The sequence below is a fragment of the Flavobacterium plurextorum genome, from assembly GCF_024638035.1.
In the GTDB taxonomy this organism is placed as follows: Bacteria; Bacteroidota; Bacteroidia; order Flavobacteriales; family Flavobacteriaceae; genus Flavobacterium; species Flavobacterium plurextorum.
Window position 1 is genome coordinate 4785455 of sequence record NZ_CP100442.1, and the last position, 461373, is coordinate 5246827.

General features: G+C 35.0%; 401 protein-coding genes, 4 tRNA genes, 2 other RNA genes and 2 pseudogenes (2 of these 409 only partly in view). 205 read left to right on the forward strand and 204 right to left on the reverse strand.

The features are described 5' to 3' along the window. Together NLG42_RS20760 and rnpB are read right to left on the reverse strand one after the other, a co-directional pair. Positions 1-1019, reverse strand: partial view of a cation:dicarboxylate symporter family transporter gene (locus NLG42_RS20760; protein WP_099718953.1) — the 5' portion only. Its footprint begins 232 nt before the window's first position; only the first 1019 of its 1251 coding nucleotides appear in the window; its start codon is at positions 1017-1019; its stop codon lies off the left edge, out of view. Between the two features lie 32 nt (positions 1020-1051). After that, positions 1052-1371, reverse strand: an RNA gene (gene rnpB / locus NLG42_RS20765) — RNase P RNA component class A. Positions 1372-1496: 125 nt separating this feature from the next. Here rnpB and NLG42_RS20770 point away from each other — a divergent pair. Continuing rightward, positions 1497-1790, forward strand: coding sequence for an SH3 domain-containing protein (locus NLG42_RS20770; RefSeq protein ID WP_089056142.1), 294 nt, complete (start codon positions 1497-1499; stop codon positions 1788-1790). Between the two features lie 225 nt (positions 1791-2015). Here NLG42_RS20770 and NLG42_RS20775 read toward each other — a convergent pair whose 3' ends face one another. The 4 genes from NLG42_RS20775 to NLG42_RS20790 form a co-directional block, all read right to left on the reverse strand. Continuing rightward, positions 2016-2309: a type II toxin-antitoxin system RelE/ParE family toxin gene (locus tag NLG42_RS20775; RefSeq protein ID WP_257682215.1), complete on the reverse strand. Its 294-nt coding sequence runs from the start codon at positions 2307-2309 to the stop codon at positions 2016-2018. After that, positions 2302-2550 carry a type II toxin-antitoxin system ParD family antitoxin gene (locus tag NLG42_RS20780; protein ID WP_089056144.1) on the reverse strand — a complete coding sequence of 83 codons (249 nt, stop codon included), beginning with the start codon at positions 2548-2550 and terminating at the stop codon, positions 2302-2304. Before NLG42_RS20780 ends, NLG42_RS20775 begins: the two co-directional genes overlap by 8 nt. Before the next feature lie 99 nt (positions 2551-2649). Further along, entirely contained in the window at positions 2650-3099 is a 450-nt protein-coding gene (locus tag NLG42_RS20785) for a nuclear transport factor 2 family protein (RefSeq protein WP_257682216.1), read from the reverse strand. A 57-nt stretch (positions 3100-3156) separates the two neighbouring features. Next, positions 3157-3951 (reverse strand): peptidase, encoded by a 795-nt coding sequence (locus NLG42_RS20790; RefSeq protein ID WP_099718958.1) that lies wholly within the window; start codon positions 3949-3951, stop codon positions 3157-3159. 108 nt (positions 3952-4059) lie between these two features. Here NLG42_RS20790 and NLG42_RS20795 point away from each other — a divergent pair, with 108 nt between their 5' ends. After that, positions 4060-4716 carry a hypothetical protein gene (locus NLG42_RS20795; protein ID WP_123922143.1) on the forward strand — a complete coding sequence of 219 codons (657 nt, stop codon included), beginning with the start codon at positions 4060-4062 and terminating at the stop codon, positions 4714-4716. A 60-nt stretch (positions 4717-4776) separates the two neighbouring features. After that, the gene (dnaX, locus tag NLG42_RS20800; RefSeq protein ID WP_089056148.1) at positions 4777-5862 is read left to right on the forward strand and encodes a DNA polymerase III subunit gamma/tau; all 1086 of its coding nucleotides are present in this window, start codon (positions 4777-4779) and stop codon (positions 5860-5862) included. 73 nt (positions 5863-5935) lie between these two features. Here the strand turns inward: dnaX and NLG42_RS20805 are convergent, their stop codons facing one another. Beyond that, a complete protein-coding gene (locus tag NLG42_RS20805; protein WP_257682217.1) occupies positions 5936-6088 on the reverse strand; it encodes a hypothetical protein in 153 nt (50 codons plus the stop codon). Between NLG42_RS20805 and NLG42_RS20810 the strand changes: the two genes are divergently transcribed. Further along, entirely contained in the window at positions 6072-6515 is a 444-nt protein-coding gene (locus NLG42_RS20810; RefSeq protein WP_257682218.1) for a DNA polymerase III subunit gamma/tau, read from the forward strand. The two genes, NLG42_RS20805 and NLG42_RS20810, sit on opposite strands and share 17 nt — an antisense overlap. Positions 6516-6592: 77 nt before the next feature. Here the strand turns inward: NLG42_RS20810 and NLG42_RS20815 are convergent, their stop codons facing one another. The 6 genes from NLG42_RS20815 to NLG42_RS20840 all read right to left on the reverse strand — a co-directional run bounded on the left by NLG42_RS20815 (position 6593) and on the right by NLG42_RS20840 (position 12095). Beyond that, positions 6593-7171, reverse strand: coding sequence for an NAD(P)H-dependent oxidoreductase (locus tag NLG42_RS20815; RefSeq protein ID WP_099718961.1), 579 nt, complete (start codon positions 7169-7171; stop codon positions 6593-6595). A 132-nt stretch (positions 7172-7303) separates the two neighbouring features. Then, on the reverse strand, positions 7304-7864 hold the full coding sequence (locus NLG42_RS20820; protein ID WP_257682219.1) for a Crp/Fnr family transcriptional regulator: 561 nt from the start codon (positions 7862-7864) through the stop codon (positions 7304-7306). A 22-nt stretch (positions 7865-7886) separates the two neighbouring features. Further along, positions 7887-8459, reverse strand: coding sequence for a TMEM175 family protein (locus tag NLG42_RS20825; protein ID WP_089056152.1), 573 nt, complete (start codon positions 8457-8459; stop codon positions 7887-7889). A gap of 139 nt (positions 8460-8598) precedes the next feature. After that, the gene (locus tag NLG42_RS20830) at positions 8599-9489 is read right to left on the reverse strand and encodes a Ppx/GppA phosphatase family protein (RefSeq protein WP_089056153.1); all 891 of its coding nucleotides are present in this window, start codon (positions 9487-9489) and stop codon (positions 8599-8601) included. Positions 9490-9522: 33 nt separating this feature from the next. After that, complete coding sequence (ppk1, locus tag NLG42_RS20835; RefSeq protein WP_089056154.1) at positions 9523-11604, reverse strand: polyphosphate kinase 1; 2082 nt, start codon at positions 11602-11604, stop codon at positions 9523-9525. Positions 11605-11609: 5 nt separating this feature from the next. Continuing rightward, on the reverse strand, positions 11610-12095 hold the full coding sequence (locus tag NLG42_RS20840) for a SixA phosphatase family protein (RefSeq protein WP_089056155.1): 486 nt from the start codon (positions 12093-12095) through the stop codon (positions 11610-11612). A 498-nt stretch (positions 12096-12593) separates the two neighbouring features. On the opposite strand from NLG42_RS20840, the gene NLG42_RS20845 reads away from it, so the two are divergent. The 4 genes from NLG42_RS20845 to NLG42_RS20860 all read left to right on the forward strand — a co-directional run bounded on the left by NLG42_RS20845 (position 12594) and on the right by NLG42_RS20860 (position 25737). Next, the gene (locus NLG42_RS20845) at positions 12594-13250 is read left to right on the forward strand and encodes a COG1470 family protein (protein WP_257682220.1); all 657 of its coding nucleotides are present in this window, start codon (positions 12594-12596) and stop codon (positions 13248-13250) included. Positions 13251-13283: 33 nt separating this feature from the next. After that, entirely contained in the window at positions 13284-22712 is a 9429-nt protein-coding gene (locus NLG42_RS20850) for a T9SS type B sorting domain-containing protein (RefSeq protein WP_257682221.1), read from the forward strand. A gap of 161 nt (positions 22713-22873) precedes the next feature. Then, on the forward strand, positions 22874-23791 hold the full coding sequence (locus tag NLG42_RS20855; RefSeq protein WP_089059156.1) for a PorP/SprF family type IX secretion system membrane protein: 918 nt from the start codon (positions 22874-22876) through the stop codon (positions 23789-23791). A gap of 11 nt (positions 23792-23802) precedes the next feature. After that, positions 23803-25737: an OmpA family protein gene (locus tag NLG42_RS20860; protein WP_257682222.1), complete on the forward strand. Its 1935-nt coding sequence runs from the start codon at positions 23803-23805 to the stop codon at positions 25735-25737. A 120-nt stretch (positions 25738-25857) separates the two neighbouring features. Here NLG42_RS20860 and NLG42_RS20865 read toward each other — a convergent pair whose 3' ends face one another. The 6 genes from NLG42_RS20865 to pyrR form a co-directional block, all read right to left on the reverse strand. Next, the gene (locus NLG42_RS20865) at positions 25858-26361 is read right to left on the reverse strand and encodes a CAP domain-containing protein (RefSeq protein ID WP_165768085.1); all 504 of its coding nucleotides are present in this window, start codon (positions 26359-26361) and stop codon (positions 25858-25860) included. A 168-nt stretch (positions 26362-26529) separates the two neighbouring features. After that, positions 26530-27174 carry a pyridoxamine 5'-phosphate oxidase gene (pdxH, locus tag NLG42_RS20870; RefSeq protein ID WP_129024809.1) on the reverse strand — a complete coding sequence of 215 codons (645 nt, stop codon included), beginning with the start codon at positions 27172-27174 and terminating at the stop codon, positions 26530-26532. Positions 27175-27342: 168 nt separating this feature from the next. After that, entirely contained in the window at positions 27343-28248 is a 906-nt protein-coding gene (locus NLG42_RS20875; RefSeq protein WP_257682223.1) for a ribonuclease Z, read from the reverse strand. A 103-nt stretch (positions 28249-28351) separates the two neighbouring features. Then, positions 28352-28684, reverse strand: coding sequence for a ribonuclease Z (locus NLG42_RS20880; protein ID WP_089059159.1), 333 nt, complete (start codon positions 28682-28684; stop codon positions 28352-28354). A 98-nt stretch (positions 28685-28782) separates the two neighbouring features. Next, the gene (locus NLG42_RS20885; protein WP_257682224.1) at positions 28783-29709 is read right to left on the reverse strand and encodes an aspartate carbamoyltransferase catalytic subunit; all 927 of its coding nucleotides are present in this window, start codon (positions 29707-29709) and stop codon (positions 28783-28785) included. Positions 29710-29810: 101 nt separating this feature from the next. Next, entirely contained in the window at positions 29811-30350 is a 540-nt protein-coding gene (gene pyrR, locus NLG42_RS20890) for a bifunctional pyr operon transcriptional regulator/uracil phosphoribosyltransferase PyrR (RefSeq protein ID WP_257682225.1), read from the reverse strand. Between the two features lie 245 nt (positions 30351-30595). Here pyrR and NLG42_RS20895 point away from each other — a divergent pair, with 245 nt between their 5' ends. From NLG42_RS20895 to NLG42_RS20905, 3 genes are all read left to right on the forward strand, one after another. Beyond that, positions 30596-31270: a hypothetical protein gene (locus tag NLG42_RS20895; protein ID WP_257682226.1), complete on the forward strand. Its 675-nt coding sequence runs from the start codon at positions 30596-30598 to the stop codon at positions 31268-31270. Positions 31271-31404: 134 nt separating this feature from the next. Further along, positions 31405-31803, forward strand: a complete 399-nt coding sequence (locus NLG42_RS20900; protein WP_257682227.1) for a VOC family protein — start codon at positions 31405-31407, stop codon at positions 31801-31803. Positions 31804-31812: 9 nt separating this feature from the next. Continuing rightward, positions 31813-32208, forward strand: a complete 396-nt coding sequence (locus NLG42_RS20905; RefSeq protein WP_257682228.1) for a hypothetical protein — start codon at positions 31813-31815, stop codon at positions 32206-32208. 34 nt (positions 32209-32242) lie between these two features. On the opposite strand, the gene NLG42_RS20910 is transcribed toward NLG42_RS20905, so the two are convergent. The 5 genes from NLG42_RS20910 to NLG42_RS20930 all read right to left on the reverse strand — a co-directional run bounded on the left by NLG42_RS20910 (position 32243) and on the right by NLG42_RS20930 (position 37506). After that, the gene (locus tag NLG42_RS20910; RefSeq protein ID WP_257682229.1) at positions 32243-33430 is read right to left on the reverse strand and encodes a glycoside hydrolase family 27 protein; all 1188 of its coding nucleotides are present in this window, start codon (positions 33428-33430) and stop codon (positions 32243-32245) included. Positions 33431-33702: 272 nt separating this feature from the next. Beyond that, positions 33703-33873, reverse strand: a complete 171-nt coding sequence (locus NLG42_RS20915) for a hypothetical protein (RefSeq protein ID WP_257682230.1) — start codon at positions 33871-33873, stop codon at positions 33703-33705. 294 nt (positions 33874-34167) lie between these two features. Next, positions 34168-35787, reverse strand: a complete 1620-nt coding sequence (locus NLG42_RS20920) for an ABC-F family ATP-binding cassette domain-containing protein (RefSeq protein ID WP_089059164.1) — start codon at positions 35785-35787, stop codon at positions 34168-34170. Positions 35788-35944: 157 nt separating this feature from the next. Next, the gene (locus NLG42_RS20925; RefSeq protein WP_257682231.1) at positions 35945-36718 is read right to left on the reverse strand and encodes a TlpA family protein disulfide reductase; all 774 of its coding nucleotides are present in this window, start codon (positions 36716-36718) and stop codon (positions 35945-35947) included. Between the two features lie 89 nt (positions 36719-36807). Further along, positions 36808-37506, reverse strand: a complete 699-nt coding sequence (locus NLG42_RS20930) for a DUF3592 domain-containing protein (protein WP_257682232.1) — start codon at positions 37504-37506, stop codon at positions 36808-36810. A gap of 242 nt (positions 37507-37748) precedes the next feature. On the opposite strand from NLG42_RS20930, the gene NLG42_RS20935 reads away from it, so the two are divergent. The 4 genes and pseudogenes from NLG42_RS20935 (at position 37749) to NLG42_RS20950 (ending at position 40310) form a co-directional block, all read left to right on the forward strand. Further along, positions 37749-38504 (forward strand): prolipoprotein diacylglyceryl transferase, encoded by a 756-nt coding sequence (locus tag NLG42_RS20935; protein WP_257682233.1) that lies wholly within the window; start codon positions 37749-37751, stop codon positions 38502-38504. Between the two features lie 16 nt (positions 38505-38520). After that, positions 38521-39909 (forward strand): annotated as a pseudogene (locus NLG42_RS20940) (radical SAM protein). Between the two features lie 18 nt (positions 39910-39927). Next, the gene (locus tag NLG42_RS20945; RefSeq protein ID WP_158234868.1) at positions 39928-40101 is read left to right on the forward strand and encodes a hypothetical protein; all 174 of its coding nucleotides are present in this window, start codon (positions 39928-39930) and stop codon (positions 40099-40101) included. 11 nt (positions 40102-40112) lie between these two features. After that, on the forward strand, positions 40113-40310 hold the full coding sequence (locus tag NLG42_RS20950) for a hypothetical protein (RefSeq protein ID WP_089059170.1): 198 nt from the start codon (positions 40113-40115) through the stop codon (positions 40308-40310). A gap of 294 nt (positions 40311-40604) precedes the next feature. Here the strand turns inward: NLG42_RS20950 and NLG42_RS20955 are convergent, their stop codons facing one another. The 6 genes from NLG42_RS20955 to NLG42_RS20980 all read right to left on the reverse strand — a co-directional run bounded on the left by NLG42_RS20955 (position 40605) and on the right by NLG42_RS20980 (position 54625). After that, positions 40605-42671 (reverse strand): beta-N-acetylhexosaminidase, encoded by a 2067-nt coding sequence (locus NLG42_RS20955; RefSeq protein WP_257682234.1) that lies wholly within the window; start codon positions 42669-42671, stop codon positions 40605-40607. 149 nt (positions 42672-42820) lie between these two features. Then, positions 42821-44758: a glucosamine-6-phosphate deaminase gene (nagB, locus tag NLG42_RS20960; RefSeq protein ID WP_257682235.1), complete on the reverse strand. Its 1938-nt coding sequence runs from the start codon at positions 44756-44758 to the stop codon at positions 42821-42823. Positions 44759-44863: 105 nt separating this feature from the next. Beyond that, entirely contained in the window at positions 44864-46441 is a 1578-nt protein-coding gene (locus NLG42_RS20965) for a RagB/SusD family nutrient uptake outer membrane protein (protein WP_089059173.1), read from the reverse strand. A gap of 11 nt (positions 46442-46452) precedes the next feature. Next, positions 46453-49500 carry a SusC/RagA family TonB-linked outer membrane protein gene (locus NLG42_RS20970; protein ID WP_257682236.1) on the reverse strand — a complete coding sequence of 1016 codons (3048 nt, stop codon included), beginning with the start codon at positions 49498-49500 and terminating at the stop codon, positions 46453-46455. Positions 49501-49900: 400 nt separating this feature from the next. Further along, the gene (locus NLG42_RS20975; RefSeq protein WP_257682237.1) at positions 49901-51424 is read right to left on the reverse strand and encodes a SusD/RagB family nutrient-binding outer membrane lipoprotein; all 1524 of its coding nucleotides are present in this window, start codon (positions 51422-51424) and stop codon (positions 49901-49903) included. Positions 51425-51436: 12 nt separating this feature from the next. Further along, positions 51437-54625 (reverse strand): SusC/RagA family TonB-linked outer membrane protein, encoded by a 3189-nt coding sequence (locus NLG42_RS20980; protein ID WP_257682238.1) that lies wholly within the window; start codon positions 54623-54625, stop codon positions 51437-51439. A gap of 269 nt (positions 54626-54894) precedes the next feature. On the opposite strand from NLG42_RS20980, the gene NLG42_RS20985 reads away from it, so the two are divergent. The 3 genes from NLG42_RS20985 (at position 54895) to NLG42_RS20995 (ending at position 58276) form a co-directional block, all read left to right on the forward strand. After that, positions 54895-55947 carry a sensor histidine kinase gene (locus tag NLG42_RS20985; RefSeq protein WP_089052823.1) on the forward strand — a complete coding sequence of 351 codons (1053 nt, stop codon included), beginning with the start codon at positions 54895-54897 and terminating at the stop codon, positions 55945-55947. Continuing rightward, positions 55937-56638 carry a LytR/AlgR family response regulator transcription factor gene (locus NLG42_RS20990; protein WP_089052822.1) on the forward strand — a complete coding sequence of 234 codons (702 nt, stop codon included), beginning with the start codon at positions 55937-55939 and terminating at the stop codon, positions 56636-56638. The genes NLG42_RS20985 and NLG42_RS20990 overlap by 11 nt, the downstream gene beginning before the upstream one ends. A 168-nt stretch (positions 56639-56806) precedes the next feature. Continuing rightward, on the forward strand, positions 56807-58276 hold the full coding sequence (locus tag NLG42_RS20995; protein WP_089059177.1) for an MFS transporter: 1470 nt from the start codon (positions 56807-56809) through the stop codon (positions 58274-58276). Positions 58277-58434: 158 nt separating this feature from the next. Here the strand turns inward: NLG42_RS20995 and NLG42_RS21000 are convergent, their stop codons facing one another. The 5 genes from NLG42_RS21000 to ffs all read right to left on the reverse strand — a co-directional run bounded on the left by NLG42_RS21000 (position 58435) and on the right by ffs (position 61130). Then, complete coding sequence (locus tag NLG42_RS21000; protein ID WP_257682239.1) at positions 58435-58932, reverse strand: hypothetical protein; 498 nt, start codon at positions 58930-58932, stop codon at positions 58435-58437. Between the two features lie 92 nt (positions 58933-59024). Continuing rightward, positions 59025-59681: a fructose-6-phosphate aldolase gene (gene fsa / locus NLG42_RS21005; protein WP_089052819.1), complete on the reverse strand. Its 657-nt coding sequence runs from the start codon at positions 59679-59681 to the stop codon at positions 59025-59027. A 152-nt stretch (positions 59682-59833) separates the two neighbouring features. Then, positions 59834-60034, reverse strand: a complete 201-nt coding sequence (locus NLG42_RS21010; protein WP_099718996.1) for a hypothetical protein — start codon at positions 60032-60034, stop codon at positions 59834-59836. A gap of 4 nt (positions 60035-60038) precedes the next feature. Further along, a complete protein-coding gene (locus tag NLG42_RS21015) occupies positions 60039-60842 on the reverse strand; it encodes an SDR family oxidoreductase (protein ID WP_089059180.1) in 804 nt (267 codons plus the stop codon). 190 nt (positions 60843-61032) lie between these two features. Further along, positions 61033-61130: signal recognition particle sRNA small type (ffs, locus tag NLG42_RS21020), an RNA gene on the reverse strand. 88 nt (positions 61131-61218) lie between these two features. On the opposite strand from ffs, the gene NLG42_RS21025 reads away from it, so the two are divergent. Beyond that, a complete protein-coding gene (locus NLG42_RS21025) occupies positions 61219-62268 on the forward strand; it encodes a glutaminyl-peptide cyclotransferase (protein WP_099719002.1) in 1050 nt (349 codons plus the stop codon). Between the two features lie 92 nt (positions 62269-62360). Next, positions 62361-63596 carry an imidazolonepropionase gene (gene hutI, locus NLG42_RS21030; RefSeq protein ID WP_257682240.1) on the forward strand — a complete coding sequence of 412 codons (1236 nt, stop codon included), beginning with the start codon at positions 62361-62363 and terminating at the stop codon, positions 63594-63596. Between the two features lie 98 nt (positions 63597-63694). Here hutI and NLG42_RS21035 read toward each other — a convergent pair whose 3' ends face one another. After that, positions 63695-64573, reverse strand: a complete 879-nt coding sequence (locus NLG42_RS21035; protein ID WP_089052815.1) for a hypothetical protein — start codon at positions 64571-64573, stop codon at positions 63695-63697. A 98-nt stretch (positions 64574-64671) separates the two neighbouring features. On the opposite strand from NLG42_RS21035, the gene NLG42_RS21040 reads away from it, so the two are divergent. Beyond that, on the forward strand, positions 64672-65718 hold the full coding sequence (locus NLG42_RS21040) for a formimidoylglutamase (protein WP_089059184.1): 1047 nt from the start codon (positions 64672-64674) through the stop codon (positions 65716-65718). 123 nt (positions 65719-65841) lie between these two features. Then, on the forward strand, positions 65842-67089 hold the full coding sequence (locus NLG42_RS21045; protein ID WP_089052813.1) for a DEAD/DEAH box helicase: 1248 nt from the start codon (positions 65842-65844) through the stop codon (positions 67087-67089). Here the strand turns inward: NLG42_RS21045 and NLG42_RS21050 are convergent. The 3 genes from NLG42_RS21050 to aroC form a co-directional block, all read right to left on the reverse strand. After that, positions 67086-69272: a response regulator gene (locus tag NLG42_RS21050; protein ID WP_257682241.1), complete on the reverse strand. Its 2187-nt coding sequence runs from the start codon at positions 69270-69272 to the stop codon at positions 67086-67088. The two genes, NLG42_RS21045 and NLG42_RS21050, sit on opposite strands and share 4 nt — an antisense overlap. Positions 69273-69396: 124 nt before the next feature. Further along, the gene (locus NLG42_RS21055) at positions 69397-70680 is read right to left on the reverse strand and encodes a dicarboxylate/amino acid:cation symporter (RefSeq protein WP_089059186.1); all 1284 of its coding nucleotides are present in this window, start codon (positions 70678-70680) and stop codon (positions 69397-69399) included. A gap of 52 nt (positions 70681-70732) precedes the next feature. Continuing rightward, complete coding sequence (gene aroC / locus NLG42_RS21060; protein ID WP_029273121.1) at positions 70733-71791, reverse strand: chorismate synthase; 1059 nt, start codon at positions 71789-71791, stop codon at positions 70733-70735. Positions 71792-71978: 187 nt separating this feature from the next. Between aroC and NLG42_RS21065 the strand changes: the two genes are divergently transcribed. Next, on the forward strand, positions 71979-72800 hold the full coding sequence (locus NLG42_RS21065; RefSeq protein WP_257682242.1) for a UDP-2,3-diacylglucosamine diphosphatase: 822 nt from the start codon (positions 71979-71981) through the stop codon (positions 72798-72800). Positions 72801-72946: 146 nt separating this feature from the next. Beyond that, positions 72947-73444 carry a hypothetical protein gene (locus NLG42_RS21070; RefSeq protein WP_089052808.1) on the forward strand — a complete coding sequence of 166 codons (498 nt, stop codon included), beginning with the start codon at positions 72947-72949 and terminating at the stop codon, positions 73442-73444. Positions 73445-73602: 158 nt separating this feature from the next. Here the strand turns inward: NLG42_RS21070 and NLG42_RS21075 are convergent, their stop codons facing one another. From NLG42_RS21075 to NLG42_RS21105, 7 genes are all read right to left on the reverse strand, one after another. Continuing rightward, positions 73603-74025, reverse strand: a complete 423-nt coding sequence (locus tag NLG42_RS21075) for a protease complex subunit PrcB family protein (RefSeq protein WP_089059188.1) — start codon at positions 74023-74025, stop codon at positions 73603-73605. Between the two features lie 25 nt (positions 74026-74050). Further along, the gene (gene bshA / locus NLG42_RS21080; RefSeq protein ID WP_089059189.1) at positions 74051-75187 is read right to left on the reverse strand and encodes an N-acetyl-alpha-D-glucosaminyl L-malate synthase BshA; all 1137 of its coding nucleotides are present in this window, start codon (positions 75185-75187) and stop codon (positions 74051-74053) included. 375 nt (positions 75188-75562) lie between these two features. Further along, complete coding sequence (locus NLG42_RS21085; RefSeq protein ID WP_089052805.1) at positions 75563-76045, reverse strand: ABC transporter ATPase; 483 nt, start codon at positions 76043-76045, stop codon at positions 75563-75565. Positions 76046-76142: 97 nt separating this feature from the next. After that, positions 76143-76934: a (Fe-S)-binding protein gene (locus tag NLG42_RS21090; RefSeq protein WP_089052852.1), complete on the reverse strand. Its 792-nt coding sequence runs from the start codon at positions 76932-76934 to the stop codon at positions 76143-76145. A 128-nt stretch (positions 76935-77062) separates the two neighbouring features. Further along, positions 77063-78400, reverse strand: a complete 1338-nt coding sequence (locus NLG42_RS21095; protein WP_089059190.1) for a 4Fe-4S dicluster domain-containing protein — start codon at positions 78398-78400, stop codon at positions 77063-77065. A 5-nt stretch (positions 78401-78405) separates the two neighbouring features. Continuing rightward, positions 78406-79371: an MlaD family protein gene (locus NLG42_RS21100; RefSeq protein ID WP_089059191.1), complete on the reverse strand. Its 966-nt coding sequence runs from the start codon at positions 79369-79371 to the stop codon at positions 78406-78408. Positions 79372-79421: 50 nt separating this feature from the next. Continuing rightward, the gene (locus tag NLG42_RS21105) at positions 79422-80552 is read right to left on the reverse strand and encodes an N-acetylmuramoyl-L-alanine amidase family protein (protein WP_099719621.1); all 1131 of its coding nucleotides are present in this window, start codon (positions 80550-80552) and stop codon (positions 79422-79424) included. A 49-nt stretch (positions 80553-80601) separates the two neighbouring features. Between NLG42_RS21105 and NLG42_RS21110 the strand changes: the two genes are divergently transcribed. Then, positions 80602-83340: a putative LPS assembly protein LptD gene (locus NLG42_RS21110; protein WP_257682243.1), complete on the forward strand. Its 2739-nt coding sequence runs from the start codon at positions 80602-80604 to the stop codon at positions 83338-83340. A gap of 84 nt (positions 83341-83424) precedes the next feature. Then, a complete protein-coding gene (locus NLG42_RS21115) occupies positions 83425-83805 on the forward strand; it encodes a RidA family protein (RefSeq protein WP_099719013.1) in 381 nt (126 codons plus the stop codon). Here NLG42_RS21115 and NLG42_RS21120 read toward each other — a convergent pair. The 5 genes from NLG42_RS21120 to NLG42_RS21140 all read right to left on the reverse strand — a co-directional run bounded on the left by NLG42_RS21120 (position 83786) and on the right by NLG42_RS21140 (position 92052). Continuing rightward, positions 83786-84160: a methylglyoxal synthase gene (locus tag NLG42_RS21120; RefSeq protein WP_089052850.1), complete on the reverse strand. Its 375-nt coding sequence runs from the start codon at positions 84158-84160 to the stop codon at positions 83786-83788. The genes NLG42_RS21115 and NLG42_RS21120 overlap by 20 nt on opposite strands. A gap of 10 nt (positions 84161-84170) precedes the next feature. Next, positions 84171-85022, reverse strand: a complete 852-nt coding sequence (locus NLG42_RS21125) for an N-acetylglucosamine kinase (protein ID WP_089052800.1) — start codon at positions 85020-85022, stop codon at positions 84171-84173. A 129-nt stretch (positions 85023-85151) separates the two neighbouring features. Next, positions 85152-86156: a type I glyceraldehyde-3-phosphate dehydrogenase gene (gene gap, locus NLG42_RS21130; RefSeq protein ID WP_089052799.1), complete on the reverse strand. Its 1005-nt coding sequence runs from the start codon at positions 86154-86156 to the stop codon at positions 85152-85154. Positions 86157-86253: 97 nt separating this feature from the next. Then, entirely contained in the window at positions 86254-87240 is a 987-nt protein-coding gene (gene pfkA, locus NLG42_RS21135; RefSeq protein WP_089059194.1) for a 6-phosphofructokinase, read from the reverse strand. 306 nt (positions 87241-87546) lie between these two features. Continuing rightward, positions 87547-92052: a translocation/assembly module TamB domain-containing protein gene (locus tag NLG42_RS21140; RefSeq protein ID WP_257682244.1), complete on the reverse strand. Its 4506-nt coding sequence runs from the start codon at positions 92050-92052 to the stop codon at positions 87547-87549. A gap of 207 nt (positions 92053-92259) precedes the next feature. Here NLG42_RS21140 and tsaD point away from each other — a divergent pair, with 207 nt between their 5' ends. The 8 genes from tsaD (at position 92260) to NLG42_RS21180 (ending at position 99226) form a co-directional block, all read left to right on the forward strand. Beyond that, complete coding sequence (gene tsaD / locus NLG42_RS21145; protein ID WP_099719018.1) at positions 92260-93282, forward strand: tRNA (adenosine(37)-N6)-threonylcarbamoyltransferase complex transferase subunit TsaD; 1023 nt, start codon at positions 92260-92262, stop codon at positions 93280-93282. A 3-nt stretch (positions 93283-93285) separates the two neighbouring features. Then, on the forward strand, positions 93286-93999 hold the full coding sequence (locus NLG42_RS21150; RefSeq protein WP_089059197.1) for a 16S rRNA (uracil(1498)-N(3))-methyltransferase: 714 nt from the start codon (positions 93286-93288) through the stop codon (positions 93997-93999). 16 nt (positions 94000-94015) lie between these two features. Then, positions 94016-94654, forward strand: coding sequence for a DUF4159 domain-containing protein (locus NLG42_RS21155; protein WP_099719622.1), 639 nt, complete (start codon positions 94016-94018; stop codon positions 94652-94654). A 10-nt stretch (positions 94655-94664) separates the two neighbouring features. Beyond that, entirely contained in the window at positions 94665-95159 is a 495-nt protein-coding gene (locus NLG42_RS21160; protein ID WP_099719019.1) for a TrmH family RNA methyltransferase, read from the forward strand. Positions 95160-95317: 158 nt separating this feature from the next. After that, on the forward strand, positions 95318-96268 hold the full coding sequence (locus NLG42_RS21165; protein ID WP_257682245.1) for a zinc metalloprotease: 951 nt from the start codon (positions 95318-95320) through the stop codon (positions 96266-96268). A 111-nt stretch (positions 96269-96379) separates the two neighbouring features. Continuing rightward, a complete protein-coding gene (locus NLG42_RS21170) occupies positions 96380-97471 on the forward strand; it encodes an AI-2E family transporter (RefSeq protein WP_099719022.1) in 1092 nt (363 codons plus the stop codon). Positions 97472-97473: 2 nt separating this feature from the next. After that, entirely contained in the window at positions 97474-98658 is a 1185-nt protein-coding gene (locus tag NLG42_RS21175) for a THUMP-like domain-containing protein (RefSeq protein ID WP_257682246.1), read from the forward strand. Between the two features lies 1 nt (position 98659). After that, positions 98660-99226 carry a hypothetical protein gene (locus NLG42_RS21180; protein ID WP_257682247.1) on the forward strand — a complete coding sequence of 189 codons (567 nt, stop codon included), beginning with the start codon at positions 98660-98662 and terminating at the stop codon, positions 99224-99226. 4 nt (positions 99227-99230) lie between these two features. Here the strand turns inward: NLG42_RS21180 and NLG42_RS21185 are convergent, their stop codons facing one another. The 15 genes from NLG42_RS21185 to NLG42_RS21255 all read right to left on the reverse strand — a co-directional run bounded on the left by NLG42_RS21185 (position 99231) and on the right by NLG42_RS21255 (position 130636). Continuing rightward, positions 99231-99875 (reverse strand): M15 family metallopeptidase, encoded by a 645-nt coding sequence (locus NLG42_RS21185; protein ID WP_089059203.1) that lies wholly within the window; start codon positions 99873-99875, stop codon positions 99231-99233. A 714-nt stretch (positions 99876-100589) separates the two neighbouring features. Further along, positions 100590-102092: a TolC family protein gene (locus tag NLG42_RS21190; protein ID WP_233207011.1), complete on the reverse strand. Its 1503-nt coding sequence runs from the start codon at positions 102090-102092 to the stop codon at positions 100590-100592. Positions 102093-102101: 9 nt separating this feature from the next. Then, a complete protein-coding gene (locus tag NLG42_RS21195) occupies positions 102102-105215 on the reverse strand; it encodes an efflux RND transporter permease subunit (protein ID WP_257682248.1) in 3114 nt (1037 codons plus the stop codon). A 33-nt stretch (positions 105216-105248) separates the two neighbouring features. Then, the gene (locus NLG42_RS21200) at positions 105249-106355 is read right to left on the reverse strand and encodes an efflux RND transporter periplasmic adaptor subunit (RefSeq protein WP_089052784.1); all 1107 of its coding nucleotides are present in this window, start codon (positions 106353-106355) and stop codon (positions 105249-105251) included. Positions 106356-107320: 965 nt separating this feature from the next. Then, on the reverse strand, positions 107321-108112 hold the full coding sequence (locus NLG42_RS21205; protein ID WP_257682249.1) for a fatty acid desaturase family protein: 792 nt from the start codon (positions 108110-108112) through the stop codon (positions 107321-107323). Positions 108113-108115: 3 nt separating this feature from the next. After that, positions 108116-108424, reverse strand: a complete 309-nt coding sequence (locus tag NLG42_RS21210; RefSeq protein ID WP_257682250.1) for a hypothetical protein — start codon at positions 108422-108424, stop codon at positions 108116-108118. A gap of 157 nt (positions 108425-108581) precedes the next feature. Further along, entirely contained in the window at positions 108582-109487 is a 906-nt protein-coding gene (locus tag NLG42_RS21215; protein WP_089059208.1) for a carbohydrate kinase family protein, read from the reverse strand. Positions 109488-109819: 332 nt separating this feature from the next. After that, entirely contained in the window at positions 109820-111760 is a 1941-nt protein-coding gene (locus tag NLG42_RS21220; protein WP_257682251.1) for an OmpA family protein, read from the reverse strand. Positions 111761-111762: 2 nt separating this feature from the next. Continuing rightward, complete coding sequence (locus NLG42_RS21225) at positions 111763-112671, reverse strand: PorP/SprF family type IX secretion system membrane protein (protein WP_089059210.1); 909 nt, start codon at positions 112669-112671, stop codon at positions 111763-111765. 59 nt (positions 112672-112730) lie between these two features. Continuing rightward, entirely contained in the window at positions 112731-121949 is a 9219-nt protein-coding gene (locus tag NLG42_RS21230; RefSeq protein WP_257682252.1) for an Ig-like domain-containing protein, read from the reverse strand. Between the two features lie 187 nt (positions 121950-122136). After that, a complete protein-coding gene (locus NLG42_RS21235) occupies positions 122137-122757 on the reverse strand; it encodes a response regulator (RefSeq protein WP_099719041.1) in 621 nt (206 codons plus the stop codon). A gap of 47 nt (positions 122758-122804) precedes the next feature. After that, on the reverse strand, positions 122805-124511 hold the full coding sequence (locus NLG42_RS21240) for a tetratricopeptide repeat-containing sensor histidine kinase (RefSeq protein ID WP_257682253.1): 1707 nt from the start codon (positions 124509-124511) through the stop codon (positions 122805-122807). Positions 124512-124880: 369 nt separating this feature from the next. Continuing rightward, positions 124881-125951, reverse strand: a complete 1071-nt coding sequence (locus tag NLG42_RS21245) for a helix-turn-helix domain-containing protein (protein ID WP_257682254.1) — start codon at positions 125949-125951, stop codon at positions 124881-124883. A gap of 155 nt (positions 125952-126106) precedes the next feature. Continuing rightward, positions 126107-128734, reverse strand: coding sequence for a DUF5916 domain-containing protein (locus NLG42_RS21250; RefSeq protein WP_257682255.1), 2628 nt, complete (start codon positions 128732-128734; stop codon positions 126107-126109). Between the two features lie 48 nt (positions 128735-128782). Continuing rightward, the gene (locus NLG42_RS21255; RefSeq protein ID WP_257682256.1) at positions 128783-130636 is read right to left on the reverse strand and encodes an alpha-amylase family glycosyl hydrolase; all 1854 of its coding nucleotides are present in this window, start codon (positions 130634-130636) and stop codon (positions 128783-128785) included. A 160-nt stretch (positions 130637-130796) separates the two neighbouring features. Between NLG42_RS21255 and NLG42_RS21260 the strand changes: the two genes are divergently transcribed. The 5 genes from NLG42_RS21260 to NLG42_RS21280 all read left to right on the forward strand — a co-directional run bounded on the left by NLG42_RS21260 (position 130797) and on the right by NLG42_RS21280 (position 134813). Next, a complete protein-coding gene (locus tag NLG42_RS21260; RefSeq protein ID WP_257682257.1) occupies positions 130797-131861 on the forward strand; it encodes a sensor histidine kinase in 1065 nt (354 codons plus the stop codon). After that, positions 131848-132570, forward strand: a complete 723-nt coding sequence (locus NLG42_RS21265; RefSeq protein WP_089059622.1) for a LytR/AlgR family response regulator transcription factor — start codon at positions 131848-131850, stop codon at positions 132568-132570. Before NLG42_RS21260 ends, NLG42_RS21265 begins: the two co-directional genes overlap by 14 nt. 354 nt (positions 132571-132924) lie before the next feature. Continuing rightward, positions 132925-133761 carry an alpha/beta fold hydrolase gene (locus NLG42_RS21270; RefSeq protein WP_099719049.1) on the forward strand — a complete coding sequence of 279 codons (837 nt, stop codon included), beginning with the start codon at positions 132925-132927 and terminating at the stop codon, positions 133759-133761. Between the two features lies 1 nt (position 133762). After that, complete coding sequence (locus tag NLG42_RS21275) at positions 133763-134257, forward strand: RNA polymerase sigma factor (protein ID WP_099719051.1); 495 nt, start codon at positions 133763-133765, stop codon at positions 134255-134257. Next, positions 134244-134813: a hypothetical protein gene (locus NLG42_RS21280; protein WP_257682258.1), complete on the forward strand. Its 570-nt coding sequence runs from the start codon at positions 134244-134246 to the stop codon at positions 134811-134813. The genes NLG42_RS21275 and NLG42_RS21280 overlap by 14 nt, the downstream gene beginning before the upstream one ends. 203 nt (positions 134814-135016) lie before the next feature. On the opposite strand, the gene NLG42_RS21285 is transcribed toward NLG42_RS21280, so the two are convergent. The 22 genes from NLG42_RS21285 to NLG42_RS21395 form a co-directional block, all read right to left on the reverse strand. Then, positions 135017-135892, reverse strand: coding sequence for an ABC transporter ATP-binding protein (locus NLG42_RS21285; RefSeq protein ID WP_257682259.1), 876 nt, complete (start codon positions 135890-135892; stop codon positions 135017-135019). Next, positions 135892-136566, reverse strand: coding sequence for a molybdate ABC transporter permease subunit (gene modB / locus NLG42_RS21290; protein ID WP_099719056.1), 675 nt, complete (start codon positions 136564-136566; stop codon positions 135892-135894). Before modB ends, NLG42_RS21285 begins: the two co-directional genes overlap by 1 nt. Then, a complete protein-coding gene (locus tag NLG42_RS21295; protein ID WP_257682260.1) occupies positions 136559-136963 on the reverse strand; it encodes a TOBE domain-containing protein in 405 nt (134 codons plus the stop codon). Before NLG42_RS21295 ends, modB begins: the two co-directional genes overlap by 8 nt. After that, positions 136960-137733 carry a molybdate ABC transporter substrate-binding protein gene (gene modA / locus NLG42_RS21300; RefSeq protein WP_257682261.1) on the reverse strand — a complete coding sequence of 258 codons (774 nt, stop codon included), beginning with the start codon at positions 137731-137733 and terminating at the stop codon, positions 136960-136962. The genes NLG42_RS21295 and modA overlap by 4 nt, the downstream gene beginning before the upstream one ends. 649 nt (positions 137734-138382) lie before the next feature. Then, the gene (locus tag NLG42_RS21305; RefSeq protein WP_257682262.1) at positions 138383-138679 is read right to left on the reverse strand and encodes a hypothetical protein; all 297 of its coding nucleotides are present in this window, start codon (positions 138677-138679) and stop codon (positions 138383-138385) included. After that, complete coding sequence (locus NLG42_RS21310) at positions 138663-138941, reverse strand: helix-turn-helix domain-containing protein (protein WP_257682263.1); 279 nt, start codon at positions 138939-138941, stop codon at positions 138663-138665. Before NLG42_RS21310 ends, NLG42_RS21305 begins: the two co-directional genes overlap by 17 nt. Positions 138942-139266: 325 nt before the next feature. Beyond that, positions 139267-140418 (reverse strand): hypothetical protein, encoded by a 1152-nt coding sequence (locus NLG42_RS21320; protein ID WP_257682265.1) that lies wholly within the window; start codon positions 140416-140418, stop codon positions 139267-139269. A 13-nt stretch (positions 140419-140431) separates the two neighbouring features. Beyond that, complete coding sequence (traN, locus tag NLG42_RS21325; RefSeq protein ID WP_257682266.1) at positions 140432-141283, reverse strand: conjugative transposon protein TraN; 852 nt, start codon at positions 141281-141283, stop codon at positions 140432-140434. Between the two features lie 10 nt (positions 141284-141293). Then, positions 141294-142583, reverse strand: coding sequence for a conjugative transposon protein TraM (gene traM / locus NLG42_RS21330; protein WP_257682267.1), 1290 nt, complete (start codon positions 142581-142583; stop codon positions 141294-141296). A 272-nt stretch (positions 142584-142855) separates the two neighbouring features. Then, a complete protein-coding gene (gene traK / locus NLG42_RS21335; RefSeq protein WP_257682268.1) occupies positions 142856-143464 on the reverse strand; it encodes a conjugative transposon protein TraK in 609 nt (202 codons plus the stop codon). Between the two features lie 30 nt (positions 143465-143494). Beyond that, a complete protein-coding gene (gene traJ / locus NLG42_RS21340) occupies positions 143495-144652 on the reverse strand; it encodes a conjugative transposon protein TraJ (protein ID WP_413614449.1) in 1158 nt (385 codons plus the stop codon). Positions 144653-144698: 46 nt separating this feature from the next. Beyond that, positions 144699-145334, reverse strand: coding sequence for a TerB family tellurite resistance protein (locus NLG42_RS21345; RefSeq protein ID WP_257682270.1), 636 nt, complete (start codon positions 145332-145334; stop codon positions 144699-144701). 11 nt (positions 145335-145345) lie between these two features. After that, positions 145346-145960 (reverse strand): hypothetical protein, encoded by a 615-nt coding sequence (locus NLG42_RS21350; RefSeq protein ID WP_257682271.1) that lies wholly within the window; start codon positions 145958-145960, stop codon positions 145346-145348. Positions 145961-145974: 14 nt separating this feature from the next. Further along, entirely contained in the window at positions 145975-146658 is a 684-nt protein-coding gene (locus NLG42_RS21355) for a conjugal transfer protein TraI (RefSeq protein WP_257682272.1), read from the reverse strand. Between the two features lie 13 nt (positions 146659-146671). After that, positions 146672-149140 carry a TraG family conjugative transposon ATPase gene (locus NLG42_RS21360; RefSeq protein WP_257682273.1) on the reverse strand — a complete coding sequence of 823 codons (2469 nt, stop codon included), beginning with the start codon at positions 149138-149140 and terminating at the stop codon, positions 146672-146674. Positions 149141-149185: 45 nt separating this feature from the next. Next, entirely contained in the window at positions 149186-149797 is a 612-nt protein-coding gene (locus NLG42_RS21365; protein ID WP_257682274.1) for a DNA cytosine methyltransferase, read from the reverse strand. 16 nt (positions 149798-149813) lie between these two features. Further along, positions 149814-150125, reverse strand: coding sequence for a DUF4133 domain-containing protein (locus tag NLG42_RS21370; RefSeq protein WP_307774286.1), 312 nt, complete (start codon positions 150123-150125; stop codon positions 149814-149816). Continuing rightward, on the reverse strand, positions 150125-150463 hold the full coding sequence (locus NLG42_RS21375) for a DUF4134 domain-containing protein (RefSeq protein ID WP_257682275.1): 339 nt from the start codon (positions 150461-150463) through the stop codon (positions 150125-150127). Before NLG42_RS21375 ends, NLG42_RS21370 begins: the two co-directional genes overlap by 1 nt. 128 nt (positions 150464-150591) lie before the next feature. Then, positions 150592-151053, reverse strand: a complete 462-nt coding sequence (locus NLG42_RS21380) for a hypothetical protein (RefSeq protein ID WP_257682276.1) — start codon at positions 151051-151053, stop codon at positions 150592-150594. A gap of 187 nt (positions 151054-151240) precedes the next feature. Continuing rightward, on the reverse strand, positions 151241-152440 hold the full coding sequence (locus tag NLG42_RS21385) for a hypothetical protein (RefSeq protein WP_257682277.1): 1200 nt from the start codon (positions 152438-152440) through the stop codon (positions 151241-151243). A gap of 46 nt (positions 152441-152486) precedes the next feature. Then, positions 152487-153365 (reverse strand): helix-turn-helix domain-containing protein, encoded by an 879-nt coding sequence (locus NLG42_RS21390; RefSeq protein WP_257682278.1) that lies wholly within the window; start codon positions 153363-153365, stop codon positions 152487-152489. Positions 153366-153703: 338 nt separating this feature from the next. Continuing rightward, positions 153704-154309, reverse strand: a complete 606-nt coding sequence (locus NLG42_RS21395; RefSeq protein WP_257682279.1) for a hypothetical protein — start codon at positions 154307-154309, stop codon at positions 153704-153706. 332 nt (positions 154310-154641) lie between these two features. Between NLG42_RS21395 and NLG42_RS21400 the strand changes: the two genes are divergently transcribed. Together NLG42_RS21400 and NLG42_RS21405 are read left to right on the forward strand one after the other, a co-directional pair. Beyond that, positions 154642-156315 carry a helix-turn-helix domain-containing protein gene (locus tag NLG42_RS21400; protein WP_257682280.1) on the forward strand — a complete coding sequence of 558 codons (1674 nt, stop codon included), beginning with the start codon at positions 154642-154644 and terminating at the stop codon, positions 156313-156315. A gap of 77 nt (positions 156316-156392) precedes the next feature. Continuing rightward, positions 156393-156569 carry a histone H1 gene (locus NLG42_RS21405; protein WP_257682281.1) on the forward strand — a complete coding sequence of 59 codons (177 nt, stop codon included), beginning with the start codon at positions 156393-156395 and terminating at the stop codon, positions 156567-156569. Positions 156570-156930: 361 nt separating this feature from the next. On the opposite strand, the gene NLG42_RS21410 is transcribed toward NLG42_RS21405, so the two are convergent. Beyond that, on the reverse strand, positions 156931-157152 hold the full coding sequence (locus tag NLG42_RS21410; RefSeq protein ID WP_257682282.1) for a helix-turn-helix domain-containing protein: 222 nt from the start codon (positions 157150-157152) through the stop codon (positions 156931-156933). A 495-nt stretch (positions 157153-157647) separates the two neighbouring features. On the opposite strand from NLG42_RS21410, the gene NLG42_RS21415 reads away from it, so the two are divergent. Genes NLG42_RS21415 through NLG42_RS21425 form a run of 3 tightly spaced genes read left to right on the forward strand, consistent with a single transcriptional unit; the run spans position 157648 to position 164690 of the window. Then, on the forward strand, positions 157648-160680 hold the full coding sequence (locus NLG42_RS21415) for a SusC/RagA family TonB-linked outer membrane protein (protein ID WP_257682283.1): 3033 nt from the start codon (positions 157648-157650) through the stop codon (positions 160678-160680). Between the two features lie 16 nt (positions 160681-160696). Then, on the forward strand, positions 160697-162091 hold the full coding sequence (locus NLG42_RS21420) for a RagB/SusD family nutrient uptake outer membrane protein (RefSeq protein ID WP_257682284.1): 1395 nt from the start codon (positions 160697-160699) through the stop codon (positions 162089-162091). After that, positions 162078-164690, forward strand: coding sequence for a S9 family peptidase (locus NLG42_RS21425; RefSeq protein WP_257682285.1), 2613 nt, complete (start codon positions 162078-162080; stop codon positions 164688-164690). The genes NLG42_RS21420 and NLG42_RS21425 overlap by 14 nt, the downstream gene beginning before the upstream one ends. 73 nt (positions 164691-164763) lie before the next feature. On the opposite strand, the gene NLG42_RS21430 is transcribed toward NLG42_RS21425, so the two are convergent. The 3 genes from NLG42_RS21430 to NLG42_RS21440 all read right to left on the reverse strand — a co-directional run bounded on the left by NLG42_RS21430 (position 164764) and on the right by NLG42_RS21440 (position 167138). Next, positions 164764-165030, reverse strand: coding sequence for a DUF6520 family protein (locus NLG42_RS21430; protein ID WP_257682286.1), 267 nt, complete (start codon positions 165028-165030; stop codon positions 164764-164766). A gap of 88 nt (positions 165031-165118) precedes the next feature. Continuing rightward, on the reverse strand, positions 165119-166636 hold the full coding sequence (locus NLG42_RS21435) for a DoxX family protein (protein ID WP_257682287.1): 1518 nt from the start codon (positions 166634-166636) through the stop codon (positions 165119-165121). A 211-nt stretch (positions 166637-166847) separates the two neighbouring features. Further along, positions 166848-167138, reverse strand: coding sequence for a hypothetical protein (locus NLG42_RS21440; RefSeq protein ID WP_257682288.1), 291 nt, complete (start codon positions 167136-167138; stop codon positions 166848-166850). A 401-nt stretch (positions 167139-167539) separates the two neighbouring features. Between NLG42_RS21440 and NLG42_RS21445 the strand changes: the two genes are divergently transcribed. Genes NLG42_RS21445 through mobC form a run of 3 tightly spaced genes read left to right on the forward strand, consistent with a single transcriptional unit; the run spans position 167540 to position 171174 of the window. Then, positions 167540-167932, forward strand: a complete 393-nt coding sequence (locus NLG42_RS21445) for a plasmid mobilization protein (RefSeq protein WP_257682289.1) — start codon at positions 167540-167542, stop codon at positions 167930-167932. After that, positions 167917-169167 (forward strand): relaxase/mobilization nuclease domain-containing protein, encoded by a 1251-nt coding sequence (locus tag NLG42_RS21450; protein ID WP_257682290.1) that lies wholly within the window; start codon positions 167917-167919, stop codon positions 169165-169167. Before NLG42_RS21445 ends, NLG42_RS21450 begins: the two co-directional genes overlap by 16 nt. Positions 169168-169185: 18 nt before the next feature. Next, positions 169186-171174 carry a conjugal transfer protein MobC gene (gene mobC / locus NLG42_RS21455; RefSeq protein ID WP_257682291.1) on the forward strand — a complete coding sequence of 663 codons (1989 nt, stop codon included), beginning with the start codon at positions 169186-169188 and terminating at the stop codon, positions 171172-171174. Positions 171175-171224: 50 nt separating this feature from the next. Here mobC and NLG42_RS21460 read toward each other — a convergent pair whose 3' ends face one another. Further along, on the reverse strand, positions 171225-171443 hold the full coding sequence (locus tag NLG42_RS21460) for a DUF1810 family protein (protein WP_257682292.1): 219 nt from the start codon (positions 171441-171443) through the stop codon (positions 171225-171227). Between the two features lie 157 nt (positions 171444-171600). On the opposite strand from NLG42_RS21460, the gene NLG42_RS21465 reads away from it, so the two are divergent. The 7 genes from NLG42_RS21465 (at position 171601) to NLG42_RS21495 (ending at position 179404) form a co-directional block, all read left to right on the forward strand. Continuing rightward, positions 171601-172143 carry a Riean_0653 family protein gene (locus tag NLG42_RS21465; protein WP_257682293.1) on the forward strand — a complete coding sequence of 181 codons (543 nt, stop codon included), beginning with the start codon at positions 171601-171603 and terminating at the stop codon, positions 172141-172143. A gap of 16 nt (positions 172144-172159) precedes the next feature. After that, entirely contained in the window at positions 172160-175690 is a 3531-nt protein-coding gene (locus NLG42_RS21470) for a T9SS type A sorting domain-containing protein (protein ID WP_257682294.1), read from the forward strand. A gap of 532 nt (positions 175691-176222) precedes the next feature. Next, positions 176223-176612 (forward strand): single-stranded DNA-binding protein, encoded by a 390-nt coding sequence (locus NLG42_RS21475; RefSeq protein WP_257682295.1) that lies wholly within the window; start codon positions 176223-176225, stop codon positions 176610-176612. A gap of 39 nt (positions 176613-176651) precedes the next feature. Next, complete coding sequence (locus NLG42_RS21480) at positions 176652-177047, forward strand: PcfK-like family protein (protein ID WP_257682296.1); 396 nt, start codon at positions 176652-176654, stop codon at positions 177045-177047. Then, positions 177044-178360, forward strand: coding sequence for a PcfJ domain-containing protein (locus NLG42_RS21485; RefSeq protein ID WP_257682297.1), 1317 nt, complete (start codon positions 177044-177046; stop codon positions 178358-178360). Before NLG42_RS21480 ends, NLG42_RS21485 begins: the two co-directional genes overlap by 4 nt. 269 nt (positions 178361-178629) lie before the next feature. Next, positions 178630-179100: a JAB domain-containing protein gene (locus NLG42_RS21490; RefSeq protein ID WP_257682298.1), complete on the forward strand. Its 471-nt coding sequence runs from the start codon at positions 178630-178632 to the stop codon at positions 179098-179100. 58 nt (positions 179101-179158) lie between these two features. Further along, entirely contained in the window at positions 179159-179404 is a 246-nt protein-coding gene (locus NLG42_RS21495; protein ID WP_257682299.1) for a DUF6965 family protein, read from the forward strand. A 54-nt stretch (positions 179405-179458) separates the two neighbouring features. Here the strand turns inward: NLG42_RS21495 and NLG42_RS21500 are convergent, their stop codons facing one another. Beyond that, entirely contained in the window at positions 179459-179899 is a 441-nt protein-coding gene (locus NLG42_RS21500; protein WP_257682300.1) for a response regulator, read from the reverse strand. A gap of 401 nt (positions 179900-180300) precedes the next feature. On the opposite strand from NLG42_RS21500, the gene dinB reads away from it, so the two are divergent. Together dinB and NLG42_RS21510 are read left to right on the forward strand one after the other, a co-directional pair. Beyond that, complete coding sequence (gene dinB / locus NLG42_RS21505; RefSeq protein ID WP_257682301.1) at positions 180301-181482, forward strand: DNA polymerase IV; 1182 nt, start codon at positions 180301-180303, stop codon at positions 181480-181482. A 6-nt stretch (positions 181483-181488) separates the two neighbouring features. After that, positions 181489-184542: a DNA polymerase III subunit alpha gene (locus NLG42_RS21510; RefSeq protein ID WP_257682302.1), complete on the forward strand. Its 3054-nt coding sequence runs from the start codon at positions 181489-181491 to the stop codon at positions 184540-184542. Positions 184543-184562: 20 nt separating this feature from the next. Here NLG42_RS21510 and NLG42_RS21515 read toward each other — a convergent pair whose 3' ends face one another. Next, a complete protein-coding gene (locus NLG42_RS21515) occupies positions 184563-184727 on the reverse strand; it encodes a hypothetical protein (RefSeq protein WP_257682303.1) in 165 nt (54 codons plus the stop codon). Positions 184728-184836: 109 nt separating this feature from the next. Between NLG42_RS21515 and NLG42_RS21520 the strand changes: the two genes are divergently transcribed. Both NLG42_RS21520 and NLG42_RS21525 read left to right on the forward strand, forming a co-directional pair. Beyond that, positions 184837-185463, forward strand: coding sequence for an SOS response-associated peptidase (locus NLG42_RS21520; RefSeq protein ID WP_257682304.1), 627 nt, complete (start codon positions 184837-184839; stop codon positions 185461-185463). Between the two features lie 10 nt (positions 185464-185473). Further along, positions 185474-185914 (forward strand): hypothetical protein, encoded by a 441-nt coding sequence (locus tag NLG42_RS21525; RefSeq protein ID WP_257682305.1) that lies wholly within the window; start codon positions 185474-185476, stop codon positions 185912-185914. A gap of 76 nt (positions 185915-185990) precedes the next feature. Here NLG42_RS21525 and NLG42_RS21530 read toward each other — a convergent pair whose 3' ends face one another. Genes NLG42_RS21530 through NLG42_RS21545 form a run of 4 tightly spaced genes read right to left on the reverse strand, consistent with a single transcriptional unit; the run spans position 185991 to position 189854 of the window. Next, complete coding sequence (locus tag NLG42_RS21530) at positions 185991-187910, reverse strand: hypothetical protein (RefSeq protein WP_257682306.1); 1920 nt, start codon at positions 187908-187910, stop codon at positions 185991-185993. Between the two features lie 5 nt (positions 187911-187915). After that, positions 187916-188965: a 3'-5' exonuclease gene (locus NLG42_RS21535; protein WP_257682307.1), complete on the reverse strand. Its 1050-nt coding sequence runs from the start codon at positions 188963-188965 to the stop codon at positions 187916-187918. Positions 188966-188985: 20 nt separating this feature from the next. Beyond that, positions 188986-189495, reverse strand: coding sequence for an ImmA/IrrE family metallo-endopeptidase (locus NLG42_RS21540; RefSeq protein ID WP_257682308.1), 510 nt, complete (start codon positions 189493-189495; stop codon positions 188986-188988). Further along, positions 189492-189854, reverse strand: a complete 363-nt coding sequence (locus NLG42_RS21545; protein WP_257682309.1) for a helix-turn-helix transcriptional regulator — start codon at positions 189852-189854, stop codon at positions 189492-189494. Before NLG42_RS21545 ends, NLG42_RS21540 begins: the two co-directional genes overlap by 4 nt. Before the next feature lie 381 nt (positions 189855-190235). Between NLG42_RS21545 and NLG42_RS21550 the strand changes: the two genes are divergently transcribed. The 4 genes from NLG42_RS21550 to NLG42_RS21565 are packed head-to-tail and all read left to right on the forward strand — an operon-like array spanning position 190236 to position 192419. Next, positions 190236-190919 (forward strand): multiubiquitin domain-containing protein, encoded by a 684-nt coding sequence (locus NLG42_RS21550; protein WP_257682310.1) that lies wholly within the window; start codon positions 190236-190238, stop codon positions 190917-190919. A 7-nt stretch (positions 190920-190926) separates the two neighbouring features. Continuing rightward, positions 190927-191358, forward strand: a complete 432-nt coding sequence (locus NLG42_RS21555; protein ID WP_257682311.1) for a DUF6791 domain-containing protein — start codon at positions 190927-190929, stop codon at positions 191356-191358. Beyond that, positions 191348-192082: a ThiF family adenylyltransferase gene (locus NLG42_RS21560; RefSeq protein ID WP_257682312.1), complete on the forward strand. Its 735-nt coding sequence runs from the start codon at positions 191348-191350 to the stop codon at positions 192080-192082. The genes NLG42_RS21555 and NLG42_RS21560 overlap by 11 nt, the downstream gene beginning before the upstream one ends. Continuing rightward, positions 192066-192419, forward strand: a complete 354-nt coding sequence (locus tag NLG42_RS21565) for a ubiquitination-like system serine protease family protein (protein ID WP_257682313.1) — start codon at positions 192066-192068, stop codon at positions 192417-192419. Before NLG42_RS21560 ends, NLG42_RS21565 begins: the two co-directional genes overlap by 17 nt. Positions 192420-192915: 496 nt before the next feature. On the opposite strand, the gene NLG42_RS21570 is transcribed toward NLG42_RS21565, so the two are convergent. Together NLG42_RS21570 and NLG42_RS21575 are read right to left on the reverse strand one after the other, a co-directional pair. Next, a complete protein-coding gene (locus tag NLG42_RS21570; protein ID WP_257682314.1) occupies positions 192916-194946 on the reverse strand; it encodes a DEAD/DEAH box helicase in 2031 nt (676 codons plus the stop codon). Beyond that, on the reverse strand, positions 194943-195779 hold the full coding sequence (locus tag NLG42_RS21575) for a Hachiman antiphage defense system protein HamA (protein ID WP_257682315.1): 837 nt from the start codon (positions 195777-195779) through the stop codon (positions 194943-194945). Before NLG42_RS21575 ends, NLG42_RS21570 begins: the two co-directional genes overlap by 4 nt. A 179-nt stretch (positions 195780-195958) precedes the next feature. Here NLG42_RS21575 and NLG42_RS21580 point away from each other — a divergent pair, with 179 nt between their 5' ends. The 3 genes from NLG42_RS21580 (at position 195959) to NLG42_RS21590 (ending at position 197803) form a co-directional block, all read left to right on the forward strand. Further along, on the forward strand, positions 195959-196342 hold the full coding sequence (locus NLG42_RS21580) for a hypothetical protein (protein WP_257682316.1): 384 nt from the start codon (positions 195959-195961) through the stop codon (positions 196340-196342). A 17-nt stretch (positions 196343-196359) separates the two neighbouring features. Next, positions 196360-196827 (forward strand): HAD domain-containing protein, encoded by a 468-nt coding sequence (locus NLG42_RS21585; protein WP_257682317.1) that lies wholly within the window; start codon positions 196360-196362, stop codon positions 196825-196827. 475 nt (positions 196828-197302) lie between these two features. After that, positions 197303-197803, forward strand: coding sequence for a hypothetical protein (locus NLG42_RS21590; RefSeq protein WP_257682318.1), 501 nt, complete (start codon positions 197303-197305; stop codon positions 197801-197803). Positions 197804-197877: 74 nt separating this feature from the next. Here the strand turns inward: NLG42_RS21590 and NLG42_RS21595 are convergent, their stop codons facing one another. The 12 genes from NLG42_RS21595 to NLG42_RS21650 form a co-directional block, all read right to left on the reverse strand. Further along, entirely contained in the window at positions 197878-198693 is an 816-nt protein-coding gene (locus tag NLG42_RS21595; RefSeq protein WP_257682319.1) for a serine protease family protein, read from the reverse strand. Positions 198694-198968: 275 nt separating this feature from the next. Then, the gene (locus tag NLG42_RS21600; protein WP_257682320.1) at positions 198969-199775 is read right to left on the reverse strand and encodes a sulfatase-like hydrolase/transferase; all 807 of its coding nucleotides are present in this window, start codon (positions 199773-199775) and stop codon (positions 198969-198971) included. A 426-nt stretch (positions 199776-200201) separates the two neighbouring features. Then, complete coding sequence (locus NLG42_RS21605; RefSeq protein WP_257682321.1) at positions 200202-200957, reverse strand: NUDIX hydrolase; 756 nt, start codon at positions 200955-200957, stop codon at positions 200202-200204. A 38-nt stretch (positions 200958-200995) separates the two neighbouring features. Next, a complete protein-coding gene (locus NLG42_RS21610; RefSeq protein ID WP_257682322.1) occupies positions 200996-201505 on the reverse strand; it encodes a cupin domain-containing protein in 510 nt (169 codons plus the stop codon). A 6-nt stretch (positions 201506-201511) separates the two neighbouring features. Further along, positions 201512-202567, reverse strand: coding sequence for an alpha/beta hydrolase (locus tag NLG42_RS21615; RefSeq protein WP_257682323.1), 1056 nt, complete (start codon positions 202565-202567; stop codon positions 201512-201514). Between the two features lie 16 nt (positions 202568-202583). Then, positions 202584-203291, reverse strand: coding sequence for a carboxymuconolactone decarboxylase family protein (locus NLG42_RS21620; protein ID WP_257682324.1), 708 nt, complete (start codon positions 203289-203291; stop codon positions 202584-202586). 13 nt (positions 203292-203304) lie between these two features. Further along, positions 203305-203931, reverse strand: coding sequence for a flavodoxin family protein (locus NLG42_RS21625; protein ID WP_257682325.1), 627 nt, complete (start codon positions 203929-203931; stop codon positions 203305-203307). A gap of 19 nt (positions 203932-203950) precedes the next feature. Beyond that, positions 203951-205057, reverse strand: a complete 1107-nt coding sequence (locus tag NLG42_RS21630) for an alpha/beta hydrolase (protein WP_257682326.1) — start codon at positions 205055-205057, stop codon at positions 203951-203953. Between the two features lies 1 nt (position 205058). Beyond that, entirely contained in the window at positions 205059-206660 is a 1602-nt protein-coding gene (locus NLG42_RS21635; protein WP_257682327.1) for a carboxylesterase/lipase family protein, read from the reverse strand. A gap of 64 nt (positions 206661-206724) precedes the next feature. Beyond that, positions 206725-207708, reverse strand: coding sequence for an aldo/keto reductase (locus NLG42_RS21640; RefSeq protein ID WP_257682328.1), 984 nt, complete (start codon positions 207706-207708; stop codon positions 206725-206727). A gap of 22 nt (positions 207709-207730) precedes the next feature. Next, on the reverse strand, positions 207731-208879 hold the full coding sequence (locus NLG42_RS21645) for an aldo/keto reductase (RefSeq protein ID WP_257682329.1): 1149 nt from the start codon (positions 208877-208879) through the stop codon (positions 207731-207733). 18 nt (positions 208880-208897) lie between these two features. Beyond that, the gene (locus NLG42_RS21650) at positions 208898-209749 is read right to left on the reverse strand and encodes an aldo/keto reductase (RefSeq protein ID WP_257682330.1); all 852 of its coding nucleotides are present in this window, start codon (positions 209747-209749) and stop codon (positions 208898-208900) included. A 171-nt stretch (positions 209750-209920) separates the two neighbouring features. Here NLG42_RS21650 and NLG42_RS21655 point away from each other — a divergent pair, with 171 nt between their 5' ends. Then, positions 209921-210817, forward strand: a complete 897-nt coding sequence (locus tag NLG42_RS21655) for a helix-turn-helix domain-containing protein (RefSeq protein WP_257684003.1) — start codon at positions 209921-209923, stop codon at positions 210815-210817. Between the two features lie 415 nt (positions 210818-211232). On the opposite strand, the gene NLG42_RS21660 is transcribed toward NLG42_RS21655, so the two are convergent. Next, entirely contained in the window at positions 211233-212558 is a 1326-nt protein-coding gene (locus NLG42_RS21660) for a site-specific integrase (protein WP_257682331.1), read from the reverse strand. A 271-nt stretch (positions 212559-212829) separates the two neighbouring features. Between NLG42_RS21660 and NLG42_RS21665 the strand changes: the two genes are divergently transcribed. Continuing rightward, positions 212830-213204 (forward strand): JAB domain-containing protein, encoded by a 375-nt coding sequence (locus NLG42_RS21665; RefSeq protein ID WP_257682332.1) that lies wholly within the window; start codon positions 212830-212832, stop codon positions 213202-213204. Between the two features lie 9 nt (positions 213205-213213). Here NLG42_RS21665 and NLG42_RS21670 read toward each other — a convergent pair whose 3' ends face one another. Next, a complete protein-coding gene (locus NLG42_RS21670; RefSeq protein WP_257682333.1) occupies positions 213214-213663 on the reverse strand; it encodes a hypothetical protein in 450 nt (149 codons plus the stop codon). Between the two features lie 308 nt (positions 213664-213971). Here NLG42_RS21670 and NLG42_RS21675 point away from each other — a divergent pair, with 308 nt between their 5' ends. Together NLG42_RS21675 and NLG42_RS21680 are read left to right on the forward strand one after the other, a co-directional pair. After that, entirely contained in the window at positions 213972-214556 is a 585-nt protein-coding gene (locus NLG42_RS21675) for a Crp/Fnr family transcriptional regulator (RefSeq protein WP_257682334.1), read from the forward strand. A 377-nt stretch (positions 214557-214933) separates the two neighbouring features. Beyond that, on the forward strand, positions 214934-215692 hold the full coding sequence (locus tag NLG42_RS21680; RefSeq protein ID WP_257682335.1) for an SDR family NAD(P)-dependent oxidoreductase: 759 nt from the start codon (positions 214934-214936) through the stop codon (positions 215690-215692). Between the two features lie 541 nt (positions 215693-216233). On the opposite strand, the gene NLG42_RS21685 is transcribed toward NLG42_RS21680, so the two are convergent. Beyond that, on the reverse strand, positions 216234-216521 hold the full coding sequence (locus NLG42_RS21685) for a DUF1330 domain-containing protein (RefSeq protein ID WP_257682336.1): 288 nt from the start codon (positions 216519-216521) through the stop codon (positions 216234-216236). Positions 216522-216632: 111 nt separating this feature from the next. Then, positions 216633-217571, reverse strand: coding sequence for an NADP-dependent oxidoreductase (locus NLG42_RS21690; RefSeq protein WP_257682337.1), 939 nt, complete (start codon positions 217569-217571; stop codon positions 216633-216635). 207 nt (positions 217572-217778) lie between these two features. Between NLG42_RS21690 and NLG42_RS21695 the strand changes: the two genes are divergently transcribed. Both NLG42_RS21695 and NLG42_RS21700 read left to right on the forward strand, forming a co-directional pair. Then, positions 217779-218615, forward strand: a complete 837-nt coding sequence (locus NLG42_RS21695; protein ID WP_257682338.1) for an AraC family transcriptional regulator — start codon at positions 217779-217781, stop codon at positions 218613-218615. Positions 218616-218968: 353 nt separating this feature from the next. Further along, the gene (locus NLG42_RS21700) at positions 218969-220069 is read left to right on the forward strand and encodes an adenylate/guanylate cyclase domain-containing protein (protein WP_257682339.1); all 1101 of its coding nucleotides are present in this window, start codon (positions 218969-218971) and stop codon (positions 220067-220069) included. 68 nt (positions 220070-220137) lie between these two features. On the opposite strand, the gene NLG42_RS21705 is transcribed toward NLG42_RS21700, so the two are convergent. The 18 genes from NLG42_RS21705 to trxA (NLG42_RS21790) all read right to left on the reverse strand — a co-directional run bounded on the left by NLG42_RS21705 (position 220138) and on the right by trxA (NLG42_RS21790) (position 232981). After that, positions 220138-220959, reverse strand: a complete 822-nt coding sequence (locus tag NLG42_RS21705; RefSeq protein ID WP_257682340.1) for a helix-turn-helix domain-containing protein — start codon at positions 220957-220959, stop codon at positions 220138-220140. A gap of 117 nt (positions 220960-221076) precedes the next feature. Continuing rightward, positions 221077-221568, reverse strand: a complete 492-nt coding sequence (msrA, locus tag NLG42_RS21710) for a peptide-methionine (S)-S-oxide reductase MsrA (RefSeq protein ID WP_257682341.1) — start codon at positions 221566-221568, stop codon at positions 221077-221079. Between the two features lie 69 nt (positions 221569-221637). Next, entirely contained in the window at positions 221638-221964 is a 327-nt protein-coding gene (trxA, locus tag NLG42_RS21715; protein WP_257682342.1) for a thioredoxin, read from the reverse strand. Between the two features lie 110 nt (positions 221965-222074). Then, a complete protein-coding gene (locus NLG42_RS21720; protein WP_257682343.1) occupies positions 222075-222530 on the reverse strand; it encodes a peroxiredoxin family protein in 456 nt (151 codons plus the stop codon). A 120-nt stretch (positions 222531-222650) separates the two neighbouring features. After that, positions 222651-223634, reverse strand: coding sequence for a type I glyceraldehyde-3-phosphate dehydrogenase (locus NLG42_RS21725; protein ID WP_257682344.1), 984 nt, complete (start codon positions 223632-223634; stop codon positions 222651-222653). Positions 223635-223648: 14 nt separating this feature from the next. Further along, the gene (locus NLG42_RS21730; protein ID WP_257682345.1) at positions 223649-224170 is read right to left on the reverse strand and encodes a YkgB family protein; all 522 of its coding nucleotides are present in this window, start codon (positions 224168-224170) and stop codon (positions 223649-223651) included. Positions 224171-224860: 690 nt separating this feature from the next. Then, positions 224861-225139, reverse strand: coding sequence for a peptide-methionine (S)-S-oxide reductase (locus NLG42_RS21735; protein WP_257682346.1), 279 nt, complete (start codon positions 225137-225139; stop codon positions 224861-224863). A gap of 7 nt (positions 225140-225146) precedes the next feature. Then, positions 225147-225656 (reverse strand): peptide-methionine (R)-S-oxide reductase MsrB, encoded by a 510-nt coding sequence (gene msrB / locus NLG42_RS21740; protein ID WP_257682347.1) that lies wholly within the window; start codon positions 225654-225656, stop codon positions 225147-225149. 103 nt (positions 225657-225759) lie between these two features. After that, positions 225760-226224, reverse strand: coding sequence for a thioredoxin family protein (locus NLG42_RS21745; protein WP_257682348.1), 465 nt, complete (start codon positions 226222-226224; stop codon positions 225760-225762). Positions 226225-226583: 359 nt separating this feature from the next. Further along, positions 226584-227117 carry a carboxymuconolactone decarboxylase family protein gene (locus NLG42_RS21750; protein WP_257682349.1) on the reverse strand — a complete coding sequence of 178 codons (534 nt, stop codon included), beginning with the start codon at positions 227115-227117 and terminating at the stop codon, positions 226584-226586. A 194-nt stretch (positions 227118-227311) separates the two neighbouring features. After that, positions 227312-228271 carry a thioredoxin-disulfide reductase gene (trxB, locus tag NLG42_RS21755; RefSeq protein ID WP_257682350.1) on the reverse strand — a complete coding sequence of 320 codons (960 nt, stop codon included), beginning with the start codon at positions 228269-228271 and terminating at the stop codon, positions 227312-227314. 588 nt (positions 228272-228859) lie between these two features. Then, entirely contained in the window at positions 228860-229723 is an 864-nt protein-coding gene (locus NLG42_RS21760) for an aldo/keto reductase (RefSeq protein ID WP_257682351.1), read from the reverse strand. Positions 229724-229819: 96 nt separating this feature from the next. After that, positions 229820-230281: a carboxymuconolactone decarboxylase family protein gene (locus NLG42_RS21765; protein WP_257682352.1), complete on the reverse strand. Its 462-nt coding sequence runs from the start codon at positions 230279-230281 to the stop codon at positions 229820-229822. A 172-nt stretch (positions 230282-230453) separates the two neighbouring features. Then, entirely contained in the window at positions 230454-230918 is a 465-nt protein-coding gene (msrB, locus tag NLG42_RS21770; protein ID WP_257682353.1) for a peptide-methionine (R)-S-oxide reductase MsrB, read from the reverse strand. Between the two features lie 32 nt (positions 230919-230950). Continuing rightward, a complete protein-coding gene (msrA, locus tag NLG42_RS21775; RefSeq protein WP_257682354.1) occupies positions 230951-231628 on the reverse strand; it encodes a peptide-methionine (S)-S-oxide reductase MsrA in 678 nt (225 codons plus the stop codon). Next, the gene (locus tag NLG42_RS21780; RefSeq protein ID WP_257682355.1) at positions 231615-231818 is read right to left on the reverse strand and encodes a hypothetical protein; all 204 of its coding nucleotides are present in this window, start codon (positions 231816-231818) and stop codon (positions 231615-231617) included. Before NLG42_RS21780 ends, msrA (NLG42_RS21775) begins: the two co-directional genes overlap by 14 nt. Positions 231819-231951: 133 nt before the next feature. Further along, on the reverse strand, positions 231952-232503 hold the full coding sequence (gene msrA / locus NLG42_RS21785; RefSeq protein ID WP_257682356.1) for a peptide-methionine (S)-S-oxide reductase MsrA: 552 nt from the start codon (positions 232501-232503) through the stop codon (positions 231952-231954). Positions 232504-232639: 136 nt separating this feature from the next. Next, on the reverse strand, positions 232640-232981 hold the full coding sequence (gene trxA / locus NLG42_RS21790) for a thioredoxin (RefSeq protein ID WP_257682357.1): 342 nt from the start codon (positions 232979-232981) through the stop codon (positions 232640-232642). Positions 232982-233296: 315 nt separating this feature from the next. Here trxA (NLG42_RS21790) and NLG42_RS21795 point away from each other — a divergent pair, with 315 nt between their 5' ends. Continuing rightward, positions 233297-233863 carry a Crp/Fnr family transcriptional regulator gene (locus tag NLG42_RS21795; protein ID WP_257682358.1) on the forward strand — a complete coding sequence of 189 codons (567 nt, stop codon included), beginning with the start codon at positions 233297-233299 and terminating at the stop codon, positions 233861-233863. A gap of 168 nt (positions 233864-234031) precedes the next feature. After that, the gene (locus tag NLG42_RS21800) at positions 234032-234421 is read left to right on the forward strand and encodes a RidA family protein (protein WP_257682359.1); all 390 of its coding nucleotides are present in this window, start codon (positions 234032-234034) and stop codon (positions 234419-234421) included. A gap of 379 nt (positions 234422-234800) precedes the next feature. Here NLG42_RS21800 and NLG42_RS21805 read toward each other — a convergent pair whose 3' ends face one another. Further along, on the reverse strand, positions 234801-235163 hold the full coding sequence (locus NLG42_RS21805; RefSeq protein WP_257682360.1) for a winged helix-turn-helix transcriptional regulator: 363 nt from the start codon (positions 235161-235163) through the stop codon (positions 234801-234803). A gap of 97 nt (positions 235164-235260) precedes the next feature. On the opposite strand from NLG42_RS21805, the gene NLG42_RS21810 reads away from it, so the two are divergent. Beyond that, positions 235261-235890: an NAD(P)H-dependent oxidoreductase gene (locus tag NLG42_RS21810; RefSeq protein WP_257682361.1), complete on the forward strand. Its 630-nt coding sequence runs from the start codon at positions 235261-235263 to the stop codon at positions 235888-235890. Positions 235891-236017: 127 nt separating this feature from the next. Here the strand turns inward: NLG42_RS21810 and NLG42_RS21815 are convergent, their stop codons facing one another. Then, positions 236018-236206, reverse strand: a complete 189-nt coding sequence (locus NLG42_RS21815) for a hypothetical protein (RefSeq protein WP_257682362.1) — start codon at positions 236204-236206, stop codon at positions 236018-236020. Between the two features lie 222 nt (positions 236207-236428). On the opposite strand from NLG42_RS21815, the gene NLG42_RS21820 reads away from it, so the two are divergent. The 22 genes and pseudogenes from NLG42_RS21820 to NLG42_RS21925 all read left to right on the forward strand — a co-directional run bounded on the left by NLG42_RS21820 (position 236429) and on the right by NLG42_RS21925 (position 258188). Next, a complete protein-coding gene (locus tag NLG42_RS21820; protein ID WP_257682363.1) occupies positions 236429-236629 on the forward strand; it encodes an RNA polymerase sigma factor in 201 nt (66 codons plus the stop codon). Positions 236630-236764: 135 nt separating this feature from the next. Further along, positions 236765-237250: a peptide-methionine (S)-S-oxide reductase gene (locus NLG42_RS21825; RefSeq protein ID WP_307774288.1), complete on the forward strand. Its 486-nt coding sequence runs from the start codon at positions 236765-236767 to the stop codon at positions 237248-237250. A gap of 88 nt (positions 237251-237338) precedes the next feature. Continuing rightward, positions 237339-237788: a nuclear transport factor 2 family protein gene (locus NLG42_RS21830; protein ID WP_257682365.1), complete on the forward strand. Its 450-nt coding sequence runs from the start codon at positions 237339-237341 to the stop codon at positions 237786-237788. Positions 237789-237794: 6 nt separating this feature from the next. Continuing rightward, complete coding sequence (locus NLG42_RS21835; protein WP_257682366.1) at positions 237795-238682, forward strand: NAD(P)H-binding protein; 888 nt, start codon at positions 237795-237797, stop codon at positions 238680-238682. Between the two features lie 226 nt (positions 238683-238908). After that, the gene (locus NLG42_RS21840) at positions 238909-241482 is read left to right on the forward strand and encodes a Kelch repeat-containing protein (RefSeq protein ID WP_257682367.1); all 2574 of its coding nucleotides are present in this window, start codon (positions 238909-238911) and stop codon (positions 241480-241482) included. A 135-nt stretch (positions 241483-241617) separates the two neighbouring features. Then, positions 241618-242211 (forward strand): sigma-70 family RNA polymerase sigma factor, encoded by a 594-nt coding sequence (locus tag NLG42_RS21845; protein WP_257682368.1) that lies wholly within the window; start codon positions 241618-241620, stop codon positions 242209-242211. Positions 242212-242239: 28 nt separating this feature from the next. Further along, positions 242240-242329, forward strand: a pseudogene (locus NLG42_RS21850) (RidA family protein); the annotation flags it as partial. A gap of 58 nt (positions 242330-242387) precedes the next feature. After that, positions 242388-246080, forward strand: coding sequence for a phosphoribosylformylglycinamidine synthase (purL, locus tag NLG42_RS21855; protein WP_257684004.1), 3693 nt, complete (start codon positions 242388-242390; stop codon positions 246078-246080). Positions 246081-246264: 184 nt separating this feature from the next. After that, positions 246265-247164, forward strand: a complete 900-nt coding sequence (locus NLG42_RS21860; RefSeq protein WP_257682369.1) for a magnesium transporter CorA family protein — start codon at positions 246265-246267, stop codon at positions 247162-247164. Between the two features lie 472 nt (positions 247165-247636). After that, entirely contained in the window at positions 247637-248083 is a 447-nt protein-coding gene (gene msrB, locus NLG42_RS21865) for a peptide-methionine (R)-S-oxide reductase MsrB (protein WP_257682370.1), read from the forward strand. A gap of 58 nt (positions 248084-248141) precedes the next feature. Next, positions 248142-248633, forward strand: a complete 492-nt coding sequence (gene msrA / locus NLG42_RS21870) for a peptide-methionine (S)-S-oxide reductase MsrA (protein ID WP_257682371.1) — start codon at positions 248142-248144, stop codon at positions 248631-248633. A gap of 264 nt (positions 248634-248897) precedes the next feature. Further along, positions 248898-249407: a peroxiredoxin family protein gene (locus NLG42_RS21875; RefSeq protein WP_257682372.1), complete on the forward strand. Its 510-nt coding sequence runs from the start codon at positions 248898-248900 to the stop codon at positions 249405-249407. Positions 249408-249487: 80 nt separating this feature from the next. After that, positions 249488-250402, forward strand: a complete 915-nt coding sequence (locus NLG42_RS21880; RefSeq protein ID WP_257682373.1) for a VPGUxxT family thioredoxin-like (seleno)protein, type 2 — start codon at positions 249488-249490, stop codon at positions 250400-250402. A gap of 84 nt (positions 250403-250486) precedes the next feature. Then, positions 250487-251743: a thiolase family protein gene (locus NLG42_RS21885; RefSeq protein WP_257682374.1), complete on the forward strand. Its 1257-nt coding sequence runs from the start codon at positions 250487-250489 to the stop codon at positions 251741-251743. A 42-nt stretch (positions 251744-251785) separates the two neighbouring features. Then, on the forward strand, positions 251786-252226 hold the full coding sequence (locus NLG42_RS21890; RefSeq protein ID WP_257682375.1) for a restriction endonuclease: 441 nt from the start codon (positions 251786-251788) through the stop codon (positions 252224-252226). 6 nt (positions 252227-252232) lie between these two features. Further along, complete coding sequence (cysS, locus tag NLG42_RS21895) at positions 252233-253711, forward strand: cysteine--tRNA ligase (RefSeq protein ID WP_257682376.1); 1479 nt, start codon at positions 252233-252235, stop codon at positions 253709-253711. 306 nt (positions 253712-254017) lie between these two features. Continuing rightward, positions 254018-254596 (forward strand): sigma-70 family RNA polymerase sigma factor, encoded by a 579-nt coding sequence (locus NLG42_RS21900; protein ID WP_257682377.1) that lies wholly within the window; start codon positions 254018-254020, stop codon positions 254594-254596. Positions 254597-254619: 23 nt separating this feature from the next. Continuing rightward, positions 254620-254919 (forward strand): hypothetical protein, encoded by a 300-nt coding sequence (locus NLG42_RS21905; protein WP_257682378.1) that lies wholly within the window; start codon positions 254620-254622, stop codon positions 254917-254919. Between the two features lie 364 nt (positions 254920-255283). Then, positions 255284-255982 carry a ribose 5-phosphate isomerase A gene (gene rpiA / locus NLG42_RS21910; protein WP_257682379.1) on the forward strand — a complete coding sequence of 233 codons (699 nt, stop codon included), beginning with the start codon at positions 255284-255286 and terminating at the stop codon, positions 255980-255982. A 287-nt stretch (positions 255983-256269) separates the two neighbouring features. Next, positions 256270-256806, forward strand: coding sequence for a ferritin (locus NLG42_RS21915; RefSeq protein WP_257682380.1), 537 nt, complete (start codon positions 256270-256272; stop codon positions 256804-256806). A 17-nt stretch (positions 256807-256823) separates the two neighbouring features. Beyond that, on the forward strand, positions 256824-257291 hold the full coding sequence (locus tag NLG42_RS21920) for a DUF417 family protein (RefSeq protein WP_257682381.1): 468 nt from the start codon (positions 256824-256826) through the stop codon (positions 257289-257291). Positions 257292-257363: 72 nt separating this feature from the next. After that, positions 257364-258188, forward strand: a complete 825-nt coding sequence (locus tag NLG42_RS21925) for a hypothetical protein (RefSeq protein WP_257682382.1) — start codon at positions 257364-257366, stop codon at positions 258186-258188. A gap of 104 nt (positions 258189-258292) precedes the next feature. Here the strand turns inward: NLG42_RS21925 and NLG42_RS21930 are convergent, their stop codons facing one another. Further along, entirely contained in the window at positions 258293-260266 is a 1974-nt protein-coding gene (locus NLG42_RS21930) for a KUP/HAK/KT family potassium transporter (protein ID WP_307774289.1), read from the reverse strand. A gap of 173 nt (positions 260267-260439) precedes the next feature. Between NLG42_RS21930 and NLG42_RS21935 the strand changes: the two genes are divergently transcribed. The 5 genes from NLG42_RS21935 (at position 260440) to NLG42_RS21955 (ending at position 266173) form a co-directional block, all read left to right on the forward strand. Beyond that, positions 260440-262509 carry a protein-disulfide reductase DsbD family protein gene (locus NLG42_RS21935; RefSeq protein ID WP_257684006.1) on the forward strand — a complete coding sequence of 690 codons (2070 nt, stop codon included), beginning with the start codon at positions 260440-260442 and terminating at the stop codon, positions 262507-262509. Between the two features lie 645 nt (positions 262510-263154). Further along, complete coding sequence (locus NLG42_RS21940) at positions 263155-264084, forward strand: helix-turn-helix domain-containing protein (protein ID WP_257682383.1); 930 nt, start codon at positions 263155-263157, stop codon at positions 264082-264084. A gap of 190 nt (positions 264085-264274) precedes the next feature. Next, the gene (locus NLG42_RS21945; protein WP_257682384.1) at positions 264275-264856 is read left to right on the forward strand and encodes a sigma-70 family RNA polymerase sigma factor; all 582 of its coding nucleotides are present in this window, start codon (positions 264275-264277) and stop codon (positions 264854-264856) included. Between the two features lie 58 nt (positions 264857-264914). Next, on the forward strand, positions 264915-265940 hold the full coding sequence (locus NLG42_RS21950) for a hypothetical protein (protein WP_257682385.1): 1026 nt from the start codon (positions 264915-264917) through the stop codon (positions 265938-265940). Positions 265941-266041: 101 nt separating this feature from the next. Further along, on the forward strand, positions 266042-266173 hold the full coding sequence (locus tag NLG42_RS21955; RefSeq protein WP_257682386.1) for a hypothetical protein: 132 nt from the start codon (positions 266042-266044) through the stop codon (positions 266171-266173). On the opposite strand, the gene ribA is transcribed toward NLG42_RS21955, so the two are convergent. From ribA to NLG42_RS21975, 4 genes are all read right to left on the reverse strand, one after another. Continuing rightward, entirely contained in the window at positions 266168-266797 is a 630-nt protein-coding gene (gene ribA / locus NLG42_RS21960; protein WP_257682387.1) for a GTP cyclohydrolase II RibA, read from the reverse strand. The genes NLG42_RS21955 and ribA overlap by 6 nt on opposite strands. 125 nt (positions 266798-266922) lie before the next feature. Further along, positions 266923-267555 (reverse strand): NAD(P)H-dependent oxidoreductase, encoded by a 633-nt coding sequence (locus NLG42_RS21965; protein ID WP_257682388.1) that lies wholly within the window; start codon positions 267553-267555, stop codon positions 266923-266925. Positions 267556-267578: 23 nt separating this feature from the next. Then, on the reverse strand, positions 267579-267704 hold the full coding sequence (locus NLG42_RS21970; protein WP_257682389.1) for a hypothetical protein: 126 nt from the start codon (positions 267702-267704) through the stop codon (positions 267579-267581). 404 nt (positions 267705-268108) lie between these two features. Continuing rightward, entirely contained in the window at positions 268109-268855 is a 747-nt protein-coding gene (locus NLG42_RS21975; protein WP_257682390.1) for an SDR family oxidoreductase, read from the reverse strand. A gap of 144 nt (positions 268856-268999) precedes the next feature. On the opposite strand from NLG42_RS21975, the gene NLG42_RS21980 reads away from it, so the two are divergent. After that, positions 269000-269314, forward strand: a complete 315-nt coding sequence (locus NLG42_RS21980; RefSeq protein ID WP_257682391.1) for a winged helix-turn-helix transcriptional regulator — start codon at positions 269000-269002, stop codon at positions 269312-269314. 277 nt (positions 269315-269591) lie between these two features. Here the strand turns inward: NLG42_RS21980 and NLG42_RS21985 are convergent, their stop codons facing one another. The 19 genes from NLG42_RS21985 to NLG42_RS22075 form a co-directional block, all read right to left on the reverse strand. Next, positions 269592-269879, reverse strand: coding sequence for a DUF427 domain-containing protein (locus NLG42_RS21985; RefSeq protein WP_257682392.1), 288 nt, complete (start codon positions 269877-269879; stop codon positions 269592-269594). Between the two features lie 148 nt (positions 269880-270027). Next, positions 270028-270378 carry a bacillithiol system redox-active protein YtxJ gene (ytxJ, locus tag NLG42_RS21990; RefSeq protein WP_257682393.1) on the reverse strand — a complete coding sequence of 117 codons (351 nt, stop codon included), beginning with the start codon at positions 270376-270378 and terminating at the stop codon, positions 270028-270030. Between the two features lie 180 nt (positions 270379-270558). Beyond that, positions 270559-270834 carry a GNAT family N-acetyltransferase gene (locus tag NLG42_RS21995; RefSeq protein ID WP_257682394.1) on the reverse strand — a complete coding sequence of 92 codons (276 nt, stop codon included), beginning with the start codon at positions 270832-270834 and terminating at the stop codon, positions 270559-270561. Between the two features lie 300 nt (positions 270835-271134). Continuing rightward, entirely contained in the window at positions 271135-271674 is a 540-nt protein-coding gene (msrA, locus tag NLG42_RS22000) for a peptide-methionine (S)-S-oxide reductase MsrA (RefSeq protein WP_413614437.1), read from the reverse strand. Between the two features lie 17 nt (positions 271675-271691). Next, the gene (msrA, locus tag NLG42_RS22005; protein ID WP_257682395.1) at positions 271692-272249 is read right to left on the reverse strand and encodes a peptide-methionine (S)-S-oxide reductase MsrA; all 558 of its coding nucleotides are present in this window, start codon (positions 272247-272249) and stop codon (positions 271692-271694) included. A gap of 280 nt (positions 272250-272529) precedes the next feature. Beyond that, positions 272530-273351: a helix-turn-helix domain-containing protein gene (locus tag NLG42_RS22010; RefSeq protein ID WP_257682396.1), complete on the reverse strand. Its 822-nt coding sequence runs from the start codon at positions 273349-273351 to the stop codon at positions 272530-272532. Between the two features lie 130 nt (positions 273352-273481). Continuing rightward, complete coding sequence (locus NLG42_RS22015) at positions 273482-274426, reverse strand: L-histidine N(alpha)-methyltransferase (protein ID WP_257682397.1); 945 nt, start codon at positions 274424-274426, stop codon at positions 273482-273484. Between the two features lie 122 nt (positions 274427-274548). Beyond that, positions 274549-276015: a BCCT family transporter gene (locus tag NLG42_RS22020; RefSeq protein WP_257682398.1), complete on the reverse strand. Its 1467-nt coding sequence runs from the start codon at positions 276013-276015 to the stop codon at positions 274549-274551. 152 nt (positions 276016-276167) lie between these two features. Then, positions 276168-276728, reverse strand: coding sequence for a DUF6642 family protein (locus tag NLG42_RS22025; protein ID WP_257682399.1), 561 nt, complete (start codon positions 276726-276728; stop codon positions 276168-276170). 25 nt (positions 276729-276753) lie between these two features. Further along, positions 276754-277974, reverse strand: coding sequence for a bifunctional alpha/beta hydrolase/OsmC family protein (locus NLG42_RS22030; protein WP_257682400.1), 1221 nt, complete (start codon positions 277972-277974; stop codon positions 276754-276756). A gap of 4 nt (positions 277975-277978) precedes the next feature. Continuing rightward, entirely contained in the window at positions 277979-278200 is a 222-nt protein-coding gene (locus NLG42_RS22035; RefSeq protein WP_257682401.1) for a hypothetical protein, read from the reverse strand. Positions 278201-278233: 33 nt separating this feature from the next. Then, complete coding sequence (gene egtB, locus NLG42_RS22040; protein WP_257682402.1) at positions 278234-279382, reverse strand: ergothioneine biosynthesis protein EgtB; 1149 nt, start codon at positions 279380-279382, stop codon at positions 278234-278236. Between the two features lie 124 nt (positions 279383-279506). Then, positions 279507-280118, reverse strand: a complete 612-nt coding sequence (locus NLG42_RS22045) for an esterase family protein (protein ID WP_257682403.1) — start codon at positions 280116-280118, stop codon at positions 279507-279509. Positions 280119-280124: 6 nt separating this feature from the next. Further along, positions 280125-280406: a DUF427 domain-containing protein gene (locus NLG42_RS22050; protein ID WP_257682404.1), complete on the reverse strand. Its 282-nt coding sequence runs from the start codon at positions 280404-280406 to the stop codon at positions 280125-280127. Positions 280407-280408: 2 nt separating this feature from the next. Continuing rightward, complete coding sequence (locus NLG42_RS22055) at positions 280409-280852, reverse strand: hypothetical protein (protein ID WP_257682405.1); 444 nt, start codon at positions 280850-280852, stop codon at positions 280409-280411. A 153-nt stretch (positions 280853-281005) separates the two neighbouring features. After that, positions 281006-281152, reverse strand: coding sequence for a hypothetical protein (locus NLG42_RS22060; RefSeq protein WP_257682406.1), 147 nt, complete (start codon positions 281150-281152; stop codon positions 281006-281008). A 153-nt stretch (positions 281153-281305) separates the two neighbouring features. Next, the gene (locus NLG42_RS22065) at positions 281306-282280 is read right to left on the reverse strand and encodes an MBL fold metallo-hydrolase (RefSeq protein ID WP_257682407.1); all 975 of its coding nucleotides are present in this window, start codon (positions 282278-282280) and stop codon (positions 281306-281308) included. Positions 282281-282422: 142 nt separating this feature from the next. Further along, on the reverse strand, positions 282423-283535 hold the full coding sequence (locus tag NLG42_RS22070) for a major royal jelly family protein (protein ID WP_257682408.1): 1113 nt from the start codon (positions 283533-283535) through the stop codon (positions 282423-282425). Positions 283536-283543: 8 nt separating this feature from the next. Beyond that, complete coding sequence (locus tag NLG42_RS22075; protein ID WP_257682409.1) at positions 283544-284482, reverse strand: NADP-dependent oxidoreductase; 939 nt, start codon at positions 284480-284482, stop codon at positions 283544-283546. 516 nt (positions 284483-284998) lie between these two features. Here NLG42_RS22075 and NLG42_RS22080 point away from each other — a divergent pair. Both NLG42_RS22080 and NLG42_RS22085 read left to right on the forward strand, forming a co-directional pair. After that, positions 284999-285748 (forward strand): SDR family oxidoreductase, encoded by a 750-nt coding sequence (locus NLG42_RS22080; protein WP_257682410.1) that lies wholly within the window; start codon positions 284999-285001, stop codon positions 285746-285748. Between the two features lie 45 nt (positions 285749-285793). Next, positions 285794-286711, forward strand: a complete 918-nt coding sequence (locus NLG42_RS22085) for a helix-turn-helix domain-containing protein (RefSeq protein WP_257682411.1) — start codon at positions 285794-285796, stop codon at positions 286709-286711. A gap of 29 nt (positions 286712-286740) precedes the next feature. Here the strand turns inward: NLG42_RS22085 and NLG42_RS22090 are convergent, their stop codons facing one another. Next, complete coding sequence (locus NLG42_RS22090; protein WP_257682412.1) at positions 286741-287616, reverse strand: LysR substrate-binding domain-containing protein; 876 nt, start codon at positions 287614-287616, stop codon at positions 286741-286743. A gap of 89 nt (positions 287617-287705) precedes the next feature. Between NLG42_RS22090 and NLG42_RS22095 the strand changes: the two genes are divergently transcribed. From NLG42_RS22095 to NLG42_RS22110, 4 genes are all read left to right on the forward strand, one after another. Further along, positions 287706-288968 (forward strand): epoxide hydrolase family protein, encoded by a 1263-nt coding sequence (locus NLG42_RS22095; RefSeq protein ID WP_257682413.1) that lies wholly within the window; start codon positions 287706-287708, stop codon positions 288966-288968. Positions 288969-289088: 120 nt separating this feature from the next. After that, positions 289089-289889: a 4-hydroxy-tetrahydrodipicolinate reductase gene (gene dapB, locus NLG42_RS22100; RefSeq protein ID WP_257682414.1), complete on the forward strand. Its 801-nt coding sequence runs from the start codon at positions 289089-289091 to the stop codon at positions 289887-289889. Positions 289890-290037: 148 nt separating this feature from the next. After that, the gene (gene pip / locus NLG42_RS22105; RefSeq protein ID WP_257682415.1) at positions 290038-290934 is read left to right on the forward strand and encodes a prolyl aminopeptidase; all 897 of its coding nucleotides are present in this window, start codon (positions 290038-290040) and stop codon (positions 290932-290934) included. Between the two features lie 327 nt (positions 290935-291261). After that, entirely contained in the window at positions 291262-291684 is a 423-nt protein-coding gene (locus NLG42_RS22110) for a response regulator (RefSeq protein ID WP_257682416.1), read from the forward strand. Between the two features lie 260 nt (positions 291685-291944). Here the strand turns inward: NLG42_RS22110 and NLG42_RS22115 are convergent, their stop codons facing one another. Then, on the reverse strand, positions 291945-292097 hold the full coding sequence (locus tag NLG42_RS22115; protein WP_257682417.1) for a hypothetical protein: 153 nt from the start codon (positions 292095-292097) through the stop codon (positions 291945-291947). A 331-nt stretch (positions 292098-292428) separates the two neighbouring features. On the opposite strand from NLG42_RS22115, the gene NLG42_RS22120 reads away from it, so the two are divergent. From NLG42_RS22120 to NLG42_RS22140, 5 genes are all read left to right on the forward strand, one after another. After that, on the forward strand, positions 292429-293043 hold the full coding sequence (locus tag NLG42_RS22120; protein ID WP_257682418.1) for a lactate utilization protein: 615 nt from the start codon (positions 292429-292431) through the stop codon (positions 293041-293043). A 58-nt stretch (positions 293044-293101) separates the two neighbouring features. Next, positions 293102-293386: a DUF427 domain-containing protein gene (locus NLG42_RS22125; protein ID WP_257682419.1), complete on the forward strand. Its 285-nt coding sequence runs from the start codon at positions 293102-293104 to the stop codon at positions 293384-293386. 64 nt (positions 293387-293450) lie between these two features. Next, entirely contained in the window at positions 293451-294206 is a 756-nt protein-coding gene (locus tag NLG42_RS22130) for a ZIP family metal transporter (RefSeq protein ID WP_257682420.1), read from the forward strand. 292 nt (positions 294207-294498) lie between these two features. Beyond that, the gene (locus NLG42_RS22135) at positions 294499-295908 is read left to right on the forward strand and encodes a sensor histidine kinase (RefSeq protein ID WP_257682421.1); all 1410 of its coding nucleotides are present in this window, start codon (positions 294499-294501) and stop codon (positions 295906-295908) included. Positions 295909-295911: 3 nt separating this feature from the next. Next, positions 295912-297573, forward strand: a complete 1662-nt coding sequence (locus tag NLG42_RS22140) for an NAD(P)/FAD-dependent oxidoreductase (protein ID WP_257682422.1) — start codon at positions 295912-295914, stop codon at positions 297571-297573. Between the two features lie 306 nt (positions 297574-297879). Here the strand turns inward: NLG42_RS22140 and NLG42_RS22145 are convergent, their stop codons facing one another. Continuing rightward, positions 297880-299241 carry a mercuric reductase gene (locus NLG42_RS22145; protein ID WP_257682423.1) on the reverse strand — a complete coding sequence of 454 codons (1362 nt, stop codon included), beginning with the start codon at positions 299239-299241 and terminating at the stop codon, positions 297880-297882. A gap of 224 nt (positions 299242-299465) precedes the next feature. On the opposite strand from NLG42_RS22145, the gene NLG42_RS22150 reads away from it, so the two are divergent. Further along, positions 299466-300536, forward strand: coding sequence for an aminotransferase class V-fold PLP-dependent enzyme (locus tag NLG42_RS22150; RefSeq protein ID WP_257682424.1), 1071 nt, complete (start codon positions 299466-299468; stop codon positions 300534-300536). Between the two features lie 367 nt (positions 300537-300903). On the opposite strand, the gene NLG42_RS22155 is transcribed toward NLG42_RS22150, so the two are convergent. The 5 genes from NLG42_RS22155 to NLG42_RS22175 form a co-directional block, all read right to left on the reverse strand. Beyond that, entirely contained in the window at positions 300904-302223 is a 1320-nt protein-coding gene (locus NLG42_RS22155; protein WP_257682425.1) for an ATP-binding protein, read from the reverse strand. 612 nt (positions 302224-302835) lie between these two features. Then, positions 302836-304152, reverse strand: a complete 1317-nt coding sequence (locus tag NLG42_RS22160) for a site-specific integrase (RefSeq protein WP_257682426.1) — start codon at positions 304150-304152, stop codon at positions 302836-302838. Between the two features lie 438 nt (positions 304153-304590). Next, positions 304591-304664, reverse strand: a tRNA-Arg gene (locus NLG42_RS22165). 30 nt (positions 304665-304694) lie between these two features. Beyond that, a tRNA-Pro gene (locus tag NLG42_RS22170) sits at positions 304695-304769 on the reverse strand. 15 nt (positions 304770-304784) lie between these two features. Next, positions 304785-304868, reverse strand: a tRNA-Ser gene (locus NLG42_RS22175). A gap of 238 nt (positions 304869-305106) precedes the next feature. On the opposite strand from NLG42_RS22175, the gene NLG42_RS22180 reads away from it, so the two are divergent. Next, entirely contained in the window at positions 305107-306285 is a 1179-nt protein-coding gene (locus NLG42_RS22180) for an acetyl-CoA C-acyltransferase (RefSeq protein WP_257682427.1), read from the forward strand. A 74-nt stretch (positions 306286-306359) separates the two neighbouring features. Continuing rightward, complete coding sequence (locus tag NLG42_RS22185; protein WP_257682428.1) at positions 306360-307121, forward strand: C40 family peptidase; 762 nt, start codon at positions 306360-306362, stop codon at positions 307119-307121. A 95-nt stretch (positions 307122-307216) separates the two neighbouring features. Here the strand turns inward: NLG42_RS22185 and NLG42_RS22190 are convergent, their stop codons facing one another. Continuing rightward, a complete protein-coding gene (locus NLG42_RS22190; RefSeq protein ID WP_089052768.1) occupies positions 307217-308062 on the reverse strand; it encodes an AraC family transcriptional regulator in 846 nt (281 codons plus the stop codon). A 120-nt stretch (positions 308063-308182) separates the two neighbouring features. Here NLG42_RS22190 and NLG42_RS22195 point away from each other — a divergent pair, with 120 nt between their 5' ends. The 4 genes from NLG42_RS22195 to NLG42_RS22210 all read left to right on the forward strand — a co-directional run bounded on the left by NLG42_RS22195 (position 308183) and on the right by NLG42_RS22210 (position 310981). After that, positions 308183-309169, forward strand: a complete 987-nt coding sequence (locus NLG42_RS22195) for an aldo/keto reductase (RefSeq protein WP_257682429.1) — start codon at positions 308183-308185, stop codon at positions 309167-309169. Positions 309170-309504: 335 nt separating this feature from the next. Continuing rightward, positions 309505-310107 (forward strand): NAD(P)H-dependent oxidoreductase, encoded by a 603-nt coding sequence (locus tag NLG42_RS22200; protein ID WP_099719242.1) that lies wholly within the window; start codon positions 309505-309507, stop codon positions 310105-310107. Positions 310108-310109: 2 nt separating this feature from the next. After that, entirely contained in the window at positions 310110-310388 is a 279-nt protein-coding gene (locus NLG42_RS22205) for a putative quinol monooxygenase (protein WP_089052765.1), read from the forward strand. 134 nt (positions 310389-310522) lie between these two features. Further along, positions 310523-310981, forward strand: coding sequence for a DUF3291 domain-containing protein (locus NLG42_RS22210; protein ID WP_257682430.1), 459 nt, complete (start codon positions 310523-310525; stop codon positions 310979-310981). 33 nt (positions 310982-311014) lie between these two features. Here the strand turns inward: NLG42_RS22210 and NLG42_RS22215 are convergent, their stop codons facing one another. Then, a complete protein-coding gene (locus NLG42_RS22215) occupies positions 311015-311722 on the reverse strand; it encodes a class I SAM-dependent methyltransferase (protein WP_257682431.1) in 708 nt (235 codons plus the stop codon). Between the two features lie 265 nt (positions 311723-311987). On the opposite strand from NLG42_RS22215, the gene NLG42_RS22220 reads away from it, so the two are divergent. Then, the gene (locus NLG42_RS22220) at positions 311988-312869 is read left to right on the forward strand and encodes a LysR family transcriptional regulator (protein ID WP_257682432.1); all 882 of its coding nucleotides are present in this window, start codon (positions 311988-311990) and stop codon (positions 312867-312869) included. Between the two features lie 356 nt (positions 312870-313225). Beyond that, positions 313226-314506, forward strand: coding sequence for a DUF2130 domain-containing protein (locus NLG42_RS22225; RefSeq protein WP_089059607.1), 1281 nt, complete (start codon positions 313226-313228; stop codon positions 314504-314506). 259 nt (positions 314507-314765) lie between these two features. Here NLG42_RS22225 and NLG42_RS22230 read toward each other — a convergent pair whose 3' ends face one another. After that, positions 314766-315545 (reverse strand): META domain-containing protein, encoded by a 780-nt coding sequence (locus NLG42_RS22230; RefSeq protein ID WP_257682433.1) that lies wholly within the window; start codon positions 315543-315545, stop codon positions 314766-314768. 266 nt (positions 315546-315811) lie between these two features. Between NLG42_RS22230 and nirB the strand changes: the two genes are divergently transcribed. From nirB to NLG42_RS22275, 9 genes are all read left to right on the forward strand, one after another. Continuing rightward, positions 315812-318325 carry a nitrite reductase large subunit NirB gene (gene nirB / locus NLG42_RS22235; RefSeq protein WP_257682434.1) on the forward strand — a complete coding sequence of 838 codons (2514 nt, stop codon included), beginning with the start codon at positions 315812-315814 and terminating at the stop codon, positions 318323-318325. A gap of 370 nt (positions 318326-318695) precedes the next feature. Next, on the forward strand, positions 318696-319073 hold the full coding sequence (gene nirD / locus NLG42_RS22240) for a nitrite reductase small subunit NirD (protein WP_257682435.1): 378 nt from the start codon (positions 318696-318698) through the stop codon (positions 319071-319073). A 154-nt stretch (positions 319074-319227) separates the two neighbouring features. Beyond that, positions 319228-319812, forward strand: a complete 585-nt coding sequence (locus NLG42_RS22245) for a DUF4202 domain-containing protein (RefSeq protein WP_257682436.1) — start codon at positions 319228-319230, stop codon at positions 319810-319812. 9 nt (positions 319813-319821) lie between these two features. After that, positions 319822-321639 (forward strand): PAS domain-containing sensor histidine kinase, encoded by a 1818-nt coding sequence (locus NLG42_RS22250; protein WP_257682437.1) that lies wholly within the window; start codon positions 319822-319824, stop codon positions 321637-321639. A gap of 440 nt (positions 321640-322079) precedes the next feature. Beyond that, a complete protein-coding gene (locus tag NLG42_RS22255; protein WP_089052755.1) occupies positions 322080-322739 on the forward strand; it encodes a response regulator transcription factor in 660 nt (219 codons plus the stop codon). A 96-nt stretch (positions 322740-322835) separates the two neighbouring features. Further along, on the forward strand, positions 322836-324314 hold the full coding sequence (locus tag NLG42_RS22260) for an MFS transporter (protein WP_257682438.1): 1479 nt from the start codon (positions 322836-322838) through the stop codon (positions 324312-324314). A gap of 99 nt (positions 324315-324413) precedes the next feature. Beyond that, on the forward strand, positions 324414-325673 hold the full coding sequence (locus tag NLG42_RS22265) for an alginate export family protein (protein WP_257682439.1): 1260 nt from the start codon (positions 324414-324416) through the stop codon (positions 325671-325673). Positions 325674-325822: 149 nt separating this feature from the next. After that, positions 325823-326422 carry a hypothetical protein gene (locus NLG42_RS22270; protein WP_257682440.1) on the forward strand — a complete coding sequence of 200 codons (600 nt, stop codon included), beginning with the start codon at positions 325823-325825 and terminating at the stop codon, positions 326420-326422. A gap of 15 nt (positions 326423-326437) precedes the next feature. Further along, positions 326438-327058: a class I SAM-dependent methyltransferase gene (locus NLG42_RS22275; protein ID WP_257682441.1), complete on the forward strand. Its 621-nt coding sequence runs from the start codon at positions 326438-326440 to the stop codon at positions 327056-327058. A gap of 125 nt (positions 327059-327183) precedes the next feature. On the opposite strand, the gene NLG42_RS22280 is transcribed toward NLG42_RS22275, so the two are convergent. Further along, a complete protein-coding gene (locus NLG42_RS22280; protein ID WP_099719268.1) occupies positions 327184-327888 on the reverse strand; it encodes a Crp/Fnr family transcriptional regulator in 705 nt (234 codons plus the stop codon). A gap of 175 nt (positions 327889-328063) precedes the next feature. On the opposite strand from NLG42_RS22280, the gene NLG42_RS22285 reads away from it, so the two are divergent. After that, positions 328064-331582 (forward strand): nitrate reductase, encoded by a 3519-nt coding sequence (locus NLG42_RS22285; RefSeq protein ID WP_257682442.1) that lies wholly within the window; start codon positions 328064-328066, stop codon positions 331580-331582. A 238-nt stretch (positions 331583-331820) separates the two neighbouring features. Then, complete coding sequence (locus tag NLG42_RS22290; protein WP_257684008.1) at positions 331821-333251, forward strand: rubredoxin; 1431 nt, start codon at positions 331821-331823, stop codon at positions 333249-333251. Positions 333252-333596: 345 nt separating this feature from the next. Here the strand turns inward: NLG42_RS22290 and NLG42_RS22295 are convergent, their stop codons facing one another. Next, the gene (locus NLG42_RS22295; protein WP_257682443.1) at positions 333597-334130 is read right to left on the reverse strand and encodes a hypothetical protein; all 534 of its coding nucleotides are present in this window, start codon (positions 334128-334130) and stop codon (positions 333597-333599) included. Between the two features lie 4 nt (positions 334131-334134). Between NLG42_RS22295 and NLG42_RS22300 the strand changes: the two genes are divergently transcribed. Next, the gene (locus NLG42_RS22300; protein ID WP_233207029.1) at positions 334135-334356 is read left to right on the forward strand and encodes a hypothetical protein; all 222 of its coding nucleotides are present in this window, start codon (positions 334135-334137) and stop codon (positions 334354-334356) included. Positions 334357-334641: 285 nt separating this feature from the next. Here the strand turns inward: NLG42_RS22300 and moaA are convergent, their stop codons facing one another. The 15 genes from moaA to NLG42_RS22375 form a co-directional block, all read right to left on the reverse strand. After that, positions 334642-335649 carry a GTP 3',8-cyclase MoaA gene (gene moaA, locus NLG42_RS22305; protein ID WP_257682444.1) on the reverse strand — a complete coding sequence of 336 codons (1008 nt, stop codon included), beginning with the start codon at positions 335647-335649 and terminating at the stop codon, positions 334642-334644. Continuing rightward, the gene (gene moaCB, locus NLG42_RS22310) at positions 335636-336550 is read right to left on the reverse strand and encodes a bifunctional molybdenum cofactor biosynthesis protein MoaC/MoaB (protein ID WP_257682445.1); all 915 of its coding nucleotides are present in this window, start codon (positions 336548-336550) and stop codon (positions 335636-335638) included. The genes moaA and moaCB overlap by 14 nt, the downstream gene beginning before the upstream one ends. Beyond that, entirely contained in the window at positions 336550-336981 is a 432-nt protein-coding gene (locus NLG42_RS22315; RefSeq protein ID WP_099719278.1) for a molybdenum cofactor biosynthesis protein MoaE, read from the reverse strand. Before NLG42_RS22315 ends, moaCB begins: the two co-directional genes overlap by 1 nt. 144 nt (positions 336982-337125) lie before the next feature. Beyond that, on the reverse strand, positions 337126-338196 hold the full coding sequence (gene moeB / locus NLG42_RS22320; protein ID WP_257682446.1) for a HesA/MoeB/ThiF family protein: 1071 nt from the start codon (positions 338194-338196) through the stop codon (positions 337126-337128). A gap of 4 nt (positions 338197-338200) precedes the next feature. Continuing rightward, a complete protein-coding gene (locus NLG42_RS22325; RefSeq protein WP_257682447.1) occupies positions 338201-338437 on the reverse strand; it encodes a MoaD/ThiS family protein in 237 nt (78 codons plus the stop codon). Between the two features lie 2 nt (positions 338438-338439). Beyond that, entirely contained in the window at positions 338440-339228 is a 789-nt protein-coding gene (cobA, locus tag NLG42_RS22330) for a uroporphyrinogen-III C-methyltransferase (protein WP_089052740.1), read from the reverse strand. 5 nt (positions 339229-339233) lie between these two features. Further along, positions 339234-339806 (reverse strand): molybdenum cofactor guanylyltransferase, encoded by a 573-nt coding sequence (locus NLG42_RS22335; protein WP_089059587.1) that lies wholly within the window; start codon positions 339804-339806, stop codon positions 339234-339236. Positions 339807-340039: 233 nt separating this feature from the next. Next, positions 340040-341212, reverse strand: a complete 1173-nt coding sequence (locus NLG42_RS22340) for a molybdopterin molybdotransferase MoeA (RefSeq protein WP_257682448.1) — start codon at positions 341210-341212, stop codon at positions 340040-340042. Positions 341213-341377: 165 nt separating this feature from the next. After that, positions 341378-341626 (reverse strand): DUF6755 family protein, encoded by a 249-nt coding sequence (locus NLG42_RS22345; RefSeq protein ID WP_089059585.1) that lies wholly within the window; start codon positions 341624-341626, stop codon positions 341378-341380. Positions 341627-341650: 24 nt separating this feature from the next. Beyond that, positions 341651-342163, reverse strand: a complete 513-nt coding sequence (locus NLG42_RS22350) for a Rieske (2Fe-2S) protein (protein WP_089052736.1) — start codon at positions 342161-342163, stop codon at positions 341651-341653. A gap of 9 nt (positions 342164-342172) precedes the next feature. Further along, positions 342173-342742 (reverse strand): 4Fe-4S dicluster domain-containing protein, encoded by a 570-nt coding sequence (locus tag NLG42_RS22355; RefSeq protein ID WP_099719285.1) that lies wholly within the window; start codon positions 342740-342742, stop codon positions 342173-342175. Positions 342743-342759: 17 nt separating this feature from the next. Beyond that, positions 342760-344976, reverse strand: coding sequence for a molybdopterin oxidoreductase family protein (locus NLG42_RS22360; RefSeq protein WP_099719287.1), 2217 nt, complete (start codon positions 344974-344976; stop codon positions 342760-342762). Between the two features lie 98 nt (positions 344977-345074). Then, entirely contained in the window at positions 345075-346127 is a 1053-nt protein-coding gene (locus tag NLG42_RS22365) for an MFS transporter (protein ID WP_089059582.1), read from the reverse strand. A 28-nt stretch (positions 346128-346155) separates the two neighbouring features. Then, positions 346156-347748: a magnesium transporter MgtE N-terminal domain-containing protein gene (locus tag NLG42_RS22370; RefSeq protein WP_089059581.1), complete on the reverse strand. Its 1593-nt coding sequence runs from the start codon at positions 347746-347748 to the stop codon at positions 346156-346158. A gap of 26 nt (positions 347749-347774) precedes the next feature. After that, entirely contained in the window at positions 347775-349250 is a 1476-nt protein-coding gene (locus tag NLG42_RS22375) for an MFS transporter (RefSeq protein WP_257682449.1), read from the reverse strand. A 1172-nt stretch (positions 349251-350422) separates the two neighbouring features. Here NLG42_RS22375 and NLG42_RS22380 point away from each other — a divergent pair. From NLG42_RS22380 to NLG42_RS22460, 17 genes are all read left to right on the forward strand, one after another. Continuing rightward, entirely contained in the window at positions 350423-351241 is an 819-nt protein-coding gene (locus NLG42_RS22380) for a carboxypeptidase-like regulatory domain-containing protein (RefSeq protein ID WP_257682450.1), read from the forward strand. A 15-nt stretch (positions 351242-351256) separates the two neighbouring features. After that, positions 351257-353554, forward strand: a complete 2298-nt coding sequence (locus NLG42_RS22385; RefSeq protein WP_257682451.1) for a SusC/RagA family TonB-linked outer membrane protein — start codon at positions 351257-351259, stop codon at positions 353552-353554. 16 nt (positions 353555-353570) lie between these two features. Next, complete coding sequence (locus tag NLG42_RS22390) at positions 353571-355043, forward strand: RagB/SusD family nutrient uptake outer membrane protein (RefSeq protein ID WP_257682452.1); 1473 nt, start codon at positions 353571-353573, stop codon at positions 355041-355043. A gap of 29 nt (positions 355044-355072) precedes the next feature. After that, positions 355073-356998, forward strand: coding sequence for an arylsulfatase (locus tag NLG42_RS22395; RefSeq protein WP_257682453.1), 1926 nt, complete (start codon positions 355073-355075; stop codon positions 356996-356998). Positions 356999-357193: 195 nt separating this feature from the next. Continuing rightward, a complete protein-coding gene (locus NLG42_RS22400) occupies positions 357194-358258 on the forward strand; it encodes a sterol desaturase family protein (RefSeq protein ID WP_257682454.1) in 1065 nt (354 codons plus the stop codon). 69 nt (positions 358259-358327) lie between these two features. Further along, positions 358328-359044, forward strand: coding sequence for a thioredoxin domain-containing protein (locus NLG42_RS22405; protein ID WP_257682455.1), 717 nt, complete (start codon positions 358328-358330; stop codon positions 359042-359044). 191 nt (positions 359045-359235) lie between these two features. Further along, entirely contained in the window at positions 359236-360855 is a 1620-nt protein-coding gene (locus NLG42_RS22410; protein WP_257682456.1) for a sulfatase-like hydrolase/transferase, read from the forward strand. A 242-nt stretch (positions 360856-361097) separates the two neighbouring features. Beyond that, positions 361098-362360, forward strand: coding sequence for a YeiH family protein (locus NLG42_RS22415; RefSeq protein ID WP_257682457.1), 1263 nt, complete (start codon positions 361098-361100; stop codon positions 362358-362360). Positions 362361-362573: 213 nt separating this feature from the next. Continuing rightward, positions 362574-364229 carry an arylsulfatase gene (locus tag NLG42_RS22420; RefSeq protein WP_257682458.1) on the forward strand — a complete coding sequence of 552 codons (1656 nt, stop codon included), beginning with the start codon at positions 362574-362576 and terminating at the stop codon, positions 364227-364229. Between the two features lie 771 nt (positions 364230-365000). Then, entirely contained in the window at positions 365001-368186 is a 3186-nt protein-coding gene (locus NLG42_RS22425) for a SusC/RagA family TonB-linked outer membrane protein (protein WP_257682459.1), read from the forward strand. Positions 368187-368220: 34 nt separating this feature from the next. Then, entirely contained in the window at positions 368221-369693 is a 1473-nt protein-coding gene (locus NLG42_RS22430; protein ID WP_257682460.1) for a RagB/SusD family nutrient uptake outer membrane protein, read from the forward strand. Between the two features lie 204 nt (positions 369694-369897). Continuing rightward, positions 369898-371598, forward strand: a complete 1701-nt coding sequence (locus NLG42_RS22435; protein WP_257682461.1) for an amidohydrolase — start codon at positions 369898-369900, stop codon at positions 371596-371598. 172 nt (positions 371599-371770) lie between these two features. Continuing rightward, the gene (locus NLG42_RS22440; protein WP_257682462.1) at positions 371771-372937 is read left to right on the forward strand and encodes an LLM class flavin-dependent oxidoreductase; all 1167 of its coding nucleotides are present in this window, start codon (positions 371771-371773) and stop codon (positions 372935-372937) included. Positions 372938-372957: 20 nt separating this feature from the next. After that, positions 372958-374391: an APC family permease gene (locus NLG42_RS22445; protein ID WP_257682463.1), complete on the forward strand. Its 1434-nt coding sequence runs from the start codon at positions 372958-372960 to the stop codon at positions 374389-374391. Positions 374392-374655: 264 nt separating this feature from the next. Next, positions 374656-375468 (forward strand): serine O-acetyltransferase EpsC, encoded by an 813-nt coding sequence (gene epsC / locus NLG42_RS22450; protein ID WP_089059806.1) that lies wholly within the window; start codon positions 374656-374658, stop codon positions 375466-375468. Positions 375469-375651: 183 nt separating this feature from the next. Beyond that, entirely contained in the window at positions 375652-376572 is a 921-nt protein-coding gene (locus tag NLG42_RS22455; protein ID WP_089059805.1) for a family 2A encapsulin nanocompartment shell protein, read from the forward strand. After that, complete coding sequence (locus NLG42_RS22460; RefSeq protein ID WP_257682464.1) at positions 376556-378490, forward strand: family 2A encapsulin nanocompartment cargo protein cysteine desulfurase; 1935 nt, start codon at positions 376556-376558, stop codon at positions 378488-378490. The genes NLG42_RS22455 and NLG42_RS22460 overlap by 17 nt, the downstream gene beginning before the upstream one ends. Positions 378491-378831: 341 nt before the next feature. On the opposite strand, the gene rocD is transcribed toward NLG42_RS22460, so the two are convergent. Further along, the gene (gene rocD, locus NLG42_RS22465) at positions 378832-380082 is read right to left on the reverse strand and encodes an ornithine--oxo-acid transaminase (RefSeq protein WP_257682465.1); all 1251 of its coding nucleotides are present in this window, start codon (positions 380080-380082) and stop codon (positions 378832-378834) included. Between the two features lie 194 nt (positions 380083-380276). On the opposite strand from rocD, the gene NLG42_RS22470 reads away from it, so the two are divergent. The 5 genes from NLG42_RS22470 (at position 380277) to NLG42_RS22490 (ending at position 385954) form a co-directional block, all read left to right on the forward strand. Next, positions 380277-380729: an Lrp/AsnC family transcriptional regulator gene (locus tag NLG42_RS22470; protein ID WP_089059802.1), complete on the forward strand. Its 453-nt coding sequence runs from the start codon at positions 380277-380279 to the stop codon at positions 380727-380729. A gap of 10 nt (positions 380730-380739) precedes the next feature. Continuing rightward, complete coding sequence (locus NLG42_RS22475) at positions 380740-382941, forward strand: penicillin acylase family protein (protein WP_257682466.1); 2202 nt, start codon at positions 380740-380742, stop codon at positions 382939-382941. A 101-nt stretch (positions 382942-383042) separates the two neighbouring features. Further along, a complete protein-coding gene (locus NLG42_RS22480; RefSeq protein WP_089059801.1) occupies positions 383043-383816 on the forward strand; it encodes a dienelactone hydrolase family protein in 774 nt (257 codons plus the stop codon). Positions 383817-383866: 50 nt separating this feature from the next. Further along, complete coding sequence (locus NLG42_RS22485) at positions 383867-384931, forward strand: DUF3667 domain-containing protein (protein ID WP_257682467.1); 1065 nt, start codon at positions 383867-383869, stop codon at positions 384929-384931. A gap of 6 nt (positions 384932-384937) precedes the next feature. Continuing rightward, positions 384938-385954 (forward strand): M28 family peptidase, encoded by a 1017-nt coding sequence (locus NLG42_RS22490; protein WP_257682468.1) that lies wholly within the window; start codon positions 384938-384940, stop codon positions 385952-385954. A gap of 281 nt (positions 385955-386235) precedes the next feature. On the opposite strand, the gene rho is transcribed toward NLG42_RS22490, so the two are convergent. Beyond that, the gene (gene rho / locus NLG42_RS22495) at positions 386236-388074 is read right to left on the reverse strand and encodes a transcription termination factor Rho (protein WP_257682469.1); all 1839 of its coding nucleotides are present in this window, start codon (positions 388072-388074) and stop codon (positions 386236-386238) included. Positions 388075-388257: 183 nt separating this feature from the next. Between rho and NLG42_RS22500 the strand changes: the two genes are divergently transcribed. The 3 genes from NLG42_RS22500 (at position 388258) to NLG42_RS22510 (ending at position 390452) form a co-directional block, all read left to right on the forward strand. Further along, positions 388258-388674, forward strand: coding sequence for a DUF4293 domain-containing protein (locus NLG42_RS22500; protein ID WP_089053251.1), 417 nt, complete (start codon positions 388258-388260; stop codon positions 388672-388674). 162 nt (positions 388675-388836) lie between these two features. Then, complete coding sequence (locus NLG42_RS22505) at positions 388837-389499, forward strand: response regulator (RefSeq protein ID WP_089059797.1); 663 nt, start codon at positions 388837-388839, stop codon at positions 389497-389499. A gap of 35 nt (positions 389500-389534) precedes the next feature. Continuing rightward, on the forward strand, positions 389535-390452 hold the full coding sequence (locus NLG42_RS22510; protein WP_089059796.1) for a sensor histidine kinase: 918 nt from the start codon (positions 389535-389537) through the stop codon (positions 390450-390452). Between the two features lie 5 nt (positions 390453-390457). Here NLG42_RS22510 and NLG42_RS22515 read toward each other — a convergent pair whose 3' ends face one another. Both NLG42_RS22515 and NLG42_RS22520 read right to left on the reverse strand, forming a co-directional pair. Further along, complete coding sequence (locus tag NLG42_RS22515) at positions 390458-390952, reverse strand: metallophosphoesterase family protein (RefSeq protein ID WP_099719305.1); 495 nt, start codon at positions 390950-390952, stop codon at positions 390458-390460. A gap of 228 nt (positions 390953-391180) precedes the next feature. Further along, positions 391181-393103 carry an SPFH domain-containing protein gene (locus NLG42_RS22520; protein WP_099719306.1) on the reverse strand — a complete coding sequence of 641 codons (1923 nt, stop codon included), beginning with the start codon at positions 393101-393103 and terminating at the stop codon, positions 391181-391183. A gap of 510 nt (positions 393104-393613) precedes the next feature. On the opposite strand from NLG42_RS22520, the gene truA reads away from it, so the two are divergent. From truA to NLG42_RS22660, 28 genes are all read left to right on the forward strand, one after another. Further along, positions 393614-394348, forward strand: coding sequence for a tRNA pseudouridine(38-40) synthase TruA (gene truA, locus NLG42_RS22525; RefSeq protein WP_257682470.1), 735 nt, complete (start codon positions 393614-393616; stop codon positions 394346-394348). A gap of 81 nt (positions 394349-394429) precedes the next feature. Continuing rightward, complete coding sequence (locus tag NLG42_RS22530; protein ID WP_089059792.1) at positions 394430-396184, forward strand: ABC transporter ATP-binding protein; 1755 nt, start codon at positions 394430-394432, stop codon at positions 396182-396184. A gap of 223 nt (positions 396185-396407) precedes the next feature. After that, positions 396408-397973, forward strand: a complete 1566-nt coding sequence (locus NLG42_RS22535; protein ID WP_257682471.1) for a sensor histidine kinase — start codon at positions 396408-396410, stop codon at positions 397971-397973. 86 nt (positions 397974-398059) lie between these two features. Then, on the forward strand, positions 398060-400654 hold the full coding sequence (locus tag NLG42_RS22540) for a zinc-dependent metalloprotease (RefSeq protein WP_099719308.1): 2595 nt from the start codon (positions 398060-398062) through the stop codon (positions 400652-400654). Between the two features lie 16 nt (positions 400655-400670). Next, complete coding sequence (locus NLG42_RS22545; RefSeq protein ID WP_257682472.1) at positions 400671-404009, forward strand: SusC/RagA family TonB-linked outer membrane protein; 3339 nt, start codon at positions 400671-400673, stop codon at positions 404007-404009. 12 nt (positions 404010-404021) lie between these two features. Continuing rightward, complete coding sequence (locus NLG42_RS22550; RefSeq protein ID WP_257682473.1) at positions 404022-405341, forward strand: RagB/SusD family nutrient uptake outer membrane protein; 1320 nt, start codon at positions 404022-404024, stop codon at positions 405339-405341. 139 nt (positions 405342-405480) lie between these two features. Beyond that, the gene (locus tag NLG42_RS22555) at positions 405481-406245 is read left to right on the forward strand and encodes a LytR/AlgR family response regulator transcription factor (RefSeq protein WP_099719311.1); all 765 of its coding nucleotides are present in this window, start codon (positions 405481-405483) and stop codon (positions 406243-406245) included. Between the two features lie 236 nt (positions 406246-406481). Further along, positions 406482-407066, forward strand: coding sequence for an NUMOD4 domain-containing protein (locus tag NLG42_RS22560; protein ID WP_089059786.1), 585 nt, complete (start codon positions 406482-406484; stop codon positions 407064-407066). A 263-nt stretch (positions 407067-407329) separates the two neighbouring features. Continuing rightward, positions 407330-408718: a dihydrolipoyl dehydrogenase gene (gene lpdA / locus NLG42_RS22565; RefSeq protein ID WP_089053238.1), complete on the forward strand. Its 1389-nt coding sequence runs from the start codon at positions 407330-407332 to the stop codon at positions 408716-408718. Positions 408719-408999: 281 nt separating this feature from the next. After that, on the forward strand, positions 409000-409746 hold the full coding sequence (locus NLG42_RS22570; protein WP_257682474.1) for a DUF2314 domain-containing protein: 747 nt from the start codon (positions 409000-409002) through the stop codon (positions 409744-409746). Between the two features lie 143 nt (positions 409747-409889). Then, entirely contained in the window at positions 409890-410381 is a 492-nt protein-coding gene (locus tag NLG42_RS22575) for a TPM domain-containing protein (RefSeq protein ID WP_257682475.1), read from the forward strand. Between the two features lie 408 nt (positions 410382-410789). Further along, a complete protein-coding gene (locus tag NLG42_RS22580; RefSeq protein WP_257682476.1) occupies positions 410790-412238 on the forward strand; it encodes a DUF1254 domain-containing protein in 1449 nt (482 codons plus the stop codon). A gap of 228 nt (positions 412239-412466) precedes the next feature. Next, entirely contained in the window at positions 412467-413147 is a 681-nt protein-coding gene (locus NLG42_RS22585) for a DUF4919 domain-containing protein (protein WP_089058764.1), read from the forward strand. A gap of 21 nt (positions 413148-413168) precedes the next feature. After that, a complete protein-coding gene (locus NLG42_RS22590; RefSeq protein ID WP_257682477.1) occupies positions 413169-413627 on the forward strand; it encodes a GNAT family N-acetyltransferase in 459 nt (152 codons plus the stop codon). Further along, entirely contained in the window at positions 413602-413991 is a 390-nt protein-coding gene (locus NLG42_RS22595; RefSeq protein WP_257682478.1) for a DUF1801 domain-containing protein, read from the forward strand. The genes NLG42_RS22590 and NLG42_RS22595 overlap by 26 nt, the downstream gene beginning before the upstream one ends. Before the next feature lie 27 nt (positions 413992-414018). Then, positions 414019-414480: a cbb3-type cytochrome c oxidase subunit I gene (locus NLG42_RS22600; RefSeq protein WP_257682479.1), complete on the forward strand. Its 462-nt coding sequence runs from the start codon at positions 414019-414021 to the stop codon at positions 414478-414480. Positions 414481-414630: 150 nt separating this feature from the next. Then, a complete protein-coding gene (locus NLG42_RS22605) occupies positions 414631-415116 on the forward strand; it encodes an SRPBCC family protein (RefSeq protein ID WP_099719317.1) in 486 nt (161 codons plus the stop codon). A 33-nt stretch (positions 415117-415149) separates the two neighbouring features. After that, positions 415150-415563 (forward strand): hypothetical protein, encoded by a 414-nt coding sequence (locus NLG42_RS22610; RefSeq protein WP_257682480.1) that lies wholly within the window; start codon positions 415150-415152, stop codon positions 415561-415563. Positions 415564-415573: 10 nt separating this feature from the next. Next, a complete protein-coding gene (locus tag NLG42_RS22615) occupies positions 415574-415789 on the forward strand; it encodes an ArsR family transcriptional regulator (RefSeq protein ID WP_099719319.1) in 216 nt (71 codons plus the stop codon). 82 nt (positions 415790-415871) lie between these two features. Continuing rightward, positions 415872-416240 (forward strand): nuclear transport factor 2 family protein, encoded by a 369-nt coding sequence (locus tag NLG42_RS22620; RefSeq protein ID WP_089058757.1) that lies wholly within the window; start codon positions 415872-415874, stop codon positions 416238-416240. A gap of 70 nt (positions 416241-416310) precedes the next feature. Beyond that, positions 416311-416730 (forward strand): DUF1801 domain-containing protein, encoded by a 420-nt coding sequence (locus NLG42_RS22625; protein WP_257682481.1) that lies wholly within the window; start codon positions 416311-416313, stop codon positions 416728-416730. A 295-nt stretch (positions 416731-417025) separates the two neighbouring features. After that, positions 417026-418129 carry an MBL fold metallo-hydrolase gene (locus tag NLG42_RS22630; RefSeq protein ID WP_099719321.1) on the forward strand — a complete coding sequence of 368 codons (1104 nt, stop codon included), beginning with the start codon at positions 417026-417028 and terminating at the stop codon, positions 418127-418129. 20 nt (positions 418130-418149) lie between these two features. Continuing rightward, positions 418150-418680 carry a GNAT family N-acetyltransferase gene (locus NLG42_RS22635; protein ID WP_257682482.1) on the forward strand — a complete coding sequence of 177 codons (531 nt, stop codon included), beginning with the start codon at positions 418150-418152 and terminating at the stop codon, positions 418678-418680. Between the two features lie 41 nt (positions 418681-418721). Continuing rightward, the gene (locus NLG42_RS22640; RefSeq protein WP_257682483.1) at positions 418722-419252 is read left to right on the forward strand and encodes a GNAT family N-acetyltransferase; all 531 of its coding nucleotides are present in this window, start codon (positions 418722-418724) and stop codon (positions 419250-419252) included. Between the two features lie 142 nt (positions 419253-419394). Next, entirely contained in the window at positions 419395-419976 is a 582-nt protein-coding gene (locus NLG42_RS22645; RefSeq protein ID WP_099719324.1) for an LOG family protein, read from the forward strand. An 85-nt stretch (positions 419977-420061) separates the two neighbouring features. Next, a complete protein-coding gene (locus NLG42_RS22650) occupies positions 420062-420529 on the forward strand; it encodes an SRPBCC family protein (RefSeq protein ID WP_257682484.1) in 468 nt (155 codons plus the stop codon). Between the two features lie 283 nt (positions 420530-420812). Further along, positions 420813-421181, forward strand: a complete 369-nt coding sequence (locus tag NLG42_RS22655) for an iron chaperone (RefSeq protein WP_099719326.1) — start codon at positions 420813-420815, stop codon at positions 421179-421181. Between the two features lie 6 nt (positions 421182-421187). Beyond that, on the forward strand, positions 421188-421868 hold the full coding sequence (locus tag NLG42_RS22660; protein WP_257682485.1) for a mutarotase: 681 nt from the start codon (positions 421188-421190) through the stop codon (positions 421866-421868). Between the two features lie 6 nt (positions 421869-421874). On the opposite strand, the gene NLG42_RS22665 is transcribed toward NLG42_RS22660, so the two are convergent. Both NLG42_RS22665 and NLG42_RS22670 read right to left on the reverse strand, forming a co-directional pair. Further along, positions 421875-422618, reverse strand: a complete 744-nt coding sequence (locus NLG42_RS22665; protein WP_199170238.1) for a DUF2625 domain-containing protein — start codon at positions 422616-422618, stop codon at positions 421875-421877. 28 nt (positions 422619-422646) lie between these two features. Next, on the reverse strand, positions 422647-424794 hold the full coding sequence (locus tag NLG42_RS22670) for a cation:proton antiporter (protein ID WP_089058748.1): 2148 nt from the start codon (positions 424792-424794) through the stop codon (positions 422647-422649). Between the two features lie 322 nt (positions 424795-425116). On the opposite strand from NLG42_RS22670, the gene NLG42_RS22675 reads away from it, so the two are divergent. From NLG42_RS22675 to ypfJ, 8 genes are all read left to right on the forward strand, one after another. Beyond that, entirely contained in the window at positions 425117-426544 is a 1428-nt protein-coding gene (locus NLG42_RS22675) for an L-serine ammonia-lyase (protein WP_257682486.1), read from the forward strand. A gap of 109 nt (positions 426545-426653) precedes the next feature. After that, positions 426654-427850 carry an SH3 domain-containing protein gene (locus NLG42_RS22680; protein ID WP_257682487.1) on the forward strand — a complete coding sequence of 399 codons (1197 nt, stop codon included), beginning with the start codon at positions 426654-426656 and terminating at the stop codon, positions 427848-427850. Between the two features lie 50 nt (positions 427851-427900). Next, positions 427901-428719, forward strand: coding sequence for a 3-methyl-2-oxobutanoate hydroxymethyltransferase (panB, locus tag NLG42_RS22685; RefSeq protein WP_089058745.1), 819 nt, complete (start codon positions 427901-427903; stop codon positions 428717-428719). Positions 428720-428911: 192 nt separating this feature from the next. After that, positions 428912-429601, forward strand: coding sequence for an RluA family pseudouridine synthase (locus NLG42_RS22690; protein ID WP_089058744.1), 690 nt, complete (start codon positions 428912-428914; stop codon positions 429599-429601). 74 nt (positions 429602-429675) lie between these two features. After that, positions 429676-431004 (forward strand): aldehyde dehydrogenase, encoded by a 1329-nt coding sequence (locus NLG42_RS22695; protein ID WP_257682488.1) that lies wholly within the window; start codon positions 429676-429678, stop codon positions 431002-431004. 111 nt (positions 431005-431115) lie between these two features. Next, positions 431116-431907: a DUF2189 domain-containing protein gene (locus NLG42_RS22700; RefSeq protein ID WP_099719331.1), complete on the forward strand. Its 792-nt coding sequence runs from the start codon at positions 431116-431118 to the stop codon at positions 431905-431907. Positions 431908-431994: 87 nt separating this feature from the next. Next, positions 431995-436047 carry a PAS domain S-box protein gene (locus NLG42_RS22705; RefSeq protein WP_257682489.1) on the forward strand — a complete coding sequence of 1351 codons (4053 nt, stop codon included), beginning with the start codon at positions 431995-431997 and terminating at the stop codon, positions 436045-436047. Positions 436048-436135: 88 nt separating this feature from the next. Then, positions 436136-436987: a KPN_02809 family neutral zinc metallopeptidase gene (gene ypfJ, locus NLG42_RS22710; RefSeq protein WP_257682490.1), complete on the forward strand. Its 852-nt coding sequence runs from the start codon at positions 436136-436138 to the stop codon at positions 436985-436987. A 384-nt stretch (positions 436988-437371) separates the two neighbouring features. On the opposite strand, the gene NLG42_RS22715 is transcribed toward ypfJ, so the two are convergent. The 4 genes from NLG42_RS22715 to NLG42_RS22730 form a co-directional block, all read right to left on the reverse strand. Next, positions 437372-437445 (reverse strand) — tRNA-His (locus tag NLG42_RS22715). A 66-nt stretch (positions 437446-437511) separates the two neighbouring features. Further along, the gene (gene bshB1 / locus NLG42_RS22720) at positions 437512-438228 is read right to left on the reverse strand and encodes a bacillithiol biosynthesis deacetylase BshB1 (RefSeq protein WP_257682491.1); all 717 of its coding nucleotides are present in this window, start codon (positions 438226-438228) and stop codon (positions 437512-437514) included. 80 nt (positions 438229-438308) lie between these two features. Next, positions 438309-439373, reverse strand: a complete 1065-nt coding sequence (locus tag NLG42_RS22725; RefSeq protein ID WP_257682492.1) for a chorismate-binding protein — start codon at positions 439371-439373, stop codon at positions 438309-438311. 3 nt (positions 439374-439376) lie between these two features. Then, complete coding sequence (locus NLG42_RS22730; protein WP_089058738.1) at positions 439377-439808, reverse strand: PaaI family thioesterase; 432 nt, start codon at positions 439806-439808, stop codon at positions 439377-439379. Positions 439809-440056: 248 nt separating this feature from the next. On the opposite strand from NLG42_RS22730, the gene NLG42_RS22735 reads away from it, so the two are divergent. From NLG42_RS22735 to NLG42_RS22755, 5 genes are all read left to right on the forward strand, one after another. Next, complete coding sequence (locus NLG42_RS22735; RefSeq protein WP_257682493.1) at positions 440057-441568, forward strand: hypothetical protein; 1512 nt, start codon at positions 440057-440059, stop codon at positions 441566-441568. Positions 441569-441860: 292 nt separating this feature from the next. Then, positions 441861-445514: a phosphoribosylformylglycinamidine synthase gene (gene purL / locus NLG42_RS22740; RefSeq protein ID WP_413614438.1), complete on the forward strand. Its 3654-nt coding sequence runs from the start codon at positions 441861-441863 to the stop codon at positions 445512-445514. Between the two features lie 375 nt (positions 445515-445889). Next, positions 445890-448295, forward strand: coding sequence for a TonB-dependent receptor (locus tag NLG42_RS22745; RefSeq protein ID WP_099719335.1), 2406 nt, complete (start codon positions 445890-445892; stop codon positions 448293-448295). A 136-nt stretch (positions 448296-448431) separates the two neighbouring features. After that, complete coding sequence (locus NLG42_RS22750; RefSeq protein WP_257682495.1) at positions 448432-448875, forward strand: hypothetical protein; 444 nt, start codon at positions 448432-448434, stop codon at positions 448873-448875. 158 nt (positions 448876-449033) lie between these two features. Then, positions 449034-450812 carry an AMP-dependent synthetase/ligase gene (locus NLG42_RS22755; protein WP_257682496.1) on the forward strand — a complete coding sequence of 593 codons (1779 nt, stop codon included), beginning with the start codon at positions 449034-449036 and terminating at the stop codon, positions 450810-450812. A 119-nt stretch (positions 450813-450931) separates the two neighbouring features. Here NLG42_RS22755 and NLG42_RS22760 read toward each other — a convergent pair whose 3' ends face one another. Continuing rightward, on the reverse strand, positions 450932-451435 hold the full coding sequence (locus NLG42_RS22760) for a hypothetical protein (protein ID WP_099719338.1): 504 nt from the start codon (positions 451433-451435) through the stop codon (positions 450932-450934). A 1345-nt stretch (positions 451436-452780) separates the two neighbouring features. Continuing rightward, entirely contained in the window at positions 452781-453878 is a 1098-nt protein-coding gene (locus tag NLG42_RS22765; protein WP_257682497.1) for a slipin family protein, read from the reverse strand. 1094 nt (positions 453879-454972) lie between these two features. On the opposite strand from NLG42_RS22765, the gene NLG42_RS22770 reads away from it, so the two are divergent. Next, on the forward strand, positions 454973-455371 hold the full coding sequence (locus NLG42_RS22770) for a helix-turn-helix transcriptional regulator (RefSeq protein WP_257682498.1): 399 nt from the start codon (positions 454973-454975) through the stop codon (positions 455369-455371). A 395-nt stretch (positions 455372-455766) separates the two neighbouring features. Here the strand turns inward: NLG42_RS22770 and NLG42_RS22775 are convergent, their stop codons facing one another. The 3 genes from NLG42_RS22775 to NLG42_RS22785 form a co-directional block, all read right to left on the reverse strand. Beyond that, the gene (locus tag NLG42_RS22775; RefSeq protein WP_257682499.1) at positions 455767-456264 is read right to left on the reverse strand and encodes a hypothetical protein; all 498 of its coding nucleotides are present in this window, start codon (positions 456262-456264) and stop codon (positions 455767-455769) included. A 282-nt stretch (positions 456265-456546) separates the two neighbouring features. Next, positions 456547-457968: an RtcB family protein gene (locus NLG42_RS22780; RefSeq protein ID WP_257682500.1), complete on the reverse strand. Its 1422-nt coding sequence runs from the start codon at positions 457966-457968 to the stop codon at positions 456547-456549. Positions 457969-458041: 73 nt separating this feature from the next. After that, on the reverse strand, positions 458042-458602 hold the full coding sequence (locus NLG42_RS22785; RefSeq protein WP_089058727.1) for a hypothetical protein: 561 nt from the start codon (positions 458600-458602) through the stop codon (positions 458042-458044). 126 nt (positions 458603-458728) lie between these two features. Here NLG42_RS22785 and NLG42_RS22790 point away from each other — a divergent pair, with 126 nt between their 5' ends. From NLG42_RS22790 to NLG42_RS22805, 4 genes are all read left to right on the forward strand, one after another. Continuing rightward, complete coding sequence (locus tag NLG42_RS22790) at positions 458729-459343, forward strand: HD domain-containing protein (protein ID WP_257682501.1); 615 nt, start codon at positions 458729-458731, stop codon at positions 459341-459343. Positions 459344-459586: 243 nt separating this feature from the next. Next, positions 459587-460624, forward strand: coding sequence for a helix-turn-helix transcriptional regulator (locus tag NLG42_RS22795; protein ID WP_257682502.1), 1038 nt, complete (start codon positions 459587-459589; stop codon positions 460622-460624). Positions 460625-460845: 221 nt separating this feature from the next. Beyond that, complete coding sequence (locus NLG42_RS22800) at positions 460846-461304, forward strand: MarR family winged helix-turn-helix transcriptional regulator (RefSeq protein ID WP_089058724.1); 459 nt, start codon at positions 460846-460848, stop codon at positions 461302-461304. Between the two features lie 50 nt (positions 461305-461354). Beyond that, a protein-coding gene (locus NLG42_RS22805; RefSeq protein WP_257682503.1) for a 3-hydroxyacyl-CoA dehydrogenase/enoyl-CoA hydratase family protein crosses the window boundary here: on the forward strand, positions 461355-461373 show its 5' end (the start). It continues 2372 nt past the right edge of the window; only the first 19 of its 2391 coding nucleotides appear in the window; it begins with the start codon at positions 461355-461357; its stop codon lies off the right edge, out of view.

Consider the following 461373-nt stretch of genomic DNA (forward strand, 5'->3'; position numbering starts at 1 on the left):
GAAGTAATCATTAAAATACCAATAACAGTTAAAATTTCAAAGAAACTCAAGTGCACATCATACAATTGTGCCAAAAATATAACTGACATTGATAAGTAAATCGACGTTCCATCGAGATTAAAAGAATATCCTGTTGGAATCACCAATCCTACAACCGATTTGCTGCAGCCCATTTGCTCTAGTTTCACCATAATACTTGGCAAAGCAGCTTCTGAAGATGATGTTCCTAAAACTAATAAAAGTTCTTCTTTAATATATTTTAAAATCGAAAGTATACTTATTTTATAATAACGCAGAATGCTTCCTAAAATTAGAAAAACAAACAACGCCATCGTTAAATAAACACAAAGCATTAATTTCCCAAGTGGAATTAAAGTTCCTAATCCAAATTTTCCAATTGTATAAGCCATTCCGCCAAAAGCACCAATTGGCGCGAGATACATAACATATTTTAAACCGAAGAAAACGACATTTGAAAACCGTTCTAAAACTAGAATAGTTTGCTCTCTCTTTTTATAAAAATTTAAAGCGATTCCGCATACAATAGCCGCTAATAAAACCTGCAGTGTAAAATTGGAAAGAAAAAACTCCAGCCATGAAAAATCTTTTGCGGCACCATTTGTATATTGACTTGCGTCTCCTAAAGTTAATCCTGATTTATCAATTTTTCCGGGTTTAAAAATATAAGCAACTGCAACGCCAATTGCTAAAGCTACAGTAGAAACAACTTCAAAATAAGCTAAAGCTTTCACGCCAATTCGTCCTACTTTCTTCAAATTACCCATTCCAGAAATTCCCAAAACAATCGTCAGGAAAATAATCGGGCCAATAAACAACTTGATAAGACTTATAAATTTCGCTCCTAAAATTTCCATTTTCACACCATTTTCAGGCGAAAAATGTCCGAGTAAAATACCCGCAATAATTGCTATTAAAACCCAAAAAGTAAGATTTGTAATTATGGCATTAAAAAGGCTTTTTTTTGCCTTTGAAGAAGATTTTGGAGCGGTTATATTCATGAAAACAGGTTAGTAGAGTTTCACAAATATATAAAAAAAGCAGACCTATAAGCCGGATTCTGTCCTTGATAAATCAAGGCCTTATCATTTATCTAGATTCCGAATTACTTCGAAACTCGAGCTACCTACCCTTCAACAACGGACGAGAAGCCCTTAAATGTTGATATACTTGGTATTTCACCGCATAGAGTTTACCTGGTTTCACTACAGCATTACCTGTACATACTTTCTGTTGCACTTGTCCTAATCCCGACAACTATCGGGACCGACGGGTGTTACCCGCTATGCTTCTCTATGGTGTCCGGACTTTCCTCTCCCCACCGTAGCGGGCAGCGATAAGGCGGTCTGCGCTGCAAAAGTAGCGATTTATGAACTAAGAATAATGATTTTAAATTTCTGTTTTTATGAGTTTTATCATAACTTTTTAATTTTAAAATAGTTATCTTTAAAATTCGATAATTTTTAAATTGAAATATTATGATTAGGATGTATCACTACGCAACTGTTTCAAAAGCTTTAGATCAATTGCATGAAAAAGGGTTTACGTGCGATTTTAATCTCAACTCAGACATTCTTAAAAAAAATCCTGAGAAATTTGAAATTGTACATGTGTATCGATACGAAGGGGAATCAGACCCAGGCGATGAGGCAGTTGTATACGGAATTAAGTCCAGCAATGGCAAAAAAGGTGTTTTTGTAGCAGGTTTTTCTGCCGATGCAGATCAGGAAACCACTAAACTTTTATTTGATTTAAGCATTAAAGGAAGGTAATTTTCAGAAGTCAAAACCATCAGTTTTATGTTCAGTAAGGAAATTACGTTATCCATTTTAAAAGTAAAGGAATAACAATCTATGTCATCTTGAAGAATAAAGAATTTTCATTAGCAGCTCGCCGAAAAATTGGTTATTTACATTGCAGAGTTTCTTGCGAAGATTATACGTTCCTCGGGATGACATAAAAAAGAAGTTTATCTTAGTGTTTTTTTTACAAAAGAATTAAAACTTACTTTTTAAATCCATTCTTCCATGAAGAATCCTAACAACTTCAATTTCGGTGTTTGAAATAATTTGATAAAAAAGAATATGCAGGTTTGATTTAAACCCAAATAAACTTTCTGCGACAGTATCATATTTTTTTCCAAGATTTGGATTCTCTGCCAATTCCTGACAAGAATCTAAAAGCAAAAGGTAATATTTATCAGCTTGATTTTCTGACCATTCATCAAAAGTATAATTCCAAATATCAGCTAAATCTTCAACAGCTTTATTTGTAAAATGATATTTAGCCATGTTTTCTATTTGCTTTTAAACTTTCAAGATGTTTTTTGGAATCAAAGTTCTCAGCACGTCCACTTTCAAGTCCTTCCTGAACGGCTTTTTTCAAAATAAGTAATTTATTCTCTTCTTCTTCTAAAAGACGTAATCCTGCTCTAACAACTTCACTTGCATTCTTAAACCTTCCCTCAGAAAGACTATTTTCAATGAAGTTTTCAAAATGATTTCCAAGCGATATTGATGTATTTCTTCCCATGATTTAACTTTCTATATTACAAAGTTACCAAAAATTGGTAATAAATAGTATCTAACTAAAAAAACGATATGGTTTTTTCAATAAAAAGAAGGCTTTTTTTTATTCGTGCTGCCTTACATCATTATATTGCCAAAGCACATTTATAATTTTCCATTCGCCATTTATTTTTACAATATGCATATAATCTATCCATGCATCTGCAAGTAACTTCACTGACGCTGTTTTTGCAGAAACATCTAACAATTTTATTTCTTTTCTTGGATTCTTTGGAAATTTATCGCCTTTTACATTATAAGTTTCTGCCAGTATAACCATGTTTTCAGCAAAAAACTCAGAGATATAATCTTTCTGTGCCGCTTTATTTCTAAAAACTGATCTTTTTACCATTCTAGGATGCAAGGCGCTTTCCATCAATTTTGGATTTGGATTATGCTGTGCTTCAATATATGCCAAAGCTGCTCGTTTAATTTCTAACGTATCTTGAGCGGTTTGTGCTTGATTTTTAAAAGAACTAATTATAATTACTAAGAGTATTAAATATTTTTTCATGTAAAATGGGATTAAGATTTATTATCTAAAACATTCTAAAGTTGTTACTAATAGAAATTAACTTCCAAGTTTTCCATAACGTTGTTGTTCTGAAAAATACAGAATTACTTTCTTTCCGTTTTTTTCGTACGGATAAAATAATTCATAATAACCATTATGCGAACTGTAACGCAATTCGTTGCTTCCTTTCTCAAAAACACTTTTCAAATAATCTCTCTCTTCTTTTGTAGTTTGATAAATATAACGCTGCTTTTGTGGATGAATCGAGTCTTTCAAATTTCCTTCATAATAATCACTAAAGCCCAAATAAACCTGAGAGCCTTTAACTGAATCTTTTACAATCACAGTAACATTGGGAAAATTTTTATCTGTCTTAGACAAAATGTCCAAAATATCAGCAGTCTCTTTTATATAGCTTTCAGAAAAACTATAATTTACTAATTTATCGCTATTCGCTTTATTAATTGCAATAATTGATTCAGCCGATTTAATCAATCGCTCTTCCTTTTTAGCCGAGGTCAAATAATCTCCGCCAAATAAAATAATAGCAATCAGGGGAAAAATCAAAATCAAAGTCAAAAACCGCAATCTATTTGATTTATCATTCACTGCATCTAGATTATGTTTTTCAGCAATTCTGGTCAAATTAAACATTAAATTGATAATCAGAGAACCAACCATCAAAGCAAGAATTCCTAAAATACTTAGATAAAATGTCTCGGTCATATTCTCTTTAAAAACTTTTAAGCCAAAAACCTGAATGGTTATAAAAGTAAATACCCAATACACTAATAAAAGTATTGATGTGATTCCAATAATATTGCTGAATCTAACTATTTGTTTTGCGTTCATGAAATATCAAATTAATATTTTTGTTAATTGGTCATTTTAGTTTCGGATTAAAAATAACACATTTTTTATTACAAAAATTTAATTATTATTGTATTCAAAATCAACTATATGAAGTTTAGATACATTTTTGTTTTTGCATTCTTTTTTATTTGCACGAATTCTTTTTCATGTGACTGTAACCCAATTGACCGAGAAAATATGGTAGAAATAGGATTAAAGTATGAAATTGTATTTTATGGAGAAGTTACAAAAGTAGATTCAATAAACAGAATATATACTTTTAGAATCGTAGAACTCTTTAAAGGAAAATACAATTCTCTATTCATTACGCAAAAGTATTCTGGTAATTGTTCTATTATTCCATCCCTAAAACAACTTTGGATTGTTTATGCTAATTTTAATAACGATAAAACTATCGAAGTGAGTAGTTGTTCTCCAAGTACTGGATTTAAACCCTATGGGAGCGACTCCATGCCTTCTCCACCAGAAATAGAAATGTCACAAAAGACAGATAATCAAATAAAATCATTGTCTTTTTATGTCTGGGATCTGAAATTTGAAAATCGAAATTTACAAGATTGGATTTATCAAATAGAGAAATTAAGAGTATATAAAAAATCTCAAAAAGAAATTTCTGATAAAGAAAAAAACGAGACTAAACTTGAAACATACAACAGATATATCATCATATCTTTGATAGTCAACATCGTATTATTTCTAAGTTTGATTTTTGTAATTTTAAAGAAAAAGAATTTCGTCAAATAAGCAAAATCGACTTTAAACAACGAAACAAAAGTCATATATTTGCTATCGAATAAAAAGAATATGGAACAATTTGTAGTATCGGCTCGTAAGTATCGCCCGCAGACCTTTAAGGATGTTGTGGGACAAAAAGCCATTACAAACACTTTGTTGAATGCTATTGACAGTAATCACCTTGCTTCTGCTCTTTTATTCACAGGACCGCGTGGAGTTGGAAAAACTACTTGTGCACGTATTTTGGCTCGAAAAATAAATCAGCCTGGATATGACGATCCTAATGAAGATTTTGCATTTAATGTTTTTGAGTTAGATGCCGCTTCAAACAACTCGGTTGATGATATTCGAAGCCTTATTGATCAGGTTCGAATCCCGCCACAAACCGGACAATACAAAGTTTATATTATTGACGAGGTTCATATGTTGTCTTCGGCTGCTTTTAATGCTTTTCTTAAAACATTAGAAGAACCGCCAAAGCATGCTATTTTTATTTTAGCTACAACAGAAAAACACAAAATCATTCCGACGATTTTATCTCGTTGTCAGATATTTGATTTTAAAAGAATTACGGTAAAAGATGCTAAAGAACATTTAGCAGATGTTGCTCAAAGTCAAGGAATCAATTTTGAAGACGATGCTTTGCACATTATTGCTCAAAAGGCTGATGGTGCAATGCGTGATGCTTTATCTATTTTTGACCGTGTGGTTTCATATTGCGGAACTAACTTAACACGTCAGGCTGTAACTGAGAATCTAAACGTATTAGATTACGAAACCTACATAAGTATTACTGATTTGATTTTGGAAAACAAAATTCCAGATCTTTTAATGGCTTACAACGATATCTTATCAAAAGGTTTTGATGGGCATCATTTTATTGCTGGATTAGCCTCTCATTTTAGAGACTTATTGGTTAGCAAAACTCCTGCAACTATTTCCTTATTAGAAGTTGGAGAACAAGCACAGCAAATGTATGGCGTTCAATCTCAAAAATGCTCTCAAGAATTTTTATTAAAAGGAATTGATATTGCAAATGACTGCGATTTAAAATATAAATTGAGTCAGAATCAACGTCTTTTAGTCGAATTATGCTTGATGCAACTTGCCTCTATCAACTTTGATGGAGAAAAAAAAAAGTTGAGCAATACATAATCCCTCCTACTTATTATAAAAACGGAAGTTTTTCTATTGTTGAAGTTCCAAGTCAAAAGTCAAAAGTCGAAAGTCAGACTGAAACTTCAAAAACGGAAGAAAAAGTCAATAATAATTCTGCTGCCAAAAATACGGCTGTTCCAGAAACTCCGAAGATTGAAACTCCAAGAGCCGAAACTGGTGGCGAAGCAAAGGTTTCTGCATTTTCTTTGGCTAGTATTCGCAAGAAGAAAGAACTTGAACAAAGCACTAAATCTTATATAAAACCAACATCTGTTTTTCCTACTGAAGAGTTTACTGAAACAGAAATGCTTGTGCAATGGAATAAATATGCAGAGCGTTTGGGTCAAAAAGGTTTAAAGATCATGGAGTCGATCTTATTAATCAACGATCCGGTTTTAAGTGGAACCAACATCACTTACGAACTTCCGAACGAGGGTTCTAAACTAGAATTCGAAAGTCAGATGAATGCACTTTTAGGACATCTAAGAGGTCATCTTCACAATCACGACATCACAATTGAAGTAATTGTAAATGAAAAACTCGAGATTAAAAGAAGTTTCAACGACCAAGACAAATACAATCGTTTACATGAAATAAATCCAAACATTGAGCTTTTACGTTCAACATTTGGATTGGATTTACCTGGATAATTTTATACTCTTTTCGCTTCGAATTTATACGAATTGTTTTTAAATGAAATAAAAAACAGCAATTAATTTTAGCAGCATTATTTATTTAGAAATCCGAAATTATAAACTTTTTCAAGCCATTTATTTCTTTGACTTTCTTTTGCTGTTTTTATGATTCCGATATAACTTACTTTTACTGGTTTTACACCACAAAATTCTAAAGTTGATTTCTTTAATTGATTCACGCTTGGTCTTCCAAAAAACAATCTATAATACCAGCCAGGTTGATCAAGAGTTGTAATAATATGTGCCGTTTTTCCTTTTAATAATTTATCCCACCACACAGAATTTTCTCTGTACTGAAATGCCATTCCAGGTAAAAATAATCGATCAATAAAGCCTTTTGTAATTGCAGGAAGTCCGCCCCACCAAACGGGATGAATCCAAACTAAATGATCGGCTCTTTTAATTTTTTCCCACGATTCTAATAAATCCGGTTCTAGTTCTGTTCGTTTTTGATATCCGAATTTTAAATTTGGATTAAAATTCAGAGCTGCAATTGTAATTGTTTCCACAACTGCTCCAGAAGCTGATGCGCCTTTTTGATATTCGGCAGCAATGGCAAAATTAAAGCTGTCTGGATTTGGGTGTCCATTTATAATCAGTATTTTTTTCATGTTTTTCTTTTTTCAAAAATACTTTCTGCAGGTTTTCTTTTACTAGACAAATGTCCTAAAAAAACTAAATACAAATTTAATTCACAGCTTTACACCTAGATAAAGAACCTTCTTAGAACTTCTTAAAAACGCTTACGAGACCGCTTTTCTAATTCGGCTTAAATGTCTTGGTGTAACTCCTAAATAGGATGCTAAATATTGTAACGGAATCAACTGAAGGTATTTTTGATGATTCCTAAAAAGTGCTTCATAAAGTTCTGCTCCAGATAATTTTTGAAAATCTACCATTCGTTTTTGAAGATTTACAAACTCCATTTCGGTTAGCTTCCTGCCTATTTCCTGCCAGTTATAACTTGATTTATAAAGTTTTTCTAATGCATTTCGATCTAAAACCTGCAATTCTGTATCAACTAATGCTTGAATACTTTCTTCGGCTTTTTCTTGTGTTATGAAGCTGGCAAATGACGCCATAAAATCGTTTTCAAAAGCAAAACAATTGGTAATTTCATCACCTTTATGATTCATAAAAAAAGAACGTAGAATTCCTTTTTCTATAAATACTATTTCATTACAAATCTGATTTTCTTCTAGTAAAAAATCCCCTTTATTGAGTTTTCTAAAAGTGATTAAATCATCTAAATGTGACAACTCTTCATTAGATAATTCCTGAATTGATTGAAAAACAGCTTTCATTTATAGTATTAAAATCATTCTTTTAAGAAAAAATTCTTTCAATTCTTTTATCTGGAATAAGCCATAACATTGCAACTATAAAATAAGCGGCTCCAGAAATAATAACATTATAAAATGAAGCTGCAATACCAATAACATATAAAACTGCTGAAGCTTTTCCTTTTAAATCTCTCCCTAAAGCTTTTGCCAACGCAGAATTTTTCCCTTCAACATCAAGAACTGTTTTTTGAAGAATTACATAAGAAATTGCGCAAAGCAGCAGAATAATTCCATACAAAGCCATTGCTGCTTTTTCGAAATTGTGTTCTCCCATCCAACCTGTTGAAACTGGAATCAAAGAAAGCCAAAATAATAAATGCAGATTGCTCCAAAGAATTTTTCCGTTTACTTTTGATAAACCATGAATTAAATAGTGATGATTATTCCAGTAAATTCCAACGTAAATAAAACTCAAAATATAACTTAAAAACTTCGGAATAAGTGGTTTCAAGTCTGTAAATTCATGCCCTTGAGGTACCTTAATTTCCAAAATCATAATGGTGATAATGATTGCTAAAACACCATCACTAAAGGCTTCGAGTCTAGTTTTGTTCATTTAAATAAGTTTAAAATAATCTAAGTATCTTTTAAAAAGTTTGCCATGAATTACACAAATTTACTGGAATTACATTTTAAAATGTAAATAAAAAAAATAGTGCAAATTTGTGTAATTTATGGCGAAAGAATAATTCTATTTATATTTTACCGTAGTACATTGCTTTCACGATACCATCAGAAAGTCCAATTTTAGGAACGTAAATCTGGCGTGCTCCGCTCCATTTCATTGCATTAAGATAAATTCTTGTTGCGTGGATAATTACGTCGGCACGATCTGAATTCAATCCTAATTCAGCGATTCGTTGTTCGTAAGTAAGCGAATTTAAAAACGCGTATTGTGAATTTATGTAGATATACGAAAGCGGTTTTTCTTGCTGTTTGCCAGACATTTTAAACAACTTATTGATGTTTCCGCCAGAACCTATAAGAGTTACTTCATCATAGTCTGCGGTATTAGTTTTGATCCATTTTTCAATTTCATCCCAAACCACATCGTGCACCATATTATTTAATAAACGAACAGTTCCTGCTTTAAAAGATCTAGAATTAATTAATTTCCCGTCAGAGAATAAAGTAAACTCGGTACTTCCACCTCCAACATCAACAAACAAATAGGTTTCATCTGTTTTTAGTAAATGAAGTAAATCTGTTGAAGCTATAATAGCCGCTTCTTTTTTACCATCAATAATCTCGATTTTAATGTCGGCTTTTTTCTTAATTAGAGCCACAACCTCTTTTGCATTGTATGCCTCGCGCATTGCCGAAGTTGCAAACGCCATATAGCGTTCTACTTTATGTACTTTCATCAAAAGATTGAATGCTTTCATGGCATCAACCATTCGATCTATATTTTCTTCTGAAATTTCACCTACTGTAAAGGCATCTTGTCCCAAACGAATTGGCACACGAACAAGTGAACTTTTGTTAAACTGCGGTTCTTTGCCATCTTGCTCTACAACATTCGATATCAGAAGCCTCATGGCGTTTGATCCAATATCTATTGCTGCAAATTTCCTTATATTAATCATGCTCACTTTATGATTTGAAATTGTTTTCTGTTATTATTGATTTACTTTTTGCGGAATTTCTTCGAACTTTTTAATTTTGTTTTGATAATATTTATAGGTTTCAAACTGCGCTCTAAATGATGCATGATGATTTCGAGGTTTGTACTTATTATCTAATTTATAAGAATGGTATCTTACTTTAACGTTTCCTTTCCAAGCAATATTAAAGTTATCGATTAATTCTTTTTTAATTTCAAGATCATAGATTGGACAGGTAACTTCTACTCTGCCGTCAAGATTACGTGTCATAAAATCAGCCGAAGAAATATACACTTCATTAAGTCCTGCGTTTCCAAAAATATAAACTCTTGAATGTTCTAAGTAATTATCGACGATACTAATAGCTTCAATATTTTCACTCATTCCAGGGATTCCAGGAATCAGAGAACAAATTCCTCTTACCTGCAGTTGAATTTTTACACCTGCATTACTGGCTTCATATAATTTATCGATCATTTTAAAATCAGATAAACTATTCATTTTTAACTTAATATGCGTTTTTCTTCCAGCTAAAGCATGAAGGATTTCACGATCAATAAGTTTAACAAATTTTGACCTTGTATAATGCGGCGATACTATTAAATGCTTGTATCTGTGTACTCTATAATTTATATCGAAAAATTCGAATATTTTGGTAACATCTTTCAAAATACCTTGATTACAGGTAAACAAAGTAACATCTGTATAAATTTTTGCTGTTGATTCATTGAAATTCCCTGTAGAAACAAAACCGTAACGACGTGTTTTTCCTTCTTCAAGTCTTTCTATAACGCATATTTTGCTATGTACTTTAAGACCTTTAATTCCAAAAATAAGCTCAATTCCTTCGGTCTGCATCTGCTCTGCGTACGAAATATTGCTTGCTTCGTCAAAACGCGCTTGAAGCTCGATTTGAACCACTACTTTCTTTCCGTTTTTTGCAGCATTAATTAAAGAACTAATAATTTGCGAATTCTTAGCTAGACGATATAAAGTAATTTTGATACTGGTTACTTTTGGATCTAAAGCTGCTTCACGCAAGAATTTAGTTAAATAAGAAAATGACTGATAGGGAGCGTGTAATAAATAATCCTTTTTACTAATTTTTTCTAATATGCTTCCGCCAAGGCTTAAACCTGGAATTGGCAGAGGCTCATTTGGTTTGTAAAGCAAATCATAGCGTCCTAAATTAGGAAAACTCATATAATCACGGCGATTATGATATCTTCCACCAGGAATTATACTATCTGTTTCAACAATTTTCATCTTATCTAAAAAGAACTGCAGGGTATCCTCTTCAATTAAATTATCATAGATAAAACGAACTGGCTCACCGATTCGGCGGTCTTTTACTGATGTTGCAATTTTCTCGAGCATACTTTTACTCAAATCACTGTCGATATCTAACTGAGCATCACGAGTAATCTTGATCATATGTGCTGAAACACTTTTATAATCAAATATGTTAAAGATGTTTTTTAAGTTATAACGAATAACATCGTCAATTAAAATTACATACTGTTTCTCATCTTCAGATGGAAGAACAACAAATCTGTTTATCGTTTTTGGAATTTCTATAACAGCGTAACGTACTTCGTTGTTTGTCATTTCTAAACGAACGGCAAGATATCCTAAAGTGTCTTTTAAAACAGGGAATTCTGCCAAGTCATTCAATATAATAGTTACCAATTCTGGACTTAATTTTTGCATAAAAAAGTCTTTCAGGAAACTTTCCTGATTTTTGGTAATTTGATCTTCGTTTATAATAAAAATATTCTCTGTTTCAAGTTCAGCTTCAATATTTCCTAGAATGCGTAAGCTTTCTGATTGCTGCTGAATTACAATTTCTGTAATATCTTTAATTAATTGATGTGCCGAAACTCCGCCTAAATATTTTTCGCCAGAAATTCCAGAGAGACTCAATCTTCTAATTGCGGCATAACGAACTCTAAAAAACTCATCTAAATTGTTTGAAAAAATTCCAACAAAACGAAGTCTGTCTAAAAGTGGAACCGTATTATCACCCGCTTCCTGAAGTACTCTTGCGTTAAACGCTAACCAGCTTTTTTCTCTATCGATATATTTTTGTTCGTACACTATATTTATTTTAAATCTTTGGGGAAAATTGTTTTATGGGTTTTGCCTTTATTTATAGTATCCCAGCTTTCTGAATCAAACTGTAAAGATACAAAGCCTGAGGTTGGGACATTTTCTATAAAAACATCCCCAAATTTATTAACAAAATTTGTAATAGCCTCGTTATGTCCAAAAAGAATAACGCTTTCGAAACTATTATCACATGATTTAATAACCTTTTCGAGTTGTTTATCATCAAAAGTATAAAGGTCGTCTTTATAAACAATACTTTCTATAGGATATGAAATATTTTGCGCAAAAATTAATGCCGTTTCTGAAGCTCGTGCTGCGGTACTGCTCCAAATAATGTATGTTTTTGGAAGAAATTTAGAAATAGTAGAAGAAACATCATGCGCATCTAAAATTCCTCTTTTCATTAAAGGTCTATCGAAGTCTTTTAGAGGAGCTTCCCAACTTGACTTTGCATGACGTATTAAAATTAAATTTTTCATAAGCAGAAGTTTTGAAACCTCAAAAAGAGGTCATTATTTTTTTAAGTTCTAATTTACAAAAGATATTTTAAACCTTCTCAATTTTTTATTAGTGTTAACATTTTAAGTAAATTTTAACAAGTATAATTGATCTTCAGAGCTTTCAAAACAAATAAAATCATTCTTAGGATTTTATTCCAAAAAATGTACTTCACCTATTAAACAATACAGTTCGTCGATATTTTGCAAATTGGTAAAATTTTAACTAAATAACTGACTATTAATCATTTACATCGTATTTAAAAAATGATTTTAAGCCAAAAAGAGAAGAAATCACACTATTGAAATTGACAAAATTTGGCAAAAAAAATATTTTTTTCATGCCTTTTTTAATAAAAAAAGAGCACTTAAACGAGTTTTTAGGTTAGTTACAGAGAAAAAAAAACAAATCCAAAAACTCTACTATAATTTTGATTGTGTTAACATTTTACAAAAACCACAAAAACTAAATCTCAAGTTATGAAAACTAAATCTACTCTTGAAAAAGCAGTAAAATTTGTTGCTAATTGTAAGCATATTTTTTCTACTCGAAAAAACATCTTTCAAAAAAACTTTTTTTCTCTGCTTTGTTTTTCAATTACTTCAATTGCATTTTCGCAATCTGGTTCATGTAATTCTGAAATAACTGTTGACGGAGAGAATCAGCAAAAATACTCTGGTTCTGAAGTTTCCTTTTTACTGCAAGTTAAAAATACTGGAACTAATACTGATACGTATCAATTATCTGCTGAGAACTTTTCAAGTTTTGCAGAAAATCCAGATGGCAGTACTACGAAAAACAATGTTTCCTTAAACAATAGAATGGAAAACAAAAACTATTCTCCTCTGAATAAAACAATTACACTTGCTCCAGGAGAAGTTGCTGAATTTTATGTAAAACTAAGTTTAGCTGATATTTCTAAACTTGATCAATGGAATGGTACTTCGGTCACAGCTACTTCCAGTACTTGTCCAGAAAACAAAAGCCAAACTATTCTACATGTCTATATTCCTCCAAAAAAGACTAAAGGAATTGGTTTTTTTAAGCCTCTATTGGATTTAAAAAATATAATGACTCCCAAAACATCTAATGTTTTATTACTACATCATGTAGCTGCAACTCGTTTTTACTGTTAGTCAAAACATTATATCAATATTAAAATTTTTAATATGAAAAACTTTACTTTCAAAAACAGAATAAAAATCCTTCTAAGTTTTGTATTAAGTACTTTGTTTCTTAATGTTTATGGCGGAGAAGGTAGTAAACAAACAACTACGAGCACAAGCAATAGGGCATCACTATGTATAAACAGTGATGAATATGGAAATTTTGCTAGATATGGCTCTACAGATGTACAACGCTTGTATATTAGAATTCAAAACCCAAATAGTGAAAAAGTATACTTGGGTTTTAGCAGAGCTAGAAGATCAACTCCAACTGGCGATGAAATTAATTCTAGATTTAGAATCATGAAACCAGATGGAACTGTAGCTTTTAGCAACTATACTCTAGATAGTGGCTCATCAAATATTACAGGTAATGAATCTCAACGTCTTTCAAGAGCCCAAAGTGGGCCAGTTGGAGTTGATGGAGTCACTTCTGCGACTGGTTATACTCCTATAGTTTTTAATCCTAATGGTATGCCAGCTGGTGATTATTGGATTGAATTTGAAAACCCTAATAATACTGGTGATCAAATTTTTTACAATTACTACGATATCACAGTTGCGAATAGTTCAAACAACTCAATTCTCGGACGTATTTATTCAAAACGCTGGGCTTTTGGAATGGATAATGTTAACACCGATTTTAATGGTGCTTTCTATGTTTTTGCTCCTGACAACGGTTCTACAACTGGGGCTGTTACCCAAAATGGTTTCGTAAATAAAATCAATTTTAATGGTGCAGGTTTTAGACCTTGGTATTTTAACGTTGCTTTTAATAATACAGGACCAGGAAATTCTGGAGTCACAGCAACTGATCAAAAAAGTGTTTACAATGCTTCAGACGCAACAAAAATGAGCCCAAAATACGAGGTTTTCTTAAATGATCCTGATATTAATATATGGAAAAACGGAACCTATAATGGCAATATTCAAATTAATGGAATTACCAACTGCGGTATTGGTGAAAGCAATATTAATATAAGCGTTTTTAAAAGCGGAACAATTGAAATATTATTAGATTTTAATGGCGGTGACGGTGTTTATACTCCAGGTACCAAAGATGTACTAACCACACAAAGTGTAACTGCATCAGGTGCTCCACCATATGCTGTTAGTGTTCCATGGAATGGTAAAGACGGTTTAGGAAATACCATCGCGCAAGGCACTACAATTCCTATAGTGGTTTCTTTCGGACAAGCTGCTTTTCATTTTCCAATGTATGACGTAGAAGAGAATCAATATGGTTTTTCATGTACAACTGTTAGACCAGCTGCTCCAGCTGGATATATCTTAAAATTTTATTGGGATGACAGTAACATTACTTATACCGGAGGTACTTTTGATGCAAAGTTAAATCTAACTGGATGTACACCTAACAGTACACCTCCTGGCGGCTGCCATAGATGGAATGGATTTGATAATGGTAATAATGGTTCACCACAATATGGAAATTTAAATACCATAAATACTTGGTGGTATGCTAATAGAGACTTTGTAACGTCTAATATCGTTTTACCTCCATTTTACACTGTTGCACTAGGACCAACAAGCAATGTTAAGTGTAATGGTGGAAATGATGGTAAAATTCAGATAAATGTAACAAATGGAACAGCTCCATTTAAGTACTATATCAACGGCGAAACAACAACAAATACTTTACAGAATTTAACTGCTGGAACTTACAACATAAAAGTTGTTGATGCCAATGGCTGTTCTGCAAACATAAACGGAGTTGTTATTACACAACCTGCTGCTGCGGTAACTATTACAAAAACTAAAACAGATGTAAAATGTTTTGGACAATTAACTGGCGTTATTGATTTGACTGTAACGGGTGGAACTGGAACGTATACTTATTCTTGGAAAAAAGATAATAATGCAATTGCAGCAACCACTCAGGATTTAACTGGAATCGGCGCTGGAGCTTATGAAGTAACGGTTACGGATGCAAACGGATGTAGCACTATTGATACAATTACAATCGGACAACCTGCTGCTGCAATAAACATTGCTGAAACTTCTAGAACTGATGTAAAATGTTTTGGACAATTAACCGGAGCTATTGATTTGACTGTTACTGGCGGAACTGGAACGTATACTTATTCTTGGAAAAAAGATAATAATGCAATTGCTGCAACCACTCAGGATTTAACTGGAATTGGCGCTGGAACTTATGAAGTAACGGTTACGGATGCAAACGGATGTACGGCGGTTAAAACAATTACCGTTGGACAACCTGCTGCTGCGATAAACATTGCCGAAACTTCTAGAACTGATGTAAAATGTTTTGGACAATTAACCGGAGCTATTGATTTGACTGTTACTGGCGGAACTGGAACGTATACTTATTCTTGGAAAAAAGATAATAATGCAATTGCTGCAACCACTCAGGATTTAACTGGAATCGGCGCTGGAACTTATGAAGTAACGGTTACGGATGCAAACGGATGTACGGCGGTTAAAACAATTACCGTTGGACAACCTGCTGCTGCGATAAACATTGCTGAAACTTCTAGAACTGATGTAAAATGTTTTGGACAATTAACCGGAGCTATTGATTTGACTGTTACTGGCGGAACTGGAACGTATACTTATTCTTGGAAAAAAGATAATAATGCAATTGCTGCAACAACTCAGGATTTAACTGGAATCGGCGCTGGAACTTATGAAGTAACGGTTACGGATGCAAACGGATGTACAGCTGTTAAAACAATTACGGTTGGACAACCTGCTGCTGCGATAAACATTGCTGAAACTTCTAGAACTGATGTAAAATGTTTTGGACAATTAACCGGTGCTATTGATTTGACTGTAACGGGAGGAACTGGAACGTATACTTATTCTTGGAAAAAAGATAATAATGCAATTGCAGCAACAACTCAGGATTTAACTGGAATCGGCGCTGGAACTTATGAAGTAACGGTTACGGATGCAAACGGATGTACGGCGGTTAAAACAATTACCGTTGGACAACCTGCTGCTGCAATAAACATTGCTGAAACTTCTAGAACTGATGTAAAATGTTTTGGACAATTAACCGGAGCTATTGATTTGACTGTTACTGGCGGAACTGGAACGTATACTTATTCTTGGAAAAAAGATAATAATGCAATTGCAGCAACAACTCAGGATTTAACTGGAATCGGCGCTGGAACTTATGAAGTAACGGTTACGGATGCAAACGGATGTACAGCTGTTAAAACAATTACCGTTGGACAACCTGCTGCTGCGATAAACATTGCTGAAACTTCTAGAACTGATGTAAAATGTTTTGGACAATTAACCGGTGCTATTGATTTGACTGTTACTGGCGGAACTGGAACGTATACTTATTCTTGGAAAAAAGATAATAATGCAATTGCTGCAACAACTCAGGATTTAACTGGAATCGGCGCTGGAACTTATGAAGTAACAGTTACGGATGCAAACGGATGTACGGCGGTTAAAACAATTACCGTTGGACAACCTGCTGCTGCGATAAACATTGCTGAAACTTCTAGAACTGATGTAAAATGTTTTGGACAATTAACCGGAGCTATTGATTTGACTGTTACTGGCGGAACTGGAACGTATACTTATTCTTGGAAAAAAGATAATAATGCAATTGCTGCAACCACTCAGGATTTAACTGGAATCGGCGCTGGAACTTATGAAGTAACGGTTACGGATGCAAACGGATGTACGGCGGTTAAAACAATTACCGTTGGACAACCTGCTGCTGCGATAAACATTGCTGAAACTTCTAGAACTGATGTAAAATGTTTTGGACAATTAACCGGAGCTATTGATTTGACTGTTACTGGCGGAACTGGAACGTACACTTATTCTTGGAAAAAAGATAATAATGCAATTGCAGCAACAACTCAGGATTTAACTGGAATCGGCGCTGGAACTTATGAAGTAACGGTTACGGATGCAAACGGATGTACGGCGGTTAAAACAATTACCGTTGGACAACCTGCTGCTGCAATAAACATTGCTGAAACTTCTAGAACTGATGTAAAATGTTTTGGACAATTAACCGGAGCTATTGATTTGACTGTAACGGGAGGAACTGGAACGTATACTTATTCTTGGAAAAAAGATAATAATGCAATTGCTGCAACAACTCAGGATTTAACTGGAATCGGCGCTGGAACTTATGAAGTAACGGTTACGGATGCAAACGGATGTACAGCTGTTAAAACAATTACCGTTGGACAACCTGCTCAAGCTCTTTCATGTTCTGTAGTTCAAAACAAACCAGTAACTGCAAACGGTTTAAGCAATGGTGAAGCTACTGTATCAGCTCTTGGCGGTACTCCTGGTTATACTTACTTCTGGGATAATGGTGAAACTACACAAAAAGCCATAGCACTAAACGCAGGAATGCATAGTGTAAAAGTTACAGATATAAATGGCTGTTTTACAGAATGTACTGTAGAAATTACACAACCAAATGTATTATCCTGCAGTATACAACAAGATGCAACCGTAAAATGCTACGGTGGTAATACTGGTAAAGCTACAGTAACAGCTGTTGGAGGAAATGGCGAGTATACTTATAAATGGGATAATGACGAAACAACTGCAACTGCCGTTGCTTTAACTGCCGGTTTACATACTGTAACAGTTACCGATAAATTAAATTACACTACTAAATGTGAAATTACAATTGGTCAGCCGCAAGATCCTTTAAGTGCAACTACAACTCAAGTTGATGTAGCTTGTGGTGGAGGTACAACAGGTTCTGCAACTGTAATTCCAGCAGGAGGAACAAGCCCTTACACATATTCTTGGGACACAACTCCTGTTCAAACTGGTGCTACAGCTACAGGTCTTAAAGCTGGAACATATATCGTTACGGTTAAAGATGCTAACTTATGTACTGTCACAAAAACAGTAACTATTATCGATGGAGATTCTGTTAAACCAGTAATAAATCCATTACCAGAAACTTCTACTATTAATTGTCCTGCAACGCCAGTTTTTACTCAAGCAACAGCAACTGATAATAGTGGTAATGCTCCTGTTTTAACTTATGAGGATGTTACTACTCCTGGTAACTGTGCGGGTTCTTATTCGATTACAAGAACATGGACAGCTAAGGACGAATGTGGAAACATTTCACTTCCTGTAAGTCAAACAATTAAAGTACAAGACAAAACAAAACCAACTTGGGTAACGCAAACAGCTTCTTTAAACAGAACAGTTGAATGCAGCGATGCACAAGCTTTAGCAGCAGCACAAGCTTTGTTCCCTACAGCAACTGATACTTGCGATCAAGATGTTTCAAATATTGATAAAGTAAAAGGTGAGTTTAAAGCTACTGAAGGATGTAAAAATGCTGGAACTTACACTAATACTTGGACGGTTACTGATGATTGTGGAAATATTTCTGAAACTTTCACACAAGTAATCACAATTCAAGATACAACTGCTCCAACTTGGTCTACTGAAGCTGCTTCATTAAACAAAACCATAGAATGCAGTGATACACAAGCTTTAGCAGCAGCACAAGCTTTATTCCCTGCAGCAACTGATGCCTGTGATACTAATGTGACAAATATTCTGAAAGTAAGCGGTCAGTTTAAAGCTGTTGAAGGATGCAAAAATGCTGGAACGTATACTAATACTTGGACGGTTACTGATGATTGTGGAAATATTTCTGAAACTTTCACACAAATAATCACAATCCAAGATACTACAGCACCAACTTGGTCAACTGAAGCTGCTTCATTAAACAGAACCATAGAATGCAGTGATAAAGAAGCTCTAGCATCGGCTCAAGCCTTATTCCCTGCTGCAACTGATGCCTGCGATACTGATGTTTCAAACATTGATAAAGTGAGCGGTGAGTTTAAAGCTTCTGAAGAATGTGGAAATGCCGGTACTTACACCAATACATGGACTGTAAAAGATGATTGTGGAAACACTTCTGAAACATTTACACAAATAATTACAATTCAGGATACTACAAAACCAACTTTCGTTGGCAATCTTCCTTCAGATATTACTGTTTCTTGTGACGCTGTTCCAGAACCATTTAATATGGAAGCTTCTGATAATTGTAATGGAGATTTACCAATTGTTTTCAAAGAAGTTAAAAGCGATGTTAAAAACGAATGTGGTACAGAATATACCTTAACTCGCACATGGACAACAAGTGATTGTGGAGGAAATTCAATTTCTTATACTCAAGTTATAACAGTAAGAGATACTACACCTCCAACTGGTACTGCACCATCAAATGTTGCTAATCTACAAAGTGCCGCAGACATTCCAGCAGGAAGTCCATCTGACATAAAAGATGCCGCAGACAACTGTGCAGGAGCTGTAAAAATTACAGTAAGTGACACTAACAATGGAGGAACCGGATGTAATGGAGAATCATATATTTTAACTAGAACTTATACTTTAACAGATTGTGCAGGTAATAAAACGGAATTAGTTCAAACCTTTACTGTTGAGAATAAAGTTTCTGTAAGCGGTATTGCTACAAATGTAAGCTGCCAAGGAAAAAGTGATGGTTCAATTGCAGTTACCAGCAGTCCTGGATCTACTGTAGTTATTACAAATCAAAATAACGAAGTAGTTGGAAACACAAATTTACCAGCTGGAACATACACACTTACTGCAACATCTGTAGTAAATAGTGAAAATGAAACTTGTACAGCAACTGCAACGGTAGTTATTACAGAACCAAATTATAAAGTTAAAATATCTGGACAAATTATAAATGTAGACACTAACACTCCTATTGCAAATGTTCCAGTAACATTGATTCCTCAAGGTACTACCACAGGACCAATTTTACTACGTGTAACTGGAGCCGATGGTATGTACAGCTTCACAGGAATGCCTGCAGGAAGTTATTTAGTTCAAGTTCAAGATGCCAATTTAAATAGTGCATATCAACTTTACCCTGTCGACTCGAGCTTGTTCTTTACTACTCTTAAAGAATGTGAATTCCAAGTTCATAACTTCGAATACGGAAAATCAAACCTTCCTGTTTTAGGAGATTATGTTTGGTACGACACTAACGGAAATGGTGTTCAAGACGAATGGTATGATGCTAACAATGATGGTGTCGTAACTAAAAATATTCCAGATGCCGAAGGTGCTGTAGATTACAGTCTTTGGGAATGGATAGATTTTAATGGTGACGGAAGTTATGTTGGTCCATCAAATGCAGGCGAATTAAATGCCGGTGGTTTTGGAAACGCATCAAATCCGAATATTATAATTGATGGTCCAAATGGATATCATTCTGAAGTAATCATTGGAATTCAAGGATTCTGGAGAGATAGACCAGAACAAGCAAATCCATATGGAGAATATAACATTAAACTAGTTAGAGAAGCAAATCTAGATGCTGTTGCAGCTGCTTTAGGAGAAACAGGACTTGTAAAAGTACTTCCAAGCTCAACAGATAGAAAAGTAACATCAAAACCTGCCAAACTGCAAATGCATACGGTATGTCAAACTACCAGCCAAAGCGGTATAATTGTAAATGTTACTCCTGAGGACTTAGTTCATTTAGATGCTGACTTTGGTGTAAACTGTAAAGAATTTAAAGATATAGTTGCCAATGATGATAGTGCCGGTCCAATTGCTGGTGTAAATCATATTACAAAAAATGTCTTGAATGTTTTACCAAACGATACACTTGAAGGCGTAGTAGTAACTGCTTCTGATGTTGTAATAACTACTGTAACACCAAATGAGTTTTTACAATTAAATTCAGATGGCTCTGTAGATGTTTTACCAAATGCACCAGTAGGTACACTTACAATGGTATACCAAATTTGTGAAGCTGATGCAACATCAAACTGTGATACTGCAACAGTAACAGTAACGATTGTAGCACCGGTAATAACAGTCACTGCATCATCAATTTGTATAAACGATGTTCCATACCTTGATTACACTGTAACTCCAGTTAACTTTACTCCTGCAAATGGCGTATCGATAACTTGGGCAGATGCAGCAAACAAAGTGGTAACTACCATGTCTGACTTACCTCTAAGTGGTCGCGTTTTATGGCCTGGAGCTACAGTTGATACAAACGGAAAAGGTACTGACTGGCCAGGATGGGTATTCCAAAACAATCAATGGATTCAAGCGCCTGACGGTTTTGAAGGATTACGCCCAACTGCGAACATTACATTATCGCTTAATCCAAGTGAAACAATAACTGTAAATTATCCGCCTTCTGAACCGTTCTGTACTGCCAGACCAACATTTGCAATTGTTGCTAATGATGATAATGCAGGTCCAATTTCTGGAGGTACTGGAGCAACAAATGTTGTAAATGTATATACAAATGACACCTTAAATGGAAATGCAATTAATCCAGCAGATGTTACACTTACAACAGTGACACCAGACCCAACAGGAGCATTAACACTAAATCCTAATGGATCTGTAGATGTAAAAGTTGGTACAACCGGCGGAACATATACATTAACGTATCAAATTTGTGAAAATGCTGATGCTGGAAACTGTGACACTGCAATTGTAACGATAACAGTTGTTGATCCAGCACCGCCAACTCCAATTAATGCGGTTGATGATACTTACAGCAATATTGGCTGTAACACTTTTGGACTAGTAGGTAACGTTTTAAGTAACGATACTAAAGGTTTAACTAGAGCAACACTTGATCTTGTAGAGTTTACATTATTAACAGAAACGAATAGTAATGTAAAAACAGATTCTAATATAACATTCGATACATTAGGAAATGTGAGAGTATCAAGTTTAACTCCAGCTGGAACTTACACTTATACCTATCGTCTTTGTGACAAATTAAGTCCTGGAAATTGTGATACCGCAACAGTAACAATCATAGTGCTGCCAAACGGTGTAACTAATATTGCAAGTCAAGCTTGTAATGATGATTCAACGTTACTAAACTTGTCTAATTTACTGCCACAAGGAACGGCAACAACAGGAACTTGGGTTGACACAAATAACACTAATGCCCTACAAGGCAGTACACTTAATACTTTAGGTTTAGCACTTGGAAATTACATATTCGAATATAGAATAAAAGACGAGAGCTGCCCTAGAACAATTGCTCTTAACATGGAAATTAACGACGATTGTAAAGTACTGCCATGTGGAAATATAGTTGTACATAATGCTTTCTCTCCTAATGGAGATGGAAAAAATGATGTTTTCGTAATTGATAGTATTGATGATTTGACCTGTTATCCAGGAAACACTGTAGAAATCTATAATCGTTGGGGAATATTGGTATTTGAAACCACAAATTACAATAATGAAACCAATGCATTTGATGGAACATCTAGAGGTAGAACAACTATCAAACAATCAGATGGATTACCAACTGGAACGTACTTCTACATTTTGAACTACAAATCATTGAATGGAAATAATGAAGTTCAAGATAATAAAAAAGACGGATACTTATATCTTTCAAAATAAACAACAAAGAAAATGCGCTATATAAAACATTAATATATAGCGCATTAAATAACAATTCGTAAAAAAATACTTATTTTTGAATAAAGATTCATACTAACTTAAAAACCTTTTTTAAAGAATTAAAAAGTTAGTTGGTAATAACTAAATAATACACATCTACTATGAGAACAAAATTATTTTTCTTCGTCATTATGTTTGTAGCCCTTACAGGCTATGCACAGCAGGATGCACAGTATACACAGTATATGTACAATGCGATAAATATAAATCCTGCTTATGCGGGATCTCGCGGAGCTCTAAGTGTTTTTGGTCTATACCGTACTCAATGGGTTGGTTTAGACGGAGCACCAGAAACCAGTAGTTTCTCTATTAACACTCCAATAAACAATAGTAAGTTGGGTATAGGACTTTCGCTGGTAAATGATAAAATAGGTCCAACAAATGAGAATAATATTTCTGCCGATCTATCATATTCAATACAAACTTCGCCAGATTTTAAACTCTCTTTTGGAATTAAAGGAACTGCTAATTTATTCAATTTAGATATTAACAAACTAAATCCAGAAGATCAAGGCGATCCACAGTTTCAAGACCTAAGCAATAAATTCTCTCCAAACATTGGAGCTGGAGTTTACTGGCATTCAGACAAAGCTTACATTGGTTTATCTGTACCAAATTTCATCGAAACCAATCGTTATGATGATAATGATGTAGCTATTTACAAAGACAAAATCAATTATTATTTAATGGCCGGTTATGTATTTGATCTTGATAAATTACAATATATCAAATTCAAACCTGCCGTATTAACCAAAATGGTTGAAGGAGCACCTTTACAAGTTGATATTTCTGCCAACTTTATGTTTTTTGAAAAATTTGTAGTTGGAGCAGCTTATAGATGGAGTGCATCTTTAAGTGCAATGGTTGGATTTCAAATCACAGACGGACTTTATTTAGGATACGGTTACGACCGAGAAACAACAAACTTAAATAATTACAACTCAGGATCTCATGAGATATTCCTGCGATATGAATTCTTCAAGAAAAATGGTAAAATGACAACTCCTCGTTTCTTCTAAAACTTATTATTATGAAAAATTATACGCTCCTTTGCTTAATAATATTAAATATTTTTTACGGCTATTCACAGCAGTCAAAGGTTAACTCAGGTGATAAAAAATACGACGGATATGCTTATGTTGATGCCATTAAAACCTATGAAAGGGTGGCCGAAAAAGGATATAAGTCTGAAGATTTATTTAAAAAACTCGGAAACTCTTATTATTTCAATTCTGAATTTGAAGGTGCTGCTAAATGGTACGGCGAGCTTTTTGCAATGAATCCGTCTCCTGAAGCCGAGTACTTTTACAGATACGCACAATCTTTAAAATCAACTGGACAGCTTGCAAAAGCTGATAAAGTTCTCAATGAGTTTAATACAAAATATAAAAACGATTCTAGAGGTAAGCTTTATAAAGAAGATGTAAACTACCTAGATCAAATCAAATTAAACTCTGGTCGCTATAAAATTGAAGATGCCGGAATCAACTCTAAATATTCTGATTACGGAAGTTTTGTATATGACAATAAAATCTATTTTGCATCAGCTAGAGATACAGGTAATTTCAGTCAGAGAAAACACAAATGGACAGGTGAATATTTTACTAATATTTACAATGCAGATATTGATGCTGAAAGCGGAAGTTCGACTAAGGTAAATAAAATAAAAACTGCCTTAAATACAAAATTTCACGAATCTTCTCCAGCATTTACCAAAGACGGAAAGACCGTTTATTTTACTAGAAACAATTTTATTGACGGCAAAAAAGGAAAAGATGATAACAAAGTTACTCTAATCAAAATTTACAAAGCTACACTCGAAAATGGAAAATGGACTAATATAGCAGCTCTTCCTTTTACAAGTGATAATTTTAGTACTGCCCACCCTGCTTTAAGCCCTGATGAAAAAACACTTTACTTTGCATCTGATATGCCGGGAACAATCGGACAATCGGATATTTACAAAGTAAGCATCAACAGCAATGGCGGTTATGGCACTCCTGAAAATTTAGGAAAAACAATTAATACCGAAGGAAAAGAAACATTTCCTTACGTAACCAGTGAAAATGAAATTTATTTTGCTTCTGATGGTCATCCAGGACTTGGCGGACTTGATGTATTTGTGGGACAATTGCAAGATAATGGAACTGTAAGTGATATTCAAAACCTTGGTGCTGACATAAATTCGCCTAATGATGATTTCGCTTATATTATTGATCCAGCCACTAGAAGAGGTTATTTCAGTTCAAATAAAGCCGGCGGCCACGGTTCTGATGATATTTATAAATTTCTAGAAACTAGAAGACTAAAATGTATTCAAGAATTAACTGGTGTAATTACAGACGCTGAAAGTGGCATAATACTGCCGGGAACAAAACTTACTTTATATGACAGCCAGCAGGTTATTGTAAGTACAACGATTTCAAATGCCGAAGGAAAATACAGCTTTGCAGTTGAATGCGGTAAATCGTATAATGTGAGAGCTGTGAAAACAGATTATGCGACTAAAGAAGTTATGGTGAATATTGGAAAAGTAAGCGGAAAAACTGATCTGCCAATTGCTTTAGATAAAATCATTTGTAAAGTTGCTATCGGAGACGATTTAGGAAAATGCTTCGGAATAAAAATGATTTATTTTGACCTTGACAAATCAAACATTCGTGTTGAAGCTGCTTTAGACTTAGAGAAAATATTGGATGTATTGAATCAAAATCCAACTATGAAGTTAGATATTCGTTCACATACAGACAGTAGAGCAACTCATCAATACAATGAAGCTTTATCTGACCGAAGAGCCAAATCAACTATCGCTTGGCTTATTAAAAACGGCGTAGCTAAAAATCGTCTGACAGGAAAAGGTTATGGAGAAACACAACTCGTAAACAAATGTTCTGATGGGGTACCTTGTACTGAAGAAGAACACCAAATGAACAGACGAAGCGAGTTCATTATAGTAGGATTATAATACTCCCAAAATACATTATATCAAAAAAGCTGTCTATAACTAGACAGCTTTTTTTTTACAAAAAAAACGTTGTAACTCAGGAATTACAACGAAAACTAACCAACCAATTTGAAAGTTTTTTTAAATTTTTGCAAATATATTAGTGTAATATTTTTTCCCAGTTGCGGGATCGGTAGATATCGAAATACCAAAATGAGTATAATTTCCTTCGATATTTTCTTTGTGACCCGGACTATCCAACCAAGCTCTCAAAGCAGCTTCAGAAGTTTTATAGTTATAAGCCACATTTTCTCCAACCCTTTTGGCGCCAAGAACACTTTCAATGTTTTTTGAACGCAAAACAAAATCATTGTGATTTACAAGGTTGTTATCAATCATATATTTATTATGAACTTCACATTCATAAGAAATATGATTAATTTTTTCCAATGCATTTAAACCAATACTTACCCGGTAATTGTTTATTAACTGCATTGTTTCTAATTCAGACGCATTGTAGCTGTAGTCTGTAATTAATTTTTCTGTACCCCCAGTACTTTCAGTACCTTCTGCGACTTCTGCCGAGCATGAGTTCATTGTGATCGAAATCACAATGAACAGCATGGCGCACATAACTTTTTTCATAATCTTAGTAGTTTAGTTTTAAAGCAAATGTTGGGGCAAAAACCTTAAATAATTATGTGACAATCTTTTTACATTTCTATATCAAACGTATTTAATTTATCGGTAAACTACAAAAAAAATCGACAAACTACATAAAATATTTTTAAATAAAAGTAAAAATCTTACAAATTAAGAAGAAAGACGCTCAATCTTCCATGAAAAATCAGATTGGCTTGTGTAGCGAATGCGGTCGTGAAGTCTATTTGGTCTTCCCTGCCAAAATTCAACTTGCAAAGGAGTTACAATAAATCCACCCCAATTTTCAGGTCTTGGGATTGGTTTTCCTTCAAATTCATGTTCCAATTTTTTTAGGTTTTCTTCCAAGAAAGTTCTAGACGGAATCACCTCACTTTGATTAGAAACAATTGCTCCTAACTTACTCCCATCAGGACGAGAATCAAAATAACCATCAGAAATATTTTCAGACGTTTTTTGGGCAATTCCTTTTATAATAACCTGACGTTCCATTTCCTGCCAGAAAAAAGACAAACAAACATTAGGATTGGCTTCTATCGCTTTTCCTTTTTCTGAATTATAATTGGTATAAAAAATAAAACCTTCTTCCGAGAATTTCTTTAATAAAACCACACGAGATTTAGGAAATCCGTCTAATCCAATCGTAGAAACTGTCATTGCATTGACTTCTCCGCTTCCTCCAAAATCTTCAACTTCATGAAACCATCTGTTAAAAAGATTAATTGGATCTTCAGGAATATTAGTTTCTAATAATTCACTTTTCTCGTAAGATTTTCTATAATTGCTTAAATCGTTCATTGTTTTTAGTTTTTTTGTTTCAAGTTTCAAGTTTCAAGTTTGTCAGGCTGAGCGAAGTCGAAGCCCTTCTACAAAAGCCCTTCTCCCGACGCCTCAGGATCGCTCAGGGTAACATACATATATTCAAGTTTAAAACCTTTGTTACTTTGCACCTTTGTAACTAATAAATTAAAATTCAAAACTCAAGCCGTCGTCTCCTAAAAGTACATTAGGAAAAATCGTTTCAGCTTCTTCTTTAAAACGCTCAATTCCGTCGTATCGTGTAGAATAATGACCTAAAATCAATTGTTTTACATTTGCTTTTAATGCAATTCTTGCCGCTTCTTTTGCAGTCGAATGAAGTGTTTTTTGTGCCAAAGGAGCTTCAGAATCTAAAAAAGTAGATTCATGATATAAAACATCAACATTTTCAATAATCGGAATTATATCTTCATTATAAGCAGTATCTGAACAAAATGCATAACTCATTGACGGAATTGGGTCAAACGATAACTTTTCGTTTTCTAGTAAAGTCCCATCATCAAGCTTAACATCACCGCCGTTTTTTATTTTTTGATAATAAGCAACATGGATATCATAGTGCTGAACTGCTTCTATGTTTAATTTTCTTTCTCCCGGTTTTTCCTGAAACAAGAATCCATTGGTATAAACACGATGTTTAAGCGGAATAGTTTTGACAATAACTTTTGAGTCTTCAAAAATCACTTCGCTTTTCTTCGACTCTAATTCATGAAAAAACAAACTATAAGTTGTCCAAGATTCTGTCAGCTTCAATTGAAGAAGAATTAATTCTTTTATTCCTTTTGGTCCATAAATATGTAAATCCGTCGTTCTGCCTAAAAGAGAAAAAGTCGAAATGGTTCCAATTAATCCGTAAAGATGATCTCCATGAAGATGCGAAATAAAGATGTGATTAATTTTTGAGAATTTAATCTTATTTTTTCGAAGTTGTACCTGAGTTCCTTCCCCGCAATCAATCAAAAATAAACGATTCTTGATTTCTAAAACCTGCGAAGTTGGGTTAGTAAGTGTTCTAGGAGTTGCGGCATAACAGCCAAGTATAGTTAACTTCAATTTGATGTTTATTCGTTTATTTGGTGAATCGTTTAATCGCGTTAAATTATAATCAAAAACTTATCGATTAAACAGTTAAACAAATCAACGATTAACCGATTCTTTAAAATCCTAAGTCTCTTTCAATTTCTTCCATTTCGATAATATCGTGTGCTTCTAAAAGTGAAGGCACAACAACTAACTTATCTGAAACAGCATTAAAATCAAGATCAGAAACTACAATTACAAATGATTTTTTTGCTTTTTTTTGAGATTTAGCAAGAGGTAAAAAAAGTTTCAAATCATTTTCTGAAAGCTCGGAATCTGATAACAGATCGATTATAACATTATGTTTTTCAAAGGTTTTAAATTGCTGCGTTACTTTTTCTACAAAGCCATTAAAATCACCTTGTGTATTTTTTATTGTAACGGTATGTCCTTTTTGATCTACTTTCATTTTACTAAGGTACGAAGTTTTTTAATTTGTTTCAGCTTTCAAGTTTCAGGTTGTAAAACTGAACGTTCCAACAACGTGAAACCAGAAACTAAATATTATTATTGAATTTTAGAAGCCAAAAGATAAATAACCGCCATTCTAATTGCAACACCATTTTCAACCTGATTCAAGATAACAGAATGGTCAGAATCTGCCACTTCAGAAGTTATCTCTACTCCTCTGTTAATTGGTCCTGGGTGCATAATTACGATTTCTTTTCCAAGAGAATCCAAAAGCGGTTTATCAACTCCGTATTGTTGTGCGTACTCACGTGTTGATGGGAAAAAATTCACATCCATACGTTCGTTTTGTACACGAAGCATGTTTGCCACATCACACCATTCTAAAGCTTTATGTAAATTTGGTTCAACCGTAACACCAAGAGATTCAATATATCTTGGAATCAATGTTTTTGGTCCGCATACTTTTACTTCTGCGCCCTGCATTTGCAAAGCATATATATTTGATAAGGCTACTCTTGAATGCAGAATATCACCTACAATTACTACTTTTTTTCCAGCAACATCTCCCAGTTTTTCTCTAATAGAGTAACTGTCTAACAAAGCCTGAGTTGGATGCTCATGCGCTCCATCTCCAGCATTTACAATACTCGCTTTGACATTTTTAGATAAAAAATAAGCCGCTCCAGGATTAGAGTGGCGCATTACAACCATATCAACTTTCATCGAAAGGATATTATTTACAGTATCAATCAGAGTTTCTCCTTTTTTAACAGATGATTGAGCCGCAGAAAAACTGATCACATCAGCAGATAAACGTTTCTGCGCTAATTCAAAAGATAGTTTGGTTCTCGTACTGTTTTCGAAGAAAATATTGGCAATGGTAATATCTCGTAATGAAGGAACTTTTTTAATTGGTCGATTAATGACTTCTTTAAAATGATCTGCCGTTTCAAAAATCAGGTTAATATCATTCTCGTTGATATATTTTATTCCTAATAAATGATTTACGCTTAATTCTTTCATTTTTATTGTTTATTTGTTTTTTACTGTATAATCGTTTATTTGTTGAATCGTTTAATCGCTTCTTTCGATTAAACAATTAACCGATTAATCGATTAAACTTTTTAATTTGTCACTAAGTGAACAACATCTTCACCATCATTTTCTTTCCAGCTTACTATCACTTTTTCACCATTAATAGCATCTACCTGACGACCTCTATAATCTGGCTGAATTGGTAAATGACGACTGAAACGTCTGTCAATTAAAACCAATAATTCAATTTCTGAAGGTCTTCCAAAAGATTGAATTGCCGTTAAGGCAGAACGAATGCTTCGTCCAGTAAACAAAACGTCATCAATAAAAATGACTTTTTTGTTTTCGACGATAAAATTGATTTGAGTTTTATTGGCTTCGAGTGGTTTATCACTACGACGGAAATCATCTCTAAAAAAAGTGATATCCAGATATCCCAAAGAAATTTCGGGAACCTTATATTCGTTTTCTAATATTTGTTTTAAACGTTCCGCTAAAAAAACACCTCTTGGCTGAATTCCCACTAAAATAGTCTCTGAGAAATCAAGATGTTTTTCGATTAACTGACAAGCCAAACGATGGAGTATGATAGTAACTTCTTTTGAATTAAGTAATACTTTTTGGCTCATAAGTAATTGTAATGTTTGGTTGGCAAATATACGAAATCAGAATTTATTTGCTGGGGTGTTAAGATGGGAAATATTATTTTTTGTAATGAATGAGATTTCAACTGTACAATCAAATCCAAATAAGCCATTATATTTCTGAAAACATAATCTGCTTTTTGAAAAATATTTTGTTTTAAAAACATATTTTAGCAAAGAAAAACAGAAAACGAAAAAAGAATAAAACTGCAAATAATCTTAAATTTAATATGAAAAAAATCTTCTTTGTTTTAATACAAATTCTATTAGTAAACCAAATAAATGCTCAGAAATTATCATCAGACTGGCAAAAAATGAGATTAAAAGGAACAATAAATAAAATCGTTGAAATACACGAGAGCTGCCCATCTGTAATGGTAGAAGGAGGCACATTTTATTGTCCAAAAGACACTACTAGTTATGAATTTAATCAAAAGGGATATTTAGCAAAATCTAGTTCTGAAAATGATAATAGAAAAAAATCAAATTTAAATGGATTGGAATATATTACTACTTATGAAAATGTTGAAGGTGTACAAAAGAAAAGTGCTGAAGATGTTTATAATGCAAAAAAACAATTAATCAAACAATCTATTTATTATGTTCATACTGTAAAAGAACAGATACTAAATCAATGGGAGTATTTTTATGATAATAATGGAAATAAAATCAAAGAAAAAACTACAGAATGGTGGAATGGAAATATAACCGTTAACTTAAGTGATCTTAATAAATATGGAGATACAACAAAAAGACAAACTTTGAGAAATGATAAAATTGTTAGTGAAGAAGAGTTTGATTATAACTATACCAATGATAAATATGGCAACTGGATAAGTAAAACTTCATCGAGTGGTAATCATAGTGAAACCTGGACAAGAAAAATCTCTTATTATAAAAAATAAGATTTACCCGCTCTGCAAAGTCTCCTGATTTCGCAGAGACAACAGTAGGACACTAAGAAAATCAAAACATATTGGAACAGCTACGAAGTCAAGAGACTTCGCACAGCATAATAAATTAATAAAACCACAAAATCATGAAAGCAAAAGTCATATCAATTCCAGTTCTTGACCAAGAAACGGCATTACAGTTTTACACTGAAAAATTAGGTTTTATAAAAAAACACGATGTGCCTTTAGGCGGCGATAATAGATGGCTGACGGTTGTTTCTAAAGAGGAACCAAATGGCGTTGAAATTCTGTTGGAACCATCACCAAACCATTTTGAACCTTCTAAAACGTATCAAAAAGCGCTTTTTGAAGCAGGAATTCCGTGTACACAATTTAATGTAGACAATCTTGAGGAAGAATACAATCGTCTTGTAAATCTGGGTGCAGCATTTAAAACAAATCCAACCGAAATGGGAAATGTAAAAATTGCCGTTTTAAACGATACTTGCGGTAATTATATTCAACTTATTGAGATGTTAACCTAACCCATAAAAATGATAAAAAGTGTGCAAAAGTTTATAACAAAACCAAGAAACATCTTTCTGCTGGATGGTTTTGGTGCTTTACTTACTGCCGTATTACTATTTTTTGCACTTAGAAATTTCAATGCTTTTTTTGTTTTATCAAAAGATATCTTTGAATATCTTTCAATTATTGCATTCGCTTTTTTTATTTATTCTCTTGCCTGTTATTTTTTAGTGAAGCAAAATTGGAAATCATTTCTAAAAACAATCTGCATTGCCAACATTCTATATTGTATTTTGACTTTTGGAATTATCGTATATAACTCCAAAAGTATTTCTATTTTTGGTATGGCTTATTTTTTAGGAGAAATCATTATTATATCTGGACTTATATTCCTCGAGATAAAAACGATTAGAAAACAATAGATTTTTCTCTTCTTCAAAAGAAACACAGGCCGTTTTATTCGGTACGCAAAACTATTATGCCATGTTTTGGAATACTAAAGTTCACCTTCTTTCCTATTGTTCCAATCTTTTTACCTGACCATAAGTCACGAATTTTTACTGATTTTTCGAGATTTACTAAATCTGATTTTAAAACAAATTGGTTTGCTTCATCTCCGCGATTCAAAATAGCGATCGCTTTTCCGTCTTTTCCTTTTTCTCCCAGCAATTTTTCCCAAACCTCAATATTTCCTTCTTTAAATATTCGTCTCGCCTGATAGAATCCCTTATCTTGGTTTAAAGCAATTAGATCTTTATTGGTAAGAATACCAACCGTTTCTTTTGACATACTTCTTAAATCATTTCCTGCCAATAGAGGAGAATTCAACATGCACCACATCGAAAAATGACTTTTATCTTCCTCATAAGTCATTCCTCTGCCAACCTGTAACATATCCATATCGTTATAATGTCCGGGAGATGAGTATTTATACAAATCAACATTTAAATCTATAATCTTAAGTATAGATGAAAATTTATCATCAATATCATAGGAAATTCTCCAAGAATCCGCTTTATCTATTGCCCATTCGCCTGGAAATTTCCATCGGCAAACATTAAGAACAATTACTTCGTTCTTAGCTTTTACAGCCTTTAAAATTTTTAAATATTCTGTTTTCTCATCGAGATTCATTTTCTCTCCGCCACACCAGTCTACTTTTAAAAAATCGCAGCCCCAGTCCTCAAAAAAAGTTTTACAATCTGCATCAAGATATCCATACATACCAACTCCAATACCTTTTTGATCATTATCATAAATTGATCCGCAAGTATTTCTTCCTGCATCGCTATATATTCCCGCTTTAAGTTTTTTGCTGTGAATATAAGTCACTAAAGCTTTCATTCCCGAAGGAAACTTTTGAGTATCAACAAAAAGATTACCTATTGAATCTCTTCCTCCAAAATAACCATCATCAATATTAACATATCTATAACCAGCATCGTACAACCCAGAAGTAATCATAGCATCAGCCTGCTCTCGAATCATTTTTTCATCGATATGCACTCTAAAATTATTCCAACTGCTCCAACCCATTATTGGCGGTTTAGCTTCCTGAGCAAAAAGCAGCCCGTTTATAAAAAAGACAATAATTAGTTGGCATATTATTTTTTTTGAGGCGGTTTTCATTTTGTATGATTTCATATTTGTTGTGGTATAAAAATCCAGTTGAATAGCTTTTAAAAATAGCATATTTCAGTTTAATAAATTAAAATAGTCCGAAATAAAAGTAATTTCAAAATGCACAAACTCAAATATAAATACATTTATTGAAAATGTACAACTATAAATAGTATACACCTCACAAGTAGAGAATAAATATATTAATTGGTACGAAAGAAACTAAAACGCCAAATCCTAAAACATTTTCAAAAAATTCTATAACACATTTTCGTGATTCCTGAGGTAATTTTAATTTATGAAATTATAAAACTCAGAATCATGCAAAATAAAATACTAAGAATGTTAATGGTATTTGTAATACTGTTTTCATTTACAAGCTGTGAAGTTATTGGAGACATTTTTAAAGCCGGAATGGGATTTGGAATTTTCATCGTAATCTTTATCATTGCGATAATCATTTTCATTTTCGCTAAACTTTTTGGCAATAAATAGACATAAAATAATCTCCGTTATTTTCATAGCGGGGATTTTTTTTAAACATATAGAGACATAGTTTTTGAACTTAAAAAAGGGGTTTCACTTTTTTGAAAAAAAAACATAGCTGTGTGAAAGAAATATACTTCCCTTTTTAGTCTTTATTCGCACTAAATTTGACATTAAAACTATGTTTCTATGTGTTTAAAATTAGACCAAAATAAAAATCCCAAACTCCATGTTTAATTTGGAATTTGGGATTTTAAATATTGGGATTTTATAGATTAAAGATTGTACATCTTTTTTCTTTGCTCTTGAATTTTTTCATCATCAAGATATTCGTCAAATGTCATGTAACGATCAATTACTCCGTTTGGTGTAATTTCAACGATTCTGTTACCAACGGTTTGTGCAAACTCGTGGTCATGAGTTGTAAAAATCACGGAACCTTTAAAGTTTTTCAATGAGTTGTTGAAAGCGGTAATCGATTCCAAATCTAAGTGATTTGTTGGTTCGTCCAGCATTAAAATATTTGCACGTTCCATCATCATTCTAGAAAGCATACAACGTACTTTTTCTCCTCCAGATAAAACTCGGCTAGTTTTTAAAGCTTCTTCTCCAGAGAAAATCATCTTCCCTAAGAAACCTCTAATAAACACCTCATCGCGCTCTTCTTCTGTTTTAGCGTATTGACGTAACCAATCAACTAAACTCAAATCGTTTTCGAAGAAATCGTGATTTTCAGCTGGTAAATAAGCTTGATTTGTTGTAATTCCCCAGTCAAAAGTTCCAGAATCTGCTTTTTGTTCGTTGTTTAAGATTTCATAAAAAGCAGTTGTAGCACGTGAATCTTTAGAGAAAAGAACGATTTTGTCGCCTTTCGCCATGTTCAAGTTAATATCTTTAAATAAAACTTCACCATCTACTGAAGCTGATAAGTTTTCTACATTCAAAATTTGATCTCCAGCTTCACGATCCTGATCAAAAATAATTGCTGGATAACGACGGCTTGAAGGTTTGATTTCAGAAATATTCAATTTAGAAATCATTTTTTTACGAGAAGTAGCTTGTTTAGATTTCGCAACGTTTGCACTAAAACGACGAATAAATTCTTCAAGTTCTTGTTTCTTCTCTTCTGCTTTTTTGTTTTGCTGTGCACGTTGTTTTGCTGCTAATTGGCTAGACTCGTACCAGAATGTATAGTTTCCTGAATAGTGATTGATTTTCCCGAAATCAATATCAGAAATATGTGTACAAACCGCATCTAAAAAGTGACGGTCGTGAGATACAACAATTACAGTATTTTCGTAGTTTGCTAAGAAATTTTCTAACCATGCGATTGTTTCAAAATCCAAATCGTTGGTAGGCTCATCCATAATCAATACATCAGGATTTCCAAAAAGTGCCTGCGCCAAAAGCACACGAACTTTCATTTTTCCTTCCATATCGCCCATTAAAGTATAATGATGCTCTTCGTTAATTCCTAAGTTAGACAACATTGATGCAGCATCAGAATCTGCGTTCCATCCGTTCATTTCTTCAAATTGAACTTGAAGCTCCCCTATTCTGTCAGCATTTTTATCGTTGTAATCTAAATAAAGTTCATCCATTTCCTTTTTAACAGCGTACAAAACTTTATTCCCCATTAAAACGGTTTCCAAAACAGTATGTTCATCGAACATGTTGTGATTTTGGTTCAAAACCGACATACGTTTTCCCGGCTCTAAATGTATGTGCCCAGAAGTTGGGTCCATATCACCTGAAATAATTTTAAGAAATGTAGATTTTCCAGCACCATTGGCTCCAATAACGCCGTAAATATTTCCGTGAGTGAATGTTGTATTTACTTCGTCAAACAAAATTCGTTTGCCAAATTGAACTGATAAATTATTGACTGTTAACATGAATGTCTTTTTAATTAATTTGGTGCAAAAGTAGTGAAAAAGGTTCAGAGTTGCAAAGATGTGAAAAGGTGAATTATAAATTGTAAAACGTAAAATGTCAACTCCAAAATATCTAACTTTTATCCTCTTATATTTTACAATTTACATCTCACTTCCATTACAATTTACTTTCTTTCGACAAAGCGGTTTCCAGACTCTCGAAATTTGGAAGGACTTTAGCAATCTTTCCTTCTTTATTGAGAATAAAATGTGTTGGAAATGAATTGAGTTGTAAAGCTTCATTCATATAAACTTTCATATCAGGAATTACAGCATACGACAACGGTTTTCTACTTAAGAATGCTTTTAATTGTTCTGCAGAATCTTCTGCCAGACTGATAAAAACAATATCTTTTCGGTCTTTGTATTCTTCAACTAACTTATTGACTTGTGGAAATTCTCTAATACAGGGCGTACAGTGAATGTACCAACATTTTATTACTATAATTTTTCCTTTCATGGATTCGTTTGTAACCAAATTTCCGTCTAGATCTTTGAACGAAAATTTAGGAAAAGCGGTTCCTTCCATCTGATAGTTTTTAAGCGCATCAAAACCTATTTGGTTAATTGTCGCTTTTATGCTCGTATCAGATTTTGGCAAAATTTTAAACAGCTTATAACTGTAGACAGAATCTCCTGATTTTAATCGAATTGGAATATAATTTCCATTTGCTAATTGGTCTAAAAACTTTTCTTTTGAAATTTCTTTAGATTCTAAATCAAAAGCAGTAAAATCTCTCGAAAGCATTATTTTTGTACTTTGATAAACAGACCAATCGCTAAACGTTTTCTGAATTTGAACTGGATCGACTTCTGGAGCTTCATTTTTAATTTGGCTGTAACCAAAGGTAAAAACTAAAAATGCTGCTATAAAAAGAATTGATTTCGGCATGGGGTTTTAATACAATATTTAAGTCTCAAAAGTACTAAAATTGCCCTTAAATATTGGGAACAGATTTATAAGGTTTCTAGAATATCTATTTAATTTTTGAGATTAGGTAAAAAAGAAATATCCATATAATATTTCTTTGGATTACTCGGATCGATCATCACTTTTATTATATCGTCTTTTATAAACTCCGTTGGATCGAACCAAATACTATCGCTTTCAAAAACATACATTTCGTTTGTTTGAGGATTAAGCCACTGACTGGATATTTGAAACGGATTCCTTCCATTTACTGCCATACTGTAATTTAAGTGCACTTGAACAAATTTTGTATCAATACGTTTGCCATTATCTCGTAGATACAGCGTTTTTCTTTGTTTTAAAAAGCCGAATAAAATGATTCCGAAACCAATTAAAAAGAAAACTGTTCCCAAAATCCCCAAAATTAATGGGCCAAGCCATAATGATGCAAATCCATTAATACTGGCATCTTTTGGTTCTGCAGGATCGTAAAAAACTTCGACACTTTCACCTTCGCTGTAACTTGGAGGATTACTGCTCACTGATGAAGTAAATTCGATTTTGTTCCCTTTTTTTGTTGTAAAAGTAACTACTGGCGCGTAAGTTGTAGAATTATCAGATCTTTTGCTAATTAATTCAATTACGGTTCCCTGAACGGTTTCTGCTCTTTTTAAAAAGGCTTGTTTATCCTGATAAAGATAAAAAGCTCCTGCAAGCATCAGTGCTCCGATTGATAAAAATACATATTTAATTATGGCTATTGTTTTCATATTTTATTCTATAAAAATAAGGTAATGATTAAATCATATCTGCATTAAAAATGCGATAACAGATCATATTTTCTGTTTACAAAAAAAGTTATAAATGTAATAATTTCATTATTAAACAAACAAATATACAGCTACGAAACATATCACAAATCAGACTAATTTGTTGTAGTTTCTTAAAAGAAAAAATTTGCAAAAACAATCCAATTAATTTAATTAAATTAGCAAAAAAATCTGACTAAAAAATGACGTTTCCATTTCAGTTTAAGCTCTTTAACGAAACCTTTTATTGGCACGCTTTATTTGAAACATTAGCCTTTTTTATTGGGATAAGGACATATTACTTTTTGAAGAAAAGAACAGTAGATCCTATTTCAGATATCAATCGTCTTATTATTTTAATTGGGGCAATGCTTGGTGCATTAATAGGTTCTAGAGTTATTGCTTTGCTTGAAAATCCTGCTGAAATAACACAGCAGACTTTTTTAACTTTCTTTCAGAACAAAACTGTGGCGGGAGGATTCTTAGGCGGATTGCTTGGTGTTGAACTTTTCAAAAAAATAATTGGTGTTAAAATCTCTTCAGGTGATCTATATGTTATTCCGATAATTGTGGCTTTGTTTATTGGTCGAATTGGCTGTTTTTCAATGGGTATTGCTGAACCTACTTACGGAATCGAAACAAGTTTTATTACGGGAATGGATCTGGGAGATGGTTTATACAGACATCCAGTAGCTTTATATGAAATGTTTTTCATGCTTTTACTTTTTATCTTTTTTCAAAAAATAAAAAATAGAAATCTCGTTAATGGTGACCGATTTAAACTATTCATGGTTTTGTACTTTTTATTTCGCTTTTTGATTGAATTTATAAAGCCATATAATCCTTTATTTTTTCATTTAAGCAGTATTCAATGGAGCTCCATTTTTATTTTTATTTACTACTCGAAATTTATAAATCGGGTTTTTAATCATTTAAGCAAAACTTTACTTTTACAATAACTATACTTCTATCATAATGAAAACCCGCGATTATATATTTTACGATTATACTAAAAGTTTATGTCCAACTTGCTTGGATCTTGTTGATACTAAAATTGTATTTCAAGACAATAAAGTTATGATGTTGAAACATTGCAAAACACACGGCGAATTGAAATCGATGATTGCTGATGATGTTGATTATTATAAACAAATTCGTAATTATAATAAGCAATCTGAAATGCCCTTAAAATTCAATACAAAAGTGCACTATGGCTGCCCATATGATTGTGGATTATGCACAGATCATGAGCAGCACTCCTGCTTAACGATTGTTGAAGTTACGGATCGCTGCAATTTAGCGTGCCCGACTTGTTATGCAAATTCGGCTCCAAACTATGGAAGGCATCGTACTTTAGAAGAAATTGAAAAAATGTTCGACACTGTTGTCGCTAATGAAGGTGAACCAGATGTTGTTCAAATTTCAGGAGGTGAACCAACTGTACATCCTGATTTTTTTTAAATTCTTGATATTGCAAAAAGTAAACCTATCAAGCACTTGATGTTGAACACGAATGGAATAAGAATTGCAAAAGACATAAAATTTGTTGAGACATTAGCCAGCTACATGCCGGATTTCGAAATCTACTTACAATTTGACAGCTTTAAACCTGAAGTATTAGAAAAACTTCGCGGAGAGGATTTAACTGAAGTTCGTAAAAAAGCAATTGAACATTTAAATCAATTTAATATTTCGACTACGTTAGTAATTACACTTCAAAAAGGAGAAAATGATGATGAAATTGGTCAGATAATTGAATATGCTTTGCAGCAAAAATGTGTTCGTGGCGTAACTTTTCAGCCTACTCAAGTTGCAGGCAGAAATGATAATTATGATGATGATTTTGGAAGAATAACTTTGACTGAAGTACGCCGAAAAATTTATGAGCAGTATCCTCTTTTTACACCTCAGGATTTAATTCCGGTTCCTTGTAATCCCGATGCTTTATGTATGGCTTATGCATTAAAAATTGATGGAGAAGTTTTCCCGATGACACACTTAATTAACCCAGAAGATCTGTTAAACAACTCCAAAAATACTATTGTTTTTGAGCATGACGAAAAACTAAAAACTCATATGCTGAATCTATTCAGCACTGGAATTTCTGTTGATTGTGCTGAAACCGAAATGAATGAATTAATGTGCTGCTTGCCAAGAGTGCAATCAGACACTTTAAACTATAATAATTTGTTCCGAATTTTGATAATGAATTTTATGGACGCGCATGATTTTGATGTGCGGGCTGTTAAAAAATCTTGTGTTCACATTGTAAGCGATAAGATGAAAATTATTCCTTTTGAAACCATGAATTTATTTTACAGAGACCATAAAATTGATAAGATTCGAGAAAAACTGCATGTTTAATTTACAAATTTTTTAAATATGGAAGGATTAATATTTATTGGATTCATCCTCGCTGTGATGTTTTTAGTTGGATTGATTGGTTTAATTTCTGGAAAAGAAAACAAAAAATTCTTTTTAATAATTATGCTGATTCCAATAATCATTCTTGTAATTGGATTTGGCACCTGTGCCTTAATTGTAAGTCAGCTTTAATTTAAAACATTATGAATAATCCTTTAGTAGCAATTGGCGGTATGGCTGCCTTTATAAGTGTAATTGCTTTTCTTGTTGGAATTTTACGCTTGATTATTATCTCACGAGACAGAAAAACTTCGTTGAAAATTATCCTGTTCGCCATTATTGGTTTTGTAATTGGTTTTGGCACTTGTGCAGCAAACTTCAAACTAGGAAACATGCATTAATAAAAAAACCTGGTAATAAAATTACCAGGTTTTATAATGTTCGCATCTGGGTGAAAACCAAATAACAAATCACCCAAATTTGATCATTATTCTGAAATAAAATTTAGATTAAAAAATAAATAACCAAACTCAATTTTAACCATTCCAATATTCTATTTCCACTTATCTTAAAAGAGCTGTCTTCAGCAGATTTTTGCCCTAATTATCTCTGCCAGAAAACCTGACAGAGATAAAAAAAATTACTAAATAATTCAGGCAACACAACTTACTAAGTACTAACTCAAACCAAACTCATTACATTAATTTTTTAAGACTTTCATAAACTGATAATTCAACATCAGCGTGGTCTTTATTGTTACATTGCTCAATTAAATTTTTAAGCTCATCAGCTTTTAATTGCGACTTATTATCTAACACAAGCAACAACTCTTTCGATGCATCGCTTAAGCTTTTTGCTAAAGGTAAAAATGGCTGTACTAAAGGTGCATTTGCACTCAACTCTGTTAATTGCTTATGAAGCGAAATCCATTTAGCAAAGAATGCCGTTACTTTAGCTTTATTTTCTGGTGTTTTATTTGCTAAATACTGACTTACAGCATCATTAAAAGCTAATGAATCTTTAGCATCTGGTCCGCAAGCATCTGCAAAAAGTGTAAACGGAGAGTACATTTGATATTCAGTTCCACCTTTGTTTCTTTTGTATCCTTTTAATGGTTCACAAACATTCGAAAATTCTTCTAATGCTTCGATATTTTGATTATTAGAAATATTTCTTAAAATAACTGCTTTGTTACGAATGTGTGTTAATCCAAGTTCTTCTAATCTGAAAGAAACTACATCAAGACGTTTTCTCATACTAGTCATATCGGTAATATCTTCTGCCGACCAAAGTCTTTCTGCTATTGCCGCAGTTCTTGGCCAAAGTCTAGAATCGATAGTTGTTGGTGTTACAAGTTCTGTCCACATTGTTGCTTCTCCACCTAAAACTCTTGCTTTTTCTTCTGCCGATAAAACTGCACCTTTTGGCATTGGATCATTTAAGTAATGACTTTCTATTGGGTACAACAAATCGACATAATATCCATTTGACATTACCGTTTTATACCCTTTTTTAACGGCATCAATCAATGACTGACCTGCAACCACTCCTTCGTTTGGTCCTCTCCATGCATGAATAATAGCATCTTTTGACATGTTTTTTGTCAAAATCTCTTCCCAGCCCATTAATTGCTTTCCGTGTTTTTTAAGCATCGGAACTAACTGCATGGTGAAATAAGTTTGCAATTCATGATTGGTTGTTAACTTATTTTTCTTTTTAAACTCTTGAATTTTTGGATTTTCATCCCAGTCTTTTCCTTCATTCTCATCTCCTCCAATATGAAAATAAGCTCCTGGAAATAATGGACATACTTCATCAAAAAGTTCACTTAATATTTGATATGTTTTAGGATTTGAAGGATCTAATGTTGGCGAAAAAATACCCGCATTTCTTTCAATTCCATAGGTAGCGATTGCTGTACCTTGAATATTTTTTTCGGAAGTTCCTCCTGTCAATGTAATCACTTTACTGCCAATTTCTGGATAAGCTGTAAGTATTGCAGATGCATGACCTGGAACATCTATTTCTGGAACTATCAAAATACCGCGCTCTTCAGCATATTTTACGATATTTTTAATTTCCTCTTGTGTGTAATACATTCCATCCGAAGCTAATTCTATTAGTTTTGGATGTTTTTTCATTTCAATTCTCCAACCTTGGTCGTCAACTAAATGCCAATGAAACACATTCATTTTCATTGCTGCCAATCCATCTAGATTTCTTTTAATTACATCAACCGGCTGAAAGTGTCTTGAAGCATCTATCATTAAACCTCTCCATGTAAATCTTGGAAAATCTGAAATTTTAGAAACTGGAAAATAAAATGAACTACTATTATTTTGCAGCATTTGTAACAACGTTTCAAGTCCGTGTAAAGCACCTAAATCGCTTGTTGCGTTTATCGTAATTTTATTTTGTTTGATATCTAAATGATAACTTTCATCTTCGTATAAACCAATTTTACCACTTTTAGTACAATTAATTTGCAGTTCGGCATTTGGAACTTCATTTAATTTTGTGATAAAACCCTGCTGAAAGAAAATTCCTGTTCTACCATCTAAGCGGCGTAAAAAACGAGTTACTCCTCCAAAAATTCTTGGATTAGGATTTCCAGTAATGTTTACTTTAAAGTTTTTGTTTAAAGCAAAATTCCCGTCGTTTAATTCAACACTCTGAGGCCAAGGCATAAGATTTAACTGCTCTTTCTGAATTTGAGCGCTAGAGGTTACACCTGCTAATAGTAGGACAAATAAATATTTCATTTTTACTGTTTTTGAAAAGATGTTATCCTAAGACAACATTAATAAATAGATAAAAGAAACAAAACTCAGATGGACTCTTATTGAACCTCACTAATCGCTGCGAAATCAATCTGAATTTTGTAATTTGATTCGTTATCCGAATCTAATTTTTAGTAATCGAAACGTTTAAAAGCTTCGATTGCTTCATATTCTGCCAATCCTAATTCATCATAAAGAATAGCGGTATTTTTATTTCTGTCTTCGGCTCTAACCCAAAATTCTCTTGAATCATTTCCTTGAAACATTACACGGTCTTTTTGAGACTGGTGATACAAAATAGCATGACGTTTTAAAAGTACTTCTGATGGAGAAAGAGGAACAGCCATGTCAATTTCATTAATATCCCATTCTTGCCATGCACCTCTATACAACCATAACCAGCAATCATCCATGTATTTTTCAGATTTTAATTCCCCCATTGCTGCAAAAATCGCATTCAAACAAACTTCATGAGTTCCGTGTGGATCTGCTAAATCTCCTGCTGCAAATACTTGATGTGGTTTTATTCTGGCGATAATTTCTTTTACAATAGCGATATCTTCTAGTCCTAACGGATTTTTCTTTACTTGTCCTGTTTCGTAAAACGGTAAATCTAAGAAATGAGTTTTTTCATCTTTCAGCCCAATATATCTTGTTGCAGCATAAGATTCTCTTCTTCTTATTAATCCTTTTAGTTTTCGAACTTCAAGAGAATCAATTTCGTTTTCTGATTTATGGTTTAAAAATTCAATTACAGATTTAAAGTTGATCCCACTTCCTGCTTCACCAACAAAATCTTTGGCAACCTCAGCAAACTTTAAAGCTTCATCGTCTGTAACCGCAATATTTCCAGAGGTTTGATATACAACATGTACATCATGACCTTGTTTTATCAATTTTGAAAAAGTTCCTCCCATAGAAATCACATCATCATCTGGATGCGGACTAAAAAGAATTACTCGTTTTTTTGCAGAATTAGCTCTTTCTGGACGATGTGAATCATCTGTATTAGGTTTTCCTCCCGGCCATCCTGTAATTGTATGCTGTAAAACATTGAACATATTAATGTTCAAATCATAAGCAGAACCTTCTTGTGCCAGTAAATCAGACATTCCGTTGTTATTGTAATCTCTGTCCGTTAATTTTAATATTGATTGTTTTGTTTTTTGGCATAACCAAACAATCGCTTTGCTTTTTAATTCTTGATTCCAAATACATTCTCCAACAAGCCAAGGAGTTTTAAAACGAGTCAATTCTGATGCTGCTGACTGATCTAAAACAAAGGTTGCATTAGGATGATTTTGCAAAAATGTAGCTGGAACTTCTGAACTGATATCGCCTTGAGTTGTTCTTTTAATGATATCGGCTTTATTTTGTCCCCAAGCCATAAGTACGATTCTTTTTGATCGCATAATGGTTGAAACTCCCATGGTAATGGCTCTTTTAGGCACATTATCAATTCCATTAAAATCTGATGAGGCATCAACTCTTGTAATGTGATCCAGTGTAATAATTCTGGTACCAGAATTAATATGTGAACCTGGCTCGTTGAAACCTACGTGGCCAGTACGACCAATTCCTAATAATTGAAAATCAAGACCTCCCGCATTTTTAATATTCATTTCGTAATCGATACAGTATTGATTTAATTCATCAATTGCAACTGTACCGTCTGGAATATTTACATTCTCTGGTTTGATATCAATATGATTAAAAAGATGCTGATGCATGAAATAATGATAGCTCTGATTGTTCTCTTTACTCATTGGATAATATTCATCCAAATTAAAAGTAACTACATTGCTAAAACTTAAGCCTTCTTCTCTGTGCATTCTCACTAATTCCTCATAAACTTTTATAGGAGAAGAACCTGTGGCTAAACCTAATACGCAGGTTTTATTTTTTTCCTGCTTAGATCTAATTAACTGCGCAATTTCCTGCGCTACAATTATAGAAGCTTCTGTTGAATTTTTGAAGATTTCATTATGGATTTTCTCAAATCTTGTTTCTTCAAATTTTCCGGCACTTTTATAGCTGATATCAGGTTTTATTTCTAAAGCACTTTTCATTTATTTTCTTTTTTTGTATTTACAATTTTGGTTTTTGAAATGGTATAGACAACTTTCACTGCCTATACCATTCACTAACCAAACTTAAATTCTTATACTCTGTTTTTAGAAGTTCGGAGCATTAACATCCCACCAAGTTCTAGTTCCTCCATTATCTGGACCTCCTAGTTTTGCAACACCTGTTTTAACTCCTTCTGGGTTTCCATCTCTTTCACTTTGAACAAAGTTTATTCTTCTCACACCAAATTGAGTAGTAATTAAACCAGCACTTTGATTATTAAGAATTGGTAATAATTTAGGATAACCTGTTCTACGGTGATCAGACCAAGCTTCTTGTCCGTCAGGGAAGTTAGCAATCCATTTTTGAGTGATGATTTTTTGAAGCTTCACTTCATTACTTGCAGTATTATCCCAAGCAACAGTAACTTTATTTACCGCTAAACCACTATTGAATGGAGCAACTGGATCTACATAATCTTTTGCTGTATTCACATTATTTGCAGTATATTCAGCAGCGCCTCCTGTAGCAAGTTGATCAAAAGATGCAGCAATACCTGCTTTATATAATGATTCAGCATCGCCTCCCATGTTCCAGCCTCTCAAAGCTCCTTCGGCTCTTAAGAAGTAAACTTCGGCAGCATTCATCCACACTACTTGTTTGTCATCTTTAATTACTTTTCCGAAATTTGAAAATTTCATGTGTAATGTTTTATCTCCAAGAATTCCACCTGTACGGATTCCTTTGTACTGATCAGGATATTGTTCTGATGTTGCAAAGTAAGCTTTCATTCTAGGGTCATTATAACCTCCCATGATAGACTCCATATCTGCAGACATACGGCTGTCATTGTACTCATAAGCAGCTACTCTTAAAGGATGTTGTGAAACATCTTTAGTTACCATAAAAGTATCAGTTGCAGCTGTCATTACACCAAATTTTTGGCTCATTGCTTTTTCAGCTTCTGCTTTAGCTAATGTTGGATTTACTTTTACAATACGCATTGCTAATCTTAAACGCAATGAATTCGCATATCTAACCCATTTTTCATAACTACCTCCGTAAGTTGAACGGTCAGTATTTACAAAAGAGCTTGGTTCTTTTGCATCTATTCTTCTTGTTAATTCATTTACTGCAAAATCTAAATCTTTAAACATTGCTGCATAAACATCTTGTTGAGAATCGTATGCAATTGTCGAATTAGTAGTTCCTAATTGAGAGTAAACAATTGGTCCCCAAGCATCGGCTACTTTATGTAAAGTTTCTACTTTAATAATTGTTGCAAGTGCATAAAACTGATCGTATTTTCCTTTAGATTCTTTTTCAACTTTCAAGAAATTTGCCATTACTAATGAATAAGCAGCTTCCCATCCTGCTCCATTCCATTTATCAGTAAGAGCGTAAGAAAGATTATTTGCTCCATCAAAACCTGGAGCTGTTGAATAACCTCCCCAAGTATTTGCTGATAAATCAATGGCAATTTGATATCTCCAACCTGGAGTATTCACCATTACATTCTCGAACATATTTTTAAAAGGACCTAAAATATGGTTAAAGTCCTGTGTTACTTCCTCTTGAGTAAAAGCATCAGGATTACTATTAATCTCATCGAAATTATCTGTACAACCAACTAAGGCTAAAAGACCGAAACAGATTAATGATTTTTTTATATTGTTTGTTTTCATGATATTTTAAATTAGAAAGTTACATTTAAATTAAGACCAATACTTCTTGTTGATGGCAAACCATAAATATCAACTCCTTGTAAACCTTGACCTGTACTTAAAGCAATGTTTGGATCAAAAGGTGCATCTTTATAAAAGAAGAATAAATTTCTTGCGATTAATGATAAAGTTGCTGTATTAACAAATGGCAATGTTTTTTTACTGAAAGTATAGCCAAGTGAAACCTCTCTTAAACTTACGTTTGTAGCGTCATATACATACTCAGCTGTAGCTCCGTTAAGTCCGCCAACTGCTTCGTAATATTTTTGAGCATCCATTGAAGTAACTTTAGTACCATTAGGCATAACTGCATTTATTGGCACACCACCAGCATTTCTTGCATCTCCACTTCTTTTTGAAACTCCATAAAAATCATTCATAGATTCTGTAATACTCATTACATCACCTCCAAAACGTCCATCAATTAAGAAATTAGCTGTAAAAGCACCAAACTTAAATGTGTTTAACCAACCTAACATGAAATCTGGATTTGCATTACCTACTTCACGGAATGCTCCTTCAATTGCTAAGTTTCCTTTGTCATCTAAAACAATTTCTCCTTTATCGTTTTTAACGATACCTTTTCCTTCAATAACTCCAAATGGTCTTCCTTCTGTTAAAGCATATCTGTAGTTGATATTGTTTACAGGAGTTAAAGGAATTGTTCCTCCTAATTCTTCTGGAATTTCTTTAACCTTGTTTTTATTTTGAGAATAGTTTACTGTAGTATCCCATGAGAATTTATCTCCAGTGATGATTTTTCCAGTAAGAACAAGCTCAATACCATGATTTTCGATGCTACCAGCGTTAATTCCGTAATTTGTATAACCATAAGGGTTAGTACTTGGTGCAGGAACTTGGATGTATTGATTTTTAGTTTCTGAATTGTAGTAAGAAATTTCAAAACCAAATCTGTTATTAAACATTCTCCACTCTGTACCAAACTCGTATTCTGATTTTAACTCAGGTTTTAAAGATTCGCCTGGTCTTGGTCCTACAGTTGGAGGAATAATAATACCACCTTGAACTGTTGATTTTGGAGAAGTTACGAAAGCCGAAACGTCGTTTCCTACTTCTGCATAAGTTCCTCTCACTTTTCCAAAGTTAATCCACTCAGGTAAAGTTGTCATTTCACTGATAAGAGCAGTCACACCCACAGATGGGTAAAAGTATGATGGAGTATCTGTATTTACTAAAGTAGATGACCAGTCATTACGTCCTGTAATATCTAAATACAACATGTTTTTGTAACCAAAAGTAGCAGAAGCAAATATAGATTGAACTTCTCTAGAAGATCCTGTAGCTTGAAGATTTAAGTTATCTATACCTTTATTACTTCCAAAGTTTCCTAATGTAAATAAGTTAGCATTAATAAGCCCTGGAGTAATACCAGAATCTAAAGTAGTAGCATGATTTCCTAAAGTATTATTGATACTAGCACCTACTATAGCATTAAAGCTAAAATTCTCGTTGATATTAGTATTGATTTTAGCAATTAAATCTCCATAACGTTGTGTACTTAATGTAGCTACATTAATATATCTACCATTATATCCAGACAAAGAATTGTTTGTCGTAGCATAAATTCTCTTATCAAAATCATTTTCGATTCTGTTATAACTGTATCTTGCTCCAATGCTTAACCAGTTGTTTGCTTTATAATCTAAAGCTATGTTTCCGTTAAAGAAATTATCTTTATCAACAGATTTATTTCTATTGATTAACCAATAAGGATTTTGAACATAGATATCAGCATCCAATGGCGTGTAGAAATTTTGTCCGTAAAGGTTTCTAGAAGGAATAAATGATTCGAAATTATCTTTGTAAAAATTAAAGTCATTTGCTCTTTGGAACAAGTAAACACCTGTAAGAGGATTTGAATAAAGTCCGTTTACCGGTCTGTTATCAATAGTTTGGCTTGTATATTTTGCATCAGCAGAAACAGTTAATTTATTGTTGAAAAATTTAGCTGTTTGACGGATTCCAAAATTGTTTTTCTTTAATCCATTACCTTCAATAATTCCAGAAGAAGAAGTGTTAGCATAAGATAAAGTTGTAGAAGCAATATCTGATCCTGTTGTAAATGAAGCAGAAGTAATTTGTGTAACTCCAGTATTGAAAAAGTCTTTTACAAAATCATTTGAAGCTACTTTTCCACCCCAAGATTTTTGTGCATTTAAAGTTCCATATTCATTTTGGAATTTTGGCAAAGAGTGTACAGACTCAAAAGTAGTAACAGAAGAAACGGCTAAGTTTCCTTTGTTTTCTTTATTTTTCTTAGAAGAAAGCAAAATAACACCATTTGCTCCTTGAGATCCGTATAATACAGATGCTGCTGCACCTTTAAGTACGGTCATTCCTTCATAATCATCAGGGTTAATCAAAGAAACTGTATCTCCTCCGTCACGGTTACCTCCTGCAGTACTACCAAATGAATCATTTGGCTGATTTGAACTACCATTATACAAAGGAATACCATCAATTACGTAAAGCGGCTGGCTGCTTAATATAGAAGAGTTACCACGAATAAGTACTTTTGTAGACCCTCCAGTACCTGCAGAACTTTTTGTTACTGCAACACCCGCAACTTTACCTGCAATTGTATTAATAACGTTGGCATCTTTTACACGAGTCAACTCTTCTCCTTTAAGTTCTTGAGCTGCATAAGTAAGAGATTTTCTAGTTTTCTTAAGACCTAATGAAGTAACAACTACTTCGTTTAACGCATTTGATGCAGCTGGTACCATTTTAACATTAATTGTAGTAGCATCACCTACAACTATCGATTGTGTTTCAAGACCTACATAAGTAAAAACTAATGTCTGTCCTTTTGTAACTTCAACAGTGTACAATCCATCAAAATCGGTAGTAGAACCTTTTTGACCTCCTTGCACAGCAACAGATGCACCCGGCAACGGCATCCCATCAGAATCTGTAATCACACCTTTAACATTTTTTACCTGAGCAAGCGAAACTTGCGCCGTAAAAACAATCATAAAGATTAAGAAAATTTTTTTCATGTTTATTTATTTTGTTAGTTATGATGTAAAATTATTCTTAAGGGATTGTTAAAAAAAATATATTATACAAACTGCCTAAAATTTTAAACAAACGACATAAATCGATCAATAATCCGTTGCACGAAAACGTTTTCCTATCTATAAAATGCAGTTTTTACCACATTTACGGAGATTTTATTCAACAATAGGTTAATTTTATTAAAAATCATTTAACAAATCACAAATATTTGAAAATCTGTTATTTAAGATAAAAATTATCAGATTCATTTAAATACTATTAAAAAGAAGAAGTATTTAAATGTTAAAAAAAATGCCTAATAAAATGTTATCATAATTTTAATTTCTAAGATTTAATTACAATAACACCTTATTAGGCAAAACTTTATGCAGGAATTTCTATTTAATTAGCATCCCACCAAACTTTGTTCAACCAGTCGTTCTTTCCTCCCATTCTAGCTAATGCATCTAAATAATTTACTTCATTCTTCTGCATTTCATCATTTGGATAATATAAACGTGTTGGTGTAACTCCATTTGTCTCAGAATCTGGATTTGTGATAGGAACTAATTTTGGAAATCCAGTTCTTCTCCAGTTTGAATAAGCCTCAATACTATTAAAAATATAAGTTATCCAAAGCTGAGTTGCAATTTGTTCTTTTTCTTTTCCCGCAACTAATGGTTTAGCATTTAGATAAGTATCTATTTTAGCTTGACCAGCCGGAAGCGCTCCATAAACTTCTAATTGTTTAATACCTGCCTCAACTCCTTTTTTATAGTAATCAGCTGCAGTACCCGAAACCCATCCTCTAAAAGCAGCTTCAGCCAGTAACAATTGTGTTTCTGAATAACTAACGTGTAAAAAAGGTGTCGTTTTTTTCTTGAAATAATCTTGAATTCCTGATGTTGCATCAGTTCCACCTGGAGCTTGATATTGGTACAAACCTGGCTTTACACCTTCATATAAATTTTCACCTGGCCCAATTGGCGCACCTTGCTTAACACTGCTGGTTTTTTTAGGAGTAGCAAGCATTGTTAATCTAGGATCTCCATTGTCTCTAAGATAATCTATAACCAAAGTTGTAAAGTGATCTCCATTTTCATTCCCCACAAAAGCATAAGCTAGTCCATTTCCTCTAAAATCAATAGATGCTGGATCATCATTAAAGCTTGCATCCAGATGGCGCATGATACAATTATCTTCATTGCTGGTAAAAACCCCGTTTTGCAAAGCTGCTTTAACTTGTTTTTCAGCTTCGGCTGGTTTTATTTCAGAAATTCTCATTCCGAGACGCAAACGTAATGTGTTTGCCAGTTTTTTCCATTTTAGAATATCGCCTTTATAAAATAAATCTCCTTTTATACTTCCGCCGCCAACTTTTAATTGATTATAAGCTTCATCTAATTCTTTAAAAAACGATGCGTAAATATCTTCTTGTTTATCATACTTAGGCGTTACAACTCCTTTTGAGTAACCCAAACCAGCTTCTGAATAAGGAATATCACCATAAATATCTGTCATACGCTGTGCCACCATTACTTTCATAATCTTACCAACAGCATTCATGTTTGCAGCAGCAGGATCATTTTTTGTATTTTCAAGAATATCTACTACATTCTTTAATTCATTAGAATATCCATTTCTCCATAAGGCTGTAGCATATCCGTCATCTTTGTTGAATCTGCTTCCAAATGTAGTTACGTTCCATGCACCAGAATAATGCTGCACAAAACCACCAGAATAAATTAAGTTGGTTCTCCATTGATAAAACCCATCTCCAGACATACACAATTGTGTAAACGTAAGTTGTCCAGCTGGATTCGCAGTCAATGCCACAGGATCTTTCTCCAGCGCGTCAAAATTTTCAGTACAGCCTACTGCAGTAAATAATGCAAGTATGGCTATTATTATTTGTTTGAATTTCATAATATCTTTTTTTTAGAATGCAATTTTAATATTAAAACCATACGACTGTCTAAATGGTAACGAACCATATTCAAAACCTTGTCCGTTTCCAGATGTATACATAGACTCCGGATCAACATTTGGAAGATCTTTATTAAAAGTCAATAAGTTTCTTGCAAATGCCGAAACATAAATTGAGTTAATTTTAGCACCCGAAAAAACACTTTTTGGGATTTGATAACCTAAACTAACCTCTCTTAATTTCACATAAGAAGCATCGTAAACAAATGGAGCCGGTGTGTTATTAAATACTGTATTCCAATAATCCTGAGGATTTACAGGTTTTGTGTTTTTTTCATACTTCGGATTGCCTGTAGTTCCTACATTCACAACACCTTCTGCAATATATCCTCCAGTAGGAATCCATGTTGCTTGACTAAAATTAGGATCGCTCGCAATTGCCTGAGCTCTTGCTTGATTATAAGCATCTCTACCATCAGTGGTAACATCCAAAAGTCCTTTTTGTGCAGCAACAGAATTAGTCATAGAATATACATCCATTCCAAACTTCATATCTATTAAAAATTGAGGTGTTATTCCTTTGTAGCTAAATCTATTTGTTAAACCTGCAGCCCAATCTGGAAGACCTTTTCCTAATGCTACTTTTTCATCTGTAAATAATGGCAGACCATTTGCTCCAACAACTTTTTCACCTGCATCATTTCTTAGAAAATCTCTTCCCATAATGGTTCCGTATTTACCTCCAACTTCTCCAACAATAGAAGCTCCTGCCCAGCGTGCTTCAGAAATTGTATACGTTTGAATATCTGGATGTAAAGAAAGAATTGAGTTTTTATTTTTTGAGAAATTCAAATCAATTCCCCATTCAAAATCTTTAGTTCTAATAGGTGTACCAGACAAAAAGATCTCAATACCTTCGTTACGCAATTCTCCAGCATTAACCGAAATAAACTCATATCCAGAAGTTGCAGATGAAGGAAGATCCAGAGTTTGATCAGAAGTATCTTCACGATAAACAGTAATATCGGCTCTTAATCTATTTTTAAAGAAAGAAGTTTCAAGTCCAAACTCTACTCCTGTTTTAGATTGGTAAGTCAAATTAGGATTTGGCGCAGCACTATTTTTAATATTGACCACACTCTGACCATTGTAAGATGCAAACGTGGTATAGTTTAATGCATTTTTATAAGCACCAGGAGCATTAGAAACTCTCGCCCAAGAAGCTCTAAATTTTCCATAATTAAAAACTTCGTTTTTAATATCAAAAGCATCAGAGAATACAAAACCTAACGAAGCTGCAGGATAAAAAGCATCTTTATTAATTACACTGAACCAGTCATTTCTTCCCGTAAATTCAGCATATAAATACCCTTTGTAATCAAACTTTGCTGAACCATAAACTGAATTTGTTCTGGTTCTGGTTTCAACAGGAGCATTTTCTGTTTGATTAACAAAATTACTGATGTATTCAGTTCCCGGTTCTATAATTTTTGTTCCAAATCTTGAATTTTGATCTCTTCTAAAATCTCTTCTTCCAGCTCCTAAAATTCCTGAGAAAGTAAAATCTTCAGCTAATTTTATATCACTAAAAGTTGCGATTAAGTCAGTATTCATCTCTGACACATTTATATTGTTTAAACCTAAATAACCTTCATCTCTTCCTGGCCAAGTACTTCCTGCAGCCATAAAATCTTTAGCACTAAAAGCGTAAGTATCTAAACCAGATCTCAACGTTAATGCTGCCCATCTTTTTAGCTGATAAGTTCCAGATACATTACCAATAAAACGATTTTTCTTAGATGAATTATGATTCTCGTCTATCGTAAAATATGGGTTTAATTGATAAATATTAGTATTCCATTCGTATATCTTACCTGTTTCTGGATCCTTATAATTCTTTAACCAAGCTTGATCAATATTTGGAGCCAATCCGCTTAATGAATAACCAATATTATTAGGAGAATCCCCTAGACCTGGTCTGTTCTCAGTATTTTCGGCAATATAATTTACATTAGCATCCAACGTAAATTTCTCTGATTTTAAAGTTGCATTTAAACTTGCATCATTTCGTTCTAAACCAGATCCCGGAATTACGTCATCGTTATTTAAATTATTATATCCAAAACGTACATAAGCATTATCACTACCTGCCGATAATGAGATTCCATTTGTAGTTGTAAATCCAGTTCTAAAAAAATCTTGAATATTATTATCGACTTTAGCGTAAGGTCTTGTAGAACCATCAAATATTTTTACTTGTGCTCCTACAGATTGAGAGAACTTTGGTCCCCAAGCGCTGGTAGTATAGTTATAAAGTTCAGAAGGACCTCTGCTAGGATCCGGCAGTGCACCATTTGCACCAGTTCCATAATCACTTTGAAAATCCGAATACTTAGCATTTACATGATCAAAGCTTACACCGCTTGTCAATTCAACTTGAAGCTTTCCTTTGCTTCCTTTTTTAGTTGTAATTAAAATTACTCCGTTCAAAGCTCTTGATCCATACAATGCCGCAGCAGCTGCACCTTTCAATACTGTTAAGCTTTCAATGTTGTTAGGATTAATTCCTGAAATTCCATCTCCATTATCACGTCCATCAAACCATCTGCTTGCTGCAGCATTATCATTTGATAAACCAGAATTATCAATAGGAACTCCATCTACAATATAAAGCGGCTGGTTACTTTCGCTTATACTTGAAATACCTCTAATAATAACTCTCGTACTACCAGCAATTCCCGTTGACGGTATTGACACGTCTACACCGGCAACTCTTCCTGATAAAGCTGAAGTTACATTTGTTGTGATCGCTTTATTTAATTGATCACCTTTAACATCTTGAACTGCATAACCAAGTTCTTTCTTTTGTCTTTTAATCCCAAGTGCTGTAACAACAACTTCATTTAAGTTTTGTGCATCTTCTTTAAGCACGACATTAATTGTAGGTGAAGAAGTCACCGTTACTGTTTGGGTTTTAATACCAATATACGAAAACGCAAGAACATCTCCCGCAGATGCTTGAATCGTATACTTTCCGTCATAATCACTTTGGGTTGCCGTTTTTGTACCTTTAATAATAATACTCACTCCCGGCAGCGGCAATCCGTTTTGATCGCTTACCAAACCTTTGATTGTTTTTACTTGTGCAAATGACATTTGCGAAGTAAAGATAATCGCAAGGATTAACATAATTTGTTTCATTTTTATCATGGTTTTGATTAGTTAAGCGATAAAAATATTGTTAAGGCACTGTTAAAAAAAATATATTATACAAACAGTACAGTTTTTTAAACAAACAACACGAAACATTCAACATTATGTTTTACGAAAACGTTATATCGTTGAAATACAGTATTTTTTAACATTTATTTTAAAATTTAATTCAAAAAAATTGTGTTTTTGACAGTAATTATGTAAAGTTGTACTGTATTTACAAGTCCTCCCTAAATAATAACAAAACGTTAAAAAAGTTGAACGAAATTCGAAAATTAAACTTTGACATAAAACTTCAAAATCATATTTGGTTTTGGGGCACTTATTTCACTCTCAACTTTTTGAGATGGGGCGCTTACTTTAATGACTATCCATATTCTTTTAAATCAAATTTAATTGAGTTCTCACTGCACATTCCATTAGTATATTTTAATCTATTTATTTTAGTACCTAAATATGTCCTAAAACAAAAATACATTACCTACACTTTTGCTCTATTAGCCAGTCTTTTTGGTATTTATCTTCTAAAAACGGCTCTTACCTTTTATATTATCTCGGAAAATATTTGGCCGGAAGCGAATCGAGAATATCATCCGTTTGAGATTAATCATATTGTAGCGGTTTGTATTGGAGAATTGTATGTTCTAGCAATGGCTTCATCAGTTTACTTAACACTGACTTGGCTTCGTGAACGCGAAAGAAACAGATCATTGCGAGAGAATCAGTTTAAAATCAAATTGAAATATCTAGAAAATCAAATTCAACCGCATTTCTTTTTTAATACTTTAAACAATCTTTATGCATTGTCACTAGAATCTTCAGACAAAGTTCCAGATGTAATTATCAAACTTTCGAACTTAATGGAGTATGTTCTATATGATGTAAAAGGAACTAAATTTGTTCCGCTGATTAAAGAAATCGATTATATTCAGAATTACGTTGAGATTGAAAAATTACGTTTTGAGAATGTAGAAGTTACTATTAACCTAGAATCTAACATTGAAGATATAATGGTTCCGCCGCTGATCTTTATCTCATTAGTAGAAAATGCCTTTAAACATGGCAGTATAAACAATACTAATCTAAAAATTAAAATCAACTGTAAGATTATTGATAACAAAATGTTAGATTTTGAAATCTTAAATAATTTTGTACTTTCACAAAATCTTAACTCCAAAGGCGGTATTGGTCTGGTTAATACAAAAAAGAGATTAAAACTGATTTATAAAAATCATTTTAGCTTAAAAGATACAACAAAACTGAATTACTATATAATACGTTTACAAATACCAATTGATAATGAAGATTAAATGTGTATTGATTGATGATGAACCTTTAGCTATAAAAGTGCTGCAAAATTATTTTGCAAATTTTACAGACTTTGAAGTAATAGGAACATTCAATAATTCTCTAGAAGCGCTGGATTTTATAAACAGCACCTCTGTCGATGCCGTTTTTCTTGATATCAATATGCCTATGATGACTGGCTTTGAGCTTATCAGTTTAATGGAAAACAAAACCAAAGTAATCATAACAACCGCATTTAGAGAATTTGCTGCCGAGAGTTACGATCTCGATGTGTTAGATTATTTAGTAAAACCTATTCCGCTTCCACGATTCATAAAATGCATTAATAAAATTACGACGGAATACAATTTAAAAAACAATATTAAGGTCGATACCTCAAAAAGCGATTCGCATATTTTCATCAAAGTAGATAAAAAAATGATGAAGATTAATATTGAAGAAATTCTGTTTATAGAAGGAATGAAAGAGTACATAAAAGTTGTTACTCCAGACAAAACTTATATCACCCACAGATCATTAACCTCATTATCTGAAGAACTCCCTGCTGAACGCTTTTTGCGCATTCACAAATCGTATGTTATTGCTTTAAACAAAGTAAAATCAATAGAAGGAAACCGCATACAGATTCAGTCCTACACGATTCCTATTGGAAGAAATTACAGTAAAGACGTCAAAAATCGAATTTTGGAGTAAAACTTTAACATTTCTAACTCTATATAAATTAACACATTGTTGAATAAATACTGTAGTTCGTTTAAATTTAACATTATTTTTAATCAATAATTTTTTTTTGATTCGTGTAACAAATATATTTACGGTCTTCAAAAAACAATTTTATTAAAAATTAACCTTATTACAATTATGAGTTCAGAAAATGTGCAAACCAAATGGGGGCAGTTTATCTCGTTGATAATAGTCTTCTTCTTTTGGGGTTTTGTTGGTTCCGCCAATGATATCCTTATTCCCGTATTCAAAAAAGTATTCACCTTATCTCAAGTTCAATCACAACTAGTAGCGTGGGCTTTTTATGCGGCGTATTTTGTAGGATCTTTGATTTTCTTTTTAGTTTCCTTAAAATTAGATGTTCTACAAAAATTTGGATACAAAAAAACCCTTTCAGCTGGTTTAGTACTTTCAGCTTTTGGTTCATTTTTATTCATTCCTGCAGCAACAATGGAAAGCTTCCCATTTTTCCTAACAGCTTTATTTACTGTAGGATTAGGTTTTTCTATTCAACAAATTGTTGCCAATCCATTAGCCATTAAAATGGGAAGCCCTCAAACCGGAGCTCACCGTTTAACACTTGCAGGAGGCATTAACTCTTTTGGAACAACAATTGGAGCAATTTTACTTGGAATCGCTTTATTTGGAATGGGAGACAACAAAAAAACAGCACTTTCTTTAGAAGATATTAAATTACCTTTTATCATCCTAGGTCTTGCATTTATTGCAGTTGCAATTTTTATGAACTTCTCTAAAATTGAAGACCCGGCAAAAGAAGAGGAAGAAGTAGTTAAAACAGCACACGAAAAATTCAACATCCTTGATTATCCACAACTATATCTAGGAATGTTAGGAATCTTTATTTATGTTGGAACCGAAGTTACAATTATCAGTAACCTGCCTGCTTTACTTCATACTGCTGAATTTGGTAATGTATTAGAAGACGCTATCGCGCCATTTATTGCTCTATATTGGGGAAGTTTAATGATTGGTCGTTGGAATGGTGGTGTTAACGTTTTCAATACTTCAAATTTGGTAAATACAGCATTAAAATTCATTGTTCCTGCTATTGCATTTGGAGTAATTATTGGCGCTAATATTTTTGCAGCGCATGATGTTTCTTCATTCTACATTTACCCAATCTGGATTTTAGTATTTATTGGAGTGAGTTTTATAGGAGGAAAAAATGCTGGAAAAACGCTAATGCTTTTCGGAATATCTGGTTTATTAATGATGCTTGCAGGATTAGTTTGTCCAAGCCCGGAAATTGCTAAATTTTTCTTTATCTCTGGTGGATTATTCTTGTCTATCATGTGGCCTTCAATCTTCGATTTAGCAATCGCTGGTTTAGGAAAAAACACAGGAAAAGCATCTTCATTTCTAATCATGATGATTCTTGGAGGAGGAATTATTCCTTTAGTACAAGGAAGTATCTGTGATTTTGACCTTACAAAACCTGAAGGAATCTTTGGTATTACATGGACACATTTCTCTTACATTGTACCTCTTTTAGGCTTTGCTTATTTAGGATTCTACGGTTTCTACTGCCCTAAAATATTGAAAAAACAAGGAATCAGCCACGTTCAAAGTGAAGGCGGCGGTCACTAATTAAAATATAATTACAATAAAAAAGTCCCATTTTTCATAAAATGGGACTTTTTTTATACACTCTGCCAATAACATAAAACTAAATTCAAGCAGCATCAAAAAACAATTCAAAACAACCTCTGAACCTTTACGACTTTGCTTCTTTGAACCTCATTACATTACTTAGCATTTATAATATTACTCAAATTCTTCTTAAAAACGGCTTTATTTTGCTCACTTAAATTATACACAACATCTTTATCAGCATGAACAATAACTTTATCTATATTGGCCGCTAAAAGAGCCTGAGGATCTTTAATTTTTAATGTACAGGCGCCATCAAAAAAACCGTCATCTTCAATAATTTTTTTAGCCTCAATAATTGTCCCATCACTTAATACTGCTGATATTGTCATTGTTTTATTGAGTGTTTTAGAATAAAATCCATCCATAACCAACATCAGTCGGTATGAGTTTTTCAATTCAGGTCCCTTAAATTCATGTCGGGTAATATTATAACGCAAACCTTTAGCCAATACCTGAAATTTAACACTGCAATCAAGCTCATAAGCAGCCACATCACCAGCTTCATTAACACTTGTTAAAACCTTCGCAGCTTGCGCATTTATGGATAAACTCGCAACAAAAAATGACATTAAGAATAGTACAATTTTCATAAGTAATTTGTTTTTAGGTTACTATAAAAGTAAAAAAAAAACGTCTTTTCTCGTTAGAAAAAAGACGTTTTTTTTTTATAAGTATCTAATAATTACTTATTTCCCTTCTCGAAGTCAGCTACGAATTGTGCTAAACCGATATCAGTTAACGGGTGTTTCAATAATCCGTAAATTGCAGAAAGCGGTCCAGTCATTACATCAGCACCAATTTTTGCACAGTTTACAATATGCATTGTATGACGTACAGAAGCTGCTAAAATTTGAGTTTCGTAACCATAGTTATCGTAAATTTCTCTAATTTCTTGAATTAAATTCAAACCATCTGTAGAAACATCATCCAAACGACCAATAAAAGGAGAAACATAAGTTGCACCAGCTTTTGCAGCCAATAATGCTTGTCCTGCAGAAAACACAAGAGTTACGTTTGTTTTAATTCCTTTATCAGAAAAATATTTTGCAGCCATTACACCTTCTTTAGTCATAGGCAATTTTACAACGATTTGATCATGTAATTCAGCTAATTCCTCACCTTCTTTCACCATTCCTTCAAAATCCAATGCATTTACTTCTGCACTTACATCACCTTCTACAAGATTGCAAATGTCAACATAATGCTTCAAGATATTGTTTTTTCCAGTAATTCCTTCTTTAGCCATCAAAGACGGATTAGTTGTTACACCATCTAAAACACCTAAAGCTTGTGCTTCTTTAATCTGAGCTAAATTAGCAGTATCAATAAAAAATTTCATAATCTATTTATATTTAATTGTGTTGAATATTAATTGGGCGTGTTCGCTGCGGCAAACGGGCTTTCGGCTATATCTTTTGTTCCTCTTCACTTCGCAAAAGGATAATACCTTTATCCCTCACGCAAACTCAGCTGCAAAATTACAACTTATAATTACTTAGAAGAATTCTTTTTATTTAATTCTTTCAATTCATCTCTAATTTCTTCAAGAACTTTCAACGTTTCTTCTTTATAAACTTCCGAATTATTAATCTTATCACTCAAAGAGCTTAATATTCTTCGAAATACAAACCAAACAACAAGAAAAATTAAAACAACAAAAATAGTAGGCAAAAACTCTATCATCTGCTCCATAATTTTACAAATTATAATGATTCATCAGCATTTTTTCATAAACCTTATCTGGCAATGCACGTTTCAATACAATCGAAAACTTCTGCATGAAAGCGCCAACTTTGTAATGAACTTTTGGTTTATCTTCTTGAATAATTTTAAAAATAGCTTCAGCCATTTCATTTGGATTACTTCCCGCATCAACATGCTCATCCATTGTTGCTAACGTTTCTCCATACACTTTTTCATAAGCAGAACCTTGAATAACCGGCGCATGATAACGTCCTGATGCAATATTTGTTGCAAAATCTCCAGGAGCAACATTTGTAATTTCAATCCCAAATTGCTTCACTTCCATTCTCAAAGCCTCAGTGATCAATTCTAAAGCTCCTTTTGAAGCCGAATAAACACTTCTGTAAGGCAATCCCATATAACCCGCAATTGAAGTAATATTAATGATCAAACCAGATTTTTGTTCACGCATTTGCGGCAATACTGATTTCATTACCTCAATTGGCCCAAAAAAATTGGTTTCAAAATTGTTTTTAATTTCCTCCATCGGAATTTCTTCCAAAGGTCCTGTAATTCCAACTCCAGCATTATTAATTACAATATCCAATCTCCCAGAAGCTGCAATAATTTTATTCACCGCCAGCTTAATTGATTCAGCATTTCGAACATCCAGAGCCACTAACGGGAAAATAGAATTCAATACTTTTTCAGGATTTCTACTGGTTCCATACACAACGAATCCTTTTTTATGCAAAAATTCACCAATCGATTTTCCAATCCCTGAGGATGCACCAGTAATTAAAACAACTTTATTCATTTTTTGAGTTATGAGTTATGAATTGTGACTTATGAGTTTTACGAAAGAAGACAAAACTTTTCATCTCTAATGCTTAACTCCAAACTTCACTAAGGACCAAAAATAAAAAAATCCTCCCGAAGGAAGACTACTTTTACATTAATTCTAAAAAAAAATCCCGAAACTTCGGGACAATAAAAAAAAAGAAAAAAAATGGCAAGCGACCTACATCGCACCGCTCAACCACGTACCCTTGCTATGTTCCCATCCTGGGGGAGTCTGCAGGAGCTGGTCGTGTAGGACTTGCCGGTGCAAATATACAATCTTTTTATATTTTTGCAAGAGCTTTGCTGCTATAAAAATATCGTTGTATATTGGCTTATTCAAATTTTAAACTATGAAAAAATATAACTTCCTAGCTGTCATTTTATTAGGAACTACATTAATTGGATGTGGAGATAAAAATAAAAGTGAAAATTCTTTATTTAATATTGACGATTCTGCTTTTCCTGCCCATTTTCTTCCACAAGAAGCTGTTTCAATCGGAATTTCGAACCCAAATTCGAAAGAAATCGACAGCGTTGCATACTTCGTTAACGATAAAAAAGTGGGAAGTAAAAAAGGAAATGAAAAATTTAAATTTGAACTAAAAGATCAAAGATTAGGTTATCAATATCTAAAAGCAACAGTTTATTATGGAGGAAACTCATCTGATGCTACTAAAAGAATTGAATTAGTTTCAAGTGTTGAACCAAAATTACTCAACTATAAAGTTGTAAACACATATCCGCACGACACCAAAGCTTTTACAGAAGGTTTAGAATTTTATGATGGCGTTTTATATGAAAGTACAGGTCAAAAAGGAGATTCTTATTTTAGATCTGTAGATTATAAAACTGGAAAAGTGATTAAACAAGTAGATCTTCCGAAAGAGTATTTTGGCGAAGGAATTACTTTTATTAATGGAAAAGTTTTTCAATTAAGCTGGCAGGAAAAAACAGGTTTTATTTATGATGCTAAAACATTAAAACTTGAAAAAACATTCACCTACGACAAAGAAATTGAAGGTTGGGGAATGACAAATGACGGAAAATACATTTATCGTTCAGACGGAACTGAAAAAATCTGGAAGATGGATCCAAATACACAAAAGCTGATTGACTATATCAATGTATATTCAGGAACTTCAAAAATTAAAGTTCTTAACGAATTGGAATATATTAATGGAAAAATCTATGCAAATGTTTGGCAAAAAGATGCGATTGCAATTATAAATCCAACTTCTGGAGCTGTTGAAGGCATTTTAAACCTATCTGGTTTACGCAAATTTATCAAACATCCAGAAGCCGAAGTATTAAACGGAATCGCTTACAACCCACAAACCAAAACCATATTTGTTACGGGAAAATATTGGGAGAAAATGTTTGAAATAACCGTTTCTGAATAATAAAACAAAACTAATAAGAACACAAATTTCACAGATTTCGCGAATTAGTTCGTGATAATTTGTGAAATTTGTGTTTTATAACAATAACAATAATGACAACATTAATAAAAAACATACAAGAACTGCTTCAAGTTCGCGAAACTTCAATATCAAAAGTTTCAGGAGCTGAAATGGCAATACTTCCGACCCTTAAAAATGCTTTTTTACTGATAAAAGACAATTTAATTGCCGATTTTGGATTGATGGAAAATCTTCCTGAAATCGATGCAGACGAAGTTATCGATGCCACAGGAAAAGTAGTTCTGCCAACTTGGTGCGACAGTCACACTCATATTGTTTACGCCGGCAATCGCGAACAGGAATTTGTTGACCGCATTAACGGATTTACTTATGAAGAAATTGCTAATCGCGGAGGTGGAATATTAAATTCGGCTAAAAAACTAAACGAAACTTCAGAAGACGATATTTACGACCAATCTAAAATTCGTCTTGAAGAAGTAATGCAGTTAGGAACTGGCGCTGTCGAAATAAAATCAGGTTACGGTCTTACGATTGAAGGTGAATTAAAAATGCTTCGCGTAATTAAAAAACTAGCTGAAAATTATCCTATTTCAATAAAAGCTACTTTTTTGGGCGCTCATGCTTTTCCAACACATTACAAAGAAAACAAAGCGGGTTATATCGAAGAAATCATAACGCAAATGATTCCTGAAATTGCTCAAAATAAACTTGCTGATTATATTGATGTTTTCTGCGAAAGCGGCTATTTTTCAGTTGAAGAAACCGAAAAAATAATGAATGCAGGAATAAAATCAGGCTTAACACCAAAAATACATGTAAACCAATTCAATTCTATTGGCGGAATACAAGCTGGCGTTAAATTTAAAGCCCTTTCTGTAGATCATCTTGAAATTATGAATCCTGAAGATATTGAAGCTTTAAAAGACACAGAAACGATGCCGGTTGCTTTACCATCATGTTCTTATTTTTTAAGTATTCTTTATACTCCAGCCCGCGAAATGATCAAAGCAGGTTTACCGCTTGCATTAGCAACCGATTTCAACCCCGGTTCTACTCCATCAGGAAATATGAATTTTGTTGTTGCAACGGCTTGTATAAAAATGAAAATGACTCCTGAAGAAGCTATAAATGCAGCTACAATTAACGGAGCTTATGCAATGGGACTTTCTGAAACACATGGAAGTATCACAAAAGGAAAAAAGGCCAATCTTATCCTGACGAAACCAGTTTCTTCTTATTACCAAATACCTTACGCTTTTGGCAGTAATTTAATTGAAAGTGTTTTTATAGAAGGAAAAATTATATAACAACAATATCTTCAAATAGTTTTATCAATAAAAAAAGGTCTGCGAGAAATCACAGACCTTTAATATTTTAGTGGTATTATTACTTAAGCGACGTGGTATTATCTTAAACTGAAGCTTGTTTTAGAAACCAACTCATCATTATCAAAAACATTGATAAAGTAAGTTCCTTTAGCAAAATCTTTACCTGGTAAATCTTCAGTAACATTTACGCTTTTGTTCTCATATTGAACAGTAGTTTTAAAGCTGTATGTTAATGATTTATCACCAAAACTTTCAGTTTTCTTATCACCTAAAACGTTATTTTTAGAATCAATTACTTGAACATAATACGTTTTATCACCAGACTTAGCGATTTGATTTTCAGCAATTGTAAAGCTTACTTTCAAAACATCGGCACGGCTTGCTTTATCAGTTTCAACTTGTTTTCCTGAGCTTTTCAATTTGTAAGCTGCAGTTTTAGTATTTAAAACTGATAATTTAGAACCTCTCTCTACAGTTTTAGCCAATTCTTCATTTTGACCAACTAGTACTTCGTTATACTTTTTAGATTCTCCCAATACTACAATAGTACTATCTCTTTGAGTAGTTAAAACACCATTTTGTTTTTTCAACTCATCGTTTTCAGCAACTAAAGTTTTCATTTTACCTTGCATTGCTTGAACTTGAGATCTGAATTTAGAAACGTCACCTTTAGATTTGTTCAAATCATCCATTAAAGCTACTACTTTATCTCTTTCTTGAATTAATTCATCAGACATTGAAGTATTCTCTGCAATTGCAGCATCATAAGTCGCTTTTAACTCTTGCAAATCTTTCATAACAGATTCTTTCTCTGTCATCGTCGTTGTAAGTTCAGTTTTAACCACTTCAGTATCAGAAGAAAGTTTAAAAATATACACTAAGCTACCAATTAGTAGGACTGCTAAAACTGCGATAATCGCCTTTAGACTTGAATTGTTGTTCTTTGGGTTTTCCATATTGAATAATTTTCTTTAAAAACAAATTTAAGAATTAATATATCGTAATAACGTAAGTTGACGCAATTATATTATTTTTGGAAAATATTTTTTTTTTAATGGAAAAACTAATTCCTTTTACAGTCAATGATTTGGCAAAAGTCACAAATCATCGAAGCGGCGAAATAAAATTTGGAGAAAAAATGATTGTCATTCCTAAGGGAGCTGATAAAATCAAATTTTTACAAGAAAGCGAAGCAAAATATGTTCTTTTGGGAATCCCAGAAGATATAGGCGTGCGTGCTAACTACGGCAGACCCGGAGCTGCTTCTGCTTGGGATAGTGCCATAAAAAGTATTGCCAATATTCAGCATAATCGCTTTTGCAAAGGCAGCCAGATTATAGTTCTAGGACAACTCAATGTTTCCGAAGAAATGCGCAATGTTGAAAATCTAGATTTTAACGACATTGACGACCGATCTAAACTAAGCCAATTGGTAGAAAAAATCGACAAAGAGGTTTCGCATATTATTTTTACTATAATTAAAGCTGGAAAAACTCCAATTATCATTGGCGGTGGTCATAATAATGCCTACGGAAACATTAAAGGTTCGGCTTTAGCCAAAGGAAAACCCATTAATGCAATAAATTTTGATGCCCATTCAGATTTTAGAATTCTCGAAGGCCGCCACAGCGGAAATGGATTCTCGTACGCTTACGAAGAAGGTTTCCTAAAAAAATATTTCATTTTTGGGCTCCATGAAAATTATACGTCAAAAAGTGTTCTAGACATTATCAAAAAACTAGAAGACCGCGTTCGTTACAATACTTACGACAGCGTCAATATTCGTAAAGAAAAAGACTTTGACAAAGAAATGGCTCTTGCACTTGAATTTATAAAAACAGATTCATTTGGAATTGAAATTGACTTAGATGCAATTCCAAACATTGCCAGTAGCGCAATGACTATAAGCGGATTCTCGGTTGAAGAACTCAGACAATTTATTTCTTTTTTCGGACAGCATAAAAATGCAGCATATCTTCATATTTGCGAAGGTGCACCAGATTTAGCCGATTCACCAAATAACAATTTAATTGGAAAATTAATTGGTTATTTAGTTACCGATTTTGTGAAAGCCAATAACGAAAAAGAAAAATCACAATGAACGACAACCGCTTTAAAACCACACATTTCCCAAATAATACAAGAATCAAATAAACGATTGACCGAATAAACCTATCTTTGCACAGATTTTAGTACTTAAAACTAAAATCTTAATTACTAAGATATGTTATTCGAAGATTTATCACTTTCAAAAAGTATACAAAAAGCCGTATTTGAAGAAGGCTATTTAAATCCTACCCCAATTCAGGAAAAATCAATTCCGATTGTTTTGGCTGGGCGAGATTTAATTGGCTGCGCGCAAACAGGTACGGGAAAAACTGCAGCATTTGCAATTCCTATCATACATCAATTACACCGAATTGTAGGCTCTTCAAAAAAAGCCAAACAAATTCGTGCTCTTGTAGTTACTCCTACTCGTGAATTAGCAGTACAAATTGGTCAAAGTTTTGACACTTATGCTAAATATACAAACTTAACACAGCTGACTATTTTTGGCGGCGTTTCACAAAACCCACAAGTTGAAGCTTTAAAAAATGGTGTAGATATTTTAGTAGCCACTCCAGGCCGCTTACTTGATTTACACAAACAAGGTTTTCTAGATTTTAATCATTTGCATACTTTAGTTCTTGATGAAGCAGATCAAATGCTTGATATGGGTTTTATAAATGATGTAAAGAAGATTGTAAAACTGACTCCAAAAAACAGACAGACTTTACTTTTCTCTGCTACAATGCCTTTAGCAATTCGCGAACTGGCTGAAATGTTTTTACAAGATCCAGAAAAAGTAGAAGTTTCTCCAGTTTCTTCAACTGCCGAAAATGTAGAACAACGTATTTATTTTGTTGATAAAACAGAAAAAAGAAATTTATTATACCATTTGATAAAAAACGAAAACTTATCGAATGTGCTTGTGTTTTCAAGAACGAAACATGGGGCTGATAATGTTGTAAAAGCACTTAGAAAAAAAGATATTCCCGCAGAAGCAATTCATGGAGATAAATCTCAAAATGCAAGACAACGTGTCCTAGATGCTTTTAAAAACAAAGAAGTTGGCGTACTTGTAGCTACAGATATTGCTGCAAGAGGAATCGACATTGAACAGCTTCCTTATGTTATCAATTTTGATCTGCCGAATATTCCTGAAACTTACGTACACCGAATTGGACGTACCGGGCGTGCAGGAAATGGAGGTATTGCAATTTCATTTTGCGGAAAAGACGAACATCCATACTGGAAAGATATCCAAAAATTAATAAAAGTAGATGTTCAAACTATTACAGATCATCCTTACCCTTGGCACGAAGGAAGTCCTGAAGCAGGTGAAAAACCTAAAAATTCAAACCGAAGCGGCGGAGCTCATAAATCGAGAAAATCAAATGCTTCTAAACAAAATAAAAAACGCTGGTATTAACCAGCGTTTTTTGCTTCATTTATTAAATAGTTTAAAATCTTAAACAACTTAACAGGTTCAAACGGTTTTACAATAATATCGTTTATTCCTGATGAAATTGCTTCATCTGTTATTTCATCTTTATCAAAAGCAGTTAAGGCAACTATTGGTGTTTTTATTCCCAAAAGACGGATTCTTTTCGTGGTTTCAAATCCATTCATTAAAGGCATATTAATATCCATTAAAATAAGATCAAACTCCTCAGTCTCTAATATCTTTAAAGCTCCGAATCCATCATCTACAACAGAACAGATATAGTTGTTTTTCTCGATAATTTTCTTGGTTACCAATTGATTAATCAAGTTGTCTTCAACAATTAAAATTTTATAAATCTCATTCGATGTTAAATCAACCTCGATTTCTTCTATAATCTTTTTAGTTTTCTGCGGATCATGCTCGAATGGAACTTTAAAAGAGAAAGTGGTTCCTTTGCCAAGATCACTTTCTACACTTATTGAGCTTCCAAAAAGCCCTAATAATCTTTTCACAATACTAAGCCCTAAACCGGTTCCTTGATAATCTTCCTCTTTTCTTCCCACTTGAACAAATTTTTCGAAAATTTTATTTTGATCAACAGCAGCTATACCAACTCCGTTGTCTTTTATTAAAAAATCTAAAAAGTAAAACTTCCCTTCAATTCGGTCCAGTTTAACCACAATATCGACTTCCCCATTTTTAGTAAACTTTAAAGCATTACTAACCAAGTTCATTAAAATTTGAGCTAAACGAAGTTTATCTCCAATTAGATATTCTGGAATCTTGTTGTCTATATCGATGTTTATTTTATTATTATTTTTTTGAGATAAAAAAGAAAGAGAGTTCTTGATTACAGTTATCTCATCAGAAATATTAAATGTTAAGTTCTCCAGCACTACCTTATTTTCTTCAATTTTATTGATTTGAAGAATATCATTTACAAGCGACAATAAATATCTGGCAGAAAATTTCAAAGCACTTAAATGCTCGCTTCGTGCTAATTCCTTATGTTCATCGAGCAACATATTCGTTATACCAACCACACCATAAAGCGGAGTACGTAATTCGTGGCTTATAGTCGAAATAAATTGAGTTTTCAGGAGTGAGGCTTCCTCTGCAATTTCTTTTGCTTTTAAAAGCTCTAAATTGTGTTTTTTCTTAAGTCTGATATTTTTAATTAAAGTAATAATCAGAAACAGCAAAATCAAAGAAATTAAAACAAACAGAATAACGATAATTTTTGATTTTTTGAGACTGTGATATTGTTCTACTTTTTCGCTCTCGACTTTATCAATCTGCCTTTTATACTCGTCTAATTCAAGATTAAAACCAGCAACAGTAGCTTTCTTAATTTTTTCATCATTATACAACTCATCAGTAAGCTTGGTATACATCGAGAGATGTTCATAAGCTTCTTTAAGTCTGCTTTTTTTAGTTAAAAATCTTGAATATTCTAAATGAGCAAACGCCAAATCAGATTTTTGAGTATTATCCTTCCCAGCTTTTATAGCTTTTATAAAAAAAGCATCAGCTAAGCTGTCTTCATTACGAAAATTATGATAGATGCCATTAAACATATTCACAACAATTTCCGTCAATTCGTCTCCGTACTTTTCCTTATTCTCATTTACATATTTTAGATACGGATAACCTTCCTCATATTTCTTAATATCAAAATACGCCCAGACAATATTTACATTACTAAAATAAACCTGACTTAAATCTTTAATTTTCAAACCATAAACAATCGATTTTTTATAATATTGAATTCCTTTCTCGAACTGTTTTTTTTCAAAACAGTACATATTTCCTAGATTATTATAAAGATTGTATTTAATAGAATCGTTTTTCGTTTTATTGGCATAATACAAACTTTTGTTGTAAAAGAAGATTGCCTTGTCAACTTCTAACAACTCATTGTAGTTTGCGGCTATAATATTATACGAACGAGAAATTAAGGTAGGATTCTTAGAATTAGTTGCAGCATTTAGTGCAGCTCTGGAAATAATTAATGATTTTTCGAAGTTTGACTCTCTAAAATCAGCTAATGCTTTTTTTATAAGTTTATCGATCTTTGCTTCTGATATGGGTTCAGTTTGCCCGATTGCTGAATTGACAAAACAATTCAGAAATAGAAGAAGAAATAAAAAAATCCGTTTTCGGGGCATTAATCGGCTAATTTTATCAAATATACATTTAAAAATTTAAAAAAAGAGCTGTATTTCAATTAAAAAATACAGCTCTTTTTTTATATATAAAAACACGTTTTTCTACTGAAAAAAGTATCTTTTTTTAACTTTCAGATACAACCTCTGTTTCTTCATTACCTTCCCATTGTCCAACAACCGACGTAGCTAATGCATTACCCAAAACGTTTGTTGCACTTCTAAACATATCACAAAAGTGATCAATTGGCAAAATCAAGGCGATACCTTCTACAGGAATTTTAAACATTCCGCAAGTTGCCGCAACAACAACTAAACTAGCTCTTGGCACACCTGCAATTCCTTTACTGGTTAACATTAATACTAAAAGCATTACCATTTGAGTTCCTAAATCTAAATCAACTTTATAAAATTGCGCAATAAAAATACTCGCAAAAGTCATATACATCATACTTCCGTCTAGATTAAACGAATAACCGAGAGGCAGCATAAATGATACAATTCTATCTTTCACACCAAAACTTTCTAATTCTTCAGTTAATTTAGGAAAAACAGCTTCACTGCTTGTAGTTCCAAAAGCAATCGCCAAAGGTCCTACAATACGTCTTAACAACTCTGTCATTCTTCCTTTTAGAAAAATATAACCTACAGCAATTAAAACAACCCATAATGTACCAATTCCAAGTAAGAAAGACCCAAAGAATTTAAAGTATGTTATAATCAACTCTTCGGCATCTCTAATTGCAAATACACCTGCAATAGCACCAAATACTCCAATTGGGGCGAAGTTCATTACATAATTCACCATTTTCAAAACGATGTGTGACATTTTATCTAAAGCACCAATTACAGGCTTCACAGTATTTCCTAATGATGCAGCAGCCAATCCAAAAAAGATTGAAAACACAACGATTTGTAAAATCTCATTGGTTGCCATTGCCTCAAAAATACTTTTAGGAACGATATGTTCAACAAAATTCTCGAAAGATAAGTTTTGAGTTTTTCCAGTTACCTCTGTTGCAGATGCCATATCAACATGCCCTAAGTTGATTCCAACTCCAGGTTCTAAAATATTAACATAAAACAACCCTATCAATAAGGAGATAAATGAAGCTGTAAAAAACCATCCAAGTGCTTTTCCTCCAACTCTTCCAACTGTTTTTATATCACCTAATTTTGCAATTCCAACCACTAAAGTTGTAAAAACTAAAGGCGAAATAATCATTTGCACCAAACGAATAAAAATAGTTGCCAGCATTTTTATTTTGTTGCTGAAAGACAACGCAGCTTCTGGCGAAATATAATGGTGCAATGTAATTCCTAGAGCTGCTCCAAGAACCATAGCAATTAAAATTTGCCCAGTTAGTCCTGAAAGAAATGATTTTTTTTTGGTTTCTGTAACTTGTTGCATTAATTTGTTTTTTAATTATTAAAATATAAGACCCTCACTGTCTTAACTTTTATTAATATGTTTTGTTGATTAAATAAAAATCAGCCAAAACAATTGCGGCCATTGCTTCAACAATTGGCACAGCACGAGGGACAACGCACGGATCATGACGTCCTTTTCCGGTCATTGGTGTTATGTTTCCTTTATTATCAAGTGAATCTTGAGTTTGCATAATTGTAGCAACCGGCTTAAAAGCAACTCTAAAATAGATATCCATTCCGTTACTGATTCCACCTTGAATTCCACCTGAAAGATTTGTTTTTGTAGTTCCGTCAGGATTATACAAATCGTTATGTTCGCTTCCTTTCATTTCAGATCCAGAAAATCCGCTTCCGTATTCAAAACCTTTAACTGCATTTATAGAAAGCATCGCTTTTCCTAATTCAGCATGTAATTTATCAAATACCGGCTCTCCTAAACCAACTGGAACATTTTGAATTACGCAAGACACAACACCTCCAACGGTATCTCCTTGTTTGCGAATATCACGAATATATTCTTCCATAATTGCTGCTGATTTTTCATCTGGACAGCGAACTGGATTGCTTTCGATTTTAGAAAAATCTAAATCTTGATAAGGTGTATCTAAATGAATAGGTCCAACCGAAGAAACGTAAGCATTAATTTTAATTTCAGGCAGCATTTGTTTTGCAATTGCTCCCGCTACAACTCTGCTTGCCGTTTCACGTGCAGAACTTCTTCCGCCGCCGCGATAATCACGAAAACCATATTTTTGATCATATACATAATCAGCATGACTTGGTCTGTAATTATCTTTTATATGCGAATAGTCGTCTGACTTTTGGTTGGTGTTTGGAATAATAAAACCTATTGGTGTTCCGGTAGTTTTACCTTCAAAAATTCCAGATAAAAACTGAACTGCATCTGGTTCTTTACGTTGGGTAACAATTGCTGACTGTCCTGGTTTTCTACGAGACATTTCAACTTCAATTGCTTCTAAATCAAGTTCAATTCCTGATGGACAACCGTCTATAATTCCGCCTAAAGCTTCACCATGAGATTCTCCAAATGTCGTAACTTTATATAGGGTGCCGTAGCTATTTCCTGCCATTGTTATTTGTTTTGAGCAAATGTAAGTTTTATGAATTAAATTAAAAAATTTAAAATTGTTATTGTTAATTAAAGATCAAACAAATAAAAATCACAATTTATTAAAACTGCAGCCAAATTAGTAACCTTTTGATAAAACCGTTTTACCAAGAGATTCTTTTATTTGCTAAACTTCAAATTAATAAAAATTGAAAAAAAGAAATGTTGAATTGGTCATTATCTCAGATGTCCACTTAGGAACTTACGGAAGTCACGCCAAAGAATTAAACAACTATTTATCAAGCATTAAACCTAAAACTTTAATACTTAACGGAGATATAATTGATGCTTGGCAGTTTAGAAAATCTTACTTTCCTAAATCGCATTTAAGAGTTATACAACGTATAATAGGAATGGCTTCTAAAGGAACAAAAGTCTATTATATTACTGGAAATCATGATGAAATTCTTCGAAAATTCAGCGACATGAATCTAGGAAATTTTAGTTTGGTTGATAAATTAGTTTTAGAATTAGACGATAAAAAAGCTTGGATTTTTCACGGAGATGTATTTGATGCTTCTGTTCAACACTCAAAATGGATTGCAAAACTAGGCGGCTTAGGATATGATTATTTAATTTTGAGCAATCGTTTTGCTAATTGGTGTTTGGCAAAACTAGGTCGAGAACCATACTCTTTCTCAAAAAAAATAAAAGCCAGCGTAAAAAAAGCCGTTAAGTTCATCTCAGATTTTGAAACCACTGCAACTGATTTGGCTATCGAAAAAAAATACGATTATGTAATCTGCGGACATATTCACGAGCCCAAAATAGTTACAAAAGAAAACAAACACGGATCAACATTATATTTAAACTCCGGTGACTGGATCGAAAATTTGACAGCATTAGAATATCATAAAAAACGCTGGAAATTATATTCTTACACAGAAAGTAATTTTTCAGAAGAAGAAAATCTTTTTGAAATGGAAGACATTATTACCTCTCAATTAATCTCATCGATAATTCTTAAATAGTAAACATATAGCAAACCACTACTTTTAGGTTAATTTACAACGTTTCAAATGTTGCGAAATGTGAATTATATAACAATTTCCAAAAATCTTATACGTTCTTGAATTACGAGAACTATACATTTGAAAAAAATTAATTTAACCATTTTATGAAAAAGATTATTCTATCTGCCATTATGCTATTAGGATTAGCATTTACGGCTCAATCACAAGAAATTTCAAAAAACGCTCTTGGTATACGTTTAGGCGACAATAACGGTTTTGGAGGTGAAGTATCTTACCAACTGGGATTAAATCAAAAAAATAGACTTGAATTTGATTTAGGATGGAGAAACAGCAGCGATGTTGACGCCATTAAAGGTGTTGCTTTATACCAATGGGTTTGGAACATTGACGGCGGTTTTAACTGGTATGCTGGTGTTGGTGGTGGATTAGCCGCATGGGATCATGATTATTACAATAACAACTACAAATATAACGACAGCGGAACTTATGTTTTTGCAGCTGGAGATATTGGTATAGAATACAGATTTAGTGAAGTGCCAATTACATTATCATTAGATGCCAGACCTGAAATTGGTTCTGGATATTATGATGATGACAACTTCGGATTTGATGTTGGCCTTGGTGTTAAATTTAGATTTTAATCCAAAAAAATCAACAACTAAAAAAGAAAAAACCTGCTTTAAAACAGCAGGTTTTCTCTTTTTTTATTGTCACCCTAAGCGTAGTCAAAGGGTTTAAGGTATAAAAGAGGCTTCGACTACGCTCAGCCTGACATTTAAATCACCAAAGCTAAGAACAATTACTTAATAATAATTTCTTTCTTAGAGTGTATTTTCACAACTGTATACGGATATGTAATAACCTGCATAACCATTGCATCTTTAGCCGGACTGTTTTCTTTTACAGTTATAATAATATTTTTATCTGTTTCCTCAACTTTATCAACTCCAATAGAATAACCTCCTGTATTTTTCTCTCCCATATTTAAAATAATATAGTTGGAATTATTAATATCAGTCTGTTTCATTTTATCAGCCAAAAGCGGATCATTTTCTAACATTTTGATCTCGTTTGGCTCGGTCAAAATCTCATAAAACTTAATATTACCACCGCCGTCAGACTGTTCCGTTAAAATCTCATACAAACCTTTTGAATCTGATGTTTTTTTAACACCGCAGGAAATCAAAACAAAAAGGACTAGAACCGAAATTACTTTTTTCATTTACGCTTATATTATTTAAAAACTTTTACTCTTTATAATCATCTATTGCTTTTTGATACAAAGCTTCATACTTAGGCAAGATGTTTTTAATATCAAACTTTTTCGCAACCTCTAAAGCGTTTAATTTAAATTGATTCAGAGTTTCATCGTCTTTTAAAATTTTAATTGCATTGGCAGCCATTTCCTCGACATTTCCAACATTACTTAAATAACCAGAAACTCCATCAAAATTAACTTCAGGCAAACCTCCAGAATTACTTGAAATAACAGGAACTCCGCAAGCCATTGCTTCTAATGCAGCAAGACCAAAACTTTCTGTTTCTGATGGAAGTAAAAACAAATCGGTAAAACATAAAATCTTATCAATCTCGTTACTGTTTCCAAAGAAGATTACTTTATCATAAATCCCCAATTCCATACACAAAACCTCTGCTTTTTCTTTCTCAGGCCCATCGCCCACCATCATTAATTTAGCAGGCATTACTTTCTGAATATTATAAAAAATCTTAATAATATCCGGAATACGTTTTACCTTTCTAAAATTACTAATATGTGTTATGATTCGCTCATCTTCTTTTGCCATTACATAACGATGACATGGCACAGTTGGATCTTTCTTAACTTTATCCAATTCAATAAAATTCGGGATTACCTTAATTTTATTTTTGATTTTGAACAGTTTCAAAGTATCATCTTTCAAACTTTGCGAAACTGATGTCACATAATCTGATTTATTGATACTAAAAGTTACAGCAGGTTTATAAAACGGATGATTTCCTACCAGCGTAATATCAGTTCCGTGAAGCGTCGTAATCATTGGCAGATTAATTCCTTCATTTTTCAGCATTTGTTTCGCCATATAACCCGCATAAGCGTGAGGAATTGCGTAATGCACATGAAGAACTTCGATCTTATACAATTTTACCATATCTACCAATTTACTTGACAAAGCCAATTCGTAAGGTTGATAATGAAAAAGTGGATATTCTGGAACGTTTACTTCGTGATAATGAACATTCGGATTCAAAAGCGCCAACCTAACCGGCTGACTATATGTTATAAAGTGTATTTCGTGTCCGCGTCTGGCTAATTCAAGGCCTAGTTCTGTTGCAACTACACCACTACCGCCAAATGTCGGATAACAAACTATTGCTATTTTCATGTATAAAATTTAATTCTACGAAAATACTCAAAAATACTGTTTAATTACCCTTTCAATTGTTAGATTTTTGACAAAATTAGATTAATTCTAGTGAGTTTTTTCTCTAGAAGCAGAACCATATCAACCAAAAGAAACTTCAGTCCCGCTGTACGCTATATCTTTTCCTGTCTAAAGAAGCCAGAAACAGGATACCGCTTCCATCGGGGCTAGATTAGACGTTTTTGTTTTTACAAGAACATACTTAAACCAACTTTGACCAACTTTTGCAAAAACCTGAAACTTGAAACCTGAAACCTGAAACCTGAAACTTGAAACAATAAAAAAAAGGCACAAAACTTAAAGTTTCATGCCTTTTAAATATTTTACAAATTACTCTTAGAAAAATCTGCTGTGCCAGCTGTCGGCAGCAGGAACTTCCCAAGATTCATTAAATTCTTCAATATTATTTACCAAGTTATTGAAAACAATTGTGTTCTCAGAAACTGATTTATCCTTTACCATTTTCTTGAAATCAATTAATGGTTTATGTGCGATATGTTCTCCAAGTTTAAAAGTAACGTTCATTTTGTCTAACAAATCAACGTTATATTTTTTCTCTAAACCTTGAATAAACTCAACCGAACTATCAATCGAGCAGCCTGTAGCAGCTTGCACTTCTTGATTTACCGCTAATATGATAAAACGATTGTATTTAAGTAAAAATGAAGCTTCAAGACTTGTTCCGTGCGCGGCCCATTCTTCAACAAAAGCTTTCAAATCGGTTTCGATTTCAGAAAATTCTTCCTCAGAAAATTTTCTGTTCGATTGGTAAATCCAAACTCTAGATTCACCAGGTAAATTTTCAAAAGGTATATACATTTTTAAATTTTAGATTTTAGATTATAAATTTTAGATTTTTAAAGAGTTTTGAATAAACCTTTACTCTTTTGAATCTTTTCCACTTTGCACCTTAAAACTATAGATCTTGTGCATTAGCAATTAACTCTGCAATATCCAGCACTTTTACCTGCCCTTCTTTCTCTTGATGTTTGATACCATCTGTCAACATTGTATTACAGAAAGGACATCCTGCGGCAATAATATCTGGTTTCACTTCTAAAGCGTCTTCTGTACGTAATACGTTAACTTCTTTATTTCCTGGTTCAGCATCTTTAAACATTTGCGCGCCACCAGCTCCGCAGCATAATCCATTGGCTTTAGAACGCTTCATTTCGACTAATTCAACATCTAACTTCTGAATTAAATCTCTTGGAGCTTCATAAACTTTATTTGCTCTTCCTAGGTAACAAGGATCGTGAAAAGTGATTCTTTTTCCTTTAAATTGTCCGCCTTCTACAGTAAGTCTTCCATCATCAATTAATGATTTTAAAAACTCTGTATGATGAATAACTTCATAGTTTCCACCTAATTCTGGATATTCATTTTTTAAAGTATTAAAACAGTGCGGACAAGCGGTAACAATTTTTTTTGCTTCATAAGCATTCAAAACCTCGATATTCATCATGGCCTGCATTTGAAACAAAAATTCATTCCCGGCACGTTTTGCAGGATCACCAGTACAGCTTTCCTCCGCACCCAAAACTGCAAATGAAACATTAGTACGGTTTAATATACGTACAAATGCTTTTGTGATTTTTTTTGCTCTATCATCAAAACTCCCAGCGCAACCTACCCAGAATAAAACTTCTGGCTGTATTCCCTGAGCTAGCATTTCAGCCATTGTTGGCACTACTAAATTTTCTGACATCTTCTTTTGTTATTAAATCGGTTAATCGTTTATTTGGTTAATCGCACTCTTTGCTATTACCTACTAAAAACCTTACTATTTTTATTCAAATCGCTTAAACGGTTAAAGAAATAACCAATTAAACTTTTCTAATTTTCGTTTTTCCAATTTAAACGGTCTTGCTGACTGTATTGCCAAGGAGCACCGTTATTTTCAATATTAGTCATCATTGCATTTAATGACATTGGCGCAGCACTCTGCTCCATCACTAAATAACGACGCATATCCATAATAATAGACAACGGACTAATATTAACAGGACATTCTTCTACGCAGGCATTACATGAAGTACAAGCCCACAATTCTTCTGGTGTAATATAATCGTTTAATAAGGTTTTATTATCTGGCACAAAAACACCTTTATTAGCGTCGATATTATTTCCTACTTCTGTTAAACGGTCTCTCGTATCCATCATAATTTTACGTGGAGACAATTTCTTTCCTGTTTGATTTGCTGGACAAGATGATGTACAACGTCCGCATTCTGTACAAGTATAAGCATTCAACAACTGAACCCAATTTAAATCCTGAACATCGCTCGCTCCAAACTTACTCGGAGCTGCATTTTCATCAACAGGAGCAGCTGCAAATGGATCTGCATTTGGATCCATCATTAACTTAACTTCTTTTGTTACAGAAGCTAAATTATCAAACTGACCTTCTGGATTTAAATTTGCAAAATAAGTATTAGGGAAAGCTAAAAGAATATGCAAATGTTTTGAGAAGTATAAATAGTTCATAAAAACTAAAATACCCGCAATATGCAGCCACCAAAAAGCTTCAAACAATAATGAAACTAATTCGTTTGACATTCCATTAAAAATTGGAGCAATAAACTGACTTACTGGAAAACTTCCTGCTTTATGAAAATGAGAAAATCCGCCTGGAACATTCTGCAAATGCAAATCGGAAGCATTCATCAATAAAAACAAAAGCATCAAAACGGTTTCAAAATACAAAATGTAATTTGCATCGCTTTTAGGAAATCCGTTTAAGTCAGGATTTATAAAACGTTTAAGTCTAATAACGTTTCTTCTAATCCAGAAAACTACAACAGCAAAAATTACAAGTATTGCCAGTATTTCGAAAGAAGCTATTAAAACATCATAAACCACACCTAAATAAGGCGCAAAAATTCTATGAGTTCCAAACAACCCATCTATAATAATTTCAAGTAATTCGATATTAATAATTATGAAACCTACATATACAAAGATATGAAGTATTCCAGCTACAGGGCGTCTCACCATTTTTGATTGCCCAAGAGCAATCATTGCCATGTTTTTCCAGCGCGCTTTAGAATTATCCTTTCGATTTACATCTACTCCCAAGTTAATGTTTCGGATGATTTTTTTCACGCTCGCTGCAAAAAAACCAAAACCAACTATAAGAAGTATGGCGAACAAAATATTATCTAAATAACTCATTACAATTATTTTTTATCAGTTGAATTTACATCTTCAGCAGGAGCTACATAAGGTTTGTTTTTCTTTCCAAAAAGAGAAACATTTACATATCGTGTTGGGTATAAACGAACGTCCTGTAACAACAATTCAAGTTCCTTTGAAGTTTTTGCAAGGTTATTATAAAGAGCATCATCATTTAATAATTTACCTGCAGTACCTTTTCCAGAATTTAAATTAGCCATAATACCATCAACTTTAGCCAAAGTTTGATTTAGGTTTCTAACCGTTTTTCCTAAATCGGCTTTGTTTAAAGAATCTGAAATTTTATTAAAGTTGCTTGACATTTTATTAAAGTTTGTCACAACTCCATTTATCTGACCTTTATTAGTATCTAAGATATTATTAATACTTCCTGAAGCTTTATGAAATTGCTCCATAGTCTGACTTAATTCAGCCAAAGTTTTCTTTAAATCGTCTTGCGTTTTTTTATCTAAAACATTGTTTAATCCTGTTACAAGATTATCAATATTTAGAAGCATTTTTTCTAATTTCATCTGAATAGGCTCAATTTTTCCGCCTAAAGATTCTGTCAAACCTAATTCAACAGTTCCTGCTAATTTTTGACCATCTTCTACAGGATCTTTATCTGTAAGATTTGGAACAATTTTAATCTGTTTTCCTCCAATTAAACTTGGAGAATACAAAGCAGCTGTACTAGTTTTAGAAATTGGAAAATCTGTTTTTAATTGTAATTCAACTAATAATTTTCCTGTTATTTCATTAATTGTGATTTTATTTACTTTACCAATAGAAAGTCCGTTAATGGTAACAGGTGCTGATGCTGACAAATCCTCTACATTGTCGTATTCGACATATAATGTTTTGTAATTTGTAAAAAGGTCTCTGCCTTTTAAAAAACTGTAGCCCCAAATAAATAATAAGATTGACGCGATGACTAAAATAGCCGTTTTAATTTCTCTTGTTAGTTTCAAAATTCTAAGTGTTTGTACAAAAATAATATAAATATTCGAACTAGGGCTTATTATTTAATGGCGTCTTGAATGCTGATTTTTTGACCATCACGATTCGCAATTAAAAAAGCTGCTCCATAACCTTTACTTTTAGCTTCTTGCAAATATTTTTTTGCAGTTTCGTAATCTGAAGTTTCTTGGTAGAAATATTTATAAATATTATTTTCATATAACATTGTCACATTATTTAAACCTTTAAAGTTTTTAGCATCCAAAGGTGTTTTTTTAATGCTGGCAATTAACTGAACTTTGAAAAAAGTGCCTTTTGGAGCATTTTTTACCACTGCAGCAGATTCTACCACTTTACTCTTTGCAGGAGTAGATGTATCTCTTGCTGGTCGCGCCTCAATTATTTCTGGTGTTCCTGAACCAAAATACTCTCTTTTATAACTTAAAATAGCTTCTGCAATTGCTTTAGCGACTTCATCCTGTCCTTCTTCAGAATTTAAAACATTTCCTTCCGTTGGATTAGAGATAAACCCGGTCTCAATTAATACTCTTGGCATATAAGCTTTATGCAAAACCATAAAACCAGCTTGTTTTACTCCTCCGTCTCCTCTGCGAACTTTCCCTAGCTTACCAAAATTTTCCTCTACTTTAATAGCCAAAGAGATACTATTATCAAGATACTCTTCTTGCATTAGATTCATTCCAATCATAGACTCTGGCGACTTTGGATCATAACCATCATATTTCTGCTTATAATCTTTCTCTAGAATAATAACGGAGTTTTCATTTTTTGCAACTTCCAAATTTGAAGCTGTTTTACTCAAACCCATTACATAGGTTTCTGTACCAAATGCTGCTGTATTTTTGTTAGCATTACAGTGAATGGAAACAAAAATATTAGAGTTTGCTCTGTTAGCAATATTTGCTCTTTCGATCAAATCAACAAAAACGTCTGTTTTTCGCGTGTAAATAACATTAACATTAGGATTAAGCTCTAAAATTTTTCCAACTTTTAGAACAATTGCTAAGGCGATATTTTTTTCGATCCGTCCGCTGTAAACAGCGCCAAAATCATGATCTCCATGTCCAGCATCAAGTGTAACTTTAAAAACGTTAGCTTGACTGTAAGCACAAAAAGACATTATTGTTAGAAAAAAAGTAAAGATTACCTTAATTTTGCTCAATCTATTCATAAATCTAAAAGTTAATTTTAATAAAACGCAACTGCTATAATTTTTATAATTGATTATTTTTGCCAAAAAATTATATGTAAGTTTGACATGTCAAAAAACAAGCCATAATTTTACAAAAATAGCATTTAAACCTTTGCACACAAACTTATTTAATATCGTTTTATTATCATTTTTCCTATCTGCAGGATGTGGTAAATTATATTCACAAGAGATAAAATCCAAAAAAAAGTCTTTGCCCGCTGTAAAACAAACAGATAAGCCTCAAATTAAACCTATTGACACTATTAAAGTAGACAGCATTAAGCCAACGAAGACTTTTTTAGACGGGAAAGTAAAATACAAAGCAAAGGATTACGCCAAAATAGATCAGAAGAAAAAAATCATTACTCTTTATAATGAAGCTGAATTATACTATAAAGATGTTGAACTAAAATCTGGTATAATTGTACTCAATTACGAAAAAGATGAAGTTTATGCCGGTCGAATAAAAGATTCTGCAGGTGTATTAACACAATATCCAAACTTTAAACAAGGCGCAAGCGAGGTTCAACCCGACTCTATACGTTTTAATTTTAAAACAAAAAAAGCCTTAATTTACAACTCAAGAACTGAGCAAGGCGAATTTAAAATAAAAGCAGCGGTAACTAAAAAAGAAAATGACTCTGTTTACTTTTTAAGAGGTGCTCGTTTTACAACTGCTCAAGACATTGATAATCCTGAATACTACTTTCAAACGAATAAAGTAAAATTTATTCCTGGTAAAAAAGTTATTACAGGTTTAACAAACATGGTTATTGCAGATGTCCCTACACCTCTAGCCTTACCTTTCGCTTATTTTCCGATGAGTCAGGAAAAAAGTGTTTCTGGTATTATTATTCCAAGTTACAACGATTCAAACACTCGTGGATTCTCTTTACAAAATGGAGGTTACTATTTTGCTTTGAGCGATAATTACGACTTAACAGTTTTAGGAGATTACTATACAAATGGGAGTTACGCCATGCGATTTGAATCGGCGTATGCAACACGGTATAAATATCGAGGAAATGTCAATATTCGATTCGAAAACCTGATCAACAGCGAAAGAGGATATCCAGACTACTCCAAACAAAATATCTACAACATTCAGTGGTCACACGCAAAGGATACAAAATCAAATCCTAACTCGAGTTTTTCTGCTTCTGTAAATATGGGTAGCAGTAAATATTTTAAGCGATCTATCAATCAGGCCAACATTGGATCTAATTTAAATAATACTTTAAGTTCGTCTATTTCATACAACAAAACATTCAATACAATTCCAGGTTCACGTATATCATTGTCTGCTACGCACCAACAAAATACGCAAACCGAAGAAATCTTAATGACACTTCCTAATCTTCAAGGAAGTATTGATCGTGTTTATCCATTTGTTGGAAAAGATGGTGTAAAAAAAGGTTTTATAAAAAACATAAACCTACAGTATAACGTAACTGGAAAGAATAATTTTAAAACAACGGATTCTTTATTCTTTAAACCGCAAATGTTTAGAGATGCTCAAATTGGTATGCAGCATTCTATTCCAATCAGCACCAATTTCAAAATATTCAAATACTTTAGTGCGGGAGCTTCTACAAATTATCAAGAAACTTGGGTGACCAAAACAATTGAAAAGAATTACGATGTAGATAAAAGTGCGGTTGTAGATAAAACTGTAAATGGTTTTGACTCTTATAGAACTTATAATTTCAGCACTAATTTAGGTACTACAATTTATGGTACATTTAATTTTGGAGCTGATAAAAGAATCCAGTCTATTCGTCACGTCATGAGACCAAGTATTACTTACTCTTATACGCCGAGTTTCGAAAGATACTACGATCATTATACCGTTGATGCCGCAGGAAAGATTTCTACGGATGAATATTCTCGTTTTGCAAACGGTATTTACGGTGCACCTGGAAAAGACAATTCTAACATTGTTGGTTTTTCTTTAAGCAATACTTTTGAAGCTAAAGTAAGAGATCGTGACAGCACAAAAACAGAACCTAAAAAGATAATGCTGTTAAACAATTTAAACTTCAGCACAAGTTATAATTTTAACGCAAACGGTAAAGAAACATTGGCTTTTCAGCCTATTCTTGTGAGCGGTGGAACACAGCTTTTTCAAAACAAAATGAATGTCAATTTTGGAGCTGTTTTAAATCCATATGCAATTGACAATGCAGGTAACGTAATGAATATGTACAACATTGACAATGGCGGAAGTTTATTTAGAATGACCAGTGCGAATGTTACCATGAATTACTCTTTTTCGAATAAAGGAGGAGATAATAAAGAAAAAAACAATCAAAGTCAGCGAAATGGTGGTCGTAATGATGATTTATTTGGTACAAATACAGACTTAAACGACAGCCGAAACAGCCAATTTGCAAACGAAAAAGACGACGATAAAGATGTAATTACGGAGTTCTTCAGCTCAAAATTACCTTGGGATATGACGCTTGCTTATTCCTTGACATACTCGAATGCTAACAGAGAAAACAAAATAACCGGAAACTCAATCATGGTTTCTATGAACATGGATATTACGCCTAAATGGAAAGGCGGGGTTTCGACTGGATTTGATTTTGTTCAAAAAGGGGTGACTTTTACTCAATTTCGTTTCGAAAGAGACTTGTTAAGCTGGAGAATGGCTTTTAACTGGACACCTATTGGACCAAATTCTAACTGGAATTTCTTCATCGGAATTAAATCTGGTATGTTGAGTGACATTAAATGGAATAAACGAAGTACTTCAAATCGATAATCCATTTGCTTAACTGTTTTATTATGATGAAGATCGTAATAATTATTGTATCGTAATTGTTTAAAAACAAATAAGTATCTAAATATGAAAAAAATAATCTTTACAGACAAGGCTCCTGCTCCAATTGGACCTTACAATCAAGCTGTATTATCAGGAAATACACTTTATGCATCTGGTCAAATTGCTATAAATCCAGCATCAGGAGAGCTTGTAACTGAAAACATCAATGACGAGACAAAACAAGTAATGGAAAATATTGCAGCAATTCTAGAAGCCGCAGATATGACTTTTGACAATGTGGTTAAAGCAACTATTTTCATTATGGATATGAACAATTTTGGCGCTATAAACGCTGTTTACGGTTCTTATTTTAACGAAAAAACCGCTCCAGCACGTGAAACGGTTCAAGTGGCATGTCTGCCAAAAAATGTAAATGTTGAGATTTCTATAATCGCAGTGCAATAGCATCTAATAATAATTGTGCCGTTGCTTCGTTTGTTGCCAGCGGCACATTATGTACATCGCAAACGCGAATTAACATATTAATATCGGCTTCATGCGGATGACTTGATAAAGGATCTTTAAAAAAGAAAACCATTTTCGTAATTCCTTCCGCTACTCTGCCTGCAATCTGAGCATCACCACCTAAAGGTCCAGAAAGCATTCTTTGGGTTTTAAATCCCGCAGCTTCGGCTTTTCCTCCAGTAGTTCCTGTTCCAATAAGTTTTATTGACTCATGATGTAATACATCACTATTTTTAATCAAAAAGTCGATCAAATCTGCTTTCTTGCCATCGTGAGCAATGATTGCAATTTCCATAAATCCAGAACTATTGGTTAGCAACATGGTACGCAATTAATCCATCAATAGGTCTTCTTAAAACGTTCCCTAATTGAAGTTCATATTTATCAAAAGTTTCTTGTAATTCATCTTTTAGATAAAATGCAATAGAACCTACAAAATGTACAGGAACTTCTTTGCAGTTATCAAACTGTTTGATATAGTTTTTAACGAAAGATTTCATTCCTTTGAAAATAATTTTTCTGCAGAATTCTGTGTCTTTGTGTTTGATTAAAAACTTTGCAAAAGTTGCCAAATAAGCATTTGGATTTGGTTCTTTGTATAGTTTGTTTTTAATAAAATCAGGATCAACGTCGTACTCTTTTTCAAGTTCTACCGCTAATTCTTTTGGCATTTTATTAAAATAGTACTTTCTAATTAATTCTTTTCCAAAAACATTTCCGCTGCAGTCATCCATTAAGATATAACCTAATGACTGCACTTTTTGATGCAATACTTTTCCATCAAAATAACTGCAGTTAGAACCTGTTCCTAAGATCGAAACAATTGCTTCTTCACCTTTTGGTGTTGTTGCATAAACAGCAGCATAAGTATCTTCTTGTACGTCAATAATTGCATTAGTGAAATAATCCTGAAAGATCAGCTTTAAAGCTTCTTTCATTCTGTCAGTTCCACAGCCAGCTCCGTAAAAGAACAAATGGGTTGCATTTTTTTTATTTTGCAAAATATCAAAACGATCGTTTAATCTTTCAATGATTTCTGGAGCGTCTAGAATTTCAGGATTTAATCCTAAGGTTTGTGTGGTGAATAATACTTTTCCATTATCATCAATTGCAATCCAATCGGCTTTAGTAGATCCACTATCAACTATTAATTTCATTTTATTTAGTTTTTGGATTAGTTTTTCTTCAATAAACTATAAGTGTGTTTTTTACAATAATTAAAGACGAAACAAAATAAGAAAATCCCGTTCGACGCGTCGAACGGGATTCTGCAAAAATATATAATATTATTTTAAACCTGCAATATGTACAGATAAATCGATCAATTTGCTTGAGTATCCGTACTCATTATCATACCAAGATACTAATTTGAAGAAAGTAGAATTTAATCCAATTCCTGCACCAGCATCAACGATTGAAGTTCTTTTATCAGAAATAAAATCTTGAGATACAACTGCATCTTCAGTATATCCTAAGATACCTTTCATTTCGTTTTCAGAAGCTTTTTTCAATACCGCTAAAATTTCTTCGTAAGTAGTTTCTTTAGCTACTTTTACCGTTAAATCTACTACAGAAACGTCAGCAGTAGGAACACGGAAAGACATTCCAGTTAATTTTCCATTTAAAGCAGGAATTACTTTTCCAACTGCTTTTGCAGCTCCAGTAGATGAAGGAATGATATTGATTGCAGCAGCACGTCCACCTCTCCAGTCTTTTCTAGAAGGTCCGTCAGCAGTCATTTGAGTTGAAGTAGTTGCGTGAACAGTAGTCATTAAACCTTCAACGATTTCGAAATTATCGTGAATAACTTTAGCTAAAGGCGCTAAACAGTTTGTAGTACAAGAAGCGTTAGAAACAACTAAATCAGTAGCTTTTGCAGTTTCGTGGTTTACTCCCATTACAAACATTGGAGCATCAGCTGAAGGAGCAGAAATGATTACTTTTTTAGCACCACCTTTGATGTGCTCATTTGCAGTTTCGATAGTTGTAAAGATACCAGTACATTCTGCAACAACATCAACATCAACTTCATTCCATTTTAAGTCAGCTGGATTTCTTTCTGCAGTGATACGGATATTTCTTCCGTTTACATACAATTTCCCTTCTTTAACTTCTACAGTTCCGTTGAAACGACCGTGAACTGAATCATATTTTAACAAGTAAGCTAAGTGATCTACGTCTAGCAAATCATTGATTGCTACAACCTCTACATTATCTCTATTGAAAGTTTCTCTAAAAACGATTCTTCCGATACGTCCAAATCCGTTTATTCCTAATTTTACTTTTGACATTTTACTAATTTTTTGCTTTTGTTTTTATTACACTAATTTAAAGTCTAATTTCCTCACAATAAACTTCATTCCTTTTTTTTAACTTTGTCTTATATAATTATGTCGACATGATGTCTGACACTCTCAATAATTCTCTATCAATCTCAGATTTACCTTTAATTGCTTGTTCAAGCGGAGTCAACGACACTTTGTCTTCTTTAAGACCAACCATGTAGTTTGATTTTCCTTCGATTAAAGATTCTACTGCTTTAACACCAAGACGACTTGCCAGTACACGATCAAAACAAGATGGTGAACCACCACGCTGCATATGTCCTAAAACAGATACTCTAACATCGTATTCTGGTAAATTAGCTTCAACGTAATCTTTTAATTCAAAAACGTTTTTACCAATTTTATCTCCCTCAGCAATAACAACTATACTTGATGATTTTCCTGATGCTTTACTTTTTTGAAGAGAGTCTAATAATCTATCTAAACCTAAATCTTCTTCAGGAATAAGAATTTCCTCAGCACCAGCACCAATTCCGGCATTAAGAGCGATATGTCCTGCATCTCTACCCATAACCTCTACAAAAAACAAACGGTTATGTGAACTTGCAGTATCTCTAATTTTATCGATACAATCTACTACTGTATTTAATGCGGTGTCATAACCTAATGTATGACTTGTACCAAAAATATCATTATCAATTGTACCAGGAATTCCCATTACAGGAAAACCATATTCTGCATTGAAAATTAGACCTCCGGTAAAACTTCCGTCTCCTCCAATAACTACTAGAGCATCAACTCCAGCTTTTACTAAATTTTCATGTGCTTTTTTTCTACCTTCTGGTGTTCTAAAATCAACGGAACGAGCAGATTTCAGGATCGTTCCTCCTTTATTTACTATATTATTAACGCTTCGAGGACCCATTTCTTTAAAATCGCCTTCGATCATTCCTTGATAACCTCTATAAATTCCTATGCATTCTATATTATGATAAGCACATGTTCGAACAACTGATCGTATTGCAGCGTTCATTCCTGGTGAGTCTCCTCCTGAGGTAAGAACACCTACTTTTTTTATTGTTTTTGACATTATTTAAGTATTAAAGTGTAAAATTAGCAAACGTTCACCACTTTTCGGGTTCTGTTTATAATAAATTAATAAAATATGTTAAATTCAAACGTTTTCGTTAATAAGTTTTTTGACTATAAAAATTTCATTTAAAATAATAAAACTCTATTTTTTTAATTAATTCTTTAAAATTAACAATAGCCGAATGAAGTGTTACAAAAAACACATAAATCGTATTACGCTGAAAAATTATGAATTGACTAAAATACGCATAAAAAAACCCATTATGTAAATAATGGGTTGAAATAGCATTTTTTTAACAATCAACTAAAAATCGTTATCCGGAATTAATCCTTCATTATTATTTCTAGGCTGCGGTTTTTTCTCTTCTTCTTTCTGAGATTTCTTTTTATCTTTCTCAGCATCTTTCTTATTCTTCTCTGATTCTTTTTTATTGGTAAAATTAACAAAATCAGGATTTAAATTAGAATCTTGAAAATCATTTGAATTTTTAATTGCTCTTTCTAATTTATGATTTTTGAACATTTTGTTTACCAATTCGCTAAAAGTATCAAAATCTACTTCGTACGAAATACCAACTCCTTGTGTATAACCAATTCCCTGTCCGATATAATTAATATCGTTCTCTTTATTAAACAAACGAAGGTTCATTGATCCGTCATCATTTACGCGGTACAAAATTTCAATATCACCCACGATTGCTGATTCGTTAACACCGCCGACCGGTACACCTAATTTACCATTGATCGTAATACGTTCGTTGATTTGAGAAGATATATTCGCCACAAACTGACCATCGGCTTCTTGTCCCAGCCTTTTATCTGCAGAGATATAATTTAAATCAATATTAACCTTATCATTATCTGATTTTATAATTCCACCTAATAAACTCGAAGCCGTTTCTGTTAATGTTCCAGACAAATCACCTTGACTAAATCCGTCTGTACTCATAAACGAACCTGTAGACAATAAATAAAGCGCTTGTGTTTGACGAATATCTTTATCGTCTAACTTATACTGTATTTCAGATTTAAGCACGTTACTTACAGATGGAAACTGAATATCAAAGTTAGGCTCCGGACTTGTTAAATCTCCTCTTAAACCAATAACTACTTCTACTGGTACTTTTTTATTGAATGAAGAAGTATTATCAAGCAACACCGCAGGATTTGCTGATGTTTTATAAACTGCTTCAAGATTTAACTGTGCTTTCATTGGGTTTCCTTCCCAAATAATAGATCCTCCTTTTTTAACGGAGAATTTTTTATCAATTAAACCGCCATATTTAAAGTTATAAGTTCCTTCATATGCCTGGAAATCTCCCCACATATTAAACTTACCAAGTGTATTAATTTTAAACAACAGCGATCCGTAACCTTTTCCTTTCATACCATGTCCGGAATTTCTATCTAAAATTACTTCAACTTCTGCATCTGGCGTAATATCAAAATCAAACTCCAACTCTAATCCGTTGTAGTTTTTTGTTCGTTCCACAATACCATTTGCCAAATTGTATTTCTCTTTTGGCGTTACAAAATGAATCCAGTTGCTTTCACCAACACTTTGTGAATTGTTTATCGGAATTTTGACTTCGGTTCCTTTTTCAGATTTAGCATCTACTTTAATAAATAAACCGTCTGTAGGTCCTTTTATACTTGCAGTTCCGTTTATAAAAGCCGTTCCAAAATAAGCCGCGTCTTCACTGTCTTTTGTATCCAGCGCCAATAAACGTTTAGAAGTTATGGTTAAATCTAATTTCCAATCTCCAAAATTATGATGCTCAATTGTACCATTCAGCAACCCTTTTGTTCCAAATTTGGTATCCGTCAATTGATTGTTTCTGAACAAGAATTTCTCATCTGTTAAATCAATTACCGTTCGATCGCTAAGTTCATAATCAGTGTTCAAGTACGGAATTGTCATTCCTGCTTTTTCAACATAAAGTCTTCCGTTGATTTCAGGTTTTTTCAAATTCCCGACTACCGCTGCATTTCCTGAAACTGTTCCTCGCACATTCGATAAAACATCTCCGCCAACTTTTCCTAAAGTTGCCAGATTAAATCCTTCTAACTTTAAACTTAAGTCTAAAAATGTTTCTTTATTTTCTATGGCAAAAGTACCATTTGCTCTAAACGACTCGGCAAAACCATTAACAATAGAGGAATTTATGGTAAACTTTTTAAAACTTTCGTCACCCGCAATATCAAATTTCAAAGTCCCTAAATCTATGTCATTTAGATTCAGCTTATCAATTGAAATTGTTGCGGTGGGTTGATAAACATCTTTATTCTGCTTGTAATTTATATTTCCATTCAAGTTACCCTTAAAAACAAACTTGGAATTTAAAGGCGTAATCTTGTTAATATCAACATCTTCAAAATTCAAAACCAGATCTTTATAGTCCTTCCCTTTTATCACCCCATTTAAATCAATTTTCTGATCTTCATGTGATAAAACTATATTATCAAAGGTGAAATTTTTGAAAAACTGATCAAAAATAATCTGATTGTCTTGTTCTGAATTTTCATTTAAATACCATAGATAATCTTTGAACTTCATTTCAGATTTCTTAATTCCTACAATGTTATTCTTGTTTTTATCAATCGTATGAAACAAATCCAGATTAAAGTAATCTTCGCCTTTTTCTCCTCCTTTAAACTCAGACCTAACAAACAGAGTGTCTTTTGCGGTAACGTTAATTAAATTGAAGTCACGTATTTTATAATAAGGAGTTTTAATGCTGTCTAATTCTACGAAAGCATTATACAGTGCATTTTTATTATCAACACTAACTCTAATATTATCAAACGTATTTTTGGCTGCTGTAATTTGATGCGAATTAAACTTAAATTTAAACTCATTCTGATCAGCATCTATTTTACCTCGCACAACTGTACTTGAGTCAATTTTCATTTCAGGATACAGCATTTCGACTACCTTATTATATACATGAAAATTAAAGCGTAAAAACTGGCCTTTATTTACTTTATAAGGTTTATAATTGGTGTATAAGCTTCCTACGGAATTCATAACCAGTTTATCTAACTGATCGAAACGAAATTTACCCACTATTTCGCCATTAACAACGTCGGTAGAATTAATTGTTATGGTACGCAGTTTATTTTCATCAAAGCCAGAATTTATAGTAACTTCATCAAAGATATAAGTCGATTTTGGATTTTGATAAACGGCATCTTTAATAAAAATGTTCCCTTTAAGATTTTCAATTGAATTACCCGTAACTTCAACAACAGCATCACCTTGAAAATGCGAAATTGAATCGTCTACAAATCTAAGTTTTCTTAAATCGGCATTTTCTACATTTATATGAAAATCATATTTGCTCTCGCGTTTGCTCAAATCAACCATACCGTCAAAAGACAAACTCAAGTTTGGATCATTTACAGAAACCTGTCCTTTATAATAAGGCAATTTAAAATTCCCGTTTACTACTATATTATTATAGGTGTATTTATTATAATCTAGTTTTGCAATATCACCTTTTATCTTAGTGTTTAGATATTTCTCTGTAAAACCTACACCGTCAACATCTAAGTTTAAGGTTGTTTTGCCAATATCCTTTCGGTCTAATAATGCCCCTACATTAAAATTATCAAGTACAATATTCCCTGAATATGATGCTTTGTCGATAAAATCCATGTTATTCATATGCAGATCCACAACACCATTACCAAGATCTGTTGCCATTTTGAAAGCTGCTTCTAAATCTGTAGTCGAAACTTTGGCTTTACCAACAATATTGAACTTTCCAATTTTTTTAAGTTCTTTTGGCAGTTTTTTACCCAAAACCTCTGGAAGTAAAGCTACTAGATTATCATAGCTTGAAATTAATTTATCGAACTTCCCGTTCATAGAAAACTTTTGCGTTTTGCTTCCTAACAGGTTTCTAAAATTAATATTTCCAAAAATCTTCGATCCGTTAGAATCGCTAAGTCTAAGATGATTTAAATTTAAATTATTTAAAGGTCCTTTTATCTTAGTTCTAACGCGAAAATGTTGATTTTTACCAAGTCCGCCATAAAAATAACGAATATCATTTGAAGCAATCGAAGACGAATCTAGAGCTACATCAAACTGAACTTTATCTGTAAAATCAAGAAAATCGGTAATTTTATAATTTAAAATTGCTTTTCCATAAATCCATGATCTTTTTGTTTTTATGGCTAAGTTTTCGACTTTTATTTGTTTTTTGGTATAACTGAATTTACCGGCAAAGTTTGAAACATATAAACCACGATGGTCCAAAAAAGAAAATCTGTGAATAGTAGTATTTACATCGGGACCATACAACTTAAAATCGCTGATATAAGCATTCAGTTTTTTAAAATCCAGGAATCTTGGTGTGTTTTTATTTTCATCAATAACAGAAAAATTACCATTGGTGATGTAAGCATTTCGTGCAGTTAAGAGAAAATGCTTTGCAGATTTTGGTGTTTTTTTTCCAGTTTCAAACAATTTAATAAACTTATTAATATTGTTTTCATTTTCATTTTTATAGGTTTTCAAATTAAAAATCAAACCCGTTAAACGAAGATCTCCAAAAATCAAATCACCATCAAGCAATCTTTTAATGCTTAAAATATCTGTAGTGATAAGGTCCGAATAGATTAAAGTCTTTTTATGATGATCTAAAATCAGGACTTTTTTAAGTTTTACTCCCCCAAAAATATTGATTGCCGTTTTCTCTACACTGATATTTGTTTTAAAATCAGTATTCAGCGTTTCAGTTATATATCGTGCAATTTTTGTTTGTACAACAGGCAGCGACAATGTGATAGCAAGTACCAGCAAAAGTAAAATTAAGCCAATCAGGGTTCTGGATACTATTTTCTTAATTCGTTTGATAACTGCTTTTTATTATTGTTTTTGTATTAATTTATTTTGAACAGACAAAGGACGACTGTTTTGATAAAAATTCTTTAATTTTGGCTTCTCCTTACAATCAAAGAAAATTGAAAATTTGATTTGTCAAATATAATTCAAAATTTGTGCCTTTATATGCAAAATCCAGAGGTTTTTATTCTTGCCATCGAAAGTTCATGCGACGATACTGCGGCCGCAGTTTTACATAACGACAAAGTACTCTCAAATGTTGTAGCCAACCAATTAATTCACAACCAATACGGCGGTGTTGTTCCTGAGTTAGCTTCAAGGGCGCATCAGCAAAATATTGTGCCTGTAATTGATGCTGCACTTCGTAAGGCAAATGTACAAAAAGAACAGCTAACTGCGATCGCTTTTACACAAGGTCCAGGCTTAATGGGATCATTATTAGTAGGAAGTTCTTTCAGTAAATCGTTAGCATTAGCATTAAAAATTCCGTTAATCGCTGTAAACCATATGCATGCTCATATTTTGGCGCATTTTATAGATGAAGAAGGCTTTGACAAACCAGAATTTCCATTTCTGGCTTTAACAATCAGCGGCGGACATACTCAAATTGTAAAAGTAAACGGCTTTTTTGATATGGAAATTATCGGAGAAACAACTGATGATGCTGTAGGAGAAGCTTTTGATAAAAGTGCCAAAATTCTTGGCCTCCCTTATCCCGGCGGACCATTAATTGATAAATATGCCAAAGAAGGAAACCCAAAAGCATTTACTTTTACCAAACCAAAAGTTCCAGGTTTAGATTTTAGTTTCTCAGGATTAAAAACGGCAATTCTATATTTTATTCAAAAAAATAAACTAGAAAATCCAAATTTTATCGAAGAGAATCTTAATGATATTTGTGCTTCAATACAATATACTATTATTGAAATTTTGATGGACAAATTAAAACTTGCTGTCAAAGAAACAGGAATTAAGCAAATTGCAATTGGCGGAGGTGTTTCGGCAAATTCAGGTATTAGAACCAGACTTAAAGAAAGTGAAGGTAAATACGGCTGGAAAACTTTTGTTCCTAAATTTGAATATACCACAGATAATGCTGCAATGATTGGAATTGTAGGTTATCAAAAATATTTATCAAAACGTTTTGAAACTTCTGCGGTCGTTTCAAAAGCGAGAATTCAATTTTAAATTATGCAGTTATTTTACAATCCTGATATAGACGAAACAACAAAAAGTTTTTCTTTTGATAAAGAAGAAAGCAAACATATTATAAAAGTTTTACGCAAGAAAGATTCAGATATTCTTCATGTTACAAACGGTTCAGGCTTATTGTTTGAAACCGAAATAACTTTGGCTTCTGATAATAAATGTATTGTTGAAGTACTTTCTATAAAAAAATCACCAGAACCAAAATTTCGCTTGCATTTAGCAGTTGCGCCAACTAAAATGAATGATCGTTTTGAATGGTTTTTAGAAAAAGCCACCGAAATTGGAATTCAGGAAATTACGCCAATCATATGCGATCGTTCTGAACGAAAAGTTATCAACTTAGAGCGTTTTGAAAAAATCATTTTATCGGCTATGAAGCAGTCAAATGAAACTTTTCTTCCAAAACTAAACGACGCTGTTTCTTTTAAAGAATTCATTAAACAAAAAAATAAAGGGTTGCAATTCATCGCGCATTGTGAGGAAACAGACAAAAAATCTTTGAAAGGTGCTTTAAAACCGAACGAAGATGTAACTTTATTAATTGGTCCTGAAGGAGATTTTTCGGATAAGGAAATTGCGTTGGCTATTGAAAATAATTTTCAGCCGGTAACTTTAGGAAATACTCGATTGCGAACTGAAACTGCTGCAGTTGCAGCTTGTCATAGTGTTGTATTTTTTAATGAAGTTTCAAACTAATTGTTATTCAACAACTATGAAAAAAATATTTCTTTTATTTTTATTCGTTTCTATTTCTTCTTTCTCTCAAGAAATTGCTTTGTTAAAATACAGCGGCGGCGGCGACTGGTATGCAAATCCAACATCGCTTCCAAACTTAATACGATTTTGCAATGCGAACATTAATACTAGAATAAAAGCAAAACCATCAACTGTTGAACCTAGTAATCCTGATTTACTTTCGTATCCGTTTGTGCATATGACTGGTCATGGAAATGTAGTTTTCAGCGATTCTGATGTTACTAATCTTAGAAATTACTTAACTGGTGGAGGTTTTTTACATATTGATGACAATTACGGAATGGATCAATATATTCGAAAGGAAATAAAAAAAATATTTCCAAATAATGATTTAATTGAAATTCCTGCCAATCATCCAATTTTTCAAAAACCTTATCCTTTTCCAAACGGTCTTCCTAAAATTCATGAGCATGATGGAACTCGTGCGCAGGCTTTTGGAATTTTCGTCGAAAATAAATTAGTTTTATTATACACTTACGAATGTGATTTAGGTGACGGATGGGAAGATCCAGAAGTACATAATGATCCCGCAAATGTTCGAGATAAAGCGTTAAAAATGGGCGCTAATATCATCAACTATATTTTTACCAACTAAAGACTAAAAAGTGCAGCTTACTCACGAAGAAAATCAATTTGAAAGAAAAACATTTCCAATAACTTTGGTTTGCGATCATATTTATTTTCAGCAAAATATTGGTTCGCTTTTTAGAATTGGTGAAGCTTTAGGAGTTGAGAGCATTATTTTTTTAGGCAAGGATATTCCTTTAACCCCAAGAAAAATAAATAAAACGTCACGCAGCACACATCTTCATGTGCCTCATACTATTATTGAAGAAACTTCTGAGTTAATCACTTTTCTGAAAGAAAACAACTTCGAGATTATCTCGCTTGAAATCACAAGTACCAGCAAACCTTTAAAAGAAGTTCAAATTCCTAAAAACCAAAAAATTGCACTTATTATCGGCAATGAAATTAATGGAATTTCTGATGAGCTTCTAAAAATTTCACATCAAATTGTACACATAAATATGTTTGGAAAAAACAGCAGCATGAATGTTGTGCAAGCTGCAAGCATAGCTTTATACGAATTTACTTCATAAAAAAATATTTAACATTTTTGTAAGAACTAGACTATACAAGGGCTTGTAAAATTCTGACAAAAAAATTGTTATATTTTTTTGGTTAAAAGATCATTTTGTTATAAAATTGCGACATAAATAACCAAATTTAATTTTTTATAACAAAAACCCCAAGTATTATGAAAAAAGTTATTATTACCGCAATTACAGCATTAGTGCTGTTTTCATGTCAAAACGACCAATCTGAATCGTCAAATTCAGACACAAGTGCAATAACTCGTCGTGCTTGTGCCTCACAGGAAGTTTTAGAAGCACAATTAAAGGCCGATCCTACATTAGCCATTAGGATGAATGAAATTGAAGCCTTTACCAATCAAAAATTACTTACAAATCGTTTAGTGAATGGCAAAATCGAAATTCCAGTTGTTGTGAATGTTTTATACAAAACTGCAGCACAGAATATTTCGAATGCTCAAATTCAAACGCAAATCGATGTTTTAAACAAAGATTTCAACGCACAAAATTCTGATTTTGGAAATGTTCCTGCCTTATTTTCAGGAGTTAAAGCCAATGTAGGAATTACATTTGTTTTAGATCAAGTGATCAGAAAATCAACTACCAAAACTTCTTGGGGTACAAATGATGCCATGAAAAAAACGGCTCAAGGCGGTATTGCACCAACTTCTCCAACAACAAAACTAAATTTATGGTCTTGTGCTATTGGAGGCGGAATTTTGGGTTATGCACAATTTCCCGGCGGTGCTTCGGCTACTGATGGAGTTGTAATTGATTCTAAATACTTTGGTTTATCAGGCGCGGCAAATGCACCATTTAACCTTGGCAGAACTGGAACTCACGAAGTTGGTCACTGGATGAATCTACGCCACATTTGGGGAGATGCAACTTGTGGAAATGACTTAGTTTCTGATACACCTACTCACAATGCCGAAAACTATGGTGTTCCAGCATATCCTCATTACAGCACATGTACTGGAACTCCGGTAGAAATGACAATGAATTACATGGATTATGTTGATGACAATGCTATGTATATGTTTACAGAAGGCCAAAAAACAAGAATGGCTGCAATTTTCCTTTCGGGAGGACCAAGAGCTGCTTTTGGAATCTAGAACAGGTACAGCATTTATAAAACAAAGAGCGAGATGGTATCATCTCGCTTTTTTTTGTTTATCCAAAATTTTCAAAAGCTTTTTCCTATATTTATCCTCTAAAATTTAAATATGGTGACGTCAAAAACTATTTCAAACGGAATTTTAAGAGCTTTAACTACAATCTTACTTGTTGGCGCGGGACTCTATTTTTTATATGAAATTCAAAGTGTTATTGTTTACTTATGCATTTCTTTAATATTATGCCTAATTGCAAATCCGTTAGTGCAGTTTTTGAAAAACAAATTAAAATTCAGCAACTCATTAGCTGCCACCACAACGCTTATACTTTTTGTATTAGCATTAGTGGGTTTTATTTTACTATTTGTTCCATTAATTATCTCTCAAGCCAATAACTTATCGCTGCTGGACACTAACGCCTTACAGCAGCAATTTATTGAAACAGAAAAAAGTATCGAAAGTTATTTTAATATTCAGCACTTAGATTTGAATAAAGTTTTGAAAGAATCAAAGATAACTTCCATGCTGGATTTAACTTACTTTACAGGATTCTTGAATTCTATTTTCAGCTTTATGGCTGATATGGGTATGGGATTCGTTTCGGTATTTTTCATTACTTTTTTCTTCATTAAAGATCAAGATGCTTTTAAACTTTCTGCCAGAAAAATTCTGCCTGACACTAATGAAGACAAAATATTAAACTCAGTTGCCAAGATAAATCATTTTTTAACCCGTTATTTTATCGGTTTACTACTTCAATTAACTGTGGTATTTATTTTGTATTTTATTGTGCTTCTTATTTTTGGCAACAAAAATGCATTTGTAATTGCTTTTTTATGTGCAATTTTAAACATCATACCTTATATAGGACCAATTATTGGTACTATACTGGCGGCGTTATTAACTATGATCAGTTTAATTGGTCAAGATTTTCAATCGGAGATTTTACCTACGACCATTTATGTAGTCATAGGCTTTTTACTTGTTCAGGCTATTGATAATAATATCAGCCAGCCTATAATTTCATCAAAAAGTGTAAATTCGCATCCGTTAGAGATATTCTTGATTACGGTAATCAGCGGTATCACTTTTGGAATCGTAGGAATGATTATTGCAATTCCATTTTTTACGATGGTAAAAGTAATCTTAAAAGAATTTTTCCCTGACAACAAAATTGTCTCCGTATTAACTGAAAGAATTTAGCATTGAACTTTTCGATTTTAAACAAAAACATTCAAGAATTTATTACTCAAAATACTGGTGTTTCTATTAGTAAACTTGCACTTCAGAAAAATCCTTTTCCTGAGGTTGACTGGATAGCAGTTTTAAATCAAATCGAAGCCAGAACTAAAGCTAAAGATAAACTGCCAACTTGGTTCTCGACTGAAAACATTATTTATCCAAGTAAAGTTTCTGTAGAACAAACCTCATCAGAAAAAACGGCTGAATATAAAGCTTCTTTAATTTCTGGTAAATCTTTAATTGATCTTACTGGAGGTTTTGGTGTCGATGATTATTACTTTTCTAAAAAGTTTAAAGTTGTTGCGCATTGCGAAATTAATGAAGATTTATCCAATATTGTAAAACATAATTTACAGCAATTACAAATTAAAAATTGTTTTTGCTATGCAACGGATTCTACCAATATCTTAAAAGAATCAGATGCTGATGTCTGGGATTGGATTTATATTGATCCTTCTCGCCGAAATGATGCCAAAGGCAAGGTTTTTATGTTGAAAGACTGTTTGCCAAATGTTCCAGAATCATTAGACTTCTATTTTGAAAAATCGAATTCTATTTTAATTAAAACGGCTCCTTTACTGGATATTTCTGCAGGTTTATCTGAATTAAAATTTGTAAAAAACATTCATATAATTGCTCTAGAAAATGAGGTTAAGGAATTACTTTTTGAAATTCATAATCATTATAAAGGCAGCATTACTTTAAAAACGGCTAATATTCTAAAGGATAAAATTGAAACTTTTGAATTTGTTTTGGATGATGAAATGGATTTTATACCATATGAATTGCCTAAAAAGTATATTTACGAACCTAATTCGGCAATAATGAAATCTGGCGGATTTGATGAAGTAAGCTCGATTTTTAAAATTGGTAAACTGCATAAACATTCGCATTTATATACATCTGACGAATTAATTGATTTTCCAGGGCGCACTTTCGAAATTGAGAAAGTGATTCCGTATAGTAAAAATGATATGAAAACGGAGCTTGTAAATGAGCAGGCAAATATTACCACGAGAAATTTTCCTGAAACGGTAGAGAACATTCGAAAAAAATGGAAAATAAAAAATGGAGGTAATAAATATTGTTTTTTTACAACTGATAAAAATGACAACAAAATAGTTTTAATTTGCACAAAAATAATTTAAAATGAAACACTTAATTACGCTAACCTTTTTTTTATTAACCTTTACCGCATTTGCACAAAAACCATGTGAATACAGTACTAATGTTACCGATTCTATTGGGACTTATAAAATAACTAATGAATATTTAGTAAGCGAGAAAAACTTTGGAGGTACTTCCAGCTACATTTTCTTTTCGCTGGCGCAAACTGATGGTCTTCCAACTTTGAACGTGCAGTTGATTCAAAAAAGTAAAGACTTTATGAAAGCCAACTGTTTGGATAAAAACTCAAAAATATTTTTGCAGTTAGAAAATGGTAAAATTGTTACTTTACTACATATCAATCAAGAAAACTGCGGCACTTTACTTCGCGATGATAAAGGTTTTGACAACCGTGTAAATACAGGAATTTTTATGTTCATGAAAGATAACTTTGAGGAATTGAAAAAATCCCCTGTTTCGATCATGAGAATTAAGTACTTGACTGATATAGATGATTATATTGTAAAAAGCGAGTTGGTTTCTGAAATGAACGGCAAGACGTTCCAGCCCAATACTTACTTTATGCAAAACATAAGATGTGTTGAATAATTAATTATTCACAGTTCCATTTTTGATTAGAAACAGGGTCTTTGAGCCCTGTTTTTAAATTATAGTGCCACCATTCTGAATCGAACGGGTTGAATCCATTTTGAATCATTATTTTTTTTAGAAATTTTCTATTCGATTTTACTTTTCTAGGAAGTGTTGGAAAGCTGTGGCTTGCCTCAAATCCAAAGTAATCAAAAGAAGTTCCCATTTCCAGCTCTTTGCCGTTAGAATCTACCAATGTAATATCTACAGCTCCTCCTCTATTATGTATAGATCCTTTTTTCGGGTCTGCAACATATTCTGGTTTTGGAACAATCTCCCACATTTTTTTCTGAATTGATAAAGGTCTGTAACAGTCGAAAAGCTTAATTCTATAGCCTTTTTCTATAAAATCTTTATTGGCGGCAATTAAAGCTTTAACTGTTTTGTAGCGAAGTAAACACTCCGCGCAATCGTACACTTTTGCTTTCAAAAAATTGTCTTCGGTCGCATATTTCATATCGTACACAAAATCTTTACTGTAGTCTTTTAAGTTTACAAAAGTTGTATCCGCAACTTCTTTGGGACTTGCATATGTTTCGTTTTGAGCATTTGCAGAGATTATTGAAAAAAAAGCGATTACAAAAAGAGTTTTGGTTAATTGTACCATGAGTTTTAAATTTTGAAAAAATGAAATTACTCAAAAAATTGCCAATCTCCTATTTAATCGGTTTTCAAATAGATAATTTTGATTTTTCTTTTGGCTGATTAATTGAATGAGTCGTCATAAATCAAAATATAATTTACCCGTTATTCCTTTTTACAAACTCTGTAATTTCTTTCAATGAATTGGGAATTGAAGATGGATACGAAGGAAATGAATCGATCATAAAAATAATGGACTTAATTGTGTCGTCTACCCGATATGTTATCTTATAACAAAATGAACTTATTTTATTGACAGATATAATATTCTCAAATAATATCTTTTGAGTATTAGTTTCTAAAAACTTATCTCCTAAATAGACTATTTCTAGTTTTCTAAATCTTAATATCCATGCAATAGAAAAAATTAAAGTTGGAAAAAATATAAATGCTAAATTTCTAAATGTAAAATCAAAAATTGAAAAGCCCAAAAACAATACTAGTAAATTTACAGAGAGAATTATTGGAATAATTTTTCTTCGAAAGTATGTCGTGTTACTAGATATTCTTTTCATACTATTTAATTTGACTTCTTAACTATTTAGCCAGATTCCATTCGTCTCGATAAATATAAATATTTTTCTTTAACTAAGTTTTTTTCATACAAAGGATAAACAAAAAAATGCGCAAAAGTCAGAGACCTTTACGCATTTTATTAGAGATAGTATTGAAGAAGTTTTTAGTTAATTCCTCCTCCTAAAGCTTTGTATAACAATACTTGTGAACTTACATTTTTAAATTGTATGTCTACAAAATCAAGTTCTGCCTGAAGCATATCTTTTTGTGCGTTTATTATTTCCAGATAATTGGCATAACCGCTCAAATACAAATCATTTGACACATTTACTGCAATTTCAAGATGTTCAACTTGTTTTGATTTGTATTTTAGAACATCTTCAAACGCTTTTGTGCGATACAACAACGCACTCAATTCATTGTAAGCGGTCGTGATCGAATTTTGATATTCTAAAAAGCTAATCTGCTGTCTGCGATTGGCGGTAAAAAATTCATGTTTAATTTGTCCTTTATTAAATATTGGCGCAGTAATTCCGCCCAATAACTGCCAAGCAAATGATCCGCTGTCGAAGAATGTTGCAAAAGAAAACGAATTAAGACCAACATAACCTCCTAAGTTTACTGTTGGAAAAAAAGCGGCTCTCGCCGATTTTGCATCTGCTTTTGTAGCCAGTAATTCGAAATAAGCCTGAGAGACATCTGGTCGATTATGTATGATTGAATCAACACTCATTTTTTGATTCAGCACTTCAAGATGTCCTGATAGAAAATCTTTACTTCTGGTTACTTTACCTCCATATTCACCTAAAAGAGTCAGCAAAGCTTTTTCTGTTTGATCTATACTAAGGTTCAATTCTTCGGCTTCAGCCAAAATACTATTGTTTTGAGCATTAAATTGCTGCACAGCTAATTCTGTTGCTTTACCAACTGCACGCTGTGCCGAAACAATATCAAGGGCACGCTGCTGCGTTTTTAAGTTTCGCTCATAAATTACTTTTTGCTTGTCGAGGGCAATAAGCTTAAAATAAAGCTCAGCAACATCGCTCAATAATCTTGTCTGCAACAATCTTACTCCTTCTTGTGATGCAAGAAATCTTTGTTGGGCAGCTTTTTTTCTATTGCTCAGTTTTCCCCATATATCAGCTTCCCAAGATACTTTTCCTCCTAAAAACAAATTGGGAGTTACATCTGTATTAATTCTTTGTTTTTCTGATATGTTCTGCGAGAAATTAGTATCAAAGTTCCCTACACCATCCATAGTGTATTTACCGTAATGTGTTCCTGAAACATCAGCACCAATATCAAATGATGGCAGTAAAGCTAATTTTGCCACTTTTAGATGCGAATTTGCAATGAGAATTCTCTGCTGCATTGCTAAATAATCAGGATTTTGAGCTACTGCTATGTCTAACAGTTTTTCCAGCTCTGGATCTTTAAAATACGATTCTGTTTTTAGTGGTGTAAATGTCTGCTGGCTGTCTGTTGTTTTTGGATTTGAGGCAAAATTTTCAGGCAGTGTTTTTACCTTCTGCTGCTCTGCCTCTTTCGGGGCAGAACAGGCAGAAAGTAACATTAAAAACACAACTACAAGTACATATTTTGATTTATTCGTGGTGAGATATATTGACTCTGTATGTTTAAGAAATTTTCTAAAATTATTTTTCATTGTTTTCATTTATTTATTCCAAGCTTTTTCAATTTTTGCAAACAGGATGTAAAGCCCCGGAATTATTACCAGTCCAAAAACAGTTCCTATTAACATTCCTCCTGCAGCTGCAGTACCAATAGATCTGTTTCCAATTGCACCAGCTCCAGAGGCAATACACAATGGTATAAGCCCAGAAATAAAAGCAAATGAGGTCATCAAAATAGGTCTGAAACGTAATCTTGCGCCTTCAATTGCTGCTTCGGTAATTCCCTGCCCCAGCTTGTTCTGGGCAATCGCAAACTCTACAATCAAAATGGCATTCTTGGCGAGGAGCCCTATAAGCATGACTAAGGCGACTTGGGCATAAATATTATTGTCTAAGCCCACTGCCAGCAATGCGAGATAGGAACCAAAAACTCCTACAGGCAAACTTAAAAGCACTGGAAACGGAAGCAGTAAACTCTCGTATTGTGCGGCAAGTAATAAGTAGACGAAAAGGATACATAATGCAAAGATGTAAATGGTCTGGTTTCCTGATAGAATTTCTTCACGTGTCATTCCTGACCATTCAAGTTCAAATCTGCTTGGCAGCTTTTCGGCTGCGATTTTTTCTACTGCAGCAATGGCTTCTCCAGAACTGTATCCATCTGCTGGTTCACCATTGATCATAGCTGACATATACATATTATAACGGGTTAAAACCTCTGGACCGTAAACTCGTTCTAGTTTTATAAATGTTGAAAATGGCACCATTTCGCCTGCATCATTTTTAAGATACATGTCTAGAATACTTTCTGGATTTTTTCTAAACTGCGGACTTGCTTGTACCATTACTTTATACATTTGAGAAAAACGAATAAAGTTTGTGGCATAAAACGATCCCAGCATGGTTTGCAAAGTAGACATGGCGTTGTCTACAGATATTCCTTTTTTGGCCGCAAGATCATAATCAATATGTATTAAATACTGCGGGAATGTAGCATCAAAACTTGTAAATGAATTTTGTATTTCTGGCGAAGCATTCAATTCTTTAATAAAGTTTTTGGTAACTGCATCAGTATTATTAATCGTTCCGCCTGATTTGTCCAATAAACGCAATTCAAAACCGCTGGTGTTACCAAAACCAGGAACTGTAGGCGGTGCAAAAACTTCAATTTGTGCATCTGCAATACCTTTTGTTTTCTGCGAAAGCATTGTAATAAATTCATTTACAGAAATGTTTCGATCTTTCCAGTCTTTCAGATTTATCATTCCCATACCATAAGAAGCTCCTGCAATTTCAGTAACGATACTGTAACCTGCAAGAGTTGTTACGTTGTCAACTCCATCAATTTGTTTAGCAATACGAGTTACTTCATCAAGCACTTTTTCGGTACGTTCTACGGTAGCTCCTTGCGGTGTAGTTACGTTTACATACACCATTCCCTGATCTTCTGAAGGTATGAATCCTGAAGGTAAGAACTTAGAAGTTCCCCAAGTAAGGAAACAGAACAAAACTAAAAGCCCGATGGTCATAGAACTTCTGTCTGCAAATTTTGACAATACTCTGATGTATTTTGAAGTAATGTTGTCGAACCACGCATTAAAACGAACAAAGAAACGATCTAATAATGATGTTTTCTTTTTATTTGGATCATGCGGTTTAAGCATTATAGCGCACAAAGCTGGTGTTAATGTAAGGGCGTTAATTCCAGAAATTACAATACTAATTGCCATAGTAAGCGAAAACTGTCTGTAGAAAACTCCAACAGGACCGCTCAAGAATGCAACTGGTATAAACACGGCTGCCATAACAATGGTAATCGCAATAACGGCTCCTGTAATTTCTTTCATCGCACTAATTGTTGCGGGCAGAGGCGCCATATGTTCTTCGGAAATTTTAACATGGACGGCTTCTACAACTACAATGGCATTATCGACAACGATTCCTATGGAAAGTACTAGGGCAAAAAGGGTAAGCAGGTTTATAGAGAATCCCATCATCGACATAAAAGCAAATGAACCAATTAAGGCTACTGGCACTGCCAATACTGGTATTAATGTAGAACGCCAGTCTTGCAGAAATATAAAAACAACAAAAGCTACTAGAATAAAGGCTTCTATTAATGTTTTTAAAACTTCATCTATTGAGGCATCAAGGAAACGAGATACATCATAAGCAATGTTATAATCCATTCCTGGAGGGAAAGACGATATTTTCAGCTCTGCCATTTTTTCTTTTACACTGGCAATTACTTCAGAGGCATTTGAACCTGGCCTTTGTTTCAACATGATTGAAGCCGAAGGTTTACCGTCGGTTTTAGAAACCATTCCGTAACTCATTGCTCCAAATTCGATATTAGAAATATCTTTTAATCGTAAGATTGTTCCATCTGAATTGGCACGAAGCGGTACTTCTTCATATTGTTTAGGTTCGAAGAATTTCCCTCCGTATTTTATTACATATTGAAGTTGATTGTCAAGCTGCCCTGATCCTTCTCCAACTTTACCGGGAGCTGCAGAAATATTTTGTTTTTGCAGTGAAGTTATCACTTCGTTTGCCGAGATGTTATAGGAAAGCATTTTTTGCGGATCCAGCCATACTCGCATTGAGTATTCTTTCTGTCCCATAATCTCAGCACGACCTACTCCATCAATACGTTTTAATTCCTGAAGAATATTAATATCCGTAAAGTTGAAGATAAATTGTTCGTCCTGCGTTTTATCAGTACTTGTAATATTTAAGTACATTAACATACTATTTACCTCCTTTTCGGTAGTTACTCCGGCTCGTATTACTTCTTCGGGAAGTTCGTCTAGTATGGTTGTTACTCTGTTTTGAACGTTTACAGCGGCAAGATCAGGGTCTGTTCCTACTTCAAAGAAAACCTGAATTAGGGTTAAACCATCATTTGAGGTAACGGTAGACATATAAGTCATTCCCGGTACACCATTTATAGCTCGTTCTAAAGGAAGTGCCACGGCATTGGCCGATACTTCGGCATTGGCACCTGTATATTTTGCCGTTACGGTTACAGACGGCGGTACAATATCGGGAAACTGCGTTATGGGTAATTGAAACAAAGCCAATAACCCCAAAAGTACTATCATCACGGATATAATAAGTGACAATATTTTTCTTTTGATAAACAACTCTATCATTTTATATTTTTTTAGTAATAATTATGTAATGGCTTATAAGCTTACACTTTGTGCGTCTCTAATATTAATCTTATCTCCATCTCGAAGTGATTGGGTTCCTTCATGTACAATAAGATCATTCTTTTTTAATCCTTTCTTCAAAATGTAAACATCATCAAGAGTGCTTCCAATAACAATATTGGTCATTTTTACAATTCCTCCTTTGTCAACTACAAACACGAATTGCTTGTCTTGGATAGAGAAAACTGCTTTTTGCGGAATTAAAACAACATTGGTTCTTGGCTCTGAAATAATTAATTTCCCAGATGTTCCGTGTTTGATAAAACCTTGCGGATTATGAAATTTGGCTTTGTACTGAATTGAACCTGTTTGTCTGTCAATTTCTCCATCGGCTGTTTTTAATTCTCCTGTTTGACCGTAAACCATACCATTTGGCAATACTAATTTGATATCGCCTTTGGTATTAAGACTTTTATCTGCCATCATTTGAAAATAAATATTTTCAGGTATTGAGAAATAGGCATATACATCGTCTAATTGTGAAACTGTCGTCAACAAAGAGCCGTTTTCTACTAAGCTTCCTTCTTTAAATGGAATACGATCTACAGTTCCGTCAAAAGGTGCTGTTATCGTTGTAAAACTAATTTGCTGTTTTATCGCTTTTCTCTCTGCCGAAGCGTGAGCAACTTTAGCATTTGCTGCATCATGTTTTGCTTTTGATAATTCTAATTCTTTATCAGCAATTACTTTTTTATTAAAAAGAGTTTGAGCTTGCTCCAGTTCAACTGTAGCAATTCGAAGGTCTGCTAATGTGCTTTTGTAAACAGCTTCGGCTTTTAAAAGTTGTATTTGAAGTTCTACGTCGCTGATCTTAAAAAGAATTTGTCCTTTTTTTACTCTTTGTCCTTCGCTTACATAAACTTTATCTAGTAATCCAGGGATACGAACATGAATTTCGACATTATTTTTAGCATGTACATCAGCAACAAATCGATTTGAAACGATGGTATCTTTTACAGTTACCTTATATACAGGCAGTGTTTTTATATTTGCGGATTTTTTTTCGGCTTTATCTCCGCAAGAAGCTAGAAATAAAACAGAGAATGCGTACAAAAGGAATTGTTTTTTACTAATGCTCATAATTGTTTTTTAAAAATTACATAAATATACTGGCTCCCTATATTGATTTATAGGGAGTGGTAAATGGGTTAAATACTGAAAATAGGGAGTTTATCGTATACTGCTTATTGTTTTAAGCAGCACCGTTTTATGGCATATTTTTATAGCGCAAATACCTTTATAAAATAAATACAAAGCAGTATTGCAGAAAGTTGTTTCTGTATATAAAAATAAAAGGGAAATGGGAAATCTAGAAGAGTTGGTACAAATGAAGGTGTGTATGACGCTGAATTTGATATATGTTTGCTATACCATAAATCAAGCTGTCTTCGAAGACCTTAAAATGTACTAATTTGGTAAAATATAAGCTTTTTAAAATATTGCTGTCTGAAGAGACTGCACGAGATTTCATCTTCTTTTTGACTATAAAATGTATATCCAGATCTTTGGATATAATTAGCGCTGAAGGTAAAACCTCTGGTATTTCTGATGTTGAAAGGAAATCCTGACCATGACAAATCGAAAACTCAGAAGGGTGCTTAAAGTACTCCGCGCTACTTGTAAAAGTGAGCAGAAAGAGTAAAATAACACTTATGAACTTAATTTGTTTCATGAACGCAAAGCGAAGGATTACAATATTTGTTGTTTGAAAAGAGTATACTTTTCTTGATGGTGGGCCAAATATAGTAATTTGAAAAGTAACCGATTCTTAAATTTTTCCAAAAAAAGCAAAATACCTAAGCCAAATCAGATTTTTTAAAGAATAAACCTCTAGTTGTTTATTTTATTTACAAATCATTAACTTTTCATTTACATTCTTAGCTGCATTTCTATATGAAAAAGATAGGATTTAGTCCTTTTAGTGTAATCATTTTTTATGCAGACTTTAAAAATTAGTCTTAAAAATGCTCCAGAGGAGCATTACAGCCACAATAAACTTCTCTAATATTCAATGTAAAGGGCTAGAAATTAACTAAGACGAATCTTTATATTTCTCCTGTTATCATGATATTTTCTTTCACGCCTTTATTTTTGAGCATTCTAAAGTGTGACCGAACTGCATGATAAAACGGATAGGAAGTATAAGGAAGATCGTATTCTTGCGCGTAACGCATAATAATTGGTGTTATATAAGGATAATAAGTATGTCCGACACCTGGAAAAAGATGATGCGCAACATGATGTGTAAAGCCTCCGTATAAAAAATTCGCCAATTTACTATTGGTACTGAAATCTTTAGTAACAATCATTTGATGCATTGCCCAAGTTGCTGATAAATTTCCATCTTCATCCGTTTCAGGAAAATGTGCATCTTCATCTACATGTGTTGACACGAGTGCGACAACTCCCAACATACTGCCGCACAAATGCATCGAAAACCAGCCTGCTAAAACTATATACCAAGGTTGCTTTAATACAATCATGGGAATAAAAAGCAGATAAATCAGGTTGACCGCTTTTGCTAAAAACAGTTTGTATATTTCTTTTTGCGGAATGTTCTCGACTACTTTTTTTACATAATTATTTCTCTTTCCAAAAAAGTCTTTGAAATCACGAATATAAATCCAATTTAAGCTGTACAGCGGATAAATAAACCACATATAAATATGCTGATATTTATGATAATTGAACAATGGACTGTTTGGAAAAATCCTTATGATGTCACTTTGCTTAATATCAATGTCCCAATCGGGAACATTTGGATATGCATGATGAAGATTGATATGTCGCCTTGTCCAAAGCCAATGATTACCACCAAAAAGCTCCAGCACATACATAAACTATTCATTATGTTTTGATTTTTTAAATAAGGCTCCATGCGCAGCGTCATGAAAGGCATTTATAAAAAGTACGATCATAGTTATACCGCACAAAATATAGAAAAAGAATAATAAAGGGGTACTATTTCCAAACAGTAGAATACAAGTATAAGAGGAAAAGAAAAGTACCAAAAGTCCTAACGACTTAATAATGTTGAATAGGTACAAAGATGAGTTTTGTAATACCGTTTCGTTCACTTCTGTGCGCAACTTCTTAAAAAAATCATCAGTACCGGCTTTAAGATACACCGGGCGTTTTAATTTTTCCATAATGGTTTTGACTAGAAATTCTTACATCAAATTTAATAAAAAAAAAGTTAAAACACACGAAAACAAAGCATTACAAAACTCAAAAAAGACTATCTTTTTATATCGAAAACAAAAAAACCGTTCTATTGAACGGCTTTAAATATTCAGATTTTATATTTTACGCTCTAACTCTTTTCATTATTGCTTCAATTTGGGCCTGTGAAATTTCAGGGTTTGCTCCTGGAGCTTCGGCAACCAAACCACCAACTGCACATGCAAAATCAATAGCATTTTGCGGCTCTTTACCAGTGAGCAGTGATGTAATTAAGGCTGCTAAAAATGAATCTCCTGCGCCTACTGTATCAGCTACTTTTACTGGATAACCGACATTTTCATACAATTGTCCTTCCCACATTAATAAAGCACCGTCTTTACCTCTAGTGACACACATGGCTTTTACTTTTGTTCGCTCGGCAGCAAACTGCATATTTTCTTCTAAACTTGAAAAAGGAGAATTCATTACGGAAGTAATTTCTAATAATTCTTCGTCATTAAATTTTACAAAATCAGCCGTATTCATTAGATGTTCTATAATTTCATAGGTATAATGAGGTTTTCTTAAATTGACATCAAAAACTTTGTAAACACTTGATTTCAATAGTTCGTCAAGCGAATTTCTTGATACTTGATCTCGACAAACTAAACTGCCGTATATTAAAACATCAGCATTAGCAGCTAATTCTTTGGCTGAATCATTCAATACAATTTTATCCCAAGCTGATGGATATTTTATTTCATAACTTGCAGATCCTTGCTCGTTTAATGTAACGTTTACTAATCCTGTTGCAAATTCTTCTGATTTAAAAATAGCCGCAGTTTCAAGTCCTAGACTTTTTACATAATCAATAATTGCTTCTCCATCTGCGTCCTTTCCTACACAACTGATCATGGCCGATTCGCATCCTAATGTTTTCATTCGCATTGCAACATTAAGAGGTGCACCGCCAATTTTTCTTTCATTGACAAAAACATCCCAAAGCACTTCACCATAGGCCACTGCCTTAAGTTTTTTTATATTGCTCATTGTTAATTTGTTTACTATTACTACTATTCAAGTGGTATAATCGAAAACGCAGAAAATGTGATTTTCTTTCCTTCTGCGATTAATCGTTATCTTTTTATGAAAAAAGGATATTATAAAAATAAGATATTTTTTGGGATGAATTATATTCTGAATCTTTAAAAAAGTGAACTCAACCTCCAAATAATTATGATAATCCTGAGACATAAAGAGCTGTTATTACAAAATGATATAGAACAAAAAAAACCGCTCAATTGAGCGGTTTTAAACAAAAATTCAAATCTAATAAGTACGTAAACTTGAAATTTGGGATCGATTTTTTTACTTTTCTAAAGCTATTGCATCGAAACGATAATGAATTCGCTTCTTCTGTTTAGTTGATGTTCTTCTTCTGTACAATTTACATTATCGGAACATTTATTAACCAATTGACTTTCACCATAACCTCGTCCAGTTAATCTAGCTGGGGAAATTCCTTGTTTTACCAACCAGTCAATAGTTGCTTTTGCTCTTTTGTTAGACAAAGTCAGATTGTATTTTTCAGTCTGTCTGCTGTCAGTATGCGAGCGAACATCTATTTTCATCGCTGGGTATTGCTTCATTACGGCTAAAACTTTCTCTAACTCAAAAGCAGCTTCTTTGCGAATAAATGATTTATCTAAATCAAAATAAATAATAGGAATATTTAAGGTTTTCGCTAGATCTGTTCCAATACCAATTTCTTTAATCTGTTTTTCGAGCTTAATATCCAGTTTTGATTTATCATCTGTCGGCTGAATTAGAATTGGTGTTTCGCTGGTTTCATAGTTTTCCTTCGCTGCTCTTACATGATAAGTTGTATTGCATTTTACTTGAAATTTGTAAGTTCCATCAGTACCTGAAGTTACTGCTGTGATTTGTTGAAATTTATCATCAAGCAAAATTACTTTTGCTCCACTTAAAACTTCATTGGTTTGAGAATCTCTAATAACTCCTGATAACTCTTTTTCGCAATTTAATTTTCTAGTTTCTACAAATTTGTAAATATCATCACTGCCATTCCCTCCATCTTTATTTGATGAGAAAAAACCTTTTCTGGTATTGTTGTCTATTACAAAGGCAAAATCATCAAATTTTGTATTTACAGGTTCTCCGATATTCTGAACTGGACCAAAAGAAGCATCGTCATTAATTTTTGCTGTAAATATGTCTAAACCTCCTAATCCCGGACGCCCATCAGTGGCAAAGTAAAGTTCATTATCTCCTGCTATAAAAGGAAATGTTTCTCTGCCTTCGGTATTAATTGCCGCGCCAAGATTTTCGGGTTTCCCAAATGTACCATCACTATTAATTGCAACACTATACAAATCAGATTGTCCTAAACTTCCCGGCATATCCGATGCAAAATACAATTTCTTCTCGTCTGCACTTAAAGCGGGATGTGCTGTGCTGTATTGATCACTATTAAATGGCAATTCGACAACATTTGTCCATTTATCATTGACCAAATCGGCTTTATACAATTTTAATAAAGTAACTCTCTTCTCATCCTTCCCTTTTTTCCCTTTTAAAAAATTATTTCTTGTGAAATACATTGTTTTTCCATCTTTGGTAAAAACAGGAGTAGATTCGTTAAATTTCGAATTAATTTTTTTGTCAAATCGAACGGGCTCTTCGAGACTTCCATCAGCTTTTAACTGTGCAGCATATAAATTTGTAAAAGACTTGTTTGTCCATTTAAATGTTGATCGTGTTACATTTCCTGTATCGCGAGCAGAAGCAAATATTAATTTATTGTTTAAAAGTGTGCTTCCGTAATCTGATTGTTTTGAATTAATGCCGGCATCAGCAATTATAAATCTTCCTGAATTGGCTTTAATCTGCTCTAAATAATTTTTATTTTTTTCAAATAAAACTCCTCTTGTATCTGTTTTAACTTTCTCATTAAAGGCTTCGAGCATTTTATCTGCTTTAGCATAATCACCAATAGATTTTAGTGTTTGTGCATAACGATAATAGTATTCTGGTTCTTGCTGATTGTTTAAAGAAAATAAGGCATCGTACCATTTTGCAGCTTTGGCAAGCTCTGCATTAAAATAATAAGCGTTCCCCAATCTTTGAAACATTTTTTCGTCTTTATACCCTTTATCGGCCACTTTTTCATAGATCGAAATGGCGTCTATATAAGCATACTGATTGTAATCTTTCTCGGCTTTATTTAAAACTCCTTTTTGTGCTGCGGCATTAAAACTTATTGCAGACAAAAAAACGGTGCAAATTATATTTTTAATTTTCATAATTAGAAGAATCTTGGTGAAGTAATTCGGCCATATTTGTTTATAAATTCGAAACGAAGAAATATCTCATGTGAACCTGAATTATAGTTCACTAATTTGGTTGTTTCGCGATCATATGCATAACCTAAATACAAGCCGTCAGTAATTTGAAATCCTGCTAATGCACTTACAGAAGCACTCCATCTATAGGCTAATCCGATAACAAACTTCTCATTAAACATAAAATTTGCCGATGCATCAACTTGAAGCGGAGAACCTTCGACCATTTTAGTCATAACAGCGGGTTTGAATTTAATCATCTCATAACGATCTAAATTGAATACATAACCTGCAATTAAATAATAGTTAATTCTGTCTTTATAAATAGAAACATCATTGTCGTCATAACGATTCGTTTGAATAAAGTTAGGAATCGACAAACCTACGTAAGCTTTATCTGTATGCCAGTAAACACCTGCTCCAATATTGGGCGTGAATTTATTTTCAAAATCCTGAAACTGGGGATCTCCTTGATCTTCCGGCGTTAGTTTTGTGGGATCAAGCTTAAATAAATTTGCTGATCCTTTTATACCAAAAGAAAGTTTTGCTGTTGCAGATGTTGGTATTGAATAGGAAAAGTCTGCAGCTAAGTTGTTTTCATTTGTAGGACCTATTTTATCATTTATTAATGAAACTCCTAATCCTACATTACTGCCTATTGGAGTATTTATAGAAAAACTGCTGGTTTCTGGCGCACCATCTAATCCAACCCACTGGGTGCGATATAATCCAAAAACACTCATAACACCACGTGAACCGGCATATGCGGGATTTATATTAATGGTATTATACATGTATTGTGTAAACTGTGCATCTTGCTGTGCAAAACTGGCAGCGGAACAAAACAATAAAACTAAAACTAATTTTCTCATTGATTTTATTTTAAATAATGGCTTAGCTGTTCACTAAGCCATTTAAATTGTACAGAATATTATTTGGTTAGGTATAAATACCCCGCTTCTTGCTGTGCGTTAGACTGCTTATCTTTATATCTAATGATGTAATAATAAGTTCCTTCTGGCAATCCGTCTGAATCTTTAACAGTAACACGACCTTCTGAAACACCTCTAAAAGCAATGTCGTTATTATTATAATGATCTCTTTCGAATACTAAAACTCCCCAACGGTTGTAAATCTGTACAGTATTTTCAGGATAACATTCTATACCTTGTATATAGAATCTTTCGTTTTTATTATCTCCATTTGAAGAAACGGCATTATAAACTTTAATAACACAGCCGCTTAATCCTAAAACAGTTGGTTTCTCACCTTTAAGATCACTAGAATCTGATTTGTCCGAAACAGTTATTCCGCTCTTTGTACTTCCTGATACAATTGCCTGATTACTGATACTTCCAGAATTCACATCGGCTTGAGTTAAAGTATACGTTCCACTAATTGAAGACATATCACTTTGACCAGCTGCCAAATTAATTGGGCCTCCATTCATTAAAATTCCAGGTAAAGGATCTGAAACTTGGATATTTTCAAGATCAGCGTTACCAGTATTTGTTATTGCAAAACTGTATGTTAAAGTTTCACCAGCTTCGGCATAACCATTATTATTGCTGTCATTTAACTCAACTGTTTTTATAATCGAAATTTCTGGAACTTCAACAAAAACCTTAGCTGTTGCAGTAGTACAATTAGACTGATTTGCTTTTTCACATATTTGATATGTTACTGTATAATTTCCTCCTTTTGTACTTGGTGCTACATCAATTGTACCATCGGCATTTAATGTAATTCCTTTTGGAAGATCTAAACCTTTTATAATAACATCAGCAGGTTTAACGGGAACGCCGTTTAACTTATCATTATCAAGTACATTAATTACTTTTGATGAACCGTTTAGTCCATTAGCTAAAGCTGCATCATCATCATTTGATGCATTAATCCCAAACGTAGGCATTGCATTACAACCAGATATTGCAGATGGATAGTTTACAACAACTGTCTTTGTAGGATTCAAGCTAAACTGCATTTTAACAGCTGGTCTTGTTAATTCAAAACCATCATTTCCTTCAATCCATTGTCCGCCTACTAATATCCATCCTGGCCAATCTGTTGCTTTTTTATTTGCATCAACAATTGCACCCGGCCATAAAACGCTTCCGTTTAAAGGCATATTGGTTTGAGTTGCTACAATTTTGTTCGCGCTGTCTATCCAATTAATCGTTAATAATCCTGTTGGAACAAAATTATCTCCTGTAACAGTATACGAAACATACGGCGCATTATCTGAACAATAGCTATTTGTTGTAACTGTCATTGTTGGTGCCTCAACTGTAACTAAAACTACAGCTGAAGTACAATTTGAAGCATTGGCTTTCTCACAAATTTCGTACGTCAACGAATAATCTCCAGCTGGTGCATTAGGAGACAATTCTACTGTGCCGTCAGGTTTAAGCGTTAACATCCCTTTTGGATCTGATGTCAATACGCCTAACTTAATATCAGAAATTACTACTGGTGTATTATTTAAAAGATCATTATCCAGTACGTTAACCACTGTTATTGTCTTATCAATCCCTACAACAGAAGGTATTACATCATTCTTTGCATCTAGAATCGTTTTTTCTACTTTAATTGTTACTTTTCCTAGACTTGAAATTGCACCGTTATTATCCGTTGCGATAAAAGTAAAGATGTCATTTCCTGAAAATGCTCCACTTGGCGCATAAGTCAACCTGCCGACTTCTAAAGGTGTCAAAACTTGATTTATTGTTACTGGAACTCCATCTAACGCTAAAATTCCATTTGATGGCAAACTTAAAACAGTATAATCTGCTATAGTTCCGTCTGTATCTGTTCCTTTTAAAGCACTAATAGCTGTTACTCCTGCTCTTGACGGAATACCTGTGGTAATAATATCTTCTACTATTGGTGCATTATTTCCAACTGGAATTGTAATTGTTCCTGCTGTTAATGCTGTTGCAAAAAGGTCATCAGTTGCTGTAAAAGTAAAAGTATCAATTCCTGTAAATGTTCCACTTGGATCATAAGTAAGAGTTCCTGCCTCCAAAGGTGTTAATACTTGATTTACTGTTACTGGAACTCCGCCAACAGCCAAAACGCCATGAGATGGTAATGTCAAAATAGTATAACTTGCAATAGTTCCATCAATATCATTTGCCTGTAAAGCTTTTATTCCCGTTGCTTCTGATGTCGAAGAAATGATAGAATTTATATCATTTCTTACCACTGGAGCATCATTTACCGCTTTAACAGTTATGTTCACAGTGACAGTATTTCCGTCAACTGTTCCATCGTTTACTTTATAAGTAAAACTATCTGCTAATGTTTCAGTTCCGTCGTGAGTATAAGAAAAAGATCCATCAGCATTAAAAGTTAAAGTTCCATGAGTTGGCCCAGTAACTAAAACGGCAGTCAAAGTATCTCCTTCTACATCTGTATCATTTACTAAAACACCTGGTGACGCAATTGTTAAAGTTTCTCCTTCCGCAACAATGTACGTGTCATTATCTGCAACTGGTTTATCATTTACGGCTTTAACTTTTACAGTTATTGTCGCTGATGCTGATACTGCACCTTGATTGTCGTTTACAGTATAACTGATTGGAGTTGTAGTTCCGTTGTAGTTTGCTGCAGGAGTAAAAGTTACAATTCCTGAATTATCTACGCTGTAAGTTCCCTGTCCTGTTACACTGAATGAAGTTTGGATTCCTGCTGTTGCCGGATCTAAATCTACGCTTGCAACATCTATGGTTCCATCAACATCGGTGTCGTTTGCAGTAACATCAATGGTTACAACAGTGTCTTCGTCTGTTTCAGCGTTGTCGTTTACAGCAACTGGTTTATCGTTTACGGCTTTAACTTTTACAGTTATAGTCGCTGATGCTGATACTGCGCCTTGATTGTCGTTTACAGTATAACTGATTGGAGTTGTAGTTCCGTTGTAGTTTGCTGCAGGAGTAAAAGTTACAATTCCTGAATTATCTACGCTGTAAGTTCCCTGTCCTGTTACACTGAATGTCTTTTGCGTTCCTGCTGTGGCCGGATCTAAATCTACACTTGCAACATCTATAGTTCCGTCTACATCAGTGTCGTTTGCAGTAACATCAATGGTTACAACAGTGTCTTCGTCTGTTTCAGCGCTGTCGTTTACAGCAACTGGTTTGTCGTTTACGGCTTTAACTTTTACAGTTATAGTCGCTGATGCTGATACGGCGCCTTGATTGTCGTTTACAGTATAGTTAATTGGAGTTGTAGTTCCGTTGTAGTTTGCTGCAGGAGTAAAAGTTACAATTCCTAAATTATCTACGCTGTAAGTTCCCTGTCCTGTTACGCTGAATGAAGTTTGGATTCCTGCTGTTGCCGGATCTAAATCTACGCTTGCAACATCTATGGTTCCATCAACATCAGTGTCATTTGCAGTAACATCAATCGTTACAACAGTGTCTTCGTCGGTTTCAGCGCTGTCGTTTACAGCAACTGGTTTATCATTTACGGCTTTAACTTTTACAGTTATTGTCGCTGATGCTGATACTGCACCTTGGTTGTCTTGTACAGTATAACTGATTGGAGTTGTAGTTCCGTTGTAGTTTGCTGCAGGAGTAAAAGTTACAATTCCTGAATTATCTACGCTGTAAGTTCCCTGTCCTGTTACACTGAATGAAGTTTGGATTCCTGCTGTTGCCGGATCTAAATCTACGCTTGTAACATCTATGGTTCCATCAACATCGGTGTCATTTGCAGTAACATCAATCGTTACAACAGTGTCTTCGTCGGTTTCAGCGCTGTCGTTTACAGCAACTGGTTTGTCGTTTACGGCTTTAACTTTTACAGTTATTGTCGCTGATGCTGATACTGCGCCTTGATTGTCGTTTACAGTATAACTGATTGGAGTTGTAGTTCCATTGTAGTTTGCTGCAGGAGTAAAAGTTACAATTCCTAAAGCATCTACGCTGTAAGTTCCCTGTCCTGTTACGCTGAATGTCGTTTGGATTCCTGCTGTTGCCGGATCTAAATCTACGCTTGCAACATCTATAGTTCCGTCTACATCGGTGTCATTTGCAGTAACATCAATAGTTACAACAGTATCTTCGTCTGTTTCAGCGTTGTCGTTTACAGCAACTGGTTTATCATTTACGGCTTTAACTTTTACAGTTATAGTCGCTGATGCTGATACTGCGCCTTGATTGTCTTGTACAGTATAATTAATTGGAGTGGTTGTTCCGTTGTAGTTTGCTGCAGGAGTAAAAGTTACAATTCCTGAATTATCTACGCTGTACGTTCCCTGTCCTGTTACACTGAATGAAGTTTGGATTCCTGCTGTTGCCGGATCTAAATCTACGCTTGCAACATCTATAGTTCCGTCTACATCGGTGTCATTTGCAGTAACATCAATGGTTACAACAGTATCTTCGTCTGTTTCAGCGTTGTCGTTTACAGCAACTGGTTTGTCGTTTACGGCTTTAACTTTTACAGTTATTGTCGCTGATGCTGATACTGCGCCTTGATTGTCGTTTACAGTATAACTGATTGGAGTTGTAGTTCCATTGTAGTTTGCTGCAGGAGTAAAAGTTACAATTCCTAAAGCATCTACGCTGTAAGTTCCCTGTCCTGTTACGCTGAATGTCGTTTGGATTCCTGCTGTTGCCGGATCTAAATCTACGCTTGCAACATCTATAGTTCCGTCTACATCGGTGTCATTTGCAGTAACATCAATAGTTACAACAGTATCTTCGTCTGTTTCAGCGTTGTCGTTTACAGCAACTGGTTTATCATTTACGGCTTTAACTTTTACAGTTATAGTCGCTGATGCTGATACTGCGCCTTGATTGTCTTGTACAGTATAATTAATTGGAGTGGTTGTTCCGTTGTAGTTTGCTGCAGGAGTAAAAGTTACAATTCCTGAATTATCTACGCTGTACGTTCCCTGTCCTGTTACACTGAATGAAGTTTGGATTCCTGCTGTTGCCGGATCTAAATCTACGCTTGCAACATCTATAGTTCCGTCTACATCGGTGTCATTTGCAGTAACATCAATAGTTACAACAGTATCTTCGTCTGTTTCAGCGTTGTCGTTTACAGCAACTGGTTTATCATTTACGGCTTTAACTTTTACAGTTATAGTCGCTGATGCTGATACTGCGCCTTGATTGTCTTGTACAGTATAATTAATTGGAGTGGTTGTTCCGTTGTAGTTTGCTGCAGGAGTAAAAGTTACAATTCCTGAATTATCTACGCTGTAAGTTCCCTGTCCTGTTACACTGAATGAAGTTTGGATTCCTGCTGTTGCCGGATCTAAATCTACGCTTGCAACATCTATGGTTCCGTCTACATCGGTGTCATTTGCAGTAACATCAATGGTTACAACAGTGTCTTCGTCTGTTTCAGCGTTGTCGTTTACAGCAACTGGTTTATCATTTACGGCTTTAACTTTTACAGTTATTGTCGCTGATGCTGATACTGCGCCTTGATTGTCATGTACAGTATAACTGATTGGTGTGGTTGTTCCGTTGTAGTTTGCTGCAGGAGTAAAAGTTACAACTCCTAAAGCATCTACGCTGTACGTTCCCTGTCCTGTTACACTGAATGAAGTTTGGATTCCTGCTGTTGCCGGATCTAAATCTACGCTTGCAACATCTATAGTTCCGTCTACATCGGTGTCATTTGCAGTAACATCAATGGTTACAACAGTGTCTTCGTCTGTTTCAGCGCTGTCGTTTACAGCAACTGGTTTGTCATTTACGGCTTTAACTTTTACAGTTATTGTCGCTGATGCTGATACTGCACCTTGATTGTCTTGTACAGTATAACTGATTGGAGTTGTAGTTCCGTTGTAGTTTGCTGCAGGAGTAAAAGTTACAATTCCTGAATTATCTACGCTGTAAGTTCCCTGTCCTGTTACACTGAATGAAGTTTGGATTCCTGCTGTTGCCGGATCTAAATCTACGCTTGTAACATCTATGGTTCCATCAACATCGGTGTCGTTTGCAGTAACATCAATGGTTACAACAGTGTCTTCGTCGGTTTCCGCGTTGTCGTTTACAGCAACTGGTTTATCGTTTATGGCTTTAACTTTTACAGTTATAGTCGCTGATGCTGATACTGCGCCTTGATTGTCATGTACAGTATAACTGATTGGAGTTGTCGTTCCGTTGTAGTTTGCTGCAGGAGTAAAAGTTACAATTCCTGAATTATCTACGCTGTAAGTTCCCTGTCCTGTTACACTGAATGTCTTTTGCGTTCCTGCTGTTGCAGGATCTAAATCTACGCTTGCAACATCTATAGTTCCGTCTACATCGGTGTCGTTTGCAGTAACATCAATAGTTACAACAGTGTCTTCGTCTGTTTCAGCGTTGTCGTTTACAGCAACTGGTTTATCGTTTACGGCTTTAACTTTTACAGTTATAGTCGCTGATGCTGATACGGCGCCTTGATTGTCGTTTACAGTATAACTGATTGGAGTTGTAGTTCCGTTGTAGTTTGCTGCAGGAGTAAAAGTTACAATTCCTAAAGCATCTACACTGTAAGTTCCCTGTCCTGTTACACTGAATGAAGTTTGGATTCCTGCTGTTGCCGGGTCTAAATCTACGCTTGCAACATCTATGGTTCCGTCAACATCGGTGTCGTTTGCAGTAACATCAATGGTTACAACAGTGTCTTCGTCTGTTTCAGCGTTGTCGTTTACAGCAACTGGTTTGTCGTTTACGGCTTTAACTTTTACAGTTATAGTCGCTGATGCTGATACTGCACCTTGATTGTCTTGTACAGTATAACTGATTGGAGTTGTAGTTCCGTTGTAGTTTGCTGCAGGAGTAAAAGTTACAATTCCTGAATTATCTACGCTGTACGTTCCCTGTCCTGTTACACTGAATGAAGTTTGGATTCCTGTTGTTGCCGGATCTAAATCTACGCTTGTAACATCTATGGTTCCATCTACATCGGTGTCATTTGCAGTAACATCAATAGTTACAACAGTGTCTTCGTCGGTTTCAGCGTTGTCGTTTACAGCAACTGGTTTATCATTTACGGCTTTAACTTTTACAGTTATAGTCGCTGATGCTGATACTGCACCTTGATTGTCGTTTACAGTATAATTAATTGGAGTTGTAGTTCCGTTGTAGTTTGCTGCAGGAGTAAAAGTTACAATTCCTGAATTATCTACGCTGTAAGTTCCCTGTCCTGTTACACTGAATGAAGTTTGGATTCCTGCTGTTGCCGGATCTAAATCTACGCTTGTAACATCTATAGTTCCATCAACATCAGTGTCATTTGCAGTAACATCAATAGTTACAACAGTGTCTTCGTCTGTTTCAGCGCTGTCGTTTACAGCAACTGGTTTATCGTTTACGGCTTTAACTTTTACAGTTATTGTCGCTGATGCTGATACTGCGCCTTGATTGTCATGTACAGTATAATTAATTGGAGTTGTAGTTCCGTTGTAGTTTGCTGCAGGAGTAAAAGTTACAATTCCTGAATTATCTACGCTGTAAGTTCCCTGTCCTGTTACACTGAATGAAGTTTGGATTCCTGCTGTTGCCGGATCTAAATCTACGCTTGCAACATCTATGGTTCCATCAACATCGGTGTCGTTTGCAGTAACATCAATGGTTACAACAGTGTCTTCGTCTGTTTCAGCGTTGTCGTTTACAGCAACTGGTTTGTCGTTTACGGCTGTAACTGTTACAGTTATTGTAGCACTATTAGAAATAAAACCATCTTTGTCGTTTACAGTATAATTAATTGCTGTTGCAACTCCGTTATAATTCGCTGCTGGAGTAAAAGTTACAACTCCTAAAGCATCTACACTGTAAGTTCCCTGCCCTGTTACGCTGAATGTAGTTTGGATTCCTGCTGTTGCTGGATCTAAATCTACGGTTGCAACGTCTATAGTTCCGTCAGGATCCGTGTCGTTTGCAGTAACATTGATAGTCACAGGTGTGTCCTCGTTAGTCGTTTTTGTATCGTTTAACGCTGTTGGTCTTTTTACTGGATATTGCGAACTTTCATTATTTGTAAGATCTGGATCTTCTTCTATTCCAGTAATTGAGGCAATATTATTGTGATCTCCAGTCGCTTTTAAAGTTCCTCTCACTGTTAAAGTGGCGCTTGCTCTATTACCAAGTGTTCCAATATTCCAAACACCAGTCCCAGTATTATAAGTTCCTACTGATGGACTTGCAGATGTAAAAGTATATCCTGAAGGTAATAAATCATTTACTTTTACTCCGGTTGCTCCATATGGACCAGCATTGCTTGCTGTAATAGTAAAAACGGCTTCGTCTCCTACTTTTTTAGGAGTTCCAACTACTTCTTTCTTTACCGATAAATCTGCACCATAGCTTGCTGTAATTACATCTACAAATACTCCCGAATCATATTGTCCATCACCAACATCTGCAATTGCAATTTTAAAATCATAAGTAGCTCCTGGAGTAAGTCCAGTTAAATCATAAGAAAGCATTTTTGTCAATCCATTATATTCAACAAATACCGGTTTTACAGCAGTACCAGTATTTTTAGCTCCAGTATTAGTGTGACCATTATTTATATAATAAGCAGTCTGACCTAAATCTGTTGTAGGTGTTCCTGTTGCATCTTTTGAAACTCCAAGAACCCCTCCGTTAACTGAATTTACAGAAATTTCTCTATCGCTCGATGGTAATTTTGCAATATTTTTTGTCCCTGTTATTCCTGGTCCAGAAATAAAAAAACCAAATACATCGTTGTACTTACTTCCTACAAAATCTGGATATTCCTCTGATCCAAACTGAAAAAAGATACGAATAGCCGTCATCTTAGCATCTAATGTAACCTTGAAGGTATATACAACAGCATCATTATTTGCATCAGCGTTTAGCGTTGCCAAATCTGGATCTATTGGTGTCCTTCTTGTTGGCTCATTACTCACACTTAGTTTTGCGTTTTTAGCCGCTAAATCATCACTTGCGAGACCTGTAGAAAATAAAATACCATTACTAATTGCTAGTCCAGCAGGAATTCCTCCTGAGAAAAGAGCAATTTGTTTAGTTCTATCCCCTTTTACTAATATGGGATTACTTAAAACAACACCGCTTCCGTCTAATGTGCTCAATATAACAGCATCATTAGGGCCTGCACTATGGGTGGTCTGAGTTTGTGAATACCCGCTGACTCCAATAGTCAATGATAGGAGCATAAAAAAAGGAAGAATCAGAAGTCGATCCAAATTCCTTTCTTTATTCCTAAATAAAATTTTAAAAAAAGTAAAGTTCACCATATAGTAAATAATTAAAATTCCACAAAATAGTCCTCAGAAATAATCTATTATTCCTGAATTTGTTATATATAATCGGGGTTAAAACCTGTAAACGATTTCAGTTTTATTAATTAATATGCCCCAGTTTTGATGCTTCACGCACCATCCCTGCAACATTGCTGACATCGAGTTTGTTAAAAATGTTTTTTCTGTGATTTTCTACCGTATTAACGGCCAGCTGCAGTTGTTTAGCAATATCTGCTGTAGTAAATTCTCTAATTATTAACTGCATAATTAAAAGCTCTTTTGGAGTTAGAGTAATTGCAGTTCCAATTCGGTTTTGTTTTGCTAAAAACGAGTAATCTTCCGGCAGATAAATTCCGCCTTCCCATACTAATTTTATTGCTTCAAGAAGTTCTTCAATATCTTGATTTTTGTTTACATATCCTTTCACGCCCATAGCCAAAAGGTTTTCGACTAAAATTGGACTCGAAAGTGATGTAAAAGCGATTACGCTTAAATCTGGATGATTTTTATTGAGGTATTTATAAATTTCTAATCCTTGAACATCATTTGCAACTAAGTCGACTATAATCAAATCTAATTGCGAATGTTCTTCAATTTTGGCATATAAGTCTAATTTATTGGTAGCATAAAAAAGGACTTCTAAATCTTTTTGCTGCGAAAAGAAACTGTTAAGACCTGTACATACGATAGGCTGGTCTTCAAAAAAAGCAATGTGTATCATGATACAAAATAGGGGCAAATTTTTTATTAAATAAATAGCGGTTTTCCCTATTTCGGCAAGATAATTTTGAAGGTGCAGCCTGCGGATTCATTATTAAAAACATCAAGACTGCCTTTATTTTTCAGCATTAATTCTTGACATAAATACAAGCCAATTCCAAACCCAGATTCGAGATTAGTGCCAAGTCCCGGATTTATACTTTTTTTGAACAATTTATCAATTTTTTTAGGCTCAACACCTTTTCCAAAATCTTTTATTATAATCTCGTTATTCTCATATTCAATAATAATCACGCTGTTTTCATAACTAAATTTAATAGCGTTATTGATTATATTTCTAAGTACAATACTTAAAACTGTAGGATTAAAAACAATAGTCGTTTCTCTTAAAACTCGATTTTCGACTTGAATGTTCTTTGCTTTTAATTGATGTGACAATTCTTTCTTTGCTCTGCTGATAAGTTCAACTAATTTAATTTCGCTATTATTTGAAACAGTCGTTATCAACTCTGCTTTTGCCCAATCGAGCAAGCTAGTAAGCATTCCGTCCGCCTGTTCTAATTGCTGATTTATTGACTTAATGTATAAAGACACCGTTTTATTTTCACTGCTGAGGACTTCCTCATTATCCAACAGCACTTTTAGTGTCGTAATAGGTTCTTTAAAGTCATGAGAAATAACCGTAAAAATCTTTTGATGAAGTAAATTAAGACGCTTTAACTCCTTATTTTTATCTTCAATCTCTGCTTTCTGCAATTTCAGTTTTTCATTATTTAACTTTTGTTTTCTAGTCAATACAAAAATGCAGTATAGCAAAATGACTAATAAACTAATTCCGATTAACGAAGCAACGAGTGCTGCTTTTTGTTTTTGCAGTTTTATTTCTTTCGAATTATTTATTCTTTTTAAATTCTTGTTTTGTTGGTCTTTAAGTTTAATTTTATTTGCTGTCTGAAAGGAATCTATCCGAATATTTCTAGTTTGTATATCTTCAATTCCAACTAATCTATCCAGTTTCTCAAATGTTTTATGCGCAGCTTCATATTCACCATGTTCTACCAGAATTTCTCGCAGCGTTCTAATAGCGTTAATTTTATTTTCCAAAGCATCACAACTGTCTGCGATTCTAACACTTTCGGTTATGGTTCTCTTTGCTCTATCCAATTGATTTCTTCTACTGTAAATGCGAGCTGTCTTTACATAAACTTCTGAAAGCTTACAACGATCATATTTCTTTGCTGCTGCTTCTGCCAGTAAAAATTCTTCTGTACTCTTTTTATAATCATAATTTACATAATGATAGTATCCACAAATTAAATGCAAAACAATATATTCGTGAGCTCTATTGGGCAAAGCAAACTTGTCTTTACATAAATCTGCATAATAAAATGCCTTTTTATACTCTTTTTGAGTAAAGTGTAAATCAGACAAAAGGAATAAACTTTTGTGGTATATGCTTTCGGCATTCTTTCCTTCTACCCTTGAAGCAACTGCTTTTTCCAGAACATTTATTGCATCAGAAGTTCTTGCAATTTGACTGTAGTAATTTCCTTGAAAAAAAAGTAAAAGCTGAAGTTCAAAACCGCTTAACTTATTTTTTTCTAAATGATTTTGAATCAAAAAACCAATACTATCAAGTTGCTTTTCGTTGTTCAGCCTGTTTAAATTAGTACGAAGCTGCTGAACCGCAGGACTCACTTCTTGTGCACATACATAGGAAGAATAAAGAAATAATAATAAAACTATTCTCTTCAAAAAATTATGTATCGTACAGATAGAAAACATAAAATCTACGTATTGGGGTGGTATTTTTTAATTGAAAAAAAAATCAAATAAACATTAAAAAACATACAGAAGAGAATGCTTAAAAGTCAGCAATTAAAAGCATTATTAGTAATCCCTTCTTATATTTCGCCGCCAAATGTAACTGAAAAAAAAAGCTGTGAATAGTCAATTCGGACATTTTTTAATGGGTTAGTTCAAGTGTTTTATTTGACAGAAAAAAACTATTTTTTAATCAGATTTACTTTTGTCAAAATATTTAAAATCAAACATTTAAAAAAAAGTTCTTAGAATGATAAAACTTACAAAATAAACTCTTTTAAATCTTTTTTTGGAAAAAAACTATTCTTGAACTTCGCTAAAACGTACTTCTGAGGGTAACTTCCCGAATCTTTTCTTAAAACTTGCAGCAAATCGGCCTGCTGAATCATAACCAGTTAAAAGCGCGATATTTTGAATATGAATATCTGTTTTTTCTATCAGCTGCATCGCCAACAACATATTTTTCTCTTTATGATATTGCAGCATCGAAAAACCAAAGACAATTTTAAAATTAGATTTTAACTTCGTACTTGAGGTATTTACTTCTTTTGCTATACTTTCGATACCAACAAACGGAAGGTGTAAGTTGTGCAGAATTATTTTTTCGGCTTTTGCAACCTGATGGTATTCAAGGTTACCTAACGAAATATTGTCGGTTATACGGCTGTCATTAAAAGCATTATTGAAAAATGCCGTCATCAATTTCATCGATCTTTTCTTTATGTTCAGATTTTCGGTTCCATCAGCATCTCCCTTATCTATTAATTCAGATAATTTCGCTCCCATTTCATGAGCTTTTGGAACAATATCTAACCAAGTATAAGATCCTTTATTTCCGTTTAAAAAGTTCTTTAATGCCTTTTTTTCTTTGACTTTTTTAGACATTAAATTTTTATGAGCCCAATCTTTTGTAATCGCAAAACTAAAAAATCTGCCTGTTGTGCCTTTATAAAAATAGCTCGAAATTTCAGTATCTGGTTTACTAAAAGTCCAACATGTGCTTAACAGCGTAACTTCTTCAGTATCTTTCAATTGAAATTTATATTCGAAAACAGAAAAAGTAAGCAAATAATATTCACTTGATTCCTGTTTATCAAAATACGATTTTGTGACAATATTTTCTTTAACATTCATAAACGTAGCAAGAAGCCAAAAACCGTCTTCAATTTCACGATAGTACATTTTTACCTTACAAAGTGGTGTTTCTAAAGAAAAAAACTTTTTTAAATGCGTATGATTCATGCCGGGCAGTTTTAATAAACTATCCAGCATAATTTTAGGAGAATTAAATAAATAGGGCAATTGAAAAAATCCATCTTTTAGAAGAAAAAGATATTTTTGAACGTGCTTCGGCCAATTATCTAAGGTCATGAATTTTAAAATACTATTAAGAAAACCTAACTTACACAACTCAAATCCTTATGATTTACGAGTGCAAAAATAAAGATACGATCTGTAATAATTGATATTAAAACCAAAAAAAGAACCTCTATTTCTTTGTAAAAAATAGAGGCTTAATAATAATTTTAAAGCATAAATCGATACGTGATTTTTATCAAAAAAGTATTCGTTGGTTTTCTTCCTAAAATCTGAGAATCTAATTCTGTAAATAAGTTTTCATTAGGATTTCCATTTGATGTTATTCCCTGCGACCAAACCAAAAATAATTCGGAACCTGGAATATATTCCCATCGTGCAACTAAATTTGATCGAAACTGCACAAATGAAAAGTCGGGATTATGAATACTATAATCGGTAACTCCATTTGTATCTTCATCTATTTGATAGCTGTTTTTTACCTCATCAAAATGAATCTGATCTGGTTGAAACAAACTTACCCGATCTCCATAATAATAAGCTGTAGGATTTGTAACTTTATTAAAGGAGTTATATCTTCCTCTAGAAATAAAGGGCTGCCCGTAATATTGAATAGTCAAATTTGGATTTATATTATAATCTAGTCGTATTGAAGCGCTTAAAGTATTCTGATTCAAGCTTGCTGTAAGATAACGAGCATCTTTGTTAAAGGCGGCTTGAGTAATATATTGCAGTTTGTTTTTATTTGAAGAAAAACTGGGATTAACAGAAAGCGTAAAAGCATTAACAGGCTGATAAATAAAACCCGCCGCAAATTCTGTGTACGAAAATGAATTATTTTTTCCTTTAGTATCATAAAGTGCAAAATTGTATTTGAACTTTTTTCTGCTGTCTGATGTAATACTGATCGATTTAAAAAACTCTTCTGAATAACGAAATCGAGGTCCGCCCTGTAAAATAGAATTTGAATAATTTAACGGTTTATAAATAGCCAAAGCAACAAAACTCCAATTGTTTTTTAACACAGCATCTAAATTAAGAGTGTATTGCATTTTATTGTAATTTCCTTCAAAATCAAAATTGGAAAGTTCTTCTAAATTTGTTGTGATTTTTCTAAAATGACTAAACGGTTTTAAGGTTTCATAAGATACAAATGCAGTTTGTTTAATTTCATCGGCTTGTCTTAAAAAGCCAATATCATTAAGTTCTAGTTCTGGCGATCTCCAAATTACAGTTCCTTTATATCTCCAGCTGCCAACACTTGCTTTTCCTATTTCAAATTTGCCGCCGGTTCCCGTTAATGATCTTCTTAAAGTATCAACTGAAAGATGTCCGGCATCAACTCTCTGAAATAAATGTGTCATATTTCGTTGTGTTGCTGTAATCGCTTTTTCACTGCCTTCTACTCTGCTCGCAACAAAATTGCCTTTTAAATAATACTTTCTATTTTTCCAGTTGTGCATAAAATCGATTCCAGATGTGTAAGCCGATTTATGCATGAAACTCAAAAAATCAGTTTCTAAATTTCGATTTACAGCCGTAAAAACAGCTCCAAAATAACTGTTCCGATTATTAAAATCTTTTTGAACTCGGCCAACGAAATAATTAGTTAATGGTTCTACAAGCACTTTTGTTGACTGCTTATCATCTTGAACACTTGCATATTCTTTATTGGTAACACTTTCAAGTACTCCTATTGACCAGCCTTTTTTTGTTTTTCCGCTAAATTTTGCTGCTCCTAGAATAGTTGTATTATTAGGAATCGACATAAAAGCTCCTTCTGGAAGATTTGGCTGTCCGTTAGGATTTCGTCCAATTCTGCGAGAATAAAACAAATTGTCCTGATCGTCAGCAAAAGTATAGTTGAAGATATTCTTATTCTCAACAAAAAAAGGTCGTCGTTCATCATAAAAAACTTGAAAACCATCTAAAACTATAGCTGCAGGATCTGCTTCTACCTGCCCAAAATCAGGATTTATTGTTAGGTTTAATGTCAAATCATTCGTAATGCCAATCTTCGCATCCAAACCTCCATTCAGCTTAAAATCATTTCCTGTTTTAAACGGATTTCCTGCTTCTTGTGGATAGGTTTCTAATTTTGAAAGTGCAAAGGGCTGAATTTCTATCTGTCTTTTAGGAGACAAACCTACTAAACCTCTTAACTCTCCAAATTCACTAACCCAGCCCGGCGCATCGAGCGGGATTCTTTGCCAAACGGAACGCTCTTCTGTTCTAAAATATCTTCTCGTAGATTGTAATCCCCAGACTTGTTCTGGTAAATCACTAAATTTTAATTGACTTAACGGAATCTTGATTTCGGCAGTCCATCCTTCATCATCTATATTTGTTTTTAAATACCAAATCGGATTCCAATTTCCATCCCAAGTTTTTCCGTTGTCAGAAATAAAACCATCACTTTTTACACCAGCAACAGAAGCTGCAAATGAAAAACTGGTAAGCTTATCATTGTGACTGCTGATATTAATTTCAATCCAATCGCCCTCAAATCCGTCACGTCTCGATAATCGTTTTACAATTCCTTCAGGATCCTTGTCATAACATCGAAATCCGAAATAAATATAATCTTGATCGTAGACAATCTTGAATTTGGTTTGTTCAATAGGTTCCGTATTTTCATCAGGAAGATTTTCTATATAATCTCCTGTCCAATCTACAATACTCCAACTTTCATCCGTTAAAAGTCCATCAATTACAGGCGGAGCCAAAACACCTAAAGCTTTTGTGGTATAAACCTTTCTATCAACTTTAGGTGCCGTCTGCCCAAAACTTATCTGAAAAAAGAGCAATGCCAAAAATGCAGCATTTCTACAATGCATTATAGTTGTGATCTTTTTTAAATAAAATTTCATCACTAAAAACCTGAATTATTTATTTAATTCCAGAACCCACATTTTCGTCGCAGGTATCGATGTTTTTTTCAACGATGAAAACTTTTCATCTGTCACAACGTTTTTAGCTGAACTGAATCCTTCTGTTCTCTCCATATATTTCTGAAAATCAATCTCCTTAGCATCATTACTCGTATTCATAACACACATAATCGTTTGCTTTTCATCATATCTAAAATAAACGTACAAACCACCAACTGGAACATAATGCATTAATTTCCCTGTGGTTAATGCTGAAGATGTTTTTCTAAAATTGGCTAGTTTTCGAACTAAATCCTGAGTCGATTTTTCATCCTCTGTTAAGCCTTTTCCTGTAAAAGCATTTTTTGCATCAGTACTCCATCCACCCGGAAAATCACTGCGTACCAAACCATCTGGCGCTTTAAATCCTTTAACCAAAACCTCAGAACCATAATACAATTGCGGAATTCCGCGGCAGGTTAACAGCCATTGAAAACCCATTTTTTGTTTCTCAACATTCTCACCCACAACCGAGAAAAAACGAGGCTCATCATGATTATCTAAAAGCAATACTTTTTGCATTGGGTTTTTACTCAAAAAATCACTGCTTAAAGTATAGTATAGTTTATTTACGCCATCTGTCCAGCCAAATGGCTGTGTAAGCGCAGGAATAATTCCGTAATACAAACTCTGAAAATCAACAACTGATGGCAGATTACTTTTAAAAGGCGTTTCTATATTATTTTGTTCAAAATAAGCTTGATTCGCCACACCGTGAACCATGATTTCTCCAAAAATAGATATCTTAGGAAATTCATTTAGAATGGCATCATTACATCTATTTGCAAAATTCAAATCATTGTAAGTATACGTATCTAAACGAACACCATCAATTCCAAATGTTTCAATATGCCAAATACAATTTTGAATTAAAAAGTTTGCCATGTATGGATTATCCTGATTAATATCCGGCATAATTTTATCAAACCAGCCATTGCTCATTTTTTTCTGATCTGATTTTGCTCCATATGGATCAAACAACGGCTGTTCTCTATAACTTGTTTGCGTGTATTCTGGCCAGCGATGCACCCAGTCATTTTCCGGCTGATCTTGTTCTAAAAAATGATAAAGCCCAAAATGATTGTAAACAGCATCAAATATTAATTTCATACCGCGTTTGTGCAGCTGATCACTCAACTCTTTATAGGCTTTATCACCGCCGTAACGAGCATCAATTTTATAATGATCTGTAATTGCATAACCATGTTCTGTGCGGTTCATCATATCATTTTCCATCACTGGTGTAAACCATAAAGCGGTTATTCCTAAACCCTGCAGATAATCTAAATTATTAGTTACACCTTGCAAATCGCCTCCATGACGATCATACATTTGATTTCGGTCTAACGATTGATCTCTCATCCCTTTTACCCGATCATTTGACGGATCACCGTTACTAAAGCGATCTACCATTATTAAATCTATAAAATCTGAAGAATTTACACCTTGTGCATATTCAGTGCCATTTCCCGATCTTCGAGCATTAAGCTGCCAGTTAATTTTTTGTTTTTTTCCGTTTTTAACAACTTCAATCAAAACAGTTCCTGCAAGAGCTTCTGGCAAAATTGTAATATCTACAGCAAGATATTTTTTGTTTGAAAATTGATGTGTTTTCAGAACTTTTATCCCTGAATAATTTATACTTACCTCAGCTGATGAAAAAGCTTCATCTGTACTTCTAATAAGTAATTGTATCGAATTTGTTTTCATTCCTGTCCACCAATTGGTAGGATAAACGTCAATATTTTTGGCATTAACAATACATGTGAAGCACATTAAAACCAAGTAAAAAAAGAATGTTTTTTTCATCTCAAGCTATTTTTAGATTAATATTACAGCCGAAAGGTATTTTTCTTCAGTATTCTAAAAAAGCAACTTATTCAAACAACATTGTTTACGTTGTAAACGACAATTTTGGTTTCAAACAAAAGCACTATTTTTACATGTATCAGAAAAACAAATAAGTAAAATGAAGATAATGGCATACGATCCTGAAAATAGATCGATCATAATTAGATTATATACCTTGTATTGGCTGGGATATATTTTGCTTTTTAGTTTAATTCAGGGTTTGCCGGCAGGCGATTTTATTACCGCATTGCGCAATGAATGGTACAGTATTTTGCCTAAAATTCTTTTTGTAACGATTGTTGTTGAGTTTTTAATGCCTCGTTTATTATTCAAGAAAAAAACGATAACTTTTATTACTGCTTACGTTATTCTAATTCTGCTTTTTGCTTTCTTACAACGTTTAATAGACAATTTTATAATCCTGCGTTATTATCTAACGTTCTGGAAAATTGAACCTCTTTTATCAGCACCCGTTTTTTTGTATAATGTGAGTAAACTTCAATTTGTAGTTACTATACCAATAGCTATTAAACTGTTTTATTATCTAGCCGAAGAAAAAAACAAAGTACAAACGATTTTATCAGAAAAACTGCAAGCCGAACTTTCGTCTCTTCGAAATCAGTTTCATCCCCATTTTTTATTTAATGTTCTCAATAGTTTGTATTCTAAAATTCTAAGTAAATCTGATGATTCAGCTGAAATCGTTTTAAAAATATCCGATATCCTGCGATTCTCTATTTATGATGTCAACAACAAAAGCATCTCATTAGAAAACGAAATAGACTACCTCAAAAACTATATTTCGCTGCAGCAACTGCGTTTTGAGAATCAGCTTCAATTGAGTTTTAGTGTTTATGGCTCTGTAGAAAACCATTCGATAGAACCTTTTTTGATACTGCCGTTTATTGAAAACAGTTATAAATATTGTTTAGACGAAAACAATCAAGGCTGGATAACCATTTCTATTACTATTAATGATGAATGGTTAGTTGTTAAAATTGAGAACAGCCTTTCTGAAAACGTTAATCTGTATCCTGAAAATGTAAACAGCGGTATAGGAATTTCGAATGTAAAAAGAAGATTAGAACTCTTGTATCCAGACACACATGTTTTGACTATAAAAAATGAAACGGTAAGCTTTTTTGTTTCTTTAAAAATAAAAATAAAAGATGGCGGCAATTAACTGTATTATTATTGAGGATGAATTACCTGCATCAATTTTGCTGGAACTTCATATTGCTAAATTTGATTTTTTAGATCTGAAAGGTAAATTTACCAGTGTCTCAAATGCGCAAAATGCCATAAAGTCAAACAAAATAGATCTTATTTTTTTAGATATAAATCTGCCTGGAAAATCAGGAATCGAATTTGCCAAAAGTCTGCCCTCAGAAACAGCAGTGATTTTTACAACAGCGTATACAGAATATGCTGTTGAAGGTTTTGAGATTGAAGCTGTAGACTATATTCTAAAACCAATCTCATTAGAACGTTTTACAAAAGCCATAAGCAAATACTCGAAAATAAGAGAGTCAAACGAAATCGTTTTACATTCTAAAAGTCAAGAAACAGATCGTGCCTTTATCTTTGTAAAATGCGAAAGAAAAATGGTCAAACTTTTCCTTGATGAAATATATTATTTTGAATCTCAAGGAAATTATTTACTGATTTATACGCTGTCAGACTGCTACAAAACATACCAATCTATAACCGAAATGGAAGATAAATTGCCTGAAGGCTTGTTTTTAAGAATTCATCGCTCTTTTCTGGCCGCCATAAAAAAAATATCCGGCTATAACGCAAATCATATCAACATTCAAAATAAGCAATTGCCAATTGGACGTTTTTATAATTCTGCCGTTTCTAGTTTATTGCACTCTTTAATACAAAAATAAAAGCCAGCATACTTTTGTTCGCAATTACAATTCAACCACTTTCTTTATCAATGATTTGTAAAAGGCAATGTCTATTGCTTAAATGAACATTTTTATTTCTAAAATCTTAGTTTTTTAATTTAGATTGTTTGCCTGAATAACAGTTCAGATTTTAGATCTTTTTAGCAAAATTCAACCCTCAACAACACAAATAATCACATGTAAAACAGTTAATTAAAACCATTATTTTATTTTTTTTCATTCGTTAAGTGCCTATTTATGGACTATTGCAATTTATTTTAAAAAAAAAAGCCCTTTTTGAGGTAACAAATAATATAGCATTGCATCAAAAGGTAAACTTTAAAATTTAACATCATGAAAACTAAATCAATTTTAATTATCGCGTTTATGCTTCTTGTTTCAAAATCTGTTTTTTCTCAAACCGCTTTTAAGGTAGATGTAAAAGGAAAAGGAGCACCTGTTTTATTATTTCCTGGTTTTGGCTGTACAGGAGAAGTTTGGAATGAAACAGTAGCCGAACTTTCTAAAAATTACGAATGTCACATTTTTACTTTTGCGGGATTTGGAAATGTTCCTCCAATCGAAAGCCCGTGGTTTTCTACAATAAAAGACCAAATTATTTCTTATGTAAAAACTAAAAAATTAAAGAAAGCTACCTTAATTGGTCATAGTTTGGGCGGCACTTTGAGTTTATGGTTAGCGGCTGAAGAACCTGCTTTATTCAAAAAATTAATTATTGTTGATGCCTTACCTTCAAGTGCAGCTTTAATGATTCCTAATTATAAAGGAGAAATAATTCCTTACGATAATCCGCAAAGTAAAATGATGCTGGCTATGGATCAAAAAACATTCAGTGCAATGAATTCACAATCGACTTCTTATATGTGTTTGAACAAAGAAAAGCAAAAAACGATCAACGAATGGATGAATGCTGCCGATAGAAAGACCTATGTTTATGGTTATATCGAAATGCTTAATTTAGACTTGCGTAAAGAAATTGCCAAAATTAAAATTCCAGTAGTAATTTTAGCAGCAACAAATCCAGATCTTAATACAGTACAAAACACATATAAAACTCAGTATGAAAATCTGCCAGCCGTTAAAATTTATTACGCTGCAAACTCGGCTCATTTCGTAATGTATGATCAACCGGAGTGGTTTATAGAAAAAGTAAAACTAGAAATATTATAAGGTGGCTGAAAAAGAACAATTTAACGACATATACAACAAACATTATAATAAAGTGTTTCGTTTGTGCAAAGGTTATTTTTGTGGAGATATTTCATTAGCTTCAGATGCTGCTCAAGAAATTTTCATTAAGGTATGGGAAAAATTAGATACATTCCGAAATGAATCCAGCATCAGCACATGGATTTACAGAATTACTGTAAACACTTGTCTTCTTTATTTACGAAAATCATCTTCTAAAAAAGAAATTAGAACAGAAAGCCTGCCTCAGCTCGTTACAGAAACCTATTCAAACGAAAAAGAGGAGCAGCTTCAACAAATGTATCAATGCATACAAAAGCTTGAAGAAACAAACAAAATGATAATTCTGATGACTTTAGACGGAATAGAATATCCCGAAATATCAGAAGTAATAGGAATAACCGAAGAGACACTTCGCGTTAGAATCCATCGAATCAAGAAAAGTTTAACTCAATGTGTACAAAATGAAAACATTTGAAGAATTACAAAATATTTGGGATCAGCAAGCAGAATCCAATATAAAACCAGCTGCCGCAGATATTATTAAAGAAGCTGAGGCACACACTAAAAAGATTAAACGCAATCATTTTTGGACTAGAATAATTTTGAGCCTGACCGCAGTAATATTGATCTATTATTATATTTGGGTTGGTGCTTATAAACAAACACTATTTAATTTTGGATTGTGCATTATGATCACAATGCTCCTATTTCGTGTAGTCTTAGAATGGATTAGTGTTAAAAAATTGGAAAACTTAAAAACGGACACGACCTTAATTGAATACAGTAAACTGGCTTCTCAATTTTACCAATGGAGAAAAAAAATCCATTACATCTGCACACCAATAATCTACTTGACTTATGCAGCCGGTTTTACGTTTCTATTACCCGTTTTTAAAGAAAAATTGTCCAGCGGTTTTTACCTTTATATCGTAATAAGCGGATTTGGTTTTTTATTGCTTTTCGGATTATTTATGGTACGAATAATAAAAAGAGAAATACAGCTTTTAGATTTCCTAAAAAACATTTCTTAAAAACTACTATTCTAAACTCAATAGAATTCTCGTATTTAAAGAAACTTGCGCTATTTATCACTCTACAAATTTTACATTCAACAAAAGGAACAAATTCATCTTTTGATAAATATATATAACAAAAGCTACTCAAATTGAATGGCTTTTGTTATGAATTTATAAAGAGTATTTTCACTCCAATTACTCAACTGCGATTTTTTGATTTAGGATAAAATCTGAATAATAGGATTAAAAGCTTTTGAAGCCACAAGTACTTTTTGTCCTATTTTATAATTTACAATCTCGTCTTCTGTCGCAACGACTTTTATAATGTTATTTCCTGAAGACACTTGTACAACATAAATAATATCGCTTTTTATAATGCTGATTATTTCTCCCGTTATTTGAAATTTATTGCTTATTTTCTTTTCAGCGAATACCTCATTTGGCGTTCCTTGTTTACTAATTTTACCTTTGTCGATAACGACTACTTTATCCGAAAGTTTAAAAATTTCGGCTGCCGAATGGCTGATCATCAAAGTAGTTAATTGATATTTTTGATGAATTTTCAAAATATAATCCTGAAGCTTAAATCGCATTTCGTCATCTAAGGCCGAAAGCGGCTCGTCTAACAATAGAATCTCAGGTTTACGAACAATTGCTCTCGCCAAAGCTACACGTTGTTTTTGCCCTCCAGATAAATTTTGCGGTTTACTATTTTGCAGCGACTGCAATTCCATCAGTTCTATCAATTCAGTAACAATTTCGTTTGAATCATTTTTAGATAATGCAAACTCTAAATTTTCTTTAACCGTCAGATTCGGAAATAAAGCAAAATCCTGAAAAACGAATCCTATAGAACGTTTTTGAACTGGCAGATGAAGCTTTTTCACAGAATCATCCCAAACTTCGTCCCCTACTTTTATCTGTACTTTTTCTGCCTCCGTAAGTCCTGCTAATATTCTAAGAATGGTAGTTTTTCCTGCTCCCGAATTTCCGTAAACAGCAATAAACTGACCTTTCTCAAAAGTCAAAGAAACATCCAACGGCAGTTCACCGTCAGCGGTTTGAAGCATTTTATAGGCATTAAACTGTATCATTAATAAAGTGTAGTTTTTCTGGATTTATTATTGATTAAATGAACAGTAAGCAAAATAAGAAAGGAGAATACAAACAAAATCCCTGCATAAACATTAGCATTATGATAATTCATCGATTCTACTTCTTCATAAATGGCAATCGAAACTACTTTGGTTTCTTCAGGAATACTTCCTCCCACCATTAAAACTACGCCAAACTCTCCTATTGTATGCGCAAAAGTCATTATAATTCCGGTAAGTAACGACGCTTGTATATTGGGCAGTAAAATTTTTGTAACAGTTACAAACCTTGATTTTCCAAGCGTAAAAGAAGCTTCTTGAAGTGCAGGCGGCAAATTTTTCAATCCTGATAAAATAGGATTCACCATAAAAGGTAAACTATATATAACTGAAGCTAAAATTAATCCCTGAAAAGTAAACACCAATCGAAGATCAAAATAATCAGATAAAAATTTTCCAAAGGCATTTTCTGGGCTAAAACCTATTAAAAGATAAAAACCTAATACCGAAGGCGGCAAAACCAAAGGCAGACTTATCAAAGCTTCAATAACCGCTTTGAACCGAAACCTGCTGTAAGACAACCAATAACTAAGTGGAACAGCCACAAAAAAAAGTATTATTGTGGTAATCAAAGCCAATTTTGCCGTAAGCCATATGGGTTCTAAATTAATCATGAGCAGATAAGCTTACTTCGTTTGTTTTTATTAAAGCCAATACCGTATCATTTTCCTTTAAATTTAGCTCTTCACAAGCATTTCTTGTTATAATTGATTTTATAACCTGCTGCTCATAGACCAAATTAATCTGACTCAAAATCACTCCTTTGCGAATAGATTCAATGCGGCATAACAGTTTATTCTGAGTACTAATATTTGGATTTAAATCTTTAGAAATCACGACTTCAGTTTCTTTAAAAATAATTTTGACAGGATTCTGTAGTTTTAAGTAATCCGAAGTTTCTGGTGTATCGAGAACAATTGTAGAAAAAGTAACATCATTTGATTGTACTCTCACAAGCGAAATACCTTCATGAGATTGAATTTGCGATATGGTTCCGTTTAATATGTTCATTGCGCTTTCGTATCATATCCATAATACTTTAAAACAGCAATTGCTTTTTTTGAAGATATGAAATTATAAAACTTGAGTGCACTGGCCTTTCCTTTTGCATTTTTCAAAATTACACAGCCCTGCTCGAGCGGTGTATGACTCTTTTGTGGAATAATATAGTACTTTCCTCCTTCTTTTTTCATGTTTGGAGTCAGCACAAGCGATAAAGCAGTGATTCCAATATCAGCATTTCCAGTCGTGATAAATTGAGTGGCTTGGGTAATATTTTCACCAAAAACGAGCTTGCTTTTTACTTTGTCATAAATTTTATAAAATTTCAAGCTCTCAACTGCTTTTTCGCCATAAGGAGCAGTTGCAGGATTCCCAATAGCTATTTTGCGAATATCGGCGCTTAAAAGACTGTTTATTTTACTTTTATTCGGATCTATTTTTTTACTCCAAATCACCAATTTTCCGGTTGCATACATTTTAACTTTAGAGCCAGTCAATTTTTTCTCTTCCAATTTTTTAGGATAATCCATATCTGCCGAGAAAAATAAATCAAATGGAGCACTGTTGGAAATCTGCTCAAAGAACTTTCCTGAAGCGCCATAGGTGATCTGTGTATTTATTCCTGGATTTTGAATTTTAAAAACGCTATTTATGGAGTCCATAGCAATTTTTAAATTGGCTGCCGCTACAATTGTAATTTTTTCCTGTCCTTGTACAGTTCCAAATGTCAATAATAAAAATGCTGTTACAATAAACAAATGTCTTTTTCTAGCTTTCATTCCTGTCTGTTCTGTTAGTATTGTAAAAGTAAGTATTCTAAGGCAGAGTAGAAAAATCTAATTTGTTTTAAAAGTAAAATTATCAGTCCAAGTAATTGAAATCTTCTTATAATTCTCAATAATCTCCTTTTCTCCATTAGAAATGTAGAATATTCTCTTTTCAGACTAACTAATACATATGCTAAATTAATTGCTAGTCCACAGGTTTTAGTGTTGATCCTTTAAAAGAACAGTTTTCAAGTTTTGATAAATGGTACAAAACAAAAAAGCCACTCAAATTGAGTGGCTTTTGTTGTGATCCCAGAAGGATTCGAACTTCATAGCCGAACGCCCCGTAAACGCTTATATATTAGTTTTGTAAATCAGCTGTGCCACGATTCTGCCACAGTTTCATTTCATGCTTTAACGCCTTATAAGTCCCCGCAGGAGACTTCATCATTCTTTCATTGAACATTAGAATTCGAACGCAAATATACTTAATATTTTCAAATCTTTATAAGCATCCTTAAAAAACGTCAGACTATTATTTGAAGATTGAAAATTAATGCCGTTCAGCTGGTATTAGTTATCCGGCCCTAGGACTGGTGCTTTACAGCCTGCAGAATATGACAAAATAGAAGAGGCTGCTCCTGACAGGAGACAGCCTCTTCTAATGTATTTCAACTTCACTCTTGAACCCGGGATGATAAGAAGGTCTGTAGGTCAGATAGCCAAAATTCTGCAGTTCCTTAAAATATTTATAATAAGTCGGCAGGGTTTTTACATGTGATAATTTCATTATCCTGCTTCTGCTTACTTTAATTATTTTAAACTGTCCCTGTTGATTTCCCAACTGCAGAACCGCTACCAGTATTGCCAGATGCCATACCGTAATTCTTGAATCTTCCATAATTGCTGAAAGATAACTGATAGTGTTTTTTGCTTTTCTTTTATTTTTGAGATTCATTATTGAAAAGATTCTGCAGATCTGCTCTGCTGTAATAATAAGATCCCAATACTTTTTTAAAGCTGACTTTTCCAGATATCCTAAGAGTCTGCAGGGTTCCGGCAGATATATTAAGCATTCTTCTTACCGCTTTACTTTTAAGCCACTCAGGATTAAACTCACTTATCTGATTTTCAGCAGAATGCTCAATTACATTTCGTATACTGTTTATTAACAGTATTCCAAACTGATGCAGATCTGCTTTGGTTACCATTTCATCCATAACATTTTACCTTTAGATCATTATTTAAATTATTGCGCAGAAAACAAAAAGTACACTTCGCTCCCGCGCGTTTTCTTAAAAGAGGGCTTATATTTTATATATCCATACTGGTGCAGCTCCTGTACACATTTATGGTATGTGTTTGGCGAGGAAATTTTCGCGATAGCTGTAATCTCGCAACTGAATACCATAATTGGATTAATAAATCCCTTAGCGGATCTGTACTGTAACAGCGCGGCGTACACGGCAATATGCATCGGGCTGATTCGGTAATCATTCTCAATTGCAGTAAAAAAATCCGATAAGGGGTTTATGCAGTTCATAATCAAATCGAATTAGCTTGCTTCTGTTTTTTTTTATCAGCTTGTTGATTTCTTTCACCAGGCTGATCATCATCACTCTGTCCCTGTTTTTTAGTATTTGACTGTTTAGTATCTTCAGACTGTTTCTGATTTTTGCTTTCGCGATGATTGATGCGATTTAAATTATCGTCGTAAACATTAACCGTTTTAAACTGAGGATTGGCTTCCACAAACATTTTGCTTTCAACGCCGCTTACAACAAAAGTCACAGACTGCAGATTTCCTTTTTTTAATGAGTTCAGCAAATCCTCTTTATATTTTGGAGTTTCAAGTTCCTTTATTGAATGTTTTGCAAGACTGGCTTCTAAATCATATCCATAATTTTGATGGTAATAATTCAATTTGAAATTTCCATTTTCTGCTTGTTTGAAGTCTATTTTCATCCAAGAATTATAAACTTCACCTTCCTTGTTTTTAAGATCTTTATTAACAGATCGGCCCTCCATTAAATTATAAGCCTCTTTCATGGTAATACTGCCGCCGTCATTATTGATATAGAATGTCCGCTCGAGTCCCTGCTTATTTTCCTCTTTCTGCAGATTGACATGATAGGAATTAAAAAAATACATATCAGTCTGGTCTGACTTTTTAAAGTTCAGCTCAACATTCAAGGTGTCTTTGTTCGGTACACCGTTGTTCATAATGCCGGAGTGCATGATTTTAAAATCTTTATCCCCGGTCATCATTTTCTCTTTCAGTTCGGTATCGAACGTTTCTCCAAATCCAGTATATTTTAACTGGTCTTTCAGGTATTCTAAATTTTTCTGATTCATAGTGTTTGTATTTAAGTTATTTCCTAATAATTCCTTCCTGTCCCTTAGAAGCCGGGCATATGAAGTTAGATCAAACGCCTCTTTGAGAGAAGTGTCAATTCCGCTGTCAAGAACTATTTCTAAGTCACTTATCAGCGACTGCGTCGGCATACTCCTAAAATAGTCAGCATCAGTAGTCATTTCATAACAATACTCTTCTGCTGCCCTTGGGTCTCGAAAAAACTCAAGGGTATTACTGTTATTTACCTCATCGGCATTAAATGCTGCATATGCATGGCCGAGATAAGCCATTTCCTGCGCGTAACTCAGCATCATTTCGATGTCATTAAGGTCGATTGTCATAATTTTTTTATGTTTAAAAGGAGTCTGCCTGCATTGAAAATATTTTATCTTCCAGATTTTTAATATCAAGCTCTAAGTGCCTTCCCCCATTCTTTTCAATTACCTGAATTGTCAGGTACTTTTTCTCAGGAATGGTAAATTTGTCAAAAGCATAAACTTTAACAACCTGCGACTTATCTGGTATAACATGGGAATTAGAAGTTGTATAGAGCGGTATTATTTCAATTTCCTGAGATGCCGTGCGCTTTGATTTTCTCTGATCTCTTATAAAGAACCGCAGCTGGTCGATGTCATAGTTAATTTTCGATCCATTTTCAAACACTACCCTGAAATACAAAATATCCTGATTAACAAAAATGCCGTTGACCTCCATGCTGACCAGGGATTTTGAACGTTTAATCCCGCTCACCTTTTTCTTTTTGGATAAAGCAAGTAAGGCAGTTTGTTCTATTTTCTTCTGATTCTCGTTTTCTAAAGAGAATAGAATATCCTTACTGGCTGCAACGGCATTTTCTGCTTTAATATTCAAGTCCGGGCAGTCGTCATTGTAATTCAGGACAAATACATACAGTCTGGCGTCAGAGGTTATTACTGTCAAATTAGTCTGAAAAAAGTACTGTTTGGAAGCTTTAACCAGCAGTATGTTTTCTACTCCTTTTGCTTTCTGCACCAGCACATCAGCGCTTCCCCTGTCAATGCTTTTAATGGAATAAGGAAAAACAATGCTGGTTGTTTTGGAATAGCCGATCTGAAGATTTTTATACTGATCCTCATAAAACACAGTTTTCGTTTCCTTAAACTGCGGGTAAGCAGAAATTGCCACCAGCAGTACAATTATGCGGAACAAATGATTAATTCTTTTCATCTTCAATTTTTTAAGGTTTTATATTCTTTTGTTTTTCGTCATAAAGCAGTACCTGATAACCGGCTTTTACAACAACTTTGATAAGTTTTACTTTTTTACTCATCAGGCTTTTAGCAGCTTCGATGCCCATTCCTGCTGCCTGTGCTCCCCAGGAATCCGTAACGCCGGTAAGCCCGAGAGTCTGAATGGAACGATCGGCCGACGCTTTAGCAACATCCCTGTTAATGGCTCCCGGGATGTAGATGCCGTTTATCCCGTCAATATCATAAACTGCAAGCTCGACTGGAAAAATGGAATTCTTATATTGGATATTGGCAATTTTGACCTCCAGCCTTTCTCCTTTTAATGAAGCGGTTCCATACAGAAAAGTATTTTTTGGTATTTGAGTTCCCTGCAGATAAACATCATCAGCCAGTCTTAATTTAACCACCGACCCGTTAACGATTGTCTGGGTCTGATGAATCACTGCCTCTATTGAATTCTGAACATCCTGCAAAACAGGATCTTCATCCAGCGGGTAGAAAGCATTAAATCTTGGATAATTGGGAGTTCCTTTATTCTGTTCAAGGGAACTTATATTATTTTCTTCTGTGATTTTCTTTAGAGAATATGCCTTTTCTTTCCTGTTTTCTGAAGACTGTTTCAGCCTTTCCTGCACACGCTCGGGGTGCTGGATATCAAGGATATTTTCAAGCATGCCGCCAAGCTGCTGCAGTTCCGGGTCAGCTTCCTGCGGAGCACTCATCGCTGACATAATTCCTTCCAGTTTTTTAATATCTTCGGATTCTCCTTTTGAAGAACCGTAATTTTCAAATTCCCGCATATCCTGCCCGTATTTGTTTACAGCTTCAGGCTCGCTGATTACTTTTTGAAGCGCATTTAGTTTCTCATAAATTTTCTGCTCCTTCTGGTTCTGAAGTGACTGGGAATTAAAAGCGGATCTGTGGTTTGGAAAACTGTGGTTTTCAAAATCATTTCCTGAGAAACTATCTGACGAATCTTCTAATTTAGCATTCGAATAGTTTGGATCTTTTTTGATCTGCTCCAGGAGTTTAATGGAATCTACTGCCGCCTTATCATAGTAACTTAATTTATCAAGAGATGAGTCCTCCTTAAACTTAGGAATCGGCAGATTGAAATTAAATCCTTTTTTTACCTCACTCCTGCCCGATTCTTCTTCTCCTTTCCCGCCTCCAAGGGTGTAAAACAAAAAAGTAATAAAGGGAAGAGTCAGCACCGGGAGCATTAGAAGCATCTTTCGCTTTTTAGATTCTTTTACAGAAATCGTTTTATTTTCCATGGCTTTCATTTTTTGAATTGATATTTAATTTTGGATTTGACCACTGTCTTTTTTGATGCCTTATCATCGTTGTTAAATGATTGGTACAGATTATATACTAAATAACCGCAGCTCATTACAGTGAATAATACAAGTGAGCAGATTAGTTTTTTTCTTGACATTTTTCCTGCTATAACTTTCATCTTTTCTGCCCAGATCTTCTGTACCTTCAGATAGTAATGATGATAGACAAAGGGCTCAGAGCGTTTTTTTAATAAAGATTTCATAATGCTCTATTTTCTGTTCTCTACCGTCAGGTCTTTATTTTCAATAGTATTGAAGCGCTCTATTAAAAACCCGTGCGGATTGTTATCGCTTCTCGACACGTTTCGAAGTGATCCTTCAGTGAGCAGGCTTCTTTTTAAAATACTTGTCGTGCGGATAATGTTCTGCCGGGCAAAACATTTAAACTGATATGGATACTCGCGGATATCGATACTGACGCTGTCAATCTGAATGGTCTGGCTGATATTTCCCGATATAATTCCCGAGTAAAAATTGTTTTCTTTCAGATCGTCATATATCCGCTTTGCACTGTCATCGGCCAGATAAAGGGCTTTTGTAATATTGGTTTTAATAACCTTGTCATCAGGATCCAGCGTAAAGAAAAATTGGTGAAAGGTTTTAACATGGTCTCTGGCTTCAACACCAACATTATCCTTTCTTTCCGAGGCATAAGCTTCCAATGCTTTGCCGTTTGCCAGAATATAAACTTTGTCCTGCATCAGATTTACAGTCTGGAAACTTTTGTAAAGGGCATAACAGGATATCACTACACAGCCTGTAATTACCAGCATTGTAAAACCTCGCACATATCGGAAAGCGGTGTCTATATTTTTCATTTTAGTAAACATAAGCGGAGTGGATTACAGTTATTTTGAATTTCCTTTGAGTTTATCGCCCATATAATTGGGCTTTTCATTAAAATAGGGACTGCTTCCTGCCGTTGAAGCCATACTCCGGTTCATTCGGGAATCAGCATCACCCATTGCATCAGCGGCCATTCCGGCGCCATGCGATGCCGTTCTGATGACAGAACTGGTTGAACTGCCGAATAAACTAGTTACCTTCTGCCCCATCGCTCCTGCTCCTCCAGCGTGGACAATATAATTAGCCACCGAAGGCACTGTGAAATACCCGATAATGCCGATAATCATAAAAATCAAATAGGCAGTGTCTGTTCTGCTGAAAAAGGTATCTCCTGTACTCTGCACCTGCGACAAATCCAGTTTGAGCATCAATTCCTGTATCTTCCCGATTATACTGCCAAAAATATTGGCTACGGGAAGCCAGAGATAAATATTTATATATCTGGCAAGCCATACTGTGAGGGTATGCTGGAAGCCGTCAAAAACAGCTATCCCAAATACAAGGGGACCTAAAATGGACAGCACTACCAGCTGAAAAGTTCTAAGTGTATCAATACATAACCCCGCAGATTCAAACAACAGCCGGAGCACCTCGCTCATCCATTCTTTGACAGAATTTCTAAAGCTGTAAGAAGCTTTTTCCATAGCAAATTTGACATCGTTGCCTATACCCGCCAGCATGCTTTCATCTGATGGATCTTCTCCGTCATGGGTGTATTTATACCAGCGGTCACGGTCACCGCCTCCCGCTGCCCCGACATACATTTTCCATGGATCGGTTTCTTTAATTGCTTTTTCTTTCTCTCTCAGCAGCACTTCAACGGCATTGTTGGAACCTTTGACCATGGCTGCTGTGGCTGTAACCGTTGGTTTCATCACACCATTGATAAGATCAAGAACAGAGGGAAAAATCATGATACAGAAGCCGATTACAAAGGGCCGGAACAGCGGATAAAAATCAATTGGTTCAGCGCTGGCAATATGGCGCCAGACTCTCGATGCAATATACCAGACTGCTCCAAATCCAGCGATTCCCTGACCTACGGCAATAAGACTGCTGCACATAGGCATCATCTCATCATAAAGCTGGTCCAAAACGGAATGCAGACTCTGCATTTCATCCCCTAATCCCTGCCCATGCATCATAATCGGAATCAGCATTAAAACTGCAGATACTAAATTTTTAAACTTTACTGTTTTCATTTGTTTAGTTTTTAAGTTCCTGCAGGCCCTTTGAAGCATACACATCGCTTTTTTCTTTTGCCCGCTGCAGCACCAGTATGCTTGAAGAAGCATTAAAACTCCGCAGAAATGAAAGTTTATCCTGCATCTCCAGATAAATCTTATCTACTGCTTCGAGTCTTTCGTCATCTGACATTCTGAGCTTGTCAGCAGTAATGACCATCATAAGTTCATCGAGATTACGCAGACTTTGATTCAGCAGATTTGCGTACACTTTCTCAAAATAGCTGATTTCCTGAGCGCTGAAACTCTCACTTTTTAGAAACCTGTCCATCCCCTTTCTGCTCTCCTTTACCAAAAGAATCTGGTAATTAACGATATCCCCTACTCTTTTATAGCTCTTGACTGCCGGGCTCACCTGCATCAGGGCATCTAAGAAAGTTTTATGCAGACTGAAATTCCCTTCAGACATATCCTTAACTGTTTTGTATCCTCCAGAAAGCAGTTCATAGCCTTTTTTCATATCACTTAAGATCTTTTTGAACTGCGAAAGTTTTTCAATATTTAAAATCAGCTGCTGGATTTCCGCTGACTGGGCACCTGCCCTGCCTGGAAACAGCACAGCCAAAACCATTGCTGCTGTAATTAGTATTTTTTTCATTAGAGTTCCTTTTATAATCCATGTAAAACAGAGGAAGATTCGGCGTCCTTTTTCTCTTTTGTTTTTGAAAGTGAAAGCCGTTTTGCTTCACTGCTGAACGACTGGCAAAAATCATAGTGCTCCAGCATCTCCTCATAAAGCTTGTCAATGCGCTTAATACGCTCATCATCTTTGAGTTCCAATTTTGAATCTGTGGTGACGATCAAAAGACTTTCAAGTGTATCGGTGCAGCTATCCAGCAGCCTCTCAAAAGAACGCTCGATATAATCCAGCTCACTCCCGTGGAATAAATCATTCCCTTTAAGTTCTGAAAAAGTCCTTTTACAGATTTTCATTATTTTTATCTGCATCGAAATAATGGCTGCTGTTTTATAATAATTTTTGACCTTTGGATTAATCTTTAGCAGTGATGTAAAATAATCGCTGTGCAGATTGACTTCACCTCTTTTGGCATCGCCGATAAAATTGAGTCCTTTAGAAACAGCTGAGTATCCTTTTTTAGCATAATCCATATAAACCTGCAGCGCTGCAATCTGAAGCAGAAGTTCCTTTCTTTGTTTGGCCTGTGCCTGAACTACCTGCTGGAAAACCAGCAGTAATACAAGCAGTAAAATCACTTTTTTCATGATATTTTATTTAATTACGGAATTCCGTAAAATTGTTTCACGCGGGTTGCATCTGCTTCGGTTTTGGCCCTCTGAAGGCTCAGCAGTATATTCTGCTGATTGAACATCGTAAGATCATCGTAATTGGAATCAATCTGGTCTGCTGCTTTATTTATAATCTCAAGTCGTTTGAGATCACTCATCTGAGTCTTAAAAGAATCCAGTATTAAAAAGATCTGATCGATATTTTTCATGCTCTCTTCCAGAATTCCCGAATAGACCTGCTCCATATACTTAATCTCACTTTCTTTGAAATGAGCATCCTGTTTAAATAAATTCCAGGCTCTTTCATATTCCTGCACCAGTCTGGTCTGTTTTTTAGTGATTACTTTGATGCGCTGGTAATAGGTGATCATTGATTTTACTTTAGCGAGTTCTTCGTAATACCCTTTATAAAGTTCCTTCTGTTTGTTTGTCCAGTCCGATATCTCATCCAACTTCAATTTGGAGAGCACATTCTCGACCTGCTTCTGCGCGTTCTGAAGCCAGATCGTTTTATTCTGCAGTTTCTGAATTCTGAGGTCAATGGCTTTGATTACTTTTTTGGTAACCGCTTTTACAATTTCCAAGATCGGCAGCGCGGCAGACTTTTCGGCTGGTCTTGCGGGTGTGCTGATCAACAGCAGGCAGATCATACAAGTAATTAATTTCGTTTTCATCTTTCTTTTTCATTTAATTTCCGTTTCGCATCTCCTGAGCCAGAGCGGCAATTCCCTTTTTGATATCACCGCCAAACTTTGATGCGTAGGCATTCATTTTTATCTTCTCGCTTTCCTCCGTGGTATAGGCCAGATATTCCTCTAAAGAGACCTCTGTACGGTAAACCTTTGAAAGCATGCCTCCCAGAGAGATAAATACTTCTTTATATTTTTTATCTGGATCATTGGCTTTATTGACCGACAACACAAGCGCCTTTTCTTTGTCAGTAAGTCCCAGCAGTTCCTGTATCTGGTCAAACTTATTCTGGTATTTGCTCTGGTCCAGCAGAATCTTGCAGTCGCTGTTATTGATAATTGCCTGCTTCACTACAGGGGAAGAAATGATATCTTCTACCTCCTGAGTTACCACTATAGCCTCTCCAAAGAATTTACGCACGGTCTTAAAAAGGTACTTTAGATATTCTGCCATTCCCTCACGTGCGATGGCTTTCCACGCTTCTTCAATGAGAATCATTTTTCTGATTCCTTTGAGCTTTCGCATCTTATTGATGAAAACTTCCATGATAATAATGGTGACTACCGGAAAAAGAATCGGGTGATCTTTGATATTGTCCAGCTCAAATACGATAAAACGCTCTTTTAAAAGATCCAGGTTTTCCGTTGCATTCAATAGGTAATCAAACTCCCCCCCTTTATAATAGGGCCTCAGTACATAAAGAAAATTATTCACATCAAAATCCTTTTCCTTTACCTTATCGCTTTCTAAAATGGTTACAAACTCCTCTTTCAGGAATTCGTAAAAGCTGTTAAAGCAGGCAAAGATTTCTTTATGCTGTTCTAACTTCTCATAATACAGTTGAAGGGCATTTGATAGAGCCACATATTCACTACGGTTAAAAGTCTCGTCATCCTTTTTCCAAAGAGCAAGAAGCAGTGTTTTAATACTTTCCTTTTTCTCGGTATCCAGATTATCACTATCGCCGATATAAAATGGATTAAAACGGATCGGCTTCTTTTCATCGTAGGTAAAATAATATCCCTTAACCATATCGCACAATCCCTTGTAGCTGTGGCCCACATCCACCAGTACAATATGCGTTCCTTGTTCATAATAACTTCGGACCATATGATTGGTAAAAAATGACTTGCCGCTTCCTGAGGGTCCGAGAATGAATTTATTGCGGTTGGTGCAGATACCCATCTTCACAGGCTCATCGCTTATATCCACATGTACAGGTTTTCCCGTCAGCCGGTCTCCCAATCTAATCCCCATCGGACTCAGTGAAGAACGGTAGCCCGTTTCCATATTTAAAAAACAGACAGCCTGCTCCGAGAAAGTATCGAAAGTGTCGTTCATCGGAAAATCAGCTTCATTTCCCGGCATGCCGGCCCAGTAAATCTGAGGGGCACCGACTGTTTCCTGCTTGGCTGCCGCATCCATCTGAGCGAGCGCCGAGGAAACTTTGTTTTTAATTTCCTTAAGTTCTTCCTTATCGGTACTCCAGGCCAGCACATTAAAATGTGCCTTAACCGGAAGCCGCTGCTGAGAAACCGCTTCATTTAAAAAATCATTTGTGGAATCCCTGGCTGTCATGTTCTCCCTGCTGTAAGCAGATAAAGACTGCAGTCTTAATCTTTTGCTCTCGAGTTTCTGGATCGTCTTCTGTGCATCTTCAATAAAGAGATACTGATTGTAAATATGACTACACGATAACAGCTGTCCAAGCGTGGATGCAAAACCAATACTGAATTTGGTTTTATCAGTTGAATAACGGTCATAATTTATCCTCGATCCGCAGAGTCCAGGAAGATCAGCAGCATCTCCAAGGGTAAACAGCTGGCAGTGCTTGTCTCCTACTGCTAATCCTTCCTCAAATCTGATGTCATTAAAAACATAAGATTCTTCCTTTCCAGATAAAAAACAATACTTCTCAATGAGTCCCAGCGTTCTTTTATCACTTTTAAGCGAGCTGTCTTTTAACCGGGTTAATTTTATAAAACCGCTGTCTTCCAGTATTCTTTTAAACTGGCCTGTACAGTCAATAAAATCCTGAAGCGCCTGCGGCTTTAAAGTTTCATCAGGTACAATTGAACTTCGCAGCAGATTGGAAAATAACGAACTTGAGTTCTTTCTACCAGACGGTTTTTTGGTCAGCATGATGTAACAGGAATGCTCCAGAAATGGTCTTTCATTAAAGAAGCGCTCACTGCTTCTAGTCAGAAAACTGTTATCGTCATTTAAAAAGTCAGCCTTATAGCTGCTCTGTAAAAACCAGTCCTGTTTGTGAAACACACAGAATTTTGGGAGCACCTTTATTGCTTTAATCCAAGACTGGTGAAAAGCTTCATATTCCTGATCTGACAAAGTAAAAATCTCAGGCAGGTCCGCTTTAAACACTACAGTTACATCACCCTGCTTTGATAAAATGCAGTCGTGCTCCACTGCCATAATCGGCAGTATATCTTCCATCCTCTTCTCCATCTTTCTATCATTTTATCTCCAACGTTCTGCCAAAAAATCATTTTACTACCGGCTCTTCTCTATAAAGTTTCTTGCCGATTGCAGTACGTGAAATCCGAGTTCCGGATCAACACAATTCCGCAGGACCTGCCTCTTGTTTTTTATTTTAAAATCCTGCAGATTAAAACCAAAGGCCTTTTCAAGATCAGGTATCTGCGCATGCCTAATCTTAACTGCTGAACTTTTATCCAAAATTGGAATATCAAAATTGGACCAGAATAGATGGCGGTGAACCTCTGCGTCCGGTTCAATAAGCGGCTTATAGTATGGTCTTACATTTTCAACAGCCCAGCAGCACCCGGCATTGTACATAAGAAAAAGAATTTCCTGATAAAGTCTCATATCGGGGTAAACTGCAGGAGTTCCGCGAAATCTTACACATATATTCTGTCTGAAAGAGGAATGTGACTGGCAGGGCGGTGACGACCATATAAAATCATACTCTTTGTAGTGATCTAGCAGATATTGATGAGCATCTTCTACTATCACTTTATCTTCTGGAAATCTATCTGAATACACGGCCGCCAGCACCGGGTCAAACTCCACTGCAGTAACGGATACACCCGTCCAGTTTTTTCTATTGCCGCCAATACCGGCGTATAAGTTTAAAATTTTCATAACTAACGTTCTGTGACTATAACTTTATAAAAATACCTCTGCTGCATACTTTCACGCATTTTGGAACCTGCCTTGAAGCCAGGGCTTTCATCATACCGTACTCACCATACTGGTTACTCATTCTGTAGATTTTAAAAACCAAAAATCCGCCTGCAGAACCAATCAAAACCACACATATTATAGATGGAACACCGATTATAAAAAGCACCGCAAAAAGTATTATAAGTCCAACAACACCCCCGCCCAAGTACCATATATACTGGGCTTTTAAGCCTTTAAATTCTATACTCTGATTAATTCCTTTGTTGATTTGGTAAACGCTGTTCATTATACCCCGAAAAAGGATTTAATGACAGTCGCCACAACCACCAGAAAAACGCAGCTTCCAAACCAGGCAGCTGCAACTTTACCGGTATCAGGATCACCTGCATTCCACTTCTGATAAACTTTCACTGCTCCAATCAGCCCTAAGATGGCACCGACTGCATACATTAGTTCTGTCCCGGCATCAAAATAACTTCTTACTTTTTGATTGGCCTCATTAATTCCAGCAACTCCGTCCTGTGCATAAGCGCTGCTGTGAATTAACAGCAGTAAAAAAAACCTAGTGATAAGTGCTTTATTTTTTCTGCAAAATTTCTTTAATTTCCATCCACATTTTTTCATCGTACATCATTTTTAAAGTTATTCCATTATTAAAAAGCAGAGGAATACCGCCGTTACATCTCTATTTTTCCTGTCACACAAAGCCATACCGCACAAGAGAGAACGGGGAATATTCCTCAGCTGAATTTTTAAAATAAAGACCCCTCCCATAAACTGTCAGCCTCACTCAGGGTCAGCTGCAGCTTAGGATGCTTTTCAGATTCAGAAACCATTTTTTGGTTTATGTTTTCTTTGAGAGACGAAATTTTCACATAAGGATACTGCTCCAGAAGCATACGCAGGTAGTTCTCAAACTGCTGTTTTGAAAGATTCTTTTCGACACTTTCTCTCACAGCACTTACAATTCGTGCGGAGAGCGCTTCGGCATCTTCCAGAGTACCGAATGATTTTTGGAAAGAATCAGAAATAGATTTTGTTTCCCTTAAATTTTTTGACGATTTTTTAAAAGAAAGAACTCGAAACTTCTTTTCGCCCGAAAAGATTTTTTTTAAATCAGTCCTGTAGAATTTAAATAAGATTATAAGATACCAGACTATTGTCAGTATGCAGGCAGCAGTTAGATAGCTGCTCCATGTAATATTTGTAAACATAGTTCTTCATTTTATCGTTCAACATTTTACTCTCCTCTATGAAAACTGCCATCAATAAATTAAAATGGCATTTATTTTACAGGTCAAAGGAACGATTACAATAAATCATCTACAAGTACAACTTTCTTGTACCTTTCTTGTACCCACTGAAAATACAGGGGCTCACAGCTTATAAATAAGCACAAATTTAATATGTTTTGATTTTACTGATTATTTTTTGAAGGCTGGCTATTGCAATTTCCTTATCCCTTTCCTCTGCATTATAAGATTTGCTTCGAACAGACTGATAGGACAGATTTTTTTTGACCGGCGTAGAAAGGTAAGGCACGATACTTTTGAAGATATAGTTCATTGATTTTGCTTTAATGATTCTCGCCTCATCAGAGGCACGTAAAATCAAACCTATCTGGTCACCTGAAAGAATGCATTCCAGTCTGTTATCCTCCTTTTTGTGAAATAATTCATTTTCTCCAAGTAATCCGTTCTGCTCCTGCAGCAGGACAGCTGTTTTCTTTTCTATATATTTGATTTCAGTTGAAAACCAGTATTCAAGAAAAGTAATTAAATGCTGCTGAGATGGATTAAAAGTCAGCTTTAAATCAGAGTTTATATTTGTAAGTTTCCTGCAGCACAAAAATATATTTTCAAGCCGCTCTGATAACACTTCAAAAGTGTTTAAAAAATTATCAAGCTTGACAGCCAGACGCTCAGCGTATTGTCTTGAGTTAAAATTCATTCTGATAAGAAGCAGATCAAGATTTGAAAAACATGGGGAATCTGTAGCGGCATAATCGAGATTTTCAAGTTCGCCGAGCATTTCGCGGTAATAAAGTACCTGCCGGTAGGTATATTTGAGGTTTCTGCTGTTTTGAAGAGGTGCAAGTAAAAGCTTTACAATGAATTCCAGATCCAAATTATGGTTATCTGCAGCCACTTTTTTTTTAATTAGCTTATTCAAGCCGGTATTCATTTCGGCTTTCCATACTCTTATGTAATTAGACGGCACTCTCTGGTCCAGACTGATAAAAGCCGAATATCTGATTTCTACAAATGACAGCAGATCATCAAGCGAAGAAATGATCAGATCCAATACTTTTAAAAATTCAGGAGCTCTGCCATTTTTTTTATTTTTTATCGCTGTAATGCTGTCAAGTAAAAAAACTAATGAAGAATGATACTTTCGAATCAGAAGTCTGGTCTGACGTTTGTTTTTGAGCTCAAAAAAAGACTTCCTGATATGATCTTTAATTTTTGATGATTCTGATGCCAGTCTTTCGCTTATGAGTTCAGTCTCATTGGGTGTGATAAAATCTACTGTGGAATTTTGAACATCAAGGGTATTTATTAATAAAGAATCGAACCATTCCAAAGGATATATATTAATCATCGTCTTATTGTTTTAATTAAACAATCTCTGGCAGTATGTGGAGCGATCAATAGTTATTATTTTTCTTTGAACGAAATTCGGTTGGCAGAAGTCCTGTATGTCTTTTAAAGAATACACCGAAATTTTCAGCACTGCTGAATTCAAGTTCATCAGCAATTTTAGCCACAGAATAATCTGAATCGGCAAGAAGCAGTTTAGAAACATTTATAAGTGCTTCAATTATAAAAGTTTTTGCCGATCTGCCTGTGATTTCTTTAACCATTTTATTCAAATGGCCGGGAGTTACAAATAAGGCTCCTGCATAGAACTGCACATGATGCTGTTTTCTGACATGAATTGCCAGAATAGTTAGAAATTGGATAACAATACTCTCTCTTCTTGAAAATGCAAGATTAATGTCAGGTGCATATTTTGAGTGTATCATTTTAAGCTCATATATAAATAAATTAAAGCATATTCTGCGCAGCTGATTAATCAGTTCCGGTTTTTCACTGCCATTCTGCAGAACATGCATTAATTTATAAATAAGGGACAAGACTTTAAAATCTTTTTCGTGAAGTTTAATACTGTGTTCAGATTTCATCATTAAAAAACTGAAAGCATCAGCAAGCTCTTTTTCATAACAGTTATAAAAGGCAAAATCGAAACTTGTCCTTATCAGGTAAAGCTGAATGTCCACACTTGCTTCAAGCTTTGTACAGGTCGAATTAACCGGAATTAGAAGTAAATCCTTTCGTCTGATAACCTTAGCTCCACTGGAAAAGGCTATACTCAATTTACCGCTTTTTATTAAAAGCACTGAAAAATTGGAAATAATAAAGGGAACAGGCACTTCGTTTCTTGTTTTAAAGTGCTTGACGTGATCTACATGAATTCCGTCATTTTCAATGCTTTTCAGCTCAGTATTTAAGAGTTGTCTGATCATTTTCTAACTTTTAAGATCTGGCTTCATTTCAAATTTTATCCTTAAAAAAAAATTCCATCCATATAAAAAATTGGAAATACAGATTTGACAGGATACAGATGTATAAAACATACGCAGTTAGTTTCGGACTTTCCATAATGATCTCTTCATTTAAAACATATCGCACAATCTGATCGGCGGTGAAAAGCTTCATTATAAAATAAAGGCTCAAAAGATTAAAAAGGAACAATAAAATATAAAACAACGCCCTCTTTTTCATAGCATAATTAGATTAGAACATTAATAAATCACGATCCCCTAAATTGTCAGTTATTTAACTGCAAAGCACTGATTAAAAGTTAATAACCGGCGTACTTACTGGTCGTTGATGTCTCCCAGTCTCTATCCTTTCTGTCTTTTGCGCTAAATAAAACTGCTTCTGAAATAGAAGAAATGTTAAGAATTGCTTCCTTTTCATTTGTCAAAAGCGTAGAATCCTGTCGTTTGGAAATCTCGTACTGAATTATAAAATCGTCCACAATCTCATAGTTTTGGCTGCGCAGATTTCCCAGATTAGTAACATATGCTTTCACATCAATTTTCAATGAAGGTCCAAGCATACTTTCATCTACAATAACAAATAAAGCCGCAACAGGATCCTGACCACAAGAAATTGTATCTAGATCAGAACCGTTTTTCTTAGAAGTCTTTAAATAATTTCCGGTACGATGCTCCTTTAAAACTGATATGACCTTCTCTTTTATCTGAGCAGGTACAAGAAGAATAAAATTTCCAGCGGTAACTTCCATAAAGTTTTTTTCTGATGCTTCTTCATTCTTAAAATCTAATTTCTTATCCATGCTTACGGCTTCCTTTGAAGCCGGGCTTAAATCAGGTTTTTCAAAATCTTCACTTGAACATGAACACACAATAATAATTAAACCAGTTAATAATAAATTTTTCATAATGCAAAATGGTTAGGTTGAATGAGAATTATCTCAGTCCATTTTGCCCGGGCCAGCAGAACTTTTGCTCAGTGCCTTACTGAAACTTTTGCTGTTGAATTCGAAGCAAATCTATATTGCAAAAGTTTATTAATCAAGAGCATGTATGTGGATTTTCGGGAAATCCACTATCGATTTCCATGAAATCAATAAAGTATTTTTCTTACATTAATTATTTATAATTCAAATATTTGCATTATTTTTGAAAACTTCTAATTCACAGACTTTACAATTTTCATTATTAATCTGATTTATGTTTTCAACGAAACATAGACTCAAAATTTCTATGCATTATGAAATGTAAATTACCTCTGCTCTTACTTCTATTTATACTTAAAACAGTAAATGCACAAAATGTTTTCGTTAGAGTACCTGATTCTCTTTTGTTTAAAACCTATGATTATCTGGACGATAAAATCTACCAATACAAAAATGACAGCCTCCAAGCATCTCCATATTTATATGCGTATTTAAGTAAAGCATTAAATGAAAAAAATTATAAAGAAACAGTCAATGCATATCAAAACATACTTCATCAATCTCCAATGTCACTTCGTTTAAAGTATGCAGACAGCATGGTTTCCGCAGCTTCAAAGTCAAAAGATAATGAGCTGATAGGCTCTGCGTATTTATCAAAAGGAATAGTATACTACAGCCGAAAAAATTATATAAAAGCTTATGACTATTACATCAAAGCAAATGAAAATGTTTCGCGGACTGATAATAATTATCTAATTTACAAAACCAAATATCATATTGCACAGATTAAATTTTATCTTGGATTCTATGATGAAGCCATTTCTCTTTTTAATGAATGCCTTTCATATTTTAAAAAAAATCAGGACCGCCCCTATTTAAATTCACTTCATTCGCTCGGTGTCTGCTACAATAGAATCGGCGACTACAGCAGATGTTCACAGATAAATGAGTTAGGACTTAAAGAATGCGGCAGATTGAAAATTCCTGAAATGGAAATATTCTTCAAGCACTCGGAGGGAATCAACCAGCATTTCTTAAATAATTACGGTACAGCCATTGCATTGCTGCAGGAAGTTTTGCCCCAGCTTAACAGCATGACAGAATTTGCTAATGAGTCTATATCTAATTTTTACATTGGAAAAAGCTACTGGAAACTTCGGCTTCCATTAAAAGCTTCAGTGTATTTTCAGAAAGTTGATAAAACCTTTAATGAGAAAGGATATATCCGTCCAGATTTAAGAGAGGTATTTGAACTCATGATCAAATATCATAAAAAAGATAATAATTTAAATTCGCAGCTATATTATATGAACCAGCTTTTAAAAGCGGATTCTCTTTTGACCGATACTAATAGATATCTTATGGGAAAAATACATAAGCAGTATGATACGAAAGAAATCCTGCTGGAAAAAGAAAAGATCCAGCAGCAGCTTGTAAAAGAGAAATATTATGACGTTATTTTAATCAGTATCGTTGTCGTTCTTTTCTCTGCTGTAGTATACGGCACGTACTACCACTTTGAAATCAAAAAGCGCAATAAAATAAAATTTGCTCTTCTTCTGGAAAAAAATGAAAAGAGCAGCGTGCCTGAACAGTCATCCGAAAAATTTGAAATAACCGATATTTCGCAGGAAACCGTCCAGCAGATATTAAGACACCTCGAAAAGTTTGAAAAGAATAAAAAATTTTTAGACAAGGAGGCCACACTAACCACTTTAACTGTGTGGTTTAATACCAACAGCAAATACTTGTCAAAGGTGATATACCATCGCAGCGGAAAACGTTTTGTTGATTATATTAATGACTTAAGGATTGATTATCTGGTGGAACTGCTCCGAAACTCAAGGATGCATAGAAATTACTCCATAAGCGTGCTGGCTGAGGAAGCCGGTTTCACTTCCGCTCCCCGATTCACAAATGCATTCCAGTCTAAAACAGGAATTTCGGTCAGCTATTTTATTAAAGAACTGAAAAAAGAAAATTCATAAAAATAATTTTTAAACAATACCGTTTTCATTTAAGGCAAAATTCTACTTTTGCCCACTTAATTTAAAAAAATTGTATAATGAAAGACCTAGTTGCAAAAATCAACGCTGAAATCGAAACATTTAAAACAGAATCTGAATCTTTATCAGAAAAAGGAGTTAAGGCAGCTGGAGCCAGAGCTCGTAAATCATCTTTAGAAATTGAAAAACTTTTAAAAGAGTTTAGAAAAGTTTCTATAGAGGAGTCAAAGAAATAATTTTTAGTTTTCTTACTTAGATAAAAGGAGAAAATGGGGTTTAGTACCCCATTTTTTTTATATTGTTTCTGCCGTTAATCCTTTGTAAAACAAACAACAGTATTGCTTTTTTGAAGCAGAATTATCAGGTATCTTTAGCAGGCAGCCTCTCCCGCTTTACGCTGCAATCTTTTGTGCCGAACCCCGGCAGAAAAGGATTTTCGCTGCAATCGGGGCTTTAGAGAACTGTGAGTTTCCCATAATGTGTATCTCATTAATAAGATGCAAAATAGTTTTTTTATTAATGAAAATGTTACCCTATAAATACCTGTTTTAGTTAATTATTAAATATATAAAAAGATGCCGATGCATCTTTTTATTATTAAAACAAATCTTTTATATCAACCGTTAAGGCTTTTGCAATTAAAGTTAGAGTTTTTACTGTTGGATTTGTTTCTCCTCTTTCTATTCTGGCAACTTGATTTACTGACATACCAATTTCAAAAGCTAATTTAGATTGAGAATATCCATCTTTTTCTTCTCTAATTTTTCTTATAGTAGCTCCAAGCTTAATTTGAATGTTATGTAATTCTTTTTCTTCCACATGCTAAAATTCAACCATAAAAAAACAGTAATCCTACACATATATGTGTAGTTGTTATTTTTTTTTATTATATTTGTTTTTGAATTTATATATTTGCGATTCTTCACATAAAAATATTTGAAGCATTCGCTTAGAATCTCGACTTGAAAACTGGAAATTTAGAAGGAACGAGAGGATAAGTAAGATGCTCACGCCTATGGCGTGGGCTCACTTATTGTTCCTCGGTATTTCCAGTACCTCAAGTCAATAAGCTGAGTTCCGCGCCTTTTTTACGCTCAAAATTCTCTTATAATTCTTAGCAAATCAGACTTCTATTTTTAAGTTTCGCACAAGTCGAACCTTTAAAACAATTACTGCCTCTGCATTAAATTTATTTTCATTATGATCATTAAGTCGATTCCTTAATACATAAAAATGGCCCTCAGCTGAAGCGACAAAACTAGAGCAGAGGACCTTAGCTAATCAAATACCATTTAACTAACCAATCCCAATATTATGAATTGTTTTTCATTTTACAAGGATGGAAGAGCTCTTTATTGCCTTATTTTTACAGGTATTTTGCTGTCTTTTTCATCATCTTCAGCCAAAAATTCCAAACGGACTTTCAACACGCTTTTTCAACAGCATCATGTGCAGGGAACTGTCACGGACGGAACTGATCCCCTGCCCGGAGTTACCATATTGCTTAAAAGCAATAAGAATAAAGCCGTCATAACAGATTACAATGGCCACTATTCTCTTGAAGTTTCTCCCAAGGATACATTAATAGTATCTTTCATTGGATTCAAAACTAAATTTATCCCAGTAAATGACCTAGCTAAAATTGACATAAAACTAGATTATGATACTACTACGCTACAGGAGGTTCGGGTAAATGCTGGTTATTATTCCGTAAAGGAAAGCGACCGAACGGGGAGTATTGCCCGGATAACCTCCAAAGAAATTGAAACACAGCCTGTAACTAATGTACTGGCGACTATGCAGGGCCGCATGGCAGGAGTAAATATTGTGCAGAATACAGGTATGCCGGGCAGCGGGTTTTCTATAGAAATACGAGGGCTTAACAGCTTAAGAAGCGACGGAAACAGTCCATTGTATATAATAGATGGTGTACCTTACTCCGCACAGGGAATAGGCAGCAGCTACACCTCAGCAAATATGCCCTCCCAAAACAGTCCACTGAACAGTATTAACCCGTCTGATATAGCATCGATTGAAGTTTTAAAAGATGCGGATGCGACTGCTATCTACGGCTCTCGGGGGGCAAATGGCGTTGTACTTATTACCACCAAAAAAAGCAGATCTGGCAAGACAACTTTTTCTGTGGACTATTCGAATGGATTAGGCAGAGTCGCAGGTTTCAAAAATGTTCTTGATACTCCAAATTATCTAGCCATGCGCAAAGAAGCTTTTGCGAATGACGGTATAACCCAATATCCTTCAAATGCCTATGATATCAATGGTACATGGGATAAGAACCGGGAAACCAACTGGCAGAAAGAACTAATCGGAGGAACTGCAGAATATACTAATTTGCAATCAACCATTTCCGGCGGCTCCCAACATACGCAGTTTCTCTTAAGCGGAAACTACTCGAAAGAAACCACTGTATTCCCCGGCAGTTTTGATTATTCAAGAGCCGGCGGAAGGGCGAACATAAATCATGAATCTGAAGACAAAAGATTGCGGGTTAATTTTTCAGCTGTCTATACCGCGCAGTCCAGTTCTATGCCCTTGGTGGATATTACCCAGACTGCATTACAGCTGCCTCCCAATGCGCCAGCTCTTTATGACACAACCGGCAGTCTAAATTGGGAAAACAATACCTTCCAGAATCCAATTGCCATCCTAAATGGGCAGACCAAAAGCAGTACTTATGATCTTCTAAGTAATGCACTTCTTTCTTATGAATTGGGAGGCGGATTTTCTGCCAGCACAAGTTTAGGCTACACTAATCTGGACCAAAAGCAGATAAATCTTCAGCCATCAACAATCTACAATCCCGCATATGGACTTGGCACGGAATCGTCGCTGGCCATCTCTAATATTGTAAACCGCATTTCATGGATAATCGAACCAAAATTAACATGGACAAAAAATCTCGGTAAAATTACTTTTGATGTATTGGCTGGTACAACATTCCAGCAGCAGAATGGAGATCAGTTTATTACCCAGTCCCGAGGATTCACCAGCAATAATCTTATAAGCAACCCTGCCTCGGCTTCTACTAATACTGTCTTGAACAGCGATGAAACACTATATAAATATCAGGCTCTTTACACCAGAATTAATTTTAACTGGGAGGGAAAATATATTCTGAATTTCACTGGCAGAAGGGACGGTTCAAGCCGCTTTGGTCCCGGAAGGCAGTTCGCGGATTTCGGAGCCGTAGGTGCGGCATGGATATTTACCCAAAACAGCTGGCTGAAAGAAAATTTCACCTTTTTAAGCTTCGGAAAACTTAGAGCAAGCTACGGAACAACAGGCAATGACCAGATAGGAGATTATCAGTTTATGGACACATACGGCACATCAGGCACTAAATATCAGGGAATTTCCGGAATGCAGCCCAGCAGACTGTTTAATTCAGATTTCGGGTGGGAAACAAACAGAAAAACGGAAATAGCCATTGAAACAGGATTTTTACAAGACAGGATTTTTGCGAGTTTCGCATGGTTTCAAAACCGTTCATCCAACCAGCTGGTAGGAATCCCCCTTCCCGGCACAACAGGCTTTAGTTCTATTCAGGCCAATCTGGATGCTGTGGTTCAGAATAAAGGATTGGAATTTACCCTTAAAACACAAAATATATTGAACAATAACTTCAACTGGAGCACAAGTTTTAATCTTACGAGCATTAAAAACGAGCTGATTTCCTTTCCCGGATTGGAGGTTTCTACATATAAAAACCGGTATGTAATCGGACAGCCTCTAAATGTAGTCAAAACATACCATTATACAGGACTCAATCCTGCTACAGGTATTTATCAGTATGAAGATGTAAACGGGGATGGTGTATTTACTGCAAATGAAGACCGGCAGACTGCTAAAAATCTAAATCCTAAATATTACGGGGGTCTGCAGAACCATTTGCGCTTTCATAATTTGGAATTGGATTTTCTATTCCAGTTTGTAAAACAGCAGAATTACAGCGAAAACTATGGCCAGCCCATGCCAGGAACAATGAATAACCAGTCCCAAGGCGTTATACAGCGCTGGCAGCAAGTAGGAGATTTGGGGCCTTATCAAGGTTACAGTGTTTCTAATTCAGCAAAACAACAGGCTTACTTAAGATACTTGCAGAGCGATGCTTCCATTATCGATGCATCCTATATACGTCTTAAAAATATATCCCTGAGTTATGAACTTCCAAAAACTTGGACTAAAAGAATTACCTGTAGATTAAGCCTTCAGGGACAGAATGTATTGACATTCACTAATTATAAAGGAATTGACCCAGAGTTTAAAACTTCCGGATACCTCCCTCCCTTAAAAATTTATACAACAAGCATACAGTTGACTTTTTAATTTAATGTTTCCTATTATGAAAAATATCAATCTTAGTATAAAATCAAGACTCCTTGGAATTGCATTTGCCAATCTAATCTCGGCATGCTCCGGATTTACAGATGTGGATCTTCCTTCTTCCCAATTAACATCAACGGCGATTTTCATGGAAAAATCTACTGCCACGGCCGCCATGGTGGACATTTATTCAAAAATGCGGGATAAAGGTCTGCTAACTGGCTATCCTACAGGTTTAACGATGCAGTTGGGCTTGTATACAGACGAGCTCAGCTTTTACGGGAATTCCGCTGCAGTTCAGGCCAACTTCTACAATAACTCACTGATGCAGACCGATACGTCTCTCGCAGAATTTTGGAACAGCAGCTACAGTCAGATTTATGCAGCAAATTCAGTTATTGAAGGAGTAAACGAATCTGCCACACTTCCAAAGTCGGATAAAGACCAGCTTCTTGGAGAGGCCATCTTCGTCAGAAGCCTGATTCATTTTTATCTGTTGAATACTTTTGGTCCGATTCCCTATATATCATCAACAGATTATAAAAAAAACAGCACCGTTTCAAGAATGCCGGAAAGTCAAATTTACAAGCAGATTAAAAGAGATCTTGAACTTTCATCTGACCTTCTGCCAAAGGCTTATGCCGGCAGTGACAGAACAAGACCTAACAAATTTGCAGCAAAAGCTCTACTTGCCCGTGTCTGCCTTTACATGGAATTATGGCAGGAAGCGGCTGACGCCGCATCAGCTGTCCTAAATCAGACAGATTTATATATTTGGCCGCAGTCACTAAACGCTCTTTTTCAAAAACAGAGCCAGTCTACAATCTGGCAGTTCATGCCAGCTACTGCAGGTCTCAATACATACGAGGGGAGTTCGTTTATTTTTCAACAGGGACCTCCCTCTTTAGCTGCCGTTTCCCAAGATCTATTAAATGCTTTCAGCACAAATGATCTGAGAAAAACACAGTGGCTCAGAGCAGTGTCCAACGGCAGCTCCACATGGTATCATCCATACAAATATAAAAACCAGTCAAATACCGGAACCACATCCGTGGAATACTCGATAGTGCTCAGGCTTGCCGAACAGTACCTGATCAGAGCAGAGGCAAGGGCTCACTCAGCCGATCTGATTGGAGCAAAAGAAGATCTTAACAAAACCAGAAATCTTGCCGGAGTGGGCAATACAACGGCCTTAAGCGTGGAAGAAATCCTTCAGGCAATCTACACGGAAAGACGTCTTGAATTTTTCACTGAATTCGGACAACGTTTCTTTGATCTTAAAAGAACCAACAGGCTCGATCAGACACTCTTGCCAGTTAAAAGTCAGTGGAAAACATCAGACCGATTGTTCCCTTTACCAGAATCTGAATTATTATTGAATCCAAATCTTCTTCCCCAAAATGAAGGCTATTAAATCTATATCCGCCAATACTTTTTCTATTTTTACCTGTTTCATTTTTTGGTTAGTAACCTGCCCTGTTTTATTAGGGCAGGCCGGCCAAAAAAGAATGCTGACATCCGCTGATTATAAACAATGGAGCACATTGTATCCTGATAAGATTTCAAACAATGGTAACTGGGCAAGCTACCGTCTGAATTATAAATATACAGACAGCGATACACTAGTTCTACAGAAAATCGCTGGAGGCCAACAGCATAAATTCGCTAATTGCAGAACAGGTAAATTTAATGCAGAGCTACAATTTGGATGCATTTCAAGAGATACACTTTACCTGCGGAATCTAAATACTGCTGCTACTAATAAAATTGCTAATGCTGTTAGTTTTGACTTCTCCGAAAATAATAGATATATTGCTGTATTTACAAAAAGTGATAATAAAAAGCACTTTCTAGAAATTCGAACTTTAGCTGGAAATGTAATCTATCAAAGGACAGGCATAACCAACTACTATTTTGATCCTGACCAGAACGGTGTTGTCTTTAATGTCTCAGACAATAATCGTTACAGTACGGAATTAATTCTTTTTAAAGACCGCATTGACATAAAAATACTAGCAGCTAATCAAAGTACACCGCTAAAAAAGCTTTACTGGAATGCAGGCGCAATTTCTTTTATGGACAGTGCTGGCCAAGGAGCGAAATTTTATTATTACAGCATTGGGAAAGATAAACTCAGCATACTTGATTCCAAAAGGAATGGTTTTCCAAAAGGAATGCAGATAACAGACTCGCCTCTTGGTAGTGCAGCGCATGCAGAAATCGGAGAAAAAGTACTTGTAAGGCTTAAATTTTCCAATGACTCTTTAAAAAGTATAGATCCGAAAGCCGTTGAGATTTGGAACACAAAAGACAAACTTTTGTTTGAATACCGCAAGTATTTTGGCAACCCAAAATTGTCCGATAAAATGGCTGTATGGAATATTCAGAACAATAAAGTACAGCTCATTACCGACAGTACATTTTCAGCGGGATTTATTAGCAGTGACTATAATTTTGCCTTTATCTATGATCCTATTGCTTACGAACCGCAGAGCAGACAGTTCTGCCCATATGACCTATATATTCTTGACCTTAATAGCGGCACTCGTAAACCAGTAGTGATGAATTATACAGCAGATGCAAAACCTGTCGGATCTCCCGACGGTGCATATCTATGCTATGCTAAAAATGGACATTGGTGGATATACAGCATCAAGAATGACAGTCATATCTGCATTACTCTTGACCTGCCTAATTCCTTTTTTGCAGAAGATAATAACAGCCCCTCGGAAAACAAACCTTACGGCATAGGCGGCTGGACTAGCGATAGTGAAATTATATTAAATGACAGATACGATTTGTGGAAAATTTCGCTTGACGGAAAAACGAAAAAGAGATTAACCAATGGAAGAGATATCCAAAAGACCTTTAGGATTAATTCCTTTACACCCAATCTGTTGTTTGATAAAACTGTATCCAGCACTTACGCTCTGGATTTAAAAAAAGGTTTTCTTCTGGAAACATTCAATAAAGAAACTGGTGACACAGGCCTGAGCTGGTGGAAGATTAATTCGGGAGTTAAGGAAATGGTCTGGGGCAATAATAAGATCAGTCTAGTTAAAAAAGCTCAGGATAAAAATATTTATATGTATGTCTCTGAAAGGTTCGAATCTTCACCTAAGCTGATGCTTTATAAAGGCACGGCCACAGAAATAATGCAGAGCAACCCCCACCAGAAACATTTCTACTGGAGCAGAAATGAGAAAATTGACTACATTTCCGATGGCATAAAAACAAAGGGGATTCTTTTCTACCCTGCCGATTTTAAAGCAGACAAAAAATATCCAATGGTTGTACATATATATGAAAGACAATTCAGTTATTTGAATGATTATATAAATCCTTCGATGATTTCTGACGACGGTTTTAATGTCAATAATTATACGGCTAATGGCTATTTTGTCTTATTTCCGGATATTAATTATGAATTTGCAAATCTAAAAAAATCAGTAACAAACAGTGTGCTGGCAGCAGTGGATGCCGCAGTAGCAAAAGGAAATATTAATCCGTCTAAGGTAGGGCTTATCGGACACTCTTTCGGCGGGTATGAAACTGATCTAATAATTACTCAGACCGATAGGTTTGCCGCCGCAGTTTCAGGCGCAGCGTGGACTGATCTGGTCAGCTCATATTTATATGTAGGTCCTTTGTTTAGGAGGCCTGATTTCTTTCGTGGTGAAGATCATCAGATTCGAATTGGAAAATCCCTTTTTGAAGACATGAAGAGCTATTTAAATAATTCTCCGATACTGTTAGCATCCAGCGTCAGTATCCCTTTGCTAAGCTGGGCTGGTGCCGAAGACCGTCATGTTAATACGCAGAACAGTATGGAATTTTATCTGGCATTAAGGCGTCTGAATAAAGAACACATACTGCTTGTTTATCCCGAGGAAGAACATACTTTACAACAGAAAAAGAATGCTCAAGATTTGAATATACGCATTATGGAATGGTTTAATTATTACCTTAAAGACGAAAACAAAAAAGAGTGGTTTAGCACACATTATAACTAAGATATTTTTAAATTAAAGATGCCTCCACTGAATTTAAACAATGGAGGCATCCTTTTCCTAGAAAAGCATTTTACTACTCACTTCTCTTTAAAGGTAATACACAATTTGATGGCTGCGAATACAGCTGATTTCCCGTGTCGGGAGCAGTACATGCCTCATTACCATTTTCGTCACAAAATGCTTTAGGTATGTTACAAGCATTTTCAACGCTGATGTGCTCATACCCATTTTGTGCAAAAACTTTTGAACTTTCCTCAGTCGAGCTTGTGCTCGCAGCACTAGCCAGTCCAAAAGCCACAACCGCCATAGGCAGACCGATTTTAAAAACATTTGCTTTCATAATAAAATAATTTTTATGGTTAATGATCTACTCTTTTTTACAGGTTTTCGATCAAATCCCTGCTACTTGGCCAATAGATTAATACTTTTCATTTCGAATATTTTGATGTTATTTTCGTCCCTATTTTATAGCGTATAATCTGTGTGCCGATAAGGACATATAAGTTATTGTCATATACAATAAAACTTTTCATTTTTTTGCCGGCTAGATTATAGATGCAGAAACTCAGCAGATAGCTCTTATCGTTTAAATTATATACGTCTATAATGCTTGCCTCCTCCCAGATCCTATCCTCTTCAAACCTTCCAGGTATCGCTGAATTGACAAATAATAAATTCTTATAGACTGCACTATTTTTATTTACATAGAGAGGGGGACTGGAAAACTTGCGCTGCTGGTGCTTTTTATCTTTTGCAATATTTAGTTTGGCCCTACTGATAGTATCAATAGTGGTACCTCTTCCAGTAATTTTTAAATCTCTACCAGCTATGGTAAACTGGTTTCTGTAATAGTAGAGATATATAATTTTATCAAGTCCACTGCTGTAAAGTAAATGGCCGTCAGTATCAAATACACCATCGAACTGCTTCTGTAATATCAACGGATTTAATATCGTTTTTTTCTTTTCTCCAACATTAATAATTCCTAATACATTATCGCCAGTTCTGGAATCGTTTGTAACCACTGCTACCGATACAGAATCCAATGCTTGAGTTGTTGTAAAATATTCCCCACCCTTATATGCAAGTTCTGCTTTCCAATCCTTAATCCTGCCTCTGAAAACACATGGGACACTGCCATCGGCAGCAAAAAAATATGGAGGCCGAACAGAAACTCTAATTCCCCGAAACGGCAGGTCCTTGCGGTTTAATTCTATCATTTTTTGCTCAGTAATAGCTAGATGCCTATTAAGAGTTGTTATCAGAAGCGGTGCAGTATTATTACCAAGAAAAATATGGGAGGTGTCTGCTCCGGCTATGTAAAAAGAATTCAATTTTAAATCTTCTGCATTTACCTTTTCAATAGGGGTCTGCGGAAAACGTCTGGTTAATCTGTTGTGATAATGTATAATGTTCTCCGAAAATATAAACATTACAACAACTATACTTATACTGCTGATTGTAAGAGCGGAAAATAAAGCTACCAATTTTTTGTTTTTTACAAAGTGGAATTCCTGTCTGCCAATGCCTTTATAAAGAATGATTCCCCAAACAGCAATAATGACAAAAAACAGATTAAAAACAAGATGTGATTGCCAGCCAAGCTTCTCCAGCACTCCGCCGCAAGAGCAGGGTACAAAAGAAGTGTAGTTTAAGATTATAAAAATATAAGTCGTAAACATCACCATTAATCCATAGGCTGCGTAAAGCCCCACTGGCTTATATTTAGGAATCAATAGCAGAACGCTGATAAGTATTTCTGCTACAGGCACAATAATAGCCAATTGTTCAGCAAAGGCGCTAAGCAGAGGCGACTGCCCGAGCTGGATTCTGAAATGCGCGAAATCCATTAGCTTGCTAGCCGAAGCGTAAATGAACAGCAGCACAAAGAGAAGACAGATGGTCTCTGTAATATAATATTTAATGCGGTTGTTTAAAGTCATCATCTGATAATTTTAAAGTGAATCATAAATTTCTATCTAAGTTATTATCGTAGTTATCAATGCAAATGTAAATCAGATTTTTCGTGCAGATACTTTAAAAATCAATCCAAAATCTTTGAAAATCATGCATTTTTACATTTCTGAATACGGTGCATAAAAAATGCCTGCATTTGTAGGAATGATGCAAGCATTAATTTTAGTGGTTATTAAAATATCAGTCTTTTATCGAAGCGCTTATTGCCGCCAGTTTTTCATGAAGTTCAATAAGGCCTGCTTTCTGAAGGCACTCTTCAGCGAGGGTCTCAAGGTCAGTCCTTCCCTGTTCGTTTATACTCTCCAGAAGAACCGAAGAACCTTCCCTGATCTTCATACCGTCCTGAATCAGATGGCTTAAAAGCAGTACATTTTTTCGTGAGATTTTCAGATCCATCTTCACCGTCTCGTTCATGCCCGGGATACTCAGCACTGTATCAAAAACCCTGGCCGCATCATTTGCTGTAATCATAATTTAATGTTTTAAAATTAATATTTAGCTCACCGTAAAATTAGAAAGTATCCTCCCTATTCACCCCACTCAAAATTTGGGGAGGATTGCAGGGGCTATTCATCTTTTCTAATTTAGCTTTCAGATAATGCATTTTCGAATTTCAAAGCCATTTTTTTTTTGATTATATAATTCAAATTAATGGCCAGTGTTTTTAACTTTTTTAGCACAGCTGAAGAGTGTCATATAATTTAAAAAAAGCTGTAAAAGACTTTTTTAAGGCTTTCAGACTGCGGTTTTCTGCAGTCAGCAAGATGTTCGGTTGTATCACACCCGATATCTTGCTGCCCGTCTGCTCGGAACTCGCGGGCAGTGAAACTGTAAATCGAAAATGAAAGAGATAACAATGAAATGGAATAATGATGGAACAGAAAAACTACAGCAGAAACAGATGGCTTCACATCCGTCTTACCGAGGTAGAATTACAGCAGGTAGACAAGAATTTTAAAGCAAGTGTATATCGTAAACGAAGTGCTTTCGTGCGCAGAAACCTGCTGCGAAAACCCGTCGTAATGAAGTATCGAAACGAGTCTTTGGATGAGCTCATTCAGCAGCTTATCCAGCTTCGGACACAGCTGAATTTTATCGGAAACAATTTTAACCAGAGCGTAAAAAAACTCCATACACTAATTGAAATTTCCGATTTCAGACAATGGATTGAATCCTTTGAATCAGATAAAAAAAAATATTTTTCCATTGCCGAAGAAATTAAAAAACACATTGAAAATATCTCCCAAAAATGGTTGCAGTCATAAATACAGGACATTCTATTAGAGGCGTTTTCATGTATAATGAAAACAAGGTTTCACTTGGAAAAGCCATGTGCATCGGTGAGGCAAATTATCCGGCTGATCTGGAAAAAATGTCAGAATCTTTTAAGCTCGGCGTGTTTTTAAAACAGCTCCAGCTTAATGAAAATGTGAAGCGCAATGCAGTGCATATCTCGCTGAACTTTGACCGCTCGGATACGGATTTATCCAAAGAAAAACAGATGCAGATCGCCTCTGCTTATATGGATAAGATTGGATTTGGCTCCCAGCCGTATCTGGTCTACCAGCATTTCGATGCCGGACATCCGCATATGCATATCGCCTCAATAAATATCAGGGCAGACGGCTCCCGGATAGACATGTACAATATCGGCAGAAACCAGTCCGAAACCGCGCGGAAAGAACTTGAGCTTTCGTTCAATCTTGTTCAGGCAGATTCAAGAAAGAAACTGCAGACTTCAGTTATAAATACCGTTGATATCGAAAAAATAAAATATGGAGCCATAGATTCCAAAAGAGCTGTCGGCAGTATTTTAAACGCAGTTATTCCGCATTACAAATACACAACACTCGGTGAATTAAACGCAGTTTTAAATCTTTACAACGTAAGAGCAGAACGCGGAAAAGAAAACTCTAAAATGTTTCAAAACAAAGGACTGGTATACCAGATACTCGATGAGAATAAAAAGCCAGTCGGTGTTCCGATTAAAGCCAGCAGTTTTTATTCCAAGCCGACTCTTTCTCAGCTTGAAATTAATTTTTCAGCCGCTAAAATGTCGCGCGTGATAAACATGAAAAGAACCCGAAATACTGTTGATCTGCTGCTGCTGAAATATCCTGCAATAACATTATCTGAGCTCGAAACTAGACTTATCAATCAGGGTATCAATGCCGTAATCAGAAAAAATGACAAAGGCTTCATATACGGTATCACCTATGTAGATCATACCGTCAAATGTGTTTTCAACGGAAGCAGTCTTGGGCCTTCTTATGCAGCGCAGGGCCTCTTGATGCGTCTGGACATTACGGCAGATTCGCAGATGAATGCTGCTGTTTTAAACAAAACCGTTTCGCATCAACCTTCCTTTATTTCCGGTATCGAGCTCCAGCGGATAATTGATGATGTGCTGTACGTAGGAACAGCTTCAGATTACGTGCCCAAACAGCTTAAAAATAAACGAAAAAAAAGAAAGAGAAAAGGACAGTCCGATAATCATTAATATATAAAAACCAGGATCATGCAGACAGGAGAAAATGAACAGGCGCTTAGAAAAATTTTAGATATGACCAGACTGATGAGCATCACAATACTGCTCATCCACTTTTATTTTTATTGCTTTCAGTCTTTCCAACAGTGGAATCTTTCGCCGGATTTTGCTCTGAGGATTCTCGAGAATATCCACCGCACGGGACTTATGGACAGCTTTCACAGATCCAAGCTTTTTGCACTGGGTCTGCTGCTCATTTCCCTTTTAGGGACCAGAGGAAGAAAAGATGAAAAACTGCAGCTGAAAACGGCGCTCTATTACAGCAGTCTGGGACTGCTGCTTTACTTTGGATCCTATCTGGCTCTTTTAATTTTTTTGGATCCTGAGATATGTTCTGTGCTTTATATCTTGCTCTGCTCAGCGGGTTATCTCTTGATGCTTTCCGGCGGTACGCTGCTCTCGCGTATCATCCGCCGAAAACTGAATTCGTCTGATATTTTCAATAAGGAAAATGAAACTTTTCCTCAGGAAGAACGACTCATTGAAAATGAATATTCAGTGAACCTTCCTGCCCGCTACCATCTAAAAGACAAAGTGCGAAGCAGCTGGATCAATATCATAAATCCTTTCCGCGGCATCCTGGTGCCCGGCACCCCCGGCTCGGGAAAATCATACTTTGTAATCCGCCACGTAATCACCCAGCACATCCGAAAAGGTTTTGCCATGTTCATCTATGATTTTAAGTTCGATGACCTGACCATAATTGCCTATAATGCCTGGCTGGAATCAAGGCATCTTTATGCTGTGCAGCCAAAATTTTATATCATTAATTTTGATGATCTCTCCCGCACCCACAGGTGTAATCCCCTTGATCCTGCATCAATGACGGACATTACCGATGCCGCCGAATCAGCGCGCACCATCCTTATGGGGCTCAATCGGGAATGGATCAAAAAACAGGGCGACTTCTTCGTGGAATCTCCCATAAATTTCCTGACGGCCGCCATCTGGTATCTCAGAAAATACAAAGACGGCGAGTTCTGCACCCTGCCCCATGTTATCGAGCTCATTCAGGCAGATTATGAAGATTTATTTACCCTTCTGAGAACCGAAAAAGAGATCGAAGTGCTGATAAATCCTTTTATCAGTGCCTTTCTGAATGAGGCGACAGACCAGCTGGAGGGGCAGATAGCATCTGCTAAAATCTCGCTGGCTAAACTCTCCTCCCCGCAGCTTTATTATGTGCTTTCGGGCAGTGATTTTACCCTCGATATTAATAATCCTGCTGAACCTAAAATTGTCTCAATGGGAAATAATCCCCAGAAAATACAGACGTACGGGGCGGTGCTTTCCCTTTTTGTGAGCCGGCTTATTAAACAGGTGAATCAGAAAGGAAAACTCAAAAGCAGTCTGATTTTTGATGAATTCCCGACTATTTATCTCAACAATATTGACAGTCTGATTGCCACGGCAAGAAGCAACAGGGTGAGCACCTGTCTGGGCATTCAGGACTTCAGCCAGCTCCGTAAAGATTACGGCCGCGAGCAGGCGGATGTGATCATAAATATCGTGGGCAATATTGTTTCGGGACAGGTCAGCGGGGACACTGCAAAACAGCTCTCCGAACGATTTGGAAAAATAATGCAGGATAGGGAAAGCCTGTCGATAAACAGCAGCGATACCTCCATCAGCCGTTCAAGACAGCTCGAATCCGCAGTGCCCCCATCCAAAATCAGCCAGCTCAGCTCGGGTGAATTTGTGGGCATGACAGCCGATAACCCTGACTGCAGAATTGAACTCAAAACCTTTTACTGCGATATTGTAAACGATCATGAGAAATTAAAAAAAGAAATAGATGCTTATAAAGAAATTCCCCTGATCAAGAAAATTGACAGTGTAATGGTGCAGAAAAATTATCTGCAGATCAAAATAGAAATACAGGAAATAATCCAAAGCGAAATGGAACGGATAATTAGAAATCCGGCGCTGGCATCCCTGATTCTGTCCAAAGGAAAATAGGTGCTGACAGCGAAATATTTTCTTGCTTTACCTAGGCTGGAAATAGTCTGTCAGCTGTTTTGTTTTTTCAGGATCTGAAGCGTATTTTTGTCTTTCTCACCGTTGTAATATTTCTCGAGCACAAGCTCAAAACAGTCCGGCGCATCAGGCAGAAGGCTGAACAGCGTCATACAGGATTTCAGCTTTCTTTCATCAGGCCTTCCCAGAATTTCAAGGGCTGTTTTATTTACTAGTTTTATTACTTTTTTATCAGCCTTAACGTATTTCAAAATTTAGCTTCCCCTAGAATTATATATTTATCATTTTGCTTACTTGACATTTTTCAATAATACAATTTTGAATTAAAAATCAAATGATTACATAAAAATAATGTAACCATTATCTTATATTAAAAAAAATATCACATCTTTACGAAAACTTTAAATCATGAGAAAAATATTACCGCTGTTTTTAATTTTAATTCTCTTCAGTTCCTGCGATGAGGATGGAAGCATTTTTAACGGAAAAGACCAGCTTCCAGAGATGACCAATACCGGAGCAAATACTGTGGGTTGTTTAATTGACGGCAGAGTATTCCTGCCTCATCAAAGCGGCATTAATGCTTCAGTAAACTGTTATTACCAGATTGAAGGCGGAGAAGAGTATTTCGTTTTGAATTTCGCTGATCATCGTAATGAAAAAAATGAAATGGTCATAGTGATGCTCAGAAAAATTCATGTAAAAGAAGGAGAAATATATAAACTCGACAAAACCTTTTCTACTTCACCTGAACTCAATGGCGCACTTGGCGTTTACAGTACTGCCGACAGCCAGTTATTCTATACCAGTGAAACCATTACCGGTGAATTGAAAATAACACGTTTAGATATTTCAAAATCAATTATCGCGGGTACGTTCTGGTTTGATGCCGTAAATGATAAAGGTGTGAAAGTAAAGATAACTGAAGGACGTTTTGACTGGAATTATTAACACTAAAAAATAGCCAATGATAAGAAAAATTACTTTTTATGCATTCATTCTATTAACTGCCGTTGCTGCAGCCCAGCAGACGCAGAATGCTGAATTCAAAAACGCGGCTAATCAGGTTTTTCAAAATTTAGACAAATCAAGGGTTCCAAACGGTATCCTGCTGGATTATGGAATGGATTTTACTAATCTGCTCGCTTTTGACGGTGTTTTAAGAGACACTACTTTAACCACCTCCCAAACGATTACTGATATTTATAAAACTTTAGTGATGTCCAGGGTTACCCAGAATGCGGCCGGATTTATACCGCTGGAGGAATATTCAACCAGATGGTATACCCAGCGCGAGCCTGGTGTCATGATATTAAGCGGGCTGTTTTTTAACTACAGTAAATTTGATGAAAATGCTTACCCCTCTAAACTGAATTTTGCAAATAATCAGTTCTCTGATAAATTCACCGGAGGTGTCTGGCAGAATCCTTACGTTCAAAAACAGGTATTTGCTGTTTCTCCTGCAGTTAACAATCAAAATGACCTGCAGCTGAAAGTCAAACTGCCTTCAAACCTTTTTTTGACCAATAACAGCGCCTCAATCCAAAGCATTCAGATTGATTTTTCAGATAACCAGGGATATCAGGCTGTTAACTATAATCAGATAATCAACTTAAATTACTCCGCTGAGGGCTATTATACCTGGAGATATAAATTGACTCTTACTAATGGCCAGATTTTATACAGCCATTCCAAAATAAAGATTGGAAATCCCATGTTTGGGGAATGCATTAACTGTCAGGAGCCAATCGGCCCTTATTTAAAAACAGCATCAACGCAAAGCTATTATGATACTGCACACGCTAAGGTCCCGATAACAGCAACTGTCCCATACAGAAATCAGCTGGGTAAAGCGGTTTTGCATATCAACTATGCCAGCCCGGATCATCAGATAAGAAAACCGCTTATAGTTGCAGAAGGTTTTGATCTTGGTGTAATTACAAATCCTGAGCAGGAAGAGGGACTAAATACAAGACAGCAGTTTATTAACAAATATTACTTTTCAGGTTCAAGTTTGCCTTCCGCCCTGAGTTCCTACGACATCATTTATGTGAATTGGAATAATGGGGTAGATTTTATTCAGAGAAATGCGTATGTCCTTGAAGAAGTTATTAAATATGTTAATTCCATGAAAGCTGCAGCAGGCAGTTCAACCCCAAATGTAATTATCGGGCAGAGCATGGGTGGATTAATTGCCAGGTATGCCCTGCGTGATATAGAGCTCAATAGAAATTTCAATCATGATACACGCATGTACATTTCGCATGATGCACCCCATCTGGGAGCAAATACTCCCTTAAGCGTGCAGTATGCCATGAGGCATATTCGAAATATTTATGTAAGCTCGCCCATTGCAATGATCACTGGTGAATCTGATATTCCGGTTATTTCAAATATCGCCAATGGAATTATAGATCTTATAAACAGTAATAACGGTAACAATACCGATCTTAATGAAATTGATTACGTTACGCCGCTAACACTGTTTTCGGCATCCGATGCACCAGCAGCAAGACAGATGATGGTAAATTGGATGAACAGAAAGTATGAGATTAAAAATGGAGTTCATGACCTCTGGCAGCAGGAACTGACGGCCATGGGCTACCCGCAGGGTTACCCTGGCAGACCGATTAGAAATATTGCCATTGCAAATGGAAGCGAATGCGGGGTACTCCAGCCAGATAACGGCAACATTATGAGTTATATCAAGACAGCAGGGAGCAATACCGCATTATCCAATTACATAGGTATTTTGGACGGTGTATACGGCACTTTTTTAACAAGGCCGGATATTGTGAGTGTCGGACTATTGCCGGGTAACTCAAAATGGGAAATTGATTTCCAGTCCAAATACATGACCGCATTGAATGACAGTAAAAACATCTATCACGGAAGCGTAAAATACAAGAAAAAAGTTTTGTGGTTCATACCGGTTTCTATTACCGTTTCTGAAAAAAACGCTGCGCAGCCTGCCAATATTCTTCCATATGATATTTATGGAGGGGGCAGACAGCAGACTGATACCGAAAGCCTGGTTCTGGAGGGGATCGTTTCCAATTCTTTTGGCTTTATTCCCACGGCAAGTGCCCTTGATATCGGCCAGGGATCGGTCTCATTAAACGACGGCGACTTTAGGAAATCATATATTGGGGCTATACCCCCTACTGCTCCAAAAACTACTGCATTTCAAAATTTTGTAACAGATTTTAATAAAAATAATCCTTCTGCCAGCAATACAGGCCATATTAGTTTCAACGCAAGAAACGGAAACTGGCTTGCATCTGAATTGACGGCTTTGGAAAACCCTGTACAGACACCCATAAGAACGAATTGTTCTTTCATATGTTCTTCCGGTGTGCAGATAAGCGGAGACAATTCATTGTGTAATACCAGTACTTATTCTGTTCCCAACATTGCGTCAACTTACAGCTGGTCAGTTAGCCAGGGGTCCAATCTTGTTTCTCTTAGCGGTAATGGTACACCCTCAGTTTCACTATTGCTGCTGAACCCAAAGTCAACGGGCCAGATCGTGCTCAGCCTTACATTAGGCAGCGATGACTGCGGAACAACAACAATTTCTAAAACAATCTCCGTGGGAAATATTGCATTTAATGCCTCAATTGAGGGACCATATCAAATATGCGAGAATGATGTGGTAACCTATGCCATACCGGGAACCTGCAGTTCTGTGCCGGTAATTCAATGGTCAGTTACTCCAAATTTAACTATTGTTTCCATATCCGGATATACCATTACAGTTAAGGAAAATACGGGCTTAGCAGGATCTGGTCAGATTACGGCTGCTTTCCCCAGTAATGGCTCAACAATGACAAGATACCTGCAAATCGGAGATTCGGAATATTTTACCGCACAAAAAACAGTTTTCCACTATCCAACTGATCTGTACAATAACTATGACAATGGCAGCGACTATATTTTTAATATGATGGTCCTCCCAAATAACGTAGACAGCGAATATACCTTTTCTGATTTTAAAGTCAACGGCGTTCCCGTTAATATCAGTACCCAGAAACAGACCAGAAGCCTGCATACTTTCTGGGTTCCAAAGTATCTGGCCAATGATGTAGAATGTCCTGTACTGAATTATACATTGACCTGTACCTCTCGATGCGGCGTAGTTCGATCTATTCCTGGTGCAGTTGCAATCACCTGTCTTGGTTTCCTTGATCCCGGCCCCCTTGAACCAATCGGTCCGATTGAAGGCAGGTCAGCTGCGGCAAATCAGGTGAGCTACAAAATCTATCCAAACCCAAGTAGAAACACTATTAATATCAGTCTGGCTGATGAAAATTACAGGCCCGTATCAAGCAGCATGATCAGCGCAGAACTATATAATATAACCGGTGATCTGAAAACTGCTGCCGCCATTAAAAATCACACAGCCCAGCTCGATGTTTCTTCTCTGCCGCTGGGTGTTTATGTCCTTCGCATAAATGTTGACGGCAAGACTGAAAGTCATCAGGTTCTGATTAAATAATATCAACAGCAGTAAAAGCAAAAAAGGTTTTGAGAGTTTCTCAAAACCTTTTTTATTTTTTAAATAATCTGCTGTTTCTTTAAGATGTATCCTGACATCGTATAGATATAATGGTTCTAAAGTCATTAAGATTATTTGCAGTTCCAAATCAAATCCTATCGAGTTTTTTGGGCAGCTGTAATAAGGTCTGCAGGATAATCTAAGCATTTTCTTTTTAACAGCCCCAAAGCATTACTTGTATTTTTTCATTTACATCTCATCACGGCCTTCAGCTGAAAGTTTTTTTTTCTTCAAAACCAGTTTAAAGGTTCTAAAACATTTTCAATTAAAACGGATTAAAAGAGACGCGAAAATAGCACCCGCAGTCTCCTGCATGCGCATAACGGCCCTGCCGCCCTTCGGGACTTATAGCACTCCGGATCCTTTATCGGATGCTTGATTTTGTGCTTTCTTTTTCCCCGTTTTTCTTTTGAAAAATTTCATGCGGGGATTAATGAAAAAACAAATAAGTATTCATTTAAAATCTTACATCATGGAAATCTCAGGACGAATTACAAAAGATGCCGTAACGGCAAAAATTGCAGATGACAGAGAGGTGGTGAATTTCTCCATCGCCGTCAATGACAGCTACAGACCTAAAGGGTCAAGCGAACTTAAAAAGATTGTAACCTACATAGACTGCTCCTATTGGATGAGTTCCAAAATGGCGCAGTGGCTTAAAAAAGGCACTATGGTCGAACTCTTCGGGCGCATCGGTCTGAATGTCTATAACAATGCCGAGGGGAAAGCGCTCGGCTCGCTGACCTTTCATACCAGTAATATTAAAATATTGGTTTTTCCTAAAACAGAAAACAATGCTGCAGCTCCCGCAGTGCAGCTGAACAGCGGTGCTGACGATCAGCCTGACGACCTCCCTTTTTAATATCCCTGTAAACAATGTATAAGCCTAAAATACTGCATCATGAAAGCATCTGATAAATTTAAAACCGTCATAGAAAGCTACCTGACTGAGAAAGCAGATAACGATACTCTGTTTGCCGCCGACTTTAAAAAAGAGACCAAAAACCTTGAAAGCTGTTTTAATTACATTTTCGGCGAGGTCAAAAAAACAGGCGAGTGCGCCTTTGATAATCAGGAAATCTTTGACATAGCTGTCTTGTATTATACAGACGACAGCATTGCAGCACCTGTACCTGTTCACTGTAAAGCCGTGGTAAGTCAGCCTCTAAAGGCTGATTTATTTGCAGCTGCTCCCGCAGTTTCTGAGGTCGCAGTTCAAAAAACTGAAAGCTTAAAGGCTGAAGCTGTAAAGGCTGTGAAATCTGCGCCGAAAACCTTAACACTCTTTGACTTATGACACCTAAAACACTCGTAGAAAAAGAAATCTGCTCTTTGAGCAGTACCCTTGCACCTGTTACTTCGCAGATGCATCAGTGGGCGGAAAAAAATATTTTCCTTAAATGGGCGGTGCTTTCAAGAGGGAAATTTCACTGTTTGGAATGTACGCACGCTTGGAAACCCGACAGCGAAAGCCAGTCCTGCCAGAACTATATCAACTGCACCGCCTGTCAGGGAAAACTTAAAATGCATCAGTACAATCAGGTGCATTTCAAGGAACTTGAATATTTTGCCGTGACTGACACCTGCCAAGGATTTCAGGTCGTGCGCATTATCTGCTCGCATAAGAACATGAAAAAGAATTCTGTCCCTGCCTATTTTCACAAAGAAGTCATGCAGCATTGGATTAACCCTAAAGGAGAAGTGCGAACCATGGCTTTAAGCACCAATATTTTTTCGAATACGTATGATGCATGGAAATACTATTCCCCTCTTGAAATACGTCCAAAAGATTTTCAAAATTCTCCAAAGTACCGCATTAATCCCTATAAGGTTTATCCAAATTCGAAAGTGCTACCTCTTTTGAAAAGAAACGGTTTTAAAACTTCCGTTCACAGCATAGCACCGCAGATACTTTTTACTGCCCTTTTAAAAGACCCCATTGCAGAAACCCTTTTAAAAGCATCGCAGATAAATCTACTTTCACATTATCTGATTTCTCATGAACAGCACATCTTCAGCAATTGGCAGGCAGTAAAAATCTGCCTGAAAAATAACTATCAAATTCAGGATATCAAAATTTGGGAAGATTACATTGCCCTGCTCCGATGGTTTAAAAAAGACCTCAGCATCCCTGCACTTGTCTGCCCCGAAAACCTAAGTGAAGCGCATGACAGGCTTGTGGACAAAAAAAGAAACATACAGCGTAGAAAATATCTTTTACAGATACGCGCCGAAATCCAAAAAGCACAGCAGTTGTACGAAATGGATAAAAAACAATTCTTCGGACTCTGCTTTTCTGATAAAAATCTTACCGTAAAAGTACTTGACAGTGTGCAGGATTTTATGGAAGAGGGCGATACCCTGCACCACTGCGTATTTACAAATGAATATTATAAAAAGAAAGATTCTTTGATTCTTTCGGCGCAGATTGAAAACAGACCCGTGGAAACCATCGAGGTGTCGCTTTCAAAAATGGAAATTGTACAAAGCAGGGGACTGCGCAACAGTGCCTCAAAACATCACAAGGAGATTCTGAGAATCGTCAGCAGAAACCTGCCTCTGATAGCCAAGCGTATGAAAAAAAGAAAAATAAAGACCGCTTCCGCTTAACTACAATTTACTTTATATACCGCAGTACTACGCTGCGGTATTTTTTTGGCGCGCAGACACTTTAAGGCGCATCAGGCAGTCTGTGCTTAGCAAGTAACGGGGAATGTTAAGTCAAATTTTATCACAAAGTTCGGGAACGACTTTTGGTTCTCCACAAAAAATTCCCCCATAAATGCAGGGCTTCACTCCTGCTTTATTGCGTTGCTTTCTGCGTTCGCTCAGCCCTGCCCGGGCAGTGGTGCTATAATTAATCTTAAACTATAGAAATCATGAAAAATGCAATTGAAAACACCAGCTTGCAGAAAGTTTCAGAAATCGAACTGATTTATAAAACCAAAGTCAAAAGTACCGACAGACCCCATATAGGTTCTTCAAAAGATGCTTACAGCATAATATTGACCAGCTGGGATCCAGGCAAAATAGAATTCTTCGAGCAGTTCAAGGTACTGCTGCTGAATCAGTCCAACAGAGTTTTGGGCATTTATGAAGTTTCCTCAGGAGGTATCTCGGGAACTGCAGTTGATATTCGATTACTGTTCTCGGCAGCGCTCAAAGCAGCTGCCGTGGGAATCATTATCACCCACAACCATCCCTCAGGAAAAACAGTGCCTTCCGAGGCCGACAAGACTACAACCCGAAAAATCCGCGAAGCCGGAAAAATTCTCGATATTACACTGCTCGATCACCTGATCGTAACACCTGAGTCCTACTATTCTTTTGCAGATGAAGGTGCCCTCTAAGGGCACTTTTATTTTTCAGACATTTGCGCTGTCTGTGCTTTTTAAGTAATTTTGCGATATGAGTCCTGAAGAAATAAAACGTTATTTTGAAACTGCCCCGCCTCCAATAGAAGTGGACTGGAAACCGTGGGCGAAAATTACAGATACTCAGGTTTTCCTAAACAGCTGTTATACAGGTATCCGTAATTTTAACGGCAGTATCGAAAGATGTTCTGCCTGGCGGCATCTTAAGGATTTTTATCTGCACATTAAACAGCTGCCTCAGCAAAATAATGAGCAGACGCAGGAACCTTCGGAAATTTAAGCTGTTTTTTTTCGCGCTCAAGATGCAAAACTATTTTTAAGCTCCTGCCGGAAATCAGCAGAGAACAAAATGTTTATCGTCCTGTCTGGCTAAACTCCAGTCCATGCTGAAAATAGTTTTAAGGAGATTTTTTAATCCTTCAAAAGAACTGGGCTTTACCGCATATAAATCAGCGCCAAGTTCATAGGAAAGATTAATATTCTCCGGACTCCTGCTGGTGGAGAGCATAATTATTTTTACATTTTTGAGTTTTCCTTCTGCATTTCGGATTTCCTCCAGACAGTCAAAACCGCTTTTACACGGCATATTAATATCAAGAAAAATAATTTCCGGCACTGGCGCTGCATCCTGAAGAAGAATTTCAAGGAGTTCCCGGCCGTCCTGTGCAGCCGTTACAGAGGCAGGCAGATCCAAATCCTGCACAGCATCTAGAAATAACAATCTGTCATCCTCATCATCATCGGCAATAAATATTTTATTTAACTGCTCTAACATGTTCTATGAGTTTATAGTCGTTAATTATTATCCCGCGTTTAAATTTTATATGCTTTCACAATTATAAAATTTGTGAATTAAGACCACGTCTTCATTTCTGAAAAAGGGAAAGTAAAGATAATAATTTTTTGTAAAAAATGACTTTCAAAAAGGCATAAAATCAGGTGAAGCAAGCAAAAAATGGGTGAAAATTAAAAATGCAGCTCAAATAGCAGACTTGAAAAAGAGCGAACTGCTTACTTTGCGTAAATTCTGAATAAAGCATTTTCTGCTGCTTTTTTTACTCTTTTGAATCTGCTGAAAAATAAGGCTTTTTAAATTTTGTTATCATTTGTAACATAACTAAAACATAAAATTGTTATTATCTGTAATAATTTTGTCTGGTATAAAATGACAAGATTATGGACAGGGCAATAGTACACATCGACATGAATACGTTTTTCGTATCGTGTGAAAGACTTACCAATTCTGAGCTTAACGGCATTCCGCTTATTATCGGCGGAGGCGAGAGAGGCGTTGTAGCCTCCTGCTCTTACGAAGCGAGAAAATTCGGGGTGCGCTCGGCGATGCCGATCCATATGGCCATGAAATTATGCCCGCAGGCTAAAATCATGAAAGGCGATATGGAATTATATTCAAGGCTTTCCCATGACATTACCGAAATCATTCAGGAAAAAGCTCCAGTGGTCGAAAAAGCCAGCATCGATGAATTCTATCTGGACATCACCGGCATGGATAAATTCTACGGAAGCTACAAATGGACTGATGAACTCTCCCAGCGCATCACAAAAGAAACGGGACTTCCCCTCACCTTTGCGCTTTCGGTAAATAAAACCGTTTCGAAAATCGGAACCGGTGAAGGCAAGCAGAAACAGAACCTTGAAATCCCCCAGCATCTGGTGCAGTCTTTTTTAAACCCGTTGTCTATCCGCAAGATCCCGATGGTCGGTGAGCAGACCTTTCAGCTCTTATCGCGCATCGGGATCAGAACCATTCAGACCCTTTCGGAAATGCCCGCTGAAGCGCTCCAGCAGATGATCGGCAAGAACGGAACTGAACTCTGGAAAAAAGCCAACGGCATTGATAATAATCCTGTTGAACCTTATACCGAAAGAAAATCAATCTCGACCGAGCATACCTTCACGCAGGATACTATTGATATTTCAAAACTAAACAGGGTGCTTTTGGGCATGGTGGAAAAACTCGCCTACCAGCTCCGCGCCGAAGAGTGGCTGACCTCAACGGTAACGGTCAAAATCCGCTACGCTAATTTTGACACCGAGACCAAACAGTGCCGAGTCCAGTACACCTCAGCCGATCATATCCTGACCACCAAGGTTCAGGATTTATTTGACAAGCTCTATCAGCGCCGTATGCGCCTGCGTCTTATCGGGGTCCGCTTCAGCGGTCTGGTCAGGGGCACCTATCAGATCGACCTCTTTAATGATACCGAGGAAATGCTCGCACTCTATCAGGCCATGGACAAAATGAAAAGCCGTTATGGTTTTGATGCCGTCATGCGCTGCGCAGGTGCGTCCTTCAAACCCAATTCTAAAAATGAAATCCTAAAACGTAAACCCTGATTCAAAATGTATCTCAACTGCCACTCTTTTCACTCCCTGCGCTATGGCACCATACCGCTGGAGGAGCTTGTACCTCAGGCTGCCGCCTGCGGGGTCAGGGCAATGGCACTCACTGATATCAACACAGTTACGGGTATTTACGATTTTATAAAACTCTGCAGAGCAGAAAACATCAAACCTCTTGTCGGGATCGAGTTCAGATGCAGACACCGCCTGCGCTACATCGGTCTGGCACAAAATGCAGAAGGCCTTGCCGAAATGAACCGCTTTCTGACCAGCCATAATTTCTCAGGCGAGCCCCTGCCGGAAAAAGCGCCGGCTTTCAAGTCCGTATTTATCATCTACACGCTCAAAGATGCACCTGAAATACTTACTGATAAAGAGTTCATAGGACTCCAGCCCCATGAAATCAGCAGACTTTATATGCCCGAGCTTAGAAACAAAATCGCTAAAATGGTCATTCTCCAGCCTGTTGTTTTCCGCACCAAAAAGGAATACAACCTGCACAGGATACTGCGCGCTGTTGACCTCAACCAGCTTTTGTCAAAATTGTCTGTGGATGATTTTTGCAGCAAATCCGATCTGATGATCCCGGAGACGGAGCTTGCCGCCTGTTATAAAGAGTATCCCGAGATTACAGTAAATACAAATCAGATCATAGAAGAGTGCAATTTTGAGTACGATTTTGAAAGCCCGAAAAATAAGAAGTATTACACCAAAAACAAAAAAGGAGATATTGCGCTACTCACCACACTGGCCGAAGAGGGTCTTGTCTGGCGCTACGGAAAAAACAACAAGGCCGCAAAGGCAAGAGTGGAAAAAGAGCTCAAAGTAATCAACGATCTTGAATTCAGCGGTTACTTTCTGATCACCTGGGATATTATCCGTTACAGTAACAGCCGCGGTTTTCTTCATATCGGAAGAGGATCGGGTGCAAACAGCATCATCGCCTACTGTCTTGGAATTACCGACATCTGCCCGCTGGAGCTTGATCTTTATTTTGAGCGTTTCCTGAATGAAAACCGTAAAAGCCCTCCCGATTTTGACATCGACTGGAGCTGGAAAGAGCGTGATGTGATCTTAAAGTATATATTTGACCGTTACGGATACGAGCATGTCGCATTCTGCGGCACCAATGTGGAATTCAAATACCGATCCATATTCCGCGAAGTCGGCAAAGTTTTCGGCCTTCCAAAAGACGAATTGGATATGCTGGCAAAAAACCCCATGAAAATGCACCAGACAAACGAAATCGTAAAACTGGTCCAGCAGTACGGCATGATGCTCGAAAAGTATCCCAACCAGAGAAGCATGCATTCCTGCGGGATCTTGATTTCCGAAGAACCGCTCACCAATTACACCCCGCTGGAAATGCCTCCCAAAGGTTTTCCCATCGTGCTCTTTGACATGCACGTTGCCGAGGACATCGGTTTTGAAAAATTCGACATCCTGAGCCAGCGCGGTATCGGGCACATTGATGATACAGTTAAAATAATTGAGCAGAACAGAGGGATCCGCATCAATATCCGTGATACTAGCATTTCAAAAAATGAGAAAGTCTCTAACAGCTATCTGGCTGAAGGAAGGACAATCGGATGCTTTTATATCGAAAGCCCTGCCATGCGCGGACTCCTGCGCCGCTTAAAATGCGATAATTATAAAACCCTTGTGGCCGCATCATCCATTATACGCCCCGGTGTGGCACAGTCCGGCATGATGAAGGAATATATTTTCCGCCACAATAATCCCTCGCGCTTCGAATACTTCCACCCTGTCTTTCAGGAGCAGTTAGGTGAGACCTACGGGATTATGGTGTATCAGGAAGATGTCATCAAAATAGCCCTGCATTACGGCGGGCTGTCCGCAGCAGACGGCGATATTCTAAGACGTGCCATGTCTGGAAAAGGGAGATCAAAAGCGGCACTTCAGAAAGTCAAAGACGACTTTTTTATTTCCTGCGCCTCCAAAGGACATCCTGAAATGCTTAGCCAGGAAATCTACCGCCAGATCGAATCTTTTGCAGGATATTCCTTCTGTAAGGCGCACTCCGCTTCCTACGCGGTGGAGAGTTATCAGAGCCTGTATCTCAAGGTTCACTTCCCTATTGAATTTATGGTGGCGGTAATCAATAATCAGGGCGGGTTTTACAGGACAGAAATTTATATCCATGAGGCGCGTATGGCAGGTGCTGTTATCCATAATCCGTGCGTGAACAAAAGCGAGTATGAAACGGCGCTTTACGGCAATGACATTTATCTTGGTTTTATGCATCTTGCAGGCATTGATTCCAAACTGGCGGTCTTTATTTCTGAAGAGCGAAGAAGAAATGGTGATTATGCATCTCTTGAGGATTTTATAAACAGAGTGCCTATGGGAATCGAAAATATAAAAGTACTGATCTTTATCGGCGCATTCTGCTTTACGGGTAAAACCAAAAACCAGCTGCTGGTACAGGTGAGCCTCCTGTTGAATAATTTCAAGCCTGAGAACCGCGGGCTGATGCTCATTCAGCAGCCGGCAAAGGAGTTCAAGCTACCTGTTCTGGAACGCTCGCGTTTTGAAGATGCCTTTGATGAAATTGAACTTCTGAATTTCCCTGTGTCCTGCACCGTATTTGATCTGCTGCAGACCAGACACCGAGGCGATGTGCTGGTCAGGGATTTACTAAAATACCATAAAAAACAGGTCAGGATGCTGGCATATCTAATCTCAACCAAACAGGTGCCGACCAAAAGAGGAAATATGTATTTCGGGACTTGGATCGATCATGAAGGGGCTTATTTTGATACGGCGCATTTCCCGGACAGTCTCGTGCAGAATCCCTTTCAGGGAGGCGGCTGCTATCTGCTTTTAGGTACCGTGGAAATAGATTATCATTTTCCGACGATCACCATTTCCAGAATGGCGAAAATGCCTTTTATCCCTGATCCCAGATATTCGGATTCAGATAAAAGATTTACCACGCAGCATAATATCAAACAGGATATCAGCAGCACACACCGAGAGCCTTATCCGCAGGAACATGAAATTAATCTGCCGCGCCATAGGATGAAATTTTGAGTATTTATTTATGTAAAGTCCTAATTATGAACTAAATTTGATAGAGAAGTAAAAAAAATGAAAAAGAAAATAAGCAGGCGGTAAAGTAGTTTTGTGCTGTTTTTGTTCCACATCTCCATTTTTCGCTGCTGATTTTCCTGCACAAGTCTTTCGATACGTTTAAAATCTATTGGGTTTATTTCCATTGAAATATATTTTTTCAAACTTAAACCCTATGGAAAAGATAAAATCCCCTGAAAGGATTTATTTGTGTCAGGATAAGACATTTTATAACAGCCTTAATACCGCAAAGTTATGTGTTACTATACCCAGCAGAATGCTTCAATAGAAGATCTCAAAAGACGCTTTAATGCGGAACTCGACAATGAGGAAACGTATCTGCAGTCGGATTTCATCAACGGGTTTTCCAATCCTAATATCCCTGTGATACTGAATTCAACTCCGCATCTCATTACAACGGACTACACTTGGGGGCTGCTGCCTTCCTGGGCAAAAGACATGGAGTTTAGAAAAAACACACTTAATGCCCGAATTGAAACCATTGATGAGAAAGCCTCTTTTAAAAATATAACGCACAACCGCTGCCTTATTATAGCCTCCGCTTACTATAAATGGCACTGGAAAGATGAAAAGGGAAAAAGCAAGGACAAATACCAGATCAACTCGCAGGATGATGAAATCTTCACCTTCGCAGGTTTATACTCTTCTTGGACGGATCCTCTGACAGATGAAATTAAAAACACCTACACCATGGTAACTACAAAAGCCAACGATATTATGCGCTTTGTGCACAACCATAAAATGCGTATGCCCATTATGCTCAAAAAAGAGGATGAATCTGCCTGGCTAGACCAGTCAGTGGCACTATCCGAATTTGCCTATCCATACGAAGGAAGGCTTATTGCAGTGCCGTCCAATTAATACTGACTTTATGAAACAGGATATTGATTATTTCAAAGGTATGACTACCAAAGACCTTCATAATAGGTTTATGCAGAAGCTTTATTCTAAAAAAGAATTCATTCAATACAATGAACCTGATGACTTTTTCGATCCAGAACAGGAATACGGAAAACACATAACCAAGTGTATTGCCGAGGAAAAGGAATTTATCAGGGAGCAAATACGCAGTACATCAGCAGCTGCCGGAATTTCCCTTTCAAATGAGCAGATTGAAGAAATGGTACTGCAGAAAAGAAAAGAAATCAACCTACTGACCGGGTCGGCAATAGAAGATTATATAGAAAAGGTTTCGGTAACTTATATTGATCCTGTACAAGAATGCAGTCAGCCATATTTTGTACAGAGATGGCTTTGCAAATTTTGTAAGTTTTTAAAATCTATCTTTATTAAAATATCAGCGGTACAATAAATAAAATATTGATTCAAAAACAATTAACAGTATAAATTATTTATCTGTAAAAATTTAAAGCTAGTAAATATTTAAATTAGTTAAACAATAATGGCGAGTCAAAATTTTGTTTTATTACATTAAAAAGCTTCTCAGCCTTTTTTTTGTTCATCTTAAATTTCAATTTTGCTTCAATGCAAAATGCTTCTTTATCCTTGATAGGAATTAAAGTTAGTAAACCTTCTTTTGATATATCATAATTTCCAAATACCAGTTTTACATAAAAATTATCTACTGAATTGCTGGGAAATAGTTCCTCACTATTCAAAACTTCATTTTTTGATAATGGTCCTATGGAAATAACTTCTACTTTTAAATTCTTTAGAATTTTCACATATTTTTCAAAATACTGATCAAGATACACCTGAATATTTTCTCCCTCACTACTAAATAATGTTTTAGTGAAATTACCACTTAGATTTGCAAATCCATTAAATGAACCCCAAAATGAATACGCCATCCAGTCATTTTCGATATTTTTTTTATCTATAAAACTTTCAAGTTTTTCAAGGCTTTGAATATTGAAAATGAATGCCACAAAATTCTTCATCACACTATTTGTGATTTTCTCAAATGCATAAGTATCAATCTCATTATTTAAATATTGGTACAGTAATGTTTCTTTGTTTCCTTTACTGAAAAAATTTCCAACCTCTTTGACGATATTTAAAATGGCGTCTTTTTTTAATATCTTATTATTTTGTTCTGAAAATTTTAAAATAATATTATTGATAGAAATCATGTCTACCAATTCGTTATCTGATAGTCCCTGAAATTTATCTTTAACATTGATTTCATTTTTATCAAAATCATATACTAAGTTATCAATAGAAAAATCTTCAAGTTTAAATTTAGCCCTCAAGATAATTGATGCGTGTTGATCTATTTCGTAAATGAGAATTTTAATATTATCATTTAATTCAGTTAAATCATAATTATACTTTGCATTATTTAAAGATTTATCAATAAATTGGTTAATTAAGATACCAAGTCTATCAATTGGTTCAAATTGATGCTGATCAGAATAATTCGAAAATTTCTTCTTTAAGTCTTGAAATTTAAAGGTACCAAAAGCTTCATCTCCTATCTTTACATTTTTAATAAATTGATTAGCATCCTCAATTGAAGAAACGCTATCTAATTTCTCATGCAAAATTTCAGCTAATACATCTTCATTAAAATTTAAATCTCCATAAATATCATAATACGTTTCTTTTGCAAGATTAATTAAATCCAGAAGTTGTTTTGTATAAAAATAATTTTCATCCTCCGTTTTCTTGTCTTGATTTTTTGAATTTGAAGTCTTTCCTTCAACTAACCTGCTCTTAAGTTCAGCAAATGAATTAACTATTTCCCTTAAAAGTCTCCTAAAAAGTTTTTCTTCCCTTGGCTGGTAATTATAAAGACCAGTTGTGACACCATATACTAAGCCTTTAAATTGGTTAAATTTTTTATCTTCTTGAAGGACTATATAGCTAGTAGTTGTGTCGAAATTGTATAGCTCACTTTTAAACACATAATTAACACAAGATTTCTCATCAATAACTTGAAAGTTATTTAAAAATTTTCCGATATTTTTGGTTGGTAAAGATGTCGCTGCTTTTAAAATTGAAACACGTTTGTCTTTTTCTGAAAAGAAGTTTAATATAAAATTAGATTTGTCGAGATAAATAGTTTTTTGATAAGCAAAGACTCCTTCTTGCAAAAAAATTAGATTATCTAAATCAAGAGAATTTTCATCGATCTGTAAAATAAATTTATAATTATCAGTCAATTCATAGACAGGAGGTTCGCTAAATAATATTATTGCATCATTATGATTTATTATAGGAATTACATAAAAATAATCAATACCAAAACCTCTATTCTTGTAGAAAAATGGAGGTGAAATTGACTCACTTGAAAAAATATTTTCAAACGTAAAATCTTTTGACGATAGGGGATAGTAATAATGCATTCTATTTAATCAAATTTGTTTGATGGTACATCTTTTAGAAAAAGGGACAACCTTTTGGAATGTGTAATGTAAAGATTCTTGTAAGTTCTTGTAATAGCTACATAAAAAGGGTTTGCAAAATTTTTGTTAAACCAGTTATCGTGATTAGGATAATCACAGAATGGAATGAAAATTGTTTCAAACTGCAATCCTTTTGAACTGTGAAAAGTCATAACTTTAGGATTGTCTGAATCAAAATCTAATTCAAATGCGCTAGATTCATCTTCACTCATTTTAACCTCATGTCGAAACCCAACGCTGTCAAAATACTGTTTAATGGTCTCAACATTTCGATACTCATTATTACTTTTTGCCTTTTTTTCGATATTAAAGGGAACTAAAATAGCTACGTCAGTTAAATTTCGGGTACTAATTTCATTTATTATAAAATCTAATTCTTTTTGCCAAGAATCAAACTTTTTCAAGCGAGGTTTTTCAATAACTGTTTTGACACATTTACCTTCCAGTTGTTTGTCGTCACATAAATACGACGCAATTGATGCAATTGATTTCGGTAATCTATAATTTTTCAAAAGCTCTTTTTGCGGTATATCGAGGTATAAAGCTGTATCTTCAATAGACATACCTCCCGGATAAAGTTTTTGCTGAGTATCACCATAAAGCATCAGTGATTTTACCTTCGAATCATTAAAAACATCTATTCTGCCTTTGCTAAAATCCTGAGCTTCATCTACAATTATATGGTCAACTTCATCTCCATCCCATTTTTCCCAATGAATAACTTGCTTAATAGATATTCCTAATTCGATTATACCTGAACGTATAAATTCTCTAAGAGCTTTTGTATATACAACTAATGTAAAGGATGGCAATGCATTTTCATCTTCTGCAATAGTTTCTATCCGAATATCATTTGCCCTATACAATGCCAAAATTGTCTTTCCACTACCAGCACAACCCTTAATTGCATAGCTATCATTCATTCCAAGACCTAGAATATCACGTTGAAATTCGTCCAACTCTGCAGGATCAATTAACCACTTTTCTTTTGGCATAAAATTTTAAATTACTAAAGTTAAATTAGACCAAGACTGGAAATACGAATTGACATTGCAGTGGTGCTTACTTTGAAAACTTCTGCAAGCTGTTTTATTCCTTCTTCACTAATATCGTATTTTTCAATTTCTCTCCGTAATAGAGAGGTAGGCATTAAGATATTTGATGCAAACAAATTAGCCTCATATTCCATTTCTTTTTTTATGGGCGTGTCTCCAGAATTATGACTTCTGTAAATAAATTGCTTGTCCACAAATAAATCAGACTTATCTTTATGTAATTCAAAATGTCCTAATTCATGAGCAATTGTAAACCGTCTTCTCGTAATACTCGTTTCATCATGATTATATCCAATAGTTCCAATGCCATTTTCGATTGATAAGAGCCCAGATACATCGTCTCCTAAAGAATATCCCAATATAGTAAGACCTCGACTTCTAGCAATATCTTCGATATCAATTGGTAGCTCTAATTTAGAATATGATCTTAAGATTGCATTTACTTTACTATTTATAAGTTTAATATTCATATATTATTTATTTTAACAGACGTCAAAAAATCGAGAATAGCTTGCTTAGATGGGCTATCAATTTCTTCCTGGTCACTAACCATATTACTAAGGTCTGGCACAGTTTTTTTTACCTTTTCTACAACTAATTCCATTGGTATAGGAATAAGTTTAGTATAATCAATATTAAAATACTTTGCAATTAACACAATTTGATAAATAGAAGGTTTATGTCGTCCATTTTCTAGATTTATAATTGATGCTCTCGTCAATTCTAATTCTTGAGCGAGTGCTTCCTGGGTAATATTTAGGGCAAGTCTTTGGGTCTTAATCCTCGATCCTAATTCATTATAAAATACATCTATATTTGAAAAAGCCATAGTGAATTAAATTTAAACATGACGCAAAGGTATAAAAAATTTTATAAATCTTTACAATAATTTTATAAATCTATACATTAAAAAAAAGTAAAGAATAATTTGCGTAACATAATTATTATTGTACCTTTACAAAAAAACAAAGCCGAGAAAACAAAGAAAAATAAAAAAGCCTAATTAATTAGTGGAATAATTAATTAGGCGGTTCCTAAAGGGTAATGTGTCGAACAATTTATTTGAGACTTCTCATCTCAAATCCCTATGTATTTTGTACTGCAAAAGTAGTAATTCTCATTGAATTACACAAGTAGCAATACGAAATAGTGTTACAATGGAGCTTCATTCTAAATGTTGCTCATTAATTTAAACTTAATACTTATTGCTATGCAGCACAACAACAAAAATGCCGGTAAGCCGGTACTGAATTTCGTAGTCAACAAAATGAGCTATGAATGGTTAGACCAGTATATTACTGGCGAACAAATCCGAAAAATTGCCAAAATAAAAGGTGATGATAAACTTTATTTACAAATCACAGAACCTTGGGACGACGAATTGATTTTTGATGACACTAGAGTCAATTTAGCAAGGCTTGGTATTGAAGACTTCTACACAGCAGCAAAACTAAAATTTACAGTTAATGAAAAATTCTTCGATTGGTCTGAGCAATTTATAAACGGCAAACAAATTCGTGAAATAGCAGGAATTGAATCCGATGACAAAATTTTCTTAGACAATAGAAAACCTTATTTAGATAATTTGATTGAGAATGATGAGCAGGTGGATTTAGCGCGTCCTTCAATCGAACGCTTTTATACAGTTCCTGTTAATTTGAATACCACAATAATTGTATCAGGTAGTCCGCATCAGTGGACAAAACCTCAAATAACATTTGAAGAAGTTATCATATTAGCATATGGTTCTTTTGAAAACAATCTAAATGTTGCATATACAGTAGCTTATGAAGATGGTCCCAAACAGAACATTGAAGGATCGTTGATTAAGGGTAATGCAGTTTACGTTAAACATAACATGATATTCCATGCAACCGCTACTGACAAGTCATAACCCAGATATGATGAAGCTTTGGGAAGCTGGATATGATATGGAATTTCTTGGTGGCCAGTTTTTACTGGTCCACCGCATTCCATATGTGAACTTAACAGGTGAGATCCGTTATGGCACAATAGTTTGTGTACTAACACCACTCACCCCTTTGGTACTTGGGAAAATGGACGATCATACTGTACGTTTTATCGGCGAAACTCCATGTCATGTAAATGGTCGTCGCTACGATGAAATTATTATTGGTGATACTCCTCAAATTTTAATTCCTGGACTTACGGTGAATTTTCATTTTTCTAGTAAACCTAAAGGAACCGGTATTTATCCTGATTTTTACGAAAAGGTTAGGACATACACCGAAATTCTTAGCGCACCAGCAAAAGCAATTGACCCTTCTCTAACAAATAGGCCAAGAAAGGAGGTATTTGAAAATGAGAAATGAGACATTCAAATATCCCGACACTAATTCATCCCGTGCTGGAATTGGAGCTTTGAATACAAAATTTGAAGATATGAAAATTGCAATCATTGGAGTCGGAGGAACAGGATCGTATATATTAGACTTAGTCGCTAAGACACATGTAGATGAAATTCATCTGTACGATGGTGATATTTTTCAAGTACATAATGCTTTTAGAGCTCCTGGCGCTTGCTCAGAAGATATTTTTGATCCTAATGGCAATCTAACAAAGGTGAAATATTATACTGATATTTATTCGCGAATGCGTAATGGAGTCATTGCACATCCCGTAAATATTGATGAGGCAAATATATCTGAATTGGATAATTATGATTTCGTATTTATAAGTGTTGATAGCAACAAAGTTAGAAGTTTTATTACTCGTCAACTTGTTAAACTAAAAATTCCATTTATCGATGTAGGCATGGGGATAAATCAAGTAGGCGATCAACTTTTAGGAACAGTACGAGTAACTGCAGGAACTCCTGAAAATAATAAGCATCTAAATTATCGCATTGGCACAGAAGAAGTTGCAGAAAATAAATACGCAAGCAATATACAAATAGTGGATCTGAACTGCCTTAATGCAGCATTAGCAGTACTTCGCTGGAAAAAAATGATTGGTTTCTATCAGGATTTAAAAAAGGAACACAATAATTTATATTTTATCAACACAGGAAAATTACTCAATGAGGACCTTACTTAAGTACGAGTTTGTAGAGTTTATTCCTCTTGTATTAGACGAAGGAATATTATATATTACCGTTAAATATAAAACCGCTGCGCATTTATGCGCATGCGGTTGCGGTAAAAAAGTTATAACACCAATTACTCCTAATCGATGGTCGTTGGCATATGACGGAGAAACAATTACCTTATCACCTTCGATAGGAAACTGGAGTTTTGAATGTAGATCACATTATTGGATACGCAAAAATAAAATTATTGAAGCACTTAATTGGAATCAAGACCACGTTGATTACGTACGTGAAAAACAATATAAAAAGACTTGGAAGTTTTATAAGAAAAAGAAAAAAAAATAATCGCATATAATATGATACAAAGAAATAAATAAGCCGTCATAAAATAGAATAAGATTAGCAAGGAAAGATTAAAGCTGTTTAGCAGTCTTCAGTACTAGGGAATAACAGAAGACAAAATTATGCAGAAATATTGAAATTGCAAAAAAATACAATTGTCATTCACATGTGATTATAAAAAATTAAATTGTGAATTTTGCAAAAAGTGAAGTTATGCAAAAAAATACTGATTGATCCCAAACTCCAAGGTATTTAGAATAAAAAAAATATAGAAGTAATACTACCAAAAAAAATAATATTTAATACAGATCAAATAATAAGATAAAGGCAGAATTAAATAACTCTATCTTTATCTTTTATCTTTTATCTTTTATCTTTTATCTTTTTACCCTTAACGAATTGGTCTAGTTTCTAATTAACAGGATACAACGGAGTACTTTTCTGAACTTTATCTAACTTAGATTATAAATTAATCATTTTAATTGCAATTTCTGAACTACTATTCAAAATAAACTCTCAAATCACTCATTAATTCTTCTTCATTTATAATATTCTTTATATCAAATATGGAAAAATTATTTGGCAATCTTTCAGAAATCTTGTTCAAATGCTCCTTTACTCTAAAATAAGGAATTCCATATTCAAATAGTTTTGTCATAATTTTTTTTAATTCCTCTCTGTTGGTATTTTTTTCACCAAGAAACTTATCGTAAAATGACAATATTTTGATATTAGCTTCGCTTTTCATTTTACTATTTATAAATCTTCGCTTATTATAGGTTTGGTAAAGTTTATCCAATTCTATAACAAACTCTAAAGCGGGAATAATTTTATGAGGTATTACATTGTAAATCATCTTAATTACTATAGAGACTAATTTAGACTTTTCAAATGTTGAAAATTTTTTGTCCAACTTTAATTTATTAACTATTTGAGTTATTGTTTGATAATCTGAATTTAAAATCACATTAAGACTATTGTTATTAATTTTAGCACTATCGAGGCTTTTTAATTTTGCTAATATGGCAAACAAATTCGTATTTGGACTTTTGACAAATTCCAACAAATCCTTAAACTGTTTAATTGTAAAACCGTAATTATTTAATAATTGGCATATCTCTTCAATTGGAATATTTCCATAGTTTGAATCTCTCAAGTATTTCTTCGTTTTTTCTTGATATTGATCGGTTGATTCATCATTCACAAATTCACCGAAACTTGCCGATTTATATTCCTCCTCTCTATTTATTTCTATAATTTCTGCCTGATCTTTAACAATAAAATTTAATTGAATTTTTTCATAAGGTACATTAGCTTTGACAAATAGCTCCTCATGAATACTTTTATAATACACATTTCCAACTTTGTGTTTTCCCAATCTTCCAGCCCGACCTATCAAATTTTTAAATTTTATAATATTTTTATCTCCCAAAATATTACTTGAAGTAGTTATGAAAATATTTTTTGTGGGAGTATTTACACCCTCAATAATTGACGATGTTGCCAACAACGTTTTTATTTCAGAGTTATTAAATAAGCTGATGACTTTTTTTTGAACAAATTTAGGCATTGGTCCGTAATGTATTCCAACACCACTTCTAAGTGCTATAAGAGGAATCCACTCAGGATGAAAATCATATTCAACACGTTCAATCCATTTATTATTTAAACCAAATATATTAGACGGACCATTGATTTTATTTGTAAAAAAAGATTCAGCCTCACCTGGTGAATCAAAATAAACTAAACTATTTTCCTTATTGTTTTTTATATCTTCTATTAACCTATTTTCGAAATCAACAAGAGAAGCAAAATGTTTAGCTACAGGCGTAAATTCAGATATAACAATTTTAAAATTTACATCATTTAACCCATTAATTTCTTTCACCAAAGGAAGTAGTAATATAACCTTATTTGCAAAAGACAAAGTATCAATAAAAGTTCTATTTAAAATAACTTCCCTACTACTATCAACCTTATCGCTTAATTTATAAGCTTCATCTATTACAAATAAATCAATCCTTTGATTGTAAATTTTATAAATTTGATAATACTTTTCCTGAGTTCCAATAAATATACTTTTATCTGCTATTTTATCTACATTCTTAACCGTATCAAAAACCGTGTAACCTAAGACCTTAAATACTGAATTAAAATCGTCAACCAGTTCATCTGCTAATGAATTTGTCGGAACCAAAAAAACAATTTTTTTTGGTTGAAAATTATAAATGAATTCTTTTACTAACATAGTTTTTCCAAAACTAGTAGGAGCAGAAACTACAACCCGTTCGTTTTTAACTATTTCATCGTAAATTCTCTTTTGTTCGGCAGTAAATGAAATCCCCTGCAAACTATGATTTAGTAAATTATTTTGGAGAATAAACTCCATTTGTTTTGAAAAGAATGATTCGTCTTTCTTTTCTTCATAATAAGGAGACAAATCAAATAAAAAAAGATCTTCAATTTTGACTTCATTTTTATCTTGATCTAGCAGTTTAATTAACTCCTCTCTTTTGTTTTGATCTATCATTTATTGGTTTTTAAATTAATTATTAAATTCAAAGCTTTCCGTTGAGCTTTAAAAATTAATTTTTTTTTAGAATCAATAGGTAAATGATACAGATGAATTTTATAATGTTCTGGAAAATCACTTATAGATACATTGTTAATTAAATTGTATGCTGAGTCATATTTATCTTTATTGTCTTTCGTATGTAAAACAAATCCAGATAAAACAAGTGGCATTTTTTTTATATCAGCAGATGTCTTCTCACATATATCTCCCGTAATTCCTTTAATAATTATCTCACTTGTAGAGCTAATTATATTTTTTATGTAATCTTCAAGTTTACTTTTAAAAGAACTATCTGTTATGATTGAAGTAATACCACCATATAATTCACCATAAAATTTAGCTTCGCCCAAAACAAGAGTGCTATTTGAAAACATGCAAACATCAGCTCCAGTGGATACTTTTGTTAAATTTTCATTTACAGCGATAACGCCAATGACCAAATCGTTATCTATATAATCAATATTTAATCTAGCTAATAAAGCCTCTGCAAAAAAAGAATAATATGACTTAATATTATTACCTTGATCAATAAAATCATTTATTTCTTCATCTGTCACTTCATCTTCACGATTTGCAAAACTTGTTTCAATAAATTTCTGCAGTTGGATTATTCCTTGCTTTTTAGAATATAGTAAATCTTTCTGAAAAAGATAGTTTAATTTCTTTTCTTCAAACAATGTATCTAAAATATAAGAATCCAATTCTTCCAATGTCAATGTATGACTATAAATAGAAAAATTATATTTTCCGCAGATACTCTGTGATTTATTTGCTATAGTTAAGTCCATTAATTAGTAAGGTAGATATAAAATTTTAAGAATGTTAAATTACTGCGCAATTTATACAATATCTTCAGAATAAAAATATGGAAACCCGTAAAGTATATGATATTAAAACCTTTTATATTGACATCTAAGTGTTTTTAATTAAAAATATCGATCTTTACCACGAAACAAAACAACCATAAATGACAAAAATAACTGAACATTTAATCAAAGATTTTTTTAGTACTAATTCATTAAAATATAGATCTTCGCATAAAAAACTCTCACTGCCGATTATAAATAGAATTTACAAGAAAATGATAAATGATATAAATTTTGATGATATCAAGGTATGTGACGGATTAATAATTGATGGACATCACCGTTACATTAGCTCTATAATTGCGGGAATTAAAATTGGAGAAACTAAATCTCTAAAAACTTCTGCAACGAAAGAATATAATTGGAATGAGGTAGAATTTACCGAATCTGAATGGGATACTGATGATAAAATACTCGAACTTAACATATTAGACGCTGATTACAATAGTATTTCATTGGAACAAATTATTGATATTATAAAATAATATAGTACCTTTGTATCATGTTAATATTTTTAGACATAGACGGCGTAATGGTTCCTGGAAATTCGTGGAAAAGACCAGAATTTTTAAATGATGGCTTTCCTGAATTTAGTCCTAGGGCAGTTAAAGCACTTCAGAAAATTATATCTGAAACTAGTGCTGATATTATATTGACTACTTCTCATAAATCAAAATATGATTTAATAGAATGGAAAAGTATATTTAAAAAAAGAGACTTAAAAATTAATCGGATTCATCGTCTTGAAGAAAATGTAAATTATTTAAATAGAAGACAGGAAATAATGCATTGGTTTAATGTCAATGATTGTGAAGCATTCATAATTATTGATGATGATAAATCATTAAACGCGTTACCAACCTTCTTAAAATCGAAATTAATTCAAACTAGTGCTTCAGTTGGCTTAACAGATGATTTAGCCAATCAGGCCTTGGAGATAATACAAAGAGACCGGTATACACCCGCATAATATTATTTATAAAAAGGCTGAAATTTATTTTCAGCCTTTTTACATTTAAAAAATTTCTTCTCGTATTATCTTTTATCGGCAATTTCCAATTTTCTTGGTTATATATTACACCACGCTTAAATAATCACCTATATTCCAAATAATGATTTGAGAGTTGAATTAAAATATAATTAATTATATGCCAGATTCGTGGCAAAAACAAGTTGAGAAAAACGACTTATGAGGTAAAGCAAGCTCTCCCGAGCTTAGGTTCATAGGTTTAAATACCACCACTCAATTAAAAAAATCAAGGAAGATTTTTGATCAGGTAGCAACCTAAAACATCTCTTTTAAAAAATGATTATCAAATATAATTTTAAAATATCAGTGACGTTTAATAATAACTTTAACTAAATAAAAAAGATCTGCAGCATACATTATTGAAAACTTTATTTTATAGATTAAGTTTACCTTTATCAAAATAAATTACAGAGCAATGTTTGAAAATTTTAATATTCCGCTAAAAGATCTTTTTTATTTGATTGGCATAATAGCTACGTTATACTTAGGTATAAAAAATATTTCGTTATCAAATAAAAATAGAAAAAACAGTTTGAGAGAAAGTGTTTTTAAAGAACAGATAACGTTTATGTTGAAACTTTCAAGCGAGGTCATTAAATTACATCGATCACTGTCTTTTTTAAACAACAAAACAACAGTAACAGATGAACAGCAAAAAGAAATTATCGAACAAATTTTAATAATTCATGAAGTTTTACTTACTTACTCTGTGATTTGCTCAAATAACGTATTAGAGCTTACAAAGATTACAATAGATAACGCTAATACATTTTTAGAATATAAAATCGGCAAAAACGAATCTAGTGAAGAAAAATATAATGAGTACGTTGTTTCTTTTACAAATATAATGTCACAATTTAAGAAAGAATTAGGAATAGAAAAATTGAAGAAAGAGAATGAATCTCTATTTACATAATAGATTTAAACCAGAAGTTTTTACAATTTAAGTTTGTGATGTGCGAATAGTTTTGACATAAAAGAGAAGCGGGTTTATCTGATTGTTTTAATGTGGGAGTCAGGAAAATCAATATCAACAAACTTCTTTATCATACCTATGACAACATCAATACGGGTTCCGATAACTATATTTCTGTTTTTAATGGACCAGTCGGTCATTATAGCTGTTAATTTAGGTTTTATGATTCCAACTGCCAAATCGAGGGGATCAGTGAACCATAACCCGCACCCACTGATACCGTACAGGTCTGGCCCTGTACCGTAAGTTCCCCTACTGCTGTCATATGCATGCTTTTTATTGTACGATGCTACAATATTAACATAAGGGTTTCGTCCAAACGCTGCATAATACTCCTTTCCAATAGGAGCAGTGAAATGGAAAAATGTGGTGATGTCGAAAACATCAGTTTTATATAAGGCTTTTGCTCTTGTAGCCGGATACCCAAGAAATGTGTAAAATTCTTCACTCTGGAATATATGATTGATGGCCAAATCCTCTGCCTGAAGAAATTTATAGGAACGGAGAATATGGGGAAGGCAGTCATCATCCAAGCGCAGGACAGCGATATCAATCGCATCCTTATCCCGATCTTCTGCCCGATTGATGTAGGTGTCGCCTCCCGGTTTGATTATTTCATACTCCTTGGACAAGAAAATGAAAAACTCTCCATGCTTATCCAGAACATGGGCCGCCGAAACAAGGAAATAGTGCTCATGAATCTGAATAAACACGCCAGTTCCATGAGCTTTATACTTTGTGTTATCAAGCAAGATTATGCAGGTGTAGCTCTTCATAGCACCTACGCTTAAAAACTGCAATTTCCTGTATGCATCAGCTTGTACTTCCATAAAATTTTTTTTGTATTAAAAGGTAATCCAAACAGGATCAACACCAAACATATAACATTGGCAATCATACTTTTGATTTATCATCCCAAAAACTTTAGGATTTCAATACAATTAAGCAATTAGCAAATATGGAAATTTTTCAAACATTTGCAATGGAGTGGATACCTTTATTGGAAGAAAAAATTAAGGCAGTTAAAAAACTTAATTATTTTAATTTTGACATTTTTATTTTTATGGCAGAATCGTGGCACGTTGTATTTTTGATAACAAGATAGTCAACGAAAACAAGGGCTAAGCAGCGTAGGTTCGAATCGTATATGCATCGCACCCGGCGCAAAATACATAAACCATGGCTTATCTGCTGATATCGAATTTTGATTTCCCAACCACGATATTGCTTCATTTGTCATATCTGGTGTAAATAAATAGTTAGGATCTTCCGTAATCCCTTTTTCTATTGGTTGAATGTTTTGATACAATTGGGGATAGTACTGATTTGTTTCTCCTCCAATAAAACCATAGAATCTTTCAAATCCTTTCCCAGTTGGCCATCTATCGAATGGACCTAACGGACTCGTTTCCCAATCAGGTGTATTGTGCCATTTTCCAAAGGCTGCTGTATTATATCCGTTATCTTTCAAAATTTCCGGAATTGCAGCATTGTCCAATCCCCAATAACTATCATATCCAGGATATCCAGTTGAACCTTCTGTTATCCCAGCATTACCACTTTGATGATGATTTCTGCCTGTTAATAATGCTGCTCTTGTTGGAGAACAAAGTGCTGTAGTATGAAAACGATTATATAACAACCCTTTTTGAGCCAGTCTGTCAATATTTGGGGTTGGAATAAGACCACCGAATGGCTCTGTCCCTCCAAAACCTAAATCATCAATCAGAATCAATAAAACATTTGGAGCACCTGCTGGAGGAGTAATTGGTTGTGGAAAATCTGGTTTTGATGTTTTGTAAGTAGTTTCGATTTTTCCATTAAAAGGTGGTGTTCCTTTTGGTAGATTTTGTCCAAATCCTGAAAATGCCATTAAAATAAAAGGGAGAATAATTTTTAGTTTGAAATTCATATTACAAGATTTTAACATTATTAAAAAAATCGCATCAGTTTCAAATCGCTTCCAATAAATTGATTTGAATCAAACTAAGTTACAATAAAATTAAAAAATTATGTATATAAACATGTTTAAATTAAAAAATGAAACAGACCTACCAAATTATAGCTCAATCACTTGCTAAATTTATTTGAATATAAAATTAATTATACAAAAGAAGTTTTGTGAAAATTTAAAATCACTATCAAGAAGCGATTTCATAAAAATCATCCATGAATTGGTTAGATAATTGAATGCTTCCCGCTACTAGACAAGAAGTTTGAGAGAAATCTGAGACTTTTTTTTATATTTACTTTTCAATTAATTTTCTTTTACGATATTTATATGGCAAATCTACGCTTATGCTTTTTGTTCATATATCCGTTATTTAATAACCATATATTACCAACCTTCCTTAAATCCATTCTGAAGTGCATTTATATATTTATAATTATTAAACTTATAAAGATTAGGTGCTTTATGCGCTTTGCCTTCCATTCTTGGCTCATCCATTTTATCTAAGATGTCATAGCCAATCATCTTTCGATAAAAATTTCCTCGATTAAGTTTTTTTCCGAGTATAATTTCGTAAAGCCTTTGTAATTCAGGCATTGTGAATTCTAAAGGAAGAAGATTATAGCCAATTGGTTTGTAATTAAGTTCTTTTCGCACCGTCAATAATGCCTTATCCAAAATTTCTCTGTGATCCATCATCATTAAAGGCAAAGCATCAATATCTGTCCACTGGCAGGAACTTGAGAAAATATCCGGAACAGGATTTACTTTTAGATAATCAGCAAGTGCATAAAACCCAAGTGAAATAAAACGCTGTTTGTGCCAAAGATCATCATTATAATTAAAAAAAAATCCTTCACTTCTATTCAGTCCGGCAAAGACTTTGAATTGTTGCAGATAAATATCATCCGCACCAGTTCTATCTGCCAATATTCTTTTCGCGGCATGATCTGTCGCTTCATTTTTTTTAATATATCCTCCCGGAAGTGACCACAGATCCTGATCTTTAAGCTTCACTAATAGTACTTTCAAATTATCTCTATTATAACCGAAAACAACACAGTCAATAGAAAGATGTGGTAAATATTCTTCTTTTGCAGTCTTGGAAAATTCCAACAAAAGTTTTTCTAAAGTGTTTTCCATTTCTGAGATTAACTATTTTAAAGTGTTATTATGTATTGTTAATTATTTTTTACATCGCTGTATTGAGAATCACTAACGGGTTCCAGCCAGACTACAGATCCTTTGTTTGTACTGGTACTTATTGCGATGTGCACTAAAGTGTCATCAACAGCAGCTCCATGCCAGTGAATAACATTTGGAGGACATTTTATCACATCTCCTTTTTTTATTTCCACAATATGCTTTCCCTTTTCCTGATAATAACCTTTTCCTTTAGTAACCAAAAGAATCTGGCCACCTCTATGATAATGCCAATTTGTTCTTGCTCCAGGCTCAAAAGTCACATTCCCTATCTGCGTGTTGTAGATTGTATCATTTTCTGCCAGCATTGAAAGCCAAGCAGATCCTTTAAAATTATTATTGGTGATTTTTGCGCCTTTGGAAAAAATCACATTTTTGTCTGCACTTTTTTTGTCCTCATTTTGATCCTTATTCTTAGCACAAGAAACTAACAGCATCGCAGCAATACCTAAAGAAAGTGTCCAAATATTTTTTAAATTTATTTTCATTAGTTTCTAAAGATTAATTTTATAAAAACTCAACAATTTAACCATTGCCTGCGATACATATTCGGGTTTATAATAAGTCTGAATGTGCGTGGCGCCATTGATAACAAACAACTCCTTATTTTTAGAGTTAACTGCTTTTATAAATGCTTCATCGGTCATGTATTTCGTATCCGCTTTGCTTCCTGCCATCATTAATAATGGTTGATTAATCAAGTCCATATTCGAACTTGCATCCCATGTCATTAGGTCCAGAAGACTGCTCGTTGTATATAAAAAGGTTGAATTCGGATGAGCGTATATCCTGTAATAATATTCATATCCTTCACGATATAAGTTGGTCGTTGTCTTTGCAATTTCTTCATCAGATATACTCGCAACACCTGAATACATTATTTTAGCGCCAGAAATTTCCTGATCGCGGGCATCAGAGGCCTGTTTCAGTCGTTCCTGAATTGTAGACAGGGCTGTATTCTGAAATCCGTTACGTCTTACCTCTCCGGAATTAAACATGCTTAAAGTTGCAACTGCTTTAAATCGTTTATCGGACTGAACCGCTTTTAAAGTGTAACCGCCTCCGCCGCAAATACCTAAAATACCCAAACGAGCTTTATCTACACCTTTAAAATGGGTAATATAATCTGCCATACCGTGAATATCTTCCACACGGTAAAAAGGTTTATCGGTATGACGGGGTTCGCCTCCGCTTGCTCCCTGAAAAGCAGCATCAGCAGTAATAGTTATATAACCAGCCTCTGCTAAACGCTGTGCATAAAGTCCAGCCGTCTGCTCCTTTATACCACCGTTGGGATGGGCCACTACAACTGCCGGGTATTTCTTTGATTCATCATAATTTGCCGGCGTGTAAACATTGGCGGCAATATCGATGCCGTTCAATTTGTAAGATACTGGATGAATATTTACTTTTCCTTTTTCATTTTTGGTTATGGCTCCATCATAGACTAAAGTAAATGGATTTTGCTCATACCTTTTTTGAGTTGATTGTGCATTTGCCATATTTGTCGTTATTATAACTGCTATTAATAGTGCTGTTTTTATCATCATTTCTAAATCTTGAATATTACTTTTTAGCTTTTAGTACTTCACTTAAAACTATTTTTGCATCCGCAGCTTCTTTACTGCCAATTGTTTTTTTGATAACTTCAACAAATTGCTGCAGTTGATTATCACTTAAACCAACATTAAGACAGATGTTTAAATGAGATTGCAGCATAGGTTCTACACTTCCGATACTGGCAAGTACAGATACTGTTACAAGTTCTCTTTCAGCATAACTTAAAACATCTCTTTCGAAAATATCTGCAAAAAGGTGTTCTTTGAGGAAGACATCAATTTCTGGTGCAAATGCCGAATATCCGGTTTTTGGTCCGTCTTGTGATGTTTTGGTCAACTCTTGCAGAACTACTTTACCTCGTTCGTATTTCGTGCTTTCTTCCTTTATTGGTGAAGCTTCTGCCCCGATTATATCGATAATTCCGTTTGCTTTACGCTGCTCTAATACGCTCATAAATGTCTGCAGACCGCGAATACTTCTGGGGAATCCGCAATATGCATATAAATGAACAAGAGTTTCTTTAATCTGATTGATTGTCAGGCCAGAATCTAATCCAAAATTTAATTCTGTTTTCAATTTTACTAAATCACCCTTCGCGGTAACTGAAGCAATTTTGATAATTGCCTGCTGCTTTGTGCTTAAATTTTGATCTGTTTGGGCATTTCCACCTACTGAAGCAAATACCATCATTATAAGTATTGAAAGTGTTTTCATTTTCTTTATTTAATTACCAATTCATAAAGCCAATTGTTTTCAGCCATATTTTTACAGCTGTTTCAACTTGTTTTTCTTTATCGCCTTCCATTACAAATAAAACTCCATCTCTTTCAATTCCTCCTTTTACAGAGAAACCTTTTACAACTTTACTTTTAGGGCATAATTCTTTTACGGTTTCAAAACTGCTTCCAATTCCATAACCTGCATTTGTATTAAAAGGAATAATTGTTTTTCCTTCTAAATTGTATTGTTTTAAAAAACTCTTCATCGGAGGCGGTAACTGCATTCCCCAAGTTGGGAAACCTACAAATACAATATCAAACTTCTCTACAGCATCAATTTTTGTTTTAAGCGGAGGCAGAAAACCAGTTTCATTTTCTTTTGCAACTTGGGCTACTATAGTTTTGTAATCTTCGGGATAAGGATTCTCTAATTCAAGTTCAACCAATGTTCCGCCGACATTTTTATGAATAATAGATGCCACTGCTTTAGTATTTTTTGTTCTTGATAAATACACAATCAGTATATTTTTGTTTAAAGATTTTTCCTCTTTTTGAGATGTTTCCTGCGCATGATTGCAGCCTGAGAACAAGCAGAATATTGTAATCAATAGAAATAAGAATCTTGATATTTTCATTTTATTTTCTTTAATCCTATTATTTATCCAATCCCTTTTCCTTTAGCCATTTAGACATAAGATCCGCTATTTGAATATTATTTAAATCCGAAAACGGAAAATGTGTATTGCCTTTAATTCCGATTTCAGGAAGATGAACCACTGTAACATCACCGCCTTTTTTATTTACGGCATCTCGCCACAATCTTGCCATAGCCAAGCGTGCACGCCATCCATCAGCACCCGAATTATTCGATGGCGTATCAGGAATATTATCACCGTAATAAATCACTATCGGGATTTTGGTGAGCGCCATAAAATCTTTTAAGGGAATACCTGTCCCTTCAAGAGCACCCGCTGAACTGGCAATAGGTGATGGAACTTCTCCTTCGGGGAATAAAAAACCGCTGCCTGGTTCATAAGATACTATGGCTTTTACATTTTGATTTTTAATCGCCGTAATCCACCCCATTCCTCCAGAATGCGAATGTGTTACCAGAATGGCAGGACCAATTTTAGTAAAAAGTGCCGAAGCCGCATCTGTAGTAACGTTTATATCAATTGTTCCTAAATTTGGGGTCATCGATCTAAAATATTGATTCAGCGATGCGGAATCTCGTGGAAATTGTACACCCTGAAAATAATCAGGCCATATTCCCACACGGAAAACACCAAACCATTGCTGCTCATCGGCAATGGGTTTAATAGAAGCTTCTACAGTACTTCTGCCTGCATTTCCTCTTCTGGGCTGATCGATTAAATAAACAGGGAATTTTCTGCGCAGAAAAATATTTTGGTATCCCTCACGTCCGTCTGGTGTGGTTTCCCAAGTTTTGGAGAACTGACCAATTCCGTGCCACATCACCAAAGGATATTTACGGGCATTTGCAGGGATTTGATAGAAAACATAGGCATGATCTCCGCGGAATGTCTGTCCTTCAGGCGTAATTTTATAAGGATCAAATGTACCCGGATTTTTTATAATTGTACCTCCTACAGCAAAACTTCCCTGCTCTGCTATAATCATCGGTTCTTTACTATTTTCTTTTTGGGCATAAATAGCAGGACTTATTGTAAGTACTACTAAAAATAATGCTTTATAATAATTTGGCTTTATATTTTTTAATGCAGCTTTTAAATTTCTCATATTATTTTTTTTCAAATGTTTTCTCGATGACATCCAATCTGTCCTTTCTTGTGTCGTCTGTTTTTGCTGCCGAACCATCTTCACGGAATTCAAAAACCTCATTCTTTTTCGCGTCATAAACGGGCCATTGCGCTAGGCTTTTTCCGTTTGGATTACCTGTTTTTGCAAAATTCACCCAATAGGCATTCATAATTTTAGCCACTTTTTTATCCTGCGGAGTAAATACTATGTTATTTCGGTCAACAAGATTATCAAAGACATAAGGTATTTCTGAAGCGTGAGATGCTCCATATTTCATCCACTGCTGCATTGATGCAGGAACATACGAAAACAAATAAAGATACGCAGGCGCACTCTTTGCTGTAAAACGTCGTGCAGTAAAACGTGCAGGTTCTGCCCAAACTTTATCGGTATTGACAAGAGCCAGCATTTTTGCAAAATCAGTTTTTCCGTCAGCATCATACGCTTTTGATGCTTCCTCCTTACGTGTTCCGAAAATAGAAAGTAGTTCTTCTTTCGAGTTTGCATTTACAAAACCTGCTGGTACTTCGGCGCTGTTTGATCCAATAATTATCGGAATCGACGGCTGATTTTCGGCATTGTAAGCGCTTTCGGCAGTTTCAACAACAAGTTTTCCATCCAGGATTGGTCCCGAATATGTAGGCTCTCCGTTCTGTCCATTTGTTTCCTGACCTCCATCAATTATTTCTTCTGCGGTAAGCGCGCGCAGTTTTTGCAAAGCAACAGCATCTGTTCCTTCAATAGTATATCTTTTTGCAAAATTTATCCCAATCGTTTCTGCCGATATAGGATAATGCGGGTCTGCATTTTCTTTATTAATCGGACGTCCTGTAAGCACACCGTCACGGCCTCCTCCAGATTCTATGATTGCTTTTTGAAAAAGACCTTTAGCTAAGGGAATCGTGATAAGGGAATGCACTGAAACTCCTCCAGCAGATTCACCAAAAATGGTAACATTTTTAGGATCACCGCCAAATGCCGAAATATTTTTCTGCACCCATTGTAAAGCTGCAATCTGATCCATATAAGCATAATTGCCTTTATATTCATTTGGATTTTCTTTAGCTAAAGCTGGAAAAGCAAAAAAGCCAAGACGCCCTAAACGATAATTTATGGAGACTAATATTACATCTTGTTTTGCAAAAGAAGCTCCAGAAAAATCGCCTCCAGCTCCGCTTCCACCCACAAATCCTCCTCCATGAATCCATACCATAACCGGCAGTTTCACTTTTTTGGATGCATTAGCTGGTTTCCAGATGTTAAGAAACAAACAATCTTCTGAGGCCGTTTTAGACATTCCCGATCCTCTCGGCCAGCCAGCCTGAGGACATTCTGCGCATGGTTTTGAAGTATCTCGAACATCTTTCCAAGATTGAACCGGTTGCGGTGAACGCCAGCGAAATTCTCCTACGGGAGGCGCGGCATAAGGAATTCCTCTAAAAACAGAAATGCCATCTTCCATTTTTCCACGGACTATCCCAGAGGCTGTAACAACATCCAAAGCAGGATTTTTAAACTCTGTCTGTTGTGCATTTAAATTGGTCAACATCAATAGAAGAATAATAGCGAAAACTTTTTTCATTTATTTTTATATTTAAAAGTGAATGACAGAAGCTTAGATCTAGTACTGCTTCTATCTAATTTTTTTACTTCCCAACCCGATCCTGCAATTGCTGTGGATAACGCGCGCCAACAATTTCTATATTTTTTAATGCAAGGCTGATATTCTCCAGTTCTGCTTTGCTTAGATGAACACTTGCTCCTCCAATATTTTCTTCTAGACGGTGTAGTTTTGTTGTTCCGGGAATGGGCACAATCCATGGTTTTTGAGCCAATAACCAAGCTAAAGCAATCTGCGATGGTGCCACTGTTTTTTCCTGTGCAATAGTTTTTACTAAATCTACTAATGTCTGATTGGCTTTTCTATTTTCTTCAGAAAATCTTGGTACAATATTTCTAAAATCCGAAGCTTCAAATTTTGTTTCTTCATTTATGGCTCCTGTCAAAAATCCTTTTCCAAGTGGACTAAAAGGCACAAAACCAATTCCTAATTCTTCCAGAGTTGGAATAATTTCTTTTTCGGGTTCACGATAAAATAATGAATATTCGCTTTGCAATGCTGTTACCGGCTGTATTTTATGTGCTCTTCGAATGGTTTCTACACCCGCCTCTGAAAGTCCAAAATGTTTTACCTTTCCTTCCTGAATTAATTGTTTTACTGTTTTGGCAACTTCTTCTATTGGTACATTAGGGTCAACTCTGTGCTGATAAAGTAAATCAATAGAATCTGTTTTTAATCTTTTTAGGGAAGCTTCGACAACTGCTTTTATACTGGCAGGACTGCTGTCTAATCCTTTTGTCGAGTCACCATCTACAAAACCAAATTTAGTAGCAATAACAGCCTCTTTGCGAAACGGCTCCAATGCTTCACCTAACACTTCTTCATTTACAAAAGGTCCGTAACATTCCGCAGTATCAAAAAAAGTAATTCCTTTTTCGAATGCTGATCTTATTAACCCTATAGCTTCTTTCTTTTCCGTTGGCGCTCCGTATCCAAAGCTTAATCCCATACAGCCTAAACCTAACGCAGATACTTCGAGACCGTTATTTCCTAAAATTCTCTTTTCCATTTTAATAGTTTTTTAATACTGATTATTTCTTTTTTTCTGGCGCTTCAACATCAGAAAAAGCCAATACACCAGCGGGTAATCTTTCACCTAAAATTTTAATGACATCCAATTCTTTATTGAAGTCTTCAAGTTCTCTTGAAGTAAAATTTATTTGAGAAGCTCCTGTATTTTCGAGCATATGCGCCATTTGCGTTGTTCCCGGAATAGGAACAATAAATGGTTTCTGCGCTAAAAGCCACCCAAGTGAAATTTGGGCAGGAGCTGCATTTTTCTTTTCCCCCCATTTTCTAATTAATTCAGCTAAAGCCATGTTAGCTGGCAGGTTTTCTGGTGAAAATCTGGATTCAATCCCGCGAATATCACCTGGCGCAAATCGTGTATTACTGTCAATGGCGCCGGTTAAAAATCCAACACCAAGCGGACTCCAGGGCACAAAACCAATTCCTAGTTCTTCGCATAATGGAATTATTATTTTCTCCGGACCACGCCACAACAGCGAATATTCATTTTGAATAGCAGTTATTGGATGTACAGAATGTGCACGTCTTACAGTTTGAGCACCTGGCTCACAAAGACCATAATGCAAAACTTTCCCTTCTTTGATGAGTTCTTGTATAACGCCGACTACATCTTCAATTGGCACTTGTGGATCTACACGATGCTGATACAAAAGATCAATTCGGTCAGTTTTAAGACGCTTAAGCATGCCTTCTACTACTATTTTGATATGTGCTGGCTGGCTGTTTAGGCCAGGTAACCGCTTGCCTGTTTCCTGATCGATATTCCAGCCGAATTTTGTAGCTATGACAATTTTATCCCGAAAAGACGCAACCCCTTCACCCAAAATTCTCTCTACTTCAAAAGGCCCGTAAGCTTCAGCCGAATCAAAAAAAGTTACGCCATTATCAAAAGCAGATCGAATTATTCGGTGCATTTCCGATCGGGACGGAATTGTAGTCTGATAATTACGGCTCATATTCTGAGCGCCGATTCCTACACTTGAAACCTCCAGAGAATTTCCCAGCTTTCTTTTCCCCGGAGAATGCAGAAACTTATCCTTTTCTTCTATCTTGTTATTTATCTTTTCTGACTGGGCAAGTGAATTAAAAGGAAGCAATGCACTTCCTGCCAATGCTAATCCTGCTGTTTTTAATATCGATCTTCTATCCATTTTATTTTTTTTACCTAATTATCTATTCAGTTTTCTCTCACTCAACCACTTCACCATATTTGGATCTCTGTGATCGAAAAACAGACTTGCGTTGGTATCTAAAGTTTGAATGCTGGACATATCCTCTGTCGACAATTCAAAGTCAAAAATGTTGAAGTTTTCTGCCATTCGTTCCTTTCTAACTGATTTTGGAATAGCAACCACACCTCTTTGCGTTAACCATCTTACAATTACTTGTGCAGTCGATTTATTATATTTTTGAGCTATTGCAGTTAAAACTTCATTTTTGAAAATATCATTTTTTCCTTCTGCGAACGGTCCCCACGATTCAATTTGAATATTGTTTTCTTCGAGAAACTTTTGTGTTTCATTCTGCTGATGAAAAGGATGCGTTTCGATTTGGTTTACTGCCGGAACAAAACCTGTATTGGCCACTAAATCCATTACTCTGTCGGGATGAAAGTTCGAAACTCCAATTGCCTTAACTTTTCCTTGTTGATATAACTCCTGCATAGCACGCCAGGAACCATAAATATCTCCGTAAGGCTGATGTATTAAATACAAATCGAGATAATCCAATTGTAATAAGTCTAAGGATTTTTGAAATGCTATTTTAGTATTTTCATAACCTGCATCACTTACCCAGAGTTTAGTTGTTATAAAAAGCTCTTCTCTAGGTACGCTGCTATTTTTAATTGCATTACCAACTGCCTGCTCATTCATGTATGAAGCTGCAGTATCGATTAATCTGTAACCGGTTTGAATTGCATCTAAAACCGCCTGTTCGCACTCTGCAAGATCCTGCATTTGAAAAACACCAAATCCTAAAATTGGCATTTCGACACCATTATTTAATTTTACATTGTACATAATAGTTCAAGTTTTTAAGTTTTATAATTCTATTATTACAAATTTGCGAACTAAATACCAAGACCTTGGTATACGGATTACGGTTTATGCTACCAAGATTACTGATTGGATGATATGACCTATTGTAACTGCATTTAAATATGTAAATTTGTGTAACAAATGACAAAAGATATGGGACAAGTATTTAATTTTGATACAATTAGTGCGTATAATGATTTCAATAATCATGAAACGCTGCATCCATTAGTGAGTGTAATCGATTTTTCAAAAGCAAAAAAGAGGACTGGTTCTGAAATGCATTTTGGCCTGTACTGTATATTCTTGAAAGAGGTAAAATGTGGAGATCTAAAGTATGGACGCAATTACTACGATTATCAGGAAGGGACATTAGTTTTTGTATCACCAGGGCAGGTAGTTGACGTAGAAAATAAAGTTGATCATTATCAGCCTATAGGACATGGCCTGGCTTTTCACCCTGATTTAATTCGTGGAACCTCTCTGGCCAAAACCATCAGTGAATATAACTTTTTCAGCTATAATACCAGTGAAGCATTACATCTTTCCGAAAAGGAAAAACAACTTGTTTTTGACTGTTTTGCCAAAATCGAAATGGAGTTAAAACAAACTATAGATAAGCATAGTAAAAAGGTGATCGCTTCTAATATTGAACTGTTTCTAAATTATTGTGACAGATTCTATGACCGTCAGTTTATTACAAGAGACAATGAAAATAAAGGAATTGTCGAAAAATTTGAAGGTCTCTTAAACAGTTATTTTACTTCTGACAAACCAAATATAATTGGATTACCTTCTGTTGCCTATTATGCAGGTGAACTTAATTTGTCTGCTAATTATTTTGGAGATCTTATTAAAAAAGAAACCGGAAAATCAGCACAGGAATATATTCAAAATAAAATTATTGAAGTAGCCAAAGACAAAATATTTGACTCATCAAAGACAATAAATGAAGTTGCTTATGAATTGGGTTTCAAATATCCGCAGCACTTTACTCGATTTTTCAAACAACATGTGGGGAATACTCCAAACGAGTATAGAAGTTTAAACTAGTTAAACGGTGAATAGAAAATGTAGTTTGGTTGCAGAATGATAGCACATACTGTTTGGAATTGATACCATTTCTGCCACAAAATACTAAGGCGAAATATTAAGATATTTCAAGAGTATAAGTTTTGTGGCAGAATCGTGGCTAAAGCTATTTATATAAATTAGAATTTCGCATAGTCAAACTTTCGCAAGTTCCGGTTCGAATGGTGCGAAGATTATAATTTTTTCTGGTAACTTAATATCTAAATTAATACCTTTCATAGTAGAACTACCTACTTGATGAGAAGTATAATTAAGAGAGCTATTTTTCTGGTTCTAGTCCCTTTCCCGCTAGTACTTTACCTCACTAAAATATAAAATAAACAATAAAATAAAGTACATGCTTCGAACGCACCGTCGTTCTTACTACATCCCTAATTTAGCTAATGTTCTTTATTTTAAATAAATTAAGCTGCTTCTTCATTTCAATTAATTCCAGGTTCATCCTTTCAATTATATTTAAAGTTGGATCTTCAATAACATCTTCCTTTTCTGCTAATCTACGTTTTAAGCCCTGCATTTCACGGCCGATGGAAATCTGTTCCGTAATAGCGTATTCTTCAGTCTGGCTAACTGATTGATGACCTAGCATTTCTTTAACCACATGAATTGGAACATTATTATTTAAGGTCACTGTACTTCCAAAAGTTCTTCTGGCTTTGTGAGTATTTAAAGGACTTGTAATACCACATAAATCTGCAATCTCTTTAAGATATTCATTCATTTTCTGATTTGAGCTTACTGGCAGTACAGAAGCTCTTTCGATACAGAGAGGATGGCTTTTATATCGGTTTAATATTTCGACCGCTTTTGGCAGTAAAGGAATATTAATCGGACTTCCTGTTTTTTGTCTTTCTTTTAAGATCCATTGTTCCCCGTCTACGCCTGCCTTTATATCCGATCGCTTTAGATTAAAAACATCAATATAAGCTAGACCTGTATAACATTGAAAGACAAAAACATCCCTCACAATATTAAGACGTGGAGTAAAAAACTTGTGCTTCTCAAGAAGTGATAATTCAAAACCCGACAAAGGCTTTTTTGGAACTTTAATTTTTTTTGATTTAAATCGTTTAAATGGATCTGATGCAATAATTTCCTTATCAACTGCAACAAGTACAATTTTTTTAAAATTAGAAATATATTTAAGCGCAGTATTATTGCTTATACTTTTTACGGTCTTCAGATAAAATTCATAATCTTTTACAAATTCAAAATTTAGCTCATTAAACTCCATATCGGAAACTCCATATTTAAACCGCATAAATTCTTCTACATGATTTTTTGATATCTTATAACGAACGTGAGTACCGATGGCAAATTCCTTTTTTTCTACCAAAGCAAGCATTTGATCGTTATGTAACTGAAATTCCTGCATAACTGTATTTTTTGGTTTGGTTTTACCTAAAACGAAATTTATAAGTTTTATACTGGTAACAAATTCCTGCTTGTCTAAAAGGTGATCGGCGAATTTTCTAATTTTTAATTCCAGTGAATTCAAAAAGAAATTTAAAGCTTTTGCATCTTCTTTGGTCCCTACCGCTCTTCCTGTCTTTGGTTCCCACCTGCTTGCACTCCACTTCCGTTTAGTGGATGTCTCCTTAGGAACACCATCAACGTTGACGCGCAGATAAATAAATCTTTCATTTGTACAATTTGCAGAACTCTTCAAAAAGAAGGAAATTCCAATAGTGCTCTCTAACATAATTCAACATTTTATAAGTTAATAAAGTTCGAATTATAACATCAACAAATCAAGACGTAAACCTGCTTTACATGTTGATAACAAACATGTTAGGCTGATTTCTGTGGCAGTTTTTTTGCTCCAGTGAAATTGCCACGAAATTGCCACAAAGTTTTGTGCATTTTTGAAAATATTGGCAGTTAAAAGCGGAAATAAAAAAACCTGCAAATCAGAAGATTGCAGGTTTTATAAGGGTTTAGAACATTTAATGACTAAATTTCTAAATCTAAAAGTGAACGCAGAAGAAGCTTATCTTCTTCTGAAATCCTCATGGGATCAGGGTAAAATCGAGTACTTCGAACAGTTCAAAATACTGTTTTTAAATAATTCACTCAAAGTTTTAGGGTTATATGAAATGTCATCAGGAGGCATTACCGGAACCACCGTGGATCTGCGTATGATATTCTCGGCAGCACTGAAAGCCAATGCTACCAGCATTATGATTGCCCACAACCATCCCTCAGGCAGTACAAGACCCTCCGAGGCTGATAAATACATGACTACCAAAATCAGACAGGCAGGCGAGCTGCTCGATATTAAACTGATGGATCACCTGATTATCACCTCGGAATCCTACTACTCCTTCATAGATGATGGCGCCTTGTAGGCGCCATTTTTACCATTCTTTATAGTGCTCCAGATCATGATTCGTGAAGATTTCGTCAGGGGTGTCCAGCAGAGGATCCATCCAGTTGATCTTTTGCTCTGCCCACACGATCCACTGCCGGGTCTGCTCATCCAACGGGTCTGCCTGATCTTTTACCGCCCTCACGTAATTGCGAAATTTAGTGACCTCGTCAAATCGTTCAGCTGCATGAATCAGGGCTTTGAAGTCCTGGACTTCCTTTTGTTTTCTCTGGGCAGCAGCCCTTTCAATGGCTTGCTGTTTTTCGCGCTCAATCTGTCGCAGACGGCGCTGTTGCTCCTGCTCTTTTTCTATTTCAGCCATCAATTCCAGCTTGGCCGCGATCCTGGCCAGCAGTGCTTCTATGGGTGTGGTGCCGTCACGCCATTCTTTCTGGTCGCAATACTTCACCACCTGAAAAATAAAGTCGCCCGTCGGCACGAGCTCCGTTCCGCTGTAGCCGCCTGTCGACGTTTTACCAATCTTTTTTAATCAAAATCACCATAGCTGTTGAAGTAAATTTTCATCAATTGTAAAAGACAGACGAACACTGCAGCAAAGCAAATAGCCAGGTAAAACAATGGTTTTTAGCAGGCTGTTTTATGAACAGACTACATGCCTTTTCAAAACGATAAGTGGTTTTGTAATATCAAATTTATCCATAGTTCAATCCTTTAATATATTATATTTGTATAATGAGATTTGTTTTTAAATTCAGTAAATTTTAAATCCATTAATATAATTTTATAATGTCCAATTTTGAAGCTTTTTTCGATTACATTCAAGAAATATCAGGCAAACTGTTATCAGAAGATGATAAGCATTTGTTGACAGAACATTTCAAACCTAGAAAACTTCGAAAACGTCAATACTTTTTACAGGAAGGAGATGTATGCAAATATATAGGGTTTATAGTAAAAGGATCTGCGAAGACCTTCACAGTGGATAAAAAAGGAAATGAACAAATATTGAAATTGTCTGTGGAAAATTGGTGGCTAACAGATTTTGAAAGCTTTTATCTGCTGACTCCCAGTCGCTTTAATATTGAAGCGCTGGAGGAACTGGAGATTCTGCAATCAACCAACATCGAAATTGAGAATTTTCTTAAACATATCCCAGCCTTTTCAGCGATGTCAAACGTGATCAGTCAAAACAACACAATTTCAGCCCAAAAAAGAATGCAGTCTATTAATTACTCAGCTGAAGAGCGATATGAGGAATTGGTCAAGAATTACCCGCATTTTTTACAGCGATTCCCGCAAAACATGATTGCTTCTTATCTGGGTTTATCTTCTGAAACTTTGAGCCGTTTAAAAAAAAATGCATCAAAATGATCCTTTACCTATCCAGGCTTCGCTATCATTCAAATGACATTGGTAAATGAATCGTCTGGGATTTTCTTTTCCCTTGATATAAAAACAACCGACTGGCCAATTCCTGGCTTTTAATCGTAATTTATCCATTACTTCTATTGTTTAGACATTGTTTACTTTCTTACAATCTGAATCTTTGATTTTCTTTTCTATCGTAAAAAGCTGTTTTTTATATTAGTCCTGTATTTTTTGATTTAAGTCATCACTTCGAGGTGACATTTATCATCTCCATTTAATGATCTATGTCAATCTATAGGTCGCAATGATACTGCATCTTTGTACAGTCTTTAGAACGGAAAAAAGTTGAAGGACTTAAATATAATTAATAGTATAAAATCATGAGTAAATTAGAAAACAAGGTGGCAGTAGTTACAGGTGCTTCCAAAGGAATAGGTGCAGCTATCGCTAAACACTTTGCAGCAGCAGGTGCAAAGGTTGTTATAAATTACGCTTCAAGTAAAGAAGGAGCCGACAAAGTAGTAAAAGAAATCATCAATAACGGCGGGACAGCCATTGCGGTACAGGCAGATGTATCGAAAGAAGCCGATGTCAGCAGGTTGTTTAAAGAAACCGAGAAAGCTTTCGGCACGCTTGATATTTTAGTAAATAATGCTGTATCTCAGGGATATGCCCCGATTGAACTCATTTCGGCAGAAGACTTCCACCAAAGTTTTAACGTTAATGTACTGGGGCCAGTTCTGACTATACAGGCATCTCTGAAACTTTTTGGGGATAAGGGCGGGAACATCATCAATATCAGTTCTGGTGCAAGTAAATATCCACTGCAAAATGCCTCGTTGTACTCTTCAACTAAGGCTGCACTCGATGCCTTCACAATTGCTTTATCTAAGGAATTGGGTGTTAAAAAAGTTCGTATCAATTCTATTTTGCCGGGTGCTACGGAAACCGAGGGTGCAGCCAGCGCGGGTGTTACCGCCGGCAGCGAATATGAAAAGATGTTTATCGAAAAAACACCGCTTGGCCGCAGAGGACAGCCCGCAGATATTGCGAAAGTTGCAGTATTTTTGGCTTCAGATGATGCTGCCTGGATTACAGGAGAGCAAATTTCTGTTTCGGGTGGTATGTACGGTTTTTAAAACCACGACGCTAAAAATATAAGGACAGAAAAAGAATTATTGTTGCTCAATTATTATTAAAAAAAATCTAAACAGAAGTTTTTTTCAAATCCCTATTTCCAGAAGAAATAGGGATTTTTTTGCTCCGCAGTACTTTACCAAAATAAGATAAATAATAGTGTCATACTAATTACCAAAAAATTTCATTTCTTACTTTGAAAAACATCAAAATTGGTATTAAGTGATGGTTTACAATCCCTGAAACCCAGCCAAAAAACTCCGTAAGAAATTAAGGAGTTTTTTATGTTTTATACTTTCCAGATGTTACTAATTTAGATATCCAAAGCCAAAGTAATAGACAGTGGAGCCGTTAATTAAAGGACCGATTTTTTTCAATATTTACTGCGAATAAAGGTCTTTCTTCATTTATATGATTTCGCAAAAAATAATTGCATTCTACAAAGATTGATGCATTTTTCAGCAATTTATTAGGGTATTGTACATCTATCTCACATGTAAAATAACTACTCTTGTCGTCCTTCTGTTTAATGATCATCTTCCATTAAACACCCTGTACAATAACACCTGTATAAACTGAACCTTTGTGGCGGTGCTGTGCAGCATTCTGATACGCTTCACTGTAATACCACTTTTTAGCATCTTCAATTGTGGGAAACTCCGCAATTACTACTCCTTCTACTTCCGGTCCTTCTAAAATAACCTGCTCCCCATATGCCGCAAGAATTTTAATAGGATGTCCCTCCATTGTTGCAGTCACCAATTTCCAATAGATTTCTAATTCTGTCTGATCAAGCGTTTTTTCTCGAATAAATGTTATATAAGCTGACATATTTTTAAATGTATTAATTATTTGAATAAAGATAGAAAGTTTTGTTTAAACTTTGTGCAAAGCCGAAAAGGCTGAAATAAGGAAGTGAAATATTTTTTTTGCATCAGCAGATTATACATTTACCACAATTTTACCCACCGTTCTCCCGGTCTCAATCTGCTCATGCGCATCAGCCATCTTATCAAAGGCAAAGCTTTTTGAAACATGCGATTTGAGCTTTCCATTTTCAAGAAGTGCGGCTAAATATTTCATATCCTCTCCGCTGGACTGAACCAGAAGAAATTTACCAATTACATTTTTGGCTGCCAGCTGCGCTGTCAAATCGTCAATAATCTGAGTAACTATGCTGATCACCTGGCCGCCATTTTTGATCACAGCCAGTGAATTGATAATATTATCCGGGCCAAGACTGTCAAATACAAAGTCAATATCATGAACAGCATCGGCAAGATTGCCTCCGTGATAATCGAAATGTTCGTCAGCTCCAAGAGAAAGTACAAACTCCCTGTTAGAAGCAGAAGAAGTTCCAATTACATAGGCGCCTATCTCTTTAGCCAGCTGTATGGCATAATGTCCGACACCTCCGGATGCTGCATGGATTAATATGCGGTCACCTGCCTTTACCCCCGCTTCTCTGAATACCTGCAGTGCAGTTAAGGGAGCCAGTGTTGCAGCCGCCGCTTCCTCATGAGAAATAGTAGCCGGCTTCAGTGCCAGATGATCAGCCGGTGCAGCAACGTATTCTGCATAAGCACTCCCTACACCTGGAAAATTAACCATTCCAAAAACCTCATCTCCTACGGCAAAGCGCTTAGAATTTGTAGCTATAACGGTTCCTGAGATGTCCCATCCCAGGATCAGGTCGATCTGCTTGCTTACGTTCCCGTAATTGTATACACCTCCGCCCATTCGTGTCTTCGCATCAACTGGATTGATACTGATGGACTTTACCTGCACAAGCACTTCTCCATCACCAATCTTCGGAGTACTGACCTCGCGAATCACTAAGTTTGATGTTGAACCGGTTTCTACCAAAATAATTGCTTTCATAATTTGTTATTTTATTAGAAATAATGAATGGCTGTCCTATTTCCCTAATCAACAGCCTATTGCAGTTGGTCGTAAAAATTTCATAAACCTTACACTTTTTTTAAAAATGTGAAGAAAAACTTTCAAACAGCCCATATTAAGCAAATATATACCAGTTAAATAAATCACATGAAGTATAAGTTTTCTACAATGTATTATATTTGCATCATGCAAAAAGAAATACTTCACGAATCATATTCTATAAAATATGCCACACTTGATGTATGCCCTAAGCCAGCCCATCAGCATACTTTTTTTGAGTTGGTTTACATAATATCAGGTACAGGCATGCAGTGCATTAATAACAGTACTTTTAAATATCAGGCTGGACACTTATTCTTACTGACCCCGGAGGATTGTCATTCATTTGATGTTCATACAACCAGTCAGATGTTTTTTCTTCAGTTCAACTCTATCTATATTCAGAACAAAGCATTGGTTGAAGAGAATGTGAAAAGATTGGAGTATATCCTTCAGAATGCCAATCATCAGCCGGGATGTATATTTAGGTACAAAGCTGATAAATTACTGGTCAACCCAATTATAGAGGCAATTATCCGTGAACATGAAAGCAGAGATTTGTATAATCCCGAACTGATTCACCAGCTTGTAAATACTCTGATTATTATTGTTGCCCGTAATATTGCAAAATACCTTCCTCAGGCAGTTGATGTTTCAACTGAGGAAAAGGCATTGGATATTCTTCAATACATACAGCATAACATTTATTTTCCTGAGAAGTTAAAGGCGGGATCAGTCAGTGCCCATTTTGGAATTTCACATTCGTATCTGGGCAGGTACTTTAAAAAGCATACCAACGAGACAATGCAGGGATATATCGGCAAATATAAAACTAAGCTGATACAGCATCGCTTAAAGTTCAGTGACAAAAGACTAAATGAGATAGCAGATGAGCTTGGTTTTGTCGATGTGAGCCATTTAAATAAATTTTTTATCCAGCAGACCAGTATCAGTCCAACTGTTTACCGCAGTGGAGTGAATTGACGTTCAAAAAGATTCAAAAACATTTAAAAAGAAATTACTGCTTTTGAGTACTCATTCAGGATAAAAATGGTCATTTAGTCTTTATATCACAAGTATCCCATCACGAATTATTATGCCTTGTATCCAGAACGACACGGGTTTTGCCTTTTACAGTTTTCACCAGCATAAAAAAACGGATTCTTTGATTCCCGCATATCAATTCAGGCAGTAAAAAATTGATAACTGAACAAACACTCCAGATGTAAAAAAGTTAAGGGCTGCGATAAGAAATAAACTATTTCTTATAAAGGCGCATCAATTTTATGCACAGATTGAATATCTTAGTTGTGAATATTTTATCCGCTTAAATTCAGATGATAACACCAAGAACCAAAAGAAATATTGTACGCATTTTGCCATTCGCTATCATATGGCTTGTATTTAGTTTGATTTATACCATTCTTGAAAAAGGACTGCTGGGCGGTCTTAAATTTTATCCATCATCGCATAATCAATATAATTTTGGCCGCAATATCATAGTAATCCCACTGCTGGCTTCTATCTTTGGAACCATAATTGGTATACTGGAAATACTGTACATTAATAAATGGTTCAGTAAAAATTGTTTCTCAAAAAAGATTTTATACAAATCTTCTATTTACCTGGTTATCATTTTGTTCTTGCTCCTTATAATATTTCTGACAACCAGCAATGAAATGTTCACAGCAATTTCCAATGAAGCTTTTTGGCAGGGAATGTGGGCCTTCTTTACGGATTACTCCTTTCTGGGAATCTTAACATATATGGCAAGCATAATCGTTATGACACAGTTCTACACCGAGGTGAGTGAAAGTATGGGTACAGGACTGCTGAGTAATTTTTTTCTTGGAAAATATTATAAGCCTGTAGAGGAAGAGAGGATATTTATGTTCCTGGATATGAAATCATCTACTCAGATAGCAGAAAAACTCGGGCATGTTATATATTTTGAGATGCTCCAGGAGTATTTTTCAGATTTGACCGGTCCTGTAATCGACTATTCGGGCGAGATATACCAATATGCTGGTGACGAGATGATCATATCCTGGAGATTGGAAAAAGGACTAAAACATAATTCCTGCATCCTATGCTTTTTTGCAATGAAAGAATCCCTTCTGAAAAAGTCAGCCGTCTACAAAATGAAATATGGATTATCACCACAATTTAAAGCAGGACTGCATTGCGGTAAAGTTACAACCGGAGAAATCGGGATACTAAAAAAAGAAATTATTTTTACAGGTGATGTACTCAACGCGACTGCGCGGATTGAAGGGCTTTGCAATCAATATGATGCCGATATTTTAATATCAGATGCTCTTGTTCAGCAGCTTGAACTTAGTCCCTGCTATAAAGCAGAATCAATAGGAAAAAATACCCTGAGGGGTAAGGACGGACAATTTGAGTTATTCACCTTAATACAAAATTACAAGAATTGATAAGCATTTCAATCTGTTATCGATCTCATCGCTAGATAAATTTTGAAGTGATAGTTTCTTTCATTTTTTTAGCTTATTCTAAAGACCGTAGGAGAAATTCCTATCTGCTTTTTAAAGAAACGGCTGAATCCCTGGACATTTTCAAAACCGAGTTCATAAGCGATTTCAGAAATATCTTTCTTTGTGTAATGCAGCAGCCTTTTTGATTCCAATGCGATACGGTCATGGATTGCCTGAAGAGGGGATTTCTCTCCAATCTTATTAAAGGTATTTGTGATGGTCTTTGGTGACTTATGCAATAAGGCTGCATAACTCGACACAGTATGATGCTCTCTAAAGTTTTTTTCAACCAGAAAATTGAACTCGCGCACCAGATCGTGCTGGTTATCATCAATATCTCTCATACTGCCCTGCTTTTTGTACATTCGTGTGCAGAGTATCAATATTCGTTTGAGCTGCATCTGAAGCATTTCAAGCTGCAGGCTGTCTTTCATTTCCAATTCCATATGGGTTAAATCCCAGGCGTCATTCATGACCATTAACTCTGTTCCTTCAATCAGCAAAACAGGAATTTTTGATGGATTATAATACAATATTCCCTTACACCCCACTTCACTGTCGTGGTTTATTACACAATAGAATTCCTGATTGAATCGCAGCATTGTCATGGCACTGATCTGGTCATATTCCACATTATGATGCTGGGAAAGACTGATAATCTGATTAGCATTAAAGGTATGGGATATCCCGTCTATTGTCAGTTTATTGCCATCAGATAAAAACCACAGGAGCTGTAAAGCCCCGCTGACAATTGGTCTGTAGCTCCTGTAGTTATTATTGTCTATACTTTGTATTTCAAAATATTCATTTTGCCTGCCTTGATAAATCATTGATTGCTTTCTTAGGGTGACACAGGTGTAAAACTATTAAAATTTTAACGATGCCTTACAGCCTTTAAACTTCTTATGTTGTGGTTAAAAATAATACGGACCATAAAAACCGCAGTCTTAAAGAAAGGTACCAAACCTCTCAAAGTGGCAGGTATAACCATTTGGATACATTACAAGATAATCCTGGTGGTCACCTTCAGCGGTCCAGAATTTAGTGAAAGGTTCCAGTGTTGTTACAACTTTTCCCGGCCAGCGTCCTGAGTCATCAACAATCTTTATGATTTCCTGTGCGTCGGTTCTTTCTTCTTCATTCTGGATAAACAAAGCCGAACGATAACTGGATCCTCTGTCATTACCCTGTCTGTCTACAGTGCTTGGATCATGAACTCTGAAAAAATAATCTAATAGTTCCCTGTACGTTGTCTCATTTGCATCATAGGTAATTTCCAGCCCTTCAGCATGTCCTGGATGGTTCTGGTAGGTAGGGTTATCGTTTTGCCCTCCCAGATAGCCGACTTCTGTATCTTTTACTCCCGGACGTACTCTGAAAAGATCTTCCATTCCCCAGAAACAGCCGCCCGCTACATACGCTTTTTTTAAATTTTCCATAATCAATGTATTTTAGTTTAAATTATTTTTATTTTAAAATCAGTTCTGAAATTTTCTGAACATTTCTGCTTAATTTTTGCTGATTTCCATTGCAATAAGTTTTTTTTCCAGTTCGGCTTTGGTCAGAACTCCTACTGTTTTTTCGACCACTTCCTTGTTTTTGAAATACACCAGCCCTGGGAGGCTTTTTATCCCGTATCGCATGGCGATCTCCTGATGCTCTTCAACATTCACTTTCACTACTTCTGCCCTTCCTTCAAAATCTTTGGAAAAACTCTCGAGTACTGGCAGTAATCCTTTACAAGTTGCACACCAGTCGGCATAAAAATCTGCTATTACAATGTTGCCCTGGGCAATTAATTGGTCAAATTCCTCAGTATTGTTTATTGTTTTCATATTATTTGTTTTAAATCGTTATTAATTTATGATACCAAATTAGTGTACAGCTGCTTCCATTTTCAGACCGCTTTCACACGATGTGCTGGCCATTGTTTCCAGTTTTAGAATTAGCTGCTTATTTCTTCATTAATGGCATAATCCAGCCATAGCAGTGAACGGTTAGGCTCTGAACCAAATATGGACCGGACTACTTTACCGTCTTTATTCACCAGTATCCAGTGCGGTGTCCCCGCGGCTTGGTAATCATGGAATGTAGCGGCAAGGCCGGAATCTCTAAAAAAAGGGAATCTTGCATGTAATAATTTTAATGTGCTTATAATATCTTCATTACTGTATTCAGGCCCTTCAAAATTGCTGTGGATACCCAGTACATTAATCTTATCCTGGTGTTCATAAACCATTCTGTTTGCGAAGGGTATCGCCCTTCCCGTACAGCCGGGACTGCCCAGATAGAAAAACAAAATCAATAAGGGCTTTCCTTTAAAATCTGCATAATACGGCACTTTATCATTTCCCAAACTTTCTAAGTGCCATGGCTGGATTTCATTATTTAAAATTTCCATATAAAAGGATTTAAATTTCCCCTGCCGCAATTGTTACGGGGGAATGATATCGAACTAAAATCTATTGGTTAACCTGTCTGAAGATTTTATCTCAGTCGATAAAATTTATTCATTTAATCGTTACAAGGATTGTATCTGCCTGATCATTTGATTAGTAAAACCCCACTCATTGTCATACCAGGCCATTATTTTTACCAGATCTCCGTCAACAACCCTGGTCATGTCTAAATCAACTGTTGCGGCGAAAGGACTTCCGATGATATCCGTGGAAACGATTGGTTCATTTGTTACGGCAACAACTTTTTCATACCTGTCTGTAGCGCATTCTTCGGTTAGTATCTGATTGATTTCTTCTATAGTTGTCGGTCTTTCAGCAACGAAGGTAATATCGGAAATTGAACCGACAGGAACGGGAACTCTCACGGCAATACCATCAAATTTTCCGGCGTACTCAGGCAGTACTTTAGTAGTAGCTATAGCTGCTCCGGTTGCTGCAGGTGAGATATTGAATGCCGCCGCCCTGCCCATTCTCGGCTCTCTTTTTGACGGTGCATCCACAAGGGTCTGCGACGCTGTATACCCATGAATGGTGTTAAGAATAGCTTTTTTAATACCAAGTCTTCTGCCTAAAATTTCAATTATCGGACTGATACTGTTAGTAGTACAACTGGCACATGAGAAAATGGAGACATTACCTGAGTCTGTATTTACACCGTGCACTATTGTAGGAGTATCTTTGGTCGGACCAGAAATTACTACCGTTTTAGCGCCGGCCAAAATATGTTTTTCTGAATCACTCTGACTGGTAAACAGCCCTGTGCTTTCAATAACCACGTCTGCATTCAGGTCTTTCCATGGCAGACCTGCAATATCACGTATACTTGAATACTTAATTGCTTTATCCCCAACAAAAATTGTATCGCCTTCAAATCTTACATTTTTATCATATTTTCCATAGTTACTATCGTACTTAAGAAGATATACCGCGTTCTCAATGTCCATTAAATCGTTTATGCCGACTACCTCAAGATCATTAGTATCGAAAATTACTTTTAAGGCTGATCGTCCGATGCGGCCGAATCCGTTGATTGCTATTCTTTTCATTTTATTATATGTATTTAGTTGTTATTAGAATATTTGAATAATGCGCGTTTGACATCAATTCTGGTACGGCTTTGCATGTGAGATGCTTCCAGCGCTTCACCGGCTGTCCAAAGCGCCGCTCCTAAAAGCACCAGGTCCTTGATTAGAAATTGTCCGGGTGAGGCAGAAATAAAGGGAAAGGACAATCCTTGCTGCATCACTCCCGGAGTAGTGACTATGAATGTAAGGGTCGTTAAAAATGTGAGTATTGCGGCTAAACTGCCTATGGCTGATAACTTCGGCGAGAAGGGGCGCAAAGCAATTAAAATACCCGTTGTGATTTCAATTACACCAAGAATGCTTGAAAATGCCATTGTGCTTAAAAAAGCAAAAGTCCATGAAAAGAAAGGACTGTTTTCTGCCAGCGGACGGATTCCCGCTGCTTCATATTGGGTGAATTTTAAAGTGCCTATCCAAATTAAAATTACAACCAATCCATATCGAATAAGAAAGCTTCCTGAATTAAGAAGAAATATTGCTGCTGTTGTTTTTTTCATCACTAAATGCTTTGAGTTTATGATAGCTTAGTAGCAGCAGCATCGTATACCTTACAAAAAAAATAAAAAAAATAATCTTCTCTTGATGCACAGCCTGCCCTTGAGGCTGTCTTGAAATCTTTTCCATGTTAGTTGATCTCTTTTTTCCTGAAGATTTATCAGAAGCAGGATGACATGGCAGTATTTTAACTGCGGGATTATTTCTGCATAAAAACATATCTGGTATGACATTTACACCAAACTGAATGACCAATCATGTACGTTGTTCAATTCGTTTTTTTGCAGCAATAATGCGTCGGGAATTTATTTTCAGCTTTTTTAAGACCGTACATATTGTGCGGCAGAAATTACACTGTCCGGCATAGGATTTACCAGCAGATATCGGTTTTCAGTAAGATGTTTTCTGAATTGGACTAAGGTTTTGAATGTTTCGTGCAGCAGTTTTATTATTTGGAAGGCTAAATTATCGGATGCTTTTTAATGCTGTCCCGTAAAATTTTGTTTTTTAAAGTTTAAACATTCCTGATCCAGCGCTGAACGGAATAGCCTCCCGGTGTAATGCATTGCATTTTCAGCAGAAATCCCTGCATTGTGAAAATTCGCACAGGAACAGCCTGCACAGCTAAACAGTTTTCATTACGTTTAACCGATTTATACTGTACAGATCCTTTATTGATAATTAATCTTAAATTATATAAAAAAGCCCTGTATGGCCATACTGGAATAAATTGGGGTTCTCCCAAATTTCATTTGTGGATTAAGAGTTCTGAGAAAAAGATCCAGCAGGAGGCCAAAGCCAATTTTACCGGTGTCAAATTTAACCTTCAAAGTTTCCACATTGTCCTTTTTATTATTGATGGCTTTCTTGCGGTTCACATGCTTAACATCGCGATCCGTGTTTCCTGGCTCCTTATCGGCGGCTGCTTCTATTAACCTTAAAAAACGCTCCGGCCCCCAGGAAATTTCCATTATAATACTACTTATAGGGTTCAAAATCGAGACTGATTGAGTTCATACAAAATCTTTTGTAAGTAGGTGCAGGACCATCATCAAAAATATGTCCGAGATGCGCATCACATCGTCCGCAAAGCACCTCAGTACGGCTTGTCAGGAGGGACTTGTCTTCCTGATATCTGACACTATTTTTTCTCAGCGGCTCATAGAAGCTTGGCCATCCGCAGCTGCTGGCAAATTTCGCATCTGATTTAAAAAGTTTGTTGCCGCAGGCCGCGCAGTAATAAGTGCCTTTTGTGCTGCTTTTTAAATATTTTCCGGTAAACGGCCTCTCCGTATCTTTTTCTCTGGCCACGGCATACAGATCTGCCGGTAATATTTTTTTCCATTGCGCATTGGAGACCTTAAGCTTTTTAGTATCTGTAGTTGAATAGTATGGATTGTTCTTATGTCCTTTATCTGACTTGATATTCTGGGCAGAACCGCTGATTGAAATTATAGCTAGTATATAGCTGAAAACTATTATTCTCATCTTCTTTAATTATTAAATTATTTCTTCAGTTTACTTTAATGTTCTTGGTGGGCTTATAATTAAGAGTTACACTGCAGTTTTTTGCCGCCACCAGCCTGTTTACTTACTTAGCTGACGCCTCTTTGGCAAATTCAATCAGCCCTTTTCCGTCTACATATCCTGTATGTTGGGCGATTATTTTGCCGTTTTCATCAAGAATAAGCAGTGCAGGCAGGCTTTCTATCTTCCATTTTAGTGCCAGATCGGTTCCTTCGCCTTTTTCAACATCAATTCTGAAGTTTATAAAATTTTCATTGTAATAGGCTGCCGCCTCAGCATCCTTAAAAGTGATCTTCTCAAGCTGCCTGCAGGGTCCGCACCACACAGCAGACGCATCAATAAATATATTCTTATGGGATGTTTTAGCCAGTGCCAGCACCTCCTTATATTCTTTGTTAGTAAAATTTATTTCCGTTTTTGCTGATTTCTTTTGCTTCGCATTCGCATTCCATGAACGGATAATGAAGACCAAAAGCAAAGCAGAAACAATGAAGGGGATGATTTTTAAAATTTTAATTAAAATTTTCATATGAATATGGATTAGATTAAATGGAATACACCATAGCATCCCGTAGCCTTTGTATGCCGCCGTGCTAAATATGTACTTCATTTTTTATGTGTAATATAATTAAATCGTGAGCCGATAATTACATGTTGAACTGCGGCACAAAAAAGAGAGGAACTTGTGTTCACTGCAGATAAGACTTTGCAAGAAATGCCAGAATACGTTTTTCTATTACGATATAATACTTCCTGAAAAGGCGATTGTTTGATCGTCGGGCATTTCCTGTAAGATGATGGCGGTAAAAAAACCTCTGGCTAATGGGATGTCTAGAAACCTTCTAAACACTCCCACTCTACAGAGGCCAATTTTTATTGAATTACATTTTACATTTTAGGTGCCAGCGGAAAATCAACTGGAATATTAGTCAGGTTGTGCAGATAGTTCATTGCCGTTTTGTCGCTTATCTGAAGGATTAAGTCCACAAGATTTTCGTTGGTATATCCCTGCTCAAAAAAAGCGGCTGTACTCGCCGTATCTACACGGCCTCGGTTTTCTGTGATATCGGAGGCGAGCTGCACCAGTGCATTTAGCTTTGCATTTTCACTGCGTCCTTTGCGCAGATCTAATATCTGTTCATCGCTGAACCCGTTCATTTTACCCAGAACAGTGTGTGCGCTTTGGCAGTACACACAGCCGTTCACCTGGCTTACAATTAGGTTGACTGCTTCTTTTTCTTTATTGTTCAGGGAAGTCTTCGCATTTTGATAGGCAAGATATCTTCCCAGGCCATTGCCTGAATGTGCCATGGTGGCATAGAGGTTTGGAACGAATCCCAATGATTTTTTCAGGGTGTCAAAAATATCCTGATTTGCTGCATTTACTTGTTCCCTTGTTGGAACGTCCATTACATTTTCCATTTTTTTATATTTTAGTTGTTAATAGTTTATTCGAAGGTTGAAAAGTTGTATAAATTCTGTCCCTTTCTAACTTGGTCGCAGTAATTCTGAAATCCTTACAAAGATTTATTCTCTGATGAATATTTGATTTAAGGGGTCAGATAAGCACTGATGTTCTCCGTCCCCCTCCGAATTGAGCTTAAGAAAGAAAGGCTTTATATTGTTTCTGATTCGTGTACGATGCCAGAAAGGAATCTTTCACAGTCAAGAGCTGCCATGCATCCGCTGCCAGCAGCAGTTACAGCTTGTCTGTAAATACGATCTTGTGCATCACCACAGCAAAATACACCGGGTATGTTTGTTTTTGAAGATCCAGGAATTGTCTGGATATAACCTTCGTTATCCATCATTAACCAGTTTTTAAAAATCTCTGTATTGGGATGGTGGCCAATTGCAACAAAAAAGCCGGTAACATCCAATGTTGAGGTTGTATTGCTGACATTATTGAATATACTGATCCCTGTAACACCTGAACCGTCTCCTAAAATCTCTCTTGTTTCGGTATGATAGAGTATTTCGATATTTGGAGTGGCTTTTATCTTATGGACCATAGCTTTAGAGGCTTTGAGTTCGCCTTTTCTGACAATCATATATACTTTTCTGCATAGCTTGGCCAGATGGGTCGCTTCCTCGGCTGCAGTATCACCCGCACCAACTATAGCTACATCCTGGCCTTTAAAAAAGAAACCGTCACATGTTGCACACGCCGAAACACCGCAGCCACTGTAGGTCTTCTCTGATTCCAAACCTAGCCATTTTGCAGATGCGCCAGTAGATATTATAACTGAATCACAAAGAATGGTCACCCCTGCATCTGTAGTTACCTTGTGGGGGACCGCTGAAAAATCGACTGTTGAAATGAAGCCGTTTCTAATATCTGTACCAAAACGTGCTGCCTGTTTACGAAAATTTTCCATCATCTCGACACCCATAATTCCATCAGGGTAGCCTGGATAATTTTCAACATCTGTAGTTGTGGTAAGCTGGCCTCCTTCAGTCAGGCCTGTATAAAGCACCGGTTTAAGATCTGCTCTGGCAGCATAAATGGCTGCAGTATATCCTGCGGGTCCCGAGCCGATAATCATACATTTTACGTGTTCATTTTCCTGAATCATAGCTGCTATTATTTAAGTTAGTTAATATTATACTTTCGTGTGAATAATGCAGTTTTTGCATTAGTACGCTGCTTTTTCTGGTTCTTCATCCTTAACTTGCAAAGGCGTATGATCAATGCGGCGGCAGATCCCAGAACTCTTAATAATATACCTGAATACCAGTATTAAAACTGTTTTTTCATGGCTGTAAAATTTTAATGCCATTGGATGAAATTCTAAGCGCGGAATTCTTTTTTAAATTTTCACATCAGTCACTTTAAGGATTTGATCCTTTGGTATGAGCTTAGTCGGAAAATCGGATGATTCCTTACAGTATTATTTAATTTTGCGGAAAATTGCCATCTTGCAGCTGTGGGCGCTAACACTATCTTAGTAGTCGAAGCCGTAATAGGACTCGGGTTCTGATCCGTCAGGAAAGGTATTAGCAGGTTTGAACAGCGTGCTGATGGGCAAGGGAAAAGTATTACGAAAGTCTGATTTCGATTTAAATAAGCTGCAGGAGGTTTTTTAGCGAATTAAGAGAGGCTGATCTCGCCAGGGGCGATTTCAGATATAAAAGACAGCCTTGGGGTCTGCTGTCAATGCGGTTTATTGCCAGGACAATTGCTTTCTTTCGTCCCAATACATTATTGGGTCAACTTTATAAGTGGTCAATAATTCTATCTCTTCTTTTTGAAGTTTAAAAGTTTTTGCTGCTAAGTTCGACTCAAGCTGCTCAGCAGTACTCGCGCCGCTTAAAATAACTGCCTCAGGAAAACTGTCTATGCAAAACCTGATGGCTACAGCATCAGCTCCAACATTATATTTATCAGCCAGCTTGGTCATATACTGGTACAGTCCATTATGTTCTTTAAAAGATGTATTAGGCATCAAACGCCCATTAGCTAATGATTCCTTAACTATAAACTGTCTGCTGTTATTGAGAAAGATTTCTCTCAATTGTAAAATAGACTGCTCCATAATATTGTAAGTACTCTGAAATGAGGTAAATAATGGTTCATTTTCTATCTCGATATCTGCAGCTTTTTTAAGTACTTCAACCTGATTTACCCCGGTGCTTGTGAGCCCGATAATAATATTACATTCTTTCTTGATTTCATGTAAGCGCTGTAATACAGCCTTGTTATCCAGTACACCGGTGTCTAAAGCTGCTGAATGAATCTGGTATATCTTTAAATTAGGCAGTAATTTTCTTGAAAACTCCCATTGTGCATTCAGCTTTTCAATGGAATGTTCCTTTATCTCGTGCACCGAAGCATTTATATCAAAATCGGCCGCATAGCTAAATCCCCATTTAGTAGCGACAATAATATCCGTATCATTCTTTTGATGCAGCCATTGTATTAAGAGCGATTCGGCCAGTCCATAACCGGGTGAAGCATCGAAAAACCGAACACCCTTATCATAAGCATCATCCAATATTCTGATGCCGTTTTTTATGAACTCCGGCATAGATAAATCCACTCTCGGTTTTTCATGCCGAATGTTTATGTAGATCGGACGGCCTATTGCTGCTGTTCCTAAACCTATATTTTCCATCTGTTTCTTTTATACTGAATAAGGTGTTTGGCCCTGCGCCAGTTTCAAACGCGTCCAAACATTCATGTTTATAATAATAGCAGCGATTTCAGCGATTTCAGTTTCAGAAAAATAGTCACGCATCGCATCGTGGTATTGCTGGAAATTTTTGTGGGTCCCAATTGTTAATACATCACAATAAGCCAGCGTAACTTTTTCTTTGTCTGTAAACAATAAGCTGTTCCACCAGGATGATATGCTGTCTACTTTAGAATCTGGAATTCCAATTTCGCGCGCAGTACGAGCGTGTAAAATTACACAAAATGCACATTCATTTTTCTGTGCCACCCTCAGCCGCAGAAGCTGGGCAAGGCTCTTATCGGTTTTCAATTCGGATTTGTATCCAAAAGCGTCTGCCATTTTCTCAGCCAGTTTATGAAATGGAGACAATTCGGGATCAAAACGGATATTTTTAAACTTTACATCATCCATAATATCTGAATTTAAGTCAAATTATTTTTAAGCACTAAGAACCGAACAAATTAAATTCTGGTATTTCTCCAGTTTTAATTCATTCAGTTCTTTATTGTGGCCGTAACTAAAGCTGTCCTTAGTTAAGAAGTTCAGATGTTTCTGAAAACAAAACTGCGATAGGACTTGTTAATTACTTCTCTGTTTCTGTTTCTTTTTTTTCTTTTACCAGTGCCTCGCCGTTCATGCAGTAGCGAAGACCGCTCGGCGCAGGACCGTCAGGAAATACGTGTCCTAAGTGCGCATCACACACATTGCATTGAGCTTCTATACGAACCATGCCAAATGCACCGTCTTTGATATACTTTACACTATTTTCTTTAATGGGCTGTGTAAAGCTTGGCCAGCCAGTTCCAGATTCAAATTTTTCAGTAGAATCGAATAGCAGCGTATTGCAGCATACACAGGAATAAATCCCTGCATCCCAGCTTGTACACAGATCATGACTGTGGGATTGTTCAGTACCATGTTTACGCGTTACATAGAATTGGTCGGCGGTAAGAAGCGCTTTCCATTCGTTTTCAGTTTTTTCAACCCTTTTATCAGGTGCAGGATTGCCATTATTGGCAAACGAAAGCACATTGTTCCAGTTAAGCATAATTTCAGTTTTTAGTTATATAAATATTATAATCATTTCTTTTTATTAGCATCCTTTGCTACTTTGAACAGTGCAGGATTGATATGGCAGTATCCGCCAGGATTATTTTCAAGATAGGCCTGATGGTAAGCTTCCGCTTTGTAATATATTTTTAACGGTATCGATTCTACAACAATAGGTTCGTTATATTTCGCGGACTCTGCTTTTACAGTTTCCTTTATGAGCGGCTCCTGCTGCTCCGTGGTCCAGTAAATTCCCGTACGGTACTGATTACCGATATCATTTCCCTGTTTGTTGAGGCTGGTTGGGTCAACTGTGAGAAAATACAAATCCAGCAGCAGCTTCAAATCAACTTTTTTGGGATTGTATGTTACCTTTACTGTTTCGGCATAGCCTGTCTCTTTGAGGATCACATCGTCATAAGTCGGATTTTCACTATGCCCATTGGCAAAACCTACTTCCGTTGCCGTAACTCCGTCTACTTGTTTGAAAAAATGTTCGGTTCCCCAAAAACACCCGCCGGCAAAAAAGATGACGCTCGTACTGTCGTTACTAATTATATTTTCCCTGGTAACTGCTTTTTCTTTCAAAGATTGACTGCCCGTACTATTGCCGCAGCTTGCAAATGTTACTATTGCGAGCGCCGCAGCTAATACAAGCGCTGCAGCAAATAAGATTTTTGCTGTGCTGCTGTATCTATTTTGTTCCATCTTCTTTTTGTTTAACAAGTTGTTTAAAAACTGATTTGGTGAACCTGATATACTTTTGCTCTGTTTTATCATATCCTACCCATTGCTGCATATTTCCGAAAGAACAAGTTGGCGCTCCTTCCTCATGACCAGACACCACTGTATATCTCTCAGGATCCTGTTGATAAATTTCTGCCGTTACCTTATCCATTTTAATTTTATTTAGTATTAAAAATGAGCTATGGGCTGTCACAGTATTTTGGTTATGACAGCATTTGAAAATTTAGTCGTAAAAATTAGTTGAACCTTACATTTTTTTTAGTTAAAAAATGAGAAGCAAACTATTACCTAATAATCTCATTGTCAGAGATCGACGGATAGTCAGCACGGTTTTTGCGATATTTGGCTAATTTTGGAGCGATAACCATCTCACAATAATATGCTTCGGAATTCTCCTTATAATAGTTTTGATGAGCCTGCTCTGCTTCGTAAAATACTGTAAAAGGCGTCAGCTGAGTGACTATGGGATCTGAATAGTAATTCCGTAAATCCCTGATTACTCTTTCAGCCACTATTTTCTCGTCATCATCTCCATAGAAAATAACACTGCGGTATTGATCCCCTTTGTCTGCACCCTGCTGATTCAGTGTGGTAGGATCGTGTGTCATCAGGTGGATTATCAAAAGTTCCTGCAGACTGATCTGTCCGGGATCATAGCTGATCTGAATTACTTCTGCATGACCGGTCCTTCCTGTACGGACTTCCCTGTAGGGAGGGTTTTTAATAAAGCCGCCGCTAAAGCCGCTTTTAACTCCAAGCACTCCTTTGGTATCTGTGAAAATGGCTTCTGTACACCAGAAACATCCACCACCGAGTGTTATAATCTTATTTTTCATTGCTATTGACCTTTCCTTTTATATAAGTAATGTAATGATGGACAGTCTGCAGTGAGAATACTTAATAATCAGCGCTAAAAATTATTAAGATTTAGCGCTGAATTTCTCCTGATGCATTCCGTAGTATACATTACAGTTAATTACTGGGTTTCTCGATGTTCACAGAAATCAAATTATCTATTCTGCTGTTTATTTCAGTACTGCCCTGAACACCTGTAAATTGATCTACCACAGCGCCTTTTTTCATCAGAAATACAGCGGGAATGCTTCTAACGCTAAACTTTGCTGCCAGGTCTGGATTTTGGTCCACATTAATCTTTGCCACCACAATGTCCTCAGAATAGAAGTTGCCTGCAGCTTCCAGAACAGGTAATAATGCTCTGCATGGTCCGCACCAGTCTGCATAAAAGTCAAGGACTACCGGTTTGTCCCCGGCTATAATTTCTTCAAATTCTGTGATGTTGCTAATCGTTCTCATGATAAATTCTGTTTTAAAGTTACTTTTAATGGATTGTTTAAATTTCCGAATAGATAAGCTTTTCTTAATCTTTTCGTCTGTATTGGTTTAGTATGAATAATGAAAAGTTCCTTACAATTTATTTTTAATTATTATGCAGCCCGGACTACTCTTCTCAACTGTTTCAATGCATTCGTTAGCTTAGTAGTTATGTTATGTCATTCCTTACAATAGAGCTTCTATTTATAATTTTCACGTTTTTATTTGAGAAAGGAGTTAAATATCTTTTAAGTTTGCAGGGTACTGCAGGATCATAAATGAAAAATTTGATGAAATATGGAGAAGTTATTTAAAGCACATATTGAAAAAATTATTGCGCTGACCGATAATGAGTTCGGGTATGTGATGTCACATTTTTCCTTAATGGATTTTAAGAAGCGTGATTTTTTAATAAAAAAAGGAGGCCCGGTTAAATATACTTTTTGGGTTGTGTCAGGACTTTTAAAACTTGATTATGAGGATGCAGCCGGCAAGCAGCATGTTGTGGCCTTTGCGATGGAGGACTGGTGGGAAGGGGATTATTATGCCTTTTATAATCAAAGTCTCGCAACAATGTCGCTGCAGGCCCTTGAAGATTCCCAGGTTCTCTGCATGACGCTGCCTGATTATAATACTTTATGCAGAAATGTACCCAAAATGGCCTATTTTTTCCTCCAGAAAGCCAACAGAGGACATATAAGTTCACAACAGCGAATACTGGAACTAATCAGTGCTAACGCTAAAGAACGGTATGTGAAACTTCTTAACCGGTATCCCCAGCTTTTCCAGCGTGTTCCCCATACCCTTATTGCTTCCTACCTGGGTGTCACCAGAGAAACATTAAGCCGGCTTCTAGCTCAGTAAATACCTACCTGCATAATTGTGAGATTTGTCACGGATTTCCAGCCCGCCCTTTACGAACTTTGCTGTATAAATTTAAAACACCGGAAGATGAACAGTTTCGTTAAGATTTAAGTGCTTACATTATTAACAGCAGTGCCCTTTGCGGCGCAGAATAAAAAAGTAAAACAGATGGAAAAACGTGAAATTAATCCTTGGAAATGGCAGGATGCCCGCAATTACGTGCAGGCCGTAGAGGTCAAAAATCCTGAAGCTACGCTCTATATTTCAGGGCAGACGGCAATTGATTCAGACGGCATATCAAGCACCGCAGATATGCGTACGCAGCTAAAAAAGGCTCTTGAAAACCTGGAAACCGTTATTAAGGAAGCCGGTTATGAAGCAAAGAATATCGTACGCTTAAATGTATACACTACTTCACACGAGGAATTCTTTAAGGAATGGGATGTTCTGCAGGATTGGACCGTAAAAAATGGAGTTAAGCAGACCGGTACCTATCTTGAGGTAAAATATCTTTTTGAAACCTTAAAAGTCGAATTAGAGGCTACCGTGGTGAGATAATTCAATGCTGTAATCTCAGCTTTTTATATGTATGGAATACTGCAGCGTGAACAAAAATTCGTATTTCAAACTGATCTATAGTTCGCCGCTCATACATATGTTAAGCGATAAAATCTATAGCGGAACATTGATAATATGCTGTTTAATAAAAAAATCCCGGTTACTGACGCAGCCGGGTTTGTTTTTGCTATATTAAAAAAAATGTAAAATTTTGCGTGAAAGGAGGCGGCTGATGGAACAGTTAAATTGTAATAAATACCAGCACAGTGATATCTTCAAAATTAATTATGCAGCGGTAAAAAGATAATTAACCGATAAAAAACTATGGACAGGCAACCATACGATTCGAACCGCACAATCTTTTTTGGTTAAATATGGCTTATTCTTTTTTCATTCCGGAGATAATACGCTGCCTGTGAATAAATCCCCATTCAGCAATTGTATTGGTAAGTTCTCTAAGCGAATTACCATAGTCTGTAATCCGGTATTCTACGGCAACAGGCGCAGTGCTTAAGACTATACGCTCAATAAGTTCATTTATTTCCAGATCTTTCAATTCGCGGCTCAGCACTTTCCCGGAAATGCCCTTTACCTCATTGAGCAATTCGGAATAGCGCATCGGTTTATAACACAAGCAGGCCACTATGGACATTTTCCACTTTCCATTTAAAATATCCATTGTATCGCTGATTGCCAATATTTTAAGGGCGCAATCTTTTATTGGTTCAAATTTATTTTCCATATTATTAGGTGGTTACTTATTTGTCACTATAACTTTTTGTCACTTAGTGACAAATATACATATATCTATTATAACTTTGCGTTAAAATTATATAAATATGGAATTGATCAACAATTTACAATGGCGCTACGCAGTTAAGAAATACACAGGTGAAAAGGTTAGTGAAGACAAGATTAACCAGATTATCGAAGCGGTCAACCTTAGCGCTTCTTCCTGCGGGATACAGCCTTACCGCCTGATTGTGATAACGAATCCGGAAATAAGACAAAAGCTGGCTGCCGGTTCATTTAATACACAGATCGAGGATTCTTCCCATCTGCTGGTTTTTGCCGCATTTAATAAAATAACCAGCGAATACATTGCAGAATATGCAGCAATGATGGAAGAACAGCGCAATTTGGAAACAGGAGCACTTAACGATTACAAAGATCTTCTGATCTCTCATTTCTCTACACAAAATCCCGAGCAAAACGCAGTTTGGTCGAGCAAGCAGGCTTATATCGGCCTGGGAACTGCCTTAATAGCAGCAGCTGAACTTAAAGTAGATGCTACTCCTATGGAAGGTTTTGATCCGGAACTGTTTAACACTACTTTGGGTTTGTCAGAAAAGAATCTCCACGCTTCAGTTGTTATTTCTCTGGGCTATCGCGATACGGCTAATGATTATCTTGCCGCAATGCCAAAGGTTCGTCTGCCAATCGAGCAGTTTTCAACTAGACTATATTAATTATACCTACTGTTTTTACCAGCGGGCGCATGTTCTACAAGGATATGCCGCTCGCTTTATAATTTTAAATATTACAGTCTGTGATTGTCATCCGGCAAGGTACCATCCACTTCAGCCACTAACATCTTTATAATGCGTTATTTTTTCGGATTATCAGGGTTTTAATACTCGTATAGAAATCTTCAATAACTGGATTTGCTTTTTCAAAATCTGCTTCTTCAATAAATACCTCAACAGCTAAATCTGCTGCGCCAAATCCGCCTAAACCGGTTCTCAGGAATTTATTCGAAACTGTATTACAACTCGTTAAAGTCATTATTAATATCCACGGCAGGGCTTTCATAAAGTCATCCTATGATATCGGCTGTACAGTAAATCTACTTTTCCATCCCGGTGCCTTCATTTTCAGCCCCACCCTCTTCCTCCCTATTACGAGAACTGAAAGTTTTTGTAAGGTTTACGGTTTTCCTCCGACTAAAAAATAAAGGAGCTGACAATTAATAATTGGGCAGGCCTTTCGCAACGAAATATTTGTACCATGCATGGGAGCGACTACAGCAGAGATGACACACAGGAAAACAAGAAACTGGATTCCAATAACTGGGTGGGAAATTATTCCGATTACCTCTACAGTTATGCAGCCCTCATGCCTTATGACGATGATCTTGCTAAAGATCTGGCTCAGGAAGCTTTTCTGGCTGCCCTCGAGGCTAAAAAGGATTATCATGGTGAGCGCTGAGAAGACTCCCTGTTTTGAATCACTAAAATTATTTAATCAGGTTTACCAGAATTAAAGCCGATAACCCCTGGATAAAACACAAACTGTAGTATTATAAGCAGATAAGGCCGGGGATGAATAACTATTAAAATGATTATGGATAAAATAGGTTTTGGAGGAGGGTGTCATTGGTGCACCGAAGCCATATTTCAGGCTTTGAATGGTGTCGATCATGTTGAACAGGGCTGGATTGCCTCCGCGCCTCCATTTGACACTTTCTCAGAAGGAATTATTGTTCACTACAATGAAAATATCAATCTTGATACACTCATAGAGGTGCATCTGCTCACGCACAGCAGTGCCAGTGCACACAGCATGCGCCGTAAATACCGCTCTGCAGTCTATTATTTTGATAAAGATGATCAGACGCAGGCTCAATCTATTATCAGCGGTCTGGCACTGAAAAATAACGTAAACTATATTACCCAGACACTCCCATTTGGACACTTCAGGCTCAATACAGAAAGCCAGCTTAATTATTATAAAAACAATAAGCAGGCGCCTTTCTGCAGGACGTATATAGATCCCAAACTGACAGCAATACGCGAAAAATTCGGGAGGCAGATCAGAAATGATTTTTAAGAGGGAAGAATTGCCGCAATGTCGGGCGAAAGCGGCAGGAGAATGAAAGTAGCTCAATATTAATTTGTACTATAAAAATAAAGAAATAATGACAGTCAAAAAAAACAATGGACATCAGCAATTGGAAGCGCTTTTAGCAGCTTTCAATAAAGGAACAGATGCTGTTCTGAATTTATATAATGAGGATGCAACAGTGACCTACCCTTATGCAGCTTCCCTTGGGAAGCCTTTCTTCTTTAATATGGTTGAGTATAAAAAACATTTGGATAATATGTTAGCCAGTATGCCTGGCATTTCCTGGACCGGATTAAAAGTTTATGAATTAAAGGAAGAGGGCAGCTACTGGGCCGAGGTTCACGCAGAGACCGCCATTCCCAATACAAAAGCATTGTACCAGCAGGATTATGTGATTTATTTTACCCTGAAAAATGGAAAATTCAGTGAATATAAAGAATTCTGGAACGTAGTGCCGATTTTGAAGACGCTGCTCGGCAGTGAAGAAGCACAGCGGATAATCAACAATAAGAATTATAATTAAAAATATATGAAAAATATAAAAATTGCAATTGCAGGCGCGGCAGGGAACATTGGCAGCCGTGTAGCTGCAAAGATATCTGCTGCCGGCGCTTCAGCTGTTCTGATCGGACAAAATGAAGAGCGTTTGAAAAAATTAAATGTACCCAATTCAATTACAGCAGTTGCCGATCTTGGAAACACTAGTGAAATGATCGCTGCTACAAAAGACGCTGATGCCTTATTTTTGCTTGTACCACCACTGATAACGGTACCCGATTTAAAGGGCTGGTACAAAAAGGTAACAGCAGCCGGCATCGCTGCCGTGAATGAGAATCACATTAAAAAAGTGGTGCTGGTTTCAAGCTTAGGAGTTAACCTGGATGAAACTTCAGGCAGCCTCGCATACGCCGCTGAAATGGAAATTGCCTTTGACAAACTCGATGCTGATGTGCTTTGCTTGAGACCAGGCTATTTTATGGAAAATCTTTTGACCCAGATCCAGCTAATGCAGACTCAAAAACAGTTCAGTTTTTTATTTAAGCCGGATTTTGAAATCCCTTTTATAAGCACTGACGATATAGGGGATGCAGCGGCCCGGTATCTTTTGGACACAAAATGGGCAGGACATTGGAAACTTAATCTAATGGGTCCGGAAAGCATAACCTGCGAGCAGGTAGCAGCAAGATTATCTGCAGTCCTGCCTCACGCAGTAACCTACCAGCAGGGTTCTGTTGAACAAAGCAAGGCTATGCTTGCACATTTTGGTGCCAGTTCAGGAGTGCAGCAGGAACTTACAGATATGTTTCAGACACTTGCTAGCAGGAAAGGCCCGTATGCATCGCCAAGAACGCCCGAGTCCCACACCCCTGCTTCTTTGGAGCAGTTTGCGAAGCTCAAGCTGCTTCCGCTGATGTAGTGTTTGTAGCCGCTCACTATTCTGCCCTGATTGCCAATAATGAAAAACAATGAGTTAAAAGCTACAGATATTTCCAATAGAATTATAATTATTATCTTGCGGTAATACTTAAGAATTCAGCAATGATGAAACTCAGATAATTAGAGTCAATAGAACGACCGACTACCCATAAACCAAGGCGATAACATAAAAAAAATTAATAACATAGCGAATCATAAAAATTTGTATGACCAAGTGCATAACTAACATAATAAACCTTTATACCCCTAGCTTTAAAACTCTCCTTGTACTGCTGTTTTTATTTGTCTTGTCTCACAATTCGTATGGACAAAATTATGGCTTATGGATCGCAACATCTGAAGATCATCAGGAGACCAATACTTCGCTCGATTTGTCGCCCAACAGTGATATACCTTTGCACGGAAATTTTGAGGTTTCTTTTGATATGTCCTCACTAACCACGGGAAATGTATTTGGATATGTCGTCAGGATAATTGAAGATAATCACCGTAATTTTGATTTGATATTCAATGCAGAGGATCCTAAAGGTCCTTTCAGTATGATAGTAGGCGAACACCGAACCAAGATCGGATTTAATATCGCACCTGACATTTTTCTTAGACAATGGAATAGAATAACTATCAAATTTGATACAGATAAAGATCAACTTATTGTATCTGATGGGCACAAAACATACCTTCAGACAGGTCTGCGCTTGAAAAAAAAGGGCCGTTATAAGCTGCTTTTCGGCTCAAACAGCGACAAGAAGTTCAAAACAAATGAAGCTCTCGCGGTGAAACTTCGTAATATACGCATTCTAAAAAATAATAGCATCAAATATTACTGGCCTTTGGATGAACATCAGGGTGGCGTTGCTCATGAGATGGTAAATGGTAATGATGGCAAGGTTAAAAATGAATTATGGATAGCTTCGCTGCACAACAAATGGAGAAAAGTTAACGATTTTGTAGTAAATGGGGCAGCAAGCGCAGCTTTCGACAGTAAAAAAGAATTATTATTTATTGTAGGAGAAGATTCATTATATACTTTTTCCTTCGGTAATTGGGTTCTTAGTTCCAAATCAAATCCGGAAAAGTTTAAGATGAATCCTGGGAGTCAGTCCATTTACAGCCCAGTCGACAACCATATTTATAACTTTCTTCCTGATCTGAAAACAGTTGCAATATATAGCATGGCCAGTCAGAAGTGGAATAAAAGACTTCCCCATAGCGAAAATACTAATTATTGGCAGGCAAATAAAACAATATCCGCGAATGACAATTCAATGTATGTCTTTGGGGGCTACGGCAACTGGAAATATAGAAATACCGTCCAGCGCTTTTCATTGAAAACCGGACAATGGGACGAGATAAAACCTGTTGGAGATTTTTTTACGCCAAGGTATCTATCGGCTTTGGGATCTAATAGACAAGGTGATACGGTTTATGTGCTGGGCGGGTATGGCAATGCAAGTGGTTTAAAAATGGCTAATCCCAAAAACATTTACAGTATGATGCGTTTTACAACCAGAGATAAGAGGTTCAAAAAGCTGTACGACCTGAAAAATCAGGCTGAAGATTTTGCATTTGCCAGTTCTTTGGTTATAGACAGCGGGTCAAGAAACTACTACGGACTTGTTTTCTCTCAGCGTACCTACAATTCGAACCTTCGGCTCATCGCAGGGTCATTAAACAACAGTGGTTATAAACATATTGGAAGCGCTATTCCCTACAACTTCCATGATATCCGTTCTTTCGCCGATCTTTTTTATTCTCCGCGAAGCAAGAGATTTATTGCTGTCACCTTATTAAGGTCCAAAAATAATCATACAAGAGTGCATGTTTATGTATTGGAAGGACCTCCTTTGGAAGTCCTGAAAAGCAGTTCACCAGCAAAACATTATACTTCCCGGTTATTCATGGGGTTAGCATTATTAGTTGGGTTACTAGCCGGTGGTCTGGTACTCTATTTACACCTCCGAAAGCGGCACATTTCCACAGATGATCAGATTACAGATGATCAGATTACAGAGGATCAGATTAAGGACTTAGAACCAGATAAAAAACTGAGCGTTTCCCATAGAAATACTATTTTTCTATTTGGGGACTTTCAAATTTTTGATCGGGACGGTGCCGATATCACCAAGCTTTTCACTCCACTTCTGAAGGAATTATTCCTGTTATTACTAGTAAATTCTGTTAAAAACGGAAGAGGTCTATACGCCGAAAAACTTGATGAGATTCTCTGGTTCGGCAGATCTGAGCAAAGCGTAAGGAATAACCGCTCAGTAAATATGGCTAAATTAAAATCAATTCTTGAAAGTATTGAACATTGTCAGCTCTTAAAAGAGGCTGGTTATTGGAAGCTCGAGTTTGATTATGACTTTTGGTATGTTGATTATCACAGTTACCTCGACCTGATCCAGGCAAAAGAGGAACTTGATGAGCAGCATATCAGATTACTGTTTGAGCTTGCACAACGGGGTAATTTCCTTTCCAACCACAACTATGAATGGCTTGATCAGTTCAAAGCTGAAATTTCAAATGAAGTGATTGATGTTTTCCTGATTTATGCTCATTCTGCTAAAGCACACAATCCGGAGTTCCTGATTCAGATAGCCAATTTTGTTTTCAATTTTGACCAGGTCAGCGAAGAAGCAATGATCATAAAATGTAGAGCTTTATCAAGTTTGGGCAAACATTCTTTAGCTAAAAAAGCCTTTGACGTCTTTATTAAAGACTATCGATTGATTTATAATGAAGATTTTAATAAAAATTTCAATGAAATAATTCAAGCATAAAGCACTAAATAACAGCTACTTAAATATTATTTGTGTTTAAAAAGCAGATTTAACATCCCGCTATTAATGAAATATTAATCTTTTATTAATGGATTTTTTTTACTTCGTACATAAGAACATTTATAAAAGGACTTTATGTGCACCAAAAACAAATATCAAACACTTAAAGATACCAAGGCGAAGCCACACCTTTGGGTAGAATATTATGCAGATTACTTGTTCGCGTATGCCTGCCTTCGGATCAACGATAAGGAATTGGCAAAAGACCTTGTCCAGGAAACATTTCTAGGGGCACTGGAGGGATTGGAAAAATTTGACAAGCGATGCTCAGAGAAAACCTGGCTCACCGCCATTTTAAAAAATAAAATCTACGACGTGTACCGGAAGTCGTCATACCTGAACGGGCAATCGCTCTCGCTCGAAGACGATTCAGAGAGTGAAGAATTATTTGAACCTGATAATGGGAATTTTAACCAAAAGCATTTCCCTGTTAATTTTGCAGCAGAACAGCCCGATGCGGTTCAAGACGCAGAATTTCAGCGCATTTTACTGGCGGGTATAAAAAAATTGCCGCTGTTGTGGATGTCGGCCTTTACAATGAAACACATAGATGAGGAATCCACCAAGACGATCTGCACCGAACTACAACTGACACCATCCCACTTTTGGGTCATTATGCACCGGTCAAAGATGCATCTGAGATCGTATCTACAGAAAAACTGGATTTAATAAAAATTATGAAAAACCGATAGCAAAACATGGTGTTAAACAGGCGCTCACATTGTTGGAAGTAAAAAGCCTGTTTGAAACTTTGAAAGTGGAATTGGAAGCAGCGGACGTAAAATAATCTGCGCAACGTGCTATTGGCTCAATTTGATACTTAAACAACAGCAATGAGCAAAGATATAATTCATTTTTTTGGTAACCAGACACAAAAGATTTTCGCAGTTCAATCCCAAAACGAACTGTCACCAGAAATTATTTCAAAACTTAGCTGGCTTTTCGGCGGCGCAGCTAAATTGGAAAATCACACTCTCAAGGATAATTTTGTCGGACCACACGCCAGCATGATTTCCCCTTGGAGCACTAATGCCGTTGAGATAACTCAGAATATGGGAATCAACGGCATCATCCGAATTGAGGAATTTATCAAATCTAATAAAAGTTTTACTGAGTTTGACATTATGCTTTATCAGCAGTACAATGGCCTTGACCAGGAAATCTTCACTGTAAACAGACTGCCGCAACCCGTACTTGAAATTAGTGATATTGCTGCCTATAACCTGCAGCAGGGCCTGGCACTTACCGTTGAGGAGATAGACTACCTGAACAAACTTTCTTTGAAACTGAACAGAAAGCTTACAGACTCCGAAGTATTTGGTTTCTCTCAGGTAAACTCTGAGCATTGCCGCCATAAAATATTTAACGGCACCTTTGAAATAGACGGCGAAAAGAAACCCGTTTCCCTGTTTGAAATGATAAGAAGGACATCAAGGGAAAATCCCAACGATATAGTTTCTGCCTATAAAGACAACGTAGCTTTTGTAAAAGGCCCCAGCATTGAGCAATTTGCTCCCAAGACCGCCGATAAGCCTGATTTTTTTCAGATTACAAAATTTGATTCGGTTATCTCCCTCAAAGCAGAAACACACAACTTCCCTACTACTGTAGAGCCTTTCAACGGCGCCGCTACAGGAGCCGGCGGTGAGATTCGTGACAGGCTTGCCGGCGGACAAGGCTCGCTGCCCTTAGCGGGCACGGCGGTATATATGACCCCGTATTCAAGGCTTGAAGAAAACAGAGTATGGGAAAACCATATGGAGGAAAGAAAATGGCTGTACCAGACCCCAATGGATATTTTAATAAAAGCCTCTAACGGTGCAGCCGACTTTAATAACAAATTTGGGCAACCGCTGATTGCCGGGTCTGTACTTACTTTTGAACACGAAGAAAATGGGCGCAGACTTGGTTTTGACAAAGTGATTATGCTTGCCGGCGGTGTCGGTTATGGTAAAAAAAGTCAGGCAGAAAAACTAAAACCTCAGCCCGGCGATAAAGTTGTGGTTCTTGGCGGCGAAAATTACCGTATCGGTATGGGCGGTGCTGCAGTATCATCCTCTGATACAGGATCTCTGAGTTCGGGGATTGAGCTCAACGCTATCCAGCGTTCAAATCCTGAGATGCAGAAACGTGCTGCCAATGCCATTCGGGGACTGATCGAAAGCGATATCAATCCTATTGTGTCCATTCACGATCACGGTGCAGGAGGACATCTGAACTGTCTTTCAGAACTTATGGAAGAATCTGGCGGCAGGATAGATCTCGATAAACTGCCGGTGGGTGACCCCACTCTTTCCGCCAAAGAACTAATGAGTAATGAGTCACAGGAGCGCATGGGTCTTGTGATCAGTGAAAACGACATTGGGGCACTGCAGCGAATTGCAGACCGGGAGCGCGCACCAATGTATGAGGTCGGGGCGGTTACGGGCGATCACAGGTTTATATTTGAATCGGGTACTTCGGGTTTAAAACCATTTGATTTTGCCCTTGAAGATTTGTTTTGCGCTTCGCCGGGAACTGTCCTTGCAGACAAATCCATTGAAGCAGCCTACTCAAATCCGCTTTACAGCCAGGATAAGGTGTACGAATATCTTAATCAGGTTCTTCAGTTAGAAGCAGTAGCCTGCAAAGACTGGCTGACCAATAAAGTGGACCGCTGTGTAGGCGGCAAGGTCGCCAAGCAGCAGACTGCAGGGGAAATCCAGCTTCCGCTAAACAATGTTGGCGTCGTTTCACTGGACTACACTGGTAAAGAGGGTGTCGCCACGACCATAGGCCACTCGCCTATTGCTGCCCTTATAGATCCTGCATCAGGAAGCCGTACAGCTATTGCCGAGGCATTAAGTAACATTATATGGGCACCCCTTAAAGATGGGCTAAAGAGTGTATCACTCTCAGCAAATTGGATGTGGGCCTGCAAAAACGAAGGTGAAGACGCAAGGCTGTACCAGGCTGTTGAGGCTTGTTCTGATTTTGCTGTTGCATTAGGAATCAACATTCCCACGGGTAAGGATTCGCTTTCAATGAAACAAAAATATCCGGATGGCGATGTAATTGCCCCCGGTACGGTTATTATATCTGCAGCAGGACAGTGCTCTGATGTTACTAAAGTTATTGAGCCGGTACTTAAAAAGAACGGCGGTAACATTTACCATATTAACCTTTCGGGCGATACTTTCAAATTGGGAGGATCTTCTTTCTTACAGGTATTGAATGCCGTGGGCAGCGAAGTTCCCACTATTGCAGATGCCGCTTCTTTCAAAAATGCATTTAACGTTATACAGGAACTTATAAAAGCCGGGAAAATTGCTTCAGGCCACGATATAGGAAGCGGAGGTTTAATTACTACACTGCTGGAAATGAGTTTCCCTAATGTCAGTCTTGGCGCCGAGTATGATCTTACAGAACTGCAGGAAACAGATATAATTAAGGTTTTATTTGCCGAGAATGTCGCTGTTGTTATCCAGGCCGATGCTTCGGTAGAGACTGATCTTATGAAAAACAATGTCCCTTTTACCAAAATTGGCACCCCGAAAGAAGGCAGGATAATCACCATTAAAAATGGCACTGCCAGCCTTAATTTTGGTATCCCTCAGGCTCGGGATATATGGTTCAGGACCTCATATCTTCTTGATCAGAAACAATCAGGCAGACACAAAGCAAAAGAGCGTTTTGACAATTATAAGAAACAGCCTCTTAGGTTCACCTTTCCATCTCATTTTGATGGTAAAAAAATTATAGTTGATGGCTTAAAGCCAAGGCCCAAAGCCGCTGTCATTCGGGAGAAAGGATCTAACTCGGAACGTGAGATGGCAAACGCCATGTATCTTGCAGGATTTGATGTAAAGGATGTTCACATGACCGATCTGATTTCAGGCCGCGAAACACTCCAAGACATACAATTTATAGGTGCAGTAGGCGGTTTCTCCAACTCGGACGTCCTTGGTTCAGCCAAAGGATGGGCAGGTGCTTTTCTTTACAACGAAAAGGCTAAGCTGGCGCTCGATAACTTCTTTAAACGGGAGGACACCTTATCAGTAGGAATCTGTAACGGATGCCAGCTCTTTGTTGAGCTCGGGCTCATAAACCCCGATCACGAAAAAAAACCCGCTATGCTCCACAACGAAAGTAAAAAACACGAATGTGGATTTACATCGGTAAATGTGCAGGATAATAATTCAGTAATGCTGTCTACATTAGCGGGCAGCACACTTGGCGTCTGGATTTCTCATGGGGAAGGCAGGTTCAGTCTTCCGTATAGTGAAGACCATTACAATATCGTTGCTAAATATAGTTACAAGGACTATCCTGCAAATCCTAACGGTTCGCATTTTGATACCGCTATGATGGCAAGCGATAATGGCCGGCACCTTATTGTAATGCCTCATATTGAGCGTTCAATTTTCCAATGGAACTGGCCTTATTATCCGGAAGGACGCGCTGACGATGTTTCTCCCTGGCATGAAGCATTTGTAAATGCATGCAGGTGGATTGAAAAGCACAATGCAGGTCTTGATAGTAAAGACTCACTTATCTAACAGCCGGGTTGGAAAATGAACAGATTGTTACACAGGAGATCCTTTTGGCGGCCTTGGATAAATATCAAGGTCATGCATGCTAAATCTGAATAACATTTCTTTACATCATAAGCTCAGCTAAAGACTTACAAAAATTGGTGCCTATAACAGGAATTCATACCTTAACCGATTATATATTCTAATTATGATCAACAAAATTGCAGACATTGAACAGAATGGGTTTGAATGGTATGATATCATCGAGCCTTCAAAAGAGGAATTTGCAGAAATGGCCGGAAGGTATAATCTTCATCCGGCATTGATAAATGATAGTTTAGAGCCAGACCATCTGCCCAAATTTGAAAGGATGCAGAATTATTCTTTTATACTATTCAGAATATGCAGCACAGATGATACGCCTAAAGTAGAAAATGTCCAGGATCTTACCAGTACAATTGCTATATTTTTTTGTGAAAAATTTATATTAACTATTCATCAAAAAAAGCAGTCTCTTTTTGACCAGGTTATTGCGTCGATGGAAGAAAAAATGTCTTCCAGCAGCAGAGAACTGTTAAATATCTTAATTGCCTCATGCCTGAATACTTATGAAGATCCCTTAAAAAAATTGTCGCAGTCTGTAGATTATTATGAACGGATGGTTTTTCTTAAACCAAAAAATGAGCCTCTGCTGAAAGGCGTTTATTATTTGAAAAGGAAAATTGACCTGCTTAAACAAATGCTGATACTGTCTTACGACATTATTGACAAGCTGGATTCAAAAGAGGAAGGAAATGTAGAAACCAGAGACACCCGGGATTTATTTATCAAGCTTCAGAGTATGTTAATTGCCAGATCTGAAAATATTAAGCAGCTGCTTGAGATTTACTTTTCAGCTTCCTCGCAAAGGACAAACGAAACCATCCGGGTTTTGACTATTTTTTCTGTGTTTTTCATGCCGATGACTTTTATAACAGGTTTGTATGGAATGAATTTTAAAGTGATGCCGGAACTCGGATGGAAATTCGGCTATCCTGGCGTTTTACTTGTGATGGCTGTTATTAACGGCCTGATCTACTTTTGGTTCAAAAAGAAAAAGTGGCTGTAGTTTGATGGCATTTTTAGTTTTATATTTGAATGTATTTACAGCATAAGCATGGCAGCATGTATATTTTAATGAAATCTACATTTCATTAGCCTTGTTAAGGCATAAACTTAACTGGTAACAAATACATAGATCCAAACTATAGTTATTTACCAATCAAAAATTCCGGTCCGATTCAGAAAATTTTCAACAGGGAAGAATTGCCACCACATCGGGTGAAAGCGGTAAGGGAATACATGTGCCGCATCGTAAATTTGTACCATAAAAACAGAGCAGCAGCAAACACTAAAAAAAGTTGCTGACTTATTAATATTCATCTTTATCAAATTGAAATTATTTGATTTTAAAGGGAATAATTGCCACCACATCGGGTGAAAGCGGTAAGAGAATACAAACACCTGTATTGTAAATTTGTACTATAAAAATATATCATATTTAACACTAAAACAATTACTAATTTCTAAAATATTCAGCTATGTTAAACTGGAATGATGTTATAAGGATTGTAAACCACGGCAACCATGAACCGCCTAAAAGAATGGAAAAAAATGACCGGGAATGGAAACTGCTTTTAAGTCCGGAATCTTATTTTGTTACAAGGGAGAAAGGTACTGAGCGGCCGCACAGATCCGAGATGTGCACCCTTTTTGAACCTGGAAAGTATCAATGTATCTGTTGTGAAACACCATTGTTCGATTCGGAAGAAAAATTTCACAGCAGCTCGGGGTGGCCATCATTTACTCAACCTATAGCCATTGAAAATGTTGGCCACATCAAGGACAGCAGCCATGGCAGGATCAGGGTTGAAGTAACATGCAATGTCTGTGATGCCCACCTTGGACATGTATTCCCAGATGGACCGGCGCCGAGCGGTCTGCGCTATTGTATTAATGCCGCCGCACTGAGAAAAACAGATGTGTGAGCAGTCAAAAGCCCTCTATTGGGCATTCAATAAACAGAGTATTAATCTAAAACCATTTATGGAAAATTTAAAAAAAGCATATGTAGCCGGAGGCTGTTTCTGGGGAATGGAAGATCTTTTCAGAGTACGTCCCGGAGTTAAAAATACTGAAGTTGGATACCTTGGAGGGTTAAATGAAGATCCTACTTACCGAAACCATCCAGGACATGCCGAAGGGCTGGAAATTACCTACGATACCAATGAGACATCTTACAAAGATCTGTTAGATTATTTTTTCAGAATTCATGATCCAAGCACTGTAGACAGGCAGGGCAATGACAGGGGTTCCAGTTATCGTTCAGCATTGTTTCTCCAGAACGAAGAAGAAATAAACGATGCACTGGAAATTATCAGGATAGTTGATGATTCGGAGCGCTGGCCGGGAAAAGTGGTAACTACGCTGGAAACCTTCACTACATTCTGGCCTGCTGAAGATTACCATCAGGATTACCTGGTAAAAAAACCAAATGGGTATACCTGCCACTTTGAGAGGTTTGATACTTTCCTGTAAAAATCATTCAGCCTGTAATGCAATGGCATGTTAAGTTCTAAAGATACTTAGCATGCCATTTTTTTGCCAGCAGTAAAATTTATTGTAAGGAATCAGTTCATAATCATACTAAGTAGATAAAGAGGGGCTCGATAATGACATCAGAAGTAGTTCATCTGCTTTGTCTTACAGTTCTCGATTATATTTTTGATGACAGCCCCACACTATGGCAGATCCGGTTGTGTACAGGCATCACTTTAAACCGACAACAAAAAAAAGTATATTATGAAAAATCAGGAACAAGAAAATAAAACAGTTTATGCCCCGGAATTTAATGTAAAAAACTGGGTAGACGCAAATGGAAACAAAACGGAACAGGTGAAATTGTCAGATTTCAAAGGAAAGTTCAAAGTGGTGTTCTGTTTTCAAAGCTGGTGCCCTGGCTGCCACAGTTCGGGCCTGCCAAATTTACAAAAAATGGTGGAAGCATTAAAAGATAACGATAATGTAGCCTTTCTGGCTATCCAGACGGTTTTCGAGGGCTACCACGAAAACACCTATGAAAAAATGCTCGAAACCCAAAAGAAATATGAATTAAAAATTCCTTTTGGCCACGATGCCGGGGATGACGGCAAATCCTATTCCAACTTTATGAAAAATTACCAGACCGGAGGCACGCCATGGTTTGTTTTCATAGACCAGAATAACGAAGTAATATCTGCAGGTTTTCATATTAATGTTGACGCCGCCATAAAGACCTTAATAAATGTTGAAGAAATCAGCCCGAATAAATAAAAAAATAAAATGACGATTGCGGCCTGTATGTTTTCAGACAGTATAATAAAAAACAAACAATTTTAAAAAAAGGTATACAGATGGAGACAAGAACAAACTCCCGAAATCAAAATATAGAACTGGGAAGAGTATCATGGCTGAGAGATTACGACGAAGCCTTAAGGCAAAGTGAGCTTACGGGCAAACCGGTAATACTGTTTTTTCAGGAAATTCCCGGATGTTCTACATGCGTTAATTTTGGAAGGGACGTTCTAAGCCATCCCCTGATGGTTGAATTTATTGAAAATGAATTCATTCCCCTGGCAATTTTTAATAATATACCAGGAAAAGACAGCGACATACTAGATTTATACAATGAGCCCTCCTGGAACAATCCTGTTGCGCATTTTGTAGACGGGCTGGGAAGCGGTATCATTCCCAAACTGGCAAATAACTATCACCCGCTGGGAATGTACAATAAGCTGATTGAGGCGCTTGAAGTATCAGGAAAGCCTGTCCCAAAATATGCAGCGCTTTTGGGAGAAGACTTAAAAATGAAATATGGAAAATTAAACAACACCATTTACGAAACACCCTGTTTCTGGTCTGGCGAAACCTCCCTGGCCCTTCATCCAGCGGTAAAATATACCGAAGCGGGCAAGGTTGGCATTGCTGAAGCAGTGACCGTTTATTTCGATAATTCGCAGGTCACCTTAGAGCAGTTAAACAGCTATGCTGCAGAAGAGGGCTTTTTTCAGATAGACAGCCATGAGAACTACAGAATAGACAAAAGTCCGCAATATTATTTAGCGAAATCATATTTTAAATATCTGCCTCTAAGTAAGGCTCAGCGTGCACAAATTAATGTTGCTATACCATATAAAAAAGAACCAATGGAATATTTAAGTCCAAAACAGGTTGTGATGTATCACAATATTTTAAAAGGAACTGATTCCCGTAATAATGAAAGAAACTACATAGAAGATATAGAGAATTCCTGGGACTGGACCCTGTAGATGAAAATAGAACAGGTAACTGCAGCACAGGCTGCTGTTGGTCAGATACATTATAAGAAACATTAATATTCAATTATAAAAAAAATGAACAACATTAATAAAGAAATCTGGCTGGTCTCAGGCTTAAGGGCTCCATTTGTGAAGGAAAACAAAGAACTGAAAGACGTTTCAGCAATAGAGTTGTCAGTAGCCGTTGTAAACAGTATGAAAAAAAAGGAACAGGTAAGACCAGCTTATCTGGCATGGGGAACCGTTGTGCCTAATCTGACATACGGCAATATTGCCAGGGATATTGTATTGGAATCCGAACTCGCGGACCAGACAGTAGCTTTTTCCACAACGATGGCATGCGCCAGCAGTATATTGTCAACTATTCAGCTTGCACTGATGGTAACCGATGACCAGGCTGCTATTTCTGGCGGAGTGGAGAGTTTTTCCAACCTGCAGCTTGGACTTTCAAATGAAACCTCAAAATGGCTTAAGCGCTACGGTAAACTGCAGGGGATAATCGATAAATTTAATTGGTTCAGGGATATTATCAAATTCAGGTTATACATACCGCCTGGTGTTAACAGAGTAACAGGAAAAAGCATGGGACAGCACGCCGAGATTACCGCACTTCGTCTGGGAATTTCCCGTAAGGCACAGGATGAAATGGCCTTAATGAGCCATAAAAATTATTTTAAAGCAAAAAACGAAGGGTTTTACGACGATCTTATTTTTCCAGCATTTAACGTAGCTGAAGATTTGATTCCAAGGAAAGACACAACGCTGGAGAAGCTTTCCAGACTTGCACCGGTATTTGACCGGGAATCTGGAAAAGGCTCTATAACCGCAGGTAATTCAAGTTTGTTTACCGATGGTGCTGCAGGAGTCTGGGTAGTCGGGAAAAATAGAATAGGAGAATTTAGTACGCCCTATAAAGCAAAATTTACCGATTGGGAACTCGCAGCAGTCGATATTGAAGAAGAAGGTATTTTAATGTCGCCGACTTTCGCCATTACAAGATTATTGGAAAGGAATAACCTTACCTATGACGATATAAATGTTTGGGAAATTCATGAAGCTTTTGCAGCCCAGGTGCTTTCAACTATAAGTAACCTTGAAAACCCTGCATTCCTAAAAAGGATTGGAATAAATGCGAAGCTGGGAAAATTCCCGATGGAGAAACTTAATTTAAAGGGAAGCAGTATATCAATAGGCCATCCATTTGGTGCCACCGGTGCGAGAATAATCAGCCAGACATTAAAACAATTACATTTGGCAGGAGAAAATAAAAAAGCACTGATCAGTGTCTGCGCAGATGGCGGCTTGGGAGCTGTTATTTTACTCGAAACATAATTATGGCTATTTCTTATTCTTAAACATGCTAAAACTATAAAGATGAAGGATTCCGAAATAGAAATCATAAACAGAATGCCTCCAGCGCAGTTTAAAAACTTCTGTTTTACGTTTTTTGAATCATTGGGCCTTACTAATGTAGAATCTGCTGCTGCCCCGGAATGCGGGTATGTAACAGGCAGGGGAACGATAGAATTAGGAATTTTAATGACTTACCATTTTGTTTTTTTAGGCACACAGAATGTTGGGATAGTCTCTGAGAAAGCAATTCAGGATCTGAGGAATCTTATGGAAAACAAAACCAATAAAGGCCTGATATTGACCACTGGAAGTTTTTCCCGTCAGGCAAAAAGACAGGCGAAAAGTAAAGGAAAAATCCCAATTGATTTATTTGACAGAAATGCTTTAATTTATAGATTAGAAAATATGAAACTAAGAATTTCGCCTGAAACCGGGAAAGTTTTTAGAGATAAACAGGAATAATAAAATATGACCTATAAAGACCACACGCTGAAAATTTACAATTCGCTTTCCAGTGAAAAGGAAACCTTCACCTCTATTAAGGAGGGTTATGTGGGGATGTATGTCTGCGGCCCGACAGTGTACAGCAGCATACACCTGGGAAACGTCAGAACTTTTATGTCCTTTGATATGATCTACCGTTACCTGCTTCATTTGGGGTATAAAATACGTTATGTCAGAAACATCACTGATGTAGGGCATTTAGTTGGCGATTTGGATGAGGGCGAAGATAAGATAGGTAAAAAAGCGCGTCTTGAGAAGTTGGAGCCGATGGAAGTCGTCCAGCGTTATACAGTGGATTTCCATGATATTCTCAATAAGTTTAATCTGCTGCCTCCAAGTATCGAACCAACAGCGACCGGGCATATCATTGAACAGATAAGTATCATCCAGAAGATTATCGACAAGGGCTATGCTTATGTATCGAACGGCTCGGTGTATTTTGACTTAGCAAAGTATAATGACAACTATGAATACGGCGAGCTGAGCCACCGCAAACTTGAGGATATGGCCGGCAGTTCGCGCCAGCTCGATGGAGGATCTGATAAACGCAGCGAGCAGGATTTCGCGATGTGGAAGCGCGCCGATCCTGAGCATTTAATGCGCTGGCCCTCCCCATGGAGTGATGGCTTTCCTGGATGGCACACTGAGTGCACGACGATGAGCACTAAATATCTTGGGGGAAAATTCGACATACACGGCGGAGGGATGGACCTGAAGTTTCCGCATCATGAATGTGAAATCGCTCAGGGCAAAGCCAGCACAGGCCATGCACCGGTCAACTACTGGATACATGCCAACCTGCTGACGCTGAACGGAAAAAAAATGGCGAAATCCAGCGGCAATAACATTCTGCCCGGTGAAATACTAAGCGGAGAAAGTCCAATGCTCAGCAAAGCATTTACTGCTTCCGTTACACGGTTCTTAATGATGCAGACGCATTACCGAAGCATTATGGATTTTTCAGAAGAAGCGATCCTTGCAGCAGAAAAAGGCTGTAACCGGCTTATGAATTCATTTCAGAGCCTTACAGAGTTAGAGACCGGCAAGGTGTCTACGCTTGATATAGCGGCGTGGAGAGATAATTGCTATGAGGCAATGAATGACGATTTTAACACGCCGATCCTGATCTCGCACCTTTTTGAGGGGGTCCGTTTCATTAACCTGCTAAAAGATAAATCGGCTTCTTTGACTGCAGCTGATTTGGATCTTTTTACCACACTGCTGTCAGTATTTGTATACGATGTGCTTGGGCTGGGCATAAAATCTGAAGCTTATGATGTACATACCGAAAAACTTAATGGGACGATTAACCTGCTGATCGAAATGCGTGATTCAGCGCGGGCGGACCATAACTACTTACTGTCGGATCAGATACGGGACCGATTGGCATTGCTGGACATCATGCTAAAGGATGCCAGGGACGGTACAACATTCCAATATTGATAGCGTTTGGTTATCGCTATTCAATGCAATCAGAAATATCTGATAGGAAAACACAGTAGAGTATTTTAATGCCCAGTGGCTCGATTGTTGATTCTTTTTTTGGATATCTTTGCGTAGATTGCCTGCCGTAAAAAAACATGACAAAATTGTAAGGTTCTGGATGGGAAACCGACTAAGCTTTAAAGAGGTATGGGGAAAAGAAAGTGAGCTGATGAATAAATCAGATGATTTATGCATGTACCATTGGAACAAACCCGCATATGGCAATCATATTTTTGACTTATAACCAATAAATATGAAATAGCTATGATAGAGGCCAAACCATCAGAATTATCACAGGCTGGACCGAACCTTTGGGTAAAAAATTATGCCGATTACCTGTACAGTTATGTCTCTGCACGCATAGATGATAATGAACTTGCAAAAGATTTAGTGCAGGAAACTTTTCTGGCGGCATTGGAAGGCTGGGAAAAGTTCGACAGGCGCAGCTCTGAAAAAACCTGGCTTACTGCCATTTTAAAAAATAAATTATATGATGTTTATCGCAAAAAGTCAAATAACGCAGAGAAACTGACCATAATAATTAATAATTCTGACACTGACGAGTTTTTTGAAGAAAGCGGGCATTGGAAAGAAGGACATTATCCAGAGCCATTTGGCATCGAAGATGCAGCATTGGAAAATAAGGAATTTCAAGGTATATTAAAATCCTGCCTGAAAAAACTTCCGCCCTTATGGAAATCAGTATTCACGATGAAACACGTGGATGAAGAAACAAGCGAAACAATCTGCGTCCGGCTGCAAATAACACCTTCCAATTTTTGGGTTATCAGCCACCGTACAAAAGTTAGCCTGAGAGACTGTCTTCAGAGGAATTGGATTTAAAAAAATAAAAAAATAAAAAAAAAATGAGTATAAAAAATTTAACTGATCAAGAAAAAGCCGATATGCTGGACAACTGCAAAAAGGCGACATTTCTGATTGAAAAACAACAAACAGGCAAAATTGCACTTAAGGAAAAATTAGAATTGGAATATCACCTTAATATATGTGATATGTGCAACACATTCAAGAAACAAAGTGCAGTAATCAACCAGTTTGTAAAGAAGATGTTCAATCCCGTAAAAACCGAGCAGAAATTAGACGATGCATTTAAGGAACAACTTCAAAAACAGATTGATGAAAAGCTGGATCAGTCTTCAAAATAAAATTAAATTCCGATGAGCCAGATATGCGGCATAAGTCGAAATCGCAGTTTTTTAATTAATCTATACTTTTTTATATCGGTTTATTATTGAAAACCGCACGTTTTTGCCGTCAGACTTAAGTAGAATACTTCTCTTGGCCGGCGTATTGAAAGATCAGCACTTTTTGAATTTCAATCATTTTTAAAGTAAAAACTGTTTTAAACCCTTCCCATAAAGGCGAAATACTGTTTTTACCAGTTAAAGTTTATAAAACCATTTGGACAGTATTCTTGAAATGCCGCAGACAGTTTATGATCAAAAGATTATCTTTATAAAATAGGTGCTTTGAGATTTTTTTTCATGTATAATGCCTTAAATCAAAAAAGTGGACTGGAATAGCGACATAATAAAAAACCTAACATGGTCAGGCGCAATAAGCAACCTTGAAAGTAAGCAGAAAGCAGCTGAAAAGATTGCTTCCAAGGTCAGCAATGGCGATATTATCGGTGTAGGATCCGGTTCAACATCTTACCTTGCTGTACTTGCTATTGCCCAGAGAATAAAAAACGAAAACCTGCACATCAAAGCAATACCGACTTCTATTGAAATTGCGCTGACATGCAGTAAAATGCACATACCTGTTACCTCCTTATACGAAAATAGTCCCGACTGGTATTTTGATGGTGCTGATGAGGTTGATCCTAATAATCATATGATAAAGGGGCGCGGCGGGGCAATGTTTAAAGAAAAACTGATAATGAGTGCAAGCGCGCACAATTATATTATTGTTGATGGCAGTAAACTTGTTGACAGACTGGGCTCGAAATTCGCAGTTCCCGTGGAAGTCTTTCCCAATTCACTGATGAATGTTGAAGCAAAACTAAAAATGCTAGGCGCTTATGAAATCCTGCTCAGACCTGCCCAGGGCAAAGACGGACCTGTAATATCAGAAAGCGGCAACCTCATACTTGATGTAAGGTTTGATACCATTGACAAGAAAATGGAATTAAAAATTAAATGCATAACAGGCGTTATTGAAAGCGGGCTTTTTCAGAATCAGCAGGCAGAAATAATAGTAGCCTGATAATAAACCGATAAAAGAACTCCACCCCTTACAGGCTTTATCCAGGATCCCATCGGTTCGATGGCAGTATCACTATAAAAAGAGCGCCATGTCCGTTTTTTTTTACTGTACCGGCTATCCCCCCTGCTCTTTAAGAAACAGTAATCTCCTTCGGATACATATATAGCGGTAAGCATTCTATCTGCTTACTTTGAGAAAGTCTTAAATGTAGTTACAATTATAAATAAAAAAATTGTAAGGATTTCGTTGCTCATCAGACTAAGCTGATATAACCTAAAAACTATATCATGAAAGAAGTACTGAATTTAAAAATGTCCATGAATGAGCAAGTCGAAAAAGCATTAAACAACCAAATCAGGACAGAAGCACACGCATCAGCCACTTATCTGGCCATGTCTGCATGGTGCGGCGAACAGGGATATGACTTAACTGCCGGCTTTTTCGCAAAACAGGCCGAAGAAGAGCGCTCCCACATGCTGAAGTTATTTAAATATGTAAATGACCGTGGAGGAAAGGCAATATCACCCGAAATCACCAACATTAAAACAGATTTTCACTCTTTTCGTGATTTATTTGAACGAACCCTTGCCATGGAAATGAATGTAACACAACTGTTTAATGATATGGCTGAAAAATGTATTACACAAAAAGACTTTGTTACATTTCAGTTCATACAATGGTTTTTGGAAGAGCAGATTCAGGAAGAATATGTTGCAAGGCGTATTCTTGAGTTATTTGATGTTATAGGCGAAGAAGGAACAAGCCGCTGGGAAATTGACAAGCAGGTGCAGAAGGTAAAATACGAAGCTTACTCTGTAATATAAAAAAAACAAATTCCGTGATGATGAAAACAGCAGCAGAAATACTTCCTTTTTATTCCTGGACTTTCGTGTTCAGATATGCATTAGTTGTGACTTTGATCTGCATAGGAATATTAAAATTTACTAAGCATGAAGCTGAGGCCATTCGTCCCCTGGCAGAGAACAGTCCTTTTTTTTCCTGGGCATTTACATGGCTAAGCACAAGAATGTTTTCGGGTATCACAGGTATAATTGAAATCACATTGGGTATTTTAATTGCGCTGCGTCCACTCTCTCCTGCCCTCTCTGCCTCGGGAAGCGTTGGTGCTGCTGCCACTTTTTTTATAATCCTGACATTTATGCTTTCAAGTCCGATGCACATTCAAAAAGGCCTTGCAATACCATTTATCGCTTTTTCCCCATGGCACTTTTTTATCATACACATGGTCATGTTGGGCGCTTCTGTATGGACAGCATATGAAGCCTTTGCTGCCAGGGAGTCCGGTTAGTTCAGATAGAAAAGATGATCCACAGAAAAGGCAAATAGTACAAATTTTACAGTCCAACAATATAGACAGCATATGAAAAGAATAAAAAAAAATAACAGTGAAAATCAAGTGGCAATAGCACTATTGATCGTCGGGACCATTTTAATGTTTGCAACACCGCTGCTTTTCCCTGTATTGAGCACTAAACATCTTAAAAATGTTGGGGAAATAGGTTCTGCCTTCTGGGGAATTGCAGCGCCTATAGCGCAGCTTGTGGGTATCATATTGCTTTTTCTTGCTTTGAGGGAGCGCAGAACAGCCAATAGCATAGTGCAGATGCAGGTGGATGCTGCCGAACGCAGAGAAATACAGGAACGCAGCGTAAGACACCTTCACGAACTGTACACGTTCCTGGAAAACAACATAAGCAACTTCAGCTATGAGAGCAAGTTTGATAACGAAGTCGAAGTAAAGTTTTTAATGGGCAAGAGAGCTATCAGATGTTTTATAGATGATATTGAGCAGATGAACATTGATCTGCATAACAATGAACTGCTGCTGCAAAAAGACGGAGTGCGTGAAATATTAAGTATCCTGAGAATAGCTGAAAATATTTTTGAAAAGATAAAAGAAGCCAATATTGAGGAAGCTGACAGGATTTTTTATCTCAACATTATGAAGCACGAACTTATCTTCAGCATATTTCCCTATACAGACCTTGATGAATCCGCAAATTTAAAACTGGCCACCTGCGAAGACTGCCACGAAGATCACGGCAACTATCCTCCTTTGATTTTTGATAAAATGCAGCAGCTGAAAAAACATTTTTTGAGAGAGGAACTGCTAACAAATAATCTAGAGTATGATCAGCCGCATACCCCTAATAAAAGAAGTTGTTTAGATTTATTTGATATTTAATAAAGAATGAAATTGGCTTAAAAGTCATACTATCAAAATGACACTAATTTACCGGATAAAGGGGACGGCAAAAGTAAATCATATAATATTTTCCAGAGTTATGCTTAGTGTTTTACGAAAGATTTTCGTTTTAATTTAGAACCAATATGAGGCGTTACAACAAGCGGATATTTTTCAATTACCAGATTACTTTCGTCAAGGCCAAAGTTAGTTTCTTCTTTTACGGCAAGGTATTTTAAATTGTAATAGCCTTTCATAATGAAATGTATTAAAAATGGCATATTGTTGTCATGAGAGAGAAAGCTGTCCCTGATTATAAATTTAAAGTCACTGACAGGTGATTGGTTGTATTGAATGCTGGAGTCTGAAAGATTGACTTCCTTGTTGTCTATCATTTCCTGTACAACCTGTCTGAAATACAGGTCAATCCGGGGTTCTTCGTGGAAACCCAGATCGAAATTGATAAAGTAAATGCCGTCCCTGACAATGCTGTCGATATTATAATCAACTCCATAGGGTTCATCAAGTACATTCACATGAACAAACCAGTAATTATCAGCGCGTTTGGGAGTACCGTAATTAAAAATGGAATTCATCAGGTTTTTTTCGAGTTTGTGCAAAGTTTTGGAATAGGTAAGAAATACAATATTGGTCGCATATTTAGGAATGCTGGTGTCCGAACTCAATTTTTGAAGAGTTGGAAGGTAGGCAGCGATGTCGGTAAATTCCATCAGTGCTGTTTTTATCCGCTGGCCTTTCCACCAAACAAACATAATAAGAAAAAGCGTGGATCCAATTACCAGAGTAATCCATCCGCCCTCAGCAATTTTTTGAAGATTGGCAATCAGAAAACTGAATTCGATACATAAAAACAGCGATGTCACCGATATTGCCCATAATAAAGCTACCCTTTTCACGCGAAGGTAGCAGTAAATAAGTATGGTGCTCATGATCATGGTAAGGGTCACGCTCAACCCGTATGCTGCCTCCATTTTTGTGCTTTCCCTGAAATGGAGCACCATAAAAATGCAGCCGCTCAAAAGCAGCCAGTTTATTACCGGAATGTAAAGCTGTCCTTTAATACTTCCGGGAAACAGCACGCGGTGCCTTGGCCATAATCCAAGACAGATAGCTTCGTTTATCAGGGTAAAGCAGCCGCTGATCAGTGCCTGCGAAGCTATAATTGCAGCGCTGGTTGCAATTACCAGTGCAAGCCAGAATATCTGTCTAGGCACAATATGATAGAAAGGACTGGTCGTTCCTATACTTTCTCCAACGTGATCCATAAGCCATGCAGTCTGTCCCGCATAACATAAGACAAGGGCTGTTTTTATAAAAATCCAGCTGATTCGTATGTTGTTGCGACCGCAGTGGCCCATATCGCTGTACAGTGCTTCGGCTCCGGTTGTACACAGAAATATACTGCCCAGAAGCCAGAAGCCTTTTGGTTCGAAAACCAGCATCTGATAGGCGTAGTACGGGTTTAAGGCTTTAAGCACGCTTAAATTTCCAGCCAGAGAATGGATGCCGATTGCAGCAATAAAACCGAACCAGATAACCATTGCAGGTCCGAAGATTTTGCCAATATTATCTGTGCCGAACTGCTGGAATACAAAAATCCCGATTAAGATAGCAATAATCACAGGGATGGTATTAAAACCAGGAACGACCATCTGAACGCCCTCAATCGCAGAAGCGACTGATATTGGAGGTGTAATAATACTGTCAGCCATTAGAAAGGCACCTCCGGCCATAGCTGGGAACATGAGCCATCTTCCCCAATTTCTCTTAATGAGCGCATACAGGGATAAGATACCGCCTTCTCCGTGGTTGTCAGCCTGGAGTGCTATAATTACATATTTAAGTGTGGTTTGAAAAAAAAGTGTCCAGAATATACAACTTAAACTCCCCAAAGCGATGGTCTGGGAAATGATCCTATTATGAAAAACGGCATTCAGGGTATAAAGCGGAGAAGTTCCGATATCCCCAAAAACTATTCCCACGGCGATCAGAGAACCTGCCAGTGTAATTTTTTGATGAAATGTGCTGCTGCTGTGCATTAGGAATTGTTTGTTCAAATATATAAGAATTTATCGATTAACATTAACATGACCTTATTAAAAATTTCTGATAATCAATCCTATGGGCTGCCGATATCAGGCAGGGCTAACGTTTTGAAATTGGAAACCCAGCAAATAAAAACCTAAAATATAACGACATGATAAACTTTAAACAATACTTCCAAACGATAATGCCGCCAAATACCTGGGGCAGATGTATTTTATCTGTAATGCTTTTCTTTTTTGCCTTTGCACAAAGCAATGCTCAAATTTTGGAACCGGTTAAATGGACTTCAAAAATTGAAAAAAAAGCAGGAAATAACGCTGTATTAATTTTTGACGGGACAATTGAAAAAGAGTGGCATCTGTACTCCCAGTTTACACCTGATGGAGGACCGCTTGCGCTGAAAATTGTCTTCAAAAATCAAAAAGGAAATTACCAATTAGTCGGCAGAGCCAAAGAAGGAAAAACCACAACTGCCTTTAATGATATTTTTGGGGTCAATGAAACTTTTTTTGAAGAAAAAGCACACATTGAGCAGGAAATTAAAATTATAAATCCAAATTTAAGTACGGTAGAGGTTGATTTTGATTTTCAGGTTTGTAAAAAGGTCTGCATCAATTCGAATAAAAAATTCTCAATAGCTGTTCCGTCGACTTTTAAGATGTCGGCCCTCGCTGCAATTTCGGAGTCAGCATCAGACGAGACGATAGTTGCAGGCATAGCGGTTGATACCTTGAAAAAAACAGATGAAACAGTTAAAAAAAAGATTGTAAAAACAAATGTCGATACAGCAGTTTACAGAGAAGACATGTCTGCTCCATCTCCGTCCAGAAGTTTATGGTCGATTTTTTTTGTTGCTTTTATTTCTGGTTTTGCAGCACTGCTTACACCTTGTGTTTTTCCGATGATTCCGCTGACAGTGAGCTTTTTTACCAAACAAGGTAAAAGCAGCGCTAAAAGAATTGGAAATGTTATTTTTTATGGCCTTTCAATTATTTCAATCTATGTGATATTAGGATTGATTGTGACGAAGATTTTTGGTGCAGATGCACTCAATGCGCTGTCAACAGATGTTTGGTTCAATTTAATTTTCTTTGTGATTTTGGTTGTTTTTGCCAGTTCATTTCTAGGAGCATTTGAAATCATCCTTCCGAGTTCATGGGCAAATAAAGCCGATCAGCAAGTGGATAAAGGCGGATTGATTGGAATATTATTCCTGGCCTTGGTCCTGGCGATTGTATCATTTTCCTGTACAGGTCCTATTGTTGGAACTTTATTAGTTGAAGCGGCATCCAATGGAGGAATTGCTCCGATTATTGGAATGCTTGGTTTTTCATCAGCATTGGCTTTGCCTTTTACATTGTTTGCCCTGTTTCCCGGCTGGTTAAATTCACTGCCAAAATCAGGCGGATGGTTGAATACCGTAAAAGTTGTTTTAGGATTTTTAGAACTGGCCTTAGCTTTTAAATTCTTGTCAAATGCCGATTTGGTATTGCAGCTCCATTTCTTGGAAAGAGAAGTTTTTATCGCAGTCTGGATTGCTGTTTTCGGGGCTTTAACTCTTTATTTATTCGGAAAAATTGCGCTGCCGCATGATAGTCCTGTACCTCATATCTCTGTTGGAAGATTGTATTTAGGATTGCTGGCACTACTATTTACTGTGTATTTAATTCCAGGACTCTGGGGAGCGCCATTAAAATTAATCAGCGCTTTTCCACCTCCCCCAACCTACAGCGAAAGTCCTTTTGGAGTTGGAGGCTCCGGTAATGCAGCTGGAAGTTCAGCTGCTGTAAAAGGACTGCCCGAAGGTGCTGAATCGGGTCCCCACGGAATTATGGTTTTTCATGATTACCAGGATGGACTGGCGTACGCAAGAGAAATAAAAAAACCAATAATGCTTGATTTCACTGGTTATGCGTGTGTAAACTGCAGAAAAATGGAAATTAATGTCTGGTCCGATCCAGCCGTTTTGGCAATCTTAAAAAACGATGTGGTTTTGATTTCCCTTTATGTTGATGATAAGCGCGACCTGCCAAAAGAGGAGCAATATGTAAACGCAGCAGGAGATAAAATAGAAACAGCTGGCGATAAATGGACCGATTTTATGATCTCAAAATACAAAACCAATACACAGCCATTATATGTTATTACAGATATTCAAGGCAATAGCTTAAACAGTTCTCAACCAACAATCAGTTATGTCGGTACTGAAGAATATCTGCAATGGCTGAAAAAAAGCATTTCGAATATTAAATAAGCGAGACATGCCATTTAAAGGCTGTCTTTACAAAGACAGCCTTTTTTAGCTGTCAAGCGGTTAAAGTATGATCTTAGCGATATTGCCGGGGATCACAAATGTGCGCTTACTTCAAGTGGAGCAGGCTCACTTTCTTGCAGGTGCCCGTTGAAGCGGAGCCTGAATATGAAAGATTATCAAACAATTAGGAAAAATTATCCATTATAAAGTGAAAAACATCCATTCCATAGAATTTATAATTGGCTGACCTTTGGATTATACTAATTCCAGCAGTGCATAAAGCCCTGCATATTTTTACCAGCTTTGTTATCAATGCTTGGCAGGTATCGATCGACTTTCCCCAATCGTAACAGACAAGTACCTACAGACTGAAAACCGATTCTAATAAAGAAAATATGAAATTCAATTTTTATCACAGCACTTGCAATGCCGTACTGGCCCTTGTTTCGCTCTTTGCGTTCGGGATTATTTACGGGCAGAGCAAAACTGTACAGTTCCTTTATCAGGTTATCGACAGTATCCGTAAATCTCGGGACATATTTGTATGGATTCCGGCTCCTTATAGTACGATGGGACGTAACCAGTACAATCAATTATTTGTTTAAAAAAATGTCTAAAATTGCCAACTCGCTAAAAGCCAGTATCATGATTACAGAATCTCCTTTATCGCTTATTATTCCACCTGATAAAAATTTATCCTTTCGAATCCGCCATTTCGAGGATGACGCTGCATTCAGAATCCTGAAGGACCAGTCTTTCATTACTATAATGTGGATTAAGAAAGGCAGTGCAAAGGTAAGAATAGACTTTTCTGAATATCGTCTGAATGCGGGCACTATTTTATTTTTGTCTCCGTTTCAGCCTTTTGCTTTGGAATCGGATTCAGAAATTGCGGGGGTCTGCATTGATTTCCATCCAGAGTTTTTTTGTTTAATGAAACACGAGAAAGAGGTGGCCTTCTGTGGTCTTATCTTTAGTAATATTTACGATCCGCCCTATATAACCATTAGCATTGATGAATGGGCTCTCTTTGATAATTTGATAACGCAGATGATACGAGAAGTACAGAAGACGGCACTGGCACAGCATGATATTCTGGTTTCGATATTAAAGATCTTCATAATTCATGCTTCACGAATAAAAATACAGCAGAGGGTCGCCGCAGAAATCCCGTTGTCGGATCTGGAGCACCCTTTTATTCTGCAGGATCTAACAGATGCCATTGATTTGCATTTCAGGGAAAAACACAGCGCAAGCCAATACGCCGAGGTTTTGAAGATTTCAGCCAAATCACTCTCTAAGCTTACCAAAACACATCTGAATAAAACCCTGACCAATCTGATCACCGAACGGATTATACTGGAAGCTAAAAGAGATTTGTACCTGACTACAAAATCGGTAAAACAAATTGCAAATGGTTTGGGATTTAAAGACGAATATCATTTCAGCAGATACTTTAGAAACAGCACTAATGTATCACCGCAAATCTACCGGAATTCACTCCGATCGTCTCAGGCAGAGGCCAGAATTACGGGACAACTGCCGTCAGATGCTGATAACAGTGCAGATAATTAGCCTTAGGAAGTCTAAAAGTCACATTTTAACTGATTATCCTCCGAAAGTTTTTTGAAAGTCTAATTTATAATATTTAATTCCAATTTTGACCTTTTTCAAAGAGAGAAAATAGGGCATCCGGTAGAAGTATGAGGACGTTAAAACCAACTCACATAACGTAATATTATCGTTAAATGAAAACATGAAAACTATGACCAATAAGATCAAAGAATCAGAATTAAAAGATGCAGGACCAAATCACTGGGTAAAGAATCATGCCGATTACCTGTACAGCTATGTCTGTACTCGCGTAGAGGATAATGAACTTGCAAAAGATTTAGTGCAGGAAACCTTTCTGGCAGCACTGGAAGGCTGGGAAAAGTTCGACAGCCGCAGCTCTGAAAAAACCTGGCTTACGGCTATTTTAAAAAATAAGATATACGATGTTTACAGAAAAAAGGCCAATAGTATAGAGAAACAAACGATAACAATTAATGATTCTGATACCGATGAGTTTTTCGAAGAAAGCGGGCATTGGAAAGAGGGACGTTATCCAGAGTCATTTGGCATAGAAGATGCCCCATTGGAAAACAAAGAATTTGACGGGATATTAACAACCTGCATGAGTAAGCTTCCGATCTTATGGAAATCAGTATTTACAATGAAACACGTTGATGAAGAAACAAGCGAAACAATCTGTTGCCAGCTGAATATAACCTCTTCAAACTTTTGGGTTATCTGCCATCGTGCAAAAGTAAGCATGAGGGAATGTCTTCAGAAGAATTGGATTTAGGGCAACAAATAAAAAGGGAGTATAAAAATTGAAAACAAGCCTTACAAATTTTAAAATAATGTTAGATAAAACAGCAATTAAAAATATCGCAGCAAAAGGTTCACAGAAAATGAAAAAAAATATTCAGCTTCGATTATTTCCCAGCATGGCACTCTTTATAATTCTGTTTTCTTCATGCAATGGCGATAATACTGCCCAGGAAGATACTGAAGCTATAAATAATACAGCTGCATGCAAAAAGAGGCCTGGCCAAATTGCTTATGGACGTGATATCAGTGATATAATTTATAATACGCAGGATCAACCGATAAAAATAACCACCACAAGCTTTAACCCTTCTTCTCCAGCGGAACCTGCCGTGAAAAGAATTTATACCATAGAGTACAATGCCCAGGGAAATGCTGATAAAGTAACCAGATTGGTAGACAATAAAGAGCAGTCGCACTACCAGCTGGAATATAATTCCAACGGAAAATTAATAAAACAATCCGAGTTCAATTCGGACGGCATCTTAACCAATTATACGACAGCACAATACGACAACAAAGGTGTATTGACAGCAATAGTGACACATAAAGAGAATACATCAGTAGAGGTAACAACTGCTTACCAGTATGCAGATGGCAATTTGATAAAAAAATCCATTTACAATCTTTACGATCTCGATTCGCAGGAATATTATAACGCAGATTACAGCTATAGCTATTTCCTTGACAGGGAAAATAAGATAAAGCCTTATTTCGAAGGGCCCCTTGGTTTAATTTTTATTTCGGATTTATCAAAACAATCGCTCCAGTATCTCCCTGATGCAAGCGGTTATCAGTTGTTTTACGCGCAAGAAACTTCTTTTGAAAACAAGATGCTTAAGAACATCGAAATCATAGCCCATCGCTATAATACCCGCGACACTGCCAATGTTGACTTTTCGTATGACTATGATTCTGAAGGATTTCCAACTGTGCAGAGAGGCAGTTATAAGAACATCATACGCCGCTACGTCCCTACTCCTTTTGGAGGTTCTGCATTTCTTGTCACACCGCGTAATAAGTCTGATATAAGAACCATAAATTTTTCTTGTAATTAAAAAATTACTGACAAAAAAGAAATTTAAAACTCCAACCTTGGATATATAACACAAATAACAATATAAAACATAATTAGTACTGCATATTTCAATATGCAGTAATGAAAGTATTGAGCCGCTTTAATTCTCCAGTTGCAGCAGTCCATAAAGATGTATATTTTTTATATCCTGTGGTTGCAAAACTTATTACTAAAGCTGCAGCACCGCTAAAAGGAGATTTATATAAATTATAAATTCTTGATGTTAAAATTGATATTGTGATTGGCATGATTTTTTTTTGCTTCTAAATATTTTTTGTTGTGAATATTTACATACACATTTGTTGGAATCATTTTTAAGACATTGATTCCATTTTCCATCAATTGATGCTTTTTGTTGTCATTATTGCTCAGAAGAAATACATTTTTCTTTCCCAGTGCCTTTAGCATGTCGGCAGCAATTGTAAAATCTCTGCTATCCTTTTCTAAACCTAATTCTAAATTTGCTTCAAATGTGTCAAGCCCGGTATCCTGGAGCTTGTAGGCTTTGAATTTATTATATAATCCAATTCCTCGTCCTTCCTGACGCAGATAAAGAATGATGCCTCCATTTTCAGCCATCAGATCTATGGCTTCATTTAATTGGTCGCCGCAGTCACATCTCTTTGACAAAAAGAGATCACCGGTCACACATTCAGAATGTATGCGGACTATTGGATTGTCATTCTTCTCTAAATCACCGAAAACAATTGCAAAATGTTCTTTTTCCCCATCAAATCCCTCACCCTTAAAAGATACGAAATTAGATAAAACTACATTATCACCCCTTTGCATAGGGATCTCGATAATCGTTTGTATTTCTATTAATTTTGATTCCATACTTATAAATATTTCATTCCGTTAAGCTTCTGCTCTATTAATAATTCTGTGCCGGAATTAATTTTGAATGGGGTGTTAAAAACGGATGCCTTATTACAGCGCACCCGTTAATGATCATGTATTTCTTATTTAAATTCAATAATGAATTCTGATTTTGGCAGACGTACTTTTTTCAGGTTTACTAACCAGTCGCCTGTTTCATCACGATAGCCCAAAGGCATAATAGCAACACTTTTTAAGCCTTTTTCATTTAATCCTAAAATTTTATCGTAGGCGGCGTTTTCAAATCCTTCCATAGGTGTTGCGTCTACTTTTTGAACGGCTGCTTCTGCCAATGCCATTCCAAAACCAATGAAGGCCTGGCGGGCAGCGTGATTGAAGTTCACTTCTTCACTTCTTGGCACATACATACCAATTAACATTTTTTGATAGTCCGCTGTGCTTTCTGGCGGAGTTCCGCGCTCCTTGTGCGTACGCGAAAAAACATCGTTAATTCTATCTTCAGTATAAGTATCCCAGGCGGCAAAAACCAAAAGATGAGAAGAATCGATGATCTGGGACTGGTTAAATGAATGTTCTAAAAGTGTTTGTTTTAAATCTGGATCTGTAATTACAATTACCTTGTAGGGCTGCAGACCTGAAGAACTTGGCGCCAGGCGGGCAGCTTCTAAAATTAAATCAACCTTTTCCTGTGGAACAGCTTTACCGTTCATTTTCTTTGTGGCATATCGCCAGTTTAGTGCTTCTAGTATACTCATTGTTTCCTTATTAGAATTAAAATTTAGCTATTAATATTTTTATAGGCAGTTATCGCACCTGAATACACTAATGAGATGCATCGAATTCCCTTTACTTCCTTATAAGCCTGCGCCCCCCAGCGAATTAATGTTTCACTATTCCATTTCATTTGTTTAAACGATTGTTTATATTAATACATTAGTCGAAAAATGACCGGACTCCTTACAAATTATTTCCAGTTTTTTTAAAGCAGGAATCAAGGGTATTAATATTTACAAAGAAAAAACATTAATACATTAACGCATTAGCAGGGTGATTGTTTAGGCTTGCAAATAATTTTTGGCAGCTAAAAGAAGTTGGCGATTTCGAAGCACTAAACTGTCTGCCACCACAAAACTTGATACGAAGTACAAAGCTTCATTTAACCACTGAACCGTCAATTTCTTGTAGCTGCTGTTATCTGCTGGCTTTCTTTCTGTTATGCAAAAATGCACAAGTAAAAGGTTTGTCAGCCAATTACTTGTGCAAGTTGATCAATTTTTTTTATGCCAGTTTTATATGATAGTTGCAGATTTATTTCAAAGCGTAATTGAGAAGCCCACCGTCAGCTACTATCTCTGTTCCTGTAATAAAACTTGCATCCTCAGAAGCCAAGAACATTACCACTTTTGCAATTTCATCAGAGTTTCCTAATCTTTGCAAAGCTGTAATAGAGGCCAAATATCCTTTCGCTTCTGCAGGTACAGCGTTATTTAATCCTGGAGTTTCAGTTGGACCTGGACTAACTATATTTACTCTTATCTTTCTTTCAGCCAATTCGTTTGCAGCTATTTTGGCAATTTTATTTAATGCCCCTTTTGTTGCAGCATATACGCTTGACCCCAAAGCTGTTGCTGTTGCATTTGTAGATGAAGTGAATATTACTGACGCTCCATTTGCCAAATGTGGCAATAATTGTTGTAATGTAAAGTAAGCACCTTTTACATTGGTGTTGAATTGTGCATCAAAGTCAGCTTCTGTTGCAAGTGCAATTGGTGCAAATGTAGCGATGCCTGCATTCAAGAATAAAACATCTAATTTGCTACCGCTTTCTGCAATTGCTTTTTCTAAAACTGCAATACCTTTCAGGTTTGAAGTGTCCGAAATTACCGTCTTTAAATTCGGGCTGTTGATTTCTGCTACGGCTTTTTCTAGATTATCGGCATTTCTGCCTGTAATCCAAACTTTTGCCCCTGCGTTGATAAATGCTTTTGCGGTTGCTAATCCAATTCCAGTGCTTCCGCCCGTTATTACGGCTACTTTCCCATTTAAATTTGACATTTTTTATTTTTTAAATTAATAATAATGCAAACTTACGTACATTTGCTAACTCTTGGTAATTACTAACCTATTGGTTAGCGATAACTTTTATGTTAGTATAGTAAAAAAAAAAGAAAAATGGAAGAAATAAAAAAATGTAACACAATGTGTAATCGCGCTGTAAAAGACGCATTAGACGTATTGAGAGGTAGTTGGAAACTTCCTATTTTGGTTTCGTTAACTCATAGCAAAAAACGCTTTAAGGAAATTGCAAAAGATGTGAATGGCATTAGCGACAAAATGTTGTCGAAAGAGTTAAAAGATTTGGAAATGAATCACCTTGTAAAACGAACGGTCTACGATACTTTTCCCCCAACTGTCGAATATTCTATTACAGAACATACTGCTACACTCAACAATGTTATGGATGCTTTAAGCGAATGGGGAACTGTTCACCGAATTAAAATTATTGGCAAATAAGTCCATCCTTTTCTATACGTTGCCGTTAATAGTTTCGTTTTTTTTAGCCTTGCAGATAACTTGATTATATGCTTTACTTTGCAGCGACTATCACCGGTGCTCTGGCGCAATGGGGTACACAGCACAAAATCAAGATTACAACCCAGGCTTTAGAATGAAAAAGGCAGCCCGGCAGTTTTAAATAAGTTCAATGAGCCTTTATAACACTACTAAATAAGGTTTTAAATTAGTTGTATAAATTTCATGTAACGCAGTTACAGCATACAAAAGAAAAAATCTACATATCGTATGTTATTCTAATACCTTTCCAAAAAGCTACATAATCTTCTATCTTTTTGGCATATTCAGTTGTTTCTATATAATGCCAGGCGGCATCATCTCTAAACTCACCGTAAACTTCAATGTTATAATAATGTGCGACACCTTTTTCATCGCACAGAGAACTTTTCTCACTGTGTTTAAAATATTTTTCAATTATGCTGCTTTTTGGAAAATAGGTACTTCCGTCAAACGAAATAGTGTTATCACTTTCAGCAATTATTTGATTATTAAATACGGCCTTCATATAATTTATTTAGATAATTAGAGACTAAGCATACCAGATAAAAGCCAACTGAAAAGCTGTCATTTATTTTCTGATTATGATATACATAACCTAACTCAAATATATGAAATCATTATCACAAAACATCACGGAAAGCTTCAAAACACATTTAAAAATTATTAATTTTATCAGCAATTTTTTTAGCATCAATACTATGATGCGAATCCCTGAATATCACTTTCCCGTCAATAAGGACAATAATTTGTGGTGATTGATGTGTTACTTCTAATTTTGCTGTGATAAAATTAGAAATGGCCCTATGCGATAGTAAATCGAGATAATTAAAATCGGCTATATTTTCAATTAAACCATAATCATTTGTAAGCCTTTCTTTTGCAAAGGCACTGATACCGCAGCTTACACTGTCTTTAAAAATAATCTGGGGTTTTACAGCTGATTTTTCTATAATTTCCAACACTTCATTTTCTGTTGAAATAGTATTCCATTTTTTTGGATTCATAAGTTTAAATTTATAATTATTAGTTATTAAAAACTACAGGGCACATTAATGGGCATCCCATTTTGTGCCCTAAGTTTTAAAGTATGTTATAGTGTATCAGGTATCTTAATCAGGCCTTGACCGATTTTTTTACCTTACTTTTTGTATGCTGATTTCTTTTTCAAGATATATATATATTTTTTAAGCTAACATATGAAGCTTTTCGCTTCTGGCTGCAATTGCTTGAATGTAAGAGCAGACAGCGACAGCTTTAATTTTATGCTGATGTAAATATTCAAATGTTTTTTCAACTAATTCTTTGCCAATTCCTTTTCCTCTTAGGTGTTTTGGCACTTCTGAATGCATTAAATAATAACAGCCATTTTTTTCCGTGTATTCAATTTTTGCAAAATCATCGCCAACTTTCAATACGAAGATTTTTAAATCCGGATAGTGCTGTATTTCTGGATTTTCCATTATTTCTGTATCCTTTCCTTAGATATTTTTTCAAATTTTTCAACTTTACGATCTATAACCATTTGGCAAGGGCTGTAATCTATTATTTTTTAAAAGTAAACTCCCAAAGTTTTATCCCTGGGAGCATACATCAATTAACCTAATCAAACTATGAAAAAAACTACCTTAACTTCTTTTAAAAATTCTATTGCTCCATCAGTGATTAAATGATTCATTCAATGCTGTTTTTATTTTATCATTGATTGATCTTCACATCCTGCAGCAGTTACTACTGGCAAATACTATTGGAAAATGATATATTTATGCATTCTCCTTTAATCTGTCTGCGTACATTCTTCTTAATTTCGCGACTTTTGGCGTTATCACTGCATTACAGTAACCAGCGCTGCTGTTTTGATTGTAATAGTCTTGATGATACTCTTCGGCAGGATAAAAAACACCTAGCGGGCTTAATTCTGTTACCACCTTATTGTCAAAACTTGGGTTAATAAGTGCCAAAACTTCTTCAGCTGCTGCTTTTTGATTTTCATCATAATAATATATAACTGACCTGTATTGTGTTCCGTAGTCAGCTCCCTGCCTATTGAGCGTTGTTGGATCATGAGTTGTCATAAAAATTGCCAGCAATTCATCATAAGCAAGAATGTCTGAATCAAAAGTTACCTGAATAACCTCAGCATGGCCTGTATCTCCATTGCAAATTTCTCTATAAGTGGGGTCTTTTGTAATTCCGCCCGTATAACCAGACACTACTTTTTCGACACCTTTTACTCTTTGTATAACTGCTTCTACACACCAAAAACATCCTCCGCCAAATGTGGCTGCTTGTATATTTTTCAAAATAATATTATTTTAAATTAATCTTTAACTCTGCAGCTGCCATGATAATCCTGATGGCCTTCTTCTGCTATATAGAATTTATTTAAAGGAGCGATTTGTGTGGCTATCTTTTTTCCGCCGTCAGCTCCAATTTTTTCAAACACCTTTCTTGTTGTTTCTTCCTGTTCACTATTTCTGTATAATACAATCGATCTGTATTGTGTAACAGAATCTAAATTATAAACATTTGTTGTACCATATTTTGAAATGAACTTTTCTAATAAGACACCATAAGAAATTGCATCCGCATCAAATTCTACATTTACTACTTCTGCATGTCCCGTTATGCCTCCGCAAACATCAGAATACGATGGATCGATAAATTCTCCTCCTGCATATCCTGAGACTGCATCTATAACACCTGGAATGTCCTGCAGAAATTTTTCAACACCCCAAAAACATCCCCCGCCAAATGTGGCAAATTGTATATTTTTCATTTTTTCCATTTTTAAATTAGACATTCCTATTTGTTTCATTGATACCGTACTGTCTGCAGAACCTAATATTTCTTTGCTGTTAAATGTTTTATTTTCCATAAAATTCTAAGTATCAATTTATAGTACAAATTTACGTCGATGAAGCAGGTATCTAATAATTCAAACTTCCTTAATACTTGTAAATTATTCCTTGATACAGAGTTTATATTTTTAGAATCCAAATCCTCTTTTATGGACAAAAGACCGTGTCAAGCGATAGAATTCAATTTTCATTAAAGTCTAAAAGACTGCCATTTTATTATGATACAAAAATACGAAGCAAAAAAAGGGCAGCTTGTATACAAACGGCCCTAATTATTGCAAATAATTCCCTGCAATTTTATTTCACCCTGATCATTGTAGGTGTTTTTCCTGTTTGCTTTTTTATAAAATTGCTAAATGCCTGTACATCTCCGAAAGAGAGTTCATCAGCAATTTCCTGAATAGGAATAGTAGAGTACTTTAATAATCTTTTAGCTTCCAATAGTCTTCTGTTGTTAATGATCTCAATTGGTGTTCGATCAATATGCATTTTAAAAAAATTAGACAGTGTTTTGGGAGATTTAAAAAGCATATCTGCATAAGCTGCAACTGTAGTTTTGGTTTTATAATGTTTTTCAACTAAGAAATTAAACTCCCTGATTACGCCAATTGAATTTGCATCTCTATTAATGTTTAGGCTTTGATTTTTATAAATCCTTACGCATAAGATTAAAAGCCGCTTTAATAATGACTTGAGCATCTCAAGAGAATAATCGTCCCTCTGCTCAATTTCCATTTCGAAAATTTGCCACAACAAATAAAATTGCTTTGAATTCTCTTTTTCTATTTGAATTTTTGGCACAGTGGAAGCTCCGAAAAACAACAGTCCTTTGCACCCCACATCACTATCGTGATTTTCAACACAATAAAAAGGTTTATTAAATTGAATAACTCTTAATTTTTCAAATTGGAATTTTTGAATGGTATGAAAACTCGTTATGAATATAAGGCAGTCTTTTTGTATCATATAGGGCTGACTGTCTATAGTTATACTGGCATCCTCTCCAATATTCCAAATAATAGACAATCCTGTTTTTAAATCCTGATCGAACATATACATTCTTTCGGGAGTTACTTCCGATACAAATAAATATTCTTCTAGCTTTCCTTTAAATATCATAATTATTAAATCATTTTCCTACTGAAACGGTTTTTTGTAACCTGCAGGAGGAGAAAAATTTTCGTGTAGCATTTACATCTTCATAACCGGTTTTTGTTATGAAACAGGCGCTGAAAAAATTTATGCTTTTTTAATTTCTTTGTAAAATATAATCAGCAAAAAGATTATTTTTATCGGTAATTTTATGCTCCCACGTAATATCAGTCTTAGACAAAATTTGTTTCACAACCTGATCATCATACTTTCTTGAAACCTCCGTATGAATCAGTTCGTCTTTTTCAAAATTAAATACATGCTCCTGTAATCTTACTGTTTGCTTGACTAAACTTTTAATATAACTTTTGGCAATCCCTTCCTCTTCGTCATAATCCGGAGCGTGAATAAAATTAGCTCTAATAAAATTTGAACCCAATTCCTTATTTATTCTATCTAGTAAATTTAAATTAAATGCAGCGGTAATACCTTGATCATCATCGTACGCCGGCAGGATAATTTCTTTAGCTTTCTTTAAATCAACGCCTAAAATAATTTTATCTCCTTGATATAAACTGGAACCAAGCTGGTAAATAAATTCGGTTGCATGATCATCCATGAGGTTTCCAATATTTGATCCTAAAAAAAGAATAATCTTAATTGTTCCATCCTGCTTTAAGTTTTCTAATGCTTTGAAATATTCATTATGGCTGGGTTTCACAACTAATGTTGGAAGTTCAGTATTTAAAAATTTTTTAATTCCTTCCAGGGCATTGATAGAAATATCAACAGGCAAATATTCAAAATCACAATTTCTGTTTATTAACTCTCTCAATAAATGTAAAGTTTTAGTCCCATCTCCCGCTCCGAGCTCCACTACGCTGTATTTTTTACCCTTCTCGAGATGTAATGCAGCAATAATTTCGCTGGTTTTTTCCTGAAATATCTCCATTTCTGCACGCGTAAGATAATATTCCGGGAGCCGTGTTATTTTTACAAATAACTCATCTCCTATTTTATCGTAAAAGTATTTAGAAGGCAGTGTTTTTTGCACAATTGTGCTTAACCCTTCAATCACTTCTTTTTTAAATTGTTCCAGCATTTGGTATTTTTATTAATATTAATTTCCTGCCAGCACAACAGGGCCAGGTCTGCCATATCCTCAAACAGTCTCAGCCAGCGGTGTTCTTAAACCCGAAACAGTCTCAATTTAAGCTTTAACGCTCATTTTCTTCGCTTTTTAATTAATTGATTTGCGAAAGAAATTATTATGTATAAGTACAAAAGGCTGAACGGCAGCGCCAGAATAATAAGTAAATTGCTAATTGCATTAAGCAGGTCGTTACTGCCGGCAGCAGTCAGCCCGATAGCAGTGGTTGTGATGATTATACCCCAAAAAAGTTTATGCTTTTTTGAGGGATCTTCTTTTCCGCTGTCGCTGAACATTCCCAGAACAAAAATGGCTGAATCCACTGAATTAATTATTGAAACTAAAACTAATACAGCAGCTAAAAAAACAGTAATTATGGATAAAGGATAGTGCCCTAAAAAGACAAACAACGAGGTAAAAACATTATCAAATTGACTACTATCAGAGTTTTTTATGATTTCAAATGCACTATTTGCAAAAACAGAAAACCAAATCATAGTTGCAATTGCAGGAACGAATATTGTGGCAAAAATAAACTCTCTAATAGTTCTTCCTTTAGAAATTCGGGCTATAAATATTCCTGTAAAAGGAACCCAGGCCAGCCAAAAAGCCCAATAAAAAACAGTCCAGTCTTTGTTGAACTGTTCTAAGGTTTTAAAATTCCCGACGGATAAACTCATCTCAAAGAAATGAATTACATAGTGATAAAGTGCCAAAATGGTAGTGTAAAAATATTCCTGAAAATTAAGAAAATACGCCACGAAAACCAACAGCAGTAATGATACTGTTACGTCAAAATCGGCAAGATATCTAATCACTTTGGAGATTCCTGTTAAGGCAGAAAGTGTTCCGGTTATACCAATTATTGAAACCGTAATCAACAGTGATTTGTATCCCAGATCTAAATTAAAGTATTGATTCATTCCGCCAATAAACTGGCTTGTTCCTAAACCAAGTGAAGCAATAACCCCTGCAATGGTTATCATAATAATAAACAAGGGTATAATTTTCTTGATTTTACTATTGCCTACATTCACCACGATAGCCGTTAAAAAATTTTTCTCTTTTTTAATATAAAGGTTGTATGCAACTATTAACCCAAAAAGACTATACATTGCCCATGGAGTAAATCCCCAATGGAAAAAAGTATACTGCAGAGCAGTTTGTTTCGAATCATAAACTGTTACAGGTGGATTTTTCAAATAATACATGGGTTCCTGAACCGCTCTTAATAATAAGCCTGAGCCCATTCCTGTACTATATAACAACGCAATCCAGGAAAAATAAGAGTATTCTGGTTTTGTATCACCTAATTTTTTTTTGCTGAAAGGCAGAAAAACAAGTGACAATGCAAAGAGAACGATTAACAATCCAAATAATAAATAGAAGAAACTAAATTTATCTAAAATAAAAGCATTCCAAAAAGACATAAAATGTATAAGTTTATTTGGGAATACTATACCAATAATGCAAAACAGAATACTGAATGAAATGCCTGCAAGAAATAATTTATTGTTGTAGATAATTAATTTATCCTTCATATGTTGTTTTTTTAATCGATTATGAAATCATAATACTTTTTACATTTAGATAATTTTGAGCAGTTTAAATAGTTTTCTTTATCACTCTATCTGATCAAAATAACACTGTAAATCAGCATTCGATTGCACATTTTTCTTTCGCAGTATCAATGTTAATAGTATAATTTAAAATCTAAAATTTTACATAATGTACCCTGGCTGTCGTGTAATTCATTATAAACATCAATAATATCATCAAACTCATAACATAAACTAAAAAAATCAAAGTCAAGGTTTTTTGTACTGCTTATCTCGTTTAATTCACCATAACCTGAAATTGCCCTTGCACCTGTAACATCTAACAAATACCTTGCTTCTTCATTTGTTATATCTAATGTTTTGGTATTAGCAAAATGTATTATTTTACCTCTCATTCTTCCTTCAAAAAGTTCGGCAATTTCCTGTAAACTATAACTGTAATCATTGATAATTATGTTGTCTCCTTCACCTTCTAAAACAAAATATATTATATCATAATTTTTAAAGTTATCATCGTTTTTAGTTAATTGGAGTATACTTTCTTCCAATCCTTCAATAGAATCGCAAGATTTGTAAATACTGGTAATTTCTTCTTTTAGCGCTAACTTTTCTAAACTGATTAAGACGTCTGTTTTTTGCTCTATTTCAGAATCTGGCACTTTTTCTAAACAGTAAATAAAACTTTCCGGCATCATAGAATATGAATTTAATTTTTTCTGCTTAAATTAACTGTGTATCAAAATATACTTTGTCAGCTACCGTTTTATGGACTGGACATTTAGAAGCAATTTCTTTTAATCTGTCTCTCTGCTCATTGGTCAGGTTGCCTATGAGTTTAATTTTTTTAGAAATGTGATCCAATTGTCCCATTTCTTCAAATTGTAAATGTAACTCCTCCGCATGTTTTTTAGAATAGCTCAAGTACACGAAAACTTCTTGTAAGTCCCATTGCTTTCTCTGGGCATACAATTTTAAAGTCAATACAGTACAGGATCCAATCGCCGCATTTAGGAGTTCATAAGGTGATAATCCAAGGTCGTCTCCGCCAAATTCAACAGGTTCATCACCATAAAGATGATGCGTTTTAGTATAAATATGGTTCGTAAATGGCACAATGGTCTCGTGATACACCAGAACCTGTTCTCCTTGTGTATCTTTTACCGCTATTTCTTCTTTTTTTATCTCAACATATCGTTTTACCCAGCTTGAAATGACTTCGGCTACGTAAAAAGCATCTCTTTTATCACTGATTAAATGGTCAGCTCCATTGAGACTGATAAAACTTTTTGGATGGATTGCCTGGTGATATAAAGACGCAGCGTTTTCAATACCAACTATTAAATCCTGAGGAGAATGCAATATCAGTAATGGCCTGCGCAGCAATTTTACCTCATCTTCTAAATTGTGGGCTTCCAGATCATCAATAAATTGTTTTTTTATTTTAAAAGGCCTTCCTCCGATTGATAAAACAGCTTCTCCTTTTTTATTAATAGTATCTTCAAAACCTCCAAAATGTTTGGTTATGTGTTTTACGTAGGACGGTGCTGCAATTGAAACCACCGCCTTGATATTTGATAGTAAGTTTGCAGCAATAATTACCGCTGCTCCGCCAAGAGAATGCCCGATTAATATCGTTGGTGCAATATAATTTTCCGTTAGAAATTCATTAACCGCCACAATATCAGAAACGTTATTGGAAAAAGTAGTTTCGCTGAAATCTCCATCGCTGTGGCCAAGTCCCGTAAAATCAAAATTCAGCACACTTATCCCCTGGTTGGTTAGTTCTGATGAAATGTTTCTAACCACAGCCAAACTGGATGAACAGGTAAAACAATGTGCAAAAATTGCGATATTGTTAATTTCACCATTGATTGGCGTTATTAACTGTGCAGCTAAAGATTCTCCGTTTTTGTTTTTTATACTTAATTCGATTTTTTTCATTTTTTTAATATAAGTTATATCCTTTTAAACCAAATTCTTCCGAACTGACAGCTCTGATTTTTTTACTTATACCGTCCTCCTTAAAGCCCATTTCCATGTCAACGCTGAAAGATTTAAGCATGTAATTAGTACCAGTTTCCTCACAGTACAAACAATCTTTTTCTAAAGTAAAGTCTGTCGTGTAGCCCTCTTCGATTAGTTTTTTAATTATCATTTCTTTATCCATCTTCCTTTTCTTTAATTAATTATTAAACTGAATCTATTCTGTTTTTTTTACCAATCTAATACCACAATACTGCCAGCGCATATTAGGATGAAAAAAATTTCTATATGTTTTTCTGCTGTGGTTTAAAGGTGTAGCAGCTGACGCGCCTCTTAAGACCATAGTGTTGATCATAAATTTCCCGTTATATTCGCCAATAGCACCCGGGGCTTTATTGAAATTAGGGTAGGGCAAATAAGCGCTGTTGGTCCATTCCCAAAGTTGTCCCCAGCTAAATTGGTCAGAAGCAATTTCCCATTCAAATTCTGTTGGCAGCCGCATTGCTTTATATTCGGCAAAGGCAAAAGCTTCATAAAAACTAATGTGGTTTACAGGCTGTAATAAATTTACTTTTTGCAAACCGTCTAAGTCGTATTTAAACCATTCACCCTCTATTTTATGCCAGTATAAGGGCGCTTCAATTTTATTGTTATTTACCCAATACCAGCCTTCATCATGCCAAAAATTAAAATTGGTATATCCTCCATTTTCAATAAACTCTATAAATTCAGCATTAGTTACTAATTGACTGGAAATTTCAAAATCATTTAGATAGACTTTATGTACGCCCAGTTCATTGTCAAAACTGAAACCTTCTGCCTGATGACCAATAGTATAAATACCTTCCGGGATTCTGATAAATTCACTTTTTATATTTTGTTCAGGTAAGCCATGAGAATTCCCATAAGCCGGAAAAGCGGGCTGATTGCCAAAAATATATTTTATGTCATATACAAAAAGCTCCTGATGCTGCTCTTCGTGATTAATGCCAATTTCAACCAGTTCCAAAAGCTTTTCATCAAAATTGGCAGAAAGCAAAGTTTCCATTGCATCATTGACATATTTTCTATACTTGTAAACTTCTTCAACTGATGGTCTGGTCATGAGTCCTCTGTCGGGCCTCAAAACTCTTTTCCCGATAGTATTGTAATAACTGTTAAACAAATAGGAAAAATCAGGATTATAAACCGTGTAGCCTTTCAAATATTTTGTCAAAATAAATTCTTCCCAAAACCAATTGGTGTGGGCTAAATGCCATTTTGGCGGCGAAACAAATTCTGAAGGCTGCAGCGAATAATCTTCAGTGATTAAAGGTTTGCATAAATCTTCAGATTTCTTTCTCATTTCAATAAATCTGTTCTTCATCCTTTTTTTTTTAATAATCGAAATAATTTTTCTGTAATGGGTAAAGTGACATTAAAAAACTTTTTGTTTTTTTCAGTATCAGTTAAAATTACGATTTATTGATGGGATCTTCTACTATCTTAATTTAATTGTTTTGAAATAATTTCGAATAAATCTGATTTATATCATACGTCGCAGAAAGAGTATGATTTTGCCCGGAAATAACCATAATATCAATGCTGGAGACTAAAGGTAAAAGTTTTTCATATGTAGCTTTAGATTCTAATAGCCAGGAATCCCCATCTTTTTTACCATTGGCTAAAACTATCTTTAGATGACTCCACTCATTATTTGGCTCATTTTCAAAAATTCCACCGGGAAACGAAACTGCATACAGATACAATAAAGGATTTTGAGCTACAAAATTAAATGCTGCTTTTCCTCCATTAGAAACTCCTGCAATAGCCCAATTTGAATTTGTTACATTAAAATAATTACGAATACCTTCAATGAAGTCATTAATATCATCTGCTGAATAATCCTTGAAATTATGATTGTTGGTATTAATGGGAATTATATGAATATAATTTTTAAAGAATTGTGAATTAAAATAAGTACCGGCGCTGAATTGTACTATTGCGTGGCTCTGTCCTTCGCCTGAAAGCCCAATGAAAACAGGATATTGTTCTTCATCTGAATAGTTTTCGGGGAAAAGCACGAGGGCTTCAATCCCATTTAGTTCTAATTTATTAAACATAGAAATTTATTCAGTTATTTTAACATCTTTCCAAAATGCAACATAATCTTTTATCTGCTTGGCATTCTCAGAAGGATCTGAATAAAACCAGGCAGCGTCTTTGCTGGTTATTCCATTTACTTCAATTGTATTGTAAGATGCTAAACCTTTCCATGCACAGGTAGAATGCGTACCGCTTTCCTTAAAAAAATCTTTTTTCACACTGCCTGGCGGAAAATAGTGATTTCCTTCAATAACAATTGTTTCATTGCTTTCGGCTATTATTTCTCCGTTATATATTGCTTTCATAATTAGTATATTTCTTTAATTTCAAAATGGAAGTTATTAAAACTGCACATATCTCCCTTTTTCTTGCCCATCATACATTGGTACAGTGGCGCTTTGGTAGAAATACTGATAAAGTCTTTTCCATCAAACTTAAAAGCACCATCGGCAGTCGCAACAACCATATAGCTGTCGTTCACCTTTATCACAGCTCCTGGCTCTACAATATCAGAAGGATTAAAACTTAACGCTTCAATTTCTTCCAGATGGTTGTGGTGGTCATGAACTTGCTCGTCCAGTTTTTTTCGTAGCCTTTCTTCCTGTCTATGATGTGACTGGTCGTCCTGATCAATAACATCATTTCTATTTAACAGGGTCCCTTTCACAAATTCCAGCAGCCGTTCTTCGGTATTTTCAATGGTGTGAGATTCGTTTTCAATTAGAAATTTTTTTAGTTTTATTTTGTCCATGATCTTGTTTTATAAATGATTTTTAAGTTCCGGCAGTACATGATTAGAAGATTTCTCCTTGCTTAGAAACTTTGCTCTGAGCAGGTATGCTCGGAACAAAGTAAAATATCAGGCCTGCCTATTATCAGGTTGTTTTAAAAATAGGTAATCTGTCTACCACTGCGCTGACCATGATATTCTGCCATCAATTCTTTGGAATGTTGCTGGCGGCATACCTCTTGTCATTGGAACCACGACAAGTATGTTTTTAATTTTGAAGCCTTTTTTTTCCGTATTGTTCTGTGTCAATATCGTTTTCATTTACTCTGTTGGTTTTATGGTTTGTTCAATTAATCGACAATGCAGCTGCAAGTTTTCCTGCTTTTCTCCTGTTTCTGATCTGCGAAGTGATTTAAGCAATGAGTCAAATGGAAAAACAATCGAAACGTGAGACTAATCAAATTATAAATTTGATTACTGGCCAGAACCGTTGCTGGAATAATTGATTGGAACAAGTTTAAATTTTTTATCCTCAGCACGGATATGCCCGATTCCAGGAAATGAACTATGTGAAATAGCAACCCAATATCCTTTTGCAGCCGCATCTTCGAGTGCCTTTTTCCTTGTTATCATTGCCTCTTTCCTGTCATAATCATAAACACTGGTTATAGTAGGATTTGCAAACTGAACCACATCCGATACAATAATGTCACCCCAGAACATCATCTTCTGTCCTTTACTTTCCAGTGCATAAAAGCTATGCCCCGGCGTATGTCCATGGCTTGCTATAGGCGTGATCCCAGGAAATATTTCAGTTCCGAATTCAAAGGTTTTTAATTTGCCCGCCTTTTTGATCGGAGAAAGTTTTAAGACAGCCCCATCAAAAAAGTTTTTCATTGATTCAGGTGCTTTTTCTTTGTTAGATGAGTTCAGATAGTAATCTGCTTCTATTTTACTTATATACACATCAGCATTTGGAAAGGTTAGCAGATCGCCTTTTGTCAGCCCGCCGATATGGTCCATATGAATATGAGTTAAAAGAATAGCGTCAATATGTTCTGGTTTATATCCTATTTTTTCAAGACTGGCAGTCAGGTGGCCTAAAGACGGTCCATAAACATCTGATGTTCCTACATCTATTAAAATAACTTTAGAACCGCTCTTTACTAAGTATGCATTTACTGAACATTCCAAGGTTTCAGTTTGAAAATTGTCGTTTAATAATTTTTTTACTTCGCCTGGCTTCGCATCCTTTAAAAGTTCATTTAGTTTTTGGGGTACCGTACCGTCAGATAGTGCTATGACTGTCAGATCGCCAAGGACCATCTCATAATAACCTGGCTGACTGAACTTTTGCAGGTCACTGTTTTGTGCGTGGGCAGAAAATGTTAACGCAACAGCGAATAAAGCTGTATAATATTTCGAAATTGTTTTTTTTATTGTTCTCATTTTTTAATTTGTTTTTATAATGAATATTATTGTTTGTTTGTTTTGCTGGCTGCCTGTACCTTTTAAAAATAGCAGGCTGTAATAGCTTGTAATATGAGGCATAATCTGCCAATTAAAATAATATCGATATCAAGCAGACTATTTACCTGTGGGATACTCCCTTGGCAAGCGGCTTGAACCGAAAGATATAAAATGGCCGGGTTGACATATCTACGCCATTATTGAATACCGCACCCAGATGTACCTGAGCAGCAGAAATGTACATATAGCCGTCTTTTTGGTTATAGCTCACACCATCAGGCCATAACATATTTTTATCACTGACAAGCTGGTGCACGCTTCGGTCTTTCGCGAGTATAACAGATACACTATTGCTTTCCAGAGCCGTGAGATAAATATTGCCAGATGTGTCGATGCTCAATCCGCCATTATTAGGTTTCGATGAGTAGGTTTCGATAAGTTTATCCAATTTATTGGCAGGCAGAGCTTCATTTATTAAATCCGAGATATGCACTCTATACAATTTAGTGCCATTTAACGGTGCATAATAAAGCCATTCAAATTTTGAATCGGCTGTAATGCCATCAGCCCCTACCAGTAGATTTTTTCCATTAACTGCCAAGGATTTCCCAGTAATTACTGTAGGTGTATTTTCTGGTAATGTAGTGCGTGTTCCTTCGAGTATTCGGCGGCTCAAGCCGGTTTTCATATCAATAATAATCAACGCCGCTGTAGAGCCGTCACCGCCATTCCCAATCCCCTCATCAGCAATAATAAAAACATGATGTATCAGATCTACCACCATGTCATTTGGCTGGGAAGTAGGCTTAAGTACAGTAACCGGTAAATAATATATTCTTTCCAGCTGGTTTGTCAGTGTGTTCCAGCCTACTATTTTAGGCGTAACCGGATCACGTTGTCCCATATCAAGCATCCAGATTACTCCATTGGAATCATCTCTGATTCCAAGCACATTAGAAAGATAGTGATCATCTGATATACGTGGCGTGTTCCAGGACAGATTAGGAAATGGACTAACTGATTTGGTATCCGAATTATATGACACTACCCTATAATGCGGCTTAAAAAAGGGATGATGACTATACACTAAATCACCCTGTGCTGTAAATGCTATATTACCTGCGGCCTGATCGACTGCTGCATAGACTTCTACAGGCTGTTCTGGCAAGTCTTGTGCAAAAGCCGAAAAATGTGCCATAGTGGTAATTATAAGTATCTGGAATATTTTTTTCATATCAGGGATTAAATATTTACCACAATTTTACCTACTGTTCTTCCTGTCTCGATATGTTCATGAGCATCAGCCATCTTGCCAAAGGCAAAGCTTTTTGAAACATGTGATTTGAGCTTTCCATTTTCCAGAAGTGCCGCTAAATATTTCATATCCTCTCCGCTGGATTGAACCAGAAGAAATTTACCGGTTACATTTTTGGCCGCCAGCTGCGCTGTCAAATTCTCATTGAACTGAGTAACTATGCTGATCACCTTGCCGCCACTTTTAATGACAGGCAATGAATTGATAATATTATCCGGGCCAAGGCTGTCAAATACAAAGTCGATGTCGTGGACAGCATCGGCAAGATTGCCTCCGTGATAATTGAAATGCTCGTCTGCTCCAAGAGAAAGTACAAAGTCTTTGTTGGCAGCAGAAGAAGTTCCAACTACATAAGCCCCAATCTCTTTAGCCAGCTGTATGGCATAATGTCCAACACCTCCGGATGCTGCATGGATTAATATACGGTCACCTGCCTTTACCCCTGCTTCCCTAAATACCTGCAGGGCAGTTAAGGGGGCCAGGGTTGCAGCCGCAGCTTCCTGATGAGAAATAGCAGCCGGCTTCAATGCCAGTTGGTCGGCCGGTGCAGGAACATATTCTGCATAGGCGCTACCCACACCCGGAAAATTAACCATTCCAAAAACATCATCGCCTATGGCAAAACGCTTAGAATTTGTAGCTATAACGGTTCCTGAGATGTCCCACCCAAGGATTAGATCGACCTGCTTATTTACGTCACCATAATTATATACTCCTCCGCCTTGTCTTGTCTTAATATCAACTGGATTGATACTGATTGATTTTACCTGCACCAGCACTTCTTCATCACCTATCTGAGGAATATTGACGTCGCGAATCACTAAGTTTGATGCTGAACCGGTTTGAACCAAAATAATTGCTTTCATATTTTTTATTTTATTATAAGGTGATGAATGGCTGCCATAGTACTTCAATCAACAGCCTTTTAAACTTGGTCGTAAAAATTTTCTGAACCTTACAACTTTTTAAAAAAATGTGAAGAAAAGTATCAAACAACTTATTTTAGGCAAAAATATACCAGTTAAAAGCATTATGCGAAGTATAATTTTTCTATAATGTAGTATAATTTGCAGCATGCAAAAAGTCATGGCAGCTGTCCTTTTGAAGAATTAGAAATTCAGTATTTGTAAAAGATACAGTAGGCTCGAATATGCCGCTGTTCAATTTTCTGAATGTACCTGTTTGTAACCATTTTTAAGGAATTTGCAAGAGCACTATAGAGGGAGTTTAAAGCAGATTCCGGAGATTGCTCACCTTTAAAAAATCAGGTTCATCTTTAAAAATGGGGATAAATGCTAATTTGACTACATTATTTACCAACCTGACTACATCAGACAAAAAACAATATGTGAATTTTGTACTTCATTCTAAAAGGAATAAAAATGAAAACGATTAAAAAGAAACTTGAAGGAAGAGTTGTTGTTATTACAGGTGCAAGCGGCGGAATTGGAAAAGCAATTGCGTTAAAACTTGCAGAAGAGGGTGCTAAAGTTGTACTGGGTGCCCGCACCGAGGAGAAACTTATAGCATTGGCTGACCAAATAAAAAAAACAAAGGGAGAGGTACAATATACTGCCATAGATGTTAAGAAAAAAGAAGATCTTCATATTCTAATTCAGACTGCAGTTAATGCTTATGGCAGGGTTGACGTAATTATAAACAATGCCGGTACTAGTGAACTCAGCAGAATAGATGATTTGGATATTGCCGGCTGGGAAGAAATGATCGATGTAAACATTAAAGGTGTTTTGTACGGAATGGCCGCGGCAATTCCTGTTTTTAAGCAGCAAAAATCGGGGCATATTATTAATATAATTTCTACTTCGGGAATAAAGATTGTACCGATGCAGGGTGTTTATGCTGGAACTAAAAATGCAATACGAACTATAACTGAGGCATTCAGACAAGAATCAAACGGAGAAATACGCATCACTGGAATTTCTCCCGGATTTGTCAAGACTGACTTTGCAGACAATATTAAAAATGATGCAATGAAATCAGTAATTAAAGAAAATATGGAGAAGATGGCTATCAGCCCAAATGCTATTGCTAATGCAGTACTCTATGCAATCGAACAGCCTTCGGATGTTGAAATTGGCGATATTGTTATTCGTCCTTCATTACAGAATTAACCTTTCTTATTATATATAAAATTAAATTGTACATTTATTGTTACGATGAAACAGGATAACGCAGCTATACACTCCTTTACAAATATTTCACAATTGATGCATTATCTGCAGCAGCCGGCACCATTGCATCCGCTTATTGCCCTGGTAAATTACGATGATGTAATTTTGAGTGCATTTGAAAAGAACCAAAAGATTAGTATAGATTTTTATAAAATCTCATTTAAAACCAATTTTAAAGGACAGGTAAAATACGGACAGGGATATTATGATTTTGAAGAAGGAGGTTTGGCTTTTTTAAAACCAAAACAAATCGTAATTTCTTCCGAAAACTTAGATAGTTATGAAGGCTATTCATTATACTTTCATCCTGACTTTATTAGAAATTATCCACTAGGTAATTCCATAATCCAGTACGGTTTTTTTTCTTACGGTGTTGCTGAAGGCTTGTTTTTGTCTGCAAAGGAAAAGAAAATAATCCGAAATTTATTCGAGACAATAGCCAGTGAGTTGGAAAATAATATCGACAATTTCAGTCAGGATGTTCTTGTTTCTCAACTAGAATTGCTTTTGAATTATAGTAATCGGTTCTATAATCGCCAATTCATTACAAGAAAAACATTAAATCATGAAATTATAACTGCTTTAGAAAACTTATTAGATGAATACTTTTTAAACGATATCAGTTTAGAAAATGGCCTGCCATCAGTACGATACGTTAGCGAAAAACTAAATTTATCGCCGCGCTATTTAAGTGATATGCTGGGGTCGCTTACAGGACAAAATACGCAGCAGTATATTCAGACCAAGTTAATTGATTTGTCTAAGGATCTTCTTAGTTCAACCACATTATCCGTCGCAGAGATCGCCTACAAATTAGGTTTTGAACATCCACAATCATTCAATAAATTTTTTAAGACCAGGACAAATCAATCACCTTTGAATTTTAGAGATTCATTTGAGTGAAAATATCAATTGTATGTGAAGATTAGTTATTATTTCCATTTAACACTTTCTATAGTCTTTAATACATTAAGTACAGCAGGGCTATTTTCATTAGTGCGCCAGTTAATATAAAGATCAGTCATAAAAGGTGTTTCAAAATATCTTACTCCTTCAATATTATGTTTGGCAAATCCTACCGGCAGCAGAGCTATACCTAAGCCTTTAGATACTAAGCCCAGTATACTGGAACCAAAATCAGACTGATAGTGAGAACTTGGCACTACTCCATAAGATATAAAAATTTGCTGGACTAAGAAAAAGTAACTGCTTTTACGATCTTCTACTGGCATTATAAAATTCTGTTTTCCTAAATTCTCTGCTGTAATATCACTAAAATTCATATAGGGATGTGTAGTCTGAACAAAAAAAGCAACAGGTTCACTTTTTATTTTATAGGAGCTTATACCTGATAATGTATTCACTTGGCGGGTAAATGCAACATCTATTTTATAATCTCTCAACGATTCCTGTGCATTCTCATGGAACAATTGAATAAGTTCTATCGATAAGTCCGGATAATCCTTTGAGATATGCAATAAAACAGTAGGTATAACAGAATAGGATACAGAATCAGGATGTACTATTCTGACAATCCCATTTTCTCCTGCTCCAATATTTTTCGCAAATACATGAACGTAATTCAGATCATCTAATAAAACGGACCACTTTTCTTTCAAAAAAAGTCCAGCAGGGGTAAGTTTTACATTTCGTTTATTTCTCTCAAAAAGGCTGCAGCCTAATTCTTTTTCCAGTGACATAATCTGTCTGCTTAATGCAGACTGAGTAAGGTTCACCATTGACGCCGATTTCCAAAAGTGTAATTCTTCTGCTAATTTGAGAAAGTTTCTAATTTGTTGTAAGTCCATTTAATGCATTTTATTCATTAATACATGCAAAATAAGCATTTTTATGAATTATTCAATGCTTTATCTTTGCAGTAATTCATAAAATACAAATGGACAATTTAACCAGAAGACAAGTTATTAAAACAGGAGGTTTGGCTTTAATAGCTATTGCAGTACCTTTTTTTACAAAAGCAAATAAACTAATAATGAAAAAGAAAAAAAAAGATAATATGAGAATAAAACCTTTCAAAGTAAATATCCCGCAAGACATATTAGATGATCTTAATGCAAGATTAGACATGACCAGATGGCCAGATGAAATTAATGAATCGCACTGGACTTATGGTACTGATCTTTCCTATATGAAAGAATTAACAAATTACTGGCAAAATAAATTTGATTGGCGTAAAATTGAAAATGAAATAAATTCTTATCCTAATTTTATTGCAGATATTGATGGAATGCAGATACACTATATTCATGTTAAAGGTAAAAGTAAAAAGTCGATACCACTTATTATGACTCATGGCTGGCCAGGATCTTTCCTTGAAATGATGAAGATAATGCCGATGCTGACGGAGAATCCGGACTGGTCGTTTGATCTTGTGATTCCTTCTATTCCAGGATTTGGTTTTTCGTCTAAGGTAAATAAAGAGGGATGCAACAGCGAGTTTGTTGCAGACATTTGGCAAAAATTGATGATCAATCTTGGATATGAAAAATTTGGTGTCCAAGGTGGCGATATAGGCTCTGGCATAAGTTCATGGCTGTCACTAAAGTATCCTTCAAATATTATCGGACTTCATCTCAACTACATTTCAGGTTCATACAAGCCATATTTAAAAGATGGTGAAATACTCTCCGATGAAATGATAGAGTTTAAAAAAAACAGTTCAGAATGGTCTAGTAAATATGGTGCATATGCTTACCTTCATTCCACAAAACCACTAACTGCTGCCTACGGACTTAACGACTCTCCTGCGGGACTGTGTGCATGGATAATTGAGAAATTTAATGATTGGAGCGACAATGATGGAAATATTGAAAATACTTTTACCAAAGATGAATTGCTTTCTAATGTTACCCTCTATTGGGTTACTCAAACCATACATTCATCCATGCGGATCTACAATGAAAATAGTAAAAAGCCATTGGCTTTTAAAAGGAATGAATTTATTGGTGTCCCGGTTGGCTTTGCACATTTCCCGAAAGAATTACCAACTCCGCCCCGGGCTTATATCGAAAAAAGTTTTAATATTACACATTGGACAGACATGAAAGCCGGTGGACATTTTGCTGCAGCTGAACAGCCAGAATTACTTTCAAAAGATATAATTGATTTCTTCTCTCATTTGAAATTACAAGATTATTAAGCATACAAAAAAGTCTTATTGTATTTTTTACTCATTATAGTTTTATATTTTATGATCGGATAAAATATGATAAAATTACCGAAATTTAGCTACAGGAATTAAACATAAAATAACAGCAAAATGATAAAAGTATTCATAGCAGGCGCCACAGGCTGGGCAGGCTCAGAACTTAGCAAAGGCATTTCTATTAATAATAGAATGCAGCTGGTTGGAGCATTGTCCCGTAAACACAAAGGTCAAAATTTGTCCGATATATTACATTTGGAAGATATTGAAATTCCAATTTTTGACGATATTGAAGAAGCACTTTCGGAAGTTGATTTTGACGTTTTGGTTGAATATACACGTCCAGAAGTAGGAAAGAGAAACATTATCGCAACGCTTAAAAGAGGTAAAAGTGTTGTGGTGGGGACCTCTGGATTAACCAATGAGGACTATGCTGAAATAGAAAAAACAGCAGCAGATAATAATACATCAGTTTTAGCTGTAGGGAATTTTGCCATAACGGTTGTACTGCTACAAAAATTTGCCGAGATGGCCGCTAAATATATCCCGAACTATGAAATTATAGATTATGCCCACCAAGATAAGATAGACAGTCCAAGCGGAACAGCAAGGGAACTGGCATATCGGCTGTCCCAAATTCAAAAAGCGGCGGTTCATGTTTCAAATGATGAACTGCTCGGAGATGCAGCAAGCCGCGGTGCTAACCTGTATAGTGTGCAGGTACATTCAGTGCGGCTTCCAGGGTATGTTATTTCCATTGAAACAATATTTGGACTAAAAGATGAAAAACTTACCATTCGACATGATTCAGGTGCCGGAGCAGAACCTTATGTGCAGGGAGCTTTACTTGCTATTGAGAAGGTAAGGACGTTTAAGGGCTTGAAACGAGGGCTGGATACGGTAATGGAGTTTTAGAGGCAGACCTAAGCAAATAGTACTTACATTAGACTAATATTATAATAACAAATATACAATCGATTTCTATAAACTATCTAAAAACAGAAGTTTGAAGATACGATTTTATATAAAATAGTTTCAGATTAATAATCCTATCATATATACAATGAAGTATTTAAAAGTAAGCGATATTCATAAAATACATTATGAAGTGTGTGGAGATCCAGATGCAGAGGCAATATTGTTTGTCCATGGAGGACCCGGTGCAGGATTTTCAGACCAAGACAAGCGTTTTTTTAATTTCCAGAAACAAAAAGTTATATTCTTTGATCAAAGAGGCTCGGCCAAAAGCATTCCATTTGGTTCGATTATACAAAACACTACCCAGGATTTAATAAATGATATTAATAAACTTCTTGATTTCCTAAATATTGATAAGGTTACTGTTTTTGGTGGTTCATGGGGCACAACCCTTAGTTTGGCATATGCAGTCCAAAATCCTTATAGAGTTAAAAAATTACTGCTGAGAGCAATATTTTTAGGAAATAAAGAATCTATTGATTACTACCTAAATGGGGGCATTCAAGAGAAGTTTCCTCAAATATGGAAAAGATTTAGGAAAAATGTCCCTACTGATTTTCAAGGTTCGATAGCTGAATACTATTTAAAAAAAATGGTAAACGGATCAAAGGAAGAAAAAAAGTATTTTTCATATGAATGGGCTTTTTATGAAATTTCAATCTTTAAAAAGGATATATCGAATAAGGAAATTGATTCTATTTTAGAAAATATACCCTATGAATCCCTTTCCATTTTGGAAGCACATTATTTAACAAACAATTGTTTTTTAGACGAAAATTATATCTTAAAAAACGTAGAAAAGATAAATCATATTCCTACCAAAATAATTCACGGAAAACAAGATGCAATTTGTCCGTTAAAATTTGCGGTTGAACTACATTCTGCATTAATAAACAGCGAACTTTTTATTGTGGAGGCAGGCCATTCTGATTCCGAACCAGAAATTGAAAAAAAAATAATACAAATAATAAAAACATTTTAAATTGGAGCGGATAACTTTTTTGCCACAAAAAGTCAAGGCGGTTTTTAGGGATCTTTTACCCATCTCAGTACGTGGCAGAATCGTGCCACTTGCTGTTTTTGAAAACCAGAAATTTAGCAAAATCAAACCCTAGGAAGTTTAGGATCGAATGTATGAGCCTGCCGAAAAATTACTGGCTTATTTAAAAAAGATTAAAAAACAAAAAAAATATTAATAACCGATAAATACAAAGTATATCACTTAATCTTAAGTTGTAAAATATATCTTTCAAAATAATAAATATATTAAAAAAACAATCTTACATTTAAAGTCCTCAAAACCAGCCAAATGACAAAGAACGGTATAATCCTAATAGTGGAAGATGATCAAGATGACAAAGAGATTTTAGAGGAAGTAATTATTTCTCTTGGTAATACAAATAAAATCATATGGAAACTTAATGGAGAAGAAGCACTTTCTTACCTATGCAGCAGTGATGAAAAAATGTTGATCATTTTTTGTGATATCAATATGCCCATTATGAATGGACTGGAATTAAAACGTCTTATAGATGCTGACCCGGTTTTACGAAAAAAGAGTATTCCCTTTATTTTTTATTCTACTGCGGCCTCAGAACAGGCTATTGAAGAAGCTTACACTACTCTCAGTATTCAGGGATTTTTTAAAAAAGAAAATGACTTTCATAAAACAAAGTCAATAATCAATGTAGTAATTGAATACTGGAAGAACTGCGTTCATCCAAATACGTAGAAAATTAACATTACCTTCTGTGTTTAGCAATAAAAATATCCTTTTATCAAGTTCTTGCCATGATCAGGAACTCCAACCACATTTTAAATTTAAAGCTTAAAGTACTTAATTTCCTAATCACATTACTTTAAAAAGCAAATAAACAGTTGTTATACAGCTGCAAATTCTTTGAAATTGCGGACTATTATTCTACGAAAATTGATAATTGATCAATTTCTCAGTTCAAAAACCTCTTTATAAACGACAGAAAAGCATACAGATCAATCGACAATAAGGTCATCTGCCCTGTTAAATTCAAATTTACCATTGTTATTAATCCAGCTCATATCAGCCCATAGCTGTCCGTTTTCAGCATCATTGGAAAAATTAGCTGGACATCCATTAAACCCGAGTGCACCCCATACGCTACACATATTATTGACTCTTTTTTCGCCCAAATTTTAGATTTGACAGATGCCAAAAAACAAATATTAGGTCTTTAAAGAATGAAATAAAATACGGTAAGTAATAACACATTCTTACCACTAATTGGTCGAGCTGAAAAATAACTGAAATAAATTGTAAGGAATTATTAATTATTCATACTAAGCTGACAAGGACGAAAAGATTAGAATAACGTATAAACATTGTTAACTAAATAAAAAGCATGGAAAATTTAAGAAAGGATGATTTTCATCTGGATGCGGGTAAAGGAATTGTACATCTTGTAAATTAGCATTTAGGATATTTAACAATGTTTTATTTATGAATTACCAGACACTTCCATCACAGGAAACTATCGATAAGCTTTTTGAAAATCTAAGGCAGCGCAATTTTATTCCTCATTTTGCGGCCTCGAAAGAGGATGCCCTGGCAAAAGTCATATCGGTTATTCCTGCCGGATCAGAAATAGCAACGGCTTCTTCTGTAACACTAAAACAAATAGGCTTTCTCGATTTACTGCATACAAGGAAACATGCATGGAAAAATTTCCGGGATAATATTTTCACAGAAATTGATCACCTGAAGAAAGACGAGTTACGCAGGGAAAGTGTCTTGGCTGACTATAATATTCAAAGTCTTCACGCTATCACCGAAAGCGGACAGCTAATTATTGCTTCCGGCATGGGAAATCAACTCTCAGCGATTGCTTATGCCAGCCGACATCTTGTATTCGTTGCCGGCTTACAAAAAGTGGTTCCTACACTAGATTCCGCTTTCGAAAGGCTGAATGAATTCGTGCTTCCGTTAGAGAATGAAAGGATGAAACGCATGGGTTTTAAAGAAGGCACAACTTTGGGGAAATATTTGGTTTTTGAAAAAGAAATTCGGCCGCGCCAAATTCATATAATTCTTGTTGGCGAAGTTTTAGGGTTTTAATTAAATATGGTACTATTGGAATATCGAAAATTTAACCAACAATTAAATAATATATAAAATGAAAGCAATTTGGAACAATAAAGTTATCGCACAAAGCAATAACACCGTGGAGGTGCAAGGTAATGCGTATTTCCCGCCGGATAGTATCGTAAAACAATACTTCTCAATGACTGAATTACATACTACGTGTCCTTTGAAGGGCGTTGCAAGTTATTATAATATTAAAGTGGACGGCGATGAGAACGTAGAGGGTGCCTGGTTTTATGCCAATCCAAAACCTGGGTATGAAAATATTACGAATTATGTCGCTTTTTGGAATGGGGTTAAAATAGAAGATGAGTGATGAGAAGTATTATCTTTTATCGTACTTAAATAATGGATATCATCAATTTAGGAGGAATTAAAAGATGACTATTTACGAAGTAACTTTTTGGGCTGCGGCATCAGTTCTAGGAATAATTGTTGGAGCGGTTATAGGGCTAAATATCAAGTTTAACCACCACACAATCGCAAAAACGATGGCTCTTGCCGCTGGATTGTTAATTGCGGCTGCAACTATAGAATTAGCAGTAGAGGCTATTGAAGATGCTCCGCTAATTTATGCAATAATTGCTTTTCTAATCGGGGCTCTTGGTTTTAGCTTTGGTAATGTACTCCTTAGTAGCCGGGGAGCAAAAGACAGAAAACGTTGCGGAGAATGTGTTGCACAGCCTACCGAAGAGGAAAAGCCTGGAAGTGGATTAGCAATAACCCTTGGAACTGGAATGGATGCAGTTCCAGAGTCCATAGTCTTAGGATTAACACTTTTTACTAATGGGGTAGATCTTCCTCTTATTCTTGCCATTGCATTGGGAAATTTGCCCGAAGCTATTTCTGGTTCAGTAGGAATGCTGCATGCTGGTAGAAAAAAAAGTTGGATTTTCAAAGTTTGGGGTGGAGTTGGTTTCGCTAGTATTTTGTTGACAGTTTTAGGATTCTTTCTTGCTCAAAATATTTCTGAAACGATGGTAGGTTTATTGCAGCTATTTGGTGCAGGAGCTTTAATTGCAATGGTTGCAGAAACATTAATTCCAGAGACTTTCCATGGTACGCCTAAGTATTCAGGAACTATAGTTGCAATTGGATTTGCATTATTATTAATTGTTAATGTTTTGACAGAATAAATATAATGTAATACTTATAACCGCTATTGGTTCTGTCGCATCTGTCGAACGTAAATCCAGTTATTAATGTTTTGCATAGGCTATGGTAGCAAGGAAAAGAATGATTTAATCATGGTTTTACCGCGCCGGGTTCTGCGGCTATTGCAATGGGGTGAGTTTCCGAAGCGACATGTTTGCTTCATGTGCTGGTTTGGGGAGGAATCGCAAAAAAGCTTTTTCCGCAGCTCTGGCAGTTGGCGAATGTTGCTTCGGCCATTTGCCAACACGAGTTCATTAACAACAAATAGACATCATGGTAAGCCATAATAAGCATTTTAAAAATTTTGAATCTCTTGCGCAGGTTCCTGCTGAACAGCTCGAATGGTTACAGAACCAGAGCCGCCTGAGGCATTTTGAAGATGGTGACTTCATTGTCATTCAGGGCGATCCAATTGATGGCCCGTACTTCGTTATCGACGGGCATGTACGTCTATTTAGGGATCAGGGTGCACATAAGCAGGAAGTTATTCCGGCTGCCGCAGGGGCAATATTTGGCTACCTTCCCTACTCGAGAGGCACGCTAATCACCTTCTCCGCACAGTCGAAGGGAAAAAGCAGTATCCTTCATTTTGATATAGCCAAAAACCGCGAGATGATAAGGGATCATTTCGAACTAACCCAAGCTCTTGTCCACCAGATGAGCAACCGTGTACGTGATTTTACAACATTGGAGCTCCAGACAGATAAAATGGCAGCATTGGGTAAACTCGCAGCAGGCCTTGCTCATGAGCTTAACAATCCCGCCTCGGCATTGGTAAGCGACTCTGTGTCGCTGCGCCAGCATCTTCGTATGGAACCCCGCGCATTTAAAGATCTTACATCGCTTCATCTGGAACCGCACCAGGTTGATGGCGTAAATGAAGTATTGTTACAGATCATGGCTGAATACAAACCCGGCGGATTAACCTTGAAGGAACGCCTTAAAAAGGAAGAGGTGATCGCAGGATGGCTTGAGAAGCATGATATTGGTAAAGCAGAAGAAATGTCGGAGGTATTTACCGATTTCAATATTAACTGTGACCACCTCGATTCATTTAAGAATTTCCTGCCCCCAGCTGGCCTGAACACTATTTTCAACTGGATCCTTAACGTACTGGTTACAGAAAAGATAGTTCTCGATATTCAGGTGTCATCCGGTCGCATAGCCGAGCTGATCAAATCGGTAAAGATCTATACGCACATGGATCGCGGAACGGAGAAAACAATGATCGATGTCCACAACGGCATCCGAAATACCATCAGCATCCTGGGTTATAAATTCAGGAAGGAAAATGTAGCGCTTTCGGAAGTATATGGTAAAAACCTGCCACTGCTCAAGGCGTATCCGGGCGAGCTGAACCAGGTATGGACCAACCTTATCGACAATGCGCTCGACAGCCTTGAAGGAACACAAAACGGAGTAATTACCATTTGCACGGAAATAGACCTTGAATTCATAAAAATCACAGTTGCCGACAACGGTCCCGGAATACCCGAAGACATACGGCTCAATATTTTTGATCCTTTTTTTACAACAAAAGAACTGGGAAAAGGAACAGGAATGGGACTCGAAACGGTGCGGCGGATCGTATTGAGGCACAAAGGATTGGTAAAAGTATTCTCTGAACCTGGGAACACAAAATTTGAGGTATGCCTTCCAATTAATGGCAATATAGATGAATAACATATGGAAAAACCAATAATTTTCTCAATAGATGATGACCAGCAGGTTTTAAATGCAATCGGCCGGGATCTCAAAGCCAGATATGGTAACCAATATAAGATACTCAGCACCACTTCGGCGGCTGAGGCGCTCGAACGTGTTAAAGAACTGAAAAATCAGGCCCGCGCTATCGCGATGTTTATTTGTGACCAGCGAATGCCGATGATGGAGGGTGTTGAGTTTCTCGAACAGGCTTTAAAGATTTACCCCGAAACAAAGCGGGTATTACTCACCGCCTATTCTGATACCGACGCTGCTATAAACGCGATTAACCGCGTACAGCTTGATTATTATCTGATGAAGCCATGGGACCCGGCTGAAGAGCGTCTATATCCCGTCATCGATGACCTGCTGCGAGACTGGCAGGGTGGATATCTTCCGGATTTTAAAGGTATAAGAATAATTGGATACCAGTACTCACCTTTGTCTCATAACCTCAAGGATTACCTTGGCGGCAACCTCATCCCCTATGCATGGCTAGACGTAGAGCGGAACCCCGACGTCCGTAAAATTCTTGAGCAGAACAATCTGACCGACCTTGACTTGCCAGTAGTGATACTCGAAGATGGAGCAATTTTAAAAAAGCCTGACATCTTCACCCTGGCTTTACAGCTAGGTTCTAATCCTGAGATTTCTGCAGAACTATATGATGTTGTTATTATAGGAGCAGGCCCTGCGGGACTTGCCGCAGCGGTATACGGGGCTTCAGAGGGGCTTCGTACATTGGTTATTGAGCGCAAGGCGCCAGGCGGTCAGGCGGGTACAAGTTCGCGTATTGAAAATTATCTAGGCTTCCCATCGGGGCTAACAGGTGCCGACCTTTCGCGAAGGGCGATCAGCCAGGCACGACGGCTGGGCGCCGACTTTATTTCACCTAAGGAAGTAGTGTCGATAGACCAGATTGATAATTACAAAAGTATCACGCTGGCCGACGGATCTAAAATTATCAGCCGGGCTGTCATAATTACTACCGGTGTCGACTACAGGAAGCTTGACACCAAAGGGGTGGCCAAATTTACAGGGGCCGGGGTGTATTACGGAGCGGCCATCACAGAGGCATCTGCCTGCGTTGACAAAAATGTGTATATTGTAGGTGGTGGGAATTCCGCCGGTCAGTCTGCAGTCTATTTGTCTAAGTACGCGAGCCGGGTTTATATTGTGATCCGTAAGGATTCGCTTTCGTACACTATGTCTTCTTATCTGATCAAACAAATCGAAGAGCTGCCAAATATCGAAGTGCTGCCCGGAACAGAAATCCAGGAAGCCTTGGGTGAGAAGTATCTCGAGAAGCTCACCCTGTGGAATATTTCCACTGGCAGCGACAACTGCTGCGATGCGGCCGCGCTGTATATTTTTATAGGTGCCAAGCCCTATACCGACTGGCTTGGCGAAATTATTCATCGTGATAGCAAAGGTTTTATAATTACGGGAAGTGACCTGAAAACGGATGCGAACTTTTGTAATAACTGGAAAATAAAAAGAGATCCATTCCTGCTTGAAACCAGTGAGCCGGGAATATTTGCAGCCGGTGATGTGCGCTCGGGCGCAATGAACCGTGTCGCATCTGCTGTTGGCGAAGGCTCAATGGCGATTTCATTTGTGCATAAATACCTAGCTGAAACTTAAGCAATAAGGAAATTATCATGGCTAAAGAAAATATTCTTTACAAAGAGTTAGCATTCCTTTTAGATTTATAAACATTCACAACTTGAATGTTTTCAAAATAAGTTAACAAACAAGCAACAATTAAACGTTAAAGACATGGGGATTAATAATTATCTGATAAATTTCAAAAAAAAAATATCAATTATCGCAAGCAGGATCATGGGCTTAAATAATAAAAATCATTCAATAAATAAAAAAAACATAAAGCCCCCTTCATGGGGATCCCCAATCTAAAGGTAAATGAACATTTTGAAATCTAAATACTTCTTACCTGTCAATAGGCTTTAAATCTTCAAGCATCGTTGGGATAAGCTCACTTACTGTGGGATGAATATGCACAGCGTCGCGCAAGAAGGTGTAAGGCTGTTTGGCATACATTAAATTAGTGATGCCATTTATGATTTCATCCCCACCAACACCTAACACGCAGGCCCCCAAAAAGAGATTGGTTTTAACATCGATTACAACCTCCATAAAACCAAAAGTCTCACCTTTTTCTTGAGCACGACCTACTTTTGTCATCGGACGATATCCAACTGCTATTTCATAACCTTTATCAATGGCTTCTTTCTTTGTCATTCCTATCCTGCCAAGTGGAGGGTCAATAAATAATCCATAGGTAGTAATTCTGTCGCTAATTTTTCGTTCCTTTTTCTTAAGCAAATAACTTTCTACAATTTGAAAATCATTATAAGAAGTATGTGTAAAAGCACCCTGCCCATTGCAATCTCCTATGGCAAAAACTCCTGGGACATTTGTCTGACAGTAATCATCGACTTTTATATAATTTCTTTTATCTACTTCGATTGTGGTATTGGTCAATTGCAGTGTATCGGTATTAGGAGATCGGCCAATTGCCAATAAAAGATGAGATCCTTTCATTTCTTTAGTATCCACCACTACAGAAATACCTGATTTATTATTTTGCTTAACTTTAATATTTTGCGCATTAAAAACAAGATTTACGCCATCTGACTTCATTATTTCAGCTACCATATCGCTCACAGTCTCATCCTCCCTGTTTATTATTTTTTTATTACGTTCAATTATAGTGACTTTGCTGCCAAATCTTTTGAACATCTGCCCAAATTCCAAACCGATATAACTGCCGCCGATTATGATCAAATGTTTAGGCAAATCCGTAATTTCTAAAATATTTTCATTGGTATAGAAAGGTACCTCTTGATATTCTGTTGGGACCACAGCCCTTGCACCTACATTGATAAAAATATTTTTTGCCGTAAGGACTTTGTCTCCAACCTTTACTTCGTAGTTACTTAAAAAATGAGCCTCACCATTGTACAATTCAATTTTTTCATTATTCCAAATTGCTTTTTCAATATTGCTGCGGGAATCACTGACCAGCTTGTCCTTACGTGCTTTTATTTTTTTTAGATTCGCCTTTACTCCGGCAGGAATTTCAATACCTAGCTCATCCCCATGAAAAGCATCCCATATTCTTCTGGCACTTGCAACATAGGCTTTAGTTGGAATACAACCGTTATTAACGCATGTGCCACCCAAAAAACTCCTTTCTATAATAGCAACAGTGCCTTCTTTTGACAAGCTGAAAGCTAAAGGGACGCCAGCTTGTCCGCTTCCAATAATAATATAATCAAATTTTTTCATAGTAATTTAGTTTTTAAGAAGTTAGGTGATTTAAAAAAACATTTGTTGCACTATTGCGCCCTAAAACTACAAATGCTTTATAATAAGCAAAATACGTATATTTTTAAATTAAATCTGCATAATAAACAATATACCAAGCTAGATAGATTTTCGCTAAATGTTAACGTTTCTTCCCAAAAATTTTATACTATTAATTTATTTCATTATTTTTTTTATTTTTGAATATGCTTTTAAATAAAAACTTCCCGATACTTGACAATTATACGTACCTCAATACTGCCAATTCAGGATTATTAACCTCAGATATTGCTAATTGGCGACAACAGCACGATTTACAATTTACACAAAATGGAAGCATGTTCAGAATTGAAAATATAAAAGTTATAGATGAGCTCCGGACAAATCTTTCAGATAGCTTTTTTTGCAAAAAAGAGAATACATTTTTAACTCCAAATTTTTCAATAGGCTTTAATACAATCTTAGAAGGTCTTGGGGAAAACCATCACTTTTTAATACTTCAGGATGACTATCCTACTTTAAGTTACGCAATTACCAGCAGGGGTTTTGACTTTTGGGAAGTTCCAATTGATAATAATCTTGAGCAGAATATTTTAGATGCAATTGAGAAATTTAAACCTACTGCTTTTGCTTTCAGCATGGTTCAGTACATCAGTGGACTTAGAATGCAAAGCAATTTCATAAAACAGCTTAAAGTTCTTTTTCCAGATTTGATTTTAATTGCTGATGGTACACAATTTCTGGGCACTACAGTTTTTAACTTCAACAATTCAGGTTTAGATATCCTTGTAGGAAGCGGCTATAAATGGCTTTTGGGAGGATATGGAAATGGATACATCTTCTTATCTGACGATGTAAAAAATAAACTTTATGAAGGCAGAAAAGAAAGTTTATTACCAACTGCCCAATTTATCAGTGGGAGAAATTATTTATCCTTGAGTCTTGAACCCGGACATTTAGATAGTTTAAATTTTGGAACGCTAAACCAAGGGATAAATTATATCAATAATATAGGATTGGACGTTATCGAAAAAACCAATCAGGACTTAGCAAATAAGGCAAGACAGAAATTAAATGCCAAAGGTCTTATTCCAGACTGGCTTATTGAAAGAAAAGAGCAATCCTCCATTATTAGTTTGCCTTTAGAAAAAGGAACTGTTTTAAAACTAGAAGCTAAGAAAATAATTTGTTCTGCAAGAGGAGCTAACACTAGAATATCATTTCATTTTTATAATACTGAAGAAAATTTAAATCAGTTTTTAGAGGCTCTTAAATGAGATTAAATTATCGGATCATGTTAATACTAATCTGCCTACTTTGCAGGTACTTTTTTTGAGACGTTTTTAAAAGTCGCTTCATCATTGGTTTTAAACTCATTGAACGAAATGAGAACTAATATTTGTTATTTGATAAATGCTGATAATAATTAAGAAACATATGAAAAGATAACTGGTCAGAGTAAATACAGTTAATTAGATTACCGTGCAATTTCCATTGTATCATGTTGTGCTGATTCTATTAAATCGTGTCGTGCTCAATCTATTAAATGCTGCTATTCTCTCGAAGAATTTCTTCTGTTTTTTCGGCCAAATTCGCGCCAAATTCGCGCCAAAAGGGATACATTCACGCCAAATTCGCGCCAAATTAGAATAACTCATATCGCGTATTTTTACCAATTCCAATCTTTTTAAAAACCTTTAATTCAATTAATTCATGTAAATCGCGTGTAGCTGTTCGTGCAGAAGCAAATGTTTCTCCTTGATAAATCATATTTGTTATAAAACCATTTTCTTTAACATAGTCAACCGCAGCCATCTGACGTTTATTTAAACCTAAAGTCACTAATAAATCCAGGCTCGTTTTACTCTTATACAAAATAACTAGAACTCCCCCTCCTTCTTCTTTTATTTCTGGTTCAGGCAGACCGTGTTTTTTGCATTCCTCAAGAATCTTAATTGTTCCTCTTCCCCAAGACTCTATTAATCCACCTTTATAAAATATTTGCGCTAAAAGTGGATTTCTAGGATATGAACTATGAGTTTTTTTTAAATCTTCAGGAGATAATTCTTTTGGAAGTGTTCCAAAATTCCATATTTCTAATCTATCGTTATAAACTCTGACAGTAATAGGCGTTGTTTGATAGATTCTATGGACAATTGCATTTAAAAGAATCTCTCTGATAGCCCCATATGGATACTCAGTAGTTTCAATTCTCTGATTTCCATCATAAGAAATAGTTTTCTTAAAGTACTTTTTATCAAGAATTTCCAAAGTAATATCAGCTTGTTCGAAAACATTTACTTCAACTACATCCTGACTTAATAAGTCAGCCCCAGTTTTACCAAATCTTCCGATTTTAATAAATGCTGTAGTAAAAAAAATCAAAGGGTCTACAGCAAACAAAAGTAACCCTGCTCTTTTAATTTTATTGTCACTATCAATTAATCTCAAATTTTTTAGAATATTGAGATAGTTGTTATCTTGTTTGATAAAAGTTAATCTACCACTAACATTAGCACTATTTTTAAAATATTCAATTGCACTTTCGTCAATGTCAGAAATCGAGGAAGTGGGCTCACTTACTTCATCCCAGTTAAGACCAGTCTTTTTAAGTAAAAATTCATTTAGAGAATTCCCTGTTAATAATTGTGTTGTACTTCCACTTCTTATATAGTACTTCCCTTTGTAAGAAATTGGGACAGAGTAAGCATTTACATTAATTTCTATATAATGCTTATTATTATCTGTTAAATGATTTACCTCGCAAATTACACCTACAAGATCTCTAATGCGATTAGGAAGGTTCACAAGAATTTTTTCATAATCTGAAATACCAATAATTTCACCTTTATCATTTATACCAATATAAATCTTGCCTCCATCAGCATTTGCAAAAGCAGAAATATACTCGAAGTACTCATCTCTCCACGATAGTTTCCACTCTATATTTTGTTTTTCAATCATAATGAATTGTTCCTAGTTAGTAAATTCCTTTCAAAGATAAAATATTTAAAGTAGTAAAATATTCAATTCGGTATTGTAAAATAAGGCTTCATAAATGCAAAATTTTGTGTATAGCAGTTTTTTAGGGCTGATTGACTTGAAAAATTTAACACCACTATCATTATTATTGATTTTTTCCATCATAAGCATCAAAGAGTTTTTAGTTGTAAAATATTTTCCACTAAAACAGCATTTTTATAAATTATTTTCCAATAAGAGTAAAAAATAAAAACAACTACAAAAGCTGAAATATTTACAAAGCAGTAGAAAAAGATGTACCATTTGCCTGGGAAATTGAAAAGCAGGAAAAACAGGATTTGATTATTACTGTACATAACCTCAAATATCTATATAGTTTTATATATCTTTCTATACATAACTTCATATTCCTAAGATTTTTTTTCATCGAAGTTTCTTCCGTAATTATTTTCCAATTGCCTAGACAGTATCAGCACAATTTGTTTCCGTATTCTGCTGGTTTATGTGCTAATTGAAATTAAATAAAACTGAAAATGAAAATCTGGACAAATGTTTAAAGCCTGATCAAAAAATACTCCTCCGCCTGTCAATTTATTAGTTCCGATTCATTAAAGCTAGTTTCTTTTTCATTTCGATCAGTTCCTTCTCCATTCTCTCAATTGTTTGTAAAGTTAAATTTCCCGATACATCTTCCTTATCCGCCAGTCTTTCTTTTAATCCCTGCATCTCACGGCCGATAGCCGCCTGTTCGGTTATAGCATACTCTTCGGTCTGCTTTACAGAGGAGTGGCCAAGCATTTCTTTTACAACATGTATAGGAACATCATTTCCCAGGGTTACAGTACTTCCAAAAGTTCTTCTGGCTTTGTGAGTATTTAAAGGACTTGTAATACCACATAAATCTGCAATCTCTTTAAGATATTCATTCATTTTCTGATTTGAGCTTACTGGCAGTACAGAAGCCCTTTCGATACAGAGAGGATGACTTTTATATCGGTCTAATATTTCGACCGCTTTTGGCAGTAAAGGAATATTAATCGGACTTCCTGTTTTTTGTCTTTCTTTTAAGATCCATTGTTCCCCGTCTACACCTGCCTTTATATCCGATCGCTTTAGATTAAAAACATCAATATAAGCTAGACCTGTATAACATTGAAAGACAAAAACATCCCTCACAATATTAAGACGTGGAGTAAAAAACTTGTGCTTCTCAAGAAGTGATAATTCAAAACCCGACAAAGGCTTTTTTGGAACTTTAATTTTTTTTGATTTAAATCGTTTAAATGGATCTGATGCAATAATTTCCTTATCAACTGCAACAAGTACAATTTTTTTAAAATTAGAAATATATTTAAGCGCAGTATTATTGCTTATACTTTTTACGGTCTTCAGATAAAATTCATAATCTTTTACAAATTCAAAATTTAGCTCATTAAACTCCATATCGGAAACTCCATATTTAAACTGCATAAATTCTTCTACATGATTTTTTGATATCTTATAACGAACGTGAGTACCGATGGCAAATTCCTTTTTTTCTACCAAAGCAAGCATTTGATCGTTATGTAACTGAAATTCCTGCATAACTGTATTTTTTGGTTTGGTTTTACCTAAAACGAAATTTATAAGTTTTATACTGGTAACAAATTCCTGCTTGTCTAAAAGGTGATCGGCGAATTTTCTAATTTTTAATTCCAGTGAATTCAAAAAGAAATTTAAAGTTTTTGCATCTTCTTTGGTCCCTACCGCTCTTCCTGTCTTTGGTTCCCACCTGCTTGCACTCCACTTCCGTTTAGTGGACGTCTCCTTAGGAACACCATCAACGTTGACGCGCAGATAAATAAATCTTTCATTTGTACAATTTGCAGAACTCTTCAAAAAGAAGGAAATTCCAATAGTGCTCTCTAACATAATTCAACATTTTATAAGTTAATAAAGTTCGAATTATAACATCAACAAATCAAGACGTAAACCTGCTTTACATGTTGATAACAAACATGTTAGGCTGATTTCTGTGGCAGTTTTTTTGCTCCAGTGAAATTGCCACGAAATTGCCACAAAGTTTTGTGCATTTTTGAAAATATTGGCAGTTAAAAGCGGAAATAAAAAAACCTGCAAATCAGAAGACTGCAGGTTTTATAAGGGTTTAGAACATTTAATGACTAAATATCTAAATCTAAAAGTGAACGCAGAAGGATTCGAACTATATGCCCTCACCCCTTGTAAACGTTGATATTTTAATTTTTAAAATCTTCACTGCCACGGTTTTGCCACAGAAAATCAAGAGATTTTAAAAACTAAATTACGTAAAACAAAAAGAGGATAATCAGTTACGATTATCCTCTTGAGTGATCCCAGAAGGATTCGAACCTTCGACCTACGCATTAGAAGTGCGTTGCTCTATCCAGCTGAGCTATGGAACCATTTTTTTAAAACTTAATGGTAAAGTTTTGTCGGGGTGGCAGGATTCGAACCTGCGGCCTCCTGCTCCCAAAGCAGGCGCGATAACCGGGCTACGCTACACCCCGAAGGCAAAATTTAAGCGGAGAGACAGGGACTCGAACCCTGGCGACGGTTACCCGTCGACAGATTAGCAATCTGCTCCATTACCGCTCTGGCACCTCTCCAAGCTCAAGAAACGTGTTCTGTTTTGCGGTTGCAAATGTAAGACAACATTCCATATCTCACAACTATTTTCGCGCTTTTTTTTAAGTTTTTTTAATCTTTTTTCTAAACCACTTCACAATCAAACGAATAGAATTAACAAAAATTTCATCTTAAATTTAAAATCCAATCGAATTGACGCAAAATTTGAATTTATTCAAATAAACAGTAAATTTGCTAGATAACTAATATTAACAGAAAATGAACAAAAGAGTTGTGATTGTTTCTGCCGTTAGAACACCTATCGGAAGTTTCATGGGTGGGTTATCTACCGTGCCCGCACCAAAATTAGGCGCTGCCGCTATTAAAGGAGCCCTTTCAAAAATTAACCTAGACCCAAAATTAGTTGATGAAGTTTTCATGGGGAACGTAATCCAAGCTGGTGTTGGACAAGCTCCAGCTCGTCAAGCTGCCCTTTTCGCAGGATTATCAGAAGAAGTTGCTGCCACAACAGTTAACAAAGTCTGTGCCTCTGGAATGAAAGCGGTAATGTTTGGTGCGCAGGCAATCGCTTGCGGAGATGCCGAAATCGTTGTTGCCGGCGGAATGGAAAGCATGAGTTTGATTCCACATTATGTACAAATGCGTGCCGGAAACAAATTTGGCCCTGCAACTATGCTGGACGGAATGCAAAAAGATGGTCTGACAGATGCTTATGATAACAACGCAATGGGAGTTTGCGCTGACTTATGTGCAACTGAATACAACATCAGCCGTGAAGAACAAGATAATTTTGCAATTCAATCTTATGAAAGAAGTGCAAAAGCTTGGGATGCCGGAAAATTTGATAATGAAATTGTTCCCGTAGAAGTTCCACAAAGACGCGGCGAACCTATTATATTCTCTAAAGATGAAGAGTACACTAATGTAAAATTAGATAAAATTCCATCTTTAAGCCCTGTTTTTACAAAAGACGGAACTGTAACTGCCGCAAATGCTTCAACAATCAATGATGGCGCTGCAGCTTTAATTTTAATGTCTGAAGAAAAAGCAATTGCATTAGGTTTAAAACCTTTAGCTTACATAAAAGGTTATGCAGATGCCGCACAAGAACCAAAATGGTTTACAACAAGCCCTGCAAAAGCATTGCCAAAAGCTTTAGACAAAGCTGGAGTTTCAATTTCAGATGTTGATTATTTCGAATTCAACGAAGCATTTTCTGTGGTTGGTTTAGCTAACGCAAAAATCTTAAATCTTAATAACGAAAAAATAAACGTAAACGGCGGCGCTGTTTCATTAGGACATCCTCTTGGTTGTTCTGGAGCACGTATTATCATAACTTTATTAAATGTTTTAGAACAAAACGATGCTAAAATCGGAGCTGCTGCAATTTGCAACGGCGGCGGCGGCGCATCAGCAATTGTTATCGAAAGAGCTTAAATAATAATACTTCAAATTAGGAGTTAATTAATTACTTTTAACTCCTAATTTTTTAAACTTATAAATTACCCTAAATGTTCGGAATTTGCAATCTTGCCATAGTACCCGTTCGATCTGAACCTAGCGACAGAAGTGAAATCGTTACACAACTTTTGTTTGGCGAGCATATCGAAATTTTAGAACGCCAAAAGCAATGGGCGCGCATAAAAATTCAGTTTGATGACTACGAAGGCTGGGTAGATTCAAAACAATATCAGGTAATTTCTGAAGAAAACTACAATCAATTAAGCAAAGAAGCCATTATTTTAAACGCCGATTTAATTGATTATATCACTTCTCCAAACAATTTATTATTACCAATTCCGCTTGGTGCTTCCTTAACTTTTTTAAACAATAACGAAATCAATACTTCCAATTTTGATTTTGAAGGAACAAAAACCAGCGGCATAAAACCAAAAAGCGCACTTATAAACACCGCTTTTATGTATTTGAACGCACCTTATTTATGGGGCGGAAAAACAACTTTTGGCGTTGATTGCTCAGGTTTTACACAAATGGTTTACAAACTAAACGGATACAAAATTCATCGCGACGCTTCTCAACAAGCGCTGGAAGGTGAACCTCTAAGCTTTATTGAAGAAAGCGAACCTGGAGATTTAGCTTTTTTTGATAATGATGAGGGAAACATTACTCACGTTGGAATCATTATGGACAATAATTACATCATTCACGCAAGTGGAAAAGTACGTATTGATCGTTTAGACCATACCGGAATTTACAATCCCGAAATAAACAAACACACACATAAATTACGTGTGATTAAGAAAATCATTTAAAAAGACGAATTGCACTAATTATCACAAATTAAAAATCCTTTTAATCTGTGTAATCTTTGGCTAAAAAAAATCGTGCAAATTCGCGTAATCCTTGTTTAAGCACTCAATCGAATCGTCTTTCTAAACTCTGACGGACTATTACCCTTTTGCTTTTTAAAGAATTTATTAAAGTGACTTTCGTCCGTAAAACCAAATTCGTATGCAATTTCATTAATGCGCTTATCGCTGAATTGCAAACGATGCTCTATCAGTTTTGTTTTATAATTACTAATATATTGCTGCATCGTTTCATCGGCATGTTTCTTGAAATAACGTCCTAAATACGTATTCGAAATTCCGAAATAATCACTTATAGACTCCGCTTTAATTTTTTCCGGATAATAAATATTCGTCTGAATATATTGTAAAATATCCATTGCTTTAGCTTCAGTTCCCACATTCACTTGTTCCGGCAGATATTTAGCAATATTTCTGGCAACGATAATAATTAAGGTATTTACCAATTGTTGAATCAATTCCTGATTATAAACATCTTTGTCATTATGTTCTCGACAAATTGCTTCAATCATTACCTTGACTAAACATTTATCAGCATCATTCTTTAAAATACAACCTGGTTGATGATTTGCATTTTGTAAAATATATTCTAAACGCTGAATATTTTCATTTTGAAGACTCGAATTCTTCAAATAAATATCATTAAATCTCAAAAAGAAAAATTTCGTTTTCGTTTCAATAGTAAAATTATGACAATCCTCAGGTGTCAATAAAAACATATGTCCAGCATCATATTCAAAAATATTTTTATTGATACACTGCCTTCCTGTTCCGCTCAAAATGTAAACCAATTCAAAGAAATTATGACGATCTCCAACATCTGGATATTCATCCAATGTTTCAAAAGAAACCGTAAACGGTTCATATAAATTTTCTTTTTTCATAATCTTTAAAGAATCTATTGAAGTTGCAAATGTACCTAAAAAAGACAAAATTATACAATTTTACACTCATAAAAATGGTATAATTTTGTCAAAAATTTGTAAAACGTAATATTTAATATCATGGAATATAGAAAATTAGGCAACTCTGAACTAGAATTATCAACCATAACATACGGTGCATTTGCTATTGGCGGAAATATGTGGGGCGGAAACGAAAAGAAAGATTCAATCGACTCTGTTCGCGCTTCTATCGACCACGGCGTAACAACAATTGACACCGCTCCTTTTTACGGATTTGGCTTAAGCGAAGAAATGATTGGTGAAGCAATAAAATCTTACGATCGTTCAAAAGTACAATTGCTAACCAAATTTGGTCTAGTTTGGGACGGAAGCAACAACAGAAAAGGTGATTTCTTTTTTGATGCAGATGATAATGGTAAAAAAGTGCCAATTTATAAATACTCTTCAAAAAACAATGTCATAAAAGAAATTGAAGAAAGCTTAAAACGTCTTCAAACAGATTATATCGACTTATTGCAAATTCATTGGCCAGATTCAACAACACCAATTTCAGAAACAATGGAAGCCGTTGAAATCTTACTTCAGCAAGGAAAAATCAGAGCTTTTGGAGTAAGTAATTACAACGTTTCTCAAATTCAGGAAGCACAAAAAACAGTTCAAATCGCATCCGATCAAGTTGCGTACAGTATGCTCAACAAAAGTATTGAATCAGATTTACTTCCATTTACAATTGCAGAAAATATCGGAATCATAGCATACAGCCCAATGGAAAGAGGTTTACTTACCGGGAAATATTTTACTGACGGTAAATTAAAAGAAAACGACCATCGTAATGGTTATTTTGGAAAATTTGATCTTCAACAAGTAAAAACTTTAGTAGAAGAACTAAGTTCATTAGCCAATTCAAAACACATTTCAATCTCACAATTAGTTTTACGCTGGACCACTTTACAAAAAGGAATCTCAATTGTTTTGGCTGGCGCAAGAAACGCAGAACAAGCCATTTCAAATGCAAAAGCGATGGATTTTGATTTATCTGTCTCAGAATTAGAATTTATTAATCAAGCAATTTCAAAATTAAAATAATATTTAAACACATAGAAACATAGTTTTAGCAATTTAAAAAAGACGTTTCACTTGCATCAACAAGCACAGTCAACGTAGTTTGTTATTCCAAGGAACGACAAACTTTGAGAACTATGTTTTAGAAACGAGTTTTTTTCCATTCTCTTTCCCAAAAAAGAAAAATCTATGTTTCTATGAGTTTCAAAATAAATCTCAAAAATTAAATAATAAGAATTTGGGTGTGTTCGCCGCGGCGAATCGGGCTTTCGGCTATATCTTTTATTCCGCTATCGCTTCATAAAAGGATACCGCCTCTATCCCTCACACATCACGAATTCATCAGAACAAAACGTAAAATGAAAAAAATATTTATAATCAACGGCAGTCAAAATTTCGCTCACTCAGGTGGAAAATTCAATGAAACCGTTACAGACTGGACAATTGAATTTTTAAAAAGTAAAAACTACGAAATAAAAACAACTGACATCAAACAAGAAATCGATCTTGAAGAAGAAGTAGAAAAATTCGTTTGGGCAGATGTTGTAGTGTATCACACTCCTGTTTGGTGGTTTCAATTACCAAATCTTTTCAAAAAATACATCGACGATGTTTTCACCGCAGGACACAACAAAGGAATTTACAAAAGTGACGGAAGATCCAGAACAAATCCAGACATTAATTACGGAACCGGCGGACTTTTACACGGACGTAAATATATGCTTACTACAAGTTGGAATGCACCCGCAACTGCTTTTACACTTCCGGGAGAATTTTTCGAAGAAACTTCGGTAGATGATGGTGCTATGTTTGGTTTTCATAAAATGAACAAATTTGTGGGAATGCAAAAACTCGACGGATTTCATTTTCATGATGTCGAAAAAGGTGCTACATCTGAAAATATTAGTATCTTTAAATCTGAATACACAAACCATTTAGCACAAATTTTCAAAACCATATAACCATGATATCTATAACTGCCATTATAAAAAGCAAGAAAGAAAACACGCAGCAGCTTCACAGCTTATTGAATGATTTAGTTACCGAAACTAGAAAAGAAGCGGCATGCGTACGCTATGATCTTCATCATGCAGAAAATGTTTTTATTATTTGGGAAGAATGGAAAGATCAAACCGGCTTAGATCTTCATAACAACCAATCTCATTTGCAAGATTTCATCACTAAAAGCGAAACTTTTGTTGCCGCTCCAATTCAAGTTTACAAAACCGCGCAAGTTTTATAAGTTGTTTTTTATAACGCGAATTCACGAATTATTTTTAAAATTTATACTCAAAGTTTTTAAAAATAATTCGTGAATTTACTGCTGAAAGATTATTCATAAAAAGATTAAATTACCATTTCTTTATCCAATAAAATATGAGCCAATATCATCTTGCGGAAATTAACATCGCAAAAATGAAAGGTGTCGACATCAACGATCCTATCATGAAAGAATTTGCAGACAACTTAGATTTAGTAAATACTTTAGCCGAAAAAAGCGAAGGATTTGTCTGGCGCCTAAAAGATGACAGCTACAATGCGACAAACTTGAATCCTTATAATGACGAACAGATCATTGTAAACGTTTCGGTTTGGGAAAACATCGAAACGCTGGAACATTATATGTACAAAACCTTCCACAGCGAGTTTTTAAAACGCCGAAAAGAATGGTTTCTGAAATTCGGAAAAGCACATACAGCAATGTGGTGGATTCCAAGAGGACATATTCCAACACTTGAAGAAGCAGTTGAAAAATTAGATTACCTGCAACAAAACGGAGCATCAGAACTAGTTTTTGATTTAAGAACCAAATTTCCTGTGCCAGTTATCGCATAAATTTTTTAAGCCATAAATTACACTAATTTGTGGCTATTTAATTCCACCAAAAGCACCAAAACACATATTCTTGTGTAAAATTTCAACGCTTTTGAAGCCTACTTTTTTCATTAAATCCAATTGGTAATTCATTGATCTTGGCGTATCTTCTTTTGCAATATAATCAAAGACATTTTTACGATATTCCGCCCCTCCTATTCCTTCTAAATATTCTCCATAGCGCTGCCAAGTATATTCGTTCAACAATTCCGTGTCTTGTGTAATCAAATCCGAAATCATAAAACAGCCGCCCGGTTTTAATAATTTAAATATTTTAGCAAAAGTAGTTTCCCAATCCTGATTATCTCTTAAATGATGCAAAACAGCTCCTGCTAAAATGATATCAAAAGTATTTTCCTCCAAATCTACTTCGCGAATATCACCTTGTTTAATTTCGACTTTTCCATTTGTTTCAACTGAAACTCTTTCAAAAGCTTTATCCAGCATTGGCAAACTCAAATCGACCAAAGTGCAATTTAAATTCGGCACTTTAGACAACATCATTAAAGTGTAATTTCCCGCACCGCAGCCAATATCCAAAACATGAGTAGCACTTGGAACAATTCTTTTAGAAGTTTCCGTAATTAACTCCAACGAAATTTTAGCATCAATTGTAGACAATTGTCCCGTTTCTAAATTCGAAAATCGTTCGACATCATTATCAAATCGTTCTTTGATTTCTGCAGTAGTTGATTTTTTCATAGTCTATGTTTTTTTTTAAATCTCTCGCAGTCCCGATAGCTATCGGGAGCAGATTGAGCGAATCTTTTTGCTATTATTGATCGGAATATTGTAGTTAAGATGATTATTTTATCTAAACTATAATCTGCTCAATCTGCAACCCAAGCGATAGCGGATTAGCAAAGCAAATCTGCGAGAGAGTTCTTTTTTCTTTTTCCAAAATTATCTCTTTCATAAATACTTTAAAAATACTATTTTTATCAATCAACAATACTTTAAAAGTATCATGGAATTACGTCACTTAAAATACTTTTTGGCTGTAGCCGAAGAATTGAACTTTACCAAAGCTTCTGAGAAACTTTTTATTTCACAGCCGCCTTTAAGCCGTCAGATAATTGAACTGGAAGAAGAACTTCAGGCAAAACTATTTATTCGGAACAATAAAAAAGTAGAACTAACGGAAGCTGGGAAATATTTCGAAAAGGAAGTGAAAGCACTCTTTCAGAATTTGGAACGCATTTCTATAAAAACAAAAAAGATTGCCGAGAATGTTTCGGGCGAATTCAGAATCGCCTACATCAGCTCGATTTACTCCTCTGTAATTTCAGAATTAATAAAACATCTGAAATTACAATTCCCTTATGTAAATTTCAAACTTTTTGAAGTATCCACAACCAAACAAATCGACGCTTTAGAACAAGGAAAAATCGAAATGGGAATTATTCGTTCACCAATAAAATCTCCAAAAATACAATCACATTTATGGTTTCAAGATGGATTTTCAATTGTCTTTAATAAAAATAAAATTCAACTGAAATCCGAAAAAGAGATAATGAATTTAAAAGATGAAACTTTCGTGTTCTTTAATAAAGATTATGCACCGCATTATCATGAAGTTTTATTGGAACTCTGCGCCTTTTATGGCTTTACGCCGAAGATTATTCACGAAGCCAATAATATTAATTCAATTGTACAATTAGTCAAAAATGGTTTAGGAATTTCGATTGTTCCGTCCAATATTGCAAAAAACAATCAAGATCCTGAGATTGGTTTTATTGCACTAAAAAAAGTCAATTTACGAACAGATGTTTCGATTATCACTTTAAAAGAAGATGATTCTGAAATTACGAGATCTGCTGTTGAATTTTTGTTGTCACAAAGTCGCTAAGACGCCAAGTTTTTTTTTAGTACGAGTGAAGCGCATACAGTTTGTCATTTCGACGAAGGAGACCCGAGCGACAGCGAACAGGCGAAGCAAATCTCCACGAGAAGCTCCACAAAGATTGGCTTATACTTGCCGAGATTTCTCCTTCGTCGAAATGACAAAAATAAAAGGAAATCCTCTTAATCTTTTTAATCTGTGGCTAAAAAACTTTGCATCTCTGTGACTTTGCGAGATTATTTCAAAAACAATTAGTGGCAACCCAAAAAATCGTTACAATTTATCACGTCTTTCGCAATCATAAAAAGATAACTTTTAAATATCTTAGCAAATTATAATTTCAGTTAAAAAATCAAAATAAAATGGCAGAGCAATCTTCAATTCAGTGCCCGAACTGCGGAGAAAATATCGACGTAAACGACATCTTAAAACATCAGTTAGAAGATAGTATTCGTAAAGAATTTCAGCAAAAAGCTGCTTCTCAGGCAAAAGAACTGGAATTAAAAAACGAGCAATTCGAAAAAGCTAAAGCCGATTTTGAAGCCAAGAAAAAGCAGGAAAATGAACTCTTTGCAGAACGTTTGGAACGTGAGAAAAAAACGGCCGAAAAAGAAATCGGAGAAAAACTAAAAGCCAAACTCGAAGAAGAAAATAAAGACCGCATGCTTTTGATGGAAAAAGAGCTGTCTGAAAAATCTGAGAAACTTCGTGAATTGAATAAAATGACAGGCGAAATTGCAAAACTTCAGCGTGAAAAACTGGAGATGAAAGAGGCAATCGAAGCCGAAGCACAAAAGCAACTAAATGCAACTTTAGTTCTGGAACGCGATAAAATCCGCAAACAAGAAGAAGAGAAAAACGAACTAAAAATAAAAGAATACCAAAAACAATCTGACGATCAAAAAAAGCTGATCGAGGAAATGAAACGCAAGCAGGAACAAGGTTCTATGCAATTGCAAGGTGAAGTAATGGAATTAGCGATTGAAGAATGGCTGGCAAATAATTTTCCACTTGACACTATCGACGAAATCAAAAAAGGCGCGAATGGTGCCGATTGTCTTCAAATTGTCAATACCCGTGAATTGCAAAACTGTGGTTCGATTTACTACGAAAGCAAAAGAACAAAAGCCTTTCAGCCATCTTGGATTGAGAAATTCAAAAATGATATTAGAACCAAAAGAGCTAATATTGGTGTTTTGGTGACCGAAGTAATGCCAAACGGAATGGAAAGAATGGGAATGCGAGACGGAATCTGGATTTGTACTTATGAAGAATTTAAAGGTTTAACTGCTGTTTTACGTCAATCACTAATTCAGGTAAGTCAGGCAGTTCAGGCGCAGGAAAACAAAGGCGATAAAATGTCAATGCTGTATGATTTTTTAACCAGCAACGAATTTCGTTTACAGATTGAAGGAATTGTAGAAGGTTTTACACAAATGCAAAGCGACTTAGACTCAGAAAAAAGAGCTATGCAGAGAATCTGGAAACAACGCGAAAAACAAATCGAAAAAGTAGTTCACAATACTTTAGGAATGTACGGTTCGATTCGTGGTATTGCAGGAAATGCAGTTCAAACTGTTAGAGCTTTAGAATTAGATTTTGTCGAAGGTGACGATGAAGATCCTAAAGAATTATTGGAATAGATCTTCCTGAAAATGGTCAATTCATTGTGTTAAAGGGATTGAAATCCCTCTCTACAATATATTTCGAGCTTTCAGCTCTTAAAAAAAACTCTGAAGGATAGATTTTTATAGCAACGGATTCCAATACTTTGAATACAAAAAATTCAACACAATCTTGTCATTCCGAGAAAGAAGGAATCTCCACATGCTGAGCACGCAACGAGAATCCAATCTTTGTCGAGTTACTTGTGGAAATTCCTCCTTCCTCGAAATGACAAAATTAATCCACCTTTCTAAAAACCAAAAGTTTCGCAGAAGGATTTGACAACGTTAATCTGTTATTTTCAATAGAATAAGTTGTTGTGCTCTGCAGTGATTTTGTAAACTCGCTCTCCTTATTTCCTTGGGGACAAGCCATAAGTGTCGAAAGAACTCTCGTAAATCGCAGTATACCTTTTTCATAAAAAATTTGTCCGCTTATAGCATTACAGCCGCCATAGCCAGAAAATCTATTTTCTGTTGAGTTGATTTCGATTCTAGGCATTTCTTTTTGAAAATCGGAAGCAAAAACTTTATAGCCATTCAGTTCTTCCAAAACCCAGATATCATGAAGACGATAATCAGTATTATACTTTCCGCAGCCTCCAATTTTTTCGGTTTGTAATTCCGTATTATTTTTAATTTCAATCGAAACTTTATAGGGAGAAATAACACCCGACATCGAATCCTGACAATCAACCTGCTGAATTGTAATAGTCGCTGATGTAGTTTCATTACTGGCTTTATACATCTTAACATTCGCATCCATAGCTCTTATGGCGTCAACAGGCGTAAAAACAAGTTTTTCCTTTCCTGGAATCAAAGAAGTAAATACAATATTGTCATTTCCCATTTTTAATCCCCAAAATGGTTCGTTTCCGGTTGCTGTAAAATAGTACTTCATCTCATCTTCCTGAGATCCATATTCAGAAGTCGTTTGTTTATCCGAAGTTTTGCCCGCTGTAGATTTACAGCCTATCGTCAAAGAAAATATAAGCAAAAGCGAAAGTATCCTTTTCATAACATTTTTATTTGAAATATCGTTTTTAACTAAATACGAGTAAATTTCTTATGAATTTACGAATTTTTTCTGAATTACTTATTTAGAATCTTTTCAAATTTGAAATAATTATAAGTACTCCAATTTGCACACATCCGCATTACGTAAAGGATTACGATAAAATACGTATTCAAAATAAACAACCAATACTTAAAAATTAACAATATTACGTATTTACATAAGTATAAATACTTATATTTGCGTAATAATACTTAATTAAAGAAATCATGATTAGAGTAATAGTAGTTGGAAACGGCATGGTTGGTTATAAATTTTGTGAAAAGTTCATCGCAAAATCAGGACAAGAAAAGTATCAGATTACCGTATTTGGTGAAGAACCGCGACGTGCTTACGATCGTGTTCACTTAAGCGAATACTTTGGAGGAAAAACAGCAGATGATCTTTCATTATCAACAAACAGCTGGTACGCAGAAAACAATATTATTCTAAATACATCTGAATTAATTACAGACATTAATCGGGAAGAAAAAACAATACATACGCATTTAGAAAAAACACATACGTACGACTACTTAGTTTTAGCCACAGGTTCTTCAGCTTTTGTGCCTCCAATTGACGGAGTCGAAAAAGAAGGCGTTTTTGTTTACAGAACTATCGAAGATCTTGATGCAATTATGGCTTATGCCAAAAAGATAAAAATAAAAGGCGCAACAGAAGCAGCTGTTTTAGGAGGCGGTTTATTAGGACTTGAAGCAGCAAAAGCGGTTAGAGATTTAGGACTGAATCCGCATGTGGTCGAATTTGCTACGCGTTTAATGCCGAGACAATTAGATCAAGGCGCAAGCGATATGCTTCAATCTAAAATTGAAGAATTAAACATTGGAATTCACCTTAATAAAGCAACGCAATATATTGACGGAAAGGAAAATATAACAGGAATGATGTTTGCTAATGAAGAATTGTTAAAAGTGGATATGTTGGTTATTTCTGCCGGAATAAAACCTCGCGACGAACTAGCAAGAGTTTCTGGACTTGAAGTTGGTGTGAGAGGCGGAATCGTGGTAAACAATCAAATGCAGACATCAGATCCTTCTATTTACGCGATTGGAGAAGCTGCACTTTACAACCAAAACATTTACGGACTTGTTGCTCCAGGTTACGAAATGGCTGATGTTGCGGCTGAGCAAATCTTAAATGGTTCAAAAACCATGAGAGAAACCATCGATATGTCAACACAATTGAAATTAATTGGTGTTGAAGTTGCGAGTTTTGGTGATCCTTTTATCGAAAATGAAAATGTAACTGCGATTATTTATGAGAATAAACTAAGCGGTGTTTACAAAAGAATCAACGTTACCAAAGATTCTAAAACGCTTTTAGGCGGAATTTTAGTTGGAGATTCAAGTGATTATAATTCGCTTTTCCAGATTTACAGCAACGCAATGGCATTACCTAAAAATCCGGAAGATTTGATTTTAGGTTCTCGCGACGGATCTGAAGGTTCAAGTTTAGGAAGTGTTATGGATTTGCCAGATACAGCCGTAATTTGTTCTTGCGAAAATGTTACAAAAGGCGCTATCTGCTGCAAAATTTTAGATGAAAGCTGCGCTACATTTTCTGATGTTGTAAAAGCAACCAAAGCAACTTCTGGCTGTGGAGGTTGTAAACCAATGGTTTCTGATTTGGTAAAAGCCACTCAAAAATCTTTAGGAAAGGAAGTAAAAGAAGTGATCTGCGAACATTTTAATTATAATCGTCAAGAATTATTCGATTTGGTAAAAATCAATAAATATGAGAATTTCTACGATGTTTTAGATCACCATGGAAAAGGCGACGGCTGCGAAATCTGTAAACCAGTTGTAGCATCAATTTTTTCTAGTATTTACAACGATACCGCAAATAAACACGTTACAACTCAAGATACAAACGACAGATTTTTAGCCAACATTCAACGAAACGGAACTTATTCTGTTGTTCCAAGAGTTGCTGGAGGAGAAATTACTGCAGAGAAACTAATCGTAATTGGCGAAGTGGCAAAACAATTCGAATTATACACCAAAATAACGGGAGCACAAAGAGTTGATTTATTCGGAGCACATTTAAGTGATTTGCCTAAAATCTGGAAAATTTTAATTGATAATGGTTTCGAAAGCGGTCACGCTTATGGAAAATCACTTCGTGCTGTAAAAAGCTGCGTTGGAAATGCTTGGTGCCGTTACGGAATGGACGATAGCGCCGGATTTGCCATAGAACTTGAAAACAGATATAAAGGAATTCGTTCTCCGCATAAACTAAAAGGCGGCGTTTCTGCCTGCATTCGTGAATGTGCTGAAGCTAGAGGAAAAGATTTCGGATTAATTGCAGTTGAAGGCGGTTGGAATTTATACATCGCAGGAAATGGCGGAGCGAACCCAAAACATGCCGTTTTACTAGCTGAAAAAATTGACAAAGAAACAGTAATCAAATACATGGACAGATTTTTAATGTATTACATCAGAACTGCCGGTCCGCTGATTCGAACTTCAACTTGGTTAGAAAAACTAGACGGGGGCTTAGAATATTTAAAAGAAGTTATCATTGAAGACAGTTTAGGAATCTGCGAAACACTTGAAACTGAAATGCAGACTTTAGTAAACACTTTTGAATGCGAATGGAAACAGGTTTTAGAAAAACCAAGATTATTAAAACGTTTCAATCACTTTATAAACTCAGATGAAAAAGACGAAAATGCTGTTTTTGTTCCGCTAAGAGATCAAAAAATGCCAAAAGCTTGGTCGTAAACATAATTTTTTAAACACATAGAAACATAGTCCAGAAGCTTCGGGATTGAACTCAAAAAAGGCGTTTCACTTGCATAAATACACATAACTATGTGTTAGAAACTAGTTTCTTTTAATTCTATTTCTCAAACAAAAAAAGTCAATGTTTCTATGTGTTTAAAATAAAAACCACAGATTAAAGGATTAAAAAGATTAAAAAAAAATCGCCTAAATCTGCCAAATCTGCGGGAAAAAAAATTGCTCCAAAAAAAAAGAAAAAAAAAAAACATTAAACGTTTGCTGTCCTTCTTACCCTCTTTTTTACTGCGCCATCAAACTCTATTGATTGTAAAAAGAGGGCTAAGAAACAGGAAATTAAAACTCAATCAAAATGGAAGAAATCTTAAATCAATACGAAACGGTTAGCGCGAGCGATGCAACAATTTGGTTCAAAGCAGGTAATGTAGAAGATTTTCCAACCAATCGCGGCGGCTGTATTAAATACAAAAACAAGCAGATTGCCATTTTTAATTTTGCCCGCCGAAACGAATGGTACGCTTGTCAAAATGCCTGCCCACACAAAATGGAAATGGTACTTTCAAGAGGAATGACAGGTTCTACAAATGATATTCCGAAAATCGCCTGTCCGATGCATAAAAAAACATTCTCATTAGTCGATGGTTCAAACCTAAACGGAGAAGATTTTAAAATTGCAACGTATCCTATTAAAGTTGTGGAGAATGAAGTTTTTGTTGGGTTTGTAGATTAGCGAATATGTAAGATGTGAGAAGTAAAATATGAAACGTGAAATATGGAGATCATACTATTTTTCACATTTTAAAACATTACCTATTACATTTTATTTTTCACATTTCACATTTTCACAAATTCCGTATCTTTGAAATCTATTATCAAACCATAAAATGACTACACCTTTTCAAAAAGCAAGCGAATGGATTGATGCTGAAAACGCACAAGATCCAAATATAGAAACTGACCAAAACAAAGAATATCCAAAAGAATTATTGTATTCAAACAGGATGTACGAAAGATTGATGCAGTTCGAACCAAATGCATCTGAAGCAATACAAATTGCGTCAAAAGCACAACACATCTGTCGATGGAAAGTTGCCCGCGAATCGTATCCAATGGATCGCGTTGGTTATTTGAAATGGAGAGAAGAACTTAAAAAATTCCATGCAAAAACAACTGCCGAAATTCTTGTAAAAGCAGGTTACGATCAAACTTTTATAGATCGCGTTTCATTTTTAATAGAGAAAAAACTACTTAAAAAAGATCACGAAACACAATTATTAGAAGATGTTATCTGTCTTGTATTTTTAGAATATTATTTAGATCCTTTCGTTCATAAACACGATGAAGAGAAACTAAAAAACATCATCAAAAAAACCTGGGATAAAATGTCGGATAAAGGACATCAGGAAGCCTTAAAAATCAACTATTCTGAAGAAAATCTAAATCTTATAAAAGCATCTTTAGGATTGTAAACTGACTTTATGAAGAAAAGCAATCAGGAAGAAGACAAAATCACTTTCAAAAATTTACGACGACTGTATTTTTTTGCGCTTCTTACTATCGCTGTAACTATAATTATCAGTCAGATTTTAGTACAATACAATCTAAATCAGCAGTTAAGTGATTCTAAAATCATAAATTTTTCAGGAAAACAACGAATGCTGAGTCAGAAAATCGTAAAAGAAGTTCTGATTCTGCAGTATGTTTCTAATAACGCTTCTGCAAAGCAAATTCCGCATTTAAATGACGTTTTATCACTTTGGAAAAAGAATCAAAATGCACTAGAAAATGGCAGTGACAGTTTAGCTTTTCCAAAAGAAAAATCAGAAACACTTTCTAAATTATATCTTGAAATAAACCCGATTTTCAATAAAATTGCAAATACAACCGACTCGTTTTTGTTGAATTTAAAGCAGAACAAACAAGCTGCAGAAAATCAAAAACTAGTAAATGTAATTTTAGAAAATGAAGGAATCTTTCTTTCTAAAATGAATCAGATTGTAACCCAATACGATCTCGAAGCGCACGAAAAAGTAACCGAACAACGCCGAATAGAATACTGGATTTTTGGGTTTACACTTTTGGTATTGCTTTTAGAATTCCTTTTCATTTTTAGACCAACTAATAAAAAAATTGAACGATTAATTGCCAAGCTTTTATCTTCCGAAAAGAAAGCTTTAAAGCTTGCATACGATACTGAAATACTTAGCGAAATCAAGGAAAATTCGGTTAAAGAATTAAAGTCGCTCAATTATGCAATGGAAAACACACTGCTCTATTGCCGAATTGCACCTGATGGTTCGATCATTCATATTGGCGAAAAATTTGCCAAACTTCTTAATTATACCAAGTTTTTATCCAACAAAAAATTCTCTGAAGTCTTAACTACAGACGAAAAAGAACAAACCAATTTTGATCGTTTGATATTTGAAAAACAACGAAGCGGCTGGCAAGGCGAAATTAAAATTGTTACCAAAGAAAATATTGAAATTTGGCTTGATCTTTCGATGGTTCCGGTTATGATCAAAAAAGACGAATTGGAACTTTTAATCGTTTGTTTCAATATCACTGAACGTAAAAAAGCACAACGCGAAGTCGAACGTTTGAATCTTGAAAATAGTACTGAAAAAATCAATCAGCAAAAGATCATTTCGAGTAAAATTGTTGAAAATCAAGAAAATGAACAAAACCGAATCGCTAAAGAAATTCATGACGGAATTGGTCAAATGCTGACTGGTTTAAAATTTAGTTTGGAAAGCATCAATTTAGATGACAGAGAAAAATCAGAACAAAAAATTGAGTATCTAAAAAAGCTTTCACTAGACATTATAAAAGGTGTCCGCACGGCAACTTTCAATTTAATGCCGCCCGAATTAAGCGATCACGGAATTGTTTCTTCTTTGGCAAAACTTACGCAGGAACTTTCAAAACTAACTGGAAAAGAAATTCTTTTCTACAATAAAACCGATTTCAATCAGCGATTAGATTCTTTAATCGAAATAAATATCTATCGCCTAACTCAGGAAGCGATCAACAACGCCATAAAATACGCCGAATCATCGCATATTATTGTACAGCTTTCACACAGCGAAACTTTACTAAGTATCATAATTGACGATAACGGAAAAGGTTTTGACATCAATGCCGTCGACAAAAAACGAAACAGTGAATCTGGAATGGGCTTATTGTTTATGAAAGAAAGAATTCAATACATTAACGGCCGTGTTTTCATCAAATCGATACCTGGCGAAGGAACCAGAATTACCTTCAATATCCCGATTCTCAAAGGAGAAAATTAGATAATTTGATAATTACTTAAACTTCGAACTTCCATTTGTCATGCCGAGCGAAGTCGAAGCCCACTCAAAGTAAATCGACAAAATCATCATCACATTTTTCTAATTGGCAAAATGGCTAATTATCTAATTTATCATCTCGACAAAGGAGACTCGAGTGATAGCAAATAGGCGGAGCAGATCTTCGCAAGTAGCGCTACAAAGAGTCCCGCTTTAGATTATGGAGCTGCTTTGCGCGGACTTCGACTCCACTCAGCCTGACAATACCGTAAGTAATTGGAATTTGAGATTTGAATATTCTGAACTTAATTTTCTAATGATTTTTTAATATTGGACTGTAGAATTTCGCAAATCGGAATTTACTTTTAAAAAAAGTACGTATATTAGCGTCTTCTTTATAGATGAATATACGTAAAAAACCAAAAATCTAATTTAAGTAAACTATGAGTAATATCATTCGTGTAGTGCTGGCAGACGATCATGTTTTTGTAAGAGATGGAATTAAATCTTTACTTGAAAATGAAGCAAATATTGAGGTCGTTGGTGAAGCAATTGATGGTGCCGATGCACTTGATGTTGTTGCCGAAAGCAAACCAGATTTACTTATAGTAGATATTCGTATGCCAAATTTAACAGGCATCGAGGTAGTAGAAAAACTTAGAAGCGAAAATAACAACGTAAAGATTATTATGCTTTCTATGCATGAATCTGAAGAGTATGTATTAAAATCTATAAAAGCGGGTGCCGATGGTTATTTGCTGAAAGGTTCTAGTAAAGAAGAATTCTTGAAAGCCTTACACACAGTGGCTGCCGGCGGAAAATATTTTAGCGGCGATATTTCTTCTATTCTAATAAGTCAGCTTACAAATTCGTCAACATCACTAGAACCTAAACAAAATCTAAGTGAAGAAATGATGATTACCAAAAGAGAAAAAGAAATTCTGACTCTTTTATTATCTGGAAAAGGAAATAAAGAAATTGCTGAAGCGCTTGATATCAGCAAACGTACTGCTGAAGTGCACCGTTTTAATCTGATGAAAAAGTTGAAAGTTAAAAACTTAATGGAACTTTCTAACAAAGCTGCTGAATATTCACTGATTTAAAATTACGTATTAATACGTAATTATTTTTCAAAAACTGCGTTTTAGCATCTTTTAACTAAGTTATAGTACTTATTTTTACATAAAAATATAAGTGCTATGAAAACTACAAACTCATTATCTCAATCACACAAAATTTTATTTTTGAACACATTGGCCTTTACGGTGTGTTTTGCCTGCTGGACATTAAACGGGGTTTTAGTAACCTTTTTGGTCGATAACGGAATTTTCCATTGGAGCGTTGTTCAAGTTGGATGGCTCTTAGGAATTCCAATTTTAACAGGCTCAATTATGCGCTTACCAATTGGCATGCTCACAGATAAATTTGGAGGAAAATATGTCTTTTCACTTTTACTGCTGCTTAGCTCAATTCCGCTGTTCCTCCTTCCCTATGCCGACAGTTTTTTTATGTTTGCTCTACTTAGTTTCTTCTTCGGAATGGTAGGAACTAGTTTTGCTGTAGGAATTGGTTATACTTCAATCTGGTATCCAAAAGAATGGCAGGGACGTGCTTTAGGAATCTTCGGAATGGGAAATGCGGGAGCTGCAATTACCACTTTTTTAGCGCCTTCATTATTAAATCATTTCTCTTTAGAAGATTCGCAAAATGGTTGGAAAATACTTCCAATTATCTACGCCTTTTCCCTTGTTCTAATTGGAATTGCTTTTTTAATTTTTGCTAAAAACAAAAAAATTGAGAACCATACAAAAAGCGTTCGTCAAATGCTTGGTTCACTAAAATCAGCTAGAGTTTGGCGTTTTGGAGCTTATTACTTTTTAGTTTTCGGTTGTTTTGTTGCATACTCGCAATGGCTGCTGCCCAATTTTATGAACGTTTATCAAACCAGTTTAGTTATGGGCGGATTATTTGCCACAATGTTCAGTCTTCCTTCTGGTGTAATCAGGGCTTTTGGAGGTTATTTATCAGATAAATTTGGTGCGCGAAAAGTTATGTATTGGGTTTTGAGTACTTCTGTTGTTTTAAGTGCTCTATTAATGGTTCCGAAAATGGAAATCACGACTACAGGTCCTGGAGTTCTTGCAACAAAAAAAGGAACTGTAACTTCTATTGCAAAAGATAATATTAAAATAGGTGAAACCGAATTTGACATTACACAAAAACAGGAAAACAATTCTGAAAATACAATTCTCCCAACTCGAACATCTTGGCAGCAAGTTGTTGTAGCACAGAACCAAACCGTAAAGAAAAAAGAGCTGCTGGCAAAAGGAATTACTGTAATAAAATTCGCTGCTAATATGTGGGTATTCTTAATTTTAGTAATTTTAATCGGAATTTCTTGGGGAATTGGCAAAGCAGCAGTTTACAAACATATCCCAGAATATTTCCCTACAGAGGTTGGTGTTGTTGGAGGTATGGTTGGAATGATTGGCGGTTTGGGAGGCTTTTTAGGCCCAATCATTTTTGGATACTTGCTGACCGCAACAGGAATTTGGTCAAGTTCATGGATTTTTATTTTACTATTCTCGACCGTTTGTCTCGTTTGGATGCATTATACAGTAACTAAAATCATGAACGAAAAACAACTGGCTTTGGCAAAAGTAATAGACAGAAAATAAGCGTATTAAAAGTTTAAAAATAATTATCAAATATGATTAATATCACTAAAAATAAAATCATTATAAGATAAATTTGTCTTTTATTAAACCATCATAGATATGAAAAAAACTAGAATAATTCTATCCTTACTTTTTCTAGGATTTAGTGCTGCCATGCAAGCACAAGAATTTGATGCCAACTTACAATTAAGACCACGTTTTGAATATCGAAACGGATACAAAACTTTATTACCAGAAGGTCAAGAAGGAACTTCACAAATCTCACAGCGTTCTCGTCTAAATTTAAATTTTAAGCAAGATGATTTGATTGTTAAATTAACTTTTCAAAACATTAGAACCTGGGGAGATGTACCAACCACAACCACAGCTGATAAAAATGGAGTTGCCATTTTTGAAGCTTGGGCACAATACAACTTTACCGAGAAATGGAGCGCAAGAGTTGGGCGTCAAGTACTCTCCTATGACAATCAGCGTATAATGGGTGAAATCGATTGGTTGCAACAAGGGCAAAGTCACGATGCAGTACTGGTTACTTTTCGTCCAAAAAACCAGCAGCTTGATATGGGATTTGCATACAACTCAAATGCAGAAAATATAGTACAAACTCCATACACTGTTGCCAACTACAAAGCTATGCAATATGCTTGGTACCATACATCGTTCAGTAATTTAGGCGTAAGTTTATTAGCCCTAAATACTGGATATGAATATGCCAACGCCGACGCAAAATTATTGGTAGATTACAAACAGACTTTCGGAACCTATTTAACCTATAAAACAGGTAAATTAGATACAAATTTCTGGTTATATGGACAAACTGGTAAAAGCACAGACAAGCAGGTAAGTGCATGGAATGCCGCCGGTTATTTAGGCTACAACATTTCTGATGCCTTTAAAGCTGGTTTAGGTTATGAATTTTTATCTGGAAAAGATACAAATGACGGCAGTACAGTAATTAAATCGTTCAATCCTATATTTGGGACGAATCATGCTTTTAATGGTTATATGGATTATTTTTATGTTGGAAATCACCAAAACAGCGTTGGATTGCAAGACGCTTACCTAAAATTAAGTTATAATGTCAAAAAATGGCAGTTTACATTAATGCCGCACGTATTTTTATCTGCCGCTGATGTTGTGACCCCAACAAATGAAAAACTTGATTCTTACTTAGGAACTGAGGTTGATTTTACTGCAGGTTACAATTTCAAAAAAGACATTACGTTAACTGGAGGTTATTCTCAAATGTTTGGTACAAAAACTTTAGAGTTCTTGAAAAACGGAGATGCCGGTCATACTAACAATTGGGCTTGGTTAATGATTTCTGTGAATCCAAGGATTTTTACTTGGAAGAAATAAGAGATTTTTAGAAATATAAATTTTACAAACTACCCTTTTTCGATTTTGAGAAAGGGTAGTTTTTTTATTAATCACTATTTTTTTACTACATTTGAATTGAGAGTTTTTATTTACAAATACTTCCTGCAAACTTTATAAACTATAAAATTATGTGTAAAGCCAAAATATTATTTGTGCTGCTTTTTATAAATAGTATCCTCTATTCTCAAGAAGAATTAAAATTGTACAAAAACATCTATACTACTTCTGATGCTTTAAAAAAAAGCGGGCATATTTTAGATTTAAATAAAGAAATTTTTATTCAAGCAAAGGAATTAGATCAACAACATCCTTCAAAATACTTTGAAACTGCAGCAAATTATTTAAATAAATCAAAATTCAATGAAGCGTCATTTTTATATTACACTGGTTTAATGCGTTTTAAATATTACAATTCTTCAAATCCAGATTATCAAGAGAGCAACGATGGCGCATTATTAGGCTCACTAAAATATGCCATTGGCGAACCAATAAATATGTATCTGAAAACTGATATTAATAATTATATTTCTATCTTAGAAAAAGCTGTGGAATATTGTAAAAACAATGATTTTAATTTTTATCCAAAATCAAAAAGTCCCGAGAACTATAATAATCAGTTAACTTCATGCTTAAAACTAAAAACTGACTTAGAAAATAATAAAACAAAATATTCAGACCTTTGGAATGAAGAGACAAAAAAAATCAAGATTTCTTTAAAAATAAAATAATCAAATTTATAAATAATGAACAACTGGACTCAAAGATGGGATGACCGCTACAGCAACGAAGAATTTGCATATGGCGAAGAACCCAACAATTACTTAAGAGAACAAATTCAAAAATTAAAGCCCAGCGCTATTCTTTTTCCTGCCGAAGGCGAAGGACGAAATGCCATTTTTGCTGCAAAATTGGGTTGGAACGTTTCCGCTTTTGATATTAGTGAAGAAGGAAAAAACAAAGCTTTAAAACTTGCTGAAACTAACAATGTTTCAATTGATTATCAAGTTGGCGAATTAGAAACGCTGGATTTCAAAGAAGAACAATTTGATGTAATTGCCTTGATTTATGCTCATTTCCCTGCAGAAATTAAATCCGGAATTCACAAACAGCTTGATAAACTATTACGCAAAGACGGTATTATTATTTTTGAAGCTTTCAGCAAAAAACATTTAGAATATCTTGCAATAAATGATAAAGTTGGCGGACCAAAAGATATTGAATCTCTATTTTCTATAGAAGAAATAAAAAGTGATTTCTCAAACTATGAAATCATAGAATTAGAAGAAAAAGAAATCCAATTAAACGAAGGTTTATTCCATAACGGAACGGGTTCTGTAATTCGATTTATTGGCAGGAAAAAATAAGTATTTGTACGTAATCATTTTAACACATAGAAACATAGTTTACCCTTCTTAAAAAAAGGCATTCCACTTTACAAAAAGAATATAGCTATGCGTAAAAATCCTATGTTTCTATGTGTTAGAAAGTTTTAAAAATATTTATGCTCCATAATTTCAGAGCGTAATTTTGAAACTTCCAAAATCCCAATACGTTTTCCAACCGTTTTTATTAAAGCTTCTTTTTTAAGACTTGAAATAACCCTAATTGCTTGCTCTTCGGTTGTTCCTGCAAAATCCGCGATTTCTTTTCGAGAAAGATCAATATCAATTAAATCATTGATTTGTCCGAATTTGCGATGAATATAAAGCAATAAATCAACCACACGTTCACGAACATTCATATGTGCAATTTTGCGAATGTTGTTTTCACTTTTATTCAATTCATCGGCATAAAAAAGCATTAAAGCATAGGTAAGTTCTGGAATATGCTGTAAAATTTCCAGCATCGTTTCATTGCTAAAATTACACAAAACGGTATCTTCCAAAGCATAAGCACCAATTAAATACTTTTTTCCAGTTCCAAATCCGCGAAAACCAATAATATCTCCACTTTTCGTTAACCGTACAATTTGCTCACGTCCGTTAATTCCCGTTTTTACCGTTTTTGCTTTTCCCTTGCAAATAAAATAAAGCCCTTGCAAAGAAGAACCTTCCACAATAAACTGATCCGATTTTTTGCAGACTATATTCTGTTTCTTAGAAACGTAAGTATTCATTTGTTCTAAATGTAAATGTTTCTTGATAAAACAATTTTCATTGGCACAAGAATAACAAAGAGTTTGTTCTTCTTTCATGAGTCCTAATTTTTATCGGATTAAAAACTAATTTGTTGCTGCTCATTTTATTGCATCAAAAATAAAAAAATAAATTCGAAAAATAAGTATTTATACGTAAAAATACTTATTTTTGTATAAGTGATTTATCTAGATCACTGCAGATTCAGGAAATAGTATCTAAAAAAAAACTGTAATGCAAAATACCAAAATCAAAACTACCTGTTCTTATTGCGGCGTTGGCTGCGGCATAATCGTAACCAACGATGCTAAAAACGGCGTTATGGTTGAAGGTGACAAAGATCATCCGGTAAATAAAGGAATGTTGTGTTCTAAAGGAATGAATCTGCATTACGTAGTCAACGATACTTCTGACCGAATTTTATATCCTGAAATGCGAGGCAGCAAATCCTATCCGCTCGAACGTGTAAGCTGGGATACTGCTCTAGACCGAGCTGCGGCAGTTTTTTCTTCTATTATAAAAAAACATGGTCCAGACAGCGTTGGATTTTATATTTCGGGACAATGCTTAACTGAGGAATATTATCTGGTAAATAAACTTGTAAAAGGTTTCTTGAAAACCAATAATATCGATACTAATTCAAGACTCTGCATGAGTTCCGCCGTTGTGGGTTATAAAAAAACTTTTGGAGAAGATTCTGTACCAATTGCGTATGATGATATTGAATTGGCTGATACATTTCTAATTACAGGCGCAAATCCCGCTTGGTGTCACCCTATTCTATTTAGACGGCTTGAAAAACATAAAGAGAAAAATCCAAAAACGAAGATAATCGTAATTGATCCGAGGCGCACTGATACAGCCGCTTTCGCCGATTTGCATTTACAAATTCTTCCCGGTTCTGACATTATTTTATATCATGCTATTGCCAGACGTATTATTGAAAAAGGCCATGTTGACCATGATTTTGTCAAAAACAATGCTGAAAATTTCAAACAATATAAAGATTTAGTACTTAGTACGTCACTTGAAAAAGCATCCAAACTATGCGGAATATCAGTAAACGATATTAAACTTGCCGCAGATATTATTGGAAAAGCTAAAGGATTTATTTCACTTTGGGCTATGGGATTAAATCAAAGTGCAGTTGGCGTTGACAAAAATACGGCTTTACTGAATTTATCTCTATTAACAGGACAAGTTGGAAAACCAGGTTCTGGTCCATTTTCATTAACGGGTCAGCCAAATGCTATGGGCGGACGTGAAGTGGGCGGAATGGCGACCCTTTTGGCAGCGCATAAAGACATTGCAAATCCTACACATCGCAAAGAAGTGGCTGATTTTTGGGGAGTTGACGAGATTTCAGACAAACCAGGTTTAACGGCAACAGAAATGTTTGAAGCTTTAGAATCAGGAAAAATGAAAGCTGTTTGGATTATTTGCACAAATCCATTGGTTAGTTTGCCAGATTCTCGTCGAATCGAAAAAGCACTTCAAAACGCTAAATTTGTAGTGGTTCAGGATATTTCGCATAATGCTGACACAGCAAAATTTGCCGATTTGCTTTTGCCGGCTGCCGGATGGTTAGAGAAAGATGGAACGATGACTAATTCTGAACGCCGTATTTCTTATTTGCCAAAAGGAATTAATGCGCCTGGAGAAGCACTTCCTGATATTGAAATTTTGATTCGTTTTGCTAAAAAAATGAATTTCCATGGTTTTGATTTCAATAACGCCGAAGAAATTTACAAAGAGCATTGTGCGCTTACCAAAGGCACTAATATTGATATTTCATTTTTAAATTATAATCGTTTAAAAACCGAAGGCACTTTTCAATGGCCGGTTCCAGATTACGGACATCCGGGAACACCACGATTATTTACTGATAAAAAATTCTATACGCCTTCTGGAAAGGCGATTTTTAACCTGCCTGTTTCAATCGAAAATACATCGGTACAACCCAATTCCGAATTTCCTTTTATTTTAACTACGGGACGAATTCGCGATCAATGGCATACAATGACCAAAACGGGAAAAGTTTCGAGATTATTAACCCATATTCCAAGTCCGGTTTTAGAGATAAATCCAATTGACGCATTTAAAAATGAAATTAAAAATGGTGATATTATTACCGTTACAAGTAAAAATGGCGAAGTTCGAGTAAAAGCAAAAGTGACCGATTCTATTAAAGAAAAGGTACTTTTTCTTCCAATGCATTGGGGAAAACAACTTGAAAATGATTTGAATAGAACAAACAATTTAACGAATACTGTTGTAGATCCGATTTCAAAAGAACCTGATTTTAAATACACGACGGTTTCGATTAAAAAATATGTAAAACCCTTTCAGAAAATTGCAATTGTTGGCGCCGGCGCAGCTTCATTCCGATTCATTCAAAATTATCGTGAATTTAATACTACAGATGAAATTATTGTTTTTTCGAATGAAATAAATCCGTTTTACAATCGCGTTTTATTGCCCGAATATATGACGGGAGAATTCACTTGGGAACAGCTTTTAAAGGTTAAAGACGGCGAAGCATTAAACAAGCTTAATATTACTATGAAAGCTGGAGTTGCTATTAATAAAATAGACACTAGTGCAAAAACTATAAAAGATAGTTTGGGCGAAATACACACTTTCGATTCTTTAATTCTAGCAACTGGAAGTCGTCCTTTTGTTCCAGAAAATGCACAACTGCATCTTCCAGGTCGATTTACCGTAAGAAGAAAAGAAGATGCTGACCGTTTAAAAAAACATCTAGACAGCACCAATCTTCCGCCGGAAGAACAGCATGTTGTTATTATTGGCGGAGGTTTATTAGGGTTGGAATTGGCTGCTGCTTTAAAACATAAAAAAGTAAAAACTACTATAATTCAGAGAGCTTCGCGTTTAATGGAACGTCAGCTGGATCGAATTTCTAGTAAATTATTAGCCGAAGAAGTACAGCTTCGTGATATTCAGATTTATTTTGATAATGAAGTCAGTACCGTTTTTGAAACGGATAATGAAAACGAAATTGAAATTGCTTTAAAAAGCGGTAAAATCATAACTGCAAATGCAATTGTTTATACGATTGGAACAATTCCGAATATCGAAATTGCGAGAGAAAGCGGTTTGGCTTGCGGGCGCGGCGTAAAAGTCAATCAATATTTACAAACTTCAAATCCTGATATTTTTGCAATTGGAGAAATAGCGGAATTCAATAATAAATTATTCGGAATTACTTCTGCCGCTGAAGAACAAGCAGATATTCTGGCAAACTTTTTAGCGGGCGATATCAGCAGTTATTACAAAGGTTCGATTTTAATGAATATTTTAAAATTAGAAGACATAAATCTGTGCAGTATTGGAGATATTACAATTCCAGAAAACGATGATTCGTATGAAGAAATTGTTTTTACTGATTTGAAAAAACGTTATTACAAAAAATGCATTGTAAAAGATGATCTCTTAGTTGGTGCAATTTTAATGGGAGATAAGAACGAATTTGCCGAATTCAAAACGATGATTGAAAGCAAAATCGAATTATCAGACAAGCGAAATATGCTTTTAAGAGGAAGTTCAACTGCAAAACCTGTTTTAGGAAAATTAGTTTGTTCCTGCAGTCAAGTTGGCGTAGGAAATATTGAAGAAACCATTAAAAGCGGTGTGAACGATTTTACCGATTTATGCAAAAACACGGGTGCAGGATTAGGATGCGGAAGCTGTAAAACGGAGGTTAAAGAGATATTGGCGAAATGTAAAGTTTAAAAAAATGTTTCAAGTTTTCTTTGTTTCATGTTTCAAGTTGCGTACAGTATGTCATTTCGATCCCGAGGCTTCGGGAGAAGAGCTACACGTAAAAGGCTTCGACTTCGCTCAGCCTGACAAACTCAAGAAAAACCTGAAACCTGAAACTTGAAACTTGAAACCTGAGACTTGAAACCTGAGACTTGAAACCTGAAACAAAGAAAACTTGAAACAAAGAAAACTTGAAACAAATAAACACATGGAATTGACAAGATTAATAGTAAAAGGCGGCGTTATTTCGCCGGGAGAACTACTAGAAGTAGTAAACATTGCTTTAGACGAAGGTCTGGATTCTATTTCTTTTGGTTCAAGACAGGATATTATTTTCCCAAAAGGTTTTAAATCTTTAGATAAAACAACTTTGGGAAAACATCATTTTGTTTATCCAGATCAAAAAAGCGGGAATAATATTGTTTCTTCTTATGTTTCTACTGATATTTTTAGAAATACCAATTGGCTGACAGGAAATCGATTTTTGTATGTTTTAGAAGAATTTAAAGAACAACCCAAACTAAAAGTAAACATTACAGATCCAAAACAACAGTTGGTTCCTTTATTTACAGGACATTTAAACTTTATAGCTTCAGAGCATGAAGATTATTGGTATTTATATATCAGGCTTCCAAAATGGGAAAAGATGGAGGTTTATCCGGTCTTGATTTATACTTGGGATTTAGCGAAGACATATTACGAAATTGAGAAAATTACAGACGAAACCACACTTGATATCGAAATGCTTTTTACGCTGATAAGCGAAGCTTTAGACACTAATAATCGAACAATTGACAAGCCTTTAAATATTCCGTTTTATCCTTTTCCTTATTATGAAGGAATGAACAGAATGGGAATCGATCAATACTGGCTTGGGCTTTATTGGCGAAATAATTTATACGATTTAGATTTCCTGAAAGAAATGTGCGATTTGTGTTTTGAATGCAAAATTGGAAAAATATGTATCACGCCTTGGAAATCGTTCATCATAAAAGGAATTCCGAAAGACCGAAAACTAGAATGGGAAAAGTTCTTAGGCAAACGCGGAATTAATGTTCGTCATTCTTTATTAGAATTAAATTGGCATCTGCCTGTTGCTATGGAATGGGCTTTGAACTTGAAAACATTTTTAGTTCGTACACTTGATCAATTCGATATCAGCACTTATGGGCTGAATTTTGGTATTTCAGAATACAATCGTGACGGACATTATTTTACTTCGATTGTTATCGAAAAAAATGAACTTCCAGCGGCTTTAGAATCCATTAAAATTAGAGATACTTACAATGTTTTGTTTGCGAAGAATTTTGATCCAAATACACGAGAATATATCGTTCACTCTCAAGATATTGACAAACTTGAACTGCCAACTATTCTAATCGAATTAAGCCGAAAATATTTTGATGAACTCGGAAATGCAACAACTGAAACTACTGAAAACCCACAGAAAAAGGAAAAACCACAATTGGATATTTACCAATGTCAAGAATGTTTAACGCTTTATAAACCCGAATATGGAGATGAAAGTCAAGGCATTCCGAAAGGAATTTTATTTACAGATTTAGGCGAAGATTATTGCTGTTCTTTATGTGAAGCTCCAAAAAGTAATTTTAAAATTTTGGAGATTATTAAAAATTAGCCTTTTCACTAGCACTATTTAGAAGCAATTTACTTCGTTATTTCACTAGTGCTCCTGCCCTGCTGTTCAATACATCTTTTGGAATTCTTGATCGTTATTGGGAACAACACAATAGAATGTCTCTTTCTTCAGGAATAGAGCATTTGTTTTCACTTGACTTTATTTGAAGTTTCCTAATTCCTAATTCGCAATTCATAATCACACCTCATTTTTTCATGTAGAATTGTTAAGAGATTTTGATTATAAATTTCAAGCAAAAAAACAAATAATTCACTTTCAACCACTTAATATTAATTTTTATAGGAAAACTTAACATTGAGTAACTTGTTTTATAATTATCTTTACTTAACTGTGAATTAACAATTTAGTTACATTACTAACGATAAACTTACCTAAAAGCGCATTTAATATGGAAAACAAACCCGAAGAAAGTACCCCGGAAAAAATCGATTCTGTAAAACCTGAAGCTGTTAAACCAGTTGCAGAAAACGCAAAACCAGAAAATACTCCTGTTAAGAAAGCTCCAGTTCGCAAAGCTGCACCTGCAAAAACGACAGCAGCAAAACCAACTGCGACAAAAGCAACTGCGGCAAAACCTGCTGCATCAAAGCCTACAACAACCAAGGCTCCTGCTGCTTCTGTTACAAAAGCTGCCGCAACACCCACAGCAAAAGCACCTGCTAAAGCAGTTGTAAAATCTGCAGCAACGACTACGCCAAAACCGGCTGTACGAAAAGCACCAGCAAAAAAAGTATTAACTCCTGCAGCAAAGTTAGAAGAAAAAACGACAGTTGCTGCAACACCAATTACTGAACCTAAAAAAGAGAATACTAACCAAGCAGTTAAAACTGAAAAAGATAAAGCTGCTAAAAAAGCCAAAAAAGTGAAAGATAAAGAAAAGGAAAAAGAGAAAAAGAAAGCAGCTAAGAAAAAAGAAAAAGCTAAAAAAGATAAAAAGAAAGAGAAAGCTAAAAAAGCAAAACTAAAAGCGAAAGCCAAGAAAAAAGAAAAAGCTAAAAAAGCGAAAGAAAAAGCTAAAGCTAAAAAAATCGCAAAAAAGAAAGCGAAGTCTCAAAAAAAGGCAAAAGCTAAAAAGAAGAAATAATTATTGAGAAAGGTTTAACTTTAAAAAAGTTGAACCTTTTTTTTATTTCTGAGCTCTTACACTCAGTTTGTCATTTCGATCCCGAGGCTTCGGGAGAGAAATCTTCGCAAGTAGCTCCATAAATAAGATCGCCAATCTTTGTCGATTTACGAGTGTGATTTCTCTCCCGAAGCCTCGGGATCGAAATGACAAGATTGTGCAAAAAGACTTCGACTTCGCTCAGCCTGACAATTCACACTTCACACTTCACAATTCACAATTCACAATTCACATTTCACAATTAAACTATCCGCCAATTGCAATCATACTGCGATTATCAAAATGTTTAGCAGGATCATTCATTTCATCAATCGTCACCATTCCTGCTCTGACTTTCTTTTTACTTTGAATAGATGTTTCAATTAAATTCATAATTGATTCTCCATTTCTAAAAGGAGTCAATAAATCAGTTTCGGAATTTGAAAAAAGACAGTTTTTTATTTTTCCGTCAGCAGTTAAACGGATTCGGTTGCAGCTGTCACAAAACGGATTTGTAATCGAACTTATGATTCCGAAATCGCCTTGAAAATCTTTTATTTTATAATTCCTGGAAGTAAAGTTTTTCTCGTCTTCTAATTTTTGAATTTGATCTGAAGAAAAAGTATTTCCAACCAAAGATAAAATCTCATTTTGTGAAACCATTTTACTTCTGTCCCACTCGTTTCCTGCAAAAGGCATAAACTCAATGAAGCGCACAGAAATAGGCAGAAACTGCGTTAGTTTTACAAAATCAACAATTTCATTATCATTAAAACCTTTCATTAAAACCACATTTACTTTTACCTGAAAATCATTGTTTAAAAGTAAATGGAGGTTATCAATAACTTTCTCAAACTGATTTCTAAGCGTTACAGCATGAAATTTAGACGAAATCAAAGTATCTAAACTCAAATTGATCTTTTTGATTTTAAATTGCTTTAAAACGGCAATATGACGGTCAATTAAAATTCCGTTTGTCGTGATAGAAAGCGAAATATCTAAAGAAGCCAATTTTGAAATAATCTCAGGAAAGTCTTTTCGAAGAAGTGGTTCTCCTCCCGTTAATCTAATTTTATCAACACCATTTTTCACGAAAGTTTCGGCGATACTAAAAATCTCTTCAGCAGTCATTAAACTCGCTTTTGAAGAAAGCGCAATTCCGTCGGCTGGCATGCAGTATGTACAACGCAGATTGCATTTTTCCAACAGCGAAATGCGCAGATAATTGTGTCTGCGTCCAAAACCATCCGTCAAAATAGTATTAGAGGCTGTCATGATTTTTTCCTTTTAAAATATGAAAAACGTGCATTACATGCGGAAACACAGCATCCATCGATTCTCTCGCTCCGTTTGTAGAGCCCGGTAAAGCCAAAACTAAGCTTTTGCCCAAAGTTCCCGCAACAGTTCTAGACAACATTGCGTAAGGCATTCTTTGCTGTCCGTAATCACGAATTGCTTCCTCAATTCCTGGAATTCTGCTTTCTAATATTGGCGACAAAGCTTCTGGGGTTACATCTCTCGGTGATAATCCCGTTCCGCCCGTAAAAATTACCAGCTGATTTTCTTTGGCGTAAGCTTTTGTTCTTTCCTGAATAATATCTAATTCATCAGGAATAATTTCATAATGCGAAGTTTCAACTCCGTATGAATCTAATTTTTCTACGATTATTTTTCCGGATCGATCTTCTTTATCGCCTGCAAAAATGGAATCAGAACAAACAAAAACTGCCGCTTTTATAACGTTTGGAAATTTATTTTTGAAAGAGGATTTTCCGCCTTCTTTAGTAATCAATTTGATAGTCGAAATCTCGATTTCTTTATCAATTGGTTTCAGCATATCGTACATCGTCAATGCTACAATTGATGCTCCGTGCATAGCTTCAACCTCAACTCCGGTTTTGTAAACGGTTTTTACATTAAAGATAATCTGAACTTCTAATCCTTCAATTTTATATTCTACGGAAGTAAATTCAATTGGAATCGGATGACAATCGGGAATGGATAAATGCGTGTTTTTTACCGCAAATAATCCAGCTGTTTTTGCCATTTCGAGAACATTTCCTTTTGGCACAAGATTATTTACCACAGCATCAATTGTTTCTTGTTTACTGACTTTTACAATTGCCGTTGCTGTTGCTTTTCGTAATGTGCTTATTTTATGCGTAATATCTACCATTAACTATTTTGTTTCCAAGTGAATGTATCGTTTTCAAACATTTCTTTACCAAAAATTGGCACGTCGGTTTTTATCCAGTTTACGATGGTTTCTGTGGCTTCATAAACTTGTTTGCGTCGTGTTGCCGAAACAAACACAAACAAACAGATTTCACCTGCTTTTACAACGCCTAAACTGTGATAAATGTGCATGCAGGTTAAGTCGAATTTAGCAAAAGCTTTCTCGCGAATTGTGTGCAATGCCTCATTTGCCATATCGGTGTAAGCCGAATAATCAATTGCAACAACTGTATTATCGTGAATTACATCGGCACGAACTTGTCCTAAAAAAATATTGTGCGCCCCAATTGTATGTTTCGATTGGTGTTTTGCGATTGACTCCGCAATAAATTCAGGAGAAATTGGTCCTTCTACAAATACATTTTTACTCATTTTTTATATGTTTTTTTTGCCACTGATTACAGGGATTAAAAGGATTTTTACTTGCTTTGTCAGGCTGAGCGGAGTCGAAGCCCGAGTCCAATTGGAACGCCCTTCGACTCCGCTCAGGGTGACAACCTAAACAATAATCTGTGACTATATTTTTATTTCTTCTTTCAATAAATTCTTCATTGCTAAAACGCCTCCCGCGATACTTTTCACATTCTTAAATTGATGTTTTTGAAATACCTCAACTGCCATTTTACTTCTGATTCCGGATTGACAGAAAACATAGATCATTTGGTTTTTGTCAATTTTTTCGATTTCATTTTCCAAAAGCATTAACGAAATCTGAACTTGATTTTTTAAACTGATTTTTGGCAATTCATCACTATTTCTGACATCTACAAATAAAACAGAATCATTGTTTATTTCCTCTAAAACTAAATCAAAACTTATTTCTGCAACCTCAGATTTATTATATTTTTCTTCGAATGATTCTCTGCTTATTGACTGAATATCACTTTTGTCAAAACCATATTTTTGCTGTTCGTTGTTCAAAATATTGTAAACCAATATTTTTCCGTTCAAAACTTCTCCGATTCCGAGAATCATTTTTAAAACTTCATTTGCTTGAAGCAGACCGATGATTCCCACCGAAATTCCAATTACTCCCGCATCTTCACAATTCAAAGCATTATTATTTTCATCGGGATACAAACATCTATACGTTGGTCCGTTTTGATAATTAAAAACAGAAACTTGTCCCTGAAATCTAAAAATAGATCCATAAACCATTGGTTTATTAACGACAAGACAAGCATCATTTATTAAATATTTTACTGCAATATTATCTGTTGCGTCAACAATAATATCATATTTTTCAAATAATGAAATAGCATTTTTTGCTGATAACTTTTCAGAAACCGCGTTTACTTTGACTTCAGAATTCAACTCAGAAATCATCAATTTGGCTTCTTCAGCTTTTAATTTTCCAACTGATGAAGTTTTATAAATAACTTGTCGGTGCAGATTTGAAATTTCAATTGTATCATCATCCACAATCCCAATTTCACCAACTCCCGCGGAAGCCAAATACGGTAAAATCGCTGCGCCCAAACCACCGGCACCAACAACCAAAACTTTAGATTTCAGCAATTTGTACTGACCTTCGTCTCCAATCTCTGGAAGAATTATTTGTCTGTTATATCGGCTTGATGTATTCATTCTTTTATCCTCCTGCAAACGGCGGCAACAAAGCCACAACATCGCTTGTCTGTAATGTAAAATCTGTTGTTTTTGAAACTATTTTTTGGTTTACAGCAACGCTGAAAGTCAGAGATTCGAACTCATATTTTTTGTTTAAGTCCTGCAATAGTTTTTGCAGTGATACTTCAGAAAAAGATAACTTTTCGAATTCACATTTTGTCTTTTCGGCTACAGCTCCAAAATATTTAACTTCAATCATTCTTATAAATTTAAATTCTGAAAAATAAATTCATCATCAAAATGTTCCTGAAAATACGAAATCCAGCTTGAAGTATTTCGTACTACTTCGCCAATCACAATAATTGCAGGCGATGATATGTTTTTTTCAGATACCAATTTAGTAATTGTATCAATAGTTCCAATTACTTTTTGCTCTGAATTTTTCGTTCCATTTTGAATGATGGCAATTGGCAGATTGTCATTTCTATTTTCTTGATAAATAGAAATAATTTCGTCCAGTTTATGCATTCCCATTAAAATAACTACCGTTGCTGCTGATTTTGAAGCTAACTGAACATCTTTTGAGAGTTTATGATCTGAAGTTGTTCCGGTAATTACCCAAAAACTTTCGGCAACTTTTCTTTGTGTCAAACTAATTCCTACTGAAGCAGGAACACCTAAAGCTGATGAAATTCCAGGTACAATTGCGGTTTCAATTTCAAATCGCTCTGCAAATTCAATTTCCTCACTTCCTCGTCCAAAAATAAAAGGATCGCCTCCTTTTAACCGAACAACATGTCCGTGTTTTTTTGCCATTGAAACAATCAAATCATTAATCTGATCTTGTGTGTAAGCGTGACAGCCCAATCGTTTTCCAACAAAAACTATTTCAGCATTTGATGCATATTCCAATAATTCCTCGTTAACCAAAGCATCATACAAAACAACATCGGCACTTTTTAAAGCTTTAATAGCTTTCATCGTAATCAATTCAACGTCTCCAGGACCTGCGCCTACAATCGTTAATTTTGGTGTTTTCAAGCTTTGCATAATCTTTAACTTAAATTGATATTCAGATCATTTAATTCGTCAGCCGAATTAATATTGGTTAAATGAAAGTTTTCACTTTCTTCTATATTTACAATTTGATGAGGAACTTTCGCAAGTAAATCCATCATTTTTAATTCATTAGAATCGACTGCATCTTTAATTATTGAAATAACTTTTTTTGAATAAATTCCAATTAATGGGTGTATTCTGCTCTCTGAAGCAAAAACAGTAATTCCAGCTTCTTCTGTATGTTTTGAAATTAATTCTTGTAATAATTCAGTTGAAATTAACGGAATATCGCAGCTTAAAATCAGATTAAATTCAGTTTCAGAATGTGATAATGCGGTATAAATTCCACCTAATGGACCTTTTTCTGCGATCACATCAGGTATTTTTTGGTATGGCAGATAATCATATTCTTTTGAAGCCGTAATCAATTTTATCTGATCTGTAATGGGTAAAATCGCCCGAATTATATGTTCAATAAATGGTTTTTCCTGAAACAGCACTAATCCTTTTTCAGACTGCATTCTGGAGCTTTTTCCGCCGCAAAGAATAAATACTGTTGGTGTTTCCATGATTAATTTTGTTTCAGGTTTTTCCTTGTTTCACGTTTCAGGTTGTTTTACCGCAAAGAGCGCTAAGAATTTTTATTCATTATTATCTTTAAAATTAAGTTCACAAAGCTGAAAATTCAATAAGGTTTCAAACTTTAGCTGTGTGTTTTTATTTATACAGCGACCTTTATCTTTATAACTCAAAAATCTTTTTCTATACTCTTTTCTATTTTCTGATTCTAAGAATCTAAAAATTAATCTATTGGTAATAAAGTAACTAATTGCCCTTTTTTATATTCTTCAATGTTCTCGGGAACTATTAGTAAACTGTTTGCAACGGCAAATGTGTTAAGCATTGCAGAGCTTTGACTGTTTAAAACTTCAACATTTGTTTCGTCGTATTTTGCCTTTAAAAACAATGTTTTCCCCGTATTATTTTTAAGATCTGAGTTTAATTTCCTAATTACTTTTGTTTTGTGAATCTCCGAAAATCCAATTCTGCTTTTTATTGCCGGAGCGACATAAATATAAAAATTAGTCAGCGATGAAGCTGGATTTCCAGGTAAAGCAAAAACTAAAGTTTCATCTTTAGAACCAAAAAACATTGGTTTTCCAGGTTTTTGATTGATTTTATAGAATAACTCTTTTACATCATTCTGCAACAATGCTTCTTTTACAAAATCATAATCTCCAACGGATATTCCGCCAGAAATTAAAACTATATCATACTTTTTTAAAATACTTTTTAATGCTTTTTTCGTTGCTTTTAAATTATCTTTTACGCTGTAAACTTTCGTTTTTTTAATTCCGATAGTTTCAAGGGCAGCTTGAAGCATTACAGAATTACTTTCGTAAATTTTTCCTTTTTTCAGTTTTCCGCCAGGTTTTACTAATTCGTTTCCTGTAACTAAAACAGCAACTTTAGGCTTCTTATACACTTCAATTTCTGTGATTCCTAAACTCGCCAAAAAACCAATTGCAGCTGGAGTTATTAAAGTTCCTGCTTCAAAAACGATATCATCTTTAGCGATTTGCTCTCCTTTTGCGCGAATATTTGCATTCTTTACGGGCATTGCCGCTATAAGTATCGAATTTTTATTTGCAATTACATGCTCTTGCATTACAACAGTATCAGCATCATCAGGTACAAATGCGCCTGTAAATATCCTAATGGCTTCATTTGCATTCAATTTTAAATTTGAATGATCACCTGCTTGAGATGTACTTACTATATCATATTGATGCTTTATACTGTGAATAAAAGCGTATCCATCCATAGCCGATTGACGAAACGGAGGCATATGAATTGGAGAAATAACTTTCTCTGCCAAAACGTATCCTAATGCTTTACTAACGGCTATTTGCTGTTTAGGCATTTTGGCACTGTTTGCTTCAATTATTGTTAATGCTTCTTCAACTTTTATCATAAAACGCTATCCTTTATAAGCAAAAAAATACTTATTACAAATATAAGTATTTTTACTTAGTTAAAATCATTAGTACCTATTTTTTTGAATATAAATTTAGGGTAATTCTTTTGAATACTCTCAGAAAAAATCTAACAGCATTTTTTTATGGCAGAAGATCTTGCTTTATTTATTTCTAAAATTACCTTTTGGCAGATAATACAACCATGCAAAACCAATTAAAAATAGGATTGCTGATGCTATGAATGCAGGGATCAATATTTCTTTATTATTGTCTAATGCGTTATTTAATGAGGCGTACAAAAGCCAAATTTGAATGCTGACATTTAATATTAAAATAAAAATAAGTGTCGAAAGTATATTATTCAGCTTATTAGGGTTTGCGCGATTCTGGCTGCGTCTAAAAGTACTCATACTTATAAAATTAAATTATACAAATTAGCTTTCTTTTTTTTCGATATAGGCTTTTACAAAAACAGCATTCTCTTTAAACACAACTTCTAGTTGCGGTAAAGCTCTTGGCGGCGGTCCGGCAATTACATCTCCAGTTTTTGCATCAAATGATCCTTCATGGCAAGGGCAATGTATAATTCCTGTTCCCGGCTTATAAAATACTGAGCACGATAAATGGGTACATTTTTGCTCGTAAGCTTTAAATTCGCCGCTTTCTAAGTGTATTAAAATATACGGAATTGTACTTCCTTCTAATACAAATCCTCTTGTTCCGCCTACGGGAACATCTTCTTTATTACAGATAAAATGTTCGCCCTGCACTTCTTCTTTTGGCAGTAAAAATGCTTTTGCGGTTACAAATCCGCTTCCTACCATTAATCCGCCGGAAACAAAAGTCAGGAATTTTGCAAAATCGCGTCGACTGACTTGAGTTGATTCCTGTTTTTTTATGGGGAAGTCCTTTTTCCAGTTTTGATTTAAATTATCTTCTTTTGACATGATCTGGATTTAATATATTCTTAATTCATTAGCGCCTTTTGGCATCATAATATTGACTTTTGTAGTAACTCTTTCTTGTCCAAAAATAAAATTATTGATTGGTGTACTATTTGGTCTCATTTCTTCGATTTGTTCTCTTGTTCCGTAAAATAATGCTCCACTCGGGCAGACTGTTGCACACATTGGTTTTTTTCCAACGCTGGTACGGTCATAGCACATTGTACATTTCATCATTAAATCGTATTCTTCCATTTTTTTAGGTACTCCAAACGGACAAGCCATTACGCAGTTTGAACAACCTATACATCTTTCTGTACTTGCGGTATGAACTACGCCAAATTCATCTTGCGAAATCGCATCAGCTGGGCATACATTGGCACAAACTGGGTCTTCACAATGCATACAAACTTGCACAGTAGTTTGTATTGTCGAGGAGCGTTCTACATAATTAACACTTATCAGAGATTCCTGTCCGTTTGTTTCGCATTCTGCACATGCCATTTCACAGGCTTTACATCCAATACAGCGTTGCAGATCTACAAAAAACTCTTCGTTTCTATTAAAATTGGTTAAATTCATAAGTCTTCTTTTATAGATTAAACACTTGCAAAAGCATCAGATCCAGCAGAGGATGGTGCAATTTCGCCAAGCGGATTTAATGAACAGGCACAAACTTTAAATTCTGGCATTTTAGAAATAGGATCTAAAGTTCCAATTGTTAATTGATTAGCCGATTTAATTCCCGGCCAGTGGTATGGTATAAATACAGTATCTTTTCGGATGGTTTCAACTATGTTTGCAGGAAAAACTCCTTCTCCTCTTCGGGTTAAAACTTTTACCAATTCACGTTGCTTAATACCATATTTCAGAGCCAGCTCAGGATGAATTTCTAACAGCGGTTCAGGAAATTGATCGACCAGCTTACCTATTCGGCGGGTTTGTGTTCCGCTCAAATATTGAGAAACCACACGACCTGTCGTTAGTGTTATTGGAAATTCTTCATCAGTAACTTCTCCTGGAAGTTTATATGGAGCAGGATTAAAATGAGCTCTTTTATCTGGAGTTGCAAACACTTTGTCTTCCCACAATCTAGGTGTTCCGGGATGATCATCTGTTGGGCAAGGCCAGAAAACGCCCATATTATCTTCTATTTTTTTATACGATATTCCGAAATAATTTGCTGTTCCGCCATTAGATGCAACACGCAATTCATTAAATATAGCTTCACTATTTTCATAAGTAAACTTATCTTCTACTCCCAATCTTTTTGCTAATTCTAAAAATATTGAAGTATCTGTTCTAGCATCTCCAGGAGGTGTCACAGCTTGACGAATTCGGATAACTCTTCCTTCTGCCGATGTTGTAGTTCCTTCTTCTTCTTCTTGCAATGATCCAGCTAGAACAATATCTGCATGACGAGCGGTTTCATTTAAAAAGAAATCAATACAAACGTAAAACTCTAATTTTTCAAGTGCTTCTCGCACATAATTATTATTAGGCAATGATACTAGCGGATTAAAGCAAATAGAAAGTAAACCTTTTATTTCTCCTCTGTGTATAGCATCAATAATTTCATAAGCCGATAAACCTTTTCCTGGCATATCTTTTTCATCAATTCCCCAAACTTCTGATATGTATTTACGATGTTCTGGGTTTTCAATATCTCTATTTCCAGGTAATTGATCACATTTATGACCATGCTCTCTTCCTCCCTGTCCATTTCCTTGTCCAGTAATTGTTGCATATCCACAGTAAGGTCTGCCTAATCTTCCTGTTGCCAAAACTAAATTAATACAGCCTACTACATTATCAACACCTTTAGAGTGTTGCTCTATCCCACGTGCGTGAAGCAAAAAGCTTGTTTTTGCTTTCCCCCATAACTCAGCAGCAGCTTTTATCTTTTCTTTATCAATTCCAGTAACTTCTTCCGCCCATTCTAAAGTATAATCTTTTACTGCGTCAATTGTTTCTTGAAATCCTGAAGTATGATTGTCGATAAAATCGTGATCTAACATATCATGATCTACCAGATATTTTAGCATTGCTCCATATAAAGCAGAATCTGTTCCGGGCTTTACATCTAAATGAATCTCTGCCGTCCTTGCTAACGGAATCATTCTTGGATCGATTACAATTAATTTAGCACCGCGATCACGAGCTTTCCAAATCCAGTGGGTTAAAGTTGGAAATGTTTCACTGATATTTGCACCGGCAACAATAATTACTTCTGCATATTCAAGGTCAGAATAATTATTTGAGCCTCGATCTAAACCAAAGGCTTTTTTATTTCCTGCTCCTGCACTTACCATACAAAGTCTACCGTTGTAGTCTAAGTTTTTTGTTTTTAGGGCTACACGAGCAAACTTACCTACTAAATAACTTTTTTCATTTGATAATGACACACCAGATAACATTGAAAAAGCATCTTTACCATACTTTTCCTGAATTCTTTTAATTTCAGATACGGTTTTATCCATTGCTTCATCCCAAGTCGCCTTTTCAAAGCCTTTTCCTTCTACTCTTTTCAAAGGATTTAATAAACGATCTGGGTGATTATTTTGTAAATAGCGTTGTACTCCTTTTGGACATAAGCGCCCTTCGTTGAAAGGAAATTCCATCCAAGGTTCGAAGCCAACTACTTGATTATCTTTTACAGATAATTGAATACCACATTGCATGCCGCAAAAGCAGCAATGTGTTTTTACCAATTTATCTGGTTCGTCTCTACCTTCATAACCATCTTTAGGTGCATAATTTAAATGCGGACCGAACTCTTCAATAATTTTTTCAGCTGATACAGGTAATTTTGCCATTGTCTTTTTTTGTTTGTTTTGTTTCAGGCTTCAAGCTTCAGGTTTAACGTTCTTTACGGAACTTGTAACCTGAAGCTTGAAACTTGAAACTATATTCTTTATCCAAATAAGCTTCCTCCGCTTTCTATTCTGGCTTTTAAATGTGCTTGTGCTAATCGTGATCTTTTTCCTTCTGGACTTAAATCCAAGTGAGAAGTTCCATCTTCATGTGTAAAATCAAAACCCAATTGTTTGGTTACAATTTTTAAATCATTGATATGAAGTTTTGTTGCAAATTCTTCACCAGTGTGCGGGCAAACTGCCATTCCTTGTTTGATTCCTTCTTGTTTATAAATATGAGCTCCAATTTGTGCAGGACGTTGAATGATATGAAAGAATTTTCCAAACGGAATCCATATTAAAAACATGATTACGGTTACGGCATGAATTACGGCTAAGAAATCATATGCAAATCCTTTCATGAATTGATAGGAATAGGTTAAGCATAAACCAGTAACCGATATTGCAATTAATAATATCAACGGCAACAAATCTCCTTCAAAGGTTTGAGTAGCAATTAATCCCGGATTTGTTAATCTTCGTCTTAAATAATATACCGACCCGATTATTACAAGCCATGAAGACCAGTTTAGGGCATGAAAAATTAAAAAGGCAAGAAAAGATCCTATTTCGAAATCCATCATTTTAAATCCGAAGAAATGCGCTTCGTAAATGGAAATAGAATTAGGTGCCAATGAAAAATGTATCCATCCAAATGTCAACGGAATTGTGATTGCAAAAGCAGACAAGCAACCTAATGCGATACAAAAGTGGGCAAACCAGCGCCATTTACTTCTCGGATAAATAAACTTTTGAACAACAATATTTTGTACTGATTCTTTTCCTAAAAACCACAAATGAGAAAATATTTTTCCTGTAAAAAGAAATTTTATACTTCTTTTAAAATACATCCATGTTGGCGGACGCTGCAGCCAAACGGTATATCGATAAACGATTCCGAAGAAAGCAAATACAGTTCCGAATAAATAAGTAATTAATGCTGCATCGAAATTCTGCAATTGTCTGGAACCATAAAACACAAGTACGATAGTGAGTATTGAAACCAGCGAAGCAACAAGCAGAGCTTTGGTATTAAATGTTTTATCTTTCATCCTTAATTTTAATTTTAATGATTACTTACTAACTTGGTTTCTCGCATCCTTTACGATTGTAGAACCACCAATTGATACCTGTAGCTAATATAGTGAAAATAGCAACACCAATAAAGAATTGATTTACAGTACCATTAGCTGAAAGATTATTTCCTATTAATTTTGAAAAAATAAATGGTCCAAATGCTGCGATTGCTGCTGTCCAACCAATAACTCCTGCTGCCTGACGTTGGTTTTCGGCAAAAATAATAGGGTATTGTCTGAACGTACCTGCATTTCCAATTCCTGTAAAAAAGAACATTGCTAAAATTACGGTTACAAAAAGAGGAAACTGCTCCATACTTGTTGGCGCCACCAATCCTTCTGTAACTAAAATAATAGATCCTGCCAAAATTCCTAAACCAGTAATTGTAGTAAGTATAGCTCCTCCTACTTTATCCGCTACAAAACCAAAAGCAATACGGCTAGCAGAACCTATAAGCGGTCCATAAAAAGCATAAACTAATGGATCTGGCGCGTTTGGAAAATCACCATACAAGAACTTAATCATTAAAGGAAAAGCAGCAGATAAACCTGCAAATGTTCCAAAAGTCATGATGTAGGTAATCGTGCAATACCAAGTATGTTTATTAGAAAAAATATCTAATTGCTCTTTAATTGACGCTTTCATTGGAATACTTTTTAAGTAAAACCAACTTATAATAGACAATAATATTAGGAACGGAGCGTACCAAAATGCAGCCGATTGTAAATAAATTTCGGTGTTTTTGACTGCTGTATTTTTAGGACTGATATCATTTAATATTTTCTCAGCCATCTTTGGATTTGCATTTGCAATAGCCTTCGCTTTTGCTTTTAAAGGCAACGCCGTAAAAAGAGCCACTTTATCATCTGATTTGATTGATGCAGTTACTGAATCAGTGATCGTTTTCTTTACGTTAGTCAATATTCTAGCTTGTACGTCAGGGTCTAAAGCGGAAAAAACCTCTTTTTGTTTTTCAATACTAGCATTCTGAAAAACAACAATTGCTTCTTTATGATCAATACTTGTAAATACCTGTGCAGCACCAAAAATACTAACACTTATAATAAGCGGCGTAACAAATTGTGCTACCGAAACACCAAAATTCCCAATTCCTGCCTGAATTCCAAGAGCCGTTCCTTTAAGTCTTTTAGGAAAAAACAAACTTGTACTTGGCATGTAAGAAGAGAAATCTCCGCCACCAAAACCTGTAGTAAAAGCTAAAAGTGCAAATACCCAAAATGGTGTATTTACATCCATAACTGCAAAACCAATTCCGATTACAGGAATTAATTTAATAAGTGTAGCAAACGAGACTATATGTCTTGTTCCAAAAATGGGTAATATAAAAGTATGTATAATTCTCAAAAATCCTGCTGCAAGTCCAGGAATTGCAGTCAGCCAAAAAAGTTGATCCTTAGTAAATCGAAATCCCAATCCTGGCAATTTTACGGCAATAACACTCATCATAAACCATGACGCGAACGATAATACTAAAGTGATCGTTGTTATTGTTAACGTTCTCCAAGCGATTTTACTTCCGGTAGAATTCCAAAATACTTCATCTTCTGGATCCCATTTATCTAACCAAGTTTTCATATATCTATTATTAAGTTATTTAATTTTTAATGATTGCTTTCAATATCTCTGGTGAAATCTGGAAGTTTAGATCGAGTTGCACTAATAATTGTTCGATGCATCCAAAGCAGACAAAGCACAGAAACTATAAAAATGAATATCCATGAACTAGTCCAAAGTCCTGTATAATTAAGAAGATAACCAAAGATTATTGGGCCGGCAAAACCACCAAGTCCGCCAATTAAACCAACCATTCCTCCGACTACACCAACTTCATTTGGAAAATATTCTGGAATATGTTTATAAACAGCAGCCTTACCAATTCCCCAAGAAATTCCAATAAGAATTACTAAAACCACATAGACCCAAAGATTAGCACTAAACTTAATTTGTGTAACTCCTTGCGCTAATAATTCTTTCTTTTTGACTTCTTGATTTTGTTTGACAAGGATTTCCTGCCAAGAATTTTTTACTGGAAAAATGGCAGCTTCGTCATCATTTTGAACTTTTTTGGTATGTATGTTATGTACTTTTCCATCTACTACCACTTTATCAGCTGTAATTTCTGTAACCGTACCATTATTCATTGCCATAACTCCAGGCCCAGCGGTAAAAATTTCCATTTTTGGAAACATCAATAAAAAACTAATCACTATCGAAGATCCTAAAACCCAATACATTACTTTTCTAGCTCCAAACTTATCTGATAAATAACCTCCAAAAGCTCTAATAACTCCAGATGGCAGACTAAACATAGTAGCAAACATACCTCCCATTACTAAAGTGGTATGGTACACATTCATGAAATTTGGAAGAAGCCATTGTGAATAGGCTACAAAAAAACCGAATACTAAAAAGTAATAAGCTCCAAAACGCCAAACTCGAACGTTTTTAAGAGGCGACATCAATTGCCCCATTGTTTTTGAAACTCCCTTGTTGACTTTATTTTTTGCAAAAACAATAAAAAGTACTCCAATTACAACAAGTGTTACAGCGTAAATAACTGGGAGTGTTTTCCACCCGTTTATCGGATCATTTTCTGATAAATTATTTAGCAAAGTGGGTGCAATAAAAGTAGTAATTGCTGCTCCAGCATTTCCCATTCCGAAAATTCCCAATGCACGTCCCTGCCACTCTTTTGGATACCAGATTGAAGTATATCCTATTCCAACAGCGAAACTTGTCCCTACTAATCCGAAAAGAAAACTTAATACTGCAAAACTCCAAAATGAAGTTGCAAATGGCAATAAAAATAAAGGAATTGAGCACAATAATAATAAGACTGAAAATACAATTTTACCTCCGTATTTATCTGTTAAAATACCTATAGGCAAACGAAAGATAGAACCTGAAAGAATAGGAATTCCTAACAACCATCCAGTTTCTACAACCGTAAAATTAAATATCCCTTTATCAACTAAATAGGTAACTAAAACACCATTTAATGTCCAACATGCAAAACAAATTGTAAAGGCAAGTGTATTTAAAAATAAAATTCGGTGGGATTGAGACAGATTACTCATATAATAATTATTAAAATATTAGCGAACTATTATCAGTACTTAATATGACAACAAAATTAAAACAGTTAACCTCTGCAAAAAATGACATATGTCATATTAAAGATAATCTTGTCTTTAATATGACATAAATCGAATATAGATAAATCACTTTTTTTTGCAGCAACAGCAACATCTTCATTAGAACTGAAATTCCACCTTAATTACAGTAGAAATAAATGCTCTTATTTCCTATCCATCTATCTTTCAACAATCTAAAATTACTAAAAAATATGAAACTACATATGAGTTAACAGTAATTAATTTGTTAAATCATCTTCCTATAATTATACTCTCGCATTTTTTTGATAAAAGCGCTGCATTCAAAATCGCTTTATTACTAGTCAGTTAAAATTAAAAAGCCATCATGTTTTACTAATAAAAATCAAAATTGATCGTCGGTTTGTCAAAACATGTTGTTTTTCTCCTTTTAAAAAAAATATTCCTCTCCTAAATTAAGTGTAAAATACTACATTTCTGTATTTGATAAATCTGATTTCAGACAAATTCCTGCTGACAGAAAACAAACTTAAAACACTACAAAACAACACATTACAAACTTTAAAAATACTTCATTTTTTACTTTTTTAAAAAAACTTAATCTTTTTTTTGGTTTTTATTATATTAAAATTAACTTTGTCTATAGGATTAGTAGAGTTTAAAATAATATTTGAAACCAAAAAAATTATATTTTGAAAACAACCGAAAGCATATCGTATTACATTCTTCCTAAAAAATATACCTATAACACATTTTGTTATATGTGCTTCTGTTGCTAATTCTCAACGCAAATTATTCGTTTACAATAGATTGCTTTTAAAATCTAATATAAAACGAGACTTTTAAATTTCACCACCACATTACATTTTATATTTCAAACCTCTATTTGCGGCACTAAACTGCTTCGGAAAGATCTTTGAACATACCTCAATTTTAAAAAAGAAAATAATTAACAACTAAAAAAAACTAAAATGAAAATGATGCAAACCTGCTGCTGTAAATAAAAAAAGCCATTTCTGCGGCAACAGAAATGGCGAGGCTTAAAGAATATTTATCACTAGATCAAGGACACATTAGAGAGTTGAAAAATCAACTTTCAGGGCGCCTTGTTAATTACTAAAAACCATTACAAAGAAATGAAAAAAAATATAAATCTCATTTTATGGGTTACTTTTTTGTTAACATCCCTGCAATTTCAGGCACAAAATACGAAACCATTAATACAATCTAAACTCGACGGAACTGTAGTTGACGACATTACAAATCAACCCATTATTGGGGCATCAATAAATATTAAAGGCACAACTCACGGAGTTGTAACAGATGCTGAAGGAAAATTCTACTTTCAAACTGGTCAAAAATTACCTTACACTTTAATTATAACCTACATTGGATATAAAAAAACTGAAATAATTGTAGATAAAAATCCTGTAATTATTCATTTAAAAGAGGAACGACAAGAGCTGGACGAACTGGTAGTTGTTGGATACGGAACTCAAAAAAGAAAAGATATTACGGGTTCTGTAGCTTCTGTACCAAAAGCAAATCTCTCTCAAGTAACCTCATCTGCAGATAATTTATTAAGAGGTGCTGTCGCAGGAGTTGTTGTAACGCAAAGCTCTGGAAGACCCGGCGCATCATCAAGTGTACGTATTAGAGGTGGAAACTCAATTACAGCGGGTAACGAACCTCTTTATGTTGTAGATGGAATTTTAATTTACAATGACAACAGCAACAGTTCAGCAGGAGTATCTTTTGCAGGCGCCAGTTTAAATGTAATGTCTACTATAAACCCTGCTGATATAGAATCTATTGAAGTTCTAAAAGATGCTTCGGCTACAGCTATTTATGGTTCTAGAGGTGCAAATGGTGTCGTTATAATTACAACCAAAAAAGGAACAAAAGGACAAGACAATATCTCGTATCAAGGCTATTTTGGATTTCAAAATGTTTAGAAAAAACTTAACGTAATGAACGCCAGCGAATGGGCTAGTTTACGAAATGATGTTCAAGCAAGTATTGGACAAGCACCTTCGTTCTCTCCTGCACAAATCGAAGCTTTTAAAAACTCCGGAAGTTACGATTGGCAATCAGCCGCTTTTAGAACCGCGGCTCCAGTACAAAACCATCAATTGTCATTTTCTGGAGGCGATGAAAAATCAAGATATGCAGTTTCTGCCGGATATTTTGATCAAGAAGGTATTGTTTTGGGATCAGATTTTAAACGTATATCGCTTCGTATAAACTATGAAAAAAACTATTCTCAGAATTTTAAATTTGGAGTAAACGCAAATTATAGTAATTCGGTTTCAAATGGCGTTTCTACAAATGGCGGTGCAGGTGCAGGAAGAAACCCAAATCCTATTGTAAGCGTTTTATTAACTGCTCCTGTTGTTCCTATTAAAAATGCTGATGGAAGTTATAATGTAACGAATAATCCTTATGCAACTTCTGTAAATGGTTTTGTTCCAAATCCAATTAATGATCTAGAAAACACAACTAATGAAACTAAAATCAATAGAATTTTAACCAGCTTATTTGGTGAATATAAAATAACTAAAAAATTGACAGCGAAAGTTGCAGTGAGCGGTGACGTAATTGACACTAAACAAAATTACTACGCACCAGCCAATACAACAACCGGCGCTGGAACAAAAGGGTTAGCTTCTGTTGGTGACAGATTGGTAAGTTCGGTATTAAATGAAAATACCGTGAACTACAACACCAACTTTGGAGAAAACCATAAATTTTCAGTTTTAGGTGGATACACACTTCAATACACTAAAGGAGAAGTAGTTAATGCAGGTGCAAATACTTTTGTAAATGATGCTAACACTTATAATGCGCTTCAAGATGGTGTAGCTGTAAAACCATATAGTGATGCTTTTGAAAGTGTTCTAAAATCATGGCTGACGAGAGTAAATTATTCTTATAGAGGAAAATACAATTTTACATTATCAGCTCGTGCAGATGGCTCGTCTAGATTTGGTTCTGAATCTCTTTGGGGTTACTTTCCTTCTGCAGGATTCTCTTGGAATATTACTGATGAAGAATTTGCAAATAATATTAAAGGCGTAACTGAAGCCAAATTAAGAATTACAGCAGGAACAACAGGGAATCAAGAAATTGGAAACTACCTTTCGTTAGCCTCAATGGGTTCTGTAAATTATGCTTTTGGAGGTACATTACAAACTGGTTTAGCTCCTACCCGATTGGCTAATCCTGATTTGAAATGGGAAAAAACAAATCAATACAATGTTGGTTTAGATTTATCCTTATTAGATCGAAAAATCAACTTTGTCTTTGATGTTTATTATAAAAAGACAAACGATTTGTTAATCAACGTTCCAATTCCGTTAACATCAGGATATGCAACAGTATTACAAAACATTGGCGGGGTTGAAAATAAAGGTATCGAAATTGGTTTAACTACTGAAAACATAAAAACGGAGAACTTTTCATGGAATTCAAACATTGTATTTTCTGCCAATAAAAATAAAGTAACTGCCATAGGAAATGGTGTTGACCAATTTTTTCCAGTTGTGCCAAATGGTTCTTTATTGCAGCAGCAGCCTGTAATTGTAAAAGTTGGAAAGCCTCTGGGAACTTTCTGGGGATACAAGACAAACGGTATTTTTCAAACGCAGGAAGAGGTAAATACACAGCCAAAAATAAACAGTTTAGCCAATACAAAAGTGGGAGACAGAAGATATGTTGATACTAATGGCGACGGCGTAATTACTGCTCTTGACAAAGGAGATCTTGGAACATCACAGCCAAAATTTGTTGGAAGTTTCAGTAATACAATTTCATACAACGACTTCGACTTGAATTTCTCTTTTCAAGGATCGTATGGCGGAAAAGTATTTAATGCTTTAAACCAACAATTAGAAATTTCGACTCTTGGTACAAACGCGGCTACAACTTTAGTCGATCGCTGGACACCAACAAACCCAAGCAACGAAATACCTAGAGCGTCAAGTTCTCCTTTAGGAATAGTTTCTGAACGTTACGTTGAAGATGCTTCTTTCTTACGATTAAAACTAATTACTCTTGGCTACACTTTACCAAAAAGTGTTTCTAAAAAATTGGGAACAAAAAGCGTAAAGTTTTATGTCTCTGCCGAAAATCTAATTACATGGACAAAATACACTGGTTATGATCCAGAGGTAAGTTCATACGAACAAAACAACTTATATCCGGGAATTGACTTTGGGTCTTATCCAAACTCAAAAACATTCATCTCGGGCTTGAACGTAACTTTCTAAGTAAAAAAAATATAAAATGAAAAAGATCATTATAACATTCCTTTTAAGTGCCGGACTACTGGTATCGTGCACTGAGCTGGAGGTAACACCAACCTCCTTTGTAACCGAAGATAACTATTTTAAAACCCAAGACGATGCCATTGCAAGTGTAACCGCAGTTTATGCTTCTTTAAGCCTTGATCCGGGAGAACAAAGTTTATTTGGTCGAAACCTTTACTTCCTGACTGATATGGCTTCAGATTATGCTGCTGCAGGAGTTTCAGCAACAAATCCGCAAGTTCGAGCATTAAGCAGTTTAACACACGATGCTACTTCAGATCGTGTTCAAGTAGCTTGGCGTCAAATTTATGCCGGAATAAACAGAGCCAATGTTTCAATCGATAACATTTCGAAAGTATCAGGTTCAGAAGTTGTTAAAACGAGATTAATCAACGAATCTAAATTTATTAGAGCCTTATTATATTTTCAAGCAGTTCGTCTTTGGGGCGCAGTTCCAATCGTTTTGCACGAACCAACTTCGATTCAGTTACAAAGTTTAAAAGCAAACAGAGCACCGGTTGAGCAAGTATATGCACAAATCATTGCCGATTTAAAAGATGCCGAAAGTCTGCCGCCAACTTACCCAGCTTCTGATGCCGGACGTGCAACTTCTGGAGCTGCAAAAGCTATTTTGGCTAAAGTTTATCTAACTCGAAAAGATTGGCCAAATGCTGTTTTAAAAGCAAGAGAAGTTATAAACGGCGGTTATGGATATGCTTTATTCGAAAGCTTTCAAGACATCTTTACGAAAACTAAAAAGAACGGAAAAGAACATATTTTCTCTGTTCAATTTGAACCAAATCAAGCAGGAAACGGATCAAGCGGAAGTACATTTCAAGCCACATCTTTTACAGGATTTACTGCTACAGAGCCTGCTGATATTATTTCGGATGTAGCATTGTTCTATGATATTTATGCTGCCGGAGATACACGAAGAGATGTCAGCTATGCGAAACAGCTGCCAAATCCAGCAACGGGAACTTTGTACACTTTTCCTAAACCAATTTTCAAAAAGTATTTGGACTTAACCAATTTGGCAACTCCGGGTAACGTAGCAATCAACTTTCCTGTAATTCGTTATGCCGATATTTTATTATCTCTGGCAGAAGCAATCAATGAGCAGGGAACGCCAACTCCGGAAGCTTACGAATTAATTAATCAAGTAAGACGAAGAGCTTTTGGTAAACCAATTACTACTCCAGATGCAACAGTAGATTTAAAAGGTTTGACGCAAACAACTTTTAGAGCTGCCATACAAGAAGAGCGCAAAAAAGAATTTGTTCAGGAAGGACAAAGATGGTTTGACTTAGTAAGATGGGGAACACTGGTTACCGAAGTTAAAAAAGTAACCGCCAAAAACTCCGTTTCAGAAAGAAATAACCTCTATCCGATTCCGCAAAGCGAGCGAAATATTAACCCTGACGGCTTACCACAAAACCCTGGATATTAATTAACATATAACCAAAAAACGAAGTAAAAATGAAAAATTCAAAAAATAACATCACAATCAAAAGTCCTAAAAAAGGGCTTTTGATTACCGCATTACTTATCGCACAATTCGGCTTTAGCCAAACAAATCCTAATGCAGAATTTAAAGGTGTAATTGGCAAAACTTTAGCCGAATCTAAAGAATACTGGCCAGATCCAGTAAAAGCTCCTAAAGGCGCGCCAAACATTGTTTGGATATTATTAGACGATGTAGGTTTTGGAGCGTCAAGTGCTTTTGGCGGATTAATTCAAACTCCAACATTTGACAATCTGGCTAATAATGGTTTGCGTTACACCAACTTTCACACTACAGCAATTTGTGCTCCTACCCGTGCAGCATTGTTAACTGGAAGAAACTCTGCAAGAGTTCACGTAAGCGGTTTTTCTCATACCGTAATGTCAGCAGGATTCCCAGGTTGGGACGGACGTATTCCATCTGATAAAGGAACGATCGCAGAGATTTTACGCGATAATGGTTACAACACATTTGCAGTTGGTAAATATGGCGTTACTCCAGATGAAGAAGCTATAGATGCAGGACCATTTGACAGATGGCCGACAGGAAAAGGTTTCGAACATTTTTACGGATTCTTAGGTTCGCAAACCGATCAATACAATCCTGATTTAGTAGAAGATCAGGTTCATGTTAAACCTGATGGACGTCATTTAAGTGAGTTAATTACTGATAAAGCAATCAGCTATATTCAAAAACAACAAAAAGCAGCACCTGGAAAACCATTCTTTTTATACTATGCACCAGGCGCAGTTCATGCACCTCATCAGGTTGCTGAAAAATGGAGCGATGCTTACAAAGGAAAATTTGATGAAGGTTATGACGCTTACCGCGAAAAAGTATTGGCTAACCAAAAGAAACTGGGCGTAGTTCCTGCAAATGCCGTTTTGCCAGAGCGCAACCCGTTAATTACAGATTGGAAAAAACTAACGCCAGATCAAAAGAAAGTATATGCTAGATTCATGGAAGTATATGCAGGTTATTTAACCTATACGGATTATGAAATTGGAAGGGTTGTAAATTATTTAAAAGAAAGCAACCAATTAGACAATACTTTGATTTTTGTTGCCATTGGAGATAATGGAGCTAGTAAAGAAGGGACTTTACAAGGTACTATTAATCAAAGTTTATTCTCTCAAGGAAAATCTGATGAGCAAAATCTGCAAAGTAATTTAGATAATATTGGAGAAATTGGAACCGCAAAAGGTTTAAATACCAATTATCCATTAGGATGGGCACAAGCAACAAATGTTCCTTTTAAAAACTGGAAACAAGACGCACATTCTGAAGGAGGAACGCGTAATCCGCTGATTCTATTTTATCCAAATGGAATTAAAGACAAAGGCGGTATTAGAAATCAATACAGCCACGTAACCGATTTGCTTCCTACAACTTTAGACATTGTGGGGATAAAAGCTCCAGAATATATTCGCGAAATTAAACAGGATATTATTCAAGGTTCATCATTTCAAGCTTCTTTAGACAATCCAAAAGCCGAGTCGCTGCATAAGGTTCAATATTATTACATTTTTGGAAACAGAGCCATTTATAAAGATGGATGGAAAGCTGCCGCAGCACATTTACCAGATTCATTTGCTTTGAAAAGCTCTTTAGGAAAAAATGAAAAACCAGAACCAAGCAATTTCGACAATGATGTTTGGGAATTATACAATCTGAACGAAGATTTTAATGAGCGTAATAATCTGGCAAAAAAATATCCAGAAAAATTAGCCGAGCTTAAAAAACTATTTGATGAGCAGGCAAAAGAAAATAATCTTTATCCGCTGATTGACTGGCAGGATGTTTTTAACCGCAGAATTCATAACAACGGTCAAGACAAAGGTAAAACCTTGCAGGAACTTGCTAGAAAAGCAACACAATCAGGTTCTGGAGCAACACACTAAAAATAGTAATCGGGTCTTTTTCCAAACTAAAAGACCTGATTCAATTTTGAAATCAAAAAATAAAACAGCATGAAACGAGTAGATTATATCATTATAGGAAAAAAGATTGTCGTAGGCACAATCCTATTTTTAGTTCCGCTGGCGATACTAGCCGGAGGGCTGGCAGTAATTAATCAATTTTTAAAATAAAAAATCATGGCAGTAGTACAAAACTCAAAACTAACAAGAGATTTAGCCATCAGCCTTTTGTTATACACATTGCCAGTTTTGGCAATATATTTATATTTCAAATTAAGTAATAATCCAGTAACAGAATCGCATCTTACTGTACCTTCTTTTTTAGAATTTGCAAAACCGGCATTCGCCAATATCAGAACTTGGGGATTAACTGTTTTCATGCTTGTTCTGGGAGTTATAGAATTTACAGCGGGTTTATATGACGATCAATGGACGGGTGAAGAACGCAAAATAGATATTGTTTCTTTCTTGGCGCCAAAACTACTTTTACCACCCATTATTGCCTTTTTCAGCTTAACCGTTTTGCCTTTTTTAATTCCTAATCTTGAAAACTCATTATCATGGGTTCCGTTTTGGGGAGCATTTTTCTTAATTGCCGTAGCCGATGATTTAACGCAGTATTGGTACCACAGACTTCATCATCAAGTGCCTTTTTTGTGGCGTTTTCATAGAACACATCATTCCGCTCCTTATATGGGAATGGCAATGCTTTCGAGACAAAACTTCATCTATACAGTGTTTTTCTCTCAGATATATTTAACCGCAACTTTAACCTATTTAGGTTTAGGTTTACCCGCTTTGTTTGTCTTAGTAATAAAAAGTTTTATCACACTTGGCGCACACTCAAGTATTGCTTGGGATAAGCCGCTTTACAAATACAAAGTGCTTCATCCTATTGCTTGGGTTTTAGAACGTTTAATTTCTACACCTGCTACACATCATGCGCATCATGCAGATACGAGCGGAGACGGTATTGGACATTTTAAAGGAAACTTTGGAAATATGTTTTTCATTTGGGATGTGATTTTTGGAACTGGTTTAATTACCCGAAAGTTTCCAAAATCGTACGGAATCAAATCCTATAAACAAGAAGAATGGTATGCACAGTTTTTATGGCCGATATTCAAATCTAAAAAAGAAGGAAGCGCTTTGGCGGAAGGAGTTTTATCCGTTCCGTTAAAACCGAAACCAGTTTTAGCTGCAGATACTCCTGCTCCAATTTTAGAACAAGTTCAATCTTAAAAAACAAAGTTAAGCAGTGTATTCAAAAATTAACTTGAATACACTGCTTACTTTTTAAAACTACTAATTATGAAAAATAAAACATTAAGGTACAGCATTGTAACTCTATTATTGCTTTTTACCTTTATAGGGTTTTCACAAAATAAAAGTTCAAACACTATTTCGTTAGAACAGTTTTATACAAAAATTAAATCCGAAAAAAATCCACAGATACTTGATGCCAGAGGTTCTGATGAATTTGCTTTAAATCATATTATTGGTGCCGTAAATTTTAATCTGGAATCAAAAGATTATGCCGAACAAATAGCAAAACTAGATAAAACGAAACCAGTATTTACCTATTCTATTGGTGCAGGAAGAAGCGTTTGGCTCGCTGATGATTTATTAAAAAAAGGTTTTAAGGAAGCTTATAGTTTGGAAGGCGGAATTGCGAACTGGATTGGTAACGGAAAACCTTTCTTTTCTAATTCTAAAAGCAAATTAACACTCGCTGAATACAAAAAGATAATTGCCGAAAACAAAGATGTTTTAGTTGATATTGGTTCCGTTTATTGTGGTGCCTGCAAAAAAGTAAAACCAGTTTTAGAAACTATTAAAGCACAATATGGCAATACTTTAAAAATCGTAGAAATCGATCTTGAAGACAGTCCGCAGGTAATTGCCGACTTAAAAACAATAAAAGTTTTCCCGACTTTGATTTTATACAAAAACGGAAAAATTGTATTTAAAAAAGAAGGTTCAGCTGATTTAAGAAACGATGTTGATGCGGCTTTAGCTTCTAGATAATATTTTTTACACATAGAAACATCGATTTAAAATTCAGCTTAAAGAATCATTTAAAGAAATCACGATTTCTTCACATAATGCTATGCGTTTTATTTTAAGTGAAGCGTCTTTTTCCAGCACTCTAAATACTATGTTTCTATGTGTTTAAAAACAATGTTTTCAAACTTCAAACAGCATTAAAAACTAACCTTATGGCAGCCTATAAAAAAACAACCAAGATTATAATATCCATTTTAGTAGTGCTTCTTATTTTCGCAGCATTTTTATTCTGGCCCATCAATACGGATGGAACTCTAATTCAACCAGACAAAAAACTGCTTGAAGGAAAAGCAGCATTTTTAGCAGAAAAAATTTCGACAGACAGTTCCTTCAAAAAGCCAAACATTATTATTCTCCTTGCCGATGATTTAGGAAAATATGATATTTCGTTGTACGGAGGAAAATCTACACCAACTCCAAATATCGATTCTCTGGCAGCATCGGGAGTTACATTTCAAGACGGTTATGTTTCGGCTTCTATTTGTTCGCCGTCGCGTGCTGGAATTTTAACGGGGCGTTATCAGGAACGTTTCGGACATGAATATCAACCCGGAGATCGTTATCCTAAAAACAACTTAGAATATTATGGTTTTAAATATTTAATCAACACCAATAACTGGCGGTTAAATCCAAAAATAAATTATCCAAATGAAGCTTCGATAGCCACTCAAGGTTTACCACAATCTGAAATTACATTTGCTGATCTTGCCAAAAAACAAGGTTACAGTACCGCAATTATTGGAAAATGGCATCTTGGACACAACAAAGGATTTTTTCCTTTAGATCGTGGTTTCGATTACCATTACGGATTTTATCAAGCGTTTTCACTTTACACTCCCGAAGACGACAATCCAGATATTATTAACCATCATCACAAAGATTTTACCGATAAAATGATTTGGGGAAAAGGCCGAGTTGGCATTGGACAAATTCGTCGTGATACTACAATAGTTCATAATAAAGCGTATTTAACAGAAACTTTTGCAGATGAAGCTGAAGCTTTTATTGATAAAAATAAAACGAAACCTTTCTTGCTTTATGTTCCGTTCAATGCGCCGCACACGCCATTTCAAGTTCGTAAAAAATACTACGATCGTTTCCCAAATGTGAAAGACGAAAACAAACGTGTTTATTTTGCTATGATCAGTGCGCTTGATGATGCCATAGGAAGAATTAGAGCAAAAGTAAAAAAAGAAGGTCTGGAAGATAATACACTAATCTTTTTTGCCAGCGATAATGGCGGAGCCGATTATACTTTTGCCACTACAAACGCCCCATTAAAAGCAGGAAAGTTTTCTCATTTTGAAGGCGGAGTTAATGTTCCGTTTGCACTTTCGTGGAAGGGAAAAATTAAACCGAACACGATCTATAAAACGCCTGTAAGCACATTGGATATTTTTAGTACGATTGCCGCGGCCATACATTCAGATTTACCAAAAGACCGAGTTTATGATGGTGTTGATCTTGTAAGTACTGTAAATGAAAATAAAAAAGCACATCAAAATTTATATTGGCGTTCCGGCGATGCAAAAGCTATAAGAAGCGGCGATTGGAAATTAATCATAAGCGGAAAAACGCATGAAAAATGGCTTTACAATTTATCAAAAGACAAATCTGAAACAACAGATTTAGCAGTAAAAAATCCTGAAAAAGTAAAGGAACTGCAGCTTGCTTTACAAAACTGGGAAAAGGGTTTGATAAAACCTTTATGGCCAAATCTAACTTATTATGAATTTGATTTTGGCAAACAAAAATACTTTGTCGATTTGTAATTCTATTCCTGTATAATCCTATAAAATCATACAAGAAAATCAATAATTATCAATTACCACCAGCTAAATCTGGAGGTTCAAAATTGAAAAAAGAAAAGGATTTAGCCAAACTTTCTATTCGGCTAAAGCCTTTTTATCCATAAACTTATACCTCCAGCTAAAGCTGCAGGCAATTCAAAAAAAGCAACAACAAATAAACACCTAACAAGTTTTGAAAACCTGTTAGGATAATAAAATAAACAATGTCAATCCAAAACAAAACATTCACCATTCACGAAGATTGGACCGTCGTTATTCTCGGATTTATAATAATCGGACTTTCGCTATTTGTTTTTCTTCCCGAAGTTCCCGTTTTCAAATGGTCAAATCAAACGGATTTATTCGCTGATGTCTTCGACTCTGCAAACCTCAAAATCCTCTTATTTCAATTTTTATATCTCATTATCATTGGAGCATTGGGAGCTTTTTTAATAGGAAAATCAGTAAAACATTTTCTCTTAGGATTTCCAATAGTTTACCTATTAACCGTTGTTGCGCTCATTATTGCTGGAAATACCGAAGTAAAAGGGCTTAATCTCGAAGCCGTAATTTTTAGTTTAATTATTGGTTTAGCCATAGGTAATTTTTTCAAACTTCCCGATTGGTTCAAATCGGCACTTTCTACCGAAGTATTTGTCAAAATCGGATTGGTTTTATTAGGAACCAGTGTTATTTTTTCAGACATTTTAAAAGCAGGTTCTTTAGGATTAATTCAGGCTCTCGTAGTCGTTTTATCCGTTTGGTATTTTGCTTTTTGGCTTTGTAAAAAACTAAAAGTCGACGACGAATTAACGATGATGATTTCGAGTGCAGTTTCGATTTGCGGAGTTTCCGCAGCGATCGCAACCTCCGGTGCCATCAAAGGCGATTCAAAAAAGCTGTCTTATGTTATTTCGATTGTATTGGTAACCGCAATTCCCATGATGATTTTTATGCCCATAATTGCCAAATATTTCAATTTTCCCGAAGAAGTTACTGGAGCATGGCTCGGCGGAAGCATTGATACTTCGGGCGCAGTTGTCGCTTCGGGTTCATTAGTTGGCGAAACCGCTTTAAAAATCAGCACCATTGTAAAATTCTCTCAAAACGTATTATTAGGAATTGCTGCTTTTGCTATATCGGTTTATTGGACTTATTCGCATAATTCTTCGGCTGAAGCTGTCGAATCTAAACCAACGTTAAAAGTAATCTGGGAACGTTTTCCTAAATTCGTAATTGGTTTTATTGCAGCCTCTTTACTCTTTTCTTTCCTGCTTACAGCTGAAACTAGAGATGAAGTAAAAGACAGTTTAAAAAATCTGCAGGGAATTTGGTTTGCCTTAGCTTTTACAAGTATTGGTCTCGAAACCAATTTTAAAGATTTATTAAATAACAACAGCCGAAAACCTTTATATGCCTTTTTAATTGCACAATTATTCAATGTGATTATTACGCTGCTTATTGCTTTTTTACTATTTAGTAAATGATTTAATCCTAAATACCTCTTTTTTTAAACACATAGAAACATAGTTTGCATTGTTTATAAAAGTCGTTTCACTCAAAATAAAACATCTAGCCAATAATAAAAACAATATCCATTATTGTCATCGACAAGTATAACAGAATGAGCTAACTAACATGAATATAAACATTATCAAAGTTTCACCTGCCATTTCCAATGCATTAAAATATCAACTCAAATGAAAAAAAGACTTATTACATTAAACCTGCTGTTCGTCGCAGCAGCTTTAGTTTCGGCACAAAACAAAACAACTCAAGAAACCACAAAACCCAATATTATTTTAATAATGGTTGATGATATGGGATATTCTGATTTAGGAAATTATGGTTCCGAAATTAAAACCCCCAATCTCGATAAACTCGCCGGCGAAGGTTTGCGTTTACGCGAATTTTACAATAACTCGATTTGTGCGCCAACGCGTGGTTCCTTACTTACAGGACAATATCAGCATAAAGCCGGAATGGGATTTTTTGATGTCAATTTAGGACTTCCTGCTTATCAAGGTTATCTAAATAAAGAGTCTTTGACTTTAGGAGAAGTTTTCCGTTCCGGCGGTTACAGTACTTTACTTTCTGGAAAATGGCACGTAGGATCTGAAGATCAATCGCAATGGCCAAACCAAAGAGGTTTTGATAAATTTTATGGTATTTTAAAAGGCGCTTCAAACTATTTTGATACCAAACCGCTGCCTTTTGGAAAAACGCCATATCCTGTAAAATTGATTCGCAATAATGAAGAATTACACCCAAAAGACGATTCGTATTATTTTACAGATGAAATAGGAAATAATGCCGTTACTTTTCTTGACGAGCAAAATAAAGAGAACAAACCTTTCTTTTTGTATCTCGCTTTCACAGCTCCACATTGGCCTTTACAGGCAAAACCAATTGATATTGCCAAATACAGAGGGAAATTTGACGAGGGCTGGGATGTTTTAAGAGAAAAAAGAATTGAAAAACTTAAAGCAAACGGAATTTTACCTGCCAATCAAACCGTTGCTCCTAGAGATCCAGAAGTTCCTGAATGGAGTAAATTGTCGTATGATGAAAAACAATTTTGGAAAGCAAAAATGGAAGTTTACGCCGCTATGGTTGACAACATGGATCAAAACGTTGGGAAAGTTTTAAACAAATTGAAAGCTCTAAAAAAGGATAAAAACACCTTAATTATTTTTATTTCAGACAATGGTGCGCAAGGCGGTTTTAATACCTACAATCCGTTAGGGCGAGGTTTAGTTCGAAATGACGGGCCGGTTGGAACTTCAGGATCGTTTGACTATCAAGAGCAAAACTGGGCTTACTTGTCGAACACTCCACTGCAGCAGTATAAAAACAATATGCACGAAGGTGGTTTTAGTTCGCCGTTTATCGCTTGGTATCCATCAAAAATAAAAGCGGGACGAATCGATAAAGGAACAGGACATATTATTGACCTTGCTCCTACTTTTTATGAATTGGCAGGAATTACTTATCCGACTGCTTATAATGGCGTCAACTCAAATCCGTTAGCGGGAAAAAGTTTACTGCCTGTTTTGTTCGACAATGTTTCTGAAGTAAATCGCGGTGCTCCATTATTTTGGGAAAGAGCTGGAAACAGAGCGGTAAGAGAAGGAAAATGGAAACTGGTTTCGACATATCCTGCTTATCAATGGGAACTTTACGACCTTGAAACAGATCGCGGCGAAACAAATAATGTAGCACAGCAAAACCCTGGAATTGTAAATGATCTCTCCGCAAAATATTTTGACTGGGCTGATAAAACAGGTGTTGTTGAATACAGTAAGTTTAAATTAAAAACGGAAGTTATGCCCGGCGGTGCCTCGTTAAAAAAATGATTTTTAAAATTAAAAGCAGATTAAGTCTGATTCTAGTAACTCCTAGAACTTTCATTAACTAATTTAAAGATCAAAACAGCAGTTTTCGCATTTCCTAAAACACTAAAAGACAGAAAAATAAGTAAAAATGGATCTCCAAGACTTATTTTTTTGTCTTTTTTTATTTTAAATATTTCATTTTTAAAAATCTATAAATCAGATAATTAGACACAAACTTCTATCATTTTATAAGTGTCTGTTTTCTAAATATTTAAATAAAAATTAAAAAACTTTTGGTTTTTATTATATTAAATTTAACTTTGTCTATAGAATTAGTAGAGTTTAAAACTATAAACAACTGTATTTTGAAAACAACCGTTAGCATATCATCTTTTATTCTTCCTAAAAAGTATACCTATAACACTTTTCGTTATATGTGCTTCTGTTGTTAATTCTTCATAAACATTTCGTTTTCAATTGTTTTTTCCACAAAACCTTAAAAACGATTTTCTTAAAACCTTAGGTTTCTTGCTGACATAATTTAATCGCTTTGATTCAATATTTTTTGCATCAATAAGGATTACTGTATCATAACCATAAATCATCAAAATAATAACTAACACCAACAAACATGACGAAAAACAACCATTTCAACTACACGTAAACACGTTTCTGCGGCAACAGAAATGAGACGGAATTAAAGAATATTTATCACTAAAATAAAAGAATGAAAACAAGGGTTTAAACGAACCTCTTTGTGCATTTTTTAATTACAAAAACCTATTACCAAGAATGAAAAAAAGTACAAAACTTATTTTATGGATTAGCATTTTGTTTATCTCAGTTGGAATTAAAGCTCAAAATACAGAGCCTACAATTCAATCTAAACTAAATGGAACCATAGTAGATCAAATAACCAATCAGCCTGTTATAGGTGCTTCTGTAAACATTAAAGGAACCACTCACAGCGTAGAAACAGATTTAGACGGAAAATTTTATTTTCAAACAGGTCAAAAATTCCCTTACACATTACAAATCAGCTATATCGGATATCTTTCTAAAGAAGTTGTAGTAGACGGAAGTCCAATTGTAATAAAGTTAACTGAACAAGTCGAGAAATTAGACGAAATTGTTGTTGTAGGATATGGAACTTCGGCAAAAAAAACCTTTACAGGTTCTACTGCAAAAATCGACGCTAAACAAATAGCAAATCGTCCTGCACAAAGTTTTGACCAGTTATTAGGCGGTCAAGCATCTGGACTAAATATTGTACAGCCAAGCGGCTCGCTAAACAATACTCCAGTTATTAGAATTCGAGGAATAAACTCTATAACCAGTTCGTTGTATCCGCTTATTATTGTTGATGGAGTAACTGTATTTACAGGAACTGCAGGCGGAGCAATTGGCAATAATCCATTGTCAGATATTAATCCGAATGATATTGAATCTATCGATGTTTTAAAAGACGCATCGGCGGCGGCAGTTTATGGTTCGCGTGCAGCAAATGGAGTTATTGTAATTACTACTAAAAAAGGAAAGAAAGGAAAAGTAAATATCAATTATGATGTTTGGGTAAGCTGGAACAAAGCCAATAATTTACCAAAACTTTTAAATGCTCAGGATTATGTAACCATCAAAAATGAAGCTAGAACAAATGCGGGACTTACACCTGGTTTTGCTCTAGGACAAAATGCGGATGGATCTACGCAAGAAACCAATTGGTATGATGTTGCTTATCATACAGGAGTTTCTCAAAACCACAACTTGAGCTTTTCTGGTGCTACAAATTCTACCAACTATTTTGTATCGGCAAACTATTCCGATCAAAATGGTATTTTGAAAACCAACGAATTTAAGAGACAGGGAATTCGACTAAACTTTGAACAAAAGGTAACTAATTCGTTTATTGTAGGAACTAATTTCTCGTATAACAACACCCTGAACTCAGGACCAAATTCTGGTTCTTCGACTCCTAATTCTGTTGCTTCTTCATCGGGAAATAGTGTTAATACACAATACATAGGATTACAGCCGCTTGGAAGACTTACTTATATTTTGCCATCAAACGTTTCAGTTTATAATGCTGATGGTTCATACAATATAAATCCAGCCAACGGAAATATTGGATACGGTCCAAATAGTCCTTCATTAGGCGTTTTTAATGCTTACAACCTGCAGACGATTTTAGATTTAGACAAAAATACTTCTGAGAACAATACTTTTATCGGAAGTGTTTATGCGGAACTTGAAATCCTTAAAAACTTAAAGTTTAAGACTGTTTACGGCATTAATAATTTTGTTGTCGAAAACAAAGAATTTAGAAACCCTTACAGCGGTGACGGTTTTTCAACCAAAGGAGGAGCTACCAATTCGAACACAAAATACCAAAGATCAAACTGGACAAATACGCTTACCTACTCTATTGTATTTAATGAAAAACATAATTTAAAAGCGCTTTTAGGACAGGAAAAAAATGTTAGAACAATTGAAGGATGGGGAGCAATAAAAACAGGACTTACAGATCCGTTTTTTACGAGTTTTCAAGGCGGATTTACAACTATAACCCCAGGCGTTTCTGTTCAAACTGAAAATGTACTGCTTTCTTATTTCAGCAGTATTGCTTACGATTATGACAAAAAATATTTATTGAATCTTAACTTCAGAAGAGACGGATTATCAGCATTGGCAAGCGGCAATAAATGGGGGAATTTTGGAGGTGCTTCTGTGGGATGGAATATATCTGAAGAAGATTTTTATAAAAACTCGTCTATCAAAGAAGTGCTGAATGCGTTTAAAGTGCGTGCCAGCTACGGAATTGTGGGTAACAGCGAATTGAACGATTATGCTTCTTTATCACAATATACAGCAGGAACTTATGCAGGAGTGCCTACTCTTAACTTCTCTCAATCTGGAAATTCTAACTTAAAGTGGGAAACCAGCAAAAAGTTTGATTTTGGAGTTAATTTGGCTTTATTCAATAATCGAATTACTATTGAAGCAGATTATTATAAAAACAATATCAACGATTTAATTTTAAATGCTCCTCAAGCGTTATCACAAGGAATCCCAAATAACTCTATAGCTGCAAACGTAGGTTCTCTTTACAATAAAGGTTTTGAGCTTACTGTGAATGCGAATATTATTGATGATAATGATTTTCAATGGAATGCGAGTTTGAATCTATCCACGATCAAAAACAAAGTTACTTCTCTTGGAGGATACGGTGATATTTATCCAACAGCTTTAAGCACTTTCGGAATCCAGAATATTACTAGAGAAGGTTATTCTGTAGGTTCAATTTTTGCGGTTCCAACAACTGGCGTAAATCCTGAAAACGGAAACCGAGTTTATGTAAATGCAAATAATGAAGAGGTACAATACAATGCACTTACAAAGGCTTTTACCTATTTAAACGGCACTGCAGCTCCTGCAATCGACAACTATCGTGACGGTCGTATTCAAGGCCCGTCTTTACCAACTTATTATGGTGGTTTGAACAATAATTTATCTTATCGAAATTTCGATTTAACGATTGGACTTACTTTTTCTGGAGGAAACAAATTGTACAACGGTACACGATCTACTTTATCAGATCAGCGCTTTTTTAACAACGGAACTTTCATAAAAGACCGTTGGACAACACCAGGACAAGTTACTGATGTTCCAAAGTTAGTGTATGGCGACAGTTTTTCTGGAGGTTTCTCATCAAGCAACTCAGCTTATGTTGAAGACGGATCGTATTTAAAACTTAAAAACATCATTTTAAGTTACAGAATTCCAGTTAAAAATGAATTGATTAATAAATACATCTCATCTGCAAAAGTATATGCTCAAGGATCAAATTTACTGACTTGGTCTAAATACAGAGGTTCAGATCCTGAGATTTCAATAAACGGAAATTCAATTAATTCTGGAAAAGATCAAAACGTGCCAGCCAACTCATCTGTGTTTACATTAGGTCTTAATGTAGGTTTCTAGGCGCTAATTAATTATACCATTAAATAAAAACATCATGAATTTCAATTATAAAAATTATAGAAAAAGCATCACAAAAGCCTTTATTATTACTCCATTTATAGCCTTATTATTGGCAGGATGCAGTGATGATTCTTTAGATACGGTGCCGGAAACAAGTATTTCTACGGAAACTGCTTTTAGCACACCTGCAAAAATTTTAGCACAGGTAAATGGACTTTATGCGCAATTCAGCAATCCGTCATTATATGGCGGCCGATTCATTATTTTTAATGAGCAGCGAGGAAATGAATTTAGCCAAAATGACGGAAACAACTCAACTGGTGCCAATGTTTGGAATCAGTCTATAACCTCATCGGGAGATTTTGTAAACTCTGTTTGGAGCGTTGCTTATACTGCGATAAATTTTTCGAATATTCTAATCGATAATTTAGCAAATACAACTGTTGTTACCGATGATTTACGTAAAAATTATATTGCTGAGGCCAAGTTTATCAGAGCCATTTCGTACTTGAGTTTAGTGCAGACTTATGCAAAACCTTACGCTCAAAATAGTGCTGCACCAGCGCTTCCGCTGCGCTTAAAAGGAAACACATCTGGCGGACTTAATGACTTCGCTTTTAGCTCGGTTGCCGATGTTTACACTCAAATATTAAAAGATCTCGACGAAGCCGAAGCTGATTTGCCAGAAAGTTATTCAACCGCAATTCTTAACGCTTCGAGAGCACATAAAGCTACAGCGATTGCCTTAAAAACAAGAGCCTATTTAAGCAAAGGCGATTATGCAAAAGTAGTTTCGGAAGCAAGTAAGATTGTACCGCAATCGGCACCATTTCAATATGTATCAGGAAGTTTAACGCATCGTTTAGAACCCAATATTGCAACTGTTTTTGGAGGTCTTTATGTCGGCAGCGAAGCCCTATTTAGCATTCCGTTTACAACTGCCGCAGAAGCACCGGGTTTACAAAGTGCTCTTGGACCAAATTATTTAACTCCGGTTCTTTATTTTAATAGTGCTGGAATTATTGCAAATGATGTATTTGCTTCACCAACCTCAACAGATGCAAGAAAAGCTTTAGTAATTACCAATTCAACTGGTCAGAAACTGCTAAACAAATTCAAGAAAAACAGCGCTCCTTTTACTGATTTTGTACCTGTTATTAGATACGCCGAAATCATATTAAACTATGCCGAAGCCGCCGCGCAGAATAACAATCTTCCTTTGGCTAGAACTTTATTATCTGCTGTACGAAATCGTTCTGATGCTTCTTATGTTTTTACAACTGGTGTTACGACAAAAGACGAATTGATTGCCACTATTTTAACGGAAAGAAGAATAGAATTAGTTGGCGAAGGATTCCGTACACCAGACTTATTGCGACGTGTTCAGACTCTTCCAGGAAAAACAGGAAATGCAGGTGTAGCTCCAGAAGTGCTGCCAACAGCAGGCAATTATGTTTGGGCAATTCCTAGTAACGAATTGGCTTATAATAAACTGGCGCCGAGATAAAATAGTGCAACCGCTAAGTACAATTAAAAAAAATATTTAACACATAGAAACATAGCATCAAACTTTTAGATAAGGGAACAAAAAGAAGTGAAATGCCAATGTCAACAGAGCAAAATCTATATTTCTATGTGTTAAAAAATATTTGAAGTCAGCAGATTACTATTGACTTTATCAAAAAATAAAAACATAAAAAAAAATAACGAAATGAAAAATAATTTTAAATATCTGGCTGTAATCTTCGCTTCGACGATTATTACCGCTCAACAAAAAAATACCGCTGATAAGGTTTTTATCAATGGAAATATAATCACTGTTGATGCCAAAAACAGCACAGCACAAGCCGTTGCAGTAAGTAATGGAAAAATTCTGGCAGTTGGCAGCAATAGCGCAATAGAAAAACTGAAAGACAAAAAAACAATTGTTGTTGATTTAAAAGGCAAAACCGTGGTTCCCGGATTTATTGACGGACACAGCCATTTTATGGGATTGTCAAGATCGACAACCGTAAATGTAGGTTCACCGCCAATGGGTACAGTTAAAAACATTGCCGATTTGGTAAGTCGTATTCAGGATTTTCAGAAGCAAAAAAATATCGCTCCAGGCGAATGGATTGATGCTTACGGATACGATCAAGATCAATTAGAAGAAAAAAGACATCCTAATAAAGAAGATCTTGATGCTGCTTTTCCTAATAATCCCGTAACGATCACAAATATCAACGGGCATATGTCTGTTTCAAATTCTTATGCTTTAAAAATTTCAGGAATTGATGCAAGTACTCCAAACCCAGCCGGCGGTGCCATCGAAAGAAAAAAAGGCACTAACGAACCTACAGGTTTATTACAAGAAAATGCCAGCAGATTATTAAAGAGACCTGCAAAACCAGCACCATCTTTAGAGGAGCAGATAAAAAGCTTAACTGAACAGCAATTATTTTACGCAAGTAACGGTATTACCACAGCTCAGGATGGATATACAAGTTATGAGTCACTGCAATTATTGCATAAAGCAGCCGAAAAAAATGCTTTGTTTATTGATATTGAAGCTTTGCCCGGTTATCCAACTTTAGAAAAGGTACTAGAAAATCCTGATTTTAAGTTTGGTGTACTAAAAAATCACTTAAAACTAGCAGGAACAAAAATGATTGCCGATGGTTCTCCACAAGGTAAAACAGCTTTTTTTAGTAAATCATATTTAGTAGAAGTGCCAGGTTGTAATCATGATCAATGTACAGGTTTCCCAAACATTACACAAGATCAATTTAATGACCTAGTAATTAAAGCTTTTCAAAACAATGTTCGTCCGTTTGTGCATTGCAACGGAGATGCGACCATCGATATGTATTTAAAAGCAATCGAAAATGCCAATAAATCTTTAAATACAAACAGTAATGATCGCAGACCCGTAACTATTCACTCACAATTTGTACGTCCAGATCAATTAGACAGCTACAAAAAACTGGGGATAATTGCCGCTTTATTTAGTAATCACGCCTTTTTTTGGGGAGATGTACACGTTCGCAACTTAGGTCCAGAAAGAGCAAACTTCTTAAGCCCATTAAAAACAGCAATTAAAAAAGGAGTAGTCGCTACAAACCATACTGATTATCCTGTTACACCGCTAAACCAATTGTTTTTGTTATGGACTTCTGTAGAAAGAAAATCACGTTCTGGACAAGTTATTGGTCCTGACGAACGCCTTACTCCTATCGAAGGTTTACGCGCTATTACCATAAACGGAGCATATCAATATTTTGAAGAAAACAGCAAAGGTTCTATCGAAACTGGAAAACTAGCCGATTTAGTAGTTCTTTCTGATGATTTAACAAAAGTTGAGCCTTCTAAGATAAAAGACATAATTGTTTTGGAAACGATTAAGGAAGGAAAAACAGTTTTTAAAAAATAACCATTTAAAACTTAAAAAATGAATCAGATCAACATTAATCCTGCGCCAGCTGTATCAATGAGAACACCAAAAAAGTCTTCTGAATTTTTCTGGTTTAGTGAAACTGATACAGTAAACTCACAAGATAAAAAGAATACAAAAATAAAAAAGGGCTTAAAAAAGAAGAAAAAAAATGATTGAGGGAAAAATTGAAACTGTCGCCATTAGAACACCCGAAAGAGTCGCAGAGATTTCTTGGTTTAATGATATTATTGGCGGTGATACAGAATATTTAGGCGTTCTAGACAATGATCGTCGAAGCAGCTACGAGCATTGTCGTGAGATTACGCTGGAAGCAGAAAAACTAGGTTTCAGCAATATTTTATATCCATCTGCTTATACTGTAGGTCAAGACGGATTGGCTTTTGCGGCAAGTGTTGCGCCCGAAACCAACAAGATTACATTTTTGCTCGCAATTCGTACCGGTGAAGTACATCCGCCTATGTTAGCGCGAGCCATTTCTTCGCTGGATCATATGCTGAAAGGAAGATTGATTTTGAATATCATTAATTCTGATTTACCTGGAACGCGCGAAGATCCTAATGTAAGATACCAAAGATGTTCTGAAGTAATTCAGATTTTACAGCAAGGCTGGACACAAGAGCGAATCTCGCACAAAGGCGAAATTTATCAGTTTGATCTGCCTTCTGATCCTGTAAAATCGTATCAGCAAAATGGCGGTCCGTTATTGTATTTTGGAGGAACTTCACCTGGTTCCAGAGCGGTTTGCGCCAAACATTGCGATGTGTTTTTGACTTGGCCGGAATCTGAAGAATCGATGTATGCCACTCTTAAGGAAATGAGCGAACGTGCTGCTGCCGAAGGAAGAACTATTGATTTTGGATTAAGAATACATGTAATTGTTCGCGAAACACAAGAAGAAGCAAGAGCTTACGCGAAAAAACTGATTTCAAAGTTTGACGAAAAACGAGGTTTAGAAATTAGAAGCCGCGGTGAGGATTCACGTTCATTAGGCGTTTTAAAACAAGACGAATTAAGAGAAACGGCTGACGACGATGGTTATGTAGAGGATATTTTATGGACAGATATTGGTAAAGTTTTTTCCGGCTGCGGAAGCGGTCTTGTAGGAAGTGCTGATCAAATTATAGAAAAACTAAATCGCTATATGGATATGGGTTTCCGCTCTTTTATTTTCTCAGGATTTCCTTTGATTGAAGAAGCCAATTATTTTGCAAAACTAGTTTTACCGCGTTTACCAAATGCCTCTTTACCGCATTTACAAGGAAGAATTCCGCAAGAAACACCTACAACACCTTTAACCAATGCTGAATTGGTTTAGTTATAAAAATAAAATTTAGAATGTCTGAAATAGAAAAAAAACAAGAATACAAAAGAGAACTCGGTCTTGCCGATGCAGCCTTATTGGTTGCCAGCGGAATGATTGGTTCTGGAATTTTTATTGTGAGTGCTGATGTTACCCGAAACGTGGGATCAGCAGGATGGCTTATTTTAGTTTGGCTCATTGGCGGTTTCATGACTTTGATCGCTGCGGTAAGTTATGGCGAATTAAGCGGTATGTTTCCTAAATCAGGAGGTCAATATGTTTACTTAAAAGAAGCCTACAATCCGCTTGTGGCATTTGTTTACGGCTGGAGTTTATTTACGGTTATTCAAACAGGAACAATTGCCGCAGTTTGCGTTTCGTTCTTTAAATTTCTGGCTTACTTTTTTCCGTTTTTTAGTGAAGATTTGATTGCTTTTAGAATTGGAGAATCGTTTACAGTTTCTCCGGCACAGCTCTCCTCTATTGTCTTGTTATTTATTCTGACTTACATAAATACCAAAGGTGTAAAACTTGGAAAAGTGATTCAGAAGTTTTTTACGGGAACTAAGTTAATCAGCTTATTAGTATTGATTATTTTCGGATTTATATTTTTCAAACCCGAAATCTGGCATACAAACTGGACAAATCCGTTTCATTTACAAAAGCTAAATCCTGACGGTACTTTTTTACAATACACGAATACACCAGCATTTTGGGGCGCAATAGCTTCGGCATTAGTGGGAACCGTAATTAGTTACGACGCATGGAACAATGTAACTTTTGTATCTGACGAAATAAAAAATCCAAAACGCAATATTGGTTTGAGTTTACTTCTAGGAACTGCAGTTGTAACTATTATTTATGTTTCATTAAATGTAATGTTTACCGCAGTTTTACCTGTTGAAGCTATTGGAACACCAGAAAAAGACCGCGTTGGAATTGCTGCGGCGCAGGCTATTTTTGGTTCAAGCGGTACTTCGATTATTGCCTTAATGATTTTAATTGCTTCGTTTGGTTGTGCTAACGGAATGATTTTATCGGGCGCAAGAGTGTATCAAAGTATGGCAAAAGACGGTTTGTTCTTCAAAAAAACAGCGATTTTAAACAAACATTCGGTTCCTGCAAATGCACTTTGGATCCAGTTTTTTATGGCCGTAATTTTGAGTTTAAGCGGACGTTACGGCAATTTATTGGACATGATTTCTTTTGTTGTGGTTTTGTTTTACGTTATCACTATTGCTGGAATTTTTGTGCTGCGTATTAACAAACCCAAACACGAACGTCCTTATAAAGCTTTTGGATATCCGTTTTTGCCCGCCATTTATATTCTTTTAGGAGCAGCTTTTTGCATTTTATTAATCATTTACAAACCTACTTACACTTGGCCTGGATTGATCATTGCAGGAATTGGAATACCTGTTTATTATATAAGAGAGAAATTTTCGACACCAAAAAGAACAACGCTTTAACCGTTGGATGTAATTATTTTAACACATAGAAACATAGGCATTAGCTTAATTAAAAAAGGCGTTTCACTTGTTTAAAATAAACATAAGGAGTTATGTGAAAGAAATGTATTTCTTTTTTTGTCTCCTTCGTTAGGCATAAAATCTATGCTTCTATGTGTTTTATAATTTTTATAACAACAGATTAATTTAAAATGTTTTAAAAGTACAAATTCAGATTAGTTGATTTCTCGTAAATGTTAGTTACTAACCAAAAAACACTTTATTATGAATTCATTTTATCAAGAAATAGCAAAACAGCATCAGGAATTACTAATACTTCCAGAGAAGAAATTAATACATCTATTTATTGATGACTTATTTGTCATTTTGTTTTCAAATACGTCAAAATCACACGAATCTGAAGCTACAATTAAATACAAATTCAATCAGCTTAAAAAGCGTTTTGATGAATTGGTTCAAGATTTTTCGCAAAAAAAAGATCATGATAAAGAGCAGACACTGACTTTTTTTAATGCCATACCGCATTTGCATAAAAAGACGATAAATGACGCTTTAAGCATTTTTACAAAAGATCCAGCAGCAAAATCGCTGGAAGAAGTATTGTATTCTTATCCCGGTTTTTTTGCTATTGCGATATACCGCTTTTCACATCAATTATGGAAACAGGATTTAAAACTTTTGGCGAGAACTATTTCAGAATATGCGCATATTAAAACCAGTATAGAAATTCATCCAGGCGCACAAATAGGAAATGATTTTGCAATTGACCACGGAACTGGAATTGTTATTGGCGAAACCACAATTATAGGCGATAATGTGCAGCTGTTTCAAGGTGTTACGCTGGGTGCTTTGAGTGTAAAAAAAGAAGATGCTTTTATTAAAAGACATCCAACTATTGAGGATAATGTCATTATATATTCGAATAGCACCATTTTGGGCGGACAAACTGTTGTAGGAAGCGATTCGATCATTGGCGGGAATGTCTGGCTTACTTATACTGTCCCGTCAAATTCAATAGTATATCACAAAAATGAAATTAAAATAAAAGACAACAATGCGATCGTATTTAGTGAGTAAGCGATTCATAAACACTGTATAATCAATAATTTAAAAACAACTTTACTATAAATTAAATCCAATTTACTTTGAGTGTTTTTATTTTTAATCTAAATTTATATATCAAATTAAAAAAAGGCTTCTAAATATCTAGTAATAAGCACTTTTAATCAAAAACAAATTAACCTTTTAAACCTTTAAATCATGGCGGAATCAAAACAACAGCAGACCGCATTAGGAGATGTAGCTGCAAGACAATTAGCAATAGCAACCCGTACGGTTCCACAAATAGGAACTATCAGTCCGCGCTGGCTGACACATCTTTTACATTGGACACCTGTAGAATCAGGAGTATTTCGTTTGAATAAAGTAAAAGACGCCAATCATATACAAGTAGACTGCTCTGCGCGAGACGAAAGAGTTTTACCAAATACTTTTGTTGATTATATCGATAATCCTAGAGAATATAATCTTGCTGCTGTACAAACAATTGTCGAAGTACATACTCGTGTTTCTGACTTATACAGCAAGCCTTATAATCAAATTTCAGAACAGCTGCGATTGGCAATAGAAACCATTAAAGAACGTCAGGAAAGCGAATTAATCAATAATAAAGATTACGGTTTATTGAGTAATGTTGCACCCTCTCAAATTATAAAAACCAGAACCGGCGCGCCAACTCCAGATGATTTAGATGAGTTATTGACCAAAGTATGGAAAGAACCAGGATTTTTCCTGCTGCATCCATTAGCCATTGCAGCATTTGGCCGTGAATGTACACGTCGCGGTGTACCGCCGCCAACGACGTCTTTATTTGGATCTCAATTTTTAACTTGGAGAGGTATTCCGCTGATTCCATCAGATAAACTGCCAATTAAAAACGGAAAATCAAAAATCATTTTATTGCGTACCGGCGAAAGTCGTCAAGGTGTTATCGGTCTTATTCAACCGGGACTGCAAGGCGAGCAATCTCCGGGATTATCAGTTCGTTTTATGGGGATAAACGAAAAAGCAATTGCCTCTTATTTGGTATCTCTTTATTGTTCATTAGCCATTTTAGTAGATGATGCGATCGCGGTTTTAGAAGATGTAGAAATAGGCAAATATCATGAGTACAAATACTAACGATAACGGTTTACCAAACATTGACGATTTGCAGCTTTTAGCTAACGAATTGTTCAAGACGCTGCCTAACGAATTTCCTAAAGAAATCTCGTTAAGTCCAGATCGGAATGAACATCCTCGTGCCGTAAAAGTTGCAGAAACGTTTTTGCAAACTGGAAATTTAGGCAGCAGCGACACTCCTATTTCATCACAAAATGCAGTAAATACGCCTTCATCTTTACCAGCATTTAGTGGTTTAGGAGCTTCTCCTACAGTTTCAAATTATGGTTCAGGAGCTTCTGCATTATATCCTAATGCTGGAGCGGGATTTGATCCTAAAAGCGGCGTTACAACATCAGGCATTCAGGAAGATTATAATCTAAACCTTAACAATCCGCATACTGGTTTTTATGATACTAATTTAAAAAACGCCGCTACGCCGCAATTAAACGAAGAGAGTTTTTTTTCTCAATTACTCCTAAACAATGAATATCTGCCATTTCAAACAGAGAATTCTTCTTTTGAGACTGAGTTAAAAGCAGCTTTAGCATTTGTTGATACACAATTTACAAAACGTGAAGCTTTTCCTTTGAATGGAAATGAAGCTGCAAACTCGTATTACTTTTTAGATCAAAATCCGTTTGCTTTTGATAAAAGAAATACAAATGCAATTGTTGGAAACACTTTTGACTCCAAAGAAATAAGCGGTTTTACAACTTCTCATTTTGATGCCAATCTAATCAAAAAAGATTTCCCAATTTTAAGCGAAACAGTAAACGGAAAGCCATTAGTTTGGTTTGATAATGCGGCTACTACTCAAAAACCAAAATCGGTAATTGAGCGTATTGCTTATTTCTATGAACATGAAAATTCAAACATTCATCGTGCAGCACATGAGTTAGCCGCTAGAGCTTCTGATGCTTATGAAGCAGCTCGTGAAAAGGTAAAAACATTCTTGAATGCATCTTCGGTAAACGAAATTGTTTTTGTGCGAGGCGCAACAGAAGGTATAAATTTAGTAGCTTGTACTTGGGGTGATCAAAATTTAAATGCCGGCGATGAAATTATCGTAAGTAATTTAGAACATCACGCCAATATAGTTCCGTGGAAACGACTAGCAGACAAAAAAGGCTTAAAACTTCGAGTAATTCCTGTTGATGACGATGGTCAGATTTTACTGGATGAATATGCAAAACTGCTCAACTCAAAAACACGTTTGGTTGCTTTTACACAAGTTTCGAACGCACTTGGTACCGTAACTCCTGCTAAAAGAATTACTGAAATGGCGCATGCAGTTGGTGCCAAAGTTCTAATAGACGGCGCACAATCCGTTTCGCACATGAAAGTTGATGTACAAGATTTAAATCCAGATTGGCTGGTATTTTCTGGACATAAGCTTTTTGGTCCAACCGGAATTGGCGCTTTGTATGGTAAAGAAGATTTATTAAATGAAATGCCTCCGTATCAATCTGGCGGAAACATGATTCAGGATGTAACTTTTGAGGAAATAAAATACCACAAAGCTCCTAATCGTTTTGAAGCTGGAACAGGAAATATTGCAGATGCTATTGGTCTTGGCGCAGCAATCGATTATGTTACCAAATTAGGTATCGATGCAATCGGACAATACGAGCATTATTTGCTGGACTACGCAACAAATCTTTTAAAAGAAATTCCAGGCGTGCGATTGATTGGAACTGCAAAAGATAAGGCGAGTGTATTGTCTTTTAACTTACAAGGTTACAGCAATGATCAGGTTGGACAAGCTTTGAATAAAGAAGGTGTTGCGGTACGTACTGGTCATCATTGTGCTCAGCCTATTTTGCGACGAATGGGAGTTGAAACTACAGTTCGTCCTTCATTGGCTTTTTACAATACCACACAAGACGTTGATACTTTTATCAAAACATTGTGGGAACTTAAAAAAGTAAGATTTTAATATAAATTATCATTGTGCTTAATTAAACACATAGAAACATAGTTTTTATTGAGAATCTAAGAAGCGTTTAACTTGCATAGATACATATAGCTATGTTTAGAAACTAGTGTCTTTTTACATTCTTTAATATCCCTGGAACCTATGTTTCTATGTGTTTAAAAACATTCCTATTTCGAGGAAAAAAATAATGAAACAGGCACAATCAATGAGTTAATTAAGAGTAAATGTCTCACGCATCTATTCGAAGAGATAATTACTTTTTTTGATATTTTAAGTAATTATAAACAAAAGGCGTTCGTCGCGGCGAACGCCTTTTTATATAATAAAGTAAGCTGAATTAATTACTTAAATTCATTCAATGATTTTTCGATTATAACCAGACATTCTTGTATTTGAGTTTCTGTCATTACCAAAGGCGGTGCTAATCTAATTTTATTACCATGAGTTGGTTTTGCAAGCAGTCCATTATCTCTAAATTTTAGGCAAATCTGCCAAGCCAGATCAGAATCTTCATCACAGTTAATAACAATAGCGTTCAAAAGTCCTTTACCGCGAACCAATGTAATTAAATTATTTCTTTCAGCGATTTCGTTTAATCCCCTTCTTAAAATAACACCTAAACGTTCGGCATTTTCAGCAAGATTTTCTTCTTTTACAACTTCCAAAGCCGCAATTGCAACGGCAGCTGCAACAGGATTTCCTCCAAAAGTAGATCCATGCTGACCCGGTTTAATGACATTCATAATTTCGTCATTACATAAAACAGCTGAAACTGGATAAACTCCGCCCGAAATTGCTTTACCCAAAATCAAAATATCAGGTTGTACATTTTCATGGTGAACCGCTAGTAATTTTCCAGTACGAGCAATTCCAGTTTGAACCTCATCGGCAATAAATAAAACATTATGTTTTTCACACAATGCTTTTGCTTTTGCTAAATATCCTTCAGACGGTACATAAACACCGGCTTCACCTTGAATTGGTTCTACTAAAAATCCTGCAATAGTTTTTGATGATTCTAAAGCTTTTTCAAGTGCTTCAAGATTATCATATTCAATTTTTATAAATCCATCTGTAAACGGTCCAAAGTTTTTACGAGCCGATTCATCATTAGAAAACGAAATAATTGTAGTCGTTCTTCCGTGAAAATTATTCTCGCAAACAATGATCTGCGCTTGATTTTCTGGAATACCTTTTACTTCATAAGCCCATTTACGACATACTTTAAGAGCTGTTTCAACAGCTTCGGCACCAGTATTCATTGGTAAAACTTTATCAAAACCAAAATACTTCGTTACAAACTCTTCGTAGTTTCCTAATTTATCATTGTAAAAAGCACGCGAAGTAAGCGTCAATTTTTGAGCTTGATCAACCATTGCTTTCACAATTTTAGGATGACAATGCCCTTGATTTACTGCTGAATATGCTGATAAAAAATCATAATACTTTTTCCCGTCAACATCCCATACATAAACGCCTTCTCCTTTTTCTAAAACCACAGGAAGCGGATGGTAATTGTGGGCTCCGTATTTGTTTTCTTTCTCGATTAAAATTTCAGATTTTGCCGAAAGTATTTCTTGAGTATTTGCCATGATAATTTCTTTTTTACTTCTGCAAAAGTATAAAAATTATTTATTTTAAATCAAAAAGAAGACAATTTAACTTAAAAATAGCTTTTAAAAAACCAAAACATCAATTTTAAAACACATATTAAGTCATTTTGTTTTTATAATTATCCACACGAATCAGACTTATTTTTATCTTTACAGAAAATAAAAATTTTCGCATGGATATTTTAGATGAGTTTGACGTAAAAATTATCAAAGAATTAGAAAAAGATGGCAGAATAGCTTATTCGACGATTGCTTCTAATTTGAAGATTTCGAATACAATGGTGCATCAACGTATTAATCGTTTATTTGAACAAGGCATAATTACAGGCATCAAACCTATTTTAAATGAAAAGCAAATTGGCTATGACTGGGCTTCTTTTACCGGAATTACGCTCAATAAAGATTCTGATTCTGAAAGAATTATTGAAGCTTTAAAAGCAATACCAGAAATTACAGAATGTTATTTTGTTACCGGATCTTTTACGCTTTACCTTAAGATTACGGCAAAAAACCACGAACACATGCGAAAAATATTATACGAAAAAATCGATAATATCCCTGGAATTGCAAAAACAGATTCGATGGTTGAATTAGGATGTGCCTTTAAACGAAATGTATCCTTGTAAAAAAAATAATATGATTTACTCTGCTAAATTATTACAAACAACACTTCTTTTTTGCTGCATTTCTATATTAGCTTTTTCTCAAAACCTAAGTAAAAAAGACATTGCAAAATTGGAGGAAACGGCACAAAAAGTAACCATAATTCGTGATAATTGGGGAATTCCTCATATTTATGGAAAAACGGATGCTGCGGCTGTTTTTGGTTTAATGTATGCACAATGCGAAGACGATTTTAAACGTGTTGAGATGAATTATATAGAAAAACTAGGCCGTCTTTCTGAAATAAAAGGACAATCAGTTCTATATAATGATTTAGAAATAAAACTTTTAATAGATATCAACGAAGCTAAAACCGATTATAAAAATGCCGCTCCATGGCTAAAAAAACTATTGGATAGTTATGCTGACGGAATCAATTTTTACTTATACAAACATCCTGAAGTAAAACCTCTTTTACTAACTCATTTCGAACCTTGGTTTCCCTTACTTTGGACAGACGGCAGTATTGGTGCAATTAGTACAGCTGATCTTTCAGTAGGAGAATTAAAAGCTTTTTACTCCGGCAGCAATGAAAAAACAGCTTACGTAGAAAGAGAAAAAAATGTACAGACCGGCTCAAATGGATTCGCCTTTGCTCCTTCAAAAACGGCTTCTGGAAATGCTATTCTTTATATTAATCCGCATACTACTTTTTATTTCAGACCCGAAGTTCAAGTTTCGAGTGAAGAGGGTTTAAATGCTTATGGCGCCGTTACCTGGGGACAATTTTTTATCTATCAAGGATTTAATGAAAACTGCGGCTGGATGCACACTTCTTCAAATGTGGATGTTGCCGATATGTATGCTGAAAAAATTGTTTTGAAAAAAAATAAACTGTTCTACGAATACGACAAGAAATTAATTCCTGTAATTGAGAAAGAAATCATAATTAAGTATTTAGAAGATGGAAAACTAGTTCCTAAAAAATTTAAAACTTATTTCACCAATAATGGTCCAATAATGGCCAAACGAGACGGAAAATGGATAAGCTTAAAGTCTAATAACCGCTCAATGAATAGTTTAATTCAGAGCTGGGTTAGAACTAAATCAAAAGATTTTAACGACTATAAAAAAGCAATGGATTTGAAAGCCAATACTTCCAACAATACTGTTTATGCGGACAGTAAAGGGAATATTGCTTATTGGCATGGAAACTTTATTCCGGTAAGAGATAAAAATCTCAATTGGTCAAAAGTAGTTGACGGATCGATTTCTGCTACGCAATGGAAAGGACTGCACGAAGTAAATGAAACGGTTCATTTGTATAATCCAACAAACGGATGGCTTCAAAACTGTAATTCAACACCATACACTGCAGCAGGAACTAATAGTCCAAAAAAGGAAGATTATCCCGCATATATGGCTCCCGATGGAGAAAATTTTAGAGGCATCAACGCTGTTCGTATTTTTAGTCAAGTCAAAAAATACACTTTAGACAAAGTTATTGCTGACGGTTACGATTCTAAACTATCTATTTTTGAAATCTTAATTCCCGCTTTGACAGAAGTTTTCGAAAAAAACATAAAACCAACTGATGCAGCCTATATTGAAATTGCTGAACCAATTTCTGCTTTAAAAAACTGGGATTATTATGCCAAAGAAAATTCTATAGCAACAACTCTAGCAGTCGAATGGGCATACAAACTAGATCCTATCATTCAAAAGGCTTATGTTAATGAAGGAGAAACTGATCAGGTCGAAAACACTAAAAAATTTGCTAAAAATGCGACTGCAGACCAATTAGTTCCACAACTGCAGGCAGTAGTAAAAGACCTAAAAGCAAAATGGGGAACATGGCAGATTCCGTGGGGAGAAATTAATCGTTTTCAACGTTCCAATGGTGATATTAATTTAAAATATGACGATTCGAAACCAAGTTTACCAATTGCGTATGGCCCTGGTTCTTGGGGAAGTCTTCCTTCTTTTAAAAGCAGTTACCAAAATGGTTCTAAAAAACGTTACGGCTACAATGGTAATAGTTTTGTATGCGTCGTTGAATTTGGGTCAAAGATAAAAGCGAAATCATTATTAGCAGGCGGAAATAGCGGCGACATAAACTCAAAACATTTTTTTGATCAAGCCCAAATGTATCAAAATGGACAATTTAAAGATGTTTTATTTTACAAAGATGACGTCGAAAAAAATGCAGAACGCACTTATCATCCAGGAGAATAACCTCTAAAGCCAGCTTTAAATAAACAAACCTCAGAAGAAATGTCTTTTGAGGTTTTTTTTTATTGTAATATTCCTCATATTTGTCTTAAAAATATCATTTTATGAAAATCATACAGCTATTTGTTTTAGGAATTTTACTAAATACTACTCTAATGAATGCACAATTGAAACCAATAAAATATTCTGACGGCAGGCAGGTTTTGAATGGCTTATATATAAAAGCTGCTGAAAAAAGCTCCGAAAATCCAAGTATCCTAATGCTTCCAGCATGGCTTGGAATCGATAATGCTTCTAAAGGAATTGCCGAAAATTTAGCAAAACTGGGTTATAATGTTTTTATAGCTGATATTTATGGCGAAGGAAATGTTCCTAAAAATACTTCTGAAGCAGGAAAACAAGCTGGTTATTATAAAACAAATTATGAAGCGTACCAAAAAAGAATTGATATTGCACTTTATGAATTAATAAAATTAGGCGCAAACAAAGACAATATTGCCGCTATTGGATATTGTTTTGGAGGAACAGGAGTTTTAGAAGCTGCTCGAGGTGGTTTAAAACTTAAAGGCGTTGCTTCGTTTCATGGAGGTTTAGGAAAAGATGCTTCTAGAAAAATAGAACCTATTACTGCGAAAGTTCTAGTATGTCATGGCGCTGATGATCCGTATGTGTCAAAAGAAGAAGTCGCATCTTTTCAACAGGAACTGCGCGATTCTAAGGCCGATTGGCAGATGATTTATTATGCAAATGCGGTACATTCTTTTACAAATCCTGAAGCTGGAAATGACAATTCAAAAGGTGCTGCCTATAATCCTGTTGCAGCAAAAAGAGCTTTTGAGCATTTACAGCTTTTTCTAAATGAAGTTCTTAAAAAATAAACCTTAAAATACCAATCAAAAAACCAAAATCAAAAACAATCAATACACCAATGTCACACAACAAAATTAGAGAAGACAAAACCTGCTTGAACTGCAGACATGTTGTTGAGCAAAAGTTCTGTCCTAACTGCGGACAAGAAAACAGTGATTCCCGTAAAACTTTCCATCATTTATTTATTCATTTCATTGAAGATCTGACGCATTATGAAAATGCATTTTGGAAAACAATAAAAAACCTTCTTTTAAAACCTTCAACTTTAACGAAAGAGTATCTTTCTGGCAGACGATTATCTTATTTGGCGCCTGTTAGACTCTATATTTTTATAAGTTTTGTAACCTTTCTGTTAATCGCAATGTTTCCTATTCATGTAGAAGAAGATACAAACGAACCTACGAAATCAGAAAACATTAAAAAACAAATCTCAAAACAGACTAGTACATTAAAAGAAAATGAAAACGTAAAGGCCTTACTAAATTCTGATTCTGTATCGCCAGAAGATAAAAAAGCGATTCAGGATATGTTAGACAATCCAAAATCAAGTGACGATAGTCTTATAAATTTAGGATACAAATCTGTTAAACAAATCGACTCTATTCAAAAATACGGCTCAAAATCTGAAAAGCTTTCTGATTTTAGTTATTGGATAAATAGAAAAATACAAATCATAAAAGATAAAAATACGAATCAAGAACTTTTCAATAAATTCATAGAGTCTTTTATACATAACTTACCCAAAGTTTTGTTTATTATCATGCCGTTTTTCGCTTTCTTTTTATGGATTTTCCATAATAAAAAGCGCTGGTATTACTTTGATCACGGCATATTTACGCTGCATTATTTTTCGTTTTTACTGCTGATTTTTTTAGTTCTTTTCTCCGTTGGAAAAATAGGAACCTTAATAAACCATCCTATTATTTCTATAGTAATTGACTTTTTCACATTTATAGGAATTGTGTGGGCATTTTATTATTTTTTCCCAGCTCATCATAGATTTTACGGAGAGTCTAGAATTGTATCCTTTACTAAAAGTGTAGTGTTATTTTTCATAAACTCATTTTTTATTTTATTTTTACTAATTGCTTTTGCCTTTTACACATTTATCAATTTACACTAATACCAAATGAAAAAAATTGTAGTTTTATTATTAATTGCCTCGGCATTTTCGTGTAAAAACACACAGTCCGCCGCATCAAAAGACAACTCAGATCCAACGAAATACATAAAATCGATTTCTGAAAAAGACCTAAAAAAAATGCTGTATGTTGTTGCATCAGATGAAATGCAAGGACGCGAAACAGGTTCAGCCGGACAAAAAAAGGCAGGATTGTATATGATTGAGCAATACAAAAAAAGCGGTGTTTCGTTCCCAAAAGGAGCAAAAGACTATTATCAGCATATACCAGCATCATTCTTAAATGCAAGACGCAATGAAAACTTACCAGATTCTGAAAACATCTGGGCATACATTGAAGGATCTGAAAAGCCAAATGAAGTTTTAGTAATTTCAGCGCATTATGATCACGTAGGAGTTAAAGGTCAAGACATCTATAACGGTGCCGATGATGATGGTTCTGGAACTGTTGCTGTTATAGAAATGGCTAAAGCATTTGCAAAAGCAAAAAAACAAGGCCACGGACCAAAACGTTCAATTTTATTCCTTCACGTAACCGGCGAAGAACATGGCTTACATGGCTCACGTTATTACTCTGAAAATCCTTTGTTTCCAATTGCTAATACTATTGCCGATATCAATATTGATATGATTGGCCGTCGTGACGTAGAACATTCTAAAACAAACAATTATGTTTATGTAATTGGAGCTGATAGATTATCATCTGATTTGCACAATGCGGTAGTATCTCAAAATGAAAAATACACTAAAGTAGATTTAGATTTTAAATTCAATGATCCAAAAGATCCAAATCATTTTTATGAGCGTTCTGACCATTATAACTTTGCTAAACATGGTATTCCTTCTGTTTTCTTCTTCAACGGAGTTCACGAAGATTACCACGGAAAAGATGATAATCCTGAAAAAATTGAATACGATGCTTTAACTAAAAGAACCAGATTAGCTTTTGTTGTTGCTTGGGATTTAGCAAATAGAGAAAATAGACCTGTAGTTGATAAAAAATAAGGTTCTTATTTTTAGGGACAAAGTTGCAAAGGTTCTGAGGTTCTGAGGTTCTGAGGTTCTGAGGTTCTGAGGTTCTGAGGTTCTGAGGTTCTGAGGTTCTGAGGTTCTGAGGTTCTGAGGTTCTGAGGTTCTGAGGTTCTGAGGTTCTGAGGTTCTGAGGTTCTGAGGTTCACAAAAAAAGGGATGAGTTTAAAAACTCATCCCTTTTTTGTATAATAGATATAGAATACTAAAAGAAAAACCTTAGCTACTCAGAACCTTAGTCCCTCAGCACCTTTCCTCTAGTCATTCATAGAAATCAAAAACTCTTCGTTGTTTCTGGTTTTTTTGAAACGATCATTTACAAAATCCATAGATTCTACTGGGTTCATATCTGAAAGATATTTACGCATAATCCACATTCTTTGTAACGTTTTCTCGTCTAATAATAAATCATCACGACGCGTGCTTGATGAAGTAAGATCAATTGCAGGAAAAATACGTTTGTTTGCAATTTTACGATCTAATTGAAGCTCCATGTTACCAGTTCCTTTGAACTCTTCAAAGATAACTTCATCCATTTTAGAACCTGTTTCTGTCAATGCAGTTGCGATGATACTTAATGAACCACCATTTTCAACATTTCTGGCTGCTCCAAAGAAACGTTTTGGTTTTTGTAATGCATTTGCATCTACACCACCACTTAACACTTTTCCAGATGCTGGCTGAACTGTATTATAAGCTCTTGCTAAACGTGTAATCGAATCTAATAAAATCACTACATCGTGACCACATTCTACTAAACGTTTTGCTTTTTCTAGTACGATATTAGCAATTTTTACGTGCTCTTGCGGCTCTCTGTCAAAAGTTGAAGCAATTACTTCTCCACGAACACTTCTTTGCATATCTGTAACCTCTTCAGGACGCTCATCAATCAAAAGAACGATCAAATATACCTCAGGATGATTTGCAGCAATCGCATTTGCAATGTCTTTTAACAACATTGTTTTACCCGTTTTTGGTTGTGCGACTATCATACCACGTTGTCCTTTTCCTATTGGAGAGAACAAATCGATGATACGAGTTGAAACTGAACTTCCTTTTTCGGCCAATTTAAATTTTTCTGAAGGGAAAACCGGCGTCAAATGTTCAAAAGAAACTCTATCACGAACAACTTGCGGATCGTGACCATTGATTTTAAGAACACGAACTAAAGGGAAAAATTTTTCTCCTTCTTTTGGAGGACGAACCACTCCTTTTACAGTATCTCCTGTTTTTAAACCAAACAATCTAATTTGTGAAGTTGATAAATAAATATCATCAGGAGAAGCTAAATAATTATAATCTGATGAACGCAAAAATCCATAACCGTCAGGCATCATTTCAAGAACACCTTCACTTTCAATAATTCCGTCAAATTCAAAATCTGAATCTCTGAAATTATTCTTTTTATTTTTATGATTTTGGTTTGGATTCTGATTTGGATTCTGGTTTCCGTTGTTCCCGTTTCCATTCCCACTTTGGTTTGGGTTTTGAGCTGGACTTTGATTTGGGTTGGAATTTTGGTTTTTATTCTGATTAGGAACAATCTTTTTAGCTGGAGCAGGAGTTTCAGATTTCTCTGTATTTGCAGCTATTACAGGAGTTTCAGATGTCTCAGATATTTCTTCGTTTGAAACTATTTCTTTTGCTGCTTCTTTTTCTTTTTGCAGGGCAACCTTTTTTTCGTAAGCTGATTTATTAAACTTGACTATTTTAGGTGCTTTCTTTTCTGCTGTTTTATTCTCTGCCGTTTTACTTTCTGCTTTTTCTTGAACTTGTACAGTTTCCTTATTTTCTAAAGCCGCTGGAGTTTCAATTTCCTTTGGAGCTTCCTCAATCTTATCAAATTCTAAAACTGGAGCATTTTTACTGACAATTTTCTTTGTCGGAGCAATTCTGGCTCTTTTTGGTTTATCATCAGTTATTTCCTTTTCAACAATAGTTGGTTCCGGCGCCGCTGAAGCCGCCTCTTGGTGCGCTAATATCTGAGTAATCAGAGTATCTTTTTTAACGCCATTAAACTTTATTGTTTTAGCTAACTTAGCTATTTCTTGAAGCTCAGAAAGCTTCATTTCTTTTAATGCAGAAATATCAAACATGAATGTTCTATGAATTTAATTATTTTAAAGGAAAAACTGTAAAAGAATAGGTAGATATATTTAATTCAATTGACCGCAGTATGAAGTGCTTACGGTATTATGATGCAATAATACGAATAAAATTTAATCATACAATAGTATTTTAAAAAAAGAAAATATATTTTTGTAAAACAATTTTAGATCATGATACAACGAATTCAAACCGTATATTTAATTCTTACCTTTTTAGTAACAGGGGTTTTAATGTTTTTTACGCCGCTTTGGACATTAAATACTGGTAAAGCATTTTACTTTATGCAAGATCAACTTTACACAGTTTTATTAGGACTAAGCACAATGCTTAGCATCGTTAGTATCATTTCATACAAGAAAAGACAAAATCAATTTGTAATGGGCAGATTGAACATAATATTAAATTTAATTTTATTAGGATTATTTGTATATCGTTCTCTAAATTTATCTGGAGAGACAGTAAATGCTGTTTCAGAGAAAGGTATTGGGATGTTTCTTCCTATTGTTGCTATCGTGTTATTAGTTTTAGCTAATAAAGCCATCAAAAAGGACGAAGATCTTGTAAAATCTGTAGATCGTTTGAGATAAACCTATAAACTTAATTTTTATGTGCGAAGAGAACCCGAAATTTTATTTCGGGTTTTTTTGTGCTTTTTTTTCCTATTGAACTGATAATCTTAAAACGAGGGCTAAAAACAAAATTGTAAGATATTTTTTTCATAAATTTACACCTCTGTTCCAAAAACGATTATGACAAATAAAATAAGGATTCATCTTGCCGACGATCATCAAGTACTTATTGATGGGCTCACCAATTTACTTCAGACTGTTTCAAATTTTGAAGTTGTCGGCAGTTCATTGAATGGCAATACCATTTATGAAGATATCATACTCGACAAACCTGACATCTTAATTCTTGATATCAGTATGCCAGGAAAAGATGGTGTTGAAGTTTTAAAAGAATTTAGTCAAAAAGGATTTCCCGCAAAAGTAATTATCTTATCAAGTTATGATGATTTAAAAATCATAAAAGAAGTAATGAAATTAGGCGCTAACGGATATTTGACAAAGAAATGCGCAGGTCAAAATATAATCGAAGCAATTGAAGCCGTTTATCAAGGACAAGAATATTTTTGTGATGCTGTAAGAGAAAAAATATTCAACATTTTTTTTCAAAACAATCCAAAAGTAAACAAGGATGTTTATATCGAGAATCCTATTTTAAGTCCGCGTGAAATTGAAATCATAACTTTGATATGTCTAGAATACAGTGGAAAAGAAATAAGCGAACAGCTTTTTATCAGCACAAATACTGTTGAAACGCATCGAAAGAATATTATGAAAAAACTGCAGATAAAAAACACCATTGGATTGGTAAAATATGCTTTAAAGAACAATTTAATTAATTCGTAATTCAACAAAGACAACAAGTAACTAGTAGAAATTTTATGGTGTTTATTCGAATTTTCATAGTAACACTTTTCTTTATTTCCAATGGAAACAAAGTCTACGGTCAACAAAATGTTCTTTCTAAAAAAACGAATACTGAATTACAGAATGCCTCTGACAAAAATACTGTTTCTCCGCAGGTCAAACTTGAGCAGTTAAGAAATAAAAAAGTAGTCAGCCTATTTATTGTTCTTATTATAATCCTTTCGCTCTTATTTTATTTTGTTTACCAAAACAATAAACTCAAACAAAAAATCAGAAGAAAAGACATTAAACAAAAGATACTGCTTAATGTTATTAATGCAGGAATTGATAGTCAGGAAAATGAACAAAAAAAAATCGCATCGTTTTTACACGACAATATCAATTCGCTATTAACCTCGGCTTCATTGCATTTAAACGTTTACACTGCTAAACATAATACAACATCCGAAGAAATTAGTAAATCAAAAATGATACTAGCAGAAGCTCACGATTTATTACGTGATATGTCTCATGACCTTGTTCCTACCCTTTTAGTGCGATTTGGATTAATTTATGCTTTAGAAGATTTATGCGAAAAAAACACTACATCAAATATACGTTTTGAGTTTTCGAGTTCAATTCCGACAGAAAAAAGATATTCCGAGAAATTTGAAATGAAGCTTTACTTCATTGTAACTGAATTGTTCAATAATATCATTAAACACAGTGACGCACAAAAAGCTCAAATTTCATTGCAAGAAAAAAACGAGCATTTTATAATAATTATTCATGATAACGGCAAAGGCTTTAAAACACTTAAGTTAAACCAAATAGAAGGTTTTGGACTTAACCGCATTAGAGCTAGAATCAAAAAATACAAAGGAAGCTTTTCTATCACTTCAAAAGAGAATAATGGAACTACAATTAAAATACAAATTCCTTTATCTCATTAAAAAAATTACTTTTTACCAATTTCTATAATCTCAAGATCCTTTATTTTGTCATCATCGATTACGAAACGAAGCATTGTTCTCATTTGATGAAATCCACTTTTCCCAGCAGCACCGGGATTCATATGCAGTAAATTGTTCTTCTTATCAAACATCACTTTTAAGATATGTGAATGTCCGCAAATAAATAATTTTGGCGGATTTGAAGCCATTTCTTCCCGAATATTAGGATTGTACTTTCCGGGATAACCGCCAATATGCGTTATCCAAACAGAAACGTTTTCACACAAAAACCGATTATGAAGCGGAAATTCTAATCTTGCTTTTGCATCATCAATATTACCATACACACAGCGAAGAGGTTTTAACTTTTTTATCGTGTCGGTCACATTCAAATCTCCAATATCTCCAGCGTGCCACACTTCGTCAGCCTGAGAGACATATTTTAAAATTGTTTCATCGATATGACTGTGAGTATCTGAAAGCAGGAGGATTTTTTTCATTTTTTTTTAAAGAGGCACAAAGGTTCTGAGGCGCAAAGGTACAAAGGTTTTTTTTGTGGAGGCGCACGGCAGTGCGTCTTTCATATGTTTTCTTTTATTTTAAAACATAAAAAAACCGATCTGCATAACAGATCGGTTTTTAAACTTTGTGTTAGACGCACTGCTGTGCGCCTCTGCGTTGTACGACGCACCTACATTAGACATCGAACGTTTTACATTTTACAACAATTACTGTTTTTTAGGATTTTGATTTTTCACATCCTTTGCCTCTTTCGTATCCATCATTTCCATTAGTTTTAAACCTAACAAACCACTGATAGATCCATCAGAACCAGCATTTCCTGAAATCAAAACATCTGGGATTACTTTTATATTTCCTTTCCCAATTTCCTCAGTTACCTTATAGCGGGTAAAATTATCTCCACCCATTGCGGTAACTTGTAATTGATAAGATTCTGCAGTCGATTTACCAATTGCCATGATTTTTTCTGCTTCTGCAAGACCGGTTTTTGAAATTCGCTCTGCCTCTGCACTTGCGTTTAACTTAGTTGCTTCTGCCTGTGCTCCTGCTCTGGCTTTGGTTGCTTCCGCTTCTGCATTTGCGCGCATTTTCGTAGCTTCTGCTTCGGCGTTTACATTCAATTTCAAACTAGTTGCATCACCTTCTGCTTTTTTTACAGTTGCATCGGCAGTACGTTGTGCAATTTCAACACTTTGAGACGCTCTAACAATTTCTTTCTGCATATCAGCAATCGCAGTTTCTTTTTCCATTCCCTGACGTTGTTCTTGCGCCATTCTTTGGGTTTGATATGTTTTTTGCTCTTCTTCTGCCAGTTTTCTATCTGTTAAAGTCTTCATTAACGAATCTGGCGGAACAATATCTCCAATCAAAGTATCAACCGCATTTACGTTGTATTCGTCAAGTACTAACTTAATATGATTTTTAGCTGATTCCTGACGCTCTTTTCTAGTTGTTAAAAACGAAATCACATCGCTGTCTTGCGCCGAGTTTCTAAAATAATTACCAATTGTAGGTTCTAAAACCTGAGAAACTAAGTTATTCATACTTCCAAATCTTGCGATTACTTTTGGAGCTTCGGCTGCGGGAACGTGAATAATTTGTGCCACATCCAAATTAAAAGGGAAACCATCTTTTGAACGAACTGTAATTGTCGATAAATTTTTATCTAAATCGTGCGATTCACTACGCGCGTTTGCCCAGTTTAATACCAAATTCGTTGTTGGAACTGGTTCTAGTTTGGTCGTGTATTTATTCAGTGCATATTTTCCAGGTCCAAAAGGTTCCATCCACACACCTCTTTGCCCTTTTGAAACAATATTTCCATGTTTAAAAGTATCGCCTGTAACGTCTTGTCCATCTTCTCCAATATAAGAAATCACAACTCCAACATATCCAATTGGCACATCGGTCATAGGATTTTGTTCTATCAAAATTCCCCATGTATTAATATAATACGAACCTGCCAGCATAACTTGAGGTTGTAAACCACGATTTCCGCCATGTTCTAAAAACTTATCAAAATCCTGAAAATTATTATGATCACTGACAAATTTACCCGCAATTTGTCCTTGCGGAATCGGCTCTCCGTCAAGTGCTGTGACAATACCAATCATATTTTCATAAATCTTGATTTGATCAGCAATAACAATTTCAAATAAAAATGTATTAATACGATACGATCCCGTCGTAATAAAAGCCGTCTGACGCCCTTTTTGTCCGCCGTTATTCAAGAATGCCGTTGCATCTTGAAAATTATCACTTTCGACTTTTCTGGCTAAGATTCTTCCGGTTGGAATTTCTTTTCCATCTTTACTTAAAACTAAACCAATTTTTCCTTCGGGAATAATTGTAAACCCAGTCATATCTATTGAATACTGCCAGATCCACATTCCCCAGTACAAACCTGGAGCTAATGTTTGTGCTTGATAACCAGCCTCCCCTTTTGTAGCAATAATTCGACTGTCTGGTAATGATTTGTCTGCGCCAAACAAAACAAACTTTTTGGTTACTAAACCAATTTTATCCTCGGGAACAATCACCATTCCGAAGAAAACGCGCAAAATAAATTTGTAAAATACGATGGCAAATAAGATTAAAATTATCCACCAATAAGAAGTAATTTCATTCATAGTTTTTTGATATTTAGACTACAAACATAAGAGAAATATTTCCTGTTAAAATCAAATATTTTCAAAAATTAACATTTAGTTATTTCATCTAAAAAACTCGTAAAAAAAGACTTTTTTAAATCGTTGGAATTGTCAATTTCTGACACGATTTTTCACCAAACAAACTATGATTGGTATTTTTGCGTTTAACGCTTTTTAACAGGTTCAAAACGACAAAGAAACAAAGAGTCAAAGATTTTTAACTGCTGATTTTTTTATTATACCGCCGTTAACAAATTTTCAGATATATAATATACATTTTTCAAATCTAGCACTAGATGCACAGCAGCGCATCTCTACAGAAAAAACTCACTCCAACAGCTATCGGGATTGCTTCTTCGAATCTCTTAACCTTAACAACTTATAAAAAAAACTTAGTCCCGATAGCTATCGGGAGAGCTCCTTAGCACCTTAGCCACTTTTTTCATACCTTTGCACCTCAGTCCCGAAACTTCGGGACTGCACCTTAAAATGAGATATTTTATTCAATTTGCTTATAACGGAACACATTATCATGGCTGGCAAATTCAGCCCAACGCCTCATCTGTTCAAGAAACTTTAAACAAAGCGCTTTCAGTTTTACTGAATTCGTCTATAATTTTAATGGGCGCTGGACGAACTGATACTGGTGTTCATGCAGAGGAAATGTATGCGCATTTTGATTATGATTCTGATATCGACAGTAAAACTCTGATTCATAAACTTAATTCATATTTGCCAAAAGACATTGCTATTTTTAATCTGATTAAAGTTCACGATGATGCGCATTGCAGATTTGATGCTACAAAAAGAACGTATGAATATCATATCAATACTTTTAAGAATCCATTTTTACAGGATTTGAGCTGGTATTTTAATCAAAAATTAGATGTAGCTTTGATGAATGAGGCAGCAAAAATTTTATTGCAGCATACCGATTTTCAATGTTTCTCGAAAGTACATACAGATGTAAACACATTTGACTGCACGATTTTTGAGGCGTATTGGAAAGTTGAAAACAACAAATTAATTTTTACAATATCGGCCAATCGTTTTTTACGCAATATGGTTCGCGCAATCGTGGGAACTTTAGTCAATATTGGTTTACATAAAATTACACTGGCAGATCTTGAAAATATTATTGCCAGTAAAAACAGAGAAAAAGCAGGTTTTTCAGTTCCTGCACACGGTTTATATTTAACCAAAATTTATTACGATTACATATAGCTATAAGCTGTACGCTCTAGACATTAAGCTTTAAACTTGATTCCTAGAGCATAAAGCCTAAAGCTTAAAGCTTAAGAATAAATGAAAGCAAAAGCATTTGATACCGGATTATTTAAACGAATTTTAAAATATACCAAGCCTTATAAATGGCGCTATTACGGCGTTATTATTTTTGCAATTTCATTATCGATTTTTGCAGCGCTGCGACCTTATTTATTAAAACAAACGGTCGACGGCTATATCGCGACTCATGACAAGCAAGGTTTACTGTTATATATTATTTTAATGGGAGTGGTTTTACTGATGGAAGTTTTCTCTCAGTTTTACTTTGTGTATTGGGCCAACTGGCTTGGACAGGATATTGTAAAAGACATTCGTACGAAGCTTTTCAAACACATTTTGAGCTTTAGAATGAAGTATTTCGATTTGGTTCCAGTAGGACAATTGGTTACCAGATCTGTTTCAGACATTGAATCGATTGCTCGAATTTTCAGCCAAGGTTTGTTTATGATTATAAGCGATTTGATGAAAATGCTGGTAGTTTTGATTTTTATGTTTTACATGAACTGGAAACTAACTTGGATTGTTGTTGTAGCAATGCCTATTCTTGTTTACATCACTAGAATTTTTCAGCGTAAAATGCAGGTTGCTTTTGAGGAAGTGCGTACGCAAATTGCAAACATGAACTCATTTGTTCAAGAACGCGTTACGGGAATGAAAATCGTACAGCTTTTTAACCGTGAAAAAATCGAAGCCGAAAATTTTAAAGAAATCAACAATAAACATAGAGTTGCTTGGATTAAAACTATTTTGTACAACTCGATATTTTTTCCAATTGCCGATATTATATCATCAATTACTTTAGGTTTAGTGGTCGTTTACGGCGGTTTTAAAATTTTAAACGGAGATCATTTCACGACGTTTGGAGATTTATTTTCGTACACTATGTTTATCGGAATGTTGTTTAATCCGTTGAGACAGATTGCTGATAAATTTAATGAAATGCAATTAGGAATGATTGCTGCCAATCGTGTTTTTGATGTTATTGACACGCAAGATCACATTCAGGATACAGGAACTCTTGAAGCTCCAGTATTTGAAGGAAGCATCGAATTCAAACAGGTTCGTTTTAGTTATATTCCAGAGGAAGAAGTTATTAAAGGAATTGACTTATCTGTCAATGCGGGACAAACAATTGCCATTGTTGGTTCTACAGGTGCAGGAAAATCGACTATTATTAATTTACTGAATCGCTTTTATGAAATTAACAGCGGCAGCATTTTTATTGACGGTCACAATATCGAAAATTATACGCTTGCTTCATTACGAAAACAAATCGCAGTAGTACTGCAGGATGTCTTTTTGTTTGCCGATACGATTTACAATAATATTACACTGCATAATCCAGAAATCACACGTGAACAGGTTTTGGAGGCCGCAAAAAAAATTGGCGTTCATGACTTTATTATGAGTCTGCCTGACAATTATGATTTTGATGTTAAAGAACGAGGTGTAATGCTTTCGTCTGGACAAAGACAGCTTATTGCTTTTTTACGTTCGTACGTGAGCAACCCAAGTATTTTGATTTTAGATGAAGCAACTTCATCAATAGATACTTATTCAGAAGAATTAATTCAGCGCGCTACAGAAACGATTACGAAAGGAAGAACTTCAATTATTATCGCACACCGATTGGCAACAATTGTTAATGCCGATAAAATTGTCGTTATGGATAAAGGATTAATCGTAGAACAAGGAACACATCAAGAATTACTCACCAAAACCGATGGATATTATAAAAACTTATATGACTCACAATTTGCAGTTGCAAATTAGGTTTTAAACAATAAAATGCTCCATTGAGTATAATTAATTTAACTAATAGAAACATAGATTTTAAGCTGTTAAAAAAAGGCGTTTCACTTTTTTTCAAACACACAAAGTACTATGTGAAAGCAACATGTTTCTTTTTATATCCTTTTACATTTAAAAACTATGTTTCTATGTGTTGGATAAATGACAATTAATTTTCTTCAATGGATTAATAAAATATTTTTTTTTGAAATTTAAATACAATACCACTTCACGCCGTGCTTTTTTAATTTATGTAATTATCTCTATACTAATTACTGTAACTTCTGTTTACATACTTAGCAAATTAATTACAGATCTTACGGAACAAGCAAGTGAAGATATGGCGCAGCGCAGCTTTTATAAAAAGCAGGAATTCATGTCGCAGGAATTTTCAAAATTTCTAGAACAGGAAAACCAAATAAAACATATTCTAAACATTAGTAATTCTAGTAATTTATCAACAAACTTAAAAGTTTTGTCTTCATTGCAAGCCACAAATGCAATGATTACGAACAACTGGTTTCAAATAAATGATGACAAAATTCAATTTGGGCTTACTTTCCCTTCTGATTTAAGGAAGAAGGAAGCAGCTGATTTTATTCTTAAAAACAAAGATGCAAATCATGTAAGCACAGTTATATTTCAAAATAAACAATGGCTTTGGAGAATTTATTTCAAACTAACTTCAAAAAATACAGTTGTTCGTTATGGGTATGACATTAATTTAAAGAACCTTCACGGCTACTTGTCTACTATGGACAAAACGGTTTCTAACTATGCTTTTGTATTTGATAAAACCGGTGCCTGTATTTTTCACCCAGACTTAAAATTTGTTGGAAAAAATATATTTGACATTTCTTCTATTAAACCTTCAGATACTATTTTCAGTAAGAAAAAAGATTACGTAAAAAGAATTACAATGTCTGAGTTTTTAAAACTTGATGTAATCCGATTTACCAAAAAACTAGATATTAAAGGTTCTCGATGGTTTGTATCTGTTAATTCTCCTAAAATTTTTGAAGGCGAAAATGTATCGCTAATCAAAAAATACTCGACTTGGATTTATACAATTACAACGGTAACATTACTTTTAATCTTTTCGATCTTCTCTTATGCAAATAGACGTGCTTTTAGAGAGAAAGAAATTGTAGAGAATGAAAAAAACAAACTGCTTGTCGAGAATGAAAAAATCATAAAAGAAAAAGCGCTTATTCAATTACAACAATTAAAGGAACAGATAAATCCGCATTTCTTGTTCAATTCGCTCAATTCACTTTATATGTTAATTGGCAGCGATGTTAAAACCGCACAAAAGTTTACACTAAACTTATCTCGTATTTATCGTTATTTAATAGATCCGCCACAAAAAAACATTGTACCATTAAAGCAGGAATTGTTATTTATCGAAAAATATATCTTTTTACAACAAACCCGTTTTAAGGAAGAATTGTTCTTTTCTATACAAATTGAAGATCAAGAAGCCTTAGAAAAATTCATTCCGTATTTGGCTCTTCAAGTTGTAATTGAGAATGCGATTAAGCACAATAAAGCGACGCAGGAAACACCGTTAACAACTCAAATTTTAATTCAGAAAGATCAAGTTATTATTACGAATAATCTCCAAAAAAAGGCTGACAGCGAGCCTGGCACCAAGTTTGGGCTAAATTATCTGAACAGTATTTATCAATTTTACTCGAAAACCAATTTTGAAACCTCAGAAAAAGAGGGCAATTTTGTTTGTATCCTGCCATTAATACCCATTCACTCCTAAAATAAAGCCACTCACTCCCTTTTGTTTTTTTTTCGAGCTAAAATCAAATAGCTTCGGCGCAAAATTAACTTAAACTTAACATCAAAATGAAGGAAAAGGCATTCCTGCATAATTTAAAATTATTCTGCTTACTAGTTCTGCTCTTATTTGTTCCCGTTACTGTTCTTGCTCAGAAGAAAAAGAAAAAAGAAACGGATACTGAAATTGTAAAAGATTCTACTGATTCTAAAAAAGTTAAAAAATACGGTGACCTTATAAAAAAGGGAACACTAAAAAAAGGACTTTTTAATATCATTCAGGTTAAAACTGATGTTTATTTTGAAATTCAGGATAGTTTATTTAAAAGAGAATTTCTTGTTGTAAACAAATTATCTCAAGTTCCATTTCAGGTTAATGAAGCTGGACTAAATAAAGGGATGAATTATGAAAACAAAATAATTACTTTTTATAAAGATACAATTGCAAAGAAGGTTTGGGTAAAATCATACGTACCAAAAGTTTCTTCTCCTAAAGAAGATGCTATTACAGCATCAGTAATCGACAATTTCTCTGAATCAATTATTGAAGTTTTTGATATTGAAACTAAAAACAACGATTCGACTGCTGTTGTAATTAAGGTAAACAAGATTTTTGACGGTAAGCAAAAAAGTTTCAATGATGTTTTGAGCAATATAGGTTTTGGAGGTTCTGTAAAATCTGATTTATCATATATTGAAAGTTTAAAATCTTTTCCTAAAAACATTGTTGTAAAATCACAGTTAACGACTTCTGTAAGCGAAGGCGGACCAGCTTTGTCTGTAACTCTTGGTGTAACAAGCAATATTGTTTTACTTGATAAAACACCTATGAAACCGCGTTTTTCTGACAAAAGAGTTGGTTATTTTACGGAAAAACATTGGTACTTTGCTGACGATCAACAGGCAATGTTAGAGAAAGAGCTTATTACACGCTGGCGTTTAGAACCTAAAAAGGAAGATGAAGAACGATATTTGAAAGGTGAACTAGTTGAACCTAAAAAACAAATTGTTTATTATATCGATCCTTCGACTCCAAAACAATGGAGAAACTATATTATTGATGGTGTTCACGATTGGCAGATTGCTTTTGAAAAAGCCGGATTTAAAAATGCCATTATTGCTAAAGAACCAACAGAAAAGGATTTAGATTTTGATGTAGATGATGTTCGTTATTCTGTAATTACATATGCTGCTTCGCCAAAATCAAATGCAATGGGACCATCTGTTGTTGACCCAAGAAGCGGTGAAATTCTGGAAGCTGATATTATTTGGTGGCATAATGTAATGACGTCTTTACAAAGCTGGATGCGTATACAAACTGGCCCAATAGACCCAAAAGCCAGAGCAAACAAATTTAGCGATGAACTTATGGGAGAAGCTATTCGATTTGTTTCATCACATGAAGTTGGTCATACTTTTGGACTTAAACATAATATGGGATCTTCTTTTGCTTATGATGTTGAATCTTTACGTTCTAAAGATTTTACTGCAAAAATGGGCGGTACTGCACCATCTATTATGGATTATGCTCGTTATAATTATGTGGCACAGCCAGAAGATAATGTTACTGTAATTACTCCAAAAATTGGAGAATATGATAAATACGCAATCGAATGGGGTTACAGATGGTACAATGTGAATGAAAATGAAACCTTAAAATTAAACGAGTTAATTGCCAAGCATCAAAATGATCCGATTTATTTTTATGGTGAACAGCAAGAAAATATAATCGATCCGCGTTCTCAATCTGAAGACTTAGGAAACGACGCTGTAAAAGCGAGCGAATATGGTTTAAAAAATCTAAAACGTGTTGTAGATAATATCTTAAACTGGACGTACGACAAAGACCGCACGTATTATGAAACTGGTAAACTTTATATAGGAACTATTGGTCAATGGCAATTGTACAATCGCCATGTATTGAATAATATTGGCGGAGTTTATTTAAATGAAACCGTTCACGGAGATAACAAACAAAGCTACATTCCGGTTTCGCCTGCAATGCAAAAAAGAGCAGCAGATTATTTAATCAAAAATGTACTTACAATTCCGCAATGGTTATTCTTTAACGACATTTTAGACAAAACAAATCCGCTTAAAGATTCTCCTGTAGGACCTTACGAATACACGCCTTATACTTTATCAAGAGAATTACAGTACGGTATTTTATACGATTTGTTTAGCGATGATCGTTTACTTCGAATAACAGAAAACGAATTATACCAACGTAATAAAACCAATGAAAAGGTATTTACCGTAAATGATTTATTCAAAAAAATGCATCAAAGTGTATTTTCAGGAACAATACAAGGTAAATCCCTGACAATTCTAGAGCGTATGACGCAAAAGAATTATGTTGATGTTTTGATCGTTTCAACAAATAAAATATTTGAAAAAACAGATGGTAAAAAATTAATCGACATTCAGGAAACACTAAAAATGCCGCATTTATGCAACTATTTAGAAGATTCAAAAATGGCGAGAAATATCAATCAAACTTCTTTAAAAAGAGTTACAGAAATTACCTCTGATAAAAAAGGAGAATTGAGTACAGTTTTGAGATTAATAAAATTGAAAAAGAATACTGGAGATCAATCGACCCAAAATCATTATACCGATTTAATTCAAAGAATCGAGAAAGCACTAAACAACACAGTCAATTAATATACAATACAAAAACATGAAAAAATTTCTAAATGTCTTACTGCTTCTCCTGGCCATTGCAGGATACTCGCAGGAAAACAGAACCATTACCGGAATCATTCTTGACGAAGCTGACCAGTCTCCAATACCTGGTGCATCAGTTTTTGTAGAGAACAATTCAATTTCAAATAAAACTTCATTAGCAGGAATTATACACAGTGAAGCCATTGGAACAACAAGTGATTTTGATGGTAAATTTCAATTAAAAATTGGTAAAGATGTTACTTCTTTAAGAGTTACTTTTATGGGATATAAGCCATATACTCTTGAAATAACTTCTCAAAAAGAATACACAATCCGTTTAAAATCTGATGTTGCGCAGCTTCAAGAAGTGGTTTTAACGGGATACCAAAAAATCGAAAAAAGAAAACTGACTTCAGCTATTACTAAAGTTGACATGGCTTCGATTCAGCAATCTGGAGTTTCTGGTGTCGATCAATTATTAATGGGACAAGTTGCGGGTGTTGCCGTTACAACTCCATCTGGAGCTCCGGGAGCGCCAGCCAAAATTAGAATTAGAGGTACAGCATCTCTTAATGGTACACAAGATCCTTTATGGGTACTTGACGGATTACCATTAGAAAATAATGATGTTCCTAAAAATTATGACAAAGAAAATATCGATCAACTTGCAAACTACTCTATTGCAGGTTTAAATCCAGACGATATTAAAGATATTACGATATTAAAAGATGCTGCTGCAACTGCCATTTATGGTGCTCGTGCTGCAAATGGTGTAATTGTAGTAACTACAAAAAAAGGACGCAGAGGTAAAATGGTTGTAAACTTCAACACAAATACCTTTATTACTCAAAGACCTGATTTTGACAAATTGAACTTATTAAATTCAAGTCAAAAAGTTGATTTAGAACTTAACATGGCAGGTCGCGCAGATTTGACATATAGAGACACCGGTGGTGAAGTTGCTCGTATCTTAAACGGAGCGAATGAATTAGATGCCTTCAGAACCGGCGTTTTCTCTTCTTTAAGTGCAGGAACACAGCAATCAATCAATAACTTAAGAAAGCAAAATACAAATTGGGGTAACTTATTGTATCAAGATGCAGTTAACACACAGCATGGTTTAAGTTTATCTGGCGGTGGCGAAAAATCTGATTACTACTTCTCTCTAGGATATTATGACGAAAACGGAGCTACGGTTGGTACAGGTTTCAAACGTTATAACTTAACATTGAAAAACAACTACGAGATTACTGATAAATTTAAAGTAGGTATTGGGATTTTTGGTGCCGAAAATAAAACGACATCTTACTTAACAGATCTTGATGGATTTACAAATCCAGCAAATTATTCAAGAAACGTAAATCCATATTTAACTCCGTACAATGCAGACGGAAGCTATAAATATGACCCGGATATCGCTTCATACTCTGATATTAAACTTCCTTTTAATTTCTTAGAAGAAAGAAACAATACTTCATACGATTTAAAAACTAGAGCAATAAAAGCATTGTTTGATGCTGAATATAAAATCACTAAAGATTTAAGAGTAACAAGCCAGTTAGGTTTACAGTTTGATAACTCTTCTAGCGAAAAATACGCTGGTCAGGAAACTTTTTACACTAGAAGACAAAGAGAAAGATCAAGCTATTTTGCTGATAATACGCAAAAATACTTTTTACCTGATGGTGGAATTATTCAAAACACAAACACAGACTTTTTTCAGTACAACTTAAAAACAATGGTGAATTACTCTAAAACTTTAGGGGAAAATCACGAAATTGAAGTAATGGCTGGTAATGAATTAAGAAGAAATAAAACTACTTCTATAGCAACTAAAGGTTTTGGTTTTGACGAAAAAACTTTGACTACGCAGCAAATTATTTTCCCAAATTCAACTTTTGCTAAAGAGTCATTTTACAAAACATATGTAAAAAATGAATACGAAAATGCTTTTGTTTCATTCTTTGCAACAGCATCTTATACTTACAAAAGAAAATACAGTTTCTACGGAAGTGTTCGTTATGATGGTTCAGATTTATTTGGTGTAGATCCTAAATACAAATACTTGCCACTTTGGTCAGCATCTGGATCTTGGTTAGTTTCTCAAGAAAATTTCTTAAAAGACAGTAAAGTAATTTCTAACTTAAGACTTCGTGCTTCTTACGGTTTACAAGGAAATATTGATAAAAACACTTCGCCTTACGTAGTTGGAAGTAACCAAACAACTACTATCCTTCCTGGACAATCAGAATCTACAATTGTGGTATTAAGTCCGCCAAACAGCAAATTGCGTTGGGAAAAAACTCAAAACACAAACTTTGGTTTTGACCTTGGTGTGCTTAACAACCGTATTACTCTTGTAACAGATATTTACGGAAGAAAAAGTACCGATTTAATTGGCTTAAAAGCATTACCATTAGAAAATGGTTTTGAATTTACAAACATGAACTGGGCACAGGTAAGCAACAAAGGTTTTGAAATCGCTTTATCTACAAAAAACATAGACCGTCCAAATTTTAAATGGAACACCAATTTTAACTTTGCACATAACAAAAGTAAAGTTGATCGTTTAGAAATAAGAGATAATAGTTATTTACCAAACCAAGAAGGACATGCTGTAAATGCTGTATTCGGTTTCAAAACAAACGGAATTGACGAAAACGGTTACCCGTTATTTGTTAATAAAAAAGGAGAAACTGTAAATGCACAGACTTTCTTTGGTTTATATGATCCACTTGCTGGTGTTTTTCCAGGTATGTTCTCGCAATCAGATTTAAGTGCTGCAGAGTTTAGAGATTTATTTACTTATTTGGGAGATAAAGATCCAAAATTTACGGGAGGTTTAATCAATACTTTTAAAGTAAGCAATTTTGATCTTACTATAGCAGCTTCGTTTAATATCAAACAAACTGTTACAAGAACTCCTCCATACAACGGAACACTTGTAGATAGAGGACAAAACTATACAACTGATATTTTAAACGCTTGGTCACCAAATAACACTTCTTCAAACTTACCTGGAATTACAAGTAAAGATTCTGGTACTGGAGATTCATGGATGGCTTACAATTGGTTCTCTGGCGGTAACCCAATTAATACTTATAACTATTTAGACACATGGGTCAGCGAAATGAGTTATATGAGATTAAGCAGTGTTCGTTTTGGATATACTTTCCCAAAAACGTTCTTAGAAAAAATCGACATTCAAAGTATACGAGTAAATATTGAAGCAAGAAACTTGTTCGTAATAAGTTCAGACTACAAAGGTTATTTTGACCCAGAAACTTTCGGAAACATTTACGCACAGCCAGTTCCTAGATCGTTGACTTTAGGATTTAATGTAACTTTCTAAAAATTAAAAAAGATGAAAAAATTCTCAAAATATATAACACTTTTCGTTGCTGCTATTGCACTTAGCAGCTGCGATGACTATTTGGATATTACTCCGGTAGGAAAAGTAATTCCAGAATCGTTAGCTGAATTTCGTGCGGTTTTAACAACAGCATATGCGCTGTACCCAGAACACAAATCATTGAGTGCCGCTCGTACAGATGAACTAATCCTGAATGAAGATAACAGCGAAACTGCTATTTACAAAGATGTACATATCTGGAAAGATCTAAATCCGGATCGAAATACGCTAAATTTTCATTATCAAGGTTTATATAATGTAATTTTTTATACGAACGTAGTTATCAACGAAGCGTCTAATAAAGTAGCAGCATCTGAAGAAAGAGATCAATTAATTGGAGAAGCTTATGCTTTAAGAGCAATGGCAAATTTTGATTTAATAAATCTTTTTGGAAAACCTTATAATCCAGCAACTGCAGCTTCAGACAAAGGAGTTCCATTAGCTTTAGAGATTGATTTGGAGCAAGTATTTATTCCGCAGAGTGTAGACGTTATTTACAATCAAGTTATTTCTGATACTAAAGAAGCTGAAAAATTAATTAATTTAAGTACACAGCCAAAAGGTTTAAACTACCGTTTCTCGAAAGTGGCGCTATACAGTTTAGAAAGCCGTTTATATTTGTATCAACAGCAATGGCAAAAATCACTTGATGCTGCCAATAAAGCTTTAGAAATCAAAAACACCTTAATTGACTTAAAAGCAACGCCGGTTTTAGCTACAAAATATGATGGAAAAGAATCTATTTTAGCACTTGAAGATGGTTATATCGTTGGTTTAAAAAGAGCTTCTTTTGCATCTGCTGATTTAATTGCAGCTTACAATAGAACAACTGACTTACGTTTCCCACTTTACTTTGGAGCAAGCGGAAGCCGTTTTAGAATTTTAAAAGGCGGAAATGACGATCAAAAATCATCTTTCAGATCTTCAGAGTTATATTTAACAAAAGCTGAAACTTTATTGAAATTGGACAATATTAACGATTCTAAAGCAACAGTTTTAAGTTTCATTAAAAACAGATATACACAAGCAGGATATGATCAGCTGGCAAGCAACATTAATACAATGAATGCGACTGATCTAACTAACTTCATTTTTGAAGAAAGACGCAGAGAATTTCCTGTAGAAGGTCACCGCTGGTTTGATTTAAGAAGAAGTACTCAAAAACAAATTGTTCATAAATTCATGAATGCAGAGTACACTTTACTACAAAACGATCCGCGTTACACTATTATTTATCCAGCAGATGCGAGATTAAATAATCCGAATTTATAAGTTCATTCAAAATCAGAAAAAAAGGTCCAGTTCAAAAAACTGGACCTTTTTGCTTTTAAAAACGTTGTAAAAAAAACAGAGTGAACTATCTTTGCAAAATCAACTTTAGAATTTCGATTCTATAAACGAAATATTAAAAATGAAAATTGCCATTGTTGAAGACGAATATCTTGCTTCAAGTTATCTGAAATCAATTTTAGAACAGCAGGACATTTTACAAATAGCCGAAATTGCAGTTTTAAAATCTGTAAAAGAAGCTGTTGCCTTTTTTTCAGAAAACAATGTTGACTTGGCTTTTATGGATATTCATTTAGGCGACGGAAAAAGTCTTGAGATTTTTGAAAAAACAACGATCTCCTGCCCTGTCATTTTTGTTACTGCCTACGACTCTTACGCCATTACTGTTTTCAAACACTTCACGATCGATTATCTTTTAAAACCTTTTGAAGAACAAGAATTATTTGAAGCCTTAATCAAATTCAAAAAAATAAAGGAAACTTTTAACAGCGATGGAGCACTGCAGTCATTAGTTGCAATCGAAAACCCCGAAACAAGCAAAATACAGCGTCATTTTTTAGTCAACCACGGTTATAAGCTTATCTCTATAAACGAAGCCGAAATCACCTATTTTGCCGCATCTGGAAAGCATTTATTTATATATGTAAATTCTGGAAACAGTTTTTTATACAATAGCACTTTGACAGATATTATAAATAACCTCGATCCATTTACATTTTTTAAGATAAATCGTAAATACATTGTAAATCGAAGTACAATAAAAGAAGTCGTAAAACACTCTAACCAAAAAATTGAACTGATTCTTACCGTTCCTCCTATTGAAAATGATGCTATAATTTTGAGCAAAAAAGAAATTACTAATTTCAAAAACTGGCTCGATCAATAAAATTCAGACATTTTTTTGAGTTCTAAAGTGTCGTTTTACTATAAGGTTAAAAATCAAAAAAGTGTATCATTCGCATTTTTTCATCGAGAAGGACTTTGCAAATTGCCAAAAAAAATTAGAAAACGTTAAATTAGCGTTATAAGAATCATAAAACTGATGCTTCATAACCAGCACGATAGCGATCATTTTTGATCAATTCTTTATCTTTGAGATTCAAAAATCAAATGTAAACGAAAATGCCACAACACAGATTTTACCCTGACGAAAAATTCAAAGAAATAGAAATAAATGCCTCATTACAACTTAAATACGCCATTTCAAACAGAGGCCGATTAATAAGCTTCACTGATGAAATTGAAAATGGACGTCTTTTAAAAGGCGGTTTAAGCGATGGTTATCCTACTTTTAGATTTAAGGTAAAAAAAGACGATCAAATCGTTAACAAATACCTTTTTTTATACAAATTAGTTGCCCATTATTTTATTCCTAAAGAATCAGAAGAACAAACTTATGTACTTCACTTAGACTACAATCGAAGCAATGACGATGTGCACAATTTATGCTGGGCCACAAAAGCCGAAATGATGGCGCACAGTCGTAAAAGTCCCAGAGTAATTCAAGCTAAGAAAAACCTGATCGAGCACAACTTGAAAGCTGACGGAAGAAAATTGACTACGACAAAAGTCATGTTAATCAAGAAAATATTAGCAAGACCAGAACAAAAAACACGTCTAAAAATGATCGCCAAACAATTTGGCGTAAGCGAAATGCAGATACGCAGAATTGCAAGCGGTGAAAATTGGGGACACGTGAAAGTATAATTATTATTGTTGAAAAATGTGAAAGGTAAAATGTGAAATGTTAGAATATTTAAACTAACATTTCACATTTTACCTTTTTAATTTTAAATCTCAACCATTTTACATCTCACATTTCACATTTTCACATTTTCCCTTTTTACAACTTACTGTTTTTTAAAATAATTCCTTAAATTCGCAATCACAAATAACAAAAGAAAAAATCGGCAAGTGAGTTTCGGAATTATAAACCTCCTTTTCGATAGTAAATACTAAAAACCAAAAAAATGAAATACGACGTTATTGTTTTAGGAAGTGGTCCTGGCGGATATGTTACAGCAATTAGAGCATCACAATTAGGCTTTAAAGTAGCTGTAGTTGAAAAAGAAAATCTTGGTGGTGTATGTTTAAACTGGGGATGTATCCCAACTAAAGCATTATTGAAATCAGCTCAGGTTTTTGATTACTTAAAGCACGCTTCTGATTACGGATTGAAAGTTTCTGAATTTGATAAAGATTTCCCTGCAGTTGTTCAAAGAAGCCGTGGTGTTGCTGAAGGAATGAGCAAAGGAGTTCAATTCTTAATGAAGAAAAACAAAATTGACGTTATCGAAGGTTTTGGAAAACTAAAACCAGGAAAAAAACTTGACGTTACAGATAAAGACAATAAAGTTACTGAATACAGCGCTGATCATATTATCATCGCAACTGGAGCTCGTTCTCGTGAGCTTCCAAACTTACCTCAAGATGGTGTAAAAGTAATTGGATACCGTCAAGCAATGACATTGCCAACTCAACCAAAATCTATGATCATTGTAGGTTCTGGAGCAATTGGAGTTGAGTTCGCTCACTTCTATAACTCTATGGGAACTGAAGTTACTATCGTAGAATTTATGCCAAACATTGTTCCTGTTGAAGACGAAGACGTTTCTAAACAAATGGAGCGTTCTATGAAAAAAGCAGGTGTAAAAATCATGACTAACTCTTCTGTAGAGAAAATTGATACTACAGGAAACGGAGTTAAAGCAACTGTAAAAACAGCAAAAGGAGAAGAAATTCTTGAAGCTGACATCGTACTTTCGGCAGTTGGAATCAAAACAAACATCGAAAATATTGGTTTAGAAGAAGTTGGAATCGCTGTTGACAGAGATAAAATCTTAGTAAATGCTTACAACGCAACTAACATTCCTGGTTACTATGCAATTGGAGACGTTACTCCAGGGCAGGCTTTAGCTCACGTAGCTTCTGCTGAAGGAATTAACTGTGTTGAAAAAATCGCAGGTTTACATGTAGATCCAATCGATTACGGAAACGTTCCTGGTTGTACTTATGCAACTCCAGAAATCGCTTCTGTAGGTTTAACCGAAAAACAAGCAAAAGAAAAAGGTTACGAATTAAAAATTGGTAAATTCCCATTCTCAGCTTCAGGAAAAGCAAAAGCTGCTGGTGCTGCTGACGGATTCGTAAAAGTAATCTTTGATGCTAAATACGGAGAATGGTTAGGATGTCACATGATTGGTGCTGGTGTTACTGATATGATTGCTGAGGCAGTTGTAGCTCGTAAACTAGAAACTACAGGTCACGAAATCCTTAAATCTATCCACCCTCACCCAACAATGAGCGAGGCAGTTATGGAAGCTGTTGCTGATGCATACGGCGAAGTAATTCACTTGTAAAAATAACCAGAGACGCATTTGCATCTCTTTGGTTACATATTATTTTCAATTTAAAAAGGTCCGGTTTGTGAAAGCAAATCGGTTTTTTTTATGCCCAATTTAAAAACCCTCCTCTATTGTTTTTTTCTTCAATCAAAAGAACAATAACTTTGTCTAAACAACTCAATTCATAAGAGCAAGCCGGTTTTTTTATTGTTAAAATTTAAACCGTTTATAAGATTTTTTTTATCTTGGAGTTAAAATATATTTACAGCCCGCAATTACAATTAAAATAACACAGAATGGAAAATACATCAATATTCTTTGCCGACGGAGAAAATCCAAAAATGATCGAAGCACACAAAAAAGCACAAGAAACCTTTAAATATTTCTGGAGAGAATTATCTTGGGAATACCGCCGTATAATCCCTGGACTTGATGTTGCTTGTGTAAAATTGGCTTTTACTCAAGAAATAGATGACGATATCCTAGTCGAACATATGTGGATCAACGATATCAATTTTGACGGCGATACCATTTATGGAACTCTAGTAAATCAGCCCGATGAATTAACCAATGTAAACAATGGAGACGAAGTACAAATACCAGTTAACCAAATAAGTGATTGGTTATTTGCTATTGAAGGTAAAACCTACGGAGCCTTTACCATACACGTAATGCGTTCAGAAATGAGCGAAGACGAAAGAAAAGAACACGACAAAGCCTGGGGTTTAGAATTTGGAGATTACAGCGATATTCAGGTTGTTTCAGATCAAAAAGAAAAACCAGAAAACCTTGTAGAACATCCAATGAGCAAAAACATGAAAGACAGTCTTGTTGATTTCTTAAAAAATAATCCTAATGAACTTACTTCAAAAGATGAATTAGGGTATACTTTTCTTCATCTCGAAACGATCGCAGGAAATCAAAGCTCAGTTGAAATTTTACTGCAATCCGGAGCAGATACTAAAGCTAAAACTAACAATGGAAAGACTGCACTTGATTTTGCAAAACAGCTAAACTGGGAACATTTAATTCCTCTATTATAATGTGAAAAAGTTAAAAATCCGATTGGTACAAGCCAATCGGATTTTTTTATTCCGTGAAAATAAATATTGACTTAAGGTAACCATTTGGAAACCGATTTCAATAATAAAGTACTAATTTTGCAGCTCCCAAAACAAAACCTGCAATGAAAAAATTATTATTCCTACTAACAATTTCTCTTTTTCTACCTCATTACATTTTTGCACAAACAAAAACTGATACTAAAAATATTTTTGCATCCTCGTATGATTATGTAAATGATTTCGAAAAAATTCTAACGCCAAATCAAATCAAGGATTTAACTACATTCTTAAAATCCAGTGAAACAAAAACTAAAAATAAAATTGTAATTGTAACAGTATCTTCCATAACTCCGTATACCGATTTAAGCGATTACTCATTAGATTTAGACAAATATTTACTTTCTAAATTAAAAACAGATACGTCGCTTTTAATTATTATCAGCAAACAATTAAGACAAATTCAAGTTCAAGGCACCAATAAAATTCAAGTTAAAATGAACGACCAAGAAATGAAAGATATTGTCTCTGCCTATTTTATTCCAGAATTAAAAAAAGGCGATTATTACAAAGCTCTAAAGGAAGGTACACTTCAGCTCGTTAAACAACTAGAATAAAATTTCAGCTATAATCCGATTTGCAAAAGCAAATCGGATTTTTTTTTATTAGAAACTAAACCTGTTTGCAATCACGAAACTCCATCACTCCTCGGCAAACAAAAAACATAAACAATTGACTTTTAATGGTTTTATTTTAAAAAACAACTTACCTATACTTTTTTTTCATAATTTTAACAATAAATTTAATTCAAAAAAAAATCTCCAAACTAAGTAATGCACTTACTAGATTACTAAATAAATTACAACTATTACCTCTTCATAAGAAACATTGATTTCTTATAAATATTAAGCAGAAAGATTACTTTCAACTTCTAAGTTTTTTAGAACCAGCTTTAGCTAAAACTAATCTGCAGGATGTTGAAAATTAAAATAATAAAATTTATATCCACTAAATAAATTAATGTTATGAAAAAAATCCTTCTTTCGTTCTTGTCAGTATTTCTCCTGACAGCCTGCAATAATAATCAAACCAGTAATACAGAGAAAAGCGACAGTTCAAATACTGCAGGAACAGAATTTAAACCTGCAAATATTAAGGAACAAATTTTGTATCAACGTGCAGTTGAAGCCGCCGTATGGGGCATGCCGGCGGTTAATTTTCAATTGATGTACAATGCACTTGCAAAAATAAACGGCAGTTACAATCAAGTTGTTATTTGGCCAAAACTGTTAGATTGGAAAAATCAAACTCTGACCCCAAATCCTGATGTAATTTATTTAATGCCTTTTTTCAATACAGAAAAAGCAGGTCCTGTTGTGCTCGAAATTCCACCAGCAGACAATGGAATTTTTAATGGCAGTATAATGACCTACTGGCAAAATGCACTTGAAGATGTTGGTCCCGGCGGAGTCGATAAAGGAAAAGGCGGGAAATATCTTTTTTTACCGCCAGGTTACGATAAAAGTAAAATACCTGCAGGTTATATCCCTTTGCAATCTGATACTTATACAGGTTATGCCCTTTTACGTTCTGTATTAAAAAGCGGCAGCGCTGCCGATGTTGCAGCTGCAGTAGCTTACGCCAAACGAATTAAAGTCTATCCGCTCAGCGAAGCTTCCAAAAACCCAACAACTGTTTTTGTCGATGCCAGTAATGAGATATACGACTCAAACATTCGCTACGATCATACTTTTTATGAAACATTAAATTCAATTGTACAAACAGAACCTTGGCTCACAAGAGATCGTGTAATGATCGATCCTTTAAAAACACTAGGTATTCAAAGAGGGAAGTCTTTTGCTCCTGACACCCGTACTAAAGAAATTTTAACACAAGCCGTAAAAACAGCAAAAGAATGGCTTTTATACAATTACGAAATAATACCTCCTTTTTACAAAGACACGCATTGGTTTTTTCCTGCAGACGAAGACAATATTAAAAGCGTAAAAAGTGAATATTCTATCTCTGAAATTTATCCTATTGATAATAGAGCCGTTTGTTACATGATCGCTTTTTTTAGCGCCAAACATCTTGGAGAATCACAATTTTATCTAATGCAGATTGTAGACAAAGATGGCAACGATCTAGACGGTAACAGAACCTATAAAGTAAATGTTCCTGCCAATGTTCCTGTAAAACAATACTGGTCAATGACCGTTTATAATAGAGACACGCACACCTTTATTCGAAACCAAAAACGTGCAGGACGCTCCTCACAAAGTCCAGGATTAAAAACAAATAGCGATGGTTCTGTCGATTTATATTTTGGTCCAACTCCGCCTGCAAGCGGTGAGTCAAATTGGATTCCAACAGATCCTAAAGGCAAGTTCGAAATATTAGCTCGCTTCTATGGGCCAACACCTGCCTTACGTGATCAAAGCTGGAAATTAAATGATCTAGAAAAAGTTAAATAACGAAAACTAAAATATTCCCTGATCAAAATCTGATCTGTTCAAACAGATCAGATTTTCTTTTTGTACATATTTGACTCACGTACCGTTTTTTTTCTTTTATTTGATTTAAAAAAACTGTCTTTCAAGTCTAATAATTTTTATTAAAAACCTAGAAATAAAAGATAAAAATAAATGACCCGCTCAAACCTGAAAACATTAAATTGAATAATGAAATCTAAATCTCAAATCATGATAAAAAAAATAATTTTATTGACAGTTTTAGTATTAGGAACAAAAGCTATTGCTCAAGATCAAGGATTCAAAATTCCGGATTACAAAGCCATTGAAAAAGAAATTCAAGACAAAAAATCGGCATTTTATTATCCTCAATTAATGGAGCGATTAATGAAAAACGATACTTTGCTAACGCATGATGATTTTAACCATTTGTATTTTGGTTACGTTTTTCAACCCAAGTACAATGCTTTTTGGAAATCTCCAAATGAAAAAAAACTAAATGAAATTTATGGTAAAGAAAAATTAGAGAATAAAGATTATGATGAAATTATCAAACTAATTAATAATACTTTAAGCGAATTTCCATTTGATCTTAAACAGCTTAATCTTCTCGCCTATACTTATCACTTAAAAGGCGATGAAGTAAATTCAAAAATTGCTTCTTTTAAGTTTCACAGCATCATGAATACTATTTTATCTTCCGGTGACGGAAAACAATGTCAGACAGGATTTCATGTCCTTCTTGTAGAACATGAATATGTATTGCTTAATGTTTTCGAACTAGAAAGTAAATCACAATCTTTAATCGATCATTGTGATTATTTGAGCTTTGAAAAAGGCAAATATCAAGTTGATGGCATTTATTTTAATATCGAAAAAATGCTCGAAAATGAATCTAAAGTTTTAAGGTAAAAAGCGTGAATTCACAATAAAATGGAAATAATAGAAGTTCGAAACAAAGATTATGAAGCACTAAGAAACTTATTTTTAGAGGAAAGAAAACTAACTTTTACATGGCTTAATACCTCAGATTTTCAACTGGACGATTTCGAAAAACATACGCAAGGCGAGTTAATTTTAGCGGCGCTTCACGAAGATATTCCTATAGGATTTATTTCGATCTGGACGCCTACTAATTTTATACATCAATTATATATCCATCATAAACATCAAAATAAAGGTATTGCTTCCAAGCTGTTAAAAGCAGTAATCTCAAAAACTAAAATTCCCCTTACTTTAAAATGTTTAGAAAATAATCTAAAAGCCGTTGACTTTTATAAACGAAAAGGCTTCATCGAAAAAAGAAAAGGACAATCTGAAAACGGAACTTATATTTTATTTGAGCTGAAAAAACAAACAAAAAACAATGAATCCAGAAATTCAATCCTATAATGATTCCCAAAACATCGAAGACAAAAAAATAAGTGATCTTTTATATGCAGAAATTAGTTCCTGCCTAATTGAAGCCGAAAACAAGATCTGGCATCGGCATCCCGTTTGGTTTTTAGATGGGAATCCAATTGTAGGGTACAGCAAACTAAAAGATTCTGTAAGGCTTTTATTTTGGAGCGGACAATCATTTGAAGAATCTGCACTGCAAAACGAAGGAAGTTTTAAAGCCGCCGAAGCTCGATATACGGCCGTCACACAAATAAATCTCGATGACTTAAGACGATGGCTCGAAAAATCTAAAGACATTCAATGGGATTATAAAAATATCGTAAAACGCAAAGGAGTTTTAATTCGTTTAAAGTAAAACGACAAACAACCGCTATCACTAAACATGAACTTCAAAAAAATTAAAGTCTATCATCTATTTTGGATCGTTTCCTTGTTAATTTTAATTATCGGATTCCTTCAGAATAACGATAATCCTACTTCTAATCTAGATATCAATATTCACGATACTTATTATGTGGTACGTAATTTTGACAGTACTATCTTTTTATTTATTTGCTATTTTATAATGGGATTTGGTTATTGGCTTGTTCAAAAAGTATTCAAAAAACAGCTTGTAAAATCTTTAACTATACTTCATTCTCTAATTTTTATTGGGAGTTTTGTAATTTATTGGATAGCTTTAATCTATGGTAAATTGTTTCTGCAAAAACCCGAATTCCCTTCATTCCTTAATGATTATCAATTATTAAACTCGACTTTAGTTCTAGAATTATTGGTAATTACTTTTGTTGGCATACCTGTATATGTTATCAACTTATTAATTGGACTCATTAGAAAAAAGTAAGCAGAAGTACTTTCAAAAATCTAAAACACCAAAATCTAAAATCTAAATCTGTTCTGTCTGAAACACCCCTTAAAAATGTCTTTTAAACACCCTAACATATTGATTTTTAAACAATAACTTTGATGTTCAACTTTTTAAAAATTAATAATTATGAGTGCAGCAGATTTTACCACAACAATAGCAGTCGATCAATCTCCAGAAGAAGTTTTTAATGCTGTTACCAATGTTCGCAATTGGTGGTCGCAGGAAATTGAAGGAAATACAGCAAAATTAAATGATGAATTTGACTATCATTTCGAAGATATTCATCGTTGCAAAGTAAAATTAATTGAAGTAATTCCCAATCAAAAAGTCGTTTGGCTGATTGAGAAAAACTACTTTAAATTCACTGAAGACAAAACAGAATGGACGAACACGAAACCTACTTTTGAGATTTCAGAAAAAAATGGAAAAACAGAACTTCGTTTTACTCATTTTGGTTTAGTTCCAGAATACGAATGTTTTGAAATCTGTCAAGATGCTTGGACAAATTATATACAAAACAGCTTAAAAAAATTAATCACAACAGGCAAAGGCGAACCCAATGCAGCGGGAAAACCTCAAACCGAAAACGAAAAGAAACTATCATCTAAATAAATTTCATAAATTCGTGATACAAAACCTGAATCTATGAATCCTATTTTGAGAAATATACTTGCCGTTATTGCCGGCCTTTTTGTTGGAAGTGTTGTTAATATGAGTATTATTTTAGTCAGCGGTTCTATTATTCCGCCTCCAAATGGAGCAGACAATACGACAATGGAAGGTCTACAAGCCACCATGCATTTATTTGAACCTAAACATTTTCTATTTCCTTTCCTGGCACATGCTCTTGGAACCTTTGCAGGAGCATTAACAACAGCTTTAATCGCGGCAAATCATAAAACAAAATTAGTCTTTGTTATTGGAGGTTTCTTTTTATTAGGAGGAATTGTAAGTGTTTGTTCTTTACCATCTCCAATATGGTTTACAATTGTCGATTTAGTTTTTGCTTATATCCCAATGACTTATTTAGCATTAAAGTTAGTTTCTAAGAAATCCTAAATTTGAAGAAATGAGCGAGAAAACAACGCAAATAAAACCAGCCAAAATGTGTTACGAACATATTGGTGGAAAACTCGGTCAATTGCTTGCTGTAACCTTTGCAGAAAAAGGCTGGATTGCAAAAAAGAATCCAGCCGATAAACATTTCTATATTACAGATTTGGGCTTAACCGAATTTGCAAAACTAGACATTGACCTCAGTCAGATAAAACCCGAAAACGAATAGCACGTTCTTTAAAGTCCGTTTTTATTTCCTTTAAATTATCTTTCTAAATTTCATAACTTAGTTAGCTGTTAATCACAATATCATGACTAGGAAAGAAATCGCGCAAAATTTTTTAAAACTTGCGGCTGGCGGTCACTCACACGAAGCATTTCGACTTTATGTGGACAAAAAATTTAAACATCACAATGCTTATTTTAAAGGTGATGCCGACACTTTAATGCTGGCAATGGAAGAATCGGCAAGGACAAACCCTAACAAAATTTTTAAAATTCATCATATTCTAGAAGACGAAAAATTAGTTGCGGTACATTCGCATTTAAAACAAACTCCAATAGATATAGGTTTTGCAGTAGTTCATATTTTAAAATTCAAAGCTGACAAAATTATCGAACTATGGGATTTAGGACAATCGATTCCCACGGAAACTATTAACGAAAATGGAATGTTTTAATTCGCTTACAGTTGCAGTTTTAAGTAAATCATAAAACGGAAACTTAAAATAAAGTTCAAAAAAAGAGACAATGGCAAAAAATAAAACTACAGAAACTCAAAGCAGCGTTACTGATTTTATAAACACAGTTGAAGACGAAGCAAAAAGAAATGATGCTTTTGAGCTTATTAAAATAATGCAGCAAATAACTGGTTTTGAACCCAAAATGTGGGGACCAAGCATTATAGGTTTTGGATCGTATCATTATAAATACGCCAGCGGACATGAAGGCAATGCTCCTTTGGCCGCTTTTTCTCCAAGAAAATCCGCAACCACAGTTTATTTTTTCTTATCTGAAAATACCGAAAAAGAACTCACAAAACTAGGAAAACATAAATCATCAAAAGCATGTATTTACATCAAAAAACTAACTGATATTGACATCGAAATTTTAAAAAAGATAATTCTGCTTTCAATTAAAGAAGTTCAAAATTTATATCCAACAAAATAAAAAAAATGAATCCCGTTTTACCCGAAAACAGTTCACAGCATCTAAATGATCGTTTTGCATTTGAGAGTATCGTTTTTGTAAGTATCATTATAACCTTTGTTTACTGTTTTTATAAACGCAAAAAAATATACCTGCATCTTAAGGAATCGAAAGATTATAACGGTTTTCCAAATATTAGACTTTATTCCAGTTTATTATTAGTATTTATTATTGCCATAACCTTAGTTTTTAACTATATCATGAAACTACTATTATAAATATATCCGTAACCAACAAATACCGCAATTCTTAAAAAATGGTGACACTCATAATTCTACTTTTTGTATTAGCACTTCTAGCATATAATTTTCTGCGGCATCCAAAATTTGGAAAAAAGCCTTCAGGAGAAAGACTGGCTTTAATCCAAAAATCTCCACAGTATAAAAATGGAAAATTCGAAAATCAAAACTTTACGCCAGATCTTGCTGAAGGAGCTAATTACTTTTCGGTTTCTTATGAATTCTTCTTCAAAAAAGTAGAGAGAAAAATTCCTGCCGATTTAATCCCTTCTATTAAGACTAATTTACACGAAATTCCAGTTAATCAAGATGTATTAGCTTGGTTTGGACATTCCTCCTATTTTATTCAATTAGAAGGCAAACGTTTTTTGATAGATCCTGTTTTCAGCGGAAACGCCTCTCCTATTTCGGGCACAACAAAAGCTTTTAAAGGAACAGATATCTATACCGTTGACGATCTGCCGGAAATTGATTATTTATTGATTACACACGATCATTACGATCATTTAGACTACGAAACGATTCTAAAATTAAAAGCAAAAACAAAAAAAGTAATCACAGCGCTTGGTGTAGGTTCGCATTTTGAATATTGGGGATTTCAGAAAGAAAATATTATTGAGAAAGACTGGTATGAAAAAATAGAACTTGATCAAAACATAATACTTCACACCACGCCATCCAGACATTTTTCTGGTCGAAGTTTTACGCGCTGCAACACGCTTTGGACTTCTTTTGTTTTAGAAACCAAAGATTTCAAAATATATTTAGGCGGTGACAGCGGTTACGATTCTCATTTTGCCGAAATTGGTCAAAAATTCGGTCCTTTTGACATTGCTTTAATCGATAACGGCCAGTACAATAAAAACTGGAAATACATTCATAATATGCCCGAAGATGTCATAAAAGCAATGCACGATTTAAAAGCAAAAAGAGTTTTTCCTGTTCATTCTTCAAAATTCGCCTTAGCGCTTCACGCGTGGGACGAGCCTTTGAAAAAAGTAACAGAATTGAATCGTTTACATAAAAATCCAATTCCGTTAATTACACCTATAATTGGAGAAATAGTGGAATTGAAAAATGAAAAGCAAGAATTTAAACAATGGTGGCACGGAATAAATTAAATTAGTATCAATTCAAAAACATGAATACCTCAAACTATATAATTCGAAATGCCGTTCCTTTAGAATTTGAAAAAATAGGACAACTATTAATTCAGGTTTATTCACAACTAGAAGGTTTTCCGAAAGAAAATGAACAGCCCAATTACTATAAAATGCTGGCCAATATTGGCGATTTTACCAACCACCCAGAAACTGAACTTCTTGTCGCTGTTGATGAAAAAAATACAATTCTAGGAGCTGTTGTTTACTTTAATGATATGCAATATTACGGCTCTGGCGGAATTGCAACTCAAGAACAAAACTCGGCAGGATTTCGTTTGTTAGGCGTTGACAATAATGCACGCGGAAAAGGAATTGGCAAACTTTTGACACAGGAATGCATAAAAAAAACTTCTGAAAACAATCGAAAACAACTAATAATTCATTCGACTCTTTCCATGAAAACAGCTTGGAAGATGTATGAAAATATTGGTTTTAAAAGATCTGAAGACCTAGATTTTATGCAGGGAGAACTAGCTGTATTTGGCTTTAGATTACCTGTTATTTCATAAAATCCTGTCTAACTTAATTAACCTCCTGAAAAAAACTAAAAATGACAACATCAAACTTCAATTTACAACCCGATATTTTAGAAAATGAACTCACAAAATTGATTCCGCTGCAGGAAAATCATTTTGAAGCATTATTTGAAGCTGCTTCTGACCCGCTGATTTGGGAGCAGAATCCTGTAAAAAACCGACACGAAAAAGAAGGTTTTAAAACTTTTTTTGAAATCATAAGTACAAAAAATCCGTTCTTAATTCTTGATAAACAAACCAATGAGATAATAGGAACTACTAGCTTTTATGATTACAATCCCGAAAAATCAAACGTTGGAATTGGCTATACTTTTATTACAAGAAAATATTGGGGAAGTTCTTACAATAGCTCAATCAAAAAATTATTGACAGATTATGCTTTTCAGCACGTCGATTCAATTCTTTTTCACGTTGGAGCAGAAAATTTCCGCTCTCAAAAAGCCGTTTTAAAACTAGGAGCAGAAAAAATAAATGATATCATATTTAACATTAATAATATAGAAGTACCGTATTTTGAATATGAATTGAAGAAAAGTAAAATGTGAAAATGTGAGATGTGAGAAGCAAGAATCAAGATGTAAGATACTTGATTAGGAAGATATCTTATGTTTAATATATTGCTTCTTTCATCTTACATTTTCACATCTTCACATCCCACATCTTCACTTTCAAAAAAAAAATAATATAATGAAAAGAATTACCGTTTTCTGTGCTTCAAGTTTTGGCACCGAAAAAATTTATGAAGAACAGGCGAATGCTTTAGGAAAAACTTTAGCCGAACAAAATATAGAATTAGTTTACGGCGGCGCAAATGTAGGCTTAATGGGTGCTGTTGCAGATGGAGCTTTAAATGCAGGCGGAAAAGTAATTGGAGTTCTTCCAAATTTTTTAAGGTCTAAAGAAATCGCTCATCATGGTTTAACCGAATTAATTTTAGTTGAAAGCATGCACGAGCGTAAAACAAAAATGAATGATTTGTGTGATGGAGTAATTGCACTTCCAGGTGGTTTTGGAACTCTAGAGGAGCTTTTCGAAATGCTGACTTGGGCACAATTAGGCCTGCATAAAAAACCAATTGCAATCTTGAACATTAATGGATTTTATGATAGTTTAATTGAACTTCTAAAAGGCATGGTCGAAAAAGGTTTGCTAAAAGATGTAAATCAGAAAATGCTTTTAGTAAGCGATAATATTGAGGATTTATTGAATAAAATGAGAAATTACGTTCCGCCAACAGTTGGTAAATGGATTGACAAAGAACAATTGTAAATTATAAACTAAATGCTTTTAAAATCAATCAATACTCGTCAATCTATTATTCGTGCACAACTCGCAGCTTATAACTTCAAAAAACATGAAAACAGAACATAACAACTTCGCAAAAGCCGAAATGCTGATTAGAAAACCTATTTCAGAAGTTTTTCAGGCTTTTATTGATCCAAAGATCACAAGTAAATTTTGGTTTACAAAAGGATCTGCCAAATTAAAAGAAAATACTGAAACCGAATGGACATGGGAAATGTATGACTTTTCACTTTTTGTAAAAACTCTTATTTTAGAAGAAAATAAAAAGATCGTTGTCGAATGGGGAAATTCTGGAGAAACAACTTTAATTGAATGGATTTTTACGCCATTGAACGAAAATGAGACTTTTGTAAGTATTACAAATTCAGGTTTTGAGGGAGATACTGATAAAATAATCGATCAAGTTCGCAATTCAACCGAAGGTTTTACGTTAGTCTTAGCAGGAGCAAAAGCGTATTTAGAGCATAATCTAGAATTGAATTTAGTTTTGGATCGTTTTCCAAAAGGATTGGCATAAAACTTTATTTAACCGCAAAGCGGACAAAGGTTTAGGCAAAACTTGCTGCAGTTTTTTTTATAAACGAAAAAAAATAACGCCCAGTCATGTCATTTCGACGAAGGAGACTCGAGCGATAGCGAACAGGCGAAGCAAACCATACTCGAAACTCGACAACAATTGGTGAATATTGGAACGGAATCTCTTTTACGATTTCTCCTTAGTCGAAATGACAGAAAATGAGAAAATATTTACGGCTTCGCAAGATTAAAAAGAAAACAACTTTAAATTAATTTCACTCCAAATGGAAACAAAGAAACCTGAGAATATCGACGAATATATTGGCGGATTTCCTAATGATGTTCAGGAAATTTTAGAGAAAGTTCGAATGACAATTCAGAAAGCAGCGCCGGATGCCAAAGAAAAAATCAGTTATTCGATGCCTGCTTTTGAGCAAAATGGAATCGTGGTTTATTTTGCAGCTTTTAAAAATCATATCGGTTTATATGCATTACCAAGCGGACATGAAAATTTTGCATCGGAACTTTCAAAATATAAATCAGGAAAAGGTTCTGTTCAGTTTCCTTTAAAAGAAAAAATACCGTACGATTTAATTGCTAAAATTGTAAAATTTAGAGTAAAAGAAAATCTTGAAAAAGCGAAAAAGAAATAAATCTAAATGAATTTAGCAGAACACTACAATCAACTTTACAAAACAGCTGCAGAAGCAATTTTAAGTGGGAAATATAATCTAGATTCTCATATTAAGGACAGTTCAGATTCCAGATTTGGAATTACACTTCTTGCTCGTCCAAGCAAAAAAGTCAATGCCGAAATTCAGCAGTTTTTAAACCATTTAAAAGCAGTTGAACCATCTCAGTATTACTATCCAAACTCTGATATTCATATTACTGTACTCTCTATTATTTCATGCTATCAAGGTTTCAATTTAGATAAGATTGCGGTTGAAGAATACATTAAAACTGTTCAGCAAAGTATAATAGATTTAGACGAAATCATCATCGAATTTCGAGGCGTTACAGCTTCAAATTCAGCAATAATGATTCAAGGTTTTCCTTCAGATGAATCTCTGACTGCTTTAAGAAATAAACTTCGAGAAAACTTCAAAAACACAGCTTTAGAGCAAAGTATCGACAGCCGATATTCTATTTCTACAGCACATTCGACGGTAATGCGTTTTACAGAAAAACTTGTAAATCCCGAAAAACTAATTGAAGTTACAGAGGAGTTTCGCGATTACAATTTTGGAATATTTAAAGTTGAAAAACTAGAATTAGTCTTTAACGATTGGTACCAAAGAGAAAAAAACACAATTCACTTGAAAAGCTTTGACGTATAAAGTTTTTTACTGCTGAAAACCAAGTTGTTTTCGCAATTCTAAATTTAAGCTGTACTGTTCTTGAATTGGAATAATTTTTCGTGTGCTTTTATTGATATCACTTCCTTCAGCTGTCCAAAGAAAAGGGTAAAAATTAAATACCTCGTCGCCTTTTAATTTCGAAACATCTTCACGCCATCCATTCCAGCGATTTCCTTCATAGAATTTATCCAAATCATTATTAAAACAAAAACCTAGAAACTCTGAATAAGTAATATCGAGCGGTTCATATTCTAAATTATCAGGTGAAAAATAATAAATCTTCCCTAAATCATTTCCTAATCCGCCGCCATTCAATAAATAAAACCCGCCAATTGCATCATCAGCAATTAATAAAAACGAAGGCGTTTCGCCAAATTCATTAAACGATTTTCCTTTATTCCAATCTGGTAATGTTCTATTAAATCTTGAATTTCCCGAGCCCAAAATTCGAATCCAGCCATTGTCGACTAAAATACCGCCAGTCATAAAAACAACCGCTCCCATAGTCGAACGCGTAGTAACTTGAGTTTTATATAAAGTTTCTTTAGCTTTTACGGGATCGACTGGTAAAATCTCGACTTTATTTTTTGCCGTTTTAATCCAATCTTCAACAACCACCCAGCCTGGATCTGCTTTATCTATAAGTTCTTCTGCTTTTTTCATTTTGTTCTGTGCACTTACCATGTAAGTAAAACCTATCATTATAATTAATAGAAAATTTCGTGTCATCTATGTGATTTATAACTTTAAAAATTGCCTAATTTTTCTTCAAAATACTTCCCAAACCACGTCCAATCTGCTCAATTGCTTCCAAACTTTTGGTTAATGGCGTTGCAGTAAAATCTTCGTAAGCGTCCATAGAACTTTCTTTTCGATCATCCTGCGGATAAACTAAAATAATATTATTGTCTCCGAAGAATTTTTCGAATTTCTGAGGAAGTCTCTCAAAAATAGATTGATACGATACAGAACCTTTTCTAGACAAATTAAAAACAATTAAGTCATTTGGTTTTATTTCGTCTGAAATCGCTTCAAAATTATCCCAATCTAAAATACTTTTAAAGCCGAATTTAGCATTTAGTTTCAAACTATTGGCTATCTGCTGAATCGTTTGATGCGTTTTATATTCCGCGTAAATTACAATTGGAATACTTAGTTCTTGCGATAATCTTGAAATTTTCTGCAATAAAAGCTGAAAACCAACACCTCTTTCTGAAAATGGCGGACAAATAAATACCAGTCTTTTATCTTCTATAAATGTTTTTTGAAAACGGCAGATGAATAGACTTTTATCAACATTATTGATAATTGAATCTACATTTTCTCCAAAAATTTTATCTAAAAATCCTGTTTTTCTCGGCCAGCCCACAATCACAATATCCGACATAATTTCTTTAGAAGTTCTTGCAATACCACTTGCAGGATTGTGATCAATTCTGGCAATCGTATTAATCTTAACCTCAGAAGCTGAACCTTGAATTACAAATTTATCAACTGCTTTTCGATACTTTAAAATATTCTTTTCGGCTTGATCATTATTAGGAACAATGGTTAAAAGCGTAACCGGATTAGCCGATTTTTTATCTTTTATTAAAAGTGCAAAATCTAATAAACTGGCTGTCGCCGAAGTTTTAGCGAGCGGAATCAAAATATGTTCATCTAATATTTGATCTTTATCTGCATCTTCCGTAGAAACTTCTTCTTCGCAAATGGCAATTTTTTTAGCTGCTTTTTCAGTGGCAAATGAAGCAACGATGCAAGTAATTAAAATCAGAATAATAGTTCCGTTCAAAATATTCTCATCAAGAATTTTAGCTTTAAAACCTACTAAAATTACGGCCAGAGTTGCGGCGGCATGCGCACTGCTTAATCCAAAAATAAGCTGTCTCTCAGTCTTTGTATATTTAAAAACAATTTGAGTAAAAAAGGCGGCAATCCATTTTCCAAAAATTGCCACAACACTCAAAGTTGCTGCAACAATTAAAGCTGTTGGCCCGCTTAAAATCACACTTATATCAACAAGCATTCCCACAGAAATCAAGAAAAACGGAATAAATAATGAGTTTCCTATAAATTCAATTCTATTCATTAAAGCGGACGAATGCGGAATTAAAGGATTCAATGCCAAACCAGCAACGAAAGCACCAATAATAGGCTCTACTCCTGCTACTTCTGCCAAAAATGCCGCAAAGAAAACTACTGAGAGTACAAAAATATAATGGGCGTGTTTTTCACTTTCTAATTTTTTGAAAAACCATTTCGCAATTCTCGGAATCACTAAAAACATAATAGCTGAAAAAATGGCCAGCGAAACTCCAAGTTTTATCCAAAAAGCTTGATTTAAACTTCCTTGAGCGCTTCCCATAATTACCGCAAGAATAATTAAAACGGCAGTATCTGTTAAAATCGTTCCTCCAACTGTTATGGCAACTGCTTGATTTTTTGCAATGCCCAGCTTACTTACAATAGGATATGCAACCAAAGTGTGTGTTGCAAACATACTCGCTGTTAAAAAACTCGCATTAAAATCATATTTTAAAAGGTAAAAGCAAACAGGAAAACCGACTGAAAGCGGCAGAATAAAAGTAAAAAAACCAAATAATAAACTCTTATTACGATTGGCTTTAAACTCGTTCATATCCAATTCTAAACCCGCAATAAACATAATGTATAAAAGTCCTATGGTCGAAAACAAATCAATTGCTGAATTCTTTGCAAGTATATTAAGTCCGTGCGGCCCAATGATTACTCCCGAAATGATAAGACCTATGATACCCGGAATATTTATTTTTTTTAGTAAAATGGGAGACAACAGAATAATAAAAAGTATCAACGAAAAAATCAATACTGGGTTACTGAGCGGTAATTCGAATTCTTGTAAAAAATGCTTGAAAAATTCTATCATATTGTAATTTTAATCTTCATTGTGGTATTTTAATTTTTTTGTAAAAGGAGTCTTTTAAATTAGAATAATTTTACCTGAAGTTATGCTTAATTTTATTTTTTTGAAACTGAAAACATATTGTTTTTACACCTGCAGCTATTACAAAAATACCTAAAAAAAATTACTAAACTCTTTAATAAAGTCTTATATTAACTAATTAAATTTAGTTCCTTGTCAAATTATTAAAATTTAATATCTTTTTTAACAAAATCGCAAGATTTCTAATTGAAAGTAAAACTTCATTGCATTATTCAATTATCTTTGTCATAACAAAAATTGAACAATGGAAGAATGTATCTCTGTTTTTGATATGCTTAAAATTGGTGTCGGCCCTTCGAGCTCACACACTTTGGGGCCTTGGAGAGCCGCCGAACGCTTCTTAGAAGAGTTAAAAAATGAATCGCTTTTAGATCAAGTTACTCGAGTAAAAGTCGATTTGTATGGATCACTTTCTTTAACTGGTAAAGGACACGCTACTGATTTGTCAGTAATGCTGGGCTTAAGCGGTCAAGATCCTGAATATATTCCAGTAGAAAACATTGCTGGAATTATAAAAAACATTGAAGATACAAACGAGATAATTCTCGCAGATCAATATAAAGTTCCTTTTTATTTTCTTCAAGATATTGTCTTCAATAAAGAGTTCCTTCCTTTTCATGCAAATGGACTGAAATTTACGGCTTATAAAGCTGACAATTCTGAGTACGAATCTACCTTTTACTCTATTGGCGGTGGTTTTGTTGTGAAAGAAGAACGCGAAAATGCCAAAATTAATGAAGTTATAAAATGTGCTTTTCCGTTTCCAATTCAAAATGCTGTTGAGCTTCTAAACTATACCGTTACGGAGCAAAAATCAATTTCGGAAATTGTTTACGAAAACGAAAAATCGATGCGTTCTGAAGAGGAAATTCACTCTGAACTTATGCGTATTTGGAATACTATGCTTGAATGCATGTATATAGGCTGTCATACGGGAGGAATTCTTCCCGGCGGATTACATGTACGCAGAAGAGCTTTTGATATGCACCAAAATTTAATTGGTTTATCCAACTATAACGATCCGCAATCGTGGCTTGAAGAAATAAGAAAAACGGAAGTGAAATTTCGTCAAATCTTAAAATGGGTAAGCTGTTTTGCACTTGCTGTAAATGAAGTAAATGCGTCGTTAGGACGTGTTGTTACAGCTCCAACTAATGGAAGCGCCGGTGTAATTCCAGCTGTTTTAATGTACTACTTAGTAATTGAAAACCACAAAGCCGGTGAAAAAGAAATAAAGCAGTTCTTGATGGTTGCTGGAGAAATTGGAAGTATTTTCAAAAAAGGCTCAACTATTTCTGCTGCAATGGGCGGTTGTCAAGCCGAAATTGGCGTTTCGTCATCAATGGCAGCAGCAGCACTATGCGAATTAATGGGCGGAACTCCTGCTCAAGTTTTAATGGCTGCTGAAATCGCAATGGAACATCATTTAGGTTTAACCTGTGATCCTATTGGCGGATTAGTTCAAATTCCATGTATTGAAAGAAATACAATGGGCGCCATAAAAGCTATAAATGCAGCCGAATTAGCACTTGAAACTGATTCTAAAAATGCAAAAGTACCTCTTGACAAAGTTATTAATACTATGTGGCAGACGGCAAAAGATATGAATTCAAAATATAAAGAAACCTCTGAAGGAGGATTGGCTGTTGCCGTAAATATGGCTGATTGTTAAAATTTATAAAGTCTGCCACCAATTTCACCAATTTACACTAATTTCTATCCTTCTTGGTTAAAAACTATTCGTGTAAATTGGTGAAATTCGTGACGAACAAAAAAACTTCATGAAAAACCTCAACTTCATAATTGCCCTATTCTACTCTGTTTTACTGCATTCGCAGCAGCGCTATTTTCTTAACTCAGATACAAGACTTTATACTACAACAAATACTGCTGCTGAATTTTTAGGTTATTTTAAATATGGTGCCGAAGTTCGATTATTATCAGAAAATAAAAATGGCTGGTATAAAGTACAAGCCGATAATTTTAACGAAGGTTATGTTCCTGATAAGTTCGTAGCAAAAAGTTTAAATGCTAGAGATGTTAAGATTAAAGATAATGAAAACCCAATTCTAGAAGGCGGCGACGCTTATTATGGCGGTAATCATTTATTTGTTTTAGCCGCAGGTTTAAAAGCAAGAGCTTTACCTGATAAAAATTCAAAAATTAGAGAAATTTTATTTACTGGTGATGCGGTGCCTGTAAACTATCTTCCTAAAAGTTCCGAAGAATGGGTAAATATTAATGGTAATTTTGATGAAGAGTATACAAAATTCACTTTAAGAAAATTTCTTGGTGCAAGACCAAACTTCGACACTTTATTGAAAGATTTCGATAAGCTTGATGTTAATGCTGTAACCGAACGAAAAACGATAAGCGAACGAATTGTTGAATTAGCTTGGAATAGTGAATATGACAAATTAACGCCGGCATATCAACGATACTATGAAGTTGTTAAACAGCTAAATGATCCAAAATTAATCACTGATACTGAATTAAATATAGCTCTCGCAAAAGGTTTAACCAAACATAAGCTGCCGGAACAAATTACTGCATTTGTCAAAAAAGCCGAATTTTCGTTAAAAGGAGTCAAAACAAAATCGCTTTACTTAACTCAAAAAGAGCTGGTAAAAACATTTGGAGAGCCCGCTAAAAAAGCAAGTGTTGGCGACGAATGCGGTATTTATTTAAGCGATTTATTTTATTATTACCCCGATTTACAATCATCTGTAGACGAAAAACAAAATCAAGCCGAAATCGTTAAGGTGTTTATCAATGAAAACAACAAATTTATTATAAACGCAAATTCGGTTTTAGACCACAGCGTGTCTGAAAAAGCTTTCATTGAAAAATATGGAACTTATATTGAAGCTTCGTTAAAATCGCCTCATATCTATTCTATACTAATGGAAGACAGTCAATTTAGAATAGAATTTAAAGAAGGTAAATTATACAGCATCGAAATATTCTTTTATTGCTGATTCTCAATTTACAATTATTCAATACTTTTACAACATCAAAAAAAAATAAAATGTCAGTAGCAAAAAAAGATTATAAAAGAATCACAACAAAGTCATTAATAGAAATGAAAAGCAACGGAGAAAAAATCTCTATGCTTACTGCTTATGATTATACAATGGCTAAAATTGTTGATACCGCAGGAGTCGATGTGATTTTAGTGGGTGATTCTGCATCAAACGTTATGGCAGGTCACGAAACGACTTTGCCAATTACTTTAGACCAAATGATCTATCATGCTTCGTCTGTAGTTCGTGCTGTTGAAAGAGCTTTGGTTGTAGTAGATTTACCTTTTGGAAGCTACCAGTCTGACCCAAAAGAAGCTTTACGTTCTTCTATCAGAATCATGAAAGAAAGCGGCGGACACGCAGTAAAACTTGAAGGCGGAAAAGAAATTAAAGAATCAATTAAAAAAATACTAAACGCAGGTATTCCGGTTATGGGACATTTGGGTTTAACTCCGCAGTCAATTTATAAATTTGGAACTTACAGCGTTCGCGCAAAAGAAGATGCTGAAGCAGAAAAATTAATTGAAGATGCCAAAATGCTGGAGAGAATTGGTTGTTTTGGAGTTGTTCTGGAAAAAATCCCTGCCGATTTAGCTAAAAAAGTAGCCGAAAGTATTTCAATTCCAGTTATAGGAATTGGTGCCGGAGGAGGCGTTGACGGACAGGTTTTAGTTATTCATGATATGTTAGGAATGAACAACGAATTTAGCCCGCGCTTTTTACGTCGTTACTTAAACTTATACGAAGAAATGACAAAAGCTATCGGTCAATATGCAGCTGATGTTAAGTCTAGTGATTTCCCTAATTCTAATGAACAATATTAATTTTTTTTGAGAAGCTAAGGTACTTAGATTCTAAGATTTCTTTTTTAAAAGCAAAGACTCAAAGAATCAAAGGTTCAAAGTTTTTTTTAAAATTAAAAATCAATTGCCTCCAGCTTTAGCTGGAGGTATATTTTTTAAGCTCATTTATTGGGCTTTAGCCAAACTTTTTCAATTCAAAATTTCAGGTTACAAATGAAAATTATTTCCAACAAAAACAATCTCCAAGTTCTTCACGAAGACAATCACATTATTGTGGTTAATAAGCGCGTAGGCGATATTGTTCAAGGTGATAAAACCGGCGATAAACCATTATCTGATATTGTAAAAGAATACATAAAAGACAAATACAATAAACCTGGGGATGTTTTTTTGGGTGTGATTCATCGTTTAGATCGTCCCACAACTGGTATTGTTGTTTTTGCGAGAACTAGTAAAGCATTGTCACGAATGAACGAATTGTTTAGTAATCGTGAAACTCAAAAAACGTATTGGGCAGTTGTAAAGAATAAACCTCAAGAAGCATCTGCTAAATTGGTTCATTATTTAAAAAGAAACGAAAAGAATAACACTTCAAAAGCACATTTAAAAGAAGTTCCAGACAGCAAACTAGCTAGTTTAGATTATAAAATAATCAAAGAACTTCAAAATTACACTGCACTGGAAATTAATCTTCATACGGGACGTCATCATCAAATTCGTGCTCAATTAGCAGCAATTGGATCTCCCATAAAAGGAGATTTGAAATACGGTTTTGACCGAAGTAATCCTGACGGAGGTATTCATCTTCATGCTAGAAAATTGGTTTTTATTCATCCTGTATCAAAAGAAAACATAACTATCATAGCGCCAACACCTGATGAAACGGTTTGGAATGCCATTTGATTTTTATGATATAATTGTTAATTTTTTAAATTTTATCGATTAACTTGCATAGAGAAAAACAAGCTGATCATAAAATGGACTATAAAAACGACATCGGGTACAGAAAAGAAACGCTCAAAAAGTTATTGTATAACATTCAAAAAAGCGAAGATTTAATTGTACAAGCTTTGTATGATGACTTTAAAAAGCCTGAATTTGAAGCTGTTCTGACTGAAACAAATTATGTCATTTCAGAATTAAAAGATACGATCAAAAACATTAGTGCTTGGGCAGAACCAAAACGAGTTTTTCCTTCTCTGCTTAATTTTCCATCTACAGATTACATTTACAAAGAACCTTACGGAAATGTATTGGTTATTGCTCCGTGGAATTATCCCTTTCAATTAGCTTTATGTCCGCTTATTGCAGCTGTTGCAGCAGGAAACAGAGTTGTTTTAAAACCCTCAGAACTTACTCCGCATACTTCTGCAATAATTACAAAACTTATTGAAAAAACTTTTCATATTAACCATGTCGAAGTTTTTGAGGGCGGCATAGAAGTTTCGAATAAATTACTAGCCAAACGCTGGGATTATATTTTCTTTACCGGCAGTGTTACTGTTGGAAAAGTTATTGCCAAGGCTGCAGCCGAAAATCTCACTCCCGTAACTCTTGAACTAGGCGGAAAAAACCCTTGCATAATTGATGAAACTGCCAATCTAAAACTTGCAGCAAAGCGAATTGTATGGGGAAAATTTATTAATGCAGGACAAACTTGCATTGCACCAGATTATATTTTGATTCAAAAAAATATGAAAGTAAACTTTATTACTTTCTTAATGGAAGAAATCATAAAAGCTTACGGTAAAAAAATGGACAAATCTCCAGATTTTGCTCGTATAATTAATACAAAAAACTGGGTACGTTTAGATCAGATGATTGAACGTGACAAAGTCATTTTTGGAGGCGAAACAAATGCAGACAAACTTTACATATCTCCTACTCTAATTGAAGAACCAAGTTTAGACAGTCCAGTAATGAGCGAAGAAATTTTTGGCCCAATTTTACCAATTCTTGTTTACGAGACTGAAGACGACATTCATAACGTAATCAGCCGTTACGAAAAACCTCTTGCGTTTTATGTTTTTAGCGACGATAAATCTTTTGCAAAAAAAATGATCACAAGCTATTCTTTTGGAGGCGGATGTATCAACGATACCGTAATTCATTTTTCGAACAAAAGACTTCCTTTTGGCGGTGTCGGACACAGTGGCATCGGAGCTTATCATGGTCAAATGAGCTTTGATACTTTTTCTCATCATAAAGCAATTGTAAAAAAAGCAAACTGGCTTGATTTACCTATGCGTTACGCTCCTTACAAAGACAAACTAGCTTCAATAAAAAGGGTATTAAGCTGGATTTAAGAGGCAAAAACAATTCTAGGAATTTTAGACGAAATTGATTAAATATATTATATTTACCATTAACTATCATGGTACCAAACACAAAATATATTTAACAATTTTACTATTAAAATGAAATCTACACTTGACCAAATTGAAGACATCAAAAAAAATGGCTATTCAATAGATTTTTCAACTATTTTCAACTACGCCCTAGAAAATTTCAAGAAAATAGCATTGTATTCCGGACTTATAATTCTCGTATTTTCAGTCGTAGTCGTAATTGTAATTATGGGATTGGCTGTAACCTTTTACGGCGTTAAAAGCCTGTCTGAGAATTTTCTAGAAAATTTTCAAATTCAAAACTTAAGCTACATTCAACAATTAATAACTGCAGTTTCACTTGCGGCGGTTACCGCTGTATTTGCTCCTCTAGGCGCAGGATTTTTAAAAATGGCAGACTGTGCAGATAAAGATCAAGAATTTAATGTTTCAACAATTTTCACTTATTATAGAGCTCCTTATTTCCTTCAATTGTTTGCAGTTGCTTTTATTATAGGACTTGTTACTAATGGAATTTCTTACTCGACAGAAAGTTTAGGCTTAGGATATTTAGGAACAGGAGTATCTTTATTCATCAATTTCTTCACATTTTTTACAATTCCTCTGATCATTTTTGGAGATTTAAAAGCCATAGATGCGATCAAATCAAGTATAATTCTGGTAAGTAAAAACCCTGTTATAATATTCTGCTTATTTATAATTGGATTTCTTGGATCATTAGTAGGTCTTGTAGCTTGTTGTGTTGGTGTGATTTTTACAGCTGTTTTCAATACATCGATCACATATGCTACTTATTTTTCGATTTTTAGCGAAGAAGAAGAACCAGATTCTATTGATTCTATTGGACAATCAGATTTCTAATAAAAAATTCAAAAATAAAAAGAGTTCAAGCAAGTCTTTTTAGAGTTTTTTTTATGCTGTTTACGAAAACTAACTCTCTCAAAATCTATGACAGAAAGCTATAGTTTTTTCAATTCATTGACTTCAGGAATTACCGCTTTTGGTAATTCTCTGAAATCAATTATGACAAAATCATACGCTCTCAGTCCAGATATTATATTTTTCAATAGTCCAAAACTTATTATACTAGGACTTTCATTGGCCGCTTTTTTGGCTTTATTAATTTACCAGTTTTTTAAAATTAAAACTAAAATTGGGTATTTTATTGAAAAAACAAAAGAAGCCGAAACTGCTAAAAAGGAGTACCAGCTTTACATTTTATTTTTTGGAATTGCGGTTATTGTAATTGAGATCATAAATGAGATCTTCAAAATTCGTCCAAAAAGCTTATTAGTAACAAATGTTTCGATTGGATTCTTTGTTCTCTTCGTTTATCTGCTGGTAGACAAAATAAAATGGCTGCGTGACAAAATTCAAAACATATTTATTACTTGTTTTTTTATATACATAAGCTATGTATGTTATAATATCGTCCACCTCAGCAACGATGTTGTTCCTGTTATTGTTTTTTTAATCTCATTTTTCTTCTCGTATAATATTTTAAAACCAATAAAAATATATTGGTTTTTTGTGGGTCTTACGTTCATATTTCTTCTTTCTACCGTTTTATTTCATTTAATTCCAATAAAATCTTCTGTTTTATTAATTAATTTTTGCATCCTGATTTTCATTGTTAATCATGTAAAATATGCCGTTTTATCAAACAATGATGATAACTATAGATTTGCAGATGAAATTGTTCAAAAAGGAAGTTCACTAACAATTGCAACAAACCAAAAAGGCAAAATACTATTTTGCAGCGAAACCATTTCTTCTATTTTAGGATATCAGCCGGAAGAAGTTATTGGCTTAAACTTTTGGCACTTTGCAAAAGAAAATGAGCATCCTGAAAAAGAACCAACACTTGGTCGTGAAGAAAACAAAACTTATACATGGAAGCTGAGAAGTAAAAACGGCGAATACAAACACATTCAATGGAAAGATAAAAAATTTACTGAAGATTTAATTATAAGCATCGGACAGGACGTTACAGAACAATTTAATGTACAAGACCAATACAAAAACTTAATCCAAACAGCGAGAGATATCATTTTTGAAATTGATGCCGATGGTAATTTTACATTCATAAATGAATTTGCTTACACACTTCTAGGCTACACAGAAAACGAAATATTAAAACATCATTATTCCAATTTTATTCACGAAAGTTATTCTATTGGCGCTGTAGATTTTTATGAAAATATTGTCGTCAACGAAAACAAATTCCCAACAATCGAGATTCCTATTTTAAAGAAAAACGGACAAGAAATATGGATTTCTCAAAACATCATTATCCGCAAAAATGATTTAGGTCAAACTACTGGTTATGCCGGAATTGCAAGAGATATTACTGAAACGAAAAATGCTGAAAACGAGAAAAAAAGACGTCTCGAAAAAATTGAAGCATATAATAACTCAACAAAAAAACTATCAACTGCTGACTTTAGTAAATATGATAATTTAAATGCAGTTCTTGATTACATTATCAAAGAAGCATCAATCGTAAGTAAATCAAATAGAGTAAGTTTTTGGAGATACCGAAAAGACTTAATTACTTGCAAAAACTTATTCAGCAGTGACAATCAAAGTCCAAGTGATAAGAATATTTTAGATCAGGAATCTTATCCGATCTATTTTGAAACACTCAAAAATAAAATTGTCATAAATGCTCCAGATGTTTTTAACAAATTAGAAACGTCAGAATTTCAGCGATTATACTTTACAAAAAACCACATAAAATCAATGCTGGACGTTCCGATTTTCTTGAACGGAAAACTGGTTGGTGTAGTCTGTTTTGAAAGCACAGAGGAAAAAAGAGATTGGGACAATGAAGACATTAACTACGCCAAAACCATTTCGGATGTAATTTCACTTGCAATTTCATCACAAATGCGATTAGAAGCAGAACGCAGACTGGAATTTAAAAGTCAATTGCTCTCTGCACTTTCACTTTGTACCGAGAAGTTTTTACTTAGCAAATCGACCGAAGAAATGTTTCAAGAAACTTATGATCTAATAGGAAAAGCCTCAAAAGCAGATCATATGTTTTATTATGAAAAAGATTTTTCGACAAATACTTTTACTCAAAAATACAAATGGTCAAGAAACGGTGTCGAACACCAAATAACAGCATTAAGACAATTAACAGAAGACAATCTTAAAGAAATTCATAAGGCCGTACTTAACAAAAGTATTTTAAAAACATACACGCGCAAACTCAAAAAAACCTTTTTCAAACAGCTTTTACTCGATAATCAAATAAAATCGATTCTGGTTCTGCCATTATATATTAATGATGTTTTTACAGGATTTATAGGCTTTGATGATTGCACTACTGAACGAAAATGGTCTGAAGAGGAAATTTACATCTTTCAGGTTTTAGCCAATAATATTTCTTCGGCTCTCGAGCGAAACCAAAATGAGGCTAAAATTCTAGAAAGTGAAGAGAAGTTTAAATTAATTGCGAACAATATTCCAGGAACAGTTTACTTGTCAAAATTTGACGCGATATCTACCAAAATTTTTCTAAGCGACGAAATAAAAAATTTAACAGGATATTCTAAAACCGAATTTATAGAAAACAACTTATCCTTTTTATCCCTTATTCATCAAAATGATCGCGAAAAAGTAATTAAGAATCAAATCCACAATCTTCAAAACGGAATTCCACTTCATAATGTTTACCGAATTAAAAGAAAAACCGGCGAATATATTTGGATCGAAGAGTTTGGTGATGTAATAAAAAAAGGAGACGAAATTGAATTTGTAGGCGGTATTTATTTTGACATCACGAATAAAAAAGTCACTGAAGATGCCATAAAAGCAAAACAATTGGCTGAAGCTGCAAACAAGTCAAAATCAGATTTTCTTGCTAATATATCACATGAAATCAGAACACCGCTAAATGGTATAATTGGTTTTACACATTTATTGATGCAAACTGAACTCGAAGGAATTCAGGAAAAATACACCACAACTATCAATCAATCTGCCCATTCCTTATTAGAAATCATAAATGACATATTAGATTTTTCTAAAATTGAAGCTGGAAAACTTGAGCTCTTTATCGATTTATACGACATTAAAAAAGTACTGGGACAAGTTTTTGATCTAATTATTTTTGAATCTAATCAGAAGAAACTTCAGCTGGAATTAAATATTGATCAAGAAGTTCCTAAATACATTTGGACAGATATTGTCCGATTAAAACAAATATTAATTAATCTGCTTTCAAACGCGGTAAAATTCACCAATGAAGGCTCTATCAGACTAAATGTTTCTGTTGTTAAAAAAGCGAAGAACAACAATTGCATTATTCGTTTCTCTGTTATAGATACTGGAATTGGAATTCTTGAAAAAAATCAGAAAAAAATATTCAAAGCTTTTTCACAAGCAGACAGCTCTACAACTAGAAAATTTGGAGGAACTGGACTGGGATTAACGATATCTAATCAACTATTAGCTTTGATGGACAGCCGACTGCAGCTGGAAAGCAAAATTGGCGAAGGAAGTAATTTTTTCTTCGATTTAAATTTAAAAACCAGAAACCAGAGCGGGACAGAAAAAAACAATATTGAACTTAAAACTTTAAATTCAGAATACGATCAAATTAACAATAGTCCAAACAATGAGAAAATTAAATTTTTAATCGTTGAGGATAACAAAGTTAATATGCTGCTGCTAAAAACCATAATTTCAAATTTATACAGCAATTCTCTTATTTACGAATGTGAAAATGGCTACGAAGCTGTAAAACAATTTGAAAGTATAAATCTGACAATTGTTTTTATGGATATTCAAATGCCAATTATGAATGGATACGAAACCACCAAAGCCATAAGAAGCACTGTAACAGGAGAACACACGCCAATAATTGCCGTAACTGCAGGCGCCGAAAAGGAAGAACGTAATAAATGTATAACAGCAGGAATGAACGATTATATCTCAAAGCCTATTATGAAAGGTATTGTAGAAGAAATTTTGGCAAAATGGCTGAAATAAAAAAAGTAAATCATATCTAACATCATGTAATTCCTAAAAAATATATAAATTCGTATAACAAACATAACTTTTTAAAAAACAGCAAAGTATGAAATGGAAAGGAAGCAGAGAAAGTGATAACGTTGAAGACAGAAGATCAATTTCTGGCGGAAAGGTAGCCGTTGGCGGTGGAATTATCGGTATCATTATTTTGTTAGTGAATGTTTTTGGCGGTGAAAATGCGCAGTTTATCACTCCAGTTTTAGAACAAATGCAAGGCGGACAGCAGACACAAACGGAAGCAGCTGCTCCATTAAGCAAGGAAGATGAAGAAATGGGACATTTTGTTAGATCTGTCTTGGCCAAAACTGAAGATACCTGGGGCAAAATATTTGCCGAAAATGGCATGACCTATAAAAACCCAAAATTAGTGCTTTTTAAAGGTTCTGTAAATACTGCTTGCGGTGGAGCTTCATCAGCATCGGGGCCATTTTATTGTCCGGGCGATCAAAAAGTATACATGGATTTAGGCTTCTTTGAAGAACTAAAATCTAAATTTGGTGCTGAGGGTGGTGATTTTGCCATTGCGTACGTTATAGCGCATGAAATTGGCCATCACGTACAAACATTACTAGGAACCTCTGAAAAAATGCATCAAGCACAAGAAGGTAAAAGCCAAGCCGAAGCCAATAAGCTTTCAGTAGCCTTAGAACTACAAGCTGATTTTTATGCCGGAGTATGGGCACATGACAACCAAGAAACGCTGGATGAAGGAGATATTGAAGAAGCGTTGAGTGCAGCTAATGCTGTTGGAGATGATGCAATACAGAGCAAAATGCAAGGTCAAGTAGTTCCTGATTCATTTACACACGGTACATCAGAACAAAGAATGTACTGGTTTAAGAAAGGTTTTAGAACCGGCGATATTAAGCAGGGAAATACATTTGCCGAAATTCGATAATACACCAACCAAATATAATAACCAACCAAAAAGCATGATGTAATTATCATGCTTTTTTTATTCAAACCATATAAGAGCGATATAAGTTCATTTTAGATTCTAGCCTATTTCAATAAATCAAATAGGTCATATTAGAAAACATAGCAAGCAGTTGAAACCGTAGGAACGCAAAGTATATCACAACATATATTCTTGTGCGTGTCCCGAGCGTCTCCATGGTTGAAACTGCAACCACTATTCGAATATTAGCTTTTTTATTTAAGCTTTTGCTTTTTAACCTTAGCAATATTCCGCTTTGATTTAAAATGAACTTATATCACTTATAGGTTAAAAAAAATTAAACGCACAAAAAAAGCCTTGAATTTCTTCAAGGCTTTAAATCTGGGTGGCTGACCGGGTTCGAACCGGCGACCCGCGGCACCACAAACCGCTACTCTAACCAGCTGAGCTACAACCACCATTTTTGCTTAGCGAGTGCAAATATAGAACAAAGGTTGAGTTCTACAAAGAAAAAAATGAAAAATTTACAATAAATTTTCTAAGCTATTGACTGCCAAATACCTTTCAACAGTAAAACCTTCGGCAAAATCCTTACCAACTAGACGTCCTAAGTCCTGCGCACGATATTTTACACTTTCTAAAAAGTTTTTACTTGTAATTGGCGTAGCAGGTTCATTTGAATTTGGATCATAAAATTGCGTTTTATAAGCCAAAATTGATTCAATCTTCTTTTCTTCAAAGCCAGTAATATCAACTACAAAGTCTGGTTCAATATTTTTCCATTGAATATAATGATAAACTACTTTTGGTCTCCAAGCTTCTTGCTGCTCTCCATCTATAGAAGTTTCTATTTTCACCAATCCTGATAAAAAACAAGCATCAGAAACTAATTTACTTCCTTTTCCATGATCGATATGACGGTCATCAACAGCGTTGCATAAAACAATTTCAGGTTTGTACTTACGAATCATTTTAATGACTTCTAATTGATGTTTTTCATCATTTACAAAAAAGCCGTCACGAAGTCCTAAGTTTTCACGAACAAGTACTCCTAAAATCTTTGCCGCAGCCTTTGCTTCCTCATCTCTAGTTTCGGCAGTTCCGCGCGTTCCTAACTCGCCGCGTGTTAAATCAACAACACCAACTTTTTTACCTAGAGAAACTTCTTTTAAAATTGTCCCTGCACAACCCAATTCTACATCGTCAGGATGCGCGCCAAAGGCTAATATGTCTAATTTCATTTTTTTTGTTTCAAGTTTCAAGTTTCAGGTTTCAAGTTGTCAACAGAACTTGAAACCTGAAACTTGAAACAATTTATAAACTATTTTTTTAAAACTCTTTTCATCGTCATTGATTTATTGACGCTTTCCTCCCATTCTTTTTCTGGAATACTTTCTTTGGTAATACCACATCCCATATACAAAATGGCTTTATTTTCCTGAATCTGCATACATCGTAAATTTACAAATAAATCAGAACTCACATTATTCCCAGTAAAACTACTATTAAGCTCTCCGAGAAATCCGCTGTAAAAAGTACGATCGTAATTTTCATTTTCAGTAATAAAAGCTTTTGCTTTTTTCTTCGGTAAGCCACAAACTGCAGGCGTTGGATGAAGTGTATCAATAACTTCTTCTAAAGTCGACTTATCCTTTAAAACTCCCGAAATATCTGTTCTAATATGCCATATTGATCCAGCTTTTAAACTATATGGCTCCGAAACCACAACCGAAGCCGTAAATTCTCTAAGCCTTTTTACAATAAAATCAGTCACAAATTGCTGTTCCTCTTTTTCTTTTTGCTGCCAGACAATTTCAGTTTGCAAATCATCTTTCTGCGTTCCCGCCAATGCCATTGTTTCAAAAACATTTTCATTTGCTTTTAGCAGTTTTTCCGGCGTCGCTCCCATCCAAAGTCCTACTTTCGGATGAAAAAAACAATAACAAAAAGTCGCTGGATATAATTGAACCAAATGCTGAAAAGTTGCAACAAAATCAAATTCAACCAAAGGCACTTCTTCACTTCGTGATAAAACAACCTTTTTAAATTCTTCATTTTTGATGGCTTCGATTCCTTGTGCAACCAAATATTCGTATTGAAACTTAGCTTCAGAATCAAAATTCAAATCATCATTTTCGATTGATTCAAATGAAGTTAACTCTTTTTCGGCAGTAATAATTTCCGATTCATTTTCAGGAATCAGAATCAGTTGTTTTTCATCAAAAGAAGCAAACACAAACCCTTTCTCACTATAATCTGAAACGGTATATAACGTATTATTTTGCTGTAAAATCCCAATCAGATTTGTAGTATTGGGTTTAGAATAAAGTACAAAAGGTAAATTCAGTTCTTTATGCTTTTTAATTTTCAAGAAAAATGGATTCATAATTTATTCACTTTTCTTTCTGTCCAAAACCATATTCGTCAATTTGCAAAGCGAAATCAAATTCCCTTCTTCATCCGTAATTTTAATTTCCCAAAGATGAAGACTTCTTCCTTTATGAATAATTCGTGCTGTTCCAAAAACAACACCTTCACGAATACTTTTTAAATGATTTGCCGAAATTTCGATACCGCGAACTTCTTGTTCCTTTGCATTAATAAAAAAATGCGAAGCGGCACTTCCAACACTTTCTGCCAAAGCTACCGAAGCTCCACCGTGCAACAATCCCATTGGCTGATGAACACTTGGGTTTACAGGCATTTTTGCCGTTAAAAAATCTTCTCCAGCATCGATATATTCTATTTTCAGCGTTTCCATCAATGTATTTTTAGAAAACTCATTGCAGTACGCTAAAATCTGTTCTTTTGTATAATTCATTAAAATAAATTTAAAATCGTAAAATTAAAGAAAGATAAGACACAAATTGAAAAATCAGATTCTAAAATTAAAAATTCAACTTCAAACGTGTAAGTTTTTTGTTATTTTTACAAAAACAATCAAAAATTAATCTTTGGCCAATTTTTTTTTGCCACAGATTACACAGATTTACACAGATTATTTTTTTCTGCATTTAAGCAAAAATCTTTTTTAATCCTTTTCAATCTGTGGCTAAAAAAACTATGTAAATGCGTCAATACTTTGCAATCTTCGTTCTGGGTTTAATTTTAGTTTTCAGTTCTTGCCGAACTGACTTTGATACCGTTGCCAGTACTGGAGATTTAAAGTTTTCAAAAGACACCGTTTATTTGGACACCGTTTTTAAAAACATTGGCTCAAGCACTTATCAATTAAAAGTATATAATCGAAGTAAAAACGATATTTCGATTCCTGTTGTGCAATTCAAAAAAGGTCTAAACTCAAAATACCGCATGACTGTTGATGGTATGAGTGGCAACAATGGTAAAATTTTCAACAATGTTACACTTCTTGCAAAAGACAGTTTGTACATTTTTATTGAAACCACTGCAAATATTACAGATGCAGATCCCTCAGATTTTTTATATACTGATGAAATTCAATTTGACAGCGGCGCAAATTTGCAGCAAGTAGCTTTGGTGACTTTAATTCAGGATGCTGTTTTTTTATATCCGAATCAAAATCCGAACGGAACAAAAGAAAAAATCAAAATTGACGGCAAAGATGTTGACGGATTTTATCTCAACGAAAATGATCCTGTAAACGGAAATGAATTACTTTTCACCAAACAAAAACCGTATGTAATTTATGGTTATGCAGGAGTTCCAGAAAACAAAACAGTCACATTCGAAGCCGGCGCAAGAGTTCACTTTCATACCAACTCAGGATTATATGTTGGCAAGAATGCTTCTCTTCAAATTAATGGAACTACTTCAACAACAGAAAAACTTGAAAATGAAGTTATTTTTCAAGGCGATCGACTAGAATCCCTTTATTCAGATATTCCTGGACAATGGAAATCGGTTATTCTTGAAAACGGAAGTAATAACCATTCAATCAAAAATTTAACTTTAAAAAATGCGATTACAGGACTAGATATTAGAAATTCAGTCAACACAATTCAAATTAAGAATACCCAAGTTTATAATTGTGCTGAATATGGAATTTTAGCACAAAACGCCCGAATTAACGGAGAAAATCTAGTTATAAATTATGCCGGCCTAGCCAGTTTATCGTGTGTTTATGGTGGTAATTACAGTTTTACGCATTGCACTTTTAATAACAATTGGCAAAGCAGCTCACACTTTGCAGTTAATCTAAGCAATAGTTTGGCAGGTAAAATGCCAGAAACGAATGCGCTGACGCAGGCAGCTTTTAATAATTGCATAATTTATGGTTCAAATACCAACGAGTTTAATTTAAACAAGAACACAAACGCACCATTTATTTATCAATTGAACAATTGTCTTTTAAAATTCAGCAGTTCAACCACAAATCCTGATTATCAATTTAAAACGGATACGCAGCATTACAGCAACATCATTCTCAATGAAAATCCGAAGTTTTATAATGTCAATCAGAATAAATTCAATATCGATAAAACTTCTGCCGCTTTCGCGAAAGGAAATCAGTTGTATATAATTCCGTTAGATATTTTAGGAACAACAAGAACTTCTCCACCAGATTTAGGAGCTTATCAGAGTACAGCTTTTCCAAAATAGTTTTCACACAAAAGACATTTTTTTCCACCATATAAGTTATAGAAAAAATTTAAGTTTTGTGAGATTTGTTGCTCGCAAAGTCGCAAAGTTTTTTTATCAATTAGGCTTAAAAATAGGTTTTGCCTCTTTGCGCCTTTGCGAGATTAAAAAATAAACTTCTAAAATGAACTTATATAACTTATATGGTTCAAAAAATCCTGTCATTTTTTTTCAAAAGAGTTTGTTATCAAATTTGCGCTTGCTATTTATTTACATTAAATTTGCACCTCAATACAACAAACTACACAAAACAATGATCCATTTCTTTGAAAACCAAAGCAAAACTGTTTTTGCCGTACAGACGCAAAACGAAATTTCAGCTCAAGACATTTCAAAATTAAACTGGCTTTTTGCCGACTCGAATAAGATCGAAAAATCCGCATTGACGGGTTTTTTTGTTGGTCCTCGCGCCACTATGATCACACCATGGAGCACAAATGCTGTAGAAATCACTCAAAACATGGGTGTTCCGGGCATTATCAGAATTGAAGAATTTCATCCAGCAACGGAAAATTTCACTGATTTTGATCCGATGCTTTTTCAAAAATTCAACGAATTAGATCAAGAAATCTTCACTATCAACATTCAGCCGGAACCAATTCTGGAAATTGATGATATTGCAACTTACAATAAAGCTGAAGGTTTAGCTTTAAGTGACGAAGAAGTAGAATACTTAAACAATCTTGCAACAAAACTAGGAAGAAAACTAACTGATTCGGAAATTTTTGCTTTCTCACAAGCAAATTCAGAACACTGTCGTCATAAAATCTTCAACGGAACTTTTGTTATTGACGGTGAAGAAAAAGAAACTTCTCTTTTCAAGTTAATCAAAAAAACATCACAGGAAAATCCTAACGATATTGTGTCTGCTTACAAAGACAACGTTGCTTTTGTAAAAGGACCTAAAGTGCAGCAATTTGCACCAAAATCAGCTGACAAACCTGATTTTTACGAAATAAAAGAATTTGATTCGGTTATCTCCTTAAAAGCTGAAACACACAATTTCCCAACAACAGTTGAGCCTTTCAACGGAGCTGCAACAGGTTCTGGAGGAGAAATTCGTGACCGTTTAGCAGGAGGACAAGGTTCATTGCCATTAGCAGGAACTGCAGTTTATATGACTTCATATTCTCGTTTGAACGATGACAGAAAATGGGAAAACGCTCTTGAAGAAAGAAAATGGTTATACCAAACACCAATGGATATTCTGATCAAAGCTTCAAACGGAGCTTCAGATTTCGGAAATAAATTTGGTCAGCCGTTAATTACAGGTTCCGTTTTAACTTTCGAACATTCAGAAAACGACCGTAAAATTGGTTACGACAAAGTAATCATGCAAGCGGGAGGAATTGGATACGGAAAATTGGATCAATCCATTAAAAAGAAACCGCAAGAAGGCGATAAAATCGTAATTCTTGGAGGAGAAAATTATAGAATCGGAATGGGTGGTGCTGCAGTTTCTTCTGCAGATACTGGAGCTTTCGGTTCAGGAATCGAATTAAATGCCATTCAGCGTTCAAATCCAGAAATGCAAAAACGTGCTGCAAACGCGATTCGTGGTTTAGTAGAAAGCGACAACAATCCAATTGTTTCTATTCACGATCACGGAGCTGGCGGACACTTAAACTGTCTTTCTGAATTAGTAGAAGAAACTGGAGGTTTAATTGATTTAGACAAATTACCTATTGGAGATCCAACACTTTCTGCAAAAGAAATTATCGGTAACGAATCTCAGGAAAGAATGGGATTGGTTATTGGTCAAAAAGATATCGATACTTTACAAAGAATCGCTGATAGAGAGCGTTCGCCAATGTATCAGGTTGGAGATGTTACGGGCGATCACCGTTTTACTTTTCAATCAAAATCAAATGGTTCAAAACCGATGGATTATGCTTTAGAAGATTTCTTCGGAAGTTCTCCAAAAACGGTTATGAACGACAAAACTATCGATAGAAAATATGCTGATGTTGCTTACAACACTGCAGATTTTGAATCATATTTAAAAGACGTTTTACGTTTAGAAGCTGTTGCTTCAAAAGACTGGTTAACTAACAAAGTAGACCGTTGCGTTGGAGGAAAAGTAGCGAAACAACAAAATGCAGGTCCGCTACAATTGCCTTTAAATAATGTGGGCGTTATGGCTTTAGATTATTTAGGTAAAGAAGGAATCGCAACTTCTATTGGGCACGCTCCTATCGCTGCTTTAATTGATCCAGTTGCAGGATCTAGAAATGCAATCGCAGAATCGTTATCAAACATTGTTTGGGCTCCAATTAAAGATGGTTTAAAAGGAATTTCATTATCTGCAAACTGGATGTGGGCTTGTAAAAACGAAGGCGAAGATGCTCGTTTGTACGCTGCTGTTGAAGGTTGTTCAGAATTTGCAATCGAATTGGGAATCAATATTCCGACAGGAAAAGATTCACTTTCGATGAAACAAAAATATCCAAATGACGAAGTAATCGCGCCGGGAACGGTTATTATTTCGGCTGGAGGAAACTGCACAGATATTAGAAAAGTGGTTGAACCTGTTTTACAGAAAAACGGAGATTCTATTTATTATATCAATTTATCTCAGGATGATTTCAAACTTGGAGGTTCCTCTTTTGCACAAATTAGAAATACAATTGGAAACGAAACTTCTACTATAAAAGATGCTTCTTTCTTTAAAAATGCATTTAATACGATTCAGGAATTAATCGGCGAAAACCAAATTTTAGCAGGTCACGATATCGGAAGCGGTGGTTTAATCACAACTTTATTAGAATTGTGTTTTGCTGATGTAAATCTTGGAGCAAAAATTGATTTTTCAGCTTTCGCAGAAAAAGACTTGTTGAAAATCCTTTTCGCTGAAAATATCGGAATTGTTTTCCAAGCTAAATCTGACGAAGCTGTTGAAGCTAAATTGAACGCTAACAATATCGAGTTTTTCAAATTAGGAAAAGCAACAACTACTGAGACTTTAGACCTTGGACTTTGGACTTTAGACATAAAAGCTTACAGAGACGTTTGGTTCGAAACTTCTTATTTATTAGATCAAAAACAATCTAAAAACGGAAGAGCTCAAGCACGTTTTGAAAACTATAAAAATCAGGTTTTAAATTATACTTTCCCTGCACATTTTACAGGTAAAAAACCTGAAATCGATAATTCTAAACCAAGACCAAAAGCTGCTATTATTCGTGAAAAAGGAAGTAATTCTGAGCGCGAAATGGCAAATGCAATGTACTTAGCTGGATTTGATGTAAAAGACGTTCACATGACCGATTTAATTTCGGGTCGTGAAACTCTTGAAGATATTCAGTTTATTGGTGCTGTCGGAGGATTCTCTAATTCAGATGTTTTAGGTTCTGCAAAAGGCTGGGCTGGAGCTTTCTTATACAATGAAAAAGCAAAAACAGCTTTAGATAATTTCTTCAAAAGAGAAGATACTTTATCTGTTGGAATCTGTAACGGATGCCAGTTGTTTATGGAATTGGAAGTTATTAATCCTGAGCATGAAGTTCACGGAAAAATGCACCATAACGAAAGCCAGAAACACGAAAGTATCTTTACTTCTGTAAAAGTTCAGGAAAACAATTCGGTTATGTTATCGACTTTGGCTAGAAGTACTTTAGGAGTTTGGGTTTCTCACGGAGAAGGTAAATTCAAATTGCCTTATTCAGAAGACCAATACAACATTGTTTCTAAATATGCTTATGAAGGTTATCCTGCAAACCCAAATGGTTCTGATTACAACACAGCAATGATGTGTGATAAAACAGGAAGACATTTAGTAATGATGCCTCACATTGAGCGTTCTACTTTTCAATGGAACTGGGCACATTATCCAAAAGACAGAAATGACGAGGTTTCGCCTTGGCACGAAGCTTTTGTTAATGCCAGAAAATGGATTGAGAAAAACTAAGAAATATTTTTTTACTAAAACGCCCGAATTTTATCGGGCGTTTTTTTTATAGCCACAGATTATCACAGATTACTCTTCTATCAATTAGAAAATCATTCTAATCCTTTATCCCGATAGCTATCGGGAGTGGCAAAAAATCACTTTCCCACAATCTTGTCATTCCGAGGAACGAGGAATCACACTCGGGATTCGACAAAGATTATCCATTTAGATTGTGGAGTTGCTTGTGTGATCTCTCCTTCGTCGAGATAACAAACTATGCATATTTGTGGTTAGAATAAAAACAAAACTATTTAAAACTATTCTAAGATTAATTTAATGGTATCTTAAGACAGCTTAAGCAAGCGTAAACATTCTGGTAAATATCTTTGTTTCATGAAAAATATGATCCAAAAATTATTCCTGCTGATTTTCTTATTTACTATAAGCCAGTTTTCTTTTGCTCAAAAAACCGCGGCTATAAAAGGAAACATTACTGACGGAAAACTTCCTGTCGAATTTGTCGATGTGGTTCTAAAAAGCGCCAGCGATTCTACCAAAATAGCCAATTACGCAGTAACTGATGTTTTAGGAAACTTTGCTTTAGAAAACATTCAATCTGGAGATTATCAACTTCAGTTTAAAATAATTGGGTTTAAAACTATATCTCAAAAAATAAAGGTTTCTGAAAGTCCAATTTCTATTGGAACCATAAAATTGCAAACCGACACCAATTTACTAAATGATGTTGTTGTAAAGTCTCAGAGAAAACAAATTCAAAGAACAGATGAAGGATTTGTTTTTAATGCCGTTTCAAACATTTCACAGTCCGGCGGTACAGCAACAGATATGTTAAAAAGTATTCCAACTGTTGCAGTAGATGCTGAAGGCGGAATAACACTAAGAGGGAAATCGCCAATGATTTTGATTAATGGTAAAAATTCGGCCATTACAAATATGGATCAAATTGCGGCAAGCAGTATAGAAAGTATCGAAGTCATAAGCAATCCGACAGCAAAATATGACGCTAATGCTGAAAGCGGAATTATAAATATTAAGCTTAAAAAGAACAATCAACAGGGGATAAATGGAGCGGTAGTTCTAGGCGCTGGTTTTGGTGCTAAAGGAAGAATGAACAGCTCTGTGATCTTAAATCACAAAACTGAAAAATGGAATTTTGGTTTAGCCTATGATAATCGTTTTGCCGGCAGAACTAAAAAGATAAATGCTGACCGAACCAATTTTTTCATAGACGACGAACATTACATTCATCAAAATAGAGATGATGCTCGTACAGAAGGTTTACAAAACTTAAAATTTAATGTCGATTTTACTCCAAACGACAAAAACAGCTTTTCATTTGAAGCACTCGGAAATTTAGAAAATCAAGATAACGACGAAACTTTATACACACAAGTAAATACAAGTACAAATCAGTTTTTTTCGAGCAACAAACGTCATTCTTTAGAATTGGAACGTACAAAAGTGGGGGAATTTGCTTTTAATTACGACCGAAAATTTTCTGACGATAGAAAAAGTCTAAACGCAAGTATTACTTCTTCTTTCAACAAACATAAAGAGAACACCGATATTGATACTTATAATTATGACGCTTATAAACAACAAATAGGCGATGCTGCATGGCAAAGAACTCATAATTATACAAATGAAAATATCTCGAATGCTATTGTAAATTATACCATTCCTGTATCTGAAAAATCAATTGTGGAAACTGGATATAAAGGAACATTTCGTTTTTTTGACTCAGACTTTGAAAGTGCCGATTTGACAAACGGCGAATATATCGTTAATCCTTTGGCAAGCAATACTTTTAAATACAACGAACAAATAAATGCTGTTTACGGAATGTTGAATTCGTTTATTGGCGAAACTGACAATCCTAAGTGGAAATATAATTTAGGACTTCGTGCAGAACAAGTTTCAAACAATGGTGAAACGCAGAAAAACACTGATAATTTTTCAAATCATTATTTAAAATTGTTCCCTTCCGCTTCTTTACAAATGAATTTAAAACCAGATGAGTTTATCAAATTTGGTTACAGCAAGCGTATTAACCGTCCAGATCTAGACGATTTAAATCCGTTTATTGATATTACTGATGCGCTGAATCCTCATACTGGAAATCCTTATTTAAAACCAGAAATTATTCATATTGCTGAAGCAAGCTACAATAAAAACTGGGAAAACTATTCTTTTTCTACCAATGCTTTTTACCGAAATGCAAAAGACGCGATTAGACAATATGCAGAATTGCAGGACAATGGTGTAATTTTGCAGCAGCCAAGAAACATAGGAAGTACGGTAACTTATGGTTTAGAAACTATTTTTACCTTAAAACCATTCTCTTTCTACGATGCCAATATTAGTTTAACCGCTTTCGAACAAAAAATAGATGCTACAAATCTAACTCAAGATGTGGTGAAAAATGCTTTTAGCTGGTACGGAAAAATCATCAATAATTTTGTTCCTTGGAAAGGCGGAAAACTTCAGATTATCGGAAATTACAATTCGGCTTTAACAACAGCACAAGGAAAACGAATTCCAGTTTACAATGTCGATATGGGTTTTCAGCAGAAACTTGGAAAAGGAAACGCACGTTTAGGTTTGGTTGTTACCGATATGTTTAACACGCTCGAAAGCGGTTACAAAAACAACACTTTACTATTTAGCAATAATAGAACTAACAAATCAGATACTCGTGCATTTATGCTGACTTTTGCTTATACTTTTAAATCTGATTTTAAAGAAAAATTATTAGAAAATCAGTTCTCTACAGAATAGTTTTTCACAGAAAAATAAAAATATTCATTCTTATAATTTGGATTCTAATTTCTACTGAAATTTGAACTATATTCGCCAAAAAGTTCGAGCCCAAGAACTTTTTGGCCCATTCCAAAAACAAATTAACCTACATAGAATGAAATTTTACAAAGCACTCCTTTATGCGCTATTTCTAGTCGCAGCTCAATCGCATGCACAAATTAAGATTGACAAAATAAGATATAAAATTCACGATCATTTTATTACAACAAAAATTGGCTATCCAATTCAAGGCACGTTTTTATACGAAGGAAAAACCGAGCCAATTGTACAATTGAATGCTAACGGAACAGGAACTTTTCAATACGAAGATTTATCCAAAAAAAGTATAAACTGGGGAATTGAATGTTCTGAAGACGGCATTCCAATTTTTAAAGAAGGTTACAACAGCGCTTCATATACCATGTGGTACAAACCAAACAATGAAGAAGATTGGATTTATGTTCAATTTTCAATTCATTTCAACAAAAAAAAAATGTTCATAATGGGCGAACGAATCAAAGATTATTCTGAAGATTCTGAATCGAAAAAACGCTCTTAAAAAATAAATAATTCTTGTTTTTTCTAAAATTTACTACAAAAAAGAAAACGTTTTCGTTGATTTTTAAAAGTACCTATAAATTTTCCCATAAAATTCCATAAAATTAAAAATTATACCTATTTTTTATTTAATTTGCGATAAAATTCAATATATTAAACATGGTTTCAATCACACGCCTTTTTGATTTTCCCTATTATCAACAAGAAACTTACGATCTTCCAGTTGCGTTAGCAACTAAAAAAAATGGAGTCTGGGAAAAAACATCTAGCCAGGAATATATTGCAAAGGCAAATGCTGTTTCGAGAGCATTATTGCGCATGGGCGTTCAAAAAGATGATAAAATTGCCCTAATTACCTCAAACAACCGTACCGAGTGGAATATTATGGATATTGGTATCCAGCAGACTGGTGCGCAGAACGTACCTATTTATCCAACAATCTCTGAGGAAGATTACGAATATATTTTGAACCATAGCGGCAGTATTTATTGCTTTGTTTCGGATGTAGAAGTACTTGAAAAAGTAAATCTTATCAAAGCAAATGTGCCGACTCTAAAAGAAGTTTATTCTTTTAATGAAATTGAAGGCTGTAAACATTGGTCTGAATTATTAACTCTTGGTGAAGACCAAAGCAATCAAACCGAAGTTGAAGCAAGAAAAGACAGTATAAAAACGGATGATTTAGCCACTATTATTTATACTTCTGGAACTACAGGAAGACCAAAAGGTGTTATGCTTTCGCATAGAAACATTGTTTCTAATGTTTTAGACAGTGCACCAAGAATACCATTTGATCCAGGAAAAAGCACTGCTTTAAGCTTCCTGCCTATCTGCCATATTTTTGAAAGAATGATTTTGTACATCTATCAATATTATGGTATTTCAGTTTATTTTGGTGAATCTATTGAAAAAATCAGTGACAACTTAAAAGAAGTTCGTCCAAACGTAATTACAGCTGTACCAAGACTTTTAGAAAAAGTTTACGATAAAATTTATGCTAAAGGAAGTGAATTAACAGGCATCAAGAAAAAATTATTTTTCTGGGCTATTGATTTAGGATTAAAATACGAACCATACGGAGCCAACGGTGCTTGGTATGAGTTTCAGTTAAAAATTGCCCGTAAACTTATTTTCAGCAAATGGAAAGAAGGTTTAGGAGGAAATTTAGATTTAATGGTTTCTGGAAGCGCCGCTTTGCAGCCACGTTTAACAAGAGTTTTTGCTGCTGCAGAAATTCCAGTTATGGAAGGTTACGGTTTATCTGAAACATCGCCTGTAATTGCTGTAAACGATCAAAGAAACAGAGGTTTTAAAATTGGAACTGTTGGAAAACCAATTCGTAACATCGAAGTAAAAATTGCCGAAGACGGTGAAATTCTTTGTAAAGGACCAAATGTAATGTTAGGTTATTTTAAAGATCCAGAAAAAACTGCCGAAGCTTTGCAAGACGGTTATTTCCATACTGGTGATATTGGTGAAATCGACAGCGAAGGTTTCTTGAAAATTACTGACCGTAAAAAAGAAATGTTCAAAACATCAGGAGGAAAATACATTGCACCGCAAATCATTGAAAACGCGATGAAACAATCTCGTTTTATTGAACAGATTATGGTAATTGGCGATGGTGAAAAAATGCCGGGTGCTTTTATTCAGCCAAATTTTGAGTTCGTAAAAGAATGGGCTAAAATTCATAAAATTACTTTAGGAAATACAGACGCAGCAATTAGTGCCAATGCCGATGTAATTAAACGTATAAATGAAGAAGTCGAAAGCATCAATGAAAAATTTGGAAACTGGGAAAAAATTAAACGTTTTGAGCTTACTCCAGATGTTTGGTCTATCGACGGAGGTCAGCTTACTCCTACTCTAAAATTAAAACGTAAAATCATTAAAGAAATCTATAAAGATCTTTACGCAAAAATCTACGATCACAATTAAAATTCCAAAATAATTAACCAAAGAAAAACGGCTGTCTAAATTTTAGACAGCCGTTTTTTATTTAATGAAGATCTCTTCAATTTACCAATTTCATTTTGGCAGTTTCGAACTTCTGTTTACTAGAAGAACATGCTTTTAAAATCGCGAAAGAAATTCCTTCTCTTAGACTTTTTCTCAGCCTTTTCTTTTTTCACAGAACTCTTTTTTTCAAAAACTGCTTTAGCTTTCTCAATCCGTTTAACTGGTTTTGTTTCTTCAGTTTTAGAATTTTCGTAAAACTTTTTGAAAGGACGCGGCTCAAAATCAACCAAAATTGCCGCCATATTTATAGCATCGATATTTGATGGATCTGTTTCACCTTTAAAGAAAGTTTCGATAGGTCTAAACTTATCTTTCTTCTCCTTAAACTTATTCTTTTTGGTGTGATCGAAATCTAAGCCTAAAAGATTACTAAAAACATTCGAGTCATCTTTCGTTGGGTTATTTTCGAAAATCAACCAGCATAAATCACGAAGTTTTCCACGAGAAGGCTTGTACAAATAATCAAAGTATTTACCTTCTTTTTCTAACTCGTATTTTTTTCTAATTGCTTTTTTATATTGTTGTAATGTATTGTTTTGCATGATATTTTGATTTTGTAATTCTTGGGAATCTCAGGAAATCGAAGGCTTTTCTAAGAAATCCAATACCACAAAAGTTCAAAAGCACCATTGCTTTAACAGAGAAATATCTCTAAATGATATATATAATTTCCTTAAAATTCACCTTTCCATTCCATAGGTTAATAAGTTCCAAATCCATCTTTCTTCTCGAGGCAAATGGCGGCTCACTAAATTCCACTTTATCTGTTTGACCACTATAGTCTGACCTAAGTCCTATTTTTTGATTCATCCTTAAATTTTTATTATTAAACTTTCTTTTTTAAGCTTCTGAGACACTATCCCGAAGCTTCGAGACTAAGCAGTTACGCTTTTTCTTTTTGAACTCTGAACCTTTGTCACTTTCTGTCTTTGCCTCTAAGGCAAAAAAAAAGCACCCAATTAAAGGTGCTTCATAACAAATACGATATAATTATCCTATTGTCTATATTGATGCACCAACATGTAAAAGCATTCACTATTCGAAGTCGCGGCTGCTAGTCTTGGGTTGTATATGTATAATTTAAAACTCATTTTGTTTTATTTTTTAAAATTGTTGTTGTTGTTGTTGTTGTTTGAAACTCGTTGCTTCAATTTTGTCAGGCAAAGATAATATCGAAAAAATCATATTTCCAAATATTTTTTAAGATTAATTTTCTAATTATCAATCAATTAACCCTAAAATTAAAACAAAGAAATCCCTGTCCACAAACTGGTGCAGATTTATCTTTTTATCAAATGACTGTTACTCATCAGATTACTTTCCAAGATTATATTTCGCTATTTTGATTAATCATTAAACATTTGGTCAATTATTTTTTTAAAATATTTTTGGTTAAAGTTTATTTTTCATCTTTTTGTTGTCATATTGAGCAAAGTCGAAACATTTTTCTTGTCACACTGAGCGATTTTTATTGTCACACTGAGCGAAGTCGAAGTGCTAAAAACAAAAAAAACGCCCTGAAATTAGGACGCTTTTCTATTTTATGATGAGTTTAACTCTTAATTTTACATTATCCTTTCATAAAAATACATACGCATCCAAACATCTCAGCTGGAAAATCTCCGGCTAAATGTTCAAAATTTTTGATTATTGAAAGTATCATATGTATTTTTCTGTTTTTTAATTACAGATACAAATGTAGTATATTTTGTGATAATTTAACAAATTTTACAAAAATTAAGTTATTTGTAACAAAACAGCTCAAAGATTCCTATTTATAAGTTTTGCATTTCTCTCTTGTTCGAACGAGTCTCCCGATTGCGAATTCAATTAAAAATCAAAATAATTAACCAAAGAAAAAGGCTGTCTTTTATCAGACAGCCTTTTTTATTTCACGAAGATTTCCTTTAATTGACTGATGACGTTTCCGCCGCCTGAAATTGTGATTTCACCAATTTTATCAGCGATTTTCTCCACATATTCCATTTCTTTCAATTTCCACAACATTTCGTTTTCTTCCATCAGCTTTGCAGTGTTTAGCAAACTTCTGGTTGCGGCGGTTTCTTCTCTTCTCATGATACTGTTAGCTTGCGCTTTTTTCTCGGCAACCAAAACCTGATTCATGATTTCCTTCATATCTCCTGGCAAGATTACATCTCGAATTCCGGCATCAGAAATTACCAATCCCAACTCGTTGATCTTAGTCGTTACTTCATCCAAAATCGCTTCGGCAATGGTGTCCTTTTTGCTCAATAATTCATCCAAAGTCAATCCTCCCACAAAAGCTCTCAAAGCCAATTGCATGGCTACATACAATTGTTTTTCGAAGTCTTTATTATCAACCAAAGCTTTCATGATATCAACCACTTGGTATCTCACAAAAAAGTTGATTCGTAATCCTGCTTTATCCTTCGTTAACAATTCCTGACCAGAAATCTCGACTTGTTGTTGTCTTGCATCAACAGTTTTAACTTCGATCGTGATAGCGTTGTTCCAAAAGTAGTGTGTTCCGGCTTTTAACTCTTTTACAAAAGTTCCGTTTACAAACAACAATGCTTTATCATTGCTTGAAACAACATACTTTCTTGTAAAAAGTCTTAATTGAGCATTTTCTAACAAATTGACAGCAACATTCTCAGTAATTTCAATTTTAGAAACATCCACTCTTGTGAATTCATTTTTTACAATACCTTTCCAGAAAGCAAATCTGCCCGCAGACAAAACACCTTTAAAGTTTCCGTTTACGAATTGCAAAACAATCTCATTATCAGCAACCTCAACAATTTGCAACATAGAAGCCAATTTTTCGTTTTGCAACAAAATATTCAACTCAAATGGCGCCTGAAAAGCTGTATTCATATGGTAAGTCATTACATTTTTGTCTCCAAAAATCCAATGCAAACCCGCTTCTAATACATTCACTAATTTTCCGTTCTCGAATACCAAACCCACTTGGTAAGCTTCGATTTTAATTCTTTTTATCATAATATTTTTATTTTGTTTGTTTTATATGTTTTGTTTCAAGTCTCAAGTTTCAAGTTTCAAGTTTCAAGTTTAACACTACCGAAATCTTTCTTCTATCCTCTTTCTTCAATCCTCTTTCTTCTATTATCTTTCTTCTATAATCTATTCTCTATCTTCTATAATCTTTCTTCTATAATCTATTCTCTATCTTCTATCTTCTCTAATCTTTCTAAATAAAAAAACTTCATTGTCTCTCTCCTCCCAGAAAAACGGACAAACAGCTTGCGGTTTGTTTACTCCTATTGTTTTGCGATTCTATTTTGTAAAAGCGATTCTAAGAATCCTTAAACAATCAAACCGAAAAGAAAATGAGTATTTCAAAATACATTTCTGTTCGTACTGGTTTTATCATGAGTGTGAAATTTAGTCCCTCCCGATCCCGAAGTTTCGGGACTGAACTAAAATTTCACTGACAAAGACAAATCAGTTTTCTTTGAATGAGCATCTTTTTAAGAGTGATGCGCTCTGGCGACAAGCCGCTGTCAAACTGAACCAAATCAGTGCAGGATTCGAACCTGCGAACTTTCTATTACTCTACCGGATTGAGTTATCGCATTGCTGCGAATGGGATTCGAACCCACAACATATAGAGTGAGATCATTTTTTGGAAAACAATCAAAACCTCCAAATCAAGTTGCATAGAAAAACATAATACGCTTTTGCGAAAAGTTCTCTACAATGGTGCTATACAGAAACACGCAACAGGACTTGTTTGATATTTTAAATCAAAGTTTCCTTTGATGAATTTCAGTTTATAAAAGAACTTGTTTTATTTCTTGAGCAAATATTCAAATTGTAGTACGCAGTAATTCTGCGTAGTAATTAGATTATTTTTAAAAAAGGTTTTAAAACAAAAAAACGCCTTGAAAATCAAGGCGTTTTAGTTTATAATCTATGTTTATTTTATTGAAACAATTCTTTTCTAATTTTTATTAAAGTAAGAAAAAGCGTATATTTACGCTGTGCAAAAAAACAACCGAAACCGTAGTTTACCAAATAAATCCTGTTTTTTACCAATCTTTAATTTTTTCGAAAATTTTAAATACCTTTGAATTATGAGCACAGAAACTAGACCCAGAAATATTGGCCGAAATATAAGCCGAATTAGAGAGCTTCGCGGCATGAAACAAGGAGCACTTGCTGATGCTATTGGCACAACCCAACAGACTATTTCGAACATTGAAACCAGCGAAACTGTTGATTTCGAAAAATTGGTAGAAATTGCAAAAGCACTTGGCGTAACAGTAGAAGCGATTGAAAATTTTACGGAAGAATCTGTTTTTAATTTCTTTAATAACTTTTATGATAATAGTTCAAGTCAAGGAAATAGTTTTAATCAAGGCATGAATGCAACTTTCAATCCTCTTGATAAAGTTGTTGAGCTTTACGAACGTTTGGTTCAGGCTGAAAAAGAAAAAGTCGAGTATTTAGAGAAGTTGTTGAAAGGGAAATAAGAATTTTTCTTTTTATATAAAATTGAAAAAAGCGCAAAACTTATGGTTTGTGCTTTTTTTGTTAATTCAATTATTATTTACTTTTAATTAATCATCACTGTTGCTATTCCCTTGCATTATCAAGGTTCATTTAGAGCAAATCGTTTTTTTAGCCACTCCCGATAGCTATCGTGATAAAGAATTAAAGGGATTAGTAAAAATATGCGTAAAAAAATTCTTTGCGGTTATAATAGCCACAAAGTTTGTCATTTCGACCTAAGGAGAAATCTTCGCGAGAAACTCTACAAAGTTTGGATTCACTTTGCGGAGCTGCTTGTGGAGATTTCTCCTTAGGTCGAAATGACATGAAATGCGAAAAAACCTTTGCCCTTTTGTAATGCTGTTCCTTGAAATACTCAATTTTCAATTAGCCATTTCTCTGCCTTTTCGATAACTTCTTCCTCGATAGTATCTAGATTAAGATCTTTGTAATACCAATTGACTTCGCCTGCAGACAAATCATCCCAAACATATTGAAGAACCGAGAAATCAACTATATCTTTATCTACAGCAAATTCAAAATAGAAATGCAGCATATTTTTCAAATTGCCTCTCACATTCTCCCGTTTCACTATTTTGTTTAAAAAATATCTTATATGACTTTTTTGAGACTCTTCTTCATTTTTTGTCGTTAAATTTAATTCTAAAAAAACGGCTTCTAGATAAGGTTTAATTTCATCATAATCAATTGGTTTATAGAAACATGCAAGCGTATAAATAGCTTCGCTCTCATAGCCTAAATTGATCAATTCGATCGCCCAGTCTTCAATTAAATCAATATTTAGAAATTTATAAGTATGAAAGACCAGAATGTAATCTGTCAGTATTTCAAAATCTCTATTTACTATTTCCATGTTTATTTTTTTAATTGCGCAAAGACGCAGAGTTACAACCTTTTATTTTGCCATTCCCGATAACCATCAGGAATGCATGAAAAAGTATTCATAACTTTCCAGTTAAAATAGCCACAAAGTTTGTCATTTCGACGTAAGGAGAAATCTTCGCGAGAAACTCTACAAAGTTTGGATTCACTTTGCGGAGCTGCTTGTGGAGATTTCTCCTTCGTCGAAATGACAAACAGTACGAAAAAAAACTTTGAACCTTTGTTACTCTGTCACTTTGAACCTCTAAATAAACTAATCTTCTCTACTTCCATCATCTGCCATTCTCACTAATTTGGGTGTAAATTTAGCAACTACGTCAACTAAATCTTGTTGCGCTTCCATAACCTGATGTATATCCTTGTAAGCCATTGGCGCTTCGTCAAGGCCTGCACCAATAAGTGTTACACCATGGTCTTTCAAGATCGATTTCATCTCTGTTGGTGTAATGCTTTTTATAGCTTTTGTTCTACTCATTTGTCTTCCTGCTCCGTGTGAAGCCGAGTTTATGGCGTTCTCCTCTCCTTTTCCTCTAACCAAAAATCCTGGTGCAGTCATACTTCCCGGAATGATTCCCATAACACCTTTTCCTGCCGGAGTTGCTCCTTTTCGATGCACAATAACTTCTTCACCATTCCAAACTTCTTTCCATGCAAAATTATGATGGTTTTCGACTTTGGCTAAAATATTGGCTCCTAAAGCTTTTTCCATTTTATTATGGATAATTTCATGACAAGCCGAAGCATAATCTCCTGCTAGATTCATTGCCATCCAATATTCCTGACCTAATTGTGAATTCATATCCAAATACGCTAAGTTTCTTGCAACTTCGGGAAGTTTACAAACGTCTTTGGCTATTTTAGTGTAATGTCCCGCAATTGTTGCGCCCATTCCGCGCGAACCGGAATGCGTTAACAAAGCGACGTATTTTCCTTTTGGAATATTTAAAACGACATCATCTTTTGCAAATTCCATGATTCCGAATTCCACAAAGTGATTTCCTCCGCCAGAAGACCCTAATTGCGACCAAGCTTTATCTTTCAAGTTCTTCACAAACGGATTCATATTAAAAGCATCATTCTCTAAAACTGCATGATCTGATTTATATTGACCATGAAATCCGTGACCCGCTCCAAAAATGGAATTTGCAATTAATTCTCTTTTAAATTTAGCTTCGTTTTCAAAGTAAAAAGCTTCAGGAATATCATAAACAGACAATGCCATTCTACATCCAATATCAACACCAACACCATACGGAATAATGGCATTTTTTGTGGCTAAAACTCCACCAATAGGCAATCCGTAACCTTGATGCGCATCTGGCATTAAAGCTCCCGCAATCGTAACAGGCAGTTTCATGGCAACTTCCATTTGTTTTCTGGCTCCGTCTTCGATATGATCTAAACCATAAGCCGAATATGCATTTGGAGTTTCATTTAAAGCAATAAAATCTTCTGGTTTTTCATTTGCTTTTTCGATTAAAGCAACTGCCAGTTTGCTAAAAATTTTATCGTCAATATAATTTTCAGGATTTTCTAAGACGTTTTTGAAATTAGCAATCATTTCATCTCTTGTGAATCCGTTTCTTTTGGTATTTATTTTTAAAGCAATCCCAATTATTTTTCCTTCAGGGAATCCTAATTCTAATATATCTGTACCGTTTATTTGTGTGTTCATTATTTCTATTTTAAAGGGGCAAAGGTTCAAAGTGACAAAGACGCAAAGGTTTTTCTACTGCTTTGTTGTTATTTTAAAATCGCCCACGATTCTCTTTTTGTAATAATAAAATTTTATGAATTCTCTTAATCTCATTTATAATTGGTCCCATTTCATATTCGATGTTGAACATCTTAAAAATATTCTTATCGCAAAAATATGCTCTAAAAAATGTTCTATTATCATCTACATAAATTAGTGGTCCAACGTATTTTTGCATAACCGTTCCAATAGTAAATTCTTCTAAAAAATCATCTAATTTCTCGTCAAAATGTTCGATATGATTTCGCATATCTCGATTTTTTAAAACACTAGACTCACTAACATTATAAACTTTGCGAAGCTTTTCTGCTCTAATTTTATAATATCCTGTATTCTTTGAAGGCCAAAAAAAACGTGAAATCCCACCTACATTAAGAATGATATTTTGAAATAAATCAAGAATGATATTGTCATTCTTACAATCATAATATCCTTTTTTCCAAAATTTATTTAATGATTCAACATCATTCAAAATTGAACGTGTTTTATTTAATAAAGATTCAACATAAAAACCTTCATTAAAAGGATGGATTTCAAATTCTGAGTTTCTCATGACTATCAATTTTTATCAAAATTAGACAATTGGTTATTATTTTATTTCTTGAACAAAGATTTCAAAACTACTACGCAATTATTTTGCGCAGTAAAAAAAGAATTTTAAATTTGAGTAAAAAACAAGATGAATCTACAGAAAATTTATTCTGAATTACTTTTTAAAATTGGCTTTTCGGTAAATGAAATTCAGCAAAACTGGGCGGATTTAGAAAAGGCATATTCTAAAAAATCAAGGCATTATCATAATCTCACACATTTAAAAGAAATGATTAGGAGTTTTGAAAAATATCGCGATAAACTTCAAAACCCGAATGAAGTGTTATTTTCAATTTTTTATCATGATTTTGTGTATTCGGCTTCTAAAAAAGACAACGAACTTAAAAGTGCTGAATATGCTTTGGCGATTTTACCTGAAAATAGCAATCTAAATAAACAATTAGTATTTGATGCAATCTGTGCGACACAGCAACATCAGCAAAATGCAATTGAAGATATTAATTGGCTAATTGATTTTGATTTGAAAATACTCGCTAAAGATTGGGATGATTACAAAATCTATTTCGAACAAATTCGAAAAGAATACCGAATTTATCCTGATTTTCTATACAAACCGGGACGCGCAAAAGCGTTGAAACATTTTCTGGAGAATGAGTTTATTTTTCAGACTGACGAGTTTAGGAATTTGTATGAAGAAAAAGCGAGAGCAAATATTGAAAAGGAAATTTCATTTTTAATATAAAGTATATCTGTAGAGACGCACGGCAGTGCGTCTACGCAACGAATATCCACAATACGTTAGACGCACTGCAGTACGTCTCTACGGAAAATTGGAACGAAAATAAAATCATTGAAAACGAGATTTCACTATTAACGTAAATGCGTGAGGGATTGAGGCGGTATCCTTTTATGAAGCGATAGCGGAATAAAAGATATAGCCGAAAGCCCGGTTCGCCGCGGCGAAACACGCCCAAAATCATAAAACATGTCACAAAATAAAAATGCTTTAATACGGTACAAAACCATCGATAAATGTCTGCAGAATAAATACAGACAATGGACACTCGACGATTTAATCGAATATTGTTCTGAAGCTTTATTTGAATATGAAGGACGTGCAAACCCAATTAGTAAGCGAACGATTCAAATGGATATTCAGCTCATGCGAAGCGAAAAACTCGGTTATAATGCGCCAATCGTGGTTTACGATAAAAAGTATTATAAATATGAAGACGAAGATTTTTCGATAACCGATATTCCGCTGACGGAAACAGATATGAATGTTTTGACCGAAACGGTTTCCATGCTGAAACAATTCAAGGATTTCTCTTTATTTAATGATGTATCGGATATTTTGCAGCGTTTGGAGGATAAAATCTATTCGGAGAAGTCGCATACAAAACCGGTTATTTATTTGGATAAAAACGAAAAACTAAAAGGGCTTCATTATTTAGATGAAATTTATCAGGCGATTATCAAAAAAATTGTTCTTGTAATTACTTATAAATCGTTTAAATCGAAAGACGAAAATAAGTTTCATTTTCACCCTTTTATTTTAAAAGAATTTAATAATCGATGGTTTTTGGTCGGCAAGAAAAAAGGCTCTGCTCCCATTAGTAATTTGGCACTTGATCGAATTATTGCAATCGATTATGATTTTAACCTTCCTTATATAGAAGAAGATTTTGATGCCAACTTGTTTTACAAAAACGTAATTGGTGTAACTGTAAATACAGGTTCAAGACCCACAAGAATCGAACTTTGGATTGATGCCATAAATGCGCCTTATGTCCTGACGAAACCTTTGCATGAATCGCAGCGTTTAATTAAAGAAAATAATGACAAAAGCATTATCATTCACTTGTTTATTACTTCAAATTATGAAATGGAACGCATTTTATTGGGTTTTGGAGACGGAATCGAAATTCTGCGTCCAGAAAACCTTAGAAACCGCATGAAAAACATTCTTCAAAAGGCTTTATCAAGATATGAAATGGAAAATAGTACTGAATTAAATGCATAATTTTTTACAGAATACAGAATAAAAAACGTTTTAAAAACTAAAAAAAGCTTTTTACAACATAAAAAATGTTAAAATCTAAAAAAAGAATAGTATATTTCACTATAAATAAACCACCAAAACCCTCTAAATCAGGGATGTTTTTTAATTAACCAAAAATTTATTAAAAAATTATATGCATGCATAGTATTTTTTAATTATATTTGAAATCGATATAGTTACCTATGAAAGACAAAACAATAGATTATATTTTGAGAGCTACATGGCAGGCTGTTTCAAGAATGTATAATGAAGAGGCTGCAAAATACGATGCTACAATGGCGACGGGATTTGCTCTTTTAAGCATGGATAAGGAAGAAGGAACTCCATCAACCGCTTTAGGTCCTAGAATGGGTATGGAAGCTACGAGCTTAACAAGAACATTAAAATCTATGGAAGAAAAGGGTTTAATTGTTCGCAAGAAAAACCCAAGCGATGGCCGAGGTGTTTTAATCTACCTAACCGAATTTGGCAAAGAAAAAAGAGATTTATCTAAAAATACAGTTCTGAAATTTAATGAAACCGTTAGAAAACATGTCTCAGACGAAAAACTGAAACATTTTATCGAAGTTTCGGAAATTATAAATGAATTAATTCAGGACAAAAACATATTTAATCAAACAGAGAATAAAGAAAATGAGTAGTTTTTCGTAAACAGATTCCTTTTCTACAAAAAAACAAATATTAAGTACCTATGAAACGCACAATTAAAA

Bases quoted from the DNA above. Each gene is read 5' to 3' on its own strand.
- NLG42_RS22440 (WP_257682462.1), top strand. From the start codon at position 371,771: ATGATTGAGGGAAAAATTGAAACTGTCGCCATTAGAACACCCGAAAGA.
- NLG42_RS21345 (WP_257682270.1), bottom strand. From the start codon at position 145,334: ATGAAAAAAATACTAATTACAGCAGCAATGGTTTTGGCTGTGCTGTTT.
- NLG42_RS21810 (WP_257682361.1), top strand. From the start codon at position 235,261: ATGGAATTGATCAACAATTTACAATGGCGCTACGCAGTTAAGAAATAC.
- NLG42_RS22380 (WP_257682450.1), top strand. From the start codon at position 350,423: ATGAAAAAAAATATAAATCTCATTTTATGGGTTACTTTTTTGTTAACA.
- NLG42_RS21295 (WP_257682260.1), bottom strand. From the start codon at position 136,963: ATGAACATATTAAACGGAACCATATCGCAAATTCAATCTCATGAAGGT.
- NLG42_RS21025 (WP_099719002.1), top strand. From the start codon at position 61,219: ATGAAAAAATATAACTTCCTAGCTGTCATTTTATTAGGAACTACATTA.
- NLG42_RS22760 (WP_099719338.1), bottom strand. From the start codon at position 451,435: ATGCAAAACAATACATTACAACAATATAAAAAAGCAATTAGAAAAAAA.
- NLG42_RS22225 (WP_089059607.1), top strand. From the start codon at position 313,226: ATGGCAGAGCAATCTTCAATTCAGTGCCCGAACTGCGGAGAAAATATC.
- NLG42_RS21540 (WP_257682308.1), bottom strand. From the start codon at position 189,495: ATGAATATTAAACTTATAAATAGTAAAGTAAATGCAATCTTAAGATCA.
- NLG42_RS22750 (WP_257682495.1), top strand. From the start codon at position 448,432: ATGAAATTTTACAAAGCACTCCTTTATGCGCTATTTCTAGTCGCAGCT.
- NLG42_RS22590 (WP_257682477.1), top strand. From the start codon at position 413,169: ATGGAAATAATAGAAGTTCGAAACAAAGATTATGAAGCACTAAGAAAC.
- NLG42_RS22485 (WP_257682467.1), top strand. From the start codon at position 383,867: ATGTCACACAACAAAATTAGAGAAGACAAAACCTGCTTGAACTGCAGA.
- NLG42_RS22775 (WP_257682499.1), bottom strand. From the start codon at position 456,264: ATGGAAATAGTAAATAGAGATTTTGAAATACTGACAGATTACATTCTG.
- NLG42_RS21800 (WP_257682359.1), top strand. From the start codon at position 234,032: ATGGAAAAACGTGAAATTAATCCTTGGAAATGGCAGGATGCCCGCAAT.
- NLG42_RS21685 (WP_257682336.1), bottom strand. From the start codon at position 216,521: ATGTCAGCTTATATAACATTTATTCGAGAAAAAACGCTTGATCAGACA.
- traJ (WP_413614449.1), bottom strand. From the start codon at position 144,652: ATGCTGATTCCGATTATGATGCATGGGCAGGGATTAGGGGATGAAATG.
- NLG42_RS20820 (WP_257682219.1), bottom strand. From the start codon at position 7,864: ATGAAAGCTGTTTTTCAATCAATTCAGGAATTATCTAATGAAGAGTTG.
- NLG42_RS22075 (WP_257682409.1), bottom strand. From the start codon at position 284,482: ATGAAAGCAATTATTTTGGTTCAAACCGGTTCAGCATCAAACTTAGTG.
- NLG42_RS20865 (WP_165768085.1), bottom strand. From the start codon at position 26,361: ATGAAAAAAGTTATGTGCGCCATGCTGTTCATTGTGATTTCGATCACA.
- NLG42_RS21925 (WP_257682382.1), top strand. From the start codon at position 257,364: ATGAAAAGAATAAAAAAAAATAACAGTGAAAATCAAGTGGCAATAGCA.
- NLG42_RS21520 (WP_257682304.1), top strand. From the start codon at position 184,837: ATGTGTTACTATACCCAGCAGAATGCTTCAATAGAAGATCTCAAAAGA.
- NLG42_RS21090 (WP_089052852.1), bottom strand. From the start codon at position 76,934: ATGTCAGAAAATTTAGTAGTGCCAACAATGGCTGAAATGCTAGCTCAG.
- NLG42_RS22185 (WP_257682428.1), top strand. From the start codon at position 306,360: ATGTTCGGAATTTGCAATCTTGCCATAGTACCCGTTCGATCTGAACCT.
- NLG42_RS21765 (WP_257682352.1), bottom strand. From the start codon at position 230,281: ATGGATGATGTAAAGTTTAAAAATATCCGTTTTGATCCCGAATTGTCT.
- NLG42_RS22135 (WP_257682421.1), top strand. From the start codon at position 294,499: ATGGTAAGCCATAATAAGCATTTTAAAAATTTTGAATCTCTTGCGCAG.
- NLG42_RS20925 (WP_257682231.1), bottom strand. From the start codon at position 36,718: ATGCCGAAATCAATTCTTTTTATAGCAGCATTTTTAGTTTTTACCTTT.
- NLG42_RS22130 (WP_257682420.1), top strand. From the start codon at position 293,451: ATGACTATTTACGAAGTAACTTTTTGGGCTGCGGCATCAGTTCTAGGA.
- NLG42_RS21645 (WP_257682329.1), bottom strand. From the start codon at position 208,879: ATGGATAGAAGATCGATATTAAAAACAGCAGGATTAGCATTGGCAGGA.
- dnaX (WP_089056148.1), top strand. From the start codon at position 4,777: ATGGAACAATTTGTAGTATCGGCTCGTAAGTATCGCCCGCAGACCTTT.
- NLG42_RS22545 (WP_257682472.1), top strand. From the start codon at position 400,671: ATGAAAAAATTTCTAAATGTCTTACTGCTTCTCCTGGCCATTGCAGGA.
- NLG42_RS22390 (WP_257682452.1), top strand. From the start codon at position 353,571: ATGAAAAAGATCATTATAACATTCCTTTTAAGTGCCGGACTACTGGTA.
- NLG42_RS21605 (WP_257682321.1), bottom strand. From the start codon at position 200,957: ATGGAAAACACTTTAGAAAAACTTTTGTTGGAATTTTCCAAGACTGCA.
- NLG42_RS22395 (WP_257682453.1), top strand. From the start codon at position 355,073: ATGAAAAATTCAAAAAATAACATCACAATCAAAAGTCCTAAAAAAGGG.
- NLG42_RS22420 (WP_257682458.1), top strand. From the start codon at position 362,574: ATGAAAAAAAGACTTATTACATTAAACCTGCTGTTCGTCGCAGCAGCT.
- NLG42_RS21560 (WP_257682312.1), top strand. From the start codon at position 191,348: ATGAGAAATGAGACATTCAAATATCCCGACACTAATTCATCCCGTGCT.
- NLG42_RS22600 (WP_257682479.1), top strand. From the start codon at position 414,019: ATGAACTTCAAAAAAATTAAAGTCTATCATCTATTTTGGATCGTTTCC.
- NLG42_RS21705 (WP_257682340.1), bottom strand. From the start codon at position 220,959: ATGATTTATCAAGGCAGGCAAAATGAATATTTTGAAATACAAAGTATA.
- NLG42_RS20945 (WP_158234868.1), top strand. From the start codon at position 39,928: ATGGAAGGATTAATATTTATTGGATTCATCCTCGCTGTGATGTTTTTA.
- NLG42_RS21265 (WP_089059622.1), top strand. From the start codon at position 131,848: ATGGCGGCAATTAACTGTATTATTATTGAGGATGAATTACCTGCATCA.
- NLG42_RS21875 (WP_257682372.1), top strand. From the start codon at position 248,898: ATGAAAAATCAGGAACAAGAAAATAAAACAGTTTATGCCCCGGAATTT.
- NLG42_RS22625 (WP_257682481.1), top strand. From the start codon at position 416,311: ATGGCAAAAAATAAAACTACAGAAACTCAAAGCAGCGTTACTGATTTT.
- NLG42_RS21085 (WP_089052805.1), bottom strand. From the start codon at position 76,045: ATGTATATACCTTTTGAAAATTTACCTGGTGAATCTAGAGTTTGGATT.
- NLG42_RS22455 (WP_089059805.1), top strand. From the start codon at position 375,652: ATGGCGGAATCAAAACAACAGCAGACCGCATTAGGAGATGTAGCTGCA.
- NLG42_RS21150 (WP_089059197.1), top strand. From the start codon at position 93,286: ATGCAGTTATTTTACAATCCTGATATAGACGAAACAACAAAAAGTTTT.
- NLG42_RS22375 (WP_257682449.1), bottom strand. From the start codon at position 349,250: ATGAGTAATCTGTCTCAATCCCACCGAATTTTATTTTTAAATACACTT.
- NLG42_RS22515 (WP_099719305.1), bottom strand. From the start codon at position 390,952: ATGAAAAAAATCCTCCTGCTTTCAGATACTCACAGTCATATCGATGAA.
- NLG42_RS21535 (WP_257682307.1), bottom strand. From the start codon at position 188,965: ATGCCAAAAGAAAAGTGGTTAATTGATCCTGCAGAGTTGGACGAATTT.
- NLG42_RS20795 (WP_123922143.1), top strand. From the start codon at position 4,060: ATGAAGTTTAGATACATTTTTGTTTTTGCATTCTTTTTTATTTGCACG.
- NLG42_RS21210 (WP_257682250.1), bottom strand. From the start codon at position 108,424: ATGGAAAAATTAAAACGCCCGGTGTATCTTAAAGCCGGTACTGATGAT.
- NLG42_RS21190 (WP_233207011.1), bottom strand. From the start codon at position 102,092: ATGAAAAATAATTTTAGAAAATTTCTTAAACATACAGAGTCAATATAT.
- NLG42_RS21070 (WP_089052808.1), top strand. From the start codon at position 72,947: ATGAAAAAGATTATTCTATCTGCCATTATGCTATTAGGATTAGCATTT.
- rho (WP_257682469.1), bottom strand. From the start codon at position 388,074: ATGTTTGATATTTCTGCATTAAAAGAAATGAAGCTTTCTGAGCTTCAA.
- NLG42_RS22055 (WP_257682405.1), bottom strand. From the start codon at position 280,852: ATGGACAAAATAAAACTAAAAAAATTTCTAATTGAAAACGAATCTCAC.
- NLG42_RS21480 (WP_257682296.1), top strand. From the start codon at position 176,652: ATGAAAGCATCTGATAAATTTAAAACCGTCATAGAAAGCTACCTGACT.
- NLG42_RS22080 (WP_257682410.1), top strand. From the start codon at position 284,999: ATGAAAACGATTAAAAAGAAACTTGAAGGAAGAGTTGTTGTTATTACA.
- NLG42_RS22425 (WP_257682459.1), top strand. From the start codon at position 365,001: ATGAAAAAAAGTACAAAACTTATTTTATGGATTAGCATTTTGTTTATC.
- NLG42_RS21045 (WP_089052813.1), top strand. From the start codon at position 65,842: ATGTTATTCGAAGATTTATCACTTTCAAAAAGTATACAAAAAGCCGTA.
- NLG42_RS22200 (WP_099719242.1), top strand. From the start codon at position 309,505: ATGAAAAAAATATTTATAATCAACGGCAGTCAAAATTTCGCTCACTCA.
- NLG42_RS21555 (WP_257682311.1), top strand. From the start codon at position 190,927: ATGATGAAGCTTTGGGAAGCTGGATATGATATGGAATTTCTTGGTGGC.
- NLG42_RS22755 (WP_257682496.1), top strand. From the start codon at position 449,034: ATGGTTTCAATCACACGCCTTTTTGATTTTCCCTATTATCAACAAGAA.
- NLG42_RS21975 (WP_257682390.1), bottom strand. From the start codon at position 268,855: ATGTCAAATTTAAATGGGAAAGTAGCCGTAATAACGGGCGGAAGCACT.
- NLG42_RS22620 (WP_089058757.1), top strand. From the start codon at position 415,872: ATGACTAGGAAAGAAATCGCGCAAAATTTTTTAAAACTTGCGGCTGGC.
- NLG42_RS22585 (WP_089058764.1), top strand. From the start codon at position 412,467: ATGATAAAAAAAATAATTTTATTGACAGTTTTAGTATTAGGAACAAAA.
- NLG42_RS22215 (WP_257682431.1), bottom strand. From the start codon at position 311,722: ATGAAAAAATCAACTACTGCAGAAATCAAAGAACGATTTGATAATGAT.
- NLG42_RS21200 (WP_089052784.1), bottom strand. From the start codon at position 106,355: ATGAGCATTAGTAAAAAACAATTCCTTTTGTACGCATTCTCTGTTTTA.
- NLG42_RS21720 (WP_257682343.1), bottom strand. From the start codon at position 222,530: ATGGAAATTTTAAATAATGAAATCCAGCCATGGCACTTAGAAAGTTTG.
- NLG42_RS21695 (WP_257682338.1), top strand. From the start codon at position 217,779: ATGCAAAAAGAAATACTTCACGAATCATATTCTATAAAATATGCCACA.
- NLG42_RS22520 (WP_099719306.1), bottom strand. From the start codon at position 393,103: ATGAATGAAATTACTTCTTATTGGTGGATAATTTTAATCTTATTTGCC.
- NLG42_RS22145 (WP_257682423.1), bottom strand. From the start codon at position 299,241: ATGAAAAAATTTGATTATATTATTATTGGAAGCGGACAAGCTGGCGTC.
- NLG42_RS22260 (WP_257682438.1), top strand. From the start codon at position 322,836: ATGAAAACTACAAACTCATTATCTCAATCACACAAAATTTTATTTTTG.
- NLG42_RS22255 (WP_089052755.1), top strand. From the start codon at position 322,080: ATGAGTAATATCATTCGTGTAGTGCTGGCAGACGATCATGTTTTTGTA.
- nagB (WP_257682235.1), bottom strand. From the start codon at position 44,758: ATGAAAAGTGCTTTAGAAATAAAACCTGATATCAGCTATAAAAGTGCC.
- NLG42_RS21805 (WP_257682360.1), bottom strand. From the start codon at position 235,163: ATGGAAAATAAATTTGAACCAATAAAAGATTGCGCCCTTAAAATATTG.
- NLG42_RS20830 (WP_089056153.1), bottom strand. From the start codon at position 9,489: ATGATTAATATAAGGAAATTTGCAGCAATAGATATTGGATCAAACGCC.
- NLG42_RS21450 (WP_257682290.1), top strand. From the start codon at position 167,917: ATGGTTGCAGTCATAAATACAGGACATTCTATTAGAGGCGTTTTCATG.
- NLG42_RS21880 (WP_257682373.1), top strand. From the start codon at position 249,488: ATGGAGACAAGAACAAACTCCCGAAATCAAAATATAGAACTGGGAAGA.
- NLG42_RS22765 (WP_257682497.1), bottom strand. From the start codon at position 453,878: ATGATAAAAAGAATTAAAATCGAAGCTTACCAAGTGGGTTTGGTATTC.
- NLG42_RS21420 (WP_257682284.1), top strand. From the start codon at position 160,697: ATGAAAAATATCAATCTTAGTATAAAATCAAGACTCCTTGGAATTGCA.
- NLG42_RS22615 (WP_099719319.1), top strand. From the start codon at position 415,574: ATGAGCGAGAAAACAACGCAAATAAAACCAGCCAAAATGTGTTACGAA.
- NLG42_RS22700 (WP_099719331.1), top strand. From the start codon at position 431,116: ATGAAATCTACACTTGACCAAATTGAAGACATCAAAAAAAATGGCTAT.
- NLG42_RS22045 (WP_257682403.1), bottom strand. From the start codon at position 280,118: ATGTTTAATAAATTAGAACTAAATGGGATTGAAGCCCTCGTGCTTTTC.
- NLG42_RS21660 (WP_257682331.1), bottom strand. From the start codon at position 212,558: ATGTTAGAGAGCACTATTGGAATTTCCTTCTTTTTGAAGAGTTCTGCA.
- NLG42_RS21430 (WP_257682286.1), bottom strand. From the start codon at position 165,030: ATGAAAGCAAATGTTTTTAAAATCGGTCTGCCTATGGCGGTTGTGGCT.
- NLG42_RS21285 (WP_257682259.1), bottom strand. From the start codon at position 135,892: ATGATACAGTTTAATGCCTATAAAATGCTTCAAACCGCTGACGGTGAA.
- NLG42_RS21215 (WP_089059208.1), bottom strand. From the start codon at position 109,487: ATGAGCAATATAAAAAAACTTAAGGCAGTGGCCTATGGTGAAGTGCTT.
- NLG42_RS21545 (WP_257682309.1), bottom strand. From the start codon at position 189,854: ATGGCTTTTTCAAATATAGATGTATTTTATAATGAATTAGGATCGAGG.
- NLG42_RS21700 (WP_257682339.1), top strand. From the start codon at position 218,969: ATGATAACACCAAGAACCAAAAGAAATATTGTACGCATTTTGCCATTC.
- NLG42_RS21595 (WP_257682319.1), bottom strand. From the start codon at position 198,693: ATGGAAGTACAAGCTGATGCATACAGGAAATTGCAGTTTTTAAGCGTA.
- NLG42_RS21465 (WP_257682293.1), top strand. From the start codon at position 171,601: ATGAGAAAAATATTACCGCTGTTTTTAATTTTAATTCTCTTCAGTTCC.
- NLG42_RS21885 (WP_257682374.1), top strand. From the start codon at position 250,487: ATGAACAACATTAATAAAGAAATCTGGCTGGTCTCAGGCTTAAGGGCT.
- NLG42_RS20915 (WP_257682230.1), bottom strand. From the start codon at position 33,873: ATGAAAATGATTATCGCAATGATAAAGATTACGATGAAAATTCCAAAT.
- NLG42_RS21760 (WP_257682351.1), bottom strand. From the start codon at position 229,723: ATGCCGGAGTTCATAAAAAACGGCATCAGAATATTGGATGATGCTTAT.
- msrA (WP_257682354.1), bottom strand. From the start codon at position 231,628: ATGGAACAAAATAGATACAGCAGCACAGCAAAAATCTTATTTGCTGCA.
- NLG42_RS22025 (WP_257682399.1), bottom strand. From the start codon at position 276,728: ATGATGCCGGAAAGTTTTATTTACTGTTTAGAAAAAGTGCCAGATTCT.
- NLG42_RS22160 (WP_257682426.1), bottom strand. From the start codon at position 304,152: ATGTTAGAGAGCACTATTGGAATTTCCTTCTTTTTGAAGAGTTCTGCA.
- traM (WP_257682267.1), bottom strand. From the start codon at position 142,583: ATGGAAAATAAAACGATTTCTGTAAAAGAATCTAAAAAGCGAAAGATG.
- NLG42_RS22730 (WP_089058738.1), bottom strand. From the start codon at position 439,808: ATGAATTATACAAAAGAACAGATTTTAGCGTACTGCAATGAGTTTTCT.
- NLG42_RS21380 (WP_257682276.1), bottom strand. From the start codon at position 151,053: ATGTTTACAAATATTACATGGAGCAGCTATCTAACTGCTGCCTGCATA.
- NLG42_RS21435 (WP_257682287.1), bottom strand. From the start codon at position 166,636: ATGATGACTTTAAACAACCGCATTAAATATTATATTACAGAGACCATC.
- NLG42_RS21470 (WP_257682294.1), top strand. From the start codon at position 172,160: ATGATAAGAAAAATTACTTTTTATGCATTCATTCTATTAACTGCCGTT.
- bshB1 (WP_257682491.1), bottom strand. From the start codon at position 438,228: ATGAAATTAGACATATTAGCCTTTGGCGCGCATCCTGACGATGTAGAA.
- NLG42_RS21905 (WP_257682378.1), top strand. From the start codon at position 254,620: ATGAGTATAAAAAATTTAACTGATCAAGAAAAAGCCGATATGCTGGAC.
- NLG42_RS21050 (WP_257682241.1), bottom strand. From the start codon at position 69,272: ATGCCCCGAAAACGGATTTTTTTATTTCTTCTTCTATTTCTGAATTGT.
- NLG42_RS21180 (WP_257682247.1), top strand. From the start codon at position 98,660: ATGAAACACTTAATTACGCTAACCTTTTTTTTATTAACCTTTACCGCA.
- NLG42_RS21820 (WP_257682363.1), top strand. From the start codon at position 236,429: ATGCATGGGAGCGACTACAGCAGAGATGACACACAGGAAAACAAGAAA.
- NLG42_RS21655 (WP_257684003.1), top strand. From the start codon at position 209,921: ATGGGACAAGTATTTAATTTTGATACAATTAGTGCGTATAATGATTTC.
- NLG42_RS22575 (WP_257682475.1), top strand. From the start codon at position 409,890: ATGAAAAAATTATTATTCCTACTAACAATTTCTCTTTTTCTACCTCAT.
- NLG42_RS22350 (WP_089052736.1), bottom strand. From the start codon at position 342,163: ATGTCAAAAGAAGATAATTTAAATCAAAACTGGAAAAAGGACTTCCCC.
- NLG42_RS22275 (WP_257682441.1), top strand. From the start codon at position 326,438: ATGAACAACTGGACTCAAAGATGGGATGACCGCTACAGCAACGAAGAA.
- NLG42_RS21940 (WP_257682383.1), top strand. From the start codon at position 263,155: ATGATTACAGAATCTCCTTTATCGCTTATTATTCCACCTGATAAAAAT.
- NLG42_RS22800 (WP_089058724.1), top strand. From the start codon at position 460,846: ATGAAAGACAAAACAATAGATTATATTTTGAGAGCTACATGGCAGGCT.
- NLG42_RS22680 (WP_257682487.1), top strand. From the start codon at position 426,654: ATGAAAAACCTCAACTTCATAATTGCCCTATTCTACTCTGTTTTACTG.
- NLG42_RS21035 (WP_089052815.1), bottom strand. From the start codon at position 64,573: ATGGAAAACCCAAAGAACAACAATTCAAGTCTAAAGGCGATTATCGCA.
- NLG42_RS22670 (WP_089058748.1), bottom strand. From the start codon at position 424,794: ATGATAGAATTTTTCAAGCATTTTTTACAAGAATTCGAATTACCGCTC.
- aroC (WP_029273121.1), bottom strand. From the start codon at position 71,791: ATGGCAGGAAATAGCTACGGCACCCTATATAAAGTTACGACATTTGGA.
- NLG42_RS21725 (WP_257682344.1), bottom strand. From the start codon at position 223,634: ATGAAAAGAATAGCAATCAACGGATTCGGCCGCATCGGACGATCAGCC.
- modB (WP_099719056.1), bottom strand. From the start codon at position 136,566: ATGATTAATTTAGAACCCATATGGCTTACGGCAAAATTGGCTTTGATT.
- NLG42_RS20840 (WP_089056155.1), bottom strand. From the start codon at position 12,095: ATGAAAAATTTAATTTTAATACGTCATGCAAAGTCAAGTTGGGAAGCT.
- NLG42_RS21580 (WP_257682316.1), top strand. From the start codon at position 195,959: ATGACAAAAATAACTGAACATTTAATCAAAGATTTTTTTAGTACTAAT.
- NLG42_RS21165 (WP_257682245.1), top strand. From the start codon at position 95,318: ATGAAAAAAGTTATTATTACCGCAATTACAGCATTAGTGCTGTTTTCA.
- NLG42_RS20780 (WP_089056144.1), bottom strand. From the start codon at position 2,550: ATGGGAAGAAATACATCAATATCGCTTGGAAATCATTTTGAAAACTTC.
- NLG42_RS21590 (WP_257682318.1), top strand. From the start codon at position 197,303: ATGTTTGAAAATTTTAATATTCCGCTAAAAGATCTTTTTTATTTGATT.
- NLG42_RS21250 (WP_257682255.1), bottom strand. From the start codon at position 128,734: ATGCATTGTAGAAATGCTGCATTTTTGGCATTGCTCTTTTTTCAGATA.
- NLG42_RS22365 (WP_089059582.1), bottom strand. From the start codon at position 346,127: ATGAAAGATAAAACATTTAATACCAAAGCTCTGCTTGTTGCTTCGCTG.
- NLG42_RS21000 (WP_257682239.1), bottom strand. From the start codon at position 58,932: ATGAAAATTGTACTATTCTTAATGTCATTTTTTGTTGCGAGTTTATCC.
- NLG42_RS22090 (WP_257682412.1), bottom strand. From the start codon at position 287,616: ATGGACTTACAACAAATTAGAAACTTTCTCAAATTAGCAGAAGAATTA.
- NLG42_RS22540 (WP_099719308.1), top strand. From the start codon at position 398,060: ATGAAGGAAAAGGCATTCCTGCATAATTTAAAATTATTCTGCTTACTA.
- NLG42_RS21750 (WP_257682349.1), bottom strand. From the start codon at position 227,117: ATGGAAAATGTAATGGACGTTCCAACAAGGGAACAAGTAAATGCAGCA.
- NLG42_RS20990 (WP_089052822.1), top strand. From the start codon at position 55,937: ATGAAGATTAAATGTGTATTGATTGATGATGAACCTTTAGCTATAAAA.
- NLG42_RS21170 (WP_099719022.1), top strand. From the start codon at position 96,380: ATGGTGACGTCAAAAACTATTTCAAACGGAATTTTAAGAGCTTTAACT.
- NLG42_RS22785 (WP_089058727.1), bottom strand. From the start codon at position 458,602: ATGAGAAACTCAGAATTTGAAATCCATCCTTTTAATGAAGGTTTTTAT.
- NLG42_RS21075 (WP_089059188.1), bottom strand. From the start codon at position 74,025: ATGAAAAAAGTAATTTCGGTTCTAGTCCTTTTTGTTTTGATTTCCTGC.
- NLG42_RS21815 (WP_257682362.1), bottom strand. From the start codon at position 236,206: ATGACTTTAACGAGTTGTAATACAGTTTCGAATAAATTCCTGAGAACC.
- NLG42_RS21650 (WP_257682330.1), bottom strand. From the start codon at position 209,749: ATGTACAATGTAAAATTAAATAATGGTGTCGAAATGCCAATTTTAGGA.
- trxA (WP_257682357.1), bottom strand. From the start codon at position 232,981: ATGAGAACGATTAGCAACATCACAGAATTTGAAGAAATTATAGCCGGG.
- NLG42_RS22280 (WP_099719268.1), bottom strand. From the start codon at position 327,888: ATGAAAGAAGAACAAACTCTTTGTTATTCTTGTGCCAATGAAAATTGT.
- NLG42_RS22735 (WP_257682493.1), top strand. From the start codon at position 440,057: ATGCGTCAATACTTTGCAATCTTCGTTCTGGGTTTAATTTTAGTTTTC.
- NLG42_RS21625 (WP_257682325.1), bottom strand. From the start codon at position 203,931: ATGAAAATATCAAGATTCTTATTTCTATTGATTACAATATTCTGCTTG.
- msrA (WP_257682356.1), bottom strand. From the start codon at position 232,503: ATGAAAAATAAGATTATAACACTCGGTGGTGGATGTTTCTGGTGTACA.
- NLG42_RS20975 (WP_257682237.1), bottom strand. From the start codon at position 51,424: ATGAAATTCAAACAAATAATAATAGCCATACTTGCATTATTTACTGCA.
- NLG42_RS21105 (WP_099719621.1), bottom strand. From the start codon at position 80,552: ATGAATAGATTGAGCAAAATTAAGGTAATCTTTACTTTTTTTCTAACA.
- NLG42_RS21385 (WP_257682277.1), bottom strand. From the start codon at position 152,440: ATGATTAATATATATCCTTTGGAATGGTTCGATTCTTTATTAATAAAT.
- NLG42_RS22340 (WP_257682448.1), bottom strand. From the start codon at position 341,212: ATGATAAAAGTTGAAGAAGCATTAACAATAATTGAAGCAAACAGTGCC.
- NLG42_RS21320 (WP_257682265.1), bottom strand. From the start codon at position 140,418: ATGACAATCGACCTTAATGACATCGAAATGATGCTGAGTTACGCGCAG.
- NLG42_RS20855 (WP_089059156.1), top strand. From the start codon at position 22,874: ATGAGAACAAAATTATTTTTCTTCGTCATTATGTTTGTAGCCCTTACA.
- NLG42_RS22050 (WP_257682404.1), bottom strand. From the start codon at position 280,406: ATGAAAGCAATATATAACGGAGAAATAATAGCCGAAAGCAATGAAACA.
- NLG42_RS22060 (WP_257682406.1), bottom strand. From the start codon at position 281,152: ATGAAAACGATATTGACACAGAACAATACGGAAAAAAAAGGCTTCAAA.
- NLG42_RS22435 (WP_257682461.1), top strand. From the start codon at position 369,898: ATGAAAAATAATTTTAAATATCTGGCTGTAATCTTCGCTTCGACGATT.
- NLG42_RS21015 (WP_089059180.1), bottom strand. From the start codon at position 60,842: ATGAATAAAGTTGTTTTAATTACTGGTGCATCCTCAGGGATTGGAAAA.
- NLG42_RS22030 (WP_257682400.1), bottom strand. From the start codon at position 277,974: ATGAAAAAAATCGAATTAAGTATAAAAAACAAAAACGGAGAATCTTTA.
- NLG42_RS21425 (WP_257682285.1), top strand. From the start codon at position 162,078: ATGAAGGCTATTAAATCTATATCCGCCAATACTTTTTCTATTTTTACC.
- NLG42_RS22285 (WP_257682442.1), top strand. From the start codon at position 328,064: ATGCAAAATACCAAAATCAAAACTACCTGTTCTTATTGCGGCGTTGGC.
- NLG42_RS21310 (WP_257682263.1), bottom strand. From the start codon at position 138,941: ATGGATGAAATGGTAACCAAAGCAGATCTGCATCAGTTTGGAATACTG.
- NLG42_RS22405 (WP_257682455.1), top strand. From the start codon at position 358,328: ATGAAAAATAAAACATTAAGGTACAGCATTGTAACTCTATTATTGCTT.
- NLG42_RS21525 (WP_257682305.1), top strand. From the start codon at position 185,474: ATGAAACAGGATATTGATTATTTCAAAGGTATGACTACCAAAGACCTT.
- NLG42_RS20955 (WP_257682234.1), bottom strand. From the start codon at position 42,671: ATGAAATATTTATTTGTCCTACTATTAGCAGGTGTAACCTCTAGCGCT.
- NLG42_RS22610 (WP_257682480.1), top strand. From the start codon at position 415,150: ATGAATCCTATTTTGAGAAATATACTTGCCGTTATTGCCGGCCTTTTT.
- ypfJ (WP_257682490.1), top strand. From the start codon at position 436,136: ATGAAATGGAAAGGAAGCAGAGAAAGTGATAACGTTGAAGACAGAAGA.
- NLG42_RS20850 (WP_257682221.1), top strand. From the start codon at position 13,284: ATGAAAAACTTTACTTTCAAAAACAGAATAAAAATCCTTCTAAGTTTT.
- NLG42_RS22505 (WP_089059797.1), top strand. From the start codon at position 388,837: ATGACAAATAAAATAAGGATTCATCTTGCCGACGATCATCAAGTACTT.
- NLG42_RS21965 (WP_257682388.1), bottom strand. From the start codon at position 267,555: ATGAGTATACTAGAAGCACTAAACTGGCGATATGCCACAAAGAAAATG.
- NLG42_RS22070 (WP_257682408.1), bottom strand. From the start codon at position 283,535: ATGAAAAAAATATTCCAGATACTTATAATTACCACTATGGCACATTTT.
- NLG42_RS22155 (WP_257682425.1), bottom strand. From the start codon at position 302,223: ATGATTGAAAAACAAAATATAGAGTGGAAACTATCGTGGAGAGATGAG.
- NLG42_RS22190 (WP_089052768.1), bottom strand. From the start codon at position 308,062: ATGAAAAAAGAAAATTTATATGAACCGTTTACGGTTTCTTTTGAAACA.
- NLG42_RS21675 (WP_257682334.1), top strand. From the start codon at position 213,972: ATGTCCAATTTTGAAGCTTTTTTCGATTACATTCAAGAAATATCAGGC.
- NLG42_RS20900 (WP_257682227.1), top strand. From the start codon at position 31,405: ATGAAAGCAAAAGTCATATCAATTCCAGTTCTTGACCAAGAAACGGCA.
- NLG42_RS20935 (WP_257682233.1), top strand. From the start codon at position 37,749: ATGACGTTTCCATTTCAGTTTAAGCTCTTTAACGAAACCTTTTATTGG.
- NLG42_RS22725 (WP_257682492.1), bottom strand. From the start codon at position 439,373: ATGAATCCATTTTTCTTGAAAATTAAAAAGCATAAAGAACTGAATTTA.
- NLG42_RS22480 (WP_089059801.1), top strand. From the start codon at position 383,043: ATGAAAATCATACAGCTATTTGTTTTAGGAATTTTACTAAATACTACT.
- NLG42_RS21405 (WP_257682281.1), top strand. From the start codon at position 156,393: ATGAAAGACCTAGTTGCAAAAATCAACGCTGAAATCGAAACATTTAAA.
- NLG42_RS22640 (WP_257682483.1), top strand. From the start codon at position 418,722: ATGACAACATCAAACTTCAATTTACAACCCGATATTTTAGAAAATGAA.
- NLG42_RS21270 (WP_099719049.1), top strand. From the start codon at position 132,925: ATGAAAACTAAATCAATTTTAATTATCGCGTTTATGCTTCTTGTTTCA.
- NLG42_RS22605 (WP_099719317.1), top strand. From the start codon at position 414,631: ATGAGTGCAGCAGATTTTACCACAACAATAGCAGTCGATCAATCTCCA.
- NLG42_RS21845 (WP_257682368.1), top strand. From the start codon at position 241,618: ATGTGCACCAAAAACAAATATCAAACACTTAAAGATACCAAGGCGAAG.
- NLG42_RS21980 (WP_257682391.1), top strand. From the start codon at position 269,000: ATGTGTAATCGCGCTGTAAAAGACGCATTAGACGTATTGAGAGGTAGT.
- NLG42_RS22035 (WP_257682401.1), bottom strand. From the start codon at position 278,200: ATGGATAAAGAAATGATAATTAAAAAACTAATCGAAGAGGGCTACACG.
- NLG42_RS21640 (WP_257682328.1), bottom strand. From the start codon at position 207,708: ATGGAAAAGAGAATTTTAGGAAATAACGGTCTCGAAGTATCTGCGTTA.
- NLG42_RS22745 (WP_099719335.1), top strand. From the start codon at position 445,890: ATGAAAAATATGATCCAAAAATTATTCCTGCTGATTTTCTTATTTACT.
- ribA (WP_257682387.1), bottom strand. From the start codon at position 266,797: ATGGAATCAAAATTAATAGAAATACAAACGATTATCGAGATCCCTATG.
- NLG42_RS22210 (WP_257682430.1), top strand. From the start codon at position 310,523: ATGAGCCAATATCATCTTGCGGAAATTAACATCGCAAAAATGAAAGGT.
- NLG42_RS21365 (WP_257682274.1), bottom strand. From the start codon at position 149,797: ATGAAAATTTTAAACTTATACGCCGGTATTGGCGGCAATAGAAAAAAC.
- trxA (WP_257682342.1), bottom strand. From the start codon at position 221,964: ATGAAAACAATAAACAATACTGAGGAATTTGACCAATTAATTGCCCAG.
- NLG42_RS21350 (WP_257682271.1), bottom strand. From the start codon at position 145,960: ATGAAAAAAGTGATTTTACTGCTTGTATTACTGCTGGTTTTCCAGCAG.
- msrB (WP_257682353.1), bottom strand. From the start codon at position 230,918: ATGCTTAACTGGAACAATGTGCTTTCGTTTGCCAATAATGGCAATCCT.
- msrB (WP_257682370.1), top strand. From the start codon at position 247,637: ATGTTAAACTGGAATGATGTTATAAGGATTGTAAACCACGGCAACCAT.
- NLG42_RS21490 (WP_257682298.1), top strand. From the start codon at position 178,630: ATGAAAAATGCAATTGAAAACACCAGCTTGCAGAAAGTTTCAGAAATC.
- NLG42_RS21220 (WP_257682251.1), bottom strand. From the start codon at position 111,760: ATGAAAATTAAAAATATAATTTGCACCGTTTTTTTGTCTGCAATAAGT.
- NLG42_RS22095 (WP_257682413.1), top strand. From the start codon at position 287,706: ATGGACAATTTAACCAGAAGACAAGTTATTAAAACAGGAGGTTTGGCT.
- trxB (WP_257682350.1), bottom strand. From the start codon at position 228,271: ATGATTCAGGAAAATGAACACGTAAAATGTATGATTATCGGCTCGGGA.
- NLG42_RS20825 (WP_089056152.1), bottom strand. From the start codon at position 8,459: ATGAACAAAACTAGACTCGAAGCCTTTAGTGATGGTGTTTTAGCAATC.
- NLG42_RS22410 (WP_257682456.1), top strand. From the start codon at position 359,236: ATGGCAGCCTATAAAAAAACAACCAAGATTATAATATCCATTTTAGTA.
- NLG42_RS20995 (WP_089059177.1), top strand. From the start codon at position 56,807: ATGAGTTCAGAAAATGTGCAAACCAAATGGGGGCAGTTTATCTCGTTG.
- NLG42_RS21235 (WP_099719041.1), bottom strand. From the start codon at position 122,757: ATGATACACATTGCTTTTTTTGAAGACCAGCCTATCGTATGTACAGGT.
- NLG42_RS21485 (WP_257682297.1), top strand. From the start codon at position 177,044: ATGACACCTAAAACACTCGTAGAAAAAGAAATCTGCTCTTTGAGCAGT.
- NLG42_RS22345 (WP_089059585.1), bottom strand. From the start codon at position 341,626: ATGAGTACTTTTAGACGCAGCCAGAATCGCGCAAACCCTAATAAGCTG.
- nirD (WP_257682435.1), top strand. From the start codon at position 318,696: ATGGAAGAAATCTTAAATCAATACGAAACGGTTAGCGCGAGCGATGCA.
- cobA (WP_089052740.1), bottom strand. From the start codon at position 339,228: ATGCAAAGCTTGAAAACACCAAAATTAACGATTGTAGGCGCAGGTCCT.
- NLG42_RS21735 (WP_257682346.1), bottom strand. From the start codon at position 225,139: ATGGAAATTTCCTGGGGGCCGGAGCGTTTTTTAAGGTTAATAGAAGCA.
- NLG42_RS22355 (WP_099719285.1), bottom strand. From the start codon at position 342,742: ATGAATTTAACCAATTTTAATAGAAACGAAGAGTTTTTTGTAGATCTG.
- NLG42_RS20815 (WP_099718961.1), bottom strand. From the start codon at position 7,171: ATGAAAAAAATACTGATTATAAATGGACACCCAAATCCAGACAGCTTT.
- NLG42_RS22415 (WP_257682457.1), top strand. From the start codon at position 361,098: ATGTCAATCCAAAACAAAACATTCACCATTCACGAAGATTGGACCGTC.
- NLG42_RS22015 (WP_257682397.1), bottom strand. From the start codon at position 274,426: ATGCTGGAACAATTTAAAAAAGAAGTGATTGAAGGGTTAAGCACAATT.
- NLG42_RS22230 (WP_257682433.1), bottom strand. From the start codon at position 315,545: ATGAAAAGGATACTTTCGCTTTTGCTTATATTTTCTTTGACGATAGGC.
- NLG42_RS22290 (WP_257684008.1), top strand. From the start codon at position 331,821: ATGGAATTGACAAGATTAATAGTAAAAGGCGGCGTTATTTCGCCGGGA.
- NLG42_RS22650 (WP_257682484.1), top strand. From the start codon at position 420,062: ATGAAAACAGAACATAACAACTTCGCAAAAGCCGAAATGCTGATTAGA.
- NLG42_RS21445 (WP_257682289.1), top strand. From the start codon at position 167,540: ATGGAACAGAAAAACTACAGCAGAAACAGATGGCTTCACATCCGTCTT.
- NLG42_RS22245 (WP_257682436.1), top strand. From the start codon at position 319,228: ATGACTACACCTTTTCAAAAAGCAAGCGAATGGATTGATGCTGAAAAC.
- NLG42_RS22655 (WP_099719326.1), top strand. From the start codon at position 420,813: ATGGAAACAAAGAAACCTGAGAATATCGACGAATATATTGGCGGATTT.
- nirB (WP_257682434.1), top strand. From the start codon at position 315,812: ATGATTAGAGTAATAGTAGTTGGAAACGGCATGGTTGGTTATAAATTT.
- NLG42_RS22220 (WP_257682432.1), top strand. From the start codon at position 311,988: ATGGAATTACGTCACTTAAAATACTTTTTGGCTGTAGCCGAAGAATTG.
- NLG42_RS22460 (WP_257682464.1), top strand. From the start codon at position 376,556: ATGAGTACAAATACTAACGATAACGGTTTACCAAACATTGACGATTTG.
- pip (WP_257682415.1), top strand. From the start codon at position 290,038: ATGAAGTATTTAAAAGTAAGCGATATTCATAAAATACATTATGAAGTG.
- NLG42_RS21010 (WP_099718996.1), bottom strand. From the start codon at position 60,034: ATGGAGCAGATGATAGAGTTTTTGCCTACTATTTTTGTTGTTTTAATT.
- NLG42_RS21305 (WP_257682262.1), bottom strand. From the start codon at position 138,679: ATGAATCTCAAAAATAAAAGAAAAGCAAAAAACACTATCAGTTATCTT.
- NLG42_RS21690 (WP_257682337.1), bottom strand. From the start codon at position 217,571: ATGAAAGCAATTATTTTGGTAGAAACCGGTTCAACATCAAACTTAGTG.
- NLG42_RS22150 (WP_257682424.1), top strand. From the start codon at position 299,466: ATGCTTTTAAATAAAAACTTCCCGATACTTGACAATTATACGTACCTC.
- NLG42_RS22385 (WP_257682451.1), top strand. From the start codon at position 351,257: ATGAACGCCAGCGAATGGGCTAGTTTACGAAATGATGTTCAAGCAAGT.
- NLG42_RS20790 (WP_099718958.1), bottom strand. From the start codon at position 3,951: ATGAACGCAAAACAAATAGTTAGATTCAGCAATATTATTGGAATCACA.
- NLG42_RS22110 (WP_257682416.1), top strand. From the start codon at position 291,262: ATGACAAAGAACGGTATAATCCTAATAGTGGAAGATGATCAAGATGAC.
- NLG42_RS21900 (WP_257682377.1), top strand. From the start codon at position 254,018: ATGATAGAGGCCAAACCATCAGAATTATCACAGGCTGGACCGAACCTT.
- NLG42_RS21120 (WP_089052850.1), bottom strand. From the start codon at position 84,160: ATGGAAATTGCAATCATTGCTCACGATGGCAAGAAAGCAGATTTGATC.
- moaCB (WP_257682445.1), bottom strand. From the start codon at position 336,550: ATGGTAGATATTACGCATAAAATAAGCACATTACGAAAAGCAACAGCA.
- NLG42_RS21780 (WP_257682355.1), bottom strand. From the start codon at position 231,818: ATGGATAAGGTAACGGCAGAAATTTATCAACAGGATCCTGAGAGATAT.
- NLG42_RS21890 (WP_257682375.1), top strand. From the start codon at position 251,786: ATGAAGGATTCCGAAATAGAAATCATAAACAGAATGCCTCCAGCGCAG.
- NLG42_RS22675 (WP_257682486.1), top strand. From the start codon at position 425,117: ATGGAAGAATGTATCTCTGTTTTTGATATGCTTAAAATTGGTGTCGGC.
- NLG42_RS22500 (WP_089053251.1), top strand. From the start codon at position 388,258: ATGATACAACGAATTCAAACCGTATATTTAATTCTTACCTTTTTAGTA.
- NLG42_RS20895 (WP_257682226.1), top strand. From the start codon at position 30,596: ATGAAAAAAATCTTCTTTGTTTTAATACAAATTCTATTAGTAAACCAA.
- NLG42_RS22325 (WP_257682447.1), bottom strand. From the start codon at position 338,437: ATGATTGAAGTTAAATATTTTGGAGCTGTAGCCGAAAAGACAAAATGT.
- NLG42_RS22250 (WP_257682437.1), top strand. From the start codon at position 319,822: ATGAAGAAAAGCAATCAGGAAGAAGACAAAATCACTTTCAAAAATTTA.
- NLG42_RS21205 (WP_257682249.1), bottom strand. From the start codon at position 108,112: ATGTATGTGCTGGAGCTTTTTGGTGGTAATCATTGGCTTTGGACAAGG.
- NLG42_RS22550 (WP_257682473.1), top strand. From the start codon at position 404,022: ATGAAAAAATTCTCAAAATATATAACACTTTTCGTTGCTGCTATTGCA.
- bshA (WP_089059189.1), bottom strand. From the start codon at position 75,187: ATGAAAATAGCAATAGTTTGTTATCCGACATTTGGCGGTAGTGGTGTA.
- NLG42_RS21440 (WP_257682288.1), bottom strand. From the start codon at position 167,138: ATGATTACAGCAAATGATGCGGCCAGGGTTTTTGATACAGTGCTGAGT.
- NLG42_RS21915 (WP_257682380.1), top strand. From the start codon at position 256,270: ATGAAAGAAGTACTGAATTTAAAAATGTCCATGAATGAGCAAGTCGAA.
- NLG42_RS22335 (WP_089059587.1), bottom strand. From the start codon at position 339,806: ATGGAAACACCAACAGTATTTATTCTTTGCGGCGGAAAAAGCTCCAGA.
- NLG42_RS20845 (WP_257682220.1), top strand. From the start codon at position 12,594: ATGAAAACTAAATCTACTCTTGAAAAAGCAGTAAAATTTGTTGCTAAT.
- NLG42_RS22635 (WP_257682482.1), top strand. From the start codon at position 418,150: ATGAATACCTCAAACTATATAATTCGAAATGCCGTTCCTTTAGAATTT.
- NLG42_RS21390 (WP_257682278.1), bottom strand. From the start codon at position 153,365: ATGATCAGACAACTCTTAAATACTGAGCTGAAAAGCATTGAAAATGAC.
- NLG42_RS21155 (WP_099719622.1), top strand. From the start codon at position 94,016: ATGAAAAAAATATTTCTTTTATTTTTATTCGTTTCTATTTCTTCTTTC.
- dinB (WP_257682301.1), top strand. From the start codon at position 180,301: ATGGACAGGGCAATAGTACACATCGACATGAATACGTTTTTCGTATCG.
- NLG42_RS20775 (WP_257682215.1), bottom strand. From the start codon at position 2,309: ATGGCTAAATATCATTTTACAAATAAAGCTGTTGAAGATTTAGCTGAT.
- NLG42_RS22195 (WP_257682429.1), top strand. From the start codon at position 308,183: ATGGAATATAGAAAATTAGGCAACTCTGAACTAGAATTATCAACCATA.
- NLG42_RS21475 (WP_257682295.1), top strand. From the start codon at position 176,223: ATGGAAATCTCAGGACGAATTACAAAAGATGCCGTAACGGCAAAAATT.
- NLG42_RS21370 (WP_307774286.1), bottom strand. From the start codon at position 150,125: ATGAACAGCGTTTACCAAATCAACAAAGGAATTAATCAGAGTATAGAA.
- NLG42_RS21630 (WP_257682326.1), bottom strand. From the start codon at position 205,057: ATGAGAAATTTAAAAGCTGCATTAAAAAATATAAAGCCAAATTATTAT.
- NLG42_RS21835 (WP_257682366.1), top strand. From the start codon at position 237,795: ATGAAAAATATAAAAATTGCAATTGCAGGCGCGGCAGGGAACATTGGC.
- NLG42_RS20905 (WP_257682228.1), top strand. From the start codon at position 31,813: ATGATAAAAAGTGTGCAAAAGTTTATAACAAAACCAAGAAACATCTTT.
- panB (WP_089058745.1), top strand. From the start codon at position 427,901: ATGTCAGTAGCAAAAAAAGATTATAAAAGAATCACAACAAAGTCATTA.
- NLG42_RS21040 (WP_089059184.1), top strand. From the start codon at position 64,672: ATGGAAAAACTAATTCCTTTTACAGTCAATGATTTGGCAAAAGTCACA.
- dapB (WP_257682414.1), top strand. From the start codon at position 289,089: ATGATAAAAGTATTCATAGCAGGCGCCACAGGCTGGGCAGGCTCAGAA.
- NLG42_RS20910 (WP_257682229.1), bottom strand. From the start codon at position 33,430: ATGAAATCATACAAAATGAAAACCGCCTCAAAAAAAATAATATGCCAA.
- NLG42_RS21115 (WP_099719013.1), top strand. From the start codon at position 83,425: ATGAAAAAAATAATCTTTACAGACAAGGCTCCTGCTCCAATTGGACCT.
- NLG42_RS22780 (WP_257682500.1), bottom strand. From the start codon at position 457,968: ATGAACACACAAATAAACGGTACAGATATATTAGAATTAGGATTCCCT.
- msrA (WP_257682341.1), bottom strand. From the start codon at position 221,568: ATGGAAAATTTAAAAAAAGCGTATGTAGCGGGCGGCTGTTTCTGGGGA.
- NLG42_RS22125 (WP_257682419.1), top strand. From the start codon at position 293,102: ATGAAAGCAATTTGGAACAATAAAGTTATCGCACAAAGCAATAACACC.
- NLG42_RS21795 (WP_257682358.1), top strand. From the start codon at position 233,297: ATGGAGAAGTTATTTAAAGCACATATTGAAAAAATTATTGCGCTGACC.
- purL (WP_413614438.1), top strand. From the start codon at position 441,861: ATGATCCATTTCTTTGAAAACCAAAGCAAAACTGTTTTTGCCGTACAG.
- NLG42_RS22120 (WP_257682418.1), top strand. From the start codon at position 292,429: ATGAATTACCAGACACTTCCATCACAGGAAACTATCGATAAGCTTTTT.
- traK (WP_257682268.1), bottom strand. From the start codon at position 143,464: ATGAAAAATATAGACACCGCTTTCCGATATGTGCGAGGTTTTACAATG.
- NLG42_RS22265 (WP_257682439.1), top strand. From the start codon at position 324,414: ATGAAAAAAACTAGAATAATTCTATCCTTACTTTTTCTAGGATTTAGT.
- NLG42_RS21995 (WP_257682394.1), bottom strand. From the start codon at position 270,834: ATGGAAAATCCAGAAATACAGCACTATCCGGATTTAAAAATCTTCGTA.
- rocD (WP_257682465.1), bottom strand. From the start codon at position 380,082: ATGGCAAATACTCAAGAAATACTTTCGGCAAAATCTGAAATTTTAATC.
- NLG42_RS21055 (WP_089059186.1), bottom strand. From the start codon at position 70,680: ATGCAACAAGTTACAGAAACCAAAAAAAAATCATTTCTTTCAGGACTA.
- NLG42_RS21610 (WP_257682322.1), bottom strand. From the start codon at position 201,505: ATGAAAATAAATTTAAAAAATATTTGGACACTTTCTTTAGGTATTGCT.
- NLG42_RS22445 (WP_257682463.1), top strand. From the start codon at position 372,958: ATGTCTGAAATAGAAAAAAAACAAGAATACAAAAGAGAACTCGGTCTT.
- NLG42_RS20930 (WP_257682232.1), bottom strand. From the start codon at position 37,506: ATGAAAACAATAGCCATAATTAAATATGTATTTTTATCAATCGGAGCA.
- NLG42_RS21255 (WP_257682256.1), bottom strand. From the start codon at position 130,636: ATGAAAAAAACATTCTTTTTTTACTTGGTTTTAATGTGCTTCACATGT.
- lpdA (WP_089053238.1), top strand. From the start codon at position 407,330: ATGAAATACGACGTTATTGTTTTAGGAAGTGGTCCTGGCGGATATGTT.
- NLG42_RS21550 (WP_257682310.1), top strand. From the start codon at position 190,236: ATGCAGCACAACAACAAAAATGCCGGTAAGCCGGTACTGAATTTCGTA.
- NLG42_RS22140 (WP_257682422.1), top strand. From the start codon at position 295,912: ATGGAAAAACCAATAATTTTCTCAATAGATGATGACCAGCAGGTTTTA.
- pfkA (WP_089059194.1), bottom strand. From the start codon at position 87,240: ATGTCAAAAACAATAAAAAAAGTAGGTGTTCTTACCTCAGGAGGAGAC.
- msrA (WP_257682371.1), top strand. From the start codon at position 248,142: ATGGAAAATTTAAAAAAAGCATATGTAGCCGGAGGCTGTTTCTGGGGA.
- NLG42_RS22770 (WP_257682498.1), top strand. From the start codon at position 454,973: ATGAGCACAGAAACTAGACCCAGAAATATTGGCCGAAATATAAGCCGA.
- NLG42_RS22010 (WP_257682396.1), bottom strand. From the start codon at position 273,351: ATGATATTTAAAGGAAAGCTAGAAGAATATTTATTTGTATCGGAAGTA.
- NLG42_RS21355 (WP_257682272.1), bottom strand. From the start codon at position 146,658: ATGAAAACGAAATTAATTACTTGTATGATCTGCCTGCTGTTGATCAGC.
- NLG42_RS20980 (WP_257682238.1), bottom strand. From the start codon at position 54,625: ATGAAACAAATTATGTTAATCCTTGCGATTATCTTTACTTCGCAAATG.
- NLG42_RS21510 (WP_257682302.1), top strand. From the start codon at position 181,489: ATGTATCTCAACTGCCACTCTTTTCACTCCCTGCGCTATGGCACCATA.
- NLG42_RS21195 (WP_257682248.1), bottom strand. From the start codon at position 105,215: ATGATAGAGTTGTTTATCAAAAGAAAAATATTGTCACTTATTATATCC.
- NLG42_RS21945 (WP_257682384.1), top strand. From the start codon at position 264,275: ATGACCAATAAGATCAAAGAATCAGAATTAAAAGATGCAGGACCAAAT.
- NLG42_RS21635 (WP_257682327.1), bottom strand. From the start codon at position 206,660: ATGAAAAAAGTTTTCGCTATTATTCTTCTATTGATGTTGACCAATTTA.
- NLG42_RS22180 (WP_257682427.1), top strand. From the start codon at position 305,107: ATGAACAAAAGAGTTGTGATTGTTTCTGCCGTTAGAACACCTATCGGA.
- NLG42_RS22360 (WP_099719287.1), bottom strand. From the start codon at position 344,976: ATGGCAAAATTACCTGTATCAGCTGAAAAAATTATTGAAGAGTTCGGT.
- ytxJ (WP_257682393.1), bottom strand. From the start codon at position 270,378: ATGAATCCAAAAAAATGGAATACTATTTCAACAGAAAATGAAGTGTTG.
- NLG42_RS21500 (WP_257682300.1), bottom strand. From the start codon at position 179,899: ATGTTAGAGCAGTTAAATAAAATATTTATTGCCGATGATGATGAGGAT.
- truA (WP_257682470.1), top strand. From the start codon at position 393,614: ATGAGATATTTTATTCAATTTGCTTATAACGGAACACATTATCATGGC.
- NLG42_RS22795 (WP_257682502.1), top strand. From the start codon at position 459,587: ATGTCACAAAATAAAAATGCTTTAATACGGTACAAAACCATCGATAAA.
- NLG42_RS20770 (WP_089056142.1), top strand. From the start codon at position 1,497: ATGATTAGGATGTATCACTACGCAACTGTTTCAAAAGCTTTAGATCAA.
- NLG42_RS22370 (WP_089059581.1), bottom strand. From the start codon at position 347,748: ATGAAAACTTGGTTAGATAAATGGGATCCAGAAGATGAAGTATTTTGG.
- gap (WP_089052799.1), bottom strand. From the start codon at position 86,156: ATGTCAAAAGTAAAATTAGGAATAAACGGATTTGGACGTATCGGAAGA.
- egtB (WP_257682402.1), bottom strand. From the start codon at position 279,382: ATGAAGAACAGATTTATTGAAATGAGAAAGAAATCTGAAGATTTATGC.
- NLG42_RS21360 (WP_257682273.1), bottom strand. From the start codon at position 149,140: ATGGAGAAGAGGATGGAAGATATACTGCCGATTATGGCAGTGGAGCAC.
- NLG42_RS22665 (WP_199170238.1), bottom strand. From the start codon at position 422,618: ATGACACGAAATTTTCTATTAATTATAATGATAGGTTTTACTTACATG.
- NLG42_RS21515 (WP_257682303.1), bottom strand. From the start codon at position 184,727: ATGGAAATAAACCCAATAGATTTTAAACGTATCGAAAGACTTGTGCAG.
- mobC (WP_257682291.1), top strand. From the start codon at position 169,186: ATGCAGACAGGAGAAAATGAACAGGCGCTTAGAAAAATTTTAGATATG.
- NLG42_RS21185 (WP_089059203.1), bottom strand. From the start codon at position 99,875: ATGGTACAATTAACCAAAACTCTTTTTGTAATCGCTTTTTTTTCAATA.
- NLG42_RS21570 (WP_257682314.1), bottom strand. From the start codon at position 194,946: ATGATAGATCAAAACAAAAGAGAGGAGTTAATTAAACTGCTAGATCAA.
- NLG42_RS22630 (WP_099719321.1), top strand. From the start codon at position 417,026: ATGGTGACACTCATAATTCTACTTTTTGTATTAGCACTTCTAGCATAT.
- NLG42_RS22595 (WP_257682478.1), top strand. From the start codon at position 413,602: ATGAATCCAGAAATTCAATCCTATAATGATTCCCAAAACATCGAAGAC.
- msrA (WP_257682395.1), bottom strand. From the start codon at position 272,249: ATGGAAAATAAAACATTTAACAGCAAAGAAATATTAGGTTCTGCAGAC.
- epsC (WP_089059806.1), top strand. From the start codon at position 374,656: ATGAATTCATTTTATCAAGAAATAGCAAAACAGCATCAGGAATTACTA.
- NLG42_RS22555 (WP_099719311.1), top strand. From the start codon at position 405,481: ATGAAAATTGCCATTGTTGAAGACGAATATCTTGCTTCAAGTTATCTG.
- NLG42_RS22470 (WP_089059802.1), top strand. From the start codon at position 380,277: ATGGATATTTTAGATGAGTTTGACGTAAAAATTATCAAAGAATTAGAA.
- NLG42_RS21125 (WP_089052800.1), bottom strand. From the start codon at position 85,022: ATGAAATTAATAGTTGATAGTGGATCTACTAAAGCCGATTGGATTGCA.
- NLG42_RS21395 (WP_257682279.1), bottom strand. From the start codon at position 154,309: ATGAAAAATTTATTATTAACTGGTTTAATTATTATTGTGTGTTCATGT.
- NLG42_RS22475 (WP_257682466.1), top strand. From the start codon at position 380,740: ATGATTTACTCTGCTAAATTATTACAAACAACACTTCTTTTTTGCTGC.
- NLG42_RS21575 (WP_257682315.1), bottom strand. From the start codon at position 195,779: ATGGACTTAACTATAGCAAATAAATCACAGAGTATCTGCGGAAAATAT.
- NLG42_RS22660 (WP_257682485.1), top strand. From the start codon at position 421,188: ATGAATTTAGCAGAACACTACAATCAACTTTACAAAACAGCTGCAGAA.
- NLG42_RS21840 (WP_257682367.1), top strand. From the start codon at position 238,909: ATGACCAAGTGCATAACTAACATAATAAACCTTTATACCCCTAGCTTT.
- NLG42_RS20970 (WP_257682236.1), bottom strand. From the start codon at position 49,500: ATGAAAAAAATTTTCTTAATCTTTATGATTGTTTTTACGGCGCAAGTT.
- NLG42_RS22690 (WP_089058744.1), top strand. From the start codon at position 428,912: ATGAAAATTATTTCCAACAAAAACAATCTCCAAGTTCTTCACGAAGAC.
- NLG42_RS21825 (WP_307774288.1), top strand. From the start codon at position 236,765: ATGGATAAAATAGGTTTTGGAGGAGGGTGTCATTGGTGCACCGAAGCC.
- NLG42_RS20885 (WP_257682224.1), bottom strand. From the start codon at position 29,709: ATGAAAGAATTAAGCGTAAATCATTTATTAGGAATAAAATATATCAAC.
- NLG42_RS21095 (WP_089059190.1), bottom strand. From the start codon at position 78,400: ATGAGTTATTTAGATAATATTTTGTTCGCCATACTTCTTATAGTTGGT.
- NLG42_RS22695 (WP_257682488.1), top strand. From the start codon at position 429,676: ATGGACTATAAAAACGACATCGGGTACAGAAAAGAAACGCTCAAAAAG.
- NLG42_RS21495 (WP_257682299.1), top strand. From the start codon at position 179,159: ATGAGTCCTGAAGAAATAAAACGTTATTTTGAAACTGCCCCGCCTCCA.
- tsaD (WP_099719018.1), top strand. From the start codon at position 92,260: ATGCAAAATCCAGAGGTTTTTATTCTTGCCATCGAAAGTTCATGCGAC.
- NLG42_RS22115 (WP_257682417.1), bottom strand. From the start codon at position 292,097: ATGTGTAGCGTATGGGGTGCACTCGGGTTTAATGGATGTCCAGCTAAT.
- NLG42_RS22085 (WP_257682411.1), top strand. From the start codon at position 285,794: ATGAAACAGGATAACGCAGCTATACACTCCTTTACAAATATTTCACAA.
- NLG42_RS22705 (WP_257682489.1), top strand. From the start codon at position 431,995: ATGACAGAAAGCTATAGTTTTTTCAATTCATTGACTTCAGGAATTACC.
- NLG42_RS21920 (WP_257682381.1), top strand. From the start codon at position 256,824: ATGATGAAAACAGCAGCAGAAATACTTCCTTTTTATTCCTGGACTTTC.
- NLG42_RS20920 (WP_089059164.1), bottom strand. From the start codon at position 35,787: ATGTTAACAGTCAATAATTTATCAGTTCAATTTGGCAAACGAATTTTG.
- NLG42_RS22570 (WP_257682474.1), top strand. From the start codon at position 409,000: ATGGAAAATACATCAATATTCTTTGCCGACGGAGAAAATCCAAAAATG.
- NLG42_RS22530 (WP_089059792.1), top strand. From the start codon at position 394,430: ATGAAAGCAAAAGCATTTGATACCGGATTATTTAAACGAATTTTAAAA.
- NLG42_RS21260 (WP_257682257.1), top strand. From the start codon at position 130,797: ATGAAGATAATGGCATACGATCCTGAAAATAGATCGATCATAATTAGA.
- NLG42_RS22645 (WP_099719324.1), top strand. From the start codon at position 419,395: ATGAAAAGAATTACCGTTTTCTGTGCTTCAAGTTTTGGCACCGAAAAA.
- NLG42_RS21985 (WP_257682392.1), bottom strand. From the start codon at position 269,879: ATGAAGGCCGTATTTAATAATCAAATAATTGCTGAAAGTGATAACACT.
- fsa (WP_089052819.1), bottom strand. From the start codon at position 59,681: ATGAAATTTTTTATTGATACTGCTAATTTAGCTCAGATTAAAGAAGCA.
- NLG42_RS22580 (WP_257682476.1), top strand. From the start codon at position 410,790: ATGAAAAAAATCCTTCTTTCGTTCTTGTCAGTATTTCTCCTGACAGCC.
- msrB (WP_257682347.1), bottom strand. From the start codon at position 225,656: ATGAGAATAATAGTTTTCAGCTATATACTAGCTATAATTTCAATCAGC.
- cysS (WP_257682376.1), top strand. From the start codon at position 252,233: ATGACCTATAAAGACCACACGCTGAAAATTTACAATTCGCTTTCCAGT.
- traN (WP_257682266.1), bottom strand. From the start codon at position 141,283: ATGAAAAGAATTAATCATTTGTTCCGCATAATTGTACTGCTGGTGGCA.
- hutI (WP_257682240.1), top strand. From the start codon at position 62,361: ATGACAACATTAATAAAAAACATACAAGAACTGCTTCAAGTTCGCGAA.
- NLG42_RS21745 (WP_257682348.1), bottom strand. From the start codon at position 226,224: ATGAAAATTTTAATTAAAATTTTAAAAATCATCCCCTTCATTGTTTCT.
- pyrR (WP_257682225.1), bottom strand. From the start codon at position 30,350: ATGAGCCAAAAAGTATTACTTAATTCAAAAGAAGTTACTATCATACTC.
- NLG42_RS21415 (WP_257682283.1), top strand. From the start codon at position 157,648: ATGAATTGTTTTTCATTTTACAAGGATGGAAGAGCTCTTTATTGCCTT.
- NLG42_RS21400 (WP_257682280.1), top strand. From the start codon at position 154,642: ATGAAATGTAAATTACCTCTGCTCTTACTTCTATTTATACTTAAAACA.
- NLG42_RS21280 (WP_257682258.1), top strand. From the start codon at position 134,244: ATGAAAACATTTGAAGAATTACAAAATATTTGGGATCAGCAAGCAGAA.
- NLG42_RS21860 (WP_257682369.1), top strand. From the start codon at position 246,265: ATGATCAACAAAATTGCAGACATTGAACAGAATGGGTTTGAATGGTAT.
- pdxH (WP_129024809.1), bottom strand. From the start codon at position 27,174: ATGAACGATTTAAGCAATTATAGAAAATCTTACGAGAAAAGTGAATTA.
- NLG42_RS22205 (WP_089052765.1), top strand. From the start codon at position 310,110: ATGATATCTATAACTGCCATTATAAAAAGCAAGAAAGAAAACACGCAG.
- moeB (WP_257682446.1), bottom strand. From the start codon at position 338,196: ATGAATACATCAAGCCGATATAACAGACAAATAATTCTTCCAGAGATT.
- NLG42_RS22510 (WP_089059796.1), top strand. From the start codon at position 389,535: ATGGTGTTTATTCGAATTTTCATAGTAACACTTTTCTTTATTTCCAAT.
- NLG42_RS20950 (WP_089059170.1), top strand. From the start codon at position 40,113: ATGAATAATCCTTTAGTAGCAATTGGCGGTATGGCTGCCTTTATAAGT.
- NLG42_RS22490 (WP_257682468.1), top strand. From the start codon at position 384,938: ATGAAAAAAATTGTAGTTTTATTATTAATTGCCTCGGCATTTTCGTGT.
- NLG42_RS22065 (WP_257682407.1), bottom strand. From the start codon at position 282,280: ATGAGAACAATAAAAAAAACAATTTCGAAATATTATACAGCTTTATTC.
- moaA (WP_257682444.1), bottom strand. From the start codon at position 335,649: ATGACAGCCTCTAATACTATTTTGACGGATGGTTTTGGACGCAGACAC.
- NLG42_RS21830 (WP_257682365.1), top strand. From the start codon at position 237,339: ATGACAGTCAAAAAAAACAATGGACATCAGCAATTGGAAGCGCTTTTA.
- NLG42_RS21935 (WP_257684006.1), top strand. From the start codon at position 260,440: ATGCCGCCAAATACCTGGGGCAGATGTATTTTATCTGTAATGCTTTTC.
- NLG42_RS21245 (WP_257682254.1), bottom strand. From the start codon at position 125,951: ATGACCTTAGATAATTGGCCGAAGCACGTTCAAAAATATCTTTTTCTT.
- NLG42_RS21615 (WP_257682323.1), bottom strand. From the start codon at position 202,567: ATGATGATAAAAACAGCACTATTAATAGCAGTTATAATAACGACAAAT.
- NLG42_RS22790 (WP_257682501.1), top strand. From the start codon at position 458,729: ATGAATCTACAGAAAATTTATTCTGAATTACTTTTTAAAATTGGCTTT.
- NLG42_RS22560 (WP_089059786.1), top strand. From the start codon at position 406,482: ATGCCACAACACAGATTTTACCCTGACGAAAAATTCAAAGAAATAGAA.
- NLG42_RS20860 (WP_257682222.1), top strand. From the start codon at position 23,803: ATGAAAAATTATACGCTCCTTTGCTTAATAATATTAAATATTTTTTAC.
- NLG42_RS22400 (WP_257682454.1), top strand. From the start codon at position 357,194: ATGGCAGTAGTACAAAACTCAAAACTAACAAGAGATTTAGCCATCAGC.
- NLG42_RS21950 (WP_257682385.1), top strand. From the start codon at position 264,915: ATGTTAGATAAAACAGCAATTAAAAATATCGCAGCAAAAGGTTCACAG.
- NLG42_RS21730 (WP_257682345.1), bottom strand. From the start codon at position 224,170: ATGAAAAAAACAACAGCAGCAATATTTCTTCTTAATTCAGGAAGCTTT.
- NLG42_RS21530 (WP_257682306.1), bottom strand. From the start codon at position 187,910: ATGCATTATTACTATCCCCTATCGTCAAAAGATTTTACGTTTGAAAAT.
- NLG42_RS21955 (WP_257682386.1), top strand. From the start codon at position 266,042: ATGAAAGTATTGAGCCGCTTTAATTCTCCAGTTGCAGCAGTCCATAAA.
- NLG42_RS20785 (WP_257682216.1), bottom strand. From the start codon at position 3,099: ATGAAAAAATATTTAATACTCTTAGTAATTATAATTAGTTCTTTTAAA.
- NLG42_RS22430 (WP_257682460.1), top strand. From the start codon at position 368,221: ATGAATTTCAATTATAAAAATTATAGAAAAAGCATCACAAAAGCCTTT.
- NLG42_RS20880 (WP_089059159.1), bottom strand. From the start codon at position 28,684: ATGAAAGTAGATCAAAAAGGACATACCGTTACAATAAAAAATACACAA.
- NLG42_RS21600 (WP_257682320.1), bottom strand. From the start codon at position 199,775: ATGAATTTCAAACTAAAAATTATTCTCCCTTTTATTTTAATGGCATTT.
- NLG42_RS21375 (WP_257682275.1), bottom strand. From the start codon at position 150,463: ATGAAAAAATGTGGATGGAAATTAAAGAAATTTTGCAGAAAAAATAAA.
- NLG42_RS22315 (WP_099719278.1), bottom strand. From the start codon at position 336,981: ATGAGTAAAAATGTATTTGTAGAAGGACCAATTTCTCCTGAATTTATT.
- NLG42_RS21225 (WP_089059210.1), bottom strand. From the start codon at position 112,671: ATGAGAAAATTAGTTTTAGTTTTATTGTTTTGTTCCGCTGCCAGTTTT.
- NLG42_RS21565 (WP_257682313.1), top strand. From the start codon at position 192,066: ATGAGGACCTTACTTAAGTACGAGTTTGTAGAGTTTATTCCTCTTGTA.
- NLG42_RS22020 (WP_257682398.1), bottom strand. From the start codon at position 276,015: ATGAAGGATAAATTAATTATCTACAACAATAAATTATTTCTTGCAGGC.
- NLG42_RS21230 (WP_257682252.1), bottom strand. From the start codon at position 121,949: ATGCTCCTATCATTGACTATTGGAGTCAGCGGGTATTCACAAACTCAG.
- NLG42_RS21585 (WP_257682317.1), top strand. From the start codon at position 196,360: ATGTTAATATTTTTAGACATAGACGGCGTAATGGTTCCTGGAAATTCG.
- NLG42_RS21970 (WP_257682389.1), bottom strand. From the start codon at position 267,704: ATGAAATGGAATAGTGAAACATTAATTCGCTGGGGGGCGCAGGCTTAT.
- NLG42_RS20965 (WP_089059173.1), bottom strand. From the start codon at position 46,441: ATGAAAACAAACAATATAAAAAAATCATTAATCTGTTTCGGTCTTTTA.
- NLG42_RS21680 (WP_257682335.1), top strand. From the start codon at position 214,934: ATGAGTAAATTAGAAAACAAGGTGGCAGTAGTTACAGGTGCTTCCAAA.
- NLG42_RS21620 (WP_257682324.1), bottom strand. From the start codon at position 203,291: ATGAAAACACTTTCAATACTTATAATGATGGTATTTGCTTCAGTAGGT.
- modA (WP_257682261.1), bottom strand. From the start codon at position 137,733: ATGAAAGCTAGAAAAAGACATTTGTTTATTGTAACAGCATTTTTATTA.
- NLG42_RS22270 (WP_257682440.1), top strand. From the start codon at position 325,823: ATGTGTAAAGCCAAAATATTATTTGTGCTGCTTTTTATAAATAGTATC.